Annotated in this window: 433 protein-coding genes, 6 tRNA genes and 1 riboswitch (2 of these 440 running past the window's edge); of the genes, 208 read left to right on the top strand and 231 right to left on the bottom strand. The window is 60.4% G+C overall.

Annotation, left to right across the window (positions count from 1 at the left end; genetic code table 11):
- Positions 1-707, bottom strand: partial view of a lipoyl synthase gene (gene lipA, locus DSM110093_RS07060; RefSeq protein WP_093926366.1) — the 5' portion only. The gene continues 247 nt to the left of window position 1, outside the view; the window shows 707 of its 954 coding nt (coding positions 1-707); it begins with the start codon at positions 705-707; the stop codon falls past the left edge of the window.
- Positions 708-949: 242 nt separating this feature from the next.
- On the opposite strand from lipA, the gene DSM110093_RS07055 reads away from it, so the two are divergent.
- Entirely contained in the window at positions 950-1,498 is a 549-nt protein-coding gene (locus DSM110093_RS07055; protein WP_243267365.1) for a peroxiredoxin, read from the top strand.
- Between the two features lie 65 nt (positions 1,499-1,563).
- Here the strand turns inward: DSM110093_RS07055 and DSM110093_RS07050 are convergent, their stop codons facing one another.
- Complete coding sequence (locus DSM110093_RS07050; RefSeq protein WP_243267363.1) at positions 1,564-2,481, bottom strand: hydrogen peroxide-inducible genes activator; 918 nt, start codon at positions 2,479-2,481, stop codon at positions 1,564-1,566.
- Positions 2,482-2,576: 95 nt separating this feature from the next.
- On the opposite strand from DSM110093_RS07050, the gene DSM110093_RS07045 reads away from it, so the two are divergent.
- On the top strand, positions 2,577-4,073 hold the full coding sequence (locus tag DSM110093_RS07045) for a catalase (RefSeq protein WP_243267361.1): 1,497 nt from the start codon (positions 2,577-2,579) through the stop codon (positions 4,071-4,073).
- A gap of 41 nt (positions 4,074-4,114) precedes the next feature.
- Here DSM110093_RS07045 and DSM110093_RS07040 read toward each other — a convergent pair whose 3' ends face one another.
- Positions 4,115-5,203 carry a DUF6456 domain-containing protein gene (locus DSM110093_RS07040; RefSeq protein ID WP_243267360.1) on the bottom strand — a complete coding sequence of 363 codons (1,089 nt, stop codon included), beginning with the start codon at positions 5,201-5,203 and terminating at the stop codon, positions 4,115-4,117.
- A 279-nt stretch (positions 5,204-5,482) separates the two neighbouring features.
- On the opposite strand from DSM110093_RS07040, the gene DSM110093_RS07035 reads away from it, so the two are divergent.
- Positions 5,483-5,779: a DUF6477 family protein gene (locus DSM110093_RS07035; RefSeq protein WP_243267358.1), complete on the top strand. Its 297-nt coding sequence runs from the start codon at positions 5,483-5,485 to the stop codon at positions 5,777-5,779.
- Between the two features lie 36 nt (positions 5,780-5,815).
- Here the strand turns inward: DSM110093_RS07035 and DSM110093_RS07030 are convergent, their stop codons facing one another.
- A complete protein-coding gene (locus DSM110093_RS07030; RefSeq protein WP_243267356.1) occupies positions 5,816-7,354 on the bottom strand; it encodes a trimethylamine methyltransferase family protein in 1,539 nt (512 codons plus the stop codon).
- A 199-nt stretch (positions 7,355-7,553) separates the two neighbouring features.
- Between DSM110093_RS07030 and guaA the strand changes: the two genes are divergently transcribed.
- The 10 genes from guaA (at position 7,554) to DSM110093_RS06980 (ending at position 16,867) form a co-directional block, all read left to right on the top strand.
- Positions 7,554-9,116: a glutamine-hydrolyzing GMP synthase gene (guaA, locus tag DSM110093_RS07025; protein ID WP_243267355.1), complete on the top strand. Its 1,563-nt coding sequence runs from the start codon at positions 7,554-7,556 to the stop codon at positions 9,114-9,116.
- A 2-nt stretch (positions 9,117-9,118) separates the two neighbouring features.
- On the top strand, positions 9,119-9,397 hold the full coding sequence (locus tag DSM110093_RS07020) for an antibiotic biosynthesis monooxygenase (protein WP_243267354.1): 279 nt from the start codon (positions 9,119-9,121) through the stop codon (positions 9,395-9,397).
- Complete coding sequence (locus DSM110093_RS07015) at positions 9,394-10,263, top strand: DMT family transporter (RefSeq protein WP_243267353.1); 870 nt, start codon at positions 9,394-9,396, stop codon at positions 10,261-10,263. The genes DSM110093_RS07020 and DSM110093_RS07015 overlap by 4 nt, the downstream gene beginning before the upstream one ends.
- Before the next feature lie 117 nt (positions 10,264-10,380).
- Complete coding sequence (locus DSM110093_RS07010; protein WP_243267352.1) at positions 10,381-11,481, top strand: outer membrane protein transport protein; 1,101 nt, start codon at positions 10,381-10,383, stop codon at positions 11,479-11,481.
- Between the two features lie 113 nt (positions 11,482-11,594).
- A complete protein-coding gene (locus DSM110093_RS07005) occupies positions 11,595-12,527 on the top strand; it encodes a DMT family transporter (protein WP_243267350.1) in 933 nt (310 codons plus the stop codon).
- A 12-nt stretch (positions 12,528-12,539) separates the two neighbouring features.
- Positions 12,540-13,400 (top strand): ATPase, encoded by an 861-nt coding sequence (locus DSM110093_RS07000; RefSeq protein ID WP_243267349.1) that lies wholly within the window; start codon positions 12,540-12,542, stop codon positions 13,398-13,400.
- Positions 13,401-13,456: 56 nt separating this feature from the next.
- Positions 13,457-14,374 carry a homoserine O-succinyltransferase gene (gene metA / locus DSM110093_RS06995; RefSeq protein WP_243267347.1) on the top strand — a complete coding sequence of 306 codons (918 nt, stop codon included), beginning with the start codon at positions 13,457-13,459 and terminating at the stop codon, positions 14,372-14,374.
- Positions 14,358-15,338, top strand: coding sequence for an alpha/beta hydrolase (locus DSM110093_RS06990; protein ID WP_243267345.1), 981 nt, complete (start codon positions 14,358-14,360; stop codon positions 15,336-15,338). The genes metA and DSM110093_RS06990 overlap by 17 nt, the downstream gene beginning before the upstream one ends.
- Before the next feature lie 49 nt (positions 15,339-15,387).
- A complete protein-coding gene (ppk2, locus tag DSM110093_RS06985) occupies positions 15,388-16,257 on the top strand; it encodes a polyphosphate kinase 2 (RefSeq protein WP_243267344.1) in 870 nt (289 codons plus the stop codon).
- Entirely contained in the window at positions 16,250-16,867 is a 618-nt protein-coding gene (locus tag DSM110093_RS06980) for a TetR/AcrR family transcriptional regulator (RefSeq protein ID WP_067629863.1), read from the top strand. Before ppk2 ends, DSM110093_RS06980 begins: the two co-directional genes overlap by 8 nt.
- A gap of 15 nt (positions 16,868-16,882) precedes the next feature.
- Here DSM110093_RS06980 and DSM110093_RS06975 read toward each other — a convergent pair whose 3' ends face one another.
- A complete protein-coding gene (locus DSM110093_RS06975; RefSeq protein ID WP_243267342.1) occupies positions 16,883-17,878 on the bottom strand; it encodes an LLM class flavin-dependent oxidoreductase in 996 nt (331 codons plus the stop codon).
- A 237-nt stretch (positions 17,879-18,115) separates the two neighbouring features.
- On the opposite strand from DSM110093_RS06975, the gene DSM110093_RS06970 reads away from it, so the two are divergent.
- Positions 18,116-18,805 carry a hypothetical protein gene (locus DSM110093_RS06970; protein WP_243267341.1) on the top strand — a complete coding sequence of 230 codons (690 nt, stop codon included), beginning with the start codon at positions 18,116-18,118 and terminating at the stop codon, positions 18,803-18,805.
- Positions 18,806-18,959: 154 nt separating this feature from the next.
- Here DSM110093_RS06970 and rpsI read toward each other — a convergent pair whose 3' ends face one another.
- The 3 genes from rpsI to DSM110093_RS06955 form a co-directional block, all read right to left on the bottom strand.
- Complete coding sequence (rpsI, locus tag DSM110093_RS06965) at positions 18,960-19,460, bottom strand: 30S ribosomal protein S9 (protein WP_093927209.1); 501 nt, start codon at positions 19,458-19,460, stop codon at positions 18,960-18,962.
- A gap of 2 nt (positions 19,461-19,462) precedes the next feature.
- Positions 19,463-19,924, bottom strand: coding sequence for a 50S ribosomal protein L13 (rplM, locus tag DSM110093_RS06960; RefSeq protein WP_243267339.1), 462 nt, complete (start codon positions 19,922-19,924; stop codon positions 19,463-19,465).
- A 160-nt stretch (positions 19,925-20,084) separates the two neighbouring features.
- On the bottom strand, positions 20,085-21,500 hold the full coding sequence (locus tag DSM110093_RS06955) for a PLP-dependent aminotransferase family protein (RefSeq protein WP_243267337.1): 1,416 nt from the start codon (positions 21,498-21,500) through the stop codon (positions 20,085-20,087).
- 109 nt (positions 21,501-21,609) lie between these two features.
- On the opposite strand from DSM110093_RS06955, the gene DSM110093_RS06950 reads away from it, so the two are divergent.
- Positions 21,610-21,840, top strand: a complete 231-nt coding sequence (locus DSM110093_RS06950) for a DUF1127 domain-containing protein (protein ID WP_243267336.1) — start codon at positions 21,610-21,612, stop codon at positions 21,838-21,840.
- A gap of 149 nt (positions 21,841-21,989) precedes the next feature.
- Here DSM110093_RS06950 and DSM110093_RS06945 read toward each other — a convergent pair whose 3' ends face one another.
- A complete protein-coding gene (locus tag DSM110093_RS06945; RefSeq protein WP_243267335.1) occupies positions 21,990-22,418 on the bottom strand; it encodes a PaaI family thioesterase in 429 nt (142 codons plus the stop codon).
- A gap of 58 nt (positions 22,419-22,476) precedes the next feature.
- Between DSM110093_RS06945 and DSM110093_RS06940 the strand changes: the two genes are divergently transcribed.
- From DSM110093_RS06940 to gluQRS, 4 genes are all read left to right on the top strand, one after another.
- A complete protein-coding gene (locus tag DSM110093_RS06940; RefSeq protein WP_243267333.1) occupies positions 22,477-23,262 on the top strand; it encodes an enoyl-CoA hydratase in 786 nt (261 codons plus the stop codon).
- Between the two features lie 265 nt (positions 23,263-23,527).
- A complete protein-coding gene (trmFO, locus tag DSM110093_RS06935; protein ID WP_243267332.1) occupies positions 23,528-24,868 on the top strand; it encodes a methylenetetrahydrofolate--tRNA-(uracil(54)-C(5))-methyltransferase (FADH(2)-oxidizing) TrmFO in 1,341 nt (446 codons plus the stop codon).
- Between the two features lie 53 nt (positions 24,869-24,921).
- The gene (locus tag DSM110093_RS06930; RefSeq protein ID WP_243267331.1) at positions 24,922-25,536 is read left to right on the top strand and encodes a methyltransferase domain-containing protein; all 615 of its coding nucleotides are present in this window, start codon (positions 24,922-24,924) and stop codon (positions 25,534-25,536) included.
- Entirely contained in the window at positions 25,533-26,390 is an 858-nt protein-coding gene (gene gluQRS / locus DSM110093_RS06925; RefSeq protein ID WP_243267330.1) for a tRNA glutamyl-Q(34) synthetase GluQRS, read from the top strand. The genes DSM110093_RS06930 and gluQRS overlap by 4 nt, the downstream gene beginning before the upstream one ends.
- Positions 26,391-26,399: 9 nt before the next feature.
- Here the strand turns inward: gluQRS and hisI are convergent, their stop codons facing one another.
- On the bottom strand, positions 26,400-26,759 hold the full coding sequence (gene hisI / locus DSM110093_RS06920; protein ID WP_243267329.1) for a phosphoribosyl-AMP cyclohydrolase: 360 nt from the start codon (positions 26,757-26,759) through the stop codon (positions 26,400-26,402).
- Positions 26,760-26,833: 74 nt separating this feature from the next.
- Here hisI and DSM110093_RS06915 point away from each other — a divergent pair, with 74 nt between their 5' ends.
- Positions 26,834-27,295, top strand: a complete 462-nt coding sequence (locus DSM110093_RS06915; RefSeq protein ID WP_243267327.1) for an iron-sulfur cluster assembly scaffold protein — start codon at positions 26,834-26,836, stop codon at positions 27,293-27,295.
- A gap of 221 nt (positions 27,296-27,516) precedes the next feature.
- Here the strand turns inward: DSM110093_RS06915 and DSM110093_RS20880 are convergent, their stop codons facing one another.
- The 5 genes from DSM110093_RS20880 to DSM110093_RS06895 all read right to left on the bottom strand — a co-directional run bounded on the left by DSM110093_RS20880 (position 27,517) and on the right by DSM110093_RS06895 (position 33,118).
- Positions 27,517-27,645 (bottom strand): hypothetical protein, encoded by a 129-nt coding sequence (locus DSM110093_RS20880; RefSeq protein ID WP_276326633.1) that lies wholly within the window; start codon positions 27,643-27,645, stop codon positions 27,517-27,519.
- Positions 27,646-27,744: 99 nt separating this feature from the next.
- Positions 27,745-29,835 (bottom strand): ATP-dependent DNA helicase RecG, encoded by a 2,091-nt coding sequence (recG, locus tag DSM110093_RS06910; RefSeq protein ID WP_243267325.1) that lies wholly within the window; start codon positions 29,833-29,835, stop codon positions 27,745-27,747.
- Positions 29,832-31,952: an NAD-dependent DNA ligase LigA gene (gene ligA, locus DSM110093_RS06905; RefSeq protein ID WP_243267323.1), complete on the bottom strand. Its 2,121-nt coding sequence runs from the start codon at positions 31,950-31,952 to the stop codon at positions 29,832-29,834. Before ligA ends, recG begins: the two co-directional genes overlap by 4 nt.
- Positions 31,953-32,038: 86 nt before the next feature.
- Positions 32,039-32,746 carry a response regulator transcription factor CtrA gene (locus tag DSM110093_RS06900; RefSeq protein WP_067626480.1) on the bottom strand — a complete coding sequence of 236 codons (708 nt, stop codon included), beginning with the start codon at positions 32,744-32,746 and terminating at the stop codon, positions 32,039-32,041.
- A gap of 93 nt (positions 32,747-32,839) precedes the next feature.
- Complete coding sequence (locus DSM110093_RS06895) at positions 32,840-33,118, bottom strand: DUF1153 domain-containing protein (protein WP_067939991.1); 279 nt, start codon at positions 33,116-33,118, stop codon at positions 32,840-32,842.
- Positions 33,119-33,238: 120 nt separating this feature from the next.
- Here DSM110093_RS06895 and mnmA point away from each other — a divergent pair, with 120 nt between their 5' ends.
- Positions 33,239-34,381: a tRNA 2-thiouridine(34) synthase MnmA gene (gene mnmA, locus DSM110093_RS06890; RefSeq protein ID WP_243267322.1), complete on the top strand. Its 1,143-nt coding sequence runs from the start codon at positions 33,239-33,241 to the stop codon at positions 34,379-34,381.
- 7 nt (positions 34,382-34,388) lie between these two features.
- Here mnmA and lpxB read toward each other — a convergent pair whose 3' ends face one another.
- From lpxB to pyrH, 13 genes are all read right to left on the bottom strand, one after another.
- On the bottom strand, positions 34,389-35,540 hold the full coding sequence (lpxB, locus tag DSM110093_RS06885; protein WP_243267320.1) for a lipid-A-disaccharide synthase: 1,152 nt from the start codon (positions 35,538-35,540) through the stop codon (positions 34,389-34,391).
- Positions 35,537-36,337: a UDP-2,3-diacylglucosamine diphosphatase LpxI gene (lpxI, locus tag DSM110093_RS06880; RefSeq protein ID WP_243267319.1), complete on the bottom strand. Its 801-nt coding sequence runs from the start codon at positions 36,335-36,337 to the stop codon at positions 35,537-35,539. The genes lpxB and lpxI overlap by 4 nt, the downstream gene beginning before the upstream one ends.
- Positions 36,334-37,116 (bottom strand): acyl-ACP--UDP-N-acetylglucosamine O-acyltransferase, encoded by a 783-nt coding sequence (gene lpxA / locus DSM110093_RS06875; RefSeq protein ID WP_243267318.1) that lies wholly within the window; start codon positions 37,114-37,116, stop codon positions 36,334-36,336. The genes lpxI and lpxA overlap by 4 nt, the downstream gene beginning before the upstream one ends.
- Positions 37,113-37,583, bottom strand: a complete 471-nt coding sequence (gene fabZ, locus DSM110093_RS06870) for a 3-hydroxyacyl-ACP dehydratase FabZ (protein WP_243267317.1) — start codon at positions 37,581-37,583, stop codon at positions 37,113-37,115. The genes lpxA and fabZ overlap by 4 nt, the downstream gene beginning before the upstream one ends.
- Positions 37,584-37,665: 82 nt before the next feature.
- The gene (locus DSM110093_RS06865) at positions 37,666-38,250 is read right to left on the bottom strand and encodes an OmpH family outer membrane protein (protein ID WP_243267316.1); all 585 of its coding nucleotides are present in this window, start codon (positions 38,248-38,250) and stop codon (positions 37,666-37,668) included.
- A gap of 4 nt (positions 38,251-38,254) precedes the next feature.
- The gene (gene bamA, locus DSM110093_RS06860; RefSeq protein WP_243267314.1) at positions 38,255-40,588 is read right to left on the bottom strand and encodes an outer membrane protein assembly factor BamA; all 2,334 of its coding nucleotides are present in this window, start codon (positions 40,586-40,588) and stop codon (positions 38,255-38,257) included.
- A gap of 194 nt (positions 40,589-40,782) precedes the next feature.
- On the bottom strand, positions 40,783-40,908 hold the full coding sequence (locus DSM110093_RS20875) for a hypothetical protein (protein WP_279290856.1): 126 nt from the start codon (positions 40,906-40,908) through the stop codon (positions 40,783-40,785).
- Positions 40,909-41,083: 175 nt separating this feature from the next.
- Entirely contained in the window at positions 41,084-42,436 is a 1,353-nt protein-coding gene (gene rseP, locus DSM110093_RS06855) for an RIP metalloprotease RseP (RefSeq protein ID WP_243267313.1), read from the bottom strand.
- A gap of 4 nt (positions 42,437-42,440) precedes the next feature.
- Positions 42,441-43,622: a 1-deoxy-D-xylulose-5-phosphate reductoisomerase gene (gene dxr / locus DSM110093_RS06850; RefSeq protein WP_243267311.1), complete on the bottom strand. Its 1,182-nt coding sequence runs from the start codon at positions 43,620-43,622 to the stop codon at positions 42,441-42,443.
- A gap of 6 nt (positions 43,623-43,628) precedes the next feature.
- The gene (locus DSM110093_RS06845) at positions 43,629-44,420 is read right to left on the bottom strand and encodes a phosphatidate cytidylyltransferase (RefSeq protein WP_243267309.1); all 792 of its coding nucleotides are present in this window, start codon (positions 44,418-44,420) and stop codon (positions 43,629-43,631) included.
- Between the two features lie 11 nt (positions 44,421-44,431).
- Entirely contained in the window at positions 44,432-45,169 is a 738-nt protein-coding gene (gene uppS / locus DSM110093_RS06840) for a polyprenyl diphosphate synthase (RefSeq protein ID WP_243267308.1), read from the bottom strand.
- 47 nt (positions 45,170-45,216) lie between these two features.
- Entirely contained in the window at positions 45,217-45,783 is a 567-nt protein-coding gene (gene frr, locus DSM110093_RS06835) for a ribosome recycling factor (protein WP_243267306.1), read from the bottom strand.
- 173 nt (positions 45,784-45,956) lie between these two features.
- The gene (gene pyrH / locus DSM110093_RS06830; RefSeq protein WP_243267305.1) at positions 45,957-46,682 is read right to left on the bottom strand and encodes a UMP kinase; all 726 of its coding nucleotides are present in this window, start codon (positions 46,680-46,682) and stop codon (positions 45,957-45,959) included.
- A 130-nt stretch (positions 46,683-46,812) separates the two neighbouring features.
- Between pyrH and miaA the strand changes: the two genes are divergently transcribed.
- The 5 genes from miaA (at position 46,813) to DSM110093_RS06805 (ending at position 53,619) form a co-directional block, all read left to right on the top strand.
- Positions 46,813-47,703 (top strand): tRNA (adenosine(37)-N6)-dimethylallyltransferase MiaA, encoded by an 891-nt coding sequence (gene miaA / locus DSM110093_RS06825; RefSeq protein ID WP_243267303.1) that lies wholly within the window; start codon positions 46,813-46,815, stop codon positions 47,701-47,703.
- Positions 47,704-47,803: 100 nt separating this feature from the next.
- Positions 47,804-48,580, top strand: coding sequence for a helix-turn-helix transcriptional regulator (locus DSM110093_RS06820; RefSeq protein WP_243267302.1), 777 nt, complete (start codon positions 47,804-47,806; stop codon positions 48,578-48,580).
- A 319-nt stretch (positions 48,581-48,899) separates the two neighbouring features.
- Positions 48,900-49,988, top strand: a complete 1,089-nt coding sequence (locus tag DSM110093_RS06815; RefSeq protein ID WP_243267301.1) for an ABC transporter permease — start codon at positions 48,900-48,902, stop codon at positions 49,986-49,988.
- 12 nt (positions 49,989-50,000) lie between these two features.
- Complete coding sequence (locus DSM110093_RS06810; protein ID WP_243267300.1) at positions 50,001-51,467, top strand: ABC transporter permease; 1,467 nt, start codon at positions 50,001-50,003, stop codon at positions 51,465-51,467.
- Between the two features lie 61 nt (positions 51,468-51,528).
- A complete protein-coding gene (locus DSM110093_RS06805) occupies positions 51,529-53,619 on the top strand; it encodes an ABC transporter ATP-binding protein (protein WP_243267299.1) in 2,091 nt (696 codons plus the stop codon).
- 94 nt (positions 53,620-53,713) lie between these two features.
- On the opposite strand, the gene DSM110093_RS06800 is transcribed toward DSM110093_RS06805, so the two are convergent.
- Together DSM110093_RS06800 and DSM110093_RS06795 are read right to left on the bottom strand one after the other, a co-directional pair.
- Positions 53,714-54,241: a hypothetical protein gene (locus DSM110093_RS06800; protein ID WP_243267298.1), complete on the bottom strand. Its 528-nt coding sequence runs from the start codon at positions 54,239-54,241 to the stop codon at positions 53,714-53,716.
- Between the two features lie 182 nt (positions 54,242-54,423).
- Complete coding sequence (locus DSM110093_RS06795) at positions 54,424-55,035, bottom strand: lytic transglycosylase domain-containing protein (RefSeq protein WP_243267297.1); 612 nt, start codon at positions 55,033-55,035, stop codon at positions 54,424-54,426.
- Positions 55,036-55,240: 205 nt separating this feature from the next.
- Between DSM110093_RS06795 and DSM110093_RS06790 the strand changes: the two genes are divergently transcribed.
- The gene (locus tag DSM110093_RS06790; protein ID WP_243267296.1) at positions 55,241-55,771 is read left to right on the top strand and encodes a single-stranded DNA-binding protein; all 531 of its coding nucleotides are present in this window, start codon (positions 55,241-55,243) and stop codon (positions 55,769-55,771) included.
- A 298-nt stretch (positions 55,772-56,069) separates the two neighbouring features.
- On the opposite strand, the gene aroB is transcribed toward DSM110093_RS06790, so the two are convergent.
- On the bottom strand, positions 56,070-57,185 hold the full coding sequence (gene aroB, locus DSM110093_RS06785) for a 3-dehydroquinate synthase (RefSeq protein WP_243267294.1): 1,116 nt from the start codon (positions 57,183-57,185) through the stop codon (positions 56,070-56,072).
- Positions 57,178-57,774 (bottom strand): shikimate kinase, encoded by a 597-nt coding sequence (locus tag DSM110093_RS06780; protein WP_243267292.1) that lies wholly within the window; start codon positions 57,772-57,774, stop codon positions 57,178-57,180. Before DSM110093_RS06780 ends, aroB begins: the two co-directional genes overlap by 8 nt.
- An 80-nt stretch (positions 57,775-57,854) precedes the next feature.
- Between DSM110093_RS06780 and DSM110093_RS06775 the strand changes: the two genes are divergently transcribed.
- Genes DSM110093_RS06775 through DSM110093_RS06765 form a run of 3 tightly spaced genes read left to right on the top strand, consistent with a single transcriptional unit; the run spans position 57,855 to position 60,636 of the window.
- Positions 57,855-58,004, top strand: coding sequence for a hypothetical protein (locus tag DSM110093_RS06775; protein WP_167360187.1), 150 nt, complete (start codon positions 57,855-57,857; stop codon positions 58,002-58,004).
- A gap of 17 nt (positions 58,005-58,021) precedes the next feature.
- On the top strand, positions 58,022-59,656 hold the full coding sequence (locus DSM110093_RS06770) for a hypothetical protein (RefSeq protein ID WP_243267290.1): 1,635 nt from the start codon (positions 58,022-58,024) through the stop codon (positions 59,654-59,656).
- Complete coding sequence (locus DSM110093_RS06765; RefSeq protein ID WP_243267288.1) at positions 59,653-60,636, top strand: tyrosine recombinase; 984 nt, start codon at positions 59,653-59,655, stop codon at positions 60,634-60,636. Before DSM110093_RS06770 ends, DSM110093_RS06765 begins: the two co-directional genes overlap by 4 nt.
- Here the strand turns inward: DSM110093_RS06765 and DSM110093_RS06760 are convergent.
- A complete protein-coding gene (locus tag DSM110093_RS06760; RefSeq protein WP_243267287.1) occupies positions 60,573-61,403 on the bottom strand; it encodes a metallophosphoesterase family protein in 831 nt (276 codons plus the stop codon). The genes DSM110093_RS06765 and DSM110093_RS06760 overlap by 64 nt on opposite strands.
- Positions 61,404-61,490: 87 nt before the next feature.
- On the opposite strand from DSM110093_RS06760, the gene DSM110093_RS06755 reads away from it, so the two are divergent.
- The gene (locus DSM110093_RS06755; protein ID WP_243267286.1) at positions 61,491-62,798 is read left to right on the top strand and encodes an HlyC/CorC family transporter; all 1,308 of its coding nucleotides are present in this window, start codon (positions 61,491-61,493) and stop codon (positions 62,796-62,798) included.
- 7 nt (positions 62,799-62,805) lie between these two features.
- Here DSM110093_RS06755 and DSM110093_RS06750 read toward each other — a convergent pair whose 3' ends face one another.
- Positions 62,806-64,116: a DUF2254 domain-containing protein gene (locus tag DSM110093_RS06750; RefSeq protein ID WP_243267285.1), complete on the bottom strand. Its 1,311-nt coding sequence runs from the start codon at positions 64,114-64,116 to the stop codon at positions 62,806-62,808.
- Between the two features lie 144 nt (positions 64,117-64,260).
- On the opposite strand from DSM110093_RS06750, the gene DSM110093_RS06745 reads away from it, so the two are divergent.
- Positions 64,261-64,869 carry a nucleotidyltransferase family protein gene (locus DSM110093_RS06745; protein ID WP_243267284.1) on the top strand — a complete coding sequence of 203 codons (609 nt, stop codon included), beginning with the start codon at positions 64,261-64,263 and terminating at the stop codon, positions 64,867-64,869.
- A gap of 72 nt (positions 64,870-64,941) precedes the next feature.
- Here DSM110093_RS06745 and DSM110093_RS06740 read toward each other — a convergent pair whose 3' ends face one another.
- On the bottom strand, positions 64,942-67,875 hold the full coding sequence (locus DSM110093_RS06740) for a Hint domain-containing protein (RefSeq protein ID WP_243267283.1): 2,934 nt from the start codon (positions 67,873-67,875) through the stop codon (positions 64,942-64,944).
- 1,371 nt (positions 67,876-69,246) lie between these two features.
- Here DSM110093_RS06740 and DSM110093_RS06735 point away from each other — a divergent pair.
- The 10 genes from DSM110093_RS06735 to DSM110093_RS06690 all read left to right on the top strand — a co-directional run bounded on the left by DSM110093_RS06735 (position 69,247) and on the right by DSM110093_RS06690 (position 78,769).
- Positions 69,247-69,522 carry a DUF1127 domain-containing protein gene (locus DSM110093_RS06735; RefSeq protein WP_243267282.1) on the top strand — a complete coding sequence of 92 codons (276 nt, stop codon included), beginning with the start codon at positions 69,247-69,249 and terminating at the stop codon, positions 69,520-69,522.
- Between the two features lie 301 nt (positions 69,523-69,823).
- The gene (locus DSM110093_RS06730) at positions 69,824-70,792 is read left to right on the top strand and encodes an ABC transporter substrate-binding protein (protein ID WP_243267281.1); all 969 of its coding nucleotides are present in this window, start codon (positions 69,824-69,826) and stop codon (positions 70,790-70,792) included.
- Between the two features lie 247 nt (positions 70,793-71,039).
- Entirely contained in the window at positions 71,040-72,065 is a 1,026-nt protein-coding gene (locus DSM110093_RS06725; protein ID WP_243267280.1) for an ABC transporter permease subunit, read from the top strand.
- An 8-nt stretch (positions 72,066-72,073) separates the two neighbouring features.
- Positions 72,074-73,120: an ATP-binding cassette domain-containing protein gene (locus DSM110093_RS06720; RefSeq protein ID WP_243267279.1), complete on the top strand. Its 1,047-nt coding sequence runs from the start codon at positions 72,074-72,076 to the stop codon at positions 73,118-73,120.
- A 253-nt stretch (positions 73,121-73,373) separates the two neighbouring features.
- Positions 73,374-74,249: an STAS domain-containing protein gene (locus DSM110093_RS06715; RefSeq protein ID WP_243267278.1), complete on the top strand. Its 876-nt coding sequence runs from the start codon at positions 73,374-73,376 to the stop codon at positions 74,247-74,249.
- A gap of 1 nt (position 74,250) precedes the next feature.
- Entirely contained in the window at positions 74,251-74,604 is a 354-nt protein-coding gene (locus DSM110093_RS06710) for an STAS domain-containing protein (protein ID WP_243267276.1), read from the top strand.
- A complete protein-coding gene (locus tag DSM110093_RS06705) occupies positions 74,576-75,016 on the top strand; it encodes an ATP-binding protein (protein ID WP_243267275.1) in 441 nt (146 codons plus the stop codon). Before DSM110093_RS06710 ends, DSM110093_RS06705 begins: the two co-directional genes overlap by 29 nt.
- Positions 75,013-76,020, top strand: a complete 1,008-nt coding sequence (locus tag DSM110093_RS06700; protein ID WP_243267273.1) for an ATP-binding protein — start codon at positions 75,013-75,015, stop codon at positions 76,018-76,020. Before DSM110093_RS06705 ends, DSM110093_RS06700 begins: the two co-directional genes overlap by 4 nt.
- Positions 76,020-77,156: an ATP-binding protein gene (locus DSM110093_RS06695; RefSeq protein ID WP_243267271.1), complete on the top strand. Its 1,137-nt coding sequence runs from the start codon at positions 76,020-76,022 to the stop codon at positions 77,154-77,156. The genes DSM110093_RS06700 and DSM110093_RS06695 overlap by 1 nt, the downstream gene beginning before the upstream one ends.
- Positions 77,157-77,329: 173 nt before the next feature.
- Positions 77,330-78,769, top strand: coding sequence for an aldehyde dehydrogenase family protein (locus DSM110093_RS06690; RefSeq protein ID WP_243267269.1), 1,440 nt, complete (start codon positions 77,330-77,332; stop codon positions 78,767-78,769).
- A gap of 65 nt (positions 78,770-78,834) precedes the next feature.
- On the opposite strand, the gene arsH is transcribed toward DSM110093_RS06690, so the two are convergent.
- The 3 genes from arsH to DSM110093_RS06675 are packed head-to-tail and all read right to left on the bottom strand — an operon-like array spanning position 78,835 to position 81,013.
- On the bottom strand, positions 78,835-79,545 hold the full coding sequence (gene arsH / locus DSM110093_RS06685) for an arsenical resistance protein ArsH (RefSeq protein WP_279290855.1): 711 nt from the start codon (positions 79,543-79,545) through the stop codon (positions 78,835-78,837).
- Between the two features lie 39 nt (positions 79,546-79,584).
- Complete coding sequence (gene arsB, locus DSM110093_RS06680) at positions 79,585-80,649, bottom strand: ACR3 family arsenite efflux transporter (RefSeq protein WP_243267267.1); 1,065 nt, start codon at positions 80,647-80,649, stop codon at positions 79,585-79,587.
- Between the two features lie 34 nt (positions 80,650-80,683).
- A complete protein-coding gene (locus tag DSM110093_RS06675) occupies positions 80,684-81,013 on the bottom strand; it encodes a metalloregulator ArsR/SmtB family transcription factor (protein ID WP_243267265.1) in 330 nt (109 codons plus the stop codon).
- Positions 81,014-81,137: 124 nt separating this feature from the next.
- Here DSM110093_RS06675 and DSM110093_RS06670 point away from each other — a divergent pair, with 124 nt between their 5' ends.
- The gene (locus DSM110093_RS06670) at positions 81,138-81,752 is read left to right on the top strand and encodes a hypothetical protein (RefSeq protein WP_243267263.1); all 615 of its coding nucleotides are present in this window, start codon (positions 81,138-81,140) and stop codon (positions 81,750-81,752) included.
- Positions 81,753-81,765: 13 nt separating this feature from the next.
- Here the strand turns inward: DSM110093_RS06670 and DSM110093_RS06665 are convergent, their stop codons facing one another.
- Positions 81,766-82,338, bottom strand: coding sequence for a TetR/AcrR family transcriptional regulator (locus tag DSM110093_RS06665; RefSeq protein ID WP_243267261.1), 573 nt, complete (start codon positions 82,336-82,338; stop codon positions 81,766-81,768).
- 99 nt (positions 82,339-82,437) lie between these two features.
- Between DSM110093_RS06665 and DSM110093_RS06660 the strand changes: the two genes are divergently transcribed.
- Complete coding sequence (locus DSM110093_RS06660) at positions 82,438-83,004, top strand: carboxymuconolactone decarboxylase family protein (RefSeq protein WP_243267260.1); 567 nt, start codon at positions 82,438-82,440, stop codon at positions 83,002-83,004.
- A 156-nt stretch (positions 83,005-83,160) separates the two neighbouring features.
- The gene (locus DSM110093_RS06655; protein WP_243267258.1) at positions 83,161-83,607 is read left to right on the top strand and encodes a hypothetical protein; all 447 of its coding nucleotides are present in this window, start codon (positions 83,161-83,163) and stop codon (positions 83,605-83,607) included.
- A gap of 47 nt (positions 83,608-83,654) precedes the next feature.
- On the opposite strand, the gene DSM110093_RS06650 is transcribed toward DSM110093_RS06655, so the two are convergent.
- Positions 83,655-84,200: a YaeQ family protein gene (locus tag DSM110093_RS06650; protein ID WP_243267256.1), complete on the bottom strand. Its 546-nt coding sequence runs from the start codon at positions 84,198-84,200 to the stop codon at positions 83,655-83,657.
- Between the two features lie 186 nt (positions 84,201-84,386).
- On the opposite strand from DSM110093_RS06650, the gene DSM110093_RS06645 reads away from it, so the two are divergent.
- From DSM110093_RS06645 to DSM110093_RS06610, 8 genes are all read left to right on the top strand, one after another.
- Positions 84,387-85,265, top strand: coding sequence for a LysR family transcriptional regulator (locus DSM110093_RS06645; RefSeq protein ID WP_243267255.1), 879 nt, complete (start codon positions 84,387-84,389; stop codon positions 85,263-85,265).
- 185 nt (positions 85,266-85,450) lie between these two features.
- On the top strand, positions 85,451-86,119 hold the full coding sequence (locus DSM110093_RS06640) for a DUF4286 family protein (RefSeq protein WP_067940074.1): 669 nt from the start codon (positions 85,451-85,453) through the stop codon (positions 86,117-86,119).
- A gap of 69 nt (positions 86,120-86,188) precedes the next feature.
- Positions 86,189-87,148, top strand: a complete 960-nt coding sequence (locus DSM110093_RS06635; RefSeq protein WP_243267253.1) for a TRAP transporter substrate-binding protein — start codon at positions 86,189-86,191, stop codon at positions 87,146-87,148.
- Positions 87,149-87,241: 93 nt separating this feature from the next.
- Positions 87,242-87,751: a TRAP transporter small permease gene (locus tag DSM110093_RS06630; protein ID WP_067627084.1), complete on the top strand. Its 510-nt coding sequence runs from the start codon at positions 87,242-87,244 to the stop codon at positions 87,749-87,751.
- Positions 87,752-87,753: 2 nt separating this feature from the next.
- Positions 87,754-89,052: a TRAP transporter large permease subunit gene (locus tag DSM110093_RS06625; RefSeq protein WP_120351600.1), complete on the top strand. Its 1,299-nt coding sequence runs from the start codon at positions 87,754-87,756 to the stop codon at positions 89,050-89,052.
- A gap of 11 nt (positions 89,053-89,063) precedes the next feature.
- Positions 89,064-90,269 carry an amidase family protein gene (locus DSM110093_RS06620; RefSeq protein WP_243267252.1) on the top strand — a complete coding sequence of 402 codons (1,206 nt, stop codon included), beginning with the start codon at positions 89,064-89,066 and terminating at the stop codon, positions 90,267-90,269.
- Positions 90,266-91,120 carry a hypothetical protein gene (locus DSM110093_RS06615; protein ID WP_243267250.1) on the top strand — a complete coding sequence of 285 codons (855 nt, stop codon included), beginning with the start codon at positions 90,266-90,268 and terminating at the stop codon, positions 91,118-91,120. The genes DSM110093_RS06620 and DSM110093_RS06615 overlap by 4 nt, the downstream gene beginning before the upstream one ends.
- A gap of 259 nt (positions 91,121-91,379) precedes the next feature.
- Positions 91,380-92,111 carry a lytic transglycosylase domain-containing protein gene (locus tag DSM110093_RS06610; protein WP_243267249.1) on the top strand — a complete coding sequence of 244 codons (732 nt, stop codon included), beginning with the start codon at positions 91,380-91,382 and terminating at the stop codon, positions 92,109-92,111.
- Positions 92,112-92,379: 268 nt separating this feature from the next.
- On the opposite strand, the gene DSM110093_RS06605 is transcribed toward DSM110093_RS06610, so the two are convergent.
- The 3 genes from DSM110093_RS06605 to DSM110093_RS06595 are packed head-to-tail and all read right to left on the bottom strand — an operon-like array spanning position 92,380 to position 95,260.
- A complete protein-coding gene (locus DSM110093_RS06605; RefSeq protein WP_243267247.1) occupies positions 92,380-93,660 on the bottom strand; it encodes a TRAP transporter large permease in 1,281 nt (426 codons plus the stop codon).
- Positions 93,657-94,220: a TRAP transporter small permease subunit gene (locus tag DSM110093_RS06600; protein ID WP_243267246.1), complete on the bottom strand. Its 564-nt coding sequence runs from the start codon at positions 94,218-94,220 to the stop codon at positions 93,657-93,659. The genes DSM110093_RS06605 and DSM110093_RS06600 overlap by 4 nt, the downstream gene beginning before the upstream one ends.
- A 59-nt stretch (positions 94,221-94,279) precedes the next feature.
- A complete protein-coding gene (locus DSM110093_RS06595) occupies positions 94,280-95,260 on the bottom strand; it encodes a TRAP transporter substrate-binding protein (protein ID WP_243267245.1) in 981 nt (326 codons plus the stop codon).
- Between the two features lie 243 nt (positions 95,261-95,503).
- On the opposite strand from DSM110093_RS06595, the gene DSM110093_RS06590 reads away from it, so the two are divergent.
- The 7 genes from DSM110093_RS06590 to DSM110093_RS06560 all read left to right on the top strand — a co-directional run bounded on the left by DSM110093_RS06590 (position 95,504) and on the right by DSM110093_RS06560 (position 104,061).
- Positions 95,504-96,679 (top strand): L-rhamnonate dehydratase, encoded by a 1,176-nt coding sequence (locus DSM110093_RS06590; RefSeq protein WP_120350527.1) that lies wholly within the window; start codon positions 95,504-95,506, stop codon positions 96,677-96,679.
- Positions 96,676-97,587 carry a dihydrodipicolinate synthase family protein gene (locus DSM110093_RS06585; protein WP_243267244.1) on the top strand — a complete coding sequence of 304 codons (912 nt, stop codon included), beginning with the start codon at positions 96,676-96,678 and terminating at the stop codon, positions 97,585-97,587. Before DSM110093_RS06590 ends, DSM110093_RS06585 begins: the two co-directional genes overlap by 4 nt.
- A gap of 1 nt (position 97,588) precedes the next feature.
- Positions 97,589-98,320, top strand: coding sequence for a GntR family transcriptional regulator (locus DSM110093_RS06580; RefSeq protein WP_243267243.1), 732 nt, complete (start codon positions 97,589-97,591; stop codon positions 98,318-98,320).
- Positions 98,321-98,322: 2 nt separating this feature from the next.
- Positions 98,323-99,330, top strand: a complete 1,008-nt coding sequence (locus DSM110093_RS06575) for a 4-hydroxythreonine-4-phosphate dehydrogenase PdxA (protein ID WP_243267242.1) — start codon at positions 98,323-98,325, stop codon at positions 99,328-99,330.
- Positions 99,327-100,844 carry an aldehyde dehydrogenase (NADP(+)) gene (locus tag DSM110093_RS06570; protein ID WP_243267241.1) on the top strand — a complete coding sequence of 506 codons (1,518 nt, stop codon included), beginning with the start codon at positions 99,327-99,329 and terminating at the stop codon, positions 100,842-100,844. The genes DSM110093_RS06575 and DSM110093_RS06570 overlap by 4 nt, the downstream gene beginning before the upstream one ends.
- 415 nt (positions 100,845-101,259) lie before the next feature.
- Positions 101,260-102,213, top strand: a complete 954-nt coding sequence (locus tag DSM110093_RS06565; RefSeq protein ID WP_243267240.1) for a TAXI family TRAP transporter solute-binding subunit — start codon at positions 101,260-101,262, stop codon at positions 102,211-102,213.
- 63 nt (positions 102,214-102,276) lie between these two features.
- Positions 102,277-104,061, top strand: a complete 1,785-nt coding sequence (locus DSM110093_RS06560) for a TRAP transporter fused permease subunit (RefSeq protein ID WP_243267239.1) — start codon at positions 102,277-102,279, stop codon at positions 104,059-104,061.
- A gap of 198 nt (positions 104,062-104,259) precedes the next feature.
- Here DSM110093_RS06560 and DSM110093_RS06555 read toward each other — a convergent pair whose 3' ends face one another.
- The 4 genes from DSM110093_RS06555 to DSM110093_RS06540 form a co-directional block, all read right to left on the bottom strand.
- Entirely contained in the window at positions 104,260-106,242 is a 1,983-nt protein-coding gene (locus tag DSM110093_RS06555) for a tyramine oxidase (RefSeq protein ID WP_243267238.1), read from the bottom strand.
- Between the two features lie 74 nt (positions 106,243-106,316).
- Positions 106,317-107,735: an aldehyde dehydrogenase family protein gene (locus tag DSM110093_RS06550; RefSeq protein WP_243267236.1), complete on the bottom strand. Its 1,419-nt coding sequence runs from the start codon at positions 107,733-107,735 to the stop codon at positions 106,317-106,319.
- A 100-nt stretch (positions 107,736-107,835) separates the two neighbouring features.
- Positions 107,836-108,780 (bottom strand): helix-turn-helix domain-containing protein, encoded by a 945-nt coding sequence (locus DSM110093_RS06545; protein WP_243267234.1) that lies wholly within the window; start codon positions 108,778-108,780, stop codon positions 107,836-107,838.
- Between the two features lie 446 nt (positions 108,781-109,226).
- Positions 109,227-109,310: transfer RNA gene (locus DSM110093_RS06540), tRNA-Leu, on the bottom strand.
- A gap of 124 nt (positions 109,311-109,434) precedes the next feature.
- Between DSM110093_RS06540 and DSM110093_RS06535 the strand changes: the two genes are divergently transcribed.
- The 4 genes from DSM110093_RS06535 (at position 109,435) to DSM110093_RS06520 (ending at position 112,601) form a co-directional block, all read left to right on the top strand.
- Positions 109,435-110,013 carry a YqaA family protein gene (locus DSM110093_RS06535; RefSeq protein WP_243267232.1) on the top strand — a complete coding sequence of 193 codons (579 nt, stop codon included), beginning with the start codon at positions 109,435-109,437 and terminating at the stop codon, positions 110,011-110,013.
- Positions 110,010-110,477 carry a disulfide bond formation protein B gene (locus DSM110093_RS06530; RefSeq protein ID WP_243267231.1) on the top strand — a complete coding sequence of 156 codons (468 nt, stop codon included), beginning with the start codon at positions 110,010-110,012 and terminating at the stop codon, positions 110,475-110,477. Before DSM110093_RS06535 ends, DSM110093_RS06530 begins: the two co-directional genes overlap by 4 nt.
- A gap of 135 nt (positions 110,478-110,612) precedes the next feature.
- Positions 110,613-111,536, top strand: a complete 924-nt coding sequence (rocF, locus tag DSM110093_RS06525; protein ID WP_243267229.1) for an arginase — start codon at positions 110,613-110,615, stop codon at positions 111,534-111,536.
- Positions 111,537-111,551: 15 nt separating this feature from the next.
- Complete coding sequence (locus DSM110093_RS06520) at positions 111,552-112,601, top strand: ornithine cyclodeaminase (protein WP_243267227.1); 1,050 nt, start codon at positions 111,552-111,554, stop codon at positions 112,599-112,601.
- 32 nt (positions 112,602-112,633) lie between these two features.
- Here DSM110093_RS06520 and DSM110093_RS06515 read toward each other — a convergent pair whose 3' ends face one another.
- Both DSM110093_RS06515 and dksA read right to left on the bottom strand, forming a co-directional pair.
- Positions 112,634-113,800, bottom strand: coding sequence for an FAD-dependent monooxygenase (locus tag DSM110093_RS06515; protein ID WP_243267225.1), 1,167 nt, complete (start codon positions 113,798-113,800; stop codon positions 112,634-112,636).
- An 84-nt stretch (positions 113,801-113,884) separates the two neighbouring features.
- Positions 113,885-114,307 (bottom strand): RNA polymerase-binding protein DksA, encoded by a 423-nt coding sequence (gene dksA / locus DSM110093_RS06510; protein WP_093927218.1) that lies wholly within the window; start codon positions 114,305-114,307, stop codon positions 113,885-113,887.
- Between the two features lie 168 nt (positions 114,308-114,475).
- Between dksA and DSM110093_RS06505 the strand changes: the two genes are divergently transcribed.
- The 6 genes from DSM110093_RS06505 (at position 114,476) to DSM110093_RS06480 (ending at position 119,543) form a co-directional block, all read left to right on the top strand.
- Positions 114,476-115,315 carry a MoxR family ATPase gene (locus tag DSM110093_RS06505; RefSeq protein ID WP_243267224.1) on the top strand — a complete coding sequence of 280 codons (840 nt, stop codon included), beginning with the start codon at positions 114,476-114,478 and terminating at the stop codon, positions 115,313-115,315.
- 207 nt (positions 115,316-115,522) lie between these two features.
- A complete protein-coding gene (locus DSM110093_RS06500) occupies positions 115,523-116,893 on the top strand; it encodes a DUF2927 domain-containing protein (RefSeq protein WP_243267222.1) in 1,371 nt (456 codons plus the stop codon).
- A 27-nt stretch (positions 116,894-116,920) separates the two neighbouring features.
- Positions 116,921-117,091: an apolipoprotein acyltransferase gene (locus DSM110093_RS06495; RefSeq protein ID WP_243267221.1), complete on the top strand. Its 171-nt coding sequence runs from the start codon at positions 116,921-116,923 to the stop codon at positions 117,089-117,091.
- Entirely contained in the window at positions 117,091-118,278 is a 1,188-nt protein-coding gene (locus DSM110093_RS06490; protein WP_243267220.1) for a VWA domain-containing protein, read from the top strand. The genes DSM110093_RS06495 and DSM110093_RS06490 overlap by 1 nt, the downstream gene beginning before the upstream one ends.
- Before the next feature lie 77 nt (positions 118,279-118,355).
- A complete protein-coding gene (locus DSM110093_RS06485) occupies positions 118,356-118,787 on the top strand; it encodes an OsmC family protein (RefSeq protein ID WP_243267219.1) in 432 nt (143 codons plus the stop codon).
- Between the two features lie 72 nt (positions 118,788-118,859).
- Positions 118,860-119,543 carry a M48 family metalloprotease gene (locus DSM110093_RS06480; RefSeq protein WP_243267218.1) on the top strand — a complete coding sequence of 228 codons (684 nt, stop codon included), beginning with the start codon at positions 118,860-118,862 and terminating at the stop codon, positions 119,541-119,543.
- Here DSM110093_RS06480 and DSM110093_RS06475 read toward each other — a convergent pair.
- The 4 genes from DSM110093_RS06475 to DSM110093_RS06460 form a co-directional block, all read right to left on the bottom strand.
- Positions 119,540-120,091, bottom strand: coding sequence for a PIN domain-containing protein (locus tag DSM110093_RS06475; protein WP_243267217.1), 552 nt, complete (start codon positions 120,089-120,091; stop codon positions 119,540-119,542). The genes DSM110093_RS06480 and DSM110093_RS06475 overlap by 4 nt on opposite strands.
- Entirely contained in the window at positions 120,091-121,317 is a 1,227-nt protein-coding gene (locus DSM110093_RS06470; RefSeq protein WP_243267216.1) for a class I SAM-dependent rRNA methyltransferase, read from the bottom strand. Before DSM110093_RS06470 ends, DSM110093_RS06475 begins: the two co-directional genes overlap by 1 nt.
- Positions 121,318-121,378: 61 nt before the next feature.
- A complete protein-coding gene (locus DSM110093_RS06465) occupies positions 121,379-121,651 on the bottom strand; it encodes a hypothetical protein (protein ID WP_243267215.1) in 273 nt (90 codons plus the stop codon).
- Positions 121,648-124,449, bottom strand: a complete 2,802-nt coding sequence (locus DSM110093_RS06460) for a glutamine-synthetase adenylyltransferase (protein ID WP_243267214.1) — start codon at positions 124,447-124,449, stop codon at positions 121,648-121,650. The genes DSM110093_RS06465 and DSM110093_RS06460 overlap by 4 nt, the downstream gene beginning before the upstream one ends.
- A gap of 129 nt (positions 124,450-124,578) precedes the next feature.
- On the opposite strand from DSM110093_RS06460, the gene DSM110093_RS06455 reads away from it, so the two are divergent.
- The 6 genes from DSM110093_RS06455 (at position 124,579) to ilvN (ending at position 129,793) form a co-directional block, all read left to right on the top strand.
- Positions 124,579-125,061 (top strand): YbaK/EbsC family protein, encoded by a 483-nt coding sequence (locus DSM110093_RS06455; RefSeq protein ID WP_243267213.1) that lies wholly within the window; start codon positions 124,579-124,581, stop codon positions 125,059-125,061.
- A 125-nt stretch (positions 125,062-125,186) separates the two neighbouring features.
- Positions 125,187-125,594, top strand: coding sequence for a DUF2852 domain-containing protein (locus DSM110093_RS06450; protein ID WP_243267212.1), 408 nt, complete (start codon positions 125,187-125,189; stop codon positions 125,592-125,594).
- 72 nt (positions 125,595-125,666) lie between these two features.
- Positions 125,667-126,104, top strand: coding sequence for an RDD family protein (locus DSM110093_RS06445; RefSeq protein WP_243267211.1), 438 nt, complete (start codon positions 125,667-125,669; stop codon positions 126,102-126,104).
- Between the two features lie 72 nt (positions 126,105-126,176).
- Positions 126,177-126,995, top strand: coding sequence for an arginyltransferase (locus DSM110093_RS06440; RefSeq protein ID WP_243267210.1), 819 nt, complete (start codon positions 126,177-126,179; stop codon positions 126,993-126,995).
- Positions 126,996-127,406: 411 nt separating this feature from the next.
- Positions 127,407-129,161: an acetolactate synthase 3 large subunit gene (locus DSM110093_RS06435; protein ID WP_243267209.1), complete on the top strand. Its 1,755-nt coding sequence runs from the start codon at positions 127,407-127,409 to the stop codon at positions 129,159-129,161.
- Between the two features lie 71 nt (positions 129,162-129,232).
- Entirely contained in the window at positions 129,233-129,793 is a 561-nt protein-coding gene (gene ilvN, locus DSM110093_RS06430) for an acetolactate synthase small subunit (RefSeq protein WP_243267208.1), read from the top strand.
- A 13-nt stretch (positions 129,794-129,806) separates the two neighbouring features.
- Here ilvN and DSM110093_RS06425 read toward each other — a convergent pair whose 3' ends face one another.
- Positions 129,807-130,166, bottom strand: coding sequence for a hypothetical protein (locus DSM110093_RS06425; protein WP_243267207.1), 360 nt, complete (start codon positions 130,164-130,166; stop codon positions 129,807-129,809).
- A 217-nt stretch (positions 130,167-130,383) separates the two neighbouring features.
- On the opposite strand from DSM110093_RS06425, the gene DSM110093_RS06420 reads away from it, so the two are divergent.
- Entirely contained in the window at positions 130,384-131,181 is a 798-nt protein-coding gene (locus DSM110093_RS06420; RefSeq protein WP_243267206.1) for a helix-turn-helix transcriptional regulator, read from the top strand.
- Between the two features lie 6 nt (positions 131,182-131,187).
- Here the strand turns inward: DSM110093_RS06420 and prfB are convergent, their stop codons facing one another.
- From prfB to DSM110093_RS06400, 4 genes are all read right to left on the bottom strand, one after another.
- Positions 131,188-132,312, bottom strand: coding sequence for a peptide chain release factor 2 (gene prfB, locus DSM110093_RS06415; protein WP_243267205.1), 1,125 nt, complete (start codon positions 132,310-132,312; stop codon positions 131,188-131,190).
- A gap of 122 nt (positions 132,313-132,434) precedes the next feature.
- Positions 132,435-134,990, bottom strand: coding sequence for a PBP1A family penicillin-binding protein (locus DSM110093_RS06410; protein ID WP_243267204.1), 2,556 nt, complete (start codon positions 134,988-134,990; stop codon positions 132,435-132,437).
- Between the two features lie 129 nt (positions 134,991-135,119).
- Positions 135,120-136,340, bottom strand: a complete 1,221-nt coding sequence (locus DSM110093_RS06405; RefSeq protein ID WP_243267203.1) for an N-acetylmuramoyl-L-alanine amidase — start codon at positions 136,338-136,340, stop codon at positions 135,120-135,122.
- Positions 136,341-136,399: 59 nt separating this feature from the next.
- Complete coding sequence (locus DSM110093_RS06400; protein WP_243267202.1) at positions 136,400-137,542, bottom strand: aminotransferase class I/II-fold pyridoxal phosphate-dependent enzyme; 1,143 nt, start codon at positions 137,540-137,542, stop codon at positions 136,400-136,402.
- Positions 137,543-137,639: 97 nt separating this feature from the next.
- On the opposite strand from DSM110093_RS06400, the gene DSM110093_RS06395 reads away from it, so the two are divergent.
- Positions 137,640-138,389 carry a DsbA family protein gene (locus DSM110093_RS06395; protein WP_243267679.1) on the top strand — a complete coding sequence of 250 codons (750 nt, stop codon included), beginning with the start codon at positions 137,640-137,642 and terminating at the stop codon, positions 138,387-138,389.
- A gap of 2 nt (positions 138,390-138,391) precedes the next feature.
- Entirely contained in the window at positions 138,392-138,886 is a 495-nt protein-coding gene (locus DSM110093_RS06390; protein WP_243267201.1) for a disulfide bond formation protein DsbA, read from the top strand.
- Positions 138,887-139,037: 151 nt separating this feature from the next.
- On the opposite strand, the gene ispG is transcribed toward DSM110093_RS06390, so the two are convergent.
- From ispG to hemA, 3 genes are all read right to left on the bottom strand, one after another.
- Positions 139,038-140,162 carry a flavodoxin-dependent (E)-4-hydroxy-3-methylbut-2-enyl-diphosphate synthase gene (gene ispG / locus DSM110093_RS06385; RefSeq protein WP_243267200.1) on the bottom strand — a complete coding sequence of 375 codons (1,125 nt, stop codon included), beginning with the start codon at positions 140,160-140,162 and terminating at the stop codon, positions 139,038-139,040.
- An 86-nt stretch (positions 140,163-140,248) separates the two neighbouring features.
- The gene (locus tag DSM110093_RS06380) at positions 140,249-141,538 is read right to left on the bottom strand and encodes a helix-turn-helix domain-containing protein (RefSeq protein ID WP_243267199.1); all 1,290 of its coding nucleotides are present in this window, start codon (positions 141,536-141,538) and stop codon (positions 140,249-140,251) included.
- Between the two features lie 120 nt (positions 141,539-141,658).
- A complete protein-coding gene (gene hemA / locus DSM110093_RS06375) occupies positions 141,659-142,882 on the bottom strand; it encodes a 5-aminolevulinate synthase (RefSeq protein WP_243267198.1) in 1,224 nt (407 codons plus the stop codon).
- A 223-nt stretch (positions 142,883-143,105) separates the two neighbouring features.
- Here hemA and DSM110093_RS06370 point away from each other — a divergent pair, with 223 nt between their 5' ends.
- Positions 143,106-144,188 (top strand): histidine kinase dimerization/phosphoacceptor domain -containing protein, encoded by a 1,083-nt coding sequence (locus DSM110093_RS06370; RefSeq protein WP_243267197.1) that lies wholly within the window; start codon positions 143,106-143,108, stop codon positions 144,186-144,188.
- 79 nt (positions 144,189-144,267) lie between these two features.
- On the top strand, positions 144,268-145,638 hold the full coding sequence (locus DSM110093_RS06365) for a M20/M25/M40 family metallo-hydrolase (RefSeq protein ID WP_243267196.1): 1,371 nt from the start codon (positions 144,268-144,270) through the stop codon (positions 145,636-145,638).
- Positions 145,639-145,763: 125 nt separating this feature from the next.
- Here the strand turns inward: DSM110093_RS06365 and DSM110093_RS06360 are convergent.
- The 9 genes from DSM110093_RS06360 to tgt all read right to left on the bottom strand — a co-directional run bounded on the left by DSM110093_RS06360 (position 145,764) and on the right by tgt (position 153,005).
- Positions 145,764-145,840: transfer RNA gene (locus DSM110093_RS06360), tRNA-Asp, on the bottom strand.
- A gap of 151 nt (positions 145,841-145,991) precedes the next feature.
- Positions 145,992-146,068 (bottom strand) — tRNA-Asp (locus tag DSM110093_RS06355).
- 354 nt (positions 146,069-146,422) lie between these two features.
- Positions 146,423-146,498: transfer RNA gene (locus DSM110093_RS06350), tRNA-Val, on the bottom strand.
- A gap of 41 nt (positions 146,499-146,539) precedes the next feature.
- Positions 146,540-147,109 carry a histidine phosphatase family protein gene (locus tag DSM110093_RS06345; RefSeq protein WP_243267195.1) on the bottom strand — a complete coding sequence of 190 codons (570 nt, stop codon included), beginning with the start codon at positions 147,107-147,109 and terminating at the stop codon, positions 146,540-146,542.
- The gene (locus DSM110093_RS06340) at positions 147,106-147,687 is read right to left on the bottom strand and encodes a histidine phosphatase family protein (RefSeq protein ID WP_243267194.1); all 582 of its coding nucleotides are present in this window, start codon (positions 147,685-147,687) and stop codon (positions 147,106-147,108) included. The genes DSM110093_RS06345 and DSM110093_RS06340 overlap by 4 nt, the downstream gene beginning before the upstream one ends.
- Positions 147,688-147,802: 115 nt before the next feature.
- Positions 147,803-147,877, bottom strand: a tRNA-Val gene (locus tag DSM110093_RS06335).
- Positions 147,878-148,027: 150 nt separating this feature from the next.
- Positions 148,028-150,439 carry an endopeptidase La gene (gene lon / locus DSM110093_RS06330; RefSeq protein ID WP_243267193.1) on the bottom strand — a complete coding sequence of 804 codons (2,412 nt, stop codon included), beginning with the start codon at positions 150,437-150,439 and terminating at the stop codon, positions 148,028-148,030.
- 234 nt (positions 150,440-150,673) lie between these two features.
- Complete coding sequence (locus tag DSM110093_RS06325) at positions 150,674-151,768, bottom strand: alkene reductase (protein WP_243267192.1); 1,095 nt, start codon at positions 151,766-151,768, stop codon at positions 150,674-150,676.
- Positions 151,769-151,877: 109 nt separating this feature from the next.
- Complete coding sequence (gene tgt / locus DSM110093_RS06320) at positions 151,878-153,005, bottom strand: tRNA guanosine(34) transglycosylase Tgt (protein ID WP_243267191.1); 1,128 nt, start codon at positions 153,003-153,005, stop codon at positions 151,878-151,880.
- 112 nt (positions 153,006-153,117) lie between these two features.
- Here tgt and DSM110093_RS06315 point away from each other — a divergent pair, with 112 nt between their 5' ends.
- The 10 genes from DSM110093_RS06315 (at position 153,118) to tpiA (ending at position 162,161) form a co-directional block, all read left to right on the top strand.
- Positions 153,118-154,011, top strand: a complete 894-nt coding sequence (locus DSM110093_RS06315; protein WP_243267190.1) for an SPFH domain-containing protein — start codon at positions 153,118-153,120, stop codon at positions 154,009-154,011.
- Positions 154,011-154,286 carry a hypothetical protein gene (locus DSM110093_RS06310; RefSeq protein ID WP_243262795.1) on the top strand — a complete coding sequence of 92 codons (276 nt, stop codon included), beginning with the start codon at positions 154,011-154,013 and terminating at the stop codon, positions 154,284-154,286. Before DSM110093_RS06315 ends, DSM110093_RS06310 begins: the two co-directional genes overlap by 1 nt.
- Positions 154,287-154,413: 127 nt before the next feature.
- Entirely contained in the window at positions 154,414-156,039 is a 1,626-nt protein-coding gene (locus tag DSM110093_RS06305; protein ID WP_243267189.1) for a mechanosensitive ion channel domain-containing protein, read from the top strand.
- 68 nt (positions 156,040-156,107) lie between these two features.
- Positions 156,108-157,490, top strand: coding sequence for a 30S ribosomal protein S6--L-glutamate ligase (gene rimK, locus DSM110093_RS06300; protein ID WP_243267188.1), 1,383 nt, complete (start codon positions 156,108-156,110; stop codon positions 157,488-157,490).
- A gap of 94 nt (positions 157,491-157,584) precedes the next feature.
- Positions 157,585-157,947 (top strand): SUF system Fe-S cluster assembly protein, encoded by a 363-nt coding sequence (locus DSM110093_RS06295; protein WP_093926522.1) that lies wholly within the window; start codon positions 157,585-157,587, stop codon positions 157,945-157,947.
- Positions 157,948-158,134: 187 nt separating this feature from the next.
- Positions 158,135-159,346 (top strand): glycerophosphodiester phosphodiesterase family protein, encoded by a 1,212-nt coding sequence (locus DSM110093_RS06290; RefSeq protein ID WP_243267187.1) that lies wholly within the window; start codon positions 158,135-158,137, stop codon positions 159,344-159,346.
- Between the two features lie 118 nt (positions 159,347-159,464).
- The gene (locus DSM110093_RS06285; protein ID WP_243267186.1) at positions 159,465-160,082 is read left to right on the top strand and encodes a SatD family protein; all 618 of its coding nucleotides are present in this window, start codon (positions 159,465-159,467) and stop codon (positions 160,080-160,082) included.
- Positions 160,083-160,195: 113 nt separating this feature from the next.
- Complete coding sequence (locus DSM110093_RS06280; RefSeq protein WP_243267185.1) at positions 160,196-160,909, top strand: DUF3307 domain-containing protein; 714 nt, start codon at positions 160,196-160,198, stop codon at positions 160,907-160,909.
- A 54-nt stretch (positions 160,910-160,963) separates the two neighbouring features.
- The gene (locus DSM110093_RS06275; RefSeq protein WP_243267184.1) at positions 160,964-161,326 is read left to right on the top strand and encodes an iron-sulfur cluster assembly accessory protein; all 363 of its coding nucleotides are present in this window, start codon (positions 160,964-160,966) and stop codon (positions 161,324-161,326) included.
- An 85-nt stretch (positions 161,327-161,411) separates the two neighbouring features.
- Entirely contained in the window at positions 161,412-162,161 is a 750-nt protein-coding gene (gene tpiA / locus DSM110093_RS06270; protein WP_243267183.1) for a triose-phosphate isomerase, read from the top strand.
- 38 nt (positions 162,162-162,199) lie between these two features.
- On the opposite strand, the gene DSM110093_RS06265 is transcribed toward tpiA, so the two are convergent.
- Positions 162,200-162,661 (bottom strand): Lrp/AsnC family transcriptional regulator, encoded by a 462-nt coding sequence (locus DSM110093_RS06265; protein ID WP_007120312.1) that lies wholly within the window; start codon positions 162,659-162,661, stop codon positions 162,200-162,202.
- A gap of 144 nt (positions 162,662-162,805) precedes the next feature.
- Here DSM110093_RS06265 and cysG point away from each other — a divergent pair, with 144 nt between their 5' ends.
- The 11 genes from cysG (at position 162,806) to DSM110093_RS06210 (ending at position 172,265) form a co-directional block, all read left to right on the top strand.
- Positions 162,806-164,200, top strand: coding sequence for a siroheme synthase CysG (gene cysG / locus DSM110093_RS06260; RefSeq protein ID WP_243267182.1), 1,395 nt, complete (start codon positions 162,806-162,808; stop codon positions 164,198-164,200).
- Between the two features lies 1 nt (position 164,201).
- Complete coding sequence (locus tag DSM110093_RS06255; protein ID WP_243267181.1) at positions 164,202-164,498, top strand: DUF2849 domain-containing protein; 297 nt, start codon at positions 164,202-164,204, stop codon at positions 164,496-164,498.
- Entirely contained in the window at positions 164,498-166,174 is a 1,677-nt protein-coding gene (locus DSM110093_RS06250) for a nitrite/sulfite reductase (RefSeq protein WP_243267180.1), read from the top strand. The genes DSM110093_RS06255 and DSM110093_RS06250 overlap by 1 nt, the downstream gene beginning before the upstream one ends.
- Positions 166,164-166,955, top strand: a complete 792-nt coding sequence (locus DSM110093_RS06245) for a phosphoadenylyl-sulfate reductase (protein WP_243267179.1) — start codon at positions 166,164-166,166, stop codon at positions 166,953-166,955. Before DSM110093_RS06250 ends, DSM110093_RS06245 begins: the two co-directional genes overlap by 11 nt.
- On the top strand, positions 166,952-167,353 hold the full coding sequence (locus DSM110093_RS06240; protein ID WP_243267178.1) for a DUF934 domain-containing protein: 402 nt from the start codon (positions 166,952-166,954) through the stop codon (positions 167,351-167,353). Before DSM110093_RS06245 ends, DSM110093_RS06240 begins: the two co-directional genes overlap by 4 nt.
- A 75-nt stretch (positions 167,354-167,428) precedes the next feature.
- Positions 167,429-168,277 carry a ferredoxin--NADP reductase gene (locus DSM110093_RS06235; protein ID WP_243267177.1) on the top strand — a complete coding sequence of 283 codons (849 nt, stop codon included), beginning with the start codon at positions 167,429-167,431 and terminating at the stop codon, positions 168,275-168,277.
- 190 nt (positions 168,278-168,467) lie between these two features.
- Complete coding sequence (locus tag DSM110093_RS06230; protein ID WP_243267176.1) at positions 168,468-168,728, top strand: pilus assembly protein PilP; 261 nt, start codon at positions 168,468-168,470, stop codon at positions 168,726-168,728.
- A gap of 65 nt (positions 168,729-168,793) precedes the next feature.
- Complete coding sequence (locus DSM110093_RS06225; RefSeq protein WP_243267175.1) at positions 168,794-169,447, top strand: SDR family NAD(P)-dependent oxidoreductase; 654 nt, start codon at positions 168,794-168,796, stop codon at positions 169,445-169,447.
- Between the two features lie 72 nt (positions 169,448-169,519).
- Positions 169,520-170,305 carry a 5'/3'-nucleotidase SurE gene (surE, locus tag DSM110093_RS06220; RefSeq protein ID WP_243267174.1) on the top strand — a complete coding sequence of 262 codons (786 nt, stop codon included), beginning with the start codon at positions 169,520-169,522 and terminating at the stop codon, positions 170,303-170,305.
- Entirely contained in the window at positions 170,302-170,958 is a 657-nt protein-coding gene (locus tag DSM110093_RS06215) for a protein-L-isoaspartate(D-aspartate) O-methyltransferase (protein WP_243267173.1), read from the top strand. The genes surE and DSM110093_RS06215 overlap by 4 nt, the downstream gene beginning before the upstream one ends.
- A gap of 56 nt (positions 170,959-171,014) precedes the next feature.
- Positions 171,015-172,265 carry a M23 family metallopeptidase gene (locus DSM110093_RS06210; RefSeq protein ID WP_243267172.1) on the top strand — a complete coding sequence of 417 codons (1,251 nt, stop codon included), beginning with the start codon at positions 171,015-171,017 and terminating at the stop codon, positions 172,263-172,265.
- A gap of 65 nt (positions 172,266-172,330) precedes the next feature.
- Here the strand turns inward: DSM110093_RS06210 and DSM110093_RS06205 are convergent, their stop codons facing one another.
- From DSM110093_RS06205 to DSM110093_RS06190, 4 genes are read right to left on the bottom strand one after another with little or no spacing between them, the layout of a single operon-like run.
- A complete protein-coding gene (locus DSM110093_RS06205; protein ID WP_243267171.1) occupies positions 172,331-173,179 on the bottom strand; it encodes an ATP-binding protein in 849 nt (282 codons plus the stop codon).
- On the bottom strand, positions 173,176-174,033 hold the full coding sequence (gene tatC, locus DSM110093_RS06200; protein ID WP_243267170.1) for a twin-arginine translocase subunit TatC: 858 nt from the start codon (positions 174,031-174,033) through the stop codon (positions 173,176-173,178). Before tatC ends, DSM110093_RS06205 begins: the two co-directional genes overlap by 4 nt.
- Before the next feature lie 5 nt (positions 174,034-174,038).
- Positions 174,039-174,659, bottom strand: a complete 621-nt coding sequence (gene tatB / locus DSM110093_RS06195) for a Sec-independent protein translocase protein TatB (protein ID WP_243267169.1) — start codon at positions 174,657-174,659, stop codon at positions 174,039-174,041.
- Between the two features lie 4 nt (positions 174,660-174,663).
- On the bottom strand, positions 174,664-174,933 hold the full coding sequence (locus DSM110093_RS06190; RefSeq protein ID WP_093926540.1) for a twin-arginine translocase TatA/TatE family subunit: 270 nt from the start codon (positions 174,931-174,933) through the stop codon (positions 174,664-174,666).
- A 171-nt stretch (positions 174,934-175,104) separates the two neighbouring features.
- Here DSM110093_RS06190 and DSM110093_RS06185 point away from each other — a divergent pair, with 171 nt between their 5' ends.
- Complete coding sequence (locus tag DSM110093_RS06185; RefSeq protein ID WP_243267168.1) at positions 175,105-175,767, top strand: HTH domain-containing protein; 663 nt, start codon at positions 175,105-175,107, stop codon at positions 175,765-175,767.
- Here the strand turns inward: DSM110093_RS06185 and DSM110093_RS06180 are convergent.
- The 5 genes from DSM110093_RS06180 to DSM110093_RS06160 form a co-directional block, all read right to left on the bottom strand.
- Positions 175,764-176,120, bottom strand: a complete 357-nt coding sequence (locus tag DSM110093_RS06180; protein ID WP_243267167.1) for a Lin0512 family protein — start codon at positions 176,118-176,120, stop codon at positions 175,764-175,766. The genes DSM110093_RS06185 and DSM110093_RS06180 overlap by 4 nt on opposite strands.
- On the bottom strand, positions 176,113-176,463 hold the full coding sequence (locus DSM110093_RS06175) for a Lin0512 family protein (RefSeq protein ID WP_243267166.1): 351 nt from the start codon (positions 176,461-176,463) through the stop codon (positions 176,113-176,115). The genes DSM110093_RS06180 and DSM110093_RS06175 overlap by 8 nt, the downstream gene beginning before the upstream one ends.
- Positions 176,460-177,548: an ABC transporter ATP-binding protein gene (locus tag DSM110093_RS06170; protein WP_243267165.1), complete on the bottom strand. Its 1,089-nt coding sequence runs from the start codon at positions 177,546-177,548 to the stop codon at positions 176,460-176,462. The genes DSM110093_RS06175 and DSM110093_RS06170 overlap by 4 nt, the downstream gene beginning before the upstream one ends.
- A gap of 42 nt (positions 177,549-177,590) precedes the next feature.
- Positions 177,591-178,949 carry a sodium:proline symporter gene (locus tag DSM110093_RS06165; RefSeq protein WP_243267164.1) on the bottom strand — a complete coding sequence of 453 codons (1,359 nt, stop codon included), beginning with the start codon at positions 178,947-178,949 and terminating at the stop codon, positions 177,591-177,593.
- 249 nt (positions 178,950-179,198) lie between these two features.
- Positions 179,199-179,978, bottom strand: coding sequence for an SDR family oxidoreductase (locus DSM110093_RS06160; protein WP_243267163.1), 780 nt, complete (start codon positions 179,976-179,978; stop codon positions 179,199-179,201).
- A 138-nt stretch (positions 179,979-180,116) separates the two neighbouring features.
- On the opposite strand from DSM110093_RS06160, the gene DSM110093_RS06155 reads away from it, so the two are divergent.
- The 5 genes from DSM110093_RS06155 (at position 180,117) to DSM110093_RS06135 (ending at position 186,287) form a co-directional block, all read left to right on the top strand.
- Positions 180,117-181,130: a Hint domain-containing protein gene (locus DSM110093_RS06155; RefSeq protein WP_243267162.1), complete on the top strand. Its 1,014-nt coding sequence runs from the start codon at positions 180,117-180,119 to the stop codon at positions 181,128-181,130.
- A gap of 64 nt (positions 181,131-181,194) precedes the next feature.
- Complete coding sequence (locus tag DSM110093_RS06150; RefSeq protein ID WP_243267161.1) at positions 181,195-182,814, top strand: peptide chain release factor 3; 1,620 nt, start codon at positions 181,195-181,197, stop codon at positions 182,812-182,814.
- Between the two features lie 78 nt (positions 182,815-182,892).
- Positions 182,893-183,828 (top strand): glycosyltransferase family 2 protein, encoded by a 936-nt coding sequence (locus tag DSM110093_RS06145; protein ID WP_243267160.1) that lies wholly within the window; start codon positions 182,893-182,895, stop codon positions 183,826-183,828.
- Between the two features lie 149 nt (positions 183,829-183,977).
- On the top strand, positions 183,978-185,522 hold the full coding sequence (locus DSM110093_RS06140; protein ID WP_243267159.1) for a DEAD/DEAH box helicase: 1,545 nt from the start codon (positions 183,978-183,980) through the stop codon (positions 185,520-185,522).
- 102 nt (positions 185,523-185,624) lie between these two features.
- A complete protein-coding gene (locus DSM110093_RS06135) occupies positions 185,625-186,287 on the top strand; it encodes a hypothetical protein (protein WP_243267158.1) in 663 nt (220 codons plus the stop codon).
- Here DSM110093_RS06135 and DSM110093_RS06130 read toward each other — a convergent pair.
- The 34 genes from DSM110093_RS06130 to DSM110093_RS05965 all read right to left on the bottom strand — a co-directional run bounded on the left by DSM110093_RS06130 (position 186,271) and on the right by DSM110093_RS05965 (position 218,405).
- Complete coding sequence (locus DSM110093_RS06130) at positions 186,271-187,938, bottom strand: ribonuclease J (protein WP_243267157.1); 1,668 nt, start codon at positions 187,936-187,938, stop codon at positions 186,271-186,273. The two genes, DSM110093_RS06135 and DSM110093_RS06130, sit on opposite strands and share 17 nt — an antisense overlap.
- A 1-nt stretch (position 187,939) precedes the next feature.
- Positions 187,940-188,716: a type III pantothenate kinase gene (locus DSM110093_RS06125; RefSeq protein WP_243267156.1), complete on the bottom strand. Its 777-nt coding sequence runs from the start codon at positions 188,714-188,716 to the stop codon at positions 187,940-187,942.
- Between the two features lie 21 nt (positions 188,717-188,737).
- Entirely contained in the window at positions 188,738-189,469 is a 732-nt protein-coding gene (locus DSM110093_RS06120) for a biotin--[acetyl-CoA-carboxylase] ligase (protein WP_243267155.1), read from the bottom strand.
- A gap of 32 nt (positions 189,470-189,501) precedes the next feature.
- A complete protein-coding gene (gene nuoN, locus DSM110093_RS06115) occupies positions 189,502-190,947 on the bottom strand; it encodes an NADH-quinone oxidoreductase subunit NuoN (RefSeq protein ID WP_243267154.1) in 1,446 nt (481 codons plus the stop codon).
- A gap of 14 nt (positions 190,948-190,961) precedes the next feature.
- A complete protein-coding gene (locus tag DSM110093_RS06110; protein WP_243267153.1) occupies positions 190,962-192,524 on the bottom strand; it encodes an NADH-quinone oxidoreductase subunit M in 1,563 nt (520 codons plus the stop codon).
- A complete protein-coding gene (nuoL, locus tag DSM110093_RS06105; RefSeq protein WP_243267152.1) occupies positions 192,524-194,656 on the bottom strand; it encodes an NADH-quinone oxidoreductase subunit L in 2,133 nt (710 codons plus the stop codon). The genes DSM110093_RS06110 and nuoL overlap by 1 nt, the downstream gene beginning before the upstream one ends.
- Before the next feature lie 4 nt (positions 194,657-194,660).
- On the bottom strand, positions 194,661-194,966 hold the full coding sequence (gene nuoK, locus DSM110093_RS06100) for an NADH-quinone oxidoreductase subunit NuoK (RefSeq protein WP_007119508.1): 306 nt from the start codon (positions 194,964-194,966) through the stop codon (positions 194,661-194,663).
- A gap of 260 nt (positions 194,967-195,226) precedes the next feature.
- Positions 195,227-195,829, bottom strand: coding sequence for an NADH-quinone oxidoreductase subunit J (locus DSM110093_RS06095; RefSeq protein ID WP_093926558.1), 603 nt, complete (start codon positions 195,827-195,829; stop codon positions 195,227-195,229).
- Positions 195,826-196,242 carry a carboxymuconolactone decarboxylase family protein gene (locus DSM110093_RS06090; protein ID WP_243267151.1) on the bottom strand — a complete coding sequence of 139 codons (417 nt, stop codon included), beginning with the start codon at positions 196,240-196,242 and terminating at the stop codon, positions 195,826-195,828. The genes DSM110093_RS06095 and DSM110093_RS06090 overlap by 4 nt, the downstream gene beginning before the upstream one ends.
- Positions 196,239-196,733: an NADH-quinone oxidoreductase subunit NuoI gene (nuoI, locus tag DSM110093_RS06085; RefSeq protein WP_067630640.1), complete on the bottom strand. Its 495-nt coding sequence runs from the start codon at positions 196,731-196,733 to the stop codon at positions 196,239-196,241. The genes DSM110093_RS06090 and nuoI overlap by 4 nt, the downstream gene beginning before the upstream one ends.
- Before the next feature lies 1 nt (position 196,734).
- Positions 196,735-197,775, bottom strand: a complete 1,041-nt coding sequence (gene nuoH / locus DSM110093_RS06080; protein WP_093926560.1) for an NADH-quinone oxidoreductase subunit NuoH — start codon at positions 197,773-197,775, stop codon at positions 196,735-196,737.
- Between the two features lie 6 nt (positions 197,776-197,781).
- On the bottom strand, positions 197,782-198,156 hold the full coding sequence (locus tag DSM110093_RS06075) for a hypothetical protein (RefSeq protein ID WP_243267150.1): 375 nt from the start codon (positions 198,154-198,156) through the stop codon (positions 197,782-197,784).
- Positions 198,157-198,161: 5 nt separating this feature from the next.
- Complete coding sequence (gene nuoG / locus DSM110093_RS06070) at positions 198,162-200,177, bottom strand: NADH-quinone oxidoreductase subunit NuoG (RefSeq protein WP_243267149.1); 2,016 nt, start codon at positions 200,175-200,177, stop codon at positions 198,162-198,164.
- A gap of 4 nt (positions 200,178-200,181) precedes the next feature.
- Complete coding sequence (locus DSM110093_RS06065) at positions 200,182-200,592, bottom strand: DUF5333 domain-containing protein (protein ID WP_243262755.1); 411 nt, start codon at positions 200,590-200,592, stop codon at positions 200,182-200,184.
- A gap of 120 nt (positions 200,593-200,712) precedes the next feature.
- On the bottom strand, positions 200,713-201,039 hold the full coding sequence (locus tag DSM110093_RS06060; RefSeq protein ID WP_093926563.1) for a hypothetical protein: 327 nt from the start codon (positions 201,037-201,039) through the stop codon (positions 200,713-200,715).
- A gap of 138 nt (positions 201,040-201,177) precedes the next feature.
- Positions 201,178-202,473, bottom strand: coding sequence for an NADH-quinone oxidoreductase subunit NuoF (gene nuoF / locus DSM110093_RS06055; RefSeq protein WP_243267148.1), 1,296 nt, complete (start codon positions 202,471-202,473; stop codon positions 201,178-201,180).
- Positions 202,474-202,478: 5 nt separating this feature from the next.
- Positions 202,479-202,712: a DUF5337 domain-containing protein gene (locus DSM110093_RS06050; protein WP_243267147.1), complete on the bottom strand. Its 234-nt coding sequence runs from the start codon at positions 202,710-202,712 to the stop codon at positions 202,479-202,481.
- A gap of 16 nt (positions 202,713-202,728) precedes the next feature.
- Positions 202,729-203,523, bottom strand: coding sequence for an NADH:quinone oxidoreductase (locus tag DSM110093_RS06045; protein WP_243267146.1), 795 nt, complete (start codon positions 203,521-203,523; stop codon positions 202,729-202,731).
- Between the two features lie 92 nt (positions 203,524-203,615).
- Positions 203,616-204,767, bottom strand: a complete 1,152-nt coding sequence (locus DSM110093_RS06040; protein WP_243267145.1) for an NADH-quinone oxidoreductase subunit E — start codon at positions 204,765-204,767, stop codon at positions 203,616-203,618.
- 79 nt (positions 204,768-204,846) lie between these two features.
- On the bottom strand, positions 204,847-206,091 hold the full coding sequence (locus DSM110093_RS06035) for an NADH-quinone oxidoreductase subunit D (RefSeq protein WP_243267144.1): 1,245 nt from the start codon (positions 206,089-206,091) through the stop codon (positions 204,847-204,849).
- Entirely contained in the window at positions 206,091-206,264 is a 174-nt protein-coding gene (locus DSM110093_RS06030; RefSeq protein ID WP_007119492.1) for a hypothetical protein, read from the bottom strand. Before DSM110093_RS06030 ends, DSM110093_RS06035 begins: the two co-directional genes overlap by 1 nt.
- The gene (locus tag DSM110093_RS06025) at positions 206,264-206,893 is read right to left on the bottom strand and encodes an NADH-quinone oxidoreductase subunit C (RefSeq protein WP_243267143.1); all 630 of its coding nucleotides are present in this window, start codon (positions 206,891-206,893) and stop codon (positions 206,264-206,266) included. Before DSM110093_RS06025 ends, DSM110093_RS06030 begins: the two co-directional genes overlap by 1 nt.
- A 101-nt stretch (positions 206,894-206,994) precedes the next feature.
- A complete protein-coding gene (locus DSM110093_RS06020; protein WP_243267142.1) occupies positions 206,995-207,609 on the bottom strand; it encodes an NADH-quinone oxidoreductase subunit B in 615 nt (204 codons plus the stop codon).
- On the bottom strand, positions 207,600-207,965 hold the full coding sequence (locus DSM110093_RS06015) for an NADH-quinone oxidoreductase subunit A (protein ID WP_067263411.1): 366 nt from the start codon (positions 207,963-207,965) through the stop codon (positions 207,600-207,602). The genes DSM110093_RS06020 and DSM110093_RS06015 overlap by 10 nt, the downstream gene beginning before the upstream one ends.
- A gap of 162 nt (positions 207,966-208,127) precedes the next feature.
- Positions 208,128-208,910, bottom strand: coding sequence for a crotonase/enoyl-CoA hydratase family protein (locus DSM110093_RS06010; RefSeq protein WP_243267141.1), 783 nt, complete (start codon positions 208,908-208,910; stop codon positions 208,128-208,130).
- A gap of 1 nt (position 208,911) precedes the next feature.
- Positions 208,912-209,766, bottom strand: coding sequence for a hydroxymethylglutaryl-CoA lyase (locus DSM110093_RS06005; protein ID WP_243267140.1), 855 nt, complete (start codon positions 209,764-209,766; stop codon positions 208,912-208,914).
- Positions 209,767-209,805: 39 nt separating this feature from the next.
- Positions 209,806-210,474: a glutathione S-transferase family protein gene (locus DSM110093_RS06000; protein WP_243262746.1), complete on the bottom strand. Its 669-nt coding sequence runs from the start codon at positions 210,472-210,474 to the stop codon at positions 209,806-209,808.
- The gene (locus DSM110093_RS05995; RefSeq protein WP_243267139.1) at positions 210,471-212,417 is read right to left on the bottom strand and encodes an acetyl/propionyl/methylcrotonyl-CoA carboxylase subunit alpha; all 1,947 of its coding nucleotides are present in this window, start codon (positions 212,415-212,417) and stop codon (positions 210,471-210,473) included. The genes DSM110093_RS06000 and DSM110093_RS05995 overlap by 4 nt, the downstream gene beginning before the upstream one ends.
- Positions 212,418-212,501: 84 nt before the next feature.
- Positions 212,502-214,106 (bottom strand): carboxyl transferase domain-containing protein, encoded by a 1,605-nt coding sequence (locus DSM110093_RS05990; protein ID WP_243267138.1) that lies wholly within the window; start codon positions 214,104-214,106, stop codon positions 212,502-212,504.
- The gene (locus DSM110093_RS05985; RefSeq protein WP_243267137.1) at positions 214,103-215,605 is read right to left on the bottom strand and encodes an AMP-binding protein; all 1,503 of its coding nucleotides are present in this window, start codon (positions 215,603-215,605) and stop codon (positions 214,103-214,105) included. Before DSM110093_RS05985 ends, DSM110093_RS05990 begins: the two co-directional genes overlap by 4 nt.
- A gap of 1 nt (position 215,606) precedes the next feature.
- Positions 215,607-216,323 (bottom strand): flavodoxin family protein, encoded by a 717-nt coding sequence (locus DSM110093_RS05980; RefSeq protein WP_243267136.1) that lies wholly within the window; start codon positions 216,321-216,323, stop codon positions 215,607-215,609.
- On the bottom strand, positions 216,316-216,717 hold the full coding sequence (locus tag DSM110093_RS05975; RefSeq protein WP_243267135.1) for a DUF1622 domain-containing protein: 402 nt from the start codon (positions 216,715-216,717) through the stop codon (positions 216,316-216,318). Before DSM110093_RS05975 ends, DSM110093_RS05980 begins: the two co-directional genes overlap by 8 nt.
- 42 nt (positions 216,718-216,759) lie before the next feature.
- Positions 216,760-217,245 (bottom strand): lysozyme inhibitor LprI family protein, encoded by a 486-nt coding sequence (locus DSM110093_RS05970; protein ID WP_243267134.1) that lies wholly within the window; start codon positions 217,243-217,245, stop codon positions 216,760-216,762.
- Positions 217,245-218,405, bottom strand: coding sequence for an isovaleryl-CoA dehydrogenase (locus tag DSM110093_RS05965; protein WP_243267133.1), 1,161 nt, complete (start codon positions 218,403-218,405; stop codon positions 217,245-217,247). Before DSM110093_RS05965 ends, DSM110093_RS05970 begins: the two co-directional genes overlap by 1 nt.
- A 148-nt stretch (positions 218,406-218,553) precedes the next feature.
- Between DSM110093_RS05965 and DSM110093_RS05960 the strand changes: the two genes are divergently transcribed.
- A complete protein-coding gene (locus DSM110093_RS05960; protein ID WP_243267132.1) occupies positions 218,554-219,030 on the top strand; it encodes a pyridoxamine 5'-phosphate oxidase family protein in 477 nt (158 codons plus the stop codon).
- Here the strand turns inward: DSM110093_RS05960 and DSM110093_RS05955 are convergent.
- A complete protein-coding gene (locus DSM110093_RS05955; RefSeq protein WP_243267131.1) occupies positions 219,027-220,226 on the bottom strand; it encodes an aminotransferase class I/II-fold pyridoxal phosphate-dependent enzyme in 1,200 nt (399 codons plus the stop codon). The two genes, DSM110093_RS05960 and DSM110093_RS05955, sit on opposite strands and share 4 nt — an antisense overlap.
- Positions 220,226-220,900 carry an HAD-IIIA family hydrolase gene (locus tag DSM110093_RS05950; RefSeq protein ID WP_243267130.1) on the bottom strand — a complete coding sequence of 225 codons (675 nt, stop codon included), beginning with the start codon at positions 220,898-220,900 and terminating at the stop codon, positions 220,226-220,228. The genes DSM110093_RS05955 and DSM110093_RS05950 overlap by 1 nt, the downstream gene beginning before the upstream one ends.
- 138 nt (positions 220,901-221,038) lie before the next feature.
- Between DSM110093_RS05950 and glmU the strand changes: the two genes are divergently transcribed.
- Genes glmU through DSM110093_RS05935 form a run of 3 tightly spaced genes read left to right on the top strand, consistent with a single transcriptional unit; the run spans position 221,039 to position 224,909 of the window.
- A complete protein-coding gene (glmU, locus tag DSM110093_RS05945; RefSeq protein WP_243267129.1) occupies positions 221,039-222,391 on the top strand; it encodes a bifunctional UDP-N-acetylglucosamine diphosphorylase/glucosamine-1-phosphate N-acetyltransferase GlmU in 1,353 nt (450 codons plus the stop codon).
- A 2-nt stretch (positions 222,392-222,393) separates the two neighbouring features.
- Positions 222,394-224,214, top strand: coding sequence for a glutamine--fructose-6-phosphate transaminase (isomerizing) (glmS, locus tag DSM110093_RS05940; RefSeq protein ID WP_243267128.1), 1,821 nt, complete (start codon positions 222,394-222,396; stop codon positions 224,212-224,214).
- Positions 224,211-224,909 (top strand): DNA alkylation repair protein, encoded by a 699-nt coding sequence (locus DSM110093_RS05935; protein ID WP_243267127.1) that lies wholly within the window; start codon positions 224,211-224,213, stop codon positions 224,907-224,909. The genes glmS and DSM110093_RS05935 overlap by 4 nt, the downstream gene beginning before the upstream one ends.
- A gap of 4 nt (positions 224,910-224,913) precedes the next feature.
- On the opposite strand, the gene DSM110093_RS05930 is transcribed toward DSM110093_RS05935, so the two are convergent.
- The gene (locus DSM110093_RS05930; protein ID WP_243267126.1) at positions 224,914-225,402 is read right to left on the bottom strand and encodes a hypothetical protein; all 489 of its coding nucleotides are present in this window, start codon (positions 225,400-225,402) and stop codon (positions 224,914-224,916) included.
- Positions 225,403-225,487: 85 nt separating this feature from the next.
- Here DSM110093_RS05930 and moaA point away from each other — a divergent pair, with 85 nt between their 5' ends.
- From moaA to DSM110093_RS05915, 3 genes are read left to right on the top strand one after another with little or no spacing between them, the layout of a single operon-like run.
- On the top strand, positions 225,488-226,495 hold the full coding sequence (gene moaA, locus DSM110093_RS05925) for a GTP 3',8-cyclase MoaA (protein ID WP_243267125.1): 1,008 nt from the start codon (positions 225,488-225,490) through the stop codon (positions 226,493-226,495).
- Positions 226,496-226,499: 4 nt separating this feature from the next.
- On the top strand, positions 226,500-227,795 hold the full coding sequence (locus DSM110093_RS05920; protein WP_243267124.1) for a 3-deoxy-D-manno-octulosonic acid transferase: 1,296 nt from the start codon (positions 226,500-226,502) through the stop codon (positions 227,793-227,795).
- The gene (locus DSM110093_RS05915; protein ID WP_243267123.1) at positions 227,788-228,831 is read left to right on the top strand and encodes a glycosyltransferase family 4 protein; all 1,044 of its coding nucleotides are present in this window, start codon (positions 227,788-227,790) and stop codon (positions 228,829-228,831) included. Before DSM110093_RS05920 ends, DSM110093_RS05915 begins: the two co-directional genes overlap by 8 nt.
- 57 nt (positions 228,832-228,888) lie before the next feature.
- Here the strand turns inward: DSM110093_RS05915 and DSM110093_RS05910 are convergent, their stop codons facing one another.
- The 5 genes from DSM110093_RS05910 to DSM110093_RS05890 form a co-directional block, all read right to left on the bottom strand.
- On the bottom strand, positions 228,889-230,052 hold the full coding sequence (locus tag DSM110093_RS05910; RefSeq protein WP_243267122.1) for a M20 aminoacylase family protein: 1,164 nt from the start codon (positions 230,050-230,052) through the stop codon (positions 228,889-228,891).
- 68 nt (positions 230,053-230,120) lie between these two features.
- On the bottom strand, positions 230,121-231,287 hold the full coding sequence (locus DSM110093_RS05905) for a M20 aminoacylase family protein (RefSeq protein WP_243267121.1): 1,167 nt from the start codon (positions 231,285-231,287) through the stop codon (positions 230,121-230,123).
- Between the two features lie 24 nt (positions 231,288-231,311).
- Positions 231,312-232,658, bottom strand: coding sequence for an FAD-dependent oxidoreductase (locus DSM110093_RS05900; RefSeq protein WP_243267120.1), 1,347 nt, complete (start codon positions 232,656-232,658; stop codon positions 231,312-231,314).
- 102 nt (positions 232,659-232,760) lie between these two features.
- On the bottom strand, positions 232,761-233,924 hold the full coding sequence (gene argE / locus DSM110093_RS05895; RefSeq protein ID WP_243267119.1) for an acetylornithine deacetylase: 1,164 nt from the start codon (positions 233,922-233,924) through the stop codon (positions 232,761-232,763).
- Between the two features lie 12 nt (positions 233,925-233,936).
- Positions 233,937-235,769: an ABC transporter ATP-binding protein gene (locus tag DSM110093_RS05890; RefSeq protein WP_243267118.1), complete on the bottom strand. Its 1,833-nt coding sequence runs from the start codon at positions 235,767-235,769 to the stop codon at positions 233,937-233,939.
- 313 nt (positions 235,770-236,082) lie between these two features.
- On the opposite strand from DSM110093_RS05890, the gene DSM110093_RS05885 reads away from it, so the two are divergent.
- The 4 genes from DSM110093_RS05885 to DSM110093_RS05870 all read left to right on the top strand — a co-directional run bounded on the left by DSM110093_RS05885 (position 236,083) and on the right by DSM110093_RS05870 (position 241,232).
- Positions 236,083-237,804: a peptide ABC transporter substrate-binding protein gene (locus DSM110093_RS05885; RefSeq protein ID WP_243267117.1), complete on the top strand. Its 1,722-nt coding sequence runs from the start codon at positions 236,083-236,085 to the stop codon at positions 237,802-237,804.
- Positions 237,805-237,921: 117 nt separating this feature from the next.
- On the top strand, positions 237,922-238,959 hold the full coding sequence (locus DSM110093_RS05880; protein ID WP_243267116.1) for an ABC transporter permease: 1,038 nt from the start codon (positions 237,922-237,924) through the stop codon (positions 238,957-238,959).
- Positions 238,952-239,950 carry an ABC transporter permease gene (locus DSM110093_RS05875; RefSeq protein ID WP_243267115.1) on the top strand — a complete coding sequence of 333 codons (999 nt, stop codon included), beginning with the start codon at positions 238,952-238,954 and terminating at the stop codon, positions 239,948-239,950. The genes DSM110093_RS05880 and DSM110093_RS05875 overlap by 8 nt, the downstream gene beginning before the upstream one ends.
- A gap of 208 nt (positions 239,951-240,158) precedes the next feature.
- Positions 240,159-241,232, top strand: a complete 1,074-nt coding sequence (locus DSM110093_RS05870) for a YeeE/YedE family protein (protein WP_243267114.1) — start codon at positions 240,159-240,161, stop codon at positions 241,230-241,232.
- On the opposite strand, the gene DSM110093_RS05865 is transcribed toward DSM110093_RS05870, so the two are convergent.
- The 4 genes from DSM110093_RS05865 to DSM110093_RS05850 form a co-directional block, all read right to left on the bottom strand.
- Positions 241,168-242,436, bottom strand: a complete 1,269-nt coding sequence (locus DSM110093_RS05865) for a DUF3422 domain-containing protein (protein ID WP_243267113.1) — start codon at positions 242,434-242,436, stop codon at positions 241,168-241,170. The genes DSM110093_RS05870 and DSM110093_RS05865 overlap by 65 nt on opposite strands.
- Positions 242,437-242,653: 217 nt before the next feature.
- Complete coding sequence (locus DSM110093_RS05860; protein WP_243267112.1) at positions 242,654-244,087, bottom strand: NAD(P)(+) transhydrogenase (Re/Si-specific) subunit beta; 1,434 nt, start codon at positions 244,085-244,087, stop codon at positions 242,654-242,656.
- 13 nt (positions 244,088-244,100) lie between these two features.
- On the bottom strand, positions 244,101-245,675 hold the full coding sequence (locus tag DSM110093_RS05855; RefSeq protein WP_243267111.1) for a Re/Si-specific NAD(P)(+) transhydrogenase subunit alpha: 1,575 nt from the start codon (positions 245,673-245,675) through the stop codon (positions 244,101-244,103).
- Between the two features lie 254 nt (positions 245,676-245,929).
- Entirely contained in the window at positions 245,930-246,646 is a 717-nt protein-coding gene (locus DSM110093_RS05850) for a porin (RefSeq protein WP_093926600.1), read from the bottom strand.
- A 246-nt stretch (positions 246,647-246,892) separates the two neighbouring features.
- Between DSM110093_RS05850 and DSM110093_RS05845 the strand changes: the two genes are divergently transcribed.
- On the top strand, positions 246,893-247,645 hold the full coding sequence (locus DSM110093_RS05845; protein WP_243267110.1) for an SDR family oxidoreductase: 753 nt from the start codon (positions 246,893-246,895) through the stop codon (positions 247,643-247,645).
- Positions 247,646-247,689: 44 nt separating this feature from the next.
- Complete coding sequence (locus DSM110093_RS05840; RefSeq protein WP_243267109.1) at positions 247,690-248,274, top strand: transposase; 585 nt, start codon at positions 247,690-247,692, stop codon at positions 248,272-248,274.
- A gap of 92 nt (positions 248,275-248,366) precedes the next feature.
- Here the strand turns inward: DSM110093_RS05840 and DSM110093_RS05835 are convergent, their stop codons facing one another.
- The 3 genes from DSM110093_RS05835 to DSM110093_RS05825 form a co-directional block, all read right to left on the bottom strand.
- Positions 248,367-249,149 (bottom strand): gamma-glutamyl-gamma-aminobutyrate hydrolase family protein, encoded by a 783-nt coding sequence (locus DSM110093_RS05835; protein WP_243267108.1) that lies wholly within the window; start codon positions 249,147-249,149, stop codon positions 248,367-248,369.
- A gap of 58 nt (positions 249,150-249,207) precedes the next feature.
- Positions 249,208-251,370, bottom strand: coding sequence for a malate synthase G (locus tag DSM110093_RS05830; protein ID WP_243267107.1), 2,163 nt, complete (start codon positions 251,368-251,370; stop codon positions 249,208-249,210).
- Positions 251,371-251,455: 85 nt separating this feature from the next.
- Positions 251,456-251,686 carry a hypothetical protein gene (locus DSM110093_RS05825; protein ID WP_243267106.1) on the bottom strand — a complete coding sequence of 77 codons (231 nt, stop codon included), beginning with the start codon at positions 251,684-251,686 and terminating at the stop codon, positions 251,456-251,458.
- A gap of 102 nt (positions 251,687-251,788) precedes the next feature.
- On the opposite strand from DSM110093_RS05825, the gene pepN reads away from it, so the two are divergent.
- Positions 251,789-254,347: an aminopeptidase N gene (pepN, locus tag DSM110093_RS05820; protein WP_243267105.1), complete on the top strand. Its 2,559-nt coding sequence runs from the start codon at positions 251,789-251,791 to the stop codon at positions 254,345-254,347.
- A complete protein-coding gene (locus DSM110093_RS05815) occupies positions 254,340-254,801 on the top strand; it encodes a hypothetical protein (RefSeq protein WP_243267104.1) in 462 nt (153 codons plus the stop codon). Before pepN ends, DSM110093_RS05815 begins: the two co-directional genes overlap by 8 nt.
- Before the next feature lies 1 nt (position 254,802).
- Here DSM110093_RS05815 and DSM110093_RS05810 read toward each other — a convergent pair whose 3' ends face one another.
- Positions 254,803-255,543: a lytic transglycosylase gene (locus DSM110093_RS05810; protein WP_243267103.1), complete on the bottom strand. Its 741-nt coding sequence runs from the start codon at positions 255,541-255,543 to the stop codon at positions 254,803-254,805.
- 254 nt (positions 255,544-255,797) lie between these two features.
- Between DSM110093_RS05810 and DSM110093_RS05805 the strand changes: the two genes are divergently transcribed.
- The 4 genes from DSM110093_RS05805 to DSM110093_RS05790 all read left to right on the top strand — a co-directional run bounded on the left by DSM110093_RS05805 (position 255,798) and on the right by DSM110093_RS05790 (position 259,686).
- Positions 255,798-257,072 (top strand): hypothetical protein, encoded by a 1,275-nt coding sequence (locus DSM110093_RS05805; RefSeq protein ID WP_243267102.1) that lies wholly within the window; start codon positions 255,798-255,800, stop codon positions 257,070-257,072.
- Positions 257,073-257,143: 71 nt separating this feature from the next.
- Positions 257,144-258,658: an Asp-tRNA(Asn)/Glu-tRNA(Gln) amidotransferase subunit GatB gene (gatB, locus tag DSM110093_RS05800; protein ID WP_243267101.1), complete on the top strand. Its 1,515-nt coding sequence runs from the start codon at positions 257,144-257,146 to the stop codon at positions 258,656-258,658.
- Complete coding sequence (locus DSM110093_RS05795; protein ID WP_243267100.1) at positions 258,655-259,140, top strand: thioesterase family protein; 486 nt, start codon at positions 258,655-258,657, stop codon at positions 259,138-259,140. The genes gatB and DSM110093_RS05795 overlap by 4 nt, the downstream gene beginning before the upstream one ends.
- A gap of 45 nt (positions 259,141-259,185) precedes the next feature.
- Entirely contained in the window at positions 259,186-259,686 is a 501-nt protein-coding gene (locus DSM110093_RS05790; RefSeq protein ID WP_243267099.1) for a DUF4177 domain-containing protein, read from the top strand.
- Between the two features lie 9 nt (positions 259,687-259,695).
- Here the strand turns inward: DSM110093_RS05790 and DSM110093_RS05785 are convergent, their stop codons facing one another.
- Positions 259,696-259,953, bottom strand: a complete 258-nt coding sequence (locus DSM110093_RS05785; RefSeq protein ID WP_067625489.1) for a BolA family protein — start codon at positions 259,951-259,953, stop codon at positions 259,696-259,698.
- Positions 259,954-260,030: 77 nt separating this feature from the next.
- Between DSM110093_RS05785 and DSM110093_RS05780 the strand changes: the two genes are divergently transcribed.
- Together DSM110093_RS05780 and cobS are read left to right on the top strand one after the other, a co-directional pair.
- Positions 260,031-260,657, top strand: coding sequence for a J domain-containing protein (locus DSM110093_RS05780; RefSeq protein ID WP_067625492.1), 627 nt, complete (start codon positions 260,031-260,033; stop codon positions 260,655-260,657).
- A gap of 131 nt (positions 260,658-260,788) precedes the next feature.
- Positions 260,789-261,775: a cobaltochelatase subunit CobS gene (gene cobS / locus DSM110093_RS05775; protein WP_067625494.1), complete on the top strand. Its 987-nt coding sequence runs from the start codon at positions 260,789-260,791 to the stop codon at positions 261,773-261,775.
- A gap of 75 nt (positions 261,776-261,850) precedes the next feature.
- Here the strand turns inward: cobS and DSM110093_RS05770 are convergent, their stop codons facing one another.
- A complete protein-coding gene (locus tag DSM110093_RS05770) occupies positions 261,851-262,615 on the bottom strand; it encodes a PRC-barrel domain-containing protein (RefSeq protein WP_243267098.1) in 765 nt (254 codons plus the stop codon).
- Positions 262,616-262,830: 215 nt separating this feature from the next.
- On the opposite strand from DSM110093_RS05770, the gene cobT reads away from it, so the two are divergent.
- Genes cobT through DSM110093_RS05755 form a run of 3 tightly spaced genes read left to right on the top strand, consistent with a single transcriptional unit; the run spans position 262,831 to position 266,913 of the window.
- The gene (gene cobT / locus DSM110093_RS05765; RefSeq protein WP_243267097.1) at positions 262,831-264,705 is read left to right on the top strand and encodes a cobaltochelatase subunit CobT; all 1,875 of its coding nucleotides are present in this window, start codon (positions 262,831-262,833) and stop codon (positions 264,703-264,705) included.
- Between the two features lie 40 nt (positions 264,706-264,745).
- Positions 264,746-266,536, top strand: a complete 1,791-nt coding sequence (locus DSM110093_RS05760) for an aminopeptidase P family protein (protein ID WP_243267096.1) — start codon at positions 264,746-264,748, stop codon at positions 266,534-266,536.
- 32 nt (positions 266,537-266,568) lie between these two features.
- Complete coding sequence (locus tag DSM110093_RS05755) at positions 266,569-266,913, top strand: DUF427 domain-containing protein (RefSeq protein WP_093926615.1); 345 nt, start codon at positions 266,569-266,571, stop codon at positions 266,911-266,913.
- Positions 266,914-266,920: 7 nt separating this feature from the next.
- Here the strand turns inward: DSM110093_RS05755 and DSM110093_RS05750 are convergent, their stop codons facing one another.
- The 16 genes from DSM110093_RS05750 to DSM110093_RS05675 form a co-directional block, all read right to left on the bottom strand.
- A complete protein-coding gene (locus tag DSM110093_RS05750; protein ID WP_243267095.1) occupies positions 266,921-268,606 on the bottom strand; it encodes a chloride channel protein in 1,686 nt (561 codons plus the stop codon).
- Between the two features lie 62 nt (positions 268,607-268,668).
- On the bottom strand, positions 268,669-270,339 hold the full coding sequence (gene recN, locus DSM110093_RS05745; protein WP_243267094.1) for a DNA repair protein RecN: 1,671 nt from the start codon (positions 270,337-270,339) through the stop codon (positions 268,669-268,671).
- A 36-nt stretch (positions 270,340-270,375) separates the two neighbouring features.
- Positions 270,376-271,242, bottom strand: a complete 867-nt coding sequence (locus tag DSM110093_RS05740; protein ID WP_243267093.1) for an outer membrane protein assembly factor BamD — start codon at positions 271,240-271,242, stop codon at positions 270,376-270,378.
- A gap of 252 nt (positions 271,243-271,494) precedes the next feature.
- Positions 271,495-272,418 (bottom strand): UDP-3-O-acyl-N-acetylglucosamine deacetylase, encoded by a 924-nt coding sequence (gene lpxC / locus DSM110093_RS05735; protein WP_243267092.1) that lies wholly within the window; start codon positions 272,416-272,418, stop codon positions 271,495-271,497.
- 207 nt (positions 272,419-272,625) lie between these two features.
- On the bottom strand, positions 272,626-274,236 hold the full coding sequence (gene ftsZ, locus DSM110093_RS05730; RefSeq protein ID WP_243267091.1) for a cell division protein FtsZ: 1,611 nt from the start codon (positions 274,234-274,236) through the stop codon (positions 272,626-272,628).
- Between the two features lie 174 nt (positions 274,237-274,410).
- Complete coding sequence (ftsA, locus tag DSM110093_RS05725; RefSeq protein ID WP_243267090.1) at positions 274,411-275,745, bottom strand: cell division protein FtsA; 1,335 nt, start codon at positions 275,743-275,745, stop codon at positions 274,411-274,413.
- Positions 275,746-275,775: 30 nt separating this feature from the next.
- Positions 275,776-276,657, bottom strand: a complete 882-nt coding sequence (locus DSM110093_RS05720; RefSeq protein ID WP_243267089.1) for a cell division protein FtsQ/DivIB — start codon at positions 276,655-276,657, stop codon at positions 275,776-275,778.
- Positions 276,645-277,568: a D-alanine--D-alanine ligase gene (locus DSM110093_RS05715; RefSeq protein WP_243267088.1), complete on the bottom strand. Its 924-nt coding sequence runs from the start codon at positions 277,566-277,568 to the stop codon at positions 276,645-276,647. Before DSM110093_RS05715 ends, DSM110093_RS05720 begins: the two co-directional genes overlap by 13 nt.
- 84 nt (positions 277,569-277,652) lie before the next feature.
- Positions 277,653-278,600, bottom strand: a complete 948-nt coding sequence (murB, locus tag DSM110093_RS05710) for a UDP-N-acetylmuramate dehydrogenase (protein ID WP_243267087.1) — start codon at positions 278,598-278,600, stop codon at positions 277,653-277,655.
- Between the two features lie 39 nt (positions 278,601-278,639).
- Positions 278,640-278,939 carry a hypothetical protein gene (locus DSM110093_RS05705; RefSeq protein WP_243267086.1) on the bottom strand — a complete coding sequence of 100 codons (300 nt, stop codon included), beginning with the start codon at positions 278,937-278,939 and terminating at the stop codon, positions 278,640-278,642.
- Positions 278,936-279,202 (bottom strand): DUF2484 family protein, encoded by a 267-nt coding sequence (locus DSM110093_RS05700; RefSeq protein WP_243267085.1) that lies wholly within the window; start codon positions 279,200-279,202, stop codon positions 278,936-278,938. Before DSM110093_RS05700 ends, DSM110093_RS05705 begins: the two co-directional genes overlap by 4 nt.
- The gene (locus DSM110093_RS05695) at positions 279,199-279,450 is read right to left on the bottom strand and encodes a DUF2484 family protein (RefSeq protein WP_243267084.1); all 252 of its coding nucleotides are present in this window, start codon (positions 279,448-279,450) and stop codon (positions 279,199-279,201) included. The genes DSM110093_RS05700 and DSM110093_RS05695 overlap by 4 nt, the downstream gene beginning before the upstream one ends.
- Complete coding sequence (murC, locus tag DSM110093_RS05690; protein ID WP_243267083.1) at positions 279,447-280,865, bottom strand: UDP-N-acetylmuramate--L-alanine ligase; 1,419 nt, start codon at positions 280,863-280,865, stop codon at positions 279,447-279,449. Before murC ends, DSM110093_RS05695 begins: the two co-directional genes overlap by 4 nt.
- On the bottom strand, positions 280,862-281,986 hold the full coding sequence (locus DSM110093_RS05685; protein ID WP_243267082.1) for a UDP-N-acetylglucosamine--N-acetylmuramyl-(pentapeptide) pyrophosphoryl-undecaprenol N-acetylglucosamine transferase: 1,125 nt from the start codon (positions 281,984-281,986) through the stop codon (positions 280,862-280,864). Before DSM110093_RS05685 ends, murC begins: the two co-directional genes overlap by 4 nt.
- Complete coding sequence (gene ftsW / locus DSM110093_RS05680) at positions 281,986-283,152, bottom strand: putative lipid II flippase FtsW (RefSeq protein ID WP_093926629.1); 1,167 nt, start codon at positions 283,150-283,152, stop codon at positions 281,986-281,988. The genes DSM110093_RS05685 and ftsW overlap by 1 nt, the downstream gene beginning before the upstream one ends.
- A gap of 184 nt (positions 283,153-283,336) precedes the next feature.
- Positions 283,337-283,864 (bottom strand): peroxiredoxin-like family protein, encoded by a 528-nt coding sequence (locus tag DSM110093_RS05675; protein ID WP_243267081.1) that lies wholly within the window; start codon positions 283,862-283,864, stop codon positions 283,337-283,339.
- Between the two features lie 111 nt (positions 283,865-283,975).
- Here DSM110093_RS05675 and DSM110093_RS05670 point away from each other — a divergent pair, with 111 nt between their 5' ends.
- Positions 283,976-285,151, top strand: a complete 1,176-nt coding sequence (locus DSM110093_RS05670) for an NAD(P)/FAD-dependent oxidoreductase (RefSeq protein WP_243267080.1) — start codon at positions 283,976-283,978, stop codon at positions 285,149-285,151.
- An 8-nt stretch (positions 285,152-285,159) separates the two neighbouring features.
- Here the strand turns inward: DSM110093_RS05670 and murD are convergent, their stop codons facing one another.
- On the bottom strand, positions 285,160-286,560 hold the full coding sequence (gene murD, locus DSM110093_RS05665) for a UDP-N-acetylmuramoyl-L-alanine--D-glutamate ligase (protein WP_243267079.1): 1,401 nt from the start codon (positions 286,558-286,560) through the stop codon (positions 285,160-285,162).
- A 74-nt stretch (positions 286,561-286,634) separates the two neighbouring features.
- Between murD and DSM110093_RS05660 the strand changes: the two genes are divergently transcribed.
- Positions 286,635-287,561 carry a glutaminase gene (locus DSM110093_RS05660; RefSeq protein WP_243267078.1) on the top strand — a complete coding sequence of 309 codons (927 nt, stop codon included), beginning with the start codon at positions 286,635-286,637 and terminating at the stop codon, positions 287,559-287,561.
- A gap of 2 nt (positions 287,562-287,563) precedes the next feature.
- Here DSM110093_RS05660 and mraY read toward each other — a convergent pair whose 3' ends face one another.
- From mraY to mraZ, 7 genes are read right to left on the bottom strand one after another with little or no spacing between them, the layout of a single operon-like run.
- Complete coding sequence (mraY, locus tag DSM110093_RS05655) at positions 287,564-288,646, bottom strand: phospho-N-acetylmuramoyl-pentapeptide-transferase (protein ID WP_243267077.1); 1,083 nt, start codon at positions 288,644-288,646, stop codon at positions 287,564-287,566.
- A 39-nt stretch (positions 288,647-288,685) separates the two neighbouring features.
- Positions 288,686-290,119, bottom strand: a complete 1,434-nt coding sequence (gene murF / locus DSM110093_RS05650) for a UDP-N-acetylmuramoyl-tripeptide--D-alanyl-D-alanine ligase (RefSeq protein WP_243267076.1) — start codon at positions 290,117-290,119, stop codon at positions 288,686-288,688.
- Positions 290,116-291,597, bottom strand: coding sequence for a UDP-N-acetylmuramoyl-L-alanyl-D-glutamate--2,6-diaminopimelate ligase (locus DSM110093_RS05645; RefSeq protein ID WP_243267075.1), 1,482 nt, complete (start codon positions 291,595-291,597; stop codon positions 290,116-290,118). The genes murF and DSM110093_RS05645 overlap by 4 nt, the downstream gene beginning before the upstream one ends.
- Before the next feature lie 12 nt (positions 291,598-291,609).
- A complete protein-coding gene (locus tag DSM110093_RS05640) occupies positions 291,610-293,397 on the bottom strand; it encodes a penicillin-binding protein 2 (RefSeq protein WP_243267074.1) in 1,788 nt (595 codons plus the stop codon).
- Positions 293,394-293,774 carry a hypothetical protein gene (locus DSM110093_RS05635; RefSeq protein ID WP_007119414.1) on the bottom strand — a complete coding sequence of 127 codons (381 nt, stop codon included), beginning with the start codon at positions 293,772-293,774 and terminating at the stop codon, positions 293,394-293,396. Before DSM110093_RS05635 ends, DSM110093_RS05640 begins: the two co-directional genes overlap by 4 nt.
- 3 nt (positions 293,775-293,777) lie before the next feature.
- Complete coding sequence (rsmH, locus tag DSM110093_RS05630; protein WP_243267073.1) at positions 293,778-294,761, bottom strand: 16S rRNA (cytosine(1402)-N(4))-methyltransferase RsmH; 984 nt, start codon at positions 294,759-294,761, stop codon at positions 293,778-293,780.
- A 4-nt stretch (positions 294,762-294,765) separates the two neighbouring features.
- Complete coding sequence (gene mraZ / locus DSM110093_RS05625) at positions 294,766-295,257, bottom strand: division/cell wall cluster transcriptional repressor MraZ (RefSeq protein ID WP_243267072.1); 492 nt, start codon at positions 295,255-295,257, stop codon at positions 294,766-294,768.
- Positions 295,258-296,067: 810 nt separating this feature from the next.
- Here mraZ and DSM110093_RS05620 point away from each other — a divergent pair.
- Positions 296,068-296,841 (top strand): hypothetical protein, encoded by a 774-nt coding sequence (locus tag DSM110093_RS05620; RefSeq protein ID WP_243267071.1) that lies wholly within the window; start codon positions 296,068-296,070, stop codon positions 296,839-296,841.
- Positions 296,842-296,860: 19 nt separating this feature from the next.
- On the opposite strand, the gene DSM110093_RS05615 is transcribed toward DSM110093_RS05620, so the two are convergent.
- Positions 296,861-297,925, bottom strand: a complete 1,065-nt coding sequence (locus DSM110093_RS05615; RefSeq protein WP_243267070.1) for an Mrp/NBP35 family ATP-binding protein — start codon at positions 297,923-297,925, stop codon at positions 296,861-296,863.
- A gap of 599 nt (positions 297,926-298,524) precedes the next feature.
- On the opposite strand from DSM110093_RS05615, the gene DSM110093_RS05610 reads away from it, so the two are divergent.
- Positions 298,525-298,737 (top strand): DUF1127 domain-containing protein, encoded by a 213-nt coding sequence (locus tag DSM110093_RS05610; RefSeq protein ID WP_093926643.1) that lies wholly within the window; start codon positions 298,525-298,527, stop codon positions 298,735-298,737.
- A 241-nt stretch (positions 298,738-298,978) separates the two neighbouring features.
- Here DSM110093_RS05610 and DSM110093_RS05605 read toward each other — a convergent pair whose 3' ends face one another.
- On the bottom strand, positions 298,979-301,396 hold the full coding sequence (locus tag DSM110093_RS05605) for a UvrD-helicase domain-containing protein (RefSeq protein ID WP_243267069.1): 2,418 nt from the start codon (positions 301,394-301,396) through the stop codon (positions 298,979-298,981).
- A gap of 205 nt (positions 301,397-301,601) precedes the next feature.
- Between DSM110093_RS05605 and DSM110093_RS05600 the strand changes: the two genes are divergently transcribed.
- The 5 genes from DSM110093_RS05600 to DSM110093_RS05580 all read left to right on the top strand — a co-directional run bounded on the left by DSM110093_RS05600 (position 301,602) and on the right by DSM110093_RS05580 (position 308,184).
- Positions 301,602-302,369, top strand: coding sequence for a hypothetical protein (locus DSM110093_RS05600; RefSeq protein WP_243267068.1), 768 nt, complete (start codon positions 301,602-301,604; stop codon positions 302,367-302,369).
- 143 nt (positions 302,370-302,512) lie between these two features.
- The gene (locus tag DSM110093_RS05595; RefSeq protein ID WP_243267067.1) at positions 302,513-303,661 is read left to right on the top strand and encodes an alpha-hydroxy acid oxidase; all 1,149 of its coding nucleotides are present in this window, start codon (positions 302,513-302,515) and stop codon (positions 303,659-303,661) included.
- A gap of 101 nt (positions 303,662-303,762) precedes the next feature.
- Entirely contained in the window at positions 303,763-307,203 is a 3,441-nt protein-coding gene (locus tag DSM110093_RS05590) for a pyruvate carboxylase (protein WP_243267066.1), read from the top strand.
- A gap of 46 nt (positions 307,204-307,249) precedes the next feature.
- Positions 307,250-307,624, top strand: coding sequence for a VOC family protein (locus tag DSM110093_RS05585; protein WP_243267065.1), 375 nt, complete (start codon positions 307,250-307,252; stop codon positions 307,622-307,624).
- A gap of 77 nt (positions 307,625-307,701) precedes the next feature.
- A complete protein-coding gene (locus tag DSM110093_RS05580; protein WP_243267678.1) occupies positions 307,702-308,184 on the top strand; it encodes a DUF2244 domain-containing protein in 483 nt (160 codons plus the stop codon).
- A gap of 53 nt (positions 308,185-308,237) precedes the next feature.
- Here the strand turns inward: DSM110093_RS05580 and DSM110093_RS05575 are convergent, their stop codons facing one another.
- Complete coding sequence (locus tag DSM110093_RS05575) at positions 308,238-308,696, bottom strand: GatB/YqeY domain-containing protein (RefSeq protein ID WP_243267064.1); 459 nt, start codon at positions 308,694-308,696, stop codon at positions 308,238-308,240.
- 195 nt (positions 308,697-308,891) lie between these two features.
- Between DSM110093_RS05575 and carA the strand changes: the two genes are divergently transcribed.
- Together carA and DSM110093_RS05565 are read left to right on the top strand one after the other, a co-directional pair.
- Positions 308,892-310,052: a glutamine-hydrolyzing carbamoyl-phosphate synthase small subunit gene (carA, locus tag DSM110093_RS05570; RefSeq protein WP_243267063.1), complete on the top strand. Its 1,161-nt coding sequence runs from the start codon at positions 308,892-308,894 to the stop codon at positions 310,050-310,052.
- Positions 310,053-310,144: 92 nt separating this feature from the next.
- On the top strand, positions 310,145-312,082 hold the full coding sequence (locus tag DSM110093_RS05565) for a glycosyltransferase (protein WP_243267062.1): 1,938 nt from the start codon (positions 310,145-310,147) through the stop codon (positions 312,080-312,082).
- Here DSM110093_RS05565 and DSM110093_RS05560 read toward each other — a convergent pair.
- On the bottom strand, positions 312,033-312,686 hold the full coding sequence (locus tag DSM110093_RS05560; RefSeq protein ID WP_243267061.1) for a GntR family transcriptional regulator: 654 nt from the start codon (positions 312,684-312,686) through the stop codon (positions 312,033-312,035). The two genes, DSM110093_RS05565 and DSM110093_RS05560, sit on opposite strands and share 50 nt — an antisense overlap.
- A gap of 101 nt (positions 312,687-312,787) precedes the next feature.
- Here DSM110093_RS05560 and DSM110093_RS05555 point away from each other — a divergent pair, with 101 nt between their 5' ends.
- Both DSM110093_RS05555 and DSM110093_RS05550 read left to right on the top strand, forming a co-directional pair.
- Complete coding sequence (locus DSM110093_RS05555; protein ID WP_243267677.1) at positions 312,788-313,435, top strand: pyrimidine 5'-nucleotidase; 648 nt, start codon at positions 312,788-312,790, stop codon at positions 313,433-313,435.
- Complete coding sequence (locus DSM110093_RS05550) at positions 313,435-314,634, top strand: UbiH/UbiF family hydroxylase (protein WP_243267060.1); 1,200 nt, start codon at positions 313,435-313,437, stop codon at positions 314,632-314,634. Before DSM110093_RS05555 ends, DSM110093_RS05550 begins: the two co-directional genes overlap by 1 nt.
- 18 nt (positions 314,635-314,652) lie before the next feature.
- Here DSM110093_RS05550 and DSM110093_RS05545 read toward each other — a convergent pair whose 3' ends face one another.
- The 3 genes from DSM110093_RS05545 to DSM110093_RS05535 form a co-directional block, all read right to left on the bottom strand.
- The gene (locus tag DSM110093_RS05545) at positions 314,653-315,777 is read right to left on the bottom strand and encodes an aminotransferase class V-fold PLP-dependent enzyme (protein ID WP_243267059.1); all 1,125 of its coding nucleotides are present in this window, start codon (positions 315,775-315,777) and stop codon (positions 314,653-314,655) included.
- 62 nt (positions 315,778-315,839) lie between these two features.
- Positions 315,840-316,295: an Lrp/AsnC family transcriptional regulator gene (locus tag DSM110093_RS05540; protein ID WP_243267058.1), complete on the bottom strand. Its 456-nt coding sequence runs from the start codon at positions 316,293-316,295 to the stop codon at positions 315,840-315,842.
- Positions 316,292-316,747 (bottom strand): Lrp/AsnC family transcriptional regulator, encoded by a 456-nt coding sequence (locus DSM110093_RS05535; protein ID WP_243267057.1) that lies wholly within the window; start codon positions 316,745-316,747, stop codon positions 316,292-316,294. Before DSM110093_RS05535 ends, DSM110093_RS05540 begins: the two co-directional genes overlap by 4 nt.
- Before the next feature lie 134 nt (positions 316,748-316,881).
- Between DSM110093_RS05535 and ilvC the strand changes: the two genes are divergently transcribed.
- Positions 316,882-317,904 carry a ketol-acid reductoisomerase gene (ilvC, locus tag DSM110093_RS05530; RefSeq protein ID WP_067622701.1) on the top strand — a complete coding sequence of 341 codons (1,023 nt, stop codon included), beginning with the start codon at positions 316,882-316,884 and terminating at the stop codon, positions 317,902-317,904.
- A 76-nt stretch (positions 317,905-317,980) separates the two neighbouring features.
- Positions 317,981-318,901 (top strand): DMT family transporter, encoded by a 921-nt coding sequence (locus DSM110093_RS05525; protein WP_243267056.1) that lies wholly within the window; start codon positions 317,981-317,983, stop codon positions 318,899-318,901.
- A 6-nt stretch (positions 318,902-318,907) separates the two neighbouring features.
- Here DSM110093_RS05525 and glmM read toward each other — a convergent pair whose 3' ends face one another.
- The 9 genes from glmM to DSM110093_RS05480 form a co-directional block, all read right to left on the bottom strand.
- Positions 318,908-320,254, bottom strand: coding sequence for a phosphoglucosamine mutase (gene glmM, locus DSM110093_RS05520; RefSeq protein WP_243267055.1), 1,347 nt, complete (start codon positions 320,252-320,254; stop codon positions 318,908-318,910).
- On the bottom strand, positions 320,251-321,264 hold the full coding sequence (gene folP, locus DSM110093_RS05515; protein WP_243267054.1) for a dihydropteroate synthase: 1,014 nt from the start codon (positions 321,262-321,264) through the stop codon (positions 320,251-320,253). Before folP ends, glmM begins: the two co-directional genes overlap by 4 nt.
- On the bottom strand, positions 321,264-322,190 hold the full coding sequence (locus DSM110093_RS05510) for a dihydroneopterin aldolase (RefSeq protein WP_243267053.1): 927 nt from the start codon (positions 322,188-322,190) through the stop codon (positions 321,264-321,266). Before DSM110093_RS05510 ends, folP begins: the two co-directional genes overlap by 1 nt.
- Positions 322,191-322,298: 108 nt before the next feature.
- Positions 322,299-322,940, bottom strand: a complete 642-nt coding sequence (locus DSM110093_RS05505; RefSeq protein ID WP_243267052.1) for a cell wall hydrolase — start codon at positions 322,938-322,940, stop codon at positions 322,299-322,301.
- 129 nt (positions 322,941-323,069) lie between these two features.
- Positions 323,070-325,607 (bottom strand): putative PEP-binding protein, encoded by a 2,538-nt coding sequence (locus tag DSM110093_RS05500; protein ID WP_243267051.1) that lies wholly within the window; start codon positions 325,605-325,607, stop codon positions 323,070-323,072.
- Between the two features lie 74 nt (positions 325,608-325,681).
- A complete protein-coding gene (gene glyS, locus DSM110093_RS05495) occupies positions 325,682-327,769 on the bottom strand; it encodes a glycine--tRNA ligase subunit beta (RefSeq protein ID WP_243267050.1) in 2,088 nt (695 codons plus the stop codon).
- A 92-nt stretch (positions 327,770-327,861) separates the two neighbouring features.
- Complete coding sequence (locus DSM110093_RS05490; protein WP_243267049.1) at positions 327,862-328,677, bottom strand: DUF1206 domain-containing protein; 816 nt, start codon at positions 328,675-328,677, stop codon at positions 327,862-327,864.
- 83 nt (positions 328,678-328,760) lie between these two features.
- Entirely contained in the window at positions 328,761-329,276 is a 516-nt protein-coding gene (locus tag DSM110093_RS05485) for a DUF6446 family protein (RefSeq protein WP_243267048.1), read from the bottom strand.
- On the bottom strand, positions 329,273-330,220 hold the full coding sequence (locus DSM110093_RS05480) for a glycine--tRNA ligase subunit alpha (protein WP_243267047.1): 948 nt from the start codon (positions 330,218-330,220) through the stop codon (positions 329,273-329,275). The genes DSM110093_RS05485 and DSM110093_RS05480 overlap by 4 nt, the downstream gene beginning before the upstream one ends.
- Before the next feature lie 155 nt (positions 330,221-330,375).
- Here DSM110093_RS05480 and DSM110093_RS05475 point away from each other — a divergent pair, with 155 nt between their 5' ends.
- On the top strand, positions 330,376-332,235 hold the full coding sequence (locus DSM110093_RS05475; RefSeq protein WP_243267046.1) for a serine protease: 1,860 nt from the start codon (positions 330,376-330,378) through the stop codon (positions 332,233-332,235).
- An 86-nt stretch (positions 332,236-332,321) separates the two neighbouring features.
- On the opposite strand, the gene DSM110093_RS05470 is transcribed toward DSM110093_RS05475, so the two are convergent.
- The 6 genes from DSM110093_RS05470 to DSM110093_RS05445 all read right to left on the bottom strand — a co-directional run bounded on the left by DSM110093_RS05470 (position 332,322) and on the right by DSM110093_RS05445 (position 338,392).
- Positions 332,322-333,770, bottom strand: coding sequence for a TrkH family potassium uptake protein (locus DSM110093_RS05470; protein ID WP_243267045.1), 1,449 nt, complete (start codon positions 333,768-333,770; stop codon positions 332,322-332,324).
- Positions 333,771-333,851: 81 nt separating this feature from the next.
- The gene (locus DSM110093_RS05465) at positions 333,852-334,100 is read right to left on the bottom strand and encodes a hypothetical protein (RefSeq protein ID WP_243267044.1); all 249 of its coding nucleotides are present in this window, start codon (positions 334,098-334,100) and stop codon (positions 333,852-333,854) included.
- A gap of 217 nt (positions 334,101-334,317) precedes the next feature.
- The gene (gene folE2, locus DSM110093_RS05460) at positions 334,318-335,409 is read right to left on the bottom strand and encodes a GTP cyclohydrolase FolE2 (protein WP_243267043.1); all 1,092 of its coding nucleotides are present in this window, start codon (positions 335,407-335,409) and stop codon (positions 334,318-334,320) included.
- A 77-nt stretch (positions 335,410-335,486) separates the two neighbouring features.
- Positions 335,487-336,674 (bottom strand): O-succinylhomoserine sulfhydrylase, encoded by a 1,188-nt coding sequence (metZ, locus tag DSM110093_RS05455; protein ID WP_243267042.1) that lies wholly within the window; start codon positions 336,672-336,674, stop codon positions 335,487-335,489.
- 65 nt (positions 336,675-336,739) lie between these two features.
- Positions 336,740-336,816: riboswitch (SAM riboswitch) on the bottom strand.
- Positions 336,817-336,873: 57 nt separating this feature from the next.
- Positions 336,874-337,479 (bottom strand): inner membrane-spanning protein YciB, encoded by a 606-nt coding sequence (locus tag DSM110093_RS05450; protein ID WP_120351411.1) that lies wholly within the window; start codon positions 337,477-337,479, stop codon positions 336,874-336,876.
- 10 nt (positions 337,480-337,489) lie between these two features.
- The gene (locus DSM110093_RS05445) at positions 337,490-338,392 is read right to left on the bottom strand and encodes a DMT family transporter (RefSeq protein WP_243267041.1); all 903 of its coding nucleotides are present in this window, start codon (positions 338,390-338,392) and stop codon (positions 337,490-337,492) included.
- A 63-nt stretch (positions 338,393-338,455) separates the two neighbouring features.
- Between DSM110093_RS05445 and DSM110093_RS05440 the strand changes: the two genes are divergently transcribed.
- A complete protein-coding gene (locus DSM110093_RS05440; protein ID WP_243267040.1) occupies positions 338,456-338,941 on the top strand; it encodes an MgtC/SapB family protein in 486 nt (161 codons plus the stop codon).
- Positions 338,942-338,974: 33 nt separating this feature from the next.
- Here the strand turns inward: DSM110093_RS05440 and ftsY are convergent, their stop codons facing one another.
- Together ftsY and DSM110093_RS05430 are read right to left on the bottom strand one after the other, a co-directional pair.
- Complete coding sequence (gene ftsY / locus DSM110093_RS05435) at positions 338,975-340,363, bottom strand: signal recognition particle-docking protein FtsY (RefSeq protein ID WP_243267039.1); 1,389 nt, start codon at positions 340,361-340,363, stop codon at positions 338,975-338,977.
- 95 nt (positions 340,364-340,458) lie between these two features.
- Positions 340,459-342,171 carry an NAD(P)H-dependent oxidoreductase subunit E gene (locus tag DSM110093_RS05430; RefSeq protein ID WP_243267038.1) on the bottom strand — a complete coding sequence of 571 codons (1,713 nt, stop codon included), beginning with the start codon at positions 342,169-342,171 and terminating at the stop codon, positions 340,459-340,461.
- A gap of 162 nt (positions 342,172-342,333) precedes the next feature.
- On the opposite strand from DSM110093_RS05430, the gene DSM110093_RS05425 reads away from it, so the two are divergent.
- Positions 342,334-343,335 carry an alkane 1-monooxygenase gene (locus DSM110093_RS05425; RefSeq protein WP_243267037.1) on the top strand — a complete coding sequence of 334 codons (1,002 nt, stop codon included), beginning with the start codon at positions 342,334-342,336 and terminating at the stop codon, positions 343,333-343,335.
- A gap of 41 nt (positions 343,336-343,376) precedes the next feature.
- On the top strand, positions 343,377-343,766 hold the full coding sequence (locus DSM110093_RS05420; RefSeq protein ID WP_243267036.1) for a hypothetical protein: 390 nt from the start codon (positions 343,377-343,379) through the stop codon (positions 343,764-343,766).
- Between the two features lie 6 nt (positions 343,767-343,772).
- On the opposite strand, the gene xseA is transcribed toward DSM110093_RS05420, so the two are convergent.
- Entirely contained in the window at positions 343,773-345,335 is a 1,563-nt protein-coding gene (gene xseA, locus DSM110093_RS05415; RefSeq protein ID WP_243267035.1) for an exodeoxyribonuclease VII large subunit, read from the bottom strand.
- A gap of 70 nt (positions 345,336-345,405) precedes the next feature.
- Between xseA and purD the strand changes: the two genes are divergently transcribed.
- Positions 345,406-346,671, top strand: a complete 1,266-nt coding sequence (gene purD, locus DSM110093_RS05410; RefSeq protein WP_243267034.1) for a phosphoribosylamine--glycine ligase — start codon at positions 345,406-345,408, stop codon at positions 346,669-346,671.
- Positions 346,672-346,701: 30 nt separating this feature from the next.
- Here purD and DSM110093_RS05405 read toward each other — a convergent pair whose 3' ends face one another.
- Positions 346,702-347,397 carry a VCBS repeat-containing protein gene (locus tag DSM110093_RS05405; RefSeq protein ID WP_243267033.1) on the bottom strand — a complete coding sequence of 232 codons (696 nt, stop codon included), beginning with the start codon at positions 347,395-347,397 and terminating at the stop codon, positions 346,702-346,704.
- The gene (locus DSM110093_RS05400; protein WP_243267032.1) at positions 347,397-347,720 is read right to left on the bottom strand and encodes a 2Fe-2S iron-sulfur cluster-binding protein; all 324 of its coding nucleotides are present in this window, start codon (positions 347,718-347,720) and stop codon (positions 347,397-347,399) included. Before DSM110093_RS05400 ends, DSM110093_RS05405 begins: the two co-directional genes overlap by 1 nt.
- 167 nt (positions 347,721-347,887) lie before the next feature.
- Here DSM110093_RS05400 and DSM110093_RS05395 point away from each other — a divergent pair, with 167 nt between their 5' ends.
- On the top strand, positions 347,888-348,439 hold the full coding sequence (locus DSM110093_RS05395; RefSeq protein ID WP_243267031.1) for a peptidoglycan-binding domain-containing protein: 552 nt from the start codon (positions 347,888-347,890) through the stop codon (positions 348,437-348,439).
- Between the two features lie 56 nt (positions 348,440-348,495).
- Here the strand turns inward: DSM110093_RS05395 and DSM110093_RS05390 are convergent, their stop codons facing one another.
- The 6 genes from DSM110093_RS05390 to rpiA all read right to left on the bottom strand — a co-directional run bounded on the left by DSM110093_RS05390 (position 348,496) and on the right by rpiA (position 354,841).
- Entirely contained in the window at positions 348,496-349,983 is a 1,488-nt protein-coding gene (locus DSM110093_RS05390; RefSeq protein WP_243267030.1) for a DegQ family serine endoprotease, read from the bottom strand.
- 208 nt (positions 349,984-350,191) lie between these two features.
- A complete protein-coding gene (locus DSM110093_RS05385; RefSeq protein ID WP_243267029.1) occupies positions 350,192-350,386 on the bottom strand; it encodes a DUF2065 domain-containing protein in 195 nt (64 codons plus the stop codon).
- Positions 350,383-351,282: a protease modulator HflC gene (locus tag DSM110093_RS05380; protein ID WP_243267028.1), complete on the bottom strand. Its 900-nt coding sequence runs from the start codon at positions 351,280-351,282 to the stop codon at positions 350,383-350,385. The genes DSM110093_RS05385 and DSM110093_RS05380 overlap by 4 nt, the downstream gene beginning before the upstream one ends.
- Positions 351,282-352,514 carry an FtsH protease activity modulator HflK gene (hflK, locus tag DSM110093_RS05375; protein WP_243267027.1) on the bottom strand — a complete coding sequence of 411 codons (1,233 nt, stop codon included), beginning with the start codon at positions 352,512-352,514 and terminating at the stop codon, positions 351,282-351,284. Before hflK ends, DSM110093_RS05380 begins: the two co-directional genes overlap by 1 nt.
- Positions 352,515-352,582: 68 nt before the next feature.
- Positions 352,583-353,962, bottom strand: coding sequence for a glutathione-disulfide reductase (gene gorA, locus DSM110093_RS05370; protein ID WP_243267026.1), 1,380 nt, complete (start codon positions 353,960-353,962; stop codon positions 352,583-352,585).
- A 90-nt stretch (positions 353,963-354,052) separates the two neighbouring features.
- Entirely contained in the window at positions 354,053-354,841 is a 789-nt protein-coding gene (gene rpiA / locus DSM110093_RS05365; protein ID WP_243267025.1) for a ribose-5-phosphate isomerase RpiA, read from the bottom strand.
- Positions 354,842-355,095: 254 nt separating this feature from the next.
- Between rpiA and DSM110093_RS05360 the strand changes: the two genes are divergently transcribed.
- Together DSM110093_RS05360 and DSM110093_RS05355 are read left to right on the top strand one after the other, a co-directional pair.
- The gene (locus DSM110093_RS05360; RefSeq protein WP_243267024.1) at positions 355,096-356,469 is read left to right on the top strand and encodes an L-serine ammonia-lyase; all 1,374 of its coding nucleotides are present in this window, start codon (positions 355,096-355,098) and stop codon (positions 356,467-356,469) included.
- A gap of 94 nt (positions 356,470-356,563) precedes the next feature.
- On the top strand, positions 356,564-357,475 hold the full coding sequence (locus tag DSM110093_RS05355; protein WP_243267023.1) for a pirin family protein: 912 nt from the start codon (positions 356,564-356,566) through the stop codon (positions 357,473-357,475).
- Between the two features lie 19 nt (positions 357,476-357,494).
- Here DSM110093_RS05355 and DSM110093_RS05350 read toward each other — a convergent pair whose 3' ends face one another.
- Positions 357,495-358,079: a TetR/AcrR family transcriptional regulator gene (locus DSM110093_RS05350; RefSeq protein ID WP_243267022.1), complete on the bottom strand. Its 585-nt coding sequence runs from the start codon at positions 358,077-358,079 to the stop codon at positions 357,495-357,497.
- 75 nt (positions 358,080-358,154) lie between these two features.
- Between DSM110093_RS05350 and DSM110093_RS05345 the strand changes: the two genes are divergently transcribed.
- The 8 genes from DSM110093_RS05345 (at position 358,155) to DSM110093_RS05310 (ending at position 366,927) form a co-directional block, all read left to right on the top strand.
- Positions 358,155-358,523 (top strand): hypothetical protein, encoded by a 369-nt coding sequence (locus tag DSM110093_RS05345; RefSeq protein WP_243267021.1) that lies wholly within the window; start codon positions 358,155-358,157, stop codon positions 358,521-358,523.
- Between the two features lie 116 nt (positions 358,524-358,639).
- Positions 358,640-359,926, top strand: a complete 1,287-nt coding sequence (locus DSM110093_RS05340) for a homoserine dehydrogenase (protein ID WP_243267020.1) — start codon at positions 358,640-358,642, stop codon at positions 359,924-359,926.
- A gap of 290 nt (positions 359,927-360,216) precedes the next feature.
- Positions 360,217-361,179, top strand: coding sequence for a class II fructose-bisphosphatase (glpX, locus tag DSM110093_RS05335; RefSeq protein ID WP_243267019.1), 963 nt, complete (start codon positions 360,217-360,219; stop codon positions 361,177-361,179).
- A gap of 51 nt (positions 361,180-361,230) precedes the next feature.
- Complete coding sequence (gene recJ / locus DSM110093_RS05330) at positions 361,231-362,970, top strand: single-stranded-DNA-specific exonuclease RecJ (RefSeq protein WP_243267018.1); 1,740 nt, start codon at positions 361,231-361,233, stop codon at positions 362,968-362,970.
- A gap of 117 nt (positions 362,971-363,087) precedes the next feature.
- Positions 363,088-363,162 (top strand) — tRNA-Glu (locus DSM110093_RS05325).
- Between the two features lie 610 nt (positions 363,163-363,772).
- Entirely contained in the window at positions 363,773-364,540 is a 768-nt protein-coding gene (locus DSM110093_RS05320) for a sugar transferase (RefSeq protein ID WP_243267017.1), read from the top strand.
- A gap of 71 nt (positions 364,541-364,611) precedes the next feature.
- The gene (locus tag DSM110093_RS05315; RefSeq protein ID WP_243267016.1) at positions 364,612-365,511 is read left to right on the top strand and encodes a CpsD/CapB family tyrosine-protein kinase; all 900 of its coding nucleotides are present in this window, start codon (positions 364,612-364,614) and stop codon (positions 365,509-365,511) included.
- A gap of 114 nt (positions 365,512-365,625) precedes the next feature.
- Entirely contained in the window at positions 365,626-366,927 is a 1,302-nt protein-coding gene (locus tag DSM110093_RS05310) for a Wzz/FepE/Etk N-terminal domain-containing protein (RefSeq protein ID WP_243267015.1), read from the top strand.
- An 8-nt stretch (positions 366,928-366,935) separates the two neighbouring features.
- Here DSM110093_RS05310 and DSM110093_RS05305 read toward each other — a convergent pair whose 3' ends face one another.
- Positions 366,936-368,246, bottom strand: coding sequence for an oligosaccharide flippase family protein (locus DSM110093_RS05305; protein ID WP_243267014.1), 1,311 nt, complete (start codon positions 368,244-368,246; stop codon positions 366,936-366,938).
- A 159-nt stretch (positions 368,247-368,405) separates the two neighbouring features.
- On the opposite strand from DSM110093_RS05305, the gene DSM110093_RS05300 reads away from it, so the two are divergent.
- Entirely contained in the window at positions 368,406-369,611 is a 1,206-nt protein-coding gene (locus DSM110093_RS05300) for a glycosyltransferase family 4 protein (protein ID WP_243267013.1), read from the top strand.
- Here the strand turns inward: DSM110093_RS05300 and DSM110093_RS05295 are convergent.
- The 8 genes from DSM110093_RS05295 to DSM110093_RS05260 all read right to left on the bottom strand — a co-directional run bounded on the left by DSM110093_RS05295 (position 369,608) and on the right by DSM110093_RS05260 (position 388,337).
- On the bottom strand, positions 369,608-370,462 hold the full coding sequence (locus tag DSM110093_RS05295) for a glycosyltransferase family 2 protein (protein ID WP_243267012.1): 855 nt from the start codon (positions 370,460-370,462) through the stop codon (positions 369,608-369,610). The two genes, DSM110093_RS05300 and DSM110093_RS05295, sit on opposite strands and share 4 nt — an antisense overlap.
- The gene (locus DSM110093_RS05290) at positions 370,453-373,047 is read right to left on the bottom strand and encodes a hypothetical protein (protein WP_243267011.1); all 2,595 of its coding nucleotides are present in this window, start codon (positions 373,045-373,047) and stop codon (positions 370,453-370,455) included. Before DSM110093_RS05290 ends, DSM110093_RS05295 begins: the two co-directional genes overlap by 10 nt.
- On the bottom strand, positions 373,044-373,988 hold the full coding sequence (locus DSM110093_RS05285; protein ID WP_243267010.1) for a hypothetical protein: 945 nt from the start codon (positions 373,986-373,988) through the stop codon (positions 373,044-373,046). The genes DSM110093_RS05290 and DSM110093_RS05285 overlap by 4 nt, the downstream gene beginning before the upstream one ends.
- Positions 373,989-373,992: 4 nt before the next feature.
- Complete coding sequence (locus tag DSM110093_RS05280; protein ID WP_243267009.1) at positions 373,993-374,676, bottom strand: 4'-phosphopantetheinyl transferase superfamily protein; 684 nt, start codon at positions 374,674-374,676, stop codon at positions 373,993-373,995.
- Position 374,677: 1 nt separating this feature from the next.
- Positions 374,678-379,261 carry a MupA/Atu3671 family FMN-dependent luciferase-like monooxygenase gene (locus DSM110093_RS05275; protein ID WP_243267008.1) on the bottom strand — a complete coding sequence of 1,528 codons (4,584 nt, stop codon included), beginning with the start codon at positions 379,259-379,261 and terminating at the stop codon, positions 374,678-374,680.
- Entirely contained in the window at positions 379,258-380,271 is a 1,014-nt protein-coding gene (locus DSM110093_RS05270; protein ID WP_347568636.1) for a glycosyltransferase family 2 protein, read from the bottom strand. The genes DSM110093_RS05275 and DSM110093_RS05270 overlap by 4 nt, the downstream gene beginning before the upstream one ends.
- Positions 380,268-386,735, bottom strand: coding sequence for a type I polyketide synthase (locus tag DSM110093_RS05265; protein ID WP_243267007.1), 6,468 nt, complete (start codon positions 386,733-386,735; stop codon positions 380,268-380,270). Before DSM110093_RS05265 ends, DSM110093_RS05270 begins: the two co-directional genes overlap by 4 nt.
- Before the next feature lie 159 nt (positions 386,736-386,894).
- A complete protein-coding gene (locus DSM110093_RS05260; protein ID WP_243267006.1) occupies positions 386,895-388,337 on the bottom strand; it encodes a hypothetical protein in 1,443 nt (480 codons plus the stop codon).
- A 194-nt stretch (positions 388,338-388,531) separates the two neighbouring features.
- Here DSM110093_RS05260 and DSM110093_RS05255 point away from each other — a divergent pair, with 194 nt between their 5' ends.
- A complete protein-coding gene (locus DSM110093_RS05255; protein WP_243267005.1) occupies positions 388,532-389,278 on the top strand; it encodes a WecB/TagA/CpsF family glycosyltransferase in 747 nt (248 codons plus the stop codon).
- A gap of 3 nt (positions 389,279-389,281) precedes the next feature.
- On the opposite strand, the gene DSM110093_RS05250 is transcribed toward DSM110093_RS05255, so the two are convergent.
- The 4 genes from DSM110093_RS05250 to DSM110093_RS05235 form a co-directional block, all read right to left on the bottom strand.
- Positions 389,282-390,214 (bottom strand): glycosyltransferase family 2 protein, encoded by a 933-nt coding sequence (locus DSM110093_RS05250; protein WP_243267004.1) that lies wholly within the window; start codon positions 390,212-390,214, stop codon positions 389,282-389,284.
- A complete protein-coding gene (locus tag DSM110093_RS05245; RefSeq protein ID WP_243267003.1) occupies positions 390,211-391,311 on the bottom strand; it encodes a glycosyltransferase family 2 protein in 1,101 nt (366 codons plus the stop codon). Before DSM110093_RS05245 ends, DSM110093_RS05250 begins: the two co-directional genes overlap by 4 nt.
- A gap of 57 nt (positions 391,312-391,368) precedes the next feature.
- Positions 391,369-392,196, bottom strand: coding sequence for a GGDEF domain-containing protein (locus DSM110093_RS05240; RefSeq protein WP_347568635.1), 828 nt, complete (start codon positions 392,194-392,196; stop codon positions 391,369-391,371).
- 182 nt (positions 392,197-392,378) lie between these two features.
- The gene (locus tag DSM110093_RS05235; protein WP_243267001.1) at positions 392,379-392,963 is read right to left on the bottom strand and encodes a heme NO-binding domain-containing protein; all 585 of its coding nucleotides are present in this window, start codon (positions 392,961-392,963) and stop codon (positions 392,379-392,381) included.
- A 194-nt stretch (positions 392,964-393,157) separates the two neighbouring features.
- Between DSM110093_RS05235 and DSM110093_RS05230 the strand changes: the two genes are divergently transcribed.
- The 3 genes from DSM110093_RS05230 to DSM110093_RS05220 all read left to right on the top strand — a co-directional run bounded on the left by DSM110093_RS05230 (position 393,158) and on the right by DSM110093_RS05220 (position 394,538).
- Positions 393,158-393,304, top strand: a complete 147-nt coding sequence (locus tag DSM110093_RS05230) for a hypothetical protein (protein WP_156505607.1) — start codon at positions 393,158-393,160, stop codon at positions 393,302-393,304.
- Positions 393,305-393,369: 65 nt separating this feature from the next.
- On the top strand, positions 393,370-394,017 hold the full coding sequence (locus DSM110093_RS05225) for a DUF998 domain-containing protein (RefSeq protein ID WP_243267000.1): 648 nt from the start codon (positions 393,370-393,372) through the stop codon (positions 394,015-394,017).
- Positions 394,017-394,538: a YetF domain-containing protein gene (locus DSM110093_RS05220; RefSeq protein ID WP_243266999.1), complete on the top strand. Its 522-nt coding sequence runs from the start codon at positions 394,017-394,019 to the stop codon at positions 394,536-394,538. The genes DSM110093_RS05225 and DSM110093_RS05220 overlap by 1 nt, the downstream gene beginning before the upstream one ends.
- Before the next feature lie 16 nt (positions 394,539-394,554).
- Here the strand turns inward: DSM110093_RS05220 and DSM110093_RS05215 are convergent, their stop codons facing one another.
- Together DSM110093_RS05215 and DSM110093_RS05210 are read right to left on the bottom strand one after the other, a co-directional pair.
- On the bottom strand, positions 394,555-395,250 hold the full coding sequence (locus tag DSM110093_RS05215) for an HAD family hydrolase (RefSeq protein ID WP_243266998.1): 696 nt from the start codon (positions 395,248-395,250) through the stop codon (positions 394,555-394,557).
- Positions 395,241-395,525: a DUF3572 domain-containing protein gene (locus DSM110093_RS05210; RefSeq protein WP_093926739.1), complete on the bottom strand. Its 285-nt coding sequence runs from the start codon at positions 395,523-395,525 to the stop codon at positions 395,241-395,243. Before DSM110093_RS05210 ends, DSM110093_RS05215 begins: the two co-directional genes overlap by 10 nt.
- A gap of 96 nt (positions 395,526-395,621) precedes the next feature.
- Here DSM110093_RS05210 and DSM110093_RS05205 point away from each other — a divergent pair, with 96 nt between their 5' ends.
- Both DSM110093_RS05205 and DSM110093_RS05200 read left to right on the top strand, forming a co-directional pair.
- Positions 395,622-397,016: a diguanylate cyclase gene (locus DSM110093_RS05205; RefSeq protein ID WP_243266997.1), complete on the top strand. Its 1,395-nt coding sequence runs from the start codon at positions 395,622-395,624 to the stop codon at positions 397,014-397,016.
- A gap of 161 nt (positions 397,017-397,177) precedes the next feature.
- The gene (locus tag DSM110093_RS05200) at positions 397,178-398,104 is read left to right on the top strand and encodes a DMT family transporter (RefSeq protein WP_243266996.1); all 927 of its coding nucleotides are present in this window, start codon (positions 397,178-397,180) and stop codon (positions 398,102-398,104) included.
- Here the strand turns inward: DSM110093_RS05200 and DSM110093_RS05195 are convergent.
- Positions 398,040-398,735 (bottom strand): thiamine pyrophosphokinase, encoded by a 696-nt coding sequence (locus DSM110093_RS05195; protein ID WP_243266995.1) that lies wholly within the window; start codon positions 398,733-398,735, stop codon positions 398,040-398,042. The two genes, DSM110093_RS05200 and DSM110093_RS05195, sit on opposite strands and share 65 nt — an antisense overlap.
- Before the next feature lie 53 nt (positions 398,736-398,788).
- Between DSM110093_RS05195 and DSM110093_RS05190 the strand changes: the two genes are divergently transcribed.
- The gene (locus tag DSM110093_RS05190; protein ID WP_243266994.1) at positions 398,789-401,005 is read left to right on the top strand and encodes a hypothetical protein; all 2,217 of its coding nucleotides are present in this window, start codon (positions 398,789-398,791) and stop codon (positions 401,003-401,005) included.
- A 58-nt stretch (positions 401,006-401,063) separates the two neighbouring features.
- Here the strand turns inward: DSM110093_RS05190 and DSM110093_RS05185 are convergent, their stop codons facing one another.
- From DSM110093_RS05185 to nthA, 5 genes are all read right to left on the bottom strand, one after another.
- The gene (locus DSM110093_RS05185) at positions 401,064-401,291 is read right to left on the bottom strand and encodes a DUF2842 domain-containing protein (RefSeq protein ID WP_243266993.1); all 228 of its coding nucleotides are present in this window, start codon (positions 401,289-401,291) and stop codon (positions 401,064-401,066) included.
- A gap of 4 nt (positions 401,292-401,295) precedes the next feature.
- Positions 401,296-402,591 (bottom strand): adenylosuccinate synthase, encoded by a 1,296-nt coding sequence (locus DSM110093_RS05180; protein WP_243266992.1) that lies wholly within the window; start codon positions 402,589-402,591, stop codon positions 401,296-401,298.
- 90 nt (positions 402,592-402,681) lie between these two features.
- A complete protein-coding gene (locus tag DSM110093_RS05175) occupies positions 402,682-403,008 on the bottom strand; it encodes a nitrile hydratase accessory protein (RefSeq protein ID WP_243266991.1) in 327 nt (108 codons plus the stop codon).
- Positions 403,005-403,679, bottom strand: a complete 675-nt coding sequence (gene nthB / locus DSM110093_RS05170; protein ID WP_243266990.1) for a nitrile hydratase subunit beta — start codon at positions 403,677-403,679, stop codon at positions 403,005-403,007. The genes DSM110093_RS05175 and nthB overlap by 4 nt, the downstream gene beginning before the upstream one ends.
- Complete coding sequence (gene nthA / locus DSM110093_RS05165) at positions 403,676-404,293, bottom strand: nitrile hydratase subunit alpha (RefSeq protein WP_243266989.1); 618 nt, start codon at positions 404,291-404,293, stop codon at positions 403,676-403,678. The genes nthB and nthA overlap by 4 nt, the downstream gene beginning before the upstream one ends.
- A 336-nt stretch (positions 404,294-404,629) precedes the next feature.
- Between nthA and secG the strand changes: the two genes are divergently transcribed.
- The 15 genes from secG (at position 404,630) to DSM110093_RS05090 (ending at position 418,805) form a co-directional block, all read left to right on the top strand.
- Positions 404,630-404,992, top strand: a complete 363-nt coding sequence (gene secG / locus DSM110093_RS05160; RefSeq protein ID WP_243266988.1) for a preprotein translocase subunit SecG — start codon at positions 404,630-404,632, stop codon at positions 404,990-404,992.
- A gap of 178 nt (positions 404,993-405,170) precedes the next feature.
- Positions 405,171-406,814 carry a CTP synthase gene (locus DSM110093_RS05155; protein ID WP_243266987.1) on the top strand — a complete coding sequence of 548 codons (1,644 nt, stop codon included), beginning with the start codon at positions 405,171-405,173 and terminating at the stop codon, positions 406,812-406,814.
- 235 nt (positions 406,815-407,049) lie between these two features.
- On the top strand, positions 407,050-407,841 hold the full coding sequence (gene rlmJ, locus DSM110093_RS05150; protein WP_243266986.1) for a 23S rRNA (adenine(2030)-N(6))-methyltransferase RlmJ: 792 nt from the start codon (positions 407,050-407,052) through the stop codon (positions 407,839-407,841).
- A gap of 3 nt (positions 407,842-407,844) precedes the next feature.
- A complete protein-coding gene (locus DSM110093_RS05145; RefSeq protein ID WP_067627071.1) occupies positions 407,845-408,138 on the top strand; it encodes a DUF1330 domain-containing protein in 294 nt (97 codons plus the stop codon).
- Between the two features lie 85 nt (positions 408,139-408,223).
- A complete protein-coding gene (locus DSM110093_RS05140; RefSeq protein ID WP_243266985.1) occupies positions 408,224-408,661 on the top strand; it encodes a TerB family tellurite resistance protein in 438 nt (145 codons plus the stop codon).
- A 66-nt stretch (positions 408,662-408,727) separates the two neighbouring features.
- Entirely contained in the window at positions 408,728-409,168 is a 441-nt protein-coding gene (locus tag DSM110093_RS05135; protein WP_243266984.1) for a TerB family tellurite resistance protein, read from the top strand.
- A gap of 111 nt (positions 409,169-409,279) precedes the next feature.
- A complete protein-coding gene (locus DSM110093_RS05130) occupies positions 409,280-410,056 on the top strand; it encodes an ATP-binding cassette domain-containing protein (protein WP_243266983.1) in 777 nt (258 codons plus the stop codon).
- Positions 410,057-410,080: 24 nt separating this feature from the next.
- On the top strand, positions 410,081-410,818 hold the full coding sequence (locus DSM110093_RS05125) for a transporter substrate-binding domain-containing protein (protein ID WP_243266982.1): 738 nt from the start codon (positions 410,081-410,083) through the stop codon (positions 410,816-410,818).
- A 91-nt stretch (positions 410,819-410,909) separates the two neighbouring features.
- A complete protein-coding gene (locus tag DSM110093_RS05120; RefSeq protein ID WP_243266981.1) occupies positions 410,910-411,794 on the top strand; it encodes an ABC transporter permease subunit in 885 nt (294 codons plus the stop codon).
- Complete coding sequence (locus DSM110093_RS05115; RefSeq protein ID WP_243266980.1) at positions 411,791-412,597, top strand: ABC transporter permease subunit; 807 nt, start codon at positions 411,791-411,793, stop codon at positions 412,595-412,597. Before DSM110093_RS05120 ends, DSM110093_RS05115 begins: the two co-directional genes overlap by 4 nt.
- A gap of 100 nt (positions 412,598-412,697) precedes the next feature.
- Positions 412,698-414,032, top strand: coding sequence for a glutamine synthetase family protein (locus DSM110093_RS05110; RefSeq protein ID WP_243266979.1), 1,335 nt, complete (start codon positions 412,698-412,700; stop codon positions 414,030-414,032).
- An 11-nt stretch (positions 414,033-414,043) separates the two neighbouring features.
- A complete protein-coding gene (locus DSM110093_RS05105; protein WP_243266978.1) occupies positions 414,044-414,733 on the top strand; it encodes a type 1 glutamine amidotransferase in 690 nt (229 codons plus the stop codon).
- Positions 414,733-416,094, top strand: a complete 1,362-nt coding sequence (locus DSM110093_RS05100) for a glutamine synthetase family protein (RefSeq protein ID WP_243266977.1) — start codon at positions 414,733-414,735, stop codon at positions 416,092-416,094. The genes DSM110093_RS05105 and DSM110093_RS05100 overlap by 1 nt, the downstream gene beginning before the upstream one ends.
- A 14-nt stretch (positions 416,095-416,108) precedes the next feature.
- The gene (locus tag DSM110093_RS05095; RefSeq protein ID WP_243266976.1) at positions 416,109-417,413 is read left to right on the top strand and encodes an FAD-binding oxidoreductase; all 1,305 of its coding nucleotides are present in this window, start codon (positions 416,109-416,111) and stop codon (positions 417,411-417,413) included.
- A gap of 213 nt (positions 417,414-417,626) precedes the next feature.
- A complete protein-coding gene (locus tag DSM110093_RS05090) occupies positions 417,627-418,805 on the top strand; it encodes an aminotransferase class I/II-fold pyridoxal phosphate-dependent enzyme (protein ID WP_243266975.1) in 1,179 nt (392 codons plus the stop codon).
- Positions 418,806-418,866: 61 nt separating this feature from the next.
- Here the strand turns inward: DSM110093_RS05090 and phaR are convergent, their stop codons facing one another.
- The 3 genes from phaR to phaC form a co-directional block, all read right to left on the bottom strand.
- The gene (phaR, locus tag DSM110093_RS05085) at positions 418,867-419,415 is read right to left on the bottom strand and encodes a polyhydroxyalkanoate synthesis repressor PhaR (RefSeq protein WP_243266974.1); all 549 of its coding nucleotides are present in this window, start codon (positions 419,413-419,415) and stop codon (positions 418,867-418,869) included.
- Between the two features lie 142 nt (positions 419,416-419,557).
- Positions 419,558-420,001: a phasin family protein gene (locus tag DSM110093_RS05080; RefSeq protein ID WP_243266973.1), complete on the bottom strand. Its 444-nt coding sequence runs from the start codon at positions 419,999-420,001 to the stop codon at positions 419,558-419,560.
- A 152-nt stretch (positions 420,002-420,153) separates the two neighbouring features.
- Complete coding sequence (gene phaC, locus DSM110093_RS05075; protein ID WP_243266972.1) at positions 420,154-421,959, bottom strand: class I poly(R)-hydroxyalkanoic acid synthase; 1,806 nt, start codon at positions 421,957-421,959, stop codon at positions 420,154-420,156.
- Positions 421,960-422,009: 50 nt separating this feature from the next.
- Between phaC and phaZ the strand changes: the two genes are divergently transcribed.
- Complete coding sequence (phaZ, locus tag DSM110093_RS05070; RefSeq protein WP_243266971.1) at positions 422,010-423,305, top strand: polyhydroxyalkanoate depolymerase; 1,296 nt, start codon at positions 422,010-422,012, stop codon at positions 423,303-423,305.
- 12 nt (positions 423,306-423,317) lie between these two features.
- Here phaZ and DSM110093_RS05065 read toward each other — a convergent pair whose 3' ends face one another.
- The 3 genes from DSM110093_RS05065 to DSM110093_RS05055 all read right to left on the bottom strand — a co-directional run bounded on the left by DSM110093_RS05065 (position 423,318) and on the right by DSM110093_RS05055 (position 426,265).
- Complete coding sequence (locus tag DSM110093_RS05065; protein ID WP_243266970.1) at positions 423,318-424,025, bottom strand: alpha/beta fold hydrolase; 708 nt, start codon at positions 424,023-424,025, stop codon at positions 423,318-423,320.
- Between the two features lie 155 nt (positions 424,026-424,180).
- Positions 424,181-424,927: an alpha/beta hydrolase gene (locus DSM110093_RS05060; protein ID WP_243266969.1), complete on the bottom strand. Its 747-nt coding sequence runs from the start codon at positions 424,925-424,927 to the stop codon at positions 424,181-424,183.
- 51 nt (positions 424,928-424,978) lie between these two features.
- Positions 424,979-426,265: an MFS transporter gene (locus tag DSM110093_RS05055; protein WP_243266968.1), complete on the bottom strand. Its 1,287-nt coding sequence runs from the start codon at positions 426,263-426,265 to the stop codon at positions 424,979-424,981.
- A gap of 172 nt (positions 426,266-426,437) precedes the next feature.
- On the opposite strand from DSM110093_RS05055, the gene thrS reads away from it, so the two are divergent.
- The 5 genes from thrS to DSM110093_RS05030 all read left to right on the top strand — a co-directional run bounded on the left by thrS (position 426,438) and on the right by DSM110093_RS05030 (position 431,111).
- Positions 426,438-428,384 (top strand): threonine--tRNA ligase, encoded by a 1,947-nt coding sequence (gene thrS, locus DSM110093_RS05050; protein ID WP_243266967.1) that lies wholly within the window; start codon positions 426,438-426,440, stop codon positions 428,382-428,384.
- 224 nt (positions 428,385-428,608) lie between these two features.
- Complete coding sequence (locus DSM110093_RS05045) at positions 428,609-428,911, top strand: DUF2282 domain-containing protein (RefSeq protein ID WP_243266966.1); 303 nt, start codon at positions 428,609-428,611, stop codon at positions 428,909-428,911.
- Between the two features lie 63 nt (positions 428,912-428,974).
- Positions 428,975-429,820: a DUF692 domain-containing protein gene (locus DSM110093_RS05040; protein WP_243266965.1), complete on the top strand. Its 846-nt coding sequence runs from the start codon at positions 428,975-428,977 to the stop codon at positions 429,818-429,820.
- The gene (locus DSM110093_RS05035) at positions 429,817-430,575 is read left to right on the top strand and encodes a DNA-binding domain-containing protein (RefSeq protein WP_243266964.1); all 759 of its coding nucleotides are present in this window, start codon (positions 429,817-429,819) and stop codon (positions 430,573-430,575) included. Before DSM110093_RS05040 ends, DSM110093_RS05035 begins: the two co-directional genes overlap by 4 nt.
- Complete coding sequence (locus DSM110093_RS05030; RefSeq protein WP_243266963.1) at positions 430,572-431,111, top strand: DoxX family membrane protein; 540 nt, start codon at positions 430,572-430,574, stop codon at positions 431,109-431,111. Before DSM110093_RS05035 ends, DSM110093_RS05030 begins: the two co-directional genes overlap by 4 nt.
- Here the strand turns inward: DSM110093_RS05030 and DSM110093_RS05025 are convergent.
- A complete protein-coding gene (locus DSM110093_RS05025; protein ID WP_243267675.1) occupies positions 431,108-431,428 on the bottom strand; it encodes an ArsC/Spx/MgsR family protein in 321 nt (106 codons plus the stop codon). The genes DSM110093_RS05030 and DSM110093_RS05025 overlap by 4 nt on opposite strands.
- 168 nt (positions 431,429-431,596) lie before the next feature.
- Between DSM110093_RS05025 and DSM110093_RS05020 the strand changes: the two genes are divergently transcribed.
- Positions 431,597-431,803 (top strand): cold-shock protein, encoded by a 207-nt coding sequence (locus DSM110093_RS05020; RefSeq protein ID WP_243262574.1) that lies wholly within the window; start codon positions 431,597-431,599, stop codon positions 431,801-431,803.
- Positions 431,804-432,318: 515 nt separating this feature from the next.
- Here the strand turns inward: DSM110093_RS05020 and DSM110093_RS05015 are convergent.
- Both DSM110093_RS05015 and DSM110093_RS05010 read right to left on the bottom strand, forming a co-directional pair.
- The gene (locus tag DSM110093_RS05015) at positions 432,319-432,798 is read right to left on the bottom strand and encodes a dihydrofolate reductase (RefSeq protein ID WP_243266962.1); all 480 of its coding nucleotides are present in this window, start codon (positions 432,796-432,798) and stop codon (positions 432,319-432,321) included.
- A complete protein-coding gene (locus DSM110093_RS05010; RefSeq protein WP_243266961.1) occupies positions 432,798-433,631 on the bottom strand; it encodes a thymidylate synthase in 834 nt (277 codons plus the stop codon). The genes DSM110093_RS05015 and DSM110093_RS05010 overlap by 1 nt, the downstream gene beginning before the upstream one ends.
- Positions 433,632-433,827: 196 nt before the next feature.
- On the opposite strand from DSM110093_RS05010, the gene DSM110093_RS05005 reads away from it, so the two are divergent.
- Genes DSM110093_RS05005 through DSM110093_RS04985 form a run of 5 tightly spaced genes read left to right on the top strand, consistent with a single transcriptional unit; the run spans position 433,828 to position 437,934 of the window.
- Positions 433,828-434,682, top strand: a complete 855-nt coding sequence (locus tag DSM110093_RS05005) for a hypothetical protein (RefSeq protein WP_243266960.1) — start codon at positions 433,828-433,830, stop codon at positions 434,680-434,682.
- Positions 434,679-436,022, top strand: a complete 1,344-nt coding sequence (locus DSM110093_RS05000) for a surface lipoprotein assembly modifier (protein ID WP_243266959.1) — start codon at positions 434,679-434,681, stop codon at positions 436,020-436,022. Before DSM110093_RS05005 ends, DSM110093_RS05000 begins: the two co-directional genes overlap by 4 nt.
- 27 nt (positions 436,023-436,049) lie before the next feature.
- The gene (locus DSM110093_RS04995; RefSeq protein WP_243266958.1) at positions 436,050-436,484 is read left to right on the top strand and encodes a VOC family protein; all 435 of its coding nucleotides are present in this window, start codon (positions 436,050-436,052) and stop codon (positions 436,482-436,484) included.
- Positions 436,478-437,197: a DUF1194 domain-containing protein gene (locus tag DSM110093_RS04990; protein WP_243266957.1), complete on the top strand. Its 720-nt coding sequence runs from the start codon at positions 436,478-436,480 to the stop codon at positions 437,195-437,197. Before DSM110093_RS04995 ends, DSM110093_RS04990 begins: the two co-directional genes overlap by 7 nt.
- Positions 437,194-437,934 carry a DUF1194 domain-containing protein gene (locus DSM110093_RS04985; RefSeq protein ID WP_243266956.1) on the top strand — a complete coding sequence of 247 codons (741 nt, stop codon included), beginning with the start codon at positions 437,194-437,196 and terminating at the stop codon, positions 437,932-437,934. The genes DSM110093_RS04990 and DSM110093_RS04985 overlap by 4 nt, the downstream gene beginning before the upstream one ends.
- Here the strand turns inward: DSM110093_RS04985 and DSM110093_RS04980 are convergent.
- The 3 genes from DSM110093_RS04980 to DSM110093_RS04970 form a co-directional block, all read right to left on the bottom strand.
- The gene (locus DSM110093_RS04980; protein ID WP_243262567.1) at positions 437,928-438,428 is read right to left on the bottom strand and encodes a winged helix DNA-binding protein; all 501 of its coding nucleotides are present in this window, start codon (positions 438,426-438,428) and stop codon (positions 437,928-437,930) included. The genes DSM110093_RS04985 and DSM110093_RS04980 overlap by 7 nt on opposite strands.
- Before the next feature lie 84 nt (positions 438,429-438,512).
- A complete protein-coding gene (locus tag DSM110093_RS04975; RefSeq protein WP_243266955.1) occupies positions 438,513-438,779 on the bottom strand; it encodes a succinate dehydrogenase assembly factor 2 in 267 nt (88 codons plus the stop codon).
- The gene (locus DSM110093_RS04970; protein WP_243266954.1) at positions 438,772-439,173 is read right to left on the bottom strand and encodes a helix-turn-helix domain-containing protein; all 402 of its coding nucleotides are present in this window, start codon (positions 439,171-439,173) and stop codon (positions 438,772-438,774) included. The genes DSM110093_RS04975 and DSM110093_RS04970 overlap by 8 nt, the downstream gene beginning before the upstream one ends.
- Before the next feature lie 85 nt (positions 439,174-439,258).
- Here DSM110093_RS04970 and DSM110093_RS04965 point away from each other — a divergent pair, with 85 nt between their 5' ends.
- Entirely contained in the window at positions 439,259-440,461 is a 1,203-nt protein-coding gene (locus tag DSM110093_RS04965; protein ID WP_243266953.1) for a pyridoxal phosphate-dependent aminotransferase, read from the top strand.
- 9 nt (positions 440,462-440,470) lie between these two features.
- Positions 440,471-440,872: a hypothetical protein gene (locus tag DSM110093_RS04960; protein WP_243266952.1), complete on the top strand. Its 402-nt coding sequence runs from the start codon at positions 440,471-440,473 to the stop codon at positions 440,870-440,872.
- 3 nt (positions 440,873-440,875) lie between these two features.
- Here the strand turns inward: DSM110093_RS04960 and DSM110093_RS04955 are convergent, their stop codons facing one another.
- Positions 440,876-442,231, bottom strand: coding sequence for an MATE family efflux transporter (locus DSM110093_RS04955; RefSeq protein ID WP_243266951.1), 1,356 nt, complete (start codon positions 442,229-442,231; stop codon positions 440,876-440,878).
- Positions 442,232-442,379: 148 nt separating this feature from the next.
- On the opposite strand from DSM110093_RS04955, the gene DSM110093_RS04950 reads away from it, so the two are divergent.
- The 6 genes from DSM110093_RS04950 (at position 442,380) to DSM110093_RS04925 (ending at position 448,021) form a co-directional block, all read left to right on the top strand.
- Positions 442,380-443,273, top strand: coding sequence for an alpha/beta hydrolase (locus tag DSM110093_RS04950; RefSeq protein ID WP_243266950.1), 894 nt, complete (start codon positions 442,380-442,382; stop codon positions 443,271-443,273).
- A gap of 41 nt (positions 443,274-443,314) precedes the next feature.
- A complete protein-coding gene (locus DSM110093_RS04945; RefSeq protein ID WP_243266949.1) occupies positions 443,315-443,563 on the top strand; it encodes a hypothetical protein in 249 nt (82 codons plus the stop codon).
- Positions 443,560-443,937 carry a type II toxin-antitoxin system death-on-curing family toxin gene (locus DSM110093_RS04940; protein WP_243266948.1) on the top strand — a complete coding sequence of 126 codons (378 nt, stop codon included), beginning with the start codon at positions 443,560-443,562 and terminating at the stop codon, positions 443,935-443,937. Before DSM110093_RS04945 ends, DSM110093_RS04940 begins: the two co-directional genes overlap by 4 nt.
- Positions 443,938-444,033: 96 nt before the next feature.
- The gene (gene parE / locus DSM110093_RS04935) at positions 444,034-445,989 is read left to right on the top strand and encodes a DNA topoisomerase IV subunit B (protein ID WP_243266947.1); all 1,956 of its coding nucleotides are present in this window, start codon (positions 444,034-444,036) and stop codon (positions 445,987-445,989) included.
- A gap of 11 nt (positions 445,990-446,000) precedes the next feature.
- Entirely contained in the window at positions 446,001-446,792 is a 792-nt protein-coding gene (locus DSM110093_RS04930; protein WP_243266946.1) for a hypothetical protein, read from the top strand.
- Positions 446,793-446,806: 14 nt separating this feature from the next.
- Positions 446,807-448,021 carry an IS256 family transposase gene (locus DSM110093_RS04925; RefSeq protein ID WP_243265642.1) on the top strand — a complete coding sequence of 405 codons (1,215 nt, stop codon included), beginning with the start codon at positions 446,807-446,809 and terminating at the stop codon, positions 448,019-448,021.
- A gap of 455 nt (positions 448,022-448,476) precedes the next feature.
- On the opposite strand, the gene DSM110093_RS04920 is transcribed toward DSM110093_RS04925, so the two are convergent.
- Together DSM110093_RS04920 and DSM110093_RS04915 are read right to left on the bottom strand one after the other, a co-directional pair.
- Positions 448,477-448,998: an IS630 family transposase gene (locus tag DSM110093_RS04920; protein WP_243265680.1), complete on the bottom strand. Its 522-nt coding sequence runs from the start codon at positions 448,996-448,998 to the stop codon at positions 448,477-448,479.
- A 50-nt stretch (positions 448,999-449,048) separates the two neighbouring features.
- Positions 449,049-449,435: a helix-turn-helix domain-containing protein gene (locus DSM110093_RS04915; protein ID WP_243266945.1), complete on the bottom strand. Its 387-nt coding sequence runs from the start codon at positions 449,433-449,435 to the stop codon at positions 449,049-449,051.
- 93 nt (positions 449,436-449,528) lie between these two features.
- On the opposite strand from DSM110093_RS04915, the gene DSM110093_RS04910 reads away from it, so the two are divergent.
- A complete protein-coding gene (locus DSM110093_RS04910) occupies positions 449,529-450,206 on the top strand; it encodes a hypothetical protein (protein WP_243266944.1) in 678 nt (225 codons plus the stop codon).
- Between the two features lies 1 nt (position 450,207).
- Here DSM110093_RS04910 and DSM110093_RS04905 read toward each other — a convergent pair whose 3' ends face one another.
- From DSM110093_RS04905 to pepT, 5 genes are all read right to left on the bottom strand, one after another.
- Entirely contained in the window at positions 450,208-450,891 is a 684-nt protein-coding gene (locus tag DSM110093_RS04905; RefSeq protein ID WP_243266943.1) for an ABC transporter ATP-binding protein, read from the bottom strand.
- Entirely contained in the window at positions 450,884-452,179 is a 1,296-nt protein-coding gene (locus DSM110093_RS04900; RefSeq protein WP_243266942.1) for a lipoprotein-releasing ABC transporter permease subunit, read from the bottom strand. Before DSM110093_RS04900 ends, DSM110093_RS04905 begins: the two co-directional genes overlap by 8 nt.
- A 54-nt stretch (positions 452,180-452,233) precedes the next feature.
- Entirely contained in the window at positions 452,234-452,740 is a 507-nt protein-coding gene (locus tag DSM110093_RS04895; RefSeq protein WP_243266941.1) for a DUF2937 family protein, read from the bottom strand.
- Positions 452,741-452,748: 8 nt separating this feature from the next.
- Positions 452,749-454,089 carry a proline--tRNA ligase gene (gene proS, locus DSM110093_RS04890; protein ID WP_243266940.1) on the bottom strand — a complete coding sequence of 447 codons (1,341 nt, stop codon included), beginning with the start codon at positions 454,087-454,089 and terminating at the stop codon, positions 452,749-452,751.
- Positions 454,090-454,196: 107 nt separating this feature from the next.
- The gene (pepT, locus tag DSM110093_RS04885; protein WP_243266939.1) at positions 454,197-455,438 is read right to left on the bottom strand and encodes a peptidase T; all 1,242 of its coding nucleotides are present in this window, start codon (positions 455,436-455,438) and stop codon (positions 454,197-454,199) included.
- Between the two features lie 129 nt (positions 455,439-455,567).
- On the opposite strand from pepT, the gene DSM110093_RS04880 reads away from it, so the two are divergent.
- Positions 455,568-456,048 carry the 5' portion of an AI-2E family transporter gene (locus tag DSM110093_RS04880; protein ID WP_243266938.1) on the top strand. The gene runs 602 nt beyond the window's last position, so only the first 481 of its 1,083 coding nucleotides appear in the window; its start codon is at positions 455,568-455,570; the stop codon falls past the right edge of the window.

Below are 456,048 nucleotides of genomic sequence, written 5' to 3'. Positions count from 1 at the left end.
ACCTGAATGACCGCTTGGCGGTCTTCGCCCAAGCCCACCATGATGCCCGATTTGGTGAACATTGACGGGTCCAGTTCCTTTACCCGCTGAAGCAGGCGGAGGGAGTGGAAGTAGCGCGCGCCGGGGCGCACTTCGGGGTAGAGGCCGGGGACGGTTTCAAGGTTGTGGTTGAACACATCCGGCCGCGCTTCGACAACCTTTTCAAGGGCTTCCGGGCCGCAACGGATGAAATCCGGTGTCAGAATTTCGATCGTCGTGTCGGGGCTGCGGTGGCGCACGGCGCGGATGGTCTGGGCGAAATGTTCCGCCCCGCCGTCTTCGATATCGTCGCGGTCAACGCTCGTGATAACCACATGGTTCAGCCCCAGTTTGGAGACCGCATCAGCCACACGTCCCGGCTCGAACACATCCAGCGCCTCGGGCGGCTTGCCGGTGGCGATGTTGCAGAAAGTACAGGCGCGGGTGCAAACCTCGCCCATGATCATCATCGTGGCGTGACCCTGAGACCAGCATTCGCCCACATTGGGGCAGCCCGCCTCTTCGCAGACCGTGGTCAGCTTATTGTCACGCATGATGCGCGCTGTCTCGGCATAGCCTTTGCCGCCGGGCGCTTTGACCCTGATCCAGCTCGGTTTTTTCGGCTGGGCGTTGTCGGGCTTGCGCGCCTTTTCGGGGTGGCGCTGTTCGGGTATCTTCAGATCGCGCATCGGGGGCCTCTGATCATTGTGTCGCACCCTGTTTATCACAGTCCTTAACCCGATGACCACCTACAGCATGCGCCCCCACGACAAGGCTGCCATGCACCAGCGGCATCGCCCCCGCGCCTTTATTTAGAGCGTTGTTTTTCAATTGGAAAATTACAATGCAGTTGCAGCATCGCGAGAGTTGCTCAGGCTGCCTATATGGGCTACCAACCGACAAAGATTCCAATCCGAGAAAGAGAGACGCGATGAAACCCGGTATTCAAGTTCCCAACGTCACCTTCAAGACGCGCGTGCGCGACGAAAGCATCGAAGGCTCCAACCCCTTCCGCTGGGAAGACAAGACCAGCGAAGATTTCTTCAAAGGCAAGCGCGTTGTCCTGTTCTCGCTTCCCGGTGCCTTCACGCCCACATGCAGCACCTACCAGCTGCCCGGTTTTGAGAACAACTTCGCCGCGTTCCAAGAGCATGGCATCGACGGCATCTACTGCCTGTCGGTCAATGACAGCTTTGTCATGAACAAATGGAAAGAGATGCAGGGCGTCCAGAACATCGACGTGATCCCTGATGGGTCGGGCGAATTCACCCGCCGCATGGGCATGTTGGTCGCCAAGGACAACCTCGGCTTTGGCGCGCGCAGCTGGCGCTATGCGGCGATCGTCAACGACGGTCAGATCGAAGCATGGTTCGAAGAGCCCGGCATCAGTGACAACCACGGCGATGACCCCTACGGCGTGTCCAGCCCCGAGACCGTGCTGGCATACCTCGAAAATCAGAAACAGACCGAAGCGGCCTAAGCCCTTTGAGTGACCGGATCGGGCCTTTTGGCCCGGTCCCTTTGACCCCGCTGCCCCGCCCGCGCCTAGTATGTCGCGCGCAGCTGCCCGGTCAGCCCTTCCCCCACCTCCGTCAACGTCTCGGCCAATTGCGCCGCCCAACCGCTGCCCGGCGTGCCCGCCCGGCGCACGAGCCCGATTTGCCGCGCAGGCTCCGGTGTGCCGAAACGGTGCAGCCGTAGGCCCGGCGCGGCATCAAGTTCAGTCTTGGCGGCGATCTCGGGCATCAAGGTCATGCCAAACCCCGCCTCCACCAGCCGCGACAGGGTCGCGAGGGACGAAGCGCCTGTGTGGATACCCGCCTGCGTCCGGTCCCGCTGACAGACCTCCAGCGCTTGATCGGTCAGGCAGTGACCGTCTTCCAGCAGCATCAGCGGCGTGCGGGCCAGATCGGTCGGACGGACAACTTCCGCCCCCGCCATCCGCTCAGCAGAGCCCGCCAGCAAAAAGCGATCTTCGAACAGGGGTAGTTCGGCCAGTCCGGTTTCGCCTGTTGGCACCGCCATCACCGCCGCATCCAGCGCCCCGGCCCGCAGATCGGCCAGCAATTGATCGGTCTGCGCCTCGCGCACCTCGACCCGCAGGGAAATATCCTGTGCGCGCAGGGCGGCCAGCACACCGGGCAAAAGATAGGGCGCCACCGTCGGGATCAGCCCAAGGTTCAACGTGCCCGCCAGCCCGACCTGCTCCCGCGCGGTGGCCTCCAACAGCTTGGCACGGCGTAGAATATCCTCGGCGCGGGTCAGCACCTCGCGCCCCAAAGGCGTCAGCACCGAGGCGCGGCTTTGCCGTTCAATCAACCGCCCGCCAAGCGACTCCTCCAAGGTGCGGATCTGCACGGAAAGCGCAGGCTGAGAGATATTGCTCGCCTCCGCCGCCCGACCGAAGTTGCCCAAGGTCGCCAGTGCACGGAAATATTCGAGCTGCTTTAGCGTGAAGTTCATAACTTTTACCTATCGCAATTTTACAAAACTGCAATTGGAAATTATGAGCGGAATGGATCATGTTGCCGTCAGACAGTAACCGAGGGGAACCCAAGATGAGCAAGCGTCTCACCACCACCGCCGGCGCACCGATGCCGACCAATGAAACCAGCAAAACCGCCGGCAGCCGTGGCCCGGTGCTGCTCGACGACTACCAACTGATCGAAAAGCTGGCGCACCAAAACCGCGAGCGTATTCCAGAGCGTGCCGTTCACGCCAAGGGTTGGGGCGCCGAAGGCACCTTTACCGTGACACATGACATCAGCGAATATAGCTGTGCCGCGATCTTCTCGCAGGTCGGCAAGACCTGCGAAATCCTGTCGCGCTGGTCCACCGTGGCGGGCGAATTGGGCGCGGCCGACAGTGAGCGTGACGTGCGCGGCTTCTCGGTGAAATTCTACACCGAAGAAGGCAACTGGGACGTTGTGGGCAACAACACCCCGATCTTCTTTGTGCGCGACGCCTATAAATTCCCGGACTTCATCCGCACCCAGAAACGCCACCCGCGCACCAACCTGCGTTCGCCCGAGGCGATGTTCGACTTCTGGGCCGCACAGCCTGAGTCGGTGCATCAGGTCACCATCCTGATGTCGGACCGCGGCATTCCGGTGAACCCGATGCACATGCACGGCTACGGCAGCCACACCTATTCGATGTGGAACGCCAAGGGCGAGCGGCACTGGGTGAAATTCCACTTCCGCTGCCAGCAGGAAATCCGCAACCGCACCAATGAAGACGCGGAAAAGCTGATCGGCTCGACACGTGAAAACTTCCAAGAGGATCTCTTCAACGCAATCGAAGGCGGCGACCACCCGAAATGGGAGCTGAACATCCAAGTCATGCCCGAGGCAGAGGCCGAGACCTGCGGTTTCAACCCTTTTGATCTGACCAAAGTCTGGCCGCATGCGGATTACCCGCTGATCCCGGTTGGCATGCTGGAGTTCAACCGCAACCCCGACAACTACTTCCAAAGCATCGAGAACGCTGCCTATTCGCCCTCGAACAAGGTGCCGGGAATCGGTTTCTCACCCGATAAGATGTTGCAAGCACGGGTCTTTTCCTATGCGGATGCGCACCGCTACCGTCTTGGCACGCATTACGAGGCCCTGCCCGCCAACGCGCCCAAGGCCGCGCCGATGCACCACTACCACAAGGACGGCTCCATGCGGTTCTTCCCGCAGCAGACCGGCCACCCGGATGCCTATTACGAGCCGAACCAGTATGAGGAATCGGCCCGCCCCGACCCGTCGGTGCAAGAACCACCGCTGCGCATCTCGGGCGATGCAGATCGCTATGTCCAAGAGGAGACGGACGCCGATTACGTTCAACCGCGCAAGCTCTATACCGAGGTGTTCGATCAGGCGCAGCGTGACCGTCTGCATGAGAACATGGCCGGTGCCATGGCGCCTTGTTCGCAGCAGGTAAAAGAACGCTGGTATGCGGTGCTGGAAAAAGTGCACCCCGACTATGCCGCCGGTGTGCGTAACGCTTGCGAGAAAGACGAAGTAGCGATTTCGGTGACAGATGAAACACCGACCAAAGTCGCTGACTAGGACGATTGGGGCGGCAGGGCATTTACCCTGCCGCCCCTTTTTTATCCGATCATCGGGCCACCCGGCCCTACGGTTTCGTCGTAATGCCGCTTGAGCCGCATGAGCGCGATCCGCAGCACGATCTTGCCGGAGCGTGCCGACCATCCCAGCCGCTTTTCCGTGGTTTCCAACCCTTCCAGATAGCAACAACAGCGCAGCACCACGTCCGACAGACCGGGGCCAAGATCGGCCATGGCATCGGCTACCCGCTTGCGTGCCTCGGCTGCTGCCATGACGCCCGAATTATCGCCACGCGCGGTTGGTTTTGCACCGGGGGTTAGAAAATTATCCCAGTTTTGTGTTATGCCACCGCCCATCTGCGCCAATTCAAAATCCTCACGCAGCCGTTCGCCTGCGTGCACCATTCCCTCCTCCAAGAAAGGCGTGCCAGATTTGTCGCGCCGCCGCGCAAGCGCGGAAAGCGGGCTTTCCGATAGGCAATAGCGGCTGCGGCGCGGCTGCGCACCAGCTGTACCCTCCTCACCTGATTGATCGCAGGGCATACCTGAAAACGTGGCCCGATCCTCGGCAAAGCCGCCTGCCGGTGTCTCACCTTGTTCGGCCATCATGCGGCGCAATGCGCCTCGGCCCGCGCTGGTGATATGATAGCGTGTCACCCGCCCTGAGCTTCCCGGCGCAATCCAATCCTTCAGCGCCATCGCCTGCGCCACGGCGCTATCGACTACGGCAGTCCGCGCGCCGGGGCCAGTTTCTGTCTCGCGCACCACGACGGCCTTTTCCATGCCCTCGGCCACGGCCAACACGGCGCCGGTCTCATGCAAGCGACGTAGGACGCGCAACGCCTCGGCGGCGAACGTCATTTCATCGGGAAGTTGTGCCGAACGCTTGTTCATTGTCACTGTCTTTCCTGCTGGGGGGCCAGCAGTACAATCCAAGCCACGCCGCACCGCGCCGAGCCTGCGCAGGGCTGCATCCACCAGCGGATCGTCGCGCCGAGTCTCGATACGGCGAATTTGTCGCATGATCGTTGAGGCATGACAGCCAGCTTGGCGTGCCAAAGCCCGGATCGGTGCGCCGGTCTCCGTATGTGCGAGGTAATGCAGGGCCCCATGCGGCACCCATCCCGGCATGACTGTCTGTTGGGTTTGGTGATGCGCCTTCAATTGACTGCCACTTCCATTTTGGCGGGTCCCCAAGCCGAGGAGTTATCCTCGGAGATGTTCACAACCTATGGATGTTTTGGTTACCCGTTCGTTAAAATCATCGCGTTTGGAGATCATTGTTTCCAAATGGTAAACAGCAAGGGAACGCGCCGCACGGCGAGAATACGCAACACGCAACACCCGGAAAGGTTGTGAAACACTTCACTTGTCGGGGTGATTCACCGCCCCTCAACCGGAGAGAGTGTAATGCAAGATCTGCTGACCATGCTGACAAAACTTCACCGCCCGCGCCTGTTGATGCGCGCCGCGCGGATCGGTGCCGAAGACTATCAACGCGGCACCCATTTGCCCCGTATATTGGGGTTCGGGATCCTGCCGCGTCACGGTACCGCGTTGCTAAAATTGACCGAGATTGAGGCCGATTTGAATACCCAGCGCAAAGCCGCAGATGCGAGTTATAGCCTGATCCGCCATGTTGATGTGCTGATCGCAATGGTGGGGGAAGCGCGTTTTCTCAAAACCACCCAAACCCCCAGCGCGTGACCCGATCGCGGGGGGATTGCCCCCCGCCGGATTATCCTACGTAAAGCTATCGGGTTCTGCGGCTTTGCGCTCAACTACAAAGGCATCAAGGGCTTCGCGAATGCCCGGGTCCAACGCTGGTTGCTGGTAATCGGCCAGCAACTTTTCCACCCGTGCGGAGGCAAGCGCTTGTGTATCGCGCGCGCCTTCGTCTGACCAAGTCTCGAAGGGTTTGTAATCCAGCAGGTCGGATTTCCAAAACGCCTCGCGAAAGTTGTTTTGCGTATGCGCGCAGCCAAGGTAATGCCCCCCCGGCCCGACCTCACGGATCGCGTCCATCGCTTGGGCGTTCTCGTCCATCTCTACCCCCCGGGCGAGGTGATGCAGCGTGCCCAGTTGATCCGCATCCATGACGAACTTCTCGAACGAAGACACAAGCCCCCCTTCCAGCCAGCCACAGGCGTGCAGCATAAAGTTCACCCCAGACAACAGGCCCATGTTCAGACTGTTCGAGGTTTCATAAGCTGCCTGCGCATCGGGCAGCTTCGAGCCATTGAACGACCCAGCGCTGCGATATGGCAGGTTCAAACGCCGTGCTAATTGCCCAGCGCCATAGGTGATATGCGCAGCCTCCGGCGTGCCAAAGGTCGGCGCACCACTGTTCATGTCAATGGAGGTCACAAAGGCCCCCATGATGACAGGCGCACCGGGGCGGACAAGCTGGCTATAGGCAATGCCGGCCAGTGTCTCGGCCAAGACCTGCGTCAGTGTCCCGGCAACACTTACCGGCGCCATAGCCCCCCCGACGATGAAGGGAGAGATGATGCAGGCCTGATTGTTCTCGGCATAGACCTTGAGCGCGCCCATCATCACATCGTCAAAAGTCATCGGCGAATTGATGTTGATGAGCGAGGTCATCACCGTGTTTTCCTGCACGAAGTCCTTACCGAAAAGGATGCCGCACATATCGACACTGTCCTGCGCCCGCGAAGGTTCGGTCACCGAACCCATGAAGGGTTTGTCGCTCAGCGTCATATGCGCGTGCAGCATATCGAGGTGGCGCTTGTTCACCGGGATATCGGTCGGCTCGCATACCGTCCCCCCCGAGTGATGCAGCCATTTCGACATATAGCCCAGCTTCACGAATTTCTCGAAGTCCGCCATCGTGGCATAACGGCGTCCCCCGGCGGCATCGCGCACGAAAGGCGGGCCATAGACCGGTGCGAGGACAAGGCTTTTACCCCCGATCACAACATCCCGCTCCCGGTTACGCGCCACTTGGGTGATCGTTGACGGTGCCGTAGAGCACAGCTTGCGGGCCAACCCCCGTGGGATACGTACCCGCTCCCCCTGCACATCAGCACCGGCCTCACGCCAGAGTGCCAGCGCATCGGGATTATCGGGGAAATTCACGCCGATCTCTTCAAGCACCGTGTCGGCGTTATGCTCGATGATCTTCAACGCTTCTTCAGTCAGCACTTCGAAGTTCGGGATATTACGCTCGATATAGCGCGCTGTCTCAAAGGAGACCGCTGTGCGTGCCGCGCGCCGTGCCGCACCTCCGCCGCCGCGTGCCCGTCGTGCTGATTCCGCCATTGCTCATTCCTTCCCGCAACTCTTGACCTGTCACTAGCCCATTCCCAGCGCCCCCTTCGCGCGGATAACGTCCCCTAGCGGCAAAAAGCGACATCGCGTGCCGCCCGCGCGCCTCCTCCGCGGATTAAACGCCGCAGGTGCCTGTCTTCGGCCCGCTTGAGACTTGCCACAGCAGCCTCTCGGGCCTAATCACACCCCCATGACAGATATCACCCATGACCGCCTCCTCATCATCGACTTCGGCAGCCAGGTTACGCAGCTTATCGCGCGTCGCCTGCGGGAGCTGAATGTCTTTTGCGAAATCCACCCATTCAACACGGTGGACGATGCTTTCCTCAAGGAATTCGCGCCCAAGGCGGTGATCCTGTCGGGTGGCCCGTCTTCTGTGTTTGCCGAAGGCGCGCCAATGCCGCCGCAGGCTGTGTTTGAACTGGGCGTGCCGATCCTTGGCATCTGCTATGGCCAGCAGGTCATGATGCATTGCCTTGGCGGTCATGTGGAGCGTGGCCACGGCACCGCCGAGTTTGGCCGGGCTTTCGTAACCCCCACAGGCCAACAGCTTGAACTGCTGGAAGGCTGGTTCGCCACAGATCGCGAACAGGTCTGGATGAGCCACGGCGACCACGTCAGCAAGATTGCTCCGGGGTTCGAGGTCTATGGCACCTCCCCCAACGCGCCTTTCGCCATTACCGGCGACGTGTCGCGCAACTTCTACGCCGTGCAGTTCCACCCCGAGGTGCACCACACCCCCAACGGCCCGCGCCTCTATGAGAATTTCGTGCGTCTGGCAGGCTTCAAGGGCGACTGGACCATGAGCGCCTACCGCGATGAGGCGATTGCCGCCATTCGTGAGCAAGTGGGCGACCAGAAGGTGATCTGCGGTCTGTCGGGTGGCGTCGACAGTTCCGTCGCCGCCGTGCTGATCCACGAAGCGATCGGCGATCAGCTCACCTGCGTCTTTGTCGACCACGGTCTGCTGCGCAAGGGTGAGGCCGAAGAGGTCGTCACCATGTTCCGCGACCATTACAACATGCCGCTGATCCACGCCGACGAGCAGGAGCTCTTCTTGGGCGAGTTGGACGGCGTCTCTGACCCCGAGACCAAGCGCAAGATCATCGGCAAGCTTTTCATCGATGTGTTCCAGAAACACGCAAAAGATGTCGGCGATGCGACCTTCTTGGCACAAGGCACGCTCTACCCCGATGTCATCGAAAGCGTCAGCTTCTCGGGTGGTCCTTCGGTGACGATCAAAAGCCACCACAATGTCGGCGGCCTGCCCGAAAAGATGGGCCTGAAACTGGTCGAGCCGCTGCGTGAACTCTTCAAGGATGAAGTGCGCGAGTTGGGCCGTGAACTCGGTTTGCCGCCATCGTTCATTGGTCGCCACCCTTTCCCCGGGCCGGGCCTCGCGATCCGCTGCCCCGGTGAGATCACCCGTGAAAAACTGGCGATCCTGCGCGAGGCCGATGCGGTCTATATCGACCAAATCCGCCGCCACGGCCTCTATGACGATATCTGGCAAGCCTTCGTGGCGATCCTGCCAGTGCGTACCGTGGGCGTGATGGGCGATGGCCGTACCTATGACTTCGCCTGCGCCCTGCGCGCGGTGACCTCCGTGGACGGTATGACCGCGGACTACTACCCCTTCACCCATGACTTCCTTGGCGAAACCGCCACGCGGATCATCAACGAGGTGCCGGGCATCAACCGTGTCACCTATGACATCACTTCGAAACCTCCGGGTACCATCGAGTGGGAATAAACATGAAGGTGGTCCTCAGCGGCCACCTTCGCTGCGCCACCCGGGCCGAGGCGGATCGGGTGCGCGCAGGGCTTGACGCGCATCTGCGTCTCACCCGTGCCGAGCCAGGATGTTTGCGGTTCGACGTGACCCCCACCGATGATCCCCTTGTCTGGCAGGTGACCGAATTGTTCACCGACCGCACCGCCTTTGACGCCCACCAAGCCCGCGCCGCTGCATCAGACTGGGCCACGCTTACCGCCGGGATCACACGCGACTATCAGATCACGAGCCCTGCATGACCCCCACCTTCCGCGCCGCCCTTTGGATGATCGGGTCTATCGGCTCCTTCTCAACCATGGCGGTTGCGGGGCGCGAGCTTTCGGCGCGGTTCGATACGTTTGAGGTGATGCTCTACCGCAGTGTGATCGGCGTGATCATCGTCGTTACACTTGCAGGCGCCACCGGCGCATGGCGGCAGATCAACACCCGCAACTTCGGTCTGCAACTTATCCGCAACCTTGCGCATTTCACCGGGCAAAACCTGTGGTTCCTGGCGGTGTCGCTAATCCCGCTGGCGCAGGTCTTCGCGCTTGAGTTCACCTCCCCGCTCTGGGTCATCGTCCTGTCGATCTTTTTGTTGGGGGAACGGCTGACCGCGACACGGGCGCTGGCCGGGATTATGGGGTTCATCGGCATTCTGATCGTCGCACGGCCCGACATTGGCAACCTTAACACCGGCATTCTGGCGGCTGCGGCATGTGCCGTCTTCTTTGCGCTGACCAATGTACTAACGAAACGGTTAACGCGCAGCCAAGGGATCACTACGATCCTGTTCTACCTCACCACACTGCAACTGGTTTTCGGCCTCATCGCCGCCGGATATGACGGAGATGTCGCGCTGCCCACAGCGGAAACAGCGCCCTTCCTGCTGCTGGTCGGCGCTTGCGGCCTGCTGGCCCATTACTGCTTGACCAACGCGCTTAGCATTGCCCCTGCGACCGTGGTAGTGCCGATCGATTTTGTCCGCCTTCCGGCCATCGCGGTGGTGGGGATGTTACTCTATGGTGAAGCGCTGGATGTCTGGGTGTTCATCGGTGCCGGGATCATCTTTGCAGGCAACTATCTCAACATCTGGTTCGAGACCCGCAAACCACACATTCAGTAATTTTGTCACAGATATGCGCCTGACCTTAGGTCAGGAATTGACGCAAACGGCAGCAATCCGCTTAGATCGTTCCAACCTGCGCCGAGGAGGATCGCCGCAGAACCTTGGGAGAGAAACATGAAATCACATTTCTTGGCACTTCCGGCGCTTCTGGCGTCGACCGCCGCCGTACATGCGGGCGGCATTGACCGCTCTGGTCAGTCCATCAACGCCCTGTTCGAAAGCGGGCGTTATGCAGAGTTTAGCTTCGGGCATATCTCGCCCGATACATCGGGTACTTCGGTGGCTGGGCTTGGCAGCCGCGATTCAGGCAATGCGACAGAAAACTTCTTGCAGTTCGGCGCAGCATACAAAGCCGATATCAACGAGAAATGGTCTTATGCGATCATTTACGATCAACCGTTTGGCGCAGATGTCGATTACCCCGCTGGCACGGGCTACTACGCGGCTGGGTCACAGGCCGATCTTGACAGCCATGCGCTGACCGGGCTCATGCGCTACCGCGTGAACGACAACTTCAGCGTTCATGGCGGCCTGCGTGTGCAGTCTATCGAAGCCACAGCGGCTGTGCCCTTCGTTTCGAACTATAGCGTGACCGGTGATCGTGATATCGGTGTCGGCTATTCTGCTGGCGTTGCCTATGAGCGCCCCGACATCGCCATGCGCGTGTCCTTGACCTATAACTCCAAGATCAAGCACGACCTCGACACCAGCGAGAACTCTGTTGCACTCGGGTCCACCACTTCGGAAACGGAGATTGAAACACCGCAGTCGCTTAACCTTGAGTTCCAAACGGGGATCGCTGCCGATACACTTCTCTTTGGTGGCGTCCGCTGGGTCGATTGGTCCGACTTCGACATTTCCCCGACGAACTACGACACGCTGACAAGCGGCGGCTCCCTCGTCAGCTATGACGACGACGTGTTCACCTACTCGCTGGGTGTGGGCCGCCGTCTGAACGACAACTGGTCAGTCTCGGCCTCCGTCGGTTACGAGAAATCCAACGGCGGTTTCGCTTCGAACCTCGGCCCGACCGATGGCAACAAAAGCATTGCGCTGGCTGCCGTCTATACCCGCGACAACATGAAAATCACCACCGGCGTGCGCTACGTCAACATCGGTGACGCAGAGACGGCCATTCCCGGTTTTGCACCCGCAGCCGACTTTGAAGACAACGACGCGGTGGCCTTTGGTGTGAAAGTCGGTTTCACCTTTTGATCCACATAGATCAACCTGCAATAATCACGCCGCCCGACACCCTCGGGCGGCGTTTTTTATGGTTGCGCATCTTTCGGGTCGTCCAGCCTTGCCGAACCGCCTAAACCCATCCCATGATTGCACAAAGAACCATCCCGCCGCGCGCGTGGCTCGAAATGAGCCTTCTTGCCCTTCTATGGGGCGCATCCTTTGTCGCTGTGCGTGTGGCACTGGATGAAATCGGGCCGCTGACCTCGGTCGCGCATCGGGTGTTCTGGGCTATGTTGGTGCTTTGGGCTGCCGTGGTGGTGATGCGTCTGCCGTTACCGCGCGACCCGCGCATCTGGGCGGCCTTCCTGCTGATGGGGCTTTTGAACAATGTGATCCCCTTTTCGCTGATGGCGTGGGGGCAGTTGCATATCCCCTCTGGCCTGACTTCGATCCTCAATGCGGCCACCGCGATCTTTGGCGTGCTGGCCGCCGCGATCTTTTTGGCGGATGAGCGCATCACCCCGCGTAAGGCGATTGGCGTTTGCCTTGGCTTTGCCGGTGTTAGCACCGCCATCGGTTTGGAAAACCTCACGAATTTCGACCTTGGCAGCCTTGCGCAGCTTGCCGTCCTGGGCGGGGCGATGTCCTATGCCATGGCGGGTGTCTGCGCGCGCAAACTGCTGCCGGGCCAACCGCCGCAACTGGCCGCCGCCGGGATGCTGACAGGGGCCACGCTGATCATGCTGCCGTTGGCATGGGTGGTCGAAGGGCCGCTGACGCTCGACCTTGCCCCGGCCACGCTCATGGCCATCGCCTATTACGCGCTGGCTGCCACGGCGCTGGCCTATCTGCTTTATTACCGGGTGCTGGGGATGGCGGGCAGCAGCAATCTGATGCTGGTGACGCTACTGGTCGCCCCGGTCGCGATCCTCTTGGGCGCTTGGCTGCGCGATGAAACCCTGCGCCCTGCCGCCTACAGCGGTTTTGCCCTTCTGGCGCTTGGGCTTTTGGTGCTAGATGGCCGCATCTGGCGTCTGGTCAAACACTGGGGTACTCAGGGGAAACGAAGCACTTAACCTTGGTGATACATGCTCTACCCCACGGCTGACGACTGGCGCGCGGCCCCGCGCCGCAAAGTTCTGATCTTCGGCATGTCGGGCTTGGGCAAAACCCATCTGTCCAGCCTGCTGCGCGCCAGCGGGGATTGGTTTCACTACTCCATCGATTACCGCATCGGCACCCGCTATCTGGGAGAGCTGATCGCCGACAACGCCAAGGCCGAGGCGATGAAGGTGCCGTTTCTGCGTGATCTGCTGCTCAGCGACAGCATCTACATCGGGTCCAACATCACCTTCGACAATCTCTCGCCCGTGGCCACATGGCTGGGCAAGCCGGGCGACCCGTCGCGCGGCGGGCTGCCGATGCCGGATTATGCCCAACGCCAAGAGGCCTTTCGCCGGGCCGAGATCAACGCGCTACAAGACACCGCCTATTTCGCCACCCGCGCCGAGCAGCTCTACGGCTATCCGCATTTTATCTGCGACACTGGTGGGTCGATCTGCGAATGGGTCGACCCCGAAGACCCGAACGATCCCTTGCTCCGGCAGCTCTCCGACGAATGCCTACTGGTCTGGATCAAGGGCGATGAGGCCCATACCGAAGAACTCATCCGCCGTTTCGACAAAGCCCCCAAGCCGATGGCCTATCAACCCGAATTCCTTGCCCGCGCATGGACCGACTATCTGGCCGAAAAGAACATCGCCGAAGACTCCGTGAACCCCGACGACTTCATCCGCTGGACCTATGCCGCCGCGCTGTCACACCGCCAGCCGCGCTATGCTGCCATGTCGAAATGGGGCGTCACCATCACCCCTGCCGACATCGACACACTAAAAGCTCCCGAAGACTTTACCGATCTTATCGCCCGCCACCTACCCTCGGGCGGTTGAACCCACCACGCCCAAGATTACCTGACTGCTCTGGCTAGCCCTGAAAGACCTGTCTCATGCCCATCAAGATCCCCTCCCGCCTGCCCGCCTTTGACGTTCTGCGCAACGAAGGGGTCATGGTGCTGGACGAGGAGCTGGCATCGCGACAGGACATTCGCCCGCTGCGCATCGCCCTGCTGAACCTGATGCCCAAGAAAATCCAGACAGAGAACCAGTTTGCCCGGCTCATCGGTGCCACGCCCCTGCAGATTGAACTCAGCCTCATCCGCATGTCCGACCACCAAGCCCGCAATACCGCCGCCGAACATATGGAGAGCTTCTACCGCCCGTTTGAGGAAATGAAGGCCGAGAAGTTCGACGGTCTGATCATCACCGGCGCCCCGATTGAGCATCTTGAATTTAACGAGGTGACCTATTGGGACGAGTTGGGCGAGGTGATGGAATGGACCCAGACCAACGTCCACTCCACCTTTGGCGTCTGTTGGGGCGGCATGGCGATGATCAACCATTTCCACGGGGTCAAGAAACACATCCTGCCCGAAAAAGCCTTCGGCTGTTTCCGCCACCGCAACCTTGCGCCCGCATCCCCCTATCTGCGCGGGTTTTCGGACGATTGCACCGTGCCCGTCTCCCGCTGGACCGAGATGCGCCAAGACGAAGTGAACACGCACGCGGGCCTCACCACGCTTCTGGGCAGTGACGAAGTCGGCCCCTGCCTGATCGAAGACCCCGCGCACCGGGCGCTCTATGTCTTTAACCATTTCGAATACGACCGCGACACGCTGAAACAAGAGTATGACCGCGACGTTGAGAATGGCGTGCCGATCAACGTGCCCTGCAACTACTACCCCGATGATGACCCATCGCGCACCCCGGTGAACCGCTGGCGCAGCCATGCGCATCTGCTTTATGGCAATTGGATCAACGAAATATACCAAACCACCCCCTTTGATATGAATGAGATCGGTCATTAAGCTGCTTCTCGCCTTCCTCCTTGGGCTGGCGCTGCTCACCGCGCTTGTCCAATGGCGCGCCGCGCGGCACGAGGCGCGCGCCGAAGCCAGCCATCCGCCCGAGGGCGAGATCATCACGGTGGATGGCCTGCCGGTCCATGCCAAGGTTATCGGCAACGGGCCGGATCTGGTGCTGATCCACGGGGCCAGCGGCAACCTGCGTGATTTCACCATGGGGTTCGCGGAACGGCTGAGTGATCGCTACCGCGTTATCATGTTCGACCGCCCCGGCATGGGGTATACCGCCCGCCTGCCCGGTGCACGCGGCGCGTGGAACCCGCTGGGGGAATCGCCCCAAGAACAGGCCGCGCTGCTGCAAAAGGCTGCCGATCAACTGGGCGTCGAAAACCCCATCGTGCTGGGCCATTCCTTTGGCGGCGCTGTGGCGCTGGCGTGGGGGCTTCAGCGCCCCAAGGACACCGCCGCGCTGGTGCTCGTCTCTGCTGTGTCCGAGCCTTGGCCGGGCGGTCTGGGCTGGCTTTACAACGTCAGCGCCTCGCGGCTTGGCGGTGCGCTTTTCATCCCCGCCGTCACCGCCTTTGTCCCCGAAAGCGTGGTGCAAAGCAGTATTGAAGCGATCTTTGCCCCGCAGCCCGCGCCCGAAGGCTATGCCGAGCACATCGGCACCGGGCTGACCCTGCGCCGCAGCGCCAGCCGCGCCAATGCCCAGCAGGTGCACCAGCTTCGCCCCCATGTGGTTGAAATGGCGGCGCAATATGACCGCCTGACCATGCCGGTCGAGATCATCCACGGCGATGCCGACACCATTGTGCCGATGCATATCCACGCCGAAGAACTCATCAAAGACATCCCCAACGGTGCCCTGACCCGACTGCCCGGCATGGGCCATATGCCCCATCACGCTGACCCGCAGGCTGTGGTCGACACAATCGACCGCGCCGCCACTCGTGCGGGTTTGCGTTAAGCGCCTTAACATCCCATATTGAAACAAGAACACCCAGCAAGGAGCGCCCATGGACCTGCCCTTTGACGGCGCGATCAGCGCCTTTTTTGAAAACGACGCCCCCGAAGACATTCGTAAGGCAATCCGCCGCTCCGATAAGGACGACATCCTCTCGCCCAGCTATCCGCATGACGAACGTCTGTCGCGCAAAACCTACGAGCGCGACTATGACCGATTGCAGATCGAAATGGTTAAACTGCAATCTTGGGTGCGTGACACGGGCCAGCGGGTGGTTATGGTGTTTGAAGGCCGCGATGCCGCTGGCAAAGGCGGCACAATCCGGCGGATGCGTGACAATCTAAACCAGCGTGCAGCGCGGGTGGTGGCCCTATCCAAACCCACCGAAACCGAACAGGGCGAATGGTATTTTCAACGCTACATCAAACACCTACCTACTTCGGGTGAAATGGTGTTCTATGACCGTTCTTGGTATAATCGCGGCGTGGTCGAGCCGGTGTTTGGCTTTTGCACGCCTGCCCAACGCGAACATTTCTTCGAACAGGTCACCCCCTTTGAACAGATGTTGGTCGAAGATGGCATTCACCTGTTCAAGTTCTGGCTGAATGTCGGCCGAGCAGAGCAGTTGCGCCGTATGCTGGCGCGTGAATCCGATCCGCTAAAGCAATGGAAACTCAGCCAGATCGATGTGCAGGGTCTGTCAAAGTGGGACGCGTATTCAACCGCGATCAAGGACACGCTTTCGCGCAGCCACACGGCCAAGACCCCTTGGACGGTGATCCGTTCAGACGACAAGCGCCGCGCCCGGCTGGCAGCGATGCGCCATGTGCTACACGCCTTCGACTATCCGCAGAAAGACGCCAAAGCGATTGGCAAAATCGACGATGAAATCTGCGGCGGGCCGGACATCTGGGATGCCTAAACGCGGCTACCATCACGGCAACCTGCGCCAAGCCCTGATTGACGCCGCCCTTGAGTTGATCGAGCAGCGCGGCCCGACGGGTTTCACCCTGTCAGAGGCCGCCAAACGCGCAGGCGTCACCCCGGCTGCGGTCTACCGACATTTTGAGGGCCGCGAAGACTTGATCGCCGAGGCCGCGCACCAAGGCTATGATATCTTTGCCGAATTGATGGAGTTTGCTTACGAATCCGGCCAGCCCTCGGCGCTGAAGGCGTTCGAGGCGACGGGCCGCGCCTATCTCGCATTCGCGCGGAAATACCCCGGCCATTACATCGCCATGTTCGAATCCGGTATCTCGGTCAACCGCACGCCGGAACTGGCCCATGCCGCCAACCGCGCCAATGGCGTGCTGGAACGCGCGGCATCCGACCTCAGCCAGCATATTCCGGCAGACAAACGCCCGCCGGCTTCGATGTTCTCGGCCCATATCTGGGCGATGAGCCACGGCGTGGTCGAACTTTTCGCCCGCAATTCCCCCGGTCGCGCCTCGCCCTTTCCAGCAGACGATCTGCTGGAAACCGGGATCGGGATTTACCTGCGCGGGCTGGGGTTGGTCAGCCCTGACGAGTGAGGGCGGCGGCGGCCCTTAGGCCGCCACCTTCAAGTCTTGCATCACATCCGCCGCAATCTCAAACGAGCGCAGCCGCGCCGCGTGATCGTGGATCTGCCCGGTCAAGATCAGCTCATCCGGCTGGTGCTGCGCGATCAATGCCGCTAGCTGACGTTTCACGGTCTCAGGGCTGCCCACGGCGGACACGCGCAGCGCATGATCCACCCCCTGCCGCATCCCTGCGCCAATCTCGGCGTCGATGTCACGCACCGGGCGTGGCAGCTTGCCGGGGCGGCCTGTGCGCAGACGGGCGAATGCCTGCTGCATGGTGGTGCGCAGATAGGCCCCCTCTTCGTCCGTATCCGCCGCAAAAACATTCACCGCCAGCATAAAGCGCGGCGCGGGACAGGCTTCGGACGGTTTGAAATCACGACGGTAAATGGCCGTGGCCTCCTCCAACGCATCGGGCGCAAAGTGAGAAGCAAAGGCATAAGGCAGCCCGAAATGGGCCGCCAGTTGCGCACCATAAAGCGAGGAGCCGAGGATCCAGATCGGTACATGCGTCCCCTCACCCGGATGCGCACGGACGGGCGAGCGCGGATCGGCGTCGCCCAGATAGGCCATCAACTCGGCCACATCATCGGGGAAGTGATCGCCGCCACTCATGCCGCGCCGCATGGCACGCATCACCGCCTGATCGCCGCCCGGCGCACGGCCAAGCCCTAGGTCAATCCGGCCCCCATGGATCGCAGCCAACGTACCGAACTGTTCGGCAATCGCCAAAGGCGCGTGATTGGGCAGCATCACTCCGCCCGCACCGATGCGAATATTCTGCGTATGGTCCGCCACATGCCCCAGCAAAACCGATGTCGCCGCCGAGGCGATGCCGGGCATGTTGTGATGCTCAGCCATCCAGAACCGGTGATAGCCTTTGGCCTCGGCCAGTTGCGCCAAGGCGACAGAGTTGCGGATCGCCGTCGGGGTGTCGGACCCTTCCGGCACCGGGGCAAGATCAAGAACCGAATATTGCATGAATGTCTCCTGTGTTGTGCCTCATATAGGCAGCCGCCCCTGAACGCGGAACCGCGCGGGGCAGAAAAACCAACGGCTTGCCTAAAATTTCCGTCGTTCACAATGTTATGTTCTAACGTATAGCAGCTATGCACAAACGGCCCTTGCAGAGCATATGTGCCGGGCATAAGCGATGGGGATCAACAACCAGACCGCGCCAGTCACCGACGAGCCAAGGTCCAAAACTAGGCATAAGCCATGACAATCAAAACACTTCTCGGGTTCGGCCTTACCGCTGGGCTGCTCTCCACTGCCGCCTATGCGCAAGACAACATCACCACCGGGTTCGACCCGGTGATCGACGACCGCCCTACCGTCTCCGCAATCGGCTGGACGGCAGGCGTCTCTGCTGCGACCCGCTTCAACACATCGGATGATTTCGACCATCTGGAAAACGAAATCGAAGGCTTTGTTGAGTTGACCTACGGTGGCTTTCACACCGGCCTGAGCGCGACTTCCCTGTACCAAGACCCCACAGATGATGTCGAATTCGAAGCCGATCTTGGCTATGGCGCGGACTTTGGCCAAGGCATGAGCTGGGATCTGAGCTATTCCTACATTTGGCTGAACGATTCTAAAGATCACGAAGAAGAAATCACCGCGACGCTGGGCTTCCCTGTTGGGCGCGACATCTCTGGCGCATTCGCTGTGATCATCAACCCCGACAACGGCGAAAGCGATCAGGAAGTGGCGTTCGAAGCGCCCCTGTCCGAGCGTTGGACCGCCGTTGGCCTCATCGGCAACAGCGACCGCGACGACAACCTCTATGCCGAAGCCGGTGCCGTCTATGACTTCGGCGATGGCGTCAGCTTTGAAGCGCTGTACGAAGACACCAACGATGGTGACGGCGTACTGGGCTTTACCGTGAGCTACGAAATCGGCGGCTAATCCCGCAAGGGATCATCGCTGATCCTGACCAAGGGCCGTTGCGGGAAACCGCAGCGGCCTTTTTCATGCGCTGCTGCCAAGTCGCAATGCCCACCCCGCAAACGAAAAAGGGCCACCCAATCGGGTAGCCCTTTCGCAAAGTTGATCGGTAAGCTTAACGCTTGGAGAACTGGAAGCTCCGGCGCGCTTTGGCCTTACCGTATTTCTTCCGCTCGACGACGCGGCTGTCACGGGTCAGGAAGCCTGCCGCTTTCAGCGCGCCGCGTAGGGAGGGATCATAAAGCTGCAGGGCTTTGGAGATGCCGTGCTTAACCGCACCCGCTTGACCGGACAGACCGCCGCCTTTGACAGTTGCGAACACGTCGAACTGGCCTTCGGTGTTGGTGATGCCGAACGGCTGCGCGAGGATCAACTGCTGCACGGGGCGTGCGAAGTATTCGTTCTGCGGCTTACCGTTCACAATGACCTTGCCGGAGCCGGGCTTGATCCAAACGCGGGCGACCGCGTCTTTACGTTTGCCGGTGGCATAGGCGCGGCCAAGTTCGTCACGAACCGGCTCACGAGGGGTCATTTCGGTTTCGGTGCCCTGCACGCCGCCGATGTTCTCGGTCACAGCAGCTTCGAGACCTTCAAGTGTTTTGATTTCGTCAGCCATGCTCATGCACTCCGCGTGTTTTTCTTGTTCATGGACTTAACGTCCAGAACTTCGGGGCTCTGGGCCTCATGGGGGTGATCGCTACCTGCATAGACGCGCAGGTTGGTCATGATCTGGCGGCTCAGGCGGTTGCCGGGCAGCATGCGCTTGACCGCTTGGGTCACAACACGCTCAGGATGCGCGCCTTCAAGGATTTGCTCCTTAGTGCGCGATTTGATCCCGCCGGGGTGGCCGGTGTGCCAGTAGAAGTGCTCTTCGCGCTTCTTGCCGGTCATCTGCACCTTATCGGCGTTGATGACGATCACGTTGTCGCCGCAATCCATATGCGGTGTGAAGGACGGCTTGTGCTTGCCGCGCAGGCGCGTGGCGATGATCGATGCGAGACGGCCCAGCACGACGCCTTCGGCGTCGATGATGATCCATTTCTTGTCGATATCTGCCGGTGTCGCAGAAAAGGTTTTCATTGATGAATTCCCGTTTAAGGTTGGTCGGAACGAGGAATCCCCGTCCGGTGTCTGATGGAGGGGTTATAACCACCTGCATCGCCGGGTCAAGCGGAGCAATCACGGATTATATCAGCAAAAACAGCATCTTACGATTTAGGTATAATAATACCCCATATTTCTACACGCTGATCTGCTCTGGCGGATTGTCCAAGAGACAGCGCAGCCGCTGCATCGCCGCCTCAAAAGAGCGCAGAGAGACATGGGCGTTCACTGCGATGCGCACCGCATGGGGCGCGCGGCCATCGCGCAGGGCGAATTCATCGGCAGATCGGATCTGCACGCCCTGCGCCTCTGCCGCGCGGCAAAAGCCCGCTGCGCGCCAACCCGGCGGCAGGTGCAGCCATAAAAAGGGTACGTCGCGCGACCATTGCAATTCATGCCCGCCCAGATGGTTAACCGCGACCTCTACATATTCCGCCAGCCTCTCGCGGATATCCGTGCAAATGCCCTTTAGCCGCGGATCGGTGAGCAGAATGCGCGTCGCCTCGGCCAAGGGGCGCGCAAGGCCAAAGTATCCGTATTCCGCCACCCGCCGCAGGTCCGCCGACCGCCCCGCCGGGGCCAGCGCAAAGCCGACGCGCAGCGCGGGGGTCAATTCCTTTGAGATCGACGAGACATGCCAGACATGCTCAGGCCAGAGCGAGCGATAGCTCGGTGCGCGGGCAGAGCCCATGCGGTAGCAATCGTCCTCCAAAATCTCTAAGCCGTGCCGCTTGGCGACCTCCAGCAGCGCGCGCCGCCGTTCAAGGCTAGTGTGGCTTCCCGTGGGGTTATGCACCTCCGGCGTGGTGCAAAAGACCTGCGCCCCGCTGTCGCGCGCGGCCTTGTCCAGCGCCTCGGGCAACACGCCGTCTTTGTCCATCGCCACGCCGACCACTTCGGCCCGCAGCACCTCCGCCGCGCGACGAAACCCGGCATAAGAGAGGTCTTCGACCAGCATCGCCGGCTTTGGCCCCGACAAGATGGCCTGAAGTACCAATACAATCGCGCTTTGCCCGCCGTGTGACAGCACAACGTCGCGCTCGCTCAGCGGACCGAGGGAGAGATGCGACAGCCAGTCGACCACCGCTTGGCGCACCGGGGCATAGGCATCGCGGGTCGGGTAGTTCATCAGTTCTTCGCCCGGCACATCCGCCACCTGCCGCAGGGCGCTGCGGATCAGGGCCACTTGCCCCATATCCGGTAATCGTGGACTAAACAGGCTCACCGCATCCGTATCTGAAATCTCTAACTCTCTGATCCAGCTATCTTGTTCGCGGTTCCAGACATCTTCGCGGATGGCTGCCTGCGGCGGGGCGACAAAGGTACCCCGGCCCACTTCGGCCTCCAGCAGGCCTTCGTCGGTCAGAATCGTATAGGCCCGCGCCACGGTGCCGGGGGTGATCCCCAACTGCCACGCCAGTTCCCGCACCGGGGGCAGCTTATCGCCAACCGCCAGCGCGCCGGAATTGATGCCTTCGCGGATGGTCAGGGCCACGAGTTTGTACTTCGGTCCCTGCCCATCGGCGAGCGTCGGCTGCCAAATTGTACCCATTACAATATTCCTGTGGTCAAATTGTATCGCGTTTTGTACCTTTCTATCTGTAGGCTTTCTACACTTTGTGTCAATACAATTCGCCAACGCAAATTCAAGGAGTTCCCCCATGACACAGGCTCGCCCTCTTAGCGCTGATGCAATGACATTGATGACATACCGCGCCCTGCCGGTCCCTGCGGTGATCGCGCTGCGCTTTGCGGCGGTCGTGACCACATGGGCGGCCCGCCGACGCACCCGCCTCGCGCTTGCAGCGCTAGAGCCGTGGGAATTGCAAGATGCGGGACTTACACCGGAACAAGCCTCGGCCGAGGCTTCCCGCGTGTTCTGGCAAGCGTAACTTCCCTGTGGCGCCAGCCAGACCTCTTCCTTGGGCCGGGTTATTCCCGGCCCTTTTTTCGTGTTCTCGCGTAGAATCACAGCCCGAAATCAAGCCGCAGGCGCCGGGCCATCGCCTGCGCGTCCCGGCGGGTTGGCGCGGGCCCTTCCTCACCCCATCGACGCTGGCGGAATCGCATAGGTCAGCCCGGCCCGCGCCACCGGCTTGTCCGAGCCTTCGGAATAGATCAGCACGTCCGTCACCGACAGTTGCCGCCCCAGCTTCAACAGCTTTGCATAGGCAACCAACGGCACATCCGCCAAGGGCTTGCGCATAAAATCAATCGAACAATTCGTCGTCACCGCCAACGCCTTTGGCCCGATCATCGCCAATGTGACCAGATAGGCCGAGACATCCGCCAAGGCGAACATCGATGGGCCAGAGACGGTGCCACCGGGGCGCAGATGGCTGCGATTGGTCAGCAAGCGCACGGTAATCTCGTTCTCACCTACATGATCGATAGAGAAATCATCCGCCACCTGATCAAACACTTCGCGCATGAACGCCTGCAACGTCTCTGCATCCATCATCACGGCCATACTTGTTCTCCCCTCTTTCCTCGGCGTAACGTTGGCGTGATCAACCGGGGAGGGCAAGGTGGCAATTCTTGACGTTACGGCACAGGGGCCGGTGACCCATCTGCGCATGAACGCGCCTGAGCGGCTGAACGCTCTGTCAGATGAAATGATCGCCGCCCTCCATGAAACGCTCAACCAACTGGCCGAAGACCGGCAAACGCGAGTCATCATCCTGTCGGGCGCGGGCAAAGCCTTCTGCGCGGGGCATGACCTGCGCCAGATGACCGCCATGCGCCAAGCCGGAGACGGTGGCGCCGAAGCCTTCAAAGACCTCTTTGACCGCTGCGCCGCGCTAATGGCCCGCATTCAAAGCGTGCCGCAACCGGTCATCGCCCAAGTTCACGGCATCGCCACGGCCGCAGGCTGTCAACTTGTCGCGACCTGCGATCTGGCCATCGCCGCCGAAGATACCCGCTTTGGTGTCAATGGGGTGAACATCGGCTTGTTCTGCTCGACCCCGATGGTCGCGCTGACCCGCAGCATCCCGCGAAAACAAGCGTTTGAGATGCTCACCACCGGCGATTTCATCACCGCCCCCCGCGCCGCAGAACTGGGCCTGATCAACCGCGCCGTGCCGGGCGACCAGCTAGCCGCCGAGACCACCGCGCTGGCAGAAAGGATCGCAGCCAAACTTGGCACCGCCGTCGCCTACGGCAAAGGCGCTTTTTATCAACAGATGCAATTACCTACAGACCAAGCCTATGCTTTCACCGGCGACGTGATGGTCCGCAACATGCTCGACACCAACACCCGCGAAGGCATCGACGCTTTTCTGAAAAAGCGCACGCCCGATTGGAAACAGTGATTGTTTCCAAAACCCTCCCACATTGTTGCCGACCGCAAGCTGGCAAATCTGACCAAATAGTGGCAGTGTTATATCAGGGGTAGAATGCCCTTGATGTTTTTGGGTCGCCGATGGCGGAAGGTCCCTCCGGGTCAGTCTCTCACTGGCCGACCATGCCCGCAGCGGCGACCTCGAAATCACATCTGTAGCCCTTGCTTACAGCGTTGTTTGGCCCAGCCTGCTCTTGCAGGTTGCGCGCGCTGCTGCCCTGCCCTACATCGCCCTCATGACAGATACATTGCACATCATCGGCGGCGGCATGGCCGGATCAGAGGCCGCCTGGCAGGCCGCACAAGCGGGCGTAAAGGTGGTCATCCACGAAATGCGCCCAAAGGTCGAAACCTTTGCCCACCAGACCGGGCTGTTGGGCGAAATGGTATGCTCCAACTCCTTCCGCTCGGACGATGACGAGCAAAACGCCGTGGGCCTGCTGCATTGGGAAATGCGCGCCGCAAACGGGCTGATCATGGCCTGCGCTGATAAAAACCGCCTCCCCGCTGGTGGCGCGCTGGCCGTTGATCGTGATCCCTTCGCGCAGACCGTCACCGACACGCTGCTCGCGCACCCCAATATCACCGTCGAATATGGCGAGATCACCGAACTGCCAAAAGACGGCAAATGGATCATCGCCACCGGCCCGCTGACCTCTGGCGCACTGGCCGAGGCTATCGCCGCCGAAACCGGGGCCGAAGCACTGGCATTCTTCGACGCCATTGCGCCCATCGTCTATTTCGACAGCATCGACATGTCACAGGCATGGATGCAGTCCCGTTATGATAAGGGCGAAACCGAGGAAGAGCGCACTGCCTACCTCAACTGCCCGATGGACAAGCAGCAATACGACGATTTCATCGACGCGCTGCTTGAGGCTGACAAAACAGAATTCCGCGAAGGTGAAACCGCCGGCTACTTTGACGGCTGCCTGCCCATCGAAGTCATGGCCGAACGCGGTCGCGAGACCCTGCGCCATGGCCCGATGAAGCCGGTTGGCCTAACCAATCCACACCAGCCCGACATAAAAGCCCATGCCGTGGTGCAACTGCGCCGCGACAACAAGCTGGGCACGCTTTACAACATCGTCGGCTTTCAGACCAAAATGAAGTACGGCGCGCAAACTGATGTTTTCAAACGCATACCGGGGCTCGAGAACGCACGTTTCGCCCGTCTCGGCGGCATTCACCGCAACTCTTTCATCAACTCGCCCACGTTACTTGACGACCAAATGCGCCTGCGCAGCCAGCCCAACATCCGCTTTGCTGGGCAGATCACCGGCGTTGAAGGCTATGTTGAAAGCGCCGCGATGGGGATGCTCGCAGGCCGTATGGCTGCGGCTGAGATCAACGGCAGCAATCTGCCCACCCCGCCTGACAGCACCGCTATGGGTGCGCTGATCACCCACATCACTGGCGGCGCAGATGCCAAGACCTTCCAGCCGATGAACGTGAATTTCGGCCTCTTCCCCCCCGTTGAAGGGCTCAAGTCTGGCCGTCGCGGGCGCAAAGACCGCTACAAAGCCTATACTGACCGCGCAAAAGCAGAATGGCAGAATTGGCTTAATCAAGGTTAACTCTGGTCGGGTTAAGACTGGACCCTTCGTGCCATCCCCCATACTCTAGGGGGATGACACAACATTATTTCGACAAGGCCTATGCGGCACGCGACACCGAAGTCATCCGCAGCCTCTACAACGAATGGGCAAGCAGCTACGACGACGACATTACAGCGCAGGGCTATGCTACCCCCGAACGCGCCGCTGTCACGCTTGCGGAGTTTCTCGATGACAAAGATCTGCCGATTTTCGACATCGGATGTGGTACCGGGCTGTCTGGTGCAGCCCTTAAACACGTCGGCTTTACCACGATTGACGGGGGCGATGTCTCGGCTGCGATGCTGGCCGAGTCACGAAAAAAAGACATTTACCGCAACCTCTTAGAGCTTGAAGTTGACGCGCCGCTTCCATTCGAGCCCGGCGCTTATGATGCAATTAGCGCCATTGGGGTAATCGGCCCCGGCGCCGCGCCAATTTCCTTGTTCGATACGCTGATGCATGGATTAGGAAAGGGCGGCAAACTTCTGTTTTCGCTAAATGAAAAAGCGCTGGAGGATCGCGGCGCACTGGGCATGATCCATGAATGGACCGACTGTGGCGCAGCGATTTTGCTCCATGCCGAAGAAGGCGCGCATTTGCCCGGCATCAACATGAAGTCTACCGTCTATCTGATTGAAAAGAATTGAATCTTACAACCAGATTTGCCCCATCTCCGACCGGCCCATTACATCTTGGCCACGCCTATTCCGCGCTTTTGGCACATGATTTGGCCCAAGTGGCGGGCGGCAGCTTTCTTTTACGCATCGAAGATATCGACCAATCCCGCGCCCGCCCGGAATGGGAAGCGCAGATTTACCAAGACCTCGACTGGCTCGGCATAGACTGGGCACGCCCGGTAATGCGGCAATCAGACCGGATGGAGAGCTACCGCGCCGCGCTTGATGATCTCTGGACGCGCGGCTTGCTTTACGCCTGCACCTGTAACCGCCGTGACATCGCCGCAGCCACCAGCGCCCCACAAGAAGGCGCAGCGCCGATCATCGGCCCTGATGGCATCATCTACCCCGGCACCTGCCGCGCCGCAGGCCACCACCGTGAGACTGGCGCGCTGCGGCTAGATATGGCCAAGGCATTGGAAGCGCTCAGCAACACACCGCTCACCTTTCTGGAGAATGGCCACGGCCCCAATGGCGAAACCGGCCTGCAAACGATTTCCCCCGATCAGCTTATTACAACTGTTGGTGACGTGGTACTGGCCCGGCGCGACATGGGCACATCCTATCATCTATCTGTGGTGCTGGATGACGCGGCACAGAAAGTTACGCTGGTCCCACGGGGGGCCGATCTGTTTGAGGCCACCCAAATCCATGTTGTGCTACAGGCTTTGTTGGGCCTGCCCAAGCCGTGCTACCACCACCACCGTTTAATCCGCGATGAAGCTGGCAAGAGGCTTGCCAAACGCGACGACGCCCGCGCCATCGCGCTCTATCGCGAGAACGGCATCACACCGCGGGAAATTCGTGATATGGTAGGCCTTTAGAAGCCACCCTTAATCCATCGGCTTCATCAGTTCGACCTCTTGGCCATCCTGAATACCAGTGTAGAAACAACTGCGCCGCCCGGTGTGACAGGCGGGCCCGCTTTGGTTTACCATGACCAGCAAGCAATCACGGTCGCAATCCAACCGCATCTCAACGAGCTCCTGAACGTTCCCGCTGGTTTCGCCCTTCACCCAGAACGCCTGCCGTGAGCGGCTCCAGTAAGTCACCTTGCAGGTTTCCAACGTGCGCGCGATGCTTTCCGCATTCATCCATGCCAGCATCAGCACCTCATGGGTCTGAGCGTCCTGAGCAATCGCCGGGATCAGGCCCGCATCGTTGAATTGAAGGCTTGCAGGATCAAAAGTCATCGGGCACCTCGTGGAAATATTTGCATCTGCGTCAGCGGCGCTTATGTAGGGTTTCAGCACGAAAAGGAACAGCCATGTCGGATGAGACGGACCTCATCAAGCTCTACTCTGCGCGTATCTTGGCGCTTGCAGCAGAGATCCCCCATCTGGGCCGCATGGACGACCCTCAGGCCAGCGTCAAACGCCGCTCGCCGCTCTGTGGCTCGACCGTGACGGTTGATGTGCGCGTGCAGGATGGGCATTTGGCCGAAATGAAGCAGGATGTGAAAGCCTGTGCTTTAGGCCAAGCTGCCGCCGCCGTTGTCGGCGCTGCGGCACCCGGAAGTTCATTTACGCAGATCACAACAGCCCGCGATCAGTTGCGCGTCATGCTGAAAGGCGAAGGCCCCGTGCCGGACGCGCCCTTTGACGGTTTCGAAGTGCTCACCCCTGCCACGGCTTATAAAAACCGCCACGCGTCCATTATGCTCAGCATCGAAGCATTGACCGAGGCGATGCAACAGGCCGTAGCCCCCGTTGAAGCGGGCGAGCGTTAAGTAGAGCGCCACTCAGCTGCGAACCTACCCTTGCAGGCTCTCTGCGGCCTTCCTCAGCCCCCAAAGCCAAAAAAAACGCCGCACATCCTAAAAGGGATGGCGGCGTCAGTAGGCGTAACTCATGTGGGACCCACTTTGCCAAAGGCCGATGCGGACAGGCAAATCGGTGCATCAAATTGGGACGGATGCAGGCAAAGCGGCATGAGAGCCTTAGGCAGAACTCAGATAAAAGCGGGCAGATGCAGACCAACGACCAGCATCACGATCAAAGCGGCGGCCCCTGCTGCATCCTGCAACAACGTGGCCTGTGACCTAAGAGCGATAGATTTCAGCGTAGTGTAAGTCATCATCGGTACCTCCCTATCTTTGTTGCTCCTTTGTTCTCATTTTCAGCCTCACCTGTAAAGAACTTTCTGAGAACATTAGCGAACAAAAAGCGCAATAAGGTTCTAACCAACTGATATTAAACGGATCGCCTCATCCTGCCGCATCAGCCATAGCAGCAGCCTGACCGCCTTGCCGCGCGGCCCTTCAAGGGTTGGGTCATCCGTCAAAAGCTTGCGGGCATCCGATTGCGCCACCGCCATCAGCGCTGCCTGACGTTCCAGATCCGCCACCCGAAAGCGCGGCACACCCGATTGCGCAGTGCCGATCAAATCTCCCGTGCCGCGCATCTTTAGGTCCGTCTCTGCGATGACAAACCCATCTTCCGACTCGCGCAGCACTTCCAACCGCTGACGGCCCGTCTCGCTTAAAGGTGCCTGATACATCAACAGACAGGTCGAAGCCCCTTCGCCGCGCCCGACACGCCCCCGCAACTGGTGCAACTGAGCGAGGCCGAAAATCTCGGCGCGTTCTACCACCATAATCGTCGCATTGGGCACGTCGACGCCCACTTCGATCACCGTGGTGGCGACCAACACCTTGGTTTCGCCCGCCTGAAAGGCCCGCATCGCCGCATCCTTGTCGGCTGGTGGCATTTGCCCGTGTACCAGACCGACCACCCCCTCGCCCAAGGCTGCCCGGAGCCGTTTAAACCGGTCTTCTGCCGCCGTCAGATCACTGACCTCGCTTTCCTCTACCAGCGGGCAAACCCAGTAGCACTGCCGCCCCTCTTCGATGGCGTGGCGCATACGGTCGATGACCTCATCCATGCGTCCGGTCGAAACAAGCGCGGTGCGAATGGGCTGTCGTCCCGGTGGTTTCTCGTCGAGAACCGAGACATCCATATCGCCATATTGCGCCAGTGCCAGACTGCGCGGGATCGGCGTGGCGGTCATCACCAGTACATCGGCCAGCCGCCCCTTGCGCCCCAATTCCAGCCGTTGGCGTACGCCGAAACGGTGCTGTTCATCGACCACCGCAAGTCGCAGATCGCCAAAGCTTACGTCAGCTTGAAAAACAGCGTGGGTGCCGACGAGGATCTGAATATCGCCCCGCTCCAACGCGGCGAGTTTGGCCCGCCGCTCCGCGCCCTTGTCTCGGCCAGTCAAAATTTCCAGCACCACGCCTGCCTGTTCCGCGAGCGGTTGCAACCCCATAAGATGCTGACGTGCAAGGATTTCTGTCGGCGCCATCAATACCGCTTGGCCGCCTGCCTCTACCGCGCGAAGCAGTGCCATGAAGGCAACCAATGTCTTGCCCGCGCCCACATCGCCTTGCAAAAGCCGGTTCATCCGGGTGTCGAGCGCCATGTCGGCGGTGATTTCTTCAATGGCACGGCGCTGTGCCCCAGTGGGGCTGTAGGGCAGCGATTTCAGGACCCGTTGCTGCAAGCGCCCGTCGCCAAGACTTGCCCGCCCCTTTTTGCGTCGCTCATTCTGCCGGGCGAGGGCCAAGGTCACTTGATGGGCGAGCAATTCGTCATAGGCCAACCGCTCCCGCGCGGGCGCCGTGGCGGTGAGGTCTTCGGCGTTCTGCGGATCATGCGCGGCCTCGGCGGCAGTGGCGAAATCGGGCCAACCGGCCTGCGCCACCTGCCCCGGATCGGCCCATTCGGCCACCGCTGGCAGGCGAGTCAGCGCACCGCGGGTGGCCTTGTACATCAGCTTTTGCGTCAAGCCTGAGGTGAGCGGATACACCGGCTCGAAGTCCGGAATGCTGCTGGCCTCTTCCTCTGGCACGGCAAAATCGGGATGGACCATCTGCGCCATCCCATCAAAAAACTCGACCCGACCCGAGACAATGCGGCGGCTGCCTTCGGGCAATTGCCGCTGCCAATAATCGCCGCGCGCGTGGAAATAGACCAGTTGAAAACTGGTCTGCGCGTCCTCGACCGTGATGCGGTAAGCGCCGCCTTTGCTGCGTGCCGGACGGTGCGCGCCGATGGTGACGGCCACGGTGAGTGTCGCAGGCAGATGCGCGTCCTTCACACTGTCGCGAAGGCGGCGGTCGATACCGGAATGTGGCAGGGTAAAGATCAGATCACGCGGCGCCTGGATGCCTAACTGGCCCAGCAACTGCGCTGTCTTTGGCCCCACCCCTTCGAGCGTTTCGAGCCCCGCAAAAAGCGGGAAAAGCTGTTCCGGTCTGCCGCTCATTTGCCTTCGATCAAGGCGAGCCAGCCATCTTCATCCATCGTCTCGACCCCTAGATCGGCGGCCTTCTTGGCCTTGGACCCCGCCCCCGGCCCGGCGACCAGAATATCGGTTTTGCCGCTGACCGAGCCTGAGACCTTGGCCCCCAAACGCTCCGCTCGGGCCTTGGCCTCAGCCCGGCTCATCTTCTCCAAAGTGCCGGTAAAGACGACGGTCTTGCCTGCGACAGGGCTGCCTTCGGTATCGGGGCGTTCCGCCGGAATCACGGTCAGATGCGCCACCAACCGGTCGATTGAGGCGCGCTCTGCCTCTTGCGCGAAGGCCGAGACCAGCGAGCCCGCCATGACGCTGCCGACACCATCGACGCCGATCAGATCATCCCAAGCAGGGCCGTCGAGCCCGCGCGCCTCGGCCATGGCAGCCTCAAAACTGTCCCAATCGCCGTAGTGCAGCGCGATCAGGCTCGACGCCGCCTCGCCCACATGGCGGATTCCAAGGGCAAAAATCAGACGCGCCATGGGTATTTCACGGCGATCTTCGATGGCTTGAAACAGGTTATCCGCCGATTTCGGCCCCCAGCCTTCGCGGTTTTTCAACTGCTGCACGCCGGTGCCGTAACGCTCTTTCAAGGTGAAAATATCCGCAGGCTCCGCGATCCAACCGTCATGGTAAAACTGTTCGACCTGCTTGGCCCCCAGACCGTCGATATCAAATGCCTTGCGGCTGACGAAATGGATAAGCTTTTCAACGGCCTGCGCCGGGCAGATCAACCCGCCGGTGCAGCGCCGCACCGCATCGCCCGGCTCCCGGATCGCATCCGACCCGCATTCCGGGCAGGTGGTGGGAAAAACGAAGGGCGCCGCATCCTCGGGGCGTTTGGATAGGTCAACATCCGCCACTTTTGGAATCACATCGCCCGCGCGGTAGATTTGCACCCAATCGCCAACGCGCACGTCTTTGCCACCCCGGATCTCAGCACCCTTGCTGTCGAGTCCTTTGATGTAATCCTCATTGTGCAGCGTCGCGTTGGAGACGACGACCCCGCCCACTGTGACCGGCTGCAACCGCGCCACAGGGGACAGCGCCCCGGTGCGGCCAACCTGAATGTCGATACCTTCCAGCCGTGTCCAAGCCAGTTCAGCCGCGAATTTATGCGCGATCGCCCAGCGGGGGGTGGTCGAGCGAAAGCCGAGGCGTTCCTGTAGGGCGAGGTCATCTACCTTGTAGACCACTCCATCGATATCATAGCCAAGCGTGGCGCGCTGCGCTTCGATCTGCTCATAATGGGTTACCATGTCGCTGGGACCATCACAAAGCGCAGTCAGCGGGTTGGTGGAAAACCCCAGATCCGCCAACCGGTCGATCGCGCCCTTTTGCGTTTCGGCCAGCGGGGTAGAGAGCGCGCCCCAAGCATAGGCAAAGAACCGAAGCGGACGCGCACGGGTGATTTCCGCATCAAGCTGCCGCAACGATCCGGCGGCGGCGTTGCGCGGATTGGCAAAGGTCTTGCCGCCCGTTTCTGATTGCCGCGCGTTCAGCGCCGCGAAATCGGCATGGCTCATATAGACTTCGCCGCGCACTTCCAGCAGGTCCGGCGCGTTCTTTAACTTTTGCGGGATGTTTTCAATGGTGCGGGCGTTGGCGGTAACATTTTCGCCCACCGCCCCATCGCCCCGCGTGGCGGCCTGCACCAGCACACCCTTTTCGTAGCGCAGGGACAGCGACAGCCCGTCGATCTTGGGCTCGGCCGTATAGGCCAGTGGCGCATCCGACCCCAGCCCAAGGTACTTGCGAATCCGGGCGTCGAACTCAGTGACTTCCTCGGCGTCGAAAGCATTGGCGAGCGAGAGCATCGGCACCGCATGCCGCACCTTGCCGAACCCTTCGGCGACCGGCGCGCCGACTTGCTCTGACGGGCTGTCAGCGCGCTTGATGTCGGGGAAGCGCGCTTCGATCGCGGCATTGCGCCGTTTGAGCGCGTCATAGTCCGCGTCGGAAATTTCTGGTGCATCTTCCGTATGATAGGCGGTGTTCGCCTCGTTCAGCACCTCGGCCAGCCGGGCCAGCTCCGTCTCTGCCTGCGCTTTGGTCAGCGCTTCAACCTCGATCTGGGATGTCACGATCTGCCCCCGATATTGTCACCTGTGGCTTAGATAGGTGGCGATCAGGGGCAGGTCTAGCGATTTCAGGTCCGGTTGATGTCAGATCAGGCGCTGGCGGCCAGATCCATCTGCGCCGGTTCGGGATCGCGCAGCACATAGCCCCGGCCCCAGACAGTTTCGATATAGCTCTCTCCGCCTGTGGCTTGGCTGAGCTTTTTGCGCAGCTTGCAGATAAAAACATCGATGATCTTCAGTTCAGGCTCATCCATGCCACCATAGAGGTGGTTGAGAAACATTTCTTTGGTCAGGGTCGTCCCCTTGCGCAGGCTCAGCAGTTCCAGCATCTGATATTCTTTACCGGTCAAATGCACGGGGCTGTCGTTAACGCTGACAGTCTTGGCATCAAGGTTCACGGCGACTTGCCCCGTCTCAATCACCGATTGGGAATGGCCCTTGGAACGGCGGATGATGGCGTGGATCCGGGCCACCAATTCTTCGCGGTGAAACGGTTTGGTCAAATAATCGTCGGCACCAAATCCAAATCCCCTGAGTTTATTTTCCGTATCGTCGGACCCCGACAGGATCAGGATCGGCGTTTCAATCCGCGCCAGCCGCAATTGGCGCAGCACATCATGGCCGTTCATATCCGGCAGATCGAGGTCGAGCAGGATCAAATCATAGTCATAGAGCTTGGCCAGATCGATTCCCTCTTCGCCTAGGTCGGTGGCATAGACGTTAAGATTCGCATGGGTCAGCATGAGTTCAATACTGCGAGAGGTCGTCGGGTCATCTTCAACTAACAATACACGCATTCGGTTTCTCCGGCTCATCTAGGACGATTGGCTAATCTTGAGCAAAAAAGGTTAACTACCCGTTACCGATACTAGATAGGCTAGCTTGACAACTTAAAGTTGTCTATACTTTTTCAAGGCAGTGGCCTTCAGCGCGGCCTCTCCATGCTCTGTAACCGCATGCAACCATTCCATAAATTCGTCATCGCTAATGCCATAACGCTCCAGCGCTTCGGATTGGGTGATCAGCCCATAGACCACCCCCCGCACCACCGCCGCCTTGCGCGAGGCGACCCACCTTCGCGTATCTGCACCGGGCAAATCGGCGCGGGACATCACGCTCCCGTCAGCGAGGGTAACAGACCGTGGCCCATCGACTTTTTTCAGGTACATCGCATCATCCGCCATTGTTCTGGCGGCCAATAACCCCCATCTGCCTTAACGCGGCGTGAAGCCTGCCCTTGTGACTAGGTAGGATTTTCCTATATTCGCGCACAAACTCCGGAGAGACCCATGGCCCTTGATCAGACCCCGCCGCTCAATTCGCTTGGCTTTGCCAAGGCACCTGCCGACACGCGGGTCGTCGTGGCGATGTCGGGTGGTGTGGACAGTTCCGTTGTGGCGGCCATGCTCGCCGACGAAGGTTATGACGTCGTGGGCGTGACCCTGCAGCTTTACGATCACGGCGCCGCGCTGGCCAAAAAAGGTGCCTGCTGCGCGGGCGTCGACATTCAGGACGCCCGCCGCGTGGCCGAAGAGATGGGCTTCCCGCATTACGTGCTGGACTATGAGAACGTCTTTAAGGACGCCGTGATAGATGAATTCGCCGACAGCTACCTCGGCGGTGCCACACCTGTGCCCTGCATCCGTTGCAACGAGCGGGTCAAGTTCAAGGACTTGCTGGAAACCGCCAAGGATCTGGAGGCCGATTGCATGGCTACCGGTCATTACATCCAGCGCAAGATGGGCGAGAACGGGCCAGAGCTACACGCCGCCGCCGACGGCAACCGCGACCAAAGCTATTTCCTCTTCTCCACCACCGAAGAGCAGCTTTCCTACCTGCGCTTCCCGCTGGGCCACCTGCCCAGCAAGGATGACACCCGTGCGCTGGCGGCGAAATACGGGCTGGTTGTGGCCGACAAACCCGATAGCCAAGACATTTGTTTCGTTCCCAATGGCGATTATGCTGCCGTGATTCGCAAGCTGCGCCCCGAAGCCGCCGATCCGGGCAATATCGTTGATACCGACGGCAATGTGCTGGCGAAACATGAAGGTGTGATCCACTACACCATCGGCCAGCGCCGGGGTTTGGGCATCGGCGGTCTGGCCGATCCGCTTTATGTGGTAAAGTTGGATGCCGATCGCAAAGAGGTCGTCGTCGGCCCGAAATCAATGCTCGCCACGCGGAAAATTCCGGTGCGTGAGATCAACTGGCTGGGGGATGAGCCGCTCACCTCGCGGTCAGAGTGGAACATCGCCGTGCGCGTGCGCTCCACCCGTCCGCCGCGCGATGCGATCCTGCGTCCGATCAGTGCGACCGAGGCCGAGGTTGAACTGCTGACTGCCGAGGAAGGCGTGTCACCGGGTCAGGCTTGTGTGTTCTATGATCCTGAAAGCACGCGCATCTTTGGCGGCGGCTGGATCTACCGGGGCTAAGCCTCCCCTACAGCCGCGCCAAAACCGCGCGCGCGGCCCGCAGGCCCGGCGCCTCACCACCCCGCCCCAAGCGCTGCATGGTCAGCGCCATCGCGTCCTTTTGTGCGCCCGGTGCCCGCAACACCTGCAAAACACCTTCGGCAATCGGTCCGGGGCGGCAGTTGGCGCCGATGAACTCCGGCACCACGCGAGTCTCTGAGACCAGATTGACCAATGTCACCGTATCAACGCGCAGCATTCGTCCGATGATCTGACGGCTGATCCAGTTCATGTCATAGGCGATGACCATTGGCGTGTTCACCGCGGCCAATTCCAGCGACACGGTGCCGGACGCTGCCAACGCCACATCCGCCGCGCGGAAGGCGGCGCGTTTGGTGGCGGTGAACTCTTCTGACGCCATATCACGCGGGTCCAGCACCAGCGGGTTGCCCGCCCAATTGCGCGTCACCTGTTTGACCAGAGCGGCCACCGGACTTGCCGCAGGAACCACGACGCGCAAGGACGGCTCTGCCTCGACCAGCCGCGCGACGACCTGCTGGAACACTGGCGCCAGCCGCGTGACCTCGCCTCGGCGCGAGCCGGGCAAAGCCAGCAGCAGCGGCGCATCGGCAAGACGGTGTTCGGCGCGGAAGGCCGCAGCGGCGGCGTCATCGGCCACAGGCTCGGCCACCACCGGGTGCCCCACGAAATCACAGGCCATACCCGCCGCTTCCATATAGGGCGGCTCAAAGGGGAAAAGCGCCAGCACATGATCGACCGAACGGGCCATCTTCTCGGCCCGGCCGGGGCGCCATGCCCAGACGGTTGGGGCCACGTAATGCACTGTTCTGATGTCGGATTTCTCTTTCACCTTACGCGCCACGCGCAATGAGAAATCGGGGCTGTCGATGGTGATGAGCACATCGGGTTTCGTCTCGACCACCGTCTGCGCCGTCTCATTGATCCGGGCCATCAACGCGCGGTATTTCGGCAGGATCTCGGCCAGCCCCATGACGCTGAGCTCGTCCATGTCAAAGCGGCTTTCCAACCCCTGCGCCATCATCATCGGCCCGCCGATGCCGTCGAAGGTCACCTCCGGGCAAAGCTCTTTCAGCCCCGTCATGAGCGCACCGCCCAACCGGTCACCGGAAGGCTCGCCTGCCAGAATGAACACTTTCACGCCGCGTCCCCCTCTCGGACCCAAAGCACCAGCCCCAGTTCATCGGCCAGCGCCACACAGGCGTCACGCTCCAGCAGCATTACGCCGCCTGCCTTGACCACCACGCCCGCCAGCCCTGCCGCATGGGCGGCGCGCAGTGTGTCGGGGCCGATGGTGGGCAGATCAATCTCGCGGATTTGCCCGGTTTTCGGACCTTTGCAGAGCACCGCTCGCGCATCACGCACCGCTTCCGGCAAGGTCGTCAGCAAATGATCCGTGCCTCCGATGGTCTCAACCCCGTACACCTGTTCGCGCCCAATCACGCAGGCCTGCCCGATGTCGAGCGTGGCCAGACTATCGAGCACGGCAGCACCACGCGCGGCATCCCGGCGCATTTGCTCATCGGGCAACTCCCGCGACAGCACGCCACTATCGGCCAGCAGGTCGGGCACCAATTCATCGGCCCCGACCACCCGCAGGCCATGATCTTCGAAAATCGTCTTGATCACCTCAAGCGCACCATTATCACCCGCTGCCAGTGCCAGTTTGAACTGCGGCACCAAGGGCGCTGTGCGCATATCCAACTTCGCGGGATCAAGCGTTGGCCGGTCGATTGCGCCGCACAGACAAACCTCGCGGATGCCCACCCCCAAAAGATGCGCCAAAAGGCTGCCCAGCGTCTCCAACCGAAAGGTCAGATCCGCCTTTAGCCCATCCGGCGCACAGCCCTCATAAGCACAGACCAACGGCGGCACGTCCTGCGCTGCCGCCACCCGTGCGGGCAAGCCACCGCGTCCGGCGATCAGCGCAAGGCTCATTTCGGCGTCAGGAAATGGCGGCCCGTGTCGGCCATGACGAAATCGACGATCTGGCGGACGTAATCGCTTTGGGTTTCTTCGCCCAAACGCCGCGCCCGGTCCGAGAATGTCCCCTCGCCCTGCGCCAGCATCTGGAACGCGGCCCTGAGCGCCGTGATGTCGCTACGTGCCACACCGGCGCGCTTCAACCCGACAAGGTTCAACCCGTCAAGATCACCGCGCGGCGCTTGCACAAGGCCGTAGGGGATCACGTCGTTCGTCACCATCGTCACCGCGCCAATGATCGCGCCCTGCCCGATGCGCACCCATTGGTGGATGCCCGACAGACCGCCGATGATGACGTCATCCTCAAGCACACAGTGGCCCGCGACAGCGGCGGAATTCACCACGATCACCCGGTCGCCCACAATCGCGTCATGCGCGATGTGACAGCCCGCCATGAACAGCCCGTCGTCGCCCACACGCGTCACGCCGCCACCGCCTTCGGTGCCGCAGTTCATGGTGACATGCTCGCGGATGCGGTTGCGTTCGCCAATGACCAGACGGCTGGCTTCGCCCTTGAATTTCAAGTCCTGCGGAATCTCACCGATCACCGCGAAGGGGAAAATCACCGTGCCTGCGCCAACCTCGGTCTGGCCGGTGACGATCACATGGGATTTCAGCTCCACATCCGCCTTCAGCACAACCTGTGACCCAACCACGCAGAAAGGGCCAACCTTGGCCGAAGGGTCGATCTGTGCCCCCTCTTCGATAACAGCACTGGGGTGGATATTACTCATACCGCGTCCTGCGGCAGGTCCAACATCGCCATGAACTCGGCCTCGGCGGCCATTTCACCATCAACGGTGGCCACACCGCCGAATTTCCAGATCTTCGCACCCGGCTTGCCGCGCAGGGTTTTCAGGTCCATCCGCAGCACATCGCCAGGGCCGACCTTGCGGCGGAACTTACATTTGTCGATCGACATGAAATAGATCAGCATGTCGCGGTCCTGCATGCCAAGGGCGGTGCCCACCATCACGCCTGCCGTCTGGGCCATCGCCTCAACAATGGTGACGCCCGGCATGATCGGCGTGCCGGGGAAATGGCCCTGAAAATGCGGCTCGTTCATGGTGACGTTTTTATAGCCGACAGCACTTTCGGTGCCCTTGATCTCTTCGACCTTGTCGACCAGCAAAAACGGGTAGCGGTGCGGCAGGATGCGCTGGATCAACTGGATATCGGCGCGCAGCAGCTCTTCGGTCATGGACTGTCCTTTGTGTCAGAAGGTTGCTGAATGGCTACCAATTCGGACGGCTGGGGGCAAGCATCCCCCGGCGCCCTGCCGCTCAGTCGGCCTCGGTCAGGCCATCGCCAATGGTCTCATCCAACAGCGAAATCGCCTGATCCGTCACCTCAATCGCCGAGGACGAGACAAAGACGCGCCGGCGTTCAAGAATGACAGCCGCGTCGGAATTGCGCATCAACTGTTCCATTACGGGGGCTGCGGCAGCAAGGAAACGGTCCCGCTCTAGGTCGAGTGCTTCGCTCAGCGCTCGGTTTTTTGAGGCCTGCTCTGCTCGGGTACGCTGCACCTTTTCATCAAAGGCATCTGCCAAAACCCGGAACGCCGCTGGCGTCATCTGGGTGCGTTTTTCGGTAAGCTCACGCTCTTCGGCTTCCAGCTCGGCTTCGATCTCTCGATTTTCGGTGGCCAATTGCTCGCTTTGGGCTTCGATCTCGCGGGAAACCCGGCTGCCGAAAGCGCTATCGCGGAACAGGCGTTCTGAATCGATGGTCAGAACCGGGCTGATCACGCCCTGCGCGTTGCCGCTAGCTGCGTTCTGCTGTGTCTCTGGCGCAGGGGCCTGTTGCGCCTGGCCGGGGGTGACCCCGGCCAGCATCATCACGAAGGGGATGAATGCGCGATACATGGTCTTAGAACGTGGTCCGCAATGTGACCTCAAAGCTTTGCTCTTTGTCAAAGCTCTCTTTCTTCAGCGCGTCAGAGACGTTGAACTGAAGCGGGCCAAGCGGTGTATCCCAGTAGACTGAAAAACCGACCACATGGCGGTAAGAGCCCCCTTCGCCGACGATCGAACCGCCCGTCGTGTCCACATCACTCAGGTCCCACAGGTTGCCCACGTCGTAAAAGACGCCGCCGCTGATGCCATATTCTTCGGGCAGCCCCAGTGGGAACTCAGCCTCGAAACGGGCCACGGCGAAAAAGTTACCGCCAAGTGCATCGTCAACGCCGTTGCTCTGGTCACGCGGGCCAATCCCGCCCGGCTCAAAGCCGCGCATGATGGAAGGGCCAAGGATGAAACGGTCAACCGCACGGTTGGTGCCGCTGTTCCAAGCCAGCGCCCCACCTTCGAGCGTGGCACGAAGAGTTACTTCTTCGTTAAAGATACGCTTCTCGGCGCCAAACTTGGCCGAAGTCTTGATGAACTCATTATCACCGCCAAGACCCGCGAAATCCTGACCGAACTCGAACAAGATACCCTGCGTTGGGTCCAGTCCAGTGCGGCGGGTGTCATAGGTATAGGTATAGCCCACCGAGGAGGAGAACAGCGCGCCTGCGTCGATCTCGTTGGCGATGGTGGCGCTGTTATCTTCGTCATCACGTTCCAGCATCTCGATGCCTTCATACGTGTAGCGCGCGGACAGACGGCCATTCTCGCTCACCGGGAAGGTCAGGCTGGGCTGGAATAGCAAACGCTCAGTGTCGTAGCTGGTGTAGGACGAATTGGTTTCAGCATAGTCAAGCTTGAGACCAAGCGCCACATCACGGCCAAGGAAACGCGGCTCGACAAATGTCACACCATAGCGTGTAGCATCTTCGGCGGTGGAGATCGACAGGCTCAGCTTCTGGCCACGGCCAAGAAAGTTATCCTCTTGAAAGCTGACCGCGACACCAAAACCGTCGTTGTTCGAGAAGGAGCCGCCGAAGTTCAGCGAGCCGGTGGGCTTTTCTTCTACGTCTACATCGATCACGACCTGCTCAGGGCTGGAGCCCTGACGGGCGTTAACCTCTGCTGTCTCAAAGTATTGCAGCGCGCGGATGCGTTCCGCCGATTGGCGAATCTCACGCGGGTTGAACGGGTCACCCTCCACGCTGTCGAACTCGCGGCGGATCACGCGGTCAAGCGTGGTGGTGTTGCCTTCGATGTCGATCCGCTCAACAAAGATGCGCTCGCCACGGGACAGCTTGTAGGTCACGTTCAGCGACAGGTCGCGGTCATTGCGGTCGATCACCGGCTCAACACGTAGGAAATCCACACCATCGCGGATCGCTTGGCGTTCGATCCGGGCGATGTCATTCTCGATCAATGTCGGGGAATAGATCACACCCGGGCGGATTTTCAGAAGGTCACGATAGACCGCAGCATTCAGCCCCGGCACTTCGGATTCAAGCGACACAGAACCAAAGCGGAACTGCTGCCCCTCGGTGATGTTATAGGCGACAAAGACGCCATCACGCTCTTCGGTCAGTTCGGCATTGACCGCTTCGGTGCGCATATCGACATAGCCACGCGAAAGATAGAAATCGCGCAACATCTGCTTGTCGGCCTCAACCCGGCCTTCGACATAGGTGTCACGCTTGACCAAGCGGCGGAATAGGCCCGCCTGTTTGGTGCCCAAAACGCGGCGCAGACGACGATCGGAATAGATACGGTTGCCGACAAAGCTCAGGCGCTCGATCTCGACGTTGTCGCCCTCGAAAATTTCAAAGACCAGATCGACGCGGTTTTGATCGCGGCGGATGATGCGTGGCTGCACACGGGCCGACAGACGGCCTTCGTTGCTATAGGCCTCAGCGATCGCGGCGGCGTCTTGCTCGGCTTGGCCGGGGTTGAACACCCGGCGCTCGGTTGAGCCGATCAATTCGGCCAGCATCTCATCTTTGATGCGGCGGTTGCCCTCAAAGCTTACCCGGTTCAGCGTCGGCAGTTCCACCACCGAAATCACCAGCGTGCCGCCCTGCGGCTCGATGGAGACGGATTCGAACAGGCCCGAGTTTTGCAGGTTCTGGTAGGCGTCGTTTAACTGCCCGCCCGAAACGGCCTGCCCCCGCCCGATGCCAGCCCGGCGCAGAATGGCGCTATCGCCGATCCGCTCGTTGCCTTCAATCACGACTGTATTGAACTGATATTGCTGCGCCTGCGCTTCGCTGCCCGGCACAAGCCACGCGACGGACAACATGACACAAAGCGATGCGCCCCGAAGGGTCCTGCCAACATTGCTGCGCTGCGCCCATTCGATGGGCATTCTGCCCTCGTTCCTCAGTCCCATTACACCGACCCGTTTTTTGCGACATTAATTGTCAACCTGACTACGCAGGTTAACGGGGTTTGTCAAAAGCAACGGCGGTAAAAATATACCATATCATGCGGCAACATGGGCAGGAATGACATCATAGGCGGGCAAAGGGCAGGATTGTCCGATTTGCCGCGATCGGACGGTCACAAAGAGGCGACAAATGCACCGGCAGAGAGGGCAGCGGCGATCGCCGCACCAAAAAACGCACGGTCCCAGTTCAGGTCCAGCAAAAGGCTTAGGCCGCGGGTTGATCCTTGAATCAAGTGCATCTTCGGTTCCTTCTCGATGAAGGATAATTTTACCAGAGCATTGCGGCAGGAGTGTGTTCAAATATGGCCATTTGAAGGCAAGTCGCAGACCTGCCCGTCGGCGTTAATAATAACCCTGCCCCTTTGGGGCAAAATAGACCCTGCCCCAAAGGGGCAAGGTTCTCGCAACTACCGCTTATGGGCAGAACAAATCGTTCCCAAGCGCAAAGAGCATCAAGGTCAGGACCAGCGTAATGCCGAGGGTCATCAAAAACCGCAGCGCGCCATCGCTGGGCGGTTTGCCTGTCACAGCTTCATAGGCATAAAAGACCAAATGCCCCCCGTCCAAAGCCGGGATCGGGAACAGGTTCAGCAACCCGACCGCCGTGCTCAGCACCGCGATGAAGTAGATAAATGACTGCGCCCCTTGGCTGGCCATCGCGCCCGAAGTTTGAGCGATGCCCACTGGGCCGCTCAGATTACAGGTGCTGATATTGCCGACAATCATCTCACGTAGCCCCGAGATGGACCCTTTGATGATCTGCCACGTATTGCCTATCCCAGTGCTCAGCGCCTCGCCCACGCCGGGCGTATCGGTCGCAGGCACAAAGGCCATGCCGCCAACGATGCCAATGCGCAGGTTCTGCTTAAAGCTGCCGTCAGGCTGCGGCTCATCCGTGGCTTTGGGAACAAGGGTGAACTCCAGCGTCTCGCCATCCCGCCAAACCGTAAGCTGCTGCGCTGCACCTTCCGATGCCTCAACAACCTCTTTCAATTCACCAAAGGCTACGATTTCTTGGCCGTTCACGGCTGTAATCACATCACCACCACGGAGCCCCGCTTCTTGGGCCGCCGATTGCGGCGCTACGTTGCTGACCAGCGGCGGCATCAGATAAGGGCCGGGCACCGTCAGTTCCGCATCATCGCGGGTGATGTCATAGCTCAGCACCGACTTCTGCGGCAGGTTCGTCAGAAAATCATTATAGCCTTCACCTGCAGCCAATGATGGCAGCGGCGTGCCTTCGACCGCACGCAGCACATCGCCCGGTTCCAACTCATATGCCGCATTCGGCAGATCGCGCAGCTCGCCCACGGTGAGCGGATCACGGGCGGTGCCCGCGGTCATCGCCACGGCGAAAAAGATGATGATCGACAGGGCGAAGTTGAACACCGGCCCAGCCGCCACGGTCAGCGCGCGGGCATAAAGCGGCGCACCATGCATCGTGTGGCGCAGCGCTTCGGGGTCTTCGGCCAGCGCCTCCATCGCGGTTTCGTCCTTGCCCGACGCGGCATTAGAATCGCCCGCGAATTTCACATAGCCGCCAAAGGGCAGCAGCGCGAACTGCCAGCGCGTGCCGCGCTTATCCATGCGAGAAAACAGCACCGGGCCGAACCCGAGGCTGAAGACATCCGCCTTGATCCCGGTCCAGCGGCCAACGATGTAATGGCCGTATTCGTGGATCGCCACGATCACCGAAAGCGCCACGACAAAAGCCAATATTGTCCAGATCAGCCCGCCGAATTCCGGCAATAACCCCATGATGTCCAACGTGCTACCCTGCCTTTTTTTGAATTGCGGCCTTAGCAGCCTTACGTGCGAGATGGTCGGCTTGGCCCACCAAATCAAGTGTCATATCGTCGCTGCCCCGGCCCAGCGATGCGTCAGCGGCGCGCGCCTCCAACACCTCTTCGACGATCTCGGCCATTTCGGTAAAGCGCAACTGCCCGGCGATGAAGCTATCGAGCGCCACCTCCTTGGCCGCGTTAAAGACCGCACCCATGAGTCCACCTGCCGCCATAACCTCCCGCGCGAGCCGCAGTGCGGGCCAGCGGGCGTCGTCGGGCGCGGTAAAATCGAACCGTCCAATCTTGGTCAAGTCCAGCCGCTCCACCGGCAAAGGGGCCCGCTGCGGGTGGTGCAGCGCATAGCCGATCGCATGGCGCATGTCAGGCGGGCCGACATGGGCCATCAGCCCACCGTCGCAAAACCCCACAAGCGCATGGATCATCGACTGCGGGTGCACCAGCACTTCGATAGTCTCAGGCGATACGCCGAAAAACTCCCGCGTCTCAATGACTTCCATCGCCTTGTTAAACATCGAGGCCGAGTCGATGGTGATCCGCTGCCCCATGTCCCAGTTGGGATGGCTTGAGGCTTGATCGAGCGTCGCATTGGCCAGGTCCGCAAGCGGCCAATCGCGAAATGCGCCGCCGCTGGCGGTGATGATGACGCGCTCAACGGCGGCCATATCTTCGCCGACCAGCGCTTGAAAAACGGCGGAATGTTCGCTGTCGACCGGCAGGATCGTGGCGCCATTGCGCTTGGCCTCGCCCATGATCAGCGCCCCGGCGCAAACGAGCGATTCCTTATTGGCCAATGCCAGTGTGCCGCCTTGGCGCAGGGCGGCCATCCCCGGTGCCAGCCCCGCCGCGCCGATGATCGCGGACATGGTCCAATCAGCAGGGCGGGATGCCGCCTCGGTAATCGCCGCGGACCCTGCCGCTGCTTCAATCCCGCTGCCGCTCAGCGCATCGCGCAGATCGTCCAACAGGTCTTCGCGGGCGGTAACCGCGACCTCGGCCTTCAGCGCTTTCGCGTCCTCTGCCAGTTGGGCAATATTGCCCGCGCCGGTCAGCGCCACCACGTCATAGCTGTCAGGCGCGCGCCGGATCAGATCAATCGTGTTCTGACCGATGGACCCGGTCGCCCCCAGTATCGAAATTTTGCGTGGCATGGCGGGTTAATTCAGGCCCGGAGGGAAGCCGATCAACGGCCCGACAATCAGCAAGAACACCGCAGCGCCCAGCATCCCGTCGAAACGATCCAACAGACCGCCATGGCCGGGGATCAGGGCCGAGCTGTCTTTGACGCCCATTTTGCGCTTCATGCCCGATTCCGCCATATCGCCCATCTGCGAGGCCATCGACAGCGCCACCGAGATGCCGACGAGTTGGAAACCAAAGCCTGTGTTGAAGGAAAAGATCAGTCCGACAACCGCCGCTCCGACCCAGCCCGAGGCGGTGCCGGACCATGTTTTCTTGGGGCTGACCTTGGGCCAGAACTTTGGCCCGCCAATGGCGCGACCGGCGAAATAGCCCACCACATCGGTGACCACGACCACCAGCACCAGCCACATCAGCCAGCCAAAGCCCATGTCATCGCGCAGTTGGATCAGGCCAAAGCCCGCCAGTAGGATCATCGCAGTAAAGCTCATGTAGAGCGTGCGGTTCGCGGTCAGCAGGGCAAAACCCAAAAGCGCGGGCGCCAGCAGCAGCGGCAGGCCAAAGCCTACCGGGAGATAGACCGACGCCAGCACAGCCGCGCCCGTTACCAGCCCAAGCTGCCAAGAGGCCGCCTGACCGGGGCCGCGCAACATGCCGACAAGTTCCCAAACCATCAGACCGCAGACCAGCGCCACCAAAAGGTGAAAGGCAACGCCCCCCAACCAGATGCCCAGAAGACCGATCAGGATCATCGCACTGGCGGACAGCATCCGCGCGCGGAGGTCGGACCATTGTTCAGGTGATTTCATCGCACGTCTCCTCAGGTCTTGACCGCACCGAACCGCCTGTCGCGCCCGCCATAGGCGGCGCAGAGCCGGGCAAATTCCTCGCGGGTGAAATCCGGCCACAGCGTGTCGATGAACTCATATTCCGCATAGGCCGACTGCCACAGCAGAAAGTTCGAAATCCGCGCCTCGCCGCTGGTGCGGATCACCAGATCGGGGTCGGGCAGCACATGGGTATCGAGGTAGCGCGGCAGGGTCTCTTCGTCCACGCTGTCAGGGTCAAGTTTGCCACTGGCGACATCTTGGGCCAAACGATGCGTGGCACGGGCCACCTCGTCGCGGCCCCCATAATTCAGCGCAATCGTGAGGTTAATGCGGGTGTTATGCGCGGTGTGGGCCTCAAGTTCGCCCATCAACTTGATGAGCTTGTCATCCAGCCGGTCGCGGTCCCCGATGAACCGCACCCGCGCGCCATATTCGCTGAGACTGCGCATTTCTTTAGAAATATAACGCCGAAACAGAGACATAAGCCCCGCCACTTCGACCTGTGTGCGCTTCCAATTCTCGGTCGAGAAGGCAAAGATCGTCAGGTATTCCACCCCCACATCGGGGCAGGCCTCAACGATTTCGCGCACCCTCTTGGCACCGGCGTGGTGACCAAACAGCCGGGGCCGCCCGCGTTGGGTGGCCCAGCGGCCATTGCCGTCCATGATGATCGCCACATGGCGCGGCCCACCGGGAGCATTCTTAGGTTGAATTTCGGCGGTGCTCATGTTTCGGCCTTTTCTTTCAAGTGCTGTGTCCCTGCCCTAAGGCCGGATCAGACTTGCATGATTTCGGCCTGTTTCGTCTCAAGCTGGTCATCGATGAGGGTGATGAAGCGGTTGGTCAGGTCTTGCACTTCGCCTTCCCAGATTTTCTGGTCATCCTCGGACACCGTGCCGTCGTTCTTGGCTTTCTTAATCTGGTCCATCCCGTCGCGGCGGATGTTGCGGATCGAAACGCGGGCGTGTTCGGCGTACTGGCCCGCGACCTTGGTCAACTGGGTGCGGCGCTCTTCGTTCAGCTCGGGGATCGGCAGCATGATGATGGTGCCGTTCAGCTGCGGGTTGATGCCCAGACCGCTTTCGCGGATGGCCTTTTCAACCTTGCCGACCAGACCTTTGTCCCAAACGTTGATCGTCACCATGCGCGGCTCGGGCACGTTGACGGTGCCGACTTGGTTCACCGGGGTCATTTGGCCGTAAGCCTCGACCATCACCGGCTCCAGCATAGAGGCCGAGCCACGCCCTGTGCGCAGCGATGCGAACTCGGTCCGAAGCGACGCGATCGCGCCGTTCATCCGCCGTTCAAGATCATCGGTATCGAGCATAAATTCGTCTGACATGGCGAGCCTGCTTGTTGTTTCCTTGCGTTACGGCTTTCTAACGGTGGCGCGGCGCTTTCACAACTGCCCATTATTCCGCCACCCTGCGTCAGCCGCGCCCCCTTTGAAAGAGACGCGGCGGCCTCAGGCCGATCGCCCAGCCGTTGGACGATCCCCGCGCTGTGGTGCGCGTCTTAACCGACGCGGGTGTAAGTACCCTGCCCCGCCAAGATGCCTTGGAAGCCGCCCGGCTCATCCAGCGAGAAGACGATGATCGGCAGGTTGTTATCCCGCGCCAGCGCAATGGCAGAGGCGTCCATCACGCCAAGCCGCTTTTGCAGCACGTCGTCATAGCTCACCAGATCATAGCGTTTGGCATCGTCGAACTTGGCCGGGTCTTTGTCATAGACGCCATCGACCTTGGTGCCTTTAAAGATCGCCTCGCAAGACATCTCATTGGCGCGCAGGGTCGCGGCGGTGTCTGTAGTGAAATAGGGGTTGCCGGTGCCTGCGGCAAAGATGCAGACCCGCTTCTTCTCAAGGTGGCGTACGGCGCGGCGGCGGATATAGGGCTCGGCCACTTCATTCATCGTGATGGCGCTAATCACCCGCGTGTGAATGCCCAGACCTTCGAGCGCCGATTGCATCGCCAGTGCGTTCATCACCGTGGCCAGCATGCCCATGTAATCCGCCGTCGTCCGCTCCATTCCCTGTGCCGAGCCTTGCAGCCCGCGGAAAATGTTGCCGCCACCGATGACCATACAGATCTCGACACCCAGTGAATGCACCGTTTGCACTTCGCGGGCGATACGCTCAACGGTTGGCGGGTGCAGGCCATACCCGAGGTCACCCATCAGTGCCTCCCCGGAAATCTTTAGCATCACGCGGTTAAAGGAGACTTGGGGGGTGTCTTGGGACATCGGGCACACCTTATTATTTCACCAACCGAGGACGATTTGAGCCATACGGCGGCGAAGGGTTTTCATTTCGCGCCAAAATGTCGCAAATACGTCCAAGGTTCAATGCGCGGCGAGAGGAAGACGCAAAGAAATGCCGGATATTCCCAAGGCCCAGATGGATGCGCTACTGCAAGGGCTGCCCGTAGATCGCCCTGTGTTGATCGCCGGGCCAACCGCCAGCGGCAAATCTGCACTGGCACTCGCCATCGCAGAGGCGCAGGGCGGCGTGATCGTGAACGCCGATGCCAGTCAGGTCTATGCGCCCCTGCGCATCATCAGCGCCCGGCCCTCAGCCGAAGAAGAGGCCCGCGCGCCGCATCTACTCTATGGTCATCTGGCCGAGGATGCGCCCTATTCCACCGGCCATTGGCTGCGCGAGGTGGCCCCGCTGCTGGGCGGCGGTCAGCGGGTGATCATCACCGGCGGCACCGGGCTTTATTTCTCTGCCCTGACGCAGGGTTTGGCAAAAATTCCGGCGACCCCGCCAGAGGTCCGCACACAGGGTGATGAAATGGCGCTGGAGGATTTACTGGCGCAACTTGACGCCGACACCGCCGCAAACATCGACCCGCGCAATCGCGCGCGGGTGCAGCGCGCATGGGAGGTTTGGACCGCCACCGGGCGCGGCCTGTCGGACTGGCAGCGCGATACCGGCGCGCCGCTTTTGCCGTTTGCAGACTGTCTGCCCATCGTTTTCGATGTCGAACGGGATTGGCTGAACGCCCGCATCGCCCGACGCTTTGACCTGATGCTAGAGCACGGCGCACTTGAGGAAGTCGCCGCCCTGCGTCCGCGCTATGATCCGGCGCTCCCTGCACATCGCGCGATTGGCGTGCCGGAACTGATCCGCCACCTTGACGGCGATTGGCCGCTTCACCGCGCCCGCGAAGCGGCCGTGGTTGCCACCCGCCGCTTCGCCAAACGCCAGCGTACTTGGATGCGTAGCAAAATGGCAGATTGGCAGCGCGTGACGCCAGAATAGGATTAGACCCGCTCCAAACCCTTGCGTAATAGCGACCATCGGATAGCGTATCGTTGAAGTTTGGCCCCAAGGGGTTTTCAATTTTCAACGAAAGGCCCCTGTGCAACAGCCGCAGATACAGCTCCTCACTCTGGCGCAGCTTTCCGCTGGGCAGGAGTGGCGGCTGTCCCTTGCCCATGACCGCGACCACCATTTATTGATTTGGATCACCCGTGGTCAGGGGCGGCTTTTGCTTGATGGGCAGCGCCGGGGCTTGGGCGCCTATAACGCGCTCTGGATACCAGCGCGGTCACTCTTTGCGATGGAACTGGGCTTTCAATGTGTGGGCCATGCTGTCGTTATTCCCGAGAACACCAGATTACGTCTGCCGGATTTCCCGCGTCAGCTGCGCATCCGCGAGGTGCAGGCACAAGCCGAACTTTCGGCACTGATCGAACTTGCCCAGCGCGAATTGCATCAAGGCCGTCCCCTGCAACAAGACGCGCTCGAAGCGCAGGCAGCTTTGATGTCAGTTTGGCTGCACCGTCAGATCATGTCAGAGGACCATATCACCACCCGCCCAAACGCGGGCGCAAGGCTCAGCGCGCGGTTCTGCGCTTTGCTTGCCCAGCGCCATCCAAAGGGGGGAAGCATGGCCGATCACGCCGCCGAATTGGGTGTGACCCCCACCCATCTGACCCGAGCGGTAAAAGCCGCCACCGGGAAATCCGCCGCCGATCTGCTCAGCGAGCGCAGTTGTCACGCCGCCCGGCGCCTGTTGGGTGAAACCGATCAAACCGCCGCAGAAATCGCCGCATATCTGGGCTTTGGCTCCGCCGCTTACTTCACCCGGTTCATGCAACAACACAGCGGTCTGCCGCCCAGCAAACTGCGCTAAACACACCGAAGAGCGCGGCAAATGTCGCTTTCAGACCAAAGTCATGTCGCAAAAACCGCATCCAGCAAAACTACGAAATGTTGACGCGCGACCAATTTCCATGCCTCATGGTCGAACCGTTCTGCAAAGGGTCGGATAGTCGGCCAAGCGAATGAGGCTAAAAATGTCTTGCCTTAGGGCCATGCCGCCATAGCTCAACAAGGCGGCAAAAACTGCCGCCTCCAGTACCGGCGCTGTCATGGCGCCGCACGAATTAAAAAGGCCAAAAAGGCCGCATCGTCGGGCCAAGTCACCGCCCGACCCTGCTACAGGGGACCACATGGGACTATTTATTTTGCGCCGGCTGGGTGTGATGTTGCTGACGGCGCTGTGCCTGACGTTCATCGTATTCTGGCTGACCAATCTCTATCCGAACCTCGAAAAGCTTGCCAAGACCCAAGGCAACTTCCGCATGTCGGACGAGGCCGTTGCCAGCTACCTTGAAAGCCGCGGCTATCTGCAACCCACGGTCGATAAGTTCGGCGAATGGCTTGGCGTGTTGCCGGGCTGGGTGACGGAAGGTGAAACCCCCGACGAAACATTCGGCCGCTGTTTTGCCTCCGGCACCCCCGTAGAGGACCGCCCCACGCGCTGCGGCATCCTGCAAGGCGATTGGGGGTTTTCCACCGTCTTCAAAGAACCCGTCGGCGCAACCGTCCTGACCCGTCTCGCACTCACCGGCAAGTTGATGTTCTGGGTGCTGATGCTGATGGTCCCCTCGGCGCTGATCGTCGGTGTGCTGGCGGGGATGCGCGAAGGCTCCAAGCTTGACCGCTCGCTCTCGACCTTCTCCATCGCTACTACGGCGACGCCGGAATATGTCTCGGGCGTGATCTTCATCGCGGTACTGGCCTCCTCGCGTTTTGGCCTATCGCCGCTTCTGGCAGAATGGGGCTGGATCGACAGCAAGACGCTGTTTCTCGGCTCCGCCACCTCCGCCATGAAAGACGCGAATTTCTGGAACTTCTTCCTGCCGGTGCTGACCATCTCGCTTTATGGCATGGGCTATATCGCTCGGATGACGCGGGCCTCGATGACCGAGGTGATGACCGCGCAGTATATCCGCACAGCGCGGCTTAAGGGGGTGAAATTCTCGGAAATCGTGCTGAAGCACGCGCTGCGCAACGCACTGATCGCGCCCTTCACCGTCATCATGCTGCAAATCCCATGGCTGTTGAACGGTGTGGTGATTGTGGAGACGCTGTTCAACTACAAGGGCTTCGGCTGGCTGCTCGTTCAAGCGGCGGCGAACAACGACATCGAACTGCTGCTCGCTGTTTCGGTCGTTTCGGTGATCGTTGTCCTCGTGACGCAGCTGATCTCTGATATCGGCTACGTCTTCCTCAACCCGCGCATTCGGATTTCTTAAGGGAGCATGGACATGGAACAACTGACATGGACTGGGTCTCTTGCGGGGCTCAATATCATCTTTCTCGGCCTTTGCGTGATGCTGGCCTTGGCCGTCGCGATGCAGATCGTCGTTTCTTTCCTCCCTGCCAGTGACGCGCAGGAGATCAAACCCGATGGCACCGTGGCCCGGCGGGGCGGGCTGGCAGGCGGGTTGAACCGCGCGGTGATCCTACTATTTGCGCTGCTGATCCTTGTGGTGCTGATCTATATCGTCGCCGGTGCCTTCATGGGGCCGCAGGCAGGCATCTTCGGCGGCATGTCGCAGCAGATGCTGCCGGTCTGGATCGCGCTGATCCTGACCTTCGCTGTCTCTATCCACTTCAAACGCCAGCTTGGCCTCTACGGCAAGCTATTCGACAGCACCGTGGGCATGATCGGCTTTGCCATCGTGATGTTCTGGGTCTTCACCGGAGTCTTTGGCGGGTTGTTCGACCTGTTGGTGACGCACGACAGCCTTAGCCAAACTTCGGGCATGAAGAACAAGCTGCCCGGCACCCCGCTGCGCAGCCCCGACGAAGACGAATATCCATGGTTTCTGTTGGGCGGTGACAACCTTGCCCGCGATGTTTTCTCGCGGTTAATCAAGGGCTCTTGGGTCGTGGTGCAGATCGCGCCCTTGGCGACGCTCTTTGCCTTTATGGTGGGGATCACGCTGGGCCTGCCTGCGGGCTACTATGGCGGGCGGCTCGATACGATCCTCAGCTTTTTGGCAAACCTGATCCTCGCCTTCCCGGTGATCTTGCTGTTCTACCTGCTGGTGACGCCCGAAATCGTGCTGACCGGCATCCCGAACTATATGGCCGTGTTCCTGTTCATCTTCCCGCTGATCTTCCTCGCGGTGCTGTTGAACTCGCGCTACTACACGCAGCCTTCGTTCCGCACGCCGCTGTTGATCGTGGTGCTGGGCATTGTCGGCTGGCTCTACCTGTCGCTGGTCTCCACCGACGGCGCGATTGTAGCGACGGATACCTACCGCATCCCCGGCTTGCCGAGCATGATTGACCTCTTCGATATCGACGCCGGCGTGCTGGTGGTCTTTGTCTCGGTCGTCTTCGTGAACTCGCCCACCGTGTTCCGCATCGTGCGCGGCCTCGCGCTGGACATCAAAACGCGCGACTATGTCGCCGCCGCCCAGACCCGTGGCGAAGGCCCGTGGTACATCATGCTGTGGGAAATCTTGCCCAATGCCCGTGGCCCGCTGATCGTCGATTTCTGCCTGCGCATCGGTTACACCACGATCCTTCTCGGCACTTTGGGTTTCTTCGGCCTTGGGCTGGAAAGCGAAAGCCCGGATTGGGGTAGCACGATCAACGCAGGCCGCCGCCTGCTGTCACTCTACCCGCACGCCGCCATCGCACCTGCCCTTGCGCTTCTGAGCCTTGTTCTGGGCCTGAACCTGCTGGCCGACGGCCTGCGCGAAGAATCCTTGCGCGACTAAGAAACGTCATTCGGGGGCACGCCCCCCGGACCCTCTTGATCCCCCCGACTGGGAGAGACAAATGCCAAAGACTGATTACGACGGCCCCATTCTTGAGATTAACAACCTGTCGATCTCGTTCTTCACCCGCCTGCGAGAGATTCCCGCTGTGATGGATTTCTCCGTTAACGTCCAACCGGGCGAAGCCGTGGGGCTGGTGGGCGAAAGCGGCTGCGGCAAATCCACCGTGGCGCTGGGCGTGATGCAGGATTTGGGCCGCAATGGCCGGATCGTTGGGGGCTCGATCAAGTTCAAGGGCCGCGATCTGAGCACGATGAGCGCCGAAGAGCTACGCGACATTCGCGGCAGCGAGATCGCGATGATCTATCAAGAGCCGATGGCCAGTCTGAACCCCGCCATACGCATCGGCAAACAGCTGATGGAAGTGCCGATGATCCACGCCGGCATGTCTGAGAAGGAAGCCTATGCACGGGCGCTTCAGGTGGTCACGGATGTTAAACTCCCCGATCCAGAGCGCATCTTGAAAGCCTATCCGCACCAGCTTTCGGGCGGGCAGCAGCAGCGCATCGTCATCGCCATGGCGCTGATGTCCGAACCCTCGCTTCTGATCTTGGATGAGCCGACGACTGCGCTTGATGTGACCGTCGAAGCGGCGGTCGTGGAACTAGTGAAGGACTTGGGCAAGAAATACGGCACCTCAATGCTGTTCATTTCTCACAACCTCGGGCTGGTCTTGGAAACCTGTGACCGCATCTGCGTGATGTATTCCGGCGAAGCGGTGGAGAAGGGTTCCATCCACGATGTCTTTGACGAGATGCAGCACCCCTATACGCAGGCGCTGTTCCGGTCGATCCCTCTGCCCGGCGCCGACAAGAACGCGCGCCCCCTCGTTGCCATCCCCGGCAACTTCCCCCTGCCCCATGAACGCCCGCCCGGCTGCAACTTTGGCCCCCGCTGCGATTATTTCGTGCCCGGCCGCTGCGACGCCGCGCCGATCCCGATGGAAAGCGTGCCCGAAAATCACCGGCACGAAACCCGTTGCATCCGCTTCCAAGAGATCGACTGGCAAGCGCCGCTGGAACTGGCTGAGGTCAAGGAAAAAGGCGACGTTGGCGAGGTCGTCCTCAAGATGGACAAGCTCAAGAAATACTATCAGGTCGCGGCAAATGCCATGTTTGGCGGAGGCAATACCAAGGTGGTCAAAGCCAACGAGTCGTTGAGTTTCGAGGCCCATGAGAGCGAGACTCTCGCCATTGTCGGTGAATCCGGTTGCGGCAAATCCACCTTCGCCAAGGTCCTCATGGGGCTAGAGACGGCGACCGAGGGGCACATCTACCTTGATGGCAAGGATATTGGCGGGGTGCCGATCGACAACCGCACCACCAAGAACGTCGCCGATGTGCAGATGGTGTTTCAGAACCCCTTCGACACGCTGAACCCTTCCATGACCGTCGGGCGGCAGATCATCCGCGCGTTGGAAATTTTCCGCATCGGCAAGAATGAGAAAGAGCGCAAGCAGCGGATGCTGGAACTTCTCGATCTGGTCAAACTGCCCCGCGAATTCGCAACCCGCATGCCGCGCCAACTGTCGGGCGGGCAAAAGCAGCGCGTCGGCATCGCACGCGCCTTTGCAGGTGACGCGCGGATCGTGGTGGCGGATGAACCCGTCTCGGCCCTTGACGTCTCTGTTCAGGCGGCTGTGACGGATCTGTTGATGGAGATCCAGCGCGAACAGAAAACCACGCTCCTGTTTATCAGCCACGACTTGTCCATCGTGCGCTACCTGTCGGACCGGGTCATGGTCATGTATCTAGGCCATGTGGTTGAGCTTGGAACCACAGATCAGGTCTTCTCGCCCCCCTATCACCCCTATACCGAAGCGCTGCTGAGCGCGGTGCCGATTGCCGATACCAAAGTAAAGAAAAAGCATATCGTGCTGGAAGGCGACGTGCCTTCGGCGATGAACCCGCCCCCCGGTTGCCCTTTCCAAACGCGCTGCCGCTGGAAATCACAGGTGCCCGGCGATCTGTGCGAAAGAGAAGTGCCGCCGATGGTTACCATGGCGGACGGGCATCAGGTCAAGTGCCACTTATCCGCCCAGCAATTCGCCGAAATGGAGCCGGTAATCGAAGTGGGCACCGCTGCCGAGTAGCAGCGCATAAAAATGGCGCGGATCCGGGGAAGATCCGCGCCTTGGTCCTCAGGCTGGGGTACAGGGGAACGCCTGAGGAATTCGCTAATAGACCTTATGGGTCGATTGGGTCGCCAGCTGTGTTCACATTTGCCAGACCTTCGGCCACCACATCCGCGAATGTCGACACCATCGCGACGTAGAACTCGGTCTCGGATGGCTGCACGTTGACATAGCCTTCGGGCGCAATTTCGTCGCCAGCATAGGCAGAGATCATAACCGGAAAGCTAAGACCGGCATTGTCGCCATTGGGGCTGGTGATATCAACAACGCCTTCCAATTGGTTGAATTCTTTGCTGTCTGGCAACATGGTCGAACCGTTCAGCGCGATCTTGCGGATATCAATCTTGATCTGCGGATCAGCGGCGTCGCTGCTCATTGGCACGCGCTCGGCCACTTCGGCACGCAGGTCTTCTTCCAGATCAGGATAGAAATCCATCGCGTTGGCCTCGGTCGATGCCGACACAGACGATTCTACGTCAATCGCGGATACCATGATCTTTTCATCGGCAAAGGCGGAACCGCTAAGGGCGATGGCACTTACACCGGCGGCAAGGGCGATGTTTTTCATATTCGTGAACATGTTGTTCTCCTACGATCTTTTCTTCTCTGCGGCGGGCCAATCCCGCTGCAAGAGGTTCTGATCAGAGAACACCACGAACGCCCCGGTGGTTCCCCGGCACGCCGACAATGATCGAGGGGCATAGGAAGAACCCCGCCCAATTCGGGCAGAGCTATCAGCTATTCGCAAGAAATTTCAGAAGCTTAGCTACCAGAGATCACTTTAACGTAATTGCGCGTTTCTTTATAGGGCGGCACGCCGCCGTACTTCTTCACTGCGCCCGGACCAGCGTTATAGGCGGCCAAAGCAAGCTCCCACGTGCCAAACGCACGGTACTGCATCTTGAGGTAGCGCGCCCCGCCCTCAAGGTTTTGCGCGGGATCAGTCGGGTCTACCCGCAATGCCTGCGCCGTTTGGGGCATCAGTTGCGCAAACCCCATCGCGCCCTTGTGCGACAGCGCCTTGGGGTTCCAACCGCTTTCCTGCTGAACAAGACGCAGAAACAGATCAACCGGAATGCCATGCCGGGTTGCGGCATCGCGCGCAGTGCTCAGGTAAACACCTTTGTAAGAGCCATTATATTTCGGCACATCCCATTTGGTGGGGGTGACAACCTTGGGCGGTTGCAGCCTGACAGACGCGGAATATTGCTTGGAAGCACGGTTATCGAGGATGCTTTTCTGCGATGAAAACAATCCCGCGCGGTTTTTGGTCGCGAACACATCAGCAGCCGCCGAAGCTGCCCCGATTGCGATCAATCCTGCCGCAGTGACCCCTACTGCAGCCAGACTGGCCACAAATCCCGTCTTTTGCATCAACCTGCCCCCTGTCGTTGCATCGCGCGCAGTATACCCAAAACCGCGCCGCGTGCCAGCCCCGCCTCCACCCCCGCGCGGATGGTCGCGCGGGGGTGGAAAGCCGGTGTCATCCGGCGAACAACCACGGTATAAACGGCCGAATTGGGCGCGGTCGGATTCGCGCCCTGAGCAATGACACAGCAATGACAAACGAGGGGGCAAGATGGCCGGCTCAGTGAACAAAGTGATCCTAATCGGCAACCTCGGGCGCGACCCCGAGGTGCGGTCGTTCCAAAACGGCGGCAAAGTGTGCAACCTGCGCATCGCCACCTCGGAGACATGGAAAGACCGCAACACCGGCGAACGCCGCGAGAAGACCGAGTGGCATTCTGTCGCGATCTTCCAAGAAGGTCTGGTCCGCATCGCCGAGCAGTACCTCAAGAAGGGCTCCAAGGTTTACATCGAGGGCCAGTTGCAGACCCGCAAATGGCAGGACCAATCCGGCGCAGACCGCTACAGCACCGAAGTCGTGCTACAAGGCTTTGGCGGCACGCTGACCATGCTTGACGGTCCCGGTGGCGGCTCCGGCGGTGGTGGCGGCGGCTACGGTGGTGGCGGCGGCGGCAATGACTACGGCGGCGGCTATGACAGCGGCCCCTCCTCGCAAGGTGGCGGTGGCAAAGACTACGGCGGCGGCAATGGTGGCGGCGGTGGCGGCGGCAGCCGTGACCTCGACGACGAAATCCCGTTCTAAGCCAACCGGTATAGGACATCCGGCGGGGCGCTGTTGCGCCCTGCCCACCCCATGCGGCCGCTGACGTGACGCGCGCTTAACCTCGCCGCAATAGAACCCTCCCCATCGCGATACCTGCCGGACAGGTGAATTGTTCGGCAACAGGATTAGAGGCTCCGTTTGGGGCCATGTCGAGACGTTCAGACATGCAGGGTGACGCCTGTCTCAGACATCCGATTTGGCGGCGCCGCCATTTTTAAACGGCCCCGAAACTGCACAGATTAGAGGATATGAACCGCCGGGCCCTGCCCGTTGCGGATCACTGCCGCGCGCTTAAGGCGTCGCGCAGCAGGCCCAGCACGTCGGCATTGTCGACCTCGGCCCCGGCAAAGGCCTGCCCGATGCCCCGCGCCAGAACAAAGCGCAAGCGCCCATCGACGACCTTCTTGTCCTGCCCCATGAGGCGCAGCAACTCATCGGCGTCCGGCAAAACACCCGGAATATCGCGCAGGTCGGTCTTCATCCCCATCTGCACCAAATGCGCCCGCAGACGGCTGGGGTCTTCTTGGGGGCAAAGCCCTAAACGGGCGGAGAGTTCAAAGGCCAGCGCACAGCCAATTGCCACGCCCTCACCGTGCAGCAACCGGTCGGAATAGCCCGTCGCCGCCTCAAGCGCATGGCCAAAGGTATGGCCAAGGTTCAACAGCGCACGGTCGCCCTGCTCTGTCTCGTCACGCTGGACGATATCGGCTTTCATCTGAACCGAGCGGCGCACCGCTTCGATCCGCGCGGCCATATCCCCTGCGGCCAAGCTCGGCCCTTGCACCTCTAGCCAGTCAAAGAAATCAGCGTCGCCCAGCAACCCGTATTTGACCACCTCGCCATAGCCCGCCAGAAAATCACGCTCAGGCATGCTGCCCAACACGTCTGTATCGGCCAGTACAAGGCTTGGCTGATGAAACGCACCGATCAAGTTCTTGCCTTGGCTTGCATTGATCCCGGTCTTACCACCCACCGAACTGTCGACCTGCGCCAGAAGCGACGTCGGGATCTGCACAAACCGCACCCCGCGCCGCAAGACGGCAGCAGCAAAGCCCACCAGATCGCCGATCACCCCGCCGCCAAAGGCCACGACGATATCGCCCCGCTCGACCTGTTCGTCCAGCAGCCAGTCAACGCAGCGTTGCAGATTGGCCCAATCCTTGGTGCCTTCGCCCGGCGCGAGTTCCAGCGCCGACATCGAGATCCCCTGCGCCGCCAGCCCATCTCGCAAGGTCTGCAAATGCAACGCGGCCACACGGCTCTCAGTGATGACGGCCACGCGCTTGCGGCGTAGCAACGGAGAAATCAGCGCACCCGCCTCGGCCAGCAGGCCCGACCCGATGATCACATCATATTCGCGCCCCGGCAGGGCCACGGAAACCGTCTCACGCATCCAATTTCTCCAAAACATCGGGCCGGGTCAGCAGCTTTTCGATGACCCGGTTGGCCATTGCGTCAATCGACAGGCGCGGGTCGCAATACACCGACAGGTCCGCCAGCCGGTACAGCGGCACCCGGTCGCGATAGAGCGCCCCCAGCGTCGCCTTGGGATCGGCCGTGCGCAACAGTGGCCGGCTGTCTTTATAACGCACTCGGTTCCACAACAGATCCAGATCCGCATCCAGCCAAAGCGCCACACCATAAGCCGCGATATTGTCGCGATTCACCTCAGCCAGAAACGCCCCACCGCCTGTGGAGAGGATGCACCGTTCTTCTGCCAACAGCCGGGCGATCACCTCAGTCTCGCGCTTGCGAAAGAACGGCTCCCCGTCGCGGGTAAAGATCTCCGGCACGCTGAGATTGGCCGCCGCTTCAATCTCGGCATCGCTGTCCAGAAAGGGCGCACCAAGTTTGGCAGAGACCGCACGCCCCACCGCCGTCTTGCCCGCTCCCATCATGCCAACCAGCGCCACCGTTTTGTTCAGACGGTAACGGGGCGGCGTTTCTTCGCCATCGGTCATGCTGTGCTTAATTCCGCTCATTTTTCTCTGAATGACGTGATCTTGCCGAAAAGGCCATATATAGTTTGGCAAAATAGCAGAATTTCGGGCAGGCATGGTTCATGGGTAAAATTTTTAAGCTTTTGATATTTCTATTGATTGTCGGCTTTATCGGATTGGTGGGCTATGCCTATGTCGGTCCTTTCTTTGGCGTGGATTTTTCACCCGAACAAATCGAGACTCGCCAGCCCGTCACGCTGACAGCGGATTGAACAGGGTGGCAACCGCCATGTCAAATCGCGGCTGGGCCGTCTGTGCTGCTTTGATTTGCTCGGTCAGCGCCAGCGCCTTGCTGGCCGAATCTGCCGAAGACCGCAATCTGGGCCGCACCCCTCGCCAAGCGTCAGAGGCAGAGCAGTCGGCACCCGCCCCGGGCGGCCAACCGCTGTCGGTGATTGACTGGCTCGGCGCGCAGTCTCCGCCCCAGAACCGTCCCAAACGCCCGCCCAATCCCGGCCGGGCAGACGAGCCTCCGGTCGCAGATAACGCCTTGGCTCCTAAGGTGCAGGTCACCCCGTTGGGCGATGGCGCACCGCGCCGCATTGGGCTGGTGCCCAGCACCGTCACCGGGCTGCGCGGCGACATTTGGATGGGCAGCGACACCGCCGCCCTGATTGACCGCATCCGCGACCTGCCGGACCTACATTTGCCCGCCGCCCAGGCACTGCTCTACACCGTGCTTCTGGCCGAGGCGCAGGCCCCGCAAGGCGAAGCGCGCAATGGTGATGAATTGGCGCTGGCGCGCGGGCAAAAACTGATGGAACTGGGCGCACTTGATCCGGCTTTATCATTGATCGAACAGGCGGGTGTCACCACCTCAACCGCTCATTTCGATCTTTGGATGCAGCTTTCCCTGCTGACCGGGACCGAACACCGCGTCTGCGAACGCCTCATGAAAGCGCCGCATCTGACCCGTGATTATGGCACGCGTATCTTTTGCAACGCCCGCGCGGGCAATTGGGAAAATGCCGCCCTGACCTTTGGCTCCGCCCAAGCTCTTGGGCTGTTGCCCCAAGAACAGCTTGAACTCTTTGATCGGTTCCTCAACCCCGACTTCTACGAAGGGGCCGAACCGCTGCGCGTGCCGCGCCAGATGGATCCGATGACCTTCCGTCTGTTTGAAACGATTGGCGAACCGCTGCCCTCGCGCATCCTGCCCCGCGCCTATGCGGTGGCCGATCTGCGTGACATCGCCGGCTGGAAATCCCAGCTAGAGGCCGCCGAGCGCCTGACACGCGCAGGTGCCCTGCCCGACAACCTGCTGCTGGGCCTTTACACCGATCGCCAGCCCGCCGCATCGGGCGGCGTCTGGGACCGTGTCGCGGCCCTGCAACGGTTTGAAACTGCCCTGCGCACCAGCAGTCCCGAAGCGGTGGCCAAAACCTTGCCCCCCGCTTGGGAAGCGATGCGCGAGGCCTCCCTCGAAGTGGCCTTTGCCACGCTCTTTGCCGAACCCTTGTCGACCATTCCGCTGGCGGGCCATGCGGCCATTTTGGCGCGGGATGTGGCGCTGCTCTCTCCGACGTATGAAGCCGCCGCTGCGCGGGTCATTGGCAGATCGCCCGAAGACGAATTGCTGCGCGCCGTGGCCCGCGGCGATACCCCCGCAGGCCCCGCCCCCGATGCGCCTTTGGCCGCCGCGGTGCATGATGCATTCACCAATTCTGCCCCGCGTGCCGATCTGATGGCACTGGCGCGGGACAAAGAATTAGGGATGGCGGTTTTGCGCCTGCTCTCGCTCTTGCATGATGGCGCCAGTGGTGACACATCGGCGCTCCGCGACGCCCTAGCCACCCTGCGCGCCCTCGGGCTGGAAGACACCGCCCGCCGCGCCGCCTTGCAGATTGTATTGCTTCAGCAATGATGATGTCCCATACCCCGACCTTCCACTGGATCTCTAGCTTTCTAGAGGCCGCCGCCGCCGAACAAGGCGCTGCCACGAACACACAGCTTGCCTATGGCCGTGACCTCAAGGATTTTGACGCCTTTTTGGCGCGGCAGAACCATGACTTCCTGACCGCAGGCCGCGGCGAAGTCGAGGATTACCTTGTCTATTGCGACGCTCAAGGTCTTGCCAAATCCACCCGCGCGCGGCGTCTGTCGGCGATCAAGCAGCTCTACCGCTTCGCCTTTGAAGAAGGGCTGCGCGAGGACAATCCCGCAGTACAGATCGCCGGACCGGGCCAAGACAAACGTCTGCCCAAGATCCTGTCCGAAGAAGAGGTCGACCGACTTCTGGATGCCGCGCGCAACTCAGGCCGCGCACTGGCGGACCAACTGCGCAACACTTGCTTGATGGAGCTGCTTTATGCCACTGGCATGCGGGTCAGCGAATTGGTCAGCCTGCCGGTCAGCGCCGCGCGGGGCGATCCGCGCCTGCTGCTGATTTCGGGCAAAGGCGGACGGGAGCGGCTGGTGCCCCTGTCGGAACCCGCACGTGATGCGCTGGCGGCATGGCTGGTGGTGCGCGACAAGGCGGATGATGCTGCCCAAGCCAAGGGGAAACCGCCCGCGCGGCACCTCTTCCCCTCCCGCGGGGCGACGGGCCATCTGACGCGGCATCGGTTCTATCTGTTGATCAAGGAATTTGCCGTGACCGGCGGCGTCCCCCCTGAAAAGGTCACGCCGCACACCTTGCGCCATGCCTTTGCCACGCATCTGCTGGCCAATGGCGCGGACCTGCGCGCGATCCAGACCATGTTGGGCCACGCCGATGTCGCCACGACCGAGATCTATACCCATGTACTGGAAGAGCGCCTGTCCGACCTCGTGCTAGAGCGTCACCCTCTGGCCAAAGACGGCACCCGCAACCCCGGTGGCAACACGTCTTCCGAGGGCCAGTAACCGCTTTGCAGCGCGTCCGCATAGGCGCGCGGCAGACCGGCCTTGGCCATATCGGCCACGGCACCTGCGACGTCATAGCTGAGCCGATGAAACGTCACCGCGCCCCCGTCCAGCAACGCCACCCGCGTCTGCTGGGCACCGTCGTGGGGCGGCATGCCGATGACGCCCGCATTGGTCCAGCACCCGCGGGGCGTCTCGCGTATAAACGGCAGGCCGGAATGCCCGGCGATGATGTGATCGAGCGGGCCAACGACCTCCTCCACCGCCTGCCACTCCTCCTCAAACACCGCCTCTGCACTCTCTGACCAGATGAACCGCGCCACGTCGCGCACCCCGCCGTGGATCACGCCATAGCGCTGGCCTTGATGCTGGAACACCGCCACATCCGGCAGTGACCCCATCCAAGCCTTCGCCTCTGCGGCCAAAGCCTGCGCGGCATGGGCGTACCACGCGCCCGACAGCATGTCGCAGCTGCTGCCCGGTGAAAATCCACAGCCGCAATCCTCGGCCCCGCTGGCCAGTTGCACCTCACAATTGCCCGCCACCACGGCACAGCCAAGCGCCCGGATCGCCGCCATACTTTCGCTTGGCGCACCGCAATAGGCAACAATATCCCCGGTGCAGATCATCTGATCCCCGCCGATCCCGCGCGCGGCGGCAAAATCAGCCAGTGCCTCTATCGCCTGAAGGTTGGAATAGGGCCCACCGAACAACAGCAGCGGCCCGTCCAGAACCCCTAGGTCTGCCCAGTTGATTTTCGCCTGCATCGCACCACCCTGCACTGTCGCAACCCTTGAATGACGCAGCCCCTGCGCCCATAACAATCACACACATAATGGATGGATTTAGACCTCATGGAAACGGGCCCCGCCCTTTTTGACACCGCTTTCTGGATCAGTACCGGAATTATCCTTTTTCTCCTTGTCCTGTCGGGCTTCTTTTCGGGGTCCGAGACGGCGCTGACCGCCGCCTCGCGCGGCAAACTGCGTGCGCAGGCCGACAAAGGATCAAGTGGGGCGATACGGGCGCTCAAGATCACCGAGGATAATGAGCGGCTGATCGGTTCGGTCCTTCTGGGCAACAACTTGGTCAACATCCTTGCAGCCTCCTTGGCGACGGCGCTGTTCACGCGGCTTTTCGGTGAGAGCGGTGTGGCGCTGGCCACACTGGTGATGACGCTTCTGGTGCTCGTCTTCTCCGAGGTTCTGCCCAAGACCTATGCCATCACCAATGCCGAGACTGCCGCCGCGCTGGTTTCGCGGCCCATTAGCCTTGTGGTGTTTCTGTTCTCTCCGGTCGTGACGGCAGTGCGGTTTTTCGTACGCGGTGTGCTGCGGCTGTTTGGGGTGCAGATTGACCCCGACAGCAACATCCTCGCCGTGCGCGAAGAGATCGCCGGGGCGTTGCAACTGGGCCATTCCGAGGGTGTCGTCGAAAAAGAGGACCGCGATCGCATCTTGGGCGCGCTCGACCTGCGCGAACGCGCGGTCGAAGAGGTCATGCTGCACCGTTCGGGGATTGAGATGATCGACGCGGCGTCTGACCCGACCGACATCATGGAAAAATGCCTGCAATCGAACCACACACGCCTGCCCGTTTTCCGCGATGACCCTGAAAACATCATCGGCGTGATCCACGCCAAAGACCTGTTGCGCGCCATGTATAAGCTGATTGGTGGCCCCAATGGCGACGCAGCGGCGCTCAACGGGTTCAACGTGGCCGATGTGGTGATGAAGCCCTATTTCGTGCCCGAAACATCCACCCTTGATGAGCAGATGCGCCAATTCCTGCGCCGCCGCACGCATTTTGCGCTGGTGGTGGATGAATATGGCTCGCTTCAAGGTCTGATCACCCTTGAGGATATTCTGGAAGAAATCGTGGGCGAGATTACCGATGAATTCGACCCGGATGCGGATCACCCGTTAAAGCAATCCGAAGACGGGCATCTGATGGTCGAAGGCGCGATGACGATCCGCGACCTAAACCGCGCAACGGATTGGTCGCTGCCCGATGATGAGGCCAATACCATCGCTGGTCTGGTGATCCATGAGGCGCAGATGATCCCCACCGTGGGGCAGGTTTTCTCGTTCCACGGTTTCCGGTTCGAGGTGATTGAGCGGGACGGCAATCGCATTACCCAGCTGAAAATCCGCCCGCTCTAAGCACGGGTTATTCCGGCGACTGCACCGCCGCGCGCACATCTTCCTGCGCGGCGGACCAAATACGCGCCCGGTCTGGGCCAAAGGGCACTTCCTCAAAGGCGCGGCGCAGATGGTTTTCTGCCGCTTCTCGGGCTGCGGCGGCAAGGCCCGCATCAGGATGATGCATCAACCCGGCAAGCACCTGTTGCAAAGCCATTTGCACCTCAACCACAGACGCACCGTCGCGGGCCAATGCGCCGAAACCGTCCTCAATCAGCGCCTCTGCCGCAATGGGCGCGATATGCAGGTTGGGCAGCTCTATTTCCTCTGTGGGTTCCGCTTCGTCCGAGTAATAGGACAGAATGCGCCCGATACGGGTGATCACATCAATCGCCGTGCCGCCATCGTTGATCCCCGGCGACAACGCTTTTGAGGCGACCTCTCCCAGCACACGCAACCCAAAACGCGGGTCTTGGTCAAAGGTGCGCAGATCACCCAGTTGCACGGTGCTAGTCACTTTTTCCTCAAGGCTTTCCCAATCATGTTCGGCATCCTGGGGGGTCCCACGGCGGGCGGCCCTAACCAGCGGCTCTCCGACAAAAACAAAATCCCCGATCCGCCGGGTAAGATAGACCTCGACCCCGTGATCGCGGGCCTGCTGATCGAGGGCTTCGGGGTAGATATGTTTCAGATAACCGCTTTCGCGGGCAAAAATCGGACGGGCATCTTCGGGGGCCGGACCCGTCAAAGGGTGGCCGCCCATACAAGGGGTTTTCAGCCGTTCCTTGAACAGCGACGTGGTCACGCTTTCGATCTGGCGCGTGGTGTCGATCAAACTGCCAAAGCTTTGCAGATGCAGCACCCAGCGGATCAGAAAGACCACGATAATCGCCAGCACCATGACCGTTGTCAGAAACAACACAAAAGAGCGTTCGTCGACATAAACACCCAGTTCGCGCATGATGATTGCTACCAGCGCATAGACATAGGCACCGATGAACACTGCAAGCGTGTTCTGGGTGGTCCGATCTTGGATAATCAACCGATGCGCACGCGGCGTAAACTGCGCCGAGGTAGAGCGGTAGACTGTGACCATAATCGTGATCGAAAAGATCGTAACAGCCAACATCGCATCTGCAATGATCTGCAACAGCCGATCCGCGGCGTCGCCTGTTAATCGCGTGGCGACTTCCTTGGGCACCAAGGGTTCAAACAGTTGCGTCATCCCAAGGGCGACAAAGGCCAACAGCCCCATAAAGACCACCCGCACCCAAAGCTTGCGGGAATATTCGCGGGCCTTGCGAAACAGGGTATGGGGGATCAGATCTTTGATGTTCATGGGGCAAGGGTAGCACGAAAAAGCGCCATGCCAACGGTGCCTTAGCGGGAATCTTTGGCTTGAGGGGGCTCTTGGGGTATCACTCACGCGGCCCTAGCCCCGAAGGGTCTTATCCCCGCGCCATTCCCTCGTTACTCTGGCGCCATGACACTTACCCCTCTCCCCGTGATCCTCCTTGCCGCTGGTGCCTCGACCCGGATGCGCGGGCGTGACAAATTGATGGAAGACATCGGCGGCCAGCCCTTGCTGCGCCGTCAGGCCCAGCTCGCGCTATGCCTTGGCCCCGTAACCGTCGCCCTGCCGCCAGCGCCGCACCCGCGCTATACCGCGCTCAGCGGGCTTGAGGTCACCGCCCTGCCCATCCCTGATGCGGCCGAGGGCATGGGGGCGAGCCTTCGGGGCGCCTTTGCCGCCCTCCCGCCCAAGACCCCGGCGGCGATGGTGACGCTGGCCGATATGCCAGAGGTGCAGGCCGCAGACCTTACCCGTCTAGCCGCGGCGGTTGATCTGAACAGCGAGACATTGATCTGGCGCGCGGCGACTGAAGACGGCACGCCCGGACATCCGATCATCTTTGCAGCGGCGCTGTTCGATCAGCTTAGGCAGCTTAGCGGCGATGATGGAGGGCGCGCGGTGGTTCGCGGAGCCGCAGGCCGTGTGCAACTGGTCCCCCTGCCCGGTCAGCGCGCAAGGCTAGATCTCGACACCCCGGAAGACTGGGCCGCATGGCGGACCCAGCAGAGGGAGAAATAGCCCCCGCACAAAAGAAAACGGGGCGGTCACCCGCCCCGTTTCTAAGCTGCATCGCTTCCCGCCCCCGCGGGTTTATTTTACCAGCAAGCTGGCTTCGTGCTTTTTCAGCGAACGCCGCGCGGCGGTATAGCCTTCGATACCCTCTTGCGTCGCAAGCTCTGGGAAGAGCTCGAGGATCTCGTTGCGTTGCTCTTCGCCGATACCGGCCAGCGACATATCACCAGGCTGGAAGCTTTCGGTCCATGTGCCGTCCGACAGGATCACCTCATGGCGGTCGAACATCACGTGGATGTAAGTGGTGCCAGAGACTTCAACCACGTCGATGCCGTCCATGCCGGTCAGATGTTTCGCCGCGACCAACACTTCACGCTCTTCAAAATACAGCGCTGTCTTCTCGTTGGCGACCAACACACGGTGGTTGGGGCTGACCATCATGTCACGCTCTGGCAGTGCATTGCCAAGCGCGCCTTTGCGGATCAGCACCGGCTTAAGATGGGCGGCCATCTCGAACTCGGCCCCTGTCATCTCACGGGCACCGGCCCAGCGGATCGTCTGAATGCCGTTGTCGCGGGTGATGACCCGGTCACCGACCTGAAGTTCCTCGACACGGACCTCGCCTTTTGGCGTGGCGATCTTGGTGCCGGGTGTGAAACAGGGGATCACATTCTCGATCTCGACAAAGTTCAGACGCCCGGCATCGCTGCCGTCTTCGTTGAAGTAGTCAACAAAACCGTCTTCACGGTCGTCCGAGGTATAGGTGACCTCCAAACGGCCCCCCTCGGGCGCCGAGTCGCGCAGATCAAGCGTGTCAATGTCTACGCCAGCGCTGCCACCGTCGACATCATCGCCCGCATTCACGTTAACAAAGCTGTCCTGATCGGCCCCCCCGGTCATCACGTCAACACCCGCACCACCGTCGAGCAGATCATCGCCCTGACCGCCTTGCAACGTGTCATCGCCCTCGCCACCCATCAGCGTGTCATTCTCGCCGCCACCGTCGAGCAGATCGTTGCCCTCGCCGCCGACCAGCAGGTCATCGTCACGGTTGCCGCGCAGCGTGTCGTCGCCGGTGCCGCCGTCAAGCTCGTCAGTGCCCTGACCACCCGAGATGCTGTCATCGCCCTGACCGCCAAGCAGCGTGTCGTTGCCGGTGTTGCCTTCGATGATGTCATCGTCGATCTGGCCGTCGATATAGTCATCGCCCGAGCCGCCGCGCAGCAGGTCTGCGTCATCGGCGCCATAGATCACGTCGTTGCCGGACCCACCATCAACCGTGTCCATCCCGTTGGTCGGGTTGCGGTCTGGGGTGAAGGGGTTGGACGCATCTTCTTCGTCGGGGATGTCGAGCACGTCGAGCCCCAGATCAGGGTCGTTGCCAGCGTAGATCGTGTCATTGCCAGCGCCGCCGAGCAGACTGTCGTTGCCCTCGCCGCCAACGATACGGTCATCGCCGTCGCCACCGTCGACGATATCGTCGTCGATACCTGCGTTAATGACGTCGTCGCCAGTGCCGCCAAAGATGGTGTCGCGGTCGTCGCCGGTGCTGATCGTGTCATTGCCCGCGCCGCCATCGACATAGTCACGGTCGTTCTCGGGGTCGACATCGGGGTCAAAGCTCAGGCTGTCGCTGTCGCTTTCTGGATAGCCCAGATCGGGTGCGAGATCGTCGTTGCCGGTGGTGATCATATCGTCACCCTCGCCGCCATAGACTTCGTCAGACCCTGCGCCGCCTTCGACGATGTCATTGCCGTCGCCTGCAAGAATGGTGTCGTCGCCGTCACCGGCGCGGACATAGTCGTCATCGCCTTCGGCACCGGGCAGCAGCGCGTCGTCGTTGTCGATCATGTCGCCATCGGGATCGCCGGTATAGGCGGTGTCGATCAGATCGTCGCCATCCGTGCCGTCTACATAGCCGTCACGGTCTGTCGGCGGCGGCGGGGGCGGTGTGCCGCCGTCATCTACCGTCACGATCACCGAGCCTTCGTCGGTCAGCCCGTCGGGGTCCGCCACGGTATAAGTGATCGTCGCGTCACCGGTGAAATCGTCATTGGCGACAAAGGTGATGGTGCCATCGTCATTGATGGTCACGGTGCCATCATCGCTGGACGCATCAGCCACGCTTAGCGTGTCGCCGTCAACGTCGGTGTCGTTTTCCAGAACCGGGATCACGACCGCTTCAGTGCCGGTGGTGGTGGCGGTGTCGTCGTTCGCTTCAGGCGCATCGTTCACCGGGTTTACGGTGACATTAACAGTGCCGGTATCGGTGCCGCCGTTGCCGTCATCCACGGTGTAGCTGATGGTGGTGTCACCGTTGAAATCTGCGTTCGGCGTGAAAGTCAGCGTGCCATCATCATTGATGACAACATCCCCGACGGGGCAGCTTGCCATGGTGATGGTCAGCGTGTCGCCATCGGCGTCTGTGTCATTACCCAACACGTCAACGGTGCCAGAGGTGTCTTCGTCGATCTCCAGCATGTCGTCTTCGGCCACCGGGGCATCGTTGCCGCCACCTTGGGGCTGGCCATCTTCAAAGGTCACGTTATCAATCGCACCGGAGCCTTCAAAACGGACCTCCATACGGGACACGTCCTGCACGTTAAGCAGCACAGTGCGCTCTCCCCCGTCCCCTGTTGGGTCAACGAATTGGTTGTCGATGACATTGCCATTCGCATCGTAGAAAATCATCCGCGTGCCTTCGCCGCCGTTTTCTTCGATGTCTTTGAAAGTCAGGCTCTTCATCTGGACGCCATCTTCGAAGTCGAAGAACAGGCTGCCGCCGCCCGCGTTGTCGTCAGGGTCGTTTTGATCGCCATCTTCCGAAACGATCAACAGACCTTCAAGCGTATCGGAGCCCAGATCGCTATCACCGCCTGTTGGATTGCTGCTGTCAAAGATCATCGCCTGACCGGAGCCGCCGCTGGCCGAAACCGTGACGCCCATATCTGCGTATTCATCATCGACGACGGTGCCTGCGCTGAACGCGTTGAAATCAAGTGTTCTAATCATTGTGAATTCTCCTGAGCGGTGTTGCACGCGGCGCGCAACGCGGCCGTCTTGGAAGTGAATGCAGTTTCAATCTGACGAATAGGGCGCCGAACGGAAGAGCGGCTGAATTGGGCATTTCTTGCCCCGCAGAAGGCCGATGGACTGGCCAGTCGCTTTTGTATCATCTTGTCTCTCCCTCCGTTCATACGCGCCCCGCTGGCTAAAGCTCCAGGTCTGACGGCACGCACCTTTGCAGCAACGTGGGGGACAAGCCGGCATAGGGCCTTAACCGGGATCAATTCCCCGGTGGCTTTGTGAATACGGTCGCAAACTATACGGCGTACCCACATTTCCCGCATACTCGATGCGCTCAATGCGGCCGCCCCCGTGACCTACAGACTTCTTATGCCCCCCAGTTGGGCACCTATATGAATAGACAACCTATTCTCATGGACAAAGCAAAAAATGTTTGAAAATTGCCGGAACCAAGTGAAGTTTTGCCATAATTCAGGTGGTTTAGCAGATCTAATTGCGGCGATTGTTTCCCCGGCGCAGAGAGCCAAAATCGCAGATCGTCATAAAATTAAGGAAAAAGAACGAAACGCGACCGCCGGATACGCGCGTCCTCGAGGGTACTGTTTCATATTTTGCTACAATTGCGCCACAAAATGACCTCAAGCGCGCCGCCATGTTATTGTCATATTTCCCGAATGCTTGTTCACGGTATGGAACCAATGCGGCCAAAACCTGTGAAACTGGTGACGCGATACCTCTGCCCTCGCCTCATTTACGTCGAATCACTTTGATTGGGGAAACGGAGCTTAAGCCACGTCCCCAGCTCTAAAAGAACGCCTGCAACGCCCGATAAAGCCGAAACCACCCCCGGCGCACCAACAGGCGGCAGGTCGGACATGATGGCCAAATCAGGTGACCGCTACCGAGCGCAGTATCGCCCTCTTCCCCCGGCCTAAAGGCACCTCGAACCGACACCCAAAACGACCCTTCATGCGCCCCAAACGACACGGGTGCCGACACGGCGACGACATCAGCGATAGTCCAACCATACTGTGCGATGCGGCCCCAACCTGTGGCAGGTTGTCACACCCCCATTCCCCCCTATTGCAAAGGCCGCTCGGGTGAACCAAATGCGCCCTATGTTGATGTATGCTGTTCATATGAGGCGCCCGCGCAGACCGGGCACATTGCTGAACCGCCGGTAGCCCCGGTCGGACAGGCCGATCCGCCTGTTCGTGCCATGGGGGTTCCAACTGACTTTCCGGATCACACTCGGGATAAGACCCACACGACCGACCCGGCCCGGCCATCTGGCACAGACCGTCGTCTCTCGCGGATCCATCCTCTTCTGACACTAAAATTGATATGGAGCATGCTATGCATTTCCGCCTGCTGAAAAACACCAACCAAATCGCCGGAATGCCCGGAAACGCCTTTGCCGGAAGCGCAATGCCCCATGCTGGTGCGCCTGAAGGTCTGGCACTTGCCGCCATGCTGCGCCGTGCGCTGCGCGACACCGCGCGCCGTTGGGAGCGTAACCGCACCCTTTCGACCTTGAACGCCATGGACGACCGTCTACTGCAAGATATCGGCCTCAACCGCAAAGAGATCCCGCAGCATATTCGCGACATGGAAAGTTTTTCCCGCCGCTGATGGATTGGGCACGCGCGTCTACCGAATGACGCGCGAATGGCCCTATCTATAAGGCGTCTCGCATAGGGCTGCCGCCTGCCAATCCTCCGCGCCAACACCGGCGCGGGGCCTGATCTTGCGTGCATCGTCACGCAATCGTGTTGCACTTAGCCGACCGACCTGCTTTCTTATCTCCAGCATACCCGACCATCCGAAGCTGCCGCGCCAAGCCGCGCGACTGGCTTCTTACTCATGCAACGGGTCACAAAATCAGCGGACCGCGCCTGCGCGGAACTGCGGATACAATAGAGGAGATATCACTATGAAACGCTTTTTGCTTGGCACGGCTTTTGCTGTTGCAACCCCCATGGCTGCCGCCGCTCAGGATTGCGGCGAAGTCTCGATCGCGGAAATGAACTGGGCTTCGGCGCAGATCGTCACTGCCGTGACTGAATTTCTGCTGGTCCAAGGCTATTCCTGCGATGTGACCGTTGTCCCGTCCGACACCACGCCTGCCGTGACATCGCTGTCGGAAAACAACGAACCGGACATCGTGCCCGAACTGTGGCCAAACTCCGCCGGTGACGCCTACAAGAAGCTGAAAGCGGACGGCAAGATCGTCGAGTTGACCTCTGTCCTCGATCCCGGCGGCGTCGAAGGCTGGTGGATCCCCACCTATCTGGCCGAAGAACACCCCGAGCTTAAGACCATCGAAGGCATTCTGGAAAATCCCGAACTGGTCGGCGGCATGTTCAACAACTGCCCCGATGGCTGGGGCTGCCGCGTGGTGAGCGACAATCTCGCACGCGCCTATGACCTCGAAGGTAACGGCATCGAAGTGTTCAACCACGGCTCAGGCGAGACGATGGTGACCTCGATGGCGTCGGCCTACGAGAGCCAAGAGCCTTGGTTCGGCTACTACTGGGCGCCGACCACCCCGCTTGGCAAATACGACATGACCAGCGTCGATCTGGGTGAATATGACGAAGCTGCGCATAACGCCAACCAAAACGCCGACAACCCAGAGCCCAAGGCATCGGCCTTCCCAACGGCGCCGGTGCTGACCGTCATGACCAAAGATTTCCATGACGCGAACCCCGAAATCGCGGAATTCATCGGCAATGTGACCTTCAAAACAGACTCGATGAGCCAACTGCTGGCTTGGCAGGGTGAGAACAACGCCTCCAACGAGGAAGCGGCTGTTTACTTCTTGCAAAACAACAAGGACGTCTGGGCCGATTGGCTGAGCGAAGACGCCCGTGGCAACCTGTCCAAGCTGCTTGAGCAGTAAGACAGTATGACAGATTATCGGGCGGGGACCTTTACAGGTTCCCGCCCGATTGTTTCAGAACTGGCGGCAAGACTTACGTCTTTTCACACCCACTGCGCGCGGGCTTTGGCCGCGCCGCGCAGTTTCTTTGCAAGGACATAGGTGTAGATATGCCGCCTCTCTTTGGGGCAAGCTGTTCCGTGCGACGCGCATGTTGAACCGCGCTCTGAAAAAGCAAACGGTCTGATCCAGACCGGGAAAGCGACAGATGGCAACTTACGACAATTTCTTTGACACGCTCGGCCTGCGCGGCTGGTGTGGCGACGACCAAGGCGGTGGGCTTAGCTCCATGGCCGATCTCATGGGGCAAGCGGGCGGCGATACCGACACGACGCTCTGGGACATGCCCTTTCCCTCGCTCGATGCGCTGCACGACAGCTGTGATGCGATCCCGCAGTCACGCGATCTGACCCAAGGGTTAGAGCAAGGGTTTCTTTCGATCAAGGACAGCCTGAAAGTGATCGTGGACCCGCTGACCCAACCGCTAAGCTGGGCTTTGGAGAATGCGCTGTGGATCATGCAGGCAGTGCCGTGGTTCATTATGATCCCGTTGTTGATGGTCATCACCTATGCCGTTGGCCGCTCGCTCAAACTGGTTGGTTTGGTCGCTCTGGTTTTCGGCTTTTTGGCGTTCATCGACTTTTACGAACACACGATGCAGACGCTGGCGATCATTTTTGTTTGCGCCTTTATATGTGTGCTTTTGGGCGTACCCATTGGCATCGCAATGTCGCGCAGTGACCGGGTGCAGCGCACGATGATTCCGATCTTGGACATGCTGCAAACCCTGCCGCCCTTTGTCTATCTGATCCCGCTGATCTTCCTGTTCTCGGTGACCGAGCCGAAGCTCTACGGCATCGCCATCATCCTTTACGCCATCGTGCCAGTGGTGCGCCTGACCGACCTTGGCATTCGCCTTGTCGATCAAGACGTGATCGAGGCCGCAGATGCCTTTGGCATGACCAACCGTCAAAAGCTCTACAAGGTGCAGATCCCGCTGGCGCTGCCCAACATCATGGCCGGTGTGAACCAGACCATCATGATGAGCCTTGCCATGGTCGTCATCGCCTCGCTCGTTTCGGCCCCCGGTCTGGGTGTGCTGGTGCTGCGCGGTATCCGAAGCCTTGAGTTGGGTGTCGGTCTTCTGTCGGGTCTGGGGATCGTCCTTTTGGCGATCATCCTTGACCGGGTCACCAAAGCCGCGCTTGCGCGGATCAATGCATCGCAGAAGTGAGACCAGCCATGACAGACGATATCAAAATCTGCGTTCGCAACCTCTATAAGATCTTTGGAGATGACCCACAGGGCGCGCTGGAGAAGGTGCGCGGCGGCATGAGCAAGGCCGACCTTCAGGCCGAGACCGGCCATGTGCTGGGCCTCAACAACATCAACGTGGACATGCCTGCGGGCAAGACCACGGTGATTATGGGCCTGTCTGGGTCAGGTAAATCGACCCTGATCCGGCACCTTAACCGGCTCATTGACCCCACCTCGGGCGAAGTGATCATGAACGGCGAGAACATCCTCGACTACAACGAGCGGCGACTGCGTGAGATGCGCAAGCACGAGATGTCGATGGTGTTCCAAAAGTTCGCTCTGTTGCCGCATCGGACCGTGTTGGAGAACGCCGGGCTGAGCTGGGAGATCGAAGGCAAGAACCGCAGCAAATACGCGGCCGAGGCCACCAAATGGCTGAACCGCGTCGGGCTAGAGGGCCAAGGAGAGCAGTACCCTGCGCAGCTATCTGGCGGGATGCAGCAGCGGGTCGGCATCGCCCGCGCGCTCACGTCGAATTCTGACGTGATGCTGATGGACGAGGCGTTCTCGGCGCTCGACCCGCTGATCCGGACCGACATGCAGGATCTGCTGATCGAGTTGCAAGAAGAACTGCACAAGACCGTGATCTTCATCACCCACGATCTGGATGAGGCGCTGAAACTGGCGGACCATCTGGTGATCTTGAAGGACGGGTTCATCGTGCAGCAAGGCGAGCCGCAGCATATCCTGCTGAACCCCAACGATCCCTATATCGAAGCCTTCGTCAGCGACATCAACCGCGCGCGGGTGCTGCGCGTCCGCTCGGTCATGGAGAAGACCGAGGTGCCGCCTGCGGATGTGGCCGGTGAGGTCGATTTCGACGACACGCTGGAAAGCATCATCGCGGTTTCAGGCGGGGATACGACCAACAACTACCGCGTCATGCGCGAGGGCCGTCAGGTCGGCGTCCTGCATATGCGCGATCTGGTTCGCGCGCTGGTGCCCCGCCACCCCGGCGAAACGGCAGAGTAACGCTGCGCCAACCTTTGAGCGTTTTTCTTAAAATTGGGCAGTGTCTGGCAAAAGCGCCGGCACTGCCCTTTTTGCTTGGCCCACTTGGGGGTTAAGCGATAGAGGCTGGGCGAAAACAGCACCTTACGGACCCCCCAATCGCCTGCCCTACCCTGAAAACTGGCGCTTTGCCGCCGATCAAAACCCTTGCTTCCTATTGACACTTTGGCCCACCATTGGCCTATGGGGATTGAAATAAACACTGGGGTAAAAGATGCCGCAATCTGCTACGGCGAATATACTGACTGTTCTCGACACCGATTTTAAAGGGATCATCGAGGAATGGCTGGGAACGCAGGTCAAAGAAGGCGTAAAGCGTTCTGACCTCTTTTCTGATGCCGAAAGCCGGAACCAGAACCGCGAATTGCTCAAGGCGTTCTCCAAGGGCGTGCGCGATGGCGTCACGGGCGAAGATTTCGACTTTGACGACAACCAGTGGGATGATCTGCGCGCCGTTCTGGCCGATGTAAGCCGTGAGCGGGTCAACCGGGGCGTGACCCCGACCGAAATGGCGACATTTGTGCTGGCGCTGAAGACCCCGCTGTTCAAGCGTCTGGAAACGATGCTGGCTGGCGATCACGGTGTGCTGATCCGCGATGTCATGCTGGTGACCCGCTTGGTCGATGCCTTTGCCACCTACACCAACGAGATTTTTATTCTTGAGCGTGAGCAGATCATAGATCGCCAACGCCAAGAGATGCTGGAACTGTCGACCCCTGTGGTCGAGCTTTGGGACCGTGTTTTGACACTGCCATTGATTGGCACGTTGGATTCCGCCCGCGCCCAAGAGGTGATGGAGAATCTGCTTCAGACCATTCTGGAGCGTCAGGCCGAAGTGGTCATCATGGACATCACCGGCGTCGGCACCGTCGACACGCAGGTGGCACAACACCTGCTCCGCGCCGCTGCTGCCGTGCGTTTGATGGGGGCCGAGTGTATTATCAGCGGCATCAGCCCGATGATCGCGCAGACAATGGTGCAGCTTGGCATCGATGTGGGCACCGTTTCCACCCGGTCCAGCATCCGCACCGCCCTGTCGGACGCGCTGCTGACCGTCGGCTATGTGATCAAGAAAACCGAGGGCCAATAAGGTGGCCGGTGTCACGTCGATAAATCTGGTCGAACATGCGCTCCTCGTGTCGATACAGGATGACATCACGGACACCGAGATCTTGGAGCTTCAAGATCGGTTGTCGAATAAAATATCCGAGAACCGCATCGACGGGGTGATCCTTGATATCTCGGCGCTTGAGATTGTCGACACCTTCGTGGGCCGTGTGATCGCTCAGTTAGCGGGGATATCCCGCCTGCTGGCGGCGGATACCTATGTTGTCGGCATGCGCCCCACTGTGGCGGTCACGTTGGTCGAGCTTGGCATGTACCTGCCAGAAATCCGCACCGCGTTAAGCCTGACCCATGCCCTTACCCAGCTACGCCGCGTTTGACGAAAAGGACCTTGGGGCGCAGGTCCTTCTCTCTCAGTACAAGTTAAGGACCAGCGGCGACGCGGTAACGGTGCGCCAAGCCGTGGCGCGCTATATGAAAGAACACGGCGCCACGGCGCTGAGTGTGACACGCTTTGCCACCGCAGTCAGTGAAATCGCGCGCAATGCGATTGTTCATGCTGGCGGTGGCGAATTTTCCATCTATGTCGATCCGAGACGCAAACAGCTAACCGTGGTTTGTTGGGACAAGGGTCCGGGGATCGAAGACATAGAATTGGCACTGACTGACGGCTATACTTCGGGCGGCGGACTTGGCCGGGGCTTGGGGGGCGCAAAACGGCTTGCCAAGATATTTGAAATCCGCACCGCCATTGGCGGGGGCACCAGCGTGTTGATGAGTGTAAACCTATGAAACAATGGGTCGAAGTACAGGACCAAAGCGCCATCGCCGTGGTCCGCCGCGCGGCGCGCAGTCTGGCCACACGGCATGATTGGCCCAAGCTGCGGATTGATGAGCTGGCGATCGTCGCCACCGAGGCCACGACCAACATTCTGCGCTATGCAGAACAGGGCCGTGTTTTGATCAACGCCCCCGCCGAGGGCAAGGGCGACGAGATCGTGATGATCTTTACCGACCGTGGTCCCGGCATCAGCGACATGGATCACATGTTCCAAGATGGCATGAGCAGCGGCGATTCCGCCGGGCTGGGCCTTGGCGCGATCCGGCGCCTGTCGAGCGGTTTCGACATTTTCAGCGGCCCTGAGGTTGGCACCACCATCGTTTGCAGCTTTGCCAAAGACGCCCCCCGCCCGACCTATGGCGTCGAAGCTGTGGGGCTTCGGGTTTGCCATCCAAATGAGGATGAATGCGGCGACGATTATCTGCTGCGCCAAACGCCCAAGGCCACGGATATTCTGCTGTGTGACGGGTTGGGCCACGGAACCGACGCAGCGGCGGCATCGCTTGAGGTGACCGAGGCCGTGTTGCATTCGCGCAGCTTCAACAGCGAACCCGGTGCCGTGATGCATGAGGTGACTGAACAGTTGATCGGCAAGCGCGGCGCGGTCGGGGCCTTGGTGCATATTGCGCAACCGCAGATGGTGCTGCACTATGCCGCTTTGGGCAATATCGCGACCCTGCGGGTCCGCGACGGAGAGATCAAACGCCTGCCCGTTCGAGATGGGCGGATCGGCGCACGCGCGACCCGTGGCTATGAAGAAACCTTTGACCTTGAACCGGGGGATCTGCTGATCTTGCACAGTGACGGCTTGAAAACTCTGCGCGACGGATACCTCCCACAGGGTCTGCTATGGAAATCCCCGCTTTTGATCGCGGGCTACCTGCTTGACCGGGCATTTCGCGGGCGCGATGACGCCTCGATCGTGGTCATACGCATTGCACGGAGCGCGGACTGATGAAAGCCACCAACCTCGCCTCGGTGAACCTTGAAAAAGGCGGTGATATCGCCGCGCTGCGCCAGATCGCGATGACCTTGACGGAAGCCATGCGCTTTACCTCCTTCGAGCGGACGCGCACCGTGACCGCCGCCGTGGAACTGGGCCGCAATGCGATTGAACATGGTCAGAAAGGCCGGGCGCGGTTCTCGCTGACTGATTTGAACGGCAGGCCCGCCCTTGGGCTGACGGTGATCGATCAAGGCCGCGGTATCGAAGAAGAAAAGCTTGATCCGTCGCGCGATATCGTTTCGGCAACCGGCATGGGGCTGGGCCTGCGCGGGGTGCAGCGTATCGCGGCGCGGTTTGATGTGGACACCGGCCAAGAAGGCACGCGCATCCATGCGGAGTTTCTGTTGCCGGAACCGCAAGGAGCTGTAGAGCAGATCAAAGCCGACGCCATGGCAGCGCTGGAGGCCTATAATGCCAAAGACCCGACCGCCGCACTGACCGAACAGAACCGCGAGTTGAGCGAAGGCATCGCCGACCGTGACCTCTTGATGCAGGAATTGCACCACCGCACGGGCAACAACCTTGCCCTGATCGTGGCGCTGATCCGGATGAGCAAGACCCAAGCCAAAGAGGATGAGACGCGCCAAGTGTTGCGCGAGTTGGAGACCCGCGTGGGTTCGCTCTCTAAGGCGCATGAGCTGATGCAACGCTCGACCGACAGCACCGACCTTGATCTGGCGGATATGCTGGATGAAGTCGCGAAAAACGCCGAACGCGCCTTTACCGGGGAGCGTCAGAGCATCGCCATCAAGCTGATTTGCCCCAGCCTCAAGATGGACAACAAACTGGCCGTCGACATCGGGCTGATCGTGGGCGAGTTGATTACCAACGCCTATAAACACGCTTTCAAAGGGCGCGACAAAGGGGTGATCACCATTGAGGTCACCCAAGAGGACGACGAAGGTCTGACGCTCAAGGTTTATGACGACGGAGTTGGCCTGCCTGAGGACGCCAAACGGCCCGAGCGGTCGGATTCACTCGGCTGGCGAATGATCCGCACGCTGACGTTCCAGCATGAAGCGACGCTGAAGGTCGAAGGCCAAGACGGGCTTTGCGTTGAGATCAGTTTCCCGGCGCAGGATTAATCTCCCCCCGCCCCCCCGTGGTTTTCCGCCGCCGCACCAGTCTTTTTGATCAAAAATCACCTCTGAACTTTTCCGCCCCGTAAATTTGTCCTAGGCATATCGGGAGCCGGCGATTCCCGGACACTTCTAAGCGGCAATTAAGACGCCCGCTTGGCCAATAACGGAGACAGAGCATGATCGAAAAACGTGATTTCTATATCGACGGCAAATGGGTCGCCCCGCTTGAGGGCAGTGAACATGAGGTCATCAACCCTTCGACCGAAGAACCCTGCACCGTGATCTCGCTCGGCGGGCCAAAGGATGTGGACGCCGCCGTGGCAGCGGCCAAGGCCGCCCTGCCCGGTTGGATGGCCACCGCCCCCGAAGAGCGTATCGCGCTGATGGAGAAACTGGCCGAGGTCTATAAATCCCGGACCGAAGACATGGCCCAAGCGATCAGCACCGAGATGGGCGCGCCCATCGAAATGGCGCGCAGCTCGCAATGGGGCGCAGGTTACAGCCACCTAAAGAACTTCATCAAAGCGGCAAAAGACTTCAAATTCGTGAAGCCTTTGGGCGATCACGCGCCGAACGACCGGATCATCCATGAGGCGGTTGGCGTTGTGGCGATGATCACGCCGTGGAACTGGCCGATGAACCAAGTGATGCTGAAAGTGGGCGCTGCTGTCGCCGCTGGCTGCACCATGGTGCTGAAACCTTCTGAGGAAAGCCCGCTGAGCGCGGTGATCTTTGCCGAGATGATGGATGAGGCAGGCTTCCCCGCCGGTGTCTTCAACCTTGTGAACGGCGACGGCGCGACCGTGGGCACCGCCCTGACCGGCCATGAAGACGTGGATATGGTCAGCTTCACCGGCTCCACCCGCGCCGGTATCGCGATTTCCAAGAACGCGGCGGATACGCTGAAAAAGGTCCATTTGGAGCTTGGTGGCAAAGGCGCGAACCTTGTTTTTGCCGATGCGGACGACAAGGCCGTGAAACGCGGCGTGCTGCATATGATGAACAACACCGGCCAAAGCTGTAACGCACCAAGCCGGATGATCGTCGAAGCCAGCGCCTATGACCAAGCGGTCGAGACCGCCGCCGAAGTCGCCAATAAGGTCGAAGTCGGCCCCGCCAGCGAAGAGGGTCGCCACATCGGCCCGGTCGTGAACGAAGCGCAATGGGGCAAGATCCAAGACCTGATCCAAAAGGGCATCGACGAAGGCGCGCGGCTGGTGGCCGGTGGCACCGGACGGCCTGAGCATCTGAACCGCGGTTTCTATGTCAAACCCACGGTTTTTGCCGATGTGACGTCCGACATGACCATCGCCCGCGAGGAAATCTTTGGCCCCGTCTTGGCGATCATGAAGTTCGAGGACGAAGATCAGGCGATCGAGATGGCCAATGACACGGTCTATGGCCTCACCAACTACGTCCAGTCCAGCGATGGCGCGCGGCGCAACCGTCTGGCGGCCAAGCTGCGGTCGGGCATGGTTGAGATGAATGGCGAAAGCCGTGGCGCGGGCGCGCCCTTTGGCGGCATGAAACGCTCGGGCAACGGGCGCGAAGGCGGCGTCTGGGGGATCGAGGACTTCTGCGAAGTCAAAGCCGTTTCGGGCTGGTCCAACGACTGATCGCTTTTTGGCGTAGCATGATGCGGCAGGGCCAAAATCTGGCCCTGCCGTTTGCGTTTTGGCGATCAGATCGCCTTTTGATTCACCCGTTTGGAAAGCTCTGCGGCGCTTTCTTTGCGCTCGCTATAACGGTCGAGCAGGTAATCTTTGTTGTCGCGTGTCAGCTGCGTGAACTTCACTAACTCCTCCATCACATCGACCACCCGGTCATAGAAGGGCGAGGGTTTCATCCGGTCATCCTCGTCAAACTCCAAAAAGGCTTTGGGGGTTGAGGATTGGTTGGGAATGGTCAGCAGCCGCATCCAACGGCCCAAGATGCGCAGCTGGTTTACGGCGTTAAAACTCTGCGAGCCGCCGCTGACCTGCATCACGGCCAGCGTTTTGCCTTGGGTCGGGCGCACCCCGCCCAGCGACAGGGGAATCCAGTCAACTTGGGTTTTCATGACGCCCGTCATCGCCCCGTGACGTTCGGGGGAACACCAGACCATGCCTTCGGACCATTGCACCAGATCGCGCAGTTCCTGCACCTTGGGATGTTCAGCCGTCGCATCGTCGGGCAGCGGTAGCCCCGTGGGGTTGAAGGTCCGCGTCTCGGCCCCGAGGCGGTTAAGAATGCGGGCGGCTTCTTCGGTCATCAGACGGCTGAAAGACCGCGGGCGGAGCGAGCCGTAGAGCAGCAGAATGCGCGGGCCGTGGGCGGCGCGCTCGGACGGGAGCAGGCGGGTATCGTCGATCGGGTTGAAGTGGTCATCTTCGAGGTTCGGCGTGTCGGTCACGGGAATTTCCTTTAGCGGTAGTGGGTTATCAGGCGCGGTTCATTTGGCTTCTGGGGCGGGGAACCAGTGCTGCGTGCGGTTGGCAAAGGCAACGAGCGAAAGCATGACCGGCACTTCGACCAGTACACCCACCACGGTGGCCAAGGCAGCACCCGACCCCAGCCCAAAAAGGCTGATCGCCACGGCAACCGCCAGTTCAAAGAAGTTCGACGTGCCGATCAGCGCGCAGGGGGCGGCCACGTTATAGGGAATGCCCCAAGCCCGCGCGGCGCCATAGGCGATGAAGAAGATGCCGTAGGATTGCAGCAGCAGCGGCACGGCGATCAGCGCGATGACGAGCGGACGGTCAAGGATCACCTCGCCCTGAAAGCCAAAGAGCAGCACCACGGTGAGTAAAAGCCCCATGATCGCAAAGGGTTGCACGCGGGCCTTAAAGGCGTCGACTGCCGCCTCTCCCCCCTTGGCCACCAGCCGCTCGCGCGTAAGGTAACCCGCCAGCAGCGGTAACATGACATAAAGCCCGACCGAGATCAGCAGCGTGTCCCAAGGCACGGTGATGTCGGTCATCCCCAAGAGAAAAGCCACGATGGGCGCAAAGGCAAAGACCATGACCACGTCGTTCAAACTGACCTGCACCAGCGTATAAGTGGCATCGCCGCGCGTGAGGTTGGACCAGACAAAAACCATCGCGGTACAGGGCGCGGCCCCCAGCAGGATCACCCCCGCCAGATAGGCCTGCGCATCATCCGGCGGGATCAAGCCAGCAAAGACGTAGTTGAAGAACAGCACCCCAAGCGCGGCCATGGTGAAGGGTTTGATCAGCCAGTTGACCACCAGCGTTACCACCAGCCCTTTGGGCTTGTCGCCCACCTGCCGCAACGTGCCGAAATCGACGCCGACCATCATTGGATAGACCATGGCCCAGATCAACACCGCCACGGGCAAGTTGACCGAGGCGACCTCCAATGCCGCCAACGCGCCAAAGACACCGGGAAAGAAATTGCCAAGCAAAAGCCCCGCGCCGATGGCCAGCGCCACCCAGAGCGAGAGCCAGCGTTCAAAAGCCCCGAGGCCAGCGGGTGCGGGATGTGCGGTATCGGTCATGGCAGTCTTCCGTTCGTGTTTTTTTTGGGGGGGGTTAGCAGCAGGTCAGCTCATCCAGCAGGGGTTGGCAAAGCTCGGGCCGTCCGCCGCAGCAATCCTCCAGCAAGAAGCCCAACAGGGCACGCAGCCCCTCCATATCGGCGAAATAGCGGATGCTGCGCCCCTCACGGATGCTGCGGATCAGCCCCGCGCGAGTCAGGACCGATAGATTGGCCGACATGGTGTTTTGCCGCACATCAAGCACAACACCGATCTCGCCCGCTGACATCCCCTTTCCGCCCGCCTTGATCAGCAGGCGAAGGACATCAAGCCGGGTGGATTGGCCAAGGGCGGCGAAGGCATCGAGAGCGTTTTGTTTATCCATATATCATGCATTATTGATATAAAGTCGCGTCGTCAAGCCCCTCGCGCAAGATCAGAATGCAACGAAAAAGCCGCTTCATACGTTATCCATTCATTCCCGGCACCTTGGCAAAGGATCGATAAGAATGCTTGATTGGATCGCAGAAAACTCCGGCCCCTTACAGGTGGCGGTCAGCCTCTTTACGGCCGTGGTTTGGCTGGCCTATCTGCATATCCTATGGCTGAATTTTCGGCGACAGCGACAGCCGGTGATGCTGATCAACCGGTCTATCGCGCGAGATGAAAACGCGCATTGCTTCGTGACCAATATGGGCGCCGAACCGATCTATCTGTTGGAAGTGATGGCGCGGGTTGTGACCGATCAGAAAACCTATCACGTCAAGGTCACGGAACGCGAAGAAGTGGCGTTGAATGAGGTTGAAAACCCGCTGACCCGCACCAATCAAGGGCCGATAAAAAGCGGTGATTTCATCGACATCGGCAGCTTTCTTGATCTGTTGCGCCGGGCCGAAGCACGTATTGGTACCGAGGGGTTATTTGACGAGGTTCGCCAGATGGACCTGACCGTCGCTGCTGCAGATGGCCATACAACAAGGCTGATCGCCGCGCGGCATAAATTCAGGGCGGAATGGAAGGATGGCAAACCTTATTTCGTACCAGAACAGATCATGGCGCACCAAATTCGCAATGTATTTCAACGCCGTAAGATCACGACCATGTTGGAAGAACAGATCGAATAGCGCCCACCTTTGCCTATAGCCGGGTCAGGCTGTCCGCGATCTCTTGGGCGATGGCATGGGCATCGATCCCCTCCCGCTCGGCCGAAACGCGCAGGCCCAATAGGTCACTTTGGTAGCGCCGGGCGAGCGATTTTGGATCGTGATCCGCCGCTATTTCGCCAGTGCTCTGCATCTGAGCAAAAAGCGCCGCAAATTGCTCCTCCATCCTCATAAGGTGGGCGCTGGCCCGTTTTGCCAATGGATGCCCATGCGCCTGTAATTCCAGCAGCGTTTTCGACAGCATACAGGCTTTGGCCGGCGCGTCCTTTCGGCAGATTGCCAGTTCGGGATAACGTTTCAGCGCCTCCATCGGGCCATGTGCTTGCACCAATCGCGCTAACCGCCCGGCCCCGTCTTCGGCATATTTGTCCAGCGCAATTTCAAACAGCGCCTCTTTCGATCCGAAAGCCGCGTAGAAACTGCCGGGCTTCATTTTCAGCACCGCTTCGAGATCCTTAAGCGACGTGCCCGCCCAGCCCTGTCGCCAAAACAGATCACGCGCGCGGGCGATGAGTTCATTCCGGTCATGGTTGGGTTTGCGGGGCATGGGATCACCAAATGTTGAACGATCACTCAAATATATACTTGAGTGATCGCTCAAGAAACCCTAATTAGCAATCATCAACGAATTACAAAGGTGAAAATCATGAACTTCCCCTCTCACGATCAAGATAGCGCGCCCGAAGCCTCCAAACCGCTGCTGGCGGAATCGCAAAAAGCCTTTGGTCGTCTGCCCGGCCTTCACAAGGTGCTGGCAGAAAGCCCGCAGGCCTATGAAGGCTATCAGGTGCTGCACAAGCTTTTCACAGAGACCGATTTCGACGCCGAAGAGCTGACCGTTGTCTGGCAGTCGATCAACGTAGAAAACGAGTGCCACTACTGCGTGCCCGCCCACACCGGCATCGCCAAGATGATGAAAGTCTCGGACGAAATCAGCGACGCGCTGCGCAATGAAACCGCGCTGCCGACGCCGAAACTCGAAGCATTGCGGACCTTTACCGTGAAAATGGTGCGCAGCCGCGGCAATGTGACCGATGCCGAGATGAAGACGTTTTTTGACGCAGGCTATAGCCACCGCGCGGTGCTGGATGTGATCCTTGGCATGGCGCAGAAAATCATTTCGAACTACGTCAACCACGTGGCCGAAACACCCGTGGACGAAGTTTTCCAACCGCTGGCATGGAGCCGCGGCGACAACAAGCTCGACGTATAAAATTAAAGGCGCGCCCGATTGCGGCGCGCCTTTTCTCGCCTTCGCGCGGACGTAGCGCGCCCATTCTCCCTTCCATGGCCGACAGATATCTGCCCCAAAGCCTGATCGGCTGCTGGTGGTCCAAATGTGCTGTCCTTCTTCAAGAGAACCGCCTCCATGCCCCTCACTCAGACCCTTCGCACCCTCGCACTGGCAGGGCTTGCCGGTGAAATCGCCTTTGAGCTTTATGCTTGGCTGATTTCCCCCATCCTTTTTGGCGTCGCACTCGCCCCGGCGAACCTTGTCGTAGCGCTTGCTAAGCTTATCGGGGTCACCCTGCCCTATTGGCTTGGGTTCGCGCTGCATATCGCGATTGGCATTGCAGGCTTTTCTGCCACGGTCTGGCTGGTGCATCGTTTGACGCGGCTGGGGTTGGTGCTGTCGGGCGCGCTGTCGGGTCTTGCGCTTTGGTTTGTCGCACAGGGGCTGCTGGCGCCGCTGATCGGGCGAAGCTTTATGATGGGATTTGGTGCTTACACGCAGTCATCCTTTGTCGGGCATGTCGGGATGGCCATGGTGATCGGCTATGTCATCGCGGCGCTGCAACGCAAGCAAACGGCATAAATCGAGCGCGGCAGGTGAATTGCCCCCTGCCGCGTCCGTCGCCTGTATCAGGCGGCACTTTTCCATCGATCAAGCGTTAGGGTGACCAGCGCCTCTTCCAGATTGACCGTCACCTCGCCGTCTTGGATCATCACCTGAAGCTTCATCGCGCGGTTTGCCAGATTGGCCAGCGCCTTTGTGTCGGCCTCGGGCAGGTTGACCACTTCGAGATTGTCAAAACGCGTGGTGCTATTTTTGATCTTATCCCACCAAACCTCAGCCGTTCGGCCGCCATAGGGGTAGACCACCACCTTGGCCGCTTTGTTGCAGGACTGGCGCAAGACCTTCTCGCTTGGCAGACCCAGCGTGATCCAAACATCCAACTCCCCACTTAGGCTTTTCTGCCAGATGTCCGGCTCATCGTCGGTCGACAGACCTTTTGTCATTTCCAAATGCTCATGGGCGTTCAGGGCAAAGGCCGCAAGACGCAGCATCAGCCGCTCATCCGTTTCCGAAGGATGTTTGGCGATGGTCAGCTTGTGGGTCTCGTAATAGTGGCGGTCCATGTCAGAGACCGACAGCTCGACTTTGTAGATGGTGGCATTCTGCGCCATGGTATGTCTCGATTTTTCTGGGGTAGGGGCTGCCTACGCGCTTGGGGCAGCCGTGGAAAGGCGATAGCGATGACCAGCGTCATGCATTTGACCAAAGACTGTATGTTTCTGCTTGGGCAGTGACTTTATCGTTGGGCTGACCTAACCTCATCGCTTGCGGCCAAAACAAAAGAATAGAGGGTCTTGGTGAACACGCGTTTTTTGGAAACTTTCGTCACGGTCGCCAATTTGGGAAGTTTCCGTGCGGCCGCAGAACAGTTGAATGTCAGCCAAGCAACGGTGTCCAGCCGCATCTCGTCGCTTGAGACGGATCTGCAAGTAGACCTGTTTGACCGTGAGTTCCATGCCACTCGGATCACGGTGGCCGGGGCGATGATCCTCGACAAAGCGCAGGACATGCTGGCGACAGAACGCAGTTTGCGAAACACCCTGTCTGATCCCACCACCGCCGTGGGGCGGGTACGTTTGGGGCTGGTGTCTTCGGTTGTGCACACTTGGCTTTGTGACCTGATCGAAGAGGTGGCGCGCTGCTATCCCCGGCTAGAACTTGAACTGACGGTCGAGCCCACGCCGAACATCGCCGCGGCCTTTGAACGCGGCGCTTTGGATATGTTGCTGACGACAGATGACCGCCACGATCAAACCTGTGTCTGCGCCGACTTGCCGCCGCTGGCCATGGGATGGTTCGGCCCCGAGGGGATGCGCGACGAGAAACTGTCCCTTGCGGATGTCGTCACCAGCCCGCTGATCACCTTTACCCGCAATTCACGCCCGCACGCCAATGTTCTTGCGCTTTTCAGCGATCGCGGCCTGCGGCCTTCGATCGTGCATTGCATTACATCAATGGCTGCGATTGCGCGGTTGACGCAGCGCGGGCTGGGCATCGCGACCCTGCCTCTGGCCTGCGATTTGGCCGGGCCGGGAATCTATGAGCTTGATGTCGATGCGCAGCTGCCGCCGCTCCCCCTCTATTGCATCTGGCGGCGCAGTTCCGACGTTGCCACCTACAAGGCAATTGCCGATCTTGCGCGGGCCTGTGCAGAGCGCCATCAGCGGCAGACCTGACACGGCTTGAATTGGCCTGATAGGAAAACCCTATCACCCCCCCCTGAATAATCCCGTTTGTCGTTGGACCCCATCTCGGCAAGGGTGCCCCAACAACAATCGACAGAGCTTGACCGCACCTCGACACAGACGGGCCGTGCCCCGCCACGTGACGGGAGAGCTTTGTCCAAGGATCAGGATGCAGAATGAGCAATATCCGTACGACCGATCAGGCCCAGCTTTTCGTCTGGAGCGATATCGACCCCGATCACGAGGCAGATTTCAACCAGTGGTATGACCGGGAGCATATGGAAGAGCGCGTTCGCATTCCGGGCTTCACCGGCGCGCGGCGCTATCGTGCGGTATCGGGCTCGGCACGGCGCTACCTCGCACTTTACCGCGCCAGCAACCTTGCCGATTTCACCTCGGAAGCCTACCGCAAAGCCTTTACCAAACAGACCCAATGGTCGATCACCAACTTCGGGCGCATGTCCAACACCCGCCGTCGGGTGATGCAGGTCGCGCAAGAGGGCGGCTTTGGCTGGGGCGGCGCGCTGGTGCTGATCGAACTGGTGCCAGATGCCATGGATCGCGACGCCGTCGCCGACGTGCTTGGTAAATTGATGGCCGAAGAGGGTGTGCTGCGGGTGCATCACATGATCCCCGACGAAACCCTTTCGACCCCGCTGCCGTCTGAAAACACCGAAGGGCGCGTTCTAGCCCCTTGCATCGCGGTGGATGTGACGTCAGAGCCGATCGCCGAAGCGACCCTGCGCCAACTGACCGAAAAACTGGGCGGCGCGGTGCGCGAGGCCGAAACTTTCCGCCTGATGTGGTCGCTGGACGCGCAAGACCTGCCCGCATTGGAAGACTGAGTGAACCACCCTGCCCTGCCAAAAAGGCAGGGCAAGAACAACAAACCACCCCAACAGGATATACCTCACATGAAACACCTTCTCATCGGAACCGCGATCGCGGCCCTGACAGCCGGTCTTGCCCATGCCGAAACGTGGAAAATGTCGGCCGATGCGCCCGACGGCAACTATCTGACCCAGAACATCCGCGCCTTCGCTGATGACGTGGCCCGCCTGTCGGATGGCGCGCTGGAAATCGACGTTGTGTCGAACTCGGTCCTGCTCAAGCGCCCCGAACTGAAGCGCGGCGTGCAGCGCGGCATCGTTCCCATCGGCGAAGTCCTGATCTCGGCGCTTGGCAACGAAGACGCGGTTTACTCTGCCGATGCCGTGCCGCTTTTGGCGACCACATTTGACGAGGCCCGCGCGCTTTGGGACGCCTCCCGCCCGATCTACGAAGAAAAGCTGGCCGAAGATGGACTGGTGCTGTTGTTTGCCGCCCCCTGGCCGCCGCAGGGCGTCTACATGAACCAGGAAGTCACCGACGCCGCTTCCTTCGAGGGTGTCAAATTCCGCGCCTACAACCCCTCGACCGCGCGTCTGGCCGAGCTTTTGGGCGCCGTTCCCGCCACCATCGCCACTTCCGAGATCAGCCAAGCCTTCTCGACCGGGGTCATCAACGGCATGATCACTTCGCCCTCGACGGGTGTCGACAGCCAAGCATGGGACTTCGTGTCGCATTACTATGACGTTCAGGCCTTCCTGCCCAAGAACATGGTGATCGTGAACAAAGGCGCCTACGACGGCCTGTCTGACGAGGTGAAAACCGCGCTGCAAGAAGCGGCTGAACTGGCGGAAACCCGTGGCTTTGAAATGGCCGAGGAAGCCACTGGCGAAGCAACCAACACGATGGCCGACAATGGCATGAACGTCCTGCCGACCCCCGAAGGGCTGGCCGCCGACTTTGAAACCATCGCCGCGACGATGCGCGCAGAATGGCTGGAACAGGCTGGCGAAGAAGGTCAGAAAATCGTCGACGCGATGAACTGATCTCAGCAGGCCCGGGCAGTCGTTTGCCCGGGCCCTTTCTACTAGACCGGGGTATTCGCCCCCTCCCCGCCCCCTTATTCGGAGCCCGCCGCCATGATGCTGACCCGCCATCTCTTCAACTTTTGCGGAGCCTTGGCCGCGCTGTCCTTGCTGGGGATCGCGGTCTTGATCCTGTCGCAGATTGGCCTGCGCCTGATGGGAAGCCAAATCCCGTCAGCCGATGATTTCGCGGCATGGGGGCTGAGTGCGTCGATCTTCCTCGCGCTGCCAGCCACGCTGATACGGGGCGATCATATTCGCGTCACATCGTTGCGGCAGTTGATGCCGGAACGTCTGGGTCATATCGCCGATATTCTGGCGGCCGCCTTTGCCGCCGTGATGATGGGCTGGGTCGCTTGGGCGATCTTTGGCTATGTCCACGAAAGCTGGACCTACAATGAAGTCAGCCAAGGTGTGGTGGCCGTCCCCCTGTGGTGGCCGCAATCCGCGATGGTGCTGGGGTCGGTGCTGTTTGCACTGGCCTTTGCCGAGCGCACCCTGCGCCTGATCCTCGGGCTGCCAGTCGAAAGCGACGATACAAACGAACAAGGCCGGGGCGAATAATCATGGATATTTTTCTGCAATCGGCCGTTCTGGTCGTGACCTTGCTTGTGCTTTTGGGCTTGGGCATCTGGGTTGGCGTGGCGCTGATGGCTTCGGGCGTCGTGATCTTCTTGATGTTCACCTCTACGCCGGTCGATGCGATCCTCGGGACCACCATGTGGGCGCATTCCGCCAGCTGGACATTGACGGCGCTGCCGCTGTTCATCTGGATGGGCGAAATTCTATATCGTACACGTCTGGCCGAAGACCTGTTTTCTGGTCTGGCCCCTTGGGTCGGGCGGCTGCCCGGCGGCTTGGCGCATGTCAACGTCGTGGGCTGCGGGATCTTTGCCGCTGTTTCGGGGTCTTCGGCTGCCACCACCGCCACCGTTGGCCGGATTTCCCTGCCCGAGCTGAAATCGCGCGGCTATGCCGACCGGCTTGCCATCGGCTCCTTGGCTGGATCGGGCACGCTTGGCCTGTTGATCCCGCCGTCGATCGTGATGATCGTCTATGGCGTCGCGGCCCAAGTTTCCGTGAACCGCTTGTTCATTGCGGGCGTGGTGCCGGGGCTGATGCTCATGGCGCTGTTTTCGGGCTATATCGCGATCTGGGCTAAGATGAACCCCGATGGCGTGCCAGACCCCGAACCCCGCATGCCCTTGGGTGAGCGCCTGCGCCGCCTGCGGATGTTGCTGCCGGTGGTGGGCTTGATCATCGGGGTCATCGGCTCGATCTATGCCGGTGTGGCCACCGCAACCGAGGCCGCCGCCATCGGCGTGGCCGGGGCGCTGATCATCGCGGCTTTTGGCCGGTCGTTGAACGCCGAGACCTTCGTCGCCTCGCTTCTGGGGGCCACCCGCACCTCTGCGATGATCGGACTGATCCTGCTTGGCGCGGCCTTTCTCACCTCCGCGATGAGCTTTTCGGGCTTGCCCGGGCAACTGGCCGAACTCATTTCCGCCAGCGGGCTGAGCGCTGCGGGTTTGATCGCCGTGCTGACCGTGTTCTTCGTGCTCCTTGGTTGTTTCCTCGACGGGATCTCCATCGTTGTGCTCACGACTTCGGTTGTGATGCCCGCCGTGGCTGCCGTGGGCATCGATCCGGTGTGGTTTGGGATCTATCTGATCATCGTCGTCGAAATGGCGCAGATCACGCCGCCGCTGGGGTTCAATCTGTTTGTGATCCAGAGCCTGACTGGTAAATCGATCTTTGAGATTACCCGCATGATCATCCCCTATTTCATGATCTTGGTGCTGGCCGTGATCCTGCTGACGGCATTTCCCGGCATCGCGACGTGGCTTGTGGAACAAACGATTTAAAGGCTGATTTGATGACACACACCCCTCAATCCCTCCTCGACGCGGCCCGCGCCCGCGCTGCCGCGCCCGATTTCACCCGGACCTTCGATGATCCGGTGGAAGGCGAAGGGCCGCTGTCCGGGCTGAACGTGGCGGTCAAAGACCTGTTCGACGTGCAAGGCCAAGTCACCCACGCGGGGTCGCTGGTCCGCAAAGCCACAGCGCCCGCCACCAAGGATGCCGCAGCGGTCGCGCGGCTGCGCAGCGCGGGCGCAGGGCTGATCGGCCACGCCAATATGACCGAGTTTGCCTATTCCGGCCTCGGCCTGAACCCACATTACGGCACCCCCCTCACCCCCTTGAAAGAAGGCTGTATCGCGGGCGGCTCGACCTCGGGCGGGGCCTCGGCCGTGGCGCGCGGCGTGGCTGACATCGCGCTTGGCACAGACACTGGCGGCTCTGCGCGTATTCCTGCAGCCTTTTGCGGGCTGTTCGGTTTCAAGGCCACAGCACAGACGATCTCACGCGAGGGGGCGGTGCCGCTTTCCCATTCGCTTGATAGTGTCGGCGTGCTGACCCGAGAAGTCGGCCTGCTGCGCCCGGTTTTAAACGTGCTACGCGACCAACCGCTCGCCGCGTCTGCCGCGCCGCGTGCCGTCATCGTGCCGGAAAATTTCGGCATGGACGAATTGGACCCCGAGGTTGCCGAGGCCTTTGAGGCCGCCCTTGCAGCACTTCGTGCCTCAGGCGTTTCCGTTCGGCGTCAGAGCTATGACTTTTTCGAAGACTATCGCGCCCTGCCCGTTTGGCAGTTCTCGGCGGTGGAATCCCGCGCCCATCACGGGGGGCATTTCGACAAAGCCCGCGAGGCGCTTGACCCGCGTGTGGCATCGCGCATGGCGCGGGCAGATGGCGTTACCACGATCGAATTTGCCCGTACATTGGCCGCGCGTGAAGCATTGATTGCCTGCGCCGCGCGTTTGTTCGGCGACACGCCCGTGGCCCTGCCAAGCGTCGCCATCATGCCACCAAAGCTTGATGCCCTGCGCGAGGATACCACCTATGACCGCATCAACCTGCTAGCGCTGCGCAACACCAGCTTTGCCAATGTGATCGACGGCTGTTCGGTGAGCCTACCGATCACCAGCCACCCCGGCGCGGGCTTGATGCTGACCGCCCCTGCGGGCCGGGATGGAATGCTGATTAACATGGCCGAAATCTTGCAGGGTGCGCTGTGAGCGACATCGCTAAGCGCCCCACTGCCTATGTGGCCTTGGGGCCGCAACGCTACCGCGTACACCATGTGAGCGATCCGTTGCTTTCGGGCCTTTCTGATGTTGCGGTTTTGGGTGACCGGATCGTGGTCCTTAGGCGGCAAGCGCCTGAACTGGTGATGCTCGGGCCAGACGGCGTGTTGCTTGGCGAAAGTACCGACCTACCAGAGTTCGTCTGCGGTCACGGCCTGAGGGCGATTGGCACAGAGCATTTGGCCGCGACGGATATGGACGGCCACAAGATCGTTCTGCTTGATAAAAACATCAATGAAACCGCGCGCATGGACTGCGGTGCGCATCCCGGTCTGGGGCGACCATTCAATCATCCTTGCGATTCCGCGCGGGGGCCGGATGGGCGTTTGTATGTCGCTGACGGGTATGGAAACAGCGCGGTGCATATCTTTGATCCGGACCTGCGCCACCTCAAGACCTTTGGACAACCGGGAACAGAGCCGGGCGAATTTTCAACGCCGCATAGTCTGTTGTTCGAAAGCCAAGGCAGGCTCTGCGTGGCCGACAGGGAAAATAACCGCGTGCAATTTTTCGATCCCGAAGGCACATGGCTGGGCCAGATCGAGGGGCTGCACAAGCCAATGGCACTGGCACTGACCTCCGACGGCCTCTTGCTGGTTACAGATCAAACGCCCCGGCTGTCTGCTTACGACCCAGATGGCCAGTTGGTCGGGCGCTGTCGAACATTTTCGACCTTTGGGCATGGTTTAGCTGTGCAAAGCGATGGCACCATCGTGATTGCAGAAATGAACCCAGATCGCGTGACTTTGTTGTTGCCGGTGCCCAGCACGCATGCGGGATAGAACGTTCCTAGCGTTTCCGCAGTAGAATTAACATTCTGCGCTGTAACTTGCCGTTAGACGCAAGCTGCCAGCGATTGACATGGGCGGCGGCACACCGCACCACCAGACTATGAAAGTATGGGTCATCATTTTGGCGTTATTCTGGGCACAGACGGCTGGGGCCGAGCCCCCAGACCGTCAATGTTCCAGCACTAAATGGGGGCAATCTCACTGTATCCGGGACGCATATTTTGTCTATGACACCTGCAACGCTATTGCTGTGTTCACTGAACGTCACGGGCTTAACGCCGATTTTTTTGCCCGGCTGATCTGGCAAGAAAGCCGCTTTGACCCCAATGCGCTGAGCCACGCCAATGCCCGTGGCATCGCGCAGTTCATCCCCTCGACCGCCGCGTTGCGCGGGCTGGCCGATCCCTACAACCCCGCCGATGCGCTGGAGCATTCCGCGCAGTATCTGGCCGAAATGGCGCGCCGCTATGGGAACGAAGGGCTGGCGGCGATTGGCTACAACGGGGGCGAACGGCGGGTTGAAGGATTTATGGAAGGCCGCGATTTGGCCGATGAAACAATCGCTTACGTGCCGATCATCACCGGGTTGGATGCAGAAACATGGCGCGATGCACCGCCCGAAAACCCCGATTTTCGCCTATCCCAAACCCAAGCATTCTTGCCCGCCTGTTATGGCATGGGCAAAGCCCGTCGACTGACCCCGCTTAAATTGCCCGAACCTCCGTTAAAACCGTGGGGTGCGCAGATCGCTTTTGGCAAATCCAAAGCCCAAGCACAGGCGGCTTTTGCGCGGCGCCTTCGCAGTTGCGCAGCACCTTTGTCGGGTGAGAAGCCAGATTATATCAAAGTCAAACACCGGGCGAGCAGGCAAAAGGGGTTCGTTATGGCCCGGATTGGTCGCAACAGCCGCGCAGCCGCCGACAGGCTTTGTGCATCCGTCCGGGCCTCGGGCTGCCCCTGCGCCGTCTACGCTAACAATTAACGCAGCCTTTCGCCGCATTTCCTGGGGCGGTTTTGATAGCGAAATTTCAACCTTTGCCATCAGCCCATTTTCTTGCGGCAGAAGCAGGGCATCCCCCGAGGCGGCGCAAGACATCTTGAACGATCAACAGCCCTTGGCATTGCTGTCACGAAAGTCGCCGTTCGTCAGATGATTTGCGCACCAGAGCCCTTACGACGTTGAAGTAGGGCCAAACCCTACTTCAACGTTTCTGCGTTGCAGGTTTACCTTCCTGCGGGATGACCTCTTGTCAATCGAAGTACTCTGTCAGCGCCAGCGATACCTCTGGCACATAGGTTACGAGCAGCAGGACAAAAGCCAGTACCGCGATGAACGGCAGGTTGGTGCGGGACGTCTCCCAAATGCCCGCGCGGGCGATGGAGCAGGAGGTGATAAGCACGGAGGCCACAGGCGGGGTCTGCTGACCTATGGCAAGGTTCAGTGTCACCATGATGCCGAAATGGATCGGGTCGATTCCCACCGCGTTGACCAGCGGCATCACAACCGGAACGACCAAGATGATCGCGGCGGCGCCATGCAGGAACATCCCTAAGACCAGCAAAAGAAGGTTCAGCAGCGCCAGAACGATCAGCGGGTTCGTGGTGACTTCGGTGATCTGAGCAGCTAAAGTTTGCGGCACTTGTGCTTGGGTCAGGAAAAGGCCCAATGCGGCGGATGTAGACACCAGCAGCATCACCACGCCGGTCTGGCTGACACCTTCGAGCATGGTTTTGCGGAGCCGGGACACATCAAGATCACGGTAGATGAACAGCCCGATCACCAAAGCCGCCATAACCGCAAGCCCCGCCCCTTCGGTCGCGGTAACGAGCCCCGAAAAGATACCGCCAAGGATGATAACCGGCATGGTCAAGGCCCAAAACGCCTCTTTGAAGGTCCGGCCCACATGACCCAGATCAAAGCTCTCGGCACGCGGCAGGTCATAGCGGACGGCCAACACATAGGTCACCGTCATCAAGAGAAAGGCCCCCAAAAGCCCCGGCACCACACCCGCGATAAAGAGCTTGATCACCGAGGTTTCGGCAATCGCGCCATACAGGATCATCGGTATGGAGGGTGGGATGATGATGGCGAGCGATGCCGAAGACGATGTGATCGCCGCCGCCAATGTCCGTGAATAGCCGCGCCGTTTCATTTCGGGTATCAAGACAGTGCCGGTGGCGGCCACGTCAGCCACCGCGGAGCCGGAAATCTCGGCAAAAACCATTGAGACGCCAATGTTTACCATACCAAGCCCGCCCCGGATAAACCCGATCAACGCGGTGACAAAGTTGATCAGCCGGAGCGAAATGCCGGAGGTGTTCATCAGATTGCCCGCCAGAATGAAAAGCGGAATGGCAATCAGCGGAAAGGAGGTCGAGCCGGAATAAAGCTTGATCACCATGTCGTAGAAGGCATCGGGTCCCGAGGTCAGCAGAAAGCCCGCCATTGAGGTCACCCCGATCGCGACGGCGATGGGCACGTTGATCAAGATCAGGGTGATCAGGGCGATGGTAGTGTAAAGGAGGATCATTTCACGTTGTCCTTCAGGTCAAGCGACGCCGTCTCAGCCTCGGCCTCGGCGATGGCTTTGTCGATTTCGGCATGTTCAGGATCAATGCCTTGGGCGGCCAGAGCCAAGGCGCGCGGCAGGGTCAGCAGGGTGCCGATGATCATCAAGACCGAAGCGATGGGGATGACAGACTGCACGATGTCCAAAGTCATCCAGCGCAACGACAACAAGGAATCCCACTTCGCCACCGCCAGCACAGCGTTGCCATAATAGGCCGTGACGGAGAAATAGATGATGACGAGCAGCTCGGAAAATAATGTCAGCACGATGGCCGCGGATTTCGGCAAGGCGATGACGATGCCCGAAAAGCCCATGTGTTGGCGCATGAACACCGCATAAGCGGCGCCGAAATAGGTGAGCCAAGCCAGCAGGACGCTGGCGATCTCATCGTACCATGCGGGCGATGCACCGAGGTAGCGCATGGTGGTGGAATAAACGACCGCTCCCGCCAGTGTCACCAACAGCGCGAGGCAAACCGTTTCGATTGCCCAAAGAAGTAAACGCTCGATCTTAGCGACCATGCCTGTCTCCTGTTCTGAGTGGCCCCGGCCAGCCCATGCCAACCGGGGCGAAGCTGCGTTTACTTGGCCAGTTCTTGCGCGCGCGAGACGAGCGCGTCGCCCCCCGGCACTTGGCCTGAGAATGCAGCGTAGATCGGCGCGGAGGCTTCGATAAAGGCGGCCTTGTCGGCCTCATTGACCTCTACCCCCGCTGCGCGGACCTTCTCGACCAATTCGCCGTCGGCGGTTTCGCCTTGGTTCAGCGACCAGTCCTGAACGGATGCGGCAACTTCGGTCGCGGCGCTTTTAACGTCATCGGGGAGTTTGGACCAAGTCTCGGCCCCGGTGGTCAGATAGGTAGGTGAATAGACGTGGCCAGTCAGGCTCAGGTAGCCCTGCACCTCTTGAAAATTCGCGCCGACGATATTGGTCAGCGGGTTCTCCTGACCGTCCATCGTGCCGGTCTGAAGCGCGACGAACACTTCGGAGAAGGACATCGGCGTCGGGTTTGCGCCCCATTCTTTGAACATCGAAACCCGCCATTCAGAAGACGGCGTGCGGATCTTCAGTCCGTCCAAATCGCTGGGGGTGTTGATCGGGCGGGCGTTGTTGGTGATCTGGCGGAAACCGTTTTCCCAAGTCGAGAGCACTTCAAGCCCGGCTTTGCGCGCCAGTGGCGCCAAATCGGGCTGCACGATCTCAGCGTCGATTGCCTTTAGATGTGCGCGATCCTGCACCAAAAACGGCATGTCAAATAGCGCGAATTCGGGCGCAACGTTGGTCATGATGGAAGAGATCAGCGTGAAATCGACGGTGCCCAGACGCAGCTTTTGCATCAGTTCCTTTTCGTTGCCGAGCTGTGCATCGGCATAGAATTCCACCGTGTGGGCGTCGCCCAGTTGCTCTTGCAGCTGTTCGGCAAAGCGTGCGGCGCTTTTTCCCTGCAGGCTGTTCGACGCCGCACCCACGGCCACCACGTAGGTGTCTGCGGCCACAGGTGTCACAAGTCCAAAGGTCGCAGCGGCCAGACTGGCGCTCAGGCTCTTTGTAAGGGTTTTCATCGTATTTCCTCCGTTGGTTAAGAAAGTTCTGCCGCATCCATTGCACCTTTGCCTATCGGGAAATGAGCCACGAGCGCGCAGCAGCTTGTGCAGTCGTTCATTTTCCATTCCTTACCCTCCGTAATTTGGCGCTTTAGCATTTTGGCATTCCAAAACTCCAATATGATGCTAAGAGTGATGTCAACATGATTCGTCTTCGGAACTGTCCGGCAGAACGAGAAACAGCGAGAAAGAGAGGCCCTGATGACTAAGATCAAATCCGTCCGCACCCGTGTCTGGAACTGGAAAGGGCCGACCGTGCCCCCCTCGGGGAATTTCTGCACCAATGCATCGGATGCCCTTTGGATTAAGGGCGATGCCATGGCGAGCTTTCGTTTTCACCAGTGGCTGACCTGCGAGATCGAGACAGAAGACGGCACGATCGGCATCGGCAATGCAGCCTTGGCCCCGACGCTGGTGAAACAGGCGATCGACGAATGGTTCGCCCCGCTGGTCGTTGGCGAAGACCCCTTCGACTACGCCTATCTGTGGGAGAAAATGTACCGCCGCAGCCACGCTTGGGGCCGCAAGGGGGTCGGGATGACCGCGATCTCGGCCGTCGACATCGCGATCTGGGATCTGATGGGCAAACTGGTCGACAAACCCGTGTTCAAACTCTTGGGCGGGCGCACCAAAGAGAAAATCCCGGTCTACTATTCCAAGCTTTACGCGGGGTCTGTCGAAAGCATGCAGGCCGAAGCGGAAGAGGCAATGCAACACGGCTACACCGGCTTTAAAACGCGGTTTGGCTTTGGCCCGAAGGACGGCATGGCAGGCATGCGGGAGAACCTAAAACGGGTCGAAGCGCTGCGCGAAGTGATCGGCTACGACAAAGACCTGATGCTCGAATGCTACATGGGTTGGAACCTCGACTACGCCAAGCGGATGCTGCCCAAACTGGCGAAATACGAGCCGCGCTGGCTCGAAGAGCCGGTGATCGCCGACGATGTGGCAGGCTATGCCGAGTTGAACGCCATGGGGATCGTCCCAATCTCAGGCGGCGAACATGAATACAGCGTGATCGGTTGCGCCGAACTGATCAACCGCCGCGCGGTCAGCGTGCTGCAATATGACACCAACCGCGTTGGCGGTATCACGGCGGCGCAGAAGATCAACGCCATCGCCGAGGCGGCGCAAATCCCGGTCATCCCACATGCCGGGCAGATGCATAACTATCACCTGACCATGGCCAATATTAACTGTCCGATGTCCGAATACTTCCCGGTCTTCGATGTCGAGGTCGGCAATGAGCTGTTCTACTACATCTTTGAAGGCGACCCCGAGGCGCAGGACGGTTTCCTGCAGCTCGACGACGACAAACCCGGCCTCGGCATCACCATTTCCGACAAACATCTTTCCAACTTCGAGATCACAGAATGACCAAATACTCCGGCATCTGGCCCGTCGCCCCTACCCCGTTCAACGATGACGGCACGGTCGACTACGAGGGCATGAAACGTGTGATCGACTGTATGGTCGATCAGGGCAGCGATGGCATCTGCATCCTCGCCAATTTCTCTGAACAGTTCCTGATCACCGATGAGGAACGCCGCCTTTTGACCGAGGTCTCGCTCAAGCATATGGCGGGGCGGCTGCCCGTCATCGTCACCATCAGCCACTACGCCACACAAATCGCCGTGGCCCGTGCGCAGCACGCCAAAGACCATGGTGCCGCGATGGTCATGATGATGCCCCCTTACCATGGCGCATTGTTGAAGGGCTCCGCGGAACAGAGCTTTGAGCAGTTTGCCCAAGTCGGCGAAGTCGGCATCCCGATCATGGTGCAAGACGCGCCGCTTTCGGGGGTCGATCTGCCGGTGCCCCTGCTGGTGCGCATGGCGCGCGAGATTGAAGAGGTGCGCCTGTTCAAGATCGAATGCCCACAGGCCGCAACCAAGCTGCGTGACCTGATCGCAACAGGTGGCGATGCCATCGAAGGCCCCTTCGACGGCGAAGAGGCAATCACGCTGCTCGCCGATCTCGAAGCCGGGGCCACCGGCGCCATGACCAGCGCGATGATCCCCGACCAGATCAAACCGGTGATTGAGCATTTCGCGGCTGGCGATCTTCGGGCCGCGACCGATGCCTATGCCCGCGTCTTGCCCGCAGTGAACCATGAAAACCGTCAATGCGGCTTCCGCTCTGCCAAGGCGGCGATGGTCGAAGGCGGCGTGATCCGGTCGGAATTCTGTCGTCACCCGATTGCCCCATTGCATCCTCAGACACGAGAGTCCCTACTCCGCTTGATCCGGCCGCTTGAGCCGGTGGTGCTGAGCTGGGGAAAATGACATGAGCAAGAAGACCGACATCACAGACCTCGACACGGGCGAGCTTGCCCTCGCGCGGCCCCGCGCCACATTGGTAGAGGTCGCCGCCGACAAGCTGCGCGAGTTGATCTTGCTAGAGAAACTGCCCGCCGGGGCGCATATCTCGGAGCGTGATCTGGCCGCTGCCTTGGGCATCAGCCGCACTCCCCTGACCCGAGCTTTGACCATTCTCGAACAGGACGGTTTGATCGAATATTCGGTCACCCGCCGCCCGCAAGTAGCCAACCCCCGGCTGGATGAGATCGAACAGAACCTGATCGTCATGGGCGCACTCGAAGCCTTGGCAGGGGAGTTGGCCTGCGGCTGCATCACCGATGCCGAGATCGCTCAAGTGGCCGAGTATCAGCGCCAGATCGAGGCCGGAGACAGCACCCTTTCCCCGCTGGAATCCTTTCGCCTCGATATGCAAATGCACGAAGCCATTGTGCAGGCGAGCCGCAATGCCCCGCTGATCGATACGCATCTCAAGTTCAATGCGCGGCTGTGGCGGGCGCGGTTTCAATCCTCGCAACGTCGCTCGGGCCGCGGCCAAACCTTGGCCGAACACCGCGCCATCGTCGACGCCCTGTCGCGGCGCGACGCCAAAGCCACATCCGAGGCGCTGCGCCATCACCTCGCCTCGGCCGTCACCAATACCAAAAACGCTTTGCAAGAAGACGGCAAAGCCAAGGACCACAATACAGAAACGGAGTGAACATGACCCCAAGAATTGGTGTTATCCCCGGTGACCCCAGCGGCATCGGGCCGGAACTTGTCGCCCGGCTGCTGGCCGATGACTGCTGCGATCAGGCGCAGATCCTGCTGATTGGCGACCGTCATGTCTTTGAGATGGGGCAGCGCCAAGCTGGGTGCGACCACACAATGACGGCGGTGAACGCGGGGGGACAGGATTGGACGGCGCATGCGCCAGTCGCCCTGCATGAGATGGAAACCATCGCGGCCGAGGATGTCGTCATTGGCCAAAGCACCGAAGCCTCGGGTCGGTCCACGCTACGGGTCCTCGACCAAGCGCTCGCCTTTGTTCAGGAGGGGGTGATCGACGCGATTGTCTTTGCGCCGTTCAACAAGGCTTCGATGCATATGGCCGGGATCGGGCATTCCGATGAGTTGCATTACATCGCCGAAAAGCTCGGCGTGACCAACTATATTTCCGAACTCAACACGCTCGACGATATGTGGACCAGCCGGGTCACCAGCCATATCGCCCTGCGGGACGTGGCCGACACGATCACCCCCGACCGCATCCAAGAAGCCACCCGCCTGATCGACCGCACCCTGCGGCAAGCCGGTCACGCGCGGCCCCGCATCGCCGTTGCAGCGCTCAACCCCCATGCCGGGGACGGCGGCAATTTTGGCCGGGAGGAGATCGACGTGATCGAACCCGCGGTGCGTCACATGGCGGGCGGTCAGATGGCTGTCACCGGCCCCCTGCCCTCAGACACCGTCTTTCTCAAGGTCACAAAAGGCGAGATCGACGCCGTGGTCACGATGTATCATGACCAAGGTCAGATCGCCCTTAAACTGCTGGGGTTTGACCGCGGCGTGACCGTTCAAGGCGGGCTGCCGGTGCCCGTCACCACCCCGGCGCATGGCACGGCATTTGACATCGCAGGCCAAGGTACAGCCGACCTCGGTGCCACCCGTGCCGCTTTCGAGATTGCCTGCAAGATGGTCAGAAATTCGCAAAAGGAGACAGCAGCATGAGCTTCACCCCGCATGGTAAACATTTGATCGCCGGCACATGGGTCGGCGCTGAGCAGACCTTCCCCTCCGAACCCGCCAGCGGTCCGGCGCATGATTTCAGCGTCGGGACAACGGCGCTTGTCGATCAGGCCTGCGAAGCAGCAGAGGCTGCCTTCTGGTCCTACGGCTATAGCACCCGCGAGGCGCGGGCTGCACTCCTCAACACCATCGCCGACGAAATCGAAGCCCGCGCCGAGGCGATCACCGATATCGGCACGCGCGAAACCGGCCTGCCCGAAGCGCGGCTGAACGGTGAACGCGGGCGCACCACGGGGCAGCTGAGGCTTTTTGCCGATCATATTCTAAAGGGCGACTACCTTGATACGCGGGTTGATTCAGCCCAGCCCGACCGGCAGCCCCTGCCCCGCCCGGAGCTGCGCATGGTCCAGCGCCCGATTGGCCCTGTTGCCGTCTTCGGCGCGTCGAACTTCCCGCTGGCCTTCTCCACCGCCGGAGGCGACACCGCCGCAGCGCTGGCCGCAGGATGTCCGGTTGTCGTGAAGGGCCATTCCGCCCACCCCGGCACGGGCGAGATCGTGGCCGAGGCCGTGCATGCCGCGATTGAGAAATGCGACATGCCAAGAGGTGTCTTTTCTCTGATCCAAGGCGGCAATCGCACGGTCGGTCAGGCGCTGGTGCAGCATCCGCTTATCAAAGCCGTGGGCTTTACCGGCTCGCTTGGCGGGGGCCGCGCATTGTTCGACCTTTGCGCCGCCCGGCCCGAGCCGATCCCGTTTTTCGGCGAACTCGGCTCGGTCAATCCGATGTTCGTGTTGCCAGAGGCGTGTAAAGCGCACGGTAAAGCCCTTGGCGAAGGCTGGGCCGGATCGCTGACCATGGGAGCAGGTCAGTTCTGCACCAACCCCGGCATCGCAGTCGTGCCGAAAGGTGCGGAAGGCGACAGTTTTGTCGAAGCCGCGACCGCAGCCCTGCAGGACGCACCCGCACAGGTGATGCTGACTGACGGGATCGCGCAGGCCTACCGCGACGGCAAGGCCCGGTTTGATCGGCGCAATGCCGTGCAGCCGCGCCTGTCCACCGAAAGCGAAGGCCGCAACGCCCTGCCCAACCTCTATGAAACGGATAGCGCGGCCTATTTGCAGGATCACGAGCTTGGGGAAGAGGTCTTTGGCCCGCTTGGCCTCGTCGTTCGGACCAGCTCAATCGAAGAGATGGAGAGCCTTGCAAAGGGGCTGGAAGGCCAGCTTACGATCACGCTGCAAATGGACGAGGCGGACACTGACACTGCACGGCGTCTGATGCCAATCATCGAACGCAAAGCCGGGCGCCTGCTGGTCAACGGCTTCCCCACCGGCGTCGAAGTGGCCGACAGCATGGTTCACGGCGGGCCCTACCCGGCCTCGACCAACTTCGGGGCAACCTCGGTCGGCACCCTTTCGATCCGGCGCTTCCTACGTCCGGTGTGCTATCAGAACATGCCAGAAGCGTTGCTGCATGAAATCGTTACCAACTGAGCCGTTCACCAAGTAAGTTGCCTTACAATTTTCGCGCGCGCCCAAAAAAAACTTTTGGGCGTGTCGCTTTGATCCATATGTTCCCGCTTATGCCGTAGGATATCGGAGGGCGATATCAGTCGCTAAGCGTGGGCTGCTTAAGACGGAGGGCTTGGATGTGTTTACACTATTGGCCCTTGGATCTTCGATAAGCTAACTTTGCCCCAAGCCACAGCGAACGGCTGCAATCCGGCCTTTCTCCCGCTGCGTCAAATCTGAAGGCTATGGCGGCCCGCCGTATTGATCTACCCGCCCGCCCCGCAACGGAACCGCATTCTCGACAAAGACACAGTGTGCTGCCACAAGGTCTCTCGAAGGCGTTTCGGCCCCTGTCTGGGCCAAACAGTGAGTCTTCGGGTTTGGAGGAGGAAACACTATGATTGCATTGAAACAAACCATCTGCGCGGCAGTCGCCGTGGGGCTTTTGGGCAACGCGGCCGGCGCGGAAACCCGCGTGACGTATAAGTCTGCCAAATCGGGCTCGTCCTACTATCAAATGGGCGTGGAGCTTGCCGAAGCCATGAAAGCGGGCAGTGGCGGAGACATTTCAGTCACGGTGGAAGAGAGCCAAGGCTCGGTTCAGAACGTCATGGAAGTGCGCGCGCGCGGTGCCGACTATGTCTTTACCACGCCGCCAGCGCTTGTCGGGCTGGCCCAAGAGGGCAAAGCGATGTTCGAGGGCAAGACGGCCCCCGCCTTTGACGACATTCGCGCCCTCTTCCCGATCCCCTCGCTGACCATGCATTTCGTGATGTCACAGAACAGCGACGCCACGTCGATGGCTGACCTTGAGGGCAAAAGCATTCTGCTGGGCAAAGGATCTTTCGGTGCCACGGAGGGCGCGAAGTATCTTGATATGTTCGGGTTGTCGGACAGCGTCGAGATTGCTGATGCTGAGCTGAGCAACGCCGTGGCCGCGCTCAAGAACGGGCAGATCGATGGCTTCGTCACCGCAGGCTCATTTCCGGCGCCCAATGTTGTTGAGGCCGCGGCTTCGACCCCCGTCAACGTGATCTCGCTCAGCGATGAGCAAATCGCGCAATCCAAGCGCACACGCATCGTCATCCCGGCGGGGACCTATGCGGGCCAAGAGCAGGATGTGACCACAACCTCCCTGCCCGTCGCAGCCTTCACGACCACAAAGATGGACGATGAGACGGCCTATCAGCTGACCAAGACCTATTGGGACAACAAGGCAAAGATGGCCGACACCTCGCCGTGGTGGGGCAATGTCACGCCAGAGTTGATGAGCAACATTACAACTGAATTACACCCCGGCGCGCTGCGCTATTACGAAGAAGCCGGGATCGCGACAAAGGCGTCGCAATAACATGCGGCGCGGCGCGGGCTTTCCGCGCCGCACTGCCCTCCATTCACAGCCGGAACTCCCCACATGAAAAACCTTCCTGAGAGCCGAATGGCGGCGAGTTTCTGGATCACACTCGCGGTCGCGCTGGTTGGCTATCATTTGGCTCTGATATTTTCAGGTCTGGTGCCGAACCTTATCAGCAGGCCGCTGCATATGGCCTTTATCCTCCCCTTTGCCTTGATTTTTGATGCGGACACGCCAATCCGGCGGATGACGGGCAGCATTCTTGCGGCACTGGGCATTGCCGCAGCGCTTTGGGTGGCCTTCAACAGCAATGCGCTCGGGGATCAATATGGATTTATCGAGAGCGACTTTCAGCTCGCGGTAGCGGTGACGCTGCTTTTGGTGGTGCTGGAAACGGCGCGTCGGGTGATCGGCTGGCCGCTGCCGCTGGTGGCGGCACTGGCGCTGCTTTATGGGCTGTTTGGACAGTATATTCCCGGCGAGTTCGGACATTCCGGCACGCCGGTCGAAAGTTTCTTTGGCACGCTGACCATTGCCGAGGGTGGCATATGGGGCACGCTTACAGGGGTTTCGGTGTCGGTCGTGGCGATCTTTGTAATCTTTGGCGCGGTGCTAAACGCTGGCGAAGCGGGACAAGGGTTCATGAATGTCGCGGCAGCGGCAGCCGGTCGTCTGAAGGGCGGCGCGGCGAAGGTTTCGGTTCTGTCCTCGGCGCTGTTCGGCTCGATCTCTGGCTCGGCCTCGGCCAATGTCGCCTCCACCGGCGCGATCACCCTGCCCGCTATGACGAAGCTTGGCTATCCCAAACGCCTTGCCGCCGCGGTCGAGGCCGTGGCCTCATCTGGCGGGCAGATCATGCCGCCCCTGATGGGCGCGGGTGCCTTTGTCATGGTTGAGCTTACGGGCGTGCCCTACACTGGCATTATGGCCGCCGCAGCCCTGCCGGCGCTGCTGTATTTCGTGGCGGTCTGGGTGGGCATCAACGCCTACGCCCGGCGTTTTTCGCTCAAGAGTATTGCCGAGGCGGATCGCCCCGCCCTCCGAGATGTGGTGATCACGTCGCTGTTCTTCCTCGTGCCATTCTCTGTCCTTCTCTGGGGGATGTTCATTGCGCAGTTCACACCTGAGTATTCCGCAGCCATGGCGATCCTGGCAGCGACGGCCCTGCTGTTTTTCAATGCGCAGCTGACCTTCTTGCCGCGCCAGATCGCCGACCGATTGGCAAGCGCGGTTGTGAACGCCGCGCGGCAGGTTTCATTGATCGCGTCGATCATTCTTTGCGCTTCGATCATCATCGGCGTGCTTTCGATCACCGGCCTCGGCGTCAAAATCACCTCGCTCATTCTCGAAGGTTCAGGTGGGCTTTTGTGGCCGTCGCTCCTGCTGACGGCCCTGGCCTGCCTGATCTTAGGGATGGAGGTGCCGACCACAGCTGCCTATGTGATCTGTGTCTCTGTGGCTGGGCCTGCGCTTATTGAGCTGGGCCTTTCACCGCTTCAGGCGCATCTTTTTGTTTTCTGGTTCGCACTTTTGTCGACGATCACGCCACCAGTTTGCGGGGCGGTGTTCATTGCGGCGGGGATGATCGGCGAGAACTGGTTGAAGGTCGCGCTGACAGCGATGGCACTTGGTATCGGGCTTTATATCATTCCGTTGGGTATGGTCGCCAACCCCGACATGCTGCGGCTCTCAGACGCCCCACTCGCCGCTCTTCTGGCGGCTGCGCGGGTGGCCTTGGGACTGACACTACTCTCCTCCGGTCTGATCGGAACGCGCCGCCCTATCCCGACCATTGTGCTCTGCGCGGGCGGTCTGGCGATAGTATTCTCAGGGCTCTGGATCTAATTCTCGATAAAGCTTGAGTTTGGGGAGAGACGTCTGCCTCAAGGGCATAACGGCCAAGAAAATGCCAAACCTCCTCGTTCTGCCGCTAGTTTCCAGACCTTTATTCAATACGATACTTCAACCCATGAGATACGTTACCTTGTGCTTGAGAAAGACGAACAGCCCGCGCTGCTCGTCTTTCTTCTTTCTCACACGTCCTTATTCAGGATCGCGGATCGTGATCGCCGGGTTCATTGGAAAGAAGTTGTGCGGCATAATGTGCACGGTCTTCCATTCGGTCGACATCACAGGCCAATCCTCGGTGCGGGGCACATGGTGGAAGCCCGCCGTGAACCACGTCACGATGTCCTGATCCTGTAGCGGCGCGTCTTCCTTGACCCATTGCGCCAGCGTGTCGGACCCGTCGCTTTGCAAAGCGAACTTGCCGCCAGCATACCGTTCTTCAGGATCATGCACCGTGTTCCATACCGAATTCTCGATATAGGCGTTGCGGATCATCGGGGGGTCGTTCTCAAAGTCGAAAGGCCCATAGGCGACGCTGCCGTGGTGGATCATGTAGCCCGGCTTGTGCCCCAACGGGCCTTTGCGGTCGGGGTTTTGCAGCATGAAGTAACGCGGCTTGAACGACGACACCTGATAGGTCGCCTCGGTCTCGGACTTCGGCATGTTGTGCTCGACCTTCCACAAGGACCTACGCGGGCTGTCGTCGGCCACTTCGGCGGGCACGATGTCCATCGTCATGAAGCGGTTGCTGGGCTGGTCGATGTCGAAATCGAGCCGGAAGTTGAAGTAGTGGTCATGGTTCGCCGCCACCAGATTGGGCGCGATGAGCGTGCCGTATTCTGTCTCACGCGCCGCCGAAGGATCGTCCATCGAAGTCGCATCGGCACCTTTCACACCGTCGAGACCTGTGGCACCAATCTTGATCTCCATTTGGCCGTTCTGCTTGAAACGGTAGTCGATCAGATAGTCATAGTTGCCCACTTCGGACGCTGTACGCACCACCAATTCAGTCTCGGGCCGACCCTCGGCGGGGGTGTATTGATCGGGGCCTTGGGCGAAGACCTCAAAGTGCCGCCATGCCGGATCGCCGATGTTGCGCTCAAAGATGCAGACCGCGTCGGGGATTTCCAGCGGCTGGCCATCGTCGCCCGCGATCATTGCCGGCAGGAAGGTCGCGTAAGAGGGGCAGTCGATCCCGGCCACCAGCGGGGTCAGGAACAGCCCGAAGCCGTACTCGCCACTGTCCATATAGGTCCGCCAATAGAGCCCGGCGCTCGGGTCCATATAGGGCACGAAGACCTCAGACAGATGCGCTTGATAGAGCAGCGTGCGCCACTCCTCGCCATCCTTCACGTCAATGTTCGAAAGCACCGGACCGGGGCGTTTGTCGACCCGCAGGCGCATGCGCCACATGTCCCATTCCAGCGCACCGTCCGCATAGGTGAAATTCGGCCCGCCCTCTTGGGTCAGCACGGCGGGATTCGTCGCAGCACGCTGTCGGGCGCGGGCCTCAATCTCTTCGCCCGTGTAGCCCCAGCCGTCCTCGGGGATTGCTACATTTCCCTCGTCGATCACACGCAGCGCCTTGCCGCTTTGCAGATCGACCACGGCATAGATGTTCTCAATCGGCTTGGCGTAGAAGTTCGACCCTTCAGGGGACACGTAGCAAGGCACTTTCATCAACCGCGTGCCATCGTCTTCGTCCGAAAAGAAATTGCCCGCAGTGAGCGGCAGGCAGAACACCTGATCCGGCGTCAGCCCGCGTTTCTCCAGCCCCGCGATCATGTCGGGATGCTCTAGCGCGGCGGTCATGGCGTTGGCGAACTCGTTGAAAAGGATCATCGGCTGGCCTTCGGTGGGGGCGCTGCTTTCGATCTCTCCAGTTGTCAGGTTCACGATGGTTTCGACAAAGCCGCTATTGTCGGCGTTGGACATATGCACCATCGCGCGGCGGTCGAGCGTGTCGCCCTCGTTCCATGCCAGCACATCGGCCTTGGGCGGCTCGATCAATTCGATCAGCGGATAGAGCGTGTCATCCCCCGCCAGATCGCCTGCGCGCAGGATTTCGTTGATCTTTTGGTATTCCTCACCGGAAAAACCATCGAGCGGATGCGCGAATGACGCCCCACCGGTCAGCGCAAGGGCCGCGGCCCCGCCGAGTAGAGTTTTACGTAACATGCTGTCTCCCTTCATGTTTTTCTTGAAGGTGCCCGCCATGCCGGACACCGAATGATCGCCCTCGCCTCCCAGCGTCAGGCGAAAATCACCTGAATGTCGGTGTATTCCTTCAGCCCCTCTTCGCCGAACTCGACGCCGAAGCCTGACTTCTTGACGCCCCCGAAGGGCGCGTTGGGCTGGATCATGCCATGGCTGTTGATCCAGACCGAGCCGCATTCCATCCGTTTTGCCACCTCCTTGGCCGCCGCCTTGTCTGACGACCAGACAGAGCCGCCAAGCCCCACGTCCAGCGCATTGGCCTGCGCCAGCGCATCGTCCAGATCACTATAGCGGATGATCGGCAGCGTGGGGCCGAATTGCTCTTCGTAGACAAGCGGGTCATCTGCGCTCATCCCGGCGATGATCGTCGGCGGGTAGAACAGCCCCTCGCCCGGTTCACCGCCCAGCAGAACCTGCCCGCTTTCCTTGGCCTGCGCCACCAGCTTCGCCACCTTGTCGAATTGCATCTGGTTCTGCACGGGGCCAAGAACGCTGTCCTCCTGCGTGCCTTCGCCCACTTTGATGTTGCGTGCATAGGCGACCAGTGCGTCACAGACCGCGTCGTGGATATCGTCGTGCACATAAAGCCGCTTCATCGCGGCGCAGGTTTGGCCGTTGTTGATGAAGGCCCCCCAGAACAACCCTTCGGCAATCGCTTGCGGATCAGCATCGGGCAACACGATGCCCGCGTCATTGCCGCCCATCTCAAGGGTCAGACGCTTCATCGTCTCGGCACTCGACTGCATGACTTTCTGACCCGTCCCGCAGGAGCCGGTAAAGACGATCTTGGCGATGTCCGGATGCGCGGACATGGCCGCGCCCATGTTGAAAGCACCATCAGCGGCGCTGACCGAATTGACCACGCCTGCTGGCAGTACTTCGTTCATCAACTCAATCATGCGCAGGGACGCGAGCGGGGTCATCGGGGATGGTTTGCTGACCACCGTATTGCCGCTGCGCAGCGCGGGCAGAATGTGCCAGACCGCGATCAGCACGGGGAAGTTCCACGGGGTGATTGACCCCACCACCCCAAGTGGCTTGCGGTACATCTCGACCCGGCCCTCAGGCGTGTCTTGCAGCACTTCCATCGGCAGCGACAGGCTCGCGGTATAACGCGCCCAAGCGACCGCGCCGCCCAACTCCCATTGCGAACCGATGCCGCCCAAGGGCTTGCCCTGCTCGGCGGTGACAAGCTGGGCCAACTCCTCCGCATGGGCTTCGATCTTGTCGGCCACGGCTGTGCAAGCGGCGGCGCGTTCTTCGTCGGATTTGGCTGACCACGCGGGGAAAGCCGCCTTTGCCGCGGCAACTGCGCGATCCAATTCTGCCTGTCCGGCATCCGGCGCTGAACCCGCTTGCCCGCCCGTGCCCGGATTGGCCACGGGGAAATGCACGCCCGTCTCAACCCGTGTACCGCCCGCGATCAGGCCGATGCTATCAATGGTGTCTTTCAAAATGTCCTCCGTCATCCCGTTCCGGCACTGTGCCGAAACGCCTCCTCAGCTTAGAGGTTAGGCGCGGATCGGATGGGCATCTTGGGATAACGCGACAGCCCTATTGGACGATCGCGCCACCACTGCGGGCCTGTGCGACAACGGCACCGGGGGTCATGCCGTAACGCTGCCGGAAGGCGCGGTAGAAATGCGAAAGATCGTTAAAGCCACAGCTATAGGCGCAGTCGGCGACAGCGACCTCTTTACCCCCACGGCGAGAGAGTTCTGCATGCGCTTGGGTCAAACGCAGTTGCAGCAGACGTTGACCCGGCGTTTCACCCAAGGGTTCAAAATAGCGTTGCAGGCTGCGCAGCGATACGCCCAAGTGCAGCGCCAAAGCGCTTGGCCCGAACTGCGGGTCGCGGTAGTGGCGGGTCATGAGTTGCAATGCGCGCTCCATGACCTGCCCACGTGCATCCAAGGTCTGGCTACGCCGCTCGTGGAAATAGGCCCCCATCAGCCCATAGAACGCTTCGCTCAACTGCAAGCCGGTTTCGGGCGGGCAGTGCATCATCTTGTAGAGCACTGCGCGCAGCGCCAGCCACAGCGGGTCATTGCGGTCGATCGCCACCCCGCCGTCACAGATAGCGCCGAACCTGCCGATCATCTCATCCCGCGGAAGATGCACTGAAATCTGATGCGCCAATTGCCCGTCATAGACAAATTTCGAGGGGCGGGTCGCGTCGACGATGAACATGTCGCCCTGCCGCAGAAGGGTTGATGCGCCGCTTTGATGCACCACACATTCGCCGACATCCTGCACCAGCATAAAGAAATATTCGCCCGGATCGCGCCGAATGCAGGTCTGAGTCCGGGCTGCTTCCTGAGCGTCGAGCGAGACCAGTGCGGCGTCAAAGCCGCCCATCCCCCGCTTACGCGCCCGACCATGAGACGGCCCATCGCGGCGCGCGGGTTCCACCTCGAACGCACCGCAGATTTGTAGAATATCGTCGCGCAGCACTTCGATGGGCGTGGATTCCGTCGAGATCCGGCTCAATGCTTTCATGATCGCATACCCCTTAGAAACCAGCGTATTGGCGCCTCTCGGAAGAACGCTAGCTCATCCATTTGCATGCATCAAGCGCAGCGAAAATCAAGCTGACCGGTGACCCGGTCGAATAAACTTTCCGCGCGGGGCACTCGGCAAACATGCCTATCCTTACGTGCTTCATGCTCTACGCAAACTCGCTATTGTCGAGCCTGCCGAAGCCAGAGCGAGCAATGCTGAGATCCAGGCGGTCACAGGTCAAAGCGCTGAGATGGTCGCGTAATATGGGAACGACGCCAGCAGGAAAAAGCTCAGTCGGTCTGCCCAAGAAAGACATGGATGAACAACGCGAGAACAGCCTAGTGAGAGGCATTTGTGTGAGTCACGTGATCGGAACCTCAAAACAAAGGCCCTCAGAAAACAAAATACCTGATCTTCCGTCAGAAGATCAGGTATTTGTATATTGGTACCCAAGGCCGGACTCGAACCGGCACGCCTCGCGGCGGGGGATTTTGAATCCCCTGCGTCTACCATTCCGCCACTTGGGCACGTGGGGCGATGTAGCCTGCAAAGACGGTGTGAGCAAGAGGATTTTCACAAAATCTAAGTCCTGTTTGCTTGACCTTGGTCACGCGACATGGTGATGCATATAAAACAGCCGGAGCCCCCCGAATGATCCGCCGCCTCTATGACTGGACCTTGGGCCTGGCCCAACATCGCCACGCCCTTTGGGCCCTTGCCGTTGTGGCATTCGTTGAAAGTTCATTCTTTCCCATTCCCCCTGACATTCTGATGATTCCGATGATCATCGCGCGGCCGCGCCGCGCTTGGTTGATTGCTGGGGTGGCGCTGCTCGCTTCGGTCTTGGGCGGGCTTTTGGGCTATGCCATCGGCGCGCTCGCCTTTGAAAGCCTCGGCCAGCCGATCCTTGCAAGCCTAGGTAAGGCAGACGCCATGGCGGAATTTTCGACCCGTTTCAACGATATGGGGTTCTGGGCGGTGCTGGTCGCGGGGGTCACGCCCTTTCCTTACAAGGTCATCACGATCATGTCGGGCTGGACGGGGATGCCGCTTGGCACATTCATCATGACCTCAATCCTTGCGCGAGGGCTGCGGTTCTTCGTGGTGGCTGGCCTGCTGTGGCGGTTTGGCGCACCGATCCGAGATTTCATTGAACGCCGATTGGGTTTGATGTTCACATTGGCCGTCGCCCTACTGATTGGCGGCTTTATGGTGGTAAAGGTTCTATGACGGGTAAAGCACTGACTTCATTGGCGACGCTCGGCTCTGCCGCGCTGCTGCTCGGCGCTTTCGGATTTCAGCACTTGGGCGGCTATGCGCCCTGTCAGATGTGCCTCTGGCAGCGTTGGCCCCATGCGGCGGCGGTGCTGATCGGGGCGATTTTGCTGTTGGGCGGACCGCGTGTTCTTGCATGGTTTGGCGCTGTGTCGGCAGCCGTGACAGGGCTGATCGGGGCCTATCACGCAGGCGTAGAATGGGGTTGGTGGCCGGGCCCGAGTTCCTGCACCGGGGGAGGTATGGATCTGGGCAGTCTTGACGGCGGGTCGCTGTTGTCGACCGACGGCCCCAGCGGCTTGGTCATGTGTGATGAGATCGTCTGGCAGTTGCTCGGGCTGTCCATGGCGGGCTGGAATGCGGTTTTTTCGCTGGCTTTGGCAGGTCTCTGGATCGCAGCGGCACGCAAGGTGGTTTAACGTCGGTTAGAATGCTTATTTTGAACATCCAAACCTCCACAATGATCAATCCACCTTGCAAATCGGACAGTTTGGCGGCTTGTCGTTAGACAGATGAACGGACTATCTCAGGTGAAACACCTGAGGAGTCCCCCCATGTCGAACGAACAGAATTGCATTTTACTGGGTGTGCCACTGGACAGCGGCAAGCGTCGTCGCGGCTGCCTGATGGGCCCAGACGCCTATCGCACCGCCGGTCTAGAGCAAGCATTGCGCGACCTTGGCCATAGCGTCAGTGACCGTGGCAATGTTGCCCCGGCCTCTTATCAACCGCAAGCGCATGAAAAACTGCACGCGCTGGAAGAGACGATCGCTTGGACCGAAAGCCTTGCAGCGGCTGCCGATGCGGCGATGGACGACGGCTTGCCGATCTTCATGGGCGGCGACCACGCGCTGGCGCTTGGCACCGTCTTGGGCGCAATGCGCCATGCCGAAAAGGCAGGCCGCCCGCTTTTCGTACTTTGGCTTGATGCGCATACGGATTTTCACACGCCACAGACCAGCGACAGCGGCAACCTGCACGGCACCCCTTTGGGCTATGTTACCGGGCGCGACGGGTTTGACGGCTTTCCAAAGATCGAAACGCCCCTGCCCCATGACAATATCGCCATGATCGGGCTGCGCTCTGTCGATGCCCTCGAACGCGCAGCCTTGCAGGAGACCACCGTGACTTACGTCGACATGCGTGAGATCGACGAGAGCGGCATTGCCAAACCCTTGCAGCGCTTCCTCGACAAGGTCGAAGCGGCGGGCGGGATGCTGCATGTGTCGCTTGATGTGGATTTCCTCGACCCCTCCGTGGCCCCTGCCGTGGGCACCACCGTGCCGGGCGGTGCCACAGTGCGCGAGGGCCATCTGGTCATGGAAATGCTGCACGACAGCGGGCTGATGACGTCACTCGATCTTGTCGAGTTGAACCCCTTCCTTGATGAGCGTGGCCGTACCGCGCAGCTGATGGTGGACCTCACCGCATCGGCCTTTGGCCGCCGCGTGTTTGACCGCCCCACCCGTGCCTACTGATAGAAAGACCTGAACATGACCAATCTCAAACCCTCCGAAAAGGCGCTGGTGCCTTTTGTTTCTGTCGATCAAATGATGAAACTGATCCACCATATCGGCGTCGAAGACATGCTGCGCGGGCTGGCCGAGTATATCGAGGCCGACTTCAAACGCTGGGAGCTTTTCGACAAGACCCCCCGCGTGGCGAGCCATTCCGAGAAGGGCGTGATTGAACTGATGCCTACCTCTGACGGCGATGTTTACGGTTTTAAATACGTCAACGGCCACCCCGACAACACCAAAGACGGGTTCCAGACCGTGACGGCCTTTGGGCTGCTGGCGAATGTCGATAATGGCTACCCGGTGTTGCTGACCGAGATGACGATCCTGACGGCCCTGCGCACCGCGGCGACTTCTGCCGTGGTGGCGCGACTGCTGGCGCCCAAGGGCAGCCATGTCATGGCGATGATCGGCAATGGTGCACAGTCCGAATTCCAAAGCCTTGCGATGAAGGCGATCTGCGGCGTGGACGAGGTACGGCTTTATGACATCGACCGCGCGGCAACCGCGAAATGCGCGCGCAACCTTGCAGGGCATGGCATCAAGGTTGTTGAATGCGAGACGGCAGAGGACGCGATCCTTGGCGCGCAGATCATCACCACCTGCACGGCGGACAAGCAATACGCCACGATCCTGACCGACAATATGGTGGGCTCTGGCGTGCATATCAATGCAATTGGCGGAGACTGCCCGGGCAAGACGGAACTCGCGCCCGCGATCCTGCACCGTTCGGGCATCTTCGTGGAATACCCCGAGCAGACCCGCATCGAGGGTGAGATCCAGCAGCTTGAGGCTGACCACCCGGTGACCGAGATCTGGCAGGTGCTGACCGGTCAGGCCGAAGGCCGCCGGACGGCGGAGCAGATCACGCTCTTCGACTCCGTAGGCTTCGCAATCGAGGATTTCTCGGCCCTGCGCTATGTCCGTGATCAAATCGCCGAGACGGGGCTGTTCCAATCGCTTGATCTGCTGGCCGATCCGGATGATCCGCGCGACCTTTTCGGGATGCTGCAACGGGCAGGCTAAGCCTGTGGGCCATCGGCGTTGGTCGGTGGCCTTTACCCTTTGGTAACGTCATGGGCGTAGAGCCAATTAAACGCGCCTAGCATCGCACCGGGCGCGAGTTTTGAGGCGATGCGCAATCCGCTATGGGCTGCCAGCCGAATGGGACCGGGCCGCAGGTGATATCGTGCGGCATTGCCTTCTGACGTTTTAACGATGCGCCGCGCGCGATCAATGCGGGCGGATTGGTAGGCGGCAAGGGCTTCGTCGCGTGGCAGGCGGCTAAGATGATCGGCCAAGACCCATGCATCCTCCAACGCCATATTCGCCCCCTGTGCCAAAAAGGGCAACGTCGGATGCGCCGCATCGCCCATCAGCGCCACCCCCTCTGCGTGCCATTCACTGGCGACCGGGTGGTAATGCAGCCCCCAAAGGGTCGCCTCGCGCACGGCTTGCATCATCTGCGCGGCTTCGCCGCCAAAACTGGCGAAGGCCCGGCGCAGGTTGGCGGGATCATCGCTGTGATGCCAGCCTTCGGCGGCCCAATCGGGGCGTTCTTCTACGGCGACAAGGTTAATCATGCGCCCCTCGCGCAGCGGATAGCTGACCAAATGCCGCCCCGGCCCCATGGTGACCCGTGCCTCCGGCCCATGATTGATGTCATTGGGGATCAGCGCACGCCACGCGACTTGGCCCGAAAACCTAGCTTGATCGGCTCCGTTCAACTGCACCCGCCCGACAGAATGGATGCCATCAGCGGCCACCACAAGCTCGGCCCGCCGCCGCCCGCCACGCGCCATCTGGACCTGAGGCAATGCGCCGGGATGGATAGAGGCGACCTGTGCACCGGTCTCGAAACTTACATTTTCGCGCTGCGCAGCCTCGCGCAGCAGATCGATCAGATCGGCACGGTGGAGAAAGTAATAGCGCTGATCATCAGCCAAGCGCATCAGATCAAGCCGCGCGACCTGCGCGCCCTTAGCATAATCGCACAAGCGCACCGCCTGCCCCCGTACCGCGCCGCGGGCTTTTAAACCACGCTCCAACCCAAGGGCGCGCAGCACGGCAAGGCCATTGGGGCTGATCTGTAGCCCGGCACCGATTTCGGAAAATCTCTCGGCCTGCTCCAGCAGGGTTACGGCCACGCCCTTGCGTGCCAACGCGGTGGCCAGCGCCAGCCCGCCGATCCCGCCACCGACGACAATCGCATTGGAAGGTTTCATGCCAGCCTCAGACCGCGCTTAAATTATGCCTAAATCACAAACGCCGAAGCGTGAGCCTCGGCGTTTGTGGTGTTCTAAATGGCTTCAGTCGTCACGGTGGACTTTTTCGCGCCGCTCGTGACGCTCTTGCGCCTCAAGCGTCATGGTCGCAATAGGCCGTGCATCCAACCGTTTAAGCGAGATCGGATCACCGGTTTTCATGCAGTACCCGAATTCACCCTCATCAATCCGGCGCAGCGCCGCATCGATCTTGCCAACCAGTTTACGCGCCCGGTCACGGGTGCGCAGTTCCAGCGCGCGGTCGGTCTCTTCCGACGCACGGTCGGTCACATCCGGAATGTTCCGGGTGCCGTCTTGCAATGCTTCAATGGTGTCACGGCTGCCTGCCAACAGTTCCGATTTCCAATTGATCAGCTTGCGACGAAAGTACTCAAGCTGACGGTCATTCATGAATGGCTCGTCCTCAGCCGGACTGTAATCGTCCGGCAGGAAAACTTCCTGCTTCATCTGTTTTTCCCCGGCGGTTTTCAATTCAGACATTAAAAAGGCCTGTCTCCCGACATCTTCCCTGCCGCAGCGTCTATCTGAGCGGGTAACAATTGTCACTACACAATCCCTTTGATTTTTGGTTAAAGGCCAAGGATCAAGCGCCCGTCACACGAGGTTGAAAACAAGATGAAATTTCAAGGCACCAAAGACTACGTCGCCACCGACGACCTGAAAATCGCCGTGAATGCGGCGGTTACCTTGGAGCGTCCGCTTCTGGTGAAAGGCGAGCCGGGCACCGGCAAAACCGAATTGGCACGGCAGGTCAGCGACGCCTTGGGCCTGCGCATGATCGAGTGGAACATCAAATCGACCACACGCGCGCAGCAGGGGCTTTATGAATACGACGCCGTGAACCGCCTGCGCGACAGCCAATTGGGCGATGAGCGCGTGCATGACGTCAAAAACTACATCCGCAAGGGCAAGCTCTGGCAGGCCTTCGACGCCGATGAAAAGGTCGTGCTGCTGATCGATGAGATCGACAAGGCCGATATCGAATTCCCCAACGATCTGTTGCAGGAACTCGATAAGATGGAATTCTATGTCTATGAGACGGGCGAGACAATCCGCGCGCGCCAGCGGCCCATCGTCATCATCACCTCGAACAACGAAAAAGAACTCCCCGACGCTTTCCTGCGCCGCTGTTTCTTTCACTACATCCGCTTCCCAGAAATGGAGACGCTGAAGCAGATCGTCGAAGTGCACCATCCGGGCATTAAGCAGCAGTTGCTAACCACGGCGCTGACGCAATTCTACGAAATCCGTGAGCAGCAGGGGCTGAAGAAGAAACCTTCGACATCCGAAGTGCTGGATTGGCTAAAGCTGCTGCTTGCCGAGGATATGGATGCCGAGGATCTGGCCAAGGATGGCCCCAACGCCCTGCCCAAACTGCATGGGGCGCTGCTGAAGAACGAGCAGGACGTGCATCTGTTCGAGCGGCTGGCCTTCATGGCGCGGCGCCAGCGGTAGGGCGGCAACACCTCGACGACTTTAGGTCAAAAGCGGGTATTTTCCTCGCTTTTGATTTTTTGCCTGCCTAGGCTTGCTTCAATCACGGGCGCCAAGACCCGGATAGAGCGACCGATGAGGCAGGCAAATGCAGGGACATACAGCGGCAGCGCCGTGCGAATTCTTTTATAGACCACGCCGGGATTGGCATCTTGAAAGCCCAAGCGCATGAAGCGCGGGGTGAAGGCACGGTTGCTCCTGCCGCTGATGATGCTGCTGAACGCCTGCGTGCCCGCCTCCCATTCCGAAGTCGCGACCCGCGCGGTGATCGCCGATAGCACCCTGCCCCCGATGAAGCAGTTCGCCCAAGCCCGCCCCACGGCGCCACATGTGTCGAATGCCGCCTTGACCGAAGATTTCCTTGATCTGTCCTTCCGCATGGAAAGTGGCCGCGCCCTGCCCGTGCTGACCCGTTTTGAGGGGCCGATCACCCTGCGCGTTCTGGGACAACCGCCCGCCACAATGGGGCCGGACCTTGCCCGGCTGCTGGCCCGTTTGCGCCGCGAGGCCGGGATTGAGCTGCGTGAGGTCACGGGCGGGGAGGCAAGCATCACCATCCAAGCGGTGACCCGCAGCCAAATCCGGCGGCTTTTGCCGCAGGCGGCCTGTTTCGTGGTGCCTAATGTCAGCACACTTGAGGAATATCGCCGCACACGGCGCTCACCCGTCACCGATTGGACCCGCCTGACCGAACGACGCAAGCTGGCGATTTTCCTGCCCAATGACGTGAGCCCACAGGAAAGCCGCGATTGTTTGCATGAGGAACTGGCCCAAGCGCTTGGGCCGCTGAACGATCTCTACCGCCTGCCGGATTCGGTCTTTAACGACGACAATGTGCATACGGTGCTGACCGGTTTCGACATGCTGGTACTGCGCATCTACTATGATCCGGCGCTGCGCTCTGGCATGCGCCGCGAAGAAGTGGCCGCACGGCTGCCGGGTATCTTGGCGCGGGTAAACCCCGGCGGCGGCACTGTCACCCCCCGCCCTGCCCGCGCAACACCGCAGGTCTGGAGCCGCGCGATCCAAACGGCTCTTGGCCGCGAGGTCAGTCGCAACGCCCGGATGGCCGCGGCCCAAGACGCCCTGCGCATCGCCCAAGCGCAGGGTTGGCAGGACAACCGCCACGCATTCTCGCATTACGCCATGGGCCGCGTCACACAGATGACCGATCCTGCCGCCGCGCAGGCGCATTACCAGATGGCAGACGCCCTCTATGCCCGCACCCCCGGCACCACGCTGCACCGCGCCTATGTCGCCACCCAGCGGGCGGGCTATGCGGTGACCATTGGCGATGGTGCCGGCGCACTTGCCTTGATCGAGCCGCATCTGCCCATCGCCGAGGCCAGCGAAAACGCCGCCCTTCTGGCCACACTCATGTTGCTTAAGGCCGAAGCGCTAGAGATCGAAGGCCGCGGCATTGAGGCGCGCCGCGTCAGGCTGGACAGCATCGGCTGGGCGCGATACGGCTTTGGCCCTGACTGGGCCGTGCGGGCCAAGCTGCGCGAGATCGCGTCCCTGAACCCGCGCAATGGATAGGCCCGCAAAATAGACGGGCAATAGGTTATGATAGCACTCGGATTGGCATTGATCGGCGCGATAATTGGCGGGCTGACGGCCCGCAAACGTGGCGGCAACCGCAAAGACATCGCGCAATATGCAACGGGCTACGGCTTTGCCTTCCTGATCGTCGGCATGATCGCCACGGTTCTTCTGGACCGCGCGCTGAGCCTCTGATGTTTCTGCCGTTCTTCGATCAGCTCCGCCGCCACGGTGTTCCGGTCTCGCTGCGCGAGTTTCTGGCCTTTCTGGAGGGGATGAAGGCGGGGCTGGCCACCTATGACGTTGAGGCGTTTTACTATCTCGCCCGCGTGTCGATGGTGAAAGACGAGCGCAACATCGACAAGTTCGACCGCGCCTTTGCAGCGGCCTTTAAGGGGTTGGAGAACATCAGCCTAGATGATGTGCTCGACGCCGTGGACCTGCCCGAAGACTGGCTGCGGAAGATGGCCGAAAAGCACTTGAGCGAAGAAGAAAAGGCCGAGATCGAAGCCATGGGCGGTTTCGACAAGCTGATGGAGACGCTGAAAAAGCGGCTTGAGGAACAAAAGGGCCGACATCAGGGCGGCTCCAAATGGGTCGGCACGGCGGGCACCTCGCCTTTTGGCGCCTATGGCTACAACCCAGAAGGTGTGCGGATCGGCCAGAAGGAAAGCCGCCACCAGCGCGCGGTCAAGGTCTGGGACAAGCGCGAGTTCCGCAATCTGGATGACAACGTCGAGATCGGCACCCGCAACATTAAACTGGCGCTTAAACGTCTGCGCCGTTGGGCACGCGACGGGGCGGCGGAAGAGTTCGACCTGAACGGCACCATCCGCGCCACGGCGGAGCATGGCTATCTGGATGTGAAAACCCGGCCAGAGCGGCGCAATGCCGTGAAAGTGCTGCTGTTTCTCGACATCGGCGGTTCTATGGATCCGCATGTGAAGGTTGTTGAAGAGTTGTTCAGCGCCGCGCGGGGCGAGTTCAAACATCTTGAGCATTTCTACTTCCACAACTGCCTTTACGAAGGTGTCTGGCGCGACAACCGCCGCCGGTGGGATGCGCAGATCCCCACCCATGAGGTACTGCGCAGTTACGGCTCGGATTATAAATGCATCTTTGTCGGTGACGCCTCCATGTCGCCCTATGAGATCGCCTATCCCGGCGGCGCGAATGAGCATTGGAACGCGGAGGCCGGTGCCACATGGCTCGCCCGTGCGCGGGATCAATGGCCCAACCACCTGTGGATCAACCCGGTGCCGGAACGGCAATGGGGCTACACCCAGTCGATCGCGATGATCCAAGAGATTTTCGGCCCCGAGGCCATGGTGCCGATGACCCTCGAAGGGCTAAGCCGGGGCATCAAGGCGATGACCCGCTGAGTGAGACTGTGCCTTGAAACTTTGCCGTGCTGCGTCAGTTGAGGTGACGAACGCAAGCACAGTGAAAGGACATTCCAATGGCTTCGATCGTAAAATCCGGCAATGCAAAATGGGAAGGCTCGCTCAAAGAAGGCAAGGGCCATGTCTCAACCCAAAGCGGTGTGCTGTCTGACCAGCCTTACGGTTTCAACACGCGCTTTGAAGGCAAAGAAGGCACCAACCCCGAGGAACTGATCGGCGCGGCCCATGCGTCTTGTTTCTCCATGGCGTTGTCGATGATCCTTGGGCAAAGCGACCTGACGCCCGACAGCATCGAGACCAAGGCAGAAGTGCATCTGGAAGAGAAAGACGGCGGCTTCCACGTGCCCAAAGTGCATCTGACGGTCGAGGCCAGCATCCCCGGCGCGAGCCAAGAGGACTTCGACAAAGCCGCGAAGACCGCCAAGGAGAACTGCCCAATCTCCAAGCTGCTGACGGCTGAGATCACGATGGACGCCAAACTCGTTTAATCGTCGCAAATATCACCGGGGCGCAGGCGTTGGCCGCTTGCCCCCGGCCCCCCCGCTCCCCATATTGAGCGCATGATCCGCATAATCCCCATTCTTCTCGCAATTCTCTATGCGCTGGCGATGTACCGCTTTTCCGCTTGGCGCACTGCGCGAGAGTTGGATGCGAAATCCAGCCCGCTGGTTGATCCCAAGTTGAACGACATCAGCAACCGTATGGCCAAGGCGCTCGACCTGCCGCGCATCAAGGTGCATCTTTATGAGATCGAGCCAGTCAACGGGCTGGCGGCCCCCGATGGGCGTATATTTATAACCCGTGGTTTCTATAACAAATTCCGCCAAGGGGCTGTGACGGCTGAAGAACTGGCCAGCGTGATCGCACATGAATTGGGCCATGTTGCACTTGGGCATTCTCGCCGCCGCATGATTGATTTTTCGGGCCAGAACGCCCTGCGCACGGCGCTGGCAATGGTGCTGGGACGGCTTATTCCCGGCATCGGCGTCTGGATCGCCAGCGGGCTAACCAGCCTGCTTGCGGCGCGGCTGTCGCGCAACGATGAATATGAGGCCGACGCCTATGCTGCCGCGCTGCTCACCAAAGCCGGGATCGGTATCGGCCCGCAGATTTCACTGTTTGAAAAGCTGGACGCGCTGACCCAATCAGCGGGCAATCGGCCGCCCGCGTGGCTGCTGAGCCACCCCAAGACCGAAGAACGGATCGACAAGCTGCGCCAGATGCAATTGCGGTGGGATGGCTAGCCGAGCGCCTTGGCCAAGCGTGGCAAACGGGCTTTTTTCAGCAGTGCCCGCAGTTCCCAGTCTTCGCCCGATAGCCGCCGCGCTTCTTTCAGCACATCTTCGGCCACGGGGGCGACCCATTCCGGCGATGCTTGCCATATGCCGTGCAAATAGCTGTCAGGATCGGCCCGGCTTAGCCCTTCTTCCGCGAGAATCTGGCGCGGAAAGTCTTTGGCATTGAGCGTGAGGATCATGTCAGCACTGCTGGCTACGGCGACGGCCAGCACATGGATGTCATCCGCATCCGGCAACCACAGCCGCGCCTGCAAACCGGGAGCCGCGTCGCGTTCGGACGCGGGCCATTTGCTGCGCAAAAGCGCGATCTCGGCCCGCGCTTGGGCTTCGCCCGTGGGACCAAGCTTGATCGCCGCGCGGGCCCATTCCTCAAGTATACGGGCCGACCATATCGGTTCAAACGCACCCCCGCGCGCCACGCCGAGCACCATCTCGCGCATTACCGTGGGGAACAGCACGCAGGTGTCGATCAGAACGCGGGGGCGGTTTTGCATTATAGACGGAAGAACAGCGACTTGAGGTAGCCGCTTTCCGCCAACTGCGGCAGTTGCGGGTGGTCGGCCCCGGCAAAGCCGGTGTGCAGCAGCATGGCGCGACGCCCGGCCCGGCCAATGCCGCGCACCGAGGCGGTCCGGAATTGTGCAAGGTCAGCGGCATGGGAACAGGAACAAAGCCCCAAAATACCATTCTCTGCCACCAGCTGCGCCGAGAGGCGCGCCACACGCTCATAGGCGCGCAAGCCTGCCTCGACCGCTTGGCGCGAGGGGGCAAAGGCGGGCGGGTCGCAGATCACCACGTCAAAGGTCTCGCCCTCATCGCGCAGGGCGGTAAGCACGTCAAAGGCATCACCTTGACGGGTGGTGAAACGGTCTTGCATGTTCATCGCGGCGGCCCCGGCTTCGGCCAGTTCCAGCGCAGGCGCAGACCCGTCAACGGCCAGCGCCGAAGACGCGCCATTCGCAAGAGCGGCGAGGGAGAAGCCGCCGACATGGGCAAAGACGTCCAGCACCCGTGCGCCATTGCGCGCGAGGTTGGCGGCAAAAGCGTGGTTAGGGCGTTGGTCATAGAACAGGCCGGTTTTCTGACCGCCGGTGAGGTCGGCCATATAAGTCGCCCCATTCATCGGCACGGCCAATGGGCCTTCGGGCGTGGTGCCGGCGAGCGTGACCGAGGCATCGTCCAAACCTTCCAGCTTGCGCGTGCGGCCCGCGGCGTTTTTCAGCACATTGGTCACGCCAGTCACCGATTGCAGGGCGGCCACGAGCGGCTCAAGCAGCGCATCGGCCCAAGCGGCGTTGGGCTGGATCACGCAAGTGTCGCCAAAGCGGTCGATGATGACGCCGGGCAGGCCATCGGCCTCGGCATGGATCAGGCGGTAGTAAGGCTGATCGTAAAGCTGGCCGCGCAGGGCAAGGGCGCGGGTGATGCGGGTCTCAAACCACGCCTGAGTGATCTCGGCCTCCGGGTCTTGGTCCAGCATCCGGGCGATGATCTTGGAGTTCGGATTGACCGCGACCAGCCCCATGGGCGTGCGGTTCTCATCCTCCAGCCGCGCCAGAGTGCCGGGGGCAAGGCCCCGCGTGCGGCGGTCGGTCACCAATTCATTGGCATAGACCCAAGGAAAGCCGTGGCGGATGGCACGGGCGTTGGCCTTGGGCAAAAGGCGCACCACGGGAAGCGTGGCGGGCTGCGGGGCGGAGGGGGTTTGGGGCGTTGTCATAGCGCCCTCGTACTGGGTTCGTGCCGTTTGGGAAAGAGGTTTTACACCACCCAAGCAGCGATCAGTTGCGCGCCCTACCACGCCAGCCGCCCCGGCGTCGCGGCGTGGTAAGCGTTGTCTGCCCCTCAGACAACACCCGCGTCATCGGGTGATCCGCGGCTGCCCCGCCGTATTGGTCCAATAAGCGTGCAATGGCCGCCCCGCTGTCGCGCCCTTCCGGTAGGCTTAACGCCCAATCAAGAAAGACACTGCGACACTCAGTGGGGCCGATCCCCTCCATCCGGTAGGATTCGCGGATCAATCCTTTAGGATCGTCGGGATTTACGTCAGTCATGCCCGCTCCTGTGCTGGATCCGGCAACGCGGCCGCGATGATATCGCCTGCGGTGGCATAGTCGGCCTGCACTTTAGCCTCCAAAGCGGAAAGATCATCACAGTCAAGCACTCGGCAAAGGAAACTTGTTCCCGCCTGCCCCAACGCGGCAGCGTCCAAAGGTTTGGCCGACAGCAGGCGTTTTGCACAGATCAGGGTCCATGCGTTGGTATAAGCCCCTGAAAGCGCAGCCTCGGCATCTGCATTAATCACCCCTGCCGCACGCGCCGCGGCCAGTCCTGCGTCAATCGCGCGTGCGCCGGTGCCGCCGATCAGCGCGCCCGCTTGGGCGAAAAGCTCTATGTCCTGCAACCGCCCCGCGCCGGTCTTGGCGTCGAGCGGTCCGGTCGGACTGCGCGCGGCGGCGATGCGAAGGCGCATCTTGGCCACTTCGCCCAGCACATTGTCACGCGGCGCGGCGCGGCCCAATATCTCTTGGCGCAAGGCTTCGACATCTCGGCCCAGATCGTCGGGGCCCGCGATTACCCTTGCGCGGGTCAGCGCCAGATGCTCCCACACCCATGCCTGTTCTTTTTGATAGCTTTCAAAGCTGGCGAGGCTGGTCGCCACGGGACCCTGATTGCCCGAAGGCCGCAGCCGCATGTCGATGTCATAAAGCTTGCCCTGTGCCATCGGGGCCGTCATCGCGGTAATCATCGCCTGCGTCAGCCGTGCATAATAGGTCCGCGTGGCAAGGGGCCTGCGCCCGTCGGATGTATCTACCCCATCGGCATCATAGATCACCAGCATGTCAAGGTCTGAGGTCGGCGTCAGCCGCCCCGCCCCAAGCGAGCCCATGCCAAGGATCACCGCCCCGCGCCCCGGTGGCGGGCCGTGGCGGGAGGCGAATTGATCGACAACCACGGGCCAAAGCGCTTGCAAAACGGCTTGGGCAAGCTCGGCATATTGGCGGCTGGCGGTGGCCGCGTCGATGAGCCCGCGCAGCAGGTGTACGCCGATCCGAAAATGCCATTCCCGCGCCCAACGGCGGGTACCGTCGAGGCGCAATTCATAATCAGCCTCTTGCGCCAGATGATCTTGGAGCATCTTGGTCAGCGGCTCTTGCCCCGGCCACTCGGAAAAGAAATCCCCCCCAATCACCGCATCGAACACACCCGAATTGCGCGACAAATGCGCGGCCAGTGCAGGTGATGTGGCGACGATATCGACCAGCAGATCCCCCAGCTGTGGATTGGCCCGCAAAAGCGAGAATAATTGCACCCCCGCAGGCAAGCCGGAAAGGAACCCGTCGAAGGCCAACAGCCCCTCATCTGGCTTTGCCGATCGCGCCAGCCGATCAAGCAGCAGTGGCTTTAGCCGCCCGAAGATATCCGCGCCACGTTCTGAACGCAGCGCCGGGTAGCTGGGCCAACGGTCCAGCACCGAAGTGTCAAATTGATGTGACGGACTGGCAGTTTCGGGCTCTTCGCGGGTGGCCGCAAAGAAGCTTTCGATCAGATCGTGTACCCCCTGCAAGCGGCGGTGTAGGTCTGCCTCCAACGCGTTCGTATCCATATCCATCATGCACGCGAGACGTTCGAAATCCGCTTCGCTCCGGGGCAGCGTGTGGGTTTGGGCGTCTTGCACCATTTGCAACCGATGCTCTACCGTGCGGTGTGCGCGGTAGTGATCACTGAGTGTTTCGGCGACCTCTTGCGGCACCCAGTTCTTTTCGGCCAGCACACTGAGCCCGGCCAGCGTGCCACGCGCGCGCAGTTCAGGGTCGCGCCCCCCGGCAATCAATTGTCGGGTCTGGGTAAAGAACTCAATCTCGCGGATGCCGCCCCGGCCCAGTTTCATGTCATGCCCCGGCAGGGTAATCGGGCCGCCCAGACCTTTGTGCTCGCGGATCGCCAGCCGCATGTCATGGGCGTCTTGGATGGCGGCGAAATCAAGATGGCGGCGCCAGACGAAGGGCCGTAGCGATTGCAGGAATGTCTCGCCCGCCGCCGTGTCACCCACAGCAGGCCGTGCCTTGATATAGGCGGCGCGTTCCCATGTGCGGCCAAGGCTTTCGTAATAGCGCTCTGCCGCCTCCATCCCGATGCAGACAGGGGTGACGGCAGGATCGGGACGCAGGCGCAGATCGGTCCGAAAAACATAGCCTTGGGCGGTGATATCGCTCAGCGTGCCCGACATGGCCCGCGTCGCTTTGACAAAAGCGCTGCGGGCCGCGTGGAAATCATCGGGCGCGAAGCGGTTCTCGTCAAAGAGGCAAATCAGATCGATGTCGGAGGAATAGTTCAATTCCCCCGCGCCCATCTTGCCCATCGCGAAAACGACCATTCCTGCGCAATCGGCCAGATCGTCCATCGTCATGCCGGGCAGCTTGCCGCGTTTGATCTGGGCAGCAAGCCCCGCTCTCAGCGCAGCGCCACAAGCGGCATCGGCGTAATCAGTCAGCGCACCGGTTACTTCCTCTAGCGACCACGCCCCGCCAAGATCGGCCAGCCCGGTCAACAGCGCCATGCGCCGCTTGCCCTGACGCAGCCCATCGGCCAGGCGGTCTGGCGCAAATTCCGCCGCCGCATCGCGGTTGGCCGCAAGCGCGGCTTCGGGGTTATCGACGGCCTGAGTAAGCCAATCGGCCTCCTTCTCCAAAAGCGCCATGAGATAAGGCGCGGTAGAGGCAGCGGCCGAAACCATATCGCGAAGGTCGGGTGCAAGATCAGGCAACAGGGCAGCGGCATCCTGCGCGCGCTCGCGGTGGTAGATGCGGGGGGAACGGGTGATCCGGGCGGCAAGGGATTGGTCTGTCATCTGGCCAGCTTTGCGGGCTGATCCGCACGGCGTCAATGGCTGCCGTCGATGAGGGTTGCGGCAGGGCGCGGGGTTGGTAGGACTTTCACCTGTGCCATAACGAGGGCACCAACCATCAAGAGGCAAAAGATGAGCAAGAGTTTGAAACGGGTGCGCGCAACGTTGGAAGCCGCCGGGATCACGCCAGATATCCGCGAAACCGCCTTGGCGCGCACGGCGCAGGATGCGGCAACCGCATTGGGTTGCGCCGTGGATCAAATCGCCAAGTCCATCGTTCTGCGCGGAGAGGACAGCGGCAAGGCATTGCTCTTTATCACCGCCGGTGCGCAGCAGGTCGATCTGGATCGCGCTGCGGCATTAGCCGGGGAACCGTTGGGCAAGGCCGATGCGGCCCTGATCCGGGCGCAGACCGGCTTTGCCATCGGCGGCGTGGCCCCCGTGGGCCATATCACCCCACCCCGCGCGTGGTTTGACCGCAGCCTACTGAAATTCCCGCTGGTCTGGGCAGCCGCAGGCACGCCGCACCATGTTTTCAGCCTCGAGCCGCACAAAATGGCGGAAATTTCAAATGCGCAAGTATCTGACTTTGTTGCGATATCCCGACTAATGTAAAAAACATTCACATACCCCCTTGCGAAACGGGCCGGGCGTGCCGATCTATTCAATGTGAAAGACATTCACATTACCAAAAACGCCCGGGCCGGCGACAGGCCCGTCACGAACCGAAAGGCTCAACAATGACGACAGTGACCACCGACCCGACCTATGGCAACCGAAGCAACTGGTTTGCCCGCACCGAAAGCTGGATGGACGCGCGCGGCAAAGGCGCGTGGATCGCCGCGATGGTGCTTGGCTTCATCTTCTTCTGGCCTGTTGGCCTCGCCCTTCTTGCATATATGACTTGGAGCAAACGTATGTTCTCTTCGAAATCCTGCAGCCGCAAATCCAGCCGTTCGATGATGTCACGCAGCACAGGCAACAGCGCCTTTGACGCCTATAAGGCCGACACGCTGCGCCGTTTGGAGGAGGAACAGGGCAATTTCGAAGCCTTCCTTGAGCGGCTGCGCGAAGCCAAAGACAAGGCGGAGTTTGACCAGTTCATGAACGACCGCGCCAAGCAAGACGACACGGCCACCGGCGCCTGATCCGGCCCCTGACCATCGCCCCCTCCCCCAGCCTTCCGGCTCCGCGCCGGGAGGCCCTTTGCAGGACATGACATGACCCAGACCCCTGACCCCGATCTGCACCCGCAATTCTACGACGGGATCGCTGGTAAGCGCCTGTTGGCTTGGATCATCGATGTGGTCCTGATCGTCGGCTTTTGCTTTCTGCTGGTGCCGTTCACGGCCTTCACCGCGCTTTTTTTCTTTCCCTTTTTGGTGCTGGTGGTTGGCTTTGCTTATCGCGTGGCCACCCTGACCAGCGGCTCGGCGACATGGGGGATGCGGCTGATGGCGATGGAACTGCGCGATCGCCGCGACCAGCCCTTTGATTTCATCACCGCGCTGCTGCATACGATCGGCTATTCGATGTCGATGACGGTGACGATCATTCAGGTCGTCTCGGCGGTTTTGATCTGTACCACCGCACGCCGCCAAAGCCTTACGGATATGGCGCTTGGCACTGCGCCAGTGAACCGCCGTCTCAGCCGCTAGCCGCTCACGCAATTTTGCCCTTGGCGCAGCGAAGGGTGGTTGATAGCATCCCCCGATCAATGCTGGAAACCCATGCGACATACACTGCCTTTGACACCGCAATTTTATGTCACAGCGCCGCAGCCCTGCCCCTACCTAGAGGGTCGGATGGAGCGCAAGCTGTTCACCGCCCTGCAAGGGGAGAATGCCGCACGTCTAAATGACAGCCTGTCGAGCCAAGGTTTCCGCCGCTCTCAGAACGTGCTTTACCGCCCCTCTTGCGCCGATTGCGCCGCCTGCCTCTCGGCGCGGATTGATGTGGCGGCCTTTCGCCCCAGCAAAAGCCAGCGTCGCATTCTGAATCGCAACGCGGGGCTTGAGCGCCGCGCCACTTCTCCTTGGGCGACGGAGGAGCAATATGACCTCTTCCGGAGCTACCTTGATAGCCGCCACGCAGATGGCGGCATGGCGGATATGGACGTTTTCGAGTTCGCCGCGATGATCGAAGAAACACCGATCCGTAGCCGGGTGATTGAATACACCGACCCCGAAGCGGATGATGCGCTGGTTGGTGTTTGTCTGACCGATGTGCTGAACGACGGGGTGAGTATGGTCTATTCCTTCTACACCCCAGATCGCCCGCGCAACGGGTTGGGCAATTACATTATTCTTGATCATATCGAGATCGCCCGCGCTGCTGGCCTGCCCTATGTCTACCTTGGCTATTGGGTGCCGGGCAGCCAAAAGATGGGGTATAAGGCCAAGTTTTCCGGGCTTGAGGTTTATTTGGGCGGCGATTGGCAAAAGATGCGCAATCCTGAGCAGTTCGTGCCCGACCAGCACCCGCTGAGTAATGATCCGATTGCTGAACAGGTCGCCAATATTACCCTGCCGGATGTCGGCCCACGCTAAATCAGCGTAATTTTTGTTTTTCTGATTATGTCACGGCGCCCCGGCGAGCGCTGAGTCGCGATGACCTGCAACTTGTTCACCGCCCCTATTTCGCCCAAACCTTAGATAAAGATACGTGAACCTGTAAAATTCTTTGCGAAAATGTCGCCAACCGACCCATCAAAGTAACAAAACGCCAAATTAGACACGTATCTGGGCAAGTTTTTCGCCTTTTCGCTGTTGACGCCCCTCGGCAGCCCTCCTAATCTCACGCCAAGCTAAGAGGACCCAGAGATGATAAACCTAGTCATTATTGTAGGACACACGCGCATGGGCCGGTAACGGTTAACCATACTACTTCCCATGCGCCCCCGTCAGACCGGGGGTTTTTTTATGCCAAACGCCAACAACCTGCCTTACGGAGCACCTAAGATGAAACGCCAAATGACCGGAGCGAAAATGATCGTCCAAGCCCTGATTGACCAGGGTGTGGACACCGTCTTTGGATATCCCGGTGGTGCGGTGCTACCGATCTACGACGAAGTCTTTCAGCAAAACTCGATCAAACACGTGCTGGTGCGCCACGAGCAGGGAGCGGTCCATGCCGCCGAAGGCTATGCCCGCTCGACCGGCAAACCCGGCGTGGTGCTGGTGACTTCCGGCCCCGGTGCCACCAACGCGGTCACCGGCCTGACGGATGCATTGCTCGACTCGATCCCGCTGGTTGTGCTGACAGGTCAGGTGCCGACCTTTATGATCGGTTCAGATGCCTTTCAGGAAGCCGACACCGTAGGCATCACCCGCCCCTGCACCAAGCACAACTGGCTGGTGAAAGAGACCGACAATCTGGGTGCCACCCTGCATGAAGCTTTTCACGTTGCCACCCATGGCCGCCCCGGTCCGGTGCTGATCGACATTCCGAAAGACGTGCAATTCGCCACGGGCAGCTACGAGTCCCCCAAACCCTCAACCTCGCGCTACCAGCCGCAGGTAAAGGGCGACATGGCAGAGATCACCGAGTTGGTCGCCGCGATGGAGACGGCCAAGCGCCCAATCTTCTACACCGGCGGTGGGGTCATCAACTCTGGCCCGGCAGCCAGCCAACTGTTGCGCGAGTTGGTAGAGGCCACGGGTTTCCCTATCACGTCGACCCTCATGGGCCTAGGCGCCTATCCCGCCTCGGGCGACAAATGGCTGGGCATGTTGGGGATGCACGGGCTGTATGAAGCCAATATGGCGATGCATGACTGCGATCTGATGATCAACATCGGCGCGCGTTTTGACGACCGTATCACCGGCGTCATCGACAGTTTCAGCCCCAAATCCACCAAGGCGCATATCGATATCGACCCTTCGTCGATCAACAAGGTGATCCGCATCGACATTCCGATCGTCGGTGACGTGGGTCATGTGCTCGAAGACTTGCTCAAGGTTTGGAAGTCGCGCGGCCGCAAGACCAATAACGAGGGGCTCGCCAAATGGTGGTCCAAGATCGAAGAATGGCGTGCGAAGGATTGTCTGAAATTCACCCAATCCGGCAAGGTCATCAAACCCCAACACGCGCTGTCGCGGCTCGAAGCGCTGACCAAGGATCATGACCGCTATATCACAACCGAAGTGGGCCAGCACCAGATGTGGGCCGCGCAATACCTCGGTTTTGATGAGCCGAACCGCTGGATGACTTCAGGCGGTTTGGGCACGATGGGCTACGGCTTCCCGGCCTCTATCGGTGTGCAGATGGCGCATCCGGAAAGCCTTGTAATCAATGTGGCGGGCGAAGCCTCGTGGCTGATGAACATGCAAGAGATGGGCACGGCGATGCAATTCGGCCTGCCGGTCAAACAGTTCATCCTCAACAACGAACGCCTTGGCATGGTGCGCCAGTGGCAAGAACTGCTGCACGGCGAACGCTATTCGCAAAGCTGGTCCGAAGCCCTGCCCGATTTCGTGAAACTGGCCGAAGCCTTTGGGGCCAAAGGGATCATCTGTTCGGACCCCGATGACCTTGATGACGCGATCATGGAGATGATCAACTACGACGGGCCAGTGATCTTTGATTGCTTGGTTGAGAAGCATGAAAATTGCTTCCCGATGATCCCCTCAGGCAAAGCGCATAACGAAATGCTGCTGCCGGGCGATCATGAGACCCAAGGTGTGATCGACGCAAAAGGCTCAGTGCTGGTGTGACCCGTTTTCTTTCAAAGAAAACGACCGGGAATTTTTGAAAAATTCCCGCGGCTAGATAGAAGGACAAAGACATGGCTGCCCTAAAAATCAAGAAAGGTGCGACCTCGCATTCCGCCTATAACCTACGGCCCAGCTTTTCGGATGTGGTCGAGAAACACACGCTGGCGGTGTTGGTCGAGAACGAACCCGGCGCGCTGGCGCGGGTGATCGGCCTGTTCTCAGGTCGGGGCTATAACATCGACAGCCTCACCGTGGCCGAGGTCGATCACACCGGTCATCTGTCGCGCATCACCATCGTCACCAGCGGCACCCCGCAGGTGATCGAGCAGATCAAAGCGCAGGTCGGTCGGATCGTGCCAGTCCATGAGGTGCATGACCTCACCGTCGAAGGCCCAAGCGTGGAACGTGAACTGGCGATGTTCAAAGTTATCTGCAAAGGCGAACACCGGGTCGAGGCGCTGCGTCTGGCGGATATCTTCCGCGTTAATGTGGTCGACAGCACGCTCGAGAGCTTTGTGTTTGAGATCACGGGCGCGCCGGAGAAAATTGACGCGTTCGCCGAATTGATGCGCCCATTGGGCCTTGCCGATGTGGCCCGCACTGGGGTTGCGGCCCTCGCCCGCGGGGTCTGACCCGCCCGCAATCTTAGGCTTTTAGTTGGGCAGCGCCAAGGCGGCGCTGTCCGGCCTTTGGTGTGAAGGGAATGATCTGTGCGGTCTTGCGCGATTTTTCTGTACGGTTTAACGCCTTAGCCGGAATGGTATCGCTGCGCAGGGCGTCCGGCAGATGTTCGCCAGCATTCTCTTGGACAAGTCGCGGGTTCCCAGCAATCCGTAGTTTGCGATGCACAGAAATATCGAACTGCACCATGTCGCCGGTATCAAACCCGGAACCACCACCAATCTCGACTATTGGTTCTTCGTAATACGCCAGATCGCCATGATCTTCACACCAGAAGACTGCCTTGCCAGCGCTGTTATCGCTCCACAGAACTACACCTATCATAGTACACCCCGTTTTCGATCAATGGCTTACAGTCTGCGACAATCGGAGGAGGTAAAACATAGGTTAAAATGCAACGTGCGCTTGCAATTTGTGACGGTTCCCTTAGGCTTAGCCTCAAATTCGCGCCACTTCTGACGCTAACTAGCATCAGACCCTTAACAACTTGCCTGCGACGGTCTTTGCACTGGGACCGGCACGAAAATCAGAACGAGGCAGAATGTCCGCTCCGACTCGCTCCCCCTCCGAACTCCGTAGCATGTTTGGTGCGAATTTGCGGCAGTTGGCAGCCGACCACCCCTCAATATCAGAACTTGCACGAAAGCTTGGGATCAACCGCACCCAGTTCAACCGTTACCTGTCGGGCGAAAGCTTCCCTCGGCCCGATGTATTAGCCCGGATTTGCCGTTTCTTTGAGATCGATGCGCGGGTTCTGCTAGAGCCGGTCACCGAAATCTCCCTCAACCAAGATCCGATCAACAACGGCTTTCTGCGCGACTTTCTGGGCACCGGGGTTCAGAACATCCCTGAGGCGGACTTTCCCAGCGGTTTTTACCGCTTCGCGCGACGCTCTTTCTTGGATCATGACAGGTTTGTCACGGGTGTCGTTCTCGTCGCTCGGCACAACAGCAGCACCTTCCTGCGCGGATATGAAAGCGCCCGATCCCTGCGCGAGCAGGGGTTGCCTACAAACCCCGGTGCACGAGAATATCGCGGTATCGTTTCGCAGCAGGAAAACGGTGTTTCGATCGTGGTATCACGGCGCAGGACGCTGACCGGGTCGTTTAACTACCTAAACCGCGTGGCTTCATTCGAGAATAACTTTTGGGTGGGCTATGTCACCCGAACGGCCCCCGAAAGTGCCGCTGGGACCCGTGTCACACGGCTGACTTACGAGTATATCGGCAGAGACCACAAAATAGCTCTCCCCGCCGCCCGGCATGCGGGATTTACCGACGTTGACGCGCTGATGCCTTACCACCGCCGACTGCTACAGCCGGACGCGCCGTTCAACTAGAGCAGATTAGTCGCCCTGCGCCTCTGCCCGGCTTTTGCCTGCGACGGCCAATGCCAGTGTGGCCCCCATCAACCCATCAAGATCACCGTCAAGCACACCTTTGGTGTCGGATGTCTCGTAGTTGGTCCGCAAATCTTTGACCATTTGGTAGGGCTGCAGCACGTAGGATCGGATCTGGTTGCCCCACCCCGCATCGCCCGCGTTCTCATGGGCCTCGTTGACCAGTGCCGAACGCTTGTCCAACTCCATCTGGTACAGCCGCGATTTCAGCGCTTTCATGGCGATGTCACGGTTCTGGTGTTGCGACTTTTCCGAAGATGTCACGACGATCCCGGTGGGGTGGTGGGTGATCCGCACCGCCGAGTCGGTGGTGTTAACGTGCTGGCCGCCCGCGCCGGATGACCGGTAGGTATCGATGCGGATGTCAGAGGGGTTCACTTCGATCTCGATATTGTCGTCGACCACGGGGTAGACCTTCACGGAAGTGAAAGAGGTGTGCCGCTTGGCCGCCGAGTCGAAGGGCGAGATGCGTACCAAACGGTGCACGCCGCTTTCGGACTTCAGCCAGCCATAAGCGTTATGCCCTTCGATCTTATAAGTTGCGGATTTGATCCCCGCCTCTTCGCCCGCGCTTTCGGCCTGCAGATCGACTTTATAGCCCTTCTTCTCAGCCCAGCGGACATACATCCGCGCCAGCATGCTGGCCCAGTCGCAGCTTTCGGTGCCGCCCGCGCCAGAGTTGATTTCAAGGAAGGTGTCGTTGCTATCGGCCTCGCCGTTCAGCAGCGCTTCAAGCTCTTTCTGGGCGGCGGTTTCTGCCAACGCCTTCAGCGCGGATTCGGCGTCAGAGATGACCTCTTCGTCCTCTTCCATCTCACCCAGTTCGATCAGCTCGACGTTATCGGCCAGCTCTTGCTTAATGCCTTCATAGGTGTCGATGGCATCCACCAGCGACTGCCGTTCACGCATCAGTTTTTGCGCCGCGTCGGGGTTGTCCCAAAGGTTCGGGTCTTCGACGCGGGCGTTGAATTCTTCCAGCCGGTAGGGCGCGGTCTCCACATCCAGTCGCTGGGCCAGCAATTCCAGCGATTTGCTGATCTGGTCCGCGGTATTCTGTGCCTCTGCGCGCATGTGTGCCTGCCTTTGATAAGTAATGCGGCCCCGAATACCGGAGCCGCACGAGAGATAGACCAGCCCGCCAGTGGCGGCAAGTGGGGGTGGCAAACCGAACGCCTGCCCGCCCCTATGTCTGCTTAGTACAAACCGCCGGAGCTGAGCGTGCCAAAGCTCGCCTTGGGGCCCACGGTGGCCTTTTTGCCGGTCGATGTGGTGACTTCACGCGAGGAAGAGCCGCCCAGTTCTTCGACCAGAGGCAAGTCTGCGCCCATGGCAAAGCCGCCGTCGAAAGCGATGCCAAAAAGCGGCTCTTCGCCATTGCGGAAACATTCCGACACAACGTTGGCGCCCGTCGCGCTATCGCTCAGCCGTGCGCCGGTGAAACGGTCGATCTTGATAAAGCGGCACTGCTCGGGGACTTTGAAATCACCGCCGCCGTATTTCTTGATCGCCTGAGACATAAAGCGCTGAAACACTGGCGCGCAAAGACGCCCGCCGCCTGCCCCGCGGCCCATCGGGCGCGGCGTGTCAAAACCGATATAACAGCCCGCTACCACATTGGACGAGAACCCGACGAACCACGCGTCTTTTTCATCGTTGGTGGTGCCGGTTTTTCCTGCGATCGGAACGGGCAAGTTAACGGCATTGCGCGCTGTGCCGCGTTCAACCACGCCGCGCATCATCGACGTCAACTGGTACGCCGTTACAGGGTCCATCACCCGCTCGCGGTTAGAGATGATGCGTGGCGCTGCACCGGGGGCGAGGTTGATCTGCTCACAGTCGTAGCATTTGCGCTCGTCGTGTTTATAGACGGTGCGGCCATAGCGGTCTTGCACCCGGTCTACCAACGTCGGCTGAACCCGTTCCCCCCCATTGGCGAACATCGCATAGGCCGACACCATTTGGTAAAGAGTGGTTTCCTGACTGCCAAGCGCGTTGGACAACAAAGGGGCCAGATCGTCGTAAACCCCAAAGCGTTCAGCATAGCTGCCAACCACATCCATCCCGACCTCTTGGGCCAGACGGATGGTCATCAAGTTTCGCGACTGTTCGATCCCGGTACGCAGTGGCGCGGGCCCATAGAATTTATGCGACGCGTTCTGAGGCCGCCACACACCCTGCGGTGTGTTGATCTCAATCGGGGCGTCCACCACGATGGTCGCCGGGCTATAGCCACTGTCGAGCGCGGAGGCATAGACGAAGGGCTTGAAGCTCGACCCCGGCTGCCGCTTGGCTTGGGTTGAGCGGTTAAACACGCTCGATTGGTAGGAAAACCCGCCCTGCATCGCAATCACACGGCCTGTATGCACGTCCATCGCAACGAAACCGCCCTGCACTTCTGGCACCTGCCGCAGGGTCCAGCGGATGAACGACCCATCGCTGTCCGAGGTCATGCGGCGCACCAGCACAACTTCACCCACGTCGAGCAGATCCCCGGCAACCTGCGCCTTACGGCCAAGTTTACCATCATCTAGCCGCTTGCGCGCCCACTGCACGTCCTTCGCGGGGATCCAGTGACCGTCATCGTCTTCTTCAACGCCTTCGATCCCAACGCGGGCGTCGCTATTGCCCACCTCCAGCACCACTGCCGGATACCATTGGTTTTCCAAGTCAATATCGCGTGGCACCCGTAGGTCCGCGAGGGCGGCGCGCCATTTCTCTTCGCTGGTCAACTGCTCGGCTGGAATGTCAAAGCGCGTGCCGCGCCAAATGCCTTGCCCTCGGTCATATTGCTCAAGCTGAAGACGCAGCGCATTGGCGGCAATAGGCTGCATTTCATTGTCGATGGTCGCGCGCACGGTCAAACCACCGGTAAAGAATTCGCCCTCGCCAAAGTCTTCGCTCAACTGGCGGCGAATTTCGTCGGTAAAGTAATCACGCGGCGGCAGTTCAGCCTTAAAGCTCTCGAAATCGCCATTCTGAACCGAGCGTAGCGGCAGCGCCACTTCGGTCTCATATTCCGCCGCAGTGATATAGCCGTTCTCTTTCATCTCGCGCAGTACGAAGTTCCGCCGCGCCAGCAGCCGGTCCTTGCGGCGCACCGGATGGTAATCCGACGGCGCTTTGGGCAGTGAGGCGAGGAAAGCCGCCTCATGCGGGGCCAACTCGCTCAGCGTTTTGTTGAAATATGTCTGGCTGGCCGCGGCCACGCCATAGGAGTTCTGGCCGAGGAAAATTTCGTTGAGATACAGCTCAAGGATCTTCTCTTTGCTCAGCGTCTCTTCGATCCGCGTGGCGAGGATAATTTCTTTGATCTTGCGCTCAGCCCGCCGGTCGCCGGACAACAGAAAGTTCTTCATTACCTGCTGCGTGATCGTCGATGCGCCGCGCACATCGCGCCCGCGAGATTTCACCGCATCAACCGCCGCCGCACCAATGCCGCGTAGGTCATAGCCTTCGTGCGTGTAGAAATTCTTGTCTTCCGCCGAAATGAATGCCTGTTTCACCAAATCGGGGATCGTGCTTGCCGGGGCAAACAGACGACGTTCCTTGGCGAATTCATCAATCAAACGACCTTGGCCCGAGTAAATCCGGCTGATTGTCGGCGGCGTGTATTGGGCCAGCGACTCGTGGCTGGGCAGATCCCGACCATACATCCAGAACACCGCACCGATGGTCAAAGCGACCATGCCGACGGCCAGGGTCAGGGTGGTAAAGATACCCCCCAAAAAGGACAGGACAAATCGAAACACGCGCGCGGACCACCATTGGCTAGGGATAGAACCGAGCCTATACAGGATGCACTGGCGCGGGTCAAAACACATGGCCGCCAGCAAGGGGCGAATGTCCGCCCATCGCCGAACTGGCCATATCCATCTATTTTACTTTCGGATCAAGGGTTTGAGCGCCGCATCCTGATCGCGCCAATTGACAATCGCGTCAGCCATCGCCATTACCATCGACGCACGCCATACAGGATCGCGCAAATTGGTTAGATCCCGCTTGGAGCTGAGAAATCCGACTTCGACCAAAACAGAGGGAATATCGGCGGATTTCAACACCGAAAACCCAGCCCGCCGCAGGGGCCGGTTGTTCATCGGCCCGCCCGCCGCGCGCATCCCCTCTACCAGCACCTTTGCCAGCGCATCCGAGCGCGGCTCGGTTTCTTGGCGCGCAAGATCAAGCAAAATACCGGCCACCTGATCATCTGATCCCGTCAAATCGGCGCCTGCGATAATGTCAGACCGATCGTGCCGCGCGGCAAGATGTTCGGTCGCCACGTCGCTGGCATCATCCGATAGCGTGTAGACTGTCGCCCCGCTCGCCCCGCCCTGTGACAGGCTATCCGCATGGAGTGAGATAAACAGATCGGCCTCCGCCTGATGGGCGATGGCGACGCGATGCTCAAGCGCCACGAAGAGGTCTTCGTCACGGGTGAGCAGCACATCCACCCCTTTGCGCCGCAGCGCATCGCGCAGATCGCGGGCGAAGTTCAGCATCAGGTCTTTTTCATCCAACCCTTCGCGCTGCGCACCGGGGTCGATGCCGCCGTGGCCGGGGTCCAGCACGACGGTGAAGGTGTTTTTATCGACCGCTGGCGGTTTCGGCGCCGCGGTCAGCGCGGTGGTCCAATCGGGATCAACGGGTGCACCTGCGACCTCAGTGAAGACCTCAGCTGCTACGGTTTCAAGCGTGATTTCCAGCCGCGCCTTGCCGCTGGCCGCATCCACTGGCATCCCAATCTCGGCAGGCACCATCGGCTCGGCCAGGTCGGCCACCAGCCGCGACCAACCGGGCTGAAACGCGCCAAAGCGCAGGGCCGAAATCCGACCCGGCTTGGCCAGCAGATCGCCAGTTTCCACCTCGCTCCAATCTGCCTCGCGAAAATCGACGATCAGGCGGGCGGGATCATCCAGCAGGAAAACGCGGAACGGCACGCCTTGGCTTAACGCCACGGTAAGGTCAGTCTTACCAAACCAGCCGTCTTTCACAGCGCTTGCAACTGGATCGACTCGCGCCAGCGCGGTCAATTCCTGCGCCCCTACATCTACCGGCGCCGCACAGGCCAGCGCCATTGCCAGACCCTTTAGAATTGCCCGCATGTTTCATCACCCTGCTCGTTTTCGCTATTGTACCATCTGCCGCGCGGGCAAACCAGCGTTCAGCGTGCAGCCATGAAAGCTTTGAGCCGGGCGATGCCCTCTTCCATATCCACCGTGCTGCGCGCGTAGGAAAAGCGCAATGTCTTATGCCCCCGCGCCGGATCGAAATCGAGCCCGGGGGTCACAGCAACACCCGCCTTTTCCAAAATCTCGGCCGCAAAAGCGCGACTGTCATCGGTGAAACGCGAAACATCAGCATAGACATAGAACGCACCATCAGGCGGCGCGATGTCGGTGAACCCCGCCTCTTTCAGCCCGTCGATCATCAGATCCCGATTGCGGCGATAGACCGCAAGATTGGCCTGCAATTCATCATCACAATCCATGGCCGCCAGTGCCGCAATCTGGCTGGCATGGGGGGCGCAGATGAACATGTTTTGCGCGATCCGCTCAACCACGCGCACCTGATCTTCGGGCACCACCATCCAGCCGACGCGCCAGCCAGTCATTGAGAAATACTTGGAGAAGGAGTTGATGACATAGCAGTCGTCAGTGACCTCCAGCGCGGTCACGGCCTTCTTGTCATATTCAATGCCATGGTAGATCTCGTCCGAGATGAAGGACATGTCACTGGCCGCACAGGCGTCTGTGAGCGCCAAAAGCGCCGAACGGTCCAGCATGGTGCCCGAAGGGTTGGCAGGTGAGGCCACCAGCAACCCGCGCAGGTCTTGCCCCGCGAAATCCGCCGCCACGGGCTGGTAGCGGTTTTCTGGTGCGGCGGGCAGATCGACCGGCTGCATGCCCAAGGCCCGCAGGATTTGGCGGTAACTGGGATAGCCCGGCGCGCCGATGCCGACGCGATCACCGGAATCAAACAACGCGGTGAAGGCCAGCAAAAACCCGCCCGAGGATCCGGGGGTGATCACCACCCGCGCCGGATCGAGATCGACATTGTACCAATCCCCATACATCTGCGCGATACGCTTGCGCAGCGCGGGCAGCCCAAGCGCCACAGTATAGCCCAATGCGCCCTCTCCCATTGCCTCGCTCAGCGCCTCGGCAGCCTCCCTTGGCGCACCTGTGCCGGGCTGGCCAACCTCCATATGGATGATGTGGCGACCTGCTTCTTCGGCTGCGGTCGCGGCCTGCATTACGTCCATCACGATGAAGGGATCGACGGCGGATCGGGTTGAATTGCGCATGGGCTTGCTCCTACTCTCGGCTTATGCTTTCACCGCGCCTGATGCCGGGCGTCAACCCTTGGCCCCCCGAAGGCTCGTTTCAATGAAAGGTCCGCCCATGTTCGCCCGCCTGATCGCCCCCACCTTTGCCAGCGCATTGGCCCTTGCCGCCCCCGCCGGGGCGATGGACCTAACCGAATTGACTGACGCCGAACGCGCCCAGTTCCGCGCCGAAGTTCGCGCCTATCTGATGGAAAACCCCGAAGTGATCCTTCAGGCGGTTGAGCAGATGCAGAACAATCAGGCCCAAGCGCAGATGCAGGCGGATTTCGATCTGGTCAGCACCAATGCCGATGCGATCTTTGACGATGGGTATTCATGGGTCGGCGGCAACCCCGACGGTGACATCACGCTGGTCGAGTTTCTTGATTACCGCTGCGGCTATTGCAAACGCGCCCACGACGAAGTGGCGAAGCTGTTGGAAACAGATGGTAATATCAAGCTGATCGTCAAAGAGTTCCCAATCTTGGGAGAACAATCCGTGCTGGCCTCGCGCTTTGCCGTGGCGACCAAACAAGTTGCCGGAGATGATGAGTACAAGCAGTTGAACGATGCGCTGATGGCCTTTAATGGCCAGGTCTCCCTCCCCGTGCTGCGCCGCTTGGGCGAAAGCTTTGATCTGGATGTGGCGGCAATCGAAGCCAAAATGGGCAGCGACGAAGTCACCCAAGAGATCGCCGACACCCGCGCATTGGCCGAAAAGCTGCAAATCACCGGGACGCCTACGTTCGTGATGCAAGACGAAATGCTGCGCGGCTACCTGCCCTATGACCAGATGATGGCATTGATCGCAGAAAAGCGCGGTTAAAAATGCGCACGGCAGGTGCATTGGCCGCGTTTGCGCTGGCCCTGCCCGCCGCAGCAAGTGATTTCAGCGCGTTTGGCCCAGCCGAGCGCGCTGCTTTCCACGCAGAACTCCGCGCGGCGATCTTGGCGAATGGTGACGTGATCGCCGACGCGATGGCAGCGCCGCAGCCGGCGCAATCCGAAATGCAGCAATATATCCAAGACGACCTAACCCTGCTCGAACGGCTCGCTCCCGACCTTCTGTCGGGCCACGCCGTAGCGCTTTTCACCGCGCAAGACTGTAATACCTGCGCGGCCGCCCTCAAAGAATTAACAGAAATCACAGAGCGTTACGGGCTGACATTCACCCAGCACGATCTGCACACGCATCCAGCCGCCCGCTGGGCCGCCGCCCTAGGACTCGACTCCGCCCCCTTCTACGTATTGCCTGAGATGGTCCTCAACGGCCACATGCCGCCCATGGTCCTAGAAAAGCACCTCAACCCCAAACCACATTAACATTCAACACCAACCCACTGATTAAAGACATCTTCCAAACAGCAAAAAAGCACGCGCCCCGCCCGGTTCACCCGCTTCCTACCATCTTCATCCTTTTAAAAATACCGCAGCGCACCCTGCCCGCCGCCACGCGGCCAGCGGCCCAGCCACCCTACTCCGCCGCTTTCACCGCTTCAGCCTCAATCTGTGCCGCGCGTTCTTCCACCTGTTCGACGATATGTTCGATCATACCTTCGTTGCCAAGCTTATGGCTTTGCTTGCCCGCAAGATAGACCATACCAGAGCCCGCGCCGCCCCCGGTGAAACCGACATCTGTCATCAGCGCTTCGCCTGGGCCGTTTACAACACAACCGATGATGCTAAGGCTCATCGGCGTCTTGATATGCTCCAGCCGCTTTTCCAACGCCTCGACGGTCTTGATCACATCAAACCCCTGTCGCGCGCAGGAGGGGCAAGAGATGATGTTCACGCCCCGGTGACGCAGTCCAAGCGATTTGAGAATTTCATAACCGACCTTCACCTCTTCGACCGGATCAGCCGAGAGTGAGACGCGGATCGTATCGCCAATACCACTCCACAGCAGATTGCCCAACCCGATGGCCGACTTGATCGTGCCCGACATCAGCCCGCCCGCCTCGGTGATGCCGAGGTGGATGGGGGCGTCGGTGGCATCGGCAAGCTGTTGGTAAGCGGCAGCAGCCATGAAAACATCAGACGCTTTGCAAGAGATTTTGAATTCGTGAAAATCATTGTCTTGCAGGATTTTGATATGATCCAGCCCACTTTCGACCATCGCATCGGGACAAGGCTCGCCGTATTTCTCAAGCAGGTGCCGCTCCAATGAGCCAGCGTTCACACCGATGCGGATAGAACAATTGTGGTCCCGCGCGGCTTTGATGACCTCGCGCACACGCTTCTCATCGCCGATGTTGCCTGGGTTGATCCGCAGGCAGGCGGCACCGGCTTCGGCGGCTTCGATCCCGCGTTTGTAGTGGAAATGGATATCTGCAACGATTGGCACAGAAACTTCGGGCACGATTTCCCGCAGGGCTTTGGATGACGCCTCATCCGGGACAGAAACCCGCACGATATCCGCGCCCGCATCGGCGGAAGCCTGTATCTGCGCGATGGTCCCCGCCACGTCGGTCGTGAGCGTATTGGTCATCGTTTGCACAGTAATCGGCGCATCGCCCCCCACCGGCACATTGCCCACCATGATCTGCCGGGACTTGCGACGCGGGATATCGCGCCAAGGGCGAATGGAATGAAGCGACATAAAGACACCTTTCGCGGGAACGGGAGCTATCGCCCCTACCTAGTCAGGCGGGGTCGCATGTGCAATGGGAAGCGGAAGCCGTGGCGTTAGCGCCGCTGACAGGGCATCGCAGCCAAGGCCGAAGGGTCAAGCGACCCCTCCAGATCGGCGAACATCCGGCTAAGCGATTGTTCCGCCGTGGGATCAACCGGCTGATAAAGTTCAGCCAACGCTTGCGCATGGAGCGGCACATTTGAGGTCACAGCGCCGCGCGGACCTACCGGGCCAAAGCACCCATCCGCCATAGCGAAATAAAGCGCGCCGGATTCGCCGGTGCGCAGGGTCGGCGGTTCTTCGGTCACGGGGACGTCCCATGTGTCGCCCTTGTTCATCACGCCCTCGAAAATCACCGTACCATCCGCTGCACGCACCCGCACCCAAGAGGGGTATGCCGCGACCATACGCACCTTGTCACCCAAAGGTTCAACCACCTGCGGTTTGGGCAGGCCGGTGTCAGCATTGGCGAGCATCACAGCTTCATTGATGGCGTCGTTGATTGTGCCATTCTCAGCCACAGCGGTGCCCTGCGCCGGTATATCTGGGCGGTCGGGGGTTGGGAAATTACTAACGGAACGCGGATCGATGGACGCAATCGGCGCATCGCGGGCCACCAGAACCGGCACGTCCAGCGCTTGCGGGCGATAAAGCCGGTCAAGCGCATCGGCGCGGGGGCTTTCAACACTTTGGGGTGCCGCGGAATCATCGTCAGTATCAGGGGCGCGGGCCAATGCGCCGTCCAGCGGATCAAGGTCTGACAAGACGATAGGCGTTTGATCCACAGGCGCGACCTGCACCCGCTGCACTTCTTTCAGCACGGTCCAGCCGCCAAACCCAATGGCCGAAATCAGCGCGATCAGAACCAGCGAGGATCCTACCGCACCCGGCTCAATCCGGCTGAGCAAACCATCGCCCATGGGCACGAAGGGCGTGTTGGGTCGGGCAAAAAGATCGTCTTCTTTCGGGGACTTACGCCGCTCTTCAAAGCTCGGCTTTTTAACGACAGAGGCTTCGGCGGACATGCCATGCGCAACCGCGAAACCGGATTCCTTGCAAAAGGCCGTAAAAGCCCGGTCAGGATCCATGTTGAGGTAGCGTGCATAAGATCGCACATAGCCCGCGATAAAGCCGGGCGTATCAAATGCACCGGGATCGCAATTTTCGATAGCAGCAATATAGGAGGCTTTGATGCGCAATTCGCGCTGTACATCGAGCAGGGATTTGCCAAGCGTCGCGCGTTCGCCGCGCATGACATCCCCCAACCGCAATTCGAATGCATCGAACCCTTTGGGTTCGACTGTTTCGTCCTCAGCGGATTTGGAGGCCCAACGCCCGATCATCAATATGCCCTGTCCCAGTTAGCCTGTAGCTTTGATCCAAACACGCCCCAACGATTCGGATGTAGCCTTTTCTTGACAAAAGGCTACCACAAGACAACGCAAAACACGAATAGCGCTGCGTTATCCAGCAGCTTCGGCACGATTCAGCGCACAATGAGACCAGAGCGTGTCCATTCCACGAACCAGGGCGTCCATCTCTTTGGGCCCGTGCACGGGCGACGGGGTAAAGCGCAGCCGCTCTGTGCCACGCGGCACGGTCGGGAAGTTGATCGGCTGAACATAGATGCCGTGATCTTCGAGTAGCATGTCCGACAGCAGCTTGGTGTGCACGGGGTTGCCCACCATGACGGGCACGATATGGCTGCCGTGATCGATGATCGGCAGGCCCAAACCTTTAAGACGCAATTTCAGTGCTTTAGCTTGCTGCTGATGCTTCTCGCGCAGCTCTGGCGCGCGTTTGAGATAGGCAACCGAAGCCGCTGCGCCAGCCGCCACCGCAGGCGGCAACGAGGTGGTAAAGATAAACCCCGGTGCATATGAGCGGATCGCGTCGCACATCTTGGCAGAGGCCGCGATATAGCCGCCCATCACGCCGTAGGCCTTAGCCAGCGTGCCGTTGATGATGTCGAGCCGGTGCATCAGGCGGTCACGCTCTGCCACCCCTGCCCCGCGTGGGCCGTACATGCCCACCGCGTGCACTTCGTCGATATATGTAAGCGCGCCGAATTCTTCCGCGAGATCGCAAATCTCTTCGATTGGGCCAAAGTCACCGTCCATGGAGTAGATTGATTCGAAAGCAATCAACTTGGGGGCGGCGGGATCATCGGCCTCCATCAACTCGCGCAGATGGGCCACGTCATTGTGGCGGAAAATGCGTTTCGCCCCGCCATTGCGGCGCACCCCTTCGATCATGGAGGCGTGGTTCAGCGCGTCGGAATAGATAATCAGCCCCGGAAACAGCTTGGGCAGCGTGGAAAGCGTGGCGTCATTGGCAATATAGGCCGAGGTGAACAGCAGCGCGGCTTCCTTGCCGTGCAGGTCGGCCAGTTCAGCCTCAAGCTGCTTGTGGTAAACGGTCGTGCCCGAGATGTTGCGCGTGCCGCCAGAGCCTGCGCCAGTTGCGCGCAGGGCCTCTTCCATTGCCTCGATCACCACAGGGTTTTGCCCCATGCCAAGGTAATCATTGCCGCACCAAACGGTGATATCTTGCTGCGATCCGTCAGGCTTGGTCCAGACCGCATGGGGGAACTGGCCGTTGCGACGCTCAATGTCGATGAAGGTCCGGTAGCGTCCTTCGTCATGTAGGCGCGCAATCGCCGCGTCGAGCTTCTCGTTATAGTCCATTGCGCGTCTCCATCTTTTGGCGCGAACAGGAAGGGCCTCCTCCATATTCAGCTTTTAGAATGATTACAGATTTGAGACCAAAGCTTCAATCTCTTATCGGGCACCCCCTACGGGGCGAACTGTCGCAGGTAAGGGCGCGGATCCGAGGGCGATTTGCGATTGTTTGCTTGTATTTTTGGGCGCTTTCATGTCTTCAAGAGCAAACCCAGAAAGGGCCATTGTTTTGCGCGCCAATCCCCACCCCCAGCAAGACCAGCGCCTTCGGACGCTCTATGGTTATAACATTCTCGATACCCCGCGCGAGGCGGAGTTTGACGAGATCGTCGAGCTTGCCGCAGAGATCTGCGATGCCCCTATTTCGGTAATTAACCTGATCGACAAGGACCGCCAGTGGTTCAAAGCGGAGGTTGGCCTTGGCGCGCGCGAAACTCCACTGGATACATCGCTTTGCTCTCACGCCATCCTCGAAGCGCCCTTCGTAGAGATCCCGGACACGTTAGAAGACCCGCGCATGGCGGACAATCCGCTTTGCACGGCGGGCGATGGGAACGGGCTGCGCTTTTACGCGGGTGCTTTGCTAGTGGCCCCCGATGGTCTGCCGTTGGGCACGCTTTGCATCCTTGATAACAAACCCCGCGCGCTAAGCGCACATCAACGCAAGGCCGTCGCCGTGCTGGCCCGTCAGGTGATGAAGCAGCTTGACCTGCGCCTTTCGCTCAGCCGTCAGGCTGTATTGATGAGCGAAGCGGATCACCGCGTCAAAAACTCACTGCAGACACTTTCAGCGATGGTTCGGCTGCACGCGAGGCAGTTGGACGACAAAGCCACGATTGATGTGCTTGATAGCATCCAGCGCCGGGTCAGCGCCATGGCAACTCTACATGGCGAACTTCAATCGAGCGGTGGACGCGATGAAGTGGATGCAGATAAATACCTCGACAAGGTCGCGGGGCTTTTGCAGCAAACCGCGCCGGATCATATCAAAATCAGCTACACAGCTGACCAAGCTCTGCTGCGTGCCAATGTGGCGTCATCCTTGGGCCTAATCATCAGTGAATTTGCCGCCAATTCGATCAAACACGGGTTTCCCGGCGCAACTCCCGGCCATATCACGATTGATCTAGCGCTACGGGATGGCCAGTTTCACCTGACCTGCAAAGACAACGGGCTGGGCACGAAAAGCGAGAGCAAACAGAGGCCTGATAGCATCGGCCAGACCTTAATGGCAGCAGCGGCCTCACAGCTAGATGCGCAGGTAGATCATAAGCTTACCCCCGAAGGCAGCCGCCTCTCGCTTACTTTCTGAGTATCCGCCCTGCGGCCACTGGACACGCCTTACCCGCCTGATACCTTCGCGCAGAAATCAAAGCGCAAGGAAATTAGCCATGTCCCTCGACGACGTTCTCGCCCGGATCGATCATGATCTGCCCGCCGCAACCGACCGCCTGCTAGAATTACTACGCATCCCGTCGATCTCAACCGATCCGGCGTTTAAGGCGGATTGTGACCGGGCGGCGGATTGGCTGGTGGCTGACCTTAAATCCATGGGGGTAGAGGCCGAAAAACGCGCCACGCCGGGGCATCCGATGGTTGTGGGACATGTGGGTGAAGGCAAGCCTCATCTGCTGTTCTACGGCCACTATGACGTGCAGCCGGTCGACCCGCTGAACCTTTGGGACCGTGACCCCTTCGATCCTGCGGTGGAGGACACCGCCAAGGGCCGCGTGATCCGTGGCCGCGGGGCCGCTGATGACAAAGGTCAGTTGATGACCATCATCGAGGCCCTGCGCGCGTGGAAAGAGGTGAAGGGCGATTGGCCCTGCCGCATTACTTTCTTCCTTGAGGGCGAAGAAGAATCCGGCTCGCCCTCGCTCGTCCCGTTCATGGAGGAGAACGCCGAGGAGTTGAAAGCCGATGTGGCGATGATCTGCGACACCGGGCTGTTCGAATCCAAGACGCCCGCCATCGTCACCATGCTGCGCGGGCTTTTGGGCGAAGAACTCACCGTCACTGCCCCGTCGAAAGACCTGCACTCAGGCATGTACGGCGGCATCGCGATGAACCCAATCCGTGCGCTCAGCAAGGTGATCGGATCGCTGCATGATGACGAGGGCCGCATTACCATTCCCGGTTTCTATGACGGCGTGCCGGACCTGCCCGAAGATCTCGAAGCGCAGTGGCAGGGGCTGGCCTTTGACCATGCCGCCTTTCTTGGTGACGTGGGCCTTAGCAAGCCCGCAGGTGAGCAGGACCGCACGCCGCTTGAGATGATCTGGTCGCGCCCCACCTGTGAGGTGAACGGCATCTGGGGTGGCTATACCGGTGACGGCTTCAAGACGGTCTTGCCCTCTGAGGCACACGCCAAGATCAGCTTTCGCCTTGTCGGCACCCAAGACCCGCTCGCCATCCGCGAGAACTTCCGCAAGATGGTGGCCGAGATGCTGCCCGAAGATTGCACGGTGGAATTCTCAGGCCACGGCGCGAGCCAAGCGTCCGGCGTTGAGATCGACAATCCGATGTTTGAACCCGCGCGCAAAGCGCTGAGCGATGAATGGCAGGTTCCAGCAGCTTATATCGGCTGCGGTGGCTCGATCCCGATTGCGGGGCATTTTCAAAAGATCCTCGGCACAGAGCCGATGCTGGTCGGCTTTGGCAAAGACGACGATCAAATCCACTCGCCGAATGAAAAGTACGATATGGAGAGCTTTCACAAAGGCATCCGGTCTTGGGCTCGCATCCTTGATGCGCTGACCTAAACCATATGGCGATCGGGCCTGCCCGGTCGCCAAACCACCTCCAACAGGAAGCGCCAGAACCCCGGCACATAGCACCGCTGCGACCGCATTGGTCACAGTGTATGTCTACTATGAAAAGGAGAAAGTGGCGCGGTTGACGGGGCTCGAACCCGCGACCCCCGGCGTGACAGGCCGGTACTCTAACCAGCTGAGCTACAACCGCGCGATGTGGGCGGAATAGGCCAAGCGGCTGGGGGCGTCAAGCGCAATAGAGTGAGAAAATTCGCCTTCGTGAAAAGAAATTCTGCGACGGTTTTTGAAAGGTTATGAAACGAAAAAAGAGACCTCAAAGAGGTCCCCTTTTCAGGCAGCGGTGGCGCGGTTGACGGGGCTCGAACCCGCGACCCCCGGCGTGACAGGCCGGTACTCTAACCATCTGAGCTACAACCGCCCGCTGCACTCTCCGGGTCACCCCGAAGCGTTTGGCTGTTCTATGGTGAGCCCGCTCTGCCGTCAAGCGCGGTTTCGCGGAAAATGCGAAATTTTCGCGTTGTTGGATATGTCGTTGGATACAGTGAGAGTTTGGAGCGTTGAAGCGGGGCGGTGATCCTGTGAAAGACGGGTTTACGATACCGAACTAAGCAGCGCAGGCTCCCGTGAAAACGCCTCAAAGCCCCCAATGATGCAAGGGCGCGACTCGTGAGAAGCTCGAACTCCCGACCTAAACTGGCCGCGAAGCGGACGGGCGTCTGGCGGGCCTGCCACTTTGGCACCGGACCAATCAAAACGCAGCGAGGGGGAAGAATGGTGGGTCGTGAGAGGCTCGAACTCCCGACATCTTCGGTGTAAACGAAGCGCTCTACCAACTGAGCTAACGACCCGACTTGGACCTCATAGCGCAAGGTGGGGGCGGGCTTCAACCCTATAATGTCAGCCTTTTTTGCTGACCGTGCTCAAGGCAGAAAACCACCCCCTGCCCGCCTTGCATATCGCGCAAGTTGGCAGGGCTTTGGCCCAATAAAATAAGCCGCAACATGCGCGAGGTGATGCCGTGTGTCACCAGCACATGCGGACCAGTCAAACTGTCGAGAAAGGCACGGCAACGCTGGTGCAGGGCAGCAAATCCTTCGCCTTCGGGGGCATATTCGTACAGATCATAGGAATCACGCGCAGCAGGGGTCTGTCGCAACAAAGTCTCACGTTCTTCGCCTGCCCAATTGCCGATTCCGATCTCACCAAGGCGCGCATCCGTTCCGACCTCAATACCCATCCCCGCCAGCGCGATTTGCGCCGTGGTCAGTGCCCGCCCCTGCGGACTGCTCCGAGCAGCAAAACCAGATAAATCGCAGCGCTGCAGAATCGCGTTCTGCGCCACAGCCTGCGCGCGGCCCGTTTCGGTCAGGGGAGAATCGAAATGCCCTTGAAGCCGGTTGGCTAGGTTCCACTCCGTTTCTCCGTGCCGCAAGATATAGAGGGTCGGATAGCGGCTCATGCAGGGGTATCCAAGATGGTCTCGCTGCCATCTTCCAACAGATAAACACAACCCTGCCGGTTGCTGAGCCGCCCGGCATCGGCCAGATCAAGGCCACAAACCTCAGCGCGCAATACCTGCCCCCAAAGGCCGTGGGCGACCAGTACCGTCGGCGCGGTCAAACCGTTCAGCACCTCTTGAATGCGGGCGCGAAAAGCGGCGACCCCTTCCCCACCTGGGGCGGCGCCGTAGATGTCCAAGGGGGCCGGATCGCGGTCGGCTAGGACTGGATGCGCTGCAAAAATCTCATCGCGGGACAGGCCCTGCCACTCCCCGGCATGAATCTCCATCAAACGCGGATCGTCACGGTAGGATGCACCATTCAGCGCGATACGCGCAGTCTGCTGTGCACGGCCCAGCGGTGACACAAGGATATCTGGATTCTGCGCAAGGATTGGGCCCATCAGCCGGGCCTGCTGCTCGGCCTCTGCAATACCTTGTGCGGTCAGCGGGGAATCAAGATGCCCCTGCAAGCGAAAGGCGCGGTTCCACTCGGTCTGACCGTGGCAAAGGAACCAGATTTTCGGGTGTACTGACATATGCGCTCCGCCATTTTCACCCATGGTATAGGGCAGTTGACCCGATAAGGACCAGCCCCGCGCAGGAAACGACGGGGGTCGGTGAAGGTGTGAACGATCAGGTCAGAAAAAGGAATGGTGGGTGATAAGAGATTTGAACTCCTGACATCTTCGATGTGAACGAAGCGCTCTACCACTGAGCTAATCACCCTTGCGGGGCGAAGTAGCTAATTGCGGCGGTGCATGCAAGAGGGGTTTGCGCAAAAAACAACCCTAGTGAAAGGGTTTGGCACCCCCTGCCCCAACGAGAAACGCGCGCCCCTGAAGGCGCGCGTTTTTATCTTTCAGCAAGGGCAAGAGCTCAATGCGTGGTGGTCACATCCATGCCACCGGCGCGGGCTTTTATCGCGGCGGCTTCGGCGGCTTCTTGGGCCGCTTCGTCCCACTCAATCGCCTTCGGCTTGCTCACCAGCGCATGTTCCAACACTTCCGATACGTGGTTCACCGGGATGATGGTCAGCCCTTCTTTGACATTGTCCGGGATGTCCGGCAGGTCTTTCTCGTTCTCCTGCGGGATCAGCACCGTGGTGATACCGCCGCGCAGGGCCGCGAGGAGCTTTTCCTTCAGGCCGCCGATTGGCATCGCGTTACCACGCAGTGAAACCTCACCTGTCATGGCAATGTCACGCCGCACGGGGATCTGCGTCAGAACCGACACGATCGAGGTCACCATCGCCAAACCGGCCGAGGGGCCGTCCTTGGGTGTCGCACCGTCGGGCACGTGCACGTGGATATCCAACGTGTCGAACTTCGGCGGCTTGATCCCAATCTGCGGAGAGATCGAACGGACATAGGAGCTGGCCGCATCGATGCTTTCCTTCATCACATCGCCCAGCTTACCGGTGGTTTTCATCCGGCCCTTGCCCGGCAGGCGCAGCGCTTCGATTTGCAGCAGCTCGCCACCCACGGAGGTATAGGCCAGCCCGGTCACGACACCGATCTGATCTTTTTCTTCGGCCAGACCGTAGCGGTGTTTCCGCACGCCAAGGAAGTCTTCGAGGTTGTCGCCGGTCACGGTGACGTTCTCAGCTTCCTTTTTCACAATCTTGGTCAGCGACTTCCGCGCCACCTTGGCAATCTCACGCTCAAGGTTCCGCACGCCGGCCTCACGGGTGTAGTAACGGATCATGCCGGTCAGAGCGGAGTCTTCGATCTTGAACTCCTTCTCTTTCAGGGCGTGGTTCTTTACCTGTTTGGCCACCAAATGCTGCTTGGCGATCTCGCGCTTTTCGTCCTCGGTGTAGCCCGAGAGCGGGATGATCTCCATCCGGTCCAGAAGCGGCCCGGGCATGTTGTAGCTGTTCGACGTGGTCAGGAACATCACGTTCGACAGATCGTATTCCACCTCCAAGTAGTGGTCGACGAAGGTGCCGTTCTGTTCCGGATCAAGCACTTCGAGCATCGCCGAGGCCGGATCGCCACGGAAATCCTGCCCCATCTTGTCGATCTCGTCGAGCAGGATGAGCGGGTTCGTGGTTTTCGCCTTTTTCAGCGCCTGAATGATCTTGCCGGGCATGGAGCCGATGTAGGTCCGGCGGTGTCCCCGGATCTCGGATTCGTCACGCACACCACCCAGCGAGATGCGAATGAACTCGCGTCCCGTGGCTTTGGCGACCGACTTGCCCAACGACGTCTTACCGACGCCCGGAGGGCCGACGAGGCACATGATCGGGCCTTTCATCTTGGTCGAGCGCTGCTGCACTGCCAAATATTCGACGATCCGCTCCTTGACCTTCTCAAGGCCATAGTGGTCGTCATCCAGCACCTTCTGCGCCTTGCCCAAATCTTTCTTAACGCGGGATTTCACGCCCCATGGGATCGACAGCATCCAGTCAAGATAGTTGCGCACAACGGTGGCTTCGGCAGACATCGGGCTCATGTTCTTGAGCTTTTTGATCTCCGCATCGGCCTTTTCGCGGGCTTCCTTGCTCAGCTTGGTCTCAGCGACACGGGCTTCGAGTTCGGCCACTTCGTTCTTGCCGTCTTCGCCGTCACCCAGTTCCTGCTGAATAGCCTTCATTTGCTCATTCAGATAGTACTCGCGCTGTGTGCGCTCCATCTGGGATTTGACGCGGGTCTTGATCTTCTTCTCGACCTGCAGCACGGACATTTCGCCCTGCATCAGACCATAAACCTTCTCAAGCCGCTCAGAGATGCTCAGCGTCTCCAGCAGGTCCTGCTTTTGCTCAACCTCGATGCCGAGGTGCCCGGCCACGAGATCGGCCAGACGTGCAGGTTCGGCGCTTTCGCCAACGGCGGCGAGCGCTTCTTCGGGGACGTTCTTCTTGACCTTGGCGTAGCGCTCGAACTCATCCGCCACAGTGCGCAGCAGCGCCTGTGTGGTGGCCGCATCGCCCGGCATCTCTGTCAGATACTCGGCGCGGGCCTCAAAGAAATTGTCGTTCTCAAGGTATTCAGTGATGCGCACGCGCGCCTGACCTTCGACCAACACCTTGACGGTGCCATCGGGCAGTTTCAGCAGTTGCAGCACGTTGGCCAGCACACCGGCCTTATAGATACCAGCGGTGTCGGGATCATCCTCGGCGGGGTCGATCTGGCTCGACAGCAGGATTTGTTTGTCGTCTGCCATCACCTCTTCAAGGGCGCGGACGGATTTTTCGCGGCCAACGAAAAGCGGCACGATCATGTGGGGAAACACGACGATGTCGCGCAGCGGAAGCACCGGGTAAGATGCGTTCAGTGGCTCTAACATGCTCAATTCCTTATCTTAGCAAGACATCCGGGCCCCTGTTATAGGCGGCCTCTGACATCCCCTTTTCTGGACAGGACATGTGTGCATCCCGCCCGCCTGTTTCAATCCCTTGCGGGGTTTTAAGCCGCCATCATCGCGGTTTGGCGAGGTGGAGGCAAGCGCGGGATTGGCTGATTTTAAGCCATTCCCGCGCATCTTTGCCAAAGGGTGCCCGCGCGGGCACCCCTTGTGGGCTCAGGCTTTCACCTGTTCCAGCGCCGGGTAATCGGTAAAGCCCTCGCGCCCACCACCGTAGTAAGTATCGGTGTCGCCTTCGTTAAGCGGACCATTCATCTGCCAGCGGCGCGGCAGATCGGGGTTGGCGATAAAGGGGCGACCCACGGCGATCAGATCAGCTTTGTCATTGGCCACCGCATCAAGCGCCATTTCGCGGTCATATCCGTTGTTGGCCATATACGGCCCATCAAACAGTGCGCGTAGTTTGGCGATGCTTTGGCCTTCGTCCAGCTCACGCGAGCCACCTGTCGCACCTTCGACGAGGTGCAGATAGGACAGGTTGTAGCGGTTTAGCCATTTGACGACATACTCAAACGTCTCTTGCGGGTTGGCGTCTTCGATCCCATTGGCGGGGGAGAATGGCGAAAGCCGCAGCCCCACACGTTCGCCGCCCCAGACCTTTGTCACGGCATCCAGCACGTCGAACAGCAACCGCGCGCGGTTCTCCACACTACCACCATAAGCATCATCGCGTTTGTTGCTTCCGGTTTTCAGGAATTGATCCAACAGGTAGCCATTGGCCCCATGCACCTCGACCCCGTCGAAACCGGCTTTCTTTGCCATTTCAGCGGCATGGGCATAGTCCGCGACCAGACGCGGCATCTCATCCAAATCCAGCGCGCGCGGCTCTGAGGTGTCTTCAAAGCCGTTGGCGGTGAAGGTTTTCACATCCGCAGCAATCGCCGAGGGTGCGACAGGTTTGTCGCCGTCGGGCTGTAGCGATGTATGGCTGATCCGGCCCACATGCCACAGTTGGATCACGATGCGCCCGCCTTCGGAATGCACGGCGTCGGTCACTTTGCGCCATGCGGCGACTTGGCCTTCGGTATGGATGCCGGGGGTTTGGAAGTACCCTTTGCCCTCGGGGCTGATCTGGGTGGCTTCGGTGATAATAATACCCGCACCGGCGCGTTGGCGGTAATAATCCACATGCATGTCCGAAACTTCACCAGTCTCGTTATCTGCACGGTTGCGGGTCAACGGGGCCATCACCAGACGGTTGTCGGCCACAATCTCACCGGCGGTGAAGGGGGTAAATAGCTTCTCGGTCATACTCGGGCCTTTCCTTGCATTAGGCTGTGCAAAGGCACCTAAGACCCTGCCGCAATGCAGCAAGGACCGTCAGCACAATTTCGCGTGAGAATACGCCGCCGCCCTGCCCCTAGAGCGGGTCGATATCGCCCTGCGCGCGCCCTGCGTGGAAGTCGGCCTGCCACTGGGTAAACCGCCCCGCCGCGATGGCCTCGCGCATGCCCGCCATGATGTCTTGGTAATATTGCAGGTTGTGCCATGTCAGCAGCATCGACGAGATGATCTCTTGGCTGCGGAAGACATGGTGCAGATAGGCCCGCGAATAGTTCTGGCAGGCCGGGCAACTGCAATTCTCATCCAAGGGGCGCGGATCGTCCATGTGGCGTGCGTTCTTGATGTTGAGCACGCCCATCCGGGTAAACACCTGCCCCGTCCGGCCCGACCGGCTGGGCAACACGCAGTCCATCATATCAATGCCCCGCGCTACGGCACCGACAATGTCATCCGGCTTGCCCACGCCCATCAGGTAGCGCGGCTTGTCCTCTGGCAGCATGTCGGTCGAAAAATCGAGGGTGGAGAACATCGCCTCCTGCCCCTCCCCCACGGCCAGCCCGCCGACGGCATAGCCGTCAAAGCCGATCTCGCGCAGCGCCTCGGCGCTTTCTTTGCGGAAGTCTTCTTCAAGTCCGCCCTGCTGAATACCGAAAAGCATATGCCCCGGACGGTCCCCAAACGCCTCGCGGCTGCGCTTGGCCCACCGCATCGACATGCGCATGCTGCTGGCGATACGGTCGCGATCAGCAGGCAGTGCGGGGCATTCGTCGAAACACATGACGATGTCGGAGCCCAAAAGCTCTTGGATCTCCATCGAGCGTTCAGGCGTGATTTCGTGCTTGGAGCCGTCGATATGGCTTTTGAAGGTTACACCGCGTTCGGTCAGCTTGCGCAACCCGGCAAGGCTCATCACCTGAAAACCGCCGCTATCGGTCAGGATCGGCTTGTCCCAATTCATGAACTTATGCAGCCCACCAAGCTTTGCGATCCGCTCTGCCGTGGGGCGCAGCATCAGGTGATAGGTGTTGCCCAACAGGATATCCGCACCCGTCGAGGCCACGCTTTCGGGCATCATCGCCTTGACCGTCGCCGCGGTGCCCACGGGCATGAACGCCGGCGTGCGAATGTCGCCCCGCGCGGTCTGGATCACGCCGCTGCGTGCCTTGCCGTCCTGCGCGTGTTTGGTGAATCCGGTGCTGGTCATACTCTGGCCCTCTCTGGCTGCGACTGGGGCGATAAACCAGTGGCGTGAAACATGCAATAAATGTAAAATACAGGGAATTGCACAAAGTTATAGCTGTCAAAGGACCATTATCTTGAACATCGAAGACATGCTGATCAGCCTGCTTGAGAACAACCTTGCTTGGCTTTTGCTGGCGCTGCTGGTCGTTATCCTGATCCTCAAATCAGTAAAGATCGTACCACAATCCGAGCAGCATGTGATTGAACGCTTTGGCCGTTTGCGCGCGGTCTTGGGTCCGGGGATCAATATGATCGTGCCGTTTATCGATCATGTGGCGCATAAAATCTCGATCCTTGAGCGTCAGTTGCCCACTGCCAGCCAAGATGCGATCACCCGCGACAACGTGCTTGTGCAGGTCGACACATCCGTCTTTTACCGCATCACCGAGCCGGAAAAGACCGTTTACCGCATCCGCAACGTGGACAGCGCCATTTCCACCACCGTCGCCGGGATTGTTCGGGCCGAGATCGGCAAGATGGATCTGGACGAGGTGCAGGCCAACCGCAGCCAGCTTATTACCACGATAAAGGCCAGTGTCGAAGATGCGGTCGACAGTTGGGGCATCGAAGTCACCCGTGCCGAGATCCTTGATGTGAACCTTGATGCCGCAACCCGCGCCGCAATGATGCAGCAGCTTAACGCCGAACGCGCCCGCCGTGCGCAGGTGACCGAGGCCGAGGGCAGCAAGCGCGCCGTTGAACTTGCCGCCGAGGCCGAGCTTTATGCCTCGGAGCAGACCGCCAAGGCGCGGCGCATTCTGGCCGATGCCGAGGCCTATGCCACACAGGTCGTGGCCACCGCGATCAATGAAAACGGGCTGGAGGCGGCGCAGTATCAGATCGCCCTGAAACAAGTGGATGCCCTTAACGCCATGGGCAAAGGGTCGGGCACTCAAACCATTGTGGTTCCTGCGCAGGCACTGGAAGCCTTTGGCGATGCGTTCAAATTGCTTAAGGGCAAAGGCTGATGGCCGCTTGGTTAACACTTTGGTGGGTCTGGGTCTGCGCCGCATTGGCGCTTGGCGTGGTTGAGTTGCTGCTTCCCGGCTCGATCTTCTTAGGCTTTGCCCTTGGCGCCTTGGCGATGGCATTGGTCGTGGCATTTTGGGCACCCGGCAATGTCGCGCTGCTGCTGGCGGTTTTCGCTGTTCTATCACTGGTCGCATGGATGGCGCTGCGCGTATTGTTCAAACGTCAATCTAGCGGGGCGCGGATCGTGACCCGCGACATCAACGAGAACTGAACCCATTCAAAACGGCGGCGCAGCCTTGATTTGCGCAAACCCCCGCTACATTGCCCTATTCATGCAGCGGCTTGCCATACTCCTACGCGCTTTTGCGTCTGTGGTTCCTCGTCTTACGGGGGCACTTGTGCTGGCGCTGGCTCTGCTTTCCGGCGCTGCCACGGGTCAGGCACAGGAGGGATGGTTTCAAACGAACGAACTGAACCCCGGCCTACCGCCCGCGCCCGGAATATTGGATCGCGGCACCCCCATGGCCGCGCTTGAGAGTTTTATCTACCTAACCGACAACGGCCACTACTCCAGTGCGGCTCATATTTTGGACCTATCGGACCTGCCTCAATCCGAGCAAGCGGTAATTGGTGCAGAGCGCGCCTTTCAACTGTCGGTCTTGATGGAACGAAAGGTCGTCGTGCCATGGCGCAGGCTGGCGGATCGGCCCGACGGGTGGCTCTCTGGCTCTGCCGAGGATAATGACACGGGGCGGGTGCGACGGTCGCTGCTAATTGACCGCTTGGAGCTTGGTGGCCACGACGTGCCCCTGCGGCTGAACCGGATCAAACCGGGCGAAGATGCTGAACCTGTCTGGGTCTTCTCGCGGCAAAGCGTTGATAACATTCCCCACCTTCACGGCCAGTACGGGCCGACGGACATTGAAACGATGTTGCCCGATTGGCTTCGGATACGGGCATTTTGGGGCATGTATCTGTGGGAAGTGCTGTTTCTGCCGCTGCTGTTGGTGGTGGCCTTGACCGCAGGTTGGTTCGCCTTTGGCCTCATGCGTCGTCTGTGCGAAGTGGCCAAGCGCCGCTGGATGCGTTTTGTATTGCGTTCCTTCCGCTGGCCTGCCGCCATTGTGCTCTGCGCCGCGATTATTGGCACGGCCACCAGCCGAGTCTTAGTCGTATCTGGTTTTATCGACGCCGTGCTGAGCCCGATCTTGCTGATTGCCTATGTGACTGCTGCCACCCTCGCCATCGTCTTTACCTTTGACGAAATTTTCGACCGGATCAGCCCCAATAACGCCTATGAACTGGCCGATCCGATGAACGCGCATATGCGCTCTATCGCCACCACGATCGCTGCCGCCCGCAAAGGGGTGATCGTGATCGCCGTGCTGGTGGCCTCTGGCGTAATCCTTGTCTCGAGCAACGCAGACAACACCATTGGCCTGTCACTGCTGGCCTCTGCTGGTGCGGTGACCATCGTTCTGGGTTTCGCCGCGCGTGAGGTTCTGGGCAATATCCTCGCCTCTATCCAGATCGCGCTGAACCGCTCGGCCCGGATCGGCGATCAGCTGATCTTTGAGGGGCATTTCTGCACAGTAGAACAAATCCATTTCACCTATGTACAACTGCTGAACTGGAACGGCACGCGTCTGATTGTGCCGGTTAGCTATTTCGTCTCTGACGCCTTTGAAAACTGGTCAATTGAAAATCACGCCATGGTCCGCCCCATCATCCTGACCCTTTCGCAGAATGCTGATGTAGCCGCCCTGCGCCGTGTGTTCTTTGACATTCTGGCCCGCGAAGACCCCAATGACGTCAAACCGATGGACAAGGCCAAGGTCCATGTGCTTGAGCAAGACGCATTCGGCATCAAGGTGCGCTTTGAACTGCCCACCGACAACGCGGCGACATTCTGGGATATCGAATGCCGGGTGCGCGAAGAGCTCCTCGCCGCTGCGGCGCGGATGGAGAAAGAAGACGACGTCCGCATGTTGCCCCCCGCGCCTGCAGATATGGGCAAACCGTAACACAGCACCGCTTGAAGCGATCCCTGCCGCAGGTTAGGCAGGCAGACCAATGACCCAAGGAGCAGGTAATGGAAAAACTCACATTTGGCTGGGAAGAATGGGTCGCCCTGCCCGATCTCGGCCTGCCCGCAATCAAAGCCAAGGTGGACACTGGCGCGCGCACTTCGGCGCTGCATGCTCATGACATCGAGGTTTTCGGCCCTGCGTCAAAACCCAAAGTGCGTTTTAACGTGCATCCGATCTCGGGGCGCGACGATATCTCCATCACCTGCTCTGCTCCGCTCATCGACCGGCGCGAGGTGACCTCTTCCAACGGTGAATCCGAGCATCGTTTCGTGATCGCGACCACGATTGAAGTGAACGGCCAAAGCTGGCCCATCGACGTGACCCTGACCAACCGGGCAAGCATGACCAGCCGCATGTTGCTGGGCCGTCAGGCCCTGACCGAGCATATCAACATCTCCGCGACCGAGCGGCGTTTGCAGCCGGACCTGAACTATGACGTCTACCACACCGCGAGCCTGCGCCACACTGCGCCACAGCGCGCGCTGCGCATCGCCGTTTTGAGTCGTGAAGATAACTACTCAACCCGCCGTCTGGTCGAGGTTGGCGAAGCACGCGGCCATGTGGTTGAGGTCATCGACACCACGCGCTGCTATATGGCGATCAACCAACTGGCCCCCGAAGTGCATTACGACGGCAAGCGCCTGCCCCGTTATGACGCCGTGATCCCGCGCATCGGCGCGTCGATCACCCCCTATGGCACCGCCGTGATCCGCCAGTTCGAGACGATCGGCACCTATTGCGTCAACGGCTCTGCCGGCATCACCGCCAGCCGTGACAAGCTGCACGCGCATCAGGTCTTGGCTGCGAAAAAGATCGGCATGCCGACCACCGCTTTCGCCGCCTCGCCCAAGGACACTTCAAACCTGATGGCTTTGGTGGGCACCGCACCGCTGATCGTAAAGCTGCTGGAATCGACCCAAGGCAAGGGCGTCGTGCTGGCCGAGACCAAAAAGGCCGCCGAGAGTGTGATCGACGCCTTCCGGGGCCTGCGCGCCAACTTCCTCGTGCAGGATTTCGTCAAGGAAGCCGCCGGCGAAGATATCCGCTGCCTCGTGGTCGCCGGTAAGGTCGTCGCCTCCATGAAGCGCACCGGGGCCGATGGCGATTTCCGCTCGAACCTGCACCGGGGCGGTTCGGCCAAAGTCGTGCGCATCTCGAAAGAGGAACGCGACACCGCCGTGCGCGCCGCGCGGGCCTTTGGCCTTGGCATCGCCGGGGTCGACCTGCTACGCTCGGAAACCGGACCGAAAGTGCTAGAGGTCAACTCCTCCCCCGGTTTTGAGGGGATCGAGAAGGCAACGAGCAAGGATATCGTCGGTAAGGTCTATGATGAGATCGAAGCCCGCGTGAAACCGCAGCCAGCGCGGCGGCGTAAAACGGGGTAATGGGATGGCGCTGCCTTAGCCGCAGCGCCGCGCGCACTTTACGGCCCGCGTCCCTATCCCTATATAAAATGTCGAGAATGATGCGAGGCGAGAGATGACCGAACAGACCCAACCGCTTGAAGGGACGCCGCTGATTGCGCCCTCTTCCACCGATCACCCGCTCTATGAGCAGATCGTCGAGGCTTGTCGCACGGTCTATGACCCTGAGATCCCGGTGAATATCTACGAACTGGGCCTGATCTATACCATCGACATCAATGACGAGAATGAAGTCGACATCAAGATGTCGCTGACTGCGCCGGGCTGCCCTGTGGCGGGTGAGATGCCAGGTTGGGTTGCCGACGCTGTTGAACCCATTGCGGGGGTCAAGCAGGTCGATGTGGCCCTTGTTTGGGAACCGCCTTGGGGCATGGACATGATGTCCGACGAAGCCCGCCTCGAACTGGGCTTCATGTAAGCAACCGTTCCGCAGAGTGAACAAAAAACGTCGTCAATGCAGGACATTGGCGGCGTTTTCTTTTGGCCACTTCCCGCCGAATGCATCCCCGGCGCATAGTTCATTTGACTGACATCAGACCGTCGTGAAACCGTTACAAGGGGCGCCCATAGAAGCCCCAGAACTTCATTCACGAACGGACATCATTATGCGTACACTTGTTTCTCTCGCCGCTCTTGCCCTTGCGCCCGGCATGGCGCTGGCCGAGGCCCACGCCACCGCGACACCGGTCGAATACGGCCCCCGCCCGGCCTATCTTATCGATAAGCTGCCCGACGGCGATCTGAAGGACAAGCTTGCCTCCTGCATGGGCCAAGATGCCTCCAAGTCCGATTTCTCCATCGGCCACCGCGGCGCGCCGCTGATGTTCCCCGAACATACCGTGCAATCCAACGTCGCCGCCGCGCGGATGGGCGCAGGCATTTTGGAATGCGACGTGACCTTTACTGCCGATCACGAGCTGGTCTGCCGTCACGCGCAGAACGATCTGCACACCACCACGAACATTCTCGTCTCCGATCTGGCCGAGAAATGCACCACCGGCTTCACCGCCGCGTCGGGCGACACGCCAGCCAGCGCTGAGTGCCGCGCCTCTGACATCACCTTGGCTGAGTTCCGCACCCTAACGCCCAAGATGGACAGCGCAGATAACACAGCCACCACCGCCGAAGATTATCAGGGTGGCGTCGCCAACTTCCGCACCGAGCTTTACAGCGACAAAGCCGAGTTGATGACCCATGCGGAATCGATCGAGTTGTTCAAATCCCTCGGTGCTAAATTCACGCCAGAGCTTAAATCCCCCTCCGTAGAGATGCCCCATGACGGTTTCTCTCAGGAAGACTACGCGCAGAAGCTGGTGGATGAATATGTCGCCGCAGGCATCCCCGCCTCCGACGTCTGGCCGCAGTCTTTCAACCTCGACGATGTGCTCTACTGGGTTGAGAACACGCCCGAATTCGGCAAGCAGGCCGTCTATCTGGTTGAATGGTCCGATGGTTTTGATGAGCAAAACCCAGAAACATGGAAAGAAGATTTCGCCGATCTGAAAGCCAAGGGCGTAAATTACCTCGCTCCATCGCTGAATATGCTGATGACCAACAAGGACGGCGCAATTGCGGGCTCTGACTATGCCATGGCCGCAAAAGAAGCGGGTCTGACCCTGATCGCATGGACGCTGGAACGCTCTGGCCCGCTTGCCTCCGGTGGCGGCTGGTACTTCCAATCGATCAGCGATGTTGTGAAAGACGATAGCGACTATCTGGTGGCGCTGGATGTGCTGGCCCAAGACGTGGGCGTGGCCGGTGTCTTCTCTGACTGGCCCGCGACCGTGACCTATTACGCCAACTGCATGGGCCTCTGATCCGCTTCACGCCTCGGACTGCCATGCTGGGCCGCCCCTCACCGGGCGGCCCTTCTCTTTGGCTGGGCTTGCATGGGTTTCCCCTTCCTGCGACATTGCGGGAAACAAGGGGCAAGCCATGGAAACTTGGGCAATTTTTACCGGCGATATCGTCAAATCCACCGCGATGTCCCGCACGGAACTGGATACGGTTTTTGCCCGACTTGAGGAAACCGCCGAGGTTCTGGCCGATTGGCAGAGCCAGCCCGCCCGCATGACCCGTTTTCGCGGTGATGGTTGGCAAATGGCCGTATCTCCCCGCCTCTGCCTACGTGCCGCTCTTGTGCTGCGCGCTGCCGTGCGCCGCTGTGGCAAGACCGCTGACACACGTTTTGGCATCGGGATTGGTGAGGCCAATTTTGCGGGCAATGATCTCTCTAGCGCGGATGGGCCTGCGTTGATCCAGTCCGGTTATGCGCTTGATACCATGCCCCGTGCGCGACGCATGCACGCGCCGGATGCACCGCTGCCCCTGCGCAGTGCGCTCCCCCTCGCCGACCGGATTGTTCGCGGTTGGACCATGCGCCAAGCCGATGTTGCCTATTTCATGCTCGCGCCCGAGCCCCCCTCACAGGCGCGTCTGGCGCAGCAGTTCGATCTGACCCAGCAAAGCGTCCAGGGCCATGTGGAGGCAGCTGGGGTCGATGAATTGCATGAGGTCTTTGATATCTTGGAAAAACAAGAAACAGCCATTTAAGGCTGTTATCGTAAATTACAGCCAAATAGGCCTGTATCCCTCAGGAAGTAGCCTCTTGCTTTAGCACTCTCCGGCTTTTCAAATAGCCATTCACACCAACAGTCGGGACACCCATGACCGAACAGGCCATCGCTACCGCCCTCGCTTGCCTGCTCGCGCATCTGCTGGCGGATTTTGTGTTTCAGACCAACGCAATGGTTGCAGCTAAGCGCAAACCGCAAGTGTTATTCGCACATGGGCTGATCGTCTTTTCCCTGACGGCGCTGGCGCTTGGTGGCAGCCTCACGCTCGCGGCGCTGCTTGCCCTTGCTCATGTCGGTATCGATACGGTCAAGACCCACGCCGTGCCCACCCAACAACGTGAGCGGCTCTGGCCCTATCTCACAGATCAGGCCACCCATCTTCTCAGCATCGCGGCCCTTGCTCTTTACGCACCTGACGCTTTCGCCAGCGGCATCTGGGGCGAACACAGCGCCAGCCTTGTGCCACCAGCCCTCTTTGCCGCGGGGCTGATCACCGCCACCCTTGCAGGCGGGCCAGCGGTGGGTGGCCTGATGCTCCCCCACAAAGCGCGGGCCCAGCCCGATGGCCTTGAAAATGCGGGGCGGATCATCGGACTGCTGGAACGGGCGCTGATTTTTTTGATGGTTCTAATCGGCGAACCTGCGGGCATCGGCTTTCTGATCGCCGCAAAGTCGATCCTGCGCTTTGACACGGTGAAACAGAACCAAAAGATCAGCGAATATGTGATCATCGGCACGCTGGCGTCCTTTGGTTGGGCGCTTATCGCAGCCTTTGCCACCAAGGCTGCAATGAATTCCTTCTGACGGCTTGAGATCGCCGCCCCGCACCCCTATCTTGGCCGCATAGGAGTATTTGACATGTTTGGCATTCCCGGCAAGCAAGCCGTCACCATGACCCCCAAAGCCGCTGGCCAGATTGCAAAGCTAATGCAATCGGCGGGCCATGCAGGGCTACGCATTGGCGTCAAAAAAGGCGGCTGCGCAGGCATGGAATACACCATGGATTACGTCGAAGCGACCGATCCCAACGATGAGGTGGTCGAGCAGGACGGCGCGCGCGTGATGATCGCGCCGATGGCGCAGATGTTCCTTTTTGGCACCGAAATCGACTATGAGACAACGCTGCTCGAGTCCGGCTTCAAGTTCCGAAATCCCAATGTGACCGAAGCCTGCGGTTGCGGCGAATCCATCAAGTTCGACGAAAGCTTGGGCGTGAAGTAATCGCACCCGACAGGCCCACGGCCTTGACGAAAGGCTGCCGGCCTGCGAACTGATCTAGCAATATCAACAGATCAGGACGGATCCGATGCGCCCCAAAATCGCCGCTGGTAATTGGAAGATGAACGGCACAGCCGCCTCTTTGGCAGAGCTTCACAGCCTTGCCACAGGCCTGCCCGAAAACCCGCCACAGGTCGTGATCTGCCCGCCCAGCACCCTGCTGTTCCGCGCCACTGACGCCACCCACGGCAGCCCGATCCAAATCGGCGCGCAGGATTGCCATACGGAAGGCGCAGGCGCTTATACCGGTGATATCTCCGCCACGATGGTCGCTGACAGCGGCGCGACCCACGTCATCCTTGGCCATTCTGAGCGCCGCGATGCCCATCGTGAAACCGACGCCGACGTGCAGGCCAAGACCTGCGCGGCCTGGGCTGCTGGGCTGACCGCCATTGTCTGCATCGGCGAAAGCGAAGCCGAACGCGATGCCGACCAAACGCTTGACATCATCGGTGGCCAACTCGACGGTTCCCTTCCCGATGCGGTTGATGCGGAAAACACCGTAATCGCCTATGAACCGATCTGGGCGATCGGCACTGGCAAAGTACCCAGCATTGCGCAGATCGAAGAGGTGCATGATTTCATGCGTGCCCGCTTGATCGACCGTTTCGGCGCTGAGATCGGCAACGCCCTGCCCCTGCTTTACGGCGGCTCGGTCAAAGCCGCGAATGCTGCTGAGATTTTCGCGGTCGAAAACGTCGACGGCGCGCTTGTCGGCGGGGCCAGCCTGAAGGCCGAAGATTTCACGCCCATTGTGGCAGCGCTCGCACAGTCCTAAAACAACCGGGGCGGCCAGTGATGCGCCGCCCCGCGTTCTTACAACGGCAGCATCGTCGTCGATTTGATCTCTTCCATCGACAACAGCGCCGTCACGTTGTGCACCTTCACCTCTGAAATCAGCGCCTGATAGAACACGTCATAGGCCCGCGCGTTCTTTACCCGCACCTTTAGGATATAGTCGATATCCCCCGCCAGCCGGTGCGCCTCTTGCACCTCGGGCCGGTCCTGTAGCGCCTTCAGAAACGCCGCTTGCCAAGCCGCCTCATGCTCCGAGGTGCGGATCAACACGAAAAAGCAGGCTTCAAACCCAAGCGCTTCGGAATCCAGTACCACGGTCTGTTGCCCGATCACCCCGGCCTCCCGCAGCTTGCGAATCCGATTCCACACCGGCGTCTTCGAAGAGCCCACTTCGCGGGCGATATCGTCCAGCGATTGGCTCGCATCCCGTTGCAGCTGCGCCAAAATCTTCCGGTCGGTCTCATCAATTCGGACAGTCATTCTCTTCTCTCTCGTCCCGGCAGGACGTTCATACTCAACCAACAGCCATAGCGAACACATGTTCTTATCTGCGCCAGCAACTAGCCAATTATCGGGAATATTTCCTATATAAGAGGTCACGTCAAACAGAATACAGGGCGCATCATGGATCACTTTCCCATCTTCCTCGCCACGAGCGAGCAAAAGATCCTCCTTTCCGGCGGCGGCGAAGCGGCGCTGGCCAAGTTGCGCCTGCTGATGAAGACCAAAGCCGCGCTGCATATCTTTGCGCCCGACCCCGCGCCAGAGCTTGTCGAATGGCAGGCGACGGGCAAGCTGACCCTGCACCGTCGCGCGCTCACTGCAGCCGACCTGGCAGGTGCGCTGCTGTTCTATGCGGCGGATGAAAATGATGCGCTCGATGCCGAGAATGCAGCCCTTGCCCGCGCGGCGGGCGTATTGGTGAACATCGTCGACAACCTGCATGATAGCCAGTTCATCACCCCCGCCATCGTCGACCGTGACCCGGTGACCGTGGCCATCGGCACCGAAGGCGCCGCCCCGGTGCTGGCCCGCGCCATCAAAGCCGATCTGGAAGAGCGTCTGCCCGTCACCCTCGGCCCGCTCGCACGGATCGGCAAAGGTTTCCGCATGCTGGCCGATGCCCTGCCCATGGGCCGCGCGCGTCGCGATTTCTGGCGTGAGTATTACTTCGCCACTGGCCCCCGCGCTATGGCCGAAGGCAAGGATACCGTGCGCCCGGCGCTGAAAGACCTGCTGCAGACCCACCTCGCCCGCGAAGCCCGCGACGGCCATGTGGCTTTCGTTGGCGGCGGCCCCGGCGATCCAGAACTGCTGACCCTCAAAGCCCGCCGTGCGCTGGATGAAGCTGATGTGGTGATCTACGACCGTCTGATCAGCCCGGAAATCCTCGAACTCGCCCGCCGCGAAGCGTTGATGATCGACGTGGGCAAAGAGGGTTTCGGCCCCTCCACCGCCCAAGATCACATCAACGCCCTGCTGGTCGAGCACGCCCGAAGCGGCGCACAGGTCGTGCGGCTGAAATCGGGCGATGCCACCGTCTTTGGCCGGCTGGACGAAGAGATCGACGCGGTCGACGCCCATGGCATCGGCTGGCACATCGTGCCCGGCATCACCGCTGCCTCCGCCGCCGTGGCGGGCATCGGTCAAAGCCTGACCAAACGGGGCCGCAATGCCTCGGTTCGCTTCCTGACCGGGCATGACATGAAAGGCTTCGCCGATCACGATTGGGCCGCGCTCGCCCGCCCGAATGAGGTCGCCGCGATCTATATGGGCAAGAAATCCGCCCGTTTCGTCCAAGGCCGCCTGCTGATGCACGGCGCCGACCGGGCCACGCCCGTCACCGTGATCGAAAACGCCTCGCGCGCCGATCAGCGGGTGCTGTCCACCACGCTCAACGATCTGCCGCGCGATCTGGCCGATGCCGAAATGACCGGCCCCGCGCTCACCTTCTACGGCCTCGCCCCGCGCGCCGCCGTCCAAGCTGCCACCCAAACCCCGCTAGAGGAGCTGGCCTGATATGCCCAAGCCTTTCACCCCCAAGGTCATCACCGCCAATGCGCTGCTCGAAGGCGACGTTGTCTACCAAACCGCCACCGGCTGGACCCGCAGCCTTTCCGAGGCCGAAGTGCTGACCGATGAGGCCGACGCTGACCTGCGCATGATCGACGCGTTGAGCCAGCAGGATCTGGTCGTCGGCGTCTACCTCGCCGATGTGGCCCCCGAGGCCGGCGGCCCCAAGCCCACACATTTCCGCGAAGAGTTCCGTGCCAAAGGCCCGTCGAACTACGCCCACGGCAAACAGGAGACCCTGTGATGTATAGCTATACCGAATTCGACGACAAATTCCTCGCAGAGCGCAACGCCCAGTTCCGCGCCCAAGTCGAGCGCCGCATCGACGGTTCGCTCACCGAGGATGAGTTCAAACCCCTGCGCCTGATGAACGGCCTCTACCTGCAACTGCACGCCTATATGCTGCGGGTGGCGATCCCCTATGGCACGCTCAGCAGCGCACAGATGGACAAGCTCGCTTTCATCGCTGAGAAATGGGACAAGGGCTACGGCCACTTCACCACGCGCCAGAACATCCAGTACAACTGGCCAGAACTGCGCGACGTCCCCGATATGCTCGACGCGCTGGCCGAGGTGAACCTGCACGCCATCCAAACCTCCGGCAATACGATCCGCAACGTGACCGCCGACCATTTCGCCGGTGCCGCCGCCGATGAAGTCGCCGATCCCCGCCCCGTGGCCGAGTTGATCCGCCAGTGGTCCACCGACCACCCGGAGTTCCAGTTCCTGCCGCGCAAGTTCAAGGTGGCCGTCACCGGCGCCGCCGCCGACCGTGCGGTGATCAAAGCCCATGACATCGGCCTGCGCATCGTCGAACGTGATGGCGAACAGGGTTTCGAAGTCATCGTCGGTGGCGGCCTTGGCCGCACCCCAATGATCGGCAAGGTGCTCTATGATTTCGTCAGTGCCGACGACCTGCTGCCCACACTGGAAGCCATCGTCAGCGTCTACAACGTGCTGGGCCGCCGCGATAACAAATATAAAGCGCGGATCAAGATCACCGTGCACGAAAACGGCATCGAAGACATCCGCGCCCGCGTCGACGCGCAATACGCGCTGATCCGCAGCCAATTCACCGGCGTGGATCAACAAGTGCTGTCGCGAATCGAATCCGATTTCGCAGCACCCGAGTTCAAAACCGCCTCCCTCGAGGCCTACGAGTCTGCCTATACCAACGATCCCGTCTTCCGCGCGTGGGCCGACACCAACCTCGCCGATCACCGCGCGCCGGGCTATGCCATCGTATCGATCAGCCTCAAGGCCCACGGCGCCACACCGGGCGATGCCACAGCAGACCAAATGCGCGTGATGGCCGACCTTGCCCGCCGCTTTGGCCATGACGAGCTGCGCATCAGCCACGAGCAAAACGTGATCCTGCCCCACGTACACCGCAGCGATCTGCCCGAACTGCATGCCGCCCTGAAAGAGGCCAAGCTGGCCACCGCCAACATCGGCCTGATCTCAGACATCATCGCTTGCCCCGGCATGGACTATTGCGCGCTGGCCACCGCCCGCTCGATCCCCATCGCCCAAGAAATCGCCACCCGTTTCGATGAGCTGAAACTGGAGCATGATGTGGGCCCGCTCAAGATCAAGATCTCGGGCTGCATCAACGCCTGCGGCCACCACCACGTGGGCCACATCGGGATCCTCGGCCTCGACCGCGCGGGCGTGGAGAACTACCAGATCACCCTCGGCGGCGATGGCACCGAGGATGCGAGTCTTGGCACCCGCACTGGCCCCGGCTTCTCAGCCGAGGAGATCATTCCGGCCATCGAACGCCTTGTTCTGGGCTACCTCGACCTGCGCAACGATCCTGCAGAGACCTTCTTGCAAGCCTACCGCCGCCTCGGCCTCGCGCCTTTCAAAGCGGTGCTCTACCCCGAGACGGCCAATAAGGACCGGGCCAATGCCGCTTGACACCCCTGAACTTCATCCTTTCTCAAATACCGATGCGCCGCCCCCCGAGGGGCTGCGCGCGGTCGAGGAAAAAGTAGCACGGCTCAACGCGGACCTGCGCCACCACGGGGCGACGGATGTCATCCGCCGCGCCTATGCCGAGATCGAGAACCTCACCCTCGTCTCAAGCTTTGGCGCGGAATCGGTGGCGCTCTTGCACCTTGCCTCAATGGTGTCGCGGGATATCCCGGTGCTCTTTATCGACACTGAGATGCTTTTTGCTGAAACGCTGGTCTATCAGCAGGAGCTGAGCGAGCGCCTTGGACTGCGCAAGGTCACCACCCTGCGCAGCGATGAGATCGCAGCGCAGGATCCCGATGGCACGCTGCATCAATATGACACCGACGCTTGCTGTGCCCTGCGCAAAACCCGCCCGCTTCAACATGCGCTTGCGGGCCATGACGGCTGGATCACCGGGCGCAAACGCTTTCAATCGGGCAGCCGCGCGACGCTGGACTTCTTTGAGGTGGAGATCCCCAAAGACGGCACCGCGCCGCGCATCAAGGTGAACCCGCTGGCCTACTGGGCAACCTCGGATGTGGCCGATTACATCACCGAGAACCGCCTGCCCCGGCATCCGCTGGTGGCCAAGGGCTACCCGTCGATGGGCTGCGCGCCCTGCACCTCGCCTGTCGCACCGGGCGAAGACCCACGTGCTGGGCGCTGGCGCGATCAGAACAAGGAAGAATGCGGCATCCATTTTGTGAACGGCAAAATGGTCCGAACAGGAGACAAAACATGAGCGTACTCGTAACCGACACAGGTTTCACCGCCGACGACTGGACCCATGGCTATTGCGAGGATGGTGCGGCGAATGATTGCCGCGCCGTCGATCTCGGCTCGGACGCCGATGCCCATGCCCTCACGCTCGCCCCGGCGCTTGAGATGATCCGCGTCGACTTTCCGTCGTTCGCGGACGGGCGCGGCTTTACCATCGCCCGCGTTTTGCGCCTGCGCGGCTATACGGGCCGTTTGCGCGCCAAGGGACATGTGCTGGCCGACCAATATGCCATGGCCCGCCGGGCAGGTTTCGACGAGGTAGAGATTGACGACGATCTCGCTGCCCGCCAGCCTGAAAACCAGTGGCTGGCCCGTGCCGATTGGGAGGCCCACAACTATCAGGCCCGCCTGCGCGGCTGACCTAAAGGCGCGATGATTGCCCTTACCCCCTTCATGCCATAAGTAGAGGCCGCAATCCGATTTGCGGAAACCAATATGACCGAGCAAAGCACAGTGAACCAAACCGCCGCCAAGCCCGTCCCGACATTGCCGGACGCCCAGACCGTGACTTCGGTCACCCATTGGTCCGAGCAGCTATTTTCGTTCCGGGTCAGCCGCCCAGCCAGCCTGCGCTTCCGCTCAGGTGAGTTTGTGATGATCGGTCTGATGGGCGACCCGCACCCCGAGACGGGCAAGCAAAAGCCGCTGTTGCGCGCCTATTCCATCGCCTCCCCCGCTTGGGATGATGAGTTGGAGTTCTACTCGATCAAAGTGCAAGATGGACCGCTGACCTCAAAGCTACAGCACATCCAACCCGGCGATCAGATCATTCTGCGGCCCAAGCCCGTGGGCACGCTGGTCCATGACGCGCTGCTGCCCGGCGACCGGCTGTGGATGTTCGCCACCGGCACCGGCTTTGCCCCTTTCGCCAGCCTGCTGCGCGAGCCTGAGACATACGAAAAATTTGATGAAGTCATCGTCACCCACACCTGCCGCGATGTGGCGGAACTGGAGTATGGCCGCCAGTTGATCGAAGGGCTGAAGGCCGACGAGCTGATGCAAGAGTTGATCGGCACCGACAACCTTGCCAAGATTCGCTATTATCCGACCACCACCCGCGAAGAGAGCCCCAAGATGGGCCGCATCACGCACCTTTTGCAGGATGGAACGGTATTTGCAGATCTGGACGTTCCGCAGATCAACGCCACTCATGACCGCGCCATGGTCTGCGGCAGTCTGGGCTTCAACAAGGATATTATGGAGATTCTCGAAGGCTATGGTCTGACCGAGGGTGCCAATTCCGATCCCCAACATTTCGTCGTTGAAAAAGCCTTTGTCGGTTAGGCCAAGTTAAGCCTTCCGAAAGGTCGCAACGTTACACCATGCATCGTCGGCGCCCCTTTGCCGACGATCTGGCAGAACCCTGCGCACGCCGCTTTCGCCCCCTTCCGCTGCACTGCGGCAGGCGTTAGCTGACGGCCTTCTAGCGCGGGGGACTGCCGCGCGAAACGCAATCACAGGCGAAAGGCACATCATGGCGAGCACTGGGACCCCGACCCCTAAGAAAGTCACCGATCTGGCGACTGAAAAAGCCGATCTTTCCAGCACCGCGCTGATTGGCATCTTCGGCAGTGAAACGACGCCCGGCGCCCTGATCCGCGAAGGCGGCGGCAAGATTTCCCGCGTTGGCGTAGGCGATCAGGTCGCAGGTGGCGTTGTCGCGGCGATTGGGCAAGGCGCGCTGGTGCTGTCCAGCCGTCGCGGTAACAAGGTGCTGCGCTTGCCGCAAAGCTAACACCTCCAAGGAGGCGCGACACCGCGCCTCTTGACCTGCCGCGCGGGGCAGTGCACATCGCGGGCATGAGCAAGACAGCATTGATCACCGGCGCATCGCGCGGCCTTGGCGCCGCATTGGCAGAGGCCTTGGCCCCCACCCATCACATCATCGCGGTCGGTCGCACGACCGGCGCGCTGGAAGAGCTGGATGACCGTATCCAAGCCAAGGGCGGCAGCACCACACTGGCCCCGATGGACATCACCAACGCCGATGCAATGGCCGTGCTGTGCCGGGGCATCCATGACCGCTGGGGCGGGCTCGACCTTTGGCTGCATTGCGCGATCCATGCCGCTCCGCTGACGCCGACCGATCACATCGACGCCAAGGATATGGAGAAATCCATCGCCGGAAACGTCACCGCCACCGCGCGGCTGATCACCTTCGTCTCGCCGCTTTTGGGGGCCGATGGCATGGCGGTCTTCTTTGACGATCCGCGCGCTGGTACGAAATTCTTCGGCAGCTACGGGGCCACCAAGGCCGCGCAGATCGCACTGGCGACCTCTTGGCAGGTTGAAACCGCGCAGATCGGCCCCCGCGTGCATATCCTTACGCCCGATGCGATGCCAACCGCCACCCGCGCGCGCTTCTTCCCCGGCGAAGACCGCGCTGCGCTCAGCGACACCGCCACGCAGGCCGCTGCGGTAATGGCGCAACTGTCGGAAAACTCCGCCCCCTGAACTGCGCGGCACCGGCGCGCTGCGCTTGCCGCCGGTCCGCCCCTCGCCTATCAAGGCAAAAAGGGGCCATTCATGCGTATTTTGATTACAAACGATGACGGCATCAACGCGCCCGGTTTGGCCGTGCTGCGCGCCATAGCCGAGGAACTGGCCGGGCCCAAGGGCGAGGTCTGGACCGTCGCACCCGCGTTCGAGCAATCCGGCGTGGGCCATTGCATCAGCTACACCAAGCCGATGATGATCTCGCAACTGGACGACCGGGTATTCGCGACCGAAGGCTCCCCCGCCGATTGCGTGCTTGCCGCAATCCATGACACGATGACGGCAGCTCCCCCTGATTTGGTGTTATCAGGCGTGAACCGGGGCAATAACGCCGCGGAAAACGCGCTTTATTCCGGCACGCTTGGCGGCGCGATAGAGGCGGCGTTGCAAGGTCTGCCTGCCATCGCCCTGTCGCAATACTATGGGCCCGCGAACCGCGACCTTGCCGACCCTTTTGAGGCTGCCGCCCAGCACGGTGCTGAAACCTGCCGCCGTATCCTTGCCAATACCCCCAAGGAGACCGCCGCCTACGGTCTGTTCTACAACGTGAACTTCCCCCCCGTCGCAGGCGCGGACGTGCGTGGCATCCGGCTGGCCCCCCAAGGCCGCCGCCCCGGCACCGGTTTCTCCACCGAAGCACATCTTTCGCCATCGGGCCGCCGTTTCTTGTGGATTAAAGGCGGCGACCAGCGCGTGCAGACTGCACCGGGCAGCGATGCCTGCGTGAACCTTGACGGCTATGTCTCGGTCACACCGATGCGCTGCGATTTGACGGACCACGCGGCCTTAGACACACTGGCAGGCATTAACGGATGAATGAGCCGCCCATTTCTGAAGCGGAACGCAAGATGCAGTTTCTCTACGCGCTGCGCTCCAAGGGCGTGACTGACGCGCGTGTGCTGACGGCGATGGAAGCGATTGACCGCGGCCCCTTTATCCGCGGCCTCTTTGCCAGCCGCGCCTATGAGGATATGCCCCTGCCCATCGCCTGCGGCCAGACGATCAGCCAGCCCTCTGTAGTGGGGTTGATGAGCCAAGCCTTGCAGGTGTCATCCCGCGATAAGGTGCTCGAAATCGGCACCGGGTCGGGCTATCAGGCGGCGATCCTCAGCAAGCTCGCGCGGCGGGTCTATACAATCGACCGGCACCGGCGTCTGGTACAAGAGGCGCGAGGCGTATTTGAGGCGATGGATCTCAACAACATCACCGCGATTACGGCAGACGGCAGCTTTGGCCTCGCCGAACAGGCGCCGTTTGATAGGATCATCGTCACCGCCGCAGCCGAAGACCCGCCCGGCCCCTTGCTTGCCCAACTCAAAGAGGGTGGCATCATGGTACTGCCCGTGGGCCAATCCGACACCGTTCAGCACCTAATTCGCGTGCGAAAGACCGCTCACGGGCTAGAATACGACGAATTGCGTGCCGTGCGCTTTGTCCCCCTGCTGGAAGGCTTGGGCAAGGACGGTTAATAGGTTAGAGAGACAACGCCCCATATCTTTAAGGGGGCGAAGATGAGGACTTGCAGATGCGCCAAACACGCTTGCGCCGCCACACGCGGCTGACCCTAATGGCCGGAACCAGTGCAATACTGCTGGCCGGTTGCGAAAATCAGCCGCTTGATTACGACATGCGCAGTACCTTTGGCGATGGTTTTTCAACTGCCGAGGCCGCACGTGGCCCCCTTGCGGATCGCCCCAAACCCGATGCGCGGGGCGTCATCGCTTATCCAAATTATCAAGTCGCTGTGGCCCGCCGGGGTGATACGCTCAAAGACGTGGCTGCCCGCGTAGGCGCAGATGGCAATGAATTGGCCCGCTACAACGGCATCGAACTTAGCGTACCGCTGCGCCAAGGCGAAATCATCGCCCTGCCCCGCCGTGTGGCCGAACCCGCCCCCGGCACCGATGGCAGCGTCGACATCACCACCCTCGCAGGCAGCGCGATTGACCGCGCCCCGGCGACGCCAACGGTGCAGACGCAAAGCCTGCCGCCCGCGAGCAGCAGCCCCACCACCAGCGCGCCCGCGCCTCAGCCCGCGGCACCGCAATCCAAAGAGCCCGTCCGTCACCGGGTGGAGCGCGGCGAGACGGCCTATACCGTTGCCCGCCTCTATAACGTGCCAGTCAAAGCACTGGCCGAATGGAACGGGCTTGGCCCCGATTTTGCGATCCGCGAAGGCCAGTTCTTGCTGATCCCAGTTGAAAAACAAGCGCCTCCCCGTCAGGCGACCAACACGACATCAAGTGCTGCTGCATCCCCACCTGTGCAGCCCGCCACCAGCGCCCCCGGCGCGGGCAGCCCTACGCCTACGCCACCCTCGGCCGCCAAACCGCTGCCCCAAGATGAGACCGCGCAGCCATTGCCGCCCAAGGCCGAGCCAGAAAAGCCCGTGGCCGATGTCGGCAAGACCACTGCGCCCGCCAAAGCCGCCAAAATGACCCCGCCCGTTCAGGGTTCAATCATCCGCGCCTATGCGAAGGGCAAGAACGAGGGTATCAACATCCAAGGCAGCCCCGGCGCGCCTGTGAAAGCCGCCGAGGGCGGGACTGTCGCCGCCATCACCAAAAGCGCCGATGGCATCCCGATTGTCGTGGTCCGCCACCCAGACAACCTGCTGACGGTCTATGCAAATGTGGATGGGGTGAACGTCTCGAAAGGCGACAGTGTCAGCCGCGGCCAGCAGATTGCCAAGTTGCGCGGCGGATCAGAATCGCATGTGCATTTCGAGGTGCGCAAAGGTTTTGAAAGCGTCGATCCAACGCCCTATATTCAGTAAGAATACGAAAAAAGGGGCCCTCAGATAATGCAGGCCCCTTTTGTCTAACACCGAAATACCGTTGTTCAGCCGCCCGTAACCGGGACACCCTTGCGGCCAGCGAGATCCACAAAATACTGCCATGCCACACGCCCCGACCGGGCACCGCGCGTGGCCTGCCATTCGACCGCCTCTGCACGCAGGGTTTCGTCGTCGATCTCGACACCGAAGGCATCGCAATATCCCCGGATCATGGAGAGATACTGGTCTTGATCGCAGGGGTGGAACCCAAGCCACAGCCCAAAGCGGTCAGAGAGAGAGACCTTCTCCTCCACTGCTTCGGACGGGTTGATCGCACTGCCACGCTCATTCTCGATCATGTCGCGCGGCATCAGGTGGCGGCGGTTCGATGTGGCATAGAGCACGACATTATCAGGCCGCCCCTCGATACCGCCGTCCAGCACCGCTTTCAGTGATTTATAGTGCGCATCGTCATGGCCAAAGCTCAGATCATCGCAAAACAGAATAAACCGCTGGGGCGCACCGCGCAGCAGGCTCAGCAGACGCCCGACCGACGGCAGATCCTCGCGCTGCAATTCAACAATGCGCAGACCCTCATGTGATGCGTGAACATCAGCATGTATTGCTTTGACAAGGCTTGATTTTCCCATACCCCGCGCGCCCCAAAGAAGGGCATTGTTCGCAGGCAATCCAGCTGCAAACTGGCGGGTATTAGCCAGCAAAGTATCCCGCGCCCGGTCAACGCCGATCAGCAATGGCAGATCGATCCGCGCCACCTTTGGCACTGGGACCAGTCGGTCAGGATCGGTGTGCCAGACAAAGGCCGTCGCTGCGTCGAAGTCGGGGGCTGAAAGCGGCGCCGGAGACATACGCTCCAGCGCCGCTGCAATACGGTCCATCGGGTCGTCGATCACAGCAGGTCTTCCTCGTCTTCGTCGTCAAAGTAGCCCTCTTCGCGCAGCTTTTCGTTGCGCTTTTTCTCGACCCGGCGCACGAGGAAAATCGAGATTTCGTAAAGGCCATAGACCACCACAAAGAGGATCACCTGCGTGATCACGTCCGGCGGTGTGACCAGTGCGGCCAGCACAAGGATCGCCACCACTGCGTATTTACGCACGTTGCCCAGACCTTCGGAGCTGACCAACCCGGCCTTGCCCATGAGCGTCAGCAGCACTGGCAATTGGAAGCAAAGGCCAAAGGCCACGATGAACTTGATCGTGAGCGAGAGGTATTCTTGCGCGGAGCCTTGGAAGGCAATGGCGGCGATGCCGTTCTCACCCTCCGGTCCCTCACCGACGAGCGTGCCCGCCTGCTGGAACCCAAGGAAGAAGTCGAAGGCCAGCGGCGTGACGACGTAGAAGGCAAAGGCCGCGCCGAGGAAGAACATCACCGGCGAGGAGATCAGGAAAGGCAGGAACGCGCCCTTCTCGTTCTTGTAAAGCCCCGGCGCCACAAAGCGCCAAAGTTGGTAGCTAATGAAAGGAAAACCCAGCACCAGACCGCCCAAGAGCGAGATCGAGATCGCGACAAAGAAACCTTCCTGCAGCTTGATCAGGATCAGCCCGCAGTCTTCCTGACCCCGTTCGGCCATGGCCGAGCACAGCGGTTCGGTCAGGAAGTTGAAAATCGGATTCCAGACGGTAAAGCAAATCACCATACCGATGATGAAGGCGATGACAGAGTGGATGAGCCGCGTGCGCAGCTCGGCCAGATGCTCGATCAGCGGGGCCGAGCTGTCGTCGATATCATAGTCGTCGGAGGCGCTCATTTAATTTACTCTTTTTTCGCAGCAGGTTTGGCTGTCGCTGGCTTCTTGGTCGCAGGCTTTTTCGCGGCAGGTTTCTTGGCGGCCGTCTTCTTAACCGCTGGCTTCTTAGCCGCTGGCGCCTTTTCGATGGCAGGTTTTGCCGGGGCCGCCTTTTTTGCCGCAGGTTTGGCAACCTCTGACGGGGTCGCGTCAGACAACTTTGCCTCAGCCGCCTCGGCCTGTGTCATGGCTTCAGCCGCTTCGCGTTGCTTGCGCTCGGCAGCGGCGCGGGCGGTGCTGGCTTGGATCTTTTTCACATCCTCGGCCTTTTGCGCCGCCAGTTTGCCGGTCTCGCTGTCGGGATCAAAGTTCGTCAGCGACCGGGTCGCGTCCTTCACTTCGTCCATCGCGCTGCCCAGTGGATTGGTCGCGGTTTTCAGCGACTTGTTCAGCGACGAAGACATCTCGCGCATACCGCTTTCATCAGCGGCGTCGTTCATCGCTTGGCTGAATTCACGCGCCATGCCCTTGGCTTTACCCACGAATTGCCCGACGCGCCGAAACAGCACGGGCAGGTCCTTGGGGCCGACCACGATCAGGGCCACGACGCCAATGACCAGAAGTTCCGTCCAACCCAGATCGAACATCGGGTTACACCCGGTCCTTGTCGGCCTTCAGGTCGGTTTTAGGATGCGTGCCCTGATCGGCATGCTCGGGCAGGTCGGCATGGTGCACTTCGTCGACATGTTTGATGTCGTCCGTGCGCTTGGTCTCTTCTTCGCCTTCGCTGATGCCCTTTTTGAAGCTGGTGATGCCTTTGCCGACTTCGCCCATGAGCGAGGAAATCTTGCCACGGCCAAAAAGCACCAGCACCACAACCGCAATCAGCAGCAGGCCCGGCAATCCGATATTGTTCAACATGTCTGTTCTCCCATCATGTTTGGCACGCGTGCGGGCGCACCGGTTTATCCTGTGATAGCCGCCCTTGCCGGGGGCATGAAGAGGCAAAGCGGTCGTGATGGCAGCGCTTGGTGCCGTGCACCGCAGATTTCGCGGATGCAGAATCACTCCTGACGTGTTTATGTCAGGAGTATGAACAACAACAATCTTAGGCTGGTCACACTGATCGACACCCTGCGGGATGGCCGGGTGCATCGGGCGGATGATCTGGCGACCTCTCTGGGTGTGTCGGTGCGCACGATTTACCGCGATATGGACAAGCTCAGCGCCTCGGGCGTGCCCGTCGCCGGGACGCGGGGCGAAGGCTACCGGATCACGCCTGCAATCACCTTGCCGCCCATCACCCTCACCCCAACTGAACTGGAGGCGCTAAACCTTGGCCTCGCGGTTGCGGCGGAGGTGGGTGATGCCGATTTGCAGGGCGCGGCAGGGACATTGGCCGCAAAGTTCGACGCCGTCCTACCGACCGAAAGCATCGCCGAAGGTGCTGCATGGCGCCACGCGCTGCAACCGCAGGGCAAGGCGACACGGATCTTTGCGCATCTACCCGTGCTGCGCGCGGCGATACAGGCGCGGCAGAAATTGCGGATCGGCATCGTGAACGAAGGCGCTCGGGTCGTCCGACCGCTTAGGGTAGAGAATTGGGGGCGGTTTTGGCTGCTGACCGCATGGTGTGAAGACGACGAAGGATTTGCGACCTACCCGTTAAATCAGATTGACCGTGCAGAGGCGCTACCAGAACTGTTCGTAGATGAGCCGGGAAAGAGCTTGGCCGACGCCCACGCCCAGTCTTAACCCTTCAACCGCCAGCCAGTTTGCGGCGGCAAGAACGCCTCGACACTCGCCTGCGCCACGACGATCGTATCCTGTCCCGTGGGCACGTTCAGCCCGCCCAAGACGGCACGCACCTCGGCCCGACCACGCGGTAGCTTGGCCACCAGCACGTCGATATCCACCTTGTCAGGTTCCTGCACCGCGACGGTGACCTGCACGCGCATCTGGTCCGGTGTCACGTCCAAGGCGCCAAATAGCGGTAGGGAAGAATGGCGCAAAGCATCCTCGATCGCGCGGGCGCAGGCTTTGGTATAGTCCATCCCGTGCAGATCGTTGCCCATGCCCATCTCGATGATGATCCGTTGCTCAGTCATCCGCACGCTCCATGTCGAACCCCACGGACAGTGCCACATTGGCCATGACAGTCGGGTTGCCCTCTCCTTCGGGGCGTGGCACGTCAAGCCCGCCGAGGTGCAGATTGACCGTCACCTCACCATAGGGAAAGGCCGCGCGCAGTGCTTCGGCATCAACCAGATCGGGGCGCTGCACGCCCACGTCGAGGATGATGCGCATGGCGGATTTGTCGAAACCGAAAAGTTCGGCCAGATTAATCGAATTATGCCACAACGCATCCTGCACCGCCCGTTTCGCGGCCTGCGTATAATCACCACGGCGCAGGGACGACCCCATGCCAAATTCTACCATCAGCGGGGTCATGATTTCACCGGAAAGACAAAGCAGCGGTCGCGGCGCACGGTAAGCCACATGGCAGCGCCGGGTTGCGGAAGAAAGACATTGGGCACCGTTGCCCTCAGCCGCGAGCCGTCCTGCTCAAGCACGAATTCGACAAGGCTTTCGTTGCCCATGAACCGCGCCCGCTCCACCACGGCGCGCGCCGGAGCGCCATCGGTTGCCGTTGGGCGTGGGCCTTTGCCTGCGCGGTCAAAATCAATGCGCAGATGCTGCGGGCGAAAGACGATATTGACCGGCGTACCATCGGGCACCCCGGGGGCAAGAAACTGGCCAAAGACCGTATTGGCCAATGCACCGTTCACCGTGGCCTCCAACACATTCGCATCACTGAAAAACGCGACCGAAGCGCGGTCAACGGGCCGCGTATAGACGTTATAGGGCGCACCCTGCTGGACGATTTTGCCGTCGCGCATCAGCGCGATCTCATCAGCCATGCGCATCGCCTCATCCGGTTCATGGGTGACGAGCAGAACGGCGGTGTCTTCCTCTTTCAGGATGCTTAGGGTCTCATCCCGGATGCCATCGCGCAGACGGTTGTCGAGGCCCGAGAACGGCTCGTCCATCAGCATGATACGCGGTTGCGGGGCCAATGCCCGCGCAAGCGCCACGCGCTGCTGCTCTCCCCCCGATAGCTGATGCGGGTAGCCGTCGATGTAGCGCAACAGGTCCACTCGTTTGAGCAGGTCTTCGATGCGTTTGCGTTTTTCGGCCTTGGTCCCGGTCTTGAGCCCGAATCCTACGTTGTCGGCCACGCTCAGATGCGGGAACAGCGCGAAATCTTGAAACATCAACCCGATCTCGCGCCGCTCTGGGGGAACACGAAACACCGTATCGCAGATCAGCTTGCCGTCGACATGAATAGTGCCACTGTCTTGCATCTCAACCCCCGCGATCATCCGCAGGGTCGTGGATTTACCGCAGCCCGATGGCCCAAGCAGACAGGTCACCTGCCCCGGCATAATCTGCAAAGACACGTCGTCGACCACCTGCCGCCCGCCATAGCTGCGGCGCAGGTTCTTGATCTCTAGTCGGGGGGTAGGATCACTCATGGAAGATGCGCTATCCGATCAAATCGCTCGGAAACCCAGCTATCAGCCCCGCCGCGCCCCCGCAAGCACCGCAGCGAACCCCGCGATCAGCACAAACACGCAGATCGCCAGCAATTGCTCATATTTATGCCCCTCCGGCAGAAGGGCCGCCACAGGTTCCCAGCCCCGCGCGAAATAGGCAGCCGCCCCCAGCATCGCGGCGGCGAAGGCAGTAAGGTAGCTCCGGACCGGGATCGCGCGCTTAGCCACCAGCCCCACCAGCAGCACCGGGGTTAGAAACATCGAAGCCGTCCCGCTGACGGCCACAGCGTCAAAGAGCGTCGCGTTACCCCAAAGTGTCAACAGAGCACCTAGCGCCATAAATCCGGCCATCACCAACCGCCCGCCCGCAAGACTTCGCGGGGCGACGCGCCATTCCTCAACCATCAGTCGCGCGGCAGAGGCCAGCGCGGAATCCAACGTCGAAAGCGCCGAAACCAGCAAGGACAGCATCAGCGCCACGAAAATCCAACTCGGAAACATCTGCCCCCATGTGCCGATCAACTCGCCCTCATAGGCCGCACCGGTGAGGCTGGCCTGAATGCCGAAGAAACCGAAGCCGATAATGCAAAGTGTCGAAATCCAAAAAGCATGCAGGAAAGAGGCGCGGGTCGTCGGCTCATCGGCGAGAAAGCCCCGATCCATCATTACCGGGTCATGGGCGGGATATGAAAACACCTGTAGCAGCGCCACGACTAAAAGCACCCAGCCGTTATACGGCCCCGAAACACCGGGCGCGCTGAGCACCGCGCCAAGCTCGAACCCCGGGCTAAGCAGTAGCGCGCCAAGTGCGAGACCGAAAACGACAAGAAAGACCATCATCTGCACCACATCCGTACGCAGCGCGGCGGAAAGCCCGCCCCACGCCGAATAACCAAAGCCCAAAGCCGCAACGATCAGCACCGCCAGCGTGCCCGACCCCGGCCAGACGGCCTCGAAGATCAGTGCGACGACCAGCAGATTGGCAAAAACCTCCGACAGCAGCCGTAGCCCAATGACAAGGTTGTAGGCCCCTGTGCCCGCCCCCCCGAACTGCCCGCTCAGCCAATCTTGGACCGAGCGCGCCCCGCCGCGGCGCAAATGGCCGACGATAAAGCCGCCCGTCAGGAACGACCCGTAGTAGGCCGCATAGGCCAGCGTGCCCGCAATACCGTAGAAATAGCCCAAGATCGCCGCGTTCATTAGGCTGCGGGCGAAAATCCATGTGGTGACTTGGCTTAGCACCAGCACCCAAAGCCCCGGCGCACGGCCTGCTGCATTGGCCCCGCCAAAGAACCCTTCGACAGTGGCGCGGCGCGGCGCGACCAAGAGGCTGGCCAGAATGACGGCAGCAAAGAGAACAATTAAAACGGTGGTTTGCATGGGGCGGACCCTTTCGGTGAGACGACCCCTTTAGCGTTAGCCGCGCGGCTTGAAGCGGGCTAGTCCAGAAACACACGCTGTCAGAAATGTGATGGCCGGCGGCGTGGCAAAGACCGCTCAGCATCCGCCCGTCCAGAGCGACCTGCGCCGCCTTATAGCGCGGCAGCAGGTCTAGGGCGCTGGCCGAAATGGGGGAAGAGGGCGACCAGCAGCGCTGAGGTTTCACCTCATTTTGGCCCCCTCTCCCGCCTACATCGTCATGTTTGTGGCGCCGCCGTCCAACAGCAGGTTTTGACCCACGATGAACCCAGCGTGCTGCGAACACAAGAACGCACAAGCCGCACCAAATTCGTCGCGCGTGCCATAGCGGCCTGCCGGGATGCCCGATTGCCGTTCCGCGCGGGCCTCGTCCAGCGAAATGCCCTTGGACTTTACCACAGCGCCATCCAGCGAATCCGCTCGGTCGGTGGCATGGATACCCGGCAGAAGGTTGTTGATCGTCACCCCTTTGCCTGCCACCTGCCGCGAGGTGCCCGCCACATAGCCCGTCAGCCCGGTACGTGCCGAATTGCTCAGCCCCAGCACACCAATCGGCGCACGCACCGACTGGCTGGTGATGTTGACCACCCGGCCCCAGCCACGGTCCATCATGCCCGGCACCAACGCTTTAATCAGCGCGATGGGGGCCAGCATATTGGCATCCAGTGCTTGAATGAAATCTTCGCGGTCCCAATCATGCCACATGCCCGGAGGCGGGCCGCCCGCGTTGTTCACAAGAATATCACAGCCCTCAGCGGCCTTGATGACCAGCGCCTGTCCCTCTTCGGTTGCAACATCGGCGGCGACGGTGACAACCTCAACGCCGTGCTCCTGACGGATGCGTTCTGCCGAAGCTTCCAATGCTTCCGCGCCACGGGCGTTCATCACAAGGTTCACCCCCGCCGCCGCCAGCGCTTCGGCACAGCCAAGGCCAAGCCCTTTGGAAGATGCGCATACCAGCGCCTTCTTGCCCTTAATTCCCAAATCCATTCTGCGATTCCTCCTATGCATTTGCATATGCCTACCACGCCACGCAGCCAATGCCAGCAAATCACCCGAGCCTTGACCCATGTGGGCCACAATTCTATCTTATCCCGCTGGCGAAAGCCCCCAAATCAAAGGCATATCATGTCCCGCACCCGCACCGCCCCTGCCCAAAGCATTGCCGTCTACCGCGCCGAAGAATTGCGTGCGTGCGACGGGGCAAATATGGGCGATGTGCTTTCGTTCGCTGCTGAACTGGTGCTTGATGACACCTATGAGCTGGACCGGGAGGCAGAGCCACAGCGGCTGTCATTCCTGACCCTTCCGGGCAACCAATTGCAACTTGCCGAAGATACCGACGTTGGCAGCCCCGGCGCTGATCTGCACCTCGACAGTCTTCTCACGTTGATGTCGCCTGATGGCCAGACCCAAGAGGCGCTGCTGCTGGTCGAAGTCGATGGCCAAGGGCGCGCCGCCGAAGTGTACCTCTTGCCGCTGGGGCCGCTGATCCCGCAGACGGGCTACCGTATTGTCGGGATCGATACCAAGACAGCCCAGCAGAAATTTGGCCAGCTTGCTTGCGTCTCGTTCACGCGCGGCACGCATATCTCACTCAGCACCGGAGAGTTGCGGCTAATCGAAGACCTGCGCGTCGGCGACCGTATTCTTACCCGTGACGACGGGGTGCAGACCCTGCGGTGGATTGGCCAAAGTACCCTGCGCGCAGTGGGGGATTTTGCTCCGATCCGCATCCGCGCAGGCACCCTTAATAACGAACACGACTTGACCGTAAGCCCCGACCACCGGTTGTTTATCTATCAACGCAGTGACGCGATGGGGGCGGGCCGCTCAGAGCTACTGGTCAAGGCCCGACATCTGGTTAATGGCGACAGTGTAACTGTCCTAGACGGCGGGTTTGTCGATTACTTCCAGCTGCTTTTTGACGGGCATCAGATCATTTATGCCGAAGGGATCGCGGCGGAATCGATGCTGGTCGACAGCCGCACACGCTCTGTCCTGCCGCCTGAAATGGCCGCCGCCTTGGGAGAGGTGATCCCCGGCCACTCTGATCTGCCGCACGCGGGGCTTGATCTGGCCGAAGCGCTGCTTGACCGTCCCGATGCGGCGGCGCTGCTCCGCAAGGCCAGTACCTGCTGATCGCGCCCCACTCACGCACTGCCGCCACTTGCCGCTTGCCCGCGCCGCGTCTATACGCCCTGTCATGTTGGACACGCCGCAAAACCGCCCCGCCCTGCCCGCCGAGATCGCGCGCCGTCGCACCTTTGCGATCATCAGCCACCCTGACGCGGGCAAGACCACGCTGACTGAAAAGTTCCTGCTGTTTGGTGGGGCCATTCAGATGGCTGGCCAAGTGCGCGCCAAGGGCGAAGCGCGGCGCACGCGGTCTGACTTCATGGCGATGGAGAAAGACCGGGGGATCTCGGTCTCGGCCTCAGCCATGTCGTTCGATTTCCACAGCGGTGACACCAACTACCGGTTCAATCTCGTTGACACCCCCGGCCACTCGGACTTCTCCGAAGACACCTACCGGACGCTGACAGCCGTGGATGCCGCCGTGATGGTGATCGACGGCGCCAAGGGTGTGGAAAGCCAGACACAAAAGCTTTTCGAAGTCTGCCGGATGCGCGACCTGCCGATCCTGACCTTCTGTAACAAGATGGACCGCGAGAGCCGCGATACGTTTGAGATCATTGACGAAATTCAAGAAAATCTTGCCATTGACGTGACGCCCGCAAGCTGGCCTATCGGCGTGGGTCGCGATTTTGTAGGCTGCTATGACATGCTGCGCGACCGTCTGGAACTGATGGACCGCGCCGACCGGAACCGCGTTGCCGACAGCATCAAGATCGAAGGGTTGGACGACCCCAAGCTGTCCGAACACGTCCCCGCCGCCCTGCTGGAAAAGCTTCGCGAAGACCTTGAGATGGCGCGCGAATTGCTGCCGCCTCTGGATCTAAAAGCGATGCACGAAGGCACGCTGACGCCGATCTGGTTCGGCTCCGCCATCAACTCTTTCGGCGTGCGCGAGTTGATGGAAGGCATCGCTAAATACGGGCCGGAGCCGCAAATCCAAGCTGCCTCTCCCCGGCAGATCCTGCCTGAGGAAACCAAGGTCGCGGGTTTTGTTTTCAAGGTGCAGGCCAACATGGACCCGAAACATCGTGACCGCGTGGCCTTTGTCCGTCTCGCTTCGGGGCATTTTGAGCGGGGCATGAAAATGACCCATGTGCGCACCAAGAAACCGATGACGATCTCTAACCCGGTGATGTTTTTGGCCTCCGACCGCGAATTGGCAGAAGAGGCTTGGGCCGGTGACATCATCGGCATTCCGAACCACGGGCAATTGCGTATCGGCGACACGCTGACCCAAGGCGAAGCGCTGCGCGTCAGCGGCATCCCCTCCTTCGCGCCCGAACTGCTGCAATCCGTGCGCGCGGGCGATCCGCTGAAGGCAAAACACCTCGAAAAGGCGCTCATGCAATTCGCCGAAGAAGGTGCCGCAAAGGTCTTTAAACCCTCCATTGGCTCGGGCTTTGTCGTCGGCGTGGTCGGACAATTGCAGTTCGAAGTTCTCGCCAGCCGGATTGAGCTGGAATACGGGCTGCCGGTGCGGTTTGAGCCGTCGCAATTCACCTCGGCCCGATGGGTGAACGGCGCCAAGCAAGCTGTTGATAAATTTACCGAAGCCAACAAACAGCACATCGCCCATGATCACGACGGCGACATCGTCTACCTGACCCGTCTGCAATGGGACATCGACCGGGTTGAGCGCGATTATCCAGATGTGAAGCTGACCGCGACCAAGGAAATGATGGTCTGAAATAGCCTGTCCGGTATGGGTCGTAAGCCTTGATTTCGTGAACAATCATGGCATTCTGGACCCAACCGGGGAGACACGATGACGACGACGACGAAATGGGGGCTGGTTGCCACAATTTTGGCCCCCGCTGACGAGATACGACGCTTTGCCGCCTATCACCTTGAGGCAGGCGCGCATCGGCTTTATCTTTTTCTCGATGCTGAGAACGCAGAGGCTTTCGACAGTTTGAAAGTCCACCCCAAGATCCGCGTCGTCACCTGCGATGATGCCTATTGGCAAAAGCTCTGTGGCAAACGCCCGCAAAAACATCAGGTCCGCCAAAGCCAGAACGCTACTCGCGCCGATAACCGCGCGGATGATGTGGATTGGCTGATCCATATGGATGTGGACGAATTCCTTGTCGCCGACCGCCCTGTGGGCGAGGTGCTCGCCCCCTTGCCCGCAGCGCAAAAGATCGCCCGCATCCGCCCGATGGAGGCTTTGGCGGGCGATGCGACAGCCTTCAAAGCCTTCATTCCGAACGGCCCGCAGCGCGTACAGATCGTGTCGGAGCTTTACCCAACCTATGGCGAATACGTCAAAGGGGGGTTCCTGAGCCATTTGGCCGGGAAGGTTTTTGTCCGCACCGGGATGGCCGACGTTCGCCTGCAAATACACAACGTTTTTCAGAATGACGCGATGATTGACGGGCCAGAGCAACAGCCCGGCATTGATCTGGCACACCTGCACGCGAAAAGCTGGCCCGACTGGCTGGCCGCCTATCGCTACCGGCTTGAAAAAGGCTCCTACCGTTCCGATCTCGCCCCCAACCGCCCCCGTGATCGTGGTGGGCTGTCGATGCATGAGCTCTTCTCCATGATCGAATCCGAAGGGGGCGAGCCGGGATTGCGCGCCTTCTTTGACGAGGTCTGCGCCGACTCGCCCGAACTGCGCGCCACGCTGAAGGCCCATGGGCTCTTGCGCCTTGCCGATCTTGACCTTGATGCAAAGGTGTCGCGCCATTTCGCAAGTTAAGCGCCTGAGAGGTCAAGTGTTTGACGGCTGGGCCGCAACTTGCTATGCGCTTTCGCAACATGCCGCGGCATATGCCGCCCCTAGGGCCATTCGGGCCGGCTTGTATTGCTGCCGCGGGCCAAGTCAGTGTCCGCTCAACCCGGACGCACATGACAAAATTTACCGATCTAAACTTGAACGCCAAGGTTCTCAAAGCTGTTGTAGAAGCTGGCTACGAATCGCCCACACCCATTCAGGCCGGCGCCATCCCCCCTGCCCTCGAAGGCCGCGACGTCTTGGGCATCGCCCAGACCGGCACCGGCAAAACCGCCAGCTTTACGCTGCCGATGCTTTCGCTGCTCGCCCGTGGCCGTGCCCGCGCGCGGATGCCGCGGAGCCTCGTGCTTTGCCCCACGCGGGAATTGGCAGCGCAGGTTGCTGAAAACTTCGATACCTATTCCAAGCACCTCAAGCTCACCAAAGCGCTGCTGATCGGCGGCGTGAGCTTTAAGGAGCAAGACAAGCTGATCGACAAAGGCGTCGACGTGCTGATCGCCACACCCGGCCGCCTGCTGGACCATTTCGAGCGGGGCAAACTGATCCTGTCGGATGTGAAAGTCATGGTCGTCGACGAAGCCGACCGGATGCTCGACATGGGCTTCATCCCTGATATCGAACGCATCTTTGGCCTCACGCCCTTTACCCGGCAAACGCTGTTCTTCTCTGCCACCATGGCGCCTGAGATTGAGCGGATCACCAATACATTCCTCAGCAATCCCGAGCGGATCGAAGTGGCCCGTCAGGCCACCACGAGCGAGAATATCACCCAAGGCGTGGTGATGTTCAAAGCCTCCCGCAAGGACCGTGAAGCCACCGAAAAGCGCAAACTGTTGCGCCTGCTGATCGACGCCGAAGGCGAGAAATGCACCAACGCAATCATCTTCTGTAACCGGAAGATGGATGTGGACACCGTTGCCAAGTCGTTGAAAAAATACGGCTATGACGCGGCACCCATTCACGGTGATCTGGATCAAAGCCAGCGGACCAAAACGTTGGAAGGCTTCCGCAACGGTGAGCTGCGTTTCCTTATTGCCTCTGACGTGGCTGCCCGCGGCCTTGATGTGCCAAGCGTAAGCCATGTGTTCAACTTCGACGTGCCCAGCCACGCCGAGGATTACGTGCACCGGATTGGTCGGACGGGCCGCGCCGGGCGCGATGGCAAGGCGATCATGATCTGCGTGCCGCGTGACGAAAAGAACTTTGAGGATGTCGAACGTCTGGTTCAAAAAGAGATCCCGCGCCTCGAAAACCTGCTCCATACCGACGCGCCTGCCGCCGAAGAGCCTATTGCCGAAGCGCCAGCCAAAAGCAACGCCAAGCCCAAGCGCACCCGGTCGCGCAGCCGTAAGCCTGATGCACCCCGTGCAGAAAATCCCGCGGCAGACAAGCCCGTCGAAGACACGCAGCCACAGGCCGAAGCGCCGAAAGCTGAAGCGAAGCCTCAGCTCAAACCGGAACCGAATCCTGAGCCTACCCCTGCCCCACAGGCAGCGGCCCCAGTGGCACAGGACGAGCGAAAGCCGAACCGTGGCGGCAATGATGATAAGAAACGTCGTGGTCGCAACGACAAGCGGGGCGCTGGTGATAACCGTGTTGTCGGTCTGGGCGATCATACGCCCGACTTCATCGGCCTCAGCTTTAGAGAACGTATCTAAACCAGCCCTACCGCTGGCATGAATTCGCCGCCGATCCTGACCGGGATTGGCGGCGAATTCGTCTGTGCTATTTGGGGTTAAACCCCCTCAGATAGGCCTGTTATGCTGCGTCCCGCTTTTGTCACCCTCGCCTTGTCCCTCTCCGCGTTTCTGGCCAGCCCCGCCAGCGCGGAACGCTGCCGTGCTGTGGTTAACGGTGCCGAAGTGGTTGTAGAGGCCGAGAATTTCGCAAACTTCGCAGACGAGGTCGGCACCCGCGAAAGGCTGATGAACTGGCCCGCCCGGAAATGGAGCAATCTTTGGGGCACGCCGCCTGCCTGCAACAGCGGGGTATTGTTTGACTACCTTGCCACCTCCGTGCCGCTGGACCAAATCAATGGCTATTGCCTGACTGCGACGGATGAGAATGGCTATTTCCTGATCCCCGGCGAACGGAACTATCGGGGCTATTGCAGAAAGACATTCTGCGAACGGGTAAATACCACCAAGGAAGAGACGGTCGATATTGGCAAAAGCATCGCGCGCTCTGCCGTGGATACGGTTAGCCAGCCGGAAAACCTACGAGCCGTGGCGCATAAGTCAGGGGCGTTCATTCTAACCGGAGGAGCGTCGGCCCTAAGCGCCAATTTGGCGACCACGGGCACGACGCTGGCCACCGCGCTATCGACCCCCGCCGCCCTTGCGGCCACGGGGGTAAGCGTGGTCGCAGTTGGCGGCGCGGTCTATATGTGCAGCGGTGGCGAAGAGGTCAGTTCAGACGACTAACCACCACGGTAACTTCGGGTTTCTTGCCGATTTCGTTCTGCGCCGACTGTCGAGCAACCTTTTTCAGGCCGTCGTTCAGCTTGTCGTCATCGCGCAGGGTGGCGGCTTTCTGACGGTTGAGCCATTGGCTTAGGTCCTGTTCCAGCACATCCACCAGTGGCGCGTTGGAACGGCCTGTTTCCGGCAAACCCATCAGATCAACCCAAGGCTCGCCAAGCGGCTCGTCGTCGGCATCCAAAATCATCGTCACAGTCGCATGACCGTTCAATGCCATGCGGATACGATCCCGCACCACACCATCCAGCGCACCGACCTGAACCGATCCGTCAAGGTACATCCGGCCCGTGTCGACATGCTCAACCACTTTGGGCTTGTTGCCCGACAAATCAATCATCATTCCGTTAACGGCCAGAACGCCCGTGATGCCCTTGCCGTCTGCAATTTTTACATGCTCGCGTAGGTGACGGTGCTCGCCGTGCATGGGGATCAGAACCTGTGGCTTCACAATATCATGCAGCGTTTCCAGATCAGGGCGGTTGGCGTGACCGGACACGTGGTAAAGACCCGAAGAGTCGTCCACCACATCAACACCCTTTTCAGAGAACTGGTTGATGATGCTGATAACACCGCGCTCATTGCCCGGGATGGTTTTCGACGAGAAGAGGAACAGATCGCCCTCTTTCAACTCGATCCCCTGATATTTACCCCGTGCAAGCTGCGCCGAAGCCGCGCGGCGTTCGCCTTGGCTGCCCGTAACCAGCAGCATCAGGTTCTCACGTGGGATCGCGCGGGCGTTCTCGGGCGAGATCACCGGCGGGAAATCCTTCATCACACCGGTCTGGATCGAGGCTTCGACCATACGGTTCATCGCCCGGCCCAGCAGTACAATCGACCGACCTGCGCGCGCGCCGGCCTCGGCCAGCGTTTTGACACGCGCCACGTTGGAGGCGAATGTCGTAGCGATCACCATACCCTCAGCGCCGCTTACCAGCTTTTCGATCTCTGGGCCGACTGTGGCCTCAGAACGTCCGGCATGAGCGGAAAACACATTCGTACTGTCGCAGATCAACGCTTTGACGCCATCCTTGCAGACATCGGCCCAAAGCGCGTCATCAAAGGCTTCGCCCACGCCCGGTGTGCGGTCGATCTTGAAATCGCCGGAGTGGATCGTGCGCCCCTCGGGCGTGTCGATGACCATGGCCGAAGATTCAGGGATCGAATGCGAGATTGGCAAGAAGCCAATCTTAAACGGACCCGCAGTGATCTGCTCAGGCCACTTGCCCACCGTCGTGATCGCATCCTCAGGATGGCCATGCTCTGACATCTTGCGGCGGGCGATATTTGCGGTAAAGGCACGCGCGTAAATGGGCGCTTTGAGCGCCTCATAAGAATGGGCGATCGCGCCGATGTGGTCTTCGTGTGCGTGGGTGATAAAGATCGCTTCGATCTGGTCACGGCGTTTTTTCAACCACGTGATGTCGGGCAAGATCAGGTCAACGCCGGGGGTGCTGTCCATATCGGGGAAGGCCACACCGATGTCGACAACGATCAGCCGCTCTTTACCGGGTTTGCCGTAGCCATAGACATAGGCGTTCATGCCAATTTCACCCGCCCCACCGAGGGGAAGGTAGATAAATCGTTCGCTGCTCATATTATTCAGCTTTGTCCTTATTGTAGTCGTGGATCACGGTCAGCCCGTGCATCGTGAGTTCATCTTGATAATCATCGAACAGGTCGACTGCCTGTTGAAACAGCGGAGCCAGCCCCCCCGTTGCGATAACGCGCATGGGTCTAGCGCGTTCCGCCTTTACCCGGTCACATATCTCACGAACCAGCCCGACATAACCCCAAAAGACACCCGACTGCATACAGGCCACTGTATTGGTGCCAATTACATGCGCCGGTTTGGAGATATCAACATGCGGCAGAGCGGCAGCGGCACTATGCAGCGCCTCTAGGCTGAGGTTCACACCGGGGGCGATCACACCGCCTATATAGGCACCATCATCTGCGACGACGTCAAAGGTCGTTGCGGTGCCAAAGTCGACCACGATCAAGTCGCCACCATAAAGATCATAGCCCGCGACCGTATTCACCAACCGGTCAGGCCCAACCTGTGTGCCCCCGTCAACGCGCACGTCAATCGGCAACGCGCAGCCGGGTTTGCCGACCACCAGAGGGCGAGTTTGAAAGTAGCGATCAGCGAGGACCCGCAAGTTGAACACCACACGCGGCACGGTCGAGCTGATAATCATATCGGTGATGTCGGCGTCGATATTTTGTAACCGCATCAAAGTGTTAAGCCAGACAAAATATTGGTCAGCCGTCCGTTTCCATTCAGTCGCGGTCCGCCATGTGGCGATGAACTCTTTCCCGTCCCAGATTGAGAATACCGTATTTGTGTTGCCGCAATCAATTGCCAGAAGCATGCTGCTTCCCTCCCCCCGATTTTAGAAAAATACGTCTGCTGCGGTGATGGGCACCGCGCCTTCGCGGGTGCGCAGGATCAGATTGCCCGCACTGTCGACATCTTCGAAAACACCGGTGATTTCATCGCGCATAGTTCGGGCGGTTATGACCTCTCCCAGCCGTGCGGCATGGGCCAGCCATGCGCTGCGGATTGCTGTGAAACCATAGGTGGTGAATTGATCTTCCAGACCGGCATATTGTTGCGCAAGGATGTCGAGAAAATCTTCGGCAGTTACATTTGCCCCCGCTTCGCGCAGCGTCACCGCAGGCAGGGCGCGGGTCTCCAGCGTGCTGGCCACGGGGGCATGGGCAAGGTTCACACCGATACCAATGGCTAGTTGGTCACCCACGCTTTCCAGCAGAATACCCGCAACCTTGCCGCCCCGGAGCAGTACATCATTCGGCCATTTCAGCGCGAAAGCGTCTTCTCGCCCCGTCACCGCAACAAAGGCGCGGTACAGCGCCAGCGACGCCACGAAAGAGCGTAATGCGGCGATACCGGGCGGTTCTTTGCGCGGCATCATCAAGGTTGCCGCAAAATTACCGCGGGGGGTCGTCCAGCTTCGGCCCCGGCGACCGCGCGCAGCCGTCTGCTCCAGCGCCAAGATCCAGGTCGGCGCGGTCAGCTCTTGCTGTAACCGCGCCGCCTCGGAAAGGGTGGAATCAAGCGTGTCGTAGGCGCGCCGCCCATAGCCTTCCGGCCAATTGGTCATGCGGTGGTCCGGCGGATCGGCCGACGCACCGCTCAGTTCACCAGTGACGCCGCGGCCGAGGCGGCCATGCCTTCGACACCGAACATGTTTGCGATCCCGACGATCATGATCACCGCCGACGCCATCAACACCACGGTCAGCACGCCACCGTTCTGGTGATCCAACGTGTCAGAGCGTTCTTCGCCAAAATACATGTAGAAAACGATCCGCAGGTAATAATAAGCGCCGATCACACTGGCGATTACGCCCGCCACAGCGAGCCATGCCATATTGGCATCATAGGCTGCGCGCAGCACATAGAACTTGCCAAAGAAGCCCAGCATCGGCGGCACACCCGCAAGGCTGAAGAGCAGCACCAGCATCGCAAGGGCGCGGCCCGGATTGGTCTTGGCATACATGTTGAGCAGCGTGATATCGGTCACCGGCGCGCCGTCTTTCTGCATCAGCAGGATGAAGGCAAAGGTGCCGAGGTTCATCGTCACATAGATCGCCATATAGACCAGCATTGCCTGCACGCCAAAGGCCGTGCCCGCAGCCAAGCCCATTAGCGCATAGCCCATGTGGGCAATCGACGAGAAGGCCATCAGACGTTTGATGTTGGTCTGGCCGATCGCGGCGACCGAGCCGAAGAACATCGACAGCACCGACAGCAGTGCCACGATCTGGCTCCAGTCGCTGACGATCTGGCCAAAGGCGTCATGCATGACCCGCGCGAAAAGACCCATGGCGGCCACTTTAGGCGCGGTTGCAAAGAACGCCGCAATCGGGGTCGGTGCGCCCTCATAAACGTCCGGTGTCCACATGTGGAACGGCACGGCGGAGACCTTGAAGGCAAGGCCCGAGATCAGGAAGACCAGACCAAAAAGCAGCCCGAGCGAGGTTTCCCCGGTTTGCGCGGTTGTGATGATCCCGGCGAAAAGCGTGGTCCCGGCATAGCCGTAGACAAGCGACGCACCATAAAGCAGCAGGCCCGAGCTGAGTGCGCCGAGAACGAAATACTTCAGACCGGCTTCGGTCGATTTGACTGAGTCGCGACGGAGCGAAGCGACGACATAGAGCGCCAGAGATTGCAGTTCCAACCCCATGTAAAGCGCCATCAGGTCACCTGCGCTGACCATCACCATCATGCCGACAACCGCCAGCGAGACCAGAATGGGATATTCAAACCGCAGCAAACCGCGCAGTTTCATGTAGTTCTCGGACATGACCAACACGGCAGCCGCCGACAGCAGGATCGCTACTTTGGCAAAGCGGGCAAAGCTGTCGTCGATGAACATCCCATGAAACGCAATGTTGGTGGAGCCGTCACCCGACATGGCCACCCAACCAGCCAGCAGCACCATCACCACCGCGGTCACCCAGACGAGCACCCCGGCGGCCTTGTCTTTCGACGTATAGACCGCGCCAAGAAGGCCAAGCAGGGCAAACCCCGCAAGGACAATCTCGGGCAGAATGATGTTCAGATCAGCGGATATCATGCGCCAAGTCCTTCTTAATGCGAGGCATCGGCGGTCTGCACAGCGGTGTCAGCCGCCTCCAGCGCCATGTCGTAATTGTCAACGAGAGCAGCCACCGACGGCCCGATCATATCAAGCACCAGCGCCGGATAGACGCCCAAGATCAGGGTCATCGCCACCAGCGGTGCAATGATCCATTTCTCACGCGCGGTCATGTCGGTGATCGCCCTGAGGCTTTCTTTGATCAGGTCACCCATCACCACGCGGCGATAGAGCCACAGCGCATAGGCCGCCGAGAAGATCACACCCGTGGTCGCCACAGCAGCCACCCAAGTGTTCACTTGGAAGGTCGCCATCAGCGTCAGGAATTCCCCCACAAAACCGGATGTGCCCGGCAGACCCACGTTCGCCATGGTGAAGAACATAAAGACCAGCGCATAGGCAGGCATCCGGTTCACCAGACCACCATAGGCGTCGATGTCACGGGTGTGCATCCGGTCATAGATCACGCCAACGCTGAGGAAGAGCGCGCCGGAAATGAAACCGTGGCTGATCATCTGGAAAATTGCACCATCAACACCCTGCTGGTTCGCAGCAAAGATGCCCATCGTGACGAAACCCATGTGTGCGACCGAGGAATAAGCGATCAGCTTTTTCATGTCCTGCTGCACCAGCGCCACCAGCGAGGTGTAGACAATGGCAATCGCAGACATCCACAGGATCAGCGGGGTCATCACCTCTGACCCTACGGGGAACATCGGCAGGCTAAAGCGTAGGAAGCCGTAGCCGCCCATTTTCAGCAAGATCGCCGCCAGCACCACGGAACCCGCCGTCGGGGCCTGAACGTGCGCATCGGGCAGCCAAGTGTGGACCGGCCACATCGGCATCTTGACCGCGAAGCTGGCGAAGAAGGCCAGGAACATCAGCGTTTGCATGCCGCCGACGATCTGAATGCCCAGAAGCTCAAAGTTATCGGAGGCGAAGTTATGTGTCAGCAGGCTAACCTCGCAGCCGCCGATGCAGGTCGTGCCCGCCTCAGTAAACATCGCAACCATCGCCACCAGCATCAGCACCGAGCCGAGGAAGGTGTAAAGGAAGAACTTGAAGCTCGCGTAGATACGCTCTTTCCCGCCCCAGATGCCGATGATCAGGAACATCGGGATCAGACCCGCCTCAAAGAAGAGGTAAAAGAGCACCAGATCCAGCGCCATGAACACGCCGAGCATCAGCGTTTCCAAGAGCAGGAAGGCGATCATGTATTCCTTAACGCGATGCTCGACATTCCAGCTTGCCGCGATAACCAGCGGCATCATGAAGGTGGTCAGCATAACGAAAAGGATCGAAATCCCGTCGACGCCAAGGCGGTACTTCAGACCCAGAAGCCAGTCGGCCTCATCCACGAATTGGAAGTCGGTGTTGGACGGATCGAACTCGAACAGCACGAAAAGCGAGATCAGGAAGGTGACCGTCGTGGTGATGAAGGCCAACCATTTTGCATTCCGCCCGGCGGCGGCATCGTCACCGCGCAGGAACACCGCAAGGATCAACGCTGCGAAGGCCGGAATGAATGTGATGATTGAAAGCAGATGCGTATCCATCAGTTCGCTCCTCCGCTCATCGTCATCCATGTCACCAGAACGGCAATGCCGATCACCATGGCGAAGGCATAGGTGAAGATATAGCCCGTCTGTACCTTACCCGCGAGGCGGGTGAAGAAGGGGATGATGCCCATGGCGATGCCATTCAGCGTGCCATCGATCACATTGCCATCGCCGCGTTTCCACAGGAACCGGCCGATCGTTTTGGCGGGACGCACGAAAATCACGTCGTAAACCTCATCAAAGTACCATTTGTTTTTCAGAAACAGGTAAAGCGGGCGTTGGTTCGCCGCCAGCCGTCCGGGGACGGTTGGGCTCCAGATATAGAACCACAGGGCCATGACCAACCCGGCCAGCATCGCGATGAAAGGCGAGACCTTGACCCATGTCGGGGCAGCATGCGCGTCATCCAGCACATGGTTGTCGGGCGCAAAGTAAAGCGCCCCCTCGCCCGGCGCACCGCCAAAGGCTTCGTGATGCGCGCCCTCGTCTTGGTGGCCTTCGACCAGCGCCTCGGCTCCGTGGTCGCCGTCAACCGGGCCGGTGGCACCGTGGTCATCCTCGGCTCCTTCGACATGATCGTCGCCGCCTTCGGCCATTTCTGCCATCGGAATGCCGTAGAATTTGCCAACTTGATCGGCATGGCCAAAGAAGCTGCCGTACCAGACCATCCCGGCAAAGACCGAGCCGAGCGCCAGAACGCCAAGCGGGATCAGCATGACCATCGGGCTTTCATGCGCATGCTCATGCGTGTGCTTGTTGCCACGCGGCTTGCCAAAGAAGGTCAGGAAAATCAGGCGCCAGCTGTAGAAGCTCGTCATCGCCGCTGCGATCACCAGCATCCAGAAGCCATACATTGACCCACCGCCCCAAGCGCTCTCGATGATCGCGTCTTTCGACAGGAAGCCCGCGAAACCGATATGCGTCAGCGGGATGCCAACACCGGTGATCGCCAGCGTGCCGATCATCATCGCCCAGAAGGTGTAGGGGATCTTTTTACGCAGACCGCCGTAGTTGGTCATGTCTTGCTCGTGGTGCATCGCGTGAATGACCGAGCCCGCGCCCAAGAACAGCATCGCCTTAAAGAAAGCGTGGGTAAACAGATGGAACATCGCCGCCGAATACATGCCAACGCCAGCCGCCACGAACATATAGCCAAGCTGCGACATGGTCGAATAGGCGATCACACGTTTGATGTCGGTCTGCACAAGACCGATGGTCGCCGCGACAAAGGCGGTGGTGGCACCGATCACGGTGACGAATGCCATCGCTTCGGGTGCGAATTCCATCACCGGCGACATGCGGCAGACGAGGAAGACACCCGCAGTGACCATCGTCGCCGCGTGGATCAGAGCCGACACAGGTGTCGGACCTTCCATTGCGTCGGGCAGCCAAGTGTGCAGGAACAATTGCGCCGACTTACCCATCGCGCCGAGGAACAGTAGGAAGGCGATCAGGTTCGCCGCGTTCCAATCGTTCCACAGGAAAGTCACCGTCTGCTCGGCCAAGTCGGGCGCTGCGGCAAAGATATCATCAAAGCGGATCGAATCTGTCAGCATATAGAGGCCAAAGATGCCCAGCAGGAAAGCAAAGTCCCCCACCCGGTTGACGACAAAGGCTTTCATCGCGGCGGCATTGGCCGAAGGCTTGCGGAAGTAGAAACCGATCAGCAGGTAGGAGGCGACACCAACGCCCTCCCAACCGAAGAACATCTGCACGAGGTTGTCCGCTGTCACCAGCATCAACATCGCGAAGGTAAAGAACGACAGATAAGCGAAGAACCGGGGGCGATAGCTTTCGTTATCGCGGAAGTTCTCATCGTGCGCCATGTAGCCGAAAGAGTAGAGATGCACGAGGCTCGATACCGTGGTGATGACGATCAGCATCAGCGCGGTCAAACGGTCCATGCGGATCGCCCAATCGGTGCTGAGAGTGCCACTTTCGATAAAGCGCAGGATCTGGATTTGCTCGGTCGGGCCGTCCAGCGTTAGGAAAACCACCCAAGACAGGAAGGCGGCGAGGAACAAAAGCCCCGTGGCGACCCACTGGGCGGCCTTCTCACCGATGATTTTCCAGCCGAAACCGCAGAGGATGGCACCTACAAGCGGGGCGAATAGGATTGTGGTTTCCATTGCCTCAGCCCTTCATCACGTTGACATCTTCCACCGCGATCGAGCCACGGTTGCGGAAGAAACAGACCAGAATGGCGAGGCCGATGGCAGCCTCCGCCGCAGCGACGGTGAGCACGAAAAGTGTGAACACCTGCCCCGTCAAATCACCAAGGAAACTGGAGAAGGCAACGAGGTTGATGTTCACCGCGAGCAGCATCAATTCGATGCTCATCAGCAGGATGATCACGTTCTTGCGGTTCAGGAATAGCCCGAAGATGCCGATGACAAACAGCGTCGCCGCCACTGTCAGGTAATGCTCAAGTCCGATCATGTCGTCCCTTACGTTCCCGCCCTTTGATGGGCTTTGGTCGCGCCCCATTTGATGGGGCTTTTAGTATCACTTTGCCCCGGCTGCCACCGGGATTGCCGAAGCTTTAGCCGATAAAGCTGTAGCCGCCGAAAAACACGACGATCAACACCACGACCAGTACCACGATTGTTGTTCTCGACATTTCGACGTTCCTTTTCTCTTTGGTTCAGCCGTTTTCTTTCAAAGAAAACGGCCACGGAATTTTCAAAAAATCCCGGTGTTTACAGGCCCTGCCCCGACTTCACGTCGCGCAGCTCCATCGCTTTGGCCGGGTCGCGCATCATCTGGGCCACCACGTCTTGGCGTTTCACGTCCTTGCGATGCCGCAGTGTCAGCACGATTGCCCCGATCATCGCCACCAGCAGGATCAGACCCGCCAGTTGGAACAGGAGGAAGTAGCGATCATACAGCAGCAGGCCGAGGGCTTCGGTGTTGAAACGGGTGGGATCAATCGCATTGGCGCGCAGGCTCTCGGCCGCTTCGCTCTGCTCCCATGCGCCAAAAGCCATGACGAATTGCATCAAGATCACCAGCGCAATCAACAGCGCCAGCGGCATATAGCGCGCCATCTCGGCCTTAAGCTCGGCGAAGTCCACGTCGAGCATCATGACGACGAAGAGGAACAGCACCGCCACCGCGCCGACGTAGACGATGACCAGCAGCATCGCCACGAACTCCGCCCCCAGCAGCACGAAAAGCCCCGCCGCCGACAGGAACGACAGGATCAGCCAAAGCACCGAATGCACCGGGTTGCGGCTGATCACCGTAAACAGCCCGCCGGTGATGACGCTGATCGCGAAGAGGTAAAATGAAAAGACCGTCATGCGCCGTCTTCCTTCTTGGTATCTTTTTCATCGTCTAAGACCGATTGCGCCAGCTCCAAGGCCCGGGTCATCGCGGGAAGCCCAGCAAAAACCGACATCTGGCTGATCGTCTCGACGATATGTTGTTTCGTGGCTCCCGCCTCACGCGCGTGGCGCACGGTTTGGCGGAGGGCCATATCATTCTGCGCGCCCTGCATGGTCAACCCGGCGAGGGTCAGAAGCAGCCGCGTCCGCGCGTCCAGCCCGCCCTTGTTCACCGTGTCGCCGAACCAGAAGTCCATCATGTCCTTCGGCATGGTGCCCATCATCGCCTCGAACCCTTTGGGCGAAAAAGCATCCATCGCAGGAAAGGCTTTCGCCATTTCCTGCGCCTGCTTCATCATCGCATCAAAAGGGTTCTTGGGATCACTCATCGGTAAGGTGCGTCCATCTCAAGGTTGCGGGCAATCTCGGCTTCCCAGCGTTCGCCGTTGTCCAAAAGCTTGGCCTTGTCGTAATACAGCTCTTCGCGGGTCTCGGTCGAGAATTCGAAGTTCGGCCCTTCGACAATCGCGTCCACCGGACATGCTTCCTGACAGAAACCGCAGTAGATGCATTTGGTCATGTCGATGTCATAGCGCGTGGTGCGGCGGCTGCCGTCCTCACGTGCTTCGGCGTCGATGGTGATGGCCTGTGCGGGGCAGATCGCTTCGCACAATTTACACGCGATGCAACGCTCTTCGCCATTGGGATAACGGCGCAGCGCGTGTTCGCCGCGGAAACGGGGCGACAGAGGCCCCTTTTCATGCGGGTAGTTCAGCGTCGTTTTTGGCGCAAAGAAATAGCGCATCCCCAGCATGAACGCCTTGGCGTAATCTGCCAGCAGGAAATATTTCGCGGCGCGGGTGTAGTCAGTCGTCGCCATATCAGCCCCCTACGGTCCAGCGGGCGTAGATGCCCCAGAACCAATCGAATTTTGCAGCGAATGCCACGAAGACCACCCAGAACAGCGAGAACGGTAGGAAGACTTTCCAACCCAGCCGCATCAGCTGGTCATAGCGGTAGCGCGGCGTGATTGCCTTCACCATGGCGAACATGAAGAAGACCATCAGCATTTTGATGAACATCCAGAAGAAGCCATCGGGCAGGAACGGCACCGGCGACAGCCAGCCGCCGAAGAACATCAGCGACACCAGCGCGCACATCAGCACCACCGCCACCAACTCGCCGATCATAAAGAGCAGGAAGGGCGTGGAGGAATATTCCACCTGATAGCCCGCCACCAGTTCCGATTCCGCTTCCGGCAGGTCAAAGGGTGGGCGGTTGGTTTCCGCCAGCGCCGAGATGAAGAACAGGATCAGCATCGGGAAGTGCGGCAGGAAGTACCAGTTGAACAGCCCCCAGTCGCCGTCCTGTGCTGCCACGATGGACGAGAAGTTCATCGACCCGGTGGAGAGGATCACCCCGATGATGATCAGACCGATCGAGACTTCGTAAGAGATCATCTGCGCCGCGGAGCGCAGCGAGCCCAAAAAAGGATATTTCGAGTTCGACGCCCAACCGCCCATGATCACGCCGTAAACCTCGAGCGAGGAGACGGCGAAGACATAGAGGATCGCCACGTTGATGTCCGACAGGATCCAGCCTTCGTTAAAGGGGATCACCGCCCAAGCGATCATCGCCATGACAAAAGAAATCATCGGCGCAAGGAAAAAGACCCCCTTGTCTGCGCCTGCCGGGACCACCACTTCCTTAACGATATATTTAAGGAAGTCGGCAAAACTCTGAAGCAGGCCGAAGACGCCCACCACGTTGGGACCACGGCGCATCATCACGGCGGCCCAGATCTTACGGTCAGCATACATGAGGAAGGCCAGCGCCAGCAGCAACGGCACCACCAGCAGCAACACCTGCCCAACCGTCAGCAGGCCGATCCCCAGATAGGTGTTGTAAAAGAAATCAGCCATAAGTCCTCACACCGTCGGAATGCCGCGTTCCGCGCATTGAAACGCGGTCACTTCGGCATCAATTGTCTTCAAGCCTTTCGGCAGGCTCGGCGAGATTGTGTAAACAGCATCTGCCCGCCATATGCCACCCTCTTCGGTCACATTTGTCCGCACATGACGCGCAAAACCGTAGCCTCGGATCAGCGTGTATTGCGCTGCAGCACATTCGGCGTAATCCGACACGTCTTGGTTCGACAGCGCCTTGGTCATCGCCACGTTGAACTGCACCAAATCACCATCCAAAAGCTGGGTTTCCACCCCCTTGTAGTCGGGGATGAAATCCTCGGCCACTGGTACCTGCGGTTCGCAGGCCGCCAGCAGCATCAAGGGGGCCAGTGCCATTGTTCTCACTCCGCCGCCATCGGCTTGGCCCGGCGCGCGGCAGCCAAGGCCGATAGTTCCGCCATCAACTGGCTGGCCCGTGCGATCGGGTTGGAGAGATAGAAGTCGCGTACCGTCGGCGCGAAGGACGCATCACCCAGCTTACCAGCAGGCAGCGCGGCCCATTCGTTTTCCGGCACCTGATCCACATTCGCCAGATGCGGCACGGCCTCGGTCAACTTGCTGCGCAACTGCGCAATGGAATCATAACCCAATTGCGCGCCTAACTCAGCCGAGAGCGCTCGAAGAATCGCCCAGTTTTCTTTGGCCTGACCCGGGGCAAACCCGGCACGCTGCGCCAATTGCGGACGGCCTTCGGTGTTGACGAACAGACCCGGCTCTTCGGTATAGGCGGCACCCGGCAGGATGATGTCGGCGCGGTGTGCGCCGCGGTCGCCATGGCTGCCTTGATAGATCACGAAGGGCCCAGAACCGATTTCGACTTCGTCCGCGCCGAGGTTATAGATCACCTCCGCCGCGTTCACGTCGTCCATGCCGTTTTCAGCCGTGGCACCGATGTCCATCGCGCCGACACGCGACGCTGCGGTGTGCAGGACCATCAGCTTGCTCTTTGTCTTTTCGGCCAGTTCCATCGCTTTCGCCAGAACCGCAGCGCCATCCGCTTCGCGCAGGGCACCTTGGCCGACCACAACCACCGAAGGCTGCTCTAGCACTTCGTCGAAATCGCTGCCCATCAGTTTGTCGAGGGTTGCGCGGTCATTGCCCAGATGATGATGCGGGTACGTCAGATCAGCGACTTCGCCGATCAAGCCGACCTCTGCGCCATTGCTCCACGCCTTGCGGATGCGCGCGTTAAGCACTGGCGCTTCAACTGCTGGGTTACAGCCGATCAGTTGGATCATCTTGGCGTTATCAAGGTCTTCGATCCGCGCGTTGCCGACATAGCCGAAGCGATTGCCTGCAGGCAGCTTCGCCCCATCGGTGCGGCATTCGACGACACCGCCCTGCCCTTCGATCAGTTCTTTCAGCGCAAACGCCGCTTCGACCGAGGACAGATCACCGACGAGACCGGCAAGCTTCTTGCCCTTCATCGCGGCAGCGGCGGCATTCAGCGCCTCGGGCCAGCTCGCTTTGCGCAGCTTGCCGTTCTCTCGGATGTAGGGTGTGTCCAGGCGCTGGCGGCGCAGACCGTCCCAGACAAAACGGGTTTTGTCGGAAATCCACTCTTCGTTCACGCCATCATGGTTGCGCGGCAAAAAGCGCATGACTTCGCGGCCCTTGGTATCGACCCGAATGTTCGAGCCAAGCGCATCCATCACATCGATGCTCTCGGTCTTGCTGAGTTCCCAAGGCCGCGCGGTGAAGGCGTAGGGCTTGCTCACCAGCGCGCCGACAGGGCACAGATCGATGATGTTGCCCGACAGGTTGCTGTCGATCAGTGAGCCAAGATAGGTCGTGATCTCGGCATCCTCGCCACGGCCGGTCTGGCCCATGACATGCTGTCCCGCGACCTCGGTCGTGAAACGCACGCAGCGGGTGCAAGAAATGCAGCGGGTCATGTGAGTCTCGACCAGCGGGCCGAGATCGAGGTCTTCGGTCGCCCGCTTTGGCTCGCGGTAGCGCGAGAAATCGACGCCGTAGGCCATCGCCTGATCCTGAAGATCACACTCACCGCCCTGATCGCAGATCGGGCAATCCAGCGGGTGGTTGATTAGCAAGAACTCCATCACCCCTTCGCGGGCCTTTTTGACCATCGGCGAGTTGGTTTTCACGACCGGCGGCTGGCCCTCGGGGCCGGGGCGCAGGTCGCGCACCTGCATGGCGCAAGAGGCGGCGGGCTTGGGCGGCCCGCCGACGACTTCCACAAGACACATCCGGCAGTTACCGGCGATCGACAGACGTTCGTGGTAACAGAAACGCGGCACCTCGACGCCGACCTGCTCGCAGGCCTGAATGAGCGTCATCGCCCCTTCGACTTCGACTTCTTTACCGTCGATGATGATCTTGCGGATATCGCTCATAAGCTCACTTTGCCTTCAGTAACGAACCGATCCGGCTCGATTTTTGAATCTCTTCGCGTCCAAGCGCACAATAGCTTTGCGGGTCCGAAGTATCGACCCCCTTCGCCTTGAAAAACGCGGCCCCGCGCGCTTTCATCCGTGCTTTTTCGGCGTCACTATCGATATAGGCGTCGATCTCGGCGTCGGAGTAACCCAGATCGCCTGCCTTGCCCTTCAAGTCCCATGCCATCTTGATCGCGCGCAGCATCCGTGCGCTGATGTCGGGGCAGTTTTTGCGGATGATGTCGGCCACGCCAATATCCAACAGCGCGTCATCAATCGCGGCCACGTCACGCAATGGCGGTTTGGCGGCGACCGGTGTCACGGTGGCGGCGGTCAGGCTCAGGCCCATCACGGCGATCATCAGGGTGCGCATATCAATTCTCCTTCATGCAGCGGGCCGGAACGGCCCGTCTGACAGATGGAGTTCGGGGTGCGTGATATTCAATATCACCGCCCTTACAGGCCGTGGCCCCGCGATATGTTGCCGACGCGATCACTGTGGGCAGCGGCCCTGAAAGGTTACCGCACCACCATCAAGCCGCAGCGTGCCTGTCGGCGCGTCGGGGCCAAAGGTCCATTCGATGTCCGAGTTGCCGTAGTTGCCGACGCAGTATTTCACCGCCTCATAACGTGCCGCCGCGCGGGCACCGTCAATTGACTTGCCGGCATCTTTCACGGTCACTTGAAACACATCGCGCTGGCCATCAACCTTGCGCAGTTTGGTGCTGAAATAGTGACCGTCAAAAGCCACACGCTCACCATCATTGGCACAGCCCGCCAGCAGGGCGCTCACCGTCAAAAGCGTCAAAGCATATTTCATAGACCTACTCCGCTGCGCCCCGCGCCCGGCCCTGCCGAACGCTTCGCGCCTGTTATGGAACGGACGCGTCAAACGCGCGCCCGCTATCGCCCCTACTGAGCCAAGCGTCAAGCCACCGGCCCGGCGCATTGCACAGTTTTACTCCGCCGCGACCGCGCTGACACGGCCTGTGCGCTTGTGTTTGATCCGGTCTTCGATCTCATCCCGGAAATGGCGGATCAGACCTTGGATCGGCCAGGCCGCCGCATCGCCGAGCGCGCAGATCGTGTGGCCTTCGACCTGTTTGGTCACGTCGAGCAGCATGTCGATCTCTTCGGGCTCTGCATCGCCCGAGACCAGACGGTCCATCACGCGCATCATCCAACCGGTGCCTTCGCGGCAGGGGGTGCACTGGCCGCAGCTTTCGTGTTTGTAGAACTTCGACAAACGCCAGATCGCTTTGATCACGTCGGTCGAATTGTCCATCACGATCACCGCTGCCGTGCCGAGGCCGGAGCGTTGTTCGCGCAGATAATCAAAATCCATGATCGCGTCGCGCATGTCTTTGCCGGGGATCAGCGGTACCGAAGACCCACCGGGGATAACGGCCTTGAGGTTCTCCCAACCGCCGCGAATGCCGCCGCAGTGTTTTTCGATCAGCTCTTCAAAACCGATGCTCATCGCTTCTTCGACAACGCAAGGGTTATTGACGTGGCCCGAGATCGCGAACAGCTTGGTGCCCGCGTTGTTGGCGCGGCCAAAGCCTGCGAACCACTCCGGCCCGCGCCGCAGAATGGTCGGCACCACGGCGATGGATTCGACGTTGTTCACGGTCGTCGGGCAGCCATAAAGACCCGCGCCCGCCGGGAACGGCGGCTTCATGCGCGGCATGCCCTTTTTGCCTTCGAGGCTTTCCAGAAGGGCTGTTTCCTCACCACAGATATAGGCACCCGCACCGTGGTGCAGATAGATATCGAAGTCCCAGCCGGATTTAGAGGCGTTCTTGCCCACCAGACCAGCCTCATAGGCTTCATCAATCGCAGTCTGCAGCGCTTCACGCTCACGGATATATTCGCCGCGCAGGTAGATATAGCAGGCGTGCGCATTCATCGCGAAAGACGCGATCAGACAACCTTCGATCAGCGTATGCGGATCGTGGCGCATGATCTCGCGGTCTTTGCAGGTGCCCGGCTCGGATTCGTCGGCGTTGACCACCAGATAGGCCGGGCGGCCATCGCTTTCCTTGGGCATGAAGGACCATTTCAGACCCGTCGGGAAGCCCGCACCGCCCCGGCCGCGCAGGCCAGACGCCTTCATCTGATCCACGATCCAGTCGCGGCCCTTTTGAATGATCCCGGCCGTGCCATCCCAATGACCGCGCGACTGCGCGCCTTTCAGGGTGCGGTCATGCATGCCGTAGATATTGGTAAAAATGCGGTCTTTGTCCTGAAGCATGATGCCTACCTTTGGTTCTCACGGCTGGCCCGGCGGGCCTGCCACATTTGATATATCACGACCATCGCCCAGAAAAGCGCGGCCAGCGCAGCAAAATCGAAGAGCAGCGCATAACGCCCCGGCAGGCCAAGCGCCGGGCCAGCCCATTGTATGGTCAGCCACAGGCACATGGTCACGGCAATGACCAGCCCTGCGGTGCGGCCCTTGCGGGCAAGCGCTCTGTCTTCGGCTTCGCTCATGTCTCTCGTCGCTCCGTCAAACCTTGGCCTTGCCATCGTTGGCAAGTGCTTTGGCCTGACCGATCCAATCATCACGTTGAATGCGGCCCTTGAACCGCAGACGGGCGTCAACCCATTCGATTTCATCACCCTGAAGCGCGGCAAGCTGATCAAAGTGGTAGATGCCCAGTTCATTCAGGGTCTGTTCCAACTTTGGCCCAATGCCACCAATACGCTTAAGGTCGTCCGCCCCATCGGCGCGTGGCGCGTCCAGCAGCGCAGGCTTGCCATCAGCAGAGGTTTCAACCGGGCCTGCCACGGGCGCGGCAGTTGACGTGGACGTGGCTTCCGGTACAACCGCTGCTTCGGGGGTTTCCACAGCTGCTGGCGCTTCATCTGCCTTTTCAACCTGTTCCGGCGCGGCCTCAACCGCGGCGGTATCGGCAACCGGCGCGCTAGGCGTCTCTTGGGCCGTTTCGGCTTCAGGCTCAACAGGTGCGCTTGCCTTGCGTGCGGCACCAATTCCCGCATCCCCCGCCGGGACATTGCCAACAGCTGACGAAACGCTGCCCGATGCGGTGGGCGCCGCTGCGACAGATGCGGCCGCCGCACTACGCGTGTTGTCTTGGGGCGCAGCTGCGGGGACGTCTTTGCACAGCAATGTCATCGCAAGATAACCTACGATCACCGCCACCAGCACACCGGCCAGAATGGACATCAACAGCCCCCAGATGCCGAAGGCCAACAACAAGAATGCCACCAGCAAACCGACACCAGCAGCCAGCCACCAGCAACGCTTGGAGCAGGCCTCTCGTTCAGAAATATCCGTCATGACTGTCCTTCTCTCCCTTGATGCGGGCGATGCGGCTTATGGCTCTGCGGGGTGGTGTGGGTGCCGTCCTTGGCCCGTTGTTAATCTCCGTTTTATTCTTCTGCGAGGCGCGCGGCCTGCTCTACCCAGTTGTCGCGGCTGACGCGGCCTTTGAACCCTTCGAGGTTCTGGTCGACCCAAGCGACCTCCTCGGGGCCCCATTGGGCGATCTGGTCAAAGTGGTAAAAGCCCATGCCGTTGAGCATCTGCTCCAGCTTCGGACCGACGCCTTTGATCTTTTTCAGATCATCCGCCCCGCCCTCACGCGGGCCGCCCAACTGGCTTGGCTTAGTGCCGGGTGTGGCGGGCGCGCTGGTCTCGGCTTTGGCAGCATCAGCGGTTTCACCTTCCGGGTCCCGCTTAGAGCGCGGCTTGCTCTTCGAAGTGGCCTCTGCCTCCTGCTCGGTCACGCCGGTCTTGTCGGCGCTCTCGCCTTCTGCTGGACGCGGCTCTTCGGCTTCGACCTCTTCCACAGTTTCTGGTTTTGGTGCCTCGGGCTGGTTCCGCCACGGGGTCAGCAGCGCCACTTCCGTGCCGTCGATACGCTTCACCGTATCACCGATGTCCACCGCAGCCTGCGCGCTGGCATTGTACTGCGTGCGCCCGCTTTCGTGGTCCGTGAGGCTGGTCAACCCGCCCAAAGGCTCTGACGCATAGCGCCCGTTCTGCGGGCCGGGCACCGGCACGCGCCCGTCGCTCAACTCATCAAGGATTTCGTTCAGCCGCGCGGTGGTCAGGTCTTCGTAATAGTCCTTGCCGATCTGAGCCATGGGCGCGTTGGAGCACGCGCCAAGGCATTCGACTTCTTCCCACGAAAAACGCCCATCCGCTGACAACTCATGCGGTTTGTTGGCGATACGCTCTTTGCAGACAGCGACCAAATCTTCGGCCCCGCAGATCATGCAGGACGTGGTGCCGCAAACTTGGATATGGGCCACGGAACCAACGGGTTGCAGCTGAAACATGAAGTAGAACGTCGCCACTTCCAGCCCGCGGATATAGGCCATGCCCAGCATTTCCGAGACATGTTCAATCGCCGCACGGGTCAGCCAACCCTCTTGCTCCTGCGCGCGCCACAGCAGTGGAATGATCGCGCTGGCCTGACGGCCCTCGGGGTATTTGGTGATCTGCGCTTCGGCCCATTCTTGGTTGGCGGGCGTGAAGGCAAAACTGTCGGGCTGGTCAGGGTGTAGACGGCGGAGCATTAGTTCGAACCTATGGTCAGGCGGAGGCCAATGATGCCCCCGGCGTAAATTTCTTCAAAACGGAGCGAGACGACCGGCATCACCGGTCAATCTCTCCAAAGACGACGTCCATCGTACCGATGATCGCGGCCACGTCGGCAAGTTGGTGACCGCTGGCCACATGGTCCATCGCCTGCAAGTGCAAGAAACCGGGCGCACGGATTTTGGAGCGGTAAGGTTTGTTGGAGCCATCGGCCACGAGGTAAACGCCAAACTCGCCCTTCGGCGCTTCGACCGCACAATACACTTCGCCCTCGGGCACGTGGAAACCTTCGGTGTAAAGCTTGAAGTGGTGGATCAGGCTTTCCATGTCGGTCTTCATCGCGGTGCGCGACGGCGGGGTGATCTTGCCACGGGCGAGGATGTCGCCCTGCCCTTCGGGGGCGCGCAATTTCTCAATCGCCTGCTGGATGATGTAGGTCGACTGGCGCATCTCTTCCATGCGGCAGAGGTAACGGTCAAAGCAGTCGCCATTCTTGCCCACGGGGATTTGGAAGTCGAATTCGTCATAGCATTCATAGGGTTGCGAACGCCGCAGATCCCAAGCCAACCCGGAACCGCGCACCATGACACCGCTGAAACCGTAATCGAGAATTTCCTGCTCGGATATGATGCCGATGTCGACGTTTCGCTGCTTAAAGATCCGGTTCTCGGTCAGCAGTTCGTCAATATCGACCATGAATTTGGTCAGGAATTGCGCGCACCATGTTTCGATATCGTCCAGCAGCGCTGGCGGCAGGTCTTGGTGTACACCGCCGGGGCGGAAATAGGCCGCGTGCAGGCGTGCACCACAGGCCCGCTCGTAAAAGATCATCAGGCTTTCACGCTCTTCAAAACCCCAAAGCGGCGGCGTCAGGGCGCCGACGTCAAGCGCCTGTGTGGTGATGTTCAATAGGTGGTTCAGGATGCGGCCAATTTCGCAGAACAGCACACGGATCAGCGAGGCGCGGCGGGGCACAACGGTGCCGGTCAGCTTTTCAATCGCCAGACACCAAGCGTGCTCTTGGTTCATCGGTGCCACGTAATCCAACCGGTCGAAATACGGCAGGTTTTGCAGGTAAGTGCGGCTTTCCATCAGCTTTTCGGTGCCACGGTGCAGCAGGCCGATATGCGGATCGCACCGTTCTACCACCTCGCCGTCAAGCTCAAGCACCAGACGCAAAACACCGTGCGCGGCAGGGTGTTGCGGGCCGAAGTTGATGTTGAAGTTGCGGATCTTCTGCTCGCCGGACTCAAAGTCGGTCGACCCGTCGTCAAAGGCTTTTGTGCGAATGTCGCCGTCCATTACCGTTTCTCCAGTTCTTGCAGCTTCATGCCCATCCACCACAGCAGGGCAATCGTGCCCAGCGGGATCAGGCAGGCCGCCGCCCAGTATTTGTTAATGCCAAAGAACGGCAGCAGCTTGACCATCGGGATGGCCGTCAGCGCCGAGAGGATCAGCCAGCCCATCCCGCCCATTACTTCGCGTCCTTGCTCACATGACCGTCAGGCGCCGACTTGTCATCGCCGGGCAGGATGTAATCGGCCCCTTCCCAAGGCGACATGAAATCGAACTGGCGGTATTCCTGCACAAGGCTCACCGGTTCATAGACCACGCGCTTGGCGGCTTCGTCATAGCGCACTTCGGTATAGCCCGTCGTCGGGAAGTCCTTGCGCAGCGGGTGGCCGCGGAAACCATAGTCGGTCAGGATGCGGCGCAGGTCTGGGTGGCCGGAAAACAGGATGCCGAACATGTCGAAGACTTCACGCTCGAACCAATCGGCACTGGGGTGCACACCGGTGATCGACGGCACCATATCCTTTTCACGCGCGGTGGCACGCAGGCGGATGCGGTGGTTTTGGTACATCGACAGGAAGTGGTACACCACGTCGAACCGTTTCGCACGGCCGGGATAATCCACCGCCGTAATGTCGACCAAGGTCGAGAAACGGCAGGTCGGGTCGCCCTTAAGGAACTCAACAAGGCCCGCGATATTCGCCAGTGCCACGGACATGTTCAACTCACCCTTGGTGACATCCCATCCCAGCACACAATCGGGCCGCTTGGCTTCGATATAGGCCCCAAGTTCCTGCAGTTGTTCGCTCATCGCAAATCTTCCTTCCACGCGCCGATCAACGCCATCTCACTGTCCCGCGCCTTTGGCGCTACGTCCTTTTGGCCTGCCCCGATCCGGCGCAGGCCCTTGTCTTAGCGCACAATTGTCCCGGTGCGGCGGATTTTACGCTGCAACTGGAGGATACCATAAAGCAGTGCTTCCGCCGTCGGCGGGCAGCCGGGCACATAGACGTCAACCGGCACGATCCGGTCACAGCCGCGCACCACCGAATAGCTGTAGTGGTAATAGCCGCCGCCATTGGCACAGGACCCCATTGAGATCACATAGCGCGGCTCTGGCATCTGGTCGTAGACCTTACGCAGCGCCGGGGCCATTTTGTTGGTCAGCGTGCCCGCCACGATCATCAGATCCGACTGGCGCGGAGAGGCGCGAGGGGCGGTGCCGAAACGCTCAAGGTCATAGCGCGGCATGGAACTGTGCATCATCTCAACCGCGCAGCAGGCCAGACCAAAGGTCATCCAGTGCAAGCTGCCGGTGCGCGCCCAGTTGATGATGTCTTCGGTCGAGGTCAGCAGAAAGCCTTTGTCCTGCAATTCGGCATTCAGGCTTTGTGTGGCAACCTCAGGGTCAGGCCCCGCGCCGTATTGGCCGTAGGCTGCTGGAGCAGACGCACCGGATTTCACCCGCGGGCTTTGGTGGCCATCGCCCATCACCGGGGTGACCAATCCATCATCCTTTACTGCCATTCGAGCGCTCCCTTCTTCCATTCATAGGCAAAGCCCGCCGTCAGCACGCCCAAGAACACCATCATTGACCAAAAGCCCACCATGCTCACCTCTTTGAAGGCCACGGCCCAAGGGAAGAGGAAGGCGATTTCGAGGTCGAAGATGATGAAGAGGATCGACACCAGATAGAAACGCACGTCGAATTTCATCCGCGCGTCGTCAAAAGCGTTGAACCCGCATTCATAGGCCGAGACCTTTTCCGGGTCAGGGTTGCGCACAGCCACCACCACAGCGGCGAGGATCAGCACAAGGCCAAGGCCAATCGCCACGGCCAGAAAAACGAGGATGGGCAGGTATTCCCGCAGCATGTCGTCCAAGGGGATGCTCCTTTCGCGGTGCGCGGCAATCGAAAGGGGTCCGAGCCCCGCGCAGACAAACTTGGAATGGGTTTAACTCTGCCGGTGGGTAGGGTCAACGGGCCAAGCCCGCATATTGCTGCCCGCCCCGCTTCAATACCGTCAAATCGTCTGCGCTGCGCGTTAGATCACCCAAGCTGCCTTGCGCTTGTCGAAAAATGCACCGATTCCTTCGGCTGCTTCTTCGGTTTCCCAGCGTGCGGCCAGCGCATCGATGGACAGTTTTACCGCCTCGGGTGTGGCGATTCCGCCTAAGTCCTGCGCGAGCTTCTTGGCTGCCGCAACGGCACCTGGTGCGCAAGAGAGATAGGGCACGACTTCGGCCTCAATCGCCGCGTCGAGTTCGTCGGCCGGAACGGCACGGGCGAGCAGCCCCAGATCAACGGCCTCTGCCGCGCCAAATAGCCGCGCAGACATAAAGACCCGCCGCGCCCGCCCCTCGCCCATCCGCGCCAGAACGTAAGGCCCGATTGTCGCCGGGATGATGCCAAGGCGTGTCTCGGTGAACCCCATCTTGAGGGTATCTACCCCCACGGCCACGTCACAAACAGAAGCCATACCAACCCCGCCGCCAAAGGCATTGCCTTGCAGTTTGCCGATAACCGGCTTTGGCAATGCGTTGAGCGCGCCCAGCATCGTCGCAAGTTTGCCCGCCTCAGCCGAGCGTGTCTCAGCATCCATATCCGCCTGATCGCGCATCCAGCCCAGATCACCACCCGCGCAAAATGATTTGCCCGCCCCGGTCAGCACCACCACACGCACCGCATCGTCACTGGCCAACTGACCCGCGGCATCGGTGAGGTCCGCCAGCATCTGCGCCGACATGGCATTGTGCTTTTCCGGTCGGTTCAAGGTGAGCGTCGCCACCCCACGCGAGTCGGTTTCAATCGTCAAAGTCTCGTACATGTCAGCCTCGCATTGCCCGCGCCATTTCGGCGGCTTCCAGCACCACCGCCTGATCGACGCCGGTGTCATACCCCAGTGCCGTCAGATGTTCATTCACCGCCTCGGTGGCGACATTGCCCGCCGCGCCGGGCGCATAGGGGCAACCGCCCAAACCGCCAACCGCCGCGTCAAAGACCCGCACGCCCATCGACAGGGACGCGTCGATATTCGACATCGCCCGACCGTGGGTGTCATGATAATGCCCCGCCAAGCGCCCCACCGGCACCACGTCACGCACTGCTAGCAGCATCCGCGCGATGCTGTCGGGAGTGCCCGCGCCGATGGTGTCGCCAAGGGACACTTCGTAGCAGCCCATCGCGAACAGCTTATCCGCCACCCGCGCCACGTCAGCCGGGGCAACTTTGCCGTCATAAGGGCATTCAACCACGCAAGAGACATAACCCCGGACCGGCATGTCGATATGACGTGCTTCTTCAAGGATCGGCGCGAATCGCTCAAATGCCTCCTCAATACTGGTATTGATGTTCTTCTGACTGAACCCTTCGGAGGCCGAGGCGAAAATCGCGATTTCGTCTGCCTTGGCCGCCACGGCGTCCTCGTAGCCGCGCATGTTGGGGGTCAGCGCGGCATAGCGAACACCCTCAGTGCGGCTAATGCCGCCCAGCACCTCGCCCGAGCCTGCCATTTGCGGCACCCATTTGGGGCTGACGAAACTCGCGCATTCGATCCGCCGAAAGCCTGCGGCGCTGAGCTTGTTCACCAGTGCTACCTTCTCGGCCACCGGTATCTCACGCTTCTCGTTTTGCAGGCCGTCCCGCGGGCCGACCTCGAAAATTTCACATGGTCCAAGGCTCATTGGCCGTTCTCCTCCGCTGTATTGCCCGCCTGCCCGGTCTTACTCAACCGGCCATGGCGCATAGAAATCCTGCGCGTACAACCGCCCCTCCTCGGGCAGTGCTTGTTCAAAGCTGTCACGCTCGGTAATCCGTTCATACCACGCCGCGACCGAGGGGTGGTCATCCAATTTCACGAAATGCCGCGCCATATAGACCGCTTGGCCCACCGAGATGTCAGCGGCTGAGAAACCAGAGGTCAGCAGGTAATCGCGGTTCTCCAGCGGCGTCGACAGACGGGCCTCAAGTGCATCATAGCATTTGGCAATGCGCGCGGCCTCAAGCTTCATTATGATGGGGCTGCGCATCGCATCTTCGCGCAGGGCGATATGCTGCTGGGTCAGCGCTGCTGCGTGCTGGCTGATCGTTTCAGCGAAATTCACCCAAACAAGCCACGCCATCCGGTCCGGGCTGCCGACCGAGCGGCCCATCCGATCAGGGGAGTAGCGTTCGCACAGGTACTGCGTGATCGCCCCCGTCTCAAACATTCGCTCGCCGTCAATCTCTAGCGCAGGCACGCGACCTGCCGGGGAGAGGATCAGATATTCCGGGTCGCGCAGGCTGCGGTCAAAGGCGTGGATTTTGACCTGAAATTCGATGTCATCCAACTCATGCAGCAGCCAGAGGGTGCGCATGGAACGGGTCTGTGGGCAGTGATGAAGTGTAATCATGCCGCATCCTCTGCTTCGGCTGCCAACCGGACAAGAGCGGCCCCCGCCTCAACTTGATCGCCCGGTTGGGCCAGCACTTCGGCCACCACGCCATCCCGCGCGGCCAGCAGCGAATGCTCCATCTTCATTGCTTCCAGCACCGCAAGCCGATCGCCTTTGGTCACGCTTTGGCCGACTTCGGCATCAATCGCGCGCACCAGACCGGGCATCGGTGCCTCGACGATATTGCCATCGCCGTGCGCACCAGCAGCCCGTGCCAGCGGGTCGACTACGTCAAAGACAATGCCGTAGGCATCAAACACCGTGACCACATTACCCGCGACCGAAACTGTCGGCGCGACATGGCCGTCAACCTTCCAACGCCCGCCAATCCGCTCAGCCCGTACCTCGCTGTCACCGACATTCCAAAGTTGCACGTCTTCCGACAGCACCCTGACCTTCAGCAGATGTTCCTCACCGTCACGCGCCAAGGTGACTTGCCGTCGCAAGGGCCGCCAAAGGTTAAACCCCGCTTCTGCCTGCGGCTGATCCAACCCAAGCGCCGCCATTGCCGCCCGCGCGAAATGCCGCGCCGGCACTTCAGGCTGGGTGGTCAGCGCATCAATGTCGCGCGCAATTAACCCGGTATCAACATCACCCTGCGCAAACCCTTCGTGACCCGCCAGCGCACCGAGGAACGCAAGGTTCGTCACCGTGCCGCCAACTTCGCAACCCGCCAGCGCCGCCCGGAGACGAGAGAGCGCCACATCGCGGGTCGGTCCATGGACGATGACCTTGGCAATCATCGGGTCATAGAAAGGGCTGATCGTATCGCCCGCCCGAACGCCGCTGTCGGCGCGGGTCTGGGGGGTGAAGTGTAGATGCGTCAGCGTGCCGGTTGCAGGCAAGAACCCTTTCGGCACATCCTCTGCATAGAGCCGCGCCTCAAAAGCGTGACCGTTGATCGTCAGCGCGTCCTGCGCCTTTGGCAGTGCCTCACCCGCGGCGACACGCAACTGCCATTCGACCAGATCAACGCCCGTGATCAGCTCAGTGACCGGGTGCTCTACCTGCAAACGCGTGTTCATCTCCATGAAAAAGAACCCGTCCGCCGACAGACCGCCTGATCCATCGACGATAAATTCCACCGTCCCCGCTCCGGCATAGCCGATCGCCTCGGCCGCGCGTACCGCAGCATCGCCCATCGCTGTGCGCATCTCTTCGGTCATGCCCGGCGCGGGGGCCTCTTCGATGACCTTTTGATGGCGTCGCTGCAGCGAGCAATCACGCTCAAACAAATGCACCGCGTTCGCGCCATCGCCAAAGACCTGCACTTCGATATGGCGCGGTTTGGTGACAAATTTCTCGACCAGCACATCAGAGTTGCCAAAGGCGGTCTTGGCCTCAGACCTAGCCGAATTGAGCGCCGCTTGAAATTCCGTCGCCTCTTCGACCAGCCGCATGCCCTTGCCGCCACCGCCTGCGACGGCCTTGATCAACACCGGATAACCAATCTTGCCGGCTTCTTCGGCCAGCAATGCGTCATCCTGATCCGCCCCGTGATAGCCCGGCACGACAGGCACGCCCGCCTCGACCATCAGTGCCTTGGCGGCATCTTTCAGCCCCATGGCCCGGATCGCCTTGGCCGAGGGCCCGATGAAGGTCAGGCCCGCGGCCTCAACCGCCTCCACGAAATCGGGGTTCTCACTCAAAAAGCCATAGCCCGGATGGATCGCCTGCGCGCCACTGTCGAGCGCCGCCTGAATGATTACATCGCCCTTGAGGTAACTCTTCGACGGTGCCGAGCCGCCAATATGCACAGCCGCATCCGCCATCTGTACATGTTTCGCCGCCGCGTCCGCATCGGAATATACCGCAACACAGCGCACCCCCATGGCCTGCGCCGTTTCCATTACCCGGCAAGCAATCTCACCCCGGTTCGCAATCAGGATCGTGTCAAACATGCTCTACCCTTTTCATCTCTTACTGGTTCCAAATATGCCCGGGGGGTCTGGGGGGCTGGCCCCCTAGTCGCCGCCCGCGACACATCACATCCGGAACAATCCAAATTTCGTCGGTTCAATCGGTGCATTTAAACTGGCCGTCAGGCTCAGATAGAGCACATCGCGGCTCTTGCGCGGATCAATGATTCCGTCATCCCACAGCCGGGCCGAGGCATAAAGCGGATGGCTCTGCTCCTCGAACATATCAATCGTCGGCTGTTTAAATGCGGTCTCTTCTTCCTCGGTCCAAGTGTCCCCGGCCCGCTCGATCGCGTCGCGTTTGACGGTGGCCAAGACGCCTGCCGCCTGCGCGCCGCCCATGACCGAGATCCGGCTGTTCGGCCAAGACCACAGGAAGCGCGGACGGTAGGCCCGGCCCGACATGCCATAGTTGCCCGCGCCAAAGGAACCGCCGACCAGCATGGTGATCTTGGGCACATTGGTCGTGGCCACTGCCGTCACCATCTTTGCGCCGTGCCGCGCGATGCCCTCGTTCTCGTACTTGCGGCCCACCATGAAGCCGGTGATGTTTTGCAGGAAAACCAGAGGGATATTTCGCTGGCTGCAAAGCTCCACGAAATGCGCGCCTTTCTGGGCGGCCTCCGAGAACAGCACGCCGTTGTTGGCAATGATGCCGATCGGGCAGCCCTTCACATGGGCGAAACCGCAGACCAGCGTCTCGCCAAAGCGGGATTTGAATTCGTCGAAGCGGCTGCCGTCCACCAACCGCATGATTACCTCGCGGATGTCGTAAGGTGTGCGCAAGTCGGCAGGCACCACGCCCAGCATCTCGGCCGGATCATAGGCGGGCTCTTCGGGGCTGGCCCAATCGACCGTTGTGGGTCTAGTTTTGTTAAGCTGCCCCACCGCGCGGCGGGCCAGCGCCAGTGCATGCGCATCATCTTCGGCGAGGTAATCGGCCACGCCGGACAGACGGGTGTGCACGTCTCCGCCCCCGAGGTCTTCGGCAGAAACCACCTCGCCCGTCGCCGCCTTCACCAGCGGCGGACCAGCGAGGAAGATCGTGCCCTGCTCCTTCACGATGATCGTCACGTCAGACATCGCAGGAACATAGGCGCCGCCCGCGGTGCAGGACCCCATGACCACGGCGATCTGAGCGATCCCCTTGGCGCTCATCCGCGCTTGGTTGTAAAAAATCGCGCCGAAATGGTCGCGGTCGGGAAAGACCTCATCTTGGTTCGGCAGGTTCGCCCCGCCCGAGTCCACCAGATAGATGCAGGGCAGATGGTTCGCCTCGGCAATCTCCTGTGCGCGGAGGTGTTTTTTCACCGTCATCGGGTAATAGGTGCCGCCCTTCACGGTGGCATCGTTGCAGACCACCATGACCTCATGGCCCTGTACCCGCCCGATGCCTGCGATCACACCCGCGGCAGGGGCCGCGCCGTCGTAAAGCCCATGTGCCGCCGTGGCGCCGATTTCCAGAAACGGGCTGCCGGGGTCGAGCAGGTTCGCCACCCGCTCTCTGGGGAGCATCTTGCCCCGGCTCTCATGCCGAGCACGGGATTTCTCGCCACCGCCGAGGGCTGCGGCCTCGGCGGCCTCGCGGACCTCGCTCAGCGCCTTCAGATGCGCCATCTCGTTGGCCTTGTAGGCATCCGAGGATGGCAGGGCTTGGGATGTCAGTCTCATGTCACGTCCTCATTTTCTCGCGCCGCCAGACGCTTTAGTTCTTTGCGGATCACCTTGCCGGTGACGGTCATCGGTAGGTCCTCCACGAATGCGATCTCGCGCGGGTAGGAATAGCTTGCGAGCCGGTTCTTGACCCAGTCTTGCAACTCTTTCGCGTCCACCTCAGCGCCGGGTTTCAGCACCACATAGGCTTTCACGATCTCGGTCCTGAGCGCATCGGGTTTGCCGACCACGCCGCAGGTCGCCACGGCGCTATGGGTCAGCAGACAGTCTTCGATCTCAGCCGGGCCGATGCGGTAGCCGGCGGAGGTGATCACATCATCCTCGCGGCCCACAAAGCGCAGATATTCACCCTCCCAGATGCCCCGGTCGCCGGTCAGCATCCAGTCGCCGTGGAACTTCGCTGCCGTCTCCTCGGGCCGGTTCCAGTAGCGCAGCATCATCGAGGGCGCGCCGCGGCGCACGGCCACGTCGCCCTCGGCATCGGTGGGGTAGCCGCCCTCATCCAGCACAGCGATCTCGAACCCCGGCACCGGCTTGCCGATGCAGCCGGGCTGCGCGGGGAAATCCATGCCGCAGCTTGAGGCCACCATGTTGCATTCAGTCTGGCCGTAGAACTCATTGATCTCCAGCCCGAAGGCTTTGCGGCCCCATGCCAGCATCTCGGCGCCCAAAGGCTCGCCGCCGCTGGCGACCGAACGCAGGCCGGGCAAGGACACGTCCGCGGCTTTCAGCATGCGAAGCGCCGTGGGCGGGAAAAAGACATTCTTCACCTCACCGCGTGCAATCACATCGGCGCAGCCTTCGACGGTGAACTTGGGCATCCGTGCGGCCACGACCGGCACGCCAAGTGCCAGCGCAGGCATCGCCACATCGAATAGCCCGCCGATCCATGCCCAATCCGCGGGCGTCCAAAGGCAATCGCCGTCTTTCCCAAGATGATCATGGCTGACCGAAACGCCCGGCAGATGGCCCGAAAGCACCCGATGCCCATGCAGCGCGCCCTTGGGCGTGCCGGTGGTCCCGGAGGTGTAGATCAGCACGGCGGGGTCTTCGGGGCCGACATCGGTGAAATCCACCGAAGCGCCTTCCCCGCCGACCTCTGCCGCGATCCATGGCGTTGCGAGATCACCCAATAGGTCCGCGCCCTCGGCATCGGTCAGCACAATCGCGCAGCCCGAGTCGCCGATACGGCTGGCCAGCGCGTCACGTTTGAACAGCTTGAACAGCGGCACAGAGATCGCGCCGATCTTCCAGATCGCCAGATGCGCCGCCGCGCACCATGGCGATTGGCTGAGCAAGACACCCACGCGGTCACCGGGGGCCACTTCGGCCTTCAGCGCGCGGGCCAGCCCATCGACCATCTCATGCAGCGCGCCATAGCTCACGTCGCGGCGGGCCGCGCCGGTCAGATCAATGATCGCCAAGGCGTCATCGGGCTGCGCCAAACATTGCGCGGCCATGTTGCCCTGCCAGATCGGCCAATCGTCCTGTGTCATATCAGCTTCGATACTCCGGGTTTTCGAAATCAAACCGCGCGCCCGCGTCCCAAGCGTTGCGGTCATTCCCTTTTTGAGGATAGCCGTCTGCCGCTTTCAGCATGCGCGCCAAATGCATTGTGTTCCAAGTCATGATCGTGGTGTTGCGCTGCGTGAATTCGTTGTCGAACCCTGCGCGCTTGCCGTCCACATCATCGCCATAAGACGGCCCCGGCCCTGCTTCGCCAATCCAGCCGCAATCGGCCTGTGGCGGGATAGTGTAGCCAAGGTGGTTCATCGCAAAACCGGTAGTCATGGCGACATGTTTGATGCCGTCCTCGTTCCCGGTGACCACGGTGCCGCCGACCTTTCCATAAAAGACCGACTGGCCCTTGTCGTTCAACTTGCCCGACATGGCATAGAGCCGTTCGATCAGCACCCGGCAGGTGCTGCTTTCCTCACCCAGCCACAGCGGCGTGCCGATAATCAGGATGTCGGCGGCGAGCACCTTTTCCCAGAGCGCGGGCCAGTCGTCGCGGTCCCAGCCGTGTTCGGTCATGTCCGGGTAGACGCCCGGTGGCACTTGATGGTCGAGCAGATAGAGGTGTTCGACGCTCACTCCCTGCGCCTTCATAATGCCCGCGCTGGCGTTCATCAGAAGTTGGGTATGGCTGTCGCCCGGTGTCTTCTTGAGCGAGCAGTTCACATAGAGCGCTTTGAGGTCGGAAAAGTCAGTCATCGCCGAGTTCCTTTTTCAGTTGCTCCAACTCCCGGTCGAGGAAGAAAGAGGTGATGGAGCGGATGATAACCAGCATCAACAAGAAGAGCAGGTCCGCAAAGCGCAGGCTGATCGCGGTGTGGATCACGTCTGACACGATAAAGAGTTCCAGCCCCGCAAGGATGTAGCGCCCTAATTCGATGCGCTCGCGGTTGGTGCGGCGGACCCGGTCTGGACCACTTTTCCCCACTTCGGCAATCGTAACCCCGGTAAGGAAACGTGCAGCCCCAATCAGCAGCAGGACAATTGCGGCAATATCGATCACCGCCGCGAGGATTTCAAAAATCTCGATCAACCAAGGCAGCGCGCCATGCAGCACCCCACCTTCGGTTTCCATTTCGATCAGATTATCCATGCCGGTCCCTCCGTCCCGTTTGGCGATTGCCCTGTGGCACAGTTAATAGGCCGCGCCCAGACGCAACGCCTGCGCCCCCGTCATCCGCATGAGACACGCCAGCGCCGCGGGGCCAGCGCCGGTGCCGCCACCCCACTTACTTCGCTCGTAAGCGCAGGCGGCATCGCGGAACGTAATCCACGCGCGTTGCATGTCACGCAGTGCTTCGGCTTGCTTCGGAAGTTCCGGTTGGTACAGGGTGGCGTCTTCGTCTGCCGCTTTCGCCCCCACCATCCGCGCACGGTAGTTTTCGTTCAACATTCCGTCCCAGAAGCCCAACTCACGGTTCAGACAACCGCCCATGCCATAGGTCGAATAGCCGCCCGGCGCATCCATGCAGACATTCGCGGATAGGCCGATGCATGCCCGCTGGTCGGCAAATTCCTCGGCCCTGGCAAGACAGCCCGCCGTGGCCTCATCGGAAAAGGTGATGTCCTGCGACGCTGCCGGCCCGGCCAATAGCACAACAGCCAACAGCGCGGCGCGCATCACATCGCCCCCATCATCTCACGGCCCACCAGCATGCGGCGGATCTCGGAAGTGCCTGCGCCGATCTCCATCAGCTTGGCATCGCGGAAGATACGGCCCACGGGATTGTCGCTGAGATAGCCCGCGCCGCCCATCGCCTGCACGGCCTGATGCGCCTGCACCATGGCCTGCTCAGAGGCATAGAGACAGCAAGCCGCCGCGTCTTGGCGCGTGACATCGCCCCGGTCGCAGGCCTGTGCCACGCTGTAGACGTAAGCCCGGGCCGAGTTCATCGCGGTGTACATATCCGCCATCTTGCCCTGCATCAGTTGGAAATCCCCGATGCGTTGGCCGAACTGCTTACGCTCGGCCATATAGGGCATGATCTCATCCAGACAGGCAGCCATGATGCCAAGGCCAATGCCGGCCAGCACCACACGCTCGTAATCAAGGCCCGACATTAAAACGCGCACGCCTTTGCCCTCTTCACCGAGGATATTCTCAAACGGCACTTCGCAATCTTCAAAGATCAACTCGGCGGTGTTCGAGCCGCGCATGCCAAGCTTGTCGAAATGGTTCGAGGTCGAAAAACCCTTCATCGACTTCTCGATCAGAAAGGCGGTGATGCCCTTTGAGCCAGCCTCGGGGTCGGTTTTGGCATAGACGACCAGCGTCTCGGCGTCGGGGCCATTGGTGATCCAGTATTTGTTGCCGTTCAGGCGGAAGTGATCGTTCCGCTTTTCGGCATTCAGCTTCATGCTGACCACGTCACTGCCCGCGCCCACTTCGGACATCGCCAGCGCGCCGACATGCTCGCCCGAGCAGAGTTTCGGCAGATACTGCGCCTTTTGCTCTGCCGTGCCGTTCAGCTTGATCTGGTTTACGCAGAGGTTGGAATGCGCACCATAAGACAGCGAGACCGAGGCCGAGGCGCGGGCGATCTCTTCAACCGCGACCGTGTGGGCGACGTAGCCAAGACCGGAGCCGCCAAATTCCTCTTCGACGGTCATGCCCAGCAGGCCCAACTCGCCCATCTCGGTCCAAAGTTCGGCGGGAAACTCATTGGATGTGTCGATCTCAGCGGCCATTGGTTTGACCCGCTCTTGCGCCCAGCGGTGCACCATGTCGCGCAGTGCGCCGACGTCCTCGCCCAGATCGAACTGCATACTTGCGTTAAACACGACTTCTCCCCCGATTTATTGAACGCTTGTTCATTACCTATCGCCCTGCCCGCGATGCGTCAAGCATCAGCACGTGGCGTCACGCGGAACCACGCTGCGCTGGCGCGGGTTGGACCAACAACTGATCAATAACAAAAGTGAGACTGACATGAGCGATGATCTGAAGAAAGAGTTTTGGGATCGACTGGACGATACCCGCGCCGGAATGCTGATGACCCAGACCGCCCGCGCGATCCCGATGACGCATTATATTGACGAAGACGACCGTTCGGCCGCCTTGTGGTTTATCACCGCCAAAGGCACCGATCTGGCGAAATCCGCCGAAGGCCGCGCCGCTGCGGAATACCTGATCGCCAGCAAGGACGAATCCCTTTGGGCACGGATCGACGGCCATGTCTCTGCCGTGACCAACCCGACGGAGTTGGACAAAATCTGGAACGCCATCGCAGGCGCATGGTTTGAGGACGGAAAGCAAGACCCGGATGTGCAACTGATCCGTTTTGATCTGACAGAGGCCGAGGTCTGGGCCACCGACGGCGGATTCAAGTTCCTCTATGAGATCGGAAAGGCCCAACTGACCGGCGAGAAACCCGACATGGGCAAACACGGCACCATTCGTTTCTAAAACGGTCCCGTTTGAAACACGGCACCTACCTCTGACCTGATGATCCGCGCAATTAAAGCGCAATCTTCCAGCGAAAAGGTTAGCGGGACACGCATATCGATCAAACCCGCCAGCACCGCATCGCTGGCGGGCATTTTTTCGACCTCAACATAGCGCCATGTATCATAGCGGCTGGTAAAGCCTACGGGCTCTGCCCTGCCGAACCACTTCAACTCGACACCTCGCGTGGCGCAGCGGGCAATCACCTCTTCCACCTGTGGCGCAGACCGGCCCTTGAGAAGGAATTGGATTGAAGAGCCGACGATATTTTCCGCCTCGGGCCGCTCAATCACCGAAAGCCCCGGCGTATCGCGCAGCCCTGTTTCTATCACCCGATAGCGTTCATTCCAGCGTGCCACCTGTTCCGGCAAGCGCCGCAATTGCGGGCGCAGGATCGCGGCGCGCAGATTGTCCATCCGGCCCGAGATATTGGGCGTCTCATACCGGATCGCCTCAAAAGCCTCCGGCCCCGGCGCGGCGGCGTGGCGGTCATAGAGCATATAGGACCCCGACAGCATGATCGCCCGCGCCGCGACCTCGGCGTCATCGGTGATCAACAAACCGCCTTCGCCCGCGTTCACATGTTTATAGGTCTGACAGGAAAAACAGCCGACTTTGCCTTGGGTGCCCGAAGCCTTGCCGTTCCAAGCCGCCCCCATCGTATGGGCGCAATCCTCAACCACCGCGATGCCATGCTGATCACAAAGCGCCGTCAGCGCGTCCATATCCACCAGATGCCCGCGCATATGGCTTAGAAGCAGCACATCGGCCTGATCCGCTTTGGCAGCCAGATCATCAAGGTCGATCACCAACCGCTCAGTCACGTCGACAAAAACCGGCACCGCCCCGAGCGCTGCAATCGCCCCCGGCACCGGAGCGAGCGTGAAGGCATTGGTCAGCACTCGGTCCCCCGGTTTCACCCCTACGGCCCGCAACGCGGTGGACATCGCATAGCCCCCCGACGCCACAGCGAGGCAATATTTGGAACCCATTATGGCGGCGAATTCTTGCTCCAGCAGCGCCACCTCGGCCACCTCGCCCGGCACGGTATTGTAGCGGTGCAAACGGCCACTGCGCATCACCGCCACCGCCGCCTCAATCGCCTCGTCAGGGATCGGCTCTTGCTGGGTGAAACTGCCGGTGAAGCGCTCGGCCATCAGGCGGCTTTGCCGATAAGCTGCTCAATAAGCCCCGGCAGGTCGACAAAATCATTCAGCAACGCCTCAGGCTCCAGCGCCGCCATATCCTCCCCCGAGGGGCCAAAGGTGACAAGCACACAGGGCACCCCCGCCGCGCGGGCGGTGTTGCGGTCGGTATCACTGTCGCCGATCAAAACGCACTGCGCCGGATCGCCGCCTGCCCGGCGAGCGGTTTCAAAAAGATGTTCCGGATCAGGCTTGCGCACGGCCACACTATCCGCCCCCAACATCGCGCCAAAGGCATCCCGCACGCCGAGCCGGGTGAGCAGCAGCTCCGCCAATGCTTCGGGTTTGTTGGTGCAGATCGCCACACGGTAGCCTGCGGCCTTCAGCGCGGCCACGGCCTCCATCGCGCCGGGGTAGAGGATCGTATGGGTGTCAATTTCGCGTTTATAGGCGTCAAGCAACATCGGATAGTAGCGGTCAATCGTCGCCGCATCATTAGCGCGGCCAAGTTTTTTCATGCCCAACGTGAGCATTGCCCGCCCGCCGCGCAGCGCGGTGCCCGCATCTTCTGCATGGACCAGCACATCGCCCTCGCCCATGTCGCGGAAACAGGCATTGGCGGCGGCGATCAGATCGCCCGAGGTATCGGCCAACGTGCCGTCGAGATCGAAAACGACTGTCTTCATTGGGTACTCCTTGGGCGGAACCCCGCCTTGCAAAATGGCTTCGTGTTGCAGACCGCAACCTAGTTTGATGGGCGGTGGCCTTGCGCCTTTGTGCGAAGCGCGTAAAGAGAATGCAAGCTGAAGGACAAAGAGATTTACATGGATACTGCACTGATCATCCTTGCCGCAGGCAAGGGGACACGGATGAACTCGGACCTGCCGAAGGTGCTGCACCGGGTCGCCTCTGCCCCGTTGCTGGAACACGCTATGGCTGCGGGCGCTATGCTCGCTCCGCGTCATACGGTGGTGGTGGCGGGCCATGGTGCTGATCAGGTGCGTGCGGCGGCCACCCTCTTTGACGAGGATGCGCAGGTGGTCGAGCAGACCGAGCAGCTAGGCACAGCCCATGCGGTGGCCCAGGCCCGCCCGGCGCTGGACGGGTTCGACGGCATGGCGCTGGTGCTCTATGGCGATACCCCTTTCGTCCAACCTGAAACACTCGAAAAGATGCAAGAGGCGCTTGCGAACCATGATGTGGTGGTTCTGGGGTTCGAGGCCGCAGATCCCGCCCGCTATGGCCGGCTGGTGATGCAGGGCGACGCGCTGGAGCGGATCGTCGAATTCAAGGACGCCTCTCCGGAGGAACGCGCCATCACCCTGTGCAACTCTGGCGTCGTGGCCTGTAAATCCGAACTGCTGTTCGATTTGATCGACAAAGTTGGCAACGACAACGCTTCCGAAGAATACTACCTCACCGATATCATCGGCCTCGCCCGCGCCGAGGGGCGCAGTGCGACCGTTGTTACCTGTGCCGAGGCCGAGACGATGGGCGTGAACTCCCGCGCGGACCTCGCTCGGGCCGAGGCTGCGTTCCAATCCCGCGCCCGTGCGCTTTTGATGGAGGACGGCGTGACACTGATCGCGCCTGAAACCGTTTTTCTTGCCCGCGATACCTATATTGGCCGCGACACAGTGGTGGAGCCGAATGTCGTCTTCGGCCCGAATGTCACCGTTGAATCCGGCACCACGATCCGCGCCTTCTCGCACCTCGAGGGTTGCCATGTCTCACGCGGCGGCGTGGTCGGCCCTTACGCCCGCCTGCGCCCCGGCGCGGAACTGGCCGAAGACGTGCGCATCGGCAACTTTGTCGAAGTAAAGAACGCTCAGATCGCCGAAGGGGCCAAAGTGAACCATCTGAGTTACATTGGCGATGCGACCGTTGGCGCGCGGAGCAACATCGGGGCGGGCACGATCACCTGCAATTATGACGGGGTGATGAAACATCACACCACCATCGGCGCGGGCGCATTCATTGGGTCGAACACGATGCTGGTCGCACCCGTCACCATCGGTGACGGGGCCATGACGGGCAGCGGGTCAGTCATCACATCGGACGTGGAACCAGAGGCGCTGGCTCTGTCCCGCGCCCCGCAGGTCGAAAAACCCGGTATGGCGCGCAAAATGTTCGATATTCTAAAGGCCAAGAAGGCGAAAATGCAGAGGGGCAGCTAAAAATGTGTGGAATTGTAGGGGTGCTCGGCAACCACGAAGTTGCGCCTATCCTCGTTGAATCGCTCAAACGTCTTGAATATCGCGGCTACGACAGCGCGGGCATTGCCACGCTGAACGACGGCAAACTCGACCGACGCCGCGCTCTGGGCAAACTGGTGAACCTCTCTGATGCGCTGGTGCATGACCCACTGGCGGGGAAGTCCGGCATCGGTCACACCCGCTGGGCCACCCATGGCGCACCCAGCGTGACCAATGCGCACCCGCACCAAGCCGGGCCCGTGGCCGTGGTACACAACGGGATCATTGAAAACTTCCGCGAACTGCGGGCCGAATTAGCTGAGCATGGCGTGCAGGCGGTCACAGAGACCGACACCGAAACCGTCGCCCTCCTGACCCAACACCACATGGCTCAGGGTGCAGGCCCTATTGAAGCGGCCAAGCAGACCCTTGCTCGGCTTGAGGGTGCCTTCGCGCTGGCCTTCCTTTTCGATGGGCATGAAGACCTGCTTATCGCCGCGCGCAAGGGCTCGCCCCTCGCCATCGGCTACGGTGAAGGCGAAATGTACGTCGGCAGCGACGCAATTGCGCTCGCCCCGCTGACCAACCGCATTGCCTATCTCGAAGAAGGTGACTGCGCCGTGATCACCCGCACCTCGGTCGAAATCACCGATCGAAACGGTACAATCGTCAATCGCGCGATTAAAACTGTGCAAGTTGACAGCACCCGCATCGACAAGGCTGGCCACAAGCATTTCATGGCTAAGGAAATCGCTGAACAGCCCGGCGTGATCGGTGCAGCGATCGGCCATTATCTGACGCCCGAAGGCGAGATCAACATCAGCACACAAGACATTGATTTTTCGCAGTTCGATCGGATCATCATGGTGGCTTGCGGCACCGCGTCTTATGCGTGCCTTACGGCGAAATACTGGTTTGAGCAGATCGCCCGCCTGCCCGTTGAAGTCGATGTGGCATCCGAGTTCCGCTACCGCGAGCCGCCAATCCCGCCGCGTACATTGGCCATTTTTGTCAGCCAGTCAGGAGAGACCGCCGACACGCTCGCCGCGCTGCGGTATTGCGAAGGCAAGGCAGCGCGCATTCTTTCCGTCGTCAACGTACCCGAAAGCTCCATCGCTCGTGAAAGTGACTACGCCCTGCCGATCCATGCCGGCGTCGAAGTTGGGGTCGCCTCGACCAAGGCCTTCACTTGTCAATTGGTCGTCCTGTTTGCGCTGGTACTTAAAGCCGCGCGTGACCGCGAAGCGATCACCGCTGAGACCTTTGCAGATCACATCTCAGGCCTGCGAGGGTTGCCCGCGATCGTCAGCACAGCGCTTGAGCAGAACAACACGATGCAAGAAGCCGCACTTAAACTTTCACACGCGCGCGATGTGCTGTTCTTGGGTCGGGGTCAGATGTACCCCCTCGCACTAGAAGGGGCGCTAAAGCTGAAGGAAATTAGCTACATACACGCCGAAGCTTATGCATCGGGTGAACTGAAGCACGGCCCCATCGCACTGGTGGATGAGCATGTTCCGGTGGTCGTCATGGCCCCCCGCGATGCGCTGTTCGACAAGACCGTCAGCAATATGCAAGAGGTCATGGCCCGAAAGGGCAAGGTGATCTTGATCTCGGATTCCAAAGGTCAGGCCGAAGCTAATGAGGGCGTCTGGTTCAGCATCGAAATGCCCCCAGTTCCCGATGCGCTTGCCCCGATCCTCTATGCCATTCCGGCGCAGTTGCTGGCCTATCACACCGCCGTTGCCAAAGGCACGGATGTCGATCAACCCCGCAATCTGGCGAAATCGGTGACAGTCGAATGATTATTGAAACCGCTCTGGAAGAACTTGAAACGCAGGCCAACCCGGCCCGGGCCGAAGAAATGCGCGCCTATCACAAGGCCGACCGTCGTTACCTTGGGCTAACAAACCCGCAAATCGCCGAACTCACACAGGCTTGGCGCGAGGCGCTTGATGTTGAGGGCCGTGTCGCCCTTGCCGACGGGCTGTGGCAGTCGGACATCTTTGAGGCGCGCGTTGCTGCCGCCAAACTGCTGACCCAAGCACGGCTGCGGCCCGACGATCAGGCAGCTTGGGCGCTAATCGCCAGTTGGACCCCTGATTTTGATAGTTGGGCAATTGCCGATCATGCCAGCATGGCGGCGCAGAAACGTCTGGCGGCTGAGCCCTCCCGCCTTGATGAATTGGAAAGCTGCGTCGCCTCCGACCACCTTTGGACGCGACGTGCGGTGCTGGTGTCGACCCTGCCGTGGACCAAGCAGAACAACCCAAAGCCCGAGGAACTCGACGCGCGCGACCGCATCCTCGGCTGGGCGGCAACAATGGTTCCAGATCACCGCCAGTTCATCCAAAAGGCAATCGGCGCTTGGCTGCGCGACCTGTCGAAACACGACCCCGAGCGGACCCGCGCCTTTATCGCGGCGCATGGGGAAGCGATGAAACCTGTCGCGGTAAAAGAAGCGCTGCGCCTGCTGAAAAAGTCAGAAGGCACAGGCTGATCCCCTAACCTTCGGCCGACACTTCGACCGTAGTAAGGTCCGTCAGCGAGGCGCCGATCAAACGCAAGGCGGGCAGCGACATACGGCTGCCTGCCGTCGATGGCCCCTCGAGTGGGATCAGCGTCACGGCGGCCGATTTACCCGTGGCGGGGTTGGTCACGCGGCCGGGCTGCTCGGATTTCACGAGGGGCGTTTTCAACCACAGCCCCGGCTCTGCCGCGCTGCCAAGGCTGACCACAGTCGTTCCCAAAACAGAACCGGCGCTGGTCGGGGCGCGGGTGGCGGCTTCGCGCTCTGCCGCTGTTGTCGTATCCAGCGCCTCTGCACTGCTGCCGGACGCCGCGATTGGTGCGGCAGTGGGCGCAGGCGCCGCGGCCTCTGCCGATACGGATGCCGTTTCGGGTTGGGCGCGTTCTATCCCAAAACGGTCAGCCAGATTACTACAGCCAGCGGAGGCGGCCACGATGAAAAGCGGGATAATAATACGTGTCATGCCGCCAGACTATCTGCGCCCTACCCCCTTATCAATCGCCCAAATGCCGCTTGCCCCGCAGTGGGCGGAGCATTACCTATAAGGCATGACAGCACCCCTTATTGACCCTTTCATGCGCGCGATCACCTACTTGCGCGTCTCCGTCACCGACCGCTGCGATTTTCGCTGCGTCTACTGCATGTCGGAGAACATGACCTTTCTGCCCAAGAAGGAACTCCTCACGCTGGAGGAGTTGGACCGTTTGTGCAGCAACTTCGTCAATCTGGGCGTTGAGAAACTGCGCATCACCGGCGGGGAGCCTTTGGTGCGGCGCGGGATCATGACCTTCTTTGAAGGGATGAAACGGCATCTCGACAGTGGCGCGCTGAAGGAGCTGACGTTGACCACCAACGGCAGCCAGCTGGAACGCTTCGCCGACGATCTCTATGCCGCCGGGGTGCGCCGGGTAAATGTCTCGCTCGACACGCTAGACGAGCAAAAGTTCGCAGATATCACCCGCTGGGGCCGTCTGCCGCAGGTGCTGCGCGGGATCGATGCGGCGCAACGTGCAGGGCTGAAGATCAAGATCAACGCCGTGGCGCTCAAGGGTTTCAACGAGCCCGAGCTGCCGCGCATCACCGAATGGTGCGCCGAGCGTGGGATTGATCTGACTTGGATCGAAGTCATGCCGATGGGTGATCTGGGCAACGAAGATCGCTTTGGTCAGTTCTGGTCGCTGAAAGACGTGCGCGCGCGCTATGCGGAGCATTACACCGTTACCGATCTGGCCGAGCGTACCGGGGGCCCGGCCCGCTACGTACGTCTCGAAGAGACGGGGCAGAAGATCGGCTTCATCACCCCGTTGAGCCATAACTTCTGCGAAAGCTGCAACCGTGTTCGGGTGACCTGTACGGGTGAGATTTTCATGTGTCTGGGGCAAGAAGACGTGGCCGATCTGCGTGCCCCGCTGCGCGATCACCCCGATACGGATGTGCCGCTGCAAGAGGCGATCCGCGCGGCGATCGACCGCAAGCCGAAGGGGCATGATTTCGACTATTCCCGCCAGCGCGTCGACGGTCAGATGCCGCGCCACATGAGCCATACGGGCGGCTGAGCCGATGGGCACGCCTTTCCTTTATAAGGCATGGGTCGCGGCGAGCACCGCAATACTGCCCATCGCCGGACGGCAATCCATGGCCAAACTGCGCCGCGCCGGGATCACACCGGAACGCGCACGGGAGAAGCTCGGCCATGCCAGCCAGCCGCGCCCTGACGCTACGCTGATCTGGTTCCACGCGGCTTCGGTCGGGGAAAGCCTGTCGGTCTTGGCCCTAATTGACCGAATGAGCCGTGCCCTGCCACAGGCGCATTTTCTGATCACCTCCGGCACCGCCACCTCGGCCCGTTTAGTGGGCAGCCGCCTACCCCCGCGCACGCGGCATCAATTCGCGCCGCTGGATGCCCCCGGCCCGCTGAAGCGGTTCCTTAACCACTGGCGTCCCGATGCGGCACTTTTCGTGGAGAGTGAACTCTGGCCGCAGATGCTGCACCGGACCCATGCGCGCGGTACGGCGATGGCGCTGATCAACGCACGGCTTTCGCAACGCTCTATCGCGCGTTGGCAGAAACAGCCGGCGCTGGCGGGCTTTCTCTTTGGGGTCTTTGATCTGATCCTGACGCAAAATGACGCGATGGCGCGGGCCATGGCCACAATCAACGCGCCCACCGACCGGGTTGCGCCCGGGATCAATCTTAAATCCATGGCAGGGCCCCTGCCGCGGGACGATGAAACGGTTGCGCAAGCCCGGACGGCTCTGGGCGGGCGCCCCGTCTGGATCGCCTCTTCTACTCACCCCGGAGAGGAAAAATCGGTACTTGAGGCGCATCGGCAGTTGTTGGAACGTTTTCCAAACCTTTGCCTGATCCTTGTCCCCCGCCACCCGGTACGCGGGGATGAGGTGGCCGGTCTTATCGCCAGCATCGGCCTGACCCATGGCCGCCGCACGCGGGGCGACATGCCGCAAGAGCAGGTGTTTCTCGCCGACACGTTGGGCGAGTTGGGCACATGGTACGCGCTGTCTGAGATTGTCTTTCTGGGCGGGTCGCTCCACCCTATCGGCGGGCACAACCCTTATGAGGTCGCGCAGGCCGGGGCGATGGTGTTGTCAGGCACCCATGTCACCAATTTTGCCGAAACCTATGCCGAGATGGAAACCGCAGGCGCTGCACGTCTGATCGCGGGCACGCAGGACTTGGCCGATCGCGTCGCCGACCTGCTGACGGATGATGTCGCGCGGACCAATGGTGTGGCGGCGGCCAAAGAATATGCCGCGGCGCAAACCGACAAGCTTGATAGTATCGCCGAGCGGCTGATCACCGCCTTGGGTTTGCGTAAGGGGCCGCCCGATGCCTGAACTCTACGTAACCAACTACAACCGCAATTTCACCGGGGTTTCTGCAACAGCGGCAAATGTCATCCGACAGCAGGTCACACGGCATGATCTGGCGTTGGTGGGCCAGCCCTTGCCCGGCTGTCCGGTCCCCCTGACCCGTGCCGCAGCAGCGCGGATCACTCGCAAGCACCCACCCGCAGATCACCCCTTCGCTATCTGGCACGTGCGCCGCAATACTGAGATGCGCAGCGCACTCTGGCTACGCGATGTACGCCGCGCCAATATCAAAATCGTTTTCACCTCTGCCGCGCAACGCTTGCATTCGGCCTATCCGCGCTGGCTGATCCGTCAGATGGACGCGGTGATCGCCACGACCGAACGCGCGGCAGAGTTCGTGCCCCATGTCCGCGCCGTGGTGCCCCATGGGGTGGATACCGATGTCTTCTCGCCCGCCACGAATCGCGCGAACGCTTGGGAGCAATTGGGTTTTGGCGGCACCCATGGCATTGCCACCGTGGGGCGCATCCGGCCTGAAAAAGGAACCGACCTTTTCGTAGAGGCAATGCTGCGCCTGCTGCCTGAACGCCCCGGCGCGGTGGCGCTGGTCATTGGCCGGGCTGGTGGCAAGCATGAGGCGTTTCTGACCAAGCTCAAGGCACAGGTCGAAGCCGCAGGGCTGGCCGACCGGCTGCTTTTTATCGGGGAATATCCCGCCGCCGATCTTCCTAAACTAATGCGTGCCCTGTCACTTGTGGTGCAACTGCCGCGCTACGAAGGCTACGGCATGGTCCCACTAGAAGCATTGGCGTCTGGCGTGCCGTTCGTAGGCAGTGACGCGGGCTATTACGGGGCCTTCTCTAACGCAGGTCGCGTGGGCAAGGTTGTACCTCTGGGCGCAGCAGAGGCGGCCTCTCATGCCGCGCTGTCACTGCTCGCGCAAGAGGATCAAGCCGCCCTGAAGGACGCCGCGCGACGTTGGGCCGTGGGCCGCTTTAGCGCCCGGGCCGAGGCGGACGGGATCGAAGCCGTCTATAACGCGCTCTGGGAACGCGGCTGACCCCCAACGAAAAACGCGCCCCCAGAGGGAGGCGCGTTCAGTTCATGTGTCAAAGGATTACGCCGCTGGCATCCGTTGCTCGACGATCCCCGCCCACCAGCTGCAACCCGCCGGGATAGCTTCGTCGTTGAAGTTGTATTCGGGGTGATGCACCGCTGCGGTATCGCCGTTGCCCACCAAAATATAAGCACCGGGGCGTTCTTCGAGCATAAAGGCAAAATCCTCGCCGCCCATGACCAAAGGCGCTTCGCTACAATCGCCAGAGATGGAGCGCGCCACGTCGGCTGCGAATTCGGTCTGCTCTTCGTGGTTCACCATGACCGGATAGCCCCGGTGATAGGTCACATCGGCCTTGCCACCAAAAGTTGCAGCGATGCCGTTACAAATCTCATTGATGCGTTTTTCAGCAAGGCTGCGCACGTCTGCCGACATCGTGCGCACGGTGCCTTTCATCTGCACCCGCTGCGGGATCACGTTGAACGCCTTTGAGGATGTCTCAAACGCGGTGACCGAAACCACGATCTGCTCTACCGGATCGGCATTGCGTGCGGCGATGGTTTGCAGCGCCAGAACGGCCTGAGCAGCCATGACTGTGGTGTCGATGGTCTCATGCGGTTTGGCGGCATGGCCCCCGCGCCCCTCAAAGGTGATGTCGAACTGATCCGTCGCGGCAAAGAATGATCCGGGGCGGATGCCGAAGGAACCTGTGGGCATGCCCGGCCAGTTGTGCATGCCATAGACTTCCTGAATGCCCCAACGGTCCATCATGCCGTCCTCGCACATTTCGCGACCACCGCCGCCGCCTTCTTCGGCGGGCTGAAAGATCACAACAACCGTGCCGTCAAAGTTGCGGGTTTCCGCCAGATATTGCGCGGCACCTAGCAGCATCGCGGTGTGGCCGTCATGGCCGCAGGCGTGCATCGCGTCGGGTGTTTTAGAGGCATAATCCAGCCCTGTCTGCTCATTGATCGGCAGCGCGTCCATATCGGCGCGCAGGCCGATCACTTTGCCCGACCCTGTTTCTTTGCCCTTGATGACACCGACAACACCCGTGCGGCCAATGCCTTCGACAACCTCATCACAGCCGAAAGCACGAAGTTTCTCGGCCACGATGCCCGAAGTGCGATGCGTCTCGAACAAGATCTCGGGGTTCTCGTGCAGGTCGCGGCGCCATGCGGTGATGTCGTCATGCAGCTCGGCAAATCGGTTCTTAACGGCCATTTGGGAAGTATCCTCTGAAGTTGGGTTTGGCGCTGATTTTCATGCAGTCGCATTTATCTGGCATATGCTTACGCCCTTGCCAGCCGGTCCTCAACCACCTGCGCGAACCACGAGCAACCCGCCGGGATCGCAGCATCATCGAAATCATATTCCGGGTGGTGCACCGTCGCCCCCTCGCCGTTGCCGATCATAATATAGGCCCCCGGTCGCGCATTCAGCATGTAAGAGAAATCTTCGCCCGCCATGATGGGCGGTGTGTCACGGTCGGTGCCGGGGGTGATCTGATCGGCAGCCTCGGCGGCAAAGCGGGTGTGCTCGGCGTGGTTGCGGGTCACGGGATAGCCACGCTGATAATCGATCTCGGCCTTGCACTGATGCGCCTCTGCCGTCAGGCGGGTGATGTCGTGCAAGCGTTGTTCGGCCAGATCCTGCACCTCGGGGTCCAGCGTCCGTACCGTGCCGCGCAAAAGCACCTGATGCGGTAGCACATTGTGGCTTTCGGTATCGCTGCGCAGGGTGCAGACCGAGACGACGACCTGCTTTAGCGGATCAGTGTTGCGGCTGGCGATGGATTGCAGCGCGATCAACACATGGGCGGCGGCGAGGTTGGTATCTATCGCCTCATGCGGAGCGGCAGCATGGCCGCCCTGCCCGGTCAGCGTGATATTGAACTCGTCCGCTGCCGCGAGAAGCGCGCCCTCGCGGATGGCGAAATGGCCTGTTGGATGGCCCGGCATGTTGTGCATGCCGTAAACCTCATCGATGTCCCAACGATCCATCAACCCTTCCTGCACCATGACTTCACCGCCGCCACCGCCCTCTTCGGCGGGCTGGAAGATGAGCACGACACGCCCATCGAAATTGCGCGTCTCGGCCAGATATTGCGCCGCACCCAGCAGCATGGCGGTATGACCATCGTGGCCACAGGCATGCATCTTACCGGGGGTTTTGGAGGCATAGGGCAGCCCCGTCGCCTCCATAATCGGGAGCGCGTCCATGTCGGCGCGCAGGCCGATGGTGCGGCCAGAGGAGTTGCTCTGCCCCTCGATCACCGCCACCACGCCAGTCTGCGCGATGCCGGTGGTAATGTCGGTGATGCCAAAGCTGCGCAGTTTCTCCTCGACGAAATTCGAGGTTTTGGGCAGATCGAACAGCAGTTCTGGATGCTCATGCAGGTGACGGCGCCATGCGGTGATCTCGGCGTGGGTTTCGGCAAAGCGGTTCTTGATCGGCATGGTCTGTCCTTTGATAAAATGAAATTAAAGCGCCGGTCCGGGGCGGATGGGCGTGCCATCGCTGAACCGATCGGCGCGAAATCTAGTCAGATCATGCCCCGGCGCATCGCCCATGACCAGAGCCGCCAGCACACGTCCCATACCCGGCCCGATGCCAAAGCCATGTCCGGACATTCCCGTGCCGATGGTAAGGCCCGGAATTTGTGCACAATGATCCACCACCGGCACGATATCAGGCATTGTGTCGATCATTCCGGCCCATGAATTGCGGGCTGTGATGGGCGGCAGTGCAGGATAAAGCGCTGCAAATTGTTTTAGCACTTTGCGCAGTCGGCGATGATCGGGCGTGGGATCAAGAATGCGCATCGCTTCAAACGGGCTGAAACTGTCAGCGGCCCAACGGCGCGGGGTGGTCCACGCGTCGGGAAACCCCTTTGGCGCTGACATGCGGAGCCGTTGGCCGAACGGGTTGTCGCGCAGTTGCGGCAGGTAGTGGCGAAAGGCGCGGAAGGCATCGGGGCCGATGTAAAGGTCCGGCGCCGCCCCCGGTGCCAGCGTATAGCCGCCATCGGCGCGACGGCGAAAGGCAAGCCCAGCCTCGGCCACCGCACCTGCATGAACTTCTGGCAGCACATTGGTCGCGACAACAGATTCGCGCACCGAAAGCTGAGGCAGGTTGACCCCATGCGCGCGCAAAAACAGGGCCGACCAAACTCCGCCCGCCAGCACAACCGATGCTGTGCGGATCGCGCCGGCTTCGGTCACCACACCCGCGATGCGGCCAGCGGCGAGGTCAAGCTTGCGCACCGCGCAGTTTTCAATGATGCGCACGCCCTCCTTTACCGCCAAGGCCGCAAGGGCGGGCACCGCCGCCCAAGGCTCTGCGCGCATATCAGACGGGGTGACCAACGCCCCGGCGTAGGTTTTGCTCAGCCCCGGAAAAGCGGCGGCAACTTCGCCTTCGTCCATCAATCGGCTGTCGATACCATTCGCCGCCGCATGGGGCAGCCAGTCGGCATAGCCCTGCATCTTGGCCTCGGAGCTTGCCAGATAGGTGACCCCCGTCTGTTTCAGACCAATGTCACGGTCCAACTGGGGGGCCAATTCGCGCCAAAGCTTCGCGGCCTCTACCATGATCGGCAGTTCCGCAGAGTCGCGCCCCTGCTGGCGGATCCAGCCCCAGTTGCGGCTGGATTGCTCGGCGGCGATGCGGCCCTTCTCCAAAAGCGTGACCTGTTTGCCTGCCCGCGCCAGAAACAGCGCCGTGCAAACGCCGATCACCCCGCCACCAATCACCACGACCTCGCTCTCGCGCGGAGGGGTGCGGGGATAGCTGGCGGGGCTAGAGAGCGTGATAGGAAAGGAGGACATGGCGCGGCCTTTAAGCTTTGGCCGCGCGAGCAGCATCAGGCGGCCGGAAAAATTGCAGATCGTCTTGCCGGGTAGCGGGGGCAGCGGGCCCCCGCCCCCGGCTTAGCCTTGCAGACGGGTCAGCAATTTGCGCATGAAGGCATGGCCTGCCTCAAATTGCGCCACCTCGATGTATTCATTGGGCTGATGGGCCTGCGCAATGTCGCCGGGGCCGCAGATCACAGCGGAATAACCCGCTTCCTGAAACTGTCCGGCTTCGGTGCCATAGCTGACCTTGTGGCTCGCGTTGTCGCCCGTGATCTGGCGCACGATCTGCTCGGCCTCGCCGTCTTTTTCAGGCTGCAATGCAGGTACATCAAATCGCGTCGATGTCTCAATGTAGGTCTCTGGCACCACGGCCTGCATCTGTTTTTCAACCTCGCGCACCGCTTTGAGGTATGCCGTGCCCCATTTGTCTTTGTCCTCGCCCGGTACCACGCGGAAATCCATCGCGAATTTGCAGTCTTTCGCGGTGATATTATGCGCTGTGCCGCCTTCGATCACACCAACGTGGGCAGTGGTGAAAGGCGGATCGAACATCGCCGCTGTCTCAGACGGGCGGGCGGCCATATTATCGCTGTTCACGTCGTTGGCCCATTCAATCAGTTTGGCCCCGGCCATGATCGCGTTGACCCCGGTGTGCAGCAGTGAGGAATGGACCTCAAATCCAACCAAATGCGTGTTAAAGCCAATGCCGCCTTTGTGCCCGGTTACAGCTTGCATGGTCGACGGCTCACCTACGATCACGGCAGAGCCCTTTGGCACCACACCTTGCATCGCTTGGATCATCGGCGGCGCCCCAGTACAGCCGATCTCTTCGTCAAAGCTGAGTGCGATTTGCAGCGGACGCTTCACTTCGGCGTAATGCGCCTCAACCAGTGTCCAGATCGCCAGCGCATCGAACCCCTTCATGTCGCAGGTGCCGCGTCCATAATAGCGACCATCGCGCTCGGTCACGGTGAAGGGGTCAGTCTCCCACGGTTGGCCGTCGATCGGCACAACATCCGTATGGCCCGACAGTACCACCGCGCCTTCTTCCCATGGGCCGACATGAGCAAAAAGCGCATGTTTGGGCTGTTCGGGGTCGATATAGCGATGGCTTTCGATGCCGTGGCTAGAGAGATAATCGGCCACCCAGTCGATCAGCGGGATGTTGGTTTCCCGCGACACGGTGGGAAAACTGATGAGTTTTTCCATCAGTTCAAACGGCGTCATGCGTTCGGTCATTGGGGTCTTCCTTTAGTATCCGCTGTCAGTGATCAGCACATGGTGGCCCGGCTCCACCTCTCTATACGTCGACGGCTCTGCCACATAGCTGGCAGGATGTATCGGCGATGGGATCGGTTTGAAATTCAAATCCTTCTCCGACTTCCGGCGCCGTGGGTCGGCGATGGGAACCGCCTTCATCAGGGCTTGGGTATAGGGGTGCTGCGGGTTTTCAAAGACACGTTGACGCGAGCCCAACTCGACGATGCGGCCCAGATACATGACGCCGACATAATGGCTTACCCGCTCTACCACCGCCATGTCGTGGCTGATGAAGAGGAAGGACAGTTCCATCTCGGCTTGAAGCTCCATCATCAAATTCAGCACCTGCGCCTGCACAGACACATCGAGGGCCGAGACGGCCTCATCCGCGATGATTAGCTTGGGGTTCAACGCAAGCGCGCGCGCGATGGCGACGCGCTGGCGCTGGCCGCCCGAGAGTTCATGCGGGAAGCGCCGCATAAAGCTGCGCGGCAATTCAACCCGGTCAAAAAGCATCTCGATCCGTTTGGTGATCTCCGCCCCTTTGAGCGTGGCGAAGTTGTGGATCGGTTCAGCCACCTGATCGGCCAACTGCATCTGCGGATTCAGAGACGCAAAGGGATCTTGGAAGATCATCTGCATATCAAGCCGCGCGGTGCGCAGGGCTTTTTGATCAAGCGCCATAACGTCAACACCGTCGAGGTTCACCTCCCCCGACATCGGCTCAACCAACCGCAAGATCGACCGGCCAGCGGTGGATTTACCACAACCGGATTCGCCGACAAGGCTCAGGGTTTGGCCCTTATTGATGCTAAAGGACAGGTCTTCGACGGCATGAACATTCGCCACGGTACGGCGCAAGAAACCACCCTGAACCGGGAAGCGCGTGGTCAGGTTTTTGACCGACAGCAACACGTCGTCGCGGCCTTTGATCGGCAGGATTTCTTTGTCTTCAGACCCCAGCAGCTTCATCGGTTCAGGATAGGGCTTGCCCGTCATTTCGCCCAGTTTCGGAACAGCCGCCAGCAGGGCTTTGGTATAGGGGTGTTGCGGGTTCTCAAAGATTTCCTCGACCGTGCCCTCTTCGACCTTTTTACCGCGGAACATGACGACTACGCGGTCGGCCATCTGCGCCACCACGGCCATGTCATGGGTAATGAACATCACCGCGGTGCCAGTTTCGCGCTTCAGTCGGTCCATCAGCGCAAGGATCTCGGCCTGAATGGTAACGTCGAGTGCGGTGGTCGGCTCATCCGCGATCAGTAGGCGCGGCTCACAGGCCAGTGCCATGGCGATGACAACACGTTGACGCATACCACCCGACAGCTCATGCGGGTATTGTTTGAGGCGCCGCTCAGGCTCGGGGATACGAACCTGCCGCATCAATTCCAGCGCGCGTGCCTCCGCCTCTTGGCGGGACATGTTCAAATGCAGGCGCAGACCTTCTGTCATCTGCTTGCCGATGGTGAACACAGGATTCAACGCGGTCATCGGCTCTTGGAAGATCATACCGATCTCATTGCCGCGAATCTTGCGCATCAGATTGCCACTGCTGGCCGCCAGATCGATCTGGCCCTTTTCACCGCGCTCAAAAAGCAGGCGACCGCCTGCAATTTCACCGCCGCCATATTCGACCAATCGCATCAGGGACAGCGAAGACACCGATTTGCCCGACCCTGATTCCCCGACCACGCAAACCGTCTCTCCGGGATTGATGTCAAAACTGACGTCCTCAACGCCCACAACCGGGCCGTCTTTGGTCTGAAATTCGACGCGCAGGCCCTGAATTTGGGCGATTGGCGCCCCGTTTGTGTGATCCAGCATCTGTTTCCCTGTTGTTTTTATTGGCGCAGATTTTGCCTGACGCTACGGCGGATTTGATAAGACTGTCAAACCAGACGCGCGGGTATTGGTCTTTGTCATAAATGCGCCACGTCCGCCCTTGCAATTTCCGGGAAACCTGTTTCGATATGGCCCATGCGGTTTGGAAAGAACGCTTCGATCACAGGTTGAATATTACTTGTTTTGTTATGTTTAGCTGGTGAAGCTCATGTTCTTTTCGGGGCGACAACAACAAGGCGGGGGTAATCCCGTCGACAAAAAGCGGCACGCCCACGTGTCCAACATGGAGTAAGATATGAAATTGAAGACCCTATTGATGGGGGCCGTCGCTTCGACAGCGTTTGCCCCTATGGCCTTTGCTGAAGCCCATGAGGGCGAGCGCGGTCGGGACGGTGAAGTCAAAGTTATTTATTGGCAGGCACCGTCGATCCTGAACCCCTATCTGTCTTCGGGCACCAAAGATGTTGAGGCCTCCTCGTTGGTTCTTGAACCGCTTGGCCGCTATGACGAAACCGGCGCGCTGGTGCCTTATTTGGCCACCGAAATCCCGACGCTGGAAAACGGCGGCGTGAGCGAAGACCTCAAGACCATCACATGGAAGCTGAAAGACGGGCTGCTATGGTCTGACGGTACACCCTTTACCGCGAATGACGTTAAATTCACCGCTGATTACTGCATGAATCCCGAAGGCGGCTGCGCGCAGTTGGCGAAATTCGAAGGCGTGTCTTCGGTTGAGGCAATCGACGACCAGACCGTCAAAGTGACCTTCTCTGAGCCGATGCCAAACCCCTATGGCCCCTTCATGGGCGGCCAATCCCCAATCATTCAGGCGGCACAGTTTGCCGATTGTACCGGCGCCAAGGCGCCCGAATGCACCGAAGCCAACTTTAACCCCATCGGCACCGGCCCCTTCACCGTCACGGAATTCCGTCCCAATGACGTAATCACCATGGCCGCCAACGAAAACTTCCGCGACGCAGGCAAACCCGCCTTCGCGACGCTGACCTTCAAAGGCGGCGGTGACGCGACAGCCGCGGGTCGTGCCGTGATGGAAACGGGTGAGTTCGACTACGCCTGGAACCTGCAACTGGCCCCCGATGTCATCGCCAAGATGGCCGAAGGCGGCAAAGGCAAGCCCATGTCGGCGTTCGGCACGCTGGTTGAGCGTCTTGAGCTGAACATGACCGATGCCTCGCCTGACCTGCCCGAAGGCGAACGTGGCACCGCGATGCACCCGCACCCGATCCTGAGCGATGAAAAAGTGCGCCGCGCGCTTTCCATGGCGATTGACCGCGAACTGCTGGTCGAAGTCGGCTACGGCCAAGCGGGCCGCGCAACTTGCAACATGGTCCCCGCGCCTGAGCTTTATGCTTCCGACAACACAGACTGCCTGACCCAAGACATCGAAGGCGCCAAGGCGCTGTTGGACGAAGCGGGCTGGACCGACACAGATGGCGATGGCGTGCGTGACAAGGACGGCGAAAAGCTGGCCCTGCTCTACCAGACCTCGACCAATGCCGTGCGTCAGGATTTCCAAGCGCTGATCAAAGATTGGTGGAGCCAGATCGGTGTTGAAACCGAACTGCGCAACGTCGACTCTTCGGTCTTCTTCGGCGGCGACCCCGGTTCGACCGATACGTTCCAGCGTTTCTATGCAGACGTTGAGATGTACGCCAACAACTTCGACGGCACCGACCCGCAAAGCTACCTTGCTCAGCGGACCTGCGCCAAATTCCCAAGCCCGGAATCGCAGTGGCAGGGTGAAAACATTAACCGCTTCTGCAACGAAGAGTATGATGCGATGGTGGCCGAACTGGGCCGTACCGGCGAAATGGAAAAGCGTGGCGAGTTGGCCAAAAAGCTGAACGACATGCTGACCAAAGACAGCTACTCAATCCTGCCGCTGGTTGACCGCGGTCGCGTCTCGGCTGCCTCCAACACCCTTGGTGGCGTTGTGCTGAACACTTGGGACTCCGAGCTGTGGAATGCCGCCGATTGGTACCGCATGGAAGAGTGATCTAGGACGGAGGCGCGGCATACTGCGCCTCCCTTCACCGACCTTTGGGGGTGTGCGTCATCCGCGCACCCCCTATCGCCCCCACCCCCCACAGACTGACTTACAAAGGCGACGCCAATGTTGACCTTCACCATCCGACGACTTCTTTTGTCGATCCCGACGCTTTTGTTTATCAGCCTGGTGATTTTCCTGCTGCTACAACTCGCCCCCGGCGACCCGATGGCCCAAGTGCCGCTGACGGTCCCGCCCGAGGTGAAAGAGAAAATGCGCGAGGCGCTTGGCCTCGGACAGCCAATCTATATCCAATACTGGAAATGGCTCGTGCAGGTCTTTTGGATCGAGCCGCAGGTTTTCATTGATTACCTGACCAACCGCTCCACGCTGTTCGGCTGGCTGCCTGACACCGCCCTGTCGGACGGCAAGCTGCGTGTGATCTCTTGGCAGACCCGTTCGCCTGTGATGGACATCGTGATCCAGCGCATGCCACAGACCCTCTGGGTTGTCGGGCTAGCCTATATCGTGGGCATCGTCATTGCGATCCCCATCGGCATCTACTCGGCCTACCGTCACTATTCGGTCTTCGATCAGGCTGGGACGTTCATCACCATGATCGGCTTTTCGATCCCGCCCTTCTTTACCGGGCCGCTGTTGATCGTGATCTTCTCAGTTACGCTTGGCTGGCTGCCGTCGATCTATGACACCACCCATGTGGTGAACGATTGGGCCAGCTTTAAGGTACAGTTCTTTCAGATGATCATGCCCGTCATGGTTCTGGCGCTGCAAACCACGGCGCAGATCAGCCGCTACATGCGGGGTGCCATGCTTGATAACCTTAACCAAGACTACGTGCGCACCGCCCGCGCCAAGGGGCTGAAGGAAAGCGTCGTCGTCATGGTTCATGTGCTGCGCAACTCGATGATCCCGGTGGTCACCATCATCGCGCTTGGCATGCCCGCCATCTTTGGCGGCGCCATCATCACCGAGAACGTCTTCAAGGTGAATGGCATCGGCCAGCTGCTGCTAACTGCGCTGCGCGCCAATGACCTGCCGATGGTGATGACCCTGACCTTTATCTTTGCGGTGTTGATCGTTCTGTTCAACCTGATCGCAGATATCCTCTACGGCCTGCTTGACCCAAGGATCCGTTATGACTGAGCAACCCATTCCCGCCAGCCCGGTCGAAGCCGACCTCGAATTCATGAAAGCCCTGCAAGACAAGGGCCCCCAGAAGCCCCCGCGCAGTCAGTGGCGCGATGTTTGGGACCAGTTCCGCAAGCACAAGGGTGCGCTTTTCGGCGGCGGTTTCTTGATCTTCATCACGCTCGCGGTGATCTTTGGCCCCTATATCTGGGACATCGACGCCAAAAAGCTCGACATCCGCAACAAGAATTGGCGGCCGATCTATACGCTGCTGTGGAATGGCGATGCCAATGCGGGGTGGAGCCATCCCTTCGGCACCGATCAACTGGGCCGCGACATCCTTGCGCAGATGCTTTTTGGCGGGCGCGTGTCGATGGCCGTGGGCTGGATGGCCATGGCGCTGGCGCTGATTATTGGCACGGCAGTTGGCGTCCTCTCGGGCTTTTTCAAGCGGATGGACTTCTGGCTCATGCGTTTCACCGATCTCATCCTCAGCTTGCCGATCCTGCCGCTGGTGCTGTTGGCGGTGACACTCTTCGGGCAACCGCTGCGCTCGCAGTTTGGGCCTGAGGGCGGCATGTTCATCCTCATCGTTTCGGTCATCAGCCTGACCTCTTGGATGCAAACGGCACGGATCGTGCGGGGCGATATTCTGGCGCTCAAGGAGCGCGAGTTCATCCTTGCCGCCCGCTCTATCGGCACCACGCCGAGCAAGATCATCCGCCGCCACCTGCTGCCCAACGTGATCTCGCCTATCATGGTCTCGGCCACCCTTGGCTTGGCCACGGCGATCATCACCGAAAGCGCGCTAAGCTTTCTGGGCGTTGGCTTTCCTTCGGACTTCCCCACATGGGGCAAGCAGTTGGCCGATGCGGTGGACCGCATGCAAGAGTTCCCCGAGCGCGTGATGCTGCCCGGCATCGCCATCTCGCTGACCGTGCTCGCGGTGAACTACCTTGGCGATGGCCTGCGCGACGCGCTTGATCCGCGCATCCGTGGCCGCTGATCTAAATTAAGGACCGACCGGCCCCCGCCCATCGTGACGGGGGCCGGTTGTTTCGCCCACCCTGACACAGGGTGAACAGCGTTGCCCAATCTTCCATCAAAACAGAAATAATTTCGCTGACGCGGGAGGCTCCGACGTCAGCTTTCACTTGATTGTGACCCCCACCCACTCCAAATGGGAAATAATTCCGTTTTCGAGGGTTTTCGCGATGTTTGAGTCTTTCGGCTTTGAAGAGACGACAGCAAAAGAGGCGTCCGTTCTGCTGGCGGCGCTCATCGGGCTGGCGTTTGGCGTCTTGGCACAGCGCACGCGCTTTTGCTTTCGCCGCAGCCTCGTGGGCGAAGACCGGCGTCAAGCGCTTGGGGTCTGGCTCACCGCGCTGGCGCTGGCGGTGATTGGCACGCAGGCCGCCGTGGCCGCGGGTTGGATCAGCTTCGACGCGCATCGCTTTATGGCTTCTGAAGTGCCGTTTCTGGCGATTGGCATCGGCGGGCTGATGTTCGGCGCGGGCATGGTGCTTACGCGCGGCTGCATTTCACGCCTCACGGTGCTGACAGGCGGCGGCAACTTGCGCGGGGCGCTGGTGGTGCTGGTCTTTGCCGTGGTGGCCCATGCGACGCTGAAAGGTGTGTTGGCACCGCTGCGCGTGGCTCTCGGCTCGGTGACTGTCGATATGGGTGAGAGCGTGGGCCTTGCGACCCTGCCCGGCGGTGCGCTGGTTTGGGGCGGTCTGATCGCCGTGGCGGCGCTGGCCTATGCGCTGCGCTCGGGCAACCGTCCGGGGCAACTGGTGATGGCCAGTTTGATCGGGCTTTTGGTGCCTGCCGCATGGGTCGGCACCGGGTTTATCCTGCTGGATGAATTCGACCCGATCGCCATGGAGAGCCTCAGCTTCACCTCCCCCTCTGCCGATACTCTGTTCTGGACCATCGCGAGCAGTTCGATCCCCGCGGGCTTTGGCACCGGGCTTCTGGGCGGCGTGTTTGTCGGCGCGCTGATCGCCAGCCTGATCGCGCGTGAGTTCCAGTGGCAGAGCTTTGACGCCCCGCGCCAAACCGGACGCTACCTGACCGGCGCTGCCATGATGGGCGTGGGCGGTGTGCTGGCTGGGGGCTGCACCTTAGGCGCAGGTCTATCGGGTGTCCCCACGCTTTCGGTCGCGGCCATCGAGGCCATCGTGATGATCGCATTGGGCGGGCTGGCCATGCAGGCGTTGCTCAGCCGATCTTCCGCCGCAGGTGGCGCAGCGTCCACCACACGCCAAGCACAACCGGCACGGTGACCACGGCGGTCAGCAGCCCCTTGCTGACCTCCAGCGGCTCTGCCAGCGGGTAGAGCAGATAGCTGACCAGTGACACCGCGTAGTAGCTGATCGCCACCACAGACAGCCCCTCGACCGTATGTTGTAGCCGCAATTGCAGGTCGGCGCGGCGGTCCATGCTGGCAAGGATCGCTTGGTTCTGGGCCGAACGTTCCACATCCACCCGCGTGCGCAATAGTTCGGCAGCCCGGAGGGCGCGGCCTGACAGTGTTTGCAGCCGCGTCTCGGTGGATTTGACCGTGCGCATGGCGGGTTCATAGCGCCGCATCATGAATTCGCCAAAGCCCTGTCGACCCATGAAACGCTCTTCCCGCAGCGCCGAGATGCGCTGATAGACTATCGCCTCGTAGGCCTCCGTCGCGGCAAAGCGATAGGCGGTGTCGGCGGTCAACGCCTCAAGCGCCACAGACACGTCCAGCAGCGCGTGGAGCGTCTCTTCGGCCGAGGTGCCCGCCCCGCTGCGCATGGCCCCCATCAGGCTGGAAAGCTGCCCGTCGAAATCATTCAAAGCCATGGCCATGCCCCGCGCCTCCATGAAACCCAGCATCGACATGGCCTTATAGGTCTCGATCTCGCATAAGCGTTGCACGATGCGCCCAATCCGTCGCTGCCCGGTGCCCGCTTCGATAAACAGCGCCAGCCGCATGTGGCCTGCGGGATCGATCCGAAAGTCACTAGCCACCACCGAAGCCCCTTCCAGCACCTCAGCCACGGCAAGGCTCTCGGGGACGAACCAATCGTGAAGATGCCCGGCGATCTCGGCGTCATCGCCGGGTTTCGGCAATACAGCAACCAGTGCAGAAGTGATCCGCTCACCCTGTACCGCTGCCAGCCAATCTTCGGGAAAGACTTCGAAATCTGTAGGCGCAAAAGCGGTCGTATCGCCCGCCTGCGCGATGACCGTATAGGTCACGAATTCCGTATGCTGCTCCCACTTCAAGGTAAAGCGGCCCATCTCTCCGTAGTAGTGTTTGGCTTCTAGATCCGCGCGCGGAGCGCCGTAATGCGCGAGCAGGGCGTTCAATTCCGACTTTGGATCGGTGGTGGGCGCAAACTTGACGGCCAGAAACGCCACCCTAGAGGGCGCGGCGAGCTGCGGAAACGGGCGTGCGTGCATTTCGCCGGTGAGGGCAAGGCGCTGCGGGTGGTCTTTGATCGGGGCCATGATTGGTTCCGCTGCTGGAGAGAGTATCTTCCTCCAAGAATAGCGCCATCGCCGCCGATGAACAGAAGAAAAATACGCCTTTTCAAATACTTAATGCATACCGCAGTATACCGCCCCGAGAAACGGCAAACGCCCCACCGTTTCCGGCGGGGCGTTTGATGGGTCTGAACCGGGAATTTTTTGAAAATTCCCGGTCGTTTTCTTATAGAGAAAACGATCAGTCGATCAATGGCAGCAGCTTGTCGAGCGACGCCTTGGCGTCACCGTAGAACATGCGCGTGTTGTCCTTAAAGAACAACGGGTTCTCGATGCCCGAATACCCGGTGCCCTGCCCGCGCTTGGAGACGAAGACCGTCTTGGCCTTCCAGCATTCCAGCACCGGCATGCCAGCGATGGGGCTGTTGGGGTCTTCTTGAGCGGCAGGGTTCACGATGTCGTTGGAGCCAATGACAATCGCCACGTCCGTGTTGGGGAAATCATCGTTGATCTCATCCATCTCCATCACGATGTCATAGGGCACTTTGGCCTCGGCCAAGAGCACGTTCATGTGCCCGGGCAGACGGCCCGCCACTGGGTGGATGGCGAAACGGACGTTCTTGCCGCGGGCGCGCAGTTTCTTGACCAGATCGCTGACCGCGCCTTGAGCTTGAGCCACCGCCATGCCGTAGCCGGGGATGATGATGACGCTGTCGGCCTCGTTCAGCGCCTGTGCAACGCCGTCGGCTTCGATCGCCACCTGCTCGCCTTCGACCTCCATCGCCGGGCCGGATGTGCCGCCAAAGCCGCCGAGGATCACGCTGACGAACGAACGGTTCATCGCTTTACACATGATGTAGCTCAGGATCGCACCCGAAGAACCGACCAAAGCGCCAACCACGATCAACAGATCATTGCCAAGCGAGAAGCCAATCGCCGCTGCGGCCCAGCCAGAGTAGCTGTTCAGCATCGACACGACGACCGGCATGTCAGCACCACCGATGCCCATGATCAGGTGATAGCCGATGAAGAGTGCGGCCAGCGTCAGCACAAACAGCGGCAGGAAGCCCCCGGTGTTGAAGTACCAGATCAGACAGATCAAGGAGATCGCAGCGGCAGCAGCGTTCAGCATATGGCCGCCCGGCAGTTTTGTCGCAGCAGAGCTGACGCGCCCTGCCAGCTTGCCATAGGCGATAACCGAGCCGGTGAAGGTTACTGCACCAATGAAGATGCCCAAGACCAGTTCGACCCGCAGGATCGCAATCTCAACGCTGTCCTTCTTGGCCAAGAGCGCGGCGAAGCCTTCGGTCGACGCGCGCGCCACCTCGTCCATCGCCAGCACGTTACCCAGTTCGATATGGGCGTTGTAGCCGACAAAAACGGCGGCAAGGCCAACGAGGCTGTGCATCGCCGCAACCAGTTCGGGCATCTGCGTCATCTGCACGCGGGTTGCGAGTTGGTAGCCAATGGCGCCGCCCGCAGCGATTAGGATCAGCGAGAGGAGCCAGAACCCCGCCCCCGGCCCGATCAACGTGGCAACAATCGCCAGCGCCATGCCTGCGATGCCATACCAGACGGCGCGTTTGGCGCTTTCCTGCCCCGACAGACCGCCGAGCGACAGGATGAAGAGAACCGCTGCGACCACATAGGCCGCTGTCGTAAATCCGTATTCCATGATGCGTGCTCCTTCAGGATTTCTGGAACATGGCGAGCATGCGCCGTGTCACGAGGAAGCCGCCGAAGATGTTGATCCCACACATGAAGACCGACAGAGCAGCAAGAATAATCACCAATGCCGAGTTCGAGCCGATCTGCATCAGCGCGCCCAGAATGATAATCGAAGAGATCGCGTTGGTCACCGCCATCAGCGGCGTATGCAGGCTGTGCGCCACGCCCCAGATCACTTGGAAACCGACAAAGACCGCCAATACAAAAACGATGAAGTGCTGCATGAAGCTGGCCGGGGCAACAAGGCCCACACCCAACAACACTGCCGCACCCACGGCCAAAAGCGTGACTTGATTTTTGGTCTGCGCTTTGAAGGCCGCCAATTCGTCGGCGCGCTTCTCTTCGGGGGTCTTTTCCTTGACCTTTTCCTTCTTCGGCGCTGCTGCGATGGCTGCAACCTTGGGCGGAGGTGGTGGGAAGGTGACCGCCTTCTCGTGGGTGATGGTTGCCCCACGGATCACGTCATCTTCCATATCGTGGTTGATAACGCCGTCTTTTTCGGGCGTCAGATCCGTCATCAAGTGGCGGATGTTGGTGGAATAGAGCGTCGAGGCCTGTGTCGCCATGCGCGAGGGGAAGTCAGTATAGCCGATGATGGTCACACCGTTCGGTGTCACGACCTTCTCGTCCATCTTGGTCAGCTTACAGTTGCCGCCCTTTTCTGCTGCAAGGTCAACGATGACAGAGCCCGGCTTCATCGCCGCGACCATGTCTTCGGTCCAAAGCTCGGGTGCTTCGCGGTTGGGGATCAGCGCCGTGGTGATGACGATGTCCACATCGGGCGCAAGCTCGCGGAACTTAGCCAATTGCGCTTCGCGGAATTCTGGCGAGGAAACAGAGGCGTAGCCACCCGAGGCGGAGCCATCTGCCTGCTCTTCCTCAAAGTCGAGATAGACAAATTCAGCGCCCATCGATTCAACCTGCTCGGCCACTTCGGGGCGCACGTCGAAGGCAAGCGTGATGGCGCCCAATGAGGTCGATGTGCCGATGGCTGCAAGGCCCGCAACGCCCGCGCCGACGACCAGAACCTTCGCAGGCGGCACCTTGCCCGCCGCAGTGATCTGTCCGGTGAAGAAACGGCCAAAGTTGTTGCCCGCTTCGATCACCGCACGGTAGCCCGCGATATTCGCCATGGACGACAGCGCGTCCATCTTCTGGGCACGGCTGATGCGCGGCACCATATCCATCGCCATGACGGTCGCGCCCTTTTTGGCGGCGGCCTCCATCAGTTCGGTGTTGCCGGCAGGATTGAACATTGAAATCAGCGTCTGGCTTGCACGCAGGCGTTTTACCTCGGCGTCAGACGGGGGGCGCACCTTGGCGACCACATCGGCGGCCTTCCACAGGGCGGCAGCGGTTTTCGCCACTTCAACGCCTGCGGCTTCATAAGCAGCATCATCAAACCCCGCAGCCGCACCGGCACCCGTTTCAATGACGCAGCTATGCCCGAGTTTCTGCAGTTGCAGCGCGCTTTCCGGCGTCATTGCGACCCGGTTTTCGCCCTCAAATATTTCCTTTGGTGTCCCGATCTTCAAACCAAGAGTCCCCCTTTGCTGGCCCGTTCCGCCGCTTTGGCGCAACTTTGTTAGTCAGACCGATAGCGCGGGCGCAGCAATAGTACAAGCAAACCGGCAGGGGAAACGGTGCAAATATGCTGCACTGCCACATTGGGGGAACGGTTTGCCGATTTCGGCGCAGTCGTAGAACATCTGTTCCACCCGCTGCCGAGGGCATGGCCCGAAGGCCATGCCGTGGTGCAACGCTCTCTGAACGAGAGCCGCCAGAACGCTTAGAGACCGGGGATCAGACGGGCGATGCCACGCTGGTCAAAGGTCGTGCCGCGACCGGCACCAAATGCAATCTCGCCGCCCAGACCGACGAAGGGCTCAGAGTCGCTGATACCACCGACATCCGCTTTGGCAGAGCCGACTTCCAAGAACAGGTTTGTCGTCGGCGAAACGTCACGATCCAGACGCACGGCAAAACGGGACAGATCGTCGCCGTCGCTGCCGAAATGATCATAAGAACCCGTCAGGCCAAAGCCCTGTGCCATCTCGTAACGGGCCTTAAGGCCACCCAGCGTGCCGTCACCTAGATCAGTGTCGACATTGGCGATATAACCTTCGAATTCCCAGTTCAGCATTTCATAGCCAGCTTCGACGCCGAGGATATCCGCATCTTCGCCTTCAATGTCTTCGCGGGTATAGAACGCACCGAATGAGGTCGCCTGATCCATGTGGTAGATGCCGTGCAGGCCCAATGTGTGGCCATCAGCGCCGGAAGCATCGAAATCGTTGTAGCCCGCATCGGCTTGCAGGCCCAGATTGCGGCTAAACCCAAGTTCGACCGAGCCATCAAGCCCAAGGCGATTGAAATCGGTGTCGTCGGCAAAGGCCGAATAGGACAGGCCGACAGAGCCACCGGTCACTTCGACAGCCTGCGCAGTGCTCGCGCCAAGCGCGAAGGTCGCGGCAAGCGTCAGCACGGAAAGATTTGTGAGTTTCATGATACTGCTCCAATACACATAGTCAGGCCCTGTGATCAGGTTACCCTTCGCAACCAGTGCGTGAAGGGCACCAAAGCTTCAAGACCTAAGCCAAAGGGCTGGCGCGAATGTGAGCGGATTACCGCGAGTACTTAACCAAGACACACGCATAGCGCTAGCCGTAGGGAAATAACGCCCCGTCATCCGTGTAACCCTATTGTGCCGCCCCCTCAGCCACGCCACCCTACCCCTGAAAAGGGAGGCATTATGACACTGCAGGACAAACACGCATTCATCACGGGCGGCGGTACGGGCATCGGATTGGCCATCGCGCAGGATTTGGCCGCCAAAGGTGCCCGCGTCACGATCACCGGGCGGCGGCAAGAGGTGCTCGACGCTGTATCGGGCAATGGCATCACCGGCATGGCCATGGATGTGCGTGATGAGGGACAGGTCGTCGACACGATCGCCCGCGCGGTAGAGGCCAGCGGCCCGGTGCAAATCTGTATCGCCAACGCAGGTGTGGCCGAGGGGCGCTCGCTGCATAAGACTGACCTCGATTTTTGGCGCGACATGATGGCGACCAACCTAGACGGGGCCTTCCTGACGATCCGCGAAAGCCTTAAATCTATGCGCCAGACCGATTGGGGCCGCGTCATTGCCGTATCATCCATCGCAGGATTGCGTGGCTTGCCGGGAGCGGCCTGCTATTCAGCATCCAAACACGGGATGATCGGGCTGATCCGATCCCTGAGCGAAGATTACATGGGCCAACCCTTTACCTTCAACGCACTCTGCCCCGGTTATGTCGACACCGATATTATTGCACGAAACACCCGAGCAATTTCGCAACGCGCCGGGCTTTCCGAAGACAAAGCGCGCGATGTCATGGTCAACGCCAACCGCCACAAGCGACTCATTGGCCCTTCGGAGGTCGCCGCCGCTGCTGCATGGCTGATCGCAGAAGGCTCGGAGAGCGTTAACGGACAATCCATTGAGATTGCAGGCGGGCAAATGTAGCAGCGTTAAGGCAAACTTAACCAAGCTGCGCAACGTTTGGGACCATGAGACGCAATTCATCCCATGGTCCCGACAGATACTTTTTCACCTTGCGACTGGCGCGGCGGGGCGACGATGCCCTGTTGCGCCATATCTCAATTCTGCGGCAATCCATGCGAGAGACCTTGGCCCGCAAGCCGTTCCAGATCAACGCGATCACGGTGCTGCCGGATGTCATCCATACGGTTTGGACTTTGCCGAAGGATGATCACGACTATCCCAACCGCATTGGCATGTGGAAAGCGCGATTTTCAAAACACCTTCCCCCTGCCCCGCACCGCAGCTTGCAACAGATCAAACGCGGCGAGAAAGGGATATGGCAGCGGCGATTCTGGGAACATCGGATAAGGGACCAAGCCGATTTTCGGCGGCACTGTGATTTGGTGCATCTCAGTCCGATGCACGCAGGCTTGTGTGACCGCCCAGAGGATTGGCCGTTCAGTTCTTACAACCGCAACAGGCCGCGCCAAGCGGCCCCAGAATTTGAAGTCGTTGACAAACTAGAGGAAGACGATGTGCTGGACGACAACGCAACGCGGCTAGTCCCTCTAGATTTGTTAACGAGGCCCCCGGATCGCCTACACAGCTAGAGCCGACCATTTGACCGTTTTCCCACCGCGCCAAGGGGCCCCGGCCAGCATAGCAGCCCGAGCAGGTCTCATCACAGCTCAAGCGCCGCGTTTTACTGCGCGGCGGTCATCACCGGCAAAGCCGAACCATCCGCGGCCCATGCCCGCACTGCCGCGCCAAAATGCTCGAACAAGGGGCGCGACACGGGGTCGTTCGCGGCGTTCCATTCAGGATGCCATTGCACGGCAAGCGTAAAGCCGGGGGCATCTTTGATGTAAATCGCCTCTGGCGTGCCATCATCGGCATGGCCGTCAACCACCACACGCGGGCCGGGGGCCTTGATCCCCTGCCCGTGTAGGGTGTTGGTCAGCACTTTGGATGCGCCCATCACACGGTGGAACACGCCGCCTTCGGTAAAACTCACGTCATGGCGCAGCTCGAACTTCTCTTCGATGGTGCCGTCGGGGGGCATCCGGTGGTTCATCCGCCCGGGCAAATCGCGTATCTCGGGGTAGAGTGAGCCCCCCATGGCCACGTTCACCTCTTGAAAACCGCGGCACAGCCCAAGAAACGGCTGACCCCGCGCCACACAGGCCCGGACCAGCGCCAGCGCCACGGCATCGCGGGCGCGGTCGAAGGCACCATGTGCCTCTGTCTCAGGCTCACCGTATTCTTCTGGATGCACATTGGGCCGCCCGCCGGTCAGCAAGAACCCATCGCAGACCTCAAGCAATTCTTCGACCGAGACAAAGCGCGGATCGCTGGGCACGATCATCGGCAGGCATCCAGAAACTTCGGCAATTGCCTCGGTGTTCATCTGCCCGCCGGCATGTACGGGGTAGCTATCGTTCAGCAGGTAGGAATTGCCAATAATACCAACGACGGGTCGGGCCATGAGTTACCTCTTATTCACCATGGCCCGAACATAGGCGCTTCGCACGGCGGCCTCAACCTCAGCCCTGCGCCTTAAGCTGCATACGTCGCGCATGAAGCACCGGTTCGGTATAGCCAGAGGGTTGCTCGCGGCCCTTCAGCACCAGATCACCGGCCGCCTGAAACGCTACCCCGTCAAAGCCCGGCGCCATGGGGCGGTAGCTTGGGTCATCGGCATTTTGCCGATCCACCACCGCTGCCATTTTTTTCAGCGCTGCCTCGACTTCCTCGCGACTGATGACACCATGATGCAACCAATTGGCCAACGCTTGGGCGGAGATACGGCAAGTTGCGCGGTCCTCCATGAGGCCCACATCGTTAATGTCAGGCACTTTAGAACAACCAACCCCATGATCGATCCAGCGCACGACGTAGCCCAGAATGCCCTGCGCGTTATTCTCAATCTCGCGGGTGATTTCTTCGGTGCTGAGGTTGCGGCCTTCCATCACGGGAATGGTCAGCAGCGCGTCGAGTGTCCCACGCGCGCCGCCCTTTTTGATATCTTCCTGCCGCGCCAGCACGTCAACCTTGTGGTAATGCGTGGCGTGCAACGTAGCAGCTGTAGGCGACGGCACCCAAGCGCAGTTCGCGCCCGACTGCGGGTGGCCTATCTTGGCCTCCAACATCTCGGCCATCCGGTCGGGCATTGCCCACATGCCCTTACCGATTTGCGCGCGCCCCTGAAGGCCACAGGCCAGGCCGATATCAACGTTGCGATCCTCATATGCGCTGATCCAAGCGCTGTTCTTCATCTCGCCCTTGGGCACCATCGGCCCGGCTTCCATGCTGGTGTGAATCTCATCGCCTGTGCGGTCAAGGAAACCGGTGTTGATAAAGGCGACCCGATGTTTCGCGGCGCGGATACATTCGGCGAGGTTCGCGCTGGTGCGGCGTTCCTCGTCCATAATGCCGAGCTTCACGGTATATTGCGGCAGACCGAGCGTCTTCTCCACATGGGTGAAAATCTCATCGGCAAAGGCGACCTCTTCCGGCCCGTGCATCTTGGGCTTCACCACATAGACGCTGCCGGTGACAGAGTTGCCCCCCGCGCGCTTGAGGTCGTGCATAGCGATTAGCGTCGTCACCATCGCGTCCATCAGCCCTTCGCCGACCTCACGGCCCTCACGGTCATGCACGGCAGGGTTCATCATCAGGTGCCCCACATTGCGCACCAACATAAGCGAGCGGCCTTTCAACGTGATCTCACCTGAACCATCGGACGCGGTGTAGCGACGGTCTTCGGCCATACGCCGAGTGACGGTCTCGCCGCCCTTTTCAAATGTTTCCGACAGGTCGCCTTTCATCAGGCCAAGCCAGTTGCCATAGGCCAGCACTTTATCTTCGGCATCCACCGCCGCAACGCTGTCTTCGCAATCCATAATGGTCGAAAGCGCGGATTCGATGATCACATCGGCGACGCTGGCGGGATCGTCTTTGCCAATCGCGTGGTCCGGGTCGATCTTGATTTCAATATGCAGCCCGTTGTTGCGCAACAAAATTGCATCGGGCGCTTCGGCGGCACCCCGGTAACCCGCAAATTGCGCTGGATCAGCCAAGCCGCATGGCGCGGCGTCGTGCGACATCACACCTTCAAGATGCCCGTCCACCACGCGGTAGCCTGCCAAATCTGCATGACTGCCAGCAGAAAGCGGCGCTGCATCATCCAAAAAGGCTTTGGCACGCTCCACCACCCGCGCGCCGCGCTCGGCGTCATAACCCCTGCCGCTTGGCAGATCGCCCAGCGCGTCGGTGCCATAGAAGGCATCATAAAGGCTGCCCCAGCGGGCATTTGCCGCGTTAAGTGCAAAGCGTGCGTTGGTGATGGGCACTACAAGCTGCGGCCCCGGCACTTGGGCAATTTCAGGGTCTACATTTTGGGTTTCGATCTCAAACTCTTCGCCTTCCGGGAGGAGATAGCCAATCTCGCGCAGGAAAGCGGTGTAGCTCTCGGCGTCATGCGGTTGACCTGCGCGGCCCCGATGCCATTCGTCAATCTGCGCCTGTAGGTCTGCACGCTTTTCCAGCAAAGCGCGGTTCTTGGGTCCAAGATCATGCACCAGATCAGAAAAACCGACCCAAAAGGCTTCTGCAGTCACGCCCGTGCCCGGTAGCGCCGATGTTTCAATGAATTCAACCAGTGCGGGGTCTACCTGCAAACCGTTCTTATCAATCTTGCCCGTCATTCTCCGCCCTCTCCCGCGCTGAATACCATTCGAAGATGTCTAGCAGAAAGGCAAAGCGGCGCAAGCGTGGGGACAAAAGCAGGGTCTAGCGCTGCCCCTCGGGTGGTTGCGGCTTGGCGATCACAGGCTCGGCCTGTGCCGGGCCGTCCACGGGCTGCGCGTCGCCTTCAGGCGAAGGATCAGTGGCTTGCAGCACGGCATAGACGATGCCAGCAATCATCAAAAGCGCCCCCGCAATAATGGCGGTTTTAATACCAATCAGAGCATGGCGATGTTGTTTCTTCTGCGTTTCGGTATCGGTGTCGGGGGCAGACATGGATATACCTCATTGCTTGAAGTTGGGGCAGCTCGCCTTGCAGGCCGCCTTCTAGAGACATAACCTTTCCCAGACCAATTACGTTCCCCCACTGGAGGCCCAATGCGCGACGCCACCCCCCAAACGATCTATCTCAGCGATTATCAGCCATTCGGCTTTCTTGTGGATGAGGTGGCGCTGACCTTTGACCTTGATCCCCATCAGACGCGTGTGAAAAGCCGCATCGCCTTTCGCCGCAATCCGGCTGCGCAGGATGCTACGTTTTTCCTGCATGGAGAAGACCTCAAGCTGATTTCAGCGCGGATCGACGGAAAACCGGTCACCCCAGAGGTGACGGACCGTGGCCTAACCTGCGATGTTCCCGACGCGCCCTTTATTTGGGAGGCCGAGGTTGAGATTGATCCCAAAGGCAACACAGCCCTCGAAGGGCTTTATATGTCGAACGGCATGTATTGCACCCAATGCGAGGCCGAAGGCTTTCGCAAGATCACCTATTATCCAGACCGCCCCGATGTGATGAGTATCTTTACCGTCACCATCAACGGACCGCATCCGGTGCTCTTGTCCAACGGCAACCCGGTGGCACAGGGGCAGAACCATGCCGAGTGGCATGACCCGTGGCCCAAGCCTGCCTATCTTTTTGCGCTGGTGGCGGGCGATCTGGTGGCCCATTCCGACCGTTTCACCACTATGTCGAGCCGCGAGGTCGATCTAAACCTTTATGTGCGCCCCGGCGATGAGGGGAAATGCGCCTTTGGGATGGAGGCGCTAAAGGCGTCGATGAAATGGGATGAAGAGGTCTATGGCCGGGAATACGATCTCGACATCTTCAATATCGTCGCGGTGGATGATTTCAACATGGGCGCGATGGAGAACAAGGGGTTGAACATCTTCAATTCCGCCGCCGTGCTCGCCTCGCCCGAGACGTCGACAGATGACAATTTCGAGCGAATTGAGGCGATTATCGCCCATGAGTATTTCCACAACTGGACGGGCAACCGCATTACCTGCCGCGATTGGTTCCAGCTGTGTCTGAAGGAAGGGCTGACCGTCTACCGCGACAGCCAGTTTACATCCGATATGCGTTCTCCGGCGGTGAAACGTATTGGCGATGTCATCGACCTGCGCGGACGTCAGTTTGCCGAAGATCAAGGCCCGCTGGCGCATCCGGTGCGGCCGGAAAGCTTTCAAGAGATCAACAACTTCTACACCGCCACCGTCTATGAGAAGGGCGCCGAGGTGATCGGTATGCTCAAGACCTTGGTGGGCGATGACGCCTATGCCAAGGCGCTGGACCTCTATTTCGAACGTCACGACGGCGACGCGGCAACGATCGAAGATTGGCTGAAGGTGTTCGAAGACACCACAGGCCGCGATCTGACCCAGTTCAAACGCTGGTATTCGCAAGCGGGCACGCCGCGCCTTGCGGTGACGGAGGCATGGGACGCGGGCAAGGGCATCTTTACCCTCACCTTCACACAGCACACGCCCCCCAGCGCGGCCACGCCAAACCCTGAGCCGCAGGTCTTACCCATCACCGTAGGTCTGATTGGCGCGGATGGTGCCGAAGTGGCCCCCTCCCGCGTGTTGGAGATGACCGAAGCCGAGCAGAGCTTTACCTTCGACGGACTTGATGCACGTCCCGTGGCCTCCGTACTACGTGGCTTCTCAGCCCCGGTGGTGCTTGCACATGACCTCTCGAAAGAAGAGCGTCTGCTTCTGCTGGCCCATGACAGCGATCCCTTCAACCGCTGGGAGTCGGGGCGGACCTTGGCGCGGCAGTCTTTGCTGGCGACGACCACTGAGGGCAGCGCGCCGGACGCTGAATGGCTTGCCGCACTTCAAGCTGTACTCGGGGATGAGACGCTAGAGCCCGCCTACCGTGCATTGATGCTGGGCTTGCCCAGCCATGCGGATTTGGCCAACACCCTCTATGACACGGGCAAAACCCCGGATCCGGCGGCGATCCATGAAGCGGTAGAGGCCACGCGCGACGCCATGGCGCAGGCTTTCGTCTCAACCCTGCGCGAGCTTTACGACCGGCACATCGTCGACGCTCCCTACCAGCCTAATGCCGAGCAATCCGGCAAACGCGCACTGACCAATGCGGCCCTCGCCCTGCTCACCCGCGTACAGGGCCCGGAGCGCGCGCAGGCGCAATACGATCAGGCCGACAACATGACCCAGCAACTCAGCGCGCTGGCGGCCCTGCTGCGCGCGGGCCATGGCGACAAGGCGCTGGCTGAGTTTGAAGAGCAGTGGCGCGATGACCGGTTGGTGATGGACAAGTGGTTTGGGCTGCAAGTCTCGCAAGCCGCGCCAGAGAATGCCGCAGAGGTCGCGCAAAAGCTTACCCAGCACGCGGACTTCAACTGGAAGAACCCAAACCGCTTCCGCGCGGTCTTTGGCAGCCTCGCCGCGCATCATGCGGGCTTCCACCATGAAAGCGGCAAGGGCTACGCGCTGCTTGCCGATTGGCTGATCAAGCTCGACCCGGTGAACCCGCAGACCACGGCGCGGATGTGTTCGGCCTTCCAAACATGGCGGCGCTATGACGCGGCGCGGCAAGAGATGATCCAAACGCAATTGGACCGCATACTTGCCAGCCCCGATCTCAGCCGGGACACGTCAGAGATGCTTAGCCGCATTCGCGGTGCCTGACGCGGCAACCCAGACAGAGGGCATGGCGGCCTATACCTACCGCCGCCATGCCCGCAGCCGGACGACGCTACTGGTGTTGCCCGCGATCTGGGCGGCCCTCGGCGCGGGGTGGCTCTGGCTTGAGGCTTCGGGCTGGGTTGTGGGGCTATTGGCGTTTTTCACCCTACCCGCACTTTGGGAGCTTTTTACCAATCCTGTCAGCGGCTTGACGCTCGACGACGACACTCTGACGTGGGTCACCGGCAAGCGCGACGCGAAAATCGCGCTGGTGCAGATCGACCGCGTTCGGCTTGATACGCGGCTTGATATGTCGGTCCGGGCCACAGTCATTCTAAAGACGGGCCGCAAGATCAAACTGCCTTTTGAGGCCACCCCACCGCACCGCGCATTCGAAGCCGCGCTACAGACACGCGGCATCACCACAGAGCGGCACCACTTCACGTTGATCCAATAATTTACGGACGGCTTCGGGGCCGTGTCGCGTTCAATGGCTTGCAATAGGACTGCTGCCGCAGCCAGCGGGCCATATCCTCGCGTTTGGAGGCGCTGCGCATTGGCCCCCAATCCGCCCCAACACCGCGTCTGCCGTTTCCGGCTATCACCCCATCGCGCGGCACGGTCGTCGCCATGATCCGCACAGCACAGCTGAGGTTCGCGGCCCCATTCTTGAGCCCGTCGCCGCTGCCAACGTTACATTTATACCCCCGCGCCGTGCCCGGCAGGATTTGCAGCAGCCCATACCAGCGCCCACCGCCACCCACGGCCCAAGACCGATAGGTGCTCTCATGTTTCGCCAAGGTCGACATGAAACCGACCCAAAAGGCGCGCCGCTGACTGTCGGGTGCCGTCGGATAGGCCGGGCACCACTCCTCAACATCGGCAGGCACCATATCCACCAAGGGCTTGCCATGAGACTTGAGCGCCGAGATCGCTGCACGGGTCCAAAGCGAATGGCCCCGCATATGCTGCCAACGGGTGCGCGGCAGATTGCCCGGACGCGCGGGTGGGCGCAGGGACGTGGTGAAGGGCGCGGTCTCAAGCGCGGGCGGTTTTTCCTCAGCCTTTACCGCGTCGGGGAAGGACAACGATGTCGCGGCGGTCTGCACCACGTCATCCCCCGCCACCACCGGGGCGGGCTGTTTGGGAAGCTCGGCCAAAAGCGATGTGGGGCTCGCGCAGAGCAGCAGGGCAATCATGGCAGGTCTCATGCCGCGCATAAGACCGCCCCAAAGGACGCTTGGCAAGCGCAGCGGGCTGTTCAAATCGGCAGATTTCCTCTGATCAGGAAACAACGCCCCGCCCGACTTTGCGATTGTCGCCTTCGGCTGCGTCCGCCCTGCCCCAACCCGCTGCAGAAATTTCCCGAAAGCTCCGCATGCCGGACACGGTTCCGCCCCATTACCCCGCCAGACATTAACCATCGACAAATATCAGGCAGGACCGGCCCCAGATGAAGAAACTCTCTAATATGATCCCGTCCGCTTTGCAGGGGTTCTTTGCGAAACCCGTCCCCTGCAATCCCAAAGTTGAGCCGCTGGAAATGCCGCTGTTACGCCGCCGTGCGCCGCGCGGTGCATTGCTTCGGATCGCCTGCCCTGACCCCACCACCGAAGAGATGCACCGCGACCGTCATCAGTACCGCGCGCAGTGGCTGGTCCGTCAGGAACGTTGGGAGGAAATGGCCGCTCTCTTGCATGACGCCGACGAAAACCGCGAGATGACACCCGGCGCGATGCCGGTGGCCGAACTCATGGCCTTTGGCGCCCGGGCGGATGTGATTCTTGCCGCCGAACACGCGCTGTTCGATGGAAAGCCCGCCAGTGATGCGCCGCTGATGGCCGGGATAGAGGCCTTGGAACATGTACTGGCCGACCATTCCAAAAGCCACGTGATCGCCGCAATTGTGGCCCAAGCGCATATGGACATCGGCTGGGCATGGCGCGGCACGGGGTGGGACGGCGATGTGCCCGCCCGCAACCGCACAGCCTTTGAGGCACATTTTGACCGCGCTGAGGAAATCCTCGCGCCATTCGAAAAGGACACGGCGGGGTCGCCCCTGCTCGCGGCGACGCGCTGTGCCTTGCTTGGGGGATCAGGCGGTGACGCCCGCATGGTTGCTGACCGCTATGAACGGCTCATTGACCTGAACCCGGAAAACCCGCGCCCCATGCGGGCCATGGGCAACCACCTCCTGCCGCGGTGGCATGGCTCATATGACCAACTTGAACTCGAAGCCCGCCGCACCGCTGCGCGGACCGAAGAGACATGGGGCGCGGGCGGCTATACTTGGGTGCAATTCGACGCGATCAGCTGCGATGCGCGGGCCTGTGCCAACCTTGATGTGCCGTTCTTTATCGAAGGCTTGCGTGACATTCTTGAACATCGACCCGACCCGCACACCGCCAATCTACTGGCGTCCTATTGTGCCAGCGCCATTGGCCAAGCCGCCCCATCAGAGGATGCCGCCGGTGAAGTACGCGCAGAGATCGCCGATTGCGCGCGCTGGATCGTACGGGACCATATGACGGAACTGCACCCGCTGCTCTGGGCCCATGCCGCACGCGGCTTTGACAACAATCTCCGCGTCCGCTCCCCCAGCCGTTTTGCCGCATCGGGCCGTGAAGAGGCAATGCGCATCATTACCGGCCTGTTTCAGCGGGAGATTGAGGCAGGCAAAAGGGTCATTTTCACCGAAGGACGCCGTCAGATTGCCATGCCGAGCTAAGCCTGCCTCTTGAAGCGCGTGGTGCGCTCCAGTATGACCGGCCAAGTTCCAATTGACCGAAGGCGGCCGCGATGCTTGATCTGAGTTACGACACCCCGAAACCGCGCGTGATTGCCGGTGCCAAACATGACTGGGAACTGGTCATCGGTATGGAGGTGCACGCGCAGGTCGCATCGAATGCCAAGTTTTTTTCAGGCGCATCGACCCAATTTGGCGCAGAGCCGAACAGCAATGTGGCCTTTGTTGACGCTGCGATGCCGGGGATGCTGCCAGTAATTAACGAATATTGCATCGAACAGGCCGTGCGCACGGGGCTGGGCCTTAAAGCCGAGATCAACCTGAAATCCGCCTTTGACCGCAAAAACTATTTCTACCCCGATCTGCCGCAAGGATATCAGATCAGCCAGCTTTATGAGCCCATTGTCGGCGAAGGCGAAGTGCTGGTCGAGATCGGCGACGGTACCGCCCGTTTGGTGCGGATCGAACGTATCCACATGGAACAGGACGCGGGCAAATCGATCCACGACATGGATCCGAACATGTCTTTTGTTGACCTCAACCGCACAGGCGTTTGCCTGATGGAGATCGTCTCGCGCCCCGATATCCGCGGCCCCGAAGAGGCTGCCGCCTACCTTGCCAAACTGCGCCAAATCCTGCGCTATCTCGGCACCTGCAACGGCGACATGCAGTCCGGCGCGATGCGTGCTGACGTGAACGTGTCGATCTGCCGCGTGGGCCAGTACGAGAAGTACCAAGAGACACAGGATTTCAGCCATCTGGGCACCCGCTGCGAGATCAAGAACATGAACTCCATGCGCTTTATCCAGCAGGCCATCGAAGTCGAAGCCAAACGCCAGATCGCGATTGTCGAAGCTGGCGGCGAAGTGGTGCAGGAAACGCGCCTGTTCGACCCCGACAAGCAAGAAACCCGTTCCATGCGTTCCAAGGAAGAAGCGCATGACTACCGCTATTTCCCCGACCCCGATTTGCTGCCTTTGGAGATTGAGCAGGCTTGGGTTGATGAGATCGCCGCCAACCTGCCGGAACTGCCGGACCAGAAGAAAGCGCGGTTTATCGGTGACTTTGGTCTGAGCGACTACGACGCTTCCGTTCTGACCGCTGACCTCGACAGCGCGGGCTATTTTGAGGCCGTGGCGCAGGGCCGTGATGGCAAGATGGCGGCGAACTGGGTGATCAACGAACTCTTCGGGCGACTGAAGAAAGACGACAAGAGCATCACCGAAAGCCCGGTCACCCCGGCGCAGCTAGGCGCGATTGTTGACCTGATCGCCTCTGATGCCATTTCCGGCAAGATCGCCAAAGAAGTCTTTGAAATCACCTATACAACTGGCCGCGACCCGGCTGAGATTGTTGAAACCGAAGGCCTCAAGCAGGTCACAGACACCGGGGCGATTGAAACGGCAGTGGATGAAATCATCGCCGCCAACCCCGATCAGGTCGCCAAGGCGCAGCAGAACCCGAAACTTGCGGGTTGGTTCGTCGGTCAGGTGATGAAAGCCACGGGCGGCAAGGCCAACCCCAAGGCGGTCAACGAAATCGTGTCGCGCAAGCTCGCCCAGCAATGAGCGAGACCCCGGCCCCCTTCCGTTCGAGCGAGATGAAAGTTCTCCCCGAATGGATTGATTTCAATGGTCATTTGAACATGGCCTATTACAACGTCCTGTTCGATCAGGGCGTTGACCAAGCCTATGGCGAAATCGGTCTGGGGCCGGAATACCAGCGCACGGGCTGCACCACTTATGTGGCCGAATTCCACGTTTGTTACTTACGTGAATTGCACGAAGGTGACCGCGTCTACACCACCTTCCAACTGCTCGACCATGACGAGAAGCGGTTTCACAGCTTTCAGGAGCTGTGGCACGTCGACGGTTGGCTCGCTGCCACCGCCGAGGGGCTGACGCTGCATGTGGACCAGTCCGGCCCACGTGTGGCCCCCATGCCGGACCATATACTGACCCATCTTGACGCGATGCGCCGCAGCCATGCCAAATTGCCCACACCGGCGCAGGCCGGTCGCCGCATCGGCATCCGCCGCAAATCCGCCTGAAACTCACCTGACGCGGCTCACGTCGCCAACCCAGCCGAGGCCCCTATGCGCTACGAATACAAGATCCTTCCCGCCCCCAGCAAAGGGCAGAAAGCCAAAGGCCTGAAAGCCCCCGAAGCGCGCTTCTCCAAGACGTTGGAAGAGTGTCTGAACGAACAGGCCGCCGAGGGTTGGGAATACCAACGAGCAGAGACATTGCCCTCGCAAGAACGGTCTGGCCTGACCTCAACGACGACAGAATGGCGCAATGTGCTGGTGTTCCGCCGCTTGGCAAACGCGGCCAGCCAGCCGGACGACACCGATCTGCTGCCGTCCCCCGCCGTTGCTGCAACCCCTGCACTGGCCGCCACAATTGAGGGCGACGACACGGCGCTTCAGGCCGATGCGCCTGCCTCTATCACGCCTGAGGATGACGCACCCGTGAAAGAGGAACGCGCCGAAGTGGCGACACCTCCTGCCTTTCTCTCCGACACCCCGGCAAAGGAAGTGCCGGAAGCGCCTTCGCCGGAGAAAACCGACGAAGATGAGGACAAATCAAAGCCCTAAACCCGGGCCTTATTCGTCCAGATCCAGCGCCAGCGCATGAATGCGCCCCATCAGATCCGGCCCCAAGGCACTGTGCACCGCACGGTGCCGCGCCAGCCGGTTCTGGCCCTTGAAACGCTCAGAGCGGATGCGCACGTTAAAGTGGCTTTCGCCCCCCTCTTGAAACCCGGCATGACCGCGATGGCTTTCGCTGTCATCCACCACATCCAATTCTCGCGGCGCAAATGCGGCTTCCAGCCGGTCTGAAATCTCTTGAGTTGTCGACATGTTTTTTACCTCGGCCCCCTTCAATCCTGCGACGCAGGGTATATGGTGACCGGCCTGAGTCGGAAAGGTCTATCCACATGCCAAAAGCTGATCCCTTCGGATTCGACATGTCCGTGTCGTCCTCCAAAAAGAAAAACCCCCGCGGCCGTCGCGGCATGTCCGGTGCGTCAGAGACATCAACGCGCATCTGCGATCATGAAGGCTGCGATGAGCCGGGCAAGTTCCGCGCGCCCAAGGCCCCCGATGTGCTTGATGATTACTTCTGGTTCTGCCAGCAACACGTCCGCGAATACAACGCAAAGTGGAGCTTTTTCGACGGCACCACAGAGGCGGAGTTGAACGCGCAAATGTCCAAGGACAAGGTCTGGGAACGCGCCACCAAGCCGCTGGGTGATCCCGAACAACGCGCATGGGCCCGTCTTGGCATCGAAGACCCGCATCAGGTTTTGGGCAAGAACGCGACCCAGAACCCCGGCAAGGGCCAGCAAGCGGGCCGCCGCCTGCCCCCGACCGAGCGCCGCGCGATCGAGATTCTCGAAGCCAAGGACACATGGACCAAACCCGAGGTCCGCAAGGCCTACAAAGCGCTGATCAAGGTGCTGCACCCCGATATGAATGGCGGCGACCGCAGTCAGGAAGAGCAGTTGCAGCTTGTCGTCTGGGCATGGGACCAGATCAAGGGCAGCCGCAACTTCAAGGACTGATCCCGCGACTGGACCAGCGGTCGGCTGCGGATAATGCCAGTTGCCCCCTTCCCCTTGCGGATATGCACGATATGTTGCACCAGATACGCGCGCGGCCCCGATCGCGCGCCTAAGGAAAAGGATGACGAGCGATGGCCGACGGTGCACTGGAACACGACATGAAACCCACCGAAGAACTCTCGGTTCGCGATGTCTTTGGTATCGACACCGATATGGTCGTCAAAGGCTTCCCGCAGCGCACCAGCCGCGTGCCGGACATCGACAGCACCTATAAGTTTGACCCTGACACCACGCTGGCGATCCTCGCAGGGTTCACACACAACCGCCGCGTCATGATCCAAGGCTACCACGGCACAGGCAAATCGACCCATATCGAACAGGTCGCCGCCCTGCTGAACTGGCCCACCGTGCGCGTCAACCTCGACAGCCACATCAGCCGGATCGACCTGATCGGCAAAGACGCGATCAAACTGCGCGACGGCAAGCAGGTCACCGAATTCCACGAGGGCATCCTGCCTTGGGCGCTGCGCAACCCGACCGCAATTGTGTTCGATGAATACGACGCGGGCCGCGCGGATGTGATGTTCGTGATCCAGCGCGTGCTGGAGCATGATGGCAAGCTCACACTGATGGATCAGAACGAGATCATCACCCCGCACCCCTATTTCCGCCTCTTTGCCACGGCCAACACCGTGGGCTTGGGCGATACCACCGGGCTCTATCACGGCACCCAACAGATTAACCAAGCGCAGATGGACCGTTGGAGCCTCGTGGCCACGCTGAACTACCTCAGCATCGACGCTGAAACTGCGATCGTGCTGGCCAAGAACCCGCATTACAATACCGAGAAGGGCCGCAAGACCCTCAAGCAGATGGTCACCGTGGCAGACCTAACCCGGACCGCCTTTATGAATGGTGAACTGTCGACGGTAATGAGCCCGCGTACTGTTATCGCATGGGCGCAGAACGCGGAAATCTTCCGCAACGTCGGCTATGCCTTCCGCCTGTCCTTCCTCAACAAATGTGATGAGTTGGAGCGCCAAACCGTCGCGGAATTCTACCAGCGTCTGTTTGACGAAGAACTGCCAGAAAGCGCGGCGAGCCTTAGCTTGGGCTAAGGCAAGCTTACATTACGACATAAATAGGGGCGCTGATTTCAGCGCCCCTTTGTATATCTTTGCTGTAGTCTTGGCTTAATTCACCGGCTCGGCGGTGCCAGCTTCTGGGACCATTGCGGGATCTTCAGTCGCTTGGCTTGCGGCCTCCATATCCTGAGCTGTCACGAAGGCTTCGGCGGCTTCCAGATCAGCCTTCGTGGCCGAGGACACAAGTCGCAAAGTGCCGGACTCGTCAGTCATGGTGGACAGGCTGTCCATCTCAACCGCGACCCATTTCTCGCCCATCCCGAGGAAACCGCCGACACCGATCACAACACCTTCGACGGTGCCATCAAGGTTGACGATCAGGTCGTCGACATCGCCAATCGACTCGCCCGCGTCAGAGTATACACTGCTGCCGATCAGATCATCGGCAAGGATAGTGTTCTCACTCTGCATGGTGATCTGGCCTTCGACAGGTTTCACCGGCTCTTCGGCAGGGGCTGCGTCGGCGGGGGCTTCGGCCATCGCGTCGGGCGCGGTGTCGTCAGCCATCGGCGTTTCTGCGGTATCAGTCATCGATGTCGCGTCAGAACCTTCGGCGGCTTCGGTATCGCCTTCTGGGGCCATATCAGTCGCCGGTGCCTCTGCCGTATCGGTCATCTCTTCTGCGGCAGCGTCATCCGTTGCCGTATCGCTTGCAGCATCGGTATCGGTCATCGGCGCTTGCTCGGTGCTCTCTTCTTGCGCGGGCTCTGTCATCGGCTCGGTCGCCGTGTCCTGCGCGGCAAGAGCCAGCGGGGTCGCACTTAAAACGGTGACCAGCGCAAGGCGGCTGGCATGTTGCATAAGATTGGTCATTGTTCTTCCTCCTAATAAACAAGACGCGGCGCTGCCCGATCTCAGAGAGGCATCATTGCGTCGATGTGATTGGGAAATGCCGAAACAGGCATGGGGGTTCCCGCCTAGCGTGAACCATGGGCGGGAATTGGCGCATGTACAGAGCGTCCTGCCCCTTTGACCCTCCTGCGAAAACCTGCCAAACCTCATGCCATAGCTGACAGAGGCATGGGCTCATGAAGAAATCCGACAACCCCGCTGACGCGTTCAAAAAGGCCCTCGCTGAGGCGACCAAGGTGATGGCCGATGACACCGAGCTGAACGTCAGCTATTCGGTTGATCCATCAGGGCTTTCCGGTGACGCGATGCGCCTGCCACAGGTCAGCCGCCGGATGACCCGCGAAGAGGTTTTGCTGGCCCGTGGCACCGCCGATGCGCTGGCGCTGAACCGCCGCTATCATGATGACGCAACCCATGCCCGTTATGCGCCCCAAGGCGACATGGCCCGCGAACTCTATGAGGCGATGGAAACCGCGCGTTGCGAAGCAATGGGCGCGCGCGACATGCCCGGCACGGCGGGCAATATCGACGTAAAGATCAAACATGACGCGCTGCGCAAGGGCTACGATCAGGCCAAACAGGCCAGCGACGTGCCGCTCTCGGTCGCGGCGGGCTATATGGTGCGCCATCTCGCCACCGGGCGACCGCTGCCTGCCGGGGCCGAGAATGCGATGGAACTTTGGCGCGGCTTTATTGAGGATCAGGCAGGCGGCACCTTGGAGGGGCTTGATGGGAGCCTCGCCGATCAGGCCGATTTCGCGCGACTGGCGCGCAAGATGATTTCTGACCTTGGTTACGGCGATCAGTTGGGCGACGACCCGGACAGCCAAGACGATGAGCAAGAGGACCAAGCCGAGGAAGGTGCAGAGGAGGAGCAAGACCCCGACAGCACCGGTCAAGACGATCAGGACGAGGAAGAGGCCGAAGGCACGCCCGAAAACAGCCAAGAGCAGCAGCAGGACGAAAGTCAGGCGCAGGTCTCGATGGATGATGAGGCCGATCAGGAATTGGGCGACGAGGCCGATATGCCCGAGGGCGACGCGCCCATGGACCCGCCGCCCCCGCCGCCTGTATCCGATGCCGACCCCGAGTACCGGGTCTATCTGGGCGAGCATGATGAGGTGATCGGCGCCGAAGAACTGGCCGACCCGATCGAACTGGAGCGCCTGCGCGCCTATCTCGACCAACAGTTGGAGCCGCTGAAAGGTGCCGTGGGCCGTCTGGCCAACAAGTTGCAGCGCCGCTTGCAGGCGCAGCAGAACCGTTCGTGGGAGTTCGACCTTGAAGAAGGCACATTGGACGCAGGACGTCTGGCGCGGGTCGTGGCCAACCCCACAACGCCGCTGAGCTTCAAGGTTGAGAAGGATACGGAGTTCCGCGACACCGTGGTGACGCTGCTGTTGGATAACTCCGGCTCCATGCGCGGGCGGCCCATCTCCATCGCTGCGATCTGCGCCGACGTCTTGGCGCGGACCTTGGAGCGCTGCAATGTGAAGGTTGAAATCCTGGGCTTTACCACCCGTGCGTGGAAGGGCGGTCAGGCCCGCGAAGCGTGGCTGAACGACGGGCGGCCTGCGCAACCCGGACGACTGAACGATCTGCGACACATTATCTATAAATCCGCTGATGCCCCTTGGCGGCGCACCCGCGACCACCTTGGTCTGATGATGAAAGAGGGTCTGCTGAAAGAGAACATCGACGGCGAGGCGCTGGAATGGGCGCACCGTCGCATGTTGGCACGGCATGAGGCGCGCAAGATCCTGATGGTGATTTCGGATGGGGCACCGGTGGATGACAGCACGCTGTCGGTGAACCCGGCCAACTATCTGGAAAAGCACCTGCGCGATGTGATCGCCATGGTCGAGAAACGCCGCGCGGTGGAACTGCTGGCGATTGGCATCGGCCATGATGTGACGCGGTATTACGACCGCGCCGTGACGATTACGGATGTGGATCAGCTTGCCGGAGCGATGACCGAGCAGCTTGCCGCGCTTTTTGACAGTGATCCGCGGAAACGGGCGCGTGTCATGGGCATGCGTCGCGTGGGCTGAGCCGTCGGACGGTATTTGAAAAAGGATGAAGGAGGGGCGTGTGTTCCAGAGTTTCGAGGTCACCGCGCGTCCGGAACAGGGGCCGCCGCGGCTGACGGCGCTGCGCGCAGAATTGGTCCGGGCAGGCTTGGATGGGTTCTTGGTCCCGCGTGCCGATGCGCATCAGGGGGAATATGTCGCCCCGCGTGATGACCGTTTGGCTTGGCTGACGGGGTTTACGGGCTCTGCCGGGTTTTGTGCAGCACTGCGGGACGTTGCGGGGGTCTTTATCGACGGGCGCTATCGCACGCAGGTCAAGGCGCAGGTGGCGGAGGTTTTTACGCCTGTGCCTTGGCCCGAGGTGTCTCTGGCCGATTGGCTGAAGGATCAGCTGCCTGATGGCGGTGTGGTTGGGTTTGATCCGTGGTTGCATACGCCGGCACAGATCGCCGGGCTGGAAGAGACGCTGGCGGGTTCGGGTATCGAGATGCGGCGCGTGGACAATATGGTGGATCGCATTTGGGACGATCAGCCCGACGCACCGATGGCAGTAGCGGCGGCGCATCCTATGGAGTTTGCCGGGGAGAGCCATGAGGCTAAGCGTCAGCGCTTGGCGGTGGAATTGCGTGAAGCGGGGCAGAAAGCGGCACTGATCACGCTTCCCGACAGCCACAACTGGTTGCTGAACATTCGCGGGCAGGACATTCCGCGCAATCCGGTGGCACATGGGTTTGCTGTGCTGCATGACGATGCGCGCGTCGATCTGTTTATGGCGGCGGAAAAACTGACCGTCTTAACCGATCATCTGGGGCCGCACGTCATGCAGCGTGATCCCGCTGATTTGCCCGACTATCTGCGCGAGCTGGAGGGCCCGGTGCGGCTTGATCGACAGTCGGCTCCGGTATTGTTTGCCGATCTGCTGGGGGACCGTGCCGAGGCAGGAGAAGACCCATGCGCTTTGCCCAAGGCCTGCAAAAATGAGGCCGAAATTACCGGAGCCGCTGAGGCGCATCTGCGTGACGGGGCAGCAGTGGTGGAGTTGCTGGCGTGGCTGGATGCGCAAGAACCGGGAACCGTCACGGAGACCGAGGTGGTGCGCCAGTTGGAAGAGCTGCGCCGCCAAGATCCTTCCCTGCGCGATATCAGTTTTGAGACGATCTCTGGCACCGGGCCGAATGGGGCGATTATTCATTACCGGGTGAACGAAGAGACCGACAGTGTGCTGCAAAACGGGCATCTGTTGGTGCTTGATAGTGGCGGTCAGTACCTTGATGGGACCACTGATATTACCCGCACCATCGCCATCGGCACGCCCGATGCTGAGGCACGTAGTGCCTTTACCCGGGTATTGTCGGGAATGATCGCTATGAGCCGTCTGCGCTGGCCTCGCGGGCTGGCAGGGCGGGATATTGAGATGTTGGGCCGTCTGCCCTTGTGGATGGCGGGGCAGGATTTCGATCATGGCCTGGGCCATGGGGTTGGCGCTTATTTGTCGGTCCATGAGGGGCCGCAGCGGTTGAGCCGGATGAGCCACGTGCCGCTTCAGCCCGGTATGATCCTTAGCAATGAACCGGGCTATTACCGCGAGGGGGCTTTTGGCATTCGGATCGAGAACCTCTTGGTCGTGCAAGAGGCGCCCGCCCTGCCCGGCGGTGACGCGCATCGCAAGATGCTGAATTGGCGCACGCTGACCCTTGCCCCGATTGATCGGCGTTTGATCGACGTAAGCGCGCTGACCCCAGAGGCCCGCAATTGGCTGAACGCCTATCATCGCGACGTTGCGGAAAAGATCGGGCCGCGGGTATCACCTGTTACAAAACTATGGTTGGATGCGGCAACGGCGCCGCTATGAGCGTCCGATTTCAGTAAAACGGGGGGTACGGCATGTCCGACCATATTACGATTACTCCGGCCCAGGGCACATGGGTTGTCCGCGCTGGCGGGGCGGTGCTGGGTGAGAGCACAGGTGCGCTGGAACTGCGCGAGGGGGACTATCCCCCGGTGATCTATTTCCCGCGTGGTGATATCGCGATGGCCTTCCTTGATGGCACAGATAAGACCACCCATTGCCCCCATAAGGGCGAGGCCAGCTATTTCTCGGTCGTGACTAAAAGCCGCACCTTGGAAGATGCCGTCTGGTCTTACGAAGACCCCAAAGAGGATGTGGCGGCAATCAAGGGCTATCTGGCTTTCACCCCAATGGAAGAAATCGCCATCGAACGTATCTGAGCGCGGCTCAGGAATGCTCCTCTGCCGCGGTGGCGGCGAGGGCGCGGTTATAGGCCTTCAGCGCATCGACGTGGAACAGCGCGCCCAGCAGTTCGGGCGGCGCGTCGGCGCTGAGGGTGACCACCGGAATGAAATTGGAATGCGTCTGGTCGAACAGCGGCAAGGCGGCCTCTAGCGTGGCGCTGCCGTCAATATAGGTGCCCTTGTCGATCAAATCCCAACAGGCGTCTTCTGAGGCGGCGTCCTCGTCATCTGGGCGGCGCATGATCCGGCCCACCATGAACATTGATAGCAGATAGGCCTGTGGCCCCGCCGCCAGATGGATGCCGCGACGTTCCATCTGGGTAAGGAAAAACGAGCGATCCACCAGCTTTGACGCCAGCGCGGTCGACATGCTGACGGCGACCATTACGGCAAGGCCGGTCTGCCAGTCTCCGGTCATTTCAAAGACGATGAGCGTGGTCGATATCGGTGCGCCAAGCACGGCGGCAGCAACGGCCCCCATTCCGGCCAGTGCATAAAGCGAGGAAGAGCCGGAAATCTCGGGGAACACGCCAGTCGCGATCAAACCAAAGGCCAGCCCGGTAAGCGCCCCCACCATCAGCGAGGGGGAAAAAACGCCGCCGCCCATGCGCCCGCCCAACGTGATCGCCACGGCGGCGACTTTGAGAACCGCGAAGATGATCACCTCATGCAGGACCAGCTCGCCCACCAGCGCGCGGGAGGTCGTCTCATATCCGACGCCAATGATATGCGGGAACCAAAGCGCAATAATGCCGAGGATCGCGCCCGCCACCGCAGGACGTAGCCAACGGGCAAGACCGGTGCGGGCCTGAAGATAGTTGCCGAAATCTTCGGCCCAAAAGATTGAGCGCATGAGCACGACAGAGACCACGCCGCAGGTCAGCCCCAACAGCAGGAAAGCAGGCAGTTCAACATAGAATTGAACATCTCCAAGGCTGGGCAGGACAAATTCAGTCAGCCCGCCGAACTCTAGCCGGTTGATCACTGTGCCTGCTGCCGAAGCGATCACGATGGGCGCGAAGGCATGGACAGCGAAGTGCCGCAGTACGACTTCAAGCGCAAAAAGCGCCCCGGCGATGGGGGCATTAAAACTGGCTGAAACTGCAGCGGCCACGGCGCAGCCCAACAAATCACGCCCGGTAATTCCGTCTGCTTTGATCAGGCGGCTGACCTTGGTCGAGATCACGGCGGCCAAATGCACAACCGGCCCTTCCCGACCCGAAGAGCCGCCTGTTGAAAGGGTGATCAGCGATGCGAGGGCCGATGCCACGCCTGCGCGGGTTTCGACGCGACCATCGTGCAATGCCGCGCCCAAAATCACATCGCCCACGCTGCGCGCCCGACCATCGCGGGTGAAACGGTGTAGGATCAGCCCCACCAGCAACCCGCCGAGTGTCGGGATCAAAACCACCCAGTACCATGGCAACCCGGCCAAGAAGCTATGCAAGAACTGCACATTGTCCGTGCCATAAAGCGTGGCTTGCAACCAGTTGATCCCCTTACGGAAAAACAACGCAGCAAAGCCTGCGGCGATGCCGACCAGCAGGGCAATGAACCAAAAAGTGATCTTGCCCGGACCCCGCGTACGCAGAACTTTCCAGCCCTGTTTGCAGCCGCCAAGCGCCTGATCGAATTGTTGCGAAAAGAAAGCGTTATCTTGCGAGGGCATGGGACTTTAACCAGTGGGACCCTTCCTGTCTAGGACAAGCTGACCTTGGGTAAAACCGGCATTTAAGAAGTAGTTGCGCCCTGTTGCCCGTTAAGCAGTGACTCTGCCGCCGCGCGGGCCGCATCGGTGATCGTATCGCCAGCCAACATGCGCGCCACTTCGTCCACCCGCTCTTCGGGGGCGAGCGCGGTGACGGTCGATGTGGTCATGCCCTTGGCAACCGATTTCGCAACGCGCCAGTGATGCGCCCCAAGGGCGGCGACCTGCGGTGAATGGGTCACCACCAACACTTGGCCCTCTGCGGCAAGCGATTTTAGGCGGCGGCCCACGGCGTCAGCGGTGGCGCCCCCCACCCCGCGATCAATCTCGTCGAAAATCAGTGTTAGGCCTGCTTGGCTTTGCGTCAGACAGACCTTAAGCGCCAAAAGAAACCGGCTGAGCTCCCCGCCCGACGCGATCTTGCCCAATGGCCCAGCAGGTGCGCCGGGGTTGGTTGCCACGGTGAACGACACCGCATCGCGACCTTCGGGGCCCGGAGCGTCTTGGGTGAGCTGAGTTTCAAAAACGGCGCGCTCCATCTTGAGCGGCGCTAGTTCGGCTGCCACAGCTTTGTCGAGCTTGGCCGCAGACTTGCGCCGCTTTTCGGTCAAGGCAGCGGCCCGTTCGTCATACAGCGCCTGAGCATCCTGCACGGCCTTTTCCAGCCCGGCCTGCGCGGCCTCGCCCGCATCAAGCGCGTTGAGTTTAGTGCGCAGTGTGTCAGCGAACCCAGCCAATTCATCAGGCTGCACATCATGTTTCCGCGCCAGTCCCCGAATTGCAAAAAGCCGCTCTTCGCAGGCTTCCAACTCAAAGGGGTCGAAGGACATGCCGTCGATCGCATCGGCCACGCCGGACATCGCGTCGTCCAATTCCACCATGGCGCGGTTCAGCGCGGCAAGCGGGCCTTCCAACGCGCCTTCGGCCTTGTCGGCCACACCGTCGAGCCAGCGCAGCGCGTCGCCCATTGCCGTTTCTGCACCGCCTTGGCCCATTAACTCATAGGCGTTGACCACATCGCGGCGGATCTTTTCGGCACCTTGCATTTGGCGGCGGCGGGTGTCGAGCGTGGCTTCTTCTCCCTCTTCGGGGCCGAGTTTGTCGAGTTCGGCTACCGCGTGGCGTAGAAATTCCTCTTCGGCGGCGATGGCGTCACGTTCGGCGGCGGCGGCGGCGGCGGCCTTGCGGGCCGCGCCAAGGGCAGTCCACGCCTCCCGTACCCCGGCGATTGCGCGGGCATTTCCGGCATAATCATCAAGGATCGCACGGTGGCCGCGCGGGTTCAGCAGGCCACGGTCATCGTGCTGGCCATGCAATTCCACCAATGTCTCAGACAGACGCCGCAGCACCTCGCCCGAGCAGCGCCGGTCATTCACCCAAGCAGTTTTGCGCCCGTCAGAGGTATTGATGCGGCGCAGGATCAATTCCTCCCCGCCCGGCAACCCGGCTTCTTCGAGCAGCGCATGGGCCGGATGGTCGGGCGGCAGATCGAACCACGCCGTTACCTCGCCCTGCTCGGCCCCTTGGCGTACCAGATCGGCACGGCCCCGCCAGCCGAGAACAAAACCAAGAGAATCCAACAAGATAGACTTGCCCGCGCCGGTTTCACCGGTCAACACATTTAGCCCCGGTTGGAAGCCAAGCTCCAACCGGTCAATGATCAGCATGTCCGAAATATCAAGTCCGCGCAGCATCGGAAATAACCGTCGGGTGGGTTTGCCCCACCCCCTTTATAGCCACTCGCCTTTGATGGTCTGGCGATAGGCGGCACCCAGCCAATTGTCTTTGTAGAAGGTCGGCGCAAGGCCCCGGCCCGTCAGCAGTTTATAGCTGTCTTCGTACCAATCCGAGCCACGGTAGTTGTGCCCCAGAACCGCCGCCGCTGTCTGTGCCTCTTGGTTCAGACCCAGCGAAAGATAGGATTCGACCAGACGGTGCAGCGCTTCGGCCGTGTGGGTCGTTGTTTGGAAATCCTCAACAACCACGCGGAAGCGGTTGATCGCGGCGGTATAGTGATCGCGGCGTAGGTAGTAGCGGCCGATCTCCATTTCTTTGCCTGCCAGATGGTCAAAGGCGAGGTCAAATTTCAGGATCGCGGAACGGGCATATTCGCTGTCAGGATAACCTTCGATCACGGCGCGCAGCGATTGCAGCGCTTGGAAGGTCAGCCCTTGATCGCGGCCCACTTCGTCGATCTGATCATAATAGCTGAGCGCCAAGAGATACTGTGCATAAGCAGCGTCATCTTCGGCGGGGTAGAAATCGATGAAACGCTGCGCAGCCGAGCGGCTGTTGGGGTAATCCTGATCTTTGTGGTAGGCAAAAGCCTGCATGATCAGGGCACGTTTGGCCCATTCGGAATAGGGGTAGAGGCGCTCAATCTCAGCGAAATAAAACGCCGCCTCACCGGGATTGTTGTTGGTGATCTCATATTCGCCACGCTCAAAAATCTGCTCGGCCGAGTAGGTTTCTAGCGGGATTTCCTTTGGGTTGAGGAAACTACCGTCTGATCGTCCGTCGCCACCGCCGCAGGCCGCCAATGTTGCGACCAGAAGCACCGCACTGATCGTCCGCTTGCGCGATCCTGCTACCGTCATGCCCGCACCCCTTGCATCGTCCAACCCATGGTCATTGACCCTCTTGCGCATGTGACTAGCACAATAATCTGCGTTGCAAAACGCCCATTCCACCCCCACCCATCGGCGGTCACGCAACGGCGAGTTACCGGGGCAGGCTTGTCACTTCAGTTTAGTGAATACAAGGCATTGGCGGGGCGTTCAATGGCACTTCGGCGTGCGGGCGACCTGAGGTTTGGCATCACTTAACCTGCGCGTGAACCCGCCCCTAGATCAAGCAACCTGCGGGATTTCGTCCCAGACCAGCCCAAAGCCCGGAAGCCGTGCCGCTTGGGCCGCGTCACAGGTGACCAAACGCACGGCGTCCGGTGTAGCGAAAAGCGCGCGCAGCAATGTGTTGGTCAGCGAATGGCCTGCCCGCTTGCCTTCGTAATGGCCCAAAAGCGGTGCACCGGCCAACGCCAGATCACCAAGCGCGTCGAGCATTTTGTGGCGAACAGGTTCGTCTGCATGGCGCAGCCCGCCGGGGCTAACCACGGCGTCCCCATCAAAAACCACCGCGTTTTCACCCGCTTCGCCGCCAAGCGCCAGACCATTGGCCTGCATAGCCTCAACATCCGCCTGACGGCAGAAGGTGCGGCTGTCACAAAGTTCCCGCGCAAAGGAGCCGTTGTTCATGGTGAGCGATTTGCGCTGATGGCCAATTGCGGCATCGGCGAAATCGATCTCAAAGTCGATCCGCAGCGTATCGGCTGGCGAAATACTCGCGGTCGCGTCGCCATCCTGCACGGTTACGGTCTTAAGCACTTCAAACGCCATCACTGGGGCGGCAAGCTGACGCAAGCCGCGCTGCATGATACCCCGCACGAAAGGCACGGAAGACCCATCAAGGATCGGCACTTCGGGGCCGTCGATTTCGATCAGCAGGTTATGAATGCCACAGCCCGAAACAGCGGCCATGAGATGCTCTACGGTAGAGATCGACAGGCCAGTGCGGTTTTCCAGCTTGGTGCAAAGGGGCGAACGGTTCACCGCGTCCCAACGGGCGGGGATCAAACGGTCACCAACAGCCACATCGCTGCGCGAGAACCAAATACCGTGGTGGGCAGAGGCCGGGCGCAAGGTTACAGTCGCCGGCATGCCAGAGTGCAGGCCTGTGCCAGAAAAGCTTACTGCTGATTTAATTGTTGTCTGCACCGGGTAATCCTCACGCTTCGAACATCTTCTTGTGTGTTGAACTCTGGATTAAGGCGCTGGTTCATTTTGCTCAACTCAATCTTTGCAACGGTCTGAAACATGACTGCAACATTTGGGCGCTAGCGTGCCGAGCTGTTTGCAAGAGATTGATCTGAAACGAAAAAGGGCCGCCCCAAGGCGACCCTCTCTTCATCTATCGTGATCGGATCAGTTGGCCTGACGGCGCAGGAACGCGGGAATTTCGATGCGTTCTTGATCGGGATCATTGCTTTCCTGAGGCTGCGGAGCCGCAGCAGAGGCACGGGTTTGCACCGGAGGCTGCTGACGTGCAGGGCGCGGCTGTGCTTCGCCTTCGGCGTGGCCAGTCATCCGGTTGATCAGAGAGTTGATGCCAAAGCGACCTTTGTCGCCTTGCTCACCCTGCTGCTGCTGAGCCTGACGGTGCTGTTCGGGCGCTGCTTTTTGAGCAGCGGCGCGCAGCCGGGCCAGTGCTTCGGGGGATGGCGTGCCGGGCGTCGGCGCGCGGGGCGCAACGAATGCTTCGGGCTCGGCCTCAATCGCCTCTTCCTGACGAGGCTCGAATGCGGCGACCTCTGGCTGATACGCTGGTGCGGGCAGACCATCGTCATCTTCGACGACGTTCTCTTCTTCATAGCGGTCTTGGTCGCGCTGTGTCGGCTGAAGGTCTTGGAACAGGGCGGCCTGCTCTACTTCCTGTGTTGCTTCTGCGGCGATAGGTGCTGCAACGGGCGCCTGCGCGGCAGAAACCTGCGCCACGTCATCAACCGACACGTTCTGGCGCAGCGGCTGGCTCATGGAGCGGCGCGGTACTGGCATTTCGGTGTTCACATCGGTGGCATCGATCCCTGTGGCGACAACGCTGACGCGCATCAGGCCACCAAGGCTTTCGTCCAGCGTGGAGCCGACGATGATGTTCGCCTCGGGGTCCACTTCTTCGCGAATGCGGTTCGCCGCTTCGTCGAGTTCGAAGAGGGTAAGGTCGTGACCGCCGGTGATATTGATAAGAACACCCTTGGCACCGCGCAACGAAATTTCGTCCAGCAACGGGTTGGCGATGGCCTTTTCGGCGGCTTGGATAGCGCGATCTTCGCCCTCGGCCTCGCCTGTTCCCATCATCGCTTTGCCCATCTCGTCCATCACGGCGCGCACATCGGCAAAGTCGAGGTTAATGAGGCCCGGACGGACCATCAGATCGGTCACGCCCTTCACACCTTGGTACAGCACGTCATCGGCAAGCGAGAAGGCTTCGGTGAAGGTGGTCTTTTCGTTGGCCAGACGGAAGAGGTTCTGGTTGGGAATGATGATCAGCGTGTCGACGACCTTTTGCAGCGTCTCAACGCCGTCTTCGGCCTGGCGCATGCGCTTGGCGCCCTCAAACTGGAAGGGCTTGGTCACGACGCCAACGGTCAGAACGCCCAGTTCACGCGCGGCTTGCGCGATGATTGGCGCAGCACCTGTCCCGGTGCCGCCGCCCATGCCTGCGGTGATAAAGCACATATGCGCGCCCGCAAGGTGATCGACGATCTGTTCAATGCTTTCTTCAGCTGCGGCGGCGCCAACGCTGGCACGGGCGCCCGCGCCCAAACCTTCGGTGACTTTAATGCCCAGCTGAACGCGGTTATCGGCCCGGGCTTGCTGAAGCGCCTGTGCGTCGGTGTTCGCCACAACGAAGTCAACGCCGTCCAGCTCTTTTTCGATCATGTTGTTGACCGCGTTGCCGCCCGCCCCGCCAACACCAAAGACGGTGATACGGGGTTTCAGATCATCTTGTCCTGGCATTGAAAGGTTGAGTGTCATGTGCTGTCCGCCTGTCCAGTTGCCCGCGTCCCGCGGGGGTTTTTTCGACCAAATTTACCCGACCCTATCGGCATAGGGCCGGATCGTCACCTAAAAAACATCGTTTTGACGCTAAATATGGGCAAAAACTTGCCAGTTTCTGCCTTATCTCGGGGCTGACACCCGATATTGCGGTCACCAGTTATCTCTAAACCATTTGACGGCGCGTTTAAGCGAGCGGGACGGATAGCGATCGGCGGGGATGTCGAAATCCCACCACTCGTCCTGCGGATGCGCCGCAAAAAGCGCGAGCCCTACTGAGCTGGCAAAGCCCGGCCCCGTTGCCGCCTGCGGCAGACCATGCACGCGCAGCGGACGCCCTAGACGGACTTGTTGACCCAATATCTTGCTGGCAAGCCCATCAAGGCCCGGTATCTGGCTGCCCGCGCCGGTCAATACAATCTGTTGGCTTGGCAAGTGATCGAAACCGGCAGCATCCAGCCGAACGCGGACCTCTTCGAGGATCTCTTCGACGCGCGGGCGCATGATGCCGATCAATTCGGCGCGGCTTGCGGTGCGGCGGTCGTGTTCATAATCGCCCGTCTCGCCGCCGATCTCGATCATGTCACGGTCATCCATGCCGGTCGCATGTACCCCACCATAGAAGGTCTTGATCCGCTCGGCATTAGCCATCGGCACTTGCAGGCCCATGGAGATGTCAGAGGTGACGTGATCGCCGCCCATACGCACGGTGTCGGCATAGATCATGTGTTTTTTGATGAAGATCGACACGCCGGTGGTGCCACCGCCAAAGTCAATACAGGCCGCGCCGAGTTCTTGCTCGTCCTCAACCAGCGCCGAAATACCCGAGGCATAGGAAGATGAGGCGATCCCGGCCAGTTCCAGATCACAGCGTTTGATACAATGCGCGAGGTGTTGGACCGTATCGGCATCGACGGTGAGCATATGCATATCCACCGACAGGCTGTTGCCCAACTGCCCACGCGGATCGGCCAGACCGCTGCGGTGATCCAGCGCAAAGTTCACCGGCTGGGCGTGCAGTACTTCGCGGCCCTCGCCGTATTCCGGAACGTCACAACCCGCCAGCACACGCGCCACGTCTTGCTCTGACACCGATTGTCCTTCGAGTTCGACCTGCGCATCCAAACCATAGCTGCGTGGCTCACCGCCCGAAAAACAGGCGATAACGTGGTCAACGCGGATACCGGCCATTTTCTGTGCGGCTTGCAGTGCGGTGCGGATCGCGCGCTCGGTCTCGCCCATGGCGCAAATCTCACCGAAACGCACACCGCGCGAGCGGGTGGTCGCCGCCCCGATGACCCGGAACCCCGATTGCCCGGCCAATGAACCGATGTCGCCATTCTCTCCGTCATGGGTAATGCCGTCAAACCGCAGCACCAGACAGGCGATCTTGGAACTGCCCACATCCAAAATGGCCACCACCCCGCGCTGGATCGCCAATTTGCGCATGTGCCGCATCGAACGCTGACTGTCGTATAGGTCCATCATCTCGTTACTGTCCCGATTCCAATGGCCATCTTACTGGCCGGAAAGCTGCCTGATGTGCCACCATTCGCGGGTGGCATCTTCGTTCATTCTTAGGGTTGGTCTTGCCGCCAACCGCATATCCACACGCGCCACATCCCGCGTGAGAACTTCTTGTGCGCCCTCCAGCGCGATTACCCGTTCCAGCGCTTGCAGCGCATTTTCTTCGGGCAACATGATCGTCTGATCGCGGTCGAGCACCACGTCCCAGCGGCGCCCTCCGACGCGGACCAATCCGCGCAGTCGGTCGCCCAGTACGTTCGCCGCTGCAATTAGCTTGAGCGCCTCTGGCACCGCCTTGGCGGCCCCTGCCCCGGCGATCAGGGGCAGATCGGCATGGTCGCGCCGCGCCTCGATCCGTGCCACATGCGCGCCGGTATTGTCCACCAAAGCCAGCCCCGTTTCATTGCGCCAGACGGCGATGGGCACGCGCGGCGTCACGTCAATTTGCAACACGCCACCGGGGCGGATGCGAACATTGGCCTGTTTGACCCCGTCAATATCGGTGATTTTCTCGCGGATCTGCGACAGATCAAGGTCGAACGAAGACAGCGGAAATTCCAGCGGCAGGGCCGTGCGGATTTCCGTCGACAGCATGTCGCTCCCCCCGTCGATGGCCATGAGTTTAACCATGAACTCAGGCCGCTCTTCGATGCTGGCGCGCACATCGGCGATGGCCTGCACCACGGTGCCGCGGCGCTCTTCATCCGCCATATAGATCGTACCCGCCAGCAGGCTGAGCGTGAAGGGCAACCCGACGCGCAGGGCAAAGCGAAAGCCCGGCGTCAACATCAAACGCTGCATGCGCCAAGACCAACGCGACGGGGCGGGATCGGCCTTGCCTGCCTCAGGGCGGCGGCGGATCAGCGATCGCATGATGCGTCCTCCACCATCCAAGCGCAGAGCTCAGGGAATGAAATGCCGCAGGCCGCGGCCTGCTCGGGCGAAAGGGATGTTGCGGTCATACCGGGCTGGGTGTTGGTCTCAAGCAGGATCAACCCCTCGGGACCACGGGCTTCATCCCAACGGAAATCGGTGCGGCTGACGCCTTTACAGCCAAGCGCCTCATGGGCGCGGCGGGCATAGTCGAAACACAGATCGGTAATCTCTTGCGGCAGATCGGCGGGCACCACATGGCGCGAGCCGCCGGGCTTGTATTTCGCGTCGTAATCATACCAGCCGGTGGTGATGATATCCGTCACGGCCAGCGCACGGTCGCCCATCACGGTGGTCGTCAACTCACGCCCCGGGGCAAAGGTCTCGACCATCACCTCGGCGGGCATGTCGTCCGACAGTTGCGGCGGGCCGTTGTTTTCCTCGGCAACGAGGTACACGCCGACAGAAGAACCTTCGTTGTTGGGTTTAACCACATAAGGCGGCGCCATCACGTGACCGGCCATCACATCGACCTTGGGTGCGATGATGCTTTCAACCACCGGCAACCCCGCATGGCGGAACACATCCTTGGAGCGCTGTTTGTCCATCGCCAGCGCCGAGGCCATCACGCCAGAATGGGTATAGGGGATATGGAGCCATTCAAGCAGCCCCTGCACACAGCCATCTTCGCCCCAACGGCCATGTAGGCAATTCAATACGGCAAAGGGTTTCAGATCGGCAAGTACGGCAGCAAGGTCGCGGCCAGCATCGACCTCGATCACGTTATATCCGCCATGTTCCCGCAAGGCAGCGGCGCATGCACGCCCGCTGGACAAAGACACCTCGCGCTCAGCCGAGGGGCCGCCCATCAATACCGCCACTGTCGGGGTCTGTCCGCTCGACTTACCCACCAAAGTGCCTCTTTGCCTCGGGCCGTTTGCGGCCCCTATCGTTGTTATCTTTGTTTTTCCGTCACTTAGCCGCCGCCCAAAGGCTCAGCCCTGCGACACCGGATCACCCAATTTTTCACCGACGCGCATAATTTCCCATTCTAGCCTTATACCGCTTGAAGCGTAAACCTTTTTTCGCACCTCTTCGCCTAAGGTTTCGAGATCATCGGCCGTGGCCGCCCCGGTATTAATCAGGAAGTTTGAATGTTTCGGGCTCATCTGCGCCCCGCCGATGGTGGCACCGCGCATCCCGGCATCATCAATCACTTTCCACGCCTTGAGGTCATGCACATCATCTGCCTTCCCCGTTGAGGAAAACCCCGCCGGGTTGCGAAAGGTCGATCCGGCGCTCCGGTCTTTGGTCGGTTGCGTTTCATCGCGCTTGGCAAGCTGCTCCGCCATCCGCGCGTGAAGCGCCTCCGGCTCCGCTTTGGGCGGCGCAAAGGTCGCGTTGATCAGCACCGAGCCGGGCGAAAGATCGGACTGGCGGTAGCGGAAGTTGAGGTCGTCAGCGGTGAGGGTTACCACCTCCCCCGCGCGGGTCACAGCTTGGGCTGAAACGAAGTGGTCTGCCGTGTAGGTGCCATAGCAGCCTGCATTCATGCGCAAGGCTCCGCCGATGCTGCCGGGGATGGTGCGCAGAAAGGTAAGATCCAGCCCCGCGTCCGCTGCCTTGCGCGCCACATGCGCATCCAGCGCCGCCGCCCCGGCGGTCACTTGGTCGCCGTCAATCTCGATCCCGTTAAAGCCGCGCCCAAGACGGATCACCACGGCCCGCAGCCCGCCGTCGCGTACGATCAGGTTACTGCCCACGCCCATCGGAAATACCGCCACCTTTTGTGGCAATCGGCGCATAAAGGTACACAGATCTTCTATGTCAGCAGGTTGAAAAAGATAATCTGCAGGCCCGCCAACGCGCAGCCATGTCAGTTCGCTCAAGGCGCGGTCGGGGGTCAGCTTGCCGCGCAGGTCGGGGATATTCAGCGTATTCATGGCGCCGGACTTAGCCCATTTGCGCGACAGAGCAAAGTATCAAGAGCGCGGGGTATCAATGCGGCTTTCGCGCCACCGCGTTACCGCGCGGCCCAGCAGCCAGCCCAGCCCGAAACCGCCCACGGCATAAAGCACGACTGACAGCTGCGCCAATAGCGCATGCGGCTCAAACACCCGCGCATTCAGCCCAAACACCATCCAAAGGGCGTTGAGCGACAGACCAATCACCAGCACGATAACAAACCACAGCACCCGGGCGCGAAAGCCAGCCCAGATGCACGCGATTAGCCACAGCGCAAAAACAGCCAGCAACGCCACGAGTGTAGGCGTCAGGGTCACTCTGCCGGCCCTTTGACCCGCCCTGCCCCACGGCGCAACCAGCGCGCGAAATAGATCACGGGCCATCGCAGAACCGAACAGCCTCCCGCCAAAACCAACAGGCCCAGCCAAGGGCCGTGTTGCGCGGTGACAAAGCCAACGATCGGAATGCCAATAGCGATCAGCACATAGGCGCTGCGCCAATGGAAATCTTTGCTGGGCGTCATGGCCAGCACATTGGCAACCACAAACCAAAAACAGGCAAGGATGAGGGATAGGCTCATTTCGGCAGCTCCGGCTTTTGGCCGCGCAGACGCGCCAAAAGGTAGCGTAGCGGATTACGGAACATTGACAGGAACGCCAAAAGCGCCAGCAGCGCAAACGCCCACGAATGGGTTACCCCGATGGCGATGATCAAAGCCGGGGCCGCGATCAGCAAGATCACCCCCGGCAGATACTGGGAACGCAGAGGCAGCATAGCCACGGTCACGGCGGCGAAGACCCAAAGGACCGACAGCCAAACCAAAGTCACGCAGCGGCCCCTTTGGCGGCGCGCAGCGCCTCCGGCAGATCATTGGCCCATGCGCTGATCGTACCTGCGCCAAGGCAGACGACCATATCGCCCGGCCGCGCCTCGCGCAGGACCAATTGAGTCAGCGCCTCGGCATCCTCGACGGCATAAGCGTGGCGGTGACCATGTTGGATGAGACCCGCAACCAAACCGTCGCGGTCGGCACCGGGGATCGGCTCTTCGCCGGCGGCATAGACATCGGCGATACCCACCACATCGGCGTCGTTAAAGCAGGCGCAGAACTCATCGAAATGGTGGCTCAGACGGGAATAGCGGTGCGGCTGGTGAACCGCGATCACGCGCCCTTCACTGGCTTGCCGCGCGGCTTTGAGCACGGCAGAAATCTCAACCGGGTGGTGGCCATAGTCGTCAATGATCGTGACGCCATCCACCTCGCCCACACGGGTAAAGCGGCGGTTCACCCCACCAAAGCTGCCCAGAGCGGTGCGGATTGATTCCAACTTCATGCCAAGGTGTCGCGCCACGGTCACCGCCGCCAGCGCGTTAGAGACGTTGTGATCCCCCGGCATCGGCAGGGCGCAGTTTTCAATCACCATGTCTTCGGATTGCAGATGCACATCAAAATGCGCGACACCGTCTTTGTAATGCAAACCCACAGCACGCACATCCGCCTGCGCGTTGAAGCCATAGGTCATGACGCGGCGATCCGTCAGCTTGCCCACCAAGGCCTGCACTTCCGGGTGGTCGGTGCAACAAACCGCGAGACCATAAAAGGGGATGTTTGAGACGAAGTTCAGAAACCCCTGCCGCAGCGTGTCAAAATCGCCCCAATGTTCCATATGCTCGGGGTCGATATTCGTCACGATGGCAATAGTTGCAGGCAGGCGGTTGAAGGTGCCGTCGCTTTCGTCGGCCTCAACCACCATCCATTCGCCCTGCCCCATTCGCGCGTTGGAGCCATAGGCATGGATGATGCCACCGTTTACCACTGTGGGGTCGATGCCGCCCGCGACCAGCAGTTCGGCCACCAGCGTGGTCGTGGTGGTTTTGCCATGCGTGCCCGCCACGGCGATATTGGATTTCAGGCGCATCAACTCGGCCAGCATTTCGGCCCGGCGCACCACGGGAAGACCCGCGCGCCGCGCGGCGTCAAGTTCTGCATTGCCGGGCTTGATCGCCGAAGAGATTACGATCACCGCGGCCCCCTCGATATTCTCGGCCGCTTGGCCTTCGAAAATCTTTGCCCCAAGTTCGGCCAATCGCACAGTGATTTTGGTCGCTTTGAGGTCAGAGCCCTGCACCCGGTAGCCGTGGTTCAACAACACTTCGGCGATGCCCGACATGCCGATACCGCCAATGCCGACAAAATGGATCGGGCCGACATCGGTCGGCAGTTTGGTGGCGGCGGCGTTCATTTGGGGTGTTCCTCTTCTGCGGGGGTCAGCGTGCCTTGGGTGCCAAGATGTTCAACCATATCAGCCAGTGTTTCAGCCGCGTCGGGTTTGCCGACCGAGAGGGCGGCTCGCGCCATCTGCAACGCCCCTTGGGGCATCTCCAACACCGCGAGAATTTGGTCGGTCATGATTTCAGGATTGGCCTTGCTTTCGGGCACCATGATCGCGGCACCGGCCTCAACCAGACCACGGGCATTGGCGGTTTGATGGTCCCCTGCGGCGGCAGCAAAGGGGATCAGGATCGAAGGCCGCCCGATCACGGACAGATCCGCCACGCTGGATGCACCAGAACGGCTGATTACCAGCTGCGCTTCGGACATGCGGCGCGGCACGTCATCAAAGAAGGGGCGCACATCGGCGCTGATACCAGACTCGGCATAGTAATCCGCCACCCGCTGGCCATCTTCGTCGCGGGCCTGATGGCTGACGCGAATATTTCGGATCATGGTCATCGGCAAAGCGGCGAGTGCGGGGGGCACCACGTCACTAAGGATACGCGCACCTTGACTGCCGCCCATCACCAGCACTTCCATCGGGTAGTCACCGGGCGGGATATAGGCGGCCCCTGCACGGTCGAGCACAGCCGAACGCACCGGATTACCGACATGCCAGCCCTGCACGCCCTCGGGCAGTTTGGTGGGCCAAATACCGCAGGCCACTGCATGTACCCGTTTGGCAAAAATCTCGTTCACGCGACCTAGAATGCCATTCTGCTCGTGAATCATGCGCGGCATTCGCAGCGCCCAAGCCGCCCCAAGGGCAGGGATCGACGGATAGCCGCCAAAACCGACAACAACCGAGGGCCGGTCGCGCAGCATGTTCAGCCCCGCACGCAGCACACCGGCGGCAATACGAAACGGCACCAGCGCCTTGGCGGCGGCCCCACCACGCGCAAAGGTAGCACTGCTGATCTGGGTGATCTCAACCGCTTCGGGGAAGCCGCTGGTATAGCGCGCACCGCGTGCATCTGTGCTGAGCTTGACTCGCCAGCCCCGCTTGAGCATCACCTCGGCCAAGGCCTGCGCCGGAAACATATGCCCACCGGTCCCCCCGGCGGCGATGATCAGCAATGGCGCGGCCATCAGCGGCGGCCCCGGCCTAGAATGTCACTGATCTCACCCTGCGGGCGCGACCGGGTAAAGGCGAGGAGCATGCCCACGGCGATGCCGCTTGCGATGACCGAAGAGCCACCATAGCTGACGAAGGGCAAGGTCATGCCTTTCGCAGGCAAAAGCCGAACTGCCACACCCATGTTAATCATCGCCTGTACTCCGAATGTGCAGGCCAGCCCGGTTCCGGCCAGCCGGATGAAGGGGTCACGCTCGCGCACCAACCGCAACAGCGAACGGACGACCACAACAGTATATAGGGCAATGATGCAAACGACCAGAATAAGGCCATATTCCTCAGCGGCGACGGCGATGATAAAATCAGTATGTGCATCGGGCAGTGACCACTTCACTTCGCCCTCCCCCACGCCCACGCCAAAAAGCCCGCCTTCGCGGATCGCATTGGTGGCATAGCCAAGCTGGGTGGTCGGATCGACATCAACGCTGAGAAAGCCGTCGATACGCCGCGCGAAGTGTTCGGAGTTCGAGTAGGCGAAGGTGCCTGCCAAAACGACCAAACCTGCCATGCCGACCAGCAGCACCATCGGCGCTCCGGCGACGAAATACATCACGCCCCAGCCAAAAAGCACAAGGCAAGCTTGGCCAAAGTCGGGCTGCATCGCCAGCATCAGCACGATGGAGATGCACAGCGCAAAAGACCAAGTTTTCCCCGGAGGTCCATTAATCTCGGTCGCGGCGGCCATCATCCATGCGGCGGCGACCATGAAACCCGGCTTTAGAAATTCCGATGGCTGAAGCGAGGCAAACCCCAGCGAGTACCAGCGCGTGGCCCCCTTGCCAAAATCGGTGCCAAAGAACGGCAACAGCGCCAGCGCCACGAAAGACAGGACAAACCCCAGCACGGCCAAACGCCGCACCAGCGTTGGCGACATCATTGACGTCAGCAGCATCGCCACCAGCGCCAATCCGCCGAAGAACGCCTGACGCTGCACATAGTGAAAGGCATCAAAGCCGTTTTTGGAGGCCAAGGGCGGCGACGCAGCCAGCCCCAGCAACATGCCAACGGCAAACAGGATCAACACGCAGGACAATGCCCAGCGGTCGACCGTACGCCACCATTTTGGAAGGATCGGTTCACCATCCCGTACCGGGACCGCGCCATAGACCATCTCTGTCATGGGTATCTGCCTTAACTGCCTCAACGGCCCCTTTGCGGGGTCTCATCCGGGTAGAATAGCCCGAATTGCGACATGAAGCTAGTGCATTTCACCCCGTGGCAGTGGCTGGGGTCGGCGGGGCCGTGCAGGGCCCCGCCGCTAGGCGATCAGGTCACCGTATCAGGCTGCTCATCAGGCCGCCCAATCAACCCACCTTGTGGGTGCCGCGCACCGGGTAGCCTTTGTCGCGAACGAACTTGAGACCGTTTAGCAGGCCTTCCAACTCGGGCCGGGCGAAGGGCGCGTTCGAGATGTCGATGATCTGCAGCTTGCCTTCGTCGTTGATGACAAAGGTGGCAGGTTCGGCGAAGGGCCGGTCGGTCTCCTGCGGGCTGCGCGGGTCAGAGATGTAAACGCCCAGTTCCGCCATCTGCTCAAGGCTCAGGTCATAGCCGACGGGCAATGTCAGATTGTCTTCCTTGGCCATGGATTTGGCCTTTTCCTCGGGGTCGCCCGAAACGGCGATCACATCCACACCGATTTCATGGAACTGGCTTTGCAGCTTCTCAAGTTGCGCGAGGTACTTTTTGCAGATCGGGCAGTGCAAGCCACGGTAGACCACCACCAGCTGCCAGTCGCGCCCCTCTTGCGGGTTGCCCAAGGTCAGCGTGCCGCCGCCCAGCTTGGCCACGTCCATCTTCGGAAAATCTTGTTCTGCGGTCAGTTTGGTCATTCTCTGCTCCTGTTTCATTTGCGTCTGCTCCCCAACTATGACGCATCAGTGATCGGGCAACCGCTGTCACGTCTTCTTGACCGGGCCTGCGCATTCGGGCAGAGCGCGCCCATGCAAGTTGATACAGCCATCATCGGAGCCGGAGCCGCTGGCATGATGTGCGCGGCCCACGCGGGCGGGCGCACGTTGGTGGTGGACCATGCCAAAGCGCCGGGCGAGAAAATTCGCATCTCGGGCGGTGGGCGCTGCAACTTCACCAATATGTATTGCGAGCCGCAGGCGTTTCTCAGTCAGAACCCGCATTTCGCGAAATCCGCACTGGCGCGCTATACCCAGTGGGATTTCATCGAACTGGTCGATCGCCACGGCATCGCGTGGCATGAGAAAACCTTGGGCCAACTCTTCTGCGATACCAGCGCGAAAGAGATTATCTCCATGCTGCGCGGGCTGATGCAAAAGGCCGGGGTCGATCTGCAATTACAAAGCAGCGCCAGCAATTTTGCCAAGGTCGATGGCCAAATCACCTTCGACCTGCAGACACCTGATCGGACAGTGAAAGTTACTGCACGCAACCTTGTCATCGCCACAGGGGGCAAATCGATCCCTAAGATGGGCGCGACGGGCATCGCATATGACATCGCGCGTCAGTTCGGCCTGAAGGTGACTGATACGCGCGCCGGTCTGGTGCCTTTCACCTTTGCCGAAGGCCGCTTTGCACCGCTGGCCGGTGTGGCCACCCCTGCCCGTATCACCGCTGGAACCACTGGCTTTGACGAGGCACTGCTGTTCACTCACCGTGGCCTCTCTGGCCCCGCGGTTTTGCAGGCGTCGTCCTACTGGCAAGAGGGCGAAGCGATCACCGTGAACCTCGCCCCCGAGGGCACTCTGTTGGACGCCTTGCGCGATCAAAGGCAACTTGCGGGGCGGCGCAACTTCACCACCATCCTCGCGCAGCACCTGCCCTCGCGATTGGTGGACTATTTAGGCCAAGAGTTTGACCTCTCGGGCAACTTGGCGGATTGGTCCGACGCGCGGCTCATCGCCTTTGTGGAGGCGCTGCAGAACTGGCAATTGCACCCCGGCGGTACCGAAGGCTATCGCACCGCTGAGGTCACTCTGGGCGGTGTGGATACCGATGCGCTCTCGTCCAAGACCATGGCGGCGAAGGACGTGCCCGGTCTCTATTTCATCGGCGAAGCGGTGGACGTGACCGGCTGGCTCGGCGGGTATAACTTCCAGTGGGCGTGGTCGTCGGGCATGGCGGCGGCGCGGGCGATTGGCAGCTAAGCCCAGCCCTACTCCGCCAAAACCTTCTGCACCTGCGCCACGAAATCCTCACCGCGCCGTTCGAAATTGTCATATTGATCGAAACTTGCCGCCGCCGGGGCAAGCAGGACGACATCACCCTCCTCCGCCTCTGCCGCAGCCCGCGCCACGGCTTTCTCCATCGTGCCGCAGACTTCGGCTTCGGTCGTCAACTGCATGGCAAAATGCGCGGCCTCGCGGCCAATGACATAGGCCTTGCGTACTGACCCTTGGGCCTCCGCCAGACCTTTTAGCCCGCCTTCCTTCTCCAACCCGCCGCAGATCCAGCGGATATTGCGGAAAGCGGCCAGCGCCTTGGCCGCGCTGTCGACATTGGTGGCCTTGCTGTCGTTGACGTAGCGCACGCCATGCGCCTCGGCCACGGTCTGGCTGCGATGGGGCAAGCCGCCGAAACTGTGGAACGCCGCCTCGATCACCCGCGGGGCAAGGCCAAGCGCGCGGCAGGCGGCATAGGCAGCACAGGCGTTCTGATGGTTATGCGCGCCCGGCAACCCCTGAATGCTGCGCAGATCGATCGAGCCGACCTGTTTGCCACGGCGGTATTCGCTCAAGAACCCCTTCTTTGCAAAGACCTGCCAGCCGGGACCAGAGAGTTTGGTCTCTGCACTGATGCGGATCACCCGGTCATCGCTTGGTCCCTCGCTCATTTGCCCGGCGAGGAAACGGCCCTCGGCCTCGTCCACACCGATCACTGCGCGGTCTGGCCCGCCTTCTGAGAACAGCCGACGTTTCGCCGCGTAGTAGCCGCCCATGCCTGCGTGGCGGTCCAGATGGTCGGGGCTGAGATTGGTAAAGACCGCCACATCCGGCGTCAGCGCACGGGCAAGTTCCGTCTGATAACTGCTGAGTTCCAGCACGACAACCTCGCCATCCACGGCAGGGTCGAGGTCCAAGACCCCGCGTCCGATGTTGCCCGCCAGTTGGCAGGGCCGCCCGACATGCTCAAGGATATGATGGATCAACGCCGAAGTGGTGGATTTGCCGTTCGACCCGGTCACGGCCACGACGCGGGGCGCCACGTCATAATGGTCCCACGCCAGCGTGGCGAAGCTTTGGAAAAACAGGCCGATGTCATTGTCCACCGGCACGCCAGCGTCGAGGGCAGCGGCAACCACCGGGTTCGGCGCGGGATAGAGATGCGGAATGCCGGGGCTGACGATCAGCCGGGTGATTTTATCAAGCGCGCCGGGGGCGTTAAGGTCAACACAGGCAAACCCCTCCCGCTCGGCCCGTGCGCGTGCTGCCGGATCATCGTCCCAACAGCTAACCTTGGCCCCGCCCGCCTGTAACGCGCGCGCCGCACTCAGGCCCGAGCGGCCCAATCCCAGCACCGCCACGCGCGCGCCTTCCAAGCCCTGTACTGGAATCATCTGCAATCCCCTGCTACCCGTTGACCCCAGAATGGGGGCATGATGCGCCTATCACAAGCCAGAGGCCGCCATAGATGTCCAGCCCCGCCAAACCAGACCTTGCCGATGTGTTGCCGCGTCTCAATGACATGATGCGCGAAGACGACCATTGGGGGGATGTGGCGGCCTATATTCCGCAACTAGCGACAGTGGACCCGGCTCAGTTCGGCATCGCGGTGGTGACGGCGGATGGCCAGTGCCATGTGGCGGGCGATACGCAGGTGCCCTTTTCGGTACAATCCATTACCAAAGTGTTCACGCTCGCCATCGCCCTTGGCCGGTCCGGCGACCAACTGTGGCACCGTGTGGGGCGCGAGCCTTCGGGGCGGGCGTTCAACTCCATCGTACAGCTTGAGCAGGAACAGGGCCGCCCGCGCAATCCGTTCATCAACGCGGGCGCGATTGTTACCACTGACGAGGTGCTGGGCAACCGTGAGCCGCGCGAAGCACTGGCCGAGATCATGCGCTTCGTGCGTGAAGCTGCGGGCACGGATGATATTCACATCAATGACACCGTTGCCGCGTCAGAGACCGACTTCGGCCACCGGAACTTTGCGCTGGCCCATTTCCTGAAATCCTATGGCAACCTCAACAACGCGCCGGAGCGGACGCTTGGCACCTATTTCCACCACTGCGCGATGGAGATGACGGTGCAGCAGCTTGCCATGGCGGGGCGTTTCCTGATCGAAGCGCCCGACGTGCCGCGCTTGGTCGCGCCAAGCCGCATCAGACGGCTGAACGCGCTGATGCTGACCTGTGGGCATTACGATGGGTCGGGAGATTTCGCCTACCGCGTGGGCCTGCCGGGCAAATCCGGCGTAGGTGGCGGCATCCTCGCCATCGTGCCGGGGCGGGCCAGCATCGCGGTCTGGTCACCGGGGCTGAACCGTTATGGCAACAGCCAAAAGGGCACCGAAGCACTGGCCCTTTTGGCACGTCACATGGATTGGTCGATCTTCTAGGCTTAGCGGACCTTGAGCGTCGCCAGACCCAACAGGGCGAGGATCAGCGAGATGATCCAGAAGCGGATCACGATCTGCGGCTCGGCCCAGCCCTTTTTCTCGTAATGGTGGTGGATCGGTGCCATCAGGAACACCCGCTTGCCGGTGCGCTTGAAGTAGAGCACCTGCACAATGACCGAGAGCGCCTCGACCACGAAGAGACCGCCGACGACCGCCAGCACCAACTCGTGTTTCGTTGCAACTGCAATCGCCCCCAAAGCGCCGCCGAGCGCCAATGAGCCGGTGTCCCCCATGAAGACCGCGGCGGGCGGCGCGTTGTACCACAAAAAGCCCAAGCCACCGCCAAAGAGCCCAGCCGTGAAGATCAGGATTTCCCCCGTTCCCGGCACATAATGCACGTCGAGATAGTCGGTGAAGTCGACCCGGCCCACGGCATAGGCGATGACGCCAAGCGCTCCGGCGGCGATCATCACCGGCATGATCGCCAAGCCGTCAAGCCCGTCGGTCAGGTTCACCGCATTGGCTGATCCGACGATCACGATAATTGCGAATGGCACAAACAGAATGCCAAGGTTGACCAGCGTATCTTTGAACACCGGCAACGCCAGTTGGTACTGCAACTCTGCCGGGTGATACTGCGCGGCCCAATAGCCCGCGATGCCCGCGATCAGAAAGCCCAGCAAAAGCCGCACCTTGCCCGGCACACCGTCGGTGTTCTGTTTGCTGACCTTGGCATGGTCGTCTGCGTAACCGATGGCGGCAAAGCTCATGGTTACAAACAGCACGAGCCAGATATACGGATTGTCGAGCCGCGCCCAAAGCAGGGTCGAGGTGAGCAACGCGCCCACGATCAACAGCCCGCCCATGGTGGGCGTGCCCGCTTTGGCGAAATGCCCTTCGGGGCCGTCATCCCGAATGGGCTGGCCCTTGCCCTGCCGCTTGCGCAGCACTTCGATCAGCGGCTTGCCGAAGAGAAAACCGAAGATCAACGCCGTCAAAAACGCCCCGCCTGCGCGGAAGGTGATATAGCGAAACAGGTTAAAAAAATCGCCGCCATCAGACAGCAGCGTCAACCAATAGAGCATATATCGCGTCCTAACTCATCATGTGGGGTGAATCGCCAATCAGGCGGTCGGGACCGGATGGCCCATTTTGCGGATGGCGTCAACAATACCGCCCAGCTTCATCGAAAGCGACCCTTTGATCAGCACGACATCGCCGGAATCAAGACGACTGCGGAGACCTTGCAACATCTCTTCGGAGGTCTCTGTCCAATCGCCACGCTGGTGTTCGGGCAGGTTGTCGTAAAAGGCTTTCATCAGCGGGCCGACGCAATGCACCACGTCGAGCGCGCGGGTGGCCTCAAGATCGGCCAGACCGGCGTGCAGCGCCACGGCCTCGGGGCCGAGTTCTTTCATGTCGCCGACAAAGGCAATCCGCCGCCCCTTGCTGACGCGGCCGATGTCATGTGTCACTTCCGAGGCCGCCAGCACTTCAAGTGCTGCGGCCATGGAGGTCGGGTTGGCGTTATAGCTGTCGTCGATCAGTTCCAGCGCCAAATGGGTATCGACGGTATCCAGCAAAATGCGTTCGCGCACCCCGCGCCCAGCATAGGGCGACCAGCGGCCCAGCGATTGCACCGCCAGCGCCCGATCCGCGCCAAGCGCTTCGGCCACCGCCAGCGCGCCAAGCCCGTTCATCGCAAAATGCCGCCCCGGTGTGGCGATCTTGAAGATCAGCGGCGCGCCTTCGACCTCGGCTTGGGCCACGGTGGCATCGCCCTGCACTTTGACCTCGCCCAGCTTGTAGTGGTGGCCCGCTTGGCCAAAGGTGGTTTCGCGCAGGCCCCGTTCCAGTGCCTTGTCGAGCACGATATCGCTATGTTCATGGTCGGCGTTAATCACCGCCACGCCGCCTGGTTCCATGCCATCAAAAATGCTGGCCTTTTCCACCGCGATGGCGGCGACATCCTTGAAGGCTTCGAGGTGGACGGCAGCGACATTCGTGACCATCGCCGCATCGGGCCGCGCCTGTTCGGCGAGGGGTGCAATCTCTCCGGGGTGGTTCATGCCAATTTCGATCACCGCGTAATCGGTATCGCGCGGCATCCGTGCCAGCGTCAGCGGCACGCCCCAGTGGTTATTGTAGCTGTCGACGCTGGCATGCGCCCGGCCCTGATCGCCGAAGATCGCCAGCAGCATTTCCTTGGTCGAGGTTTTGCCGACGCTGCCCGTCACCGCCGCGACCTTGGCCTGCGGACCCAGACGCGCACGCCCTGCCCGGCCCAACGCCTCAAGCGCGGTCTGTACGTCTTCGACGATCAGCAGCGGCGCATCCTCGGCGACGCCTTCGGGCAGATGGGTCACAAGCGCGGCAGCCGCCCCTTTGTCGAGCGCTTGGGCCACGAACTCATGCCCGTCCCGCGCGGCTTTGAGGGCCACGAAGAGATCGCCGGGCTGCAAGGTCCGCGTGTCGATCGACACACCGTTGCAGGCCCAATCACCCTGCGCGCGGCCCCCCGTGGCTTCCGCCGCTTCTGTCGCTGTCCAAAGGCTCATGCCAATCTCCCGTCCAGTGCCGCCACGGCCACGCTGGCCTGTTCTACATCGTCAAAGGGCAGCACGTCGTCACCAACAATCTGCCCGGTTTCATGGCCTTTGCCCGCGATGAGCAGCGCGTCGCCCGGCTCCAAAGCATCGACGCCGCGCAGGATTGCCTCGGCGCGGTCGCCGACCTCCATCGCATCGGGCGCGCCGTCCAGTACAGCGGCGCGGATGCTGGCCGGGTCTTCGCTGCGCGGGTTGTCGTCAGTCACGATGACCATATCCGCATTTTCTGCCGCTGCCTGCCCCATCAAGGGGCGCTTGGCCCGGTCCCGGTCCCCACCCGCGCCGACGATGGCAACGAGCCGTCCCATCACATGCGGGCGCATGGCCGCGAGGGCAGTGGCCACGGCATCGGGCGTATGGGCGTAATCGACAAAAACCGCCGCGCCATTGTCGCGCGTGGCGGCAAGCTGCATCCGGCCTCGGACAGTGGTGAGATGCGGCAGCGTGTCGAAAACCTCTTGCGCATCAGCACCGCAGGCGATCACCAACCCGGCCGCCAGCAGCACGTTGTCGCCCTGAAAACCGCCGATCAGGTTGAGCCGTTTTTGGTAGGTCTTGCCGCGCCATGTGAAGCGCAGGTCTTGTCCGGTTGCGTCGAAACGCTGACCTTGCAAATGCAGATCGCCCCCGTCCCGGCCCACGGTGATGACTTCACAGCCCCGCGCGCGGGCGATGGCAGCGATGTCGACGCCTTTTTCATCGTCGGTGTTCACCACCGCCGTGCCGTCTTCGGGCAAAACGCGGCCGAAAAGCGCAGCTTTGGCGGCGAAATAGGCCTCGAATGTTTCGTGATAATCAAGGTGGTCTTGGGTGAAGTTGGTGAACCCCGCCGCCTTGAGCGTAACCCCGTCCAAACGGCGCTGGTCAAGCCCGTGGCTCGACGCCTCCATCGCGGCATGGGTAATGCCGTTCTGTGCGGCCTCGGCCAGCGTGCGGTGCAGGGTGATCGGCTCGGGCGTGGTATGCGCCAGCGGGGCGGCCCATGCGCCCTCGACCCCGGTGGTGCCAAGGTTCACGGCAGGCAATCCCATCTCAACCCAAATCTGGCGCACAAAGGTCGAGACCGAGGTTTTTCCGTTGGTGCCCGTCACGGCGATCATCGTGGCGGGCTGGCCACCGAACCACAGCGCCGCCGTCCGCGCCAGCGCCTCGCGCGGGGAGTCGGAAACCACCAGCGCCGCGTCAGAGCCCGACAGTTCCTCGGCGGCGATCTTGGCCCCTGCTGCGTCGGTCAGCACCGCCGCCGCGCCCATCCGGAGAGCGTATTGAATAAATTCTGCCCCATGCACGCGGCTGCCCGGCATGGCGGCGAAGAGCGTGCCCTCGCGCACCTCGCGGCTGTCGACCGCGATCCCGGTGATCATGGGGTTGGCCCCCGCCCGCGCGGTCAGCCCGAGAGAGGAAAGGGGTACGGCCCGGTCGGTCATAGAGATGTCTTTTCAGTTGCTGCTGGTCAGCGTTAGCACAGCGTTGTTCACCGGTTCAACAGCGGGGCGCAGGCCCAGCAATGGCGCGATGCGGCGGACCATCTCGGCGGCCACGGGCACGGCTGTCCAACCCGCCGTGCGGCGTGGTTTCGGGCCAGAGGTTTCGACCGGTTCATCCAGCGTGACGATCAACACATATTTGGGATCATTGATCGGGAAAATGCTGGCGAAAGTGTTGATCACCTTGTCGTCGTAATAGCCACCAGTAGGCTTGGGCTTGTCCGCCGTGCCGGTTTTGCCTGCGATCTGATAGCCGGGCACTTCGGCAAAGCTGGCCGTGCCATCGGTCACCACCTTGCGCAGCATATTGCGGGCCTGTGCTGCGGTCGCTTCCGACATGACGCGGGGGCCGAGTTGGGGGGCGGATTGTTTCAGCAGCGTGGGCTTCACCACGCGCCCGCCATTGGCGATGGCTGCATAGCCCGCGGCAAGGTGCATCGGCGTGCTCGACAACCCGTGACCATAGGAGATCGTGACGCTCGACAATTCGGTCCAGCGGCTCGGCAACAGCGGCTTCCCGCCTGAAGCTTCGACGATCTCGAAGGGGGTAGGTTCAAAGAAACCAAGGCTTTTGAGGAACTCTTGCTGCCGCTCGATCCCGATTTCCAGCGCCATGCGGCCTGTGCCCCGGTTCGAGGAATGCACGATAATGTCCGCGACGCTCAGCTTGCCGTAGTTCTTGTTGCGGAATTCACCGATGCGGAAACCGCCGACCTTCATCGGGCCGGAGGTGTCGATGATCGTGTCGGCGTTGAACAGGCCCAACTCCACCGCCTGAGCTGCCGCGAAGATCTTGAAGGTCGAGCCGAGCTCGTAAACCCCCTGCACCGACCGGTTGAACAGCGGGCTGTCGGAGGCATCGCCTTGGGTCAGCGGACGGGGGCGGTTGTTGGGGTCGAAATCAGGCAGCGACGCGACAGAGATCACTTCGCCAGTGTGCACATCCATTAGAATGCTGGTGGCGCCTTTGGCGTTCATCAGCTTCATGCCGCCGTAGAGCACCCGCTCAGATGCCGCTTGCACGGTCAGGTCAAGCGACAACTCCAGCGGTTTCGCGCCATTGGCCGGATCGCGCAGGTAATCGTCGAAATATTTCTCGGCCCCCGCGACGCCGATCACCTCGGCGGCGTGGACGCCTTCCTTGCCATAGCTCGCCCCGCCGAGCACATGTGCGGCCAGCGAGCCGTTGGGATAGAGGCGCATGTCGCGCGGTGCAAACAAAAGGCCCGGATCGCCGATATCATGCACGGCCTGCATCTGCTCTGGGCTGATTTTCTTTTTGATCCACAGAAACTTACGCTTGCCCGTGAAGTCCTTTATCAGACGCTCTTCCTTGAGGTCAGGAAAGACTTTGACCAGCTTCTTCGCTGCCGCTTCGGGGTCGATCATGTGACGCGGCTGCGCGTAGAGTGCGTGAGTCTCAAAATTGGTGGCCAGAAGGTTGCCGTTGCGGTCGGTGATGTCGGCGCGGGAGGCCGAAATGACAGCCCCCGGTGCATGGCCACGCGGCTCTGACGGCTCTGACATCGCCAGCAGACCCATGCGCCCGCCGATCACGGTGAAGGCACAGAGGAAACAGACACCCAGCACCAAAAGCCGCCCCTCGGCGCGCATACGGGCTTTGTCGCGCATCTGCTCATGGCGGATGCGCTTGTTCTCACGCTCGATCGCGTCGGGGTTTTCGCCCTTTTCGCGGGCATCAAGAATGCGGGCCAGTGGGCGAAGCGGGGTGCGGATCATTCAAAGTCCTCCTCGGACTCATCCGCGCCAGTGAGCGCGTCGTAATTCATGGTCGAGACATCGACCGGATCGGTGATCGGCAGCATCGGCGCGGGTGGATAGGTAACCTGATCGACCTGCCCGAACTGGCCGGGATGCAGTGGCAACAGACCAAGACGGTCAAAGTTCAGATCAGCCAGATCGCGCAGACGGTCGGGGCGGTTCTGAAATGCCCATTCGGCACGCAAAACGGCCAGCCGGGCATGGGCAGCACGAATATTGGCGTGCAGACGGTCGGCATCACTTAGCGCCTGCTGGGTCGCGTAATTCTCGCGGTACGCCCAGAAGGCTAGCCCGACCACGGCAATGGTGGTGAGGATATACATCACCGTACGCATCTCTCAGATCCCCCTGACCATCGGCATGCCGATGGATTTCGCATCAATTTCGCCACTGGGCGCATCGGTGCGCGTGGCCACCCGCAGTTTGGCCGAACGGCTGCGCGGGTTTTCGTCCAATTCCTGCGCGTCGGGACCAATCGCCTTGCGGGATTTCAGTGTGAACTGCGGCGGTGCCTGCTCTAGCGCGGGGGCGAAACGGTTGGCATTGCCCCCGGCCCCTGCCCGCGCGGTGAGGAAGCGTTTGACCATGCGGTCCTCGACCGAATGAAAGGTCACCACGGCCAGTTTTCCGCCCGGCTTCAGCGCGCGTTCAGCGGCCATAAGACCCTGAAACAGCTCGCCATATTCGTTGTTCACCGCGATGCGCAGCGCTTGGAAGCTGCGCGTGGCGGGATGGCTCTGGCCGGGCTTGGAACGTGGCAGACAGCCTTCGACAAGTTTGGCCAATTCCAATGTGGTGGTAATCGGCGCGTCTTCTCGGGCACGAACAATCGACTTGGCGATCCGGCGCGAGGCGCGTTCTTCGCCATATTGAAACAGAATGTTGGCGATGATCTCTTCTTCGGCCTCATTGACCAGATCCGCCGCCGAGGGGCCGTCTTGGCTCATCCGCATGTCGAGCGGGCCGTCCTTCATAAAGGAGAACCCACGCTCGGCCTGATCAAGCTGCATCGAAGAAACGCCGAGATCCAGCACCACCCCATCAAGGTCTTGGGCATATTCATCCATGCGCGAGAAGACGCCCTGCTGCATGGTGATGCGGTCGCCGTATTCGCCCGCCCATTCCGCTGCCATCTCGAACGCCAGCGGGTCACGGTCCACCGCGATCACACGCGCGGCGCCGGCTTCTAGAAAACCACGGGTATAGCCGCCGGCACCAAAGGTCCCGTCAAGCCAGACCCCTTCCACGGGCGCTACGGCGTTTAGAATAGGACGCAGCAGAACGGGTGTGTGAGGGGCGGAAGGGTTAGAGGCAGCAACCATTCCGTTAGACCTCCATGTCACCATCAAGGAACGAGAGCGGATCGACATCATCCGGCAGCTCTTGCTGCCATGCTTCTTCCTCGGTCTCGTAGGTTTCGGGCTTCCAAATCTGGAAGGTGTCACCGGCAGCGATAAAGAACGCCTCGCCGTTGAGTTCGATCTTGTTGCGCAGTTTGGCGGGCAGCACCAAACGACCTGTCTCATCTACCGTGGTCGGGAAAGACTGGCCGTGAAACAGACGCTGAAGCGCCTTACGCTGCATGGAGCCACGCGGCATGCGGTCGATCTTGGCGTCGACCTCTTCGATGGCTTCCATAGTGTAGCATTCAAGGTAGTTGCGGCGCTGGTCGCCATAGACAATGACCAGCTCAGGGTTGTCGCCGCTTTTCCAGTTCGGATCGCCAGCCTCCAACACACGCCGAAAAGAGGCTGGGATAGACACCCGCCCCTTCGTATCGACCTTGTGTTGGCTCTCGCCTCTGAACCTGCGGCTCACGTTCTGTCCCTGCCTCTTGCGCCTTTGCGCTTAATTCGTTGTCCGCCCTGATCCGAAAATCGCTGCCTGGAAATGGAAACGGCGGGTTGATCTGCTGCCACTGATCAACCCGCCGCCCACGTCCCGCAGCTTGGCGGGGAAGTCCGACTGCGCGCGCCACCTGGGGGGATGTCTGCTCGCTCACGCGCCGGATCTCTTTGGTCTGATGAAAGCGAGGTGCCTGTATGAAACCTGCTAGGTTTTGTTTTATTTTGGGGTCGTTTGCTGCCCCGTGTCCCGTTCTCATCCGATGAACAAGGGATGCCATGGGAATTGATGGGCGTCTACAATTTTTTTGAAAATCGGCGCAATATTTTGTTTTGCACAGGGTGTGGGAACAACATCTGGTATAACTTTTTGAGCGGAAAATGGCTCAATTAGGTGAGATACAAGCTAGCAGCACAAGATATTGTTGCCACCTTGACGCCGGCATAATGTCCCACGGTTTCCCACTGAATTTTGCACACACAGTTATCCACAGGGCGTGTTCGTTGCCTGTTCTGAAACTTTCGTCAGGATCGCTGGATCAGTCGACAAAATCAACGCCCATTCCCGCGCCTGCGAATCGGCAACTCGCGCCAGCAGGCCATGGCTGGCCCATCATTTCCCAGACTTCCCATGTATTCCCGCAACATTTCCCATGTTGTCCCGCCTACCCACGCTTTCCCAGCCGAACCTCCCAGATCGCGTAGCTGCATCTTGTTCTTTCGCCACGCCCGCGCCATGTAGTGCCGCAAAGCCATGTAGTGCCGCAAATCGGAGGAGTGCATCATGATCCAAGCCACAGCTCTTTTTACGCACGCGCTGAATATGTTGTTTCACGCGCCAGCCACGACACTGCGGGTAATCTTGCCAGCAGTTTTCTGGGTCATGGGGGCGGCAGCCGTGGCAGGCGTGCTGGCAAGTGATGCATTGGGCGCGATGGATCAAGTGATAGACCGCGCCGCCCCGCCACCAACGGATCAGCTGCTAATTCTGATCGCCTGCGGCCTTGCGGGCATCTTGGGCTATGCGCTGATGGCTGTGCTTTGGCATCGCCATGTCCTGCTTGACCGTGACGCCACAGGGGCAGAGGTACGCCCCGGCACACGGCTGTTTTGGAGCTACGTTTGGCGCGCCATCGTGTTGGGTTTTGTGCAGTTCCTTGCCGCGATCCCCATCGGGATTGCCATGCTGTTGGTTGGCGGCCTCACCGGGTCGAGCCCGGCAGCACTGCTGCTGATCGGGCTGGTCGCGGGGGTGGCGTTTTTGTGGTTGGCGCTGCGGCTCAGCCTTGTGCTGCCCGCAGCGGCCATGGGTCACGTCATGGCAGTACGCGAAAGCTGGCGCGCGACCGAACCACTATCGGGCACGCTATGGGCGCTGGCCGTACTGCTGGCTGTGGTGAACACACTATTAGGGGTTATCGCGGGCATGCTGCTGCCCGCCGACCCCGGTGTGCGCCTGATGCTGGATTCAGCGCTCTATCTTATAGAGGGGCTTGTCTTCGTCTCGATGCTGACAACGCTATATGGCCATCTGATCGAAGGGCGCGAGCTGGGCTAAGCCGCCCGCGCCCCTCTATTCACGCCATACCGCCGTCGATCAGCCCACGCGCGATGCGGGCATAAGCATCGGCCATGGCCCCCTCGCCTGCGGCAACTGGCGTGCCACTATCCCCCGCAAGACGGGTCTCCAGATCAATTGGCAGGCTGCCCAGCAGCGGCACCCCCATCTTATCGGCCTCTGCTGCCACGCCACCGTGACCAAATATCTCATGCTGCGATCCGCAGTCGGGGCAGACGAACATCGACATATTCTCAATCAACCCCAGAACGGGTGTTTTCAGCGTGGCAAACATATCCAACGCTTTGCGTGCGTCGATCAGCGCCACGTCCTGCGGCGTACTGACGACAATTGCACCCGAAAGCTCAGATTTGGTGCAAAGCGTAAGCTGCACATCCCCCGTACCGGGCGGAAGATCGACAAGCAGCACATCAAGCTCGCCCCACTCCACCTGACCTAGCATCTGCTGCAACGCGCCCATCAACATCGGCCCGCGCCAAACCACGGCCTTGCCTTCTTCTAGCATAAAGCCGATCGACATCATTGTGACGCCATGCGCCTGAAGCGGGATGATCGTTTTACCGTCAGGGCTGGCGGGGCGCTTATTCACCCCCATCATGCGCGGCTGGCTGGGACCATAGATATCAGCGTCCAACAACCCCACCTTACGGCCCGCCCGCGCCAGCGCCACAGCGAGATTCGAGCTGACAGTGGACTTCCCCACACCGCCCTTACCTGAACCGATAGCCAAGATGCGCTTCACACCGCTGGGCTTCATCGGCCCGTCTTGTGGCTTTGGATGCCCCCCGACCTTGAGACTAGGCGCTTTGGGCGCAGGGCCATGGGCGGTAAGTGCGACCGAAACATCGCCAACTCCGGGCAAGTCGCGCACCACCTGCTCTGCCGCGTCTCGCAGTGGCGCCATCTGGCGGGCCACGTCAGCATTGGGCGCCTCGATGACGAATCGCACTTTTTCGCCATCAATCACCAATGCACGGATTAAATCATGGGATAGCAGGCTCTTTCCGTCAGGCAGTTGCACCCGCTCCAGCGCCGCTTCGACTTCTGCTTTGGTCACAGACATGCGCAAATTCTCCTCTATTAGGCCTCCTGAAATGGCAGGTTCTACGCCAAGCGCAAGGGGATGGCCTGTTTCGCATAAGGAACAGGCGCAATGCCCAAGAATTACGCAGGCATACCATGTTTTTGCTGCATAGCAGCATTGCAAAAAGAAATATTGTGCAAGCGCAGCAATTAGCGCTAACTTAGGTTCATAGGCAGGGCCAAGCGCCCAGCTTTCGGAAAGACCAGACACATTCATCCTCCTCCCGAATGTGTCTGATTTTGAGAAGACTTAGATGCGTCCATCCTCCTCCCGGATGTAGCTGAGTTTGGAAAGACCAGACGTATCCATCCTCCTCCCGGATGTGTCTGTAATTGGCGGCGACATCTACCTCCTCCCAGATGTCGCCGCTCTTTCCCTCCCCCCCTTCAGATGACAGTTTTGTGACAGCGCGCAAAATTGGTCCGCTGATGAAGTCGTTTCAATTCAATATCTTATGGATATTTTCACCTATGCGATTTCTGCATAGCGGCATTGCCCTTATGCCAGTTGTGCAAATGCAGAAAGAGCGTAAATAGCACGCAACGAGATGATTAACCGATGAAAAAAGAGGCGCCGAAATGGCTTACATGAACACAACAACCGCAAACACAACTTCCGTATTCGCCCGTATCGGCGGCGCATTCGAAGGTCTTGCAACCCGCTACAAACAGCATCGCCTGTACCGTGAAACTTTCGACGGCCTGAGCGCGTTGAGCAACCGCGAACTGGCAGACCTTGGTCTGAGCCGTTCCGAACTGCGCCGCGTCGCATGGGAATCTTCCCGCGGCTGAGCCGAGATAGAGATCGGACGTCAGAACCCCTCCCTGTTCTGCCGTCTGAAAGCCGGGGTGCGCGTCACTTTCCTCCTCCCTGATGAGGCGGACCCCGCAAGGAGACCCGAAGCCGACCCTCCCTCGACGCTTCGGGCCGACATAGAAACGGCGGCACCTTCCTCCCAAGGTGCCGTCGTTTTTGTATGTAAGATGCTGTTTAAAAGGTATTTTTCAGCCACGGATAGGCAGCAAGACAGCCTTAGAAGGGCACGTCTTTCCCGCCGGTCAAGAACCGCGACACGACCTTCTTGGTTCCGGCCTTTTCGAAAGCGACTTCCATCTTGTCGCCCTCCATACCGATCACCTCGCCATAGCCGAATTTATCGTGGAAAACACGCTCGCCCATTTCAAAGGCGGCGACCGCTTGCATGTCGATCGTGACGTTGCGGCTTTCGCGCGGCTGGCTGGTGCCCCGCGCGCCGCTGCGCGATTGCAGGCGTTTCCACCCCGGAGAGTTATAGACATTCGAACTTGCCGCACGGTCATGCAGGTCAGACTGCGGCATGGCAGCCCCAAACCCACCGCCGTAAAGTCCCGGCGGGGTCAGCACATCCACATGCTCTTCGGGCAGTTCATCAACAAAGCGCGAAGGCATCGCGTTTTGCCACTGGCCGAATACCCGGCGATTGGCGGCAAAGGAGATGGTGCAAATCTGCTCGGCGCGGGTGATGCCGACGTAGGCCAACCGCCGCTCTTCCTCCAAGCCCTTGATCCCGCTTTCGTCCATTGAGCGTTGCGAGGGGAACAATCCGTCTTCCCAGCCGGGCAGGAAAACCATGGGGAATTCCAACCCTTTGGCCGCATGGAGCGTCATGATCGAGACCTTCTCGCCATCGCCCTCCTGCTCATTATCCATGATCAAGCTGACGTGTTCGAGGAAACCTTGCAGATTTTCAAACCCTTCCAGCGCCTTGACCAGTTCCTTGAGGTTTTCCAAACGTCCCGGTGCCTCGGGCGTTTTGTCGTTCTGCCACATCCCGGTATAGCCGCTTTCGTCGAGAATCATCTCGGCCAGTTCTACATGCGACACTTCGGGCGGGCCGTAATCCACCCGCAACGGGGCAATCCCGTCATCCAGCACGTTATCATCTTCGCTGATTTCAATCCGTGGACCGCGCAGGATCGATGACCAACGGTCGATCCCGTCAATCAGCAGCCGCAACTGCGCCGCCCCTTTGCCGCCGATCCCATCATGCGCCAAAAGGATCCGCGCACCCTCGACAAGGTTCACCCCGTGAGCGCGTGCGGTGCGCTGAATTTTCTGCTGCGCTTTTTCACCCAAACCGCGTTTCGGCGTGTTTACGATCCGCTCAAAAGCCAGATCATCGTCAGGGCTGGTGACCACGCGGAAATAGGCCATAGCATCGCGAATCTCCAAACGCTCGTAAAAGCGCGGGCCTCCGATCACCTTGTAGGGCAAGCCGATGGTCAGGAAACGGTCCTCAAAAGCGCGCATCTGATGGCTCGCCCGGACCAGAATTGCCATATCGTCGAGCGAAAAAGGGCTCAGCCCCCGCGTGCCGCGCTGCGCGGATTCGATTTCATCCCCGATCCAGCGAGCTTCTTCTTCACCATCCCAATGGCCGATAAGGCGAACCTTTTCTCCCTCGGTTTCCTCGGTCCAGAGCGTTTTGCCCAAACGCCCTTCATTGCCCGCAATCACACCCGAAGCCGCCGCGAGAATATGTGGGGTCGAGCGGTAATTTTGCTCAAGCTTGACCACATGCGAGCCGGGGAAATCCGTCTCAAACCGCAGGATATTGCCCACTTCGGCCCCGCGCCAGCCATAAATCGACTGGTCGTCGTCGCCCACGCAGCAGATGTTCTTGTGCCCCTGCGCTAGCAGCCGCAGCCACAGGTATTGGGCCACGTTGGTATCCTGATACTCATCGACGAGGATGTATTTGAACCAGCGCTGATACTGCGCCAACACATCCGGATGCGCTTGGAAAATCGTCACCATATGCAGCAGCAGATCGCCGAAATCGGTAGCGTTCAATTCGACCAGACGGCGTTGATATTGCGCATAAATCTCTGGTCCGCGGTGATTGTAAGCGCCAGCATCCGCGCTCGGGATCTTGTCCGGGGTCAGCGCGCGATTCTTCCAGCCGTCAATGATCCCGGCCAACATTCGCGCAGGCCAGCGCTTGTCGTCGATCCCTTCGGCGGCGACCAGTTGCTTTAGCAAACGCAATTGATCATCCGTATCAAGGATCGTGAAATTGCTTTTCAGCCCGACCAGTTCCGCGTGACGCCGCAGCAGCTTGACGCAGATCGCATGGAACGTGCCAAGCCACGGCATCCCCTCAACCTGTTGGCCCAGCATCTGACCAACGCGGTTCTTCATCTCCCGCGCGGCCTTATTGGTAAAGGTGACCGCCAAAACCTCATTCGGCCGTGCCCGCCCCGTATTCAACAAATGAACGATTCGGGCAGTCAACGCCCGTGTCTTGCCGGTGCCCGCCCCTGCGAGCATCAATACGGGGCCGTCCATTGTCTCTACCGCAGCACGCTGGGCAGGGTTCAACCCCTCCAGATAAGGCTGCGGGCGCGCAGCCATCGCGCGGGCGGACAATGATGCACCTTCAAAGGCATCCATTTCGTCAAAATCACTCATGCCAACAATCTAGCGCGTCCGGGGTACGAGATAAAGAGACGTTCCGCAAATGTTCTTTGACTCAATTTTGAGTTAGCGAATTTACGCTACGGCAGACCGCGGCGGCGTAAAGACAGGTGAAGATAAAATGCGTTGAAAATCTTTACCCGTTGATAATGCTTTGGCGTCAATGTGGCAGAATAACGACAAAGGAGAGGAACCGCTCATGTTTAGAAACGAAGATACTTCGGTCCTGCGCCGAGAGATTGACCGGTTCAAACTGCCAATGTTCATTGCTGAGTTGAACAACGATAATGGGCATTTCGAACTTCTTGCACTTAATAGGGCCCACGAAGCCAATAGCGGGATGGTGATGGCAGAGGTGATCAAACGCCCCCTTCACGCCATAATGCCTGAAGATGAGGCTGAAGCGGTCAACGAACGCTATGCGCGCTGTGTCTCTAAGGCGGGCCAAATTCGCTATCGTGAAATGTTACATATGCCCCGTGGCCCGCTGATCTGGGATACCACGTTGCATTATGTGCAGTCGGACCGTGGCATAGACCGGGTGGTGGGCAGTGCAATCGTTGTAGAGCGGGTGCAGCGTGACAACCGCGACACCCTCGCCTTTGAGGATGTGCGCTATTTCGCGGCGACATCTTCCTTTAAACTTGAACAAATCTCCACGGTACTAGACGCCGCTGAGAAAGGACTGATTGATCCTGCGAAACTTACGGGGTCTGCTGGGATGCTTGCGGGGCTTTGCCGCGCCATCGACAGCACCATGCAAGAGCTACGCTCGATCGCGCAGGAACGTTTGGAGGCAGATGCCAATCCGACGGTGCACCTGATCGACGTGGACAGTGCAGATACCCAAGAAGGCGACGAGATCGAAGCCGCCATCGCAGCTCTTGTGGATATGGCCGATAACCTGCCAACGCCGCCAGCCAGCAAAACAAGCGCGGCCTCGCCGCTTGCCCGGTCGGTCTTTTGACAGCCGCCAAGCGGCGTCGTGAGCGTTCGATAGAGGCGTCATTTCCGGCCCCTTAACCTCCTAGGCAGCAGCCTGGCAGGTGAACAGGATCGACGCATTTTCTTCATCTGGACAATCCGTAGCCCGTTGGCGCAAATGCCGCCATGGACTTACATGCAACCTACCCCGCCCTTTCAGACCTCCGCCGTCGCGCCCAGTCGCGCCTGCCCAAATTTGTTTGGGAATATCTTGATTCCGCGACCGGAACTGAGGCGACCAAACACCGCAATCGCGCCGCATTGGATCGCGTCGGGCTTATGCCTTCGGTGCTGCATGGTGAATTTACCCCCGACCTGAACGTTGACCTTCTGGGGCAGAAACTCCCGCTACCCTTTGGCATGTCCCCTTTGGGTATGTCGGGCCTGATTTGGCCGGATGCCGAAGCCCACCTTGCCCGTGCGGCGGACCGGGCCGGCATCCCCTTTGGCCTCTCCACCGTGGCGGCGACCAGCCCGGAAGACGTCGCACCCCATTTGGGTGATCATGGCTGGTTCCAACTCTACCCACCGCGCGACCCTGAGATTCGCACCGATATGCTGGCCCGCGCCAAGGCCGCAGGTTTTACAACGCTGGTTCTCACCGTTGATGTGCCTGTCGCCTCGCGCCGCGAACGGCAAACCCGCTCTGGTCTGACCAGCCCACCAAAGCTTACCCCGCGGCTGATGGCACAGGTGGCGATGCGGCCCGCATGGGCAATGGGCATGGCCCGCCGTGGCCTGCCGCACATGAAAATGCTCGATAAATATACCCAAGGCACCGCCACCGCGAACCTGCCACCGACCGCTCATGTAGGTTATCTGCTGCGCACCGCGCCGGATTGGGAGTACCTGCATTGGCTGCGCGATCACTGGGACGGCCCTTTAGTTATTAAAGGCGTTCTGCGCCCCGAAGATGCGACAGCTTTGGAAAAAGCCGGGGCCGATGCGATCTGGGTATCCAACCATTCAGGCCGTCAGTTCGATGCCGCCCCCGCCAGTGCCGAAGTCCTACCTGCCATCCGCGCGGCCACGAAACTGCCGGTGATCTTTGACAGCGGTGTGGAATCAGGGCTCGACATTTTGCGCGCCTTTGCGCTTGGTGCGGATTTTGTGATGCTGGGCCGGGCGTTCCATTTCGCGCTCGCCGCCCTCGGGCCACGCGGTGTTGATCACCTGATCGACCTGCTCTCACGCGACCTGATCGCTAATATGGGGCAACTTGGAGCCCGGAACTTGCGCGACCTGCCGCAGCCCTTCGACTTATCGCCGCTTTAATCGGTTTGCTTACAGAAATGTGACAAAGACTGTCACAGCCCTCTTGCGCTGCACCGCAGCATCCCTAAGCTGCCTCCAAATCCAGCAGGGGAGACTAACCAGTGACCGATTTCAAAAAGATCCTGATCGCCAACCGCGGTGAGATTGCGATCCGCATCATGCGCGCCGCTAATGAGATGGGCAAGAAAACGGTCGCGGTCTATGCCGAGGAAGACAAGCTTGGCCTGCACCGGTTCAAGGCGGATGAGGCCTATCGCATCGGCGAGGGTTTAGGCCCCGTCGCGGCATATCTCAGCATTGATGAAATGATCCGCGTCGCCAAAGCCTCCGGCGCTGATGCGATCCATCCGGGCTATGGCCTTCTGTCGGAAAACCCCGAATTCGTCGATGCTTGCGTGAACAATGGCATTACCTTCATCGGCCCGCGCGCCGAAACCATGCGCGCACTTGGCGACAAAGCCTCGGCCCGCCGCGTTGCGATGGAGGCAGGCGTTCCGGTAATCCCGGCGACCGAAGTGCTGGGCGAAGACATGGACGCGATCCGCGCCGAAGCCGCCGAAGTCGGCTATCCCCTGATGCTCAAAGCTTCATGGGGCGGCGGCGGTCGCGGCATGCGCCCGATCATGTCCGAGAAAGAACTCGAAGAGAAAGTCCGCGAGGGCCGACGTGAAGCCGAAGCGGCCTTTGGCAATGGCGAAGGCTATCTGGAGAAAATGATCCTCCGCGCCCGCCATGTCGAAGTGCAGATCTTGGGTGACAAACAGGGTGAAATCTATCACCTTTATGAGCGCGATTGCTCTGTCCAGCGCCGCAATCAAAAGGTCGTCGAACGCGCGCCCGCGCCTTACCTGAGCGAGGAACAACGCGCCGAGATCTGCGAATTGGGCCGCAAGATCTGCGCCCATGTGAACTATGAATGTGCCGGCACCGTCGAATTCCTGATGGATATGGACGACGGCAAATTCTACTTCATCGAAGTGAACCCCCGCGTGCAGGTCGAACATACCGTTACCGAAGAGGTTACCGGCATCGACATCGTTCGCGCCCAGATCCTCATCGCCGAGGGCAAACCGCTGGCCGAGGCCACCGGCAAGGCCCGCCAAGAGGACATCACCCTCACCGGCCACGCGCTGCAAACCCGCGTCACCACCGAAGACCCTCAGAACAATTTCATCCCCGACTATGGCCGCATCACCGCTTATCGTTCGGCCACTGGCATGGGCATTCGCCTCGATGGCGGCACCGCCTATGCGGGCGGCGTCATCACGCGCTATTACGACAGCTTGCTGACCAAGGTGACCGCCAAAGCGCCGACGCCCGAAATGGCCATCGCCCGGATGGACCGCGCCCTGCGCGAGTTCCGGGTGCGCGGGGTCAGCACCAACATCGCCTTTGTCGAGAACCTGCTGAAACACCCGACGTTTCTGAACAACGAATACACCACCAAATTCATCGACGAGACGCCCGAGCTTTTCGATTTCAAACAGCGCCGCGACCGCGCCACCAAGGTACTGACCTATATCGCCGACATCACGGTGAACGGGCACCCAGAAACCAAAGGGCACGCCCTGCCCGCCGCCCATGTCCGCGACCCCAAGCCGCCCGTGCTGCGCGGCGAGCCGCAGATGGGCACACGTAACCTGTTGGAGCAAAAAGGCCCACAAGCTGTGGCCGATTGGATGAGCCAGCAGCGCCAACTGCTGATCACCGACACCACCATGCGCGACGCGCATCAATCCCTGCTTGCCACCCGTATGCGCAGCCGCGACATGATCCGCGTGGCCCCCGCCTATGCCGCCAATCTGCCGCAGCTTTTTTCGGTCGAGTGTTGGGGCGGGGCGACCTTTGATGTCGCTTACCGCTTTTTGCAGGAATGCCCATGGCAACGCCTCCGCGATCTGCGCGCGGCAATGCCAAATGTGATGACCCAGATGCTGCTGCGTGCCTCTAACGGGGTGGGCTACACCAACTACCCCGACAACGTGGTGCAGAAATTCGTTTCTACCGCCGCCAATACCGGCGTTGATGTCTTCCGCGTCTTTGACAGCCTGAACTGGGTCGAAAACATGCGCGTTGCGATGGATGCCGTGGTCGAGGCGGGCAAGGTTTGCGAAGGCACGATCTGCTACACTGGTGATATTTTCGACCCTGACCGGGCGAAATACGACCTTCAGTATTACGTCACGATGGGCAAGGATTTGAAAGCCGCTGGCGCCCATGTGCTGGGCCTGAAAGACATGGCCGGGCTGCTGAAACCCGCTCAGGCCCGCGTGCTGGTCAAGGCGCTGAAATCCGAAGTCGGCCTGCCGATCCACTTCCACACCCATGACACCGCAGGCAGTGCCACCGCGACAATCCTCGCGGCCTCCGAAGCGGGCGTTGATGCTGTCGATTGCGCCATGGACGCGCTTTCGGGCAACACTTCGCAGGCGACGCTGGGCACCGTGGTTTCGGCCCTGCAACACACCGACCGCGACACCGGGATCGACATGAAAGCCGTGCGCGAAATCTCGGATTATTGGGAAGAAGTCCGCGGCCATTACGCCGCCTTCGAGACCGGAATGCAGGCCCCTTCGTCGGAAGTCTACCTGCACGAAATGCCCGGCGGCCAATTCACCAACCTCAAGGCGCAGGCCGCTTCCATGGGGTTGGAAGACCGCTGGCCCGAGGTGGCACGCACCTATGCGGATGTGAACCAGATGTTCGGCGATATCGTCAAAGTGACGCCCTCCTCCAAGGTCGTGGGCGACATGGCCTTGATGATGGTGTCCCAAGGTCTCACCCGTGCGCAGGTCGAAGACCCGAATGTCGACGTCTCCTTCCCCGACAGCGTGATCGACATGATGCGCGGCAATCTGGGCCAGCCGCCGAATGGCTTCCCGGCGGGCATTGTGAAAAAGGTGCTCAAGGGCGAGGCTCCGAACACCGAGCGCCCCGGCAAACACCTTGAACCCGTTGATCTGGAGGCCATCCGCAAGGAACTGTCAGACCAGCTTGACGGGATGCAGATCGACGATGAAGACCTCTGCGGCTATCTCATGTATCCCAAGGTTTTCCTCGACTACATGGGCCGCCACCGCAGCTATGGCCCGGTCCGGACACTGCCCACGCATACGTTCTTCTATGGCATGGAACCGGGTGCTGAAATCTCGGCTGAGATCGACCCCGGCAAGACCTTGGAAATCCGTCTTCAGGCTGAATCCGAGGCCGGAGAAGATGGCGAGGTAAAAGTGTTCTTTGAACTCAACGGCCAACCACGGGTGATCCGTGTGGCGAACCGGTTGGTAAAAGATGCCACCGTGCAGCGGCCCAAAGCCGAAGCAGGCAATGACAACCACATCGGCGCGCCGATGCCCGGTGTTGTGGCCTCTGTCGGGGTGAAAGAAGGGCAAAAAATCAACGCTGGTGATCTTTTGCTGACCATTGAGGCGATGAAAATGGAAACGGGCCTGCATGCGGAACGTGATGCTGTGGTCAAAGCGGTGCATGTGCAGGCCGGAGGGCAGATTGACGCCAAAGACCTGCTTGTCGAACTCGAGTAATTAAGAACCGGGCGCGGTATGCCGCGCCCGGCCCAAAGGAGCTGTCATGTATCTTTCCGCAATTACGCTCATCGTGCCCGATTATGATCCGGCAATCGCCTTTTACTGCGGCATTATGGGTTTTGACCTTACCGAAGACGTAGATCAGGGCCGCAAACGTTGGGTCCGCGTCACGCCACCGGGCGCACAGACAGGGTTTATCCTTGCCCGCGCCGAGGGCGAGACGCAGGAAGCGGCGATCGGCAATCAAGGCGCAGGGCGTGTCTGGTTATTTCTGAAGGTCGAAGATTTCACCGCTACGTTTGATCAATTAACGGCGGCTGGCGTGACGTTTGAGGAAGAGCCGCGTCATGAACCCTATGGCAAGGTCGCCGTCTTTCGCGACCCCTTTGGCAACCGCTGGGATCTGCTGGGCGATTAGGCGCCCGCGTCCCCGCGCCGCATTGCCATCGCGCCAGTCTTGGCTATCTTGATGTCCAAGTGAGCCTGAGCAACGCCATGCCCTACGAATGGACAACCCCGCCCCGCGCCGACCCGCAAATGATGCGCCTCTGGCCGCATCAATCTCTGCCCGCACGCGGCTTTGCTGCGTTTATGCTGGCGACGTTTACACTCGCGATGATCCCTTTGTTTGCCATGCTTGGCACCGCCTTGCTGTGGGGATTGCTGCCTTTTGTGTTGATCGCCTTGGGCGCGCTTTACTGGGCTTTGCAGCACAACCACCACGCCCGCCAGATCGAAGAGGTTCTGACACTCGACGACACAACCGCGCGGCTGGTGCATAGAACGGCCAAGGGCGAGGTGAAGGATTGGACCTGCAACCGCTATTGGACCCGCGTGAAGAAATACCAAGATGACGGCCCGGTGCCGCATTATGTCACCCTGCGCGGCGAAGGCCGCGAGGTAGAGATCGGCGCATTCCTCAGCGAAGAAGAACGGATCGCACTATTCAAAGACTTATCGCGCCACCTGCAAACCTAAAAGGGCCAGACCCAACGGCCCAGCCCCTTCATTGTGACAGCTAGATAAGTAGTTTAGCTCAGCCGTTCCTTGATGACCGGCCCAACGGCACCGAAATCCATCTGCCCCGTATAGCGCTCTTTCAAAAGCCCCATGACCTTGCCCATGTCGCGGATCGAGGTCGCGCCGATCTCTTTGATGGCGGCGTCCACGGCGGCGGCGGCTTCCGGCACGGTCAGTTGACGCGGCAGGAACTCTTCGATCACTTCGACCTCTTCGCGCTCACGCTCTGCAAGGTCCAAACGACCGCCCTCTTCATAGGCGCGCGCCGATTCCTGACGCTGTTTCGCCATCTTGCTGAGGATACCCAGCACTTCGGCATCCGACACCCCGTCGTCCTTACCCGTGGCCCGGGCGGCGATATCTTTGTCCTTGATCGCAGCATTGATAAGCCGCAGCGTCGAAAGCCTGTCCGCCGCCTTGTCTTTCATGGCCTGTTTCAAAGCATCCGAGATGCGCATCCGCAATGACATGGTGGTTTCCTGTGTTTCGCTTAATCCAAGGGTCGCAGCTTACCTGCTCTGTTCGGGCGGAGCAATGGGGGGTGACGATTGGTAACTACCTGTTTTTCAACGATATCTCATTTCTCTTACCCTATTGACCCCGCGCCCGCGCGGGACTAGGTTGCCACCCGTTTACCCGCACCCTTTCAGCCCGGAGACTGCCCCATGTCCGCGCCTGCTCGCCCCCGCCCAACCGCCTGCCTTGCTCTTGCGGATGGATCGATTTTCTACGGCATGGGATTTGGCGCCACTGGCCAAACCGTGGCGGAGTTGTGCTTCAACACCGCAATGACCGGCTACCAAGAGATCATGACCGACCCCTCATATGCGGGCCAGATCGTGACCTTCACTTTCCCGCATATCGGCAACGTCGGCACCAACCCCGAAGATGACGAAACCGGCGATCCGGTCGCGGCTGGTATGGTCGTCAAATGGATGCCCACCACGCCCAGCAGTTGGCGCAACATTCAGCCGCTGTCAGATTGGCTGGCCGCGCGTGGCCGTATCGCCATCGGCGGTATCGACACCCGCCGCCTGACCCGTGCGATCCGTCAGCAGGGCGCGCCCCATGCCGCCCTTGCGCATGATCCCGATGGCAATTTCGATATCGAAGCACTGGTTGCCGCCGCCCGCGAATTTGCCGGGCTCGAAGGGATGGATCTGGCCAAAGATGTTACCTGTGCCCAGACTTACCGCTGGAACGAGATGCGTTGGGCATGGCCCGATGGCTACGCGCCCCAGTCCGAAGCGAAGCACAAAGTGGTGGCCGTAGATTACGGCGCGAAACGCAATATCTTGCGCTGTCTTGCCTCGGCTGACTGTGACGTGACCGTGCTGCCTGCAACCGCGACCTATGACGATATCATGGCCCACAAGCCCGATGGTGTCTTTTTGACCAATGGCCCCGGCGATCCGGCGGCCACCGGTGTCTATGCGGTGCCGATGATCAAGGACGTTCTGAACAAGACCGATCTGCCGGTCTTTGGCATTTGCCTTGGCCATCAGATGCTGGCGCTGGCGCTCGGCGCCAAGACCGTCAAAATGAGCCACGGTCACCACGGCGCGAACCACCCGGTCAAGGACAACGATACCGGCAAGGTTGAGATTACCTCGATGAATCACGGCTTTGCGGTTGACGGTCAATCCCTGCCAGAGGGTGTGCGTGAGACGCATGTGTCCCTGTTTGACGGGTCCAACTGTGGCATTCGCCTTGATGGACGTCCGGTTTGGTCGGTGCAGCACCACCCCGAAGCCAGCCCCGGCCCGCAAGACAGCTATTACCTGTTTGAGCGTTTCAGCGAAGCCATGGCCGCGCGCAACGCCTAAATTTCGGCACATGTATTGATTGCGTAGGCGACTGTTAACTCTCGCTTAACGGTCGCCTGCCAGTCTCATTTCGAACCTCTTCGGGGCACGGAATGAGCAACCTTCGCCTAAAACTTTCGGCACCGCGTGTGGCCACCGCACCCGCCCAACGGATGCGGTTGGGCCAATACCTAATCGCGGCAGGCGCCATTGGGCCTGATGATCTGCTACATGGGCTTGCGCTGCAACGCCGGATTGATGCGCCTTTGGGCGAGGTTCTGGCCGCCGAAGGGTTGGTTTCCCCCGAAGATATCGTCAAGGCCCTCGCCCGACAGTATGGGGCGCAGCCTGTCGACCTGATTCGCAGCCCCTCTGACCCGCGCCTCTCTAAGCAGATACCCGTCACGCTTTGCCTGAAATTTGGCGCGGTTCCTTGGCTGGAACTGGGCGACCGGCTTTTGGTGGCGACCGGACGACCGGGCGATTTTGCGCAGCTTTGCAATGCTTTGGGCGAAAGGGGCGAAAACCTGATGCTGGTCGTTGCCGATCCGCAGCATGTACAGGCCCAAATCGGCAAGCTCTACGCGGCGGAACTGGCGCATCAAGCTGCGACGCGCGTGCCTGCCTTAGAAAGCTGTCGAGACTGGGGCACACACGGCAGGATCCGGCAATCTGCAACGGCAGCCCTGTGGCTGACCGCGGCCGCCTTGCTTTTGCTCTTTCCCTCAGCGGTCTTGGCAATGGCGCTTCTCTGGGGGGCGATCACACTGTTGATGACCAGCGCATTAAAAGCAGCGGCACTGTGGGGGGCGCTAAATCACCCGCGCCCGCCCCCTGCCCAGCCCAACCTCCGAGACCTAAAGGGATTTCGTCTGCCACGCGTCTCTGTCTTAGTGCCGCTTCTGCGCGAGAAAGAGATCGCGCAGGCGCTTATCGCGCGGCTTTCCCGACTTACCTATCCAAAGTCTCTTTTAGAAGTGGTTTTGGTTCTTGAGGCGAGCGACAAGATCACCCGAAATACGATTGAACGCACCTCTCTTCCCCCGTGGATCACCGTGATCGAAGTGCCCGATACCGGGGTGTTAAAGACCAAGCCCCGCGCGCTGAATTATGCGCTAGATTTTTGCCGGGGCAGTATCATCGGGGTCTGGGATGCCGAAGACGCGCCAGAGCCAGACCAGATCGAACAAGTCGTCACCCGCTTTCAAAATGCACCGAAAAATATCGCTTGTTTACAAGGGGTTTTGGATTTCTACAACAGTCGCAGCAACTGGATGGCACGTTGTTTTACCATCGAATACGCCACATGGTGGCGCGTGATCCTGCCCGGCATCGCCCGGCTGGGGTTGGTTGTCCCTTTGGGTGGAACGACCCTGTTTTTCCGCCGTGATATCCTCGAACGTCTTGGCGCGTGGGACGCACATAACGTGACTGAGGATGCTGATTTGGGCCTGCGGCTGGCGCGGCATGGCTACGCCACCGAACTTTTGCCCACCGTCACCTTTGAAGAGGCGAACTGCCGTCCTTGGCCATGGGTGCGACAACGCTCGCGCTGGCTTAAAGGGTATCTGCTTACATGGTGTGTCCATATGCGCAGGCCACGGACCTTGCTGAACGACCTTGGGCTGATAAGGTTCTTAGGCGTGCAGGCGACTTTCCTTGCCACGTTTTCGCAATTCGTTCTCGCCCCACTTCTTTGGTCGCTCTGGCTTAGTTATTTTGGGCTATATCATCCGGTCACAGACTTTCTGTCTCCGCCACTCATGACCGCGATCTTCACGCTTTTTATCCTGTCGGAAATGCTGAACCTTTGCGCTTCGGCAATTGCAGTATCAAAAAACGGCTACCGGCATCTGCTGCCATGGGTCATCACCCTGCCGCTCTATTTCACATTAGGGGCGATCGCCGCGGCCAAGGCGCTTTATGAACTGAACCGCAGCCCGCATTATTGGGACAAAACCGCCCATGGCCATGCCCTTCCCCTGGGCGAGCAACGCAAGCCTAAAACTCATCCTCGCGCCGGGCCGCTTCCTGCTTCAATCGGGTCATGAAAGCAACGGAAATATGGGTGCGCAATGCTTCATCTGCCCCATCTTCGTCGCGCGCCTCGATCATCTGCACGATACGGTCATGCTCCACTTGGGCAATCTCGCCCCGGCCTTCTACCGCCAGCGAAGATGTCGCCATAAGCGCCATCGAGCGATGCACAAGATCAAGCTGCTGCACCAGATAGCGGTTATGGGAGGCGAGATGAATTTGCTTATGAAACCGCTTATTTGCCCGCGCCAACGCATTGGGGTTGCCCGCGAGCGTGTTGTCGGCGTCCACCATCTCGCGCAACACGCGCACCTCCTCGGCTGTGGCATGGCGTGCGGCCAACCGTGCCGCCAGCCCTTCCAATTCGCCGCGCACGACGTAAAGCTCGGCCATTTGGTTGTGATCCAGCGAGGCAACGATCAAGCTGCGCCCATCACGCACCAGCAGCGATTGCGTCTCAAGTCGTTGCAATGCCTCCCGAATGGGCGTGCGCGATACGCCAAACCGGTCGGCCAGCTCACTCTCAACCAACCGGTCACCGGGGCGATAGGTGCCGATGTCGATGGCCTCTAGTATCATCGAATAGGCGTCGGTCGGGCCGGTTTTGGCGTCGGGCATTGGGTACAAGTCCTTGAAAGTTGCGCCACCTTACCCACCGCGACCATATGCGCAACCCGGGAGGGCTTGCGCGGCTGCCCGTCTCGGCCTACCTCTGCGCCATGCCGCGCGATGATTTCTCTCATGTCACCACTTGGGTCTTCGACCTTGATCAGACGCTATACCCCCCCGAGGCGCGGCTTTTTGATCTAATCGAAGCGCGTATGGTCGATTGGGTGATGCGCGCCATCAAGGTGAATCGGGCCGAGGCCAACCACCTGCGCCAGCACTATTGGCAGACCTATGGCACCACGCTGGCGGGGCTGATGCGCGAACACGGCGTCGATCCCGGCCCCTACCTGACGGATGTGCATGACATCCCGATGGACCGGCTGACCCCCGACCCGCTGCTGGCCCAAGCGATCCGCGTTCTGCCGGGGCGGCGCATCGTCTACACCAATGGCTGCGCTCCCTACGCCGAGCGGGTGCTGGAGGCGCGCGGGCTCACCGGTCTATTCGATGCGGTCTACGGCGTCGAACACGCTGATTTCCTGCCCAAACCCGAAGCCGCGGCCTATGATAAAGTCTTTGCCATCGACGGCTTCCAAACCGCTGCCGCCGCAATGTTTGAGGATGACCCGCGCAACCTTGCGGCCCCACATGCGTTGGGGATGCGCACGGTGCATGTGGCGCCCACACGTGGCGAAGGCGATCACATCCACTACCATACGCAAGACCTTTGCGAATTCCTGACACGGGTGGCGGGCTGATGACCTTTGATTGCGATATCCTAATTTCCGGTGGCGGCATCGCCGGATTGACTGCCGCGGCCGCTTTTGGTGCGGCAAGTTTCGATGTGATCTGCGTCGATCCCACACCGCCCGTTACCGACGGCGCGACCGAGGGCGCCGACATGCGCTCCACCGCGCTGCTGCAACCGGCGCGTTTGCTGCTGGAAGACGCCGGCCTCTGGGATCGCCTCGCCCCCCATGCCGCCCCTCTGCAGATCATGCGGATCGTCGATGCGGGCGGCGAAGACCCCAGCCCCCGCGTCACCCGCGAGTTCGATGCCGCCGATATCTCTGATGCCCCCTTCGGCTGGAACTTCCCCAACTGGCTGCTGCGCCGTGAGCTGCTCACCCGCCTAAACGAGCTGCCCAACGTCGATTTCCGCCCCGGTACCGGCACAACGACGCTCTTCACCCGCAGCTCCGAGGCCCGTGTCGGTCTCAGCGACGGCAGCCGCATCAAAACGCGACTGGTGATCGCCGCCGATGGGCGCAACAGCCCAATGCGCGATGCCGCCGGGATCGAGGTCACCACTCGCCGCTACGGCCAAAAGGCGCTGGCCTTTTGCGTGACACACCCCATCCCGCATGAGAACGTTTCGACCGAAGTGCACCGCTCCGGCGGCCCCTTCACCCTCGTCCCCCTGCCCGACCGCGATGGCATGCCCTGCTCTGCCGTGGTCTGGATGGACGACGGCCCCGCGACCCAAGCCCGCGCAACGCTGGATACCGCCGCATTTGAGGCCGAGGCAACGGCACGCTCGGCCAATCTTTTCGGGCCGCTCACCCTCGCCAGCCCCCGCGCGCTCTGGCCGATCATCAGCCAAGAGGCCAAGCGCCTCTCCGGCGAACGTCTGGCACTTGTGGCTGAGGCGGCCCATGTGCTGCCCCCCATCGGCGCGCAGGGGTTGAACATGTCGCTAACTGATCTGACGACGTTGTTGGATCTTGCCCGCAAATCGCCTGAAAAGCTTGGCGATGCCGACATGCTAGAGGCCTACCACAAGGCCCGCCACGCTGACATCAGCCTCCGCGTGCGGGGCATTGACCTGCTCAACCGGGCCAGCCAAGCCAGCAGCCCACTGGCCCGCGACGCGCGGGCGGCGGCGCTCAATGCGCTTTATGCCCTGCCCCAAGTGCGCAAGATGCTGATGCAAATGGGGCTGGGCCTGCGCCGCTAACGCGCGGCGCAGGCGATCTTACAAAACTTCGTCTAGCACAGCCGTCAGCCGCGCCACGGTCGCGTCAACGTCATAAAGCTTATCCAGCCCGAACAGCCCCAGACGGAAGGTGCGGAAATCATCCGGCTCTCCCACCTGCAACGGCACCCCGGCAGCAATCTGCATGCCCTTGGCGGCGAAAGCCTTGCCGTTTTGCACATCCGGATCGGCGGTGTAGCCGACCACCACGCCCGGCGCGGCAAACCCGTCAGCCGCAACCGAAGTCACCCCCCGCGCGGCCAATGCCTGCCGCACCGCTTCACCCAAGCGCCACTGCGCCTCTTTCAACCGGTCAAACCCATAATCGCGGGTCTCTTTCACCGTATCGCGGAACAGCCGCAGCGCATCCGTCGGCATGGTCGCGTGATAGGCATGCCCCCCCGCCTCATAGGCTTTCATGATGTCGCGCCACTTGCGCAGGTCGATGGCGAAACTATCCGACGTCGTCTCGTTCAACCGCGCCTCTGCCCGCGCCGACATCATCACCAACCCAGCGGAAGGCGACGCGCTCCACCCTTTCTGCGGGGCCGAGATCAGCACATCGACACCAAGCGCCTTCATATCCACCCAGACACAGCCCGAGGCGATGCAGTCAAGCACCATCAGCGCACCCACCTCATGCGCCGCCGCGGCCATTTCTTTGATGTAGTCATCCGGCAGGATCATGCCCGAACTGGTCTCAACATGTGGCGCAAACACGACCTGCGGTTTCTGCGCGCGAATAGCCGCGGTGACCTCTTCAATCGGCGCGGGCGCAAAGGGCGCGGGGCTGGCGTTGCCCTGCATCCGGGCCTTCATCACCTCGGCACTCTTGGTCAGTTCGGCGCTTTCAATGATCTGGTTCCAACGGTAGGAAAACCACCCGTTGCGCACCACCAACACGTCCTGCCCACGCGCAAATTGCCGCGCCACGGCCTCCATCGCATAGGTACCGCCGCCGGGCACCAGCGCCACGGCATCGGCGTTGTACACCTCGCCCAGCCAGCCCGAGAGGTCGCGCATGACCTGCTGAAATTCCGCTGACATGTGGTTGAGCGAACGGTCGGTAAAGACCACGCTGAATTCATCAAGCCCCGTGGGGTCTACCGTGTCGAGCAATGCCATCGTTCTTCCTCCATCTTTCGATCAAAGGCATATGTCCCGCCGCCACAAAAGGCAATTCACGGCTAAAGCGGCCCTGGCAAACGCTCCTCGCTCAAAAGCACATTGGCCTCCACCTCCCCCGCGCCGGGCAGAGTCATGATCCGCCGCCTCAGCACACGCTCGAAGTCAGGCAGATCCCGCGCGACAACCCGCAGACGGTAGTCGAAAAGTCCCAAAACATGCTCCACCGTCTGCACCTCAGGAATAGCACTCACCGCCCGCTCAAAGTCCTCCAAACTCACCCGCCCCCGCGTGGCCAGTTTGATGCCCAGAAAGACGGTCACGCCAAAACCCAACGCCTCGGCATTCAGCCGCAAGCGCCGACCCGAAATCGCGCCGCCCTCTTCCAACCGCCTGATCCGCCGCCACGTCGCAGGCTGCGACAGACCCAACCGCCGCCCCAAAGCGCTCGCACTCTGTGTGGCATCCCGCGCCAAAGCGCGCAGCAAGGCGCGGTCAATCTCATCAAGCTCAATCACAACGGCAGTCCCTCCTGCGTCTTGATCCGCGCCACATGCATCAGCGCCTCAATCTCGGCGATATGTGGCAGGGTCAGAATGCGGCTGCGGTAAATCTGCTGATAATGCCCCATATCCCGCGCGATGATCGACAGCCGCAGATCGACACGCCCCAGAAAGGTCTGCAATTCGATCACCTCAGGCACCTGCCGCGCCGCGGCCATAAAGATGTCGAAGGCATTGGCCTGCGTCTTGTCCAGTGTCACCCGCAAGGACACCTCCAACGCATAACCAAGTGCGGCCCAATCAATCACCACCCCGCTGCCTTGCACGATCCCCTGATCTTCCAGCCGCGCAATCCGCCGTGCCGCTTTGCCGCTGGTGATATTGCACCTCTCCGCCAGTTCCCCGGGACTGAGACTCGGCTCCGCCTGCCAATAGCGCAAAATACGGCGATCCAGATCATCAAGCATGAATTTTCCGCTTTTTAGCAAAACTACGAATAACTATCTTTATCCTTTCACAAATACCTCTGCGATGACAATGGCTCCTAGGCGCAAGATCGCTATGGTGAACCCCAGATAGAGATCAACTAAAGGACAAGATCATGCGCGTTTATTATGACCGTGACTGCGATGTGAACCTCATCAAAGACAAGAAGGTGGCGATCCTCGGCTACGGTTCCCAAGGCCACGCCCACGCCCTGAACCTGCGTGATTCCGGTGCCAAGAATCTCGTCGTCGCCCTGCGCGAAGGCTCCGCTTCCGCCGCCAAGGCCGAAGGCGAAGGTCTCAAGGTCATGGGCATCGCCGAAGCGGCCGCTTGGGCCGACCTGATCATGTTCACCATGCCCGATGAGCTTCAGGCCGAGACCTACAAGAAATACGTGCATGACAACATCCGCGAAGGTGCCGCCATCGCATTCGCCCACGGTCTGAACGTCCACTTCGGCCTGATCGAGCCGAAAGAAGGCGTGGACGTCATCATGATGGCGCCCAAGGGCCCCGGCCATACCGTGCGCGGCGAATACACCAAAGGCGGCGGCGTGCCCTGCCTTGTGGCCGTCGACAAAGACGCATCCGGCAAAGCGTTGGAAATCGGTCTGTCCTATTGCTCCGCTATCGGTGGCGGCCGTTCGGGCATCATTGAAACCAACTTCCGCGAAGAATGCGAAACCGACCTCTTTGGCGAACAGGCCGTGCTCTGCGGCGGTTTGGTTGAACTGATCCGCATGGGCTTTGAGACGCTGGTCGAAGCGGGCTACGCCCCTGAGATGGCCTATTTCGAATGTCTGCATGAAGTGAAGCTGATCGTCGATCTGATCTATGAAGGCGGCATCGCCAACATGAACTACTCGATCTCGAACACGGCGGAATACGGCGAATATGTCTCCGGCCCGCGCATCCTGCCCTACGACGAGACCAAGAAGCGCATGAAAGACGTGCTGACGGACATCCAGAACGGCAAGTTCGTGCGTGATTTCATGCAAGAAAACGCTGTTGGCCAGCCTTCGTTCAAAGCCACACGTCGCATCAACGACGAGCACCGCATCGAACAGGTCGGCGCCAAGCTGCGTGAGATGATGCCGTGGATTTCCGCAGGCAAGATGGTGGACAAGGCCAAGAACTGAGCCATCTCCATTTCAAAATGAGACGACATCGACCCCGGCCCTGCGCCGGGGTCTTTGCCTTCACGCCGGAGCCTCGATGAACACCACGCCTCAGATCACCCGCACCAGCTGGCTGCTGATCGCCATTCTGGGCTTTGTCTGGGGCGGCACCTTTCTGGCCATCGAAATTGCGCTTACAGGCATTACGCCCTTTTGGCTCGCCGCCTCTCGGATCGGGTTTGCGTCGGTGGTTATGCTTGCACTATGGGCCGTGCGAGGTTTCGCGCTTTTTACAAAGCGCCCAACGCGCGGAAACATCGCGATCCTAATCACCATCGGCATCATTAGCTCTGCCTTACCCTTCTCGCTGCTCGCATGGGGGCAACAATTTGTAACCTCTGGTTTTGCCGGGGTGACCATGGCCTCGGTTGCGCTGATCGTTCTGCCGCTGGCGCATTTCCTACTTCCCGGCGAAAACATGACTCCGCGTAAGGTCGGCGGCTTCTTGATCGGCTTTGTCGGCGTGGTGGTGCTGATCGGCGGCCAAGCATTTGAAAGCACGGGAGCCGTGATGGAAACTGCGGGGCGGATCGCCTGCGTCGGCGCAGCCTCGTGTTATGCCGTCAGTTCGATCCTTATGCGCCGCTTGCCGTCGGTCGACCCCATAGGGCTGGCCACAATCCTCATGCTGGTCGGCGCCAGTATCATGTTGCCTGCCGCTTTCCTCAGCGAAGGCCCGCCCCCCATGCCCGCGCCAAAGATATTGGGTGTGCTGGCCTTTCTTGGCCTCGTCCCTACAGCAGGCGCAGCTTTCCTGCGGGTCTATGTGGTGCGCACCGCCGGGCCGGTCTTTATGTCCTTAGTGAATTACCAAGTGCCGGTCTGGTCGGTCCTTCTGGGTGCGCTGGTGCTGTCAGAGCCGCTGCCGATGTCGCTGCTTTATGCGATGGCGCTGATCCTCGCGGGCGTGGGGCTCAGCCAATACGGAGCGCTGAAACGGTTGTTCCAGCGCGGGTAGGACAGCCTAGCTGCCCACCGCCGCGTTCACCGCGTCGACCACGCTATCCACTGCGCGTTCCATCAACTCCGCATCCTCGTGCTCTGCCATGACGCGCACCAAAGGCTCGGTGCCTGATTTGCGGATCAACAGCCGCCCACCCTGTGCCAGATCGGCCTCAGCCTGCGCGATGGCGGCCTTGACCTGTGCATCCTCCAACGGGGTCTGACCGGCAGAGAAACGCACGTTTTTCAGAAGTTGCGGCACCGGGTCGAATTGATACAGCAGTTCAGAGGCAGGCTTCCCCGAACGGACCATCTCTGCCAAAAACTGTAGCCCCGCCATCAGACCATCACCGGTGGTGGCGTGATCGGTCATGACGATATGGCCCGATTGTTCTCCGCCAAGGTTAAAGCCCCCCGCCCGCATCCGCTCCACTACATAACGGTCGCCAACGGCGGTCCGCTCCAGTTGCACACCGCGATCATTGAGAAACCGCTCAAGTCCAAGGTTGCTCATTACCGTGGCGACAAGCGACTTGTTCGCCAGCCGGCTATCCGCAGCCCAACGCGACGCCATCAGCGCCATGAACTGATCCCCGTCGCCAATCCGGCCATTCTGGTCGATCAAGATCACCCGATCCGCATCACCATCAAGGCAAATGCCAACGTCCGCGCCATTTGCGACCACGGCCTCGGCTGCGGATTGTGGTTGGGTAGACCCGCACCCATCATTGATGTTTAGGCCATTGGGTGCCACGCCCACAGGGATAACCGTTGCGCCTAATTCCCAGAGGGCCATGGGGGCGACGTGATAGGCCGCACCATGGGCACAATCGATCACCACTTTTAGCCCATCCAGACGCATTTGACGCGGGAAAGTCGATTTGACCCGCTCAATATAACGATAGCGACTGTCGTCGATGCGCTTGGCGCGGCCGATTTGGTTGGGAGCCGTAGGCTCCACCCCCTCGGCGACCAGCGCCTCGATCTCTTGCTCAACTTGGTCAGAGAGTTTGAACCCATCCGGCCCGAAAAACTTGATACCATTGTCGCTGGCCGGATTGTGACTGGCCGAAATCATGACCCCCAAATCGGCCCGCATGGAGCGGGTCAAAAGCCCGACTGCCGGTGTCGGCACCGGACCAAGCAGCAGAACGTTCATCCCCGTGCTCGTCAGCCCAGCCGTCAAAGCGTTTTCAAACATATAGCCAGAAAGCCGGGTGTCTTTGCCGATCACCACGCGGTGCACGGTATCCTTCTCGCGTCGGAAATATCGCCCAACAGCCGCGCCGATGCGCAACGCCATTTCGGCGGTCATTGGGTGAATATTGGCCGTGCCACGCACGCCATCGGTACCAAAAAGCTTTGTCATATTTGTTTTCCTGCCATGGCAGCACGGTAAAGTGCAATCGCCTGAATGGTTTGCGCTACGTCATGAACACGTAAGAACTGTATCCCGTGGCTGAGCGCCGCCAGCGCCACGGCGATTGAACCGGGAGCGCGGTCTGCGCCAGCCTCTCCCCCGCCGATGGTGCCGATGAACCGCTTACGCGATGCGCCCAGCAAAATCGGTACGCCAAGGCTGTGAAACAAGCTCAGCCGCGCCAAAAGCGCAAGGTTATGCTCTAACGTTTTGCCAAAGCCGATGCCGGGGTCGGCGATGATATTGTGCCGCGCGATGCCTTGCGCCTCCAGCGCGGCGATGCGGTCGGCTAGGTAGTCATAGACATCAAGCAGCACGTCATCATAGCGCGGATCCCGTTGCATTGTCGCCGGATCACCCTGAGCGTGCATCACACAAACGGGCAGCTCCCGCGCCGCACAGAAAGGCGCAAGGGCGGGATCGAACGTAAGGGCGGCAACATCATTGACCAGATCAGCCCCAGCCCCCACAGCGGCCTCGGCCACGGCGGCCTTGCGGGTGTCGATGCTGATCGCCCCGGCACCTGCGGCGCGAAGCCCTGCGATAACTGGCACAACGCGGTCAATCTCTTCGCCCTCAGGCACCGTATCGGCCCCCGGACGGGTCGACTCGCCGCCAACGTCGAGCATATCGACACCCGCCGCACGCATTGCCATGCCTGCCTCCACTGCAACTTGCGGATCGGCGTGACGGCCCCCATCGGAAAAACTGTCTGGCGTGGCGTTGAGGATGCCCATGACGCGCGGGCGGTCGAGGGTAAGCCCAGCAATAGGCGCACGCGTCGTGGTCAACGCGTCTAGGGCCGACTTGGGCAAATCCGCCGCCGAGATGACTTTCGCGGCGCGCGCACGCGACAGCAGTTCAACATGGCTAAACCAACCCCAGCCACCTGCGAGGGACATGGCCCCTTCGGGTCGCGTCGGGCCGATTTGAACGAGGGGACGGAAGTAGTCTGCCATTACGCGATCTTTGCCGTATCGACCGAAAGCGCGCGCGTCGGCAGTTCCGCAATCTCTGGGACGGCAGCACCAACAGTAAGCAGTTCCTTCGCAGCAAGGCTTGCCGCGAACCACGCCGCCAGCGCGGGTGCCTCATGCGGGGCAGCGGCGGGGCCGTCGACGGCATCCAGCACGATCCGCGAAGGGGCCCAGATGCATATCTGACCGTTTTTCATCGCCCAGTCCAACTCTGTCCGGCTGCCCACGACGGCGCAGCGAGGGTCGCGGCCAAAGACCATCCAAGCGTTCTGTTCTATCGCCAGCAGATCAATGTGGCGTTGCGCTTTTTCCTGCCCGGCCTGCGGCGTGGCGATGTCAGCCGGGCCGACACACAAGATCACCGGCTGAGCGGAGGCTTCCAACTGGTCAAGCCAGTCAGTCAAATGGGGGGAGGCAATGGCAGCATTCGACAGATAGACAACAAGCGGTTGCGGCGTCTCAATCGCGGGGTCATGCCTTGCGGCATCACCACCCCGTGCCCGCACGATCTCAACCCCAAGTGCGCCGGGACCACGGTCCAACTTTTCGATCCGCACAAAGACCCGCATCGCCTGCGGCTCGACCAAGATCCGGTCTGCCACCCGCTCAGCCAGCGTCTCCAAAAGGTTTAGCCGTTCGGCAGCAAGCTCGGCGGCAATCGCCTCGGTCACACGGTCATACGAAAGGATGCGATCCACGTCGTCATCCACCACACTTGTCAGCGGCATCACTTCGACGACGACGTTAAAGCTGACCCGCTGAGTCACATCCCGCTCGGCCTGAAAGGCGCCGATTTCTACTTCGACAATATGGTCGCGCAGCGAAATCCTGTCGCGCGGCTCGGGCCCGGCCATTGTCTCGGCCCGCTCAGACGGATGCGCAAAGGCAAGTCGGATTTCGTCGGACATCGGCAGCGCCTATCGGATCAGGGTAACGGCCCCATGGGGCGTTTCTTTAGCAGCTTTAACAGGCCCGCCGCCAGCAGGCCAGCACCCCAAGGCGCGGCCCGCGCGAAATTAATTCGACGCAGTTTTCCAAGTGTGACGATAGAAAAGATGCTGACCGATCCGGGCCGTCTTGGTATAGACGCGCGCCCAGTTAGGGTTCACCGCAGTGGTGTGATAATGGGTCGCGCCATTGGTCAGTTTGGGCGCGGATCCGTCGATGATCGCACGCGCCACCTTAGAGACACGGGCAAAAGCCCGCGGTTCATTGATGACTTCTTTGTTGCCATCGCAGGTATATGTGAACTGGCACTGGTACTTGCGGCCCGTTCCTTGATTGATCACACCGCAAAGCGTACCGGGGAAGCGGGCCGATTTCACGCGGTTCATAATCACTTCGGCCACGGCGAACTGACCTTTGACCGTCTCACCGCGCGCTTCAAAGTAAAGCGCCTCGGCAAGACACTGTAACTCTGCGCTGGTTTTGGCCTTGGGCTGGCTGTCGATCCATGCCTTCGAGAACTTCACATCCGTCTCGCTGGCTGATGCAGGCTGCGCGACCAGTTCCTGAAGCCGGGTTGCGCCCGCGGATTTCAGGCCTTGAATTTCGATCTGCGCAAGATTGCTGGCGCTCTCGGAACTGGCGACAGCGGCCAAGGGGGCGCTGCACACAGCAACGGATAACGCAAAAGAGATCGACCGGATAAAACGCATTATGCGCCTCGCATCATTGTTAGGGCTGCGGGGCGGATAGCCAAAAGGTTCCAGTTGGTAAACCCGGCCAGACGTTATGTGCAGAAACCCGCCGAATTATGGTATAAGTTGAGCCGCTGCCCGCCGCCCCTACCCGATCTTGTGGGCGATGGCGAGCTGGGCGGCGGCCAAACGTGCAACCGGTACGCGAAATGGGGAGCAGGAAACATAATCGAAGCCCGATTCGCGGCAAAATGCGATGGATTCGGGGTTGCCGCCATGCTCTCCACAGATCGAAAGCGTGATTCCAGGCTGGGCTTTTCGGCCCCGCGCCGCACCAAGCTGCAGCAATTCGCCCACCCCATCTGTATCCAAAACGTGGAACGGATCTTCGGGGTAGACCCCCTGCTGAACGTAATTCGACATGAAGCGCCCCGCGTCGTCGCGCGAGAGGCCATATGTCATCTGCGTCAGGTCATTGGTCCCGAAACTGAGAAAGGCACAATGCGGCGCGATTTCCTCGGCACGCAAACAGGCGCGCGGGGTCTCGACCATCACGCCGAGGCGGTAGGTGAAGCTCGCGTCGCGCTCACTGCGCACGGCAGCGGCAATCGCATCGACCGAAGCCTTGACCAGTTCCACCTCGCGCCGGGCGCTGACCAGCGGGATCATGATCTCGGGCACCACAGGCTCACCATCCCGGCTAGCCTCAATGGTCGCTTCAAAGATCGCACGGGCCTGCATTTCGTAGATTTCGGGCACCGTCACCCCCAGCCGCACGCCGCGCAGGCCGAGCATCGGGTTGTATTCCGTCATCGCCGCCACGCGCCGCGTCACATCCGACATTTGCAGCCCAAGGGCTTCGGCCAGTTCGCGTTGTCCGGCTTTGTCAGAGGGCAGAAATTCATGCAGCGGCGGATCGAACAGGCGAATGCAGACGGGTTGCCCCTGCATGATGCGGAACAACTGGGTAAAATCCTCGCGCTGCATGGGCAGGAGACGTTCCAGCACGGCGCGGCGGTCTTCACCGCTTTCGGCAAAGATCATTTCGCGCATCACGGTCAGGCGACCGGGCTCAAAGAACATATGCTCGGTCCGGCAGAGCCCGATGCCATGCGCGTTGAAATTGCGCGCGGTCTGCGCATCGGCAGGCGTGTCGGCATTGGCGCGAATGCCGATGTCGGCCACATCTTCGGCCCAGCCCATCAACCGGGTGAACGTATCATCAAGTGCGGCTTCCTGCATCTTGGCCGCCCCGGCCAAGACTTGCCCGGTCGAGCCGTCGACGGTGATCTGATCCCCTTCGACAAAGACCCGCCCATCAGGGGCGATGATCTGCCGCTGGGTCACGATAAAGCGCATGTTCGACGCACCGACGACACAAGGAAGCCCCATGCCGCGCCCGATCACCGCCGCGTGGCTGGTGATCCCGCCGCGTTCGGTCAGCACGGCCGCAGCGGCATGCATGCCGCGAATGTCTTCGGGCGAGGTTTCGCGCCGGACAAGGATGCATGGCTCCCCCCGTGCGGCGCTGGCCTGCGCGTCGCTGGCCGAAAAGACGATCCGCCCGGTGGCTGCCCCGGGGCTGGCGGCGATGCCGCGCCCGATCACGTCACGCTTGGCGCTTGGGTCGACTTGGCGGTGCAGCAGTTCCGAAAGCGTGCGCGGCTGGACCCGCATCAGGGCTTCTTCTCGGCTGATGATCCCCTCATCCGCCAGCGCCACGGCGATCCGCACCGCCGCGCGAGAGGAGCGCGCGACCTTCACACCGTCCAAGATATGCAGCTTGCCTTGATCAATCACAAACTCAACCTGCATCTCGGCGCGCAGCCGTTTTCGCATCAGCGCCGCGTGCTCTTTCAGCTCGGCAAAGGCATCGGGCACCAGCTCTTCCAACGACGGCCCGCGCGGATCACGGGTGAGATACATCGCTGCGGCATCACCCTCCAGCGCATCGCGGCCTTGGCTCTGGCTCAGATAGCGCCCGGTGATCTGCGGCAGACCAGTATCGCTATCGACCAGCTGCAACACGCCCGAACCGCATTGCCCCTGCCCGACACCAAAGGCCATCTCCTGCACGATCAACCCCAGCCCCGCATCCGCAGGTGCGCCTTTGGCTTGCCGGAGCAGCCGCGCCGAGGTGCCGTTCCACGCCCGCGCCATCGAGCGGAGCACCGCAGCCAACTGGGTCGCCGGGTCTTGGGGAAAACGCTCTTCGGTTTCGGCCTCATAGGCGCGTAGTGATTCCATCAGCGCTGCGCGGCCATCGCCGTTCACATCATCGAACATATCCGGATCCAGCCGCGCAACATTGACCGCATAGGACTGCACGAACCGCGAATAAAGCGCTGCCGCCGGGCCTTCGCCGATGGTCGTGGCGTAATATTCAAACAGCTTATCGTTGATGCCGATGTTCAGCACCGCCCCCGGCCCGCCCCAATCAGGGTCTTGGCTAGAGGGGCGCACACAAAGCAGCGCGCCTTTGGGAAATTGATCGACCACCGCTTGAATATCAGGCAACTGCCCGCGCGCGATCTGTTGCACCGCATTAAAAGAAACCGCCACGGTAGAGGGCACCGGCAACTCAAGCCGCACAAGGCGCTGCAAGCATTTCGCCCGCCCGCCGTGGGTATCATTGGCAATTGGCGCGGTGGGGGTCACCAGCGTGGTATGGGGATCGTTCTGCACTGCGGCACCTTAATCGTTCCGGTGCAGCATAGGGGTTGAGGCAGAAGGGGCAAGGGATCTTGCCCCCTCAGCGGTCAGCCATCCAGTTTGGTCAAGTCCGCCACGGCGCTACAGATCGTGCGAATGCGGCTGAGCAGATTGAGCCGGTTGCGCCGCACGGTGGGGTTGTCGGCATTGACCTGAACCGCCTCGAAAAACGCATCAATCGGCCCGCGCAGTTCCGCCATGGCGGCCATCGCGGTTGAAAAGTCCTGCGCCGCCATCGCCGGGGTGATCTTGGCCTCGGCTTTGTCGAGCGCGGCGAAAAGGTTTTTCTCGGCTTCGGTTTCCGCAAACTTCGGATCAGCGCCAAAGGAGTATTCCACGCCATCGGCCTCTTCGGCTTGGCTGAGTATGTTGTTGGCGCGTTTGAAGCCTTGGATCAGGTTCTCGCCGTCGTCGGTTTTGAGCGTTTCCGACAGGGCGCGGGCGCGTTTGACCAGCAAGGTCAGATCGTCGCTGCCGTCCATGGCAATGCAGGCGTCAATGATGTCGTGGCGGATACCTTGGTCGCGGAGGTAGACTTTTAGGCGGTCGTGGATGAAGCCCAGAATATCACCGGTATCAGCCTTGCCTGCGTCGCGCTCACCGACGATCTCAGCACTTTGCTCAAGCACATTGTCGAGCGGAAGGGATACATCATTCTCAACCAGAATCCGAATAACCCCCAAAGCCGCACGGCGTAGCGCGAAGGGATCCTTGCTCCCGGTCGGCTTTTCGTCAATCGCCCAGAAGCCGGTGAGCTTGTCGATCTTCTCGGCCAGCGCCACGGCAATCGACACCGGCTCAGTCGGCACGTCATCGGACGGCCCCAGCGGCGCGTAGTGGTTCTTGGCCGCATCGGCCACAGCATCCGACAGCCCAGCCTTGCGCGCGTAGTAGCTGCCCATCAGACCCTGCAATTCGGGGAATTCATAAACCATCTCCGAACTCAGATCGGCCTTGGCAACGCGGGCGGCCTGCTCGGCCTCGTCGGCGTCGGCGCCGACCAGCGGGGCCAGCTCACGCGAGAGGGTCGCCATGCGGTCGATCAACTCGGCCTGTGTGCCGAGTTTGTTATGGAAGGTCACGTTTTCCAGCGCCTTGACCCAAGTCTCCATTCCCGCGCCCGAAGTCACGGTGCGCAGGTCGTTGTCCCAGAAGAATTTCGCATCCGACAGCCGCGCGCCCAACACCTTTTCGTTGCCCGCGAGGATCGTGGCACCATCGTCGGCGGTTGTGCGGTTGGCGACGGTGACGAAACGCTCGATCTGACCCGACTTCGAATTACGGACCGAGAAAAACTTTTGATGCTCTTTCATCGAGGTTTGCAGCACTTCGGGCGGCAGGCCGAGGAAATCTTTGCCGATGCGGCCCATCAGCACGACGGGGTATTCCACCAATCCGGCGACTTCGGCCAGAAGCCCTGCGTCTTCGACCACTTCCAGCCCGGCGGCGAAGGCCATGTTGGTGGCGTCATGCCAAATCGTATCGGCCCGCGCGGCAGGGTCGAGCACGACATGGGCGCGGGCGAGTTTGGTTTGGTAGTCCTCGAACCCAGAGACTTCGATCTCATCCGGTGCAAGGAACCGGTGGCCGCGCGTCGTGTTGCCAGCGGCGATGCCGTCGATGGTCAGCGGCACCACCTCTGCCCCGGCCTCATCGCTGATGACGCAAAGGATCGAATGCAGCGGGCGGACCCATTTGAGGCTCCCCGTGCCCCATCGCATCGACTTGGGCCATGGAAAATTGCGGATGGTCTGTTCCAGCACCTCAGCCACGATCTCAGCCGCCGGACGGCCTGGCTTTTCGATCTTGGCAAAGAATACTTTGCCCTTGGGCGTGTCGCGTTCCTCAAGCTGATCACGGGTCAGACCAGCACCGCGTAAAAAACCTTCGATGGCTTTTTCCGGCGCGTCGGCTTTTGGGCCTTTACGCTCTTCGACCTGACGCGGGCTGGCGGCAAGCATATCGCCAAGCGCCAGCGTCAGACGGCGCGGGGTGGTGAAAACGGCGGCGGAGCCATAGGTCAGACCGGCTTCGACCAGACCGTTGGTCACCAGCTTTTGCAGGTCTTCACCAGCACGTTTCTGCATCCGCGCAGGGATTTCTTCGGAGAAAAGTTCAATCAGCAGATCTGGCACGGGCGGCCCCCAATTCTTGCCGCGACGGCGGCGTCTCATCGGGGGCTTGGATAACGAGTGCTAGGCGGAGGGTCTAGCCCCCCGCTCTGCGTTTAATCCAACAAGGTGCGGATATCGGGGTCGGAGAACTTCGGTACAACTCGGTAGGCAGCCTCAACGAAGTTATAGATCGCAAAACCGATCAGCCCCAACCCGGCACCGCCAAGCAAGAAACGCCCAAAGGCCATCCCGCGCAGGTCTTGCAACGCTTTGCCCAAACCGCCCGCCTGTTCGGGATTGGCCGTTAGTGCGGCATAGCCCAAAGACCCGGCAACCAACGCCATCATGATACCATAGACCACAAGGCCGATGGTCAGAATAGGGTCAATGCTTTCGGTGAAATGCGTGCGGGCCAGATGGCCTTTGTAGTTCCCACTCCAGCCTTTGTAGGCATAATAGATACCCGCGCCGAGCAAGATCAGTGCAATCGCTGCCACGACATAACGGCCCATCGGCATCGACATCAGTTTTTGTGTCCAGTCTTGCGTGGTGTCGCCGCCGCTGTTCTTCCCACTCATCGCCAGCGCCAATACTGAAACGCCAATACCGCCGTGGATCAGCCCAGTGGTGATTTGCCCCAGCCGCGCAATTAGCCCCTTGGGATCAGTTCCTTGATTTTCGACGTCCTGCACCCCAGCAACCACACGCCATACCAGATAGGCCAGCAACCCGACCCCAATAGCGAGAAGCGCTGGCACCCCGTAGGGTTCGTCCCGCAGTGCAGCGAGGGCATCTTTGGTACCTGAAGCTTGGGTCGATTTGAACGCGGCCAGCAGCGCCAGACTGCCGATGATCGTATAGATCACGCCCCGCGCGCCATAGCCCGCGCGCATCACCCACTTCAGTCCTTCATGTGATTTGTCTGTCACCCGTGCCCCCATTCTAATGGAGAACAAGCGTTCGGCGCGGGCAAAAGGTTCCGCGCTATTTTCTGCGCGGAACCTTTATCGTCTTAGTTCGCAGGCCGCTCTGGGCAGGCCTCGCCCACCACGGTACCGTCATATGACTTCTCACCGCAGTCGTTAAGCTCATGCCAAATATAGCCGCGCCCGTCGTCGGTCAGTGCCACAATCCGGTCGACGCCGTAGTGCACGTTCTTGCCGCCAAGGAAGGTCAGCGCGGTGCCAGCCTCAATCTCGGCCCCGATGGCCGGGGCGTCGAAACAATCGAACCAGCCCGGCGCGTTACGCGGATCGGTGTGGTCGGTCATCTCATAGGTCTCGGTCGCCATGGCAAGGCTGATGTCATGTGTAAAGCATGCGCGGAACCTGATCGGAGAGCTGTCAGCGTCGATGGCTTGCAGATTGTCTGCGGCGATCTCTTCCGCCTCTTGCGAGGTCAGCGAGACAAGTTCGACCTTGGCTTCGGGCACCTCGTGATAGAAGCCGTAGATCTGCAAATAATAAAGTGCAGCCCCGGCGATCAGCGCAGATACAAGGATCACGATGCCAACAATCTTGCCGCTCATGCCGTGCTTTCCGCGTCAGGCGTCCAGCCGCCCGCACGGGTCTGCACGAAGGCATCGGCGCATCGCTTGGCCAAGGCCCGCACGCGCCCGATATAGGCCTGCCGTTCGGTGACCGAGATCACGCCGCGCGCGTCGAGCAGGTTGAAGATATGGCTCGCCTTGATACATTGGTCATAGGCTGGGTGCGCCATGACGATGCGCTTGCCGGTTTTGGGATCTTCGGCGGGCTGTTCGAGGATGAACTGGCAGTGTGCCTCAGCCTCGTTGAACTGATCCAGCAGCACCTCGGTATTGGCGGTGTCAAAGTTCCAGCGCGCGAATTCCTCTTCGGTCTGTTTGAACACATCGCCATAGGTCAGCGGGATCGGCGCGTCGGGGCTGTTAAACGGCATGCCCATCACGTGATCGACGCCCAGCACATACATCGCCAAACGTTCCAACCCATAGGTCAGCTCACCCGAGACGGGGTGGCAGTCGTGACCGCCGACCTGTTGGAAATAGGTGAACTGGCTAACTTCCATTCCGTCACACCAGACTTCCCAGCCCAGACCCCACGCGCCCAGCGTCGGGCTTTCCCAGTCGTCTTCGACAAAACGGATGTCATGCAGCGCCATGTCGATGCCGATCGCCTCTAGCGAGCCGAGGTACAGGTCTTGCAGATTGGGCGGGCTGGGTTTGATCAGCACTTGGTACTGGTAATAATGCTGCAAGCGGTTGGGGTTCTCACCATAGCGCCCATCGGTGGGGCGGCGCGAGGGTTGTACATAGGCCGCGGCCCAAGGCATGTTGCCAAGGCTGCGCAGCGTGGTGGCAGGGTGAAAGGTGCCCGCGCCCACTTCCATGTCATAGGGTTGCAAGATCGCGCAGCCCTGCCGCGCCCAATAGCTCTGCAATGCAAGGATGATCTCTTGAAAAGAGCGTGGTTTCTGCGCCGCGTCAGACATGGTGATTGCCCCTTTATGATGCGCGCCTTTCCTACGTCTGCAATCCATGGGGGTCAATCGCAGCTTTGTGAGAAATTCAGCCCCTTTACCATGGCATTTGCGCCGCTTTCCGGCGTAATCTGGCTCGGATTTGGTTTTACGAGAGTTGAGTGACGATGAAGCGATTTCTTTTTGCCCCCGTGGCGATGTTTTTGGCCCTGAGCCTGTCTTGGGCCGGGCTTGCACGGGCGCAATCGGCAGAGGATGTCGTTTGGGTACAGATTGAGGCGCAACCGTCTTTGGCAGAGGCCACAGACCGGGCGCGCGCCTATGAAACCCTGTTGGATGACGTGAGCGGCTTTTCCTTGGGTGGCGGTTGGTACGGCATCGCCGTTGGCCCCTACCGCCGGGCAGATGCCGAACTGGTGCTGCGCAGCTATGTCCGCGACGGTCTGGTGCCGCGTGACAGTTTCATTCAGCAATCGAACCGCTTTCGCCAGCAGTTCTGGCCCGTGGGTGCCAATGTGCTTGATACCGGTGTGATTGACCCGCCTGCGGGTTTTGAGGCTGAAACTGCCGACCCTGAAACAGCGACTGCTGAAACAACACCAGAAGTCACGACAACCCCGCTCGATCCGGCCGCGACAGAGGGCGATAGCACCGCAGGCGAAGATCCTGCTGAAACAATTGCCGCCCCCGCGCCGCCCGAACCGGATGAGACCCCGGCAGAGGCGCGTCGTTCTGAACGCGCCCTCTCTCCGGCAGAGCGCCGAGACTTGCAAGTCGCCTTGCAATGGGCCGGTTTTTACGACGCTGCGATTGATGGCGCTTTTGGCCGCGGCACCCGCGCGTCAATGGGGGAATGGCAGTCGGCAAACGGCTACGACCAGACAGGCGTGCTGACCACCCGGCAGCGTGCCGCGCTGATGGCGCAGTATAACGCCGTGCTGGATGGGCTGGGCCTGCAAATGGTGCGTGACGAGAAGGCCGGGATCGAAATCATGATGCCCACGGCCGAGGTTGCCTTTGCCCGTTATGAGCCACCCTTTGCGCATTACGATGCCAGCGGCAATATCGGTGCGCGGGTTCTGTTGATCAGCCAGCCGGGCAACCGCGACACGCTCTATGGTCTTTATGACATCATGCAAACCCTAGAGATCGTGCCGCTGGACGGCCCACGCGAGCGCAAGCGCGACTCGTTCGAGTTGATCGGTGAAAACGGCAGCATCATCAGCCAGACGCAGGTCTCGCTGGAGAATGGTCAGATCAAAGGCTTCACGCTTATCTGGCCCGCCGGTGACGAAGACCGTCGTCGCCGCGTGATTGCCGAGATGTCCAAAAGTCTGACCCGCCTGCCCGCTGTACTGGACGCCGCTGCCGGCAACAACGACGCCCAAGCGATTGATCTGGTCGCGGGCTTGCAAATCCGTCAGCCCAAGATCGCCCGCAGCGGCTTTTTCATTGATAGCAACGGCGCAGTTGTGACCACCAGCGAAGCGGTCGCCTCATGCACCCGCGTGACGCTGGACGCCGATACCGACGCCACAGTTGTCGCCACGGATGACGCCAGCGGCCTTGCGTTGCTCAAGCCCGAAAGCCGTCTGGCCCCTCTGGCCGTGGCGGAGTTCAGCAACAGCGCACCGCGCCTGCAGTCGGAAATCTCCGTGGCGGGCTACTCCTACGAAGGTGTTCTGAGTGCGGCGACCCTGACCTTTGGCGCATTGTCTGACCTTAAAGGCCTGAACGGCGAAGACACCCTCAAGCGGCTGGCCGTAAAAGCGCAGCCCGGCGATTCAGGTGGCCCGGTCTTTGACGATAACGGCCATGTGGTTGGCATGTTGCTGCCCCGCACCGATAGCGACCGCAAGCTGCCCGAAGACGTAAGCTTTGCCCTCGACGGTGCTGTGATCCTCAAGGCCGCGCAAAACGCGGGGCTGAACAGCAAGATGGCGCAAAGCACCGCTGCCCCTATCGCGCCGCGCGACCTGACGCTGCGCGCACAGGGCATGACCGTTCTGGTTAGCTGCTGGGAGTAACACCGAAACACGAGGCGGGATGGTCTTAGTCTTGCTCAGTGACCTTAGACGAAGGGCGGCGCCAAAGGTGCCGCCCTTTTGCGTTTTCAAGCGCGCCAGAACTTCGCGGTGAACATCACATAGACCGCCATCAATTCCAGCCGCCCGATCCACATGGCGATGATGAGGATCCACTTCGCCGTGTCGTTCAGGCTGCCGAAATTTCCGGCCGGACCGATGATCGGCCCCAAGCCCGGCCCGATATTGGCCAATGCCGCTGCCGCCCCTGAGACTGACGTAACAAAATCTAGCCCCGTCAGGCTGAGTGCGACGGAGATCAGCCCCAGAGACACCACGAAGAACATAAAGAATGACATGACCGAGCTCAGAACGTCGGCCCCGACCGGGCGGCCATCATAGCGCGGGGTAAAGATGCCATGCGGCGAACGGATGCGCCGCAGCTGAGCGCGGATGGACGCGAAAAGCAACTGATAGCGGAAGATCTTGATCGAACAGGTCGTCGACCCCGCACAACCACCAATCAACCCGATGAAGAAAAACAGCGCCACGGCAAAACCGCCCCACTGCATATAATCCGCCGAGGCATAGCCCGTGCCAGAGATGATCGACGTGATGTTAAACAACGCCTCGCGCAACATCTGCTCGCTGTCATAAGTAAAGCCGCTGCGCAGGACGAGGAACACAACCCCCACCAGAACCGCCACCGTCATCAGAAAGCCACGCACCTGCGGATCACGGTGCAGCGCCACAGGGTTGCCATTGATCAGCTGCACATAGCGTACGAACGGCAACGCCGCGAGGATCATGAAAACCACGGCGACATATTCGGCGGGGCCGGAGAAGGTGCTGAACGACGCGTCGTAGTTCGAAAAACCACCTGTCGACACAGTGGTCAGCGCATGAACCGTCGCGTCAAAGGTCGTCATCCCAAGGGCAAGATAGCTCAGCATGCAGGCTAGCGTCAGCCAGAGGTAAATCACCGAAATCTGCGTGGCGATCTGACCTGCGCGGGGCAGGATCTTTCCAAATGTGTCAAAGGATTCAGACTTAAAGATCTGCATCCCACCGACCCGCAGTTCGGGCAGAAATACCATGGCGACAACGACGATACCGATGCCGCCCAACCATTGCAGGATACCGCGCCAGATCAGCAGTCCCTTGGGCAGGTCCTCCAGCCCCGACAGGACCGTGGCCCCCGTGGTGGTCAGCCCCGACATGGCCTCAAATATCGCATCAGTCACGCTAGCATCGGTCGCGCCCAGAACGAATGGCAAAGCCCCGAAAAGCGGCAGCATCAGCCAGACGCCGGTGGTCAGCATAAATGTTTGTTGGATGGTCAGCCCTTCGCGGACCCCATTGGCACTGGCGAGGGCGATCATACCGCCGCCCAGCGTCGTGATTAGTGCGCTTTCGACAAAAACCCACCATTGGCCCCGACCCTCGGCCAGATCGACCAAGATCGGGATGATCATGGCAAGGCCAAGCACGGCCACCAAAAGGCCCACCACATATCCGACAGGTCGTATATCCAACATGGGCGCAGCGTTGGCTTGGCCGCGTGTCGCTGTCAAGCCGAGACGGGACCGGGGCGCGATTTGGCCCCGGTCCGTGACGTCTTAGATGTAGTAGAGGTCTTTGAAAACGTGGTGAACGATGTCGTCACGTTTGACGCCCATGGCAGCCAGTTCTTCGTCGCTTTTGGCCTGCAGGACTTGGACCTGTTCAAACCGGCGGTGGGCGGTTGAGCCCATCATGATGCCGTGGCCGATCCCCGCAAAAAAGCGGCGCAGTCCGGCACCGGCGCGCCGTAGCCCTTCTAGGGGTGAAGCGGAATGGGCGGGATGAGCAGTGCTCTGGTAGGTCATCTGATTGCCTTTGCAATTTGCAGTGTTTCGATGACCGTTAGATAGGCAATGCTGCGCCGCAGCAGAACCGACGTTTTCGCATAGCGGCTGGGCGTGGCTTGCAGGGCTTAGATGCGACTATGCGCGAATATCACGCTACGGCGCGGGTTTTACCCCGAGAAAGCGCGCCGCTGCAGAGGCAAACAACCCATAGCTGAACAACCCGCAGTGAAACGGGTCAACCGACGTGGAACAGCGTGTTGAACATTTTGGGATCAATACTTTGCGCCGCGAAAGTATCGCCTTGGGTCAACACACTGATTGCGTCATGGCTGTGCAGACTTTCCTGATGGCTGGCGACAATGCGAAAATCGCCTACCCGCCCATCGGCCAAAAGCTGTTCACAAAACAGCCGCGCGGCATCCTCAACGAAGATCGGATTGGCGGCGTTAAGTTCGGCGAACGCCTGTTCATCCTCGCGTTTGACCATCACCTGCGTCTCAGTCGGCACAGCGCGGCGGCATATTTCGACCAAGTCTTCGAACCACAGACAATCGCCCTCGTCCTGAGTCTCGACTGAAATACGCGCCACGGAACGCTGCGAGTGCGGCGTGGCCAACTGCCCCCGCGTTTCCCGCGCGTGTTCGCTGAGTTCCAGCGAACAGGGGCAGGTGCTGGAATAGACGTAATCGAGATGCACGATCTTTTTGCGCTCTCCGTCCTGCTCAACCAGTTCCAGTGCGATGTCGTAATACTGATAGCCCGTCAGCCCCGAGCGCAAACTGCCGATCTTCATCGGGAAAGAGAAGCGCATCTGGATCCGCGCATCCAAGCTTTCGAGATCGGTCTTATAATCATCCAGCGCCGCTTCGATCACCTCAAAGCTAAAGGTCGCCTCGGCGTGGCGGTAAAAGCTGCGCATGATGCGGGACATGTTGATGCCCTTCTTCTCCGCGTCGAGCGAGACCGAGCCGGTGACTGAGGTTTCAAGGCGCAAATCCCCGCCCTCACGGCTGCGGTAACGGATCGGCAGGCGAAAGTTCGAGATGCCGACATGCTGGATCAACTGCTGCGCGCCCCGGATCAGGCTGGAGGGGCCGTTTTGCAGATCCGGCAGGCTGGCGCGGTAGTTGTCGCCTGCGGTGAAGTCCTCGGGGTAGGCACGGCTCAGCGCCGGGTAGTCAGCGGGCGCGAGCATCCGCGCCATCGCCGGATCGAGGGCTGCGATCTCTGCCGGGGTGGCCGTATCGGCCCAAGCGCGCAGTGTGGCGAGCGCAGCCTCCGCCGCGCTTCGATCCGGTGTTTCGGACATCTCTGTCACGATGTTCATTGCGCGGCCCTCCGGTCTGTCACCCTATATGTATGATGCGCGGGGCAAAAATGCCACCGCGCCCGCGACACATCAGGTCAGGCCGCCGCCGCGTCCAAGGCTTGCAGCAGATCGGCCTTGAGATCGCCAGTATATTCCAGCCCCACGCTGACCCGCACGAGGCCCGGCGTAATGCCCAAAAGGTCTTTGGTTTCCTGCGGCAAACGCTGGTGCGTCGTGGTCGCGGGGTGGGTCACGATGGTCTTTGCATCGCCGAGGTTGTTGGAAATCACCCCAACCTGCAGCGCATTCAGAAAAGCGAAAGCCGCCGCTTTGCCGCCTTTGAGGTCGATTGAGAGCACCGTGCCCCCTGCCCCCATCTGCTGCACCGCCAGCGCGTTTTGAGGATGCGCGGAGAGGCCGGGGTAAAGCACCCGCGCCAACGCCGCATGCCCTTCCAGCGCTTCGGCCAATTCTTGTGCGCTGGCCGCCTGTGCCCGCACGCGAAGGTCAATGGTTTCCAATCCCTTAAGCATGATCCACGCGGTGAACGGGCTCATCGAGCCGCCAGTGTGTTTCATATAGGGCTCAAGCGTGCCGCGGATGAAATCACGGCTGCCCAGCACCACCCCGCCAAGCGCGCGGCCCTGCCCGTCGATATGTTTGGTCGCCGAATAGACCACCACATCCGCCCCCTGCGAAATCGCACGGGAGAACACCGGCGTGGCAAACACGTTATCGACCACCACCAGCGCGCCCTTGGCATGGGCCAGTTCGGCGACGGCTTCGATGTCGATCACCTCAAGCGTGGGATTGGCAACGGATTCAAAGAACACCGCGCGGGTGTCGTCGCGGATCGCGGCCTCCCATGCAGCCAGATCGCTGCCATCGACGAAAGTGACCTCAACGCCATAGCGGCCAAGGATTTCTTCGAGCACATAGATACAGGAGCCGAAAAGGGCCCGGGCCGACACCACATGATCGCCCGCTTTCAGCATTGAGATCAGCGCACCCGAGACCGCCGCCATGCCGCTGGCCGTGGCGAATGCATCTTCGGCCCCTTCCAGCGTGGCGATACGGTCTTCGAACATGGCGACCGTGGGGTTGCCATAGCGGGCGTAGATGAACTCATCCGGGCCGATCTCTTCAAACCGCGCCTCCGCCTGTTCGGCGCTGTCATAGACGAACCCTTGGGTGAGGTAGATCGCCTCGCTCACCTCGCCATACTGGCTGCGGCGGGTGCCTGCGTGGATCGCTTGGGTGCGTGGGTGACGGTCGTTGCTCATCTATCTCATCCTTCCGACCCGACCATGCGGGCATAAAAAAACCCCAGACGCGGCCAAGCGAAAGGGGGTCTTTCATCCTGACCTTTTAGCGGCATGTTTAACGTGGCCCACAATCCGGTAACAAATCGCCACGCGGGGTGGATTACGCCGCGCGACGCTGCAGGTCAACAGTTTCGCGCGGGCATAGTTTAAGTTCGGGTCAGCTTTGGTCTTTCTTCTCGCCGTAAGCTTCGAATAATTTGCCCTGCGCCATGAAGAAAACGAAAATCGCCGCCGTCAGGCCAAAGGTTTTGAAGTAGACCCATGTGTCAGTCGAGAAGAACCGCCAGATGAGCTCATTCGCCAGCGCCAAACCAAAGAAGAAAAACATCAGCCGCTTGGTCAGCAGCATCCAGCCCTCATCGCGCAGGGGCATCATCTCTTCCATGACGTATTTTAGGTACGACTGCCCGCGCAGCAGGCCAACCGCCAAGAGGCCACCGAAAAGCACATAGATCAACGTCGGTTTCATCTTGAAAAAGCGGTCGTCGTTCAGCCAGACCGACAGCCCGCCAAAGATCACCACCAGCACCACGGTGGCGACCTGCATCCGGCTCAGCTTGCCCGTCAGCGCCCAAAGCGCCCCGGTCGACAGCACCAGCAAAGGCACGAACATCGCAGTAACAACGATGAAGCCGTCATATTCGGTCCCGCCAAAGGTGTAGGTGTTATCCTTGAGCCACAGATAGGCGACGAGGAAGGCCAGCACCGGCCCGTATTCCAAGCCTGCACGCAGCATTGGGTTGATCTCTCTTGGTTCTGACATGCCTGTTCCTTCAGCCGCCCATTTCAACAATCACCGCCCCGCCCGCGATCAGCGCCATCAGCGCAATGCGGCGCGGGCCGACGGTTTCTTTCAGCACCAGCACGCCGATCAGCGCGGCGAAAACGGTCGAAGTCTCGCGCAGCACCGCCGCCTCGCCCACCTTATCTAGCCGCGTGGCCAGCATGACCGACCCAAAGCTCGCGAAAGCAATGAACCCGCCGATCACGCCGCGCAGCATCAGCGGCGCCACTTCCGGCGGGTTCTCCATCCGTTGCCAGCGCCCCCATGCAATCACCGGCATCACCAGCCCGTCGATCATGAAAAACCACGCGAGGAAGGTAAACGGGTCCGCCGTGGCGCGAATGCCATAGGCGTCATATGTGGTGTAAAGCGCCACGAACAAGCCCGTCAGCACCGCAAGCCCCAAGGCCGCGTGCAGCGTATCGCGGGCCGCGACCAGATTGCGCAGGTTATAAACCGCCAGCCCGAAGATACCGCTGAGCAGCACGGCCACTCCCAGCCACTGCACCGCGTTGAACCGCTCACCAAAGATCAGATAGGCCCCCACCACGGCAAAAAGCGGCCCCGTGCCGCGCACCACCGGGTAGACCACCGTATAAGCGCCCTTGGTATAGGCCCAAGCCTGCAACAGCTTATAGATCACATGGATCACGAAAGCGCCGAGGAAAATCAGCCACATATGCGGCTCGGGCCATGGCACGACGAACAATGCAAACGGCGCGGCCATCACGCAATAGGACGCATCAATCGCCCCGCGTGTCAGCCACGGATCATGTCGCCCCTTTTGCAACGCGCCAAATACCGCATGTAGAAAGGCCGCCGAGAGCGCCAGCCAAAGCGCTGCGGTATGGCCCGCAGGGGTGCCTTCGATTGACAGAAGCCATTCGGTCATTGCGGAACCACCCGACATGCGAAAGGTTTATGTCCCAAAGCCCTATCTACAAACGGAATTTCCATGCTCGAAAGCCTACTTGATGACCTGACCAATAGTTTCTCTGCCGTACCGGTCACCGTCGCCGCTGCGCGGCTGCTGATGGCGGCGTTTCTTGCGGGTGTCGTGGGGTATGAGCGCGAGCGGCGCGACAAGCCTGCGGGGCTGCGAACGCATATCATGGTCGCCATCGCGGCCTGCCTTTTCATCATTATCGGGCAAGAGCTTAGCAGCTTGGAATTCGGAGACGGCGACCAGATGCGTTTCGACCCTCTACGCCTGATCGAAGCGGTCACGGCGGGCGTCGCCTTCCTCGCCGCAGGGATCATTTTCACATCCAACGGCGAAGTGCGCAACATCACCACTGGCGCATCGATGTGGCTGGCGGGGGCGATTGGTTTGTCATGTGGCGCAGGGCAAATTTTACTGGCCTGCCTCACCGCGGGGATCGTGGTCAGCGTTCTGACGGTTCTGCGTTGGATTGAGCGAAAGCTCGGCACCCACGAGTAATCAGAGCCGCCGCGCAGGGCGACCGAGGCGTCGTTAGGCATCCGTACCAACCAATGCGGCGGCAAATTCATCGGGATCAAAGGGAGACAGGTCATCGATCTGCTCGCCCACACCGACAGCATGGATCGGCAGGCCAAAGCGATCTGCCAGCGCCACCAGCACGCCGCCCTTGGCGGTGCCGTCGAGTTTGGTCATAACCAGACCGCTGACATCCGAAATCTCCTGGAAAACCTTCACCTGATTAACCGCGTTCTGCCCGGTCGTCGCGTCCAGCACCAAAAGCGTGTTATGCGGCGCGGTCTCGTCCTTTTTGCGGATGACGCGGACGATTTTGGCCAATTCCTCCATCAGGTCGCCCCGGTTTTGCAAACGGCCTGCGGTGTCGATCAGCAGCAGATCGGCGCCTTCCTCCTGCGCGCGGCCCATGGCGTCGAAGGCAAGGCTGGCGGGGTCGCTGCCCTGCGCTGCGGTCAGCACGGGCACCCCTGCGCGTTCGCCCCAGACCTGCAATTGCTCCACCGCGGCGGCGCGGAAAGTGTCACCCGCGGCGATCACGACCTTCTTGCCCGCCGCACGGAATTGCGAGGCCAGCTTGCCGATGGTCGTGGTCTTGCCCGAGCCGTTCACGCCGACTACGAGCACGACCTGCGGGGTCTTGGAATAGATCGGCAGGGGCCGCGCCACAGGCTCCATGATGCGGCTAACTTCGCTGGCGAGCAGTTGTTTGATCTCTGCCACCGACAGTTTCTTGCCAAAGCGCCCCTCGGCCATATTCGCGGTGACCCGCAGGGCCGTATCAACGCCCATATCGGCGCTGATCAACAACTCTTCGAGCTGTTCGAGCATGTCATCGTCAAGCGTTCGGCGCACCACGGTCTGAGCCGTGCTGCGGCCCATCAGGCGGCCCAAAATACCCGGCTTGGCGGACGCGGCATCGGCAGGGGTTTCGTCCAGCGCAGGCGCAACCGGGGTCATCGCTTCGCGCAGGTCGACTGGGGGAACTTCTGAAGGGGTCGGAGCGGGTTCAGGATCAACGGCGGGCGGCATCTGTTCGGGCTCAGGCGTTGGTTCGGGTTCAGGCGCGGGCCTTGGCTGCGGCTCCGGCTCAGGCGTTGGAGCAGGTTCGGGGTCGGGTATAGTTACCGGCTCAGGCGCAGGGGTTGGCTCTGGTACTGGGTCCGGCTCAGGCGTTGGGGCGGGTTCGGGTGCCTGCTCATCCTCTTCAGCGGCCAGCATCGGGCCGCTGTCCTCCTGCCCGTCGGGCATCACATCAGGCGCCGCGCCGGGCTGGTCCATCACCGCATCCACGGGGGCCGCTTCGGCCTCCGTTTCGCCGCCATCGCTGACAATCGCCTCTAGCCCCTCGTCGATCTTGGACGAGGATTTGAACAAGCGGTCCTTGAGCTTCGTGAAGAAGGCCATTGGCGTCTCCCATGCAGTTTCTTCTTGATCTATAGGCTTGCCCCTCCAGATGGAAGGGTGCCCGATCAGATCAACACCGCCGGGAGGGGTCGCGGTCAGATTTCGTCAGGAAAATGCTTCAGCACCAGCCGGATCGGGTTCGGCGCCGCCTGCCCCAGCCCGCAGATCGAGGCGTCGACCATCGCGGTCGACAACTCCTCCAACAACCCTTGATCCCAGCGGTCCTCTTGCATCAGCTTGACCGCCTTTTCGCAGCCCACCCGGCAGGGCGTGCATTGGCCGCAGCTTTCATCCTCGAAAAACCTGAGCATGTTGAGCGCGGCCGCGCGGGCGCTGTCATGTTCCGAGAGGACAACCACCGCCGCCGAACCGATGAACGACCCATGCGGTTGCAGCGTATCGAAATCGAGCGGCACGTCATCCATCGACGCGGGCAACAGGCCAGAGGACGGCCCGCCCGGTTGATACGCCTTCAGCACATGCCCCTCGGCCATGCCACCCGCCGCCGCGATGATATCGGTGATGGTCGACCCCGCAGGCAGCACATACATCCCCGGCTGCGCCACCCGCCCCGAGACCGAGTAGCTGCGCAGCCCCTTGCGGCCATTCTTCTCGGTGGCGTTCAACACCTGCGGCCCTTCGCGGCAGATGCGGGCGATCCAGTGCAGGGTCTCTATGTTGTGCACCAATGTCGGACGGCCAAAGACACCGACCTGCGCCACATAGGGCGGGCGGTGACGCGGCAACCCGCGTTTGCCTTCGATGCTTTCGATCATCGCGCTCTCTTCGCCGCAGATATAGGCGCCCGCCCCGCGGCGCAGATCGACATAACCGGTGGTGATAACGCCGGCATCCTCCAACGCCGCGATCTCACGGCGCAGGATGTCCAGCACCGCCGGGTATTCGTCGCGCATGTAGAGGAAGACTTTTTCAGCCTCGACCGCCCATGCCGCGATCAACATCCCTTCGAGGAAAAGATGCGGGCTGCGTTCGAGATACCAGCGGTCCTTGAAGGTGCCCGGCTCGCCCTCATCGCCGTTCACCGCCAGATAGCGTGGGCCAGGATTAGCACGTACAAATCCCCATTTTTTGCCTGAGGGGAAGCCCGCCCCGCCAAGCCCGCGCAGCCCGGCCTCTAGCAGTTGTTCTTGCACCGCTTCCCAATCACCGCTCTGACGCAGGTTCAACAGCGCGTCGTAACCCCCTGATGCTGCGTAGGTTTCGTAGGCCTCATAGTCAGGCAGACGGACATGGGTATCCCCAGCCCCTATCGCCGCGAGCACCTTTTCGGGCGTTGCGTGGTCGATATGGTTGTGGCCCAGCTCCAACACCGGCGCGGTGTCGCAGCGCCCCATGCAGGGCGCGCGCAGCACGCGGACCTGCGCAGAGTCCAGCCCCTCCTCAAGCGCCGATTTTAACGCCTGCGCCCCGGCCAGTTCGCAAGACAGCGAATCGCAGACACGGATGGTCAGCGCGGGCGGTGGGATTTCGCCCTCTTTCACCACGTCGAAATGGGCGTAGAAACTGGCGACCTCATAGACTTCGGCCATCGACAGGCGCATCTCTTCGGCCAAGGCGCGCAGATGCGCGGCAGAGAGGTGTCCATAGCGGTCTTGGATCAGATGCAGGAACTCGATCAGCAGATCGCGGCGGCGCGGGCGGTCGCCCAACAGCACGCGAACGTCCTCCCAAGCCGCGTCCTGCACTTGTCGCCCCTTGGGGTGATGCCGCCCCTTGCCTTTGCCGGATTTCCAGACGCCCTTTTGCGGTTCCTGCCCCGTCGCTTTGCCGTGATCATCCAGCGCCATGTCGTTCCCCCCCGCATCGCTTTCAGCAGTCGTAGCAAATCAAGGCCCAGCCCGGCGATCAAAAAGCGACAATCGCGCGGGTGTTTGCGTTGTGCGCGGGCCGTGCGGCGGGCAGAATGGCGCGGATGCGCCGCAAGGCGGGCCATGAGGAGGGGAAAGCGCATGCTCTGGTATGTGATCGCAAGTATGACGCCAGCGGTGTTTGTCACCGCCGCCGCCCTCTGGGGCGGGGTCTGGCCTGCGCTGGCGCTTTTGTCGATCACGGTTCATGTCGCCTTTATGGACCGATTGGGCCGCGCGCTGACCCTTTCCGACAGGTCCGGTCGCGCGCTGACACTGACATTGGCTGCTGTGCATTTCATGCTGCTGCCGCTTGGGGTCTGGGCGATTGGCGGCGCCCCGCATCTTGAGGTGCTGGACCGCGTACTGATCTTTGCCGCCCTCGGTCTGTTTCTAGGCCAGATCAGCAATTCCAACGCGCATGAGTTGATCCACGCATCCCGCCGCCTGCCCCGGCGGATCGGCACGGCGGTCTATATCTCTTTGCTGCACGGGCATCACGTCTCGGCCCATCTGCGGGTGCATCACCCCGCCGCCGCCACCCCCGCCGATCCCAATTCCGCGCCCAAGGGCATGGGGTTCTGGCGGTTTCTTCTCAGCGCAAGTTTGGGGGAGTTTCGCGCCGGGTTGCAGGCCGACAACGCGCAGCGGGCGCGCAAGACGGGGGCGAAGGGGCTGCACCCCTATGCGATCTACCTCGGCGGTGCCGCACTGGCCCTGTTCACGGCGTTGCTTTTGGGCGGCATCACCGGGCTGTTCGCCTATCTTGGCCTTGCTGCCTATGCACAGATGCAACTGCTGCTGTCGGACTATGTGCAGCATTACGGGCTGCGGCGGCAGCAACGCCCCGATGGCCGGTTCGAGCCGATTGGCCCGCAACACAGTTGGAACGCGCCGAAATGGTATTCTGCGGCCATGATGCTGAACGCCCCGCGCCATTCGGACCACCACATGCGCCCCGCCCGCGCCTTTCCGGCGTTGGAAGTGACCGAAGAGATGCCGAAACTGCCCTATTCCCTGCCCATCATGGCGGTGATCGCGCTTGTGCCACCGCTCTGGCGTCGGGTGATGGACCGCCGCGTGGCGCGGTGGCGCCGCGGCTGATCCCACTGGCGCGGGAAGCGGGCTTCTGGCAGGCTGGCATCATGAGACATGCCCTCGCCCTGATCTGCGCCCTCCTGCCCCTGCCCGCCCTGGCCGAGATGTCGGCGGCGGAGTTCGAGGCCTATACGCAGGGCAAGACGCTTTACTACGGCCAGTCCGGTGCGCCCTATGGGGCCGAGGTCTATCACAAGGATCGCCGCGTGCAGTGGTCCTTTCTTGATGGCCGCTGCAAGGAGGGACGTTGGTATGAGGCCGAGGGGCTGATCTGTTTCGTCTACGAAGACGACCCCACCCCGCAATGCTGGAGCTTTACCGAAAGCCCATCTGGGCTGGTCGCCCGGTTTGAGAATGACCCAAGCCAGACCGAGCTTTACGAGGCGCAGGAGCAGAACGACCCTCTGCTCTGTCTCGGGCCCGAAGTCGGGGTTTGAGCGGCCTTAGCCCTCGCCTTTGACCGCCAGCCGACCGTCGGCGAATTCGATTTCCAGATGTGCCGCGTTCTTGGCAGCTTCCGCACTTGTCACCACATCGCCATCGCCACGCACCACGGCGAAACCACGGGCGAGCGTTTCGCGGTAGCCAAGCGTGCCGAGCGTCCGGCCCATCGCGTCGATCTGGCGGCGACGGCGGTCTTGATCGGCGCGGCCTGCGCGCGCCAGCCGGGCGAGCACCTCCTTCAATCTCTGGTCTTGGCGGGAAAGATCGCGGAGCAACACCTCTGGGCGGAAGGTTTGCGTGCGGTCCAACAACCGTTCACGACGACGCAGGATTTGCCGCTGGAGCACCTCGGGGTGAAACCGGTCGATCCTTGTCCCGAGCCGTTCACGCTGCCCTGCCAGGTTGCGTTGCCATGCGGGGTCAAGCCTTGCCGAAAGCTGGGCCAGCCGCTGACGATCAGCCTCCAACTGGCGACGCAGGGTGCCGGGACGCAGGGCACCGGACATATCGGCCAGCTTCACACGACGGCCTTGGACGCCTGCGATCAGCGCGGGGGCAAGCTTCTCCCCTCCGCGATCAAGGCGCTGGCGCGGCCCTTCCAACAGCGTGTCCGCCCGCGGCAAGGCCCGCGCCAGATCCCGCATCCGCTGTCCGCGCCGTGTCAGCCCTTGGCTCAACGCCTGACGCATCCTTGCACCTTGCCCCTCCAGCCATGCCGCCAGTTCATGCCGCACGGGCACCGCCAATTCCGCCGCTGCGGTCGGCGTCGGCGCGCGTTTGTCTGAAACGAAATCGATCAGCGTCGTGTCGGTCTCATGCCCCACGGCAGAGATCAGCGGGATCTCCGAAGCCGCCGCCGCGCGTGCGACGCTTTCCTCGTTAAAACCCCAAAGGTCTTCGACCGATCCCCCACCCCGGGCCACGATCAGCAGCTCGGGCCGGGGCAATGCGCCACCGGGGGTCAGCCGGTTGAACCCTTCAATGGCGCGCACCACCTCGGGCGCGCATTTTGCGCCCTGTACGGCAACCGGCCAGATCAGCACCTTGCGCGGGAACCGGTCGCGCAGCCGGTGCAGAATGTCGCGGATCACGGCCCCCGAGGGCGAGGTCACCACGCCGATGATCTCAGGCAGATAGGGCAGCGGGCGTTTGCGCTCGGGGGCAAAAAGCCCCTCCGCCGCCAGCGCCGCCTTGCGTTTCTCCAAGAGCGCCATCAGCGCGCCCATGCCCGCCGGTTTGATATCTTCAATGACGATCTGATATTTCGACTGCCCGCCAAAGGTGGTGATGCGCCCTGTAGCGATCACCTCCATCCCCTCTTCCGGCTCGGTCTCAAGCCGTGCGGTCACACCTTTCCAGATCACGCCCGAGATCACCGAGCGGTCGTCCTTCAGATCAAGATAAACATGCCCCGAGCGCGGACGGCTGACGCGCCCCACCTCACCGCGAATCCGGACATGGGCAAACTCACCCTCAATCACCCGTTTAATCGCGCCCGAAAGCTCGGTCACCGTGAATTCGGGGCTGTTTACACCGGGGGCGGGGTCGTCGAACAGATCCATCTGGGCACCTTGTGTCTGTGGGCACCCCAGCTTAGAACGCGGAGCAACGAAGTCCAAGGGAGTGCGCGGCATGAATATCCTGATCCTCGGCAGCGGTGGCCGCGAACATTCACTCGCTTGGGCGGTGATGCAGAACCCCAAATGTGACAAGCTGATCGTCGCGCCGGGCAATGCGGGCATCGCGGCCATCGCGCAATGCGCCAAGCTGGATATCATGGATGGTGCTGCGGTGGTGGCCTTCTGCGAGGGCAACAACATCGATTTCGTCATCATCGGCCCCGAAGCGCCCTTGGCCGCGGGTGTGGGTGACGATCTGCGCGCGGCTGGCTTTGATGTGTTCGGCCCCTCCAAAGCGGCGGCGGCGCTGGAAGCCTCCAAAGCCTTTACCAAGGAAATCTGCGACGCCTGCAATGCGCCCACGGCGGCCTATGGCCATTTCACCGACGCCGCCAGCGCCCGCGCCTATGTGGAAAAGCAAGGTGCGCCGATTGTCATCAAGGCCGACGGTCTGGCAGCGGGCAAGGGCGTCATCATCGCCATGACCGACGCCGAAGCCCTGGCCGCCGTGGATGAGATGTTCGACGGTGCCTTTGGCGATGCGGGCACGGAAGTCGTGATCGAAGAGTTCATGGAGGGCGAAGAGGCGTCCTTCTTCGTGCTCTGCGACGGGGAGACCGTGCTGCCCATCGGCACGGCCCAAGACCACAAGCGCGTCGGCGATGGCGACAGCGGCCCAAATACTGGCGGCATGGGGGCCTATTCCCCCGCCCCGGTGCTGAGTGACGAGATCGCCGAACGGGCACTGGATGAGATCATCCGACCCTGTATGGCCGAGATGGCCAAGCGCGGGATGCCGTATCAAGGCGTGCTCTACGCCGGGTTGATGATCAAAGACGGCCAGCCGCGTCTGGTGGAATATAACGTGCGCTTTGGCGACCCGGAATGCCAAGTGCTGATGATGCGCCTTGGCGCGCAGGCTTTTGATCTGATGCAGGCAACCGCCAAGGGCACGCTGAACGATATTCAGGTACACTGGGCCGAAGACCACGCGCTGACCGTGGTGATGGCGGCGGATGGCTACCCCGGCGATTATCAAAAAGGCAGTGAGATTAAGGGCTTGAAATCCTTACCCGAAGACAGCGCGAATATGGTGTTCCACGCGGGCACGGTGGCACAGGATGGGGCAATCTTGGCCAACGGCGGGCGCGTGCTGAACGTCACCGCGCGGGGCGCCACGCTGGCCGAGGCGCAAGAGCGTGCCTATGCGATGGTTGACGGAATCGATTGGCCCGAAGGGTTTTGCCGCCGTGACATCGGCTGGCGCGCGCTGAGCTAATCGGCGGCGGCTTAGGCCGCCCCAGCACTCTCACTCACAGGCAAGTGCCGTGGCAAAGCTTTCGGCCCCCTCAAAAGGGCCGATGTCGCGCGGCACAAGCTGCCCACCTTTCAGGATGACGCCCACCACGCGCTGCCAATCGGCATCCGCCAGCACCATTTCCGGCCCGGCACCGCAGTCGCGCAGGCCGCCCGAGATGAAGGACTCTCCGATTCGATGATTGGTCAGCCCCGGCATGTGGGCCATTTCGCTGAAACCGTCATTGGCAAAACGCCAGACCCGCAGCACCCGCGCCAGATGGGGCCGGTCGACATAGGCAATCTCAACGGCACCGTCACCGTCGAGATCGGCTGCGCCTATGGGTGCCAACCAACGGTTGCTTTGACCGATATGCGGAGTTTCGGTGATCTTCCCATCAGGGCCGTAGATCGCGAGCGCCGCTCCACGATTCATGTCGGTCTCGACGACTACAACCTCGGGCGCGCCATCGCCGGTCACGTCGACCAGCCGCGGGGCGATATCTTCGAAAACATGGTCACGGGGCAGATTGAAGCGTCGCGCGCTTCCGTCTGCCAAGGAAATCTGCACCCCACCCCATTCCAGCGCATCGCCCAGAATGCCATGGGCGTAGCGCCCGGTCGGGTGGATATAGCGCGCGGCGGTGATCGTCTCCGCCGCCGCACTTGTTGCGATCAGCGCCAGCAGTGCCGCGCCGACCGCCCGCATCAGATTTGCTTTTCGGGCATCTGCACACGCAGACCGTCCAGCGCATCGGTGACCTTGATCTGGCAGGTCAGCCGCGAGCGCGCGGGGTCAGGCTCGAACGCGAAGTCGAGCATGTCTTCTTCCATGTCGTCCATCGGGGTCAGTTTCTCTGCCCAAGCCGGGTCAACATAGACATGGCAGGTGGAACAAGCGCAGGCCCCGCCACAGTCGGCTTCGATGCCGGGAATGTTATTGTCCCGCGCGCCTTCCATGACCGTGAGACCATTGGCCACCTCGACCACATGTTCGGTGCCGGAGTGTTCGACATAGGTGATTTTGGCCATGATGATGCCCTTTCGTCCTAAAAGTTCGGCCTTGTTTAGCGGGCTATGGCAGCCGGTTCTAGCCCCCTTTTCGTGAGGTCACGCAGTGCGTGACATTGCGGTGGGCAAGGTCCGCGCATCCCGCTAGTCTGCACCGCAAACGACAGGCAAGCCCCGAGAGAACCGGCATGAAACAGCCCATCACATTCCGATCCGCCACCCTGCGCGGGGCGCTGCTCTTGGCGGTGGCCGGGATTGCGGGGTGTGACAGCACGACCCCGGCCACGCCGCGCCCGGAGCCGGGGGTATTAGAGGCGACGCGCGACGGCCCCGCAGGCGCGGCCGAGGGCAGTTGCTGGGGCCGCACGGTCAGCCCGGCGGTAATTGAAACGGTAACCGAACAGGTCGAAGTCACCCCCGCCAAGATGAACCCCGATGGCAGCATTGCCAAGCCGCCGGTCTACAAAACCGAGACACGGCAAGAGATTGTACGCGCGCGGGTCGACAACTGGTTTGAGACCCCCTGCCCGGATGTCCTCACGGTTGAGTTCAACAGCACATTGCAACGCGCACTACAGGCGCGTGGTTATTACAGCGGGCCGATCACGGGCGAGATGGACGCAGCCACGCGGCAGGCGGTGCGGCGCTATCAGGCGCAACAAGGGCCGAACAGTGAAGTGCTTTCGCTTACCACCGCCCGCGCGCTTGGGTTGGTGGCGGTGCCCCGGCAAGGCGGCTGATCCCGAAACGCAAAAGGGCGCCCGAAGGCGCCCTTATTAATCTCTACCTTAGCAGATCACTCAGCCAACGACAGCGCGACAAATCGCGGATCACCACCACGGCGCACGAGCAAGAGCAAAGACTTGCGCCCCGCATCTTTTGCCGCCTCAATACGCGCTTCCAGATCGGTGATGTTTGTCACCTTTTCCTGTCCCGCTTCGGTGATGATGTCGCCCATGCGAAGGCCTTTTTCAAAGGCTTCGGAAGTCTGATCAACATCCGTCACCGCAAGGCCGGTCATGCCATCATCCGCGCCAAGCTCGGCCCGCAGCGCATCCGTGAGTGGTGTCAGGGTCAGCCCCATCAACATCGTAGACTGCGGCTCGGCCTCGGAGCCATCCTCGGCATCTTCGTCCATAACCGCAGGAACCGCGCCATCCGCATCTTCGCGACGGCCCAGCACCACTTTTATGGTCTGGGTCTTGCCATCGCGTAGCACGGTCACACGCACGGTCGCGCCGACTGGGCTGTTGCCCACCTGACGGACCAAGCCGCGGGTATCGACAACTTCGACACCGTCGAAGGATTTGATAACGTCACCGGTTTTAAGCCCTGCCTCCCGCGCCGGCCCTTCTGGAACATCGGTGATCAGTGCGCCCACGGCTTTCTTGAGGCCCATGGCATCGGCAACATCATCGGTCACATCTTGAATGCGTACACCCAGCCAACCGCGGCGGGTCTCGCCGAACTCTTTCAACTGATCGATCACCCGTGTCACCACGTTGGAGGCCATCGAAAAGCCGATCCCGATGGAACCGCCATTGGGCGACAGGATTGCGGTGTTCACACCAATCACTTCGCCATCCATGTTAAACAACGGCCCGCCGGAGTTACCCCGGTTGATCGCGGCGTCGGTCTGGATGTAATCATCATAGGTGCCCGACAGCGCCCGGTTGCGGGCAGAGACGATGCCCGCAGAGACCGAGAAGCCCTGCCCCAGCGGGTTGCCCATGGCGATGACCCAATCACCAACACGCGCAGCGTTGCTATCCCCGAAAGAGACAAAGGGCAGCGGCTGTTTGGCTTCGACCTTCAGCAAGGCAATGTCGGTCTTGGGGTCGGTGCCGATCACCTCGGCGACGAGTTCCTCGCCCGAGAAGAATTCGATCGTGATCTCATCAGCGCTTTCGATAACGTGGTTGTTGGTCACCACATAGCCGTCTTCAGAGATCACAAAGCCAGAGCCGAGCGCCGAAGACCGACGCGGGCGGTTGCCCTCGCCGTCGTTGTTGCGGTCCTGAAACTCACGAAAGAAGTCTTCGAAAGGCGAGCCTTCGGGAACGATGCCCTGCGGCCCGGTGCGGCCCTCAACCGTGGTCGACGTGGTGATATTCACCACCGAGGGGCTGATTTTCTCGGCCAGTGGGGCGAGGCTTTCAGGTTTGGCCAGCGCCATGCTGGCTTGCAGGATCAAGAGGGTCAGCGCCATCACCCCCATTGCCATCGCTCGCATCCATTGGGTGTCTTGTGCTGTTTTGGACAGGGAAACCGCCTTGGCCTGCATTCATCGTCTCCTGATTGTTCCTGTTGTCGCCAACGTGGGCAGAGTGCATTCCGAACGGATGCGCTGCAACATCAAAGATGGGGCCGATCACGGGGTTTTCAACTGTGAAGAGCGTTGGGATTTGCAACTGCCTGCATCGCTTTTGCAGAAAATAGGCTGAAAGTTTTGCAATGGCGTCCCCATCCCCGCCGCACCCACGAGCGCGGCCCTAGATGCCTAATTGAAACGCCAGCCAGATCAGTATCAGCCCGGCCACCACAGCCAACGCGCCAAGCTGACGCAAGGCCGCCCCGGGGATGCGGCGCAACATCTCCAGCATCTGCTCCAAAAACGAAGGGGCCAGTGCGTACACCAGCCCCTCGAAAATCAGAACCGACCCTAAAGCCAGTAAAACAAGGCTCATTCGCGCTCGCCCTCGGCAGAGCGGCTGCCCTGATCCGAACGCAGGTAATTGAAGAACTCGCTGTCCGGTGACATCACCATAGTCGAGTTATCGCCCTGCAACGCCTGCTCATAGGCGGTCAACGATCGGTAGAATTCAAAGAATTCCTGATCCTTGCCATAGGCCTGTGCAAAGATGTTGTTCCGCTGGGCATCGGCCTCACCTTCGATAATACGCGCATCACGGCGCGCTTCCGAGAGGATCTCTTCGTAGGTCCGATCTGCAAGGGCGGTCACACGCTGCGCGGCTTCGCGGCCACGGGCGCGTTCATCGGTGGCTTCGCGCTCACGCTCGGCGATCATCCGCTGCAGGGTCGCGTCAAAGTTCTGCTCAGGCAGGTTGGTTTGACGCAGTCGCACATCCACGACCTTGAGGCCAAGCGCCTGAGCGCGGGCATCGGCGCGCACACGAATTTGCTCCATCAAATCAGAACGCTCAGGCGACAGGATCGTGTTGGAGGTTACACCTTGCGAACCGAGGACAGCACGGATTTGGCTTTCCATGATGCCGCCCATTTCGCTTTCGGCCTGACGTTCACCGCCCGCACCCAAAGCTTGGCGGTACTGAACCATATCGTCGATCCGGTAGAGCACGAATGCGTCGATTTCCAAACGGCGGTCATCGGCGGGGGTGACTTCGATCACTGGGGTTTCCAGCGACAGGATGCGGTCTTCGTAACGCACGACCTCATCCAAAAGCGGCACTTTAAAACCGATGCCCGGCTCATTGCGGACCTGTTTGATTTGACCAAAGCGCAGAACCAGCGCCTTTTCACGCTCGTCGACCACAAAAACCGAAGCCAGCACACCAACGATGGCGATGACGACGATGGGAACAAGTAGGCTCGTTTTACGCATCAGTTCGACCCTCCGCTGCGCCGCAGCTCGTTCAGTGGCAGATAGGGAACAACGCCTTGGCCATCTTGGCCGCTGCCGTTTTCGAGGATGATTTTATCCACGTCGCCCAGAACCTTTTCCATCGTCTCAAGATACAGCCGCTTGCGCGTTACTTCGGGCGCGTTGCGGTATTCTTCCAACACAGCCTCAAAGCGGCTGGCTTCACCCACGGCATCGTTCACCACACGGGCACGGTAGCCTTCGGAGGCTTCCAAAAGCTGCGCCGATTCACCACGTGCTTCGGCGGTACGACGGTTGGCATAGGCATCTGCCTGACGTTCTACCCGGTCGCGCTCCTGCTCGGCGGCCTGCACGTCGCGGAAAGCGTCGACGACTGACTGCGTGGTTGTGTTGCCGTTGGCGTCTGTGACCTGCACAGTCTGGCTGGGCGGATCGACCTTGTTCACGTTGACACGCAGCACGTTGATGCCGGTGTTGCGGTTATCAAGTGTGGTTTGGATCAACTCTTTGACCCGGTCGGCCACCGCACCACGATCCCGGTTCAGGATCGGAGCCAGTTCGGATTGGGCGATGACTTCGCGCATCGCGGATTCGGAAATCGCGCGCACCGACGCTTCGGGGTCGCGCAGCGAGAATTTAAAATCGCGGGCGTTCTTGATGTTCCAGACCACCTGAAAATCGATGTCGACAATGTTTTCATCCGTGGTCAGCATCAACCCTTCGTTGCCGCCGCCACCGCGCCGCACACCGAGCTCTTCGGTACGGTTGGTGGTCACATCAAAGACTTCGGCCGTGACCAGCGGCCAAGGGGCAAAGTTCAGACCCTCGGTGCCAATGCCGGAAAATTCGCCCAAGAACAGTTCGATCGACTGCTGTTCAGGGCGCACGGTGTAAAAGCTGGCAAAGCCCCAAAGCGCCACACCGGCCAGCAAAGCCAGCCCGACGGTGCTGCGGGTCACGCCCGGCCCGCCAGAGCCGCGGCCACCGCCGCCGGTGCCATTGCCCCGGTCGCCACCACGGCCGCCCATCAAGACGCGCAGCTGCTCTTGGCCCTTACGCACCAGATCGTCGATCTCGGGCATTTGCGGGCGGTCGCCGCCCTGCCCGCGTGGACCCTGCGGCCCGTCGTTGCGTCCCCCGTTGCCGCGGTCACCATTGGTGCCCCGGTCTCCGCCGTTGCCCCGGTTGCCGCCTCCGCCGCCCCCCCAGGGGCCTTGCGAATTTCCTGCCATTGATATGTTCCCCTCTCGGCCGCCCATGCGGCCTATCGTTCTAAAAATTGTACGCTTTCGCGTGATATTCAAGCCGTGCGGGTTGGATTACGCATGGTAACCAGTTCTTCCGACATGGTCGGGTGCACCGCGCATGTGGCGTCGAACTGCTCTTTCGTGGCGCCCATCTTGACCGCGATGCCGACCATTTGGATCAGTTCACCCGCATTGGGTGCGACGATATGACAACCCAACACAACCCGTGTATCAGCGCAAACGATCAGTTTCATCAGCACCCGGTCGGCCTTGCCCGCAAAGGCCCCCTGCATCGGTTTGAACGATGTCGCATAGACCTCGATCGGCCCTGCATCGCGCGCGGCTTCTTCGCTCAGCCCCACGGTGCCCATTTCAGGCTGGGTGAAGATCGCCGAAGGCACCAGATCATGATCGACCGGCGTCGGCTTACCGCCAAAGACCGTTTCGACAAAGGCCATCCCTTCGCGGATCGCCACAGGCGTCAGGTTGATCCGGTTTGTCACATCACCGATTGCATAGACCGAGGGCACAGCCGTCTGGCTGTATTCGTCCACTTCGACCTCACCGCCGCGGCCCAGTTTCACGCCCAGTTCGTCCAGCCCCATGTCGTCGCTGTTGGGGCGGCGTCCGGTGGCGAAAAGCACCTGATCGAACATGCGTTCAGTACCGTTGGTCGGCTTGACCTTCATCGGGCCGCTGCCGTCTTCGTGGCTGGGTGTCATTTCCAGAATATTGGTGCCGACATGCAGATCGATACCCTTTTCCTGCATCATCTCGGCCACCATGCCGCGCGCTTCGTCGTCAAAACCGCGCAGGATCTGCGCACCGCGGTAGAACTGCGTCACCTCGACGCCCAAACCGTTAAGGATACAGGCAAATTCACAAGCGATATAACCGCCGCCGATGATCAGAATCGACTTGGGCAGTTTCTCAAGGTGGAACAGATCGTCGGAGACCAGACCCAGTTCCGCATTCTCGATCTCGGGGCGCACGGGGCGACCGCCGCTAGCGATGAGGATATGTTTGGCGGTCTTCTCGGTCCCGTCGGAAAGCGCCACGGTATGGGCATCTTTGATCCGCGCGCGGGCGTCGAAGGTCTCGACGCCAGAGTTCTTCAAGAGCTTGCGATAGACGCCTTCAAGGCGGTCCAACTCTGTGTTCAGGCGGCTTTTGAAGTCATGCCAATCGAAGGGCCCGGCCTTGAGATCCCAGCCAAAGCATTTCGCCTCATCCACCACATCGGCATAGCCCGAGGCAAAGACCATCAGCTTTTTAGGCACACAGCCCCGGATCACACAGGTGCCGCCATAGCGGTCCTCTTCGGCCAGTCCGACCTTGGCGTCATGTTCGCCCGCCGCGACACGCGCCGCGCGCACACCGCCCGAGCCACCACCGATGACAAACAGGTCGTAGTCGAATTCATTCTTGGCCATTTGGCGCCTCTCTTAGTCGTTTTTAGTATTGCGCGGGATCGCGCATATTTTGGTGCTGCGCGGGATCGCGCGTGTCTCGCTTTGTGGGCGTTAATCGCTGAGGTCGGAAAACAGGTTGTCGGTCTCGACAAATTCCAAGCGGTCGGTCGCCACAGTGCCTTCATTTATGTCGCGCACCTCGACCCTGCCATCCCCGTAGCCGATCACAACCGCGTCACAGATATCGATGAACAGGCCGTTTTCCACCACGCCGGGCATCTGGTTCAGCACCAGCGCCAATTGCCGCGCGTTGCCGATGCGCCCCAGCCGCAGATCCAGAATATAGTTCCCCTCGTCGGTGATGAAAGGCACCTCGCCGTTCATCCGAAGGGTCGAGTTGCGGCCAAGCACATCCATCGAGATCAGCGTCTCTTCAACCAGAGCCTGCGTGGTTTGCCAGCCAAAGGGAATCACTTCGATGGGCAAGGGGAAGCCACCGAGATGCTGCACCTCTTTGCCGACATCGGCGATCACCACCATCTGGTCGCTTGCCGTGGCGACGATCTTTTCTTGCAACAACGCACCACCACCACCCTTAATGAGGTTCAGGTCGCCGTCGAATTCATCCGCCCCGTCAATCGTCAGGTCGAGCCATTTCGCCTCGTCGAGCGAGATCACCTCGATCCCCACCTCCCGCGCCAGTTGCGCCGTGCGCGAGGAGGTCGGCACGCCTTTGATACGCAGCCCATCGTCGCGCACCATCTCTCCCAAACAGCGCACCAGCCACGCGGCGGTCGATCCTGTGCCAAGCCCGACACGCATCCCATCTTCCACAAAATCACACGCCCGTTTCGCAGCCACGAATTTGGCCTTGTCGATGGGTGATAGTTCTCCGGACATGGGGCAGCTCCCTAGAGGCGTTTGCCGCGTTATAGGGCGAATTGGCATAGGGTGCGAGGGGCAAGTCTGCGGTTTTTGGGGGGCAAGCCCCTGCAACGGGACGCTGCAAGCGGTTACCCTGTCGCTTTCGGCGTGCAAAGTCGGGGCGGGAAATGGTTGGATCGCCCCACACCGCTTGCAATGCGCCAAAGCTCTGGGCGATACCCGTCTCACCAAGCCCCGACACCCGCCACCATAAAAGGGCCCGCCCCCAGATGTTTCTTTCCGTTTTCGACATGTTCAAAGTGGGCATTGGCCCCTCGTCTTCGCACACAATGGGGCCAATGGTGGCGGCGGGGCGTTTCCTTGACCAGATGCGCGCATCGCCCTTCCAATTCGCCGGGCTGCGCGCGTCGTTGCACGGCAGCCTCGCCTTTACCGGGGTGGGCCATGCCACCGACCGCGCCACGATCCTCGGCCTCGCCGGGTTCACGCCCGAGGACTATGACGCCGAAGCCGCCGAGAAGGTGCTGGAAGAGATCAAACAGACCAAGCGCATCAGCGTCGACGGCCTGCCCGAACTGCGCTTCGACCCCGAGCGCGACATGATCTTCGACTACGACACCAAGCTTGCAGGCCACGCCAATGGCATGATGCTGATGGCCACCGATGCCCAAGGCGACGTTGCCTTGCGCGAAACCTATTATTCCATCGGCGGCGGTTTCGTGATGACCGAGAAAGAACTCGCCGCAGGCAAGGACACGGATGAGGGTGCGCCGGTGCCCTTCCCGTTCAAGTCTGCCGCCGAAATGCTTGAGATGTCGACGAAATCCGGCAAGACTATCGCAGGTATGAAACGCGCCAACGAAGAGGCGCGTGGCGGAGCCGACAACCTGCGCGCGGGCAGCAAACGGCTTTGGCAGGTGATGCGCGATTGTATCGACCGGGGGCTGACGGCCGATGGCATCCTGCCCGGCGGCCTTCAGGTGAAACGCCGCGCCAAGGGCATCCATGACGCGCTGATTGCCGAGCGTGGGCAGAACCAATCCGCCCCGCATACGATCAACGACTGGATGAGCGTCTATGCCATGGCGGTGAACGAAGAAAACGCGGCTGGCGGCCAAGTCGTTACCGCGCCCACGAACGGCGCGGCAGGCGTGATGCCCGCGACCTTACGCTATTACCTCGACCATGTGCCCGGCGCATCTGAGGCGCATATCGAAGACTTCCTGCTCACCGCCGCGGCGATTGGCGGGCTGGTGAAATACAACGCCTCGATTTCGGGGGCGGAAGCCGGCTGTCAGGCCGAAGTCGGCAGTGCCGCTGCCATGTCCGCCGCCGGGCTTTGCGCCGTGATGGGCGGCACGCCGCAGCAGATTGAAAACGCCGCCGAAATCGCACTGGAGCATCACCTCGGCATGACCTGCGACCCGGTCAAAGGGCTGGTGCAGGTGCCTTGTATCGAGCGCAACGGGCTGGGCGCGATCAAGGCGGTGTCGGCGGCCTCATTGGCGCTGCGCGGCGACGGCACGCATCTGGTGCCGCTGGACGCCTGTATTGAGACCATGCGCCAAACCGGTGCGGACATGAGCGAGAAATACAAGGAAACCTCCCTCGGCGGATTGGCGGTGAATGTGCCGAATTGCTGAAGCTGCGCAAATTTGCACAGGCCCCGTTCGCCGGGGCCAATTGTTGAGGGCACCGCCGCCCCCTATCTTCTAAGCAACTGCAAAGGAGAGCATCATGTCCCTCAGACCCACATTGGAAACCCGCCGCGCCACGCCCACAATGGAGGGCGCAGGCGTCAAATTGCACCGCGCCTTCGGCTTCCACGACCCGTCGGAGCTTGACCCCTTCCTGCTGTTCGACGACTTCCGCAACGACCGCTCCGAAGATTTTGAAAAGGGCTTCCCTTGGCACCCTCACCGTGGGATCGAAACGATCACCTATGTGCTCGAAGGCACCGTGGAACACGCGGATTCGCTGGGTAACACCGGCGATCTGAACGCGGGCGACGTGCAATGGATGACCGCCGGTTCGGGCATCTTGCACCAAGAGATGCCACGCGGGAATGCCGCCGGGCAGATGCATGGCTTCCAGCTTTGGGGCAATCTGCCCTCAGCCCAGAAGATGACCGCGCCGCGTTATCAGGATATGAAATCCAGCGATATCCCGGTGGTGACCGACGACGACGGCACGCGGGTGAAAGTCATCACCGGCGAGTTCTGGGGCAAACGTGGCCCCGTCGACGGCATCGCAGCTGACCCGCAGTATCTGGATGTTTTCGTGCCCGCAGGGGTCAAGAAGACCTTCAAGATCGACACCTACCGCCGGGCCTTTGCCTATGTCTTCCAAGGCGCGGGTGCGTTCGCCGATGCCTCTGCCCCCTCGGGCGTGTTGCTTGAGAAAGAGGTCGGCGGCGAAGAGGTCAACATACGCGACATGTCGGGCGACCGGACGCTGATCCGTTTCGGCACCGGGGATGAGGTCACGGTTCAGGCCGGACCGGAGGGTGTGCGTTTCCTGCTGATCTCAGGCGCTCCAATCGAAGAGCCGGTGGCGTGGCATGGGCCGATCGTGATGAACACCCGCGCCGAATTGCAGCAGGCGATGCGCGATCTCAACAACGGGACCTTCATCCGCCCCGCGCATTGAACCGAAGGGCCGTGGCCGCTTAGGCGGTCACGGCTTTGCGCACCATATCCCAATATTGCGCGACGACCTCATCCAGCGACAGCCGCCCGCCCGCGCGATACCATGTGTTCACGCCCGTCAGCATCGCGATGATCGCCAGCGTCACGATCTTGGTATCGGCGACGGCGAAATCCCCGCTGGCAACCCCGGCGCGCAGGATCGCTTCCAACCGGTCTTCATAGTCGCGGCGCAAACGCTCGATCACGGCGAAATTCTCCTCCGTCAGATTGCGCAACTCCATATAGGCGATGAAAACTTCATCAGGTCGATCCGCGTGAAAGCGGATGTGGAAGGCCACGAAGTCCTGCAGCTGCTGCAGTGCAGAGCGGTCTGCATTGTTGGGCGTTTCGGCCAGCAGGTCGGTCATATGCGCCTGCATCAAGTCGAACAGCAGGCTCTGCTTGTCGGGCGTGTAGTTATAAAGCGCCCCGGCCTGCACGCCGACCTCGGCGGCGATGGCGCGCATCGACACGGCGGCATAGCCCCCCCGCGCAAAAAGCCGCAGCGCAGCCGCGCGCACGCGCGGGCCGGTGATACCTGAATGAGAGCCTGTGGTTCTTGCCATGGCGGCAATTTAATGAACAAGCGTTCAAAAGCAAACCCCGCTTGCGCGAAGATCACGGCTGGGGCAGAACGAGGCATGACCCTCATGCGCGCCCCCCTTTCCCGCTCACTTTCTGCCCTGTTTCTGGGCGCCACGTTGATGGCTGGCTGCACGCAATTTCCCGCGCTTGATCGCACGATCACCCCGGAACTTGATGCCGCGCCCTTTCCCGATATCGTACCGATCGACCCGCTTTTGGCGCAGGCCAGCGCTGGCCGGATCGATCCTGCTCGAACCGAGGCAGAGCTGAGCGGACGTGCCGCCCAACTGGACGCCCGCGCCGGGCGGATCGGCAGCAACAGCGCCGATGCCGCGACCGCCGCGCGGGTGGCACGGCTGCGCGCACGGGCGTCTGAGTTAAAGCGCACGCGTCAGGCCGCCGAATCCGGTGAAGACGTCGAATAAATCCCCAGCCTACAAAAGCGTATGCGCGTTGCACGCGCGCGCTGAACCCGCTACATCGCGGCAAAGCTCGGCCAAGCTTGCCGCGCCTCTCGGATCAGACCAGAAGGACCACCGCCATGTCTAAGCCGCTTCGCCTCGGGATCGCCGGATTGGGAACTGTGGGCGTGGGTGTGCTGCGCATTCTGCGCCAGCAGGCCGCCCTGTTAGAGGCCCGCACCGGCTGCGCGATGACGGTTTCTGCGGTCTCTGCCCGCACCCGCAACAAGGATCGCGGGCTGTCGCTCTCTTCCTATGATTGGGAAGATGACCCCGTCAAACTGGCGACCCGCGATGACGTGGATGTTTTCGTCGAACTGATGGGCGGCGCGGACGGCCCTGCCAAGGCCGCGACCGAATCCGCACTGGCGGCGGGCAAACATGTGGTCACTGCGAACAAGGCGATGCTGGCAATGCACGGCCAAGCGCTGGCCGAACAGGCCGAAGGCGCAGGCGTGGCCCTGCGCTATGAGGCGGCTGTGGCGGGCGGTATCCCGGTCATCAAGACGCTGATGGAAGGGCTTGCTGGCAATGAGATCACCCGGATCATGGGGGTGATGAACGGCTCGTGCAATTACATCCTCACGCGGATGGAAGACTCCGGCAAAACCTATCAAGAGATTTTCGCCGAGGCCGATGGGCTGGGCTATCTCGAGGCCGATCCACAGCTTGATGTGGGCGGCATCGACGCGGCGCATAAGCTGGCGATCCTGTCCTCCATCGCATTCGGCACCAAGATCGACTTCGACGGCATCCAGCTTGAGGGGATCGAGCGGGTCGCCATCGAAGACATCCGCGCCGCTGCCGACATGGGCTATAAGATTAAACTGTTGGGCGTGACCCAAAAGACTGGCCGCGGGCTGGAGCAGCGGATGATGCCCTGCCTCGTGCCGCAGACCTCGCCCTTGGGACAGCTGGACGGCGGCACCAACATGGTGGTGATCGAAGGCGATGCCGTGGGCCAGATCGTGCTGCGCGGTGCCGGGGCGGGCGAAGGTCCGACGGCGAGCGCGGTGATGGCCGATGTCTGCGACATCGCACGCGGGCTGCGCGGGCCGGTCTTTGGCCAGCCTGCCGAGACGTTAGAGCAAACCACCCCCTCCAGCAGCCAAACCCCTGCCCCCTATTATCTGCGCATGGCGTTGGTCGATAAACCGGGCGCGCTGGCGAAAATCGCCACGGTGCTGGGCGAAGCGGGCGTGAGCATCTACCGGATGCGCCAGTATGAACATTCCGACACCTCTGCCCCGGTTTTGATCGTGACGCATAAGACCAGCCGCAACGCGCTGGTTGAGGCGCTGGCGAATATGGATAAGACGGGCGTGCTGGCGGGTGAGCCGGTTGCGTTGCGGATCGAAGAGGTCTGAGGGCGGACGAGGGCCATCGCCTGCCCGCGGGTCGGCGATGAGACGGTGCTTCATGCCACTTTAAAGTGCGTCCGTGATCTGCGTTTCGCGAGGGTGCACCTAGCATCGCCAAATCGCCTACCCGGTCGCACCAGAGCTGCGCCCCTATAATACGGCACGCCTTCGGCGTGGCGGCCCCGCGCCTGCGGCTTGCTTCCTGGCCAAGTGCTACCTGCGCCTAACCCAAAACTTGCCCCGAGGCCCGCGCGAGGGTACAGGACAGAAAACCCATCTGATCCCAAGGATATTCCATGACTGCTTCCGCCGAATTTCAAGACCGCATGCTCTCACTCGGGCTCGCCCGTGTTTCCGAAGCCGCCGCACTGGCCTCGGCCAAGCTGATCGGCAAGGGTGACGAGAAAGCCGCCGACCAAGCCGCCGTCAACGCCATGCGCGAACAGCTTAATATGCTCGACATCGCGGGCGTCGTGGTCATCGGCGAAGGCGAGCGCGACGAAGCCCCCATGCTTTACATCGGCGAAGAGGTCGGCACCGGCAATGGCCCCGGCGTGGACATCGCGCTTGACCCGCTCGAAGGCACCACCCTGACCGCCAAAGACATGCCCAACGCGCTGACCGTGATCGCCATGGGCCCGCGCGGCTCCATGTTGCACGCGCCTGACACCTATATGGATAAACTCGCCATCGGCCCGGGCTATGACGCCGATGTTGTCACGCTCGACATGACCCCCGGTGAGCGCGTCGAAGCGCTGGCCCGTGCCAAAGGTTGTGCCGCTTCCGACATCACCGTCTGTATCCTTGAGCGTCCGCGCCATGCGGATATGATTGCCGAGGTTCGCGCCACAGGTGCCGCTATCCGCCTGATTACCGACGGTGACGTCGCAGGTGTGATGCATTGCGCCGACGCCGAGACCGGCATCGACATGTATATGGGCGCAGGTGGTGCCCCCGAAGGCGTGCTGGCCGCAGCCGCGCTGAAATGCATGGGTGGGCAGATGTACGGCCGCCTGTTGTTCCGCAATGACGACGAAAAAGGCCGCGCCGCCAAAGCCGGGATCACCGACCTTGACCGCATCTACAGCCGCGACGAAATGGTCACCCAAGACGTGATCTTTGCCGCCACCGGCGTGACCGGCGGCAACATCCTTCCGGGCGTGAAACGCGAGCCGGGCTGGCTGACCACAGAGACGCTGATCATGCGCTCGCGCACCGGTTCGGTACGTCGCATCAACTACCGCACCCCGGCGGAGTGAGGGCCAGACTGGCCCTTACCCCCCCTTCTATAATGGCCAAATGAGGTCCGCATGAGCTTTCTCGGTGTCGAAACATCCTTGACCGGGCGGCGCTGGATCGGCCCTGACGTGGAACTGACCCGCGCGGCGGAACTGCTGGTGCAGCGCGCGGGCCTGCCCGACCCGGTGTGCCAAGTGCTGGCCCGCCGCGGCGTGCTCGACACCGAGGCGGCGGGCTTTTTGGCCCCCGCCCTGCGCGACCTGCTGCCCGATCCCCGCTCGTTGCGCGATATGGAGGCAGCGGCGACGCGGTTTCTCTCGGCCCTCCAGAAACGTGAACGCATCGCGATTTTCGCTGACTATGACGTCGATGGCGGCTCATCCGCTGCGCTGTTGCTGGTCTGGCTGCGCGATATGGGCCACCGCGCGACGCTCTATATTCCTGACCGTATCGACGAAGGCTATGGCCCCAATGACGAGGCGATGTCGGCACTGGCCGCGGAGCATGACCTGATCGTCTGCGTCGACTGTGGCACACTTTCTCACGGACCAATCGCTGCGGCCAAGGGCGCGGATGTCATCGTGCTCGATCACCACTTGGGCGGTGAAACGCTGCCGGATGCGCTCGCTGTGGTGAACCCCAACAGACAGGACGAGGACGGCACGCTGGCGCATCTCTGCGCCGCTGCGGTGGTATTTCTGATGCTCGTCGAGGTAGGTCGCCAGCTGCGCGAGGCAGGCCACAAAGGGCCGGATTTGATGTCGATGCTGGACCTCGTGGGGCTGGCCACCGTAGCCGATGTGGCCCCGCTGATCGGCGTCAACCGCGCCTTTGTGCGTCAGGGTCTGAAAGTCATGGCCCGCCGCGCGCGCCCCGGTTTGGCCGCCCTTGCCGATGTGGCGCGGATGGACACGGCCCCCACGGCCTATCACCTCGGCTTTCTGCTTGGCCCCCGCATTAATGCGGGCGGGCGCATCGGGCAGGCCGACCTTGGCGCGCGGCTTTTGGCCACCGCCGACCCACATGAAGCTGCGGCCTTGGCCGAACGACTGGACCAGCTCAACACCGACCGCCGCGAGGTCGAGGCCGCTGTGCGTGGCAGCGCCATGGCACAGGCCGAAGAGCGCGGCTTTGACGGGCCGTTGGCGTGGGCCGCTGGCCCCGGCTGGCATCCCGGCGTGGTGGGCATCGTCGCCTCGCGCCTCAAAGAAGCCGCCAACCGCCCCTCCATCGTCATCGGCGTCGAAGACGGCATTGGCAAAGGCTCAGGCCGCTCGATCAGTGGCATTGACCTTGGCGCGCCGATCCAGCGCCTTGCTGCCGAAGGGCTGCTGATCAAGGGCGGCGGCCACAAGATGGCAGCGGGCCTGACGGTGGCAGAAGACAAGATCGACGCAGCGATGGAACGGCTTGGCGAATTGCTCACCAAACAGGGCGCGCATTTGGCTGGACCAGCTGATCTGAATCTCTGCGGCATGATGATGCCCGGCGCGGCCACGGTGGAACTGGCCGAAATGGTCGAGCAAGCCGGCCCCTTCGGCGCGGGCGCCCCTGCCCCGCGCTATGCCTTCGCCGACATGCAAATCCGCTTTGCCAAACGCGTGGGCGAAAACCACCTCAAAGTGAGTTTCGGAGACGGCCTGGGCGCGAATCTGGAGGCCATTTCCTTTGGCGCCTACGACGGCCCCCTCGGCCCCGCGCTTGAAAACCACGGCGGCGCGCGTTTCCACCTCGCAGGGCGTCTCGACATCAACAATTTCCGTGGTCGGCGGACCGTTCAACTGCGTTTGGAGGACGCCGCGCGGGCCTGAAAACTTTTTCTAGAAAAAGTTCATTTTTCTGCTTGCAGCCCCCCGCAGGATTACTTAAACGTCCGCTCACAGACAGAGCAGCACACACGAAACGCCGCACTGACCTGACAAAAGAGTGGCCCGTTCGTCTATCGGTTAGGACGCCAGGTTTTCAACCTGGAAAGAGGGGTTCGATTCCCCTACGGGCTGCCACTTCTCATTGATATGAAATTCGGAAATTGACCGTGGTCGGCTAAAGAATCGCTCTGAGCTTTGATGCTGATTCAGGGTGTATTAGATCCGCGTTTCCTCGCTAGACGCCCAATTGTCGCCCAGAAAAGCATCCTGACAATTTCGTGAGCACGGCTAGAGAACAGAGGGAATTTGCGGCGTGCGGCGATCCGCTGCTGACCAACGATTTGCGGGGCTGACGACGGTTGATACCTAGCATTATAGAGCCGGCACTCAGTTCATCATCAGCCCCATATTTACAAAAAATTTATTATTTTTAAGGGCTTACAGTATTCGTCACCCCTCTCAGCGCCATCCCTTTCCGCGCGACGAAAGGGACAATCACCACCCCACCTACGCCAACAATTCCCCGCTCTAAGCCACCCAGTTCATTGGTAAAATTCCACCCACCACGCCAAGAGGGAAACAGTCTGTTTCTTAAAAAAAGGATCAAATAAGGCGCGAAGGTGGTAACAAATGATACGTACCCTACCTCAGCGTATAGGTTGGATAGACCTTCGACTTGTAGCGGCGAGAACGCGCCGCGGGCCGCAGTGGCACGAATGAATGCGATAGACCCTGGGGGGTTTTGATGAAGTACTTTAACGCCGACAGACACGCTTTTGGCCTGATGGAAATCACTGCCGGAGCTCCGGTGCTGGGCCGCCAGATGGACCGCGCACCTAACGCTGCGGGCGCTGCCGTTTTGCAGGCATCGCGTGAATTGGCCTCATTCTGCCTGCGCCCCAAGGGTCTTTATGGCCGCTACGCCAAACCGGTTCTCGACAAACTGCTGATCCTTGCTGCCCTGCCTATCGCGTTGCCGATCATTGCCCTTTGCGCGCTAGCGCTGTGGATCGAGAGCGGCCAACCCTTTTACACGCAGCCGCGGCTGGGCCGTAGCGGGAAACGCTTTTCCATCCTCAAACTGCGCACCATGGTGCGTGATGCCGATGCGGTATTGGAAAGCTATCTTGCCGCAAATCCGGCCATGCGTGCGGAATGGGATGAGATGCAAAAGCTGAAGAACGATCCGCGCATCACGCGGGTTGGCAACTTCTTGCGGGCCACATCCATCGATGAGCTGCCTCAGATTTGGAACGTGCTGATTGGCGACATGAGCTTGATCGGCCCGCGCCCAATGATGCCGGAACAACTTGAAATGTACGGCGACCCGAAATCCTACTTTGCTCTGCGCCCCGGCATTACCGGACTTTGGCAGGTCTCTGCGCGCAACAACAGCCGCTTTACCTACCGCAATGAAGTAGATGGCGCCTACCGTCGCAACATCTCTCTACCGATGGATCTGACCATTCTGATCAAAACTGTCGGGGTCGTCTTGCGTCGGACGGGGTGCTGAGCGATGCTGACCACGCCTGCTAACAATCGGAAATTGTCCACCTCATGTTTAGAAAATCGAAAGGGAATAAGATGAAGGATCTTTACGCATCTGACGCCCTCGGGGCGGACAACAGCGATGTTTTGGCGACCTTTGGCGGCCCGGGGATGCGGCACAGCATCCGCCCGCGCCGTACAGTGATCGATAATGAGGACGAGATCGACGGCGATCTGTCCTTCGAAGAGCCTCTGCCCGTCGCCGCCCCTACGATCACGCAATACGTCAGCGATGACCGCGCCCCACGTTGGCAAGACCTGCCCATCGCAACGCCCGGCCCCGGTGGGGACATGCCGCTGGTCGATGATCACCGCAACAGCGCAGCCGCACGGGCCTTTGATCTGCTGCGCACGCGACTGCGTCAGACGATATTGGAACATGGCTGGGTAAACATCGCCGTCACCGCGCCCACATCGGGTTGCGGCAATACTTTCTCGGCCACAAATCTGGCGCTGAGCCTGTCCCGAGTGCCGGGATCACGGACTGTCCTGATGGATATGAATATGCGCAATCCCGGTCTGGCCCGCGCGTTTGACACTGACGCCCCCGGTGCAATGAGCGACCTTTTGGCCGGTCGGACCAGTCTGGGCCAGCAGATGGTTCGTGTAAGCGATACGTTGGCGCTTGGTCTGAATGACCAAGCCGAGGTGAACGCCGCCGAAATCCTTCAAGACAGCGCAACGGCCGAAACCTTGCTGCGGATGCGCGCGACGCTCCAGCCAGAGATCGTCCTATATGACATGCCGCCTATGTTGGAGCATGACGACCTGTCGGCCTTCTTGCCCCAGCTTGACGGGGTTTTGTTGGTCTCTGACGGCAGTCAGACCATGGCGCGGCATCTGCGTGAATGTGAACGTATGCTTGAAGGTCAGGTGCCGCTTTTGGGCATCGTCCTGAACCGTGCCCGATCTTCAAGCCTGCCGAAATATGCCTGACACCCCCTGTCTTTGCGCCTGTTAGCGCCCTATTATCGCCCAAGTCTTCTGGTCTAGGCAGGGAAACCCCGCCAAGCAATGGATTGGGGGCCAAAGCAGGTTTGAGAGAGGCACATGGGACCGATCTATACATTCGATGACATCATCGACATGCTGCGCCGCCGCGCGGGCGTTATTATTCTGGTCACGCTTTTGGGCTGTGTCGCTTCGGTATTTTGGGCGCTGTCGATCGCCCATGTTTATCAATCTTCCGAAGTCATTCAGATTGAACAGCCCAAGATCGCCAATGATCTTGCCCCTTCTACCGTCGAAGGGTCGTCAGCCCGTCGCCTGCAATTGATCGAACAGCAGTTGATGGCACGCGGAACGCTTGTCGACATCATTCAAAGATTTGGCCTCTATGAAGACCTGACCGCGCTGCGGATGTCAGAAAAAGTCGATCTGCTGCGCCGTTCCGTCACAATTACAGGGGTCGCAGCCCCGCGTGAGGGCTTTGCCGATGATGGCACCATCTCTGTGATGACCTTCACCGCCGAGATGGGCAACCCAGCCGATGCGCAGGCCGTGGCCCGCGAATTTGCCGACCGCACCCGCCAGATGTCTGCCGCACAGCGTCAAAGCCAGACCCTCGAAACCTTGGAGTTCTTCCAGCGCCAAGAGCAAAATTTGATCCGCGATATTTCTACGCTTGAGGCTGAATTGGCCAACTACCGCGCCGATAATGATCTTTCCCTCGAAGGCAGTCTAGAATTTCGCCGCGGCGAGATCAGCAGCTTGAATGACGCGATCCTAGAGCTTGATCGTGAGATCATCGCGACGCGGCTGGCCCGTGACCGGGTGAACCCCGACGCCCGCGCCGCCACCATCGCCCGCGAACAGGCTGAGCTGGATGCCACGATGGAAAGCCTCACAACACAGCGTGATCTGCTACAAGAACAGCGCGAGACACTGACCGCAAGCCTGCAAACCTCGCCAGAGGTTGAGCGTGAATTGGCCCGGTTTGAGCGCCGCATGACCCAATTGCAAAACCAGTTGGAAGTAATCACAGCCCGGCGCAATGAGGCCGAAGTCGGCTTCTCGCTCGAAACCGATCAGCGCGGCGAAAAACTGATCACGCTTGAGCAGGCCGAACTGCCCGAATATCCAGTCTCGGCCAGCCGCAAAAAGCTTGCCATCATCGGCGGCCTCGCCAGCATTATGCTAGGTCTGTTCGTGGCCTTCCTGCTCGAATTGCGCCGCCCAGTGATCCGTTCGGCCCGCCAAATGACCCGCGAAACGGGCTTGATCCCTGTGGTGTCGATCCCCGACCTCAGCCCGCATGAAAGGCGCCGCACCTTGGGGAAGGTCTGGCAGGAACGGCTGAACGCTGGCAAACAAGGTCGCGCCGCACGATTGGCGCGTCAGCAAAAGGGCTAAGCGTTTCGCTAGACCGTGGCGCTAAGACCCAGCACCCGATCCCAGTGCAGCCAAACTGCCAAAGCGCCGAGCCCTAGCCCCAGCAAGGCAAATGTCAGATCATGGCGCGCATCCCAAACACCATGCGCCCGCGCCAACCAGATCAGCACGAGATGTGAAAGCAGCATCGCCACGCCCAGACCAATCAGCGCGCCGGGCAGCCCGGCATAGATCACGCCCGCCAGCAACATACCGATTTGCACGCTGGCACGAGACGCGGAAGAGATGAAAAAACGCCGCGAATCCCCTGCGGCCAGCGCGGCTTGATCGTAGGTCATCCCGATCACCTGTGGCATCAAGGCAAGCGACAGCATCACCAGAATAGCCCCGCTTTGCAGATACCGTGGGTCATAAAGAACCGACACAAGCCACGGCCCCGCCAGTGCCATTACCGCCAGCAACGTCAGCAGTCCGCCGCTCAACCCATAGCGCATCCGTCGCAGCTTTGGCTGATCGCCGCCCCCCGCCTCGCGGTAAATCGGGATCATCACCCGGGCGGTCACATTCTGCCCCAGCATGAGCGGGAAACTGGCAAGGAAATAGCCGATATTATAAATTCCGAGCCCTTCGAGCGAGAGGAACTTACCCAAGATCGCCTTGTCACCTTGGCTGGCAAAGAACCAAAACATCGTGGATAGGAAAATCCACTTGCCGAAATGCACCAGTTCTTGCACCGCCGGTCGCTCCCAGCGGAATTGGTTGCCCGGCCCCGGCAAAAACGCATGGGTCAGCGCCAGTTTCGCCAGCGCGCCCACCACGCCGCCCACGACCAGCGCTGCCACAGATTGATAGATCACCGCACCGATGATCATCACAATGATTCCAATGACCTGCGACGCCAGATCCAATAGCGTCAGCCGCCCCATCTGCAAGTGCCGATGCGCGGTCTCAATCCGTGTGGGATTGAACCCGGCGATCACAAGGCTTAGCGCCGCGATGGGTAGATAGACCAGCAGCGATGGTTCGCCATAGAACTCCGCCACAGGCCATGTGAGCGCGCAGGCCGCAAGCCATAGGCAAAGCCCCCGGATTGCTTGGATCGTCCACGCAGTGTTTAGAAAATCCCGGTCATCGCCCCGTTTGCTTTGGGCGATCGACGGTCCGATGCCCACATCCGAGAACAGAGTCAGTCCGACGATCACCACCTGTATCAAGGCCATAAGCCCAAAGGCTTCGGGGAACAGGAGGCGCGTCAGGATCAGGTTTGACGCCAGCCGGATCGCTTGGGCACCACCATAGCCCAGCACAATCCAAGACGTTGAACGCAGGGCGCGGGCCATCAGGCGATTGCCTGTCACCGCTTGGGAAACCTTTGAAAACACCCGATATCGCGCCTCTGCCAATTCTTTCCGAAAGACTAAAGGCTTGCCCGCCCTTGTGCCAGTGGCAAGCAGGCGGGTAACAATGATTATCGCCCCCAGCCCAAGGCCCGCGCCCCCGTGAAGATTGCCTATACTCTCAACACCTACCCGCAGCCCTCGCATTCCTTCATCCGACGCGAGATCGCGGCGTTGGAGGCGGCGGGCCATGAGGTCTTGCGTTTCGCCATGCGCGGCCCAGATGTGCCGCTGATTGATGCGCAAGACAAGGCCGAGCATGCACGCACGCATTATGTCTTGGCCGCCGGTGGCGCGGCGCTTGCCGCTGCCAGTCTGCGCAGTTTGCTCAGGTCGCCCGCGCAATTCATTAAGGCACTACGGGATGTCCGATCGGCCGCGCGCCAGGCCGAGACGGGGCTTTTTCGGCATCTCATCTATCTCGCCGAAGCTTGCTACCTGCACGATCAGTTGGAGGACAGCGGCGTAGAACATCTGCACGCGCATTTCGGCACCAATGCCACCATGGTCGCAATGCTCTGCCACAGTTTGGGCGGGCCGCGCTATAGTTTCACAACCCATGGCCCCGAAGAATTCGACAGCCCTCGCGCGCTGTCCCTTGGCACGAAAATTCACCATGCGGCCTTTGCAGTAGCGATCAGCCAATTCGGGCGCAGCCAACTTTGCCGCTGGGCCGATCCTGCCGATTGGCCGCGCATCAAAGTGGTGCATTGCGGAATTGAGCCTGCCAATTTCCCCACCCCTGCGCCCCTACCCGTTGGCGAACGCCGCTTGGTCTCCATCGGTCGTTTCGTTGAGCAAAAGGGCCAGATCGCCCTGATCAACGCGATGGCGCAGCTGCGTGACAGCCATCCTGATCTGCATCTGACGCTGATTGGTGACGGCGAATTGCGCCGCGCGATTGAGGCCGAGATTGCCCACCATGGCCTAGCAGACCGCGTCACACTGGCCGGCTGGGTTGATGAAGCCCGCGTCACCTCCGAACTCGCCGCCGCCCATGCGTTGGTCATGCCCAGCTTTGCCGAAGGATTGCCCATGGTGGTGATGGAGGCCATGGCGGCCGCTCGTCCGGTGATCGCCACCTATATCGCAGGCACACCGGAGTTGGTGCAGCCCGGCGAAACCGGTTGGCTTGTGCCCGCCGGTGATGTCACCGCTTTGGCCGAGGCGATGGCAACGCTACATGACGCACCCTTAGCGGCATTAGATGGCATGGGGGCAAAGGCCCGCACGCGTGTTTTCGCACGCCATGACGTCACCCGCGAGGCCGCCAAATTGGCCGAATTCATGCAGGATGTCGCCCGTTAACGCCCCCGCACCCAGCGATTTGCGCTACGAAAGACCGGGGCGTGGATCGTCAGACGCACGGCGATAAAGACGATACCCCCCAACGGATCGCTGAGCACGCGTTTCCAGAAAGGGCGCATGTCATCATGCGCATCATCGTTCCGCATCAGTTCGGGAAAGAGCCGCCCCACCTCGGCCACGCCCGCATCCTGCCGCCGCCGCACACGCACCAATGGCGCGAATCCTTCGATCATCGGCCAATCATATGTGGCGGGCACCGCAATACGTTCTTCAGGTCGGAAGTTCAGCCGCGCAAAGGTATCGTCCGAGATGATATCCGGCCAATCCCCCCAACGCGCCCGCCCTGCTCGGTTCATCGCAAAGATACCAAACCCCGGCACGCCGTGGGTCATAAAGCCTGTCGTGCGCCAAAAACGTGTGTAGTGGCGCGTTACCCAATCGCCCATTGTAGTCACCCGTGGCACCCCGCTGGCATAGCGCGGCACAGCGTCGACCAGCGCTTCGGCCAACTGCCCCAACAAGGGCGGGGAGACCAGAACATCGGCGTCGAGATAAACCAAGACGTCACCCCGCGCTGCCGCCTCGCCCGCGTTCCACGCGCTGAGCTTGCTGCCTTCGGTCAGTTCCAGCACCCGCAACGTCCAGCCCCGCTCTTCGAAAGCCGATGCTTCCCTGCGGGCCACTTCGGCGGTCGCGTCAGTGCAACCGTTGGCCACGACAATCACCTCGACCGGCCCCGAGACCGGGCCAGATGCGCAGAGCGCATCGAGACAAGCAGGCAGCCAATCCGCCTCATCATGGGCGGGGATCAGGATGCTGACCCCCGAAAATTTCGCAGCCGCTAGCGCCATGTGGACACAGCATCCCACCGCGGGTTGTCATCCGAGAGGTAGCGCAGCGCGCCCCAAGACCCCCATTTCGTGGGGGCATAAACGTCGGCGAAATGGGTGAACAATTGCCCGCCGACGGCCTCCCAACCGGCCATCAGATCAGTATAAAGCGCGCCCATCTCAGGCGTGTAATTGAGGTGGTGAAAGAAGTCGGTCAACGCCTCGTTGTCTACCTGCGAACCAAGCCCAACTACATGGGTGCCGCCCTCATACATCACCAAATCAAGGTCATGCGTCCGCGCCACGGCTGCGTGATAGGGCCAAACACGGCCGATCAGATCGGCCAACGTATCATTCTCAAGCCCACTGGCGCCGCCATTGCGCAGGTCTTGGGCCGCGAGGGCCGAGGCCACGTCATAGCGATGTGTCTCTATATACGCCTCTAGGTCTGCTCCGCTAAGCGCCTGCGCCTCTCCCTTCGCGCGGGCGGTGGCAAGACTGTCGGAAAGCCAGCCATTCACCATCTCGGCATTATCCTCCAGCCCCAGCACTCCGCCGAAGTATCCGGTGATGGCGTAGGCATCAAATGCAGTCGCGGGCGGGTTGTTTCCTTTTTCTTCTGCGACATAAAGCGGTGCGTCCAACACTTCGGTTTCCAATCCCAGCCACCCCGTCTGGCTGGAAATCACATTGCGCAACCCTGTGTCTGCTCTGCAACCGAAGACATCCGTCCAAATCCGCGCAACTTCGGCGGCGCGGAGGCCATAGAACTGCATGCCCTTTTCGGCTTCTCCCCAACGGGCCAGCGCCATTTCATCGGCCCAGCGGGTCTGGGCGAACTGCCAGTTCCAAACCTCATTGGAGAATTCAACATAGGTGGTCAGGTCTGTGTCCAACGTCTCTAATACATAGGTCGAGAATTCGGTGACATAGGCATCTTCTGCCAGATGCGGCATGTTGAACCATGGGTCGATCTTTAGCTCATTTGCCAGCGCCACCATGACTTCAACCGGCACGCCGCGCAGGGCATAGGTCACATCCTCAGGGCGTGGGCGATTTTCCCATGTGGCGATGGGGCTGTCATTGGTGCCCATCCAATCCATAAAGCGCAGAACCTTCATCCCCGTCAGATGCTGGGTCCAATCCGGGTTGAACCGTGCGCCTGCATCAAAGGCGGCGGCCCGATCCTCGCGCACCACGGTGATATCGCGCGGCGGGTCGCTTCGATGCATCCGCTGAATGCGAATTTCCACGCTGCCCGGCCCCGGTGCATAGTCGAACCGGACCTCATTCTTGCCATAGCGTACATTCTTGGCCCGCCCCGCAACCTCGATCACGCCTGTGCCACTGAACCGCAGCAAATAGCGCCCTTCTAGCGATGCGGCCTCCTTTGGCATATCGGTCAGGATCAGCGTGCCGATACTGCCCAATTCCCGTGGCATCTTGATCGGCCAGCCCTCTGCACTGAGGTAGCCGCCGTCAACCAATTGCGCATATTCCATACCGCCAAAGCGCCCCGGCATATGGCCAAGCCATGGGCGCGCGGTTTTCATCAGATCAAGAAACGGCGCCTGAACGCTCCAATCGGTGACACTGGCAAGGTTGGTGCCCATAGCGCGCGTGCCTTTGACAGCACCCTCGGGTGCAACGATTTCAAAGGGGGCACTGGGCACTGGCGCTGCAGGCATTTCGGCCTGCGTTTTCACAGTTTCTGCTGTCGCCGGTGGCCCCGTGGGGGTGATCGGCGCGGTCTGTGCATTGTCGTCTGCCGCTGGACGCGACGCCGGGGGAACCGGCATCACGGCGTTGCTTTGATAGGCGCGCACCGCATCCCATGCCACACGCTGAAGTTCTCGTGCGAGATCGGGCGAGGGTGTTTCAAATGCCTTGCCCCAGCGATTGTTGAAGTCGCTCGGTAACCCCAATGGGTCTTTGCCCGTCAGCGTAGCGTATTGCACCATGGCAACGAAATAATGGCCAAGATCATTCAGGTGAATGTCATCCGCAAAAAGCGCGTCGATCTGGGTCAGCCCCGGCACGTGGTCGGCTGCGATCTCATCGTATAGCTGTGCCATCGCCTGCCCGGCTGGGATCAACTCAATCGTTGCGCTGTCTGATCTGCGCCCTTCCGCAACAGAGGCCGCGATCCCTTCCCATACGGGCAGATCACTTTCCAACCGCTCACGCCAAGGGATATGGGCATTGTCGTCGTATTCAACAGTTTCCCCGCTGCCGCTTTTTAGCGAATGCCACGTCTCTTGCAGATAGACCTTTGCCGCTGGGTTGGCATTTGCAGCAAGGTCAAAGAATGACTGCACGTAAACTTCGGTATCCGACCAGCGCGTGTGATTGGCCAGCGGGATCGCCTCGGTCAAGATCAGATGCGTGGTTTGCCCCTCGGGCAGCACGACGCGTGCATCAACGCCTTCGGCGCTGGACGATTCCTGCCAATTATGACGTAGGGGCGCGCCGTTGATGATCTGGGCGCGCACCTCGCCCTGCCCCAATCCGGCCCGCAGCGTCTCTTGCAGCATATCCGGCCCGTCAGTGCCAAACAGGCTATGCCCCACCATGAGAACGGAAAACAGACTGCCCAGACCGCTCATGCTGCGACCCCGCTGTCGGGATGGGCGCGAACGACATCCCAGACCACGCGTTGCATCAGTTGGGCGGCCTCAGCACTTGGCGTATTTGCTGGGGTGCCGTCGGCGCGGTTCAATTGATGCGGCAGGCCCGCCGGGTCACGGTGATAAAGCGTCGCGTAATGGGTCAGCGCCACAAGATAGGCCCCCTGATCGTTAAAATGGATCGTATCCGAGCGACCATTATCGTCGCGCGAGAATAAATCATGTAGGCTGACAATACCGCCAACCCCACCAGTCTGCTCAACCGCACGGACAAAGGCCGCCATGGCCTGACCGGCGGGGATCAGATGCACAGGCACCTCAGAGTGATGCAAAGCAGGGTAGAGCACCTCATCGCGCCAGTATTTATCAAGGTCACGGTCGATGCGGTTTAGCCAGCCGTTACCATCATCGGTGTGGTGCCATGTTTCATAAAGGTAAATGCGGGTATCGGGCCGGGCCTCATGTGCCAGGCTGGCCCAGCGGGCAAGGTAGTCAGGGCTGTCGTGATAACGAATGGCATCGGCAATTTCGACCATCTCGGTCAACACCACGGCGTCATAATCGCCCGATCCTATGGCCGCGCGGGCCGGACGGTGCTGCGCGTGATCGTTGGAGCGTTCAAATCCGTTAATCGCCTCATCCGGCTCCCAATGTTCGCGCAGGGAGGTGCCCCATCCGGTCTGACTGTGAAAACTGTGACCCGCCCCCACCATCTGCGCCAGCATCGCGGGCATGTCGTGCCCCACCAATGAATGCCCCAGATGGTAAACCTGCATAGGCCCATTCGGCGCGGTCAACGGTATGGCATAGAGGTCCTTTGCGCGGTCTTGCACCTGCGCCCGGCGAAAGATCCACGTTCCACCGCCAAGGCTGGCAAGGGCGGCTCCGCCTAGAAAAACGCGGCGTGACAGTGCGACCATGGGATCAAGCTCCTTTGCGATCAATCTGCCCAATCGCCACCCCGCTGACAAGGTGGCCCGCCACAAGGGCGACCCGCCCCGGCAGCTTCTCGCCGCGGGTAAAGCATTCAGTGGCTTGGGTAAATTCCGCGTCAAATGCGGTGGCGTCTTTGGCCAGTGTGACCTCTAACCGGTCAAAGCCGAACAGCGTTTTCGTCAGCGGATACTGCGCTTTATAGGCCGCTTCCTTGGCACAAAAGATGCGTTTGGCAGCTCCCAACGGCGCCTGCCCTTGCAGACGGGCGACCTCTATAGGGCTACAGACTTCTTGCAGCAGGTCTGCGGGCAGCGGGCCGTCGTCTTCGATATCCACGCCAAGGGCGTGCATGTCGCTTTGGGGTGCCAGCACGGCGATACACCAATCCGCGCAATGGCTGATTGACCCCACAAGCCCCGGTGGCCAGATCGGCGCGCGATCGGAGGTGGCGAGAATGGGTTCGGGCGCATATCCAAGTTGACGCATCGCTTCTCGTGCCGCGCTGCGCCCGGCGGTGAACTCTGCAATCCGTGCAGGTCGTGCGCGGGCGATCAAGGTGGCTTCGCCCTCCAGCAAAGCTGGATGGGCAACGTCAGGCCGCGTTACGGCCACGGCGACAGGCAGGTCAAACAACCCGCGCACCGCCGCCGCAATCTCGGCCTCTTGTGTCATCTTAGCCTTGCCCGCGCCCACGCCCCGCGCGCATCATCCGGCGCTTGGACATGGTTTCAGACCGTGCAGGCGCATCGACATCCGAGGAAGCGGCAGGAGGTTCTGTAACCTTACCGCTCAGCCCGTCGATATGCGCGGCCAGCCCCGAAAGGGTCGGAAAGCGGAAGATATCGGTGATCGACAAGGCGCTGGTGTTCAAGACGGCTTTGATGTCGCGATGTGCCTGCACCGCCAAGAGGGAATGCCCCCCCAAGGCAAAGAAATTATCGGCCCCGCGAATGTCAGAGACACCCAAAAGCGCGCCCCAGACCTGCGCGATGGCGGCTTGGCTGCCTTCGACTGGGCTGGCTTCTGGCGTCTCACGCGCGGGCGGGGTGGTTCGTTTCACAGGCGCGGGCAAGGCCTTACGGTCGATTTTCTTGTTGGGTGTCAGAGGCATGGCAGGCAGCGTGACAATGGCCTGCGGCACCATGATATCTGGCAAGTTCGCCGCAAGCTGACGCCGCGCGCTGTCACTCTCAACAGTGTCATCCGCGACGACATAGCCAACAAGCTGCGCACCGCCCTGCCCTGTGTCGTCGCGCAGCACGGCCACGGCTTGGCGTACACCGGGCAATTCCGCCAGCCGCGCCTCGATCTCTCCCAATTCAATCCGATGCCCGCGTATTTTGACCTGCGCATCGGCGCGGCCTTCGAAATGCAGCACGCCCTCGGCGTCCATCCGCACCAGATCGCCCGTATTATAGATCCGGCCCGAAACGGCAAAAGGGTCCGCGATGAATCTCTCAGCGGTCATTTCGGCCCGCTGCCAGTAGCCCTGCGTCACCCCATCACCACCAATCCAAAGTGCGCCCGCAGCACCAATAGGCAGCGGTTGTAGCGCATCATCCAGTACATGGACCTGTGTATTTGCAATCGGCGTGCCGATGGGCGCCGTGGTTGCTTGCGCGTCTTGCATCACATGGGTCGTTGACCAGATCGTCGTCTCTGTCGGCCCATACATGTTCTGGATCTGTGCCTGCGTCGCCTTACGCAGTGCGCGAGACAGCGTGCCGGGCAGCGCCTCCCCCCCGATCATCAGGGATTTCACCCGCGCCAGCGCACCGCGTGTTTCGTCATTCGTTACCATCATCTGCGCCATTGATGGCGTGCATTGCAGGTGGGACACGCCATGGCGGATGATCTGCGCGGCGATGGAGTGGTCATCCTCCGCCGGTTGCCCACTTGCATTGGCGCGGCGCAGCACGTCGGCCAAGGGCTTGAGCCCCGCCATTACCTTGTCCGTCGGAATGCCGTAGTCGATCAGACAGGCGATCTCATCCACACCGATCCGCTTGAGTTGCTCGGCCCGCGCCAGACCGTCGGCCACGGTGCCGAACATGCCGCTGTCGTTGAAATAACGCTGGAAAGCGAACTCAAGGATCGCGTCCATTTCCTCGGGCGAGAGCCCTTCAAGATCAATCTCAAATGGGTTGGTCGTGCCCGCAGGTTTTTTGAACGCCGGGAAGGCCCAAGCGTATTGTTTGATAAGCCCCGCCGCCGAGCGCAGGTAGTCTTTCATAGGTTCGCGCGCCACCTCTTCGGCCTCGGCGCGCGTATCCGCCAGATAGCTGTGCAGCATCACCGTGACCTTGTGATCCGCCGGATCATGGCCAGCATCGCGCAGGGCGTCATGGTAAATCTCGATCTTATCCGCCACCTCTTCCACGGACTGGCCCAGCAGGTGGGTCAACACATTGGCGCCAATCTCCCCCGCCTCTTTCCACGTCTGCGGATTGCCTGCCGTGGTTACCCAAATGGGCAGCACTGTCGACACGGGACGCGGCTGCGTCACCACTGCATGGGATGTGCCATCGGCACGGGGGAATTCCACCGCCTCCCCGGCCCAGAGTTTGCGCAGCTGGTCGATGGCGTCATACATCGCAGGCTTGTTCTGCGGCGGTGTGTTTTCCGGACGCAGTACGAAATCGTCAGGCTGCCAGCCACTGGCGATGGCCAAGCCGACACGCCCATTGGTCAGATTGTCGATCACCGCCCATTCCTCAGCAATCCGCGCGGGGTGATGGAGCGGGGCCACGCAAGACCCGGCACGCACGTCAAGATTGCTCGTTACCGCAGCCACGGCAGCGCCTGTGACGGATGGATTGGGGTAAGGGCCGCCAAAGGCATGGAAATGGCGCTCTGGCGTCCAGACGGCATTAAACCCGTTGGCATCGGCGAATTTCGCACCTTCGAGCAGCAGTTCGTATTTCTTGGGACCAACGCCATCGTCGTTGCCCCAGTAAAACAGGTTAAAGTCGATCTTGCGGTCGCTGGTCGCAATCGGCCCATTCGACATCAATGCCCGGCTATCATCCCCCGCCAGCACCAGTTTAAAACCGCGTGCAAGGGTCCAGAACAGCTCTAGCACCGAGATATCGAAGCTAAGGCTGGTTACCGCCAGCCAGACCGCGCCAGCATCGTGGTCGATGCGGTCGTCCATCCCTGCAAAGAAATTCGCCACGTTGCCGTGGCTGACCATCACGCCCTTTGGTGTCCCGGTAGAGCCGGATGTGTAGATCAAATAGGCGAGGTCATCAGGCCCGGCATCGGCGGTCGGGTTCTCGTCGGATGCGTTGGCAAGGCGTGGGTCGCGGTCGATCTCTAGTACCTGCGCGCTATGCGTTGGCAGGCTTGCCCTCAGGGTCGATTGCGTCACAACCACCGACGCCCCACTGTCGGAAAGATAATGCGCCAGACGGTCAGCCGGATAAGCCGGGTCGAGCGGAACATAGGCCGCCCCAGCTTTCAAAATCCCCAGTGCACCCACCAAAAGGTCTACGCCCCGCGCGGTGCAGAGCGCCACAGGCATGCCCGGCCCCACCCCCATATCGCGCAGCACATGCGCCAGTTGATTGGCGCGCGCGTTAAGTGCGGCATAGCTTAGCGTTTCGCCTTCGAACACCAGCGCTGGTGCATCTGGCGCCCGAGCCACTTGTGCCTCAAATGCCGCGTGAAGAATAAGGGAATCATAGCTGCGTTCGGTCGCGTTCACGCGGTTTAGCAATTGCTCCTCGGCCCCGGACAGCGCCCAGACCGTGCCACAATCGAGCGCGTCCGCGACCTTGGCAAAGGCAGCCTCCAAACGCGCGACAAGCAGATTGATCGCACCCTCGGAGAGCCGCGTGCCATCGGCGTGCAACATGGCTCCCTCGGGCGTCAGGCAAAGGGTCAACGCCGCGCCAATGAGGGGGACAGTTCCGAATGAAATCGCAAAATCCGGTGTCTCAAGCGGGCCAATCGCCGGATCACGCAGCGGCAGGTCTCGGGCAAAACCCGCAGAATTGGTGGCGTGGGAGAGTTGCGGTGTCAGTAGCTCCAGTACATCGGCAATCGTCGTCCCCGCCTCTGCCGTAACGGTTACCGGCAACCAATCGGCCAGTAGCGGCGCGGGCTCTGCTTGGCGGCACAGTGCAAGGCCACCATTGCCCCGCCCGGCGCTACGCAAAGCCACCAGCGCAGCGGCGGTAACTTGCAGCGATTGATCAAGGTCTTGCGGCAACGGGATGTTTCGCTGAGTAAACCTTGCGGCCCCGGCGGGTGCATTGGCCAACGGAACTGGCAGCGGATCAAAGCCCGCCAAAGCACGCCGCCACTGCGGTTCTTCAGCGGGCGTGGGGGATGCTCCTGCGCTGCTTGGCAACCGCTCACCCGGTTTGAAGACATCTGATAAAACAATGGGGTCACCGGAAATGTCACGCAGCACCTCTAAGGCCAATTGTGCGTCTGCTGCGGACACGACCAGCCGCGCGCCCTTCACCGAGATCACCTCACCGGGGGTACCGCCTGTCGTCTCTAGCACCTCCACGTTTGATACAGTCAGCACATGCCCCGCGGCGTCCACGACCTTGGCCGTGGTAAGCGGGTTCCAATATTCGCCAAAGTTCAAACCACGCACCAGCGCAGAGATCGTCTGTGCGTCATTCGCAAAGTCGATGACGCCGCCGCCTGCGGGCCGCTTGTCACGGGCAAAATAGCTTCGCTGGCTCAGGTCTTGCGGGGTGGTCTGCAAGCTGCCGCTTTCCAACTGTGCCAAGACCTCGCCAAAGCTTTCCATTCCGGCGGCATAGCATTTGGAATTCAGGCTAAAGGCCGTCTCATCTGCGGCGATATCCACCATGCGCTGCGCCAGCAGATCGCCTTTGTCCACGCCCGCTTCGATCAGGTGCCAACTGACGCCATGCTGCGCTTCGCCGTTCATGATCGCCCAAGCGGGGGTGTTCAGCCCAGCATAGCGCGGCAGCGGCCCATCGTGAAAGTTGATCGAGCCACGGGTCGGCAGCGCCAAAACTGCGTCAGAGATCAGGCGCAGGTTGGCGATGCTCAACAACCAATCGGCCGTGACCCCTGCCTGCAACAGATCATCGGCAGCGCGGTAAATCGTCAGCCCCTGCCGTTCGGCCCAATCACGCACCGTATCATCGCGGCTGATCACGGCGGCGATCTGGTGCCCTCCCGCCAAAATCATGTCACCGCAAGCGATGGTCAGGGATTCGTCCCCCATGAGCAGGGCAGAGAACGGATTAGTCTTGAAACTGGCGGTCATGAACGATCCTCCGTGGCGGGGCAGCGGGACGGGTTATTGGACGTGGCGGCAGAGCGTCTGGCGGTAAGCGCATGGGCCGCAAGGTCACGGTAAAAGCCCGGCGCATCTTCGGGTCTGCGCCCTGTTAAAAGGCAACGCAAATGGTGCAGACCGCCGCCGAGAAGCCGCGCCAAAACGGCCAGCGCGGCATAGGCACGCCCGTGATTTTTTGTGAAATAACGGCGGCGGCTGTCGAACCAATATCGCGGCATGCGACGCCATTCCTTCATCCCTGTGGAGACGGACCCCACATGCACGCATCGCGCCTGCGGCACGTACCAACAATCCCAACCCGCCCGCGCGGCACGCAGGCAAAGGTCGGTTTCCTCGTAATACAAGAAATACTCTTCATCAAAGACGCCAATCTCGGCCAGCATGTCCCACCGCATCATGACGCTGGCCCCGGCCACCCAATCCACCTGTGCAGGTCTTTCCGGCAAAGGCGGCGCAACCACTGACGACGACAGCAACCGCGTTAGTGGGCCGAACCGCGCAGCGCCCTCCAACTCTCCGGCGGCAGTCGGAAATCGAAAGGCCGTGGTATGGGGCAGATCATCTTCGCCGCGCACATGGCTTCCGGCCAATCCCGCGCGGGGGTGTTCTTGCAGATGAGCCAATAGCCCTGCAATGCAGCCCGGGTCCAGAAAGGCATCAGAGTTCAACACATGCACGAAATCGGGCGGTGCCCCATCAGAAATGCCAGCCCGGATAGCGACATTGTTGCCCGCGCCAAAACCGCCATTGTGGGGGGCCGAGATAAGGCGCACCCGATCACCCTCCCCCCAGCCCCGTGCCGTGATCGCCTGTGCCAAAAGCGCGGCAGAACCGTCACCGCTGTCATTGTCGACGATCACCAATTCGGCGTTTGTGGTGGGCATATCGGCCAGAGCAGCCTCTGCCGCGCGCAGGGTCATCTCTGCGGTGCGATAGTTGAGGATAACCACCAAGAGGCGCGGCATTTGCTGCATCATTCTGCCGCCGTTGCTTGAGGTTGGGCCTTGTCCGCGTGAGCGGACAGTGTTGCGGCCTTGTCTGGGTATTCGGAGAGTGCCGCTGCGATGACTTCGGCCAGTTCTTGCGCCAGCACGGTCACATTGGGCGCAAGGACCATGCTGACATGATCACCCGGCACTTCGACCACCTGCAGGCGCGGCGCAAATTGACGCCAGTCGTTGTCCTCAAAGACATATTCCTTTTCGGCGGTGACGTGATTGCCACCGGACACCGCCCAATGGCGATCCAACGGCGGCCGGAACAGTGTTAGCGGGCCATCCCAAGTGGGGGTTTGATATTGTCCTACAGCGCGAAGGAACGCCGCCTGAATGCGCAGGCTGTTGAAAGAGACACCTGCCTCAGCCTCACCGCCCGCATCTGGCACCGCGCGACGGCGCTCGCGCTCCCATGCCCAACGGTTACGCGCCCATTCCAGCAGATAGGCTGGCCCCTTGCGCTTGAACTCGGCCAATTTGATATATGTCTTGTCGATCTTACTGAGCGATGGGCGCAGGGGCAGCGGCGTGTCGAGCATCGCTAGGACGGCCACCTCCTGCCCTGCGGCTTTCAATTGCTGGGCCATTTCATAGGATGTGATCCCGCCGCCTGAATACCCCGCCAGCAGATAGGGGCCTTGGGGCTGTAGGGCGCGGATTTCGGAGATGTAATCGGCGGCAGCGGTCTGCACCTCTTCATGCGGGGCGTCGTCCCCGATCAACCCGCGGGCCTGTATGCCAAAGACTGGGCGTTCATTGCTGAAGGGCAAGGCAAGGTGACGCAGGTTCAGCACGTTGCCGAACATGCCCGCAACAACGAAGAGCGGCGTCGCATCGCTGCGCGATTGGTTCAGCGGGACAAGGTAATTGAACCGCTGCTGAGGCGCAGCAGGCGTTATGTCTGATGCATCAGCGTCGGCCAAATCGCCCCGTTCTGCCGCGATCAACGCGGCACATTTGGCAATCGTGGGTGCTTCGAACAGGACAGAGATCGGGAATTCGACCTTAAACTCCCGTTTCACCGCCGCAAAAAGCCGCACGGCGATCAGCGAATGCCCTCCGAGGTCAAAGAAACTATCGTCGACCCCGACTGGGCTAACGCCCAGAAGGTTCGACCAAATTTCAGCCAGTTTTTCTTCGATCGCATTTCGCGGTGCGACAAAACTGCCATCCAGATCCGGGCGCTCGAAACTCTGCCCTTGGGGGGCAGCCTCCGTCACCGGGGCGTCGGCCTGTGCGATTAAGCTCTGCAATGGCAAGGATGAAACCATGACCTGCGGAACGTCCAGCGCCAATGCCCGGCGCAGGGCTTCTGGCCCCTCCAGCGCGCGGATGCCTTGGCGTACCATACGGGCCAACCGTTCTTCGGCGGGGCTGAGTGTCGGTGCACTGTCGCCCTCTTCAAACACCACTTCGCGCGCATCGGGGGCTGGCACCTCGGCAAAGGCACCTTCGAGCCGTTTCATCGCGAAATTGCGCACGTCGACAAGGGGTGCGCCATGCGCATCGGTGATCGTGACATCAAAGCGGGCAAAGCCCGACGCAGCCGCCCCTTCGACCAGCCGCACATAAGATCGGATATCGGCAGGCAGTGGGGCGTGCAGCGTGATCTCACCATAGGACAGCGGCACCCACAGGTGGCGCGCAGCATAGCCGGGGACCAGCGCCATGGCCCAACCGGTGGCGATGTCCATCAGGCCGGGATGCAGTAGATGGCCGTCGGTCAAATCGTCTTGCGCCGCCTTGGGCAGATGCAAGTCGGCCAGCCCCTCGCCCTGCCCAAGGGCGGTGCGTTGCAACACGTGCCAACGTGGGCCGAACTTTAGATGCGCCTCTTGGGCGGCGGGCAAACGATCACCGGGCTCAGCCCGCGCAACGGTGGGGCAACGGGCAGCGATAGCATCTAGGTCAAGTGTTTCAGCACTCGGCTCAGCAGGCATCAAACGCGCTTGCACATGCAACTGCCATGCGGCTTTTCCGTTCACCACACAGGCGCTGCGCAGTTCAGTGGCAAAGCCTGTGCCCTCGGGGTGCAGGGTGATCTTGATCTTGCGCCGCGTCCCATCGGCCAGCGGCAGGGGCCGTAGGAAATAAAGGTCTTGCAGCGTGAAACTGGCCAATCCTTGGGCCTGTGCCGCTTCGGCCAAAAGTTCGATATAGCCTGTTCCGGGCATAATTGCGCGCCCGTCGCTGGTGCGGTGCTGGTCCAGCAGCCAATGCTCTGTCGCGATTTCGGTCATGAATTCAGGGGCGCCGCTATCGCCAGATCCGGCGGTTTCAAGCAACGCCGCATTGATCGCGCGTGCGGGCAGCGCTACGGCACCGCCCCCTTTGAGGGTTTCAGCGGCCATGCCGACATCGGCCCAAACACCCCAATTCACTGCGACCACGCGTGTCTGCGCATTCCGGCGCGATTGGGCAAAGGCGTTAAGCCATGCATTCGCCGCGACATAATCCAACTGCCCTGCCGCGCGGGTGGCCGTAGAGGTTGAAGCAAACAACACCATCAGATCAAGCGCGCCATCCGGCAAAAGTTGATCCAAGACTCGCAACCCCTGCAACTTGGGGGCCAGCACCGCATCGATGCCTGCATCGGATTTTGCCAGAAGCGGCGCGTCGTCCAGCACGCCTGCGGCGTGGATCACCCCGGTGAGCCCACCATGACGGGTGGTCAGGTCGTCGATCACCCGACGCATCTGCGCAAGGTTCGCCACATCTGCGCGGGCGACCTCGACCGCACCGCCAGACTGCACGGCCTGTGCCTCAAGTCGCATCACCGCACGCAAACGGCGGGCCGTGGCATCGGCAGGGCCGTGGCTGGCCAGATAGCTCTCCCATTCATGGCGCATCGGTAGGGCGGCGCGGCTAAGCAGAATAACGCGGGCGCCTTTGGTGTGCAGAATATCCGCCGCAAGGGTCAGGCCGATGCCGCCAAAGCCCCCGGTGATGAGGTAGCTTCCTTGCGCCTTCCACCCCGGTAAATCGCTTTGTGGCAGCGCGGCGTTGCGGTAGCCCAACTCATAACGGCGGCCAGCACGGTGGGCGACCTGAAGGTTGGCGGGGCTGGCAAGAAGCTCTTCCAAAAGGTCATCCGCGTCGATTACCGGCACAGCGGCCACGGGCTTTGCGAACCACCCCACCTGCGCCGGAGTTTGCGCGACAGCCAAATCAATCTGCGATGCCGTCAGCCCCGGCAGTTCACGCGCCATCACCCCCACAGGGCCGGAAATCAGCGCCTTTTCGGGATAAGCCAGAGCCGCGTCACCAATCTGCGTTGCCCCAGTGGTGAAAACACTCAGATGCAGCGGTGCGTCACGTTCTCCGTCGGCCAGCGCTTGGGCAAGCCACGTCAGGCTCCAAAACCCTTGTTCGATATTGCGGTCGAACCTGCTGGAGCCGGGGCGCGGCTGCACCGTATCATCGGTTAGCCAGAAATGTGCGATCCGGTCTGGCATCTGCCCATCGGCCTCTAGGGCGGTCAGCAGTTGATCATAGCCCGGACGGCCCTGTTCAGCGGCCATGGTAAACTGATCGGCACTGACGCGGGCAAAGGCATCGCCCGCGGTGACCTGCACAACGCGGTGCCCTTCTGCGCGAAGCCGCGCGGCAGCCTCGGCCCCCAGCCCGGCCTTATCCGCAAAAATCAACCAGTTAAGCGAACTAGAAACACGCATGTCGCGTTCAGCATAGCGCGGCTGCCAATGGGGAACGGCACCCCATTTGGCGATGTCATCCTCGCGCTGCAGCTGCGGTGTGGGGGAACTTTGCACGGCCTTGCCCGGCTCGATGAAATAGCGCGCGCGCTGGAATTGATAGGTCGGCAGCAGCATACGGTTGCGCCGCGCCTCCCCCCAAATCTGCGCCCAGTCGGCTTCGACACCGCAGGCCCATAGCCGCCCTATCACGCCAAGGAAATAGGCATCATCTGCCATCTCCTGGTCAGGGTGGCGCAGCGACGACATCACCTGCCCCGGTGCCACATCCGCGTTCATCTGCGCCAAAGCCGACAGTGCCTTGCCCGGTCCGACCTCAAGGAAGACCTTTGGGGCATCACTGGTAAGGTGGCTGATGCAATCGGCGAAATTCACCGTATGGCGCAGTTGTTCGACCCAATAGTCAGGGTCTGTGGCCTGCTCTGCCGTGATCAACTTCCCCGTCCGGTTTGATAGGAAAGGCATCTGAGGCACGCGCAGGTCCAGCTTGGCAAGAAAGGCGCGGTAGCGGTCAAGGATTGGGTCCAACATTCGCGAATGGGCGGCGATGTCGATGGCGATCCTCTGGTGCTCAAGTCCGGCCGCCGTCAGACGTTCCTGCAAGGCGACAAGCGCACTGTCGGGACCGGAAATTGCGATCAGTTCCGGGCCATTCACGCTGGCGATATCAAGGTCTTGGCCCAGATGCGGTGTGATCTGCTCAAGCGGGGCAGAGATGCTGATCATCCCGCCTGCTGGGACTTCGTCAAACAGCCGTCCACGCAGTAGAACAAGGTCGATACACTCTTCAAAACGCATCACCCCGGCCAGACAGGCGGCAACGTTTTCGCCCATGGAATGTCCCACCAGCGCAGCAGGTTTCACGCCCCAAGACATCCAAAGCTGCGCCAATGCATATTCCACGATCATAATCAGCGGCAATTGCACCGAAGGCTGCTTCAGCTTGGCTTCAGCTGCGGCGCGGACCTCAGGCTCTGGCAACCAAATCGCGCGGATATCGTAATCAAGCTGCGGCTCCAGATGCACCAGCCCCCGGTCCATCCATTCGGCAAAGACCGGTTCGGTTTCATAAAGGTCGCGGGCCATGTCGGCATATTGCGCACCACCACCGGGGAACATGAAGGCGACCTCGGGATCGGAACCAAGATTGTCATGGGTAAAAACGCGGCGGCTGTCGCCACTCTCCAACAACGCTGCGGCCTCTTCATGGCTTTCGGCCACCAGCACGCGGCGTTTGTCAAAGGCGCGTCGCCCTTGTTTCAGGGTGAATGCCACATCGGCCAGCGGCTGTTCGGGATGCGCACGTAGATGCGCGGCCAGTGCGGTGCCATTGGCCTCAAGTGCGGCCTTATTGCGGCCCGATAGGCACAGCACATGGAAGGGGAAATCGCTTTCCTCGGACGCCCTGCGCACGGGCGCTTCTTCGAGGATCATATGCGCATTGGTCCCGCCGACACCAAGCGCGTTAACCGCCGCACGGCGCGGGGTTGCCTGTGCGGGCCAATCATAAAGCTGGTAATTCACGCGGAACGGCGAGCCATCAAACGGGATCGCGGGGTTTGGCGCCTCATAGCCCAGCGAGGGCGGGATTTGGCGATGGTGCAGCGAGAGCGCGGCCTTTGCCAGCCCGGCAACCCCGGCTGCGGTATCCAGATGGCCAATGTTGGTTTTGACCGAACCGATCCGGCAGAAATCCTCGGCCTTCGTCTCGGCCCGGTAGGCTTGGGTCAGCGCGGCGACTTCGATCGGATCGCCTAGATAGGTGCCCGTGCCGTGGCATTCGACCATGCCGATGCTTTGGGCCGCGACACCTGCTGCATCCAACGCGCGGGCGATGGCAGCCGTCTGCCCATCGACCGACGGCGCCAGATATCCCGCTTTGGCCGCCCCATCATTGTTAACCGCAGACCCTTTGATAACCGCCCAGATATGATCACCATCGGCAATGGCATCCTCAAGCCGCCGCAATGCCACGGCACCTGCACCAGAGCCAAAGACGGTGCCCTGCGCGCGGTGGTCAAAGGCGTGGCATTCCCCGTCGGGCGAAAGGATCTCGTTTTCCTTGAACTCATAGCCCCTGCCCTGCGGCAGTTCGATCGTCACCCCACCCGCCAGCGCCATATCGATCTCACCCGACCGCAACGCCTGTGCGGCATAATGGATCGCCACTAGCGACGTGGAACAGGCGGTTTGCAGGTTGACCGACGGCCCCTTGAGGTCAAGCACATGGCTCACACGGGTCGAGAGGAAATCCTTATCGTTCCCGGTATGGCGCAGCAGGAACATGCCTACATCATCCACCAATTCGGGGTTCGAGCAGATGTTGAAATAGAAATAGCTGCCCATGCCACAGCCCGCATAGACCCCTACAGGACCCGAGAGGGTCTCTGGAATATGGCCCGCCTGCTCCATCGCCTGCCATGCGATTTCAAGAAACTTGCGGTGCTGCGGATCAAGGATTGCGGCATCTTTGGGAGAGAAACCAAAGAACTCAGCATCGAACATGTCATAGCCCGGCATTTCGGCGGTGACGGGCACGTAATTTGGCCGTGCCATTCGCTCGACGCTCTCTCCGGCCGCGCGCAATTGCGCCTCGTCCAACCGCTTAAGCGCGCTCACGCCGTCGCGCAGGTTCGCCCAATAAGCATCAACCCCATCGGCCCCCGGAACAGTGACCGCCATGCCGACAATCGCGATATCATCGCGCGAAAGAGTGCTGTCCGTGCTATTCATTGCTACACATGTCCCATCGCCGCTTGGTCACAGAGATGAGCCTTCTTAGGTTCAATTTAAGCTTCGGGTGCAGCATACAACAGGCAAATCTGTCAAAAATGAGCCGAGAGCGTGCCGCAACGTCAATTTCGCTTCACATCGCAGTGATCAGCGCGCGGTTTAAAAAACCGTCCGCTTGCGCGCGATAACGGGGGGTGTGACCTCGCTTGCGATATTCAGACCTGACCGCGCGCCTGCTAGGGCCTCGGCATGGCCAAGGATTGCCCCGGCAGTAAGCCAAGTCAGCGGGGTCAGCGTCGCGTTCAGCAACATGTCCATCATGGTAATCCCCAAGATCAAAAGCAGCGGTGCGATCCAAGGGGATAGGCCTGCATCCCCACGACGGTAGAGGTATAGGCCCATCAAGAAGATCGGCAATGCCAACAGCCCCATTTCACACAGGTAGCCAACCCATCCAAAGGATCCGAATACGATGATCCAGCGCCCATCGGGGATCGAGAGGATACTGCCGGTGGTCGCATCCCGGATCAAGTTACGCCCCCATCCGCCCCAGCCGAACCACGGCTTTTCGGCCGCTCGTTCAAGAAGTTGCTCTTCGTTCATGAAACGGTAGCTCAGCGAATTTGCCCGCTCTGCGCTGATCGCCTCGGCTTGGGCCACAAGTGCCTCAAGCGGGACCAGACCAGCGTTGCGCAGCATAGGATAGATCATCGCAACAGCCGCAAAGACAACCGCCAACCGTATTTGCCACCGCGTGGGCAACAACAGCACCGTCGGCACCAGCAGCAGCGCATAGGCCATAGAGGCAAGGCTTTTGCACAGCAGCAGCACCACGGTCAAATAGACTGCCAGAAACAACATCTTCCATCGGCTGATAACCGGGCTTTGCCGCGCCAGCGCCACCGTTGAGACCAATGCAATACACATGAACAATGCCAACCACAGCGCGTGGGGCAAGAAGACGATGGGGCGGAACCCGCCGTTGCGCATCATCTGCTCGAATGAGTGTTGAAAGAACCCGTAAATCCAAGTGTTTAGCTGCGGCGAGAAGCGGATTTCAAACAACGACGGCACAGAATAGATCAGCCCGCCGATCATAAAAGCCAACAAAAGCTCGCGCAGCCCTTTCTCATCGGCAAGGAACTGACGTGCCAGCAAAAAGGGTACGAGCACCAGAACCTGGCCGATCAGAACAGAACCGATGTCGCGGATCGACAGCCCCGGCAAAGCATCCACCGGAAAGACAACCGGATCAAACCCCAAGATCGATTGAAACAAAATGGGATCGCCGTTGTTCAGAACCGTCGGTACGCCCGAAAACCAAAATCCCACGACCAACAGCCCCGCCATACGCGAAGCAGGCCAAAGCCGAAGCTTTTCTTGTGTGCCCAGCCAGATGATCAACAGCACGCTGAGGTTGGGGATCGACACTTTATCAAGCCCCGGCACCAGCGGCAGATTGAACTCTGTCAGCGGCGGCAGGAAAAGATAGCCGCCAAGGATCGACCAGATCAGTGCCCGTTGCAGCGGCAGGTTGCGAAACAGGCCCAAACAGACAATGGGCCAGATCAGCAGCATCATATAGGCGATGGGGTTAGGCATGATGTCCTTGCATGGGCCGAACGTTGGCCGCTGTAAATTACCATCTGGCCTGCGCACTGTCATCCCGCTAGTTTCATGGCGGGCAGTCTTTGGCATGGGCGTGGTTGTAAAATGACACATGATAACAGAGGCATGAAAGGCCATCTTCACACCACCGAAGTTGTGACCTTTGCGCTGCTTTGGCGAGAAGCGCTATGAAGTATGGCAAAGGCGACGCTGCCGTGGTGGTTAATGTGGCAACAAGGCCCGTATTGTTTCAGGCCCTGCGCAAACGCTTTGACAAGGGAGACGGATTCGCGCTCGCGACGCTGAACCTCGACCATCTGACAAAACTGCCAAGCGACCCAACCTTCGCTGCAGCATATAGCGCGCAGGACTTGATTGTTGCGGATGGCCGCCCCATAGTCTGGCTGTCGCAGCTAGCAAGGCAGCCGGTGGAGTTGATGCCCGGCTCTGATCTGATCCTGCCGCTATGTGAACTGGCAGCGGACCTATCGCTGCCCATCGCCTTTTTCGGCAGTGACCAAAGCGCGCTCAACGGCGCCGCCCGAGTGCTGCAAGCCCGGGTGCCGGGCCTTGAAATTTGTCACATCACAGCGCCACCAATGGGATTTGCCCCCTCAAGCCTTGAGGCCGATGCTGCCTTGCGTGAGATTGCGAAAAGCGGTGCGCGGCTGTGCTTTTTGGCGCTTGGCGCGCCCAAGCAAGAGATCCTCGCCGCGCGGGGGCGCGAGATCGCATCGGGGGTGGGGTTTGCTTCTGTCGGGGCTGGGTTGGATTTCCTTGCTAGACGGCAGCGGCGTGCGCCAAAGTGGATGCGGATGCTGTCTTTGGAATGGCTGTGGCGCACACTGCAAAGCCCGCTCCGAATGGTGCCGCGTTATGCGCGCTGTTTTGCAATCCTACCTCGGCTCACGTTTGATGCATGGCGGATGCGCTAGGCGTCAGCGGTATTCGATAATCCGCCCATCGCGCCGCATATGGTATTTCACAACGCCCAAAGCCTCGGGGAATTTTCCCAGCAGAGTGAACACCGCCCAAGCCGTCCCGCCCCGCCGGATCAACCGCAATAGTTGCATAGGATAGAGCAGGGCCAGAATAAGCGCAGCCCAAGGCATCAGCAGCGCCAACAACACGATCACCGCAGGCAAAAGCGCCCCCCAGAGCAGGGCGCGGCGTGTCTCGGCCACCCAATGGCGATCAGGGCCAGCACCATGAAGCGCGGCTCCTTCGGCAAAGGCATGCCCGGCGCGCAAGCTGCGCCGCCACCACTGGCCGAACCGCGTGATCTGCGCGTCATGCCATGTCATTTCTGCATCCAAACGCCATATCTGCCAGCTCGCCCGGCGCAGACGTTGGCAAAGCTCTGGCTCTTCCCCGGCAATCATCTCTGCCCGGTAGCCGCCGACAGTGCGCAGCGCGTGCAGGCGCATCAGGGCGTCACCGCCGCAGGCTTGGGCCTCTCCCACCGGCGTATCCCATTCGCGGTCAATCAGCGTGTTATATATCGACGCTTGGGGGCATTCCTCGCGCCGCCTGCCGCAAACCACAGCGATTTGCGGATGGGCATCTAAATGCGCCTCTGCCGCTTCCAGCCAGCCTGCCTGCAAGATGCAATCGCCATCAAGGAATTGCACCAGCGTGATGCCCTCCTCCAGCGCCGCGACGCCTGCATTGCGTGCCCGCGCGGCGGTAAACGGCTGTTGCATGTCCAGTTCAACCACCTCAGCCCCGAGCCCGTGCGCCATGGCGACAGAGCCGTCGGTTGAACCGCTATCGACATAAACCACCTGCGCCACCTGCCCCATCAGTGCCTGCAAAGACCGCTCCAAACGCGCACCTTCGTTGCGGCCGATGACAACGGCACCGATGCTCATGCGGCGCTTTCGTCACGCCAAGTGGCGACATGGGCGCTATAGGCCTCGGACGGCACCAGAAACCCAGCGCGGTACAAAAGTTCAACCCGGTTCCAACGCCGCGCATCCAATGAAAAGAGCGAGACATCGGGGTTCTGCCCAATCACCGCCATGCGCCGTGCGTCTTCGTTATGAGCCACATCGCCCGAGGCCAGCGTCGCCGCATCCCGGGTGACGGGGTCATTGGCGAATTTATAATGCTTTATCACCGCCGTCATATCCGCCACACGCAGCCCGCTGGAAAGATGCGGATGCGGAGCGGGAGTGACCTCTGGCCCGTTGAAAATAAGCGGGTGTTTGGTCAGGCAGCAATCTTCCCCAAACACCTTGCCGCGCACCCCACCAAAGGCAAATTTCACAGCATCGTTGGACAGGTCATTGTTGGTCAGCAGGGTCGAAAACTCTATGTCTGAACTATGGTAGTCGACTTTGCGCACGGCACTGATGTCGTAGTAGAGGAAGGCTTGCAGCGCCTGTTTGTAGGGCAGCCCAGCCGCAGCGGCGAGGGTGTTCTTGGGAAACATCTCAAGCATCTGAGCCGCCAAGGCGGTATAGCCCTGCTGCTCAAGATAGGCGGTTAGCCCCCTTATACCGATTTGAGAGCGCCCTTCGAAATCAAAGATTTCGTCCATATCGACATAAAGACACCAGCGGTTTTGCCCATAGGTCTGCGCCGGGTACTGCCGGATCAAGTCTTCGTATTGTGCAAGTGGCAGGGCGCTGCGGTCTATTATCGTGCCCTTCTGCGCCTTGATCCGGGCGATTGTGTCATCACGAGAGCCATTGTCGATAAATACAAAATGCCGCACGCCCATCGCACGGTAGTGGCGAAAGAACGCATCGAGGTAATAGCTGCCGTCCCGCACCAAGGCGATCAACACCACGTCACCCGGCGCCACATCAAGTTTGGTAGGCCCATGCAGATGCTGCAAAGAGGCGACAAAGCGCGCGCGGCGGCGGGCGTCTTTCAGGCGTTGCCGCAGGCGGCGGAACAGATGCAAGGGCGATTTCATGCTGAGGTGATACGACAGCGATCCTGTCCGGTCTACTACCCCCATGCCAAATCACGCCCGCGCAAAGTCTCACCAAGCGATTAGCTGCCGCATGCCCCCCTCTTAATCAGAAGCGGTAGGATCGAAGCCTGCGCCCCCCAGCAATGCCGGGCTATAGAAAGTGTGCCGTGCACGGCCTGCATGTTTTGAGGCATAAAGCGCAGTATCCGCATTGGCCAAAACCCCATCGCGTGAAGGCATGTCGCCGCGCTGGACCCAGACCGTGCCAATGCTGGCAGAGACATTGCAGACCTCACCTTTGAAATGGATAGGCTCTTCCAATCGGTCGATGATGCGCTGCCCGATCTGCTCCAACACATTTTCACTGCGCACATCGGGTAGGACCACAGTGAACTCATCCCCTCCCAGACGGACCACCATGTCGGAGCTGCGGGTCTCTTGCACCATAATCCGAGCGACCACCTGCAAAACATGATCGCCAGCGGCATGGCCAAGGCTGTCATTCACCGCTTTGAAATGATCAAGGTCAATGTGCATCACGGCAAACCCTTCCCCCGCCGCAATCAGCCGTTCCAGCACCGCGTTCAGCGCACGGCGGTTCTTTAGACCGGTCAATAGGTCGGTAAAGGCCTGCTCCTCCGCCGCAATGCGCGCCTCTTCTAAGCGCAGGTTCAAGCGACGGGAGGCTTCCATCGCGGCTGATTTCGCTTCCATAAGATAAAGCATCTCAATCGCCAGATCGGTCGCCGCGAAGTCTGCGTTGGTCAGCGCGTAATCCTGCACCCCGTCAAAAATAGAGATCCCAAATGAGAGGTTCACAATGGTTCGGCCATCGTCCAGCGGCACAAGCAGGCCTTTTAACTCAGTCCGGGGAGCATCGCGGAAAGCCAGATGGAGTTTCACGCCGGACGCACGCCGCAGATCGTCCATTCCGCGCATCGTGCGGGGTCGTTTGACGGTGACCGTATCCAGAAACAACTTCCCGGCTAGCGGTGACTGCGGCCGTAACTTCTGTATCGTCGGCCCCGCGTGACGGATCAACCCCGTTGAGGACAAGAGCAGATGCATTGGGCAAAGCCTGTCTAATACCTCCGTATCGTGGATCGCCCCACTCATGCCCGCGCCCCAAGTTCGAAGCTGCGACCTTCCGAAAAGTCCGCCTCAACGAGGATGATTTTGAGGGTTTCCATCCCGTCAGATCGCCCGCAATGCTCTAGCAGCACCAGCGCACCATAGTCGTCCGCCATGGCCCGCAAGACCCCCATCATCAGATAGCCATAGCCGACAAGCGGCGCCTCACAGATCAACAAATACTGACCATCGGGTTCTTCGCGCAACTCGATCCCAGGCAATCGAAGCTCTGACAACGCAAGGCGCGTGCGGTCTGGCAGCTCATCTAAAGATTGCAGAAAGTCGCGAAAACTTACCCCGCCAAATCGCAGCAATCGCCGCACGGCCGCATAGCCCCGTTGCGCCACAAGGAAGGTGCCGACATCCTCCATCACCTCCGCGCGGGGCCGCTCTAACACGGTGCAAACCGCATCAAGAACCGCTGGCGTGACATGATCCGGATAGGTCAGCATCGCCTCGAACTCGGTGAAACCCAACCCGGCCCGCGTGGCCACAGCGGACCAAAGCGCATGGCCATAGTTGGCACAAAAGTAGTTTTGAATGCTGCGGTTTATAAGCCCGTGCATGACTGCCTCATTCCCATTTTTCCCGCAGCTAGAATGCGGGTGCAGTGGTTAAGATTGGCCTGATAATTCCAGTTGTTCGGAAATTGCTTTGCGTTGGCAGGCCATTTGCGCGGAACCGGGGCGATCAAAGAAGCGTTTGATGGTTAAGGTTAGCACAGTGTCTTTCCTCAATGCACAGCGATGGAGAAGTTCCCATGAGTGATGATCCCAAACACCCCAAAGACGAAAACAAGACACCACCCAAAAAGCCCCAAGAAGACCTGCACCGCCCAGAGGCCACGTTGGACGAAGCCCCCGCGGGCAGCCCCAATGCCGAAGAACGCTCGCGGCTTTCAGATTAACAACTTTCGCCTGACCGCATCACAGGATGCATCAACAACAAAGCACCCAAGATGAGTTTCACCAGATGAGCAACAACGTCACGGCACCCCGGCCGCACAGCGCGCCGGGGTTTATAGTATGCCTTGGCTGGGTTGCGATCCTTGGCTGCGTGGTTTTCACCGTCTCGATCCTGATCGCAGATTTCGTGGTGCCAGATCATGATTGGATGGCAGATACGATCAGCGATCTGGGCGCAGGTCGGTATGAGTTCATCGTCGACATCGGCATCTATGCCTTCTCCGCCGCTCTGATTGCCTGCGCCTTGCTATGCGCTCATGTGCATTTCGGCGGGGCGTGGTGGAGCAGTGGAACAATTGGTCTCGCTCTCCTTGGGCTCATCGTCTTTCTGGTCGGCGCAAGAAACGAATACGGAGATCGCGATTCTGATGGCGTGGTAATCCATATCTATCTGGTCTACGCGCTTGGGCTGATCATGCTGACCGTCCCTTGGATGCTGTCCAATGGGTTTGCCAATATCTCGCCCGTTGTTGCGAAAGCGATGAAGGGCATTTCACTGATCTGGCTGGTATCCGCACCTCCGTTCTTCTTTCTTCCCACGGGGATCGACGGAATATACGAGCGTTACCTCGGTCTTATCGCAATGGCCATGGTGGTGCTCTTGGGGCGGTTCTTTATCCAGCGCGGCACCGCGCTACGCGAAAGGAAAAGCTGATGTTTTTTGAGAATGTTCCACTCGATATTGTCGCCCGCGCGCTGTTGCTTTCTTCTATCGCGTTGATCTGGGTGATATTTGTCGTGCGCGTTATCGGTTTACGCACCTTTTCGAAAATGACTGCCTTTGATTTTGTCGCAACTGTCGCGACCGGTTCTCTGCTTGCCGGGGCCTGTCAGGCAACGACGTGGCCGGAATTTGCGCAGCCTACGCTGGCAATTTCGGCCCTGCTCGGTGCGCAGTTTGTAATCGCACGTGGGCGGCAAGCGTCTGATCGGTTTGAACAGACCGTGCAGAATGAACCTGTGATCCTGATGCGTGATGGGCAGATTTCTGACGACGCCCTGCGCGAAACCCGCGTGGCCCGCGCCGATCTGATAGCCAAGTTGCGCGAGGCTAATGCCATGCGATTTTCAGACGTACGCGCAGTCGTGCTTGAGACGACGGGCGATATTTCGGTCCTGCATGGGGATGAACTAGAAGACCGGGTACTTGAAGGCGTACGCGAGATCACGGCTTGAGACGGATGTGCCGCGCTCAAGTTAGATAGCCCAGCAAATGCCCAATGTCTGGCAGCACGATATCTGCGTGCAGAGCAAGCTCTTCGGCAGTGGCGGGACCGGTCAGGACAGCCACGCGCAGCATCCCCGCCACACGTGCCGCTTCGAGATCGTGAACACTATCTCCGATCATTGCGATGGTACTTTCGGGCAAGTTCACATGGGCCGCAAAGGCGTGCAACTGACCCGGAGAGGGCTTGCCCCCGTGGCCGGTATCGAAACCCGCGATAAAATCGAACATATCATTCACCCCAGCCGCTACCAGATGCGCCCGCGCGGGATGCTCTGCATCGTTGGTGGCAACGCCAAGGTGAAGCCCCTGATCGCGAAGTCGCTGTAGGAACGGCCTGAGTGGTACCGCTTCGCGCTGTGGTGCGCGGCCGGCCTCCATATTAACCATCTCTAGCAAAGCCGAAGGCGTTTGAGCAGGGAAATGCGGGGCCAGAGCTTGGACAACCTGCTGAGGTGTGCCAGCGATGGCGATACTGTCGCGGGCAAAACGGCGCGGGGCGAAATCAAAGCCGATGTCCGCACCGACCCGCGTGGCAAAGCTGCGATCCCCGTTGCAGGCGCGCAGCAGGAAGGCTTCGGCCCATGGTTCCCACGTCGCGGCAAAGTCGAACAAGGTGCCATCCTTGTCGAACAGCAGACCCTTAATGTGTTTTAAGTCCAATGCACCTGCTCCCCGCCGGGCAGGGCTGCGCGGGCTTGCATGATCCGCTCATAGGAAATGGCGAGGTGATCGCAAAAGCCGATAACCCAAGCATCATCCATCATCAGAAAATCAAGCACTGCCCCTAGAAAGATAGGGTCGCTGGCCTGAGTTTTCAGATCAGCCTCCGAGGCGCCGGTGCTGCCTAGGAACACGGGCAACAAATCGTCATTGGCCGCCAACCAAGCAAGCGCTTGAAGCGCTAAGGTCTCGGCGGTGTCTTGAGTGTAGGACATGTGAACCGTCTTCCGCAGTAGAGTGGAAACCCTTTGTTAACCTTTAGGGACCAAAAACTATGTCATCAAACTGATTTGTACGGTGAAGGAGTTGTCGTGCAAGGGACCATCCTTATTGCAGATGCGATTGCGACCAATCGCATCGCCCTAAAGGTCAAGCTTTGTGCGGCATATTATCAGGTCGTTCAGGCCGAAGATATGCAGCAGGCCTTGGCCGCTGTACAGGACAACCCGCCTGACCTTGTGATCTGCGCGCTAACCCTGCCCGGTGGCGGGGCCGCCGATCTATGCGAAGCCTTAAGGGCCTCTGCCGATACCGCGCAGCTTCCGGTCTTGGCCATCGGGAACGGGGACCAATCAATAGACAGGCTCGCTGCGCTGGAAGCGGGGGCAAGTGATGTGCTGTTAAAGCCGCTCGATTCAACATTGCTGCTGGGCCGAGCGCGCAGTCTGATCCGCGCCCGCAATGCAGCGGACGAATGGGAAATGCGTGATGAAACCACCCGCGCGCTTGGTCTGGCGGAACCTGCGGCAGAATTCACGGCCCGCAGCCATTGTGTGCTGATCCATTCAGACAACACAACCTGCGTGAACTGGGCCAACCAACTACGCCCTTTATTGGACGCGCGGTTGACGCTTGCCAACACCGAAGAGGCCATTCGCGCGACATCCAGCAATATGCCACCTGATGCTTTCGTTTTGGTTTTGCCCACAGAGTCCAATAGCGCCACGGCGGCACTGCGGCTGATCTCGGCGCTGCGTGCCAATGCTCAGACCCGCTATGCTGGTTTATTGGTGGTTCAACTGGCCCCTGACACCGCACAGGCGGCCACCGCACTTGATCTGGGCGCCGACGACATAATGACCGACGGCTTCAACACAGCCGAAATGGTCCTGCGCCTACATGCAGTTCTGAGCCGCAAACGCATGACGGACCAGTTGCGCGATATGGTGCGTACCGGGCTGAAAGCTGCGGTATTTGATCCGCTCACGGGGCTGCACAACCGCCGCTATGCCCTCCCCCACCTTCGCCGCATTGCAGAGCACGCCTTTGAAACGGCGCGGCCCTTTGCGGTGATGGTCGCCGATCTGGATCACTTTAAAGGCATCAATGACCGCTACGGTCATGCGGCTGGGGATTCGGTATTGGTGCAAACCGCGGAACGGCTGCGCAACAATCTGCGCGGGATGGACCTTGTCGCGAGGATCGGAGGAGAGGAGTTTCTTATCGTGATGCCCGGCACAAATTTCTCCGATGCGGAATCGGCCGCCGCAGATATTTGCGCCGATATTGGCAATCGCGGTTTCGTCGTGCCCGGAACGCCACTGCCAGTGCATGTCACGATCAGCATTGGCCTCTCTATCGGGCCGAGTGGTGATGACGGTAATCCGCTCTCGCCAGAAGCCCTAATGGCGCAGGCAGACCGGGCGCTCTATTCTGCGAAGTCTCACGGACGGAATCGAGTAAATTTAAGCCGCCCAGCGGCCTAGCTGCGCGGCGCAGATTAACACTCGCCTCTGCCTCTGCCTCTGCCTCTGCCTCTGCCTCTGCCTCTGCCTCTGCCTCTGCCTCTGCCTAGATGCCGCGATAGGTGGGCAGATAATTACAACCAAAGATTGCACCCAGCGGCGATCTTCCGTAGCGTATTTCAATGCAGCAGGATCGCCCTCTCGTCGGAATAGCCCTCATGATGGGTTTTTGCATTCTAGCCCCCGTGGGCGATGCGGTGGCCAAACTGCTTGGCGCTTCGGTCCCGCTTGGGCAGGTCGTGCTTATCCGTTTTGCCGTTCAAGCGCTGATCCTTATACCTTTCGTCTGGGCATCAGGTCGCGCGTGGCGCATGCGGGGGCGCGTACTCTGGCTTACCCTTCTGCGAACCATCCTGCACATCGCGGGTATCGCTGCGATGTTCACAGCACTCAAGTATCTCCCTTTGGCCGATGCCGTTGCCATTGCCTTTGTCATGCCTTTTATCATGCTGCTGCTCGGCAAGTTTATCCTGAAGGAAGAAGTCGGTTCTCGTCGTCTGGGCGCCAGCATCGTTGGATTTCTCGGCACGCTTCTTATCGTTCAGCCCAGTTTCGTTAATGTCGGATGGCCTGCACTGCTGCCCATCATGGTGGCGGTGGTCTTTTCATTTTTCATGCTGGTCACCCGCCAGATCGCAAAACAAACCGACCCGATCAGCCTTCAGGCCGTCAGCGGCGTGATGGCGGTATTGATCATCCTACCTCTACTCGCTCTTGGCTCTGCAACCGACATCGCACCGCTACAGATCATCCGGCCCGATGCAGTGGATTGGACCCTCCTGCTGGGCATTGGGATTCTCGGCACCATCGCCCATTTGTTGATGACATGGTCCTTGCGCTTTGCCCCATCGGCCACGCTGGCTCCGATGCAATATCTTGAGATCCCTTTCGCCACACTGCTGGGGTTGCTCATCTTTTCCGATTTGCCAAACCCTTTGGCGGGCTTGGGCATCCTGATCACCGTCGGTGCGGGTCTTTATGTGATTATGCGCGAGCGGGCCACGGCACGTGCACTGGCCGCAGCAATTGCGCCGCCAGTGGCGCCATAAGGCGGCGCGGCAGGATCAGCAACATATCCGGCCCTGAAATCTCAAGCTTTACCGGCCCCAAGGCGCGGTTAGACGTCCCAATTCGTCCTCCGGGGGCAAAGTCCAACCCGTCAATCGGCCATTCCAATCCAACGCTGCGCCCCTGAACCGGGGCCAGCGGCATAAGGGACACCACATCCCCCGCCGCCGTGGGCAGCGTGATCTGGGGCGGTGCCAGCAGCACGATCTCCTGTGCGCCCAGCAAAATGCAAGGCAGATGCGGATGGGCCGCAAGCGTATTAAAAGCCGCCAACTGGTGGTCCACCCGCGCCCCGGTAAAACCAACTCCCAAGACCAATGGCGCGTTGATCCGGGTGAGCGCCTTTTCGAAATCTGTGCTCTCTTGTTCGGTAATCCGGTGGCACCGCTCGGATGGCACCTGCGCCAATACCTCAGCCGGTGTGGAATCCAGATCGCCGATAAGAGCCGTCAATGGCACCCCCGCCGCCACGGCCAGCGCGGCACCGCTGTCGGCCGCGACACAGGTTGGGGCCAATGCCAACGCTGCCTCCAGATCCCCTTCAAAGACCTCCCCACCACCGATCAACGTGACTGGACCGCTGTCCCGAACTATGTAGTCTGTAGTGGTCAATTAACGCCCCTTTTGGAAATCTGCCTTAATCTTGCCTTGAAATCATACGTTGAATGGCACAGATTCGAGCCGCTTTGGTCTTGGACATCGTGGTAAACAATATCTGCAACACCGCAGAGGACGAGCATCCGATGATGAACAGCAACAAAATCTTGACGGTCTCCTATGGCACTTTTTCGTGCACGCTGGAAGGCTTCGACGATTCCTTTGGCACCATGAAGGCCATTGCCGAATATTTCCGCGACCTGGCCTCGGATGACCGCTACTTCGGTGCCGAACCGCCGCAGCCCGACGCCGACATGCTGGCGCGGATCGCCCAAAAAGAGGTTTCCCGCCGGGTTCAGGCCCGCGAGCAGGAAGGCAAGATCGTGCTGAGCGCGCTGGAAGATCACAGCGCCGAAGCGCAAGCCCAAGCTCCTGCGGCTGATACCGCCTCTGTGCAGGCCGAAGCCACGACGCCCGAAGCGCCCCGCAGTGCAGAGCCAGCGCCAACACAGCAAGAAGCACCGGCCCCGCTCAAGGCTGAGATTGCCGATACTGCCGCTGTTGCAACGCCTGCTGCGCCCGAAGCCGAGATCGCAGACACCGCCATGATGACCGAGCCTGCCCCTGCGGCGGCCCCTGTCGCTGCAGCACCGGCGCCCACAACAGACAATGATGATGCCAACGATGCGGAAGCATTCTTTGCCGCCAGCCCGCAGCCGCAGTCCCATTACGAGGACGAAGCGCAGACTGCCACGGCAGAAGAAATTCCGGCAGCAAATGCGGCACCTGCCGACAGCATCGCCGCCAAACTGCAACGCATTCGCGCCGTTGTCGCCCAGCAGGACGAGGACGACGCAGCGGGCTATGACGAGGAAAAGGCCGCCGCCACTCCGGACGTAGCATCTGCCGCAGCCGCCCCCCGTGCGGAGGCCGAAGACAACCAAGCCGCCATCGCCGCCGCCCGCCGTGACATCGAAGATGCGCTGGACGCCGACGAAGCCACGCAAATGGCCGAAGCTGATGTTGAAGAGGAAGACGACGATCTTGCCGACATCCTCAACCGTCTTGATGCCGGTGAGGAAGATGAAGTTGAATCCGTTGAGACTGACGATAGCCTCTTTGACGCAGACGCCGAAATCACACCGGAAATCGACGCTGCCGATCTGCCCCGCCAAGGCCGGGTAATCAAAGTCAAACGTGCGGACCTTGAAGCCGCCGTGGCGCGTGGCGATCTGGAAGAAGTCTCTGTCGAGACACCAACGGAAGCCCCTGCCGCAAAAGCAGAAGAGAAACGCAGTTCGACCCTTTCTGACGAAGACGAAGATGAATTGGCCCGTGAGTTGGCAGCTTTGGAAGCCGAACTTGGTGGTGCCGCCCCCTTGCAAGTGGAAGAGACGCCTAAGCCAGAGGTCGAAATGGCTGAGGAAGAGGTGTCGCTCGCTGAGGAGGAAGATTTCGCGCCTGCCGCAGAGATTGAGTTGGCCGAGCAAGCAGAGCCTGCCGAGGCAGCAGCAGAAGATATTGCCCCCGCGGCAGCGGCCGAAGACGCACCCGAACTGGCCGAGGGAGAAGTTGAGCCTGCCCAAGCCGCACGTCACAGCCTGCCTACTATCGACGATGAAGCCGGCCCGGACATGTCGCGCCTGATGGCAGAAACTGACAACAAAATGGGCGAGGCAGAGAGCACCACGCGCCGCGATGCTTTTGCCCATCTGCGTGCCGCCGTCGCTGCGAAAAAGGCAGACGAGGCCATGGGGGGCCGGGCTACGACCGAAACCTCGGACGACGCTTACCGCGAAGATCTGGCCGATGTGGTCCGCCCGCGCCGTCCGGTTAGCCGCCCTGTGCGGACTGAGCGTCCCTCAAGCGATGCCCGCCCCGCCCCGCTGAAACTGGTGGCCGAGCAGCGCATCGACGTAGACAAACTGCGCAGCGCTGGCCCCGTGCGTCCGCGCCGTGTGGCCGCAGTGGTCGAGCCGGTTAAGGCCAACCCCGATGCCGAAAGCTTTGCCGATTTTGCCGCCGACATGGGTGCCACCAAACTGCCCGAACTGCTCGAAGCGGCGGCGTCATATATGTCTTTTGTCGAGGGTCGTGATCAATTCTCGCGCCCACAACTGATGGGCAAGGTGCGCTCGGTCGGTCTGCCGGACTTCACCCGCGAAGACGGGCTGCGCTCTTTCGGTCAGCTGCTCCGCGCGGGCAAGATCGAAAAGATCAAAGGTGGGCGGTTCACCGTTTCGGATGAGATCGGCTACCGCCCCGATCACCGCGCCGTGGGTTAAGCCCCGGCCATAGTGCAGATACGAAAAAGCGCCCCGAGGGGCGCTTTTTTATTAGGTGTTACTGATCGTCGCCCGCATCCGGGTCCGCCTGTCCAATGCCCTTAAAGACAAATTTGAACGGCAGCGCCCAAACGATGCCAAGGACGACATAGATGCCAAGCTCAAGCAGCACCGGCGGGCGGTCGAATTGGGCCACCGTCCAGACCGCCACCGCGATATAGCTTGGCAGCCCGATCAGCAGGATCACCAGCGCCCAACGGCGACGTGCTTTGTAGCTCAGCGCCATCAGATCAATCCGCGAAAGGGTCGGTCACCAGAATGGTGTCCTCCCGCTCGGGAGAGGTGGAGACGAGTGCGACGGGGCATTGGATCAACTCTTCGACCCGGCGCACATATTTGATCGCATTGGCGGGCAGATCGGCCCAGCTGCGCGCGCCCTCGGTCGATTCGGACCAGCCCGGCAGTTCTTCGTAGATCGGCACGCAGCGCGTCTGCTGTTCGGCGGCGGTCGGCAGATAGTCGAGCCGTTCGCCGTCCAGATCATAGCCCACGCAAACTTTCAGCGTCTCGAACCCATCGAGAACGTCAAGCTTGGTCAGGCAAATGCCGGTGATGCCCGAAGTCGCGCAGGTCTGCCGCAGCAGAGCAGCGTCGAACCAACCGCAACGGCGCTTGCGCCCGGTGGTGGTGCCGAACTCATGGCCCCGCTCACCCAAACGCTGGCCGTCGGCGTCTTCCAATTCGGTCGGGAACGGGCCTTCGCCGACGCGTGTGGTATAGGCTTTGACGATTCCCAGCACATAATCGATGGCGGTGGGGCCAAGGCCCACGCCGGTCGCCGCCTGCCCCGCGATCACATTCGACGACGTGACGAAGGGATAGGTGCCAAAGTCGATGTCCAGCAGCGCGCCCTGTGCACCTTCGAAGAGGATGCGTTTGCCCGCTTTGCGCTTTTCGGCCAGCACTTTCCAAACGGGTGCGGCGAAAGGCAGAATTTTCGGAGCGATTTCCTGCAGTTGCGCAATCAGCGCGTCGCGGTCGATGGCTTCAACGCCCAAACCTTTGCGCAGCGGATCATGGTGCTGCAGCGCCCGGTCAACGCGGGCTTCCAGGGTCGCAGGGTCCGCCAGATCGGCCACGCGGATGGCGCGGCGGCCCACTTTATCTTCGTAACAGGGGCCGATGCCGCGACCGGTGGTGCCGATCTTGGTGCCCTTGCTGGCCGCTTCTTCGCGGGCGCGGTCAAGTTCGCCGTGGAACGGCAGGATCAGCGGCGTGTTTTCCGCGATCATCAGGTTCTCGGGATTGATTTCAACGCCCTGCCCTTCGATCGTCTCGATCTCTTTCAACAGGTGCCACGGGTCCAGCACCACGCCATTGCCAATGACAGACAGCTTACCGCCGCGCACCACGCCCGAAGGCAGCGCGTGCAGCTTGTAAACTTTGCCGTCGATGACCAGAGTGTGGCCCGCGTTATGCCCGCCTTGAAAGCGTGCGATCACATCTGCGCGTTCGCTGAGCCAGTCAACGATCTTGCCTTTTCCCTCGTCACCCCATTGGGCGCCGACAACGACGACATTGGCCATGATATATTCCTTTGCGATGTCCCGCGCCCGTATAGCGACAGTGGCAGGCGTGTGAAACTCGAAAAACGCGCTTAGCGCCAGCGAGGGGATTTAGCCGCTCTGTGGATCGTTCAAATGCACCGGATCGCCATGCGGGGTGCTGAGATAGGCGGTCTCCCACCCGTCGCGTAGGGCGCGTAGATCGCCGGGACGGGCGTGGCCTGCATCAATCAGCAGGGTTTCGAGGGTTTCCAGCCAAGCGTTGAAGTAGTCTTCTCCACCGTTCAGTTCGCGCGCCAGCCCGTGCCGGGCAAGTTTCGCGCCAAACCGGTCGGCCCAAAAGGGCCAGTCGAAAAGGCCACTCTCGTTCAGATGCACCGTCAGCGCGAATAGCTGCGCATGCCAAGGCGCTTCAAAGGCCGGTTCCGGGGCGCTCATGTGGTTTCCAGATAGCTTTGCCACAGATCGAGAACGACCTCATCACGTGGATTTTCGGGATGCGCCCAGAGTTCGCTGGCCGGGAAGGCCACGGCATAAAGCGGCTCGGGCGCCTCGCCCAGATCATGGGCGTTGCTATCAGGCAAAACATGTGTGCCATGAAGGCGCAGCACCCGCCCTTTTGCTCCCGCGGCATAAGCGGGCAACCGGGTATGGCCACCGGGAACGATAGTGTTTTCGGGCTGTTTACGGGTGACGACAGCATCGCCGGGCGCGAAGAGCGGTACAATATCAGATGGTCGATCCGCCGGGCCGCCACGTGCCAGCACCCCTGCAACCTGCGGCGCTTTAAGCGTCTTTTCGGCCAGCGGGCTTGACGTAGGGTCAGCCGAGCCCGCGAGTTCCTCACGTGTGACCACCCCACGCGCGACCAGCATATCGGCCACGCCTGCGATCCATTTCTCGTAATAGGTGAATCGCGCATAATCAGTCGGTGACAGGCATTCCCGCGCATGGCGCGAGACATCAATATTCCATTTGCCCAATGCGCCGGTAGCCAAGGTCAGCGCCAAGGCGCGTGGGTGCCAATCGGCGTGAAAGATCACGTCTTCATCCTCGGGCGTCACTGTGCCATCGCCGAAACGCCCGCCCATGTCATGTACGCGGGTCATGGCGCTTTGGCCAATCCGGTACCGATCATACTGTCGCGGGTGACGAGATCACTCAGCGCATCAACATCCAGCCCTTCGCTGCCAGCAGGGCGCTGCGGAATGACCAGATAGCGAACCTCGGCGGTCGAGTCCCAGACCCGCACGGCGGTCTCTTCGGGCAGTTCGACGCCAAACTCTGTCAGCACCTTGCGCGGCTCACGCACCACGCGGGCGCGGTAAGCGTCGGATTTATACCAGCCGGGCGGGATGCCCAACAGCGGCCAAGGATAGCAACTGCATAGGGTGCAAACGACGATATTATGCACCTCGTCTGTATTTTCGACCGCGACCATATGCTCGCCCTGCCGCCCGAAAAAACCCATCTCTGCTACCACGGCGGTCGCATCCTCAAGCAGCGCCGCGCGAAAGTCAGGATCGCTCCACGTGCGGGCGACGACCTCGGCCCCGTTGCGCGGGCCGATGCGGTTTTCGTAGGTGTCGATGATCTCATCCAGCGCAGCGGGGTCGATCAGCCCCTTGCGCGTCAGCAGTGTCTCAAGCGCCTTGACCCTAAGCGCGGGTTCAGGCGGCAGCAGCGCATGGGGATGGTCGTGGTCTGAGCGATCATGTGGCATGACGGCAGATTGCCCGAGCCGTGATCGGCTGTCTATCGCCGAAAACGCACAATCCATTCTTTTCCCTGCAAACAATACAGGCGAATTTGGTGCCGTTTTATGTTATGGTATCTTTACGAGGCGAGTCTGCACCACCTTAATTCCAGGATAGCCCTCTTACATATTGTGGTTGAGTACCGCTTCAAAAGACCGTCGCCCCCATGCGGCGGTCTTTGTCTGTCGGCGCCCGCGCTGCCCCCTATCCAATCCGATCGCCGCCGCGCGGCAATCCACCCTTGCCCCCATGGGCAAAGACGAATAGATACCCGCCAACCAAAACCGAAAGCAGTCTCGCCCATGGAAAATGTCGTTCTGATCATTCACCTGATTCTGGCCCTTGGCCTGATTGCTGTGGTGCTGCTGCAACGGTCTGAGGGCGGTGGCCTTGGCATCGGTGGGGGCGGCGGTGCTGTTTCTGGCCGCTCGGCTGCAACCGCTTTGGGCAAAATTACTTGGATCCTCGCCGCTGGTTTCATTGCAACATCAATCACGCTGACCATCATCGCGGCTGAAAAATCGGCAGGCTCGTCGGTTATTGACCGGTTGAGCGCGACACCGCCCGCACAGAACCAAGATGGCAGCCCTGCCCTGCCCGCAGGCGATGATCTGCTGCCGCCTTCTGCGGATGGCGACACACCGCTGGTCCCTGCGGCCGATTAACCTAACGAACACAAAACCTTGAGGCACGGCCCGAGTTTGCAACATCATGTTGCGGCGGGCCTTGCTTTGAATGTCCGAATCCTGTAAGGCTTAAATCCCGTGGGCTGCGGTTTTCTGCAGCGCGTTTGGTTGGTTTTTGCCTGCTACAAACTTTGAATTCACGGGGGTCTCTGATCACATGGCACGCTATATTTTCATCACCGGCGGTGTGGTCTCGTCTCTGGGCAAGGGGCTGGCCTCGGCGGCCTTAGGCGCTTTGCTTCAGGCACGCGGCTTTTCGGTACGTCTGCGCAAGCTGGACCCTTATCTGAACGTCGATCCCGGCACGATGTCGCCCTTTGAGCATGGCGAAGTTTTTGTCACAGACGATGGCGCAGAAACCGACCTTGATCTGGGCCACTACGAACGCTTCACTGGCGTCGCCGCCCGCAAGACCGATAGCATTAGCTCGGGCCGCGTCTACTCCACCGTGCTGGAGAAGGAACGCCGGGGCGATTACCTAGGCAAAACCATTCAGGTCATCCCGCATGTGACCAACGAAATCAAAGACTTCATCGACATTGGTGATGACGAGGTCGATTTCATGCTTTGTGAAATCGGCGGCACCGTGGGCGATATCGAAGGTCTGCCCTTCTTTGAAGCGATCCGTCAGTTCAGCCAAGACAAGCCACGTGGTCAATGTATCTTTATGCACCTCACGTTGCTGCCCTTCGTTAAGGCCAGCGGCGAGTTGAAGACCAAGCCGACACAACACTCGGTCAAGGAACTGCGCTCTATCGGTATCGCGCCCGACATTCTGGTCTGCCGTTCCGAAGGGCCGATCCCCGCGAAAGAGCGCGAGAAGCTGGCGCTGTTCTGCAATGTACGCCCCGATAGCGTGATTGCTGCGCAGGACCTGAAATCAATCTACGAAGCGCCGCTTGCCTATCACCGCGAGGGATTGGATCAAGCGGTGCTGGATGCCTTCCAGATCACCCCGGCCCCCAAGCCAAACCTGTCACGTTGGGAAGATGTGGCCGACCGCATCTACAACCCTGAAGGCGAAGTGAAGGTGGCGATCGTTGGCAAATACACCCAACTTGAAGACGCCTATAAATCCATCGCCGAGGCGCTGACACACGGCGGCATGGCGAACCGGGTCAAGGTAAAGGTCGAATGGGTCGACGCCGAGATTTTCGACAGCGAAGACGCCGGTCCCTATCTCGAAGGTTTCCACGCGATCCTTGTCCCCGGCGGCTTTGGCGAACGCGGCACCGAAGGCAAAATCAAAGCGGCGAAATATGCGCGTGAACACAAAGTGCCCTATCTGGGTATCTGCCTTGGTATGCAGATGGCGGTGATCGAAGCCGCGCGGAATGTCGCGGGCCTGAAAACCGCAGGCTCCGAAGAATTTGACCATGAAGCCGGGAAAAAGCGGTTCGAGCCAGTGGTTTATCACCTGAAAGAATGGGTGCAAGGCAACCACAAAGTCGCGCGCAAAGTGGACGACGATAAGGGCGGCACCATGCGTCTGGGTGCCTATGACGCGACGCTGGTCGAAGGGTCGCGCGTGGCCGAAGCCTATGGCACCACCACGATTGATGAGCGTCACCGCCACCGCTATGAGGTTGATATCGCGTACAAAGACCAGCTGGAGAAAGCTGGGCTGAAATTCTCAGGCATGTCACCGGATGGCAAGCTGCCAGAGATCGTTGAATGGACGGATCACCCGTGGTTCATTGGCGTCCAGTTCCACCCTGAGCTGAAGTCCAAGCCCTTCGATCCGCACCCCTTGTTCAAAGATTTTGTGCGGGCGGCGAAGGATGTGTCGCGGTTGGTTTGAACCCTTCCCATTTTAATTTGAAAGGCCCGAGCGTTATGCGCCGGGACTTTTTTTTTTGCCCGGCAGCCACTAAAAGGCCCGAAATCAAACCGCAGGCGCCGGGCCATAGCCTGCCCGCCCGCCGCGCCGTAGGCGTGCCTTCATTCATTCGGCGCAGCTATGGTGCGACGGGTAGGCGATGGCCCTCTCCACTCTTTCGCGTTGCACCCGCCAACCACTCCGCTACAGCTAGACCATGCTCAGCTATCAACACATCTACCACGCCGGGAACCTTGCAGACGTACAGAAACACGCGCTGCTGGCAAGGATGCTGTCGTACCTCACCCGCAAGGACAAACCGCTTACCTATCTGGAAACCCACGCAGGCAGGGCGCTCTATGACCTGTCGGACGCGGCGGCGAAAAAGACCGGCGAAGCGCGGCAGGGCATCGACAAGGTGGCCGATTGGTTCGCCCCCGATCACCCCTATTCCCAAGTGCTGCAAGACCTGCGCGAGACCCACGGCCCCCGCGCCTATCCCGGCTCTCCGCTGCTGGCCGCAAAACTGCTGCGCCCCGATGACCGCATCCATCTGGCCGAGTTGCACCCGCAGGAACACAGCGCCCTTGATCTGGCGATGTCGCCCTACCCGGTGAAATGTCACCTCAGCGACGGGTTCGAGATGGCCTTTACCCTTACCCCGCCGACACCGCGCCGGGGGATGCTGCTGATTGATCCCTCCTATGAGATCAAGACCGATTACGAGACCATCCCGCGCCAGATCGCGAAGCTTAGCCGCGCGTGGAACGTGGGGATCATCGCCCTGTGGTATCCTATCCTGACCAACCGCGCACATGTACCCATGCTCGACACGCTCACCGCCAACCACCCCGATGCGCTGCGCCACGAAGTGCGCTTCCCGCCATCGCGCCCCGGTCATGGCATGGTCGGCTCGGGCATGTTCGTGATCAATCCCCCCTACGGACTGGAAACTGAGGCGCAGAACCTCACCACCCGTTTCGCCACTTTGACCCAACAGGAGAGATAACAGATGCCAAAGGGCTATTGGATCGCCACCATGGATATCCACGACACCGCGATTTATGATAAATACCGCGCCGCCAATGCCAAACCTTTTGCGGATTATGGCGCGCGTTTCCTCGTGCGGGGCGGCACCCAGCAGGTCCGCGAAGGCCAGATGCGCGCCCGCACTGTTGTCTTGGAATTCGACAGCTATGCCGACGCGGTCGCTTGCTACGAAAGCCCCGGCTACCAGCGCGCGAAAGACATCCGCCTGAACGTGGCTGATGGGTCTTTGGTGATCGTCGAAGGCTATGACAGCTAGATCCATGCGGACCATTGCAGGAACCAGCGCGCCTCACGCGCAGTTTCCCCTTTGGCAATCCTGTTTCCTGCGATAAGTGAGCCCCATGCTGAACCGACTGTTCCCCCGCCGCAAGGCACAGCCGAAACCTTTACCGCAGCCCAATGCCCAACTGGCACTGGGCGCGCTTTTGGTGCGTGTGGCCTTTGCGGATCGCAACTACCGCGCCTCTGAGATCGGCCAGATCGACCGCATTCTGGCGCAGACATTTGGATTGAAACCGATTGAGGCCGCAAAGCTGCGTGCCACCTGCGAAGCACTGGAGCGCGACGCCCCCGGCACGCCTGAGTTCACTCGCATCCTCCGCGAAGAGGTCGACTATGCCGACCGCAAAGCATTGGGTGAGGCGATGTGGCAGGTGGCCCTGTCGGATGGCGCGCGCAATGATGATGAGGAAATCCAACTTGTCGCCATCGAAACCGCGCTTGGCCTTTCGGACGATGACATGGCCGCCGCCCGTGCCAATGCGCTGAATGCGCTCTGATCCCCCCTTCTCACCCCGCGCTGAGGCCGGTTGGCCTTTGCCCGCAGCAGGACTATATCGCAAAACATGTTTGGTGATTTTCTCAAGCGGCTAACCCAGCCCGAGCCCGATCCATTGGCCGACAACGATGCCCGCCTCGCGCTGACCGCGCTTTTGGTGCGCATCGCCCGGTCTGATAATGACTATGCGATGAGCGAACGGCGTCTGATCGACCGTATCGCGGCAGAACGCTATGGGCTTGCTGACGCTGACGCCACAGCCCTGCGCAAAGAGGCAGAAGAGCTTGAGACTCAAGCCCCTGACACCGTACGTTTCACCCGTGCCATCAAAGACGCAGTTCCCTATGAGCATCGCCTAGAGGTGATCGAAGCGCTTTGGCAGGTTGTACTGGCCGATGGCAGTCGCTCTGACGAAGAAGACGCGCTGCTTCGGTTGGTGTCGAACTTGCTGGGTGTAACCGACACCGACAGCGCCATGGCCCGCCAACGCGTTGCCAAGGAAAGCTGACCTAGCGTTAATTACGATGCTGCGGTGCAACGCGGGGCAAACTCTGCGTTGCAATCTGTGTCGATTCGTCGCTTTATAGCGCACTGAAATGACAGATTGGCGACAGCTTCCGTGACGACAGATACCCCGGTTATCCAGATCAAAAACCTTCACAAAGCCTATGGCGCACTGGAGGTTCTCAAAGGAGTCGACCTGGCCGCCCCCCGTGGCCATGTGATCTCTTTGATTGGCTCTTCGGGCTCTGGCAAATCGACCTTGCTGCGCTGCTGTAACCTGCTGGAAGACAGCCAGCAGGGCGAAGTGATTTTTAAGGGCGAGCCGGTCCGCTGGAAAGGCGATGGCCACCACCGTTGCCCTGCCGACGCCAAACAGGTCCTGCGCATCCGCACCAACCTGTCTATGGTGTTCCAACAGTTCAACCTCTGGGCGCATATGTCGATCCTGCAAAACGTCATGGAAGCGCCGCTGACCGTGCTGGGCCGCGACCGCGCCGAGGTCGAGCGCTCCGCGCGCGGCTACCTTGAAAAAGTCGGCATCGGCGACAAATGTGACGCCTACCCTGCCCAGCTTTCTGGCGGCCAGCAACAGCGTGCCGCCATCGCCCGTGCACTCTGCATGGAGCCCGAGGCGCTGCTGTTTGATGAGCCGACCAGCGCGCTCGACCCCGAGCTTGAGCAGGAAGTTGTTAAAGTTATCAAAGACCTCGCCGCAGAGGGGCGCACGATGGTAATCGTGACCCATGACATGAAACTGGCCGCTGACGTCAGCGACCATGTCGTGTTCCTGCACCAAGGTCTGATCGAAGAACAAGGGACGCCCGAAGAAGTCTTCGGCGCGCCCAAATCGGAACGTCTGCGTGGGTTCCTTTCGGCAACCCAGCCTGCGTAAACAAAAACCAAAGGGAGTTACCAAATGAAAAAGATCCTACTGGCAAGCGTCGCGCTTAGCATGGCTGCTGGCTTCGCGATGGCCGATGGCCACGGCAAAACCATCCGCATGGGCACCGAGGGCGCCTACCCCCCCTACAACTTCATCAACGACGCTGGCGAAGTTGATGGGTTCGAGCGTGAACTGGGCGACGAGCTGTGCAAACGCGCCGAGTTGACCTGCGAATGGGTCAAAAACGACTGGGACAGCATCATCCCCAACCTCGTCTCGGGCAACTATGATAACATCATGGCCGGTATGAGCATCACCGACGAGCGTAAAGAAGTCGTTGCCTTCACACAGAACTACTATCCGCCCACCGCGTCGGCATATGTTGCGGCGTCCGAAGATGCTGACATTGAAGGCGGCGTCGTTTCCGGCCAGACCGCGACCATTCAAGCCGGCCATGTCGCCGAAAGCGGTGCGACACTGATCGAATTCGCAACCCCCGAAGAAACCGTTGCCGCCGTGCGCAACGGCGAAGCGGACGCAGTCTTTGCGGACAAGGATTACCTTGTGCCAATCGTCGAGGAATCCGGCGGTGAGCTGATGTTCGTGGGTGACGATGTGCCGCTCGGCGATGGTATCGGCATGGCCCTGCGCCAGTCCGACACCGAACTACTTGAGACATTCGACGCCGTCATCACCGAGATGAAAGAAGACGGTTCGCTGAACGAGATGCTTAAAAAGTGGTTCGGCGACGATACCACCACCTACGAGTGATCTGACGCATCATCTAACTCAGGCGCGCCCCTTGCGGTGCGCCTGACCTTCCCTGCGCGGCAGTTCCGCGCGGATCAGCCCATGGGGGCCCATGTTCTCTTTTTGCACTGACCCATCGATCTTGGACGACTGGTTCTGGTTCGCCTGTTACCTGACAACCGGCGTTCATATGTCGTTCTACATGTCCTTTCTCAAGGTCTTGTTGCTGCTTGCCGTGACCGCGCCCGTGGCGCTGGCTTTTGGCTTTGGTGGGGCCATGATGGCGCGCGCGCGGTTTGCGCCGCTCAGTTGGGTCGGCAAGGGCTATATCGCGCTGGTGCGCGGTGTGCCGGATATTGCATTCTTTCTATTCTTCGTCATCGCGCTGGATCAGGGCATCGAATACCTGCGTCACAAGGCGCTCTGTTCCGATTGGGACATGCCGATCCGTCAGGGCAGTGATTTCGTGGTCTGTCAGGCCGCCAAAATGCCTTTGGGCAACGCCGCGCAATGGGTGCATGAGACTTATGGCTTTGGACTTGCGGTATTCACCTTTGCTATCGTGTTCGGGGCTTTTGCGGCCAATGTGATGTTTGGTGCCATGCGCGCCGTACCGCGCCCGCAAATCGAGACGGCCGAGGCCTATGGCATGACGCATCGCCAGACCTTTTGGCGCGTGTTGGTGCCGCAGATGTGGGTCTATGCCCTGCCCGGCCTCAGCAACCTGTGGATGGTGCTGATCAAAGCCACGCCGCTGCTGTTTCTCTTGGGCGTTGAGGATATCGTCTATTGGGCGCGCGAACTGGGCGGCACCAAGACGCCGCGCTTTACCGACTATCCGCACCCCGACTGGCGCATGTGGTATTTCCTCGCGTTACTGGTGTTTTACCTTCTCTTTACCCGCATCTCTGAAATCGCGCTGGACCGGCTAATGAAACGACTGACGCGCGGCCAAGCCACCACAGGCGGCGAAGCACAGCGGAGGGCCGGCGCATGAGCTGTCTGCAAACGATTCAGGACTACGGTCTGCGCTCTCTTGGCTATGGCGAACGGCTGCTGCCGCGCGAGGGTTTCACGCTCTGCGAACAGTTCACGCTGATCGGCTCAGGGATGCTGTGGAACATCTATTTCGGCGTCATCGCCCTGCTGACTGGGTTCTTCTTTGCCACCGCGCTTGGCGCCGGGAAGGCCAGTCCGAACCCTTGGTTCCGCAAACCCGCGGAATGGTTCATCTTCATCTTCCGTGGCTCACCACTCTTTATCCAATTCTTCTTTGGTTACTTCCTGTTTCTGTCGCTGAAGTCCGAATACGCCTTTTTCGCCCCCTTCACCGCGGCATGGCTAGGGGCGCTGATCGTGCTCTTTCTCAACACTGCCGCATATTCGGGCGAAATTTTTTACGGTGCGCTGCAATCCATCCCCAAGGGCGATGTGGAGGCTGCAGATGCCTATGGTCTGTCGGGTTGGTCGCGCTTTCGCCGGGTGATCTGGCCCACCTCGCTGCGTCTTGCTTGGCCCGCCTATACGAACGAGGCGATTTTCCTGTTTCATGCCACGACACTGGTGTTTTTCAGCGGTTTCCCGGCATGGCAACAGCGCGGTGATGCGCTCTATTACGCCAGCTATTTTGCCGACAAAACCTTCAACCCCTTCGTGCCCTATCCCATTCTTGCCGGTTATTTCATCCTTTTGACGCTCTGCATCATTGGCGTCTTCGGTTTGATCAATTCCCGCCTCAACCGGCACCTTCCACAGGCCCAACGCCGTAAAATTCGCTTGCGTCCTAATTTGATCCGGTAGTATCCATTATTTGATCAAATTACGCGGCGCGTGGGCGCCGACCGCTTTTGCCCTCGGGCGAACCGCTCTGTGACATGCCCACCGCCTTTGCAGGTGACGTATGAACAACTGGCTTCGCAAACATCCCCAAGTCCGCACGATTCGTGTGGCCGCTGCTGATTTGAACGGTCAGGCGCGAGGCAAACGCATTCCCGTCCGTTTTGCCGATAAGGTAACCACCGAAGGCACGCGCTTTCCTGTTTCTGTGCTGAACCTCGACATCTGGGGCGAAGACATCGACGACAGCCCACTGGTGTTCGAGACCGGCGATGCGGATGGCGTGCTGAAACCGACCGAGCGGGGCTTTATGCCGATGCCGTGGCTCGACGCGCCTTCGGCCCTGCTGCCGATTTGGATGTTCCGCGAAGATGGCCGCCCCTACCCCGGCGATCCGCGCCATGCGTTGCGCGCCGTGCTTGACCGCTACAAGGCGCGCGGGCTGACACCCGTCTGCGCCGTGGAACTGGAATTCTTCCTGATCGACGATTCTGGGCGTAATTTGCAGGTACCTGTCTCCCCCCGTTCCGGCAAGCGGCGCAAGGCGGCTGAAACCATGTCGATCCGCGCACTCGACCAGTTCGATCTGTTCTTCACCGATCTCTATGATGCCTGCGAAGAGATGGACATTCCCGCCGACACCGCCATTTCCGAGGCAGGTCTGGGCCAGTTCGAAATCAACCTGATGCATTGCGACGATGCCCTGCGCGCCGCCGACGACGCATGGCTGTTCAAGATGCTGGTCAAAGGACTGGCGCGGCGGCACGGCTTTGCCGCAAGCTTTATGGCGAAGCCGTACGAGGATTACTCCGGCTCTGGCCTGCACACGCATTTCTCGGTGCTGGATGAAAATGGCGACAACATCTTTGACGATGACGGGCCCAGGGGGACCGACACGCTGCGCCACGCCGTTGCGGGCTGCATGAATGCGATGCGAGGCTCGGCGCTGGTGTTCTGCCCCCACGCCAACAGCTTTGACCGGATGGTGCCGGAATCCCACGCGCCCACCGGGGTATGCTGGGCCTATGAGAACCGCACCGCCGCGATCCGCATCCCCTCAGGCAGCCACAAGGCGCGGCGGATCGAACATCGGGTCTCTGGCGGAGACGTGAACCCCTATCTGATGCTGGCCGCCGTTTTGGGGGCCGCGCTTAACGGAATCGAAGACGGGGCAGAGCCGCCCGCTCCGATCACCGGCAACGCCTATGCCGCCGATCTGCCGCGCATGCCCAGCGATTGGAAAACCGCCATCGACCTGTTTGAAAGCTGCCCCCATGTCGCACGGATCTTCGCCCCCGAGATGGTCCGCAACTTCGTGCTGACGAAACGCCAAGAATTGCATTACATGCAGGAATTGACCCCAGAGGAACAGGTCGAGATCTATCTCGACACTGTGTAACAGGTGACCTTATGAAAATTGGTATTCTGCAAACCGGCCACTCCCCTGACGACTTCCGCGAACAGCTGGGCGACTATGGTGAGATGTTCACCAAGCTGCTGGACGGTCATGACTTTGACTTTCAAATTTGGTCGGTCGTCGATGGGATCTTGCCCGAAGGGGTGGATGAGGCCGATGGCTGGCTCATCACCGGGTCCAAACACGGCGCTTACGAAGATCACGACTGGATCCCGCCGCTGGAAGACTTCATCCGCGAGACCTATGCTGATGGCAGCCCGATGATTGGCGTCTGTTTCGGCCATCAGGTCATCGCCCAAGCGCTTGGTGGCAAGGTCGAAAAGTTCACCGGCGGCTGGTCCATTGGCCGCACGGAATACGACATGGACGGAGACAAGCTGGCGCTCAACGCATGGCATCAAGATCAGGTTGTCGCACTGCCCAAAGGTGCCAAGGTCGTTGCCTCATCTGATTTCTGCCCCTATGCGGCGCTGGCCTATGACAACCGCATCTGGACGGTTCAGCCACACCCCGAGTTCGGGCATGATTTCATCGACGGCTTGATCAAAACCCGTGGCAAGGGCGTGGTGCCGGACCACCAGCTTGAACAGGCCACCGCCGCGCTTGGTGGCCCCATTGATAACCAAAAAATCGCGGACCAAATGGCCGCATTCTTTAAAGACAACAGGAAAGAGAGGGCCTGATGGCCGAGGATTGGACAGAAGCACTACCCGAAGCGGCGCGCGCCTATCTTGAGGGCCGGCGTCTGGACGAAGTGGAATGTATCATCCCCGACCTGCCCGGCATCGCCCGCGGCAAGGCCGTCCCGGCATCGAAATTCGCGCGGCAGGATTACTTTCACCTGCCCGACAGCATCTTTTACCAGACCATCACCGGTGAATGGGGCGAAGCGGCGGGCGACGATGGGTTCATCGAAAAAGACATGATCCTACGCCCGGACATGGACACGGCCACCGCCGCCCCATGGACCGGGGACTGGACGCTTCAGGTCATCCACGACGCCTATGACCGCAACAATGAGCCGGTGGCCTATTCGCCGCGCAATGTGCTTAAGCGGGTGGTGCAGCTTTATCGCGACAAGGGGTGGGAGCCTGTGGTGGCCCCTGAGATGGAATTCTTCCTTGTGGCCCGCAACATCGATCCGGCCAAGGAAATTCAGCCGATGATGGGCCGCTCGGGCCGCCCCGCAGCGGCGCGGCAGGCCTATTCGATGACCGCCGTGGATGAATTCGGCCCAGTCATCGACGACATCTATGACTTTGCCGAGGCGCAGGGGTTTGAAATCGACGGCATCACCCAAGAAGGCGGTGCTGGCCAGCTTGAGATCAATCTGCAACACGGCGATCCGGTACGGCTCGCCGATGAGGTCTTCTACTTCAAACGCCTGATCCGCGAAGCGGCGATGCGGCACGAGTGCTATGCCACCTTTATGGCCAAACCCATTGCCGATGAGCCGGGCAGCGCGATGCACATCCACCATTCGGTGCTGGACGTAAAAACCGGCGAAAACATCTTTGTCGATGCGGATGGGGAAGAGACTGCGCCCTTCAAGCACTTCATCGCCGGGCTGCAAAACCACATGCCCTCGGCGCTGGCCGTGATCGCGCCCTACGTCAACTCCTACCGCCGCTACGTCAAGGATCACGCCGCGCCGATCAACCTTGAGTGGGGCCGCGACAACCGGACCACCGGCATCCGCGTGCCGCTCTCGGGGCCAAAATCGCGCCGGGTTGAGAACCGCCTTGCGGGGATGGATTGCAACCCCTACCTCGGCATCGCTGCCAGCCTCGCCTGCGGCTATCTGGGGCTGACCCAGCAGAAAGACCCGCTGCCCGAATTCAAGGGCGACGCCTATGTCGGCGAAGGGGACATCCCCCAAGTTCTGGGCCAAGCGCTTGATCTGTTTGAAGAAGCCACGGAGCTGCATGAGGCTTTGGGGCCCGATTTCGCCCGCGTATATTCCATAGTGAAACGGGCGGAATATGAGGAGTTCCTTCAGGTAATCTCGCCTTGGGAACGTGAACATCTGCTGATGAACGTCTAACGCCCGGAGGCCCGATGAACCTGCTCTACGCCAACGACACGCCCGGCCAATACCCCACCAGCTGGTACGCCGCGACCGCCACAAAGCACAGGGCCCACCCGCCGCTTCAGGGGGATACCAAAGCCGATGTCTGTGTCGTTGGCGGGGGCTATACCGGCCTTTCGGCCGCGCTGCATCTGGCCGAGGCGGGCTATGACGTGGTGCTTTTGGACGCGCAGCGCGTGGGGTTCGGTGCGTCGGGCCGCAATGGCGGGCAGTTGGGGTCGGGCCAGCGGGTTGAGCAGGACGGTCTGGAAAAGATGCTGGGGCAAGAGCATGCCAGCAAGCTGTGGGAGATGGGGCAAGAGGCCAAGGCGCTGGTCAAATCGCTGATCGCAAAGCATGAGATCGACTGCCACCTGAAACCCGGCGTGGCATGGACCGGATCGACCGCCTCTGACGTGCGGCATCTGCACGACTATGCGGAACATCTGCAAAAACACTACGGTTATGATGAGATTGAGGTGTTGGATCACACCGCGCTGCAATCCGTCTGCCCCTCGCCCGACTACAAAGGCGGTGTGCTAGATATGGGGGCGGCGCATCTGCATCCGCTGAACTATGCGCTTGGCCTTGCCCGAGCCGCCGCTGCCGCAGGCGTGCGTATCCATGAAACAAGCCCCGCCGAGAATATCGTCGAAGGTAGCAAAGCCATTGTGCAGACTGCCACCGGCAGCGTCACCGCCGACCATGTGGTGCTGGCCTGCAATGGCTATCTGGGCAATTTGAATGGGGAAGTGGCGGCGCGAGTCATGCCGATCAACAACTTCATTGCCGCAACAGAACCCTTGGGAGACCGGGTGAAAGACGTGCTGCCGCGTGATGTGGCCGTGGCCGACAGCCGATTTGTCGTGAACTACTTCCGCCTGTCGAATGACGGTCGGCTGCTTTTTGGTGGCGGCGAAAGCTATGGCTACCGCTTTCCGCAAGACATCGCCGCGAAGGTGCGCAAACCGATGTCGCAGGTCTTTCCGCAGTTGAAGGACGTGAAGATCGACTATGCTTGGGGCGGCACCCTTGGCATTACCATGAAACGCCTGCCTTATGTCGCGCGGCTTGCGCCCAAGATCCTCTCGGCCTCGGGCTACTCTGGCCACGGCGTCGGTACGGCGACCCACGCGGGCTATTTGATGGCCAAGGCGATCGAAGGCAATGCCGATGGGTTCGACACGATGGCCGCGATCCCGACGCAGGCTTTCCCCGGCGGCGCGTCGCTGCGCAGCCCGCTTTTGGTGCTAGCCATGCTTTGGTACGCGACGCGGGATCGGCTCGGGATTTGATTTAGCTTTAGGCCTACCGCAGGCGGGTGCGGTTTGGGGCTGGCCGGGGTGATGTGGGGGCCCTGCCCCCATCGCGCCGGGGGCGCGATTCCCCCGCGGGTATTTGAGAAAGGATGAAGAGAAAGAGGAGGTGACCAGTTGTGGGGCATCCCCCTTGGTTTGCGCGGCGGATTGTTTTACTATTCTGGAAATCATTATTCAGGATTTTGAAATATGGCTTTGCCCGACATGCACCGCGCTGAACCAATCCCCGCCGAGGCCGAGGCCGCCATTGCAGAGCTTTTGCAAAACGGTGATCTTTTTCGCTACACCGCCGCCAAGGACGCACCTGTCTCGCTTCTAGAGGTCGAGTTCGCACATATGATGGGCAGCAAATATGCGCTGGCCGTGTCGTCTTGCTCCGCCGCGCTATTCCTGTCGTTGCTGGCACTGGATTTGCCCAAAAACGCAGAAGTACTTATCCCCGGTTTCACCTTCGCCGCCGTGCCATCAGCGGTGATCCACGCAGGCTGCAAGCCGGTGCTGTGCGAAGTAGGTGAAAACTACCGCGTCGATTTGGAGGATTTCGCCGCCAAACTGCCGAGCGTTCAGGCCGTGATCATCAGCCATATGCGGGGGCATACGTCGGATATGGATGCGATCATGGGGCTTTGCGAGGCCGCTGGCGTGCCGGTGATCGAAGACGCCGCCCATTCGCTGGGCACGCTCTGGCGGGGACGGAAAATCGGGACCATCGGCAAGGTCGGCTGTTTCTCTTTCCAGTCCTACAAGATGATCAATGCGGGCGAAGGCGGGATCCTGATCACCGACGACTCCGATCTGGTGGCGCGTGCGATCATCATGTCGGGCGCTTATGAGCATAACTGGAAGAAACATGCCGCCCTACAGGACAGCTTTGCCAAGTGGCAGAACCGCCTGCCACTCTATAATCTGCGCATGTCGAACCTTTCGGCTGCGATTATCCGCCCGCAGCTGCCGCATCTGCCGCGCCGCGTGGCTGACGGTTTGCGCAACCACGATCACATGGCCGCCCGGCTTGCGGCCTCGCCCCTGATCGACGTGCCCAGCCCCCTCCCCGGAGAGACGCGCGCCCCGGATTCGATCCAATTCAATCTGGTCGGCCTGTCCGACGCAAAGGTCCGTGCCTTTGCTGAAACGGCAGAGACGGCAGGCGTCAAAGTACAGGTCTTTGGCCAAAGCACCGACAACGCCCGCGCCTTTTGGAACTGGCAATTCATCGAAGACCTACCCGACCTGCCCCGCACACGTGCCATGCTGATGCGTGCATGTGATGTGCGCCTGCCGGTGCAATTAACCCTGGCCGAGATCGACGCGGTGGCGGATGTGATCCTTAGGGCATTGGCTGATGTTGCCGACGCGCGGGCGGCGTAAGCCCTAAACGAAAATGAGGGAGCACATGGGCTCCCTCATATCAATCTCACTGATGGCAAATTCAGTTCATCTTTGACAATTTATCCTGCAACTCTGCCAACTGCTTTTTGATCGCTTCCAGATCATCGCCCTGTTCCGACTGCTGGTTCGGCGGCTCTGGCGCGGTGGATTTGGCCCAGCCGCCGGTCATTGCTTTCATAAAGGCTTCTTGCTGCGCCTGCATCGCTTCCATGCCGGGCATCTTGGCCATTGGGTTCATCGCACTCATATTTTCGACCACCTTGCTTTGCCCATCGCGCAGCATGTCGAAGGATGTTTGCAAGAACTGCGGCACAACCGAAACATTGCCCGACATATAACTGCGCACCAAATCGGTGAGCACATCGACAGGCAAGACGGCTTCGCCGCGGCTTTCGTGTTCAGCTATGATTTGCAGAAGATACTGCCGGGTCAGATCATCACCCGACTTCAGATCAACAATCTGAACTTCCCGGCCATCACGGATGAAACCGGCGATGTCTTCTAATGTGACGTAATCGCTGGTCTCGGTGTTGTAGAGCCTGCGGCTGGCATAGCGCTTTATCAGCAAGGGCTTTGGTTTCTCCGCCATGATATTCCTCCCGGCCAGTGGTGCTGCATTGCAGCTTAGGACAGGGATCGGCAAATAGAAAGGGCGCATAACAAAAGGGGCAGACCCAACAAGGCCCGCCCCTTTTCTATCTCTATGCGTCGCCGCAGGACCGCCAAACGGCTTACTTCGTGGCAGGCTTATGCGCTGCGGTCTGAACTTTTTCAGCTGTCTTAGTCGCTGTTGCAGTCGCTTCGTTCTGCAGGTCTTTGCCAGCCGACATCATCAACTCAACAGTTTCCATCTGAACTTTCTTCGCAACTTCGGCAAAGGCGGCCATATGCTCGGCTGCGGCTTCGGCGGAAGCGGATGCAAATTCGGTCATCGCTTTGGCGTAGTCTGTCGGCTCGGTCTTCGCTGTGGTCATCGCGGTCAGGCGGGTCAGCGTGTCTTTGGTCCAAGCGGAGGAGATGTCAGCGGATTTATCGGCCGCGTCAAACGCAACGCCGGACAGTTTCTCGTTAAGAGTTGCTGTGTTCTTGAACGCGTCTTTCATGGCGGAGTTATCCATAGGGAAAGCGCCCAGAACGTCTTTGAACATCGCGGTCATATCAGGTGTATTGGTCATTGCTCTATCCTTTTAAGCTGCATTTGCAGGGGAGCGGGAGAAGACCCACTCAATTCGCGTCTGACCCCTACATAGATGCCGCAGCGCAGCATTTCAAGTTTTTTCTGCATTGCAGCATTACCGATCAAGCGCTGCCGGATTACGTTACGTAATCAATCGCTTGCCTTGCGGGCCACATAATCACCCGGCGCATCGGCAAGGGTTTCACGCCCGCCGTCCCCGGGGAAACGCGCGGGAATCATCTTGCCTGCGCGTTTGGCCAGCCACTTGCCCCAACGTGGCCACCAAGAGCCCTCGTGGAACTTTGCCGCCTCGCGCCATGCCGCGAAGTCTTGCCCCAGATCGCCGTTAACATAGTGGCCGTATTTGTTGCGGCTGGGTGGGTTCACGATCCCCGCGATATGGCCGGACTGCGCCATGATAAAGGTTTTGTCCTCGGACCCCATCCGCTGCACGCCGCGATAGCAATCTTTCCACGGCGCGATATGGTCGGTTTCACAGGCGATCGCGCAAAGCGGTACGTCGATATCATCCAGCGTGAGCCGCTCTCCCAACAGTTTAAAACCACCCTCGGCCAATTCATTGCGCTGACACAACCCGCGCAGATATTGCATCGCCATCTGCCCCGGCAGGTTGGCCCCGTCCCCGTTCCAGTAAAGCAGATCAAAGGCCGGAGGCGTCTCTCCCATCATATAGCTGCGCACGGCAGGGCCGTAGACCAGATCATTCGAGCGTAAGAAGGAAAAGGTGCGCGCCATGACCACCGACGGAAGAATGCCCTTGTCCGCCGTCTCGGCTTCGATCCCGTCGATGAAGTCATTGGTAAGGAAGGGCTGGAATTCGCCCTGATCCGAAAAATCAGTAAGCGCGGTGAAGAAAGTCGCCGATTTGATCGACGGGTCGCCGCGCTTTTTCAGCAGCGACAGTGTCAGCGCCAATGTGGTCCCGGCAATACAATAGCCTACGACATTCACGCGCTTTTCGTCGGTGATCGCCTTCACCTCTTCGATGGCAGTAAGGTAGCCCTCTTCGACGTAATCTTCCATCCCGATCTGCGCATAGCTGGCATCGGGGTTGACCCATGACACCACAAAAAGCGTATAGCCCTGATCGACCAGCCATTTCACAAGGCTGTTCTGGGCCTTGAGGTCGAGGATGTAGAATTTGTTGATCCAAGGCGGAAAGATCAGTAGCGGGGTTTTGTGCACCTCTTCGGTGCTGGGGGTGTATTGGATCAACTCGAACATGCGGTTGCGAAACACTACCTTGCCCGGCGTGGTTGCGATGTTACGGCCCAGTTCAAACGCGCTGTCATCGGCCAGCTTCACGACCAACTCGCCGTTGTTCGCCTCTAGATCAGCGATCAAGTTCTCAAGCCCCTTCACAAGGCTTTCGCCCTCGGTCTCAACCGCGCGCTCCAACACGTCAGGGTTGGTGGCAAGGAAATTGGTCGGCGACATCATCGCGATGATCTGCTGGCTGAAATAGACCAGCCGCTTCTTTTCCGCAGGGTCCATGTCTTGGGCGTCTTCGACGGCTTGGCGCAGAGCCTCGGCGTTGATCAGATACTGCTGTTTCATGAAGTTAAAATAGGGATGGGTCTGCCACAGCGGATTGGCAAAGCGTTTGTCGGGCACGCTGTCATCCGCCACCGGGGCCACCGCACCGCTGGCGAGCGCCTGCTGCGCCTCGACGAAATGGGTGACCGATTTGGTCCAATAGCCCATTTGATGCTCCATCAAACGTGCCGGATTGGTCATCGCTTCGGCCCAATAGGACTGCGCGGCCTTCGCAAAAAGCTGTTGATTGGGCGCATCCAGTGCGGGCTGGTGCCCCTCGCGAGAGGCCATCACGCGGGTCAGACGTTCGGTTAACGCCTCAACTTTCTTAAGGTTTTGGGCCATCCGCGACAGTGCTGCCGGTACCGTTGGGTCTGAATTTTCGGATTCTGTTGTCATCTTAACCCTTACCTCCTATCTTCGCAGGTGCAGCATAAAGGAGCCCCCACATGCGCTACATGGCCACCTACGACATGATGGAGTCCATCCGGAACACCAATCAATGGCTCGGCGCTTCTGCCCTCGCCATGGCATCCTACCCGGCTTTCTCTCTGTTTCCAAACCCTGCGATGGAATGGTTGGCGGCATGGGGCGAGGTGACGGAAAGGAGCTTTGCCCGCATGGTGGTAAAGCCCGATTGGGACATCCCCCCGGTGGTCGGTTCCAAGGGCCAAGACTGTCTGGTCAGCATCGAGCCCGTGATGGAGCGCGCCTTTGGCGATCTGCTGAAGTTCACCGTGCAGGGCCGCGAAGAGACGGGGCGCAAGGTTTTGCTGGTCGCGCCAATGTCCGGTCATTATGCCACGCTCCTTCGGTCCACCGTGATCTCCTTGCTGCCTGATTGCGACGTCTATGTGACAGACTGGCATAACGCGCGTGATATTCCAGTTAGTGCGGGCAAGTTCGACATCGAGGATTATACGCTCTACCTCGTTGATTTCATGCATCACCTTGGCCCCGACACCCATGTGATCGCGGTTTGCCAGCCCGCGCCTTTGACCCTCGCCGCCACCGCCTATCTGGCCGAGGAAGCGCCCGAAGCGCAGCCGCGCACGCTGACACTGATCGGCGGTCCGATTGACCCCGATGCCAAACCCACCGATGTGACCGACTTTGGCCACAGCGTGACCATGGGCCAGCTTGAGCAGATGATGATCCAGCAGGTTGGGTTCAAATATGCGGGCGTGGGCCGAAAGGTATATCCGGGGCTGTTGCAACTGGCGTCTTTCATCTCGATGAACAATGACACCCACCGCGATGCTTTCACAAACCAGATCACCCGCGTGGCGCAAAAAGCGGCGCATGAGCATGACAAACACAACAAGTTCTACGACGAATACCTCGCCGTGATGGACATGCCGGCGGAGTTCTACCTCTCGACCGTGCAGCGCGTGTTCAAGGAACGCGAGATCGCCCGCAACGTCTTTACCGTGGCAGGCCGTCAGGTCGATATCGGCAAGATCACAACTGTCGCGGTCAAAACGGTCGAAGGGAGCAAGGATGACATTTCAGCCCCTGGTCAATGTATCGCGGCCCTTGATCTGCTGACCGGCCTGCCAGATTCCAAAAAGGCGAGCCACCTCGAAGATGGCGCGGGCCACTACGGGATTTTCGCGGGCAAAAGCTGGCGCAACAATATCCGGCCCTTGGTGCTGGACTTTATCGATGCCAACAACGGCACGCCTGAGCCTATGAAGGCTGAGCCCAACAAGGCAAAAGCGCCAGCAAAACCAGCAGCGGCCTAATCCGCTGCCCCATTACAGCGCCAGAGGTTGAAGCATCCAGTCGCGCAGCGCGGCGGTTGTGGCCTCTGGTTGCTCAAGACTGGGCATATGGCCTGCATCCTCCAGCACTGTTAGCTTGGCATAAGGGATCATTTCGGCCATGAAAGCATGACGCTTAACCGGGCAAAGCGCGTCATGTTCGCCGCAAAGCACCAGCGCTGGCACTTTGCATTTGCGCAGCACTGCTTGTTGGTCTCGGCGGCGTTGTAGCGCACGGGATTGGCGCACAAAAACATCGCCGCCCAGCGTCTCGGCCATTTCCATCGCACGTGTCAGCACTTCGCCACGCCCAACGCCGGGCGCAAGAAAGCCCGACGCCATACGCGACTGCATCGCCTCTCGCAGTTTGCCTGACTGTGCCATAACGATCTGCGGCTCACGGTCGGCTGCAATTGCCGGAAGTTCGGCCAATACATGGGTGGCCAGCAAGGCGATGCGGCTGATGCGATCGGGGGCGCGGCGCAGCAGTTCCAGCGCCACAACGCCGCCCATCCCCTGCCCCACCAGCGCGAAGCGCTGCGGCAGTTGATCCAAAAGACCTGAGGCGATCTCTTCTATGCGCTCCCCTTGGGTGATCGGCGCCAGCACAACCGTGGACCGGGGCGAAAGCGCCTCAATCTGCGGGGCAAATGCACGGGCGTCACACATCATACCGGGCAATAGAACGAGCGGCTCAGCCATGCGCGACTTTCCGGTCAGTTATGCAGTTGAAATGACGTGGTTTCATGCCGTCCCCCTTGGGTTTGGCTGCCTCATAGCATGGGTATTTTGGGCTGGCATCGGGGCGCAGGGTGCATCGGCGGTTCCATGCCCGCCAACGCGCACCGCGTTCGACCTTATTGGGCCGACACCTCTTCGATCGCCTGCACGATCAACGCCAAACAATGCTCATCGGAAAAGCGGTGGTCGGCGTCTTTGACCAGTGTCAGGCGCATATCGGGGCTTTGGGCGTGCTCTAACAGCCGAACAGCCGTCTCCGTGCTAACGGCGGTATCTGCGGTGCCTTGCAGCAGCCGCACGGGAAACGGCAGCGTGAGAGGGTCGCGCAGTACCAGCCGCTTGCGCCCATCTTCAATCATGCGGCGGGTGATGACGTAGGGCTCCATATAGTCCGACGGCAGTTCGACCTGTCCGACCTCTTCCAACGCCTGTTTCTGCGCATCGGTAAAATTCGCCCAATAGCCATCTTCGGTAAAATCAGGTGCGGCGGCGATGCCGATCAACCCGGCAATACGCTCAGGCCGCTGCCGCGCCAACAGCAGCGCCTGCCAGCCGCCCATAGACGACCCCACGACGATCAGCGGCCCTTCGGTCAGTGCTTCGACCGCTGCCAATGTGTCTTCGTGCCAGTCGCCGATACAGCCTTCGGCAAAGCTGCCCGAGGATTCGCCGTGACCCGAATAGTCGAACCGGAGAAACGCCCGTCCCTCGGCCCGTGCCCAGTCTTCAAGAAAGACCGCCTTGGTTCCCATCATGTCAGACTTCAGCCCGCCGAGGAATACAACGCAGGGCCCTGCGCCCGCTGTGTAGTGATAGGCGATGCGCCGCCCTTCTGGGGTGTCGATGAATGTGCTGTCTGCCATGCTGCCTCCGTGTTTTAGCCAATCATGCGCGGCGGAGGCGGCAAGGGCAAGTCACCCGTCATCCGGATGTTCCACCTCGGGCAGCCAATGAGCCAGAACGGCGGCGGCAACTGCCATCAAGGCAAATAGCATCAGCGTCGCCTGCGGCCCGATCAACGCGGCCCCTCCGCCCAGCACCCCGGCCAGCAGCAACAGAACCCCAATCACCGTATTACTAACGGCAGCATAGGCCGCGCGGCTGTCTTTGGGTGCCATATCAACCAGATAGGTCGACCGCCCCTGCCGCACGCCGTGATAGGCGATCATCAAGATGAACAGCACGCCGGGCATTGCCCAGACCGCCTGCGCCATGCCAAGGAACCACAGCAGCACCGCCAGCGCCATCGCCACCGCGCCCACGATTCCTGTCAGCATCAGCACCCGGCGGCTCGACATATCCGACAGCCGCCCCCAGACATAAGAACTGACCAAAGACGCCAGTGCAGAGGCCATCACCAGCGCACCCAGTTGGCCCAACTGCCCGGTCTCGGACGGTCCGGCCAGCACCACCAGATAGGGCGGCGCAAGGGCGGTCGATACCAATAGGCCGCGCACCAGAATGAAAAGCCACAGGTCGCAATTGCCGCGCAATAGATTGAAATCGACGCCGGCGCTTTTGTCAGGCTCGCTTGGTGTCTCTTTGATCGTTGAAAACAACACCGCAGCGCCGATCCACAGAGCCGCCGCCAGCGCGATTGCCGTGACGACGACGCCCCGGCTCTGAAACAGGCCAGACATCAGCAGCCCCGCAAAGATCACCACACCCACCGATGACACCGACCCAGCCAGCCCCGTCACCGATCCGCGCCGCGTCTTTCCCACGGTCTTGCCAAGGATATCCTTAAACGACACCGAACAGGCAGCCCGGCACACAGCCAGCAGCGCCAAGGCCGCGCACACCGCATAGCCCGCTGCGGCCCCCTCAAGACTGAGAGCTGCAAGCGCGATCAACGCCGCCGCCACCCCCTGCCCGACCGAGCCCACCACCCATGCCCATTTGCGCCGCGCCATCCGTTCGACCATTCCAGCCAGCGCGATCTGCGGCAACAGTGACCCGGCCTCGCGGATCGGCACTAAGGCACCCGCGAAAACCGCAGGCGCGCCAAGGGCGCTTAACAGCCATGCCAACACCAGCTTAGGGTCAATCAACCCGTCTGCGACCTTGGTCATCGATAGCGACACGATATGGCGCAGCCCATTACGGGCCTCGGCTTGCTGGGCCTTGTCCCCCAAGCCTTCAGCTGGGTCATCCGCGCCCGAAATCGTCTCAAAAGCGCGCTGCGCCGTGTCGTCTTGCATCTGACCCGTCCTCGTTGTTGCCCGCCTGACATAGCGCGCCGCCCGCATCGCGCAACTTTTCAGCGCGCGCCCTGCCAGCATTGACAAGCTGCCCCCGCCCCGCCACATAGGCGAAACACATAACCCGCAACCGGGCGTCTCGTAGGCGCCAAACCGACGAGGAGCGCCCAAGATGGCCCAAATCTCCCTCACCCTTCCCGATGGCAATAGCCGCCAATATGACGCCGGCATCACCGCTGGTGAAGTGGCTGCCGACATCTCAAAATCCTTGGGCAAAAAGGCCATCAGCGCCACTGTCAACGGTGCGCATTTCGATCTGGCCTGGCCGATCAAAGCGGACGCCGACATTGCGATCCACACCATGGCCGACGAAGAGCAGGCCAACGAGCTGGTGCGCCACGACCTTGCGCATATCATGGCCCGCGCCGTGCAGGAAATCTGGCCCGACACCAAAGTAACCATCGGCCCGGTGATCAAAGACGGCTGGTACTACGACTTTGACCGCAAAGAACCCTTTACCCCAGAAGACCTCGGCGCGATCGAAAAGAAGATGAAAGAGATCATCAATAAACGCGATCCCGTCCGGACCGAGGTTTGGGACCGCGCCCGCGCGATCAAACATTACGAAGACCTGAACGAGCCTTATAAAGTCGAGCTGATCGAGGCGATCCCCGGCGATGAGCCGCTGCGGATGTATTGGCACGGCGATTGGCAGGACCTCTGCCGTGGCCCGCACCTGCAACACACCGGCCAAGTGCCGGGCGATGCGTTCAAGCTGATGTCCATCGCTGGCGCCTATTGGCGCGGCGACAGCAGCCGCGCCATGCTGCAACGCATCTACGGCGTGGCTTTCACCGGCAAGGAAAAGCTGCGCACCCATCTCAACATGCTCGAAGAAGCCGCCAAGCGTGACCACCGCAAGCTGGGTAAAGAGATGGGCCTGTTCCACATGCAGGAAGAGGCACCGGGCCAAGTCTTCTGGCACCCTAATGGCTGGCGCATCTACACCACCTTGCAGGACTACATGCGCCGCATGCAGGACCGCGACGGCTATGTCGAGGTGAACACCCCGCAGGTCGTCGACCGCAAACTGTGGGAGAAATCCGGCCACTGGGACAAATACCAAGAGAACATGTTCATCGTTGAGGTCGACGAGGAACATGCCCGCGAAAAGGCGGTGAACGCGCTCAAGCCGATGAACTGCCCCTGCCACGTGCAGGTCTTCAACCAAGGCCTGAAATCCTACCGCGACCTGCCGCTGCGCATGGCCGAGTTCGGATCCTGCGCGCGCTATGAGCCTTCGGGCGCATTGCACGGCATCATGCGGGTGCGTGGCTTTACCCAAGACGATGGGCATATCTTCTGCGCCGAGGATCAGATCACCTCGGAAACCGCCAAGTTCATCGCCTTTCTGTCGAAGGTCTATGCCGACCTCGGGTTTGAGAACTGGACCATCAAGCTCTCCACCCGCCCCGAAAAGCGGATTGGTTCCGATGAGACATGGGACAACATGGAGCAGGCGCTTGGCGATGCTTGCAAGGCCGCGGGCTATGACTTTGAAGTGCTGGAGGGCGAAGGCGCCTTCTACGGGCCGAAGCTCGAATTCACCCTGACCGATGCCATCGGGCGCAACTGGCAATGCGGCACCCTACAGGTAGATGCCAACCTGCCCGAGCGTCTGGAGGCAAGCTTCATCGGGCAAGACGGCAACAAGCACCGCCCGGTTATGCTGCACCGCGCGACCCTTGGCTCGTTCGAGCGCTTCATCGGCATCCTGATCGAAGAACACGCTGGCAAGCTGCCCTTCTGGCTGGCCCCGCGTCAGGTGGTCGTGGCCTCCATCACGTCTGAAGCGGATGACTATGTGGCCGAGGTCGTCGAGACCCTGAAAGCCGCTGGTGTGCGTGCGGAAGCCGACATGCGCAATGAGAAGATCAACTACAAAGTCCGCGAGCATTCGGTCGGCAAAGTGCCGGTGATCCTTGCCGTCGGGGCGCGCGAAGTAGAGGAGCGTACCGTTTCCGTGCGCCGTCTGGGGCAAAAGCAGACTTCGGTGCAGCCGCTGGATGCACTCACCGCCGAACTGGCGCAGGATGCGACTCCACCTGACCTGCGCTAACGGCTTGTAACAAATCTGCGCTCCGGCGGTCTTGCGGGCAGCTTGCCCCCTGCCCGCCGGAGCGTTTTTGTAACAATCATTCCCTTCCTGCGCGGGAAGGTTACAATTTTCGCTAATTTTCCGCGTGATTTCTGACGGGACCGTGACACACTCCCTCGTGACTGGCTTGTGAGGAAGCAGGCTGCTCTAGTAAACCTGTTCAAACCATCAGGAAGGAAACGACAATGTCCACCACACTCAAAACCGCCGCCATCGCAGGGGCCGTCGCCGCCGCGCTGAGCAGCCACGCCACGACCGCCACCGCCGCTTCGCAAGAGAAATGCTTTGGCGTTTCGCTGGCCGGTGAGAACGACTGCGCAGCGGGCCCCGGCACCACCTGCGCAGGCACCTCTGTGACCGATTACCAAGGCAACGCATGGACCCTCGTTGACGAAGGCACCTGTGCCGACATCGAACTGCCTGCCATGGCAGACGGCACCGAGCGGACCGGCGCGTTGGAAGCGCTCGACCGCGACCTGCCCGCTTAATCTATAGCGTTCCGGGCGGCACCCCCGCCCGGAACCCCGCCCCGCAACACGCCGGAGGCCGATATGCGCGACGATACCCTCCCCCTTACCACACTGCCGAATGCTCCTGGCGTCGGATATAAAGCCCGGCATTTCGATGCCTTGATGGCTGACCCCGGCCCGGTGCGCTGGATCGAAATCCATGCAGAGAACTACATGGGTGATGGGGGCCGCCCTCATGCGCAACTGCGCGCGCTACAAGAGAATTTCGCGTTGTCAGTGCATGGCGTAGGGCTGTCGATCGGCGGCGAAGGACCACTGGATACAGATCACCTTGCCCGGCTCAAAACTCTTTGTGACCGAACACAGCCCGCCTCTTTTTCAGAACATTTGGCATGGTCGACGCATGGGATGGAGTATCTTAACGATCTCCTGCCACTGCCTTATACCGAGGCAACGCTTGCCCGCGTCGCGGCACATATCAATCAGGTGCAGGACGTGTTGGGGCGACAAATGTTGCTCGAAAACCCTTCCAGCTACCTTGCCTTCGCGGAATCAGACTTGTCGGAAACCGACTTTATGACCGAGCTTACCCTGCAAGCTGGCTGTGGCCTCTTGCTGGATGTCAACAATGTCTTCATTTCCGCGACGAACCTCGGGCTTTCCCCTCAAGACTACATTGATGCCTTTCCGACTGAGCATGTCGGTGAAATTCATGTCGGCGGGCATGACGACGACACCGATGACCACGGCGCGCCTTTGCTGATTGACAGTCACGGCAAAGCGGTCGGCGACCCGGTTTGGGAATTGCTGTCCTACACGCTGGCGCAAACTGGGCCAAAGCCTGTTTTGGTAGAGTGGGACAATGACGTGCCCGACTGGTCCGTACTACGGGCCGAGGCAGAGCGCGCCGCGCAGGTGCTGGTGTGACTGATCAACGCGATTTCCGCGCTGCACTGCTTGACCCCTCTCGCCCCGAGCCTGCGGGCCTACGTGACGGCAACGGGCAACCCGCAGGGGCGCGTTATGGTGTCTATCGCAACAACGTCACTCATTCCCTGATCGCCGCGCTCGAAGTAGCGTTTCCGCTGGTTCGCAAGCTGATCGGTGCCCGCAATTTCGCCGAATTGGCCCCGCTTTATGTGCGGGCGTATCCACCGACATCGCCGCTTATGATGCATTACGGTGCCGAATTCCCCACATTCATCGCCGGCTTCGCCCCTTTGGCCAAGGTCGAATACCTCGCCGATGCCGCCCGGCTCGATCTTGCCCTGCGGTCATCCTACCACGCGGCCGATGCTCCCGCACTTGATCCGCTGGTGCTCCAGACGCTTGCATCCAACACCTTGATGGCTGCCAGATTCACCATGGCGCCTGCGACGCGCATTCTGCGCTCACGCTGGCCGCTCTTCGACATCTGGCGCTACAACTTTACGGAGGCTGCGCCGAAGCCACGCAACCTCCCTCAAGACGTGGTTATTGCCCGGCCCGCCTATGACCCCGCGCCCCATCTGCTTCCACCCGGCGGCGCCACATGGCTGTCTCACCTCGCCGAGGGAACGACTTTCGGTGAGGCTCATGCTTCCACTGTCGACACTCAACCTGAGTTTGATTTGGCCGCCACACTGACCCTTGCACTAAGCCACGGCATTTTCAGTGCGATCTCTACGGAGGACACCCAATGAGCCAACTTCTTGGCCGCTATCGCAACGCCACCGACCGCCTTGAATCGGCCGATTGGTTGCTTTCCACCCTTGCCCGTTTCCTCTTTGCAGCGGTGCTGCTGGTCTACTTCGTGAATGCTGGTCTTACCAAACTTGGCGATGGCCCCTTGGGCATCCTCAGCCCCTCCACCGGTGCCTATGCACAAATCTTTCCCCGCGCGTTTGAGGCTGTAGGCTATGACAGTAGCGCGCTTGGGCTGTTTCATTGGCTTGTTGTCGTGGCCGGAACGTTGGCAGAGTTTATCCTGCCCGTTCTGCTCGTGCTGGGTCTACTCACTCGGCTGTCGGCTTTGGCCATGATTGGCTTTGTTACGGTTCAATCGCTGACCGATCTTTTCGGGCATGGCCAGTGGAGCGCGCTTGGCAGCTGGTTTGACAGGTTTCCAGACGCCCACATTCTGGACCAACGCGCGCTTTGGGTTTTCTTACTTTCGGTCCTCATTCTGAAAGGTGCCGGCCCGCTGTCGCTGGATCGACTGCTTGCGCCTAAAACTTAAAGCATCGCTTTAACTTCGGCCTCCACCTCTTTGTTCCAACCTATAAAAAGCGCATCGTCTACAGCAATCAGAGGGCGCTTCATTAGGGCTGGATACGCCTTGAGCAGCGCAAGCGGGTCTTGCGCGCGAGCATCCTCATCCAAACCCCGCCAAGTCGTTGAGCGGGTATTAAGCAGCGCAGCACCAAACTTCTCATGAGCCTGCGCCAAGACTGCATCTGGCACGCCTTCTTCTCGGACATCGACCAACTTCGCTTCTGGCAGCGCTTTTCGAGCCTTGCGGCAGGTGTCGCAGTTTTTCAGCCCATAAATTAACACATCCATCTCCTTAGCACCGCAATCCTGCGCCCTTTTGCGGGTTTCGCCCATGATCGCTTGATTTTTTCCAAGTCCGCGCGATCTTTCTATTATGGCGGATCACAATTCAATCGCTTTCGCCATTCTGCTTTGGGCAGATACGTCAAAGACAAAGGAGGCGCGGAAATTATGCCAACTGGCACCGTGAAATGGTTTAACACCACCAAAGGCTACGGGTTCATCGCCCCGGAGAGCGGCGGTAACGATGTATTCGTTCACATCTCAGCGGTTGAACGCTCCGGCTTGACCGGACTGGCGGACGACCAGAAGGTCAGTTTTGAACTGACAGAAGGGCGCGACGGCCGGCAAATGGCGACCGATCTCGCCCTGCTCTAGCCAAGATATTGCAAAAGAACCCCCGGCGTTTCGCGCCGGGTGTTGCATAGTCTGTCAATTATACGAACAGCCCTTTGTCCCCTCTGGGCAAGGCACGCGGGCCGAGCGGCGCGGTGTCGCCACACGGTGGCGGCGAACCACAGGATGGGATTTGACCTCGGCATATGTCATGGGTTGGTTCGGGGTACCGCAGCAGATGACACCCGAAATGGTGATGGGCTGCAAGCCAGTCGGACAGTAATTAGCGCTGCTTGGATAGGCATAGATCTTAGGCTCGGCAGCAGCCTGACCGACCATAGCGGTTAAAAACAGCCCGACTGCGGCTGCAATAGCTGGGGTTAGACGCATGATAATCCTCGCAATTCGCTTTACCTAAATTCAATATAGCAAAGCTTGCCGGGACGGATTCATCAAGTCCAGTGTTTTGTCAAAGCACATCGGTTGGCCCGGAGGCGCATTGTGGGCATTAACCTATGCGCCCGCCGCCTCGACCCGGCGCGAAGCTCATACCACTCTCAGCAGCGGCGCAGCCACTCCCGTGCGACGGCCCGCGGGCCATCGGCACGCAAACACAGGTTCCCAAGTTCAACCCATTCCTCTGGATCAAAATCGGGGAAGAAGGCATCTGCATTGTCAATTTCAACATCCAGTTCGGTGACCAAAAGCCGATCCGCCAAGGGCAGAAGTGCGCGGTAGATCCCCTCACCGCCAATGCCATAAACACGGCGATAGCCCTCGGCCGCGCAGTAGCCCAAGGCCGAATGCGGGTCACGCGCCACATGCACCCCTTCGATATCGGCGCTTGAAACCACGCAGTTCAGGCGGTTCTTCAGTGGTTTAAATGGCAGGCTTTCCCATGTACGGCGCCCCATAATGATCGCGCCGCCCGTGGTCTCACGTTGGAAAAACTTCAGATCTTCGGGCAGAGACCACGGGATATCTCCATCTTTGCCAATGGCTCCGTTGCGGGCGCGTGCGACGATCAGACTTAGCATCAGACGGCCACCGGTGCTTTGATCGCTGGATCGGGGTCATAGCCCTCGAAGGTGAAATCCTCATAGCGGAAATCAAAGATCGAACTAACCTTGCGGCCAATCCGCAGTTTTGGCAGCGGTTTTGGAGCCCGCGCAAGCTGGGTCTGCACCTGTTCTACATGGTTGGAATAGATATGCGCGTCGCCCATGGAATGCACGAAATCGCCGGGTTCGTAACCAGTGACATGGGCCAACATTTCCAAAAGCAGCGCGTAAGAGGCGATGTTAAATGGCACCCCCAGAAACATATCTGCCGAGCGTTGATAGAGTTGAAGATGCAGCTTGCCGCCCGCAATGCGCACTTGCCACAGCGTATGGCAAGGCGGCAGCGCCATCTGGTCAACCTCACCGGGGTTCCACGCTGAAACAATGAGGCGGCGGCTGTCGGGGGTGGCGCGGATCGCCTCTACCAACTTTGCGATCTGATCAACTTGGCCCGCGCGGTGCAGCACCGTACCGTCGGGTTGCGGTATCGCGTCCCCCACCGTCGGAAAGCGGCGCCATTGATGGCCATAGACCGGGCCGAGGTCACCGTCTTCATTCGCCCATTCGTTCCAAATGGAGACACCGTTTTCCTTGAGGTAGGCGATATTGGTATCCCCTGCGAGGAACCACAAAAGCTCATGCACGATGGATTTAAGATGCAGTTTCTTGGTTGTGACCAGCGGAAAACCATCAGCCATCCGATAACGTTGCTGCATCCCGAAATGAGAGATCGTCCCCGTTCCGGTTCGGTCGGTCGAGGTCACCCCCTGTTCCAGCACTTCGCGCAGCGCATCATGGTACTGTTTCACGCGGCAACCCTCGTCATCGTGGCATTTGCTTCTGCATAGCCTCCCGCGTGCCTATCCTCAAGCAGCGTGGTATTGCTTTTGGGCTGCACTTCCGCACCGAGTTTCCCCGCAGGGCCCAAGCACATCGACAGAACGGGCGCCGCTTTGGGACAGTCCGCCAAAACTAGCAGACATAAAAATATCGAGGCAGAGCAGTATGACACGGATTTGGATGGGCCTTGCGCTCGGCTTGGGGGTTTCGGCCTGCGGTGGCACAGCACCTTTCGGCGACGACGACGACGATGATACGAGCACAGGCAGCGACAGCGTCTATTTCACGGATCAGAACGAGCTGATGACTCTGAACAACATCACCTACGACCCTGACAGTGACACGCTGACGCTCAACAACATCCCGTTTGATGATCCTGACAACGTTTACGAGCGTATCCAGTCCGAAAAGTTTTCCAACTCTTTCGACGCTTATGAAAGCGTACCAACATCCGGCACAAATGAGGTTGAGTATTTCGCGGTCTTCCGTCGTTCGGATTCGGGTCAATCACAAGTCGCCGCGGCCGGGACCAACAGCTATGTGAATTTCGGCTACGGCGGTGCTGGTGCCCAGCGGCTTGGCAATCAGCCAAACCTTCCTTCGTCCGGCATCTACTCCTACAATGGCGAATATGCAGCCGTGCGCACGACGCGAGATGGCGTTAACAATGGTGTGACCTTTGTAACCGGAGACGCCAATTTGCGCGTCGATTTCGACGACTTTGATGTAGGTGGCGCAGCGGGCGGGTCGATCTCTAACCGCCAAGTCTATAATACCAATGGTCAGTCGGTCGGCGCATTGGACGGGTATATCTCTCTTACCGATACGACAATCGATTTTGAGAACAGCAGCATCGCCACCTCCACCGCTACCGAATTCGATGGCACTGGCGAAGCGACAGGCGCTGGCGGCAATTGGCAGGGTGTCTTTGCTGGACCGGGCGGAAGCGAGATCGCGGGCATCGTCTTTGTCGAAGGCTCCGAAGTGCGTGAAGTCGGCGGTTTCATCGCCACACAATGATGCGAAAGCTGGCCCTCGCCGCTGCGATGAGCCTGACCGTCGGGGGCAATGGCGCAGCGCAATCCACGCTAGAGCCTGAAGCAGCGCGGCTGACCGCCGCGCAATTGCTGTCGCGCGGCCATGCACAGGCCGCAGCCCAGATCACCGATGTGCTGGTGCTCCGCGACCCCAAAGACAGCACCAGCCTAATTCTTAACGCGCATGCCCGGCGTAGATTGGGCGACAACACCCGCGCCCGACAGGCCGCGCGGCAAGGCTGGCAGGCGGCCGACCGACCGGTTGAGCGATATGGCGCTGCGATGGCCATGGCGCAGGCGTTATCATCAGACGGGGCCAAAACACGGGCCCAATTCTGGCTACGCCGGGCGGCGCATGTGGCCCTCGATGCCCGCACCCGCGCCCGCGCCATTCGCGATTACCGCTATGTCAGCACGACGAACCCATGGTCGGTGAACCTGTCCTTCAGCATTGACCCCAGCGACAACGTCAATGGTGCCCCCAGCGATAATACGTTTGTGTTGGGCGGGCTGATTTTTACCAACCCCGCCGCCGTGCCAATCTCGGGCTTCGTACTGCGCCAAGACACGGCGCTGCGCTATAACTTTGGCACCACGCAGACTGAGCGGAATTTCGTTGCCCTGAATTGGACCGAGAGCCACACCGTCTTTACCGATGACGATGTGCCCACCGGGGTCAGCGCCTCTGATTTCGCCTTTCGCCGGGTGCAGGCACAGATCGGGCGCGATTTCACCACCGGTCCAGAGGCACCGCGCCAGACCCTGTCTCTGAGCTTCGGCAGGCTGTGGTCAGCCAATGACCCGCTGGCCGATGAGGTCAAACTCGACTGGCGGCAAACCTATCTCCGGCCCCAGCAACGCCTTTTTTCGTGGAACGCGGAACTTGGTTATTCGCACCGCAAAGATAGTGATCTACGTTCGGGCGTGACGGCGACGCTGGGCAGCTATTGGGCCCGCCCGACCAAAAGTGGCGGACGGCTGTCGTGGAATGCCCAAATTGGGCGCACTGACACCGACAGCGCAGCGCTGACACACACCGCCCTGTCACTGGGCGTGCAGTATACATTTTCCAAACCCGTACTGGGGGCCACCGCGCAGATCGCTTTAAGCACGCAAGCCAAACAATATGACGATCCGCTTTATGGCCCCGACCCGCGCGCCGATCTGGGCGCGGTGGTTTCGACCTCCTTGGTGTTCACCGACTTTGACACCTACGGTTTTGCTCCTAAACTTACCCTTGAAGCGCGGAAGACAAATTCCAATGTCACCCGCTTTGAGACAGAGAATTTCGGTCTGAATATGGGGTTTCAATCCCTATTCTGACCGTCCCAACAGACCAAAGGAACACCGATGCCCATTAAATATCTGCACACTATGGTGCGCGTAAAGGATCTCGACGCCTCCATCGCATTTTACAAACTTCTGGGCCTTGTTGAGCGGCGCCGCATCGACAACGAGGGTGGCCGTTTCACGTTGGTCTTCCTCTGCCCGCCGGATCAGGCCGATGGTCATGCGGATGTGGAACTGACCTACAACTGGGACGGCGATGATGAATTGCCCAGCGACAGCCGCCATTTCGGCCACCTCGCCTATACGGTCGAGAATATCTACGAAACCTGCCAAATGCTGCAAGACAACGGCGTGACCATTAACCGCCCCCCGCGTGAAGGGCGAATGGCCTTTGTTCGCTCACCTGACAACATCTCGGTTGAGCTGCTGCAAGAAGGCGATTCTCTACCTGTGCAGGAACCTTGGGCCAGCATGGAAAACATCGGCCATTGGTAAGGTTTTGCATCAGTGCCGCGCTGGCGCTGATGCTTGCGCCAATGGCCGACGCACAGGCGGCGCCCTGCCGCCTTGCGTTGGCTTTGGCACTGGATGTGTCCTCTTCTGTTGATCCAGAAGAGGACCGTTTGCAGCGCGGCGGGCTTGCCGCTGCGCTGCGTGCACCCTTGGTCGCGCGGGCCTTTTTCGCCGGTGATGTGCCCGTGGCGCTGGCAGCCTATGAATGGTCAGGCGAGGCGCATCAGACAATCGTGCTAGATTGGACGTTGATTGACCGCCCCGCCGCGCTGATGGCTGCGGCAGATATCATTGAGACGAGTCAACGCAGCGAAAGCGGGCAGCCCACCGCGATGGGCCATGCCCTGCGGTTTGGGGCGACGCTGTTTGACGCCGCGCCTTTCTGCGATGCCCACGTGATCGACCTAGCAGGCGATGGGCAAAACAACGAAGGGTTTGACCCCCAAACCGCCTATCGCGCTGCGCCCTTTGCAGGGATCACCGTGAATGGGCTGGTCGTGAACGCCGCTGATTTCGAAGGCGAGTTAGGTCTGATCGCCTTCTACCAATCTCAAGTGCTACATGGGCCGGGAGCGTTCATGGTCATCGCTTCAGGATTTGCAGATTTCGAGCGGGCCATGCGGGTCAAACTGATCCGAGAGGTATCACCTCCTGCTTTGGGTGGGCTGCCATCTACGCAAGGCTCGCGAGGATGATCCGCGCCGCCTTTGCTTTCTGTCTTACTCTTTGCCCCCCACAATGGGCGGATGCCGCCTGTCGGCAGGCGCTTGCCCTGGGGCTGGATGTCTCCGGCTCGGTTGATGCGCGCGAGTATCGGCTGCAACTGGGTGGTTTAGCCAATGCGCTTAATGATCCCCGCGTGCGGCAGGCGCTGCTAACGCTGCCAGGGCATACCATTGATCTACTGGTTTACGAATGGAGCGGCCTAGAGGATCAGGCGGTGATCCTGCCGTGGACAACGCTGAGCGATGCCGATGTGCTGGATGATACCATCGCCCGCTTGCGCAGCACCCAGCGGCGACAGACATCTCCCGGTACCGCCCTCGGCGCGGCCATGCAACTTGGTGCACAGTATCTGGCAGAGCGGCCTGACTGCCAAAAACACACGCTCGACATTTCTGGTGATGGGATCTCGAACTTCGGCCCCCGCCCCCGCGACCTGCGCGTCGGTTTGGCAGCGGACCCTCCCGGGTTGACCATCAACGGGTTGGTAATCGGCGTTGATGACCCGGCCGCTGACGACAGCCAACAGGCCGCGATTGGCACGCTGGCGTCCTACTACCGGGCCGAGGTGATGCTCGGCCCCAATGCCTTTGTCCAAACCGCACTTGGGTTTGAAGACTACGGTCGCGCCATGGCCGAAAAACTGCTGCGTGAATTGGACGGGACCGTTCTATCGCAACTTGCCCACCCTACCCGCACGGATCAGTAAATATAGCGGATTTGGTCTGTCCAATACCGCTCCATCCGTTTCAAAGATCGGGTGATATCCTCAATCCCGGCATCACCGAGTACACCTTTGTTCTCCATCCCGTCGGCATGACGTGAGAAGAGATCGGCAACAACATCGCGGATATAGCGTCCCTTCTCTGTCAGCCGTACACGGACCGAACGGCGGTCAATCTCACAACGCTGATGGTGCATATAGCCCATCTCGACCAGTTTCTTGAGGTTATAGCTAACGTTGCTGCCTTGGTAATATCCACGGCTTTTTAACTCGCCCGCCGTGACCTCATTATCACCGATGTTGAACAGCAGCAGCGCCTGAACCGCGTTGATTTCCAACACGCCAACGCGCTCAAACTCATCCTTGATGACGTCCAACAGCAAGCGATGCAGCCGCTCAACCAAAGACAGGGACTCAAGGTAGCCGACCATGAAACCTTTCACAGCCAAAGGCTGTGTTGCGGGATCGTGAATGCTCATGCGAAATCTCCGGTTCAATTTGTTTGAATTGGAAACTCGCTAAAAAATCAGAATAATTCGTTAAACCCGTAAGAATTTCCGCGATTAACCGCGCGCATCCGCCAATTGTCCGCGAATATCCGTGACCAGTGCCGTGTATTCGGCGGGCGCTTCGTCCTGCCCGCTGACCCAAAGATAGAGGTCGTGGTCGTTCTCATTGAGCATCTGATCATACAGCGTGAGCCCCGCATCATCCATCTGCGGCAACCGCGCCTCAGCATAGGCCGATAGGATCAGGTCCATCTCTTTGATGCCTCGGCGCATAGAGCGCATTTGCAGGCGTTTTAACCGGTGTTCATGGACTTCAGGCATCTGCGGGCTCCGTCATAAGGCGCCGAATGCGCTTTTCCAATTTGCCGACAGTCTCGGCCTTTTTCAGCAGGTCGGTGCGCAGGGCGCGCATGTCGGCCAGCACCTCTTCGAGATCAACGCGGCGCGCGGTTTCGCCCGCTTCGGGTGCATCGACCCCCTCGCCTTCGCCATTGATCAGCCACATCATAGAGACATTGAGCAGCCCCGCCAGCATCGAAAGCCGGTTGGCGCGCGGCTCAGACAGGTCGTCTTCCCAGCCACGCAAAGTGGACAGACGCACACCCAGCCGTTTGGCCAGCATCGCCTGAGTCATGCCAGTCTGTTCGCGGGCCGCCGCGACCCGGTCGCCAAAGGTGGCGGCCTCGGGGCCGTACCAGTCAATCTCGTCGGTCATGCTTTATCTCCTGCCAGACACCCTTGCCGGGTGCGGGGACGCCCCCTATGAACGTGGGGATATTAATAAGCAACCCGAGGCTGAAATGGAACTGCTGTCCGCGACCCTTGATCGGGTCAAACCGTCGCCCACCATCGCCGTCACCACCAAAGCGGCAGAACTCAAGGCCGCGGGGCGCGACATTCTCGCACTTGGCGCGGGCGAGCCGGATTTTGATACGCCGCAGAACATCAAGGACGCCGCAGTCGCCGCGATCAACGCGGGCAAGACGAAATACACCCCCGTCGATGGCATTCCCGAGCTGAAACAGGCGATCTGCGCCAAATTCAAACGCGACAACGGGCTGGACTACACGCCCGCGCAGGTCAGCGTCGGAACGGGCGGCAAGCAGATCCTCTATAACGCGCTGATGGCAACGATGAACCCCGGCGAAGAGGTCGTGATCCCCGCGCCCTATTGGGTCAGCTATCCCGATATGGTACTGCTCGCAGGCGGCACACCGATCATTGCACCTGCAACGCTAGAGAATAACTTCAAGCTCACGCCGGAAGCGCTGGAAGAGGCGATCACGCCCAAAACCAAATGGTTCATCTTCAACTCGCCCTCGAACCCTACCGGGGCGGGCTACAGCCGGGAGGAGCTGAAGGCGTTGACCGATGTGCTGATGCGCCACCCGAATGTCTGGGTGATGACCGATGATATGTATGAACACCTCGCCTATGACGGCTTCGCGTTCTGCACCCCGGCCGAGGTCGAACCCGCGCTTTACGACCGCACGCTGACCGTCAACGGCGTGTCCAAAGCCTATGCCATGACCGGCTGGCGCATCGGCTATGCCGCAGGGCCGGAAAAGCTGATTGGCGCGATGCGCAAAATTCAGTCGCAAAGCACGTCGAACCCCTGCTCGGTCAGCCAGTGGGCCGCGGTTGAGGCGCTGAATGGCACACAGGATTACATCGCTGAGAACAACGAGATGTTCGTGCGCCGCCGCAATCTGGTGGTCGAGATGCTCTCGGCTATTGACGGGATCACCTGCCCCACGCCCGAAGGGGCGTTCTACGTCTACCCCTCCATCGCGGGGCTGATCGGCAAGACCTCAGCGGCAGGGACCAAGATCACGGATGATGAGACATTTGCCACCGCGCTGCTTGAGGAAACCGGCGTGGCGGTCGTTTTTGGCGCGGCCTTCGGTCTTTCGCCGAATTTCCGCGTCAGTTACGCTACCTCCGACGACGCGCTGAAAGAGGCATGCACCCGCATCCAGACTTTCTGTGCCGGGCTGACGTAAAGGCGAACCATGGCAGGCGATCTTCCCGACTATTATTTCAGGATCCGCGAGAATGGCGCGGCGGTGTTTCGGCTGGATGCCGCAAACCGCCAGCGCCGGATCGAGATGGAGCAGATCGCCGTCGTCAACATCCGCAACGGTGAGGTAAAGCCTCACGGGCAGCACCGTCTAACCGATGCCGATAAGTCCGAGATCGCCCGCTGGACAAAGGCGCGCCGCGAAACCCTTGCCGCGCGGGAGATTGACGACATCCGCCGCGCGGTGGATCATCTGAACCTCACCACCCAATGGGCACAATCGCGCGCCACGGATGCCGAGTTGGATGCGGTGACGGATGACTTGTTGTTGGCAATGCATGATCTGCGCAGCACCTTAGTGCGCAAAAAAGCGGATCGGATGGACCGGGGCTGAGGGTTACGCGGCCAGTGACTTGACCGTGACGCCCCAGAACCGCGCGTTGAGCAGCAGCCCCGCGACGCCCAGCCCCGCCACCAGACCGGCCCAAATGCCCATCGCTCCGAACCCCAGCGTGAAGCCAAGGAAATAGGAGCAGGGCATCCCGACCACCCAATAGCTGATCGCGGCCATGACCATCGGTATCTTGGTATCCTGCACCCCGCGCAGCAGGCCAAGCGCCACGACCTGCGCCCCGTCGACCAGTTGAAACAGCGCGGCCATGACCAGAAGGCCGGTGCCAATGGCAAGGATTTCGACCCGCGCAGGCTCATCCTCCTGCATGAAAACCGAGATCAGCGGCTCGGGCCAGCCCACGAAACCGACCATGGTGATCAGGGCAAAGACCAGCGACAGGACCGTGACAATCACCGCGCCGCGCTTCATATGCGGCACGTCGCGGCGGCCATAGGCATTGCCCGCACGGATCGTAGCGACATTGCTCAGCCCCAGATGCACCATGAAGGTCAGAGAGGCGAGCTGGATCGCAATCCCATGCGCCGCCAGCGGGATGGTCCCCAGCCAGCCCATCATTAACGAAGAGGCCGCAAACAGGCCGACTTCGCTCAGCGTCGTCAGACCAATCGGCAACCCCAGCGTAAAGACCCGCACCAGCATCTGGGTATCGACCCGCCACAGCCGCACGAACAGACTGTGCTGCGGCAGGGCGATCAGCACATAGATCACCACTCCGATAAGCGAGACGCATTGCGTCGTGACCGAGGCCACCGCCGCGCCCATCACGCCAAGCTCCGGCGCGCCCCAATTGCCAAAGATCAGCGCGTAGTTCGCCATCGCATTGATCACGGCAGCCAGCAGGGTGATCCACAGCACGACCTGCGTCCGCTCTAAGGCAGCAAGGTAGGATTTCAGCACCATCACCAGCAGCGCGGGCACAATCCCCCAGCCCGCGACTTTGAGGTAATCACCCGCCGTGTCGGCAAGGTTGGGCCCCTGCCCCAGTAGGTCCAGCACCGCAGGTGACCAGATCATCGCGGGCAGCGCGATCATCGCAAAACCCACCGACAGCCACAGCCCCATGCGCGTGGCGCGGCGCAGGCCAATCTCATCATCCTCGGCGTCATAGGCGGCCACCAGCGGCATCACCGCCATGGCAAAGCCCGAACCGAAAATGAAAAGCACAAAGAAATAGGTACTGCCCAGCACCACCGCCGCCAGCGCCTCGACCGAATACCAGCCCAGCATGACCGTATCGGTCACCCCGATGGCCATCTGTGCCAGATGTCCGCCGATCAGCGGCAGGCCAAGCGTCAGGATCGCCCGGACGTGATTGCGGTTGGTCATTACTTTGGTCATGGGCAAGCCTTACGCCGGGCCGCTGCAAAGGGAAAGTCCGGTTTTTGCGCTCTGTCATAGGGTTGCGGGGCTTTGTTGCCTCGTTTTGGTCATGAATTCCTTGCGTTTGCGGCGCTTAATGGCAAAGCTGGGTGCAGGAGGGATCGCGATGGAACCTACACGGACCGAAACCCGCCAATTGAACGGCCAAGAGATTTTCATCCGTCATTGGGGTGATGAAAGCCTGCCGCCGCTGGTGATGCTGCATGGTTTTCCCGAATATGGCGGCGCATGGGCCGATTTGGCCGCGCTGCTTTCCCCACACTTTCATTGTATCGCCCCTGACCAGCGCGGCTATGGCCGAAGCAGCGCACCCGAGGGGATCGAGCCCTATGCCATGGCGCACCTGATGGCTGATATTGCTGCCTTGATCGGAGACAAGCCTGTGACCGTTGTAGCCCATGATTGGGGTGCCTCTGTCGGCTATGCGTTGGCGATGTTCCGGCCCGAGCTGGTGGCGCGGCTGATCATCCTCAACGGTGTGCATCCCGTGCCCTTTCAGCGGGCCATGGCGGCAGGTGGCGCGCAGTCCAGAGCCTCGCAATATATCAATACATTGCGCAGCGAAGGTAGCGCGGTCAGCTTGGGCAAAGACAATTTCGCAGGACTGCTCAAGCTGTTTTCGGCGCATATGGATCTCAGCTGGCTGACGGCAGAGCGGCTTGAGGATTACCGCGCGGAATGGGGGAGGCCGGGGCGGCTGAGGGCAATGATTAACTGGTATCGCGCCTCACCTCTGCAAGTCGCAGCGCCGGGCAAACCGATCCGTGATCTACCTGATTTTCCGGTAGAGCGCCTGCGCGTGAAATGCCCGCATTTGTTGGTTTGGGGCCGTGGGGATACCGCATTACTGCCCGAAGCAACCGAAGGGTTAGAGATTTTCGCCCAAGACCTGACCCGCGTTGAGATTGCGGACGCTGACCATTGGCTGCACCACCAGAAACCACAAGCGGTTGCCGACGCCGTGTTAAACTGGTGCGCACAGCGGCCCCTTGCAAAATGAGCAACTCAGTGTATATTTAAATATACATTCAGGAGCCGATCATGACCCGTATCCATACCAATCACATCGCCACCATGACTGAAATGCGCGAACCGCATAAAGTGTTGGAACGCTCTGGCGGCAAGCCCGTCGCGGTGATGAAGAACTCGCGCTGCGTGGGGTATTTCGTACCGGCAGCGGCGACTTTGCAGGAGGAGCCGCGCGTGGCGACACTGGATGAGGTGATGGAGAGTATTGCGCGGCGCAAGCATATCAACCAGCCGGTTCTGGACTATCTTAAAGATAAATGACCTATGTGCTGCTTTCACCTGACCTCGTCGTCAGGATCCACGATTCCGCGTTAAACCCCGGCGAGCTAGCCGGCATGGCCTTGGACAAATCACTCGAAGGAGCGCTGGCACGGGTCGACAACCGACTGGTCTACGGCATGATCGAAGATGTCTTTGACCTCGCTGCGGCTTATTGCGTAGCGGTTGCCACTGGGCATGTCTTTAACGACGCGAATAAGCGAACCGCGCATCTCGTTCTCGATATCTGTCTTGATCTCAATGGGGTAAAACTTGACCACGACACCGTCGAGGCGGGCGACCTGATCCGCGAAGTGGCCCAAGGCCGCATCGACGAAGAGACCCTTGCCGATTGGCTGCGTGCCAGAGCCAGCTGACCGGGTTAAATCCTCCCGACAAGACAAACCCGCGATTGCCCCCGGCGCGCGGGGCTGTCAAAATGGCCCCCACCCACAAACAAAGAGCAGGCCCGCATGACCGATCTTCTTTCCGGCCAGGAACCCACCGAATACGATGCCTCCTCCATCGAAGTGCTGGAGGGGCTGGAGCCCGTCCGCAAGCGCCCCGGCATGTATATCGGCGGCACCGATGAGCGTGCGCTGCACCACCTTGTGGCCGAAGTGCTCGACAACTCGATGGACGAAGCCGTGGCGGGCCATGCCAACCGGATCGAGGTGGAGTTGAACGCCGATTATTCGGTCACCATTCGCGACAACGGCCGCGGCATCCCGATCGACCCGCACCCGAAATTCCCTGAAAAATCCGCGCTCGAAGTGATCCTCTGCACGCTGCACGCGGGCGGCAAGTTCTCGGGCAAGGCCTATCAGACCTCGGGCGGTCTGCACGGGGTTGGTGCATCCGTGGTTAACGCGCTGTCGGATTCGATGGTGGTGCAGGTCGCGCGGAACCGCGAGTTGTTCGAGCAGCGGTTTTCACGCGGAATCCCGCAAGGCCCGGTCGAGAAAATCGGCGCAGCCCCCAATCGGCGCGGCACCACCGTCACCTTCCACGCTGACGAGCAAATCTTTGGCGCACACCGCTTCAAACCCGCACGTCTGCTCAAGATGGTGCGCTCTAAGGCCTATCTCTTCTCCGGCGTCGAAATCCGCTGGAAGTCCGAGATCGAAGACGGCGACACGCCGATGGAGGCGACGTTCCACTTCCCCGGCGGTCTGGCTGATTACCTGCGCGAAACCTTGGGTAAATCAACAACCTATGCCGAAAACCCCTTCGCGGGCACCGTCGAGTTCCAAGAACGCTTTGGTGTGCCCGGTAAGGTCGAATGGGCGATCAACTGGACCCCTGCCCGCGATGGCTTCATCCAGTCCTACTGTAACACCGTCCCCACGCCCGAGGGCGGCACACATGAGGGCGGCTTTTGGGCCGCGATCCTCAAGGGCATCCGGGCCTATGGCGAGTTGGCGAACAACCGCAAAGCCAAGGACATCACCCGCGAAGACCTGATTACGGGCGGCTGCGCGCTGGTGTCTTGCTTCATCCGCGAGCCGGAATTCGTGGGCCAGACCAAAGACCGCCTCGCCACGACCGAGGCCGCGCGTCTGGTTGAGAACGCCGTGCGCGACCACTTTGACAACTGGCTGGCAGCGGACACGAAATCCGCCGGTGCGATCCTCGATTTCCTTGTCCTGCGCGCCGAAGAGCGGATGCGCCGCCGTCAGGAAAAGGAAACCGCCCGTAAATCCGCCACCAAGAAGTTGCGTCTGCCCGGCAAGCTGACCGACTGCACCAGCAAGACCCGCGAAGGCACGGAGTTGTTCATCGTCGAGGGCGACTCGGCGGGTGGCTCTGGCAAGGGCGCGCGCAACCGTAATACGCAGGCGCTGCTGCCGCTAAAGGGTAAAATCCTGAACGTGCTCGGGGCAGCCTCAAGCAAGATCACCACCAACGCCGAGATCAACGACCTCTGCGAAGCGCTTGGCGTCGGCATGGGCACGAAATTCAACCTCGACGATCTGCGCTATGACAAGATCATTATCATGACCGACGCCGACGTCGACGGCGCGCATATCGCGTCGCTGTTGATGACGTTTTTCTTCACCCAAATGCGCCCGCTGATCGACGCGGGGCATCTGTACCTCGCCTGCCCGCCGCTGTTCCGCCTGACGCAGGGGGCGAAACGGGTCTATTGCCTTGATGAGGCAGAGAAAAACATGTGGTTGGAGAAGGGTCTCGGCGGCAAAGGCAAGATCGACGTGAGCCGCTTCAAGGGTCTGGGCGAGATGGACGCGAAGGACCTGAAAGAGACCACGATGGACCCCGAGACCCGCAAGCTGATCCGCGTGACTGTGGACGAGGACGTGCCGGGTGAGACCGGGGATCTGGTGGAGCGCTTGATGGGGAAGAAGCCGGAGATGCGGTTTGCTTATATTCAGCAGAATGCGCAGTTTGTGGAGGAGTTGGATGTTTGAAGGGGTAGAGCTTGCCTATCTTTGATTTGTATTCGAAACGACTTAAGAAAATTGAAGGAGATATTCTTGAAGTCTATATTTACAATGAAGTTCCAGAAGCCTTCCGAGTACAAATGGTTCACATCTGGGATGAGGCTATTGGAAACGAGGACGACTACCGCAATAGCTTTGGACCAGGGCAAACAGCCGAGGCTTTTAAGCTAATTGTGATGACCCTTCGAAAGGAATATGGTGTCTTTCATCTATCCCCTACATATCAAAAAGATAACTTTCGGACTGAGCTTGCAAGCTTCTTCCTGTCTACAGAAGAAACGGTAAAAGCGATTGATGTAATCGAACTCACGCTGAAATGCATTGATGTAGTTTGCAGAGATTGGTCAATTAAACATGGCGAGATTGCCGATGAAACGATTGCTGAAGCAAACGAGAGGCTTGCAGAACACGGGCTAGGATACTCCTATGTAGATGGGCGTATCCTAAGGAAAGATTCTGAATTTACTCACCAGGAAATCGTCAAGCCAGCTTTGACCGTTCTAAGCGGACAAATATACGCAGGAGCACGACAGGAGTTTTTTGGTGCCTTCGAAAATTTACGAGTAGGCAAGAATAAGGAAGCTCTTAATGACTGCCTTAAGTCGTTCGAAAGCACCATGAAAGCTATCTGCGATAAACGCGGGTGGGCCTACCCGAAGAACGCGACCGCCAAAACTCTGATATCTTGCTTAATTGAAAACGAAATTTTACCGTCATTTTGGAGAGTGTCCGGTCTTCTGTGTAACTGCGATCTGGTCCATGCTTCCTGAGAGGAGCAAGGACTATGACTATTTCCAAGGAACTGTTGGACGAGCTGCTGAAGGGCTGCGAGCGGCCTGAAGATCTGCTTGGCGATGCCGGGCTAATGAAAGAGCTCAAGATCAAGCTGATGGAACGGATGCTCGGGGCTGAGCTGACTGCACATCTGGGCTATGAAGACGGAAAAGATGCCCCGCCTGATCAGGCCAACCGTCGCAACGGCTCATCTGCTAAGAAATTGAAGGGGCAAGACGGCGAACTGCCTATCGCTGTGCCGCGGGACCGGGACGGCAGCTTCGAGCCTGAACTGGTGAAGAAGGGACAGACCCGCATTGATGGGATGGATGACAAGATTATCGGGCTTTACGCCGCTGGTCTGACGGTCCGCGACATCCGTGCTCATCTTGAGGACGTCTATGGCCTGCAAGTCTCGCCAGACTTGATCAGCCGCGTGACCGACGCGGTGTTGGATGAGGTTCGAGAGTGGCAATCCCGGGCGCTGGACCGGATGTATCCCATCGTCATTTTTGACGCTCTACGGGTCAAGATCCGCGACGCCGATAGCCGCATGGTCAAGAACAAAGCCGTCTACGTGGCCCTTGGTGTCAGCAGGGATGGCGTGCGCGAGGTTCTTGGTCTTTGGATCGCTGACAACGAGGGCGCCAAATTCTGGCTCTCGGTGATGACAGAGCTGAAGAACCGTGGGCTTCAAGACATCCTGATTGCGGTCGTGGACGGCCTCAAGGGCTTCCCTGATGCCATTACCGCAGCCTTTCCGGATACGGTCGTGCAAACGTGCATTGTCCATCTCGTGCGCCACTCGTTGAATTTCTGTGCCTGGAAAGATCGCAAGGAGGTGGCCGCTGATCTGCGGCGGATTTACAGTGCCCCTACAGCCGAGCAAGCCGCTGCGGAGCTGGATGCCTTTGAAGAAAAATGGGCCGGGAAATATGCCTCTATCGCCCCCGCCTGGCGCAGGGCTTGGCAAGAGGTAATACCGTTCTTTGCCTTTGATCCCGCCATCCGGAAAATCATCTACACCACCAACGCAATTGAAAGCTTGAATCGGGTAATCCGAAAATCGGTCAAGACGCGAGGATCGTTCCCGACCGAAGACGCAGCCACGAAACTGATCTACTTGGCGATCCGCAACTTTGAGAAAGGCGGCCGGAATGTTCGAGAATGGTTTGCGGCCCGCAATCATTTCGCCATAATGTTCGAGGATCGCTTCAATGCGTGACTGTATCTAAAACCCGCATGGGCCAGACCAAATACACAAAGTTCATGACACTCCCTCATTTTGGCAGGCTCAGATGAACTCATTGCGTTCCCTACTCGAGTCTAGCGTTCCGACTGGAAGGAATAATCTCAGTGGGCACGGTCAAGGTTCTATACCAACAACTGTCAGCGACCCAGTGGTGCAATACCTAATTAATATGACTGCTTCGTGCATCGTATTTTTGGGCCAGACCGAAAGAGAAAGGCAATAGTTCGCCATTCCGCCGGTATCATGCCGCATCTGTTCCCTATCCCATGCGCCTTTGGCGCATAGCCCCTTCCCTTCCCCCCATGGGGAAGGGGCTTCCACGCAACGATAGGTCGGGACCGCGACAGCAGTTACCTGCACCGTTCGCCTTTGCACCCCCAACTTCCCCCTTGATCCGCCGCTCACACCAGTCCTAAAGCATTTCTAATTTAACCTGAGGCATATCCGGCAGCCTGAAAGTAGTTTGAACACTCCTGCGGGGAGTACATTGCGCAGATATCGCCAAGGGCTTCGAACACCGAGGTGAATGATCGCGCACTGATGCGTCTGAGGTGAGACTTCAATTTGGAGAAAGCCAACTCAATCGGGTTCAGATCTGGTGAATATGGCGGCAGATAGAGGAACCAGCACCCATGAGCCTTGAGCGCCGCAGCGGCTTCTTTGTTGCGATGGGTCGCGAGGTTGTCGAGAACGACTGCCGTGCCTGGCGCGATCTCGGGGATCAGGACCTTTTGCACATAGGCCGCGAAAGCAGGGCCATCCATCGCGCCTTTGATTACCCAAGGTGCGATCAGAGCCTCATGTGTCAGCCCCGCAATCAGGGTTTGGGTTCCCCAACTGCCGAAGGGCGCATCCATCGTCAGGCGTTCGCCACGCGGAGCCCAACCGCGCAGCCGGGTGAGATTCGTTTTGACCGCTGTTTCATCAATAAAGACAACGCGTTCCGGCATCCGCGCAATGGCTGGCAAACGGTGTGTGAACCAGTCCTCACGTCGTCGCCTCACTTTGGCACGGTAACGTTCGGTAGCGACCAGTGACTTTTTTTGTGCGTGAACCCGAGGCGCTTTAGCAGATGCCCGATAGCAGAGTGCTGGACCTGCAGTCCGGTTGCATCAGCAAGCGCATCACGCAGCTCAAACAATGTGATATCAGGATCTTGAGCAATCAACTCTTCGAAAAAACCAACATGGGGTGCCAATTTCCCTGACCCTTTTGGACGCCCCTGCACGCCCGGATCAGCCCGGCCCGTCGTTTGGATCTGATGCCGCCATCGTGCGCCCGTTGCTGGCGACAGCTTCAAGCGCGCTGCCGCCGCTCGCCCGCTTAACCCTTCCTCAATAAATCTCTGAAACCGCGCCCGAAGCGCTGATGGCAAAGGTGCTGACATAGTTCATCCTCCCAAACAGGATGAATCACAATCAGACCAGTTTGGGAATCCCCGGCGATTCAGGTTTTGTTAGAAACGCTTTAACTCCCCCCCATGATCCGCGCCCTCCTCCTTCTCCTCCTCCTCACCGCCTGCGGTCGTCCGCTGACGGAGAACGAGCGTGCCTATCTCTCCACCATCCACGGCAGTTCCGTCGACTACGACCGCGTGCGCTTGCACGACGGTGCCCCGACCCGCGCCGTTACCTTCACCCGCAAGCCGCGCCCGCGCACCACCTGCCGCGAGCGCATCCTGCCGCCGCAGGAAGGTGACACCGTCACCTCCAAACCCGCCGCCGTGGCGCTGTTCAATAACGTGCTTTTCGACAAGGACTGGTACCTCGAAGACTACCTCCCCGATCACCCTGACCGCATCGGGCTGATCGCCGCGATGCTGCTGGCGCATGAGGTCACCCATGTCTGGCAATGGCAGAACCGCAAGCTCACTGGCTATTCGCCGCTGCGCGCGGCCTCCGAGCAGTTCACCAGCGCAGACCCCTACCTCTTCGAGGTCGAAACCCAGCCGCGGTTCCTCGATTTCGGCTATGAACAGCAGGGCTCAATCGTTGAGGAATTTGTCTGCTGTCGCGCGCTTGACCCGCAAGCGCCACGCACCAAGCGGTTGCACGACATGCTGTCAGAGGTCATGCCCGTCGCTCCCCTGCCCCAAAGCCGCGTGTCTGACGTGGGCCTGCCGTGGGACGGGGTCGAACTGAAAAATATCTGCGGTTAAATCAAACGGGCACCAACTGCCCCGCCTCCAGCCTGATTTGACGGTCCATCCGCGCGGCCAGCTCCAAGTTATGCGTGGCAATCACGGCGGCCAACCCGGTGCTGCGCACCAGCGTCATCAGCGCGCCAAAAACTTGGTCCGAGGTCGTCGGATCAAGGTTGCCCGTTGGCTCATCCGCCAGTAACAGACGCGGCTCATTGGCCAGCGCGCGACAGAAAGCCACCCGCTGTTGCTCTCCGCCAGACATCGCCGCAGGCCGGTGATCGGCGCGGTCAGAGATGCCCACCTCGGCCAACAACTCGTGCCCCCGCGCCTCGGCAGCAGAGCGTGCCACACCGTTGGCAAGCTGGGGCAAGACGATGTTTTCAAGCGCTGTGAACTCAGGCAGCAGATGGTGGAACTGATAGATAAATCCCACATCCGCACGCCGCACGCCGGTACGCTTGCGATCGCTCTGGCCGGTCAGATCATCACCCGCGATCTCAACCGTGCCGCTGTCTGCCGTGTCCAGCAGCCCCGCGATGTGCAGCAGCGTCGATTTGCCCGCTCCAGAAGGGGCGACCAGCGCCACGACTTCACCAGCCGCGACCTCTAGGTCAATGGCACGCAGGACGTGAACCTCATTCGGGGCGCCGGGATTATAGGCTTTGGAAATGCCGCTCAGGCGCAGGATCGGGTCATTCATAGCGCAAAGCCTCTACAGGGTTCATCCGCGCCGCACGGCGGGCAGGAAAGATCGTAACAACAAAAGATAGCCCCAACGACAGCCCCACGGCAGAGAGCACATCGCCCAATTGCAGCTTTGCAGGCAAGAAATAAATACCGCGGATCGACGCATCCCAAGCGTTGCCGCCGCTGAGGTAATTCACAAAGGCGAAAATCTGATCGACGTAGACCGCAAAGAGACAGCCAAGCACCACACCCGCCACCGTGCCTATGATTCCCGTGAAGGCCCCGCAGATGAAAAAGACCCGCAGCACCGATCCTTCAGACAGCCCCATGGTGCGCAGAATGCCGATGTCGCGGCCCTTGTTCTTGACCAGCATGATCAGCCCCGAGACGATGTTCATCGCGGCGATCAACACCAGCACCGAAAGGATCACGAACATCACCCTGTCCTCGATATCCAGTGCGCTAAGGAACGAGCCCGAGGCATCGCGCCATGTCCAGACCTGCGCATTATCCCCCGCCGCTTGCATCAACGCGCGCGCCATGGCGTCAACACTCTCGGGGTCTTCGACCATGACCTCCAACTCATCCGCCACGCCCTCGCGGTTGAAAAAGCTCTGCGCCTCGGCAATCGGCAGATAGACCCTTGTCTTGTCGATGTCATACCGCCCAGCGGAAAAGACATAGACCACCTCATAGCCGTTCACACGCGGGCTGGTGCCAAAGGCCGTCTTCACCCCATTGGGAGAGATCAGCTTGATCGTGTCGCCGACATCCACGCCCAAGCTTTGCGCCACACCGCTGCCGATGGCGATGCCTTCCTCGAACCGGCCAATATCGCCGAAGGAACGCTCTGAAGGCTGGATGCCGGGGATGGTCATCAGATCATCCGATGCAATGCCAAAGACCTCGACGCCCGCGTTGGACTGCCGCCGATTGGCCATGACCTGCTGACGCACCAAGGGGGCCACGCGGGTCACGCCGGGCACTTTTGCGACCTCGGCGGCCATCTCGGTATAGTTGGCGATGGTGCGGTCGATCTGGCCGTTTTCCTGCACCTCGCCCATCGTGTAGACGGTGACATGCGCATTGGCGCCAAGGATCGTATCCACGAACTCCGCGCGAAAGCCTGACCGCACCGAAAGGGTGGCGATCAGCGCGAAAACGGCCAGCGTAATGCCGATGAGGCTGATCCACGTCATCACACTCACCCCGCCCTCGGCGCGGCGGGCGCGTAGGTAGCGCCAAGCGATCATCCATTCAAAGGCCGCGAATGGGGCGGTGCGTGTGGGTTTGCTGGCCATGCGGGAGGGCTCCGGTCTGAGGTGCGCGCAACCTGAGGCTTTGCCCCAGAAGGGTCAAGAACGCAATGCCCGGCGACGGCGGAAGCGCGCGGGCCATGTGGGCAGCCAGAGGAGCAGCCGCGCGAAGGCTGTTCCGGCGATGAAGCCTATGGCGGCGAAGATCAATTCGGCACGGCTGCGCGGTGCGGTGGGCAAAAACTTTTGCACGGTGGCGCGCAACGCTTCTGCGTCAGGTGCGCGTAACAGGTAATAACTGCGCAGGAACGGACCCGCAGCTTGCAATCGCAGCACTTGCACCTCAAGCGCCATGTGCCTTTCGACGTTGCGGGTCAGATCGATACGACGGCGTTCCAACAAGGCCGACCCACGCAGCCGCGCCAGCGCGGTCTCTCGGTCAATCCCGGCGGCGCGGGCGGCAGCATCAAAATGCGCTATAACACCAGAGAGCGTTCGTTCTGCGGCCTCTAGCTCAAACACATAGGCCCGGGAAAACCCCGGGCCTTGCGCCGCAACACCTGCTCCTATGATCCCTCCTGCCAGTGTCAGCACCCGCAGGATCATCGCAGCGCTCAGACGATACCGGCGTAGATTCTCGCCAGCTTTTCGACCGCCTGTTCGGGCGGCAGCTCTTCGCTTTCCCCGGTGCGGCGGCTGGTCAGCTCAACCACACCGTTTTTCAGCCCGCGCGGCCCAACGGTGATGCGCCATGGCAGGCCAATCAGGTCCATCGTCGCAAACTTCATACCAGCGCCGCCTTTGCGGTCGTCATAAAGCGGATCAAGACCCAGCGCCTTGAGGCTGCTATACAGCGCCTCGCAGGCTGCATCGGCTTCGTCGTCGCCTTGCTTGAGGTTGACGATACCCGCGTGGAACGGGGTGACCCCTTCGGGCCAGATGATACCTTTGTCGTCATGGCTTGCTTCGATGATCGCGCCTAGCAGGCGGCTGACGCCGATGCCGTGGCTGCCCATATGGACCGGCACCTGTTTGCCGTCGGGGCCTTGCACTTTGGCATTCATCGCGTCGGAATATTTCGTGCCGAAGTAGAAAATCTGCCCCACTTCGATGCCGCGCGCGGTGCGCTGGCGCTCTTCGGGCACTTTGGCGAAAAGCTCGGGGTCGTGGGTTTCATCGGTGCGGGCGTAGCGCGAGGTGAATTCATCCAGCACAGCACGGCAGGCATCATGATCGCTGGGGTCAATCTCGCGGTCGCCGAAGGTCAGATCGGTGATCTCGCTGTCATAGAAGACTTCCGATTCGCCCGTCTCGGCCAGCACGAGGAACTCATGCGTGTCATCGCCGCCGATGGGGCCGGAATCCGCGCGCATCGGGATCGCCTGCAGGCCCATACGCTCATAGGTGCGCAGATAGCTGACCAGATGGCGGTTGTAGGCATGCAGCGCGTCCTCTTTCGTGAGGTCGAAGTTATAGCCGTCCTTCATCAAGAATTCGCGGCCCCGCATCACGCCGAAACGCGGGCGGATCTCGTCGCGGAATTTCCATTGGATATGGTACAGCGTCAGCGGCAGGTCTTTGTAAGACCCGACATGGCTGCGGAAGATGTCGGTGATCATCTCTTCGTTGGTGGGACCGAACAACATGTCACGATCCTGACGGTCGCGGATGCGCAGCATCTCGGGGCCGTAAGCGTCATAGCGGCCCGATTCCTTCCACAGGTCTGCCGATTGCAACGTGGGCATCAGCATTGGGATATGGCCAACCCGCTCTTGCTCTTGGTGCACGATCTCTTCGACCTTGCGGAGCACTTTGTAGCCGAGCGGCAGCCAAGAATAGATCCCCGCGCTGGATTGCTTGATCATCCCCGCCCGCAGCATCAAACGATGGCTGACGATCTGCGCCTCGGCAGGGTTTTCCTTCAGCACGGGCAGAAAATATCGGGACAGACGCATGGTGTTTCCTCATTGAGCGAATTGCCCCCTGACTAGTGCATGTCAGAGGGCGAGACAATCATTCAGGTTCGCGGGTACTTGGGTTCACGGGCACTTAGGCCCGCGCACTATGCCTTGGCTGCCCGTTGCGCCAGCTCCACCGCCACCTTGGTGGCCAGCGCCATGTCCTGCACTGATATCCACTCCAGCGGCCCGTGAATTTCTTGCATACCTGTAAAGACATTGGGGCACGGCACGCCCATCTCTGTCAGGCGCGAGCCATCGGTGCCGCCACGAATAGGAACCGAGCGCGGCTCAAGCCCCACCGCTTCGATCGCGCCGCGCGCCAGATCAACCGGAGTCATATCCTCTTCCAACCAATAGCGCATGTTGCGGTACTGCGGCTGGATATCGACCTCGATCTTGGCGCGCGGCCCACCGGCGGCAACGGCAGCGCAGACCTGTCGCAGAAGATCGCCTTTCGCTGCCAGCCCCTCACGCTCAAAATCGCGCAGGATCAGTTTGATCTCGGCCTCGGAGGAGCCGCCGTTAATTTCAGAGACATGGATGAACCCTTCGACCCCTTCGGTCGTCTCGGGCGTCATCGTGGCTTGCGGCAGGGTCATCACAATCTTCGCGGCCATGTGTAGGGCGTTGACCATCTTGTCTTTGGCAAAACCAGGATGCGCCGAAACGCCCGTGATCTTCACCACAGCGCCATCGGCACTGAAGGTCTCATACTCAATCTCCCCCACTTTGCCGCCATCGAACGTATAGGCAAAATCACAACCAAGTTCGTTGGGCAGCCGCGCATCCACACCGCGCCCGATCTCTTCGTCGGGGGTAAAGGCGAGGCGGATCTTGCCATGCGGGATATTCGGATTCTCAATCAAATGCCGCGCCGCCGTCATGGCAATCGCCACACCGGCCTTGTCGTCCCCGCCCAGCAGTGTCAGCCCGCTGGCGGTGATGATGTCCTCCCCATGTTTTTCAGCCAAATAGGGCGAACTCTCGGGCGACAGCCGCAACTCAGGCGCATCGGCAAAGGTAATGTCCCCACCGTTATACCCGCGATGCACCACCGGCTTCACGCCGCTCGCGTCGTACTGCGGCGCCGTATCCACATGCGCGACCCAGCCCATCACGGGGCCACCCTCAACCGTGGCAGGCACCGTCGCCAGCACCACGCCGTAATCGGTGAGCGTCACATCTGCCGCCCCCATCTCGCGCAGTTCCGTCACCAGCAACCGCGACATATCAAGCTGGACTTCCGTGCTGGGCGATGTCGGGCTTCCCGCGTCGCTCTGGCTGTCGATCTTCGCATAGCGGACCAGCCGCTCTTCCAATTCGCAATCAAATTCACTGCGCATCGTCTGCTCCTTCAATTTTGGGCCATCGTCCCTGCATTTGCAGCACTGTCAAGCGACCCCAACCGCAGCCGAGACTTGAAACGACGCGCCACATGGGCGATGTGATGATATTCCCAGCCGGAGAGCATCATGGCCCTGCCAATCCGAGATCAATTGAAATACTGGGGCATCGCCGCGGCGGTGTTCATGGTGGCGCTATGGTTCATGGGCGACGTGCTGCTGCCTTTCCTGTTGGGCGGGGCAATTGCATATTTCCTAGACCCGGTGGCCGACCGGCTGGAGCGTTTAGGGCTAAGCCGTGTCATGGCTACCGCGTTGATCACCGTGGCGGCGCTGTTGATCTTTGTGCTCATGGCGCTGTTGGTCGTGCCAACGCTGGTCAATCAAACCGTTAACCTGATCGAGACCGCGCCCAAGGTAACCCGCAACTTCACCGACTTTATCACTGACCGCTTCCCGTCGCTTTTGGATGACGATTCGACGCTGCGTACATCGTTGACCACGCTGGGCACCACGATCCAAGAACGCGGTGGCGAACTCTTTCAAACCGCGCTGGCCTCCTTCGCCTCGCTGATCAACATTCTGTTGCTCTTTGTCATTGTGCCTGTTG

Origin of the sequence: Sulfitobacter sp. DSM 110093 (assembly GCF_022788715.1) — a bacterium.
Taxonomy (GTDB): Bacteria; Pseudomonadota; Alphaproteobacteria; order Rhodobacterales; family Rhodobacteraceae; genus Sulfitobacter.
This window is presented reverse-complemented; position numbering and strand designations above follow the sequence as displayed.

Excerpts from the sequence above, each read along its gene's own strand:
- DSM110093_RS06665 (WP_243267261.1), bottom strand. The coding sequence starts at position 82,338 with ATGCCCCGCAAACCCAACCATGACCGGAATGAACTCATCGCCCGCGCG.
- DSM110093_RS07030 (WP_243267356.1), bottom strand. The coding sequence starts at position 7,354 with ATGGCGGAATCAGCACGACGGGCACGCGGCGGCGGAGGTGCGGCACGG.
- DSM110093_RS06575 (WP_243267242.1), top strand. The coding sequence starts at position 98,323 with ATGACCCCAAGAATTGGTGTTATCCCCGGTGACCCCAGCGGCATCGGG.
- DSM110093_RS05780 (WP_067625492.1), top strand. The coding sequence starts at position 260,031 with ATGCCAAAAGCTGATCCCTTCGGATTCGACATGTCCGTGTCGTCCTCC.
- xseA (WP_243267035.1), bottom strand. The coding sequence starts at position 345,335 with ATGGATCTGTTCGACGACCCCGCCCCCGGTGTAAACAGCCCCGAATTC.
- phaC (WP_243266972.1), bottom strand. The coding sequence starts at position 421,959 with ATGACAACAGAATCCGAAAATTCAGACCCAACGGTACCGGCAGCACTG.
- DSM110093_RS05405 (WP_243267033.1), bottom strand. The coding sequence starts at position 347,397 with ATGCGGGCGGTCGGCGCGGCACTGCTGGCGCTGATCGCAACAAGTGCG.
- DSM110093_RS05850 (WP_093926600.1), bottom strand. The coding sequence starts at position 246,646 with ATGAAACTCACAAATCTTTCCGTGCTGACGCTTGCCGCGACCTTCGCG.
- DSM110093_RS05315 (WP_243267016.1), top strand. The coding sequence starts at position 364,612 with ATGAAGGATCTTTACGCATCTGACGCCCTCGGGGCGGACAACAGCGAT.
- DSM110093_RS06650 (WP_243267256.1), bottom strand. The coding sequence starts at position 84,200 with ATGGCGCAGAATGCCACCATCTACAAAGTCGAGCTGTCGGTCTCTGAC.
- metZ (WP_243267042.1), bottom strand. The coding sequence starts at position 336,674 with ATGAGCAACGACCGTCACCCACGCACCCAAGCGATCCACGCAGGCACC.
- DSM110093_RS05290 (WP_243267011.1), bottom strand. The coding sequence starts at position 373,047 with ATGAGCGGTCTGGGCAGTCTGTTTTCCGTTCTCATGGTGGGGCATAGC.
- DSM110093_RS06990 (WP_243267345.1), top strand. The coding sequence starts at position 14,358 with ATGAGATCGGTCATTAAGCTGCTTCTCGCCTTCCTCCTTGGGCTGGCG.
- DSM110093_RS06810 (WP_243267300.1), top strand. The coding sequence starts at position 50,001 with ATGGAACAACTGACATGGACTGGGTCTCTTGCGGGGCTCAATATCATC.
- DSM110093_RS05845 (WP_243267110.1), top strand. The coding sequence starts at position 246,893 with ATGACACTGCAGGACAAACACGCATTCATCACGGGCGGCGGTACGGGC.
- DSM110093_RS05685 (WP_243267082.1), bottom strand. The coding sequence starts at position 281,986 with ATGGCCGCGCCATTGCTGATCATCGCCGCCGGGGGGACCGGTGGGCAT.
- DSM110093_RS06040 (WP_243267145.1), bottom strand. The coding sequence starts at position 204,767 with ATGCTCCGCCGTCTACACCCTGACCAGCCCGACAGTTTTGCCTTCACG.
- DSM110093_RS06035 (WP_243267144.1), bottom strand. The coding sequence starts at position 206,091 with ATGGACGGCGACATTCGCACAAAAGCCTTTGACGACGGGTCGACCGAC.
- DSM110093_RS05135 (WP_243266984.1), top strand. The coding sequence starts at position 408,728 with ATGTTTGGTGATTTTCTCAAGCGGCTAACCCAGCCCGAGCCCGATCCA.
- DSM110093_RS06425 (WP_243267207.1), bottom strand. The coding sequence starts at position 130,166 with ATGATAGGTGTAGTTCTGTGGAGCGATAACAGCGCTGGCAAGGCAGTC.
- DSM110093_RS06000 (WP_243262746.1), bottom strand. The coding sequence starts at position 210,474 with ATGATTACACTTCATCACTGCCCACAGACCCGTTCCATGCGCACCCTC.
- DSM110093_RS05935 (WP_243267127.1), top strand. The coding sequence starts at position 224,211 with ATGATTATTGAAACCGCTCTGGAAGAACTTGAAACGCAGGCCAACCCG.
- DSM110093_RS05425 (WP_243267037.1), top strand. The coding sequence starts at position 342,334 with ATGCTCTGGTATGTGATCGCAAGTATGACGCCAGCGGTGTTTGTCACC.
- DSM110093_RS04995 (WP_243266958.1), top strand. The coding sequence starts at position 436,050 with ATGCCCATTAAATATCTGCACACTATGGTGCGCGTAAAGGATCTCGAC.
- cysG (WP_243267182.1), top strand. The coding sequence starts at position 162,806 with ATGGATCACTTTCCCATCTTCCTCGCCACGAGCGAGCAAAAGATCCTC.
- DSM110093_RS06405 (WP_243267203.1), bottom strand. The coding sequence starts at position 136,340 with ATGCGGGCAATTCTAAAGGGTCTGGCAATGGCGCTGGCCTGTGCGGCG.
- nuoI (WP_067630640.1), bottom strand. The coding sequence starts at position 196,733 with ATGGCGACGACTGACTACACCCGCGCCGCGAAATATTTCCTGCTGGCA.
- DSM110093_RS06535 (WP_243267232.1), top strand. The coding sequence starts at position 109,435 with ATGATCCGCCGCCTCTATGACTGGACCTTGGGCCTGGCCCAACATCGC.
- DSM110093_RS06555 (WP_243267238.1), bottom strand. The coding sequence starts at position 106,242 with ATGTTACGTAAAACTCTACTCGGCGGGGCCGCGGCCCTTGCGCTGACC.
- pepN (WP_243267105.1), top strand. The coding sequence starts at position 251,789 with ATGCGCGACGCCACCCCCCAAACGATCTATCTCAGCGATTATCAGCCA.
- uppS (WP_243267308.1), bottom strand. The coding sequence starts at position 45,169 with ATGAGCACCGCCGAAATTCAACCTAAGAATGCTCCCGGTGGGCCGCGC.
- pyrH (WP_243267305.1), bottom strand. The coding sequence starts at position 46,682 with ATGTCCCAAGACACCCCCCAAGTCTCCTTTAACCGCGTGATGCTAAAG.
- DSM110093_RS05750 (WP_243267095.1), bottom strand. The coding sequence starts at position 268,606 with ATGCCCTCGCAAGATAACGCTTTCTTTTCGCAACAATTCGATCAGGCG.
- aroB (WP_243267294.1), bottom strand. The coding sequence starts at position 57,185 with ATGCGTGAGACGGTTTCCGTGGCCCTGCCGGGGCGCGAATATGATGTG.
- DSM110093_RS05140 (WP_243266985.1), top strand. The coding sequence starts at position 408,224 with ATGCTGAACCGACTGTTCCCCCGCCGCAAGGCACAGCCGAAACCTTTA.
- DSM110093_RS05395 (WP_243267031.1), top strand. The coding sequence starts at position 347,888 with ATGAAACAGCCCATCACATTCCGATCCGCCACCCTGCGCGGGGCGCTG.
- DSM110093_RS05245 (WP_243267003.1), bottom strand. The coding sequence starts at position 391,311 with ATGGGGGTAGTAGACCGGACAGGATCGCTGTCGTATCACCTCAGCATG.
- DSM110093_RS05155 (WP_243266987.1), top strand. The coding sequence starts at position 405,171 with ATGGCACGCTATATTTTCATCACCGGCGGTGTGGTCTCGTCTCTGGGC.
- parE (WP_243266947.1), top strand. The coding sequence starts at position 444,034 with ATGACCGATCTTCTTTCCGGCCAGGAACCCACCGAATACGATGCCTCC.
- DSM110093_RS06660 (WP_243267260.1), top strand. The coding sequence starts at position 82,438 with ATGAACTTCCCCTCTCACGATCAAGATAGCGCGCCCGAAGCCTCCAAA.
- gatB (WP_243267101.1), top strand. The coding sequence starts at position 257,144 with ATGCTTGATCTGAGTTACGACACCCCGAAACCGCGCGTGATTGCCGGT.
- DSM110093_RS05580 (WP_243267678.1), top strand. The coding sequence starts at position 307,702 with ATGCCCTACGAATGGACAACCCCGCCCCGCGCCGACCCGCAAATGATG.
- lpxI (WP_243267319.1), bottom strand. The coding sequence starts at position 36,337 with ATGAGCCTTGCGCTGATCGCCGGACGCGGTGGCTTGCCCGCACGGGTG.
- DSM110093_RS06345 (WP_243267195.1), bottom strand. The coding sequence starts at position 147,109 with ATGAGCCGCTATCCGACCCTCTATATCTTGCGGCACGGAGAAACGGAG.
- DSM110093_RS05700 (WP_243267085.1), bottom strand. The coding sequence starts at position 279,202 with ATGAGCCTATCCCTCATCCTTGCCTGTTTTTGGTTTGTGGTTGCCAAT.
- DSM110093_RS05080 (WP_243266973.1), bottom strand. The coding sequence starts at position 420,001 with ATGACCAATACACCTGATATGACCGCGATGTTCAAAGACGTTCTGGGC.
- DSM110093_RS05555 (WP_243267677.1), top strand. The coding sequence starts at position 312,788 with ATGCCGCGCGATGATTTCTCTCATGTCACCACTTGGGTCTTCGACCTT.
- DSM110093_RS20875 (WP_279290856.1), bottom strand. The coding sequence starts at position 40,908 with ATGCACTTGATTCAAGGATCAACCCGCGGCCTAAGCCTTTTGCTGGAC.
- DSM110093_RS05990 (WP_243267138.1), bottom strand. The coding sequence starts at position 214,106 with ATGAGACTGACATCCCAAGCCCTGCCATCCTCGGATGCCTACAAGGCC.
- carA (WP_243267063.1), top strand. The coding sequence starts at position 308,892 with ATGTCCGCGCCTGCTCGCCCCCGCCCAACCGCCTGCCTTGCTCTTGCG.
- DSM110093_RS06900 (WP_067626480.1), bottom strand. The coding sequence starts at position 32,746 with ATGCGTGTATTGTTAGTTGAAGATGACCCGACGACCTCTCGCAGTATT.
- murB (WP_243267087.1), bottom strand. The coding sequence starts at position 278,600 with ATGAATACGCTGAATATCCCCGACCTGCGCGGCAAGCTGACCCCCGAC.
- ftsY (WP_243267039.1), bottom strand. The coding sequence starts at position 340,363 with ATGGCCTTCTTCACGAAGCTCAAGGACCGCTTGTTCAAATCCTCGTCC.
- DSM110093_RS05955 (WP_243267131.1), bottom strand. The coding sequence starts at position 220,226 with ATGGCCGAGCGCTTCACCGGCAGTTTCACCCAGCAAGAGCCGATCCCT.
- DSM110093_RS06460 (WP_243267214.1), bottom strand. The coding sequence starts at position 124,449 with ATGACAGACCAATCCCTTGCCGCCCGGATCACCCGTTCCCCCCGCATC.
- DSM110093_RS05930 (WP_243267126.1), bottom strand. The coding sequence starts at position 225,402 with ATGACACGTATTATTATCCCGCTTTTCATCGTGGCCGCCTCCGCTGGC.
- DSM110093_RS06255 (WP_243267181.1), top strand. The coding sequence starts at position 164,202 with ATGCCCAAGCCTTTCACCCCCAAGGTCATCACCGCCAATGCGCTGCTC.
- DSM110093_RS07045 (WP_243267361.1), top strand. The coding sequence starts at position 2,577 with ATGAGCAAGCGTCTCACCACCACCGCCGGCGCACCGATGCCGACCAAT.
- DSM110093_RS06180 (WP_243267167.1), bottom strand. The coding sequence starts at position 176,120 with ATGACTGAGCAACGGATCATCATCGAGATGGGCATGGGCAACGATCTG.
- ppk2 (WP_243267344.1), top strand. The coding sequence starts at position 15,388 with ATGGACCTGCCCTTTGACGGCGCGATCAGCGCCTTTTTTGAAAACGAC.
- DSM110093_RS06675 (WP_243267265.1), bottom strand. The coding sequence starts at position 81,013 with ATGGATAAACAAAACGCTCTCGATGCCTTCGCCGCCCTTGGCCAATCC.
- fabZ (WP_243267317.1), bottom strand. The coding sequence starts at position 37,583 with ATGACCGAAGAGCTGCTGCGCGCCGATATCCAGTTGATCCAGCGCATC.
- DSM110093_RS05220 (WP_243266999.1), top strand. The coding sequence starts at position 394,017 with ATGTTTTTTGAGAATGTTCCACTCGATATTGTCGCCCGCGCGCTGTTG.
- DSM110093_RS06340 (WP_243267194.1), bottom strand. The coding sequence starts at position 147,687 with ATGTCAGTACACCCGAAAATCTGGTTCCTTTGCCACGGTCAGACCGAG.
- tatB (WP_243267169.1), bottom strand. The coding sequence starts at position 174,659 with ATGTTCGATCTGGGTTGGACGGAACTTCTGGTCATTGGCGTCGTGGCC.
- murF (WP_243267076.1), bottom strand. The coding sequence starts at position 290,119 with ATGAGCCTTTGGACAGCGACAGAAGCGGCGGAAGCCACGGGGGGCCGC.
- DSM110093_RS05040 (WP_243266965.1), top strand. The coding sequence starts at position 428,975 with ATGCGCGACGATACCCTCCCCCTTACCACACTGCCGAATGCTCCTGGC.
- DSM110093_RS04985 (WP_243266956.1), top strand. The coding sequence starts at position 437,194 with ATGATCCGCGCCGCCTTTGCTTTCTGTCTTACTCTTTGCCCCCCACAA.
- DSM110093_RS06970 (WP_243267341.1), top strand. The coding sequence starts at position 18,116 with ATGACAATCAAAACACTTCTCGGGTTCGGCCTTACCGCTGGGCTGCTC.
- DSM110093_RS05615 (WP_243267070.1), bottom strand. The coding sequence starts at position 297,925 with ATGTCTGTGACCAAAGCAGAAGTCGAAGCGGCGCTGGAGCGGGTGCAA.
- DSM110093_RS05805 (WP_243267102.1), top strand. The coding sequence starts at position 255,798 with ATGAAGAAACTCTCTAATATGATCCCGTCCGCTTTGCAGGGGTTCTTT.
- DSM110093_RS06700 (WP_243267273.1), top strand. The coding sequence starts at position 75,013 with ATGAAACAATGGGTCGAAGTACAGGACCAAAGCGCCATCGCCGTGGTC.
- DSM110093_RS05670 (WP_243267080.1), top strand. The coding sequence starts at position 283,976 with ATGCAAGTTGATACAGCCATCATCGGAGCCGGAGCCGCTGGCATGATG.
- DSM110093_RS06130 (WP_243267157.1), bottom strand. The coding sequence starts at position 187,938 with ATGAGCAGCGAACGATTTATCTACCTTCCCCTCGGTGGGGCGGGTGAA.
- DSM110093_RS06980 (WP_067629863.1), top strand. The coding sequence starts at position 16,250 with ATGCCTAAACGCGGCTACCATCACGGCAACCTGCGCCAAGCCCTGATT.
- DSM110093_RS06690 (WP_243267269.1), top strand. The coding sequence starts at position 77,330 with ATGATCGAAAAACGTGATTTCTATATCGACGGCAAATGGGTCGCCCCG.
- DSM110093_RS05525 (WP_243267056.1), top strand. The coding sequence starts at position 317,981 with ATGAACACCACGCCTCAGATCACCCGCACCAGCTGGCTGCTGATCGCC.
- DSM110093_RS06155 (WP_243267162.1), top strand. The coding sequence starts at position 180,117 with ATGTCCCGCACCCGCACCGCCCCTGCCCAAAGCATTGCCGTCTACCGC.
- DSM110093_RS06635 (WP_243267253.1), top strand. The coding sequence starts at position 86,189 with ATGAAACACCTTCTCATCGGAACCGCGATCGCGGCCCTGACAGCCGGT.
- DSM110093_RS06475 (WP_243267217.1), bottom strand. The coding sequence starts at position 120,091 with ATGCAAAACCGCCCCCGCGTTCTGATCGACACCTGCGTGCTGTTCCCC.
- DSM110093_RS06545 (WP_243267234.1), bottom strand. The coding sequence starts at position 108,780 with ATGAAAGCATTGAGCCGGATCTCGACGGAATCCACGCCCATCGAAGTG.
- DSM110093_RS05740 (WP_243267093.1), bottom strand. The coding sequence starts at position 271,242 with ATGACGGTAGCAGGATCGCGCAAGCGGACGATCAGTGCGGTGCTTCTG.
- DSM110093_RS07000 (WP_243267349.1), top strand. The coding sequence starts at position 12,540 with ATGCTCTACCCCACGGCTGACGACTGGCGCGCGGCCCCGCGCCGCAAA.
- DSM110093_RS05485 (WP_243267048.1), bottom strand. The coding sequence starts at position 329,276 with ATGAGCGGCAAGATTGTTGGCATCGTGATCCTTGTATCTGCGCTGATC.
- DSM110093_RS05890 (WP_243267118.1), bottom strand. The coding sequence starts at position 235,769 with ATGCTGGATCACACAAACGGGGCGCCAATCGCCCAAATTCAGGGCCTG.
- DSM110093_RS06740 (WP_243267283.1), bottom strand. The coding sequence starts at position 67,875 with ATGATTAGAACACTTGATTTCAACGCGTTCAGCGCAGGCACCGTCGTC.
- DSM110093_RS05785 (WP_067625489.1), bottom strand. The coding sequence starts at position 259,953 with ATGTCGACAACTCAAGAGATTTCAGACCGGCTGGAAGCCGCATTTGCG.
- DSM110093_RS06060 (WP_093926563.1), bottom strand. The coding sequence starts at position 201,039 with ATGAAATATGCTTTGACGCTTTTGACGGTGAGCGCCCTGCTGGCGGGC.
- DSM110093_RS05950 (WP_243267130.1), bottom strand. The coding sequence starts at position 220,900 with ATGAAGACAGTCGTTTTCGATCTCGACGGCACGTTGGCCGATACCTCG.
- DSM110093_RS06440 (WP_243267210.1), top strand. The coding sequence starts at position 126,177 with ATGCGACATACACTGCCTTTGACACCGCAATTTTATGTCACAGCGCCG.
- dxr (WP_243267311.1), bottom strand. The coding sequence starts at position 43,622 with ATGCCACGCAAAATTTCGATACTGGGGGCGACCGGGTCCATCGGTCAG.
- DSM110093_RS06280 (WP_243267185.1), top strand. The coding sequence starts at position 160,196 with ATGACCGAACAGGCCATCGCTACCGCCCTCGCTTGCCTGCTCGCGCAT.
- folE2 (WP_243267043.1), bottom strand. The coding sequence starts at position 335,409 with ATGAACATCGTGACAGAGATGTCCGAAACACCGGATCGAAGCGCGGCG.
- DSM110093_RS04920 (WP_243265680.1), bottom strand. The coding sequence starts at position 448,998 with ATGCCGGAACGCGTTGTCTTTATTGATGAAACAGCGGTCAAAACGAAT.
- nthB (WP_243266990.1), bottom strand. The coding sequence starts at position 403,679 with ATGACCCGCGTACATGACATGGGCGGGCGTTTCGGCGATGGCACAGTG.
- DSM110093_RS06290 (WP_243267187.1), top strand. The coding sequence starts at position 158,135 with ATGCGTACACTTGTTTCTCTCGCCGCTCTTGCCCTTGCGCCCGGCATG.
- DSM110093_RS05560 (WP_243267061.1), bottom strand. The coding sequence starts at position 312,686 with ATGCCCGACGCCAAAACCGGCCCGACCGACGCCTATTCGATGATACTA.
- mnmA (WP_243267322.1), top strand. The coding sequence starts at position 33,239 with ATGGCCCTTGATCAGACCCCGCCGCTCAATTCGCTTGGCTTTGCCAAG.
- DSM110093_RS05065 (WP_243266970.1), bottom strand. The coding sequence starts at position 424,025 with ATGGCTGAGCCGCTCGTTCTATTGCCCGGTATGATGTGTGACGCCCGT.
- DSM110093_RS06225 (WP_243267175.1), top strand. The coding sequence starts at position 168,794 with ATGAGCAAGACAGCATTGATCACCGGCGCATCGCGCGGCCTTGGCGCC.
- rplM (WP_243267339.1), bottom strand. The coding sequence starts at position 19,924 with ATGAAAACCTTTTCTGCGACACCGGCAGATATCGACAAGAAATGGATC.
- DSM110093_RS06365 (WP_243267196.1), top strand. The coding sequence starts at position 144,268 with ATGTCCCTCGACGACGTTCTCGCCCGGATCGATCATGATCTGCCCGCC.
- DSM110093_RS05660 (WP_243267078.1), top strand. The coding sequence starts at position 286,635 with ATGTCCAGCCCCGCCAAACCAGACCTTGCCGATGTGTTGCCGCGTCTC.
- DSM110093_RS05355 (WP_243267023.1), top strand. The coding sequence starts at position 356,564 with ATGTCCCTCAGACCCACATTGGAAACCCGCCGCGCCACGCCCACAATG.
- DSM110093_RS05045 (WP_243266966.1), top strand. The coding sequence starts at position 428,609 with ATGTCCACCACACTCAAAACCGCCGCCATCGCAGGGGCCGTCGCCGCC.
- phaR (WP_243266974.1), bottom strand. The coding sequence starts at position 419,415 with ATGGCGGAGAAACCAAAGCCCTTGCTGATAAAGCGCTATGCCAGCCGC.
- DSM110093_RS05960 (WP_243267132.1), top strand. The coding sequence starts at position 218,554 with ATGAGCGATGATCTGAAGAAAGAGTTTTGGGATCGACTGGACGATACC.
- nuoN (WP_243267154.1), bottom strand. The coding sequence starts at position 190,947 with ATGATATCCGCTGATCTGAACATCATTCTGCCCGAGATTGTCCTTGCG.
- DSM110093_RS06215 (WP_243267173.1), top strand. The coding sequence starts at position 170,302 with ATGAATGAGCCGCCCATTTCTGAAGCGGAACGCAAGATGCAGTTTCTC.
- DSM110093_RS06720 (WP_243267279.1), top strand. The coding sequence starts at position 72,074 with ATGACAGACGATATCAAAATCTGCGTTCGCAACCTCTATAAGATCTTT.
- DSM110093_RS06845 (WP_243267309.1), bottom strand. The coding sequence starts at position 44,420 with ATGAAATCACCTGAACAATGGTCCGACCTCCGCGCGCGGATGCTGTCC.
- DSM110093_RS05465 (WP_243267044.1), bottom strand. The coding sequence starts at position 334,100 with ATGACCTACCAGAGCACTGCTCATCCCGCCCATTCCGCTTCACCCCTA.
- DSM110093_RS05275 (WP_243267008.1), bottom strand. The coding sequence starts at position 379,261 with ATGACCGCCAGTTTCAAGACTAATCCGTTCTCTGCCCTGCTCATGGGG.
- DSM110093_RS06725 (WP_243267280.1), top strand. The coding sequence starts at position 71,040 with ATGGCAACTTACGACAATTTCTTTGACACGCTCGGCCTGCGCGGCTGG.
- tpiA (WP_243267183.1), top strand. The coding sequence starts at position 161,412 with ATGCGCCCCAAAATCGCCGCTGGTAATTGGAAGATGAACGGCACAGCC.
- recG (WP_243267325.1), bottom strand. The coding sequence starts at position 29,835 with ATGAGCGGCAGACCGGAACAGCTTTTCCCGCTTTTTGCGGGGCTCGAA.
- prfB (WP_243267205.1), bottom strand. The coding sequence starts at position 132,312 with ATGCGCGCAGAGGCACAGAATACCGCGGACCAGATCAGCAAATCGCTG.
- DSM110093_RS06390 (WP_243267201.1), top strand. The coding sequence starts at position 138,392 with ATGCGCACGGCAGGTGCATTGGCCGCGTTTGCGCTGGCCCTGCCCGCC.
- rocF (WP_243267229.1), top strand. The coding sequence starts at position 110,613 with ATGTCGAACGAACAGAATTGCATTTTACTGGGTGTGCCACTGGACAGC.
- lpxA (WP_243267318.1), bottom strand. The coding sequence starts at position 37,116 with ATGAGTAATATCCACCCCAGTGCTGTTATCGAAGAGGGGGCACAGATC.
- DSM110093_RS07050 (WP_243267363.1), bottom strand. The coding sequence starts at position 2,481 with ATGAACTTCACGCTAAAGCAGCTCGAATATTTCCGTGCACTGGCGACC.
- DSM110093_RS05985 (WP_243267137.1), bottom strand. The coding sequence starts at position 215,605 with ATGACACAGGACGATTGGCCGATCTGGCAGGGCAACATGGCCGCGCAA.
- DSM110093_RS06600 (WP_243267246.1), bottom strand. The coding sequence starts at position 94,220 with ATGGTCGCTAAGATCGAGCGTTTACTTCTTTGGGCAATCGAAACGGTT.
- moaA (WP_243267125.1), top strand. The coding sequence starts at position 225,488 with ATGACAGCACCCCTTATTGACCCTTTCATGCGCGCGATCACCTACTTG.
- folP (WP_243267054.1), bottom strand. The coding sequence starts at position 321,264 with ATGGCAGACTACTTCCGTCCCCTCGTTCAAATCGGCCCGACGCGACCC.
- DSM110093_RS05830 (WP_243267107.1), bottom strand. The coding sequence starts at position 251,370 with ATGACGGGCAAGATTGATAAGAACGGTTTGCAGGTAGACCCCGCACTG.
- DSM110093_RS07035 (WP_243267358.1), top strand. The coding sequence starts at position 5,483 with ATGCAAGATCTGCTGACCATGCTGACAAAACTTCACCGCCCGCGCCTG.
- DSM110093_RS05180 (WP_243266992.1), bottom strand. The coding sequence starts at position 402,591 with ATGGCCAATGTCGTCGTTGTCGGCGCCCAATGGGGTGACGAGGGAAAA.
- DSM110093_RS05595 (WP_243267067.1), top strand. The coding sequence starts at position 302,513 with ATGGACTTACATGCAACCTACCCCGCCCTTTCAGACCTCCGCCGTCGC.
- DSM110093_RS05250 (WP_243267004.1), bottom strand. The coding sequence starts at position 390,214 with ATGAGCATCGGTGCCGTTGTCATCGGCCGCAACGAAGGTGCGCGTTTG.
- murD (WP_243267079.1), bottom strand. The coding sequence starts at position 286,560 with ATGATTCCAGTACAGGGCTTGGAAGGCGCGCGCGTGGCGGTGCTGGGA.
- DSM110093_RS06790 (WP_243267296.1), top strand. The coding sequence starts at position 55,241 with ATGGCCGGCTCAGTGAACAAAGTGATCCTAATCGGCAACCTCGGGCGC.
- purD (WP_243267034.1), top strand. The coding sequence starts at position 345,406 with ATGAATATCCTGATCCTCGGCAGCGGTGGCCGCGAACATTCACTCGCT.
- lon (WP_243267193.1), bottom strand. The coding sequence starts at position 150,439 with ATGTTAGAGCCACTGAACGCATCTTACCCGGTGCTTCCGCTGCGCGAC.
- DSM110093_RS05545 (WP_243267059.1), bottom strand. The coding sequence starts at position 315,777 with ATGGCATTGCTCGACACGGTAGACCCCACGGGGCTTGATGAATTCAGC.
- DSM110093_RS05190 (WP_243266994.1), top strand. The coding sequence starts at position 398,789 with ATGGCACAGATTCGAGCCGCTTTGGTCTTGGACATCGTGGTAAACAAT.
- DSM110093_RS05770 (WP_243267098.1), bottom strand. The coding sequence starts at position 262,615 with ATGACCAATCTTATGCAACATGCCAGCCGCCTTGCGCTGGTCACCGTT.
- murC (WP_243267083.1), bottom strand. The coding sequence starts at position 280,865 with ATGAACGCCGCCGCCACCAAACTGCCGACCGATGTCGGCCCGATCCAT.
- DSM110093_RS05115 (WP_243266980.1), top strand. The coding sequence starts at position 411,791 with ATGAGCTGTCTGCAAACGATTCAGGACTACGGTCTGCGCTCTCTTGGC.
- DSM110093_RS06275 (WP_243267184.1), top strand. The coding sequence starts at position 160,964 with ATGTTTGGCATTCCCGGCAAGCAAGCCGTCACCATGACCCCCAAAGCC.
- DSM110093_RS04940 (WP_243266948.1), top strand. The coding sequence starts at position 443,560 with ATGACCTATGTGCTGCTTTCACCTGACCTCGTCGTCAGGATCCACGAT.
- nuoG (WP_243267149.1), bottom strand. The coding sequence starts at position 200,177 with ATGAGCGATATCCGCAAGATCATCATCGACGGTAAAGAAGTCGAAGTC.
- DSM110093_RS06465 (WP_243267215.1), bottom strand. The coding sequence starts at position 121,651 with ATGACTGACGTAAATCCCGACGATCCTAAAGGATTGATCCGCGAATCC.
- DSM110093_RS04975 (WP_243266955.1), bottom strand. The coding sequence starts at position 438,779 with ATGCCTGAAGTCCATGAACACCGGTTAAAACGCCTGCAAATGCGCTCT.
- recN (WP_243267094.1), bottom strand. The coding sequence starts at position 270,339 with ATGCTGCGCGGACTTGATATTTCGGACATGCTGATCATTGACCGGTTG.
- surE (WP_243267174.1), top strand. The coding sequence starts at position 169,520 with ATGCGTATTTTGATTACAAACGATGACGGCATCAACGCGCCCGGTTTG.
- DSM110093_RS06515 (WP_243267225.1), bottom strand. The coding sequence starts at position 113,800 with ATGAAACCTTCCAATGCGATTGTCGTCGGTGGCGGGATCGGCGGGCTG.
- DSM110093_RS05120 (WP_243266981.1), top strand. The coding sequence starts at position 410,910 with ATGTTCTCTTTTTGCACTGACCCATCGATCTTGGACGACTGGTTCTGG.
- DSM110093_RS05860 (WP_243267112.1), bottom strand. The coding sequence starts at position 244,087 with ATGGAATACGGATTTACGACAGCGGCCTATGTGGTCGCAGCGGTTCTC.
- DSM110093_RS06420 (WP_243267206.1), top strand. The coding sequence starts at position 130,384 with ATGTCCGCTCCGACTCGCTCCCCCTCCGAACTCCGTAGCATGTTTGGT.
- DSM110093_RS06915 (WP_243267327.1), top strand. The coding sequence starts at position 26,834 with ATGTCGGATGAGACGGACCTCATCAAGCTCTACTCTGCGCGTATCTTG.
- DSM110093_RS07055 (WP_243267365.1), top strand. The coding sequence starts at position 950 with ATGAAACCCGGTATTCAAGTTCCCAACGTCACCTTCAAGACGCGCGTG.
- DSM110093_RS05640 (WP_243267074.1), bottom strand. The coding sequence starts at position 293,397 with ATGATCCGCACCCCGCTTCGCCCACTGGCCCGCATTCTTGATGCCCGC.
- DSM110093_RS05380 (WP_243267028.1), bottom strand. The coding sequence starts at position 351,282 with ATGCGTAAAACGAGCCTACTTGTTCCCATCGTCGTCATCGCCATCGTT.
- DSM110093_RS06765 (WP_243267288.1), top strand. The coding sequence starts at position 59,653 with ATGATGATGTCCCATACCCCGACCTTCCACTGGATCTCTAGCTTTCTA.
- DSM110093_RS06565 (WP_243267240.1), top strand. The coding sequence starts at position 101,260 with ATGATTGCATTGAAACAAACCATCTGCGCGGCAGTCGCCGTGGGGCTT.
- DSM110093_RS05900 (WP_243267120.1), bottom strand. The coding sequence starts at position 232,658 with ATGTCCTCCTTTCCTATCACGCTCTCTAGCCCCGCCAGCTATCCCCGC.
- DSM110093_RS05430 (WP_243267038.1), bottom strand. The coding sequence starts at position 342,171 with ATGGCGCTGGATGATCACGGCAAAGCGACGGGGCAGGAACCGCAAAAG.
- DSM110093_RS06595 (WP_243267245.1), bottom strand. The coding sequence starts at position 95,260 with ATGAAAACCCTTACAAAGAGCCTGAGCGCCAGTCTGGCCGCTGCGACC.
- rimK (WP_243267188.1), top strand. The coding sequence starts at position 156,108 with ATGGAAAAACTCACATTTGGCTGGGAAGAATGGGTCGCCCTGCCCGAT.
- DSM110093_RS05865 (WP_243267113.1), bottom strand. The coding sequence starts at position 242,436 with ATGGCCCCGATCAAAGACCACCCGCAGCGCCTTGCCCTCACCGGCGAA.
- DSM110093_RS06655 (WP_243267258.1), top strand. The coding sequence starts at position 83,161 with ATGCCCCTCACTCAGACCCTTCGCACCCTCGCACTGGCAGGGCTTGCC.
- DSM110093_RS04895 (WP_243266941.1), bottom strand. The coding sequence starts at position 452,740 with ATGATCCTGCGGGTGCTGACACTGGCAGGAGGGATCATAGGAGCAGGT.
- DSM110093_RS06530 (WP_243267231.1), top strand. The coding sequence starts at position 110,010 with ATGACGGGTAAAGCACTGACTTCATTGGCGACGCTCGGCTCTGCCGCG.
- DSM110093_RS04910 (WP_243266944.1), top strand. The coding sequence starts at position 449,529 with ATGATCCGCGCCCTCCTCCTTCTCCTCCTCCTCACCGCCTGCGGTCGT.
- DSM110093_RS05480 (WP_243267047.1), bottom strand. The coding sequence starts at position 330,220 with ATGTCTGACGCGGCGCAGAAACCACGCTCTTTTCAAGAGATCATCCTT.
- DSM110093_RS05875 (WP_243267115.1), top strand. The coding sequence starts at position 238,952 with ATGACTGAGCAACCCATTCCCGCCAGCCCGGTCGAAGCCGACCTCGAA.
- DSM110093_RS05015 (WP_243266962.1), bottom strand. The coding sequence starts at position 432,798 with ATGCTAAGTCTGATCGTCGCACGCGCCCGCAACGGAGCCATTGGCAAA.
- DSM110093_RS05350 (WP_243267022.1), bottom strand. The coding sequence starts at position 358,079 with ATGGCAAGAACCACAGGCTCTCATTCAGGTATCACCGGCCCGCGCGTG.
- DSM110093_RS06095 (WP_093926558.1), bottom strand. The coding sequence starts at position 195,829 with ATGACGGTCTTTTCATTTTACCTCTTCGCGATCAGCGTCATCACCGGC.
- DSM110093_RS06295 (WP_093926522.1), top strand. The coding sequence starts at position 157,585 with ATGACCGAACAGACCCAACCGCTTGAAGGGACGCCGCTGATTGCGCCC.
- DSM110093_RS06620 (WP_243267252.1), top strand. The coding sequence starts at position 89,064 with ATGACACACACCCCTCAATCCCTCCTCGACGCGGCCCGCGCCCGCGCT.
- DSM110093_RS04915 (WP_243266945.1), bottom strand. The coding sequence starts at position 449,435 with ATGTCAGCACCTTTGCCATCAGCGCTTCGGGCGCGGTTTCAGAGATTT.
- DSM110093_RS05360 (WP_243267024.1), top strand. The coding sequence starts at position 355,096 with ATGTTTCTTTCCGTTTTCGACATGTTCAAAGTGGGCATTGGCCCCTCG.
- DSM110093_RS05450 (WP_120351411.1), bottom strand. The coding sequence starts at position 337,479 with ATGTCAGAACCAAGAGAGATCAACCCAATGCTGCGTGCAGGCTTGGAA.
- glmS (WP_243267128.1), top strand. The coding sequence starts at position 222,394 with ATGTGTGGAATTGTAGGGGTGCTCGGCAACCACGAAGTTGCGCCTATC.
- DSM110093_RS06950 (WP_243267336.1), top strand. The coding sequence starts at position 21,610 with ATGACACAGGCTCGCCCTCTTAGCGCTGATGCAATGACATTGATGACA.
- DSM110093_RS05880 (WP_243267116.1), top strand. The coding sequence starts at position 237,922 with ATGTTGACCTTCACCATCCGACGACTTCTTTTGTCGATCCCGACGCTT.
- guaA (WP_243267355.1), top strand. The coding sequence starts at position 7,554 with ATGACAGATATCACCCATGACCGCCTCCTCATCATCGACTTCGGCAGC.
- glpX (WP_243267019.1), top strand. The coding sequence starts at position 360,217 with ATGACTGCTTCCGCCGAATTTCAAGACCGCATGCTCTCACTCGGGCTC.
- ftsA (WP_243267090.1), bottom strand. The coding sequence starts at position 275,745 with ATGATGGACCTATACGACAGTCAGCGTTCGATGCGGCACATGCGCAAA.
- DSM110093_RS06670 (WP_243267263.1), top strand. The coding sequence starts at position 81,138 with ATGCTTGATTGGATCGCAGAAAACTCCGGCCCCTTACAGGTGGCGGTC.
- DSM110093_RS05600 (WP_243267068.1), top strand. The coding sequence starts at position 301,602 with ATGTTTAGAAACGAAGATACTTCGGTCCTGCGCCGAGAGATTGACCGG.
- hemA (WP_243267198.1), bottom strand. The coding sequence starts at position 142,882 with ATGGACTATAACGAGAAGCTCGACGCGGCGATTGCGCGCCTACATGAC.
- DSM110093_RS06230 (WP_243267176.1), top strand. The coding sequence starts at position 168,468 with ATGGCGAGCACTGGGACCCCGACCCCTAAGAAAGTCACCGATCTGGCG.
- gorA (WP_243267026.1), bottom strand. The coding sequence starts at position 353,962 with ATGGCCAAGAATGAATTCGACTACGACCTGTTTGTCATCGGTGGTGGC.
- DSM110093_RS05790 (WP_243267099.1), top strand. The coding sequence starts at position 259,186 with ATGCGCTACGAATACAAGATCCTTCCCGCCCCCAGCAAAGGGCAGAAA.
- DSM110093_RS06895 (WP_067939991.1), bottom strand. The coding sequence starts at position 33,118 with ATGTACCTGAAAAAAGTCGATGGGCCACGGTCTGTTACCCTCGCTGAC.
- rpsI (WP_093927209.1), bottom strand. The coding sequence starts at position 19,460 with ATGGCTGACGAAATCAAAACACTTGAAGGTCTCGAAGCTGCTGTGACC.
- DSM110093_RS06150 (WP_243267161.1), top strand. The coding sequence starts at position 181,195 with ATGTTGGACACGCCGCAAAACCGCCCCGCCCTGCCCGCCGAGATCGCG.
- DSM110093_RS05885 (WP_243267117.1), top strand. The coding sequence starts at position 236,083 with ATGAAATTGAAGACCCTATTGATGGGGGCCGTCGCTTCGACAGCGTTT.
- DSM110093_RS05870 (WP_243267114.1), top strand. The coding sequence starts at position 240,159 with ATGTTTGAGTCTTTCGGCTTTGAAGAGACGACAGCAAAAGAGGCGTCC.
- DSM110093_RS05280 (WP_243267009.1), bottom strand. The coding sequence starts at position 374,676 with ATGACACAAGAGGCCGAGATTGCGGCGGCGGTGCGCGGGTTGTTTGAC.
- DSM110093_RS06050 (WP_243267147.1), bottom strand. The coding sequence starts at position 202,712 with ATGAGCGAAGCCGAAGACAGAGCGCTTGCCCGCAAGGGCCGCACCGCA.
- DSM110093_RS06145 (WP_243267160.1), top strand. The coding sequence starts at position 182,893 with ATGACGACGACGACGAAATGGGGGCTGGTTGCCACAATTTTGGCCCCC.
- hflK (WP_243267027.1), bottom strand. The coding sequence starts at position 352,514 with ATGGCAGGAAATTCGCAAGGCCCCTGGGGGGGCGGCGGAGGCGGCAAC.
- arsB (WP_243267267.1), bottom strand. The coding sequence starts at position 80,649 with ATGACCGATACCGCACATCCCGCACCCGCTGGCCTCGGGGCTTTTGAA.
- DSM110093_RS06325 (WP_243267192.1), bottom strand. The coding sequence starts at position 151,768 with ATGACCGAGAAGCTATTTACCCCCTTCACCGCCGGTGAGATTGTGGCC.
- DSM110093_RS05145 (WP_067627071.1), top strand. The coding sequence starts at position 407,845 with ATGCCAAAGGGCTATTGGATCGCCACCATGGATATCCACGACACCGCG.
- DSM110093_RS05810 (WP_243267103.1), bottom strand. The coding sequence starts at position 255,543 with ATGATTGCCCTGCTGCTCTGCGCGAGCCCCACATCGCTTTTGGCCGAG.
- DSM110093_RS06585 (WP_243267244.1), top strand. The coding sequence starts at position 96,676 with ATGACCAAATACTCCGGCATCTGGCCCGTCGCCCCTACCCCGTTCAAC.
- DSM110093_RS06435 (WP_243267209.1), top strand. The coding sequence starts at position 127,407 with ATGAAACGCCAAATGACCGGAGCGAAAATGATCGTCCAAGCCCTGATT.
- DSM110093_RS05385 (WP_243267029.1), bottom strand. The coding sequence starts at position 350,386 with ATGAGCCTTGTTTTACTGGCTTTAGGGTCGGTTCTGATTTTCGAGGGG.
- DSM110093_RS06865 (WP_243267316.1), bottom strand. The coding sequence starts at position 38,250 with ATGTATCGCGCATTCATCCCCTTCGTGATGATGCTGGCCGGGGTCACC.
- DSM110093_RS05225 (WP_243267000.1), top strand. The coding sequence starts at position 393,370 with ATGAGCAACAACGTCACGGCACCCCGGCCGCACAGCGCGCCGGGGTTT.
- DSM110093_RS06135 (WP_243267158.1), top strand. The coding sequence starts at position 185,625 with ATGCTGCGTCCCGCTTTTGTCACCCTCGCCTTGTCCCTCTCCGCGTTT.
- DSM110093_RS06090 (WP_243267151.1), bottom strand. The coding sequence starts at position 196,242 with ATGAGTGATCCCAAGAACCCTTTTGATGCGATGATGAAGCAGGCGCAG.
- DSM110093_RS05795 (WP_243267100.1), top strand. The coding sequence starts at position 258,655 with ATGAGCGAGACCCCGGCCCCCTTCCGTTCGAGCGAGATGAAAGTTCTC.
- proS (WP_243266940.1), bottom strand. The coding sequence starts at position 454,089 with ATGCGTCTGTCCCGATATTTTCTGCCCGTGCTGAAGGAAAACCCTGCC.
- DSM110093_RS06075 (WP_243267150.1), bottom strand. The coding sequence starts at position 198,156 with ATGGCACTGGCCCCCTTGATGCTGCTGGCGGCCTGCGAACCGCAGGTA.
- argE (WP_243267119.1), bottom strand. The coding sequence starts at position 233,924 with ATGACCGAACGCATGACGCCGTTTGAACTGATGGAAAAACTCATCAGT.
- DSM110093_RS06795 (WP_243267297.1), bottom strand. The coding sequence starts at position 55,035 with ATGCAAAAGACGGGATTTGTGGCCAGTCTGGCTGCAGTAGGGGTCACT.
- DSM110093_RS05000 (WP_243266959.1), top strand. The coding sequence starts at position 434,679 with ATGATGCGAAAGCTGGCCCTCGCCGCTGCGATGAGCCTGACCGTCGGG.
- DSM110093_RS06760 (WP_243267287.1), bottom strand. The coding sequence starts at position 61,403 with ATGCAGGCGAAAATCAACTGGGCAGACCTAGGGGTTCTGGACGGGCCG.
- DSM110093_RS06025 (WP_243267143.1), bottom strand. The coding sequence starts at position 206,893 with ATGAGCGAACAACTGCAGGAACTTGGGGCCTATATCGAAGCCAAGCGG.
- glmM (WP_243267055.1), bottom strand. The coding sequence starts at position 320,254 with ATGACAAAGCTTTTTGGTACCGATGGCGTGCGTGGCACGGCCAATATT.
- DSM110093_RS05970 (WP_243267134.1), bottom strand. The coding sequence starts at position 217,245 with ATGCGCGCCGCGCTGTTGGCTGTTGTGCTATTGGCCGGGCCGGCAGCG.
- DSM110093_RS04900 (WP_243266942.1), bottom strand. The coding sequence starts at position 452,179 with ATGGCCAGCAAACCCACACGCACCGCCCCATTCGCGGCCTTTGAATGG.
- rlmJ (WP_243266986.1), top strand. The coding sequence starts at position 407,050 with ATGCTCAGCTATCAACACATCTACCACGCCGGGAACCTTGCAGACGTA.
- DSM110093_RS05505 (WP_243267052.1), bottom strand. The coding sequence starts at position 322,940 with ATGCGTTTTATCCGGTCGATCTCTTTTGCGTTATCCGTTGCTGTGTGC.
- DSM110093_RS05020 (WP_243262574.1), top strand. The coding sequence starts at position 431,597 with ATGCCAACTGGCACCGTGAAATGGTTTAACACCACCAAAGGCTACGGG.
- DSM110093_RS06450 (WP_243267212.1), top strand. The coding sequence starts at position 125,187 with ATGACGACAGTGACCACCGACCCGACCTATGGCAACCGAAGCAACTGG.
- DSM110093_RS05055 (WP_243266968.1), bottom strand. The coding sequence starts at position 426,265 with ATGCAAGACGACACGGCGCAGCGCGCTTTTGAGACGATTTCGGGCGCG.
- DSM110093_RS06770 (WP_243267290.1), top strand. The coding sequence starts at position 58,022 with ATGTCAAATCGCGGCTGGGCCGTCTGTGCTGCTTTGATTTGCTCGGTC.
- DSM110093_RS06190 (WP_093926540.1), bottom strand. The coding sequence starts at position 174,933 with ATGTTGAACAATATCGGATTGCCGGGCCTGCTGCTGATTGCGGTTGTG.
- DSM110093_RS06520 (WP_243267227.1), top strand. The coding sequence starts at position 111,552 with ATGACCAATCTCAAACCCTCCGAAAAGGCGCTGGTGCCTTTTGTTTCT.
- DSM110093_RS06815 (WP_243267301.1), top strand. The coding sequence starts at position 48,900 with ATGGGACTATTTATTTTGCGCCGGCTGGGTGTGATGTTGCTGACGGCG.
- DSM110093_RS06265 (WP_007120312.1), bottom strand. The coding sequence starts at position 162,661 with ATGACTGTCCGAATTGATGAGACCGACCGGAAGATTTTGGCGCAGCTG.
- DSM110093_RS06005 (WP_243267140.1), bottom strand. The coding sequence starts at position 209,766 with ATGAGCCTTGGACCATGTGAAATTTTCGAGGTCGGCCCGCGGGACGGC.
- DSM110093_RS04950 (WP_243266950.1), top strand. The coding sequence starts at position 442,380 with ATGGAACCTACACGGACCGAAACCCGCCAATTGAACGGCCAAGAGATT.
- DSM110093_RS06715 (WP_243267278.1), top strand. The coding sequence starts at position 73,374 with ATGCCGCAATCTGCTACGGCGAATATACTGACTGTTCTCGACACCGAT.
- DSM110093_RS06730 (WP_243267281.1), top strand. The coding sequence starts at position 69,824 with ATGAAACGCTTTTTGCTTGGCACGGCTTTTGCTGTTGCAACCCCCATG.
- DSM110093_RS06140 (WP_243267159.1), top strand. The coding sequence starts at position 183,978 with ATGACAAAATTTACCGATCTAAACTTGAACGCCAAGGTTCTCAAAGCT.
- DSM110093_RS05995 (WP_243267139.1), bottom strand. The coding sequence starts at position 212,417 with ATGTTTGACACGATCCTGATTGCGAACCGGGGTGAGATTGCTTGCCGG.
- nuoF (WP_243267148.1), bottom strand. The coding sequence starts at position 202,473 with ATGCTTCAGGACAAAGACCGCATTTTTACCAATATCTACGGCATGCAT.
- ftsZ (WP_243267091.1), bottom strand. The coding sequence starts at position 274,236 with ATGACACTCAACCTTTCAATGCCAGGACAAGATGATCTGAAACCCCGT.
- DSM110093_RS06160 (WP_243267163.1), bottom strand. The coding sequence starts at position 179,978 with ATGGATTTGGGAATTAAGGGCAAGAAGGCGCTGGTATGCGCATCTTCC.
- DSM110093_RS05305 (WP_243267014.1), bottom strand. The coding sequence starts at position 368,246 with ATGGCCCGCGCCCTGCGTTCAACGTCTTGGATTGTGCTGGGCTATGGT.
- DSM110093_RS06800 (WP_243267298.1), bottom strand. The coding sequence starts at position 54,241 with ATGTTCACGAATATGAAAAACATCGCCCTTGCCGCCGGTGTAAGTGCC.
- recJ (WP_243267018.1), top strand. The coding sequence starts at position 361,231 with ATGAGCTTTCTCGGTGTCGAAACATCCTTGACCGGGCGGCGCTGGATC.
- DSM110093_RS05095 (WP_243266976.1), top strand. The coding sequence starts at position 416,109 with ATGAACCTGCTCTACGCCAACGACACGCCCGGCCAATACCCCACCAGC.
- DSM110093_RS05575 (WP_243267064.1), bottom strand. The coding sequence starts at position 308,696 with ATGTCATTGCGGATGCGCATCTCGGATGCTTTGAAACAGGCCATGAAA.
- DSM110093_RS06490 (WP_243267220.1), top strand. The coding sequence starts at position 117,091 with ATGTTTCTGCCGTTCTTCGATCAGCTCCGCCGCCACGGTGTTCCGGTC.
- DSM110093_RS06625 (WP_120351600.1), top strand. The coding sequence starts at position 87,754 with ATGGATATTTTTCTGCAATCGGCCGTTCTGGTCGTGACCTTGCTTGTG.
- DSM110093_RS05905 (WP_243267121.1), bottom strand. The coding sequence starts at position 231,287 with ATGCCGATCAAGAACCGCTTTGCCGAAACCCACGCCGAGATCACCGCA.
- DSM110093_RS06400 (WP_243267202.1), bottom strand. The coding sequence starts at position 137,542 with ATGCGCAATTCAACCCGATCCGCCGTCGATCCCTTCATCGTGATGGAC.
- DSM110093_RS06170 (WP_243267165.1), bottom strand. The coding sequence starts at position 177,548 with ATGAGTGATCCTACCCCCCGACTAGAGATCAAGAACCTGCGCCGCAGC.
- DSM110093_RS06240 (WP_243267178.1), top strand. The coding sequence starts at position 166,952 with ATGAGCGTACTCGTAACCGACACAGGTTTCACCGCCGACGACTGGACC.
- cobS (WP_067625494.1), top strand. The coding sequence starts at position 260,789 with ATGGCCGACGGTGCACTGGAACACGACATGAAACCCACCGAAGAACTC.
- DSM110093_RS05200 (WP_243266996.1), top strand. The coding sequence starts at position 397,178 with ATGCAGCAGGATCGCCCTCTCGTCGGAATAGCCCTCATGATGGGTTTT.
- DSM110093_RS06480 (WP_243267218.1), top strand. The coding sequence starts at position 118,860 with ATGATCCGCATAATCCCCATTCTTCTCGCAATTCTCTATGCGCTGGCG.
- hisI (WP_243267329.1), bottom strand. The coding sequence starts at position 26,759 with ATGACTTTTGATCCTGCAAGCCTTCAATTCAACGATGCGGGCCTGATC.
- DSM110093_RS05105 (WP_243266978.1), top strand. The coding sequence starts at position 414,044 with ATGAAAATTGGTATTCTGCAAACCGGCCACTCCCCTGACGACTTCCGC.
- DSM110093_RS20880 (WP_276326633.1), bottom strand. The coding sequence starts at position 27,645 with ATGATGACTTACACTACGCTGAAATCTATCGCTCTTAGGTCACAGGCC.
- DSM110093_RS05910 (WP_243267122.1), bottom strand. The coding sequence starts at position 230,052 with ATGGCCGTTAAGAACCGATTTGCCGAGCTGCATGACGACATCACCGCA.
- DSM110093_RS05090 (WP_243266975.1), top strand. The coding sequence starts at position 417,627 with ATGGCTTTGCCCGACATGCACCGCGCTGAACCAATCCCCGCCGAGGCC.
- DSM110093_RS05550 (WP_243267060.1), top strand. The coding sequence starts at position 313,435 with ATGACCTTTGATTGCGATATCCTAATTTCCGGTGGCGGCATCGCCGGA.
- DSM110093_RS05030 (WP_243266963.1), top strand. The coding sequence starts at position 430,572 with ATGAGCCAACTTCTTGGCCGCTATCGCAACGCCACCGACCGCCTTGAA.
- tgt (WP_243267191.1), bottom strand. The coding sequence starts at position 153,005 with ATGACCAGCACCGGATTCACCAAACACGCGCAGGACGGCAAGGCACGC.
- DSM110093_RS05125 (WP_243266982.1), top strand. The coding sequence starts at position 410,081 with ATGAAAAAGATCCTACTGGCAAGCGTCGCGCTTAGCATGGCTGCTGGC.
- DSM110093_RS06485 (WP_243267219.1), top strand. The coding sequence starts at position 118,356 with ATGGCTTCGATCGTAAAATCCGGCAATGCAAAATGGGAAGGCTCGCTC.
- DSM110093_RS06930 (WP_243267331.1), top strand. The coding sequence starts at position 24,922 with ATGACACAACATTATTTCGACAAGGCCTATGCGGCACGCGACACCGAA.
- nuoK (WP_007119508.1), bottom strand. The coding sequence starts at position 194,966 with ATGATCGGACTTGAGCATTACCTGACAGTGGCGGCGACGCTGTTTGTC.
- DSM110093_RS07010 (WP_243267352.1), top strand. The coding sequence starts at position 10,381 with ATGAAATCACATTTCTTGGCACTTCCGGCGCTTCTGGCGTCGACCGCC.
- cobT (WP_243267097.1), top strand. The coding sequence starts at position 262,831 with ATGAAGAAATCCGACAACCCCGCTGACGCGTTCAAAAAGGCCCTCGCT.
- DSM110093_RS06455 (WP_243267213.1), top strand. The coding sequence starts at position 124,579 with ATGAGCAAGAGTTTGAAACGGGTGCGCGCAACGTTGGAAGCCGCCGGG.
- DSM110093_RS06590 (WP_120350527.1), top strand. The coding sequence starts at position 95,504 with ATGACTAAGATCAAATCCGTCCGCACCCGTGTCTGGAACTGGAAAGGG.
- bamA (WP_243267314.1), bottom strand. The coding sequence starts at position 40,588 with ATGCCCATCGAATGGGCGCAGCGCAGCAATGTTGGCAGGACCCTTCGG.
- DSM110093_RS04905 (WP_243266943.1), bottom strand. The coding sequence starts at position 450,891 with ATGAATGACCCGATCCTGCGCCTGAGCGGCATTTCCAAAGCCTATAAT.
- frr (WP_243267306.1), bottom strand. The coding sequence starts at position 45,783 with ATGTCAGACGAATTTATGCTCGATACCGATGATCTTGAACGGCGGATG.
- ispG (WP_243267200.1), bottom strand. The coding sequence starts at position 140,162 with ATGTCGCTTCATTCCATTCGCCCTTGGCGCGATATCCCGCGTCGCAAG.
- DSM110093_RS04960 (WP_243266952.1), top strand. The coding sequence starts at position 440,471 with ATGGCAGGCGATCTTCCCGACTATTATTTCAGGATCCGCGAGAATGGC.
- tatC (WP_243267170.1), bottom strand. The coding sequence starts at position 174,033 with ATGAGCGCCTCCGACGACTATGATATCGACGACAGCTCGGCCCCGCTG.
- DSM110093_RS06185 (WP_243267168.1), top strand. The coding sequence starts at position 175,105 with ATGAACAACAACAATCTTAGGCTGGTCACACTGATCGACACCCTGCGG.
- DSM110093_RS05175 (WP_243266991.1), bottom strand. The coding sequence starts at position 403,008 with ATGAGCGCCCCGGAACCGGCCTTTGAAGCGCCTTGGCATGCGCAGCTA.
- nuoH (WP_093926560.1), bottom strand. The coding sequence starts at position 197,775 with ATGGCTGATTTCTTTTACAACACCTATCTGGGGATCGGCCTGCTGACG.
- DSM110093_RS05445 (WP_243267041.1), bottom strand. The coding sequence starts at position 338,392 with ATGACCGAATGGCTTCTGTCAATCGAAGGCACCCCTGCGGGCCATACC.
- DSM110093_RS06695 (WP_243267271.1), top strand. The coding sequence starts at position 76,020 with ATGAAAGCCACCAACCTCGCCTCGGTGAACCTTGAAAAAGGCGGTGAT.
- DSM110093_RS04980 (WP_243262567.1), bottom strand. The coding sequence starts at position 438,428 with ATGAGCATTCACGATCCCGCAACACAGCCTTTGGCTGTGAAAGGTTTC.
- DSM110093_RS05755 (WP_093926615.1), top strand. The coding sequence starts at position 266,569 with ATGTCCGACCATATTACGATTACTCCGGCCCAGGGCACATGGGTTGTC.
- DSM110093_RS06120 (WP_243267155.1), bottom strand. The coding sequence starts at position 189,469 with ATGACCAATTGGCCGGAAGGCTATGGGCGGCGCGCCTACGACACGCTT.
- DSM110093_RS05390 (WP_243267030.1), bottom strand. The coding sequence starts at position 349,983 with ATGCAGGCCAAGGCGGTTTCCCTGTCCAAAACAGCACAAGACACCCAA.
- DSM110093_RS06045 (WP_243267146.1), bottom strand. The coding sequence starts at position 203,523 with ATGACGGATATTTCTGAACGAGAGGCCTGCTCCAAGCGTTGCTGGTGG.
- DSM110093_RS05535 (WP_243267057.1), bottom strand. The coding sequence starts at position 316,747 with ATGCTTGATGATCTGGATCGCCGTATTTTGCGCTATTGGCAGGCGGAG.
- DSM110093_RS06110 (WP_243267153.1), bottom strand. The coding sequence starts at position 192,524 with ATGGATACGCATCTGCTTTCAATCATCACATTCATTCCGGCCTTCGCA.
- ilvC (WP_067622701.1), top strand. The coding sequence starts at position 316,882 with ATGCGCGTTTATTATGACCGTGACTGCGATGTGAACCTCATCAAAGAC.
- DSM110093_RS06020 (WP_243267142.1), bottom strand. The coding sequence starts at position 207,609 with ATGGCAGTAAAGGATGATGGATTGGTCACCCCGGTGATGGGCGATGGC.
- DSM110093_RS05185 (WP_243266993.1), bottom strand. The coding sequence starts at position 401,291 with ATGGCGCTGAGCTACAAAGCACGTCGCCGTTGGGCGCTGGTGATCCTG.
- DSM110093_RS06125 (WP_243267156.1), bottom strand. The coding sequence starts at position 188,716 with ATGCTTCTGGCAATTGATTGCGGCAACACAAATACGGTATTCTCAATC.
- DSM110093_RS04965 (WP_243266953.1), top strand. The coding sequence starts at position 439,259 with ATGGAACTGCTGTCCGCGACCCTTGATCGGGTCAAACCGTCGCCCACC.
- DSM110093_RS06380 (WP_243267199.1), bottom strand. The coding sequence starts at position 141,538 with ATGATCGGGCGTTGGGCCTCCAAATCCGCTGAGGACGAAACAGTCGAA.
- DSM110093_RS05345 (WP_243267021.1), top strand. The coding sequence starts at position 358,155 with ATGACCCTCATGCGCGCCCCCCTTTCCCGCTCACTTTCTGCCCTGTTT.
- ftsW (WP_093926629.1), bottom strand. The coding sequence starts at position 283,152 with ATGACAGAGATGGTCTATGGCGCGGTCCCGGTACGGGATGGTGAACCG.
- DSM110093_RS05840 (WP_243267109.1), top strand. The coding sequence starts at position 247,690 with ATGAGACGCAATTCATCCCATGGTCCCGACAGATACTTTTTCACCTTG.
- DSM110093_RS06235 (WP_243267177.1), top strand. The coding sequence starts at position 167,429 with ATGACCGAGCAAAGCACAGTGAACCAAACCGCCGCCAAGCCCGTCCCG.
- DSM110093_RS05320 (WP_243267017.1), top strand. The coding sequence starts at position 363,773 with ATGAAGTACTTTAACGCCGACAGACACGCTTTTGGCCTGATGGAAATC.
- DSM110093_RS06605 (WP_243267247.1), bottom strand. The coding sequence starts at position 93,660 with ATGATCCTCCTTTACACTACCATCGCCCTGATCACCCTGATCTTGATC.
- DSM110093_RS06470 (WP_243267216.1), bottom strand. The coding sequence starts at position 121,317 with ATGACAACGCCCCAAACCCCCTCCGCCCCGCAGCCCGCCACGCTTCCC.
- DSM110093_RS05675 (WP_243267081.1), bottom strand. The coding sequence starts at position 283,864 with ATGACCAAACTGACCGCAGAACAAGATTTTCCGAAGATGGACGTGGCC.
- DSM110093_RS06640 (WP_067940074.1), top strand. The coding sequence starts at position 85,451 with ATGAGCAATATCCGTACGACCGATCAGGCCCAGCTTTTCGTCTGGAGC.
- DSM110093_RS04925 (WP_243265642.1), top strand. The coding sequence starts at position 446,807 with ATGACTATTTCCAAGGAACTGTTGGACGAGCTGCTGAAGGGCTGCGAG.
- DSM110093_RS06495 (WP_243267221.1), top strand. The coding sequence starts at position 116,921 with ATGATAGCACTCGGATTGGCATTGATCGGCGCGATAATTGGCGGGCTG.
- metA (WP_243267347.1), top strand. The coding sequence starts at position 13,457 with ATGCCCATCAAGATCCCCTCCCGCCTGCCCGCCTTTGACGTTCTGCGC.
- DSM110093_RS05310 (WP_243267015.1), top strand. The coding sequence starts at position 365,626 with ATGGGACCGATCTATACATTCGATGACATCATCGACATGCTGCGCCGC.
- DSM110093_RS05920 (WP_243267124.1), top strand. The coding sequence starts at position 226,500 with ATGGGCACGCCTTTCCTTTATAAGGCATGGGTCGCGGCGAGCACCGCA.
- DSM110093_RS05240 (WP_347568635.1), bottom strand. The coding sequence starts at position 392,196 with ATGGACGATCTGCGGCGTGCGTCCGGCGTGAAACTCCATCTGGCTTTC.
- DSM110093_RS05610 (WP_093926643.1), top strand. The coding sequence starts at position 298,525 with ATGGCTTACATGAACACAACAACCGCAAACACAACTTCCGTATTCGCC.
- DSM110093_RS07005 (WP_243267350.1), top strand. The coding sequence starts at position 11,595 with ATGATTGCACAAAGAACCATCCCGCCGCGCGCGTGGCTCGAAATGAGC.
- glmU (WP_243267129.1), top strand. The coding sequence starts at position 221,039 with ATGGATACTGCACTGATCATCCTTGCCGCAGGCAAGGGGACACGGATG.
- DSM110093_RS06975 (WP_243267342.1), bottom strand. The coding sequence starts at position 17,878 with ATGCAATATTCGGTTCTTGATCTTGCCCCGGTGCCGGAAGGGTCCGAC.
- DSM110093_RS05585 (WP_243267065.1), top strand. The coding sequence starts at position 307,250 with ATGTATCTTTCCGCAATTACGCTCATCGTGCCCGATTATGATCCGGCA.
- rpiA (WP_243267025.1), bottom strand. The coding sequence starts at position 354,841 with ATGTCCGGAGAACTATCACCCATCGACAAGGCCAAATTCGTGGCTGCG.
- DSM110093_RS06745 (WP_243267284.1), top strand. The coding sequence starts at position 64,261 with ATGACACTTACCCCTCTCCCCGTGATCCTCCTTGCCGCTGGTGCCTCG.
- DSM110093_RS06705 (WP_243267275.1), top strand. The coding sequence starts at position 74,576 with ATGCCCTTACCCAGCTACGCCGCGTTTGACGAAAAGGACCTTGGGGCG.
- DSM110093_RS06500 (WP_243267222.1), top strand. The coding sequence starts at position 115,523 with ATGAAGCGCGGGGTGAAGGCACGGTTGCTCCTGCCGCTGATGATGCTG.
- DSM110093_RS05400 (WP_243267032.1), bottom strand. The coding sequence starts at position 347,720 with ATGGCCAAAATCACCTATGTCGAACACTCCGGCACCGAACATGTGGTC.
- DSM110093_RS06750 (WP_243267285.1), bottom strand. The coding sequence starts at position 64,116 with ATGAACATCAAAGATCTGATCCCCCATACCCTGTTTCGCAAGGCCCGC.
- DSM110093_RS05255 (WP_243267005.1), top strand. The coding sequence starts at position 388,532 with ATGAAGTATGGCAAAGGCGACGCTGCCGTGGTGGTTAATGTGGCAACA.
- DSM110093_RS06395 (WP_243267679.1), top strand. The coding sequence starts at position 137,640 with ATGTTCGCCCGCCTGATCGCCCCCACCTTTGCCAGCGCATTGGCCCTT.
- DSM110093_RS06250 (WP_243267180.1), top strand. The coding sequence starts at position 164,498 with ATGTATAGCTATACCGAATTCGACGACAAATTCCTCGCAGAGCGCAAC.
- DSM110093_RS04970 (WP_243266954.1), bottom strand. The coding sequence starts at position 439,173 with ATGACCGACGAGATTGACTGGTACGGCCCCGAGGCCGCCACCTTTGGC.
- DSM110093_RS05420 (WP_243267036.1), top strand. The coding sequence starts at position 343,377 with ATGAGACATGCCCTCGCCCTGATCTGCGCCCTCCTGCCCCTGCCCGCC.
- DSM110093_RS05285 (WP_243267010.1), bottom strand. The coding sequence starts at position 373,988 with ATGGTCGCACTGTCACGCCGCGTTTTTCTAGGCGGAGCCGCCCTTGCC.
- dksA (WP_093927218.1), bottom strand. The coding sequence starts at position 114,307 with ATGAAGCAGGAAGTTTTCCTGCCGGACGATTACAGTCCGGCTGAGGAC.
- DSM110093_RS05340 (WP_243267020.1), top strand. The coding sequence starts at position 358,640 with ATGTCTAAGCCGCTTCGCCTCGGGATCGCCGGATTGGGAACTGTGGGC.
- DSM110093_RS05100 (WP_243266977.1), top strand. The coding sequence starts at position 414,733 with ATGGCCGAGGATTGGACAGAAGCACTACCCGAAGCGGCGCGCGCCTAT.
- DSM110093_RS06755 (WP_243267286.1), top strand. The coding sequence starts at position 61,491 with ATGGAAACGGGCCCCGCCCTTTTTGACACCGCTTTCTGGATCAGTACC.
- DSM110093_RS06570 (WP_243267241.1), top strand. The coding sequence starts at position 99,327 with ATGAGCTTCACCCCGCATGGTAAACATTTGATCGCCGGCACATGGGTC.
- DSM110093_RS05270 (WP_347568636.1), bottom strand. The coding sequence starts at position 380,271 with ATGATGCAGCAAATGCCGCGCCTCTTGGTGGTTATCCTCAACTATCGC.
- DSM110093_RS06560 (WP_243267239.1), top strand. The coding sequence starts at position 102,277 with ATGAAAAACCTTCCTGAGAGCCGAATGGCGGCGAGTTTCTGGATCACA.
- DSM110093_RS06580 (WP_243267243.1), top strand. The coding sequence starts at position 97,589 with ATGAGCAAGAAGACCGACATCACAGACCTCGACACGGGCGAGCTTGCC.
- phaZ (WP_243266971.1), top strand. The coding sequence starts at position 422,010 with ATGCGCTACATGGCCACCTACGACATGATGGAGTCCATCCGGAACACC.
- DSM110093_RS05110 (WP_243266979.1), top strand. The coding sequence starts at position 412,698 with ATGAACAACTGGCTTCGCAAACATCCCCAAGTCCGCACGATTCGTGTG.
- DSM110093_RS06775 (WP_167360187.1), top strand. The coding sequence starts at position 57,855 with ATGGGTAAAATTTTTAAGCTTTTGATATTTCTATTGATTGTCGGCTTT.
- DSM110093_RS05620 (WP_243267071.1), top strand. The coding sequence starts at position 296,068 with ATGATCCAAGCCACAGCTCTTTTTACGCACGCGCTGAATATGTTGTTT.
- DSM110093_RS06175 (WP_243267166.1), bottom strand. The coding sequence starts at position 176,463 with ATGACCCCGCTGATGGTAGAATTTGGCATGGGGTCGTCCCTGCGCCGT.
- DSM110093_RS06030 (WP_007119492.1), bottom strand. The coding sequence starts at position 206,264 with ATGGGCGGGATGGGCTGGCTGATCCTCTCGGCGCTGACGGCCATCCCG.
- DSM110093_RS06010 (WP_243267141.1), bottom strand. The coding sequence starts at position 208,910 with ATGTACGAGACTTTGACGATTGAAACCGACTCGCGTGGGGTGGCGACG.
- mraY (WP_243267077.1), bottom strand. The coding sequence starts at position 288,646 with ATGCTCTATTGGTTGACGCTGCTGTCTGATGGCGGCGATTTTTTTAAC.
- DSM110093_RS05005 (WP_243266960.1), top strand. The coding sequence starts at position 433,828 with ATGACACGGATTTGGATGGGCCTTGCGCTCGGCTTGGGGGTTTCGGCC.
- DSM110093_RS05915 (WP_243267123.1), top strand. The coding sequence starts at position 227,788 with ATGCCTGAACTCTACGTAACCAACTACAACCGCAATTTCACCGGGGTT.
- DSM110093_RS05720 (WP_243267089.1), bottom strand. The coding sequence starts at position 276,657 with ATGCGATCGCTGATCCGCCGCCGCCCTGAGGCAGGCAAGGCCGATCCC.
- DSM110093_RS04945 (WP_243266949.1), top strand. The coding sequence starts at position 443,315 with ATGACCCGTATCCATACCAATCACATCGCCACCATGACTGAAATGCGC.
- DSM110093_RS05440 (WP_243267040.1), top strand. The coding sequence starts at position 338,456 with ATGCTCGAAAGCCTACTTGATGACCTGACCAATAGTTTCTCTGCCGTA.
- DSM110093_RS05975 (WP_243267135.1), bottom strand. The coding sequence starts at position 216,717 with ATGGATAATCTGATCGAAATGGAAACCGAAGGTGGGGTGCTGCATGGC.
- DSM110093_RS06445 (WP_243267211.1), top strand. The coding sequence starts at position 125,667 with ATGACCCAGACCCCTGACCCCGATCTGCACCCGCAATTCTACGACGGG.
- DSM110093_RS05475 (WP_243267046.1), top strand. The coding sequence starts at position 330,376 with ATGAAGCGATTTCTTTTTGCCCCCGTGGCGATGTTTTTGGCCCTGAGC.
- DSM110093_RS06805 (WP_243267299.1), top strand. The coding sequence starts at position 51,529 with ATGCCAAAGACTGATTACGACGGCCCCATTCTTGAGATTAACAACCTG.
- DSM110093_RS05295 (WP_243267012.1), bottom strand. The coding sequence starts at position 370,462 with ATGGCGCTAGCGGCTGCGAAATTTTCGGGGGTCAGCATCCTGATCCCC.
- DSM110093_RS05645 (WP_243267075.1), bottom strand. The coding sequence starts at position 291,597 with ATGACCGACCGGGCCGTACCCCTTTCCTCTCTCGGGCTGACCGCGCGG.
- DSM110093_RS06630 (WP_067627084.1), top strand. The coding sequence starts at position 87,242 with ATGATGCTGACCCGCCATCTCTTCAACTTTTGCGGAGCCTTGGCCGCG.
- DSM110093_RS05980 (WP_243267136.1), bottom strand. The coding sequence starts at position 216,323 with ATGACTGACTTTTCCGACCTCAAAGCGCTCTATGTGAACTGCTCGCTC.
- DSM110093_RS05230 (WP_156505607.1), top strand. The coding sequence starts at position 393,158 with ATGAGTGATGATCCCAAACACCCCAAAGACGAAAACAAGACACCACCC.
- DSM110093_RS04955 (WP_243266951.1), bottom strand. The coding sequence starts at position 442,231 with ATGACCAAAGTAATGACCAACCGCAATCACGTCCGGGCGATCCTGACG.
- secG (WP_243266988.1), top strand. The coding sequence starts at position 404,630 with ATGGAAAATGTCGTTCTGATCATTCACCTGATTCTGGCCCTTGGCCTG.
- DSM110093_RS06780 (WP_243267292.1), bottom strand. The coding sequence starts at position 57,774 with ATGAGCGGAATTAAGCACAGCATGACCGATGGCGAAGAAACGCCGCCC.
- DSM110093_RS06065 (WP_243262755.1), bottom strand. The coding sequence starts at position 200,592 with ATGCGCACCCTGATGATCGCCGTGATGGGCCTGAGCCTGACCGCCGCC.
- DSM110093_RS05265 (WP_243267007.1), bottom strand. The coding sequence starts at position 386,735 with ATGAATAGCACGGACAGCACTCTTTCGCGCGATGATATCGCGATTGTC.
- DSM110093_RS05835 (WP_243267108.1), bottom strand. The coding sequence starts at position 249,149 with ATGGCCCGACCCGTCGTTGGTATTATTGGCAATTCCTACCTGCTGAAC.
- nthA (WP_243266989.1), bottom strand. The coding sequence starts at position 404,293 with ATGCCACATGATCGCTCAGACCACGACCATCCCCATGCGCTGCTGCCG.
- DSM110093_RS05825 (WP_243267106.1), bottom strand. The coding sequence starts at position 251,686 with ATGTCTGCCCCCGACACCGATACCGAAACGCAGAAGAAACAACATCGC.
- DSM110093_RS06505 (WP_243267224.1), top strand. The coding sequence starts at position 114,476 with ATGAAATTTCAAGGCACCAAAGACTACGTCGCCACCGACGACCTGAAA.
- DSM110093_RS05235 (WP_243267001.1), bottom strand. The coding sequence starts at position 392,963 with ATGCACGGGCTTATAAACCGCAGCATTCAAAACTACTTTTGTGCCAAC.
- miaA (WP_243267303.1), top strand. The coding sequence starts at position 46,813 with ATGCCGGATATTCCCAAGGCCCAGATGGATGCGCTACTGCAAGGGCTG.
- DSM110093_RS05210 (WP_093926739.1), bottom strand. The coding sequence starts at position 395,525 with ATGTCCTACACTCAAGACACCGCCGAGACCTTAGCGCTTCAAGCGCTT.
- nuoL (WP_243267152.1), bottom strand. The coding sequence starts at position 194,656 with ATGGAAACCACAATCCTATTCGCCCCGCTTGTAGGTGCCATCCTCTGC.
- rsmH (WP_243267073.1), bottom strand. The coding sequence starts at position 294,761 with ATGGTTGCTGCCTCTAACCCTTCCGCCCCTCACACACCCGTTCTGCTG.
- ilvN (WP_243267208.1), top strand. The coding sequence starts at position 129,233 with ATGGCTGCCCTAAAAATCAAGAAAGGTGCGACCTCGCATTCCGCCTAT.
- DSM110093_RS06310 (WP_243262795.1), top strand. The coding sequence starts at position 154,011 with ATGGCCGCTTGGTTAACACTTTGGTGGGTCTGGGTCTGCGCCGCATTG.
- DSM110093_RS07040 (WP_243267360.1), bottom strand. The coding sequence starts at position 5,203 with ATGCCGGGATGGGTGCCGCATGGGGCCCTGCATTACCTCGCACATACG.
- DSM110093_RS07015 (WP_243267353.1), top strand. The coding sequence starts at position 9,394 with ATGACCCCCACCTTCCGCGCCGCCCTTTGGATGATCGGGTCTATCGGC.
- pepT (WP_243266939.1), bottom strand. The coding sequence starts at position 455,438 with ATGCGCAGTGAATTTGATTGCGAATTGGAAGAGCGGCTGGTCCGCTAT.
- trmFO (WP_243267332.1), top strand. The coding sequence starts at position 23,528 with ATGACAGATACATTGCACATCATCGGCGGCGGCATGGCCGGATCAGAG.
- DSM110093_RS05605 (WP_243267069.1), bottom strand. The coding sequence starts at position 301,396 with ATGAGTGATTTTGACGAAATGGATGCCTTTGAAGGTGCATCATTGTCC.
- DSM110093_RS06945 (WP_243267335.1), bottom strand. The coding sequence starts at position 22,418 with ATGGCCGTGATGATGGATGCAGAGACGTTGCAGGCGTTCATGCGCGAA.
- DSM110093_RS05470 (WP_243267045.1), bottom strand. The coding sequence starts at position 333,770 with ATGTTGGATATACGACCTGTCGGATATGTGGTGGGCCTTTTGGTGGCC.
- DSM110093_RS06735 (WP_243267282.1), top strand. The coding sequence starts at position 69,247 with ATGCATTTCCGCCTGCTGAAAAACACCAACCAAATCGCCGGAATGCCC.
- DSM110093_RS06165 (WP_243267164.1), bottom strand. The coding sequence starts at position 178,949 with ATGCAAACCACCGTTTTAATTGTTCTCTTTGCTGCCGTCATTCTGGCC.
- DSM110093_RS06285 (WP_243267186.1), top strand. The coding sequence starts at position 159,465 with ATGGAAACTTGGGCAATTTTTACCGGCGATATCGTCAAATCCACCGCG.
- DSM110093_RS05510 (WP_243267053.1), bottom strand. The coding sequence starts at position 322,190 with ATGTCCGACGAAATCCGACTTGCCTTTGCGCATCCGTCTGAGCGGGCC.
- DSM110093_RS05060 (WP_243266969.1), bottom strand. The coding sequence starts at position 424,927 with ATGGCAGACAGCACATTCATCGACACCCCAGAAGGGCGGCGCATCGCC.
- DSM110093_RS05635 (WP_007119414.1), bottom strand. The coding sequence starts at position 293,774 with ATGCGTACGGTGATGTATATCCTCACCACCATTGCCGTGGTCGGGCTA.
- DSM110093_RS06955 (WP_243267337.1), bottom strand. The coding sequence starts at position 21,500 with ATGGGTACAATTTGGCAGCCGACGCTCGCCGATGGGCAGGGACCGAAG.
- DSM110093_RS06210 (WP_243267172.1), top strand. The coding sequence starts at position 171,015 with ATGCGCCAAACACGCTTGCGCCGCCACACGCGGCTGACCCTAATGGCC.
- DSM110093_RS05565 (WP_243267062.1), top strand. The coding sequence starts at position 310,145 with ATGAGCAACCTTCGCCTAAAACTTTCGGCACCGCGTGTGGCCACCGCA.
- DSM110093_RS06245 (WP_243267179.1), top strand. The coding sequence starts at position 166,164 with ATGCCGCTTGACACCCCTGAACTTCATCCTTTCTCAAATACCGATGCG.
- thrS (WP_243266967.1), top strand. The coding sequence starts at position 426,438 with ATGGCCCAAATCTCCCTCACCCTTCCCGATGGCAATAGCCGCCAATAT.
- DSM110093_RS07020 (WP_243267354.1), top strand. The coding sequence starts at position 9,119 with ATGAAGGTGGTCCTCAGCGGCCACCTTCGCTGCGCCACCCGGGCCGAG.
- DSM110093_RS05260 (WP_243267006.1), bottom strand. The coding sequence starts at position 388,337 with ATGCCTAACCCCATCGCCTATATGATGCTGCTGATCTGGCCCATTGTC.